We start from the raw sequence: 461,373 nt of genomic DNA, 5'->3' as shown, positions 1-461,373 counted from the left end.
GCTAAAATGAGCCCGCCAGGATAGAAGCCGGTACGCAGCCGTGCGAAACTCTCGCTCCCCGTGGCCGATCACTTCCCGGTAGTCGGTGCGATTCCATGAGGGGGGAAGGGTGGCGTCGGAAAAAGAAAGACCGCGAGCCACATCCAAGGTCAACAGGCGTAGCGATGCGGGGTACGTGAGCTCGGCGGGGCGCATGATTGCCACACTAGGGCACAGTGTCAGGGGCACGGTGTCACGGACGGGGTTTAGGATGGAGCACATGTTTGCCATCATGACGGTCACTGGAATCGACAGCACCGGAATTATTGCCTCAGTCAGCACCGCGCTTGCAGAACTGGACGTGAATATCCTGGACGTCTCGCAGACGCTGATGTCCGGGTATTTCACCATGATCCTCCGGGTGGAATTCGATGAGGCGAAGACTTCGCTGGCGGAAATCCGCTCGGCTCTGGAGCCCGTGGAGAAGCAGAAGCAGCAGGTCATCCGTATTCAGTCCGAGGCGCTGTTTACCGCCATGAACGAAATCTAGAGGAGCGCATGTTTAATCCGAACAGCTTTCTCGAGACCATCGAGATGATTGAAAAGTATCGTCTCGATATCCGCACGGTGACCATGGGGATATCCCTGCTGGGTTGCACCCGCACCACCATGGCGGAGACCTCCCAGGCGATCTATGACCGCGTCTCGAAGCAGGCCGCGCAGCTGGTGGAGGTGTGCGAAGGCATTGAGGCGGAACTGGGCATTCCCATCGTGAACAAGCGGATTTCCGTCACCCCGATCTCCCTGGTGGTTGCGGGCGTGGACGGCAACCCAGTGGATGCCGCCCGGGCTCTGGATAAGGCAGCCAAGGAGGTGGGCGTGAACTTCGTGGGTGGGTACTCCGCCCTTGTGGAAAAGGGTGCCACCACCAGCGAAAAGTTGCTGATTCGGTCCATTCCAGAAGCACTGTCCGAGACCGACGTGGTGTGCTCCAGCGTGAACATTGCCAGCTCCCGGGCGGGCATCAACATGAATGCCGTGGCGCAGATGGGCCGCACCATCAAGGAGGCAGCCGAGCTCACTGCCGAGCGGGACGCCATCGCCTGCGCCAAACTGGTGGTCTTCGCCAATTCCGTGGGTGATAACCCGTTCATGGCCGGCGCATTCCACGGCGTGGAAGAGCCCGATTGCGTGGTCTCCGTGGGCGTTTCCGGGCCCGGAGTGGTGGATCGCGCGCTGGGATCTCTGGAAGGCGCCACGCTGGATCAGGTAGCCGAGGAGATCAAGAAGGCCGCGTTCAAGATCACCCGCGCGGGACAACTGGTGGGAAACTTAGCCTCCGAGCGACTGGGGGTGCCCTTCGGCATCATCGATCTCTCCCTGGCCCCCACTGCCGAGCTTGGCGATTCCGTGGCTCACATCCTGGAGCACATGGGACTGGATCAGGTGGGCACGCACGGCACCACGGCCGCGTTGGCACTGCTCAACGATGCAGTGAAGAAGGGCGGCATGATGGCCTGCTCGCGCGTCGGTGGCCTGTCTGGTTCATTCATCCCCGTGTCTGAGGACAAGGGCATGATCGACGCCGTCCGCTCCGGGTCCATCTCCATCGACAAGCTGGAGGCTATGACCGCGATCTGCTCGGTGGGATTCGATATGGTCGCCATCCCCGGGGACACCTCTGCAGAAACCATCTCCGGGATGATCGCCGATGAGGCTGCCATCGGTGTGATGAACCACAAGACCACCGCTGTGCGCGTGATTCCCGTGCCCGGCAAGAAGCCGGGCGATGAAGTGAACTTCGGTGGCTTGCTGGGCTACGCACCCATCATCCCGGTGAACACCGTGGGCAATGCTGATTTCATTCGCCGGGGCGGATTCATTCCCGCGCCAGTGCATGGAATGCGAAACTAGAAAGGCGAGCATGGCTAGCGAATTCCCCCTTTTCAACTACGCCCGCAGTTCCGCGACGATTCATGATCCGGACCAGGCACTGGCGCGCGGAGCGGAATCTGGGCAGTTCGCCACGCGCAACCCGCGGCAAACCACGTCTGCCTCCCTGCTTGCTGCGCTGGAGAGCAATGGCAGGATGCCTATCGCGGGCAGCGCGCGCGGGCTTTCCGTCCCGCAGGTGGTGTGCGCGGTGGTGGGAGCAGCGCTGGTGCTGGGCGCTGTTGCGCTGATATTGGCTACTCGCGCTATGGGTGGGATCATCGCGGGCGGCATCCTGGGACTCATTGGTGTCTTGGTTTTGGCATTGGCGGCCGTGAGCATGAGTCGGCGTCGAAAAAACATGGAGAAGATTGCCGCGGCCTGGAACAACGGCTGGCTGTGTTTTGCCCCGGCCCGGGTGGGTGGAGTGTGGATCAGTGGCGTGACCAGGCATTCCGGCAGACGCGATGACGAGCATTCGCGCGGCCGGGATAACGACATCCGCTTCCGCTACCGAGCGGTGGTGCGCGTCTACCCCACGGATGGCTCCCCGGAATTCGAGTTTGTCTCCGAGGAATTCTCCGCTCCCGCCTCCAGGCGAGGTGAGCCCGTGAATCTGAAGATGATGGAAGGGCCGCTGGATCACTTCGAGCCGGAATTTTCCAACGGGTGGACCATTGCTCGCTGGGTGGCGGGGAATCCGGAATCTGCCACCGTGACCACCGATCTTTCGCAGGCGCAGGTGCGTGCGGGATTGCGTGCCTCCGGGGCGCATTTGAGTAAATAGATTGCTGCTCAGCGAATCGACCAAACATTAGTTGATAGACCAAGCGGTCTGTTAAAATTCCCCTTGTGAAATTTGTACTGTTAGCGCTACGAGAAAATCAGCTCATCGCAGATGCCGAGTTTGATGATTTCGTGGCGCTTTCTGGTTTGAATCCCGATGAATTAGAAATGCGCCTGTTGGATAAGCCGGATAGCGAGCTCGGCGATTTCACCGATGTGGCCGGCGTATTTATCGGTGGCAGCCCGTTTACCATCACCAAACCATTCGATGACGTGTGGCAGCCCGCGATCTCCGAAAAACTCGCCGAGTTCATCCGCGACGCGCTGGATAACCCCCGCTTCCCCATCCTCGCCACGTGCTACGGCGCCAGCATGTTCGCCCACTACCTCGGTGGCAAGGTGGGCTCGGATTTTGCCGAGGAGGCTGGGGTAACCAAGATCGTTCTTTCTTCCGACGCCGCTTCTGACCCGCTGTGCCAAGACCTTCCCCAGGAGTTTCTCGGGTTCGGTGGGCACAAGGATTCTGTCCTAGAGCTGCCGGGCAATGCCGTGCTGCTGGCGGGTGGACCCACCTGCCCGGTGCACATGTACCGGATCGGTAGCAACGTGTGGGCCACCCAGTTCCATCCCGAAATGGATGGCGAGCGCATCACTCGACGTTTGAAGTTCTACGACAACTCCGGCTACTACTCCCCCGAGCGGGAAGACGAAGTGTATGCGAGTTTGCGTGGGCACGATACTGCTGCCTCAAACTCCTTGCTCAGGAAGTTCGTGGAGTACGCGAAAGCGAACGCCGGCGAGCAATAGGTTCAATTGCCGGGGGGCGGCCGGTGGGTGGCGAATCAGCGCCGCGAGCAGCACACAAGCCGATTAACTGCTTTGCAGGGAATTACGCGCACCGATCCTTTATGCTGCTTGAGTGATCAAAAAGAAGCTCGCCACTGTGGTGGCCACGATGGCTGTGGCCCTCAGCGCATTCATCGCTCCTGCTCAAGCTCAGTCCGACCTCCCCGAGAGCAGCGCGGGGATTGACATCAATGCGGAGATCAACCGGCTACTGGGGCAGCTTTCCCAGTTCCCGCAAATCCCCAACCTCCCGAACCCTTCTAAGCCACTCACCCGGGATTCCGTTGACGTGGCTGGCCAGGGCAATCGCCAGTACCTCATTGAAACCCCGAGCAACATGGATCCAAACCGCACTTACCCAGTGGTCTTCGGTTTCTCCGGTTGGCAGCACTCGGCAAGCATGTATCGCGATTATGCGGATCTTGATGTCGCCGCTGGTCAAGAAGCTATCCTGGTCTACCCCGAGGGCAATGCCCAGGCATGGGAAGGCCCCAAGTACGCACCCAGCGGCACTGGCCAGGATGTGGCATTCGTCAAGACCATCCTGGACAAGGTGAAGACCCAGTACAAGGTTGATGCTTCTCGCGTTTTCGCCACCGGGCTTTCCAACGGCGGCGGCATGGCTTTGGCGCTGGCATGCCAGGCTCCGGAGACTTTTGCGGCGGTTGCTTCCGTTTCCGGCGCGTACTACAACTCTGCTTCGCTGAATAACTGCCAGACGGGCAAGGTAGATACCTTGGTCATGCACGGAACCGCAGATGACCACATGCTGTACAACGGTGGAGCAAACGATCATGGAGGCAGCTACTACAGCGCTCCGCAGATCACGCAGAAAGTTGCCCAGCGAAACGGCTGCACCGGCAACGCGTTGAGTGGTCCTGCGGTGTCCGGAAACGTGGAGCTCTTCACGGCCGCCGGTTGCCCCGCAGGTGGCGACACCACTCACTACAAGGTGAATGGCGGAGGTCACTCGTGGTACGCGGCTAATCCCGCGGCCGCCCAAGTGGTGTGGAACTACTTCAAGACCCACTAGGGTCCAGCAGTAAAACCCGCTAGGCCAGCTCGACGATCTCCATGTATTCGTCGTTCCACAGATCCTCGGTGCCATCCGGCAAAACGATGACCCGCTCCGGATCCAGCGCTCGCACCGCTCCCGGGTCGTGTGTCACCAGCACCACGGCACCGGTGTAGGTGGTGAGCGCATCCAACACCTGCTCGCGCGATTGCGGATCCAGGTTGTTGGTCGGCTCATCCAGCAGCAACACGTTTGCGCGGGAGCTCACCAGCGTGGCCAGGGAAAGCCTGGTCTTCTCACCACCGGAGAGCGTTCCGGCAGGCTGGTTCAGCTGCTCGCCGGAGAACATGAACGCGCCCAAAACGCCTCGCAAGTCCTGTTCACCCGCATCCGGGCAGGATTCGATGGCGTTTTGCCACACGCTCTTGGAGCCATCGATGTTGTCGTGCTCCTGGGCGAAGTAGCCCACCTTCAGGCCGTAGCCGGAGACGATTCCGCCTTCTCCATCCACGCGCTCCACCCCAGCCAACAGCTTGAGCAAGGTGGTCTTACCAGCGCCGTTGAATCCCAGCACCACCACGCGGCTGCCCTTATCAATCGCCAGGTCCACACCCGCGAACACTTCCAAAGAGCCATACATCTTGGTCAGACCCTTGGCGTTCATCGGGGTCTTGCCACAGGCGGCTGGCTCAGGGAAGGAAATGCTGGCCACGCGGTCATCCACGCGCACTTCATCCAGCTCATTGATCAAGCGATCAGCGCGAGCTGTCATCTGCTTGGCAGCCTTGGCCTTGGTGGCCTTGGCTCCCAGCTTCGCGGCCTGCTCCTTCAGAGCACCGGCCTTCTTCTCTGCGTTGGCGCGCTCGCGTCGGCGGCGGGCCTCATCCGTGGCACGAGCGTCCAGGTACTTCTGCCAGCCCATGTTGTAGACATCAGCTTCGGCACGCACGGCGTCGAGGAACCACACCTTGTTACAGACAGCTTCCAGCAGTTCCACGTCGTGGCTGATCATGATCAGGCCGCCGTCGTGCTTCTTCAAGAAGTCGCGCAGCCAGTTGATGGAGTCCGCATCCAGGTGGTTGGTGGGCTCGTCGAGCAGCAACGTGGTCTGCGAACGGCCGGAACCGGAGGTGGCGGCGAACAGGATCTGCGCCAGTTCCACACGACGACGCTGACCACCGGAAAGCGTCTTGAGCTGCTGATCCAGCACGCGCTCTTCCAGCCCGAGGGCATCGCAGATGCGCGCAGCTTCACTGTCTGCCTCATAGCCGCCCAGCGCGGAGTACTTTTCCTCCATGCGGGAGTACTTGGAGATCGCTGCATCGCGCTCGGAGTCTTTTTCAGTGGTCTCCATGATCTCTTGCTGGCGTTCCATGGTTCGGCGGATCTGGTCGAGGCCTCGGGCGGAGAGCACGCGATCGCGCGCAGTCTGCTCGATATCGCCTTCTTTAGAATCCTGCGGGAGGTAACCGAACTCACCGCTGCGGATCACTTTGCCGCCGTAGGGTTCCCCTTCACCGGCCAGGATGCGCATGGTGGTGGTCTTGCCCGCGCCGTTGCGACCGACCAGGCCAATTCGGTCGCCCGGCTGTACGCGCAGCAGTTGTCCGGGTGCGTTCAGTAGGGTTCGCGCGCCCACCCGCACTTCAAGGTCTTCGGTCACAATCACAACGCCCCACGCTATCATTGTCCCTGCTAATACCTAGAATCCGCCCGCCCCACGCACCGAGCTTAAGGAGCCACGCATGGTTGTTGTGCATATCGCCGGTGCTGGCCCAGCGGGCGCCATCGCGGCCTTGCGTGCGCGCGAGCGTGGATGGACGGTTAACCTCCACGATCCACGCGTCCCCTCCCCAGGCACGCTACCCCCGTGGCCTGCCACATACGGCTCCTTGGTTGCTGAATTGCCCGGGTGGGCGCTCGATTTCTATTCGCAGCCGTACGCGGCCCGCGTGCACACGCGCTCCGCAGCCACGTTGCCGCACGAGTACGCCATGCTCAACAAACCTGACCTCCGCGCGGCCGTGGAGCGATCCGGAGCCACCATCACTTCCGATCCCCTGCCGCAGGGAGTCTCTCCCGTGCTCGATTGCACCGGCGCGCCCACTGCGGGCCGGGTGTATTGGCAGGTCGCGGTGGGCTTTTTTCTTCCCTTTCTTCCCGACGCCAGCACCGACCCCATCTTCATGGATTGGTCCACCCCCACGTCTGACCCGCCCAGCTTCCTCTATGCCCAACCCACAGACCAGGGCTATTTGTGGGAGGAGACTGTCCTGGCCACGCGCGCCGCTCCCGAGGACTTGCTGGATGAGCTCCAATCCCGGCTGGAATCCCGCCTGGATAAGCACATGCCTGGCTGGCGGGAGAGTGAAATGAAGCGAGAGGTGGTCGCCATCCCGATGGGAACCCGCAAGCGAGCTTTCTGGCGGCCGGCGGGATCCACCTACTACTTCGGCGCTGCCGGGGGCATGGTGAACCCGGCCACCGGTTACTCGGTCTCCCCTGCTTTCGCCCAGGTAGACGCGATGCTTGATGCGATAGCGGGCGCGGGATTCTCCCGGAGAAAAGCACTGGATGCGGAAGCAGCACGCTTCTTGAGATGCGTGGGCGCAGAACTCATCTCCCGAGCTGATCACGCTACTCTCCGGGATTTCTTCGCCGCATTCTTCCGCCTAGATGCCCAGTATCAGCTGGACTACCTGACCGGTCACAGTGGCAGAGCCGTGGCACGAACAATGTGGGAGTTGCGCAAGCAGACCGGATTTTCCCATCCGTTCCTGTGCCCGCTATGGAAAAACCCGCGGCAGCTATTGCTAGCTGCGGCGGGAAAAGCCCGTAAATTCTAAGACGGGATACTTAGACGGAGAAGCCCAGGTAGCGCAGCTGCTCGCGGCCCTCTTCGTTGATCATGTGTGGACCCCATGCTGGGCTCCACACCCAGTTGATGCGCAGGTCGGTGATCTCCTGCAGGGTGCCAATGACAGCGGAATTCGCCTGATCCTCGATCATGTCGGTCAGTGGGCATGCAGGGGAAGTCAGGGTCATGTTCACCACTGCGGTGGAGCCCTCGGCCCAGGTGTCGTACACCAAGCCCAGATCAACCACGTTGATGCCGAGCTCCGGGTCAATCACGTCCATGAGGCATTCTTCGATCTTGCCGAAGAGCTCCAGTTCTTCCTTGGAAGGTTCTGCCGGAGGCTCTGGAACCTCGTTCATTGGGTTCGGATCCAAGGTAGGAGCCGAAGGATTTTCGTTCTGGGCGGCGGTTTCTGGAGTGTTCTGTTCAGTCATGGTGTGCTTCCTTTGGGTGTTGTGGGTGGGGTGCGATTTACAGGTGTTATCAGCGGGTGATTGAGATTTACGAGCTCGGCTGCGCGCCGGCCTCAAAGGCGGCGGCCTCGAAAGCCTTCCACCCCAACAGGGCGCATTTCACGCGAGCTGGATACTTGGACACTCCACTAAACGCAATTCCATCGCCGATAATTTCATCGTCGCCCTCCACCTTGCCGCGGGAGGTGACCATCTTCTCGAACTCAGCAAGCTTGGCGAAAGCCTCATCGACCGGACGGCCCACGATTTCCTCAGCCATCACCGAGGTGGAGGCCTGGCTGATGGAGCAGCCGATGGCTTCGTAGGACACATCCGCTACGGTCTGCAGATCCTCGCTCAGGGCAACGCGCAGCGTGAGCTCATCGCCACACGAGGTGTTCACATGGTGCACCTCGCAGTTGTAAGGATCGCGCAAGCCCGCGTGTTGCGGATGCTTGTAGTGGTCCAGGATCACTTCCTGGTACATGGATTCCAGCTTCATGGTCTGTCTACTCCCCGATCTTCCTGGTTATTAATCAATCGTTCCAAAAAACTTCTGCGCGTGGACGATAGCCTCCGCCAGCGCGTCCACCTCTGCTTCGGTGTTGTAGACATAGAAGCTGGCACGAGCCGTAGCCTGCACATTCATGCAGGTGTGCACAGGCCATGCGCAGTGGTGGCCTACTCGGATACACACACCGCTGTCATCCAGAACCTGGCCCAGATCGTGCGGGTGGATGCCCTCCACCACGAAGCTCAACGACGCCCCGCGCTTGACCGGCTCACTAGGACCCACCAAGCGCAAACCTGGGATGGCCTTGAGCTTCTCCAATGCGTAGGCGGTCAGCTGATTTTCGTGAGCTGCCACATTTTCCATGCCGAGGTTCTCCAGGTAGCGCACGGCCGCGGCCAGTCCCACTACTTGGCTGGTCATCTGCGTGCCGGCCTCGAAGCGCTGGGGAGCCTCGGTAAACGTGGTCTTCTCCATGGTCACCTTTTGCACCATGGAGCCACCGGTGAGGAATGGAGGCAATGCCTTCAGCAGGTCAGCCTTGCCGAACAGCACTCCCACTCCATTGGGGCCCAACATCTTGTGGCCGGAAAACGCCGCAAAGTCCACATCGAGATCGTGGAAGTTAACGGGCATGTGAGGCACGGATTGGCAGGCGTCGAGAACAAAGAGTGCCCCAACTGCACGTGCACGGCGTACGGCCTCCGGTACGTCCAGCACCGCGCCCGTCACGTTGGACTGGTGGGTTAGGGCCACCACCTTGGTCTTTTCGCTGAGCTCGAGGCTATCGAGATCAATGCGGCCATCCTCGGTGACGGAGTACCAGCGCAGGGTCGCGCCGGTGCGCGCAGCGAGCTCCTGCCACGGCACGAGGTTGGCGTGGTGCTCGAGTTCGGAGACCACGATCTCATCCCCCGCCGCCACGGTGTGCTCGCCTGAGCGCGGATCACCGAGGAGGTAAGCCACCTCGTTGAGAGCTTCGGTGGCGTTCTTGGTGAACGCTAGCTCGTGATCCTCTGCCCCGACAAACGCGGCGATGGTCTCGCGCGCGGTTTCGTAGGCATCGGTGGCTTCCTCGGCGATCTCATACGCGCCGCGGTGAACCGGTGCGTTATGGGTGGTGAGAAAGTCCCGCTCTGCGTCCAAGACCTGCACTGGGCGCTGTGAGGTCGCACCGGAGTCTAAGTAGACGAGCGGGCGGCCATCACGGACGGTGCGGGAAAGGATCGGGAAATCTTTCCTGATCGCGGCAATGTCCAATGATGTGCTCATGAGTTAACAACTTTCTTTAACACCACAGCCCAGCACGAATGCTGAGCTGAGATGGAAACAATGTGGGGTGTGTAGCGAAACGGATTTAGATGAACTGCTCGTAGCCGTTGGCCTCGAGCTGCTCTGCCAATTCCGGACCGCCGGACTTCACGATGCGTCCCTTGGAGAAGACGTGCACCTGATCAGGCTTCACGTAGTTCAAGATGCGCTGGTAGTGGGTGATCATCAGCACGCCACCGTTCTCGCGCTCCTTGTAACGGTTGATGCCCTCGGAGACCACGCGCAGTGCATCCACGTCCAAGCCGGAGTCGGTCTCATCCAGCACGGCGAACTTTGGCTTGAGCAAGCCCAGCTGCAGAACTTCGTGGCGCTTCTTCTCGCCACCGGAGAAGCCCTCGTTCACGGAGCGCTCAGAGAAGGATGGGTCGATGGAGAGTTCTTCCATCGCTCCACGAGCTTCCTTGACCCACTCGCGGATCTTTGGAGCTTCGCCGCGCACGGCAGAAGCCGAAGAGCGCAGGAAGTTAGCCATGGATACGCCGGGAACTTCGGTGGGGTACTGCATGGCCAGGAACAGGCCAGCGCGGGCGCGCTCATCTACTTCCATCTCCAGCAGGTTCTCGCCATCCAGCAGAACCTCGCCTTCGGTGATTTCGTAGCGTGGGTGACCAGCAATGGCGTAGGACAAGGTGGACTTGCCGGAGCCGTTAGGACCCATGATGGCGTGGGTTTCACCGGACTTAATGGTCAGGTTCACGCCATGCAGGATTGGCTTTGGTGCTTCGTTCTCGTCTGCGGGAACAACCTGTGCATGCAGGTTCTTGATTTCCAGAGTGCTCATGGGAAGTATTTCTTTCCTTCTAAGTCTGTGTGGGAAGTAGGTGCGGATTCAGCGGAGTTGTGAAAGGACCGAAAGGTCTTACAGAACCGTGTTCTGCAGTTCGTTTTCGACCTTGTTCTCCAGCTGTTCGCGAACGGATTCCAGCGGGATGCGCCTGATCACATCGGTGAAGAAACCACGGACAATCAGCATCTTTGCAGCGGTGGCAGTGATGCCACGGGACTGCATGTAGAACATCTGCTCGTCATCGAAGCGACCCACGGTGGCAGCGTGGCCGGCACCGATGATCTCGCCCGTCTGGATTTCCAGGTTCGGAACAGAATCTGCGCGCGCACCCTCGGTGAGCAGCAGGTTGTTGTTCTTCTCGTAGGTGTCAGTGCCGGTGGCGTCGGGACGAATCAGCACGTCACCGATCCAGGCGGTACGAGCGTCGCGGGAGGCGGAACCCTTGGAAGGCTCGCCCTGCAAAGCGCCCTTGTAGAGCACGTTGGAGCGACAGTTCTTCACGGAGTGATCCACCAGCAAGCGCTGCTCGAAGTACTGGCCGGCATCGGCGAAGTACATGCCCAGCAATTCTGCATCTCCACCTGGTCCGGTGTAGCGCACGTGAGGAACGGAGCGGACTACTTCACCACCGAAGGCTGCGTAGTAGTGGCGAACCGTTGCATCGCGGCCAACCTGCAGGTGGGAGTTGGACAGGTGGACACCATCGCGGTTCCAGTCTTCCAAGACCACGGTGGTGAGCTTGGCGCCATCGCCGATGACGAACTCCAGGTTGTCGGAGTGCGCGCCGGAGCCTTCGTACTTCACGATGACCACAGCTTCAGCGTGGGAATCCAGTTCCACCACGATCGTGCCGTAGGACACGGCATCCTCACCGGCACCAGTGATGGTGATGGTGATGGGGCCGTCCAGCACAGCGTTCTTTTCCACGTGGACGTAATCAGCCACGGTGTTTTCAGTCCATGCCTGAGCTGCAGCGCGGTCTACTGGAGCACCAGCGCGACCCGCGCGCTCGTCGGATGGATCCAGCTCAGAGTAGCTCGCACCACTGGAAGGCAGATCCACGTTCACGTTTGCACGTGAGCCGGCAGCTGCAGTTCCATCGTGGAGGCCACGGAGCTGACGCATCGGGGTGAAGCGCCAATCCTCATCCTTGCCCCGAGGAACGGAGAAATCTTCAACATTGAAAGAAGCGAAACGGTCGCCCTTGGTCTGGTGTTCAGAACCAGCCTTGACGGGGTTGATCGTTGCTTCGGTCTCTTGTAGTGGGGTGGTCATTTGGTTTAACCCACCGATCCTTCCATCTGCAGTTCAATCAGTCGGTTCAGTTCCAGCGCGTACTCCATGGGGAGTTCCTTGGCGATCGGCTCCACGAAACCGCGGACGATCATAGCCATGGCCTCATCCTCTTCGATGCCACGCGACATGAGGTAGAACAGCTGATCCTCGGACACCTGGGACACCGTGGCCTCGTGGCCGAGGCTCACGTGGTCATTGCGGATGTCGTTGTACGGGTAGGTGTCAGAACGAGAGATGGAATCCACCAGCAGCGCGTCGCATTCCACGTTGGACGCGGAGTGGTGAGCGTCCTTGTTCACCTGCACCAGGCCGCGGTAGGCAGCGCGTCCGCCACCACGTGCCACGGACTTGGACACGATGTTGGACGAGGTGTGTGGAGCCATGTGCACCATCTTGGCGCCGGTGTCCTGGAACTGGCCTTCGCCAGCGAATGCCACGGAGAGCACTTCGCCCTTGGCGTATGGGCCGGTCATCCACACAGCCGGGTACTTCATGGTGACCTTGGAGCCGATGTTGCCATCGACCCACTCCATGGTGGCGCCCTCTTCACACTTGGTGCGCTTGGTCACCAGGTTGTAAACGTTGTTGGACCAGTTCTGAATGGTCGTATAGCGGCAACGGCCGCCCTTCTTGACGACGATCTCCACCACAGCAGAGTGCAGGGAATCCGTCTTGTAAATCGGAGCGGTACAGCCCTCCACGTAGTGCACGTAGGCATCTTCATCAACGATGATCAAGGTGCGCTCGAACTGACCCATGTTCTCCGTGTTGATGCGGAAGTAGGCCTGCAGAGGGATGTCCACGTGGACGCCCTTGGGGACGTAAATGAAGGATCCGCCGGACCACACTGCGGTGTTCAGTGCGGAGAACTTGTTATCGCCAGCGGGGATAACGGTGCCGAAGTACTCTTCGAACAGCTCGGGGTACTCGCGCAGACCGGTATCCGTATCCACGAAGATGACGCCCTGCTCTTCCAGATCCTCGCGGATCTGGTGGTACACAACCTCGGATTCGTACTGCGCAGCCACACCCGCGACCAAGCGCTGACGCTCAGCCTCGGGGATACCTAGCTTGTCGTAGGTGTTCTTAATATCTTCTGGCAGGTCTTCCCAGGTCTGAGCCTGCTTTTCCGTGGAACGGACGAAGTACTTGATGTTATCGAAATCAATACCGGAGAGGTCTGCACCCCAGGTTGGCATTGGCTTCTTATCGAAGATATCCAGAGCCTTGAGACGACGCTTGAGCATCCATTCTGGCTCGGACTTCTTAGAAGAAATGTCCTTAACTACCTCATCGCTCAGTCCACGACGAGCAGAGGCACCAGCGGTGTCCGTGTCATGCCAGCCGTAGCCATAGGCGCCGATTGAGTCAATGATTTCTTCATCGGTTTGCGGTTGTGGTTGCTGTGCAGCTTGAGTCATTATCTTATCTTTCCTTCGTTGGGGAAGGGTGAATTGTTGTCAGCGGAATGTGGGTGGTGCAAATCCCGTTGCCATCGGCGATGGTCGCCAATGGCTGCGTATGTTGCCCGAGTAGTTCCGCAACCACCCGGTGTTCCGCCGCGCACAGTTCAGGGAACTCTTGCGCGACATCCTGGATGGGGCAATGGTGGCGACAAATTTGCACTCCACCAGCCGAGTTATCGACTGTTGCAGCGTAGCCACGCTCGGTGAGCGCCGCGGCGATGGCCTGAGCCTTTTCCACCACGTCTTCATCATCCTCGGACGCGGATTCACCACGGGTGAGATCCGTTCCTTGGTCGAGTTCCAAGTCCTCAAGCAGCTGATGGATTCGCTGGGCGGCGAAACTCTCCACCGCTGCGTCTCCCCCAGTTTGCTTGAGCGTCCGGAGCGCCAATAGCGCTAGGTTGTCGTAATCATGGCCGAAGTGTCCACGACCGGCGTCGGTCAACTTAAACATCTTGGCTGGGCGACCCCGCTGCCCAGAACGAGCCACCGTCACGATTTCCGCGTGACCATCGGCCACGATGTTATCCAGATGACGGCGGACGCCTGCGGCGGTGAGGCCGAATTCCTCAGCGATATCAGTGGCACTAATCGGGCCGTGGCGAAGTACATGGAGCATAATTCGGTGCCGCGTATCGTGATCGCTCACTGGGTGACACCTCGTTTCTCTACTGTTTCGTCAAGACGGTGAGAAGCTGCTGACTTGGCGGGAACCGCCTTCACAACCTGCTCATGATTAGACAACATGAATGTTACGTAAATAATTCCCAGTGTCCACTAAGGGTTGCCTTTCTCTGCAGGGGTCCGGCGCTGCTTCGGCACCGGTTCGGAGATGCGTAACGTCGCTCCCCAATGCCTGTCCGCCCCCTGCGTAGACTACTGACTCATGGCATCGAAGACCCCGCGGGCCGTCGCACCAAAGATTCACCCGCCAAAGATTCACCCGCTGCGCGCACTGAAGTCCCAATTGCCGCAGGTCGGGGAAGCCGGCTCGCGCTCTGCTGCACTGCACGAAGATCGCTCCGGTGGGGACACGCCCTATAGCGCCAACACCTGGCCAATCGGCCCCAATCACCGTCTTCGCCTGCGGATTTCCATGATTCTGGGAACCGTGGGTTCCATCATGATTGCCATTGGTGGCTGGGGTGCGGGCGCCTGGCCAGTGGTGGACAACCCCGGATGGAAGCTTTCCTGGGTGGTCAACCTCAACCGGATGCTGCACTCCTCCACCGTGTTGGTGTTCTTCGGAATTGGGCTCCTGGTTATCGCCTGGATTTTCCTGGCACGGTTCTGCGTGGAGACGAATCGCCGAGCCGCAGAATTAGTGCCCTTGAGCGTGTTGTGGCGCACATTCGCCTTGTGGGTGCTGCCGTTGTTGTTCACCGCTCCCCTGTTCACCCAGGACATTTATTCCTATCTGGCTCAGGGGTCGATCGCGGCGCGTGGCTGGGATCCATATTCCGCTGGCCCAGTTGACCTGCTTGGTCCGCAGGATCCCCTGGCTCGTTCAGTGCCCTTGCTGTGGAGCCACTCCCCGTCTCCTTATGGCCCCACTGCCTTGGGCTACGGAGCAGTGATCTCCTGGATCACGCAGGATCAGATCCTGTGGGGAGTGTTACTGCACAGGCTGGTGTCCGTATCTGGACTTGTTCTGGCCAGCTGGGCATTGATCCGCTTGGCGCGTCGCTGCAAAGTAGCTCCGCACACCGCGTTGTGGCTGGGCGTGCTTAATCCCCTGGCGATTCTGCACCTGGTGGGTGGCATCCACAATGAAGCACTGATGCTGGGTTTGATGCTCGCTGGTCTGGAGCTGGTGCTGCGCGGCACAGATGACGAACCTCGCCCGCTCATCAGCCGCTGGATACTCATCGTCATGGGGCTGACCCTCATCACCAGTGCCGGACTGGTGAAAGTCACAGCTTTCCTCGCGCTGGGATTTGCCGGGGTGATGATCGCCCTGTGGCTGGGCGGGAAGCTGAGGCACCTAGCCATCTCGGCCATGCTGTGTTTCGTGGCAGCGGCGATATTTTCTGCTCTGTTGTCGTTGATCACCGGCGTGGGCTTCGGCTGGATCACCTCGCAAGGTGGCGCGGTGGATATCGTCAGCTGGATGTCCGTGTCTTCCCTCGCTGGATTGGCTTCCTCTGCTCTCGGCATGCTCCTGGGGCTGGGTGATCATCAGGAATCCGCGCTGGCCCTGTTCCGTGCACTGGGAATCCTGGTGGGTCTGGCATGGGTCACCCGCATGTTGTGGGCCTCTTTCAAACGTCGCATCCACCCCGTCGGCGGGCTGGGCGTGGCGATGTTCTGCCTAGTGATCTTCTTCCCCGTGGTGCATCCCTGGTACCTCCTCTGGGCCATCTTCCCCTTGGCTGCCTGGGCTAACCGCGATCTCTTCGTTTACGTGGTCGCCGGTTATTCCATGGCTTTCAGCTTCTTCATTCTGCCCAAGGGGCTGAGCCTGCCACCGGGAACGGTGCTCTACATCTACGTGATGTCCGCGGTTATCTTCGGCCTGTTCGTGGCAATTGCTTGGGCATTGTGCAAGACACGTCCACAGCTGGCTGCGGCATTGCAAACCGGGCAGTCGTGGGAAGGAACACAACTCAAGGCATTGAGGCGCCCACGCAAGCAGGTTGTAAGCTAAATCATCGTGACCGAAGCAAACCACACCCCGCCTGCCGCCTCCGATGCACCGGAGGTTCTCCAACTACGTGGGGTGAGAAAATCATTCGGAGAAAACACCGCAGTTGATGGCCTGGATCTCACGCTGCATCGCGGCGAGGTACTGGCACTCCTCGGTCCCAACGGTGCAGGTAAGACCACCACCGTGGAAATGTGCGAAGGATTCCTTGTCCCGGATTCCGGCACGGTGCGCGTACTGGGCATGGATCCCGCGCATCACACCGATGAGGTTCGTAGCCGCATCGGCGTGATGTTGCAGGGTGGTGGCGCGTATCCCGGGGTTCGGGTCGGCGAGATGTTGGAGCTCGTGGCCTCGTATTCCCGCAATCCCCTAGATACTGAATGGTTGTTGGAAACCGTGGGGTTGGCGTCGAATAAGAAGACCCCTTACCGAAGGCTGTCAGGAGGCCAGCAACAACGGCTCTCCCTGGCCTGCGCACTGGTTGGGCGCCCCGAGCTGATCTTCCTGGATGAGCCCACGGCCGGTCTGGATGCGCAATCTCGGCTGGTGGTGTGGGATCTGGTGCGCTCGCTGAAGCGCGATGGGGTGACCGTGGTGCTGACCACGCACTTGATGGATGAGGCTGAGGCGCTGGCGGATCAGGTGGTGATCATCGATCGCGGCACCGTAGTGGCCGAAGGCACTCCAGCGCAGTTGACCAGCGGAAACGCGGCTGAGACTCGCTCTCAGCACGTGGTGAGCCTCATGGTGGATGGGCCGCTCGATGTCACTGAGCTGCGCCAAGAACTGACCAACAGCCAGAGTGCTGCAGAGGCGAGCATTGAAGCCCAGCAGGAAGACACCAACCATCCCGGTGGCCAGCACGTATGGAAGATCACCATGACTGAACTCACCCCGCAAACCATCGCGGATATCGCTGCTGCTGTGGCCCGGCAGGGTCTGCTGTTGCAGCGCCTCGAGGTGGATAAACAGAGCCTAGAGGACGTTTTCCTCTCCATTACGGGAAGAGAGATTCGCTAATGAGCGCGCCGAAATCTGCCAGCAAGCCGGCAAGTAAATCTGGAAGCAAGCCGGCCGTCAACACTGTCAACACCGAGCGTTTCTCCGCAGGCACGTTCACTCCCGATGTGCGCCGCGCGAAGAGCTCCTCCATCCTCCGCGCGCAGTCCAAGATGGAATCCCTGCTGTTCCTGCGCCACGGTGAGCAGCAGTTGCTCTCGCTCATCATTCCGATGGTGATGCTGATCGGGCTGTCTCTCCTGCCTGGCCTGATGGAAGAAAAGAACGTCCAGCAGATCTACCCCATGACCTTGGCCATCGCCTTGATGGGTGCTGCGTTCACCGGGCAGGCCATCGCCGTGGCTTTCGACCGTCGCTACGGGGCCCTCAAGCGCATCGGTGCGTCCGGCGTGCCCACGTGGGCGTTGATCGGTGGCAAAGTGTGCGCGGTGGCCGTGGTGGTCGCGGTGCAGGTCGTCATCCTCACCATCACCGCAGCCATTCTGGGCTGGTCGCCCCAGCTTTCCGGGATTGGCTATGCAGTCGTGGTGGGATTGTTCGGCGTGGCCGCCTTCACCAGCTGCGGGCTGCTCCTGGGCGGCACGTTGAGTTCCGAGATGGTGCTGGCGCTCTCCAACACCGTGTGGTTCATCTTCGTGGGTGCCGCGGTGTTCTCCACCATGGCCAGCGGTCTGAGCGAGGGCACCGCCCAGGCGCTGAAATTCATCCCTTCCGTGGCACTCACCGACGGCTTCTCCGCAGCCATGAACCATGGGCAGTTTGATTGGCTGGCCGTGCTCATCTTGCTGGGATGGGCGATCATCGGCACCGCACTGACCTTCAAGTTCTTCAGCTTCACCATGGACACGGACTAGGCAGTTCGCCGCTAAGCGCTTTGCCCAGCGGAAATTAGGGATACTCCAGCTCGGGATATAGTCTGGATAACGTGTTGGAAACAATGCGGGAACGCGCTAAAAACGAAACAAATCCGCTGGCTCGAGGCCTAGCCACCCTTTATGCGTGGCTGCACCTCATAGACGCCAAACTCGGGATCCCCATCCCCACCATCAAGTCGCAGAGAATGTTCGCCATCATCTTGTTGGCCTGCCAAACCGGCATCACATTCACCGGCGCGTTGGTGCGAGTAACCGGCTCCGGTCTAGGTTGTAACACCTGGCCAGAGTGCCACCCGGGATCCCTCTTCCCCACTGCGGGCGCCGCCCCGTGGATTCACCAGGCCATTGAGTTCGGCAACCGCCTCCTTACCTTCGTGTTGATCGTCGCTGCCGCCGTGACCTTCATGGCCCTGATTCGGGCAGCCCGACGCCCACTCGTGCTCCACATGGCGTTCCTCCAAGGACTGGGAATCATCGCCCAGGCAGTCATCGGTGGCATTTCGGTGCGCATGGATCTGACCTGGTGGGTTGTCGCACTGCACTTCCTCCCCTCCATGCTGCTGGTCTTCTTCGCCGCGGTGCTGGTGATTCGCGTCGGTGAGCCAGACGACGGCGAGCGCGTCAACCTCATGCCGGGTGCCATAACCGCGCTCACGCATGGTTCCGCGGTCACCCTGGCGCTGGTGCTCATGACCGGCACCCTGGTCACTGGAGCTGGCCCGCACGCGGGTGACGAGGCCATCCTCCCCGAGCACCGCCTGCAATTCCCCCTCATTGAAATCGCGCACATTCACGCCCACGCGATGTACCTCTACCTCGGCATCACCGTGGGCTTGCTGGCCGCACTGTTTGCCCTCCAGGTGGGCCGAAAGCTCAAGGTGACCGCGCTGTGGCTCGTGGGTGCGATCGTGCTGCAGGGCATGGTGGGCATCATCCAGTACTGGCTCGGCGTGCCGGAATGGACCGTGCCGGTGCACGTGCTGGGCTCCGGCCTCACCACTTTGGTCACCGGCCTGTTGTGGGCGCAGCGTCAGCGTCTTTTGGGAGGCGACGCCACCCATACCGGCTCCCCTTCTGCAGACGCGAAACTGCTCAATACCGTGGATTATCAGAGCACGGTTTAACCCGCTTGAGCGCTGGCCCCCAGCTGCGAATGCAGGCAGCACATAGGCCAGACCACATGTGAACCAAGCAGCACAAAAGCCCCTCGCACCGAGAATCACATCTCAGTGGGAGGGGCTTTGGCTTGCCTGCTGGGCAGTTGTTTAGGCGACTGCACCGCCTCGCTCTCGCGGGTGAGAACCTAGCTCAACAGGGTGGAGAAGGTGTCCCAGCCGAGGACGGCGTCGATAGAAAGGGCAACGAAGAGAACAGAGAGATAGTTGTTGGAGAGGAAGAACAACTGCATCGGCTTAACGGGCGTGCCGTTCTTCACTCCCAGGTGCAGCTTGGTGGCCATGAAGATGAACCACAGACCGCACAGCGTGGCTGCCACGGCGTAGATCCAGCTGGTGGCCGGAACCAGCAACAGCGAGGTGATGACGGTGGCCCACGTGTACCCCAGGATCTGGCGAGTCACCTCGAGGGGCGGCTTCACCACGGGCATCATGGGCACGCCAGCGGCTTCATAATCCTCGCGGTAGCGCATTCCCAGTGCCCACGTGTGCGGTGGTGTCCAGAAGAAAACCACCATGAACAGGATGATTGCCTGCGCCCAAGAGTGCCATCCGGCGTTAAACGCGCCACCGTTGTGATCGGTGATCACAGCCCAGCCCACCACGACGGGCATACAACCTGCGGCACCGCCCCAGATCACGTTCTGCCAGGTACGGCGCTTGAGCCACTTGGTGTACACGTAGATGTAGAACCAGATGGTCAGCAGGATGAACCCGGCCGCGAGCAGGGAATCCGCGAGTAGCCAAAGCCAGAGGAAGCTGGCGATCATCAGTACCCAGGCGAAGATGGTGGCCTCGCGCAGGCTGACCGTGTCCTTGGCCAGCGGGCGACGGCGGGTGCGACGCATCTTTTGGTCGATATCGTAATCGGCCACCATGTTGAAAGTGTTTGCCGAGGCCGCCCCCATCCAGCCACCGACCAAAGTCAGGAGAATGAGGCCGAAGTTCACGTCCCCTCGCTCTGCCTGCAACATCGCTGGGATTGTCGCAACTAGGAGCAACTCAATGACCCTAGGCTTGGTCAAGGCCACATAGGCCTTAACAGTGTCAGCGAACTTATTCACCGAGCGTCTCGCCTCACTTTTCTCCGTCTTGCACGCCTGTGCTCAATCGTCTTATCTACCGTACCCGAGTCCCCACGTGGCAAAAAACAGGCCACCGCCGAAGACGCGGCTAGGCGCGAGGCTCTAAACTGGTCAGGGAATGCCAACTAACTCGATTCGACGGACTCTTGACGGGGTCTGCAGAAAGGCGAATTCAGTGTCTTTGTCCCCTGAACTTGCAGCCCTGACCGTGCGGAACTACCCCGCGGATTGGTCAGAGACCGATACCCGCGCGGTGGATCTCACCCGAATTCTTGCAGCTGATGCAGTGGAGAAGTGTGGTTCTGGTCACCCAGGCACCGCGATGAGCCTCGCACCGCTGGCATACACCCTTTACCAGCGCGTGATGCGCCACGATCCTCGCGATGTGAAGTGGCTGGGTCGCGACCGCTTCGTCCTCTCCGCTGGCCACTCTTCCCTGACCCAGTACATCCAGCTTTACCTGGGTGGTTTCGGGCTGGAGCTGGAAGACCTGCAGGCGCTGCGCACGTGGGGTTCCAAGACTCCTGGCCACCCTGAGGTTCACCACACCGATGGCGTGGAAATCACCACCGGTCCCCTGGGCCAAGGTTTAGCTTCCTCCGTGGGCATGGCTATGGCCGCCCGCCGCGAGCGCGCACTGTTCGATCCGAATGCAGCGCCCGGCGAGTCGATCTTCGACCACTTCATTTACGTCATTGCCTCCGATGGTGACATGCAGGAAGGTGTCACAGCCGAGGCGAGCTCCCTGGCTGGCACGCAGCAGCTGGGTAACCTCATCGTGTTCTGGGATGACAACGGCATCTCCATCGAGGATGAGACCACCATCGCCTTCACCGAGGATGTCACCAAGCGCTACGAGGCTTATGGCTGGCAGACCCTCGAGGTCACCGGCGAGGACGTGGAAGGCATTCTCGATGCCGTGCGCGAAGCCAAGGCCGATACCTCTCGCCCCACCTTCATCCGCCTGAGCTCCGTGATCGCCTACCCAGCTCCCAACGCGATGAACACCGGCGCTTCTCACGGCGCCGCGCTGGGTGCCGAGGAGATCTCCGCCATCAAGCAGGAGCTGGGCTTCCCGGATTCTCCATTCCCAGTGGAAGACAACGTCATTGAGCACACCCGCGCGTTGGCAGAGCGTGCCGCCAAGGAGCACGAAACATGGGATGAGAAATTCGACGCCTGGGCTGCCGCCAACCCAGAGAACAAGAAGTTGTTCGACCGTCTCTACTCCCGCGAGCTCCCCGCTGATTTCGCCGCCGGGATGCCATCCTGGGATGCGGGTGACTCCGTAGCGACCCGCAAGGCTTCCGAGGCATCTCTGCAAGCCTTGGGCGCGGTATTGCCTGAGCTGTGGGGTGGATCCGCCGACCTCGCCGGCTCCACCAACACCATCATCAAGGACTCCCCGTCCTTCGGCCCAGAAGCCATCAGCACCCGCAAGTTCACCACCGAGCCCGGTGGCCGCAACCTGCACTTCGGTATCCGTGAGCACGCCATGGTGGCCATCCTCAACGGCATTGCCCTGCACGGACCAACCCGCCCATACGGTGCGACGTTCCTGCAGTTCTCCGATTACGCCCGCGGCGCGGTTCGCTTGGGCGCGCTGATGAAGTCGGACATCTACCACGTGTGGACCCACGATTCCATCGGCTTGGGCGAAGATGGCCCTACCCACCAGCCGGTTGAGCACCTGGCTGCGCTGCGCGCCATCCCGCACCTCTACGTGATCCGCCCAGCGGATGCCAATGAGACCGCTGCCGGCTGGGTAGAGGCCCTCAAGGCCCCTGAATCCCCCAAGGCGCTGGTGCTGACCCGCCAGAACCTCCCCGTGCTGGAAGGCACCAAGGAGCTGGCTGCTGAAGGTGTGGCTCGCGGTGCCTACATCCTGCGCGAAGCTTCCACCGGCACCCCAGATGTGATCCTCATGGGCTCTGGCTCCGAGGTGGAGCTGGCAATCCAGGCAGCAGAAACCCTGGAAGCAGAAGGCATTCCTGCTCGCGTGGTATCCGTGCCATGCATGGAATGGTTCCTGGAGCAGGATCAGCAGTACGTGGAATCCATCCTGCCGGAAGAAATCACCGCCCGCGTTTCCGTGGAGGCAGCGATCTCCATGCCGTGGCACCGCTTCACCGGCCTGCTCGGTCGCAACGTGTCTCTGGAGCACTACGGTGCTTCTGCTGATTACAAGACTCTCTACAAGGAGTTCGGCATCACCGCAGAGGCTGTAGTGGACGCAGCGAAGGCATCCATCAACGCCTCCCTGCGTTAAACCACTGCGTTAAGCCCCCGCGTAATGACGGCGGCCGGTTGAGACAGCCTGCAGCGCGTTCCCTCCCCTCGGCATGAGAGCCCCTAAATCGGGTCCCTATGTCCGGGCGGAGGGATTTTTACTAACATCGAAACGTAGTCCCCACCCTGTGAAAGGTCACAATGAACACTCCCGTATCGCCACGCATTCCGCAGTCCAGCTCGCTCAACCCACCGGCACCGGTGAAGGATCTAGCTTCGGCAGGAACGTCCGTGTGGCTGGATGATCTTTCTCGTAACCGCATTGAGTCCGGCAACCTCGCCGATATCATCGAGAACAAGGGCGTGGTGGGAGTCACCACCAACCCAGCCATCTTCGCCAAGGCAATGTCTCAAGGCACTGCCTATGATGCGCAGATCGCAGCGCTGGCCGCGGATAAGGTACCCGCAGATTCCGCAGTGTTCGCCATGGCTGGCGATGACGTGCGCGCTGCATGTGATGTGTTCGCTCCCATCTACGAATCCACCGAGGGCGTGGATGGCCGCGTTTCCCTGGAAGTAGACCCTCGCCTCTCCGCCAACCAGGAAGCCACCGTGGCTCAGGCCAAGGACCTGGCAAAGGCCGTGGGCCGGGAAAACTTGATGATCAAGATCCCCGCCACTGAGGAATGCCTGCCAGCCATCACCGAGGTGCTGGGTGCTGGCATCAGCGTCAACGTCACCCTGATCTTCTCCGTGACCCGCTACCGCCAGGTCATCCAGGCCTTCATCGCCGGTATCGCTCTGGCTGAGGAAAACGGCCATGACATCTCCAAGATCCACTCCGTGGCCAGCTTCTTCATCTCCCGCGTGGATTCCGAAGTAGACCAGCGCCTGGACAACATCGGCACCCCGGAAGCTGCTGAGCTCAAGGGCAAGGCTGGTCTGGCCAATGCTCGCCTGGCTTATGCCGCTTTCCAAGAGATGCTCGTGAACAGCCCGGAATGGGTACAGCTGGCAAACAAGGGTGGCCGTATCCAGCGCCCACTGTGGGCGTCGACCTCCGTTAAGAATCCGGAGTACGCAGACACGCTGTACGTGAGCGAGCTGGCCGGGCCGAACACCGTGAACACCATGCCTGAAGAGACCCTCGATGCCACCATTGATCACGGCAAGATTGAGGGCGACACCCTCACCGCTCATGTCGAGGACGCGGGCGAAACCTTCGCGAAGCTGGACGAAGCAGGCGTGGATCTGGGCGATGTATGGGCCGTGCTGGAGACAGAAGGCGTGCAAAAGTTCGTGGATTCTTGGAATGAGCTCCTCGAAACTATTAGCCAGCAGTTGAATAAGTAATATAGTCCGCATGCTCTCACCGGACCCTCAGCAGTGGCGGAATCCTCTCCGCGATGATTTCGACAAGCGCCTCCCCCGCATCGCCGGGCCCTCCGGGCTGGTGATCTTTGGTGTCACGGGCGACCTGGCGCGCAAGAAGTTGCTCCCCGCGGTCTATGACCTGGCCAGCCGCGGTTTGCTGCCCGCAGGGTTCAGCTTGGTGGGCTATGGCCGCCGTGATTGGTCTGATGAGGAATTCGCCGAGCAGGTGAAGGCCTCCGTGCAGGAACGCGCCCGCAACCCGTGGCGCGATGAGGTCTGGGAGCGCTTGGCTGAGGGCATCTTCTTTGTCAAGGGTGATTTCGTCACCGATTCTGCGTTCGACGCCCTGGCGGCCAAAACCCAGGAGATCGACCAACTCCGAGGCACGGCCGGTAACTGGGCCTACTACCTCTCCGTTCCGCCCGAGTTTTTCTCGGATGTCTGCCACCAACTGGAACGCTCTGGTTTGGCGGATGGCGGCGAGCACGGATGGCGCCGCGTGGTCATCGAGAAGCCCTTCGGCCACGATGAACGCTCCGCCCGCGAGCTCAATGAGATCGTCAACAGCGTGTTCCCGGAATCCAGCGTGTTCCGCATCGATCACTACCTGGGCAAGGAAACGGTGCAGAACATTCTCGCGCTGCGCTTTGCTAACCAGCTGTTTGATCCGCTGTTCAACAGCCATTACATCGACCACGTGCAGATCACGATGGCCGAGGATATCGGTCTGGGCGGGCGCGCCGGTTACTACGATGGCATCGGCGCGGCCCGCGATGTGATCCAGAACCACCTCCTGCAGCTGCTGGCCCTGGTGGCCATGGAAGAGCCCGTGACGTTCAACCCTGCAGAGCTGCAATCCGAAAAGCTCAAGGTGCTGCGCGCTACCCACCCGGTGGGGCCGTTCTCCAAGACCACCGCGCGGGGCCAGTACACCAGCGGTTGGCAGGGTTCAGAGCAGGTCGTTGGCCTGCGACAGGAAGAGGGATTCGATCCCGATTCCACCACCGAAACCTATGCTGCTGCCACCTTTGAGATCTCCTCGCGCCGCTGGGCCGGAGTGCCCTTCTACCTGCGCACGGGCAAGCGCCTGGGTCGACGCGTCACCGAGATTGCGCTGGTCTTCAAGGAAGCCCCGCACCTCCCCTTCGAGGCCGGGCAAACCGCAGCTCAGGGCAACAATATCCTGGTGATCCGCGTGCAGCCTGATGAGGGCGTGCTCATGCGCTTTGGCTCCAAGGTTCCGGGCTCCGCGATGGAAGTCCGCGATGTGAACATGGACTTTTCCTACTCTGAGGCCTTCACCGAGGAGTCCCCGGAGGCCTACGAGCGACTCATCCTGGATGCGCTGCTGGATGAGGCCAGCCTCTTCCCCACCAACAACGAGGTGGAAGAATCCTGGCGCATTCTGGATCCGATCTTGGATCACTGGGCCAACCACGGCCGCCCAGATGATTACCCCGCCGGCACGTGGGGACCATCTTCTGCCGATGACATGCTCCGCCAAACAGGCCGCTCATGGCGCCGTCCTTAGCGCCAGCCATAACCCGCAGCCACCAGTACATTTCAGAGATTGCGAGTAGACGCCCATGATCATCGATCTGCCGGATACCAAGACCCATAACATCACCAAGCGCCTCCGCGAGCTGCGCGAAGAGCGCGGCGAGGTGGCCACTGGCCGAGTCCTGACCTTCATCGTGGTGGTCAACGCCGTGGGTAAGGAAGAGGGCTACCTCAACGAGGTCATCGACTCCACCTATGAGGCATCGCGCGAGCACCCCGCCCGCGTGATCTTTCTGGTGAACCACCGCGATGTGAAGGAGTCCCGCCTGGATGGAGAAATCCGCCTGGGTGGTGATGCCGGAGCTTCCGAGATCATCGTCATGCACCTCAACGGCGACCTCAGCACCCACCGCGCGTCCGTGGTGACTCCCCTGCTCTTGCCGGATACCCCGGTGGTGGTCTGGTGGCCAGCCGACGCTCCCCGCAACCCCTCCTCGGATCCCATCGGCGCCCTAGCGACCCGTCGTATCACCGATTCTTTGTCCGACGCGGACTCGGACGCCATCTACCGTCGTCGTATGACCTACTCACCTGGCGACTCGGACTTGGCGTGGAGCCGGATCACCCTCTGGCGAGGTCTCTTGGCTTCTACCCTGGATCAGCCGCCTCACGAGGACATTCTCAGCGTGCAGGTGCACGGAGCGGAAAATGATCCTTCGGTGGATATCGCCGCCGGCTGGTTGGCTGATCGCCTGGATGTGCCCGTGACGCGCTACACCGTGGAAGAGGCTGACCTGCACGGTGGACCATCTGTGCAGAAGCTGGTCCTGCAACGCACCGAGGGCAGCATCACGGTGGAAGCCCAGAGCAGCACCACGGTAGCTGTCACGATGAGCTCGGAGGCTGGAGAGAAGACTTCCCCAGTGACCATGGCTCACCGCGCCATGGGTGATTGCTTGGCGGAAGAGCTGCGCCACCTTGATCCGGACCGTGCCTTTGGGCACGCCTTGCGTGGCTTGGTGCGGGTGAATCGCCCGGATCGACGCGGCATGTTCAGCAAGACCTTGCGCGCTCGCAGCGAATACTTTGACAGCCCCGAGCGAATGCGCGAATCGGCCGCTGATCAGGCATCGCTGCGCTAGGTTTGAGACACAGTTTGCAGCAGTCGCAAAACTAATAACGCCGCAGCACCGAATAACCTGCAGCATTAAGAACGTCGCAGCACCGAAGATGGGATGAAACCAATGAGTAACCGAAGCGTCACATCATTCAAGAATTCCGAGGCTCTGGCCAGTGGTGTTGCGCGAGCTCTGGTGCAAACTATTTCTCGGATGCAGCGCAACCGGCCTACCGCCTCCGATGATGGCCTGGTTCGCCTTGTCTTGACAGGTGGAACCGTGGGCATCAAGACTCTGCGTCAGTTGCTGGTTCTGGATCACTCCGCCCGCGCGAGCGCAGAGGATTTCCCGGTCGCGGCCATTGATTGGAACCGCGTGCTGGTGTTCTTTGGCGATGAGCGATTTCTCCCCGCCGGTGATGAGGAGCGCAATGATGTGCAGGCTCGGGCAGCACTCCTGGATCACATTGAGATCCCCCGCTCCAACATTTTCACCTATGCCACCGTGCAAGAGGGCCAAGCTGCCGATGGGGAAAGCCTAGATAAGGCTGCTGATTCCTATGCACACGTCCTGCAGCGAGAAGCACCCGATGGCTTTGACATCCACCTGCTGGGCATGGGTCCAGAGGGCCACGTCAATTCTTTGTTCCCCCATACTGAAGAGCTCATGGATCCTCAGGGAACCGTGGCTGCGGTGCGGAACTGTCCCAAGCCACCGAGCAACCGCGTGTCACTCACCCGCCTTGCGGTGAATAGTTCGCGGCAGGTGTGGTTCATCATCAATGGCGAGGCAAAAAAAGAAGCTGCACAGCATGCGCTGGCAGCAGATTCCAGCGGCCAATGGCCAGCGGGAATGATGGAAGGTACTGAAGAGACCATCCTGTGGGTCGACGCGGAAGCAGACCCGCAAAGCTAATCCCCGGGAAATGCCTGCGCGATGGAGGCTCAGGCAGTGGGACTCAGACTTTTCCAGCCGGAGGCCTTCACCTTCCCGGGGCTGGGAACCTAGAGGTTGAAGTGCATAACCAGGTTCAGCGCCACCAAGGAGATGAACCAGATCACTCCAGTGATGATGGTGTAGCGATCCAAGTTCTTCTCAGCCACAGTGGAGCCGGAGAGGTTAGATTGCATTCCTCCGCCGAACAGGCTGGAGAGTCCGCCTCCCTTACCCTTGTGCAGCAGCACAAATAGGGCCATCAGCAGGCTCGAAATGATCAAGATGATCTGCAGTGTGAGGATCAATGTCCAACCTTTGCTTCGATTATTCGACGTACAACTGGTTCATGCTATCAGCTAGCCGCTGGGGTTGGCGAAGATGCCACGCGCTCTCACCGGAATTCCCCTACCCGGAGTTGCGCAGCGCGGTGGAGAGCCCATTCATGGTGAGTTGGATCCCGATCCGCACCTGTCGGGAATCATCTCCCTTTCGGAATCGACGCAACAGTTCCAGCTGTAAAAGGTTGAGCGGAACCAGGTACGGGAAGCGATTCCGTACCGAGTTAGCCAGTTCAGCGTTTTCTTCCAGCAGGGACTTCTGATCCGTCACCTGCAGGAACATGTCCACGGATGTGGTGTATTCCTCCCGGATGATGGTGAAGATCCGCTGGGCATCCTCTTGATCTTCAACCAGGCTGGAGTACAGCTCTGCCAGGGACATGTCCACCTTGGCCATCACCTGCGCCATATTGGCCATCACGGTTTGGAAGAACGGCCAGCGCTGGTGGAGGTCCCGCAGGAAGTCCAAGCGCTCTTGCGGGCCACCCGGGACTGAAGTACCGGATTCCAACCACTTCTGGATGGCGCTGCCCACTCCGAACCAGCCTGGCAGCATCACTCGGGATTGAGACCAGCTCAAGACCCACGGGATGGCACGCAGATCCGTGATAGCTTCTGTCTGCTTGCGTGAGGTGGGTCGGGAACCAATGTTGAGGCTGCCGATTTCTTCCAGAGGTGTGGACGAGGTGAAGTAGTTTATGAACCCCTCATCCTCGTGCATCAGCGTCGCGTAGGAGTTCAGGGAGAGATCGCTGATCTCCGCCATCGTTTCATAGGCGCGGTTCGTATCCTCCGGGGCGGGAATCTCTAGCAAGCTGGCCTCGAGCGTGGCGGAGGCGAGCGCTTCCAGGTTTCGTCGCGCATTAGATTGATCACCGTATTTCGCGGAGATGATTTCGCCTTGCTCAGTGATGCGAAGAGATCCCTGGACTGCACCCTCGGGCTGGGCCAGGATGGCGTCGTAAGAAGGTCCGCCACCACGACCCACGGTGCCGCCGCGGCCATGAAACAGACGCAGGCGCACGTCGGCCTCCCGGGCTGCTTCCACCAGCTCCAGCTCGGCGGAATACAAAGCCCAGTTGGCTGCGAAGTACCCGCCATCCTTGTTGGAATCCGAGTAGCCCAGCATCACTTCCTGCTGGTTATCCAGCTGATGCACGTAGGCGCGGTAGAAAGGCAGTGCCCAGAGATCGCGCATGATGGCAGCGCCCGCGCGGAGATCCTCGATGGTTTCAAACAACGGGATCACATCGACAGAGCCGGTGGGGGCATCGCGATCAGCGTGGAACAGGCCCACCTCCTTGAGCAGGATCATGGGCTCCAAGATGTCTGAGACGGACGTGGCCATGGAGACGATGCAGTGTGGCACCGCTTCCCTACCGAAACGCTCGATGGCAGCGGCCGCGGCGCGGAAGATGCCGATCTCACGAGCCGTGGCCTCAGAAAATTCCGTGGCGGGCTCAGCCAGCGGCCGGGGGCTGGAGAGTTCTTTAACCAGCAGCTCCACCTTGTGCTCTTCATCCAACTCCGCATAGTTGTCGTTCACTCCTGCCCAAGCGAATAGCTCGGTGAGCACGGCCTCGAAGCTTTCGGAGTTCTGCCGTAGATCTAGACCGGAAAGGTGGAAACCGAATGAGTGTACCGAGGAGAAGAGCTCGGCGAGTGCGTCATCTGCCAGGGAATCATCCACGCCCGTGCGCAATGAGTGATCCACCACGGTGATGTCAGCCAGGAACTCCTGCGGGTCTGCATAGGGCTGGAAATCATCATGGATCTCGCTGGGGAAAATGCGGACCCCGAGGTTTGCTTCCGCTGTGGCGGCAATGCGCCCGCGCATGCCGTGGATGGCGCGTCGATAAGGCTCGTCCTCGCGGGAAGGCACGTTGTTCTTCCCGCGGGCTGCCAGCTCCTCCAGCTCAGGCGTGACATCAGAGATGCGGGTGGACAGGCTGAGCTCCTGCTCGAGCTTGGCCAGCACACGCCCGTAGTGCTCAAAGATGGTTCTGGCGGCCATGCTGGTGGCCTTCTCTACCGTTTCGCCCGTGACATAGGGGTTGCCGTCATGATCGCCACCGATCCACGAGCCAGGACGGATGATGGCGGGCGTGGGCTGCGCATCCGGGAACTGCTCGTGAAGGTGGTTGCGCACATCGCGATTGATCGCGGGGATCTCCTCCAACAAGCTCAGGGAGTAGTAACGCAGCCCCACCTTGATCTCATCCTCGATCCTGGGCCGCACGCTGCGGATCAGCGCGGTCTGCCAGAGTGCAGTGATGCGACGCTTGATGAAACGCGTGATCTTATCCAGCTCATCCTGGGTGCGGGCAGTTTCTCCCCTCTCCAAGATGCGGGCGCGCTTGCGCATCTGGTGAGCAATATCCGCCTGCACATCGAAGACAGTGCGGCGTCGAGTCTCCGTGGGGTGAGCTGTCATCACCGGAGCCACGTAGAGGTGCTCCAAGGTGTTGGAAACTTGAGCAGAACTGATCCCCTGCTCCGCTATCGTGCGCCAGGTGCAGTCGAGCGTTGATGGGCCGGGAGTTTCGCCTTCATCGGCTGCCTTATCGCGCAACCGCTCTGCGTTGAGATCCTCCGCCAGGTTTGCCAGCAGGGCGAAGTGGGAAAAGGCGCGGATGACCGGCAAGGTGCGCGCCACGTCCATGCTGTGGAATTGCTCCGCCAGCTCCTTGGTGCTGAGCTCGCCGTGTCGGAGATCCAGGGACGTGGCGCGGATGTTCTCGATCAGGTTGTAGGTGAATTCACCTTCCTGCTCGCGGATCACCTCGCCCAGAATCGCGCCGAGATAGCGGATGTCATCCCGAATGGAGGGATGAACGGATTCTGATTCGGGCGCGTCTGTGACCACCGGGATGATGGTCCCCGGAATCAGTTGGTGTTCTGGGGCATCAGTGGGCATCGGGTGCCTTTCCACAGTGGGTGATTAGTGGCGGGTGATGAGTAGCGAGTGATGAGTGGCGTGTGATGAGCGACGGGTAACTAGCGCAGCCACGCGCTCTACGAGGTGAGCGCGTGGGTCTTACTCGTCGTTTGTACTCGACGCTTCCCTATTGCGCAGCTTTTGCAGCCGCAGCTACTAGGCCGGCGAAGTCCTTGCCGTCCAAGCTAGCGCCACCAACCAAGCCACCGTCTACATCTGGCTGGGTGATGAGTTCACCGATGGAATCAGACTTAACGGAACCGCCGTAGAGCACGCGCAGTGCAGCAGCGGTATCCGCCCCAGCCAGCTCTTCAACGAGCCCGCGAATCGCGCGGCATACCTCTTGGGCATCCTCGGCAGAGGCGGTCTTGCCCGTGCCGATGGCCCATACTGGCTCATAGGCGATGACAACCCGGTTCAGATCCTCGGCGCTCAAGCCCTCCAGAGAAGCGCGGGTCTGCTTGACCACGTAATCCACGTGCTCACCGGCCTCGCGAACCTCCAGTGGCTCGCCCACACAAACGATGGGCTGCATGTTCTTCTGCAGCGCAGCCTTGGCCTTCTTGGCCACGATCTCATCGGTCTCGTTGTGGTGTTCCCGACGCTCACTGTGGCCAACCACGACCCAGGTGCAACCCAGTGCGGAGAGCATATCGGCGGAGATTTCACCGGTGTAGGCACCGGACTCGTAGATCGAGACATCCTGCGCACCATAGGTGATGAGCAGCTTGTCCGCATCTACCAGCGTCTGAACGCTGCGGATGTCCGTGAAGGGTGGGATAAAGGCCACATCAACGTGGTCGTAGTAGTCCTTTGGCAGGGAGAAGTCGAACTTCTGCACCACGTGGATAGCTTCCTTGTGGTTGAGGTTCATCTTCCAGTTGCCAGCGATGAATGGGGTGCGCTTTGCCATGTTCGGGCTCCTTCTAAGCAGGGGTTCAAGCGAGGTTCAAGCGAATATGAAACGAGGATGCAGATTAGGACTCGAGGACGGCCACGCCCGGGAGTTCCTTGCCTTCGAGGAATTCCAGGGATGCGCCACCACCGGTGGAGATGTGGCTGAAGCCCTCCTCGTCCAAGCCGAGGGTGCGCACGGCCGCTGCGGAATCTCCGCCGCCCACCACGGAGAATGCGCCGTTCGACGTGGCCTTGATGATGGATTCAGCAACACCGCGGGTGCCGCCTGCGAACTTCTCGAACTCAAACACACCCATTGGGCCGTTCCAGAAGACAGTCTTGGCTTCATCCAGGATCTGGGAGAACTTCTCCACGCTCTTCTCACCGATGTCCAGTCCCATCCAGCCAGCTGGGATGGAATCGAGCTCGACAGTGCGGGACTCAGCATCCTTGTCGAAGCGCTCTGCCACCACCACGTCATCTGGCAGGACGATGGAATCACCGAAGCGCTCCAGCAGATCCTTACAGGTATCAATCATGTCTTCTTGCAGCAGGGATCCGCCCACTTCGTAGCCCTGAGCGGCCAGGAAGGTGAAGCACATGCCACCGCCGATGATGAGGTTGTCCACCTTCGGTGCCAGCGCTTCAATCACTCCCAGCTTGTCCGAGACCTTGGAGCCACCCAGTACCACGGCGTAAGGGTGTGCGGGATCCTCGGTGACCTTCTTCAGTACTTCCAGCTCGGTCTCCACCAAGCCACCCGCGTAGTGAGGAAGCTTCTTGGCGATGTCGTAGACAGAGGCCTGCTCGCGGTGAACCACACCGAAGCCATCGGAGACAAACGCGCCGTTGTCCGCGGTGAGTGCAGCCAGAGCATCTGCGAACTCTGCTCGCTCATCTTCCAGCTTGGAGGTCTCGCGAGGATCAAAACGCACGTTTTCCAGCAGCAGGATATCTCCATCATCCAGGCCATTGGCGCGCTCGTGAGCGTCTTCACCGGTGACGTCGCTAGCCAGTGGAACGTACATGTCCAAGCGCTCGGAGAGCGCCTCAGCAACGGGAGCCAAAGAGAATTCAGGATTGGGCTCACCCTTTGGACGGCCCAGGTGAGCAGCCACGATCACGCGAGCTCCGGCATCCAGCAGGGAGCGCAGGGTGGGGATGGACGCATCGATGCGACCCGCATCCGTGATGTTTCCATCAGACAAAGGCACGTTGAGGTCCGAACGAACCAGCACGTGGCGTCCTTCAACACCCTCGTTGATGAGATCCTGAACCGTCTTTACAGCCATGTCTGCTCCTTAATTGCTAAAGAAAACTGAAAATCTATTTTTGCTGGGTCTCCGGGGCGAATTCACCGCCACCAAAGAACCCACTGTGTAACCCGAGTGTAGGCAAACCCGCGGTTAATGTGTGTGAGACGCAGCGCGGGAGTTGCTGGCGTCGAAAAAAGAAAAAGAAAACCGAGGACGGCCTCCCCCATTTATCGGGTGGCACATCCTCGGCAGGAAGAAGGCGAAGCTTAGAGGCGCTCGCCAACGTAGGTGGTCAGATCGACGAGGCGGCTGGAGTAGCCCCACTCGTTGTCGTACCAACCGATGACCTTGACCTGGTTGCCGTTGATCTTGGTCAGACCGGAATCGAAGATGCAGGAGTGAGGATCCGTGACGATGTCGGTGGACACCAGTGGATCGCCGTTGGAGTAAGACAGGATGCCCTTGAGGGGACCTTCGGCTGCCTTCTGCATTGCTTCGTTGACCTGATCGATGGTGACGGGAGTCTTGGTCTCGAAGGTGAGGTCGGTCAGGGAGCCGGTGATGATGGGCACGCGCACAGCGTAACCATCCAGCTTGCCCTTGAGCTGTGGCAGAACCAGAGACACGGCCTTGGCAGCACCGGTGGAGGTAGGAACCAAGTTCACGGCTGCAGCGCGGGCGCGGCGCAGATCCTTGTGAGGTGCATCGTGCAGGCGCTGATCGCCGGTGTAGGCGTGGATGGTGGTCATCAGACCACGCTCGATGCCGAACTCATCATCCAGCACCTTTGCCATTGGAGCCAGGCAGTTGGTGGTGCAGGATGCGTTGGAGATGATGTTGTGGTTCTCGGGATCGTAATCCTCGTGGTTCACACCCATCACGAAGGTGGCATCTTCGTTATCGCCAGGGGCGGAGATGATGACCTTCTTGGCGCCGGCGTCGATGTGTGCTCGGGCAGCGTTGGCATCGGTGAAGAAGCCGGTGGACTCGATGACGATATCCGCGCCCAGCTCGCCCCACTTGAGGTTCTTTGGTTCCTTCTCAGCGGTGACGGTGATGCGCTTTCCGCCAACGGTGATGGACTCATCATCGTAAGTAACATCCGCATCCAGGCGGCCCACGACAGAGTCGTACTTCAGAAGCGTGGAGAGGGTCTTGTTATCGGTGAGGTCGTTAATACCGACGATCTCAATATCCGCATCTCCGGCCAATACGGCGCGGAAGAAGTTGCGGCCAATTCGTCCAAATCCGTTAATTCCTACACGAGTTGTCATTTCCCATGTCTCCTATTCAATGGTTCCTCGCAGTGACACTTTTGACACTACCTAGATAGCCATGGGGATGCAGGAGAATTAGATATGAAACTAGTCCATATCGTGGAAGAGTTCTTCCGTCACCGCGATATTGGTGTCTGGGAGGTTGAGCTCTTCGGCACGCTTGTCCGCCATGGTGAGCAGGCGGCGGATGCGTCCGGCCACCGCGTCTTTGGTCATGGCGGGCTCGGCTAGCTGGCCCAGTTCTTCCAGGGAGGATTGCCGGTGAGCCACGCGCAGCTGGCCTGCCTGGGCCAGGTGTTGTGGCACGTCATCACCCAAAAGCTCCAGGGCACGCTCTACCCTCGCGGCGGCGATTACCGCAGCCCGGGCGGACCTGCGCAGGTTGGCATCATCAAAGTTGGCCAAGCGGTTGGCCTTGGAACGAGCTTCCCGGCGCATGCGCTGATCTTCCCACTTCAGGCGCGTATCGCGGGCACCCATGAGGTTGAGTAGGGCATCAATGGAATCACCGTCCCGCACGATTACCCGATGCACCCCGCGGGCTTCCTTGGTCTTGGCGGTGACATCGATGCGGCGGGCAGCACCGACCAGCGCCAATGCTGCCTCATTGCTGGGGGTGGTCACCTCCATTGCCGACGAACGGCCGGGTTCGGTCAGCGAACCGTGGGCCAGGAATGCCCCGCGCCATGCAGCCACGCACTGCTCCTTCGTGCCGCCGATGATGAAGCGAGGCAGCCCGCGGACGGGTCGACCAGCGCGGTCAATCAGCTCTGCCCGGCGAGCCAGCTCCGTTCCCCCCTGTGCCCAGCGCAGCACGTAACGCGAGTTCTTACGCAGATTGCCAGCGCCGATCACCTGCACCTCGGCCTGCATGTTGAACAGCTGTTCCACGAAGGAGGCGATGCGCCGCGCCGTGGATGAAGAATCAACCTCTGCCTCCACCACAATCTGACCGGCCACCAGATGCAGCGCCGCACAGTAGCGCAACAGGCTGGCCACTTCCGCGAGCATGACATCGGAATGGCTCACGTTGACTTGCGCGAGCTCGGCTTTCACCTCGGCAGTTAATGCCACTGGACCCCACGTCCTTTCTGTAAATATTCTTTGTCGACGCTAGCACTCGCGCATCCGCGCGGATTAGTCCAGCCTGCTGGGGAGATCCTGAACGGGGTTGTCGAGGATTTCCCGGAACACGGTGGCCAGCTTGGATGGCTTGTGTCGATCGGCGAAACGCCCGCGGCCATCATCCTCGCGCACATCCCGGTAGATCACCTTTGCACCCAGTGCTGAGGCAGCGCGTTCCATGTGGGTGCGTTGGGCCGGCCCGGGCATGACGGTCATATCGATGACGATCACATCGATGGCCAGTGCGGAAGCATGTTGGTAGAGCATGTGGATGTGGTGCTCCATGGACATGCCCGCGGTCTCTCCCGGTTCTGCCACCAGGTTCATGATCAGTACCTTTGGCGCCTGGGTGAGGTTGAGCGCGTCCACCAAGCCCGGCACCAGCACGTGCGGGATCACGCTGGAGAACCAACTGCCAGGACCCAGCGTGATCAGATCTGCCTGCGAAATGGCCTCTACTGCCTCGGGGGTGGCAGCCGGTTGCGAGGGAATCATGCGCACTCGCCTGACCTGACCCAAGGTGGTGGCTACCGCCACCTGTCCACGCACGGGAACCACTTCGCGCGGATCCTCCTCCAACCCGGAGACTTCCGCCTCCAGATCCAGGGGCTCCGGACACATGGGGATGACGCGCCCCTGAATTCCCAGCAGTGAGCCCATTTCATCGAGAGCCGCGACCATCGAGCCCAAGACCTGCTCCAAGCCGGAGATCATCATGTTGCCCACAGCATGCCCGTTGAGCGCGCCATATCCGCCGAAGCGGAATTGAATGGCCTCTTCCCAGAGCCGGCCGTGCTCGGTATTTTCCGTCAGCGCGGCCAGTGCCATGCGCAGATCTCCGGGGGGAATTGAGCCGAGCTCTCGGCGCATCCTTCCGGAAGAACCGCCATCATCGGCCACGGTGACGATCGCGGTGGCGTGATCCGCAATCAGACGGGTGGCGCGCAAGGTATTGAATAGACCGTGTCCCCCGCCCAAACTGGCCACGCGTACCCCAGCTTTGTCTGCTGCCTGGTCTGGCGTGTTTTGCGCAGCCTGATCCGCTGCATTGTCAGGTGTCTCAACCATAGGTTTAACGCTCCACATCCCGGTGCATCGTGCGCACATCCACGCCCGCTGCTTCGAGTCGACGAGTGAGCTCCTCAGTCACCGCGACACTCCGGTGGCGACCACCGGTACAACCCACGGCTACGGAGACGTACTTCTTCCCTTCGCGCTGGTAGCCCGGCAGCATCGCCTGCACCATATCCTGCACTGAGTTCAGGTAGCTTTCTGCGCCTTGCTGGCGCAGCACGAAATCGGAGACCTGCTCGTCCAAGCCGCTGTATGGGCGCAGCTCGTCTTCCCAGTGCGGATTGGGGAGGAAGCGCGCATCGAGCAACACGTCCACGTCATTGGGAGCGCCGTACTTGAATCCGAAGGATTGGATGTTCACGCGCACCTGTTGCTGGCTGATGCTGGAAAAGTGCTGCTCCAGCACGCGGCGCAGGTCATGCACGCTGGTGTTGGTGGTATCCAGCACCACGTCCGCGCGCTCGCGGATGGAGCTGAGCAGGGCCCGCTCCTTGTCCAAGCCCTGTTGAATGGTGCCTTCGCCCTGCAGGGGGTGGGTCCGGCGCACCGTGTCGTAGCGCTTGATGAGCTCGGTATTGGTGGCGTCGAGAAAAAGAACGATGGGCCGGCGGCCGGAAGCGTTGAGCTTGTCCAACACGTCGGTGAGGCTGCCGGCGAAATCGCGGGAGCGCACGTCGGTAACGATTGCCAGGCGCTCGATGGGGGAATCCTCGGAGAAGCTGAGCTCGGCCATGCGCACGATGAGTTCTGGCGGGAGGTTCTCGGCCACGTACCAGCCCAGTTCCTCCAGCGCGGCGGATGTGGCGCGGCGGCCAGCACCGGACATGCCGGTGATGAGTATCAACGGTGGCATCGACGCTGGTTCAGTGGATTCTGAGATCTCCATACTTGAGCAGTCTAATCGGATTGCGCCGGTGGTTGGTGGAGAGTTTCGTAAATCTTCTCCGCCAGGCTCGGGCCGAACCCGGGCAGCTCGCACAGTTCCTCCACGCTGGCCTCTTTCACCTTGGCCACCGATCCGAAGCTCTTCACCAATTGCTTCCTGCGAGCAGGTCCCAAACCGGGGATATCGTCCAGTGCGGAGTGCCGCATGCGGCTGCTGCGTTGCTGGCGGTGGAACGTGATGGCAAAGCGGTGCGCCTCATCGCGCAGGTATTGCACCAGGTAAAGCGCGTCCGAGGTGCGCGGCATGATCACTGGATACTCCTCACCCGGCACCCAGATTTCCTCCAGGCGCTTGGCGATTCCCACCAGGGTGACGTCCGTGACACCCAGTTCATCCAGCACGGCTTGGGCAGCGTTGACCTGCGGCAGGCCACCATCCACGATGAAGAGTTGCGGTGGGTAGGCGAACTTTTTTGTCGACGCCACCTCGAGATCTTCTTCGCCTTCCAGCAGTTCTCCGCCATCGTCTCCCATGGGCATGGCCACCTGGTCTTCATGGTGGCGCTTGAATCTGCGGCGGACTACTTCAGCAATGGATGCGACGTCATTGGAGTGCCCATCTCCGGCGGCTTCCTTGATCTTGTACCGGCGGTAATCGGACTTCTTCGGCAATCCATCTTCAAAGACCACCAGGCTGGCCACCACGTCAGTACCCGAGATGTGGGAGATATCCGTGCACTCGATGCGCAGGGGTGACTCGTCCATCCACAGCGCATCCTGCAGCTCTTTCAGGGCTGCAGAACGGGTGGTCAAATCCCCGGAGCGCTTGAGCTTGTGCTGCGCCAGGGCCTGCTTCGCGTTGTTGTGCGCGGTTTCCATCAGGGACTTTTTATCGCCGCGCAATGGCGTGCGGATGGTCACCCGGGAGCCACGTAGGTCGCTGAGCCATTCCCCCAGTTCCTCCACGTTGTCCGGCACCGCTTCCACCAGCACTTCCCGCGGCACGGGAGTCACCTGCACATCGCCCACCAGATCCCCCAGCTCTGCGCGCGCGGCAGGGTTGATGGCGCTGGCCAGCTCCCTATCCACGCCCGTGGAGGAAGCTCCGGCGGTGGCGGATTCCGTGGCGCGGGCCAGCTCCGCCTCATCGCCGTAGAACTGGGTGAGGAACTGCCCGGTGAGTTCCGCATCGGTGATTTCATCGCGTTCCACCACCCAGCCGCGCTGGCCGTGGATGCGGCCGCCGCGGACGTGGAAGATCTGCACCGCGGCCTCCAGCTCATCGGATTCCACCGCGATTACATCGGCATCGGTGTTATCGGAGAACACCACGGCCTGCTTCTCCATGGCTTTATCCATGGCGCCGAGCTGATCCCGATAAGAGGCAGCGCGCTCGAAGTCCAGGTCTTCCGCGGCGCGTTCCATGTCCGCGCGCACTCGGCGGGTCACGGCATCGGTGTTACCAGCCAGGAAGCTGGAAAATTGATCTACCAGCGCGCGGTGATCCTCTGCACTGATCTTGCCCACGCACGGCGCGGAACAGCGATCGATGTACCCCAGCAGACACGGCCGCCCCAGCGCAGCGTGGCGCTTGTACACCCCGCGCGTGCAGGTGCGGATGGGAAATACGCGCGTGAGGGATTCGAGGGTATCGCGAATAGCCCAGGCCTTGGGGTATGGGCCGAAATAGCGGATACCTTTGCGTCGAGGTCCACGATAAACAAACGCCCGCGGCACCTCTTCCTTCACGCTGATGGCCAGCATGGGATAGGTTTTGTCATCCCGGTACATCACGTTGAAGCGCGGGTTGAAGCGCTTGATCCACGTGTATTCCAGGTTGAGGGCTTCCAGCTCACTGGACACGACCGTCCACACCACGCGGTTGGCGGTGGTGACCATCGCGCGGGTGCGCGGGTGCAACTGGTTGAGATCCTGGAAATAGTTGCTCAGGCGCGCGCGGAGATTCTTTGCCTTGCCCACGTAGATCACGCGGTCATGCGAATCCCGAAACGTATATACGCCCGGCTCCGTGGGAATAGTTCCTGGCTCCGGGCGGTAGTTCACTGTCTGTGCCATGTGTTCTGGCTTGCTCTTATCTCGGACTATTCATCCGGCATGTAGCGGTCTTCAAGCTTGCGGAAGGCCTCCACCGTTCCGGCGATGGTGTTGCGGTCACGCACGTGCATGGCCATCATCGGCACGAATTCGAAATCGGGCAGTTCCAGCCGAGCTGTCTGCGCCTGGGTGGGAAACGAGAGTCCGTGGACGATCTCCCATGGGTAGAACTGCGCGTTGGCGATGTTGCGGACTTCCACTCCAGCGGAGTTCACGCGCACCCGCGGGCGCAGGAGGGTCAGGCACACCAGGGAAAACAGCAGGCCGATGCCGATGAATCCCAGGCGGTCCGTGGTGGTGACAGCCACACCGGTATCGCCGATGCCCACCACCACTGCCATGAGGATGTGCACCAGCATCACCACCACCACGCCGAAAAAGGCCAGCTTCTTCAGGAATGGAGATCGCACCACCAGCTCCCAGTCGGCGGTGTTCGCCCCACGTGCAGCGCCGTGCGCAGCGTCATGTGCAGTACCGCTGGCGGTGCTGCCTGCCGTGCTGTTCAGCTGGGTATTTGCAGCTGTGTCGGTGGAGTGTTCGCGCTCGCGGTCGGCCTGGTTTGGCATCGCTGGTTGCTGTCCAATCTCCGAGTTATTCACGGAATCTACGTTACCCCGCATCCGGCTGAGTCAAAAAAGCCCGCAGCTAGAAAGTCGCGCTGCAAAGCTCGCGACCGGAATCAGTTAGCTCGCGGCGATCTGCCGCAGCACCAATGCCGCCTGGATCGCAGCTTCGGCAGAATCGGCGCCTTTGTCTTCTACAGCGCCTTCTCCCCCAGCGCGATCCACGGCCTGCTGATGGTTCTGCACCGTGAGCACACCATTGCCCACGGGCACCCCGGAATCGATGGCGATCCGCGTCAGGCCGTAGGTGACTGCGTCGCACACCACGCGGAAGTGTTCAGTTTCGCCTTCAATCACGCAACCGTTGGCGATGACGGCGTCGAAATGTTTAACGGCTTCTGCCACCACCACGGGAAGCTCGACCGCCCCGGAAACACGCCACTGGCTCACGCTAGCACCGGCTTGCTTAGCCCGGGCGATGGCGCGTTGATGCAGCACATCGGTGATATCCGCGTTCCAGCTGCTGCTGATCACGGCCACCCGCATTCCGGCGGCCTCGCCATCGCGGACCGTCAGTTGCGGAAGTCCATCATGTGCCATCGTGAGCTCCTTAGTGTGAAAAGATTTTTTGTTCCGACGCCAACCCCGCCCAAACTAGCTCAATGAATCGAGCTGATGCCCCATGCGATCCCGCTTGGTGAGCAGGTAGGAAATATTGTTCGGGTTGGCGGGCAGCTCCACGGGCACGCGGCCGGAGATCTCGATGCCATAACCCTTGAGCTTTTCCCGCTTGTCTGGGTTGTTGGAGATCAACTGGATGGACTCGATGCCCAAGTCCTTGATGATCTGCGCGGCCGCGGAGTATTCGCGGAGGTCAGCTGGGAATCCCTGGGATTCGTTGGCATCCACGGTGTCCAAGCCCTCATCTTGCAGCACGTAAGCGCGCAGCTTGGGCACCAGCCCAATGCCGCGTCCTTCATGGCCACGGATGTAGATGAGCACGCCGCTGCCCTCGTTGGTGATCTTGTTCAGCGCGGCCTGCAGTTGCTCGCCACAGTCGCAGCGCAGGGATCCGAACACGTCTCCGGTGAGGCATTCCGAGTGCACACGCACGGGAACTTCGGACTTGCCCTGGACATCCCCGGCCACCAGAGCAATGTGTTCGACACCATCCACCAAACTGGTGTAACCCACTGCCTGGAAATCGCCGTTCTTAGTGGGCAGGCGGGTCTCCACGCTGCGCTCCACCACGGGGGTATTGGTGCGGCGCCACTCGATGAGCTGCTCGATGGAGATGAGGCACAGCCCGTGCTGATCCGCGAAGCGGCGCAGCTCTGGGAGGCGCGCCATCTCGGTGGGGTTGTCCTCACTAACAACCTCGCAGAGGACTCCGGCTGGACGCAGGCCAGCGGCGCGCGCCAGATCAACCGAGGCCTCGGTGTGTCCATCGCGCACCAACACTCCGCCATCGCGGGCGCGCAGTGGAACCACGTGGCCGGGGCGGTTCAGGTCAGTGGATGCGGATTCTGCGTTCGAAAGAATTCGGATGGTGTGTGCCCTGTCACCAGCGGAAATGCCGGTGTCAATGCCCTCGGCGGCGTCCACCGTCACGGTGTACGCGGTGTTGCGCACGTCCTGGTTGCGCGCCACCATCGGTGGCAGAGCAAGGCGATCGCAATCTTCGTTGGTCATGCCCACACAGACATACCCGGAGCTATAACGCACCATGAAGGCAACGAGTTCAGGGGTGGCAAGCTCCGCGGCGAAGATGAGATCGCCTTCGTTTTCCCGGGATTCATCATCCACTACAACAACAGCTTTACCCGCGGCGATATCGGAAATAGCCCGATTCACATCATCCAATTGGATGGATTCTTGTGCCTGCGGCGAATCGTTGAGCTGCGTGCCTGGGTGGGTCTCTTCCATTCTCATTACTCTATCTACCCAGCATTGCGGGTGTGCAATCGGCTGGGTTCACAGGGAGGGGCTTTAGTTCGCGCCGCTCAACCGCTCCACGTACTTGGCCAGCACATCGCACTCGATATTGACCTGATCCCCGGCCTGGAGATCTCCGAGCATTGTGTCTTCCATCGTGGTGGGGATGAGGGACACCTCAAACCAGGCGGAGGTGGCGTCGAGAGCAGCAGCTTCCGCAACGGTCAGGGACGTGCCGTTGATGGAGATGGATCCCTTTTTGACGACATACTTGGCAAGCGCTGGGTCCTCGAGAACAAAGCGGAAGATCTCCCAATTCTCGCTGGGTGTGCGGGATTCCAGCGTGGCGGTGCCGTCCACGTGACCCTGCACGATGTGCCCGCCGAAGCGCGACTGATGGGACATGGCACGCTCTACGTTGACCCGCGCACCCTCGCCTGCCTGGCCAAGGGTGGAGTAATCCAGGGTGACTTGCATGACGTCCGCCCAAAAGCCCTCGGAATCGAAATCGGTGACCGTCAAGCACACGCCGTTGATGGCGATGGAATCTCCGTGGTGGGCATCCTTCATCACCTCGGGGGCGTTGATGCGCATGCGGAGAGAATCCTCCGCGCGCTCTACGCGCACAATGCGGCCAATGGTTTCGATGATTCCGGTGAACATGGATCAATCCTTGTCTAGCGTGTCGATGATGTGCGGGCTGGTGCGGGGTTGTGCAGGAGGCGGCGTTTTGCTTGGTTCTCTAGGGAATTTTAGCGCGAGAGGGTGAGCAGAATATCCCTGCCCAGGGTCTCAATGCTGCGCGGGGTGAACTCGCGGATGTCAGACATGGACGTGGACAGCTCAGGGCTGGGCTGCAGCGCTGGGCGGCCGGCGAGCAACACCGATGGGGCTTGGTAGAGCTGAATCCTATCCACCAAGCCCGCGCTGAGAAACGCGCTGCTGATGTGCGGTCCGCCTTCCACCAGGACATCCACCACTCCCCGTTCGTGCAGATTCTGTAGCACCGCATGCGGGTCACGGTTGCGGAGGTGGATGGCCTCACCGGGAGGTTGGAAGATGGGCGCGGAGTCAGCGATATCCCGCTGACCCATGACTACCCGCAGCGGTTGCTGCGCAAATGGGGTGCCATCGGACTGGCGCGCATTTAGGCGAGGGTCATCCGCCACCACGGTTCCGGTACCCACGATGATCGCGTCGCGGGTCTTGCGGTCCTGGTGAACGTGCTGGCGGGCGATCTCCCCGGTGATCCATTGGCTGGTGCCATCCGTTGCGGCCACGAAGCCATCGATGGTGGCTGCCAGCTTGAGGGTCACATGGGGTCGGCCTTGGGTTGCGGACGTCAGCCATGCCTCCACAGCGAAGACGGATTGCCATTGGGCATCAGGGGCATCCGAATGAGCTGCATCCGTATCAGCCACACCGTCCTTTTGCCGGTCTTCAGAAGGCCCAAACGCGAGGTGCGGTCCCGTTACGTCTACCCCGCGTTCCCGCAGGTATTCGCCACCACCTTGGGCCAGCGGGCTGGGATCGGCAAACAGGTAATCCACCCGCGCAATCCCGGCATCCGCCAGGGCCACCGCGCAGGGTCCCGTGCGCCCCGTATGGTTGCACGGCTCCAGGGTCACGATTGCCCGCGCACCCTTCACCGAATGACCGGCTTGAGCAGCATCGCGCAACGCCATCACTTCAGCGTGTGCTCCCCCGGCTGGTTGAGTAGCTCCCCGCCCGATGATCTCGCCGCGTTCATTGAGCAAAACGCATCCCACCGCTGGGTTCGGCGCGGTGGTTCCAGCCACTCGCCACGCCTGCTCATCTGCCAAGCGGAAAAGCTCGCTCAGCTGGAGCGAGTCTTCCAGCTTTTCGTCATTCACGCTCACTATGAACGCTGATCGGACTGAGCGTCGGCGCGCATTCCAGCGTGAGCGGCCTCGCGCAGGGCGTCGACCTGGCTTGAAGGGCTCGCGTGACCAAAGACGCTGGATCCGGCCACGTACACATCCACGCCCGCTGCTGCGGAAGGGCCGGTGGATTCGATGCCAATGCCACCATCGATCTCGACCAGCGTGTCCAGATTGTCCGCGTCGATCCGTGCCCGCAGTGCGCGCACCTTGTCCAAAACTTCCGGCATGAACTTCTGCCCACCGAAGCCCGGCTCCACGGACATCACCAGGATGATGTCGAAGTGCGCCAGGTAATCCAGCAGCGGCTCCACCGAGGTGTTGGGCTTAATAGAAATGCCGGCCATGGTTCCGCGCTCCCGCAGCTCACCAGCCAGCGTGATTGCCTCATCCATGCCGTCCACCGCTTCCAGGTGGAACGTCACGGAATCGAAATCCTCCGCGTAATCCGGTGCCCAGCGCGCGGGATCCTCGATCATCAGGTGCACATCGAGGTGCTTATCGGTGTGCGGCAGCAGCGACTTCGCCACCGGCAGACCGAAGGAGAGATTGGGCACGAAATGCCCATCCATCACGTCAATGTGCAACCAATCCGCGTTCTCCACCTTGGAGATTTCCTGTGCCAAGCAGCTGAAATCAGCGGCCAGGATGGAGGGGGCGATGAGCGTGCGAGTAGACGGGGTGGGGCTGAGCGAAGCGTTGTCAGACATGCCCTACAGTTTACGCTCGGCATCTGCCGGGGTTCGCAGAGCCGCGATAAACATCGCGTCCGTGCCGTGCTTGTGTGGCCACATCTGGATGAACGGCGCGGAATCATTGCCTTCCAGTTCCGGGAACAGTTGGCCCAGGTCAAGGATTTCCGCGCCCGTTTCCTCCGCCACGAATCGGGCCACGTTGGTGGTTTCCTTCAGGTGAGGTGAGCAGGTGGAATAGATCACGACGCCACCCGGAGCAGTCTTAGCCACCGCAGAACGCAGCAGTTCTCTCTGCAGCGAGACCAGCTCGGGGATGTCGGTTGCGCTCTTCCTCCACCGAGCTTCGGGCCGCCTGCGCAGTGCGCCGAGGCCGGAGCATGGGGCATCCACCAGCACGCGATCGTAGCCTTTGGCGGGGATGTCCAGTCCCTTGACCGTCTCAAGTTTCCGACCATCGCCCACGTGAATTTTCACGGGCAGACCCTTGGTGGTGTTTTCCACCAGCTTGGCGCGGTGAGCTGCCAGTTCCACGGCATCCACCTGCGCCCCATCGCCCTGAGCCCAAGAGGCAATGAATGCAGTCTTGCCACCGGGTCCAGCGCACAGATCCAACCAACGACCAGCATCGGTGCGATTCAAAGGCGCGCGAGTCAAGGCCATGGCGATGATCTGCGATCCCTCATCCTGCACGGAGGCCAGACCATCACGTACCGGCGGAAGCTCGCCGGGAGCACCGTCCTCCAGGTACACCGCGTAGGGAGACCACTTGCCTTCCTCGCCACCCGTGATGAGGGCCAGTTCTTCACCGGAAATTTCTCCGGGACGAGCCGCTAGGTGCACCACTGGACGCTGATCATCAGCCTCCAGAGCAGCGGAAAGATCAGGGTGGATGCTGGTGGAATCTAGCTGGTGGGACAGGGCGTCGTTAAACGAACGAGCAATCCATTCCGGATGGGCGTGGCGCAAAGCCAGATCAGCGATGCTATCCCCGCCTGCCACGCGGCTGATCCACTCTTCTGCTGGGGTGCGAGTGATGGTGCGCAGCACGCCGTTGATGAACCCACCTGCCTGGGCTGCGGCGTTTGCCTTGGCCAGTTCCACTGATGTGTTCACAGCGGCATGATCGTCCACGCGGGTGCGGAGGATCTGGTAGCTGCCCAGGCGCAGGATATCCAGGGCCACGGAGTCGATCTTGTCCACGGGGCGGCCGGCGGCCTTGGCGATGATGGCGTCCAGCAATCCGGAAGCGCGCAAGGTGCCGTAAGTCAGCTCGGTGGCGAAGGCAGCATCGCGGGTGCTGAGCCGGGCCTCCTTGATGGCGCGCGGGAGGCTGAGGTTGGCGAAGGAATCGTTCAGCGTCACCTCGCGCAGCACTGAAAGGGCCACGTCGCGAGCCACATCGCCACTGCCACTCTGGCGGGCCTTGGCCTGCTTATGCTCGGGGCGCTTTTGCTGGTAACCCTGGGAGCGCTGGGAATCAGAGCTGCGACGCTTGGGGCTGCCTGCTGGCTTGTGCTTGCGTGCAGAATCGGCTGATTGACGAGGTGCTGCGGACTGCTTCTTCTCGGAGCTTTCTGAACGCTGCGGCTCCGAGCGCTGCGGCTCTGAACGCTGGGATTCCGAGCGTGACCTAAACCCTGCCATTAGTTATGTCCTTCTGCGTGACCATTGGTTCCGTCTTGGTTGTTTTCAAACTGCTGAGGCGCTTCCTGCAGAGCGTGCTGCCCGCGCGCCCAATCCGCTGCCTGCATCATCTTCTTGCCCGGGGGTTGGATTGTCATGATCTCCAACACGTTAGTACCGGTTCCCACCAGCAGTTTCTTGTTTTGGAAGATCATCTGCCCAGCTGGCAATGCCTCCTCTGCAGTTGGCAGAAGCAGACCAATCTTGAAGCGCTGCTCCCCCAGCATGGTCCACGCTCCCGGTGCCGGGGTGTGTGCGCGAGCCACCCTCTGGATCACCTCGGCCGGCTGCGACCAATCAATGCGCGCATCAGCGGAGCGGATCTTCGCCGCATGCGTGGCCTGGGATTCGTCCTGCTCGGTGTACTCTGCCGTGCCCTCGTGCAGGCTGGTCAAGGTATCCGCCAGCAGTTCCCGCCCCTGCATGGTCAATCGCGTGAGGAGGTCATCGGCGGTATCCGTGACTTCAATCTTTTCCTCTTGAGAACTCAGCATCGGACCGGTATCCAAGCCCTCTTCGATGCGGAAAATCGTCGCACCCGTGGTGGCATCACCGGCCGCCAGTGCCGCCTGCACCGGGGCCGCCCCGCGCCATCGCGGCAGCAGGGAAAAGTGCAGGTTGACCCATCCATGTGGGAACACGTTCAGCAGATCACGCGGTATGAGGTTGCCATAAGCCACCACCGCCACCGCTTGCACCCCGCGCTCAGCGTAATCGCGCAAAGTCTCCGCAGATCCGTTTTCTTCAGCGTTCTTTTTTAACGACGCCCACTTGTGCACCTCCAGCCCGTGTTTCTCGGCCACTTCGGCCACCTTGGACGGGTACACGGTGCGGCCACGACCGCGTGGAGCATCGGGCTGGGTGAGCACGCCGGCCACTTCAATGCGCGGGTCTGCCAGAAGATGTTCCAAGGCAACCGCGGCTGGCTCGGGAGTCCCGGCGAAGAGAATTTTCATGGGGTTCATGAGTTCTGGAACCAGTCTGCGGAGCGGATGGTGGACATCGCGGCCTTCCGCTCTTCGCTGGAGAGATACTTGAGGAACATCACGCCGTCCAGGTGATCGGTTTCATGCTGCACGCAGCGGGCCAAAAGTCCGCTGACTTCCCTATCCACGGGCTCTCCATCAACGGTGATTCCCTGCACGCGCACGCTCTCTGCCCGGGTTACGTCCCCTCCCACATCGGGGATGGACAAGCAGCCTTCCCGGCCGGTTTGGGTTTCTTCACCAACGGCAGACCAGACCGGGTTGATCACGTGGCCGCGATCGCCCTCGCAGTCGTAGACAAAAATGCGCTGGGTCAGACCCACCTGGTTGGCCGCCAAGCCCACTCCGCCGTTGGCATCCATTGTCTCCAGCATGTCGGTGACCAGCGTCTGCAGTGCTGGGGTGCCGAGCTTATCTTCTGGAATGGGGTCGGCAACGGTGCGCAGTACGGGATCGCCAAAATAGCGCAGGGGGAGCTGAGTCATAGATGCCAGATTAGCCGATGCGAACTGGGTTCAAAATCACCCGTAGCGGTCCTGCGTTCTTCTGCGTGGCGCGAACCGCCTGGGCGGTCTTCAGTGTTTCTCCGAGGAGAAGCGAATCCTCATGCGGTACGCGGATGATCATTCTCCGGGCCTCATCTGCTGTTGCTCGATCCAATCCCACGGGCAAGCGCACGCCGGGCGGGAGTTCCACGGGTCCCAGTTTCTCGGCGGATTCCGGCAGCTCACAGGCCTGCAGAAGTTGTTCGATGCTCGCTGTGGTCCCGTCCACTGCTGCCACGGTGACTGCGGGTGGGAATCGGGCTTCTTCGCGCAGTGAGAGTTCTGCCTGTGCTGCGCGTTCCGGATCCCAGCGGATCACCTTTTGCACCGCGGGCAGGGAGGCATCGGCGGTAAGGACCGCTAACCCTCCCTGAGAGTGGGACTTCACCAGTGAAATGGCCTGCATCCATTGCTTCACCGCATTCTCTGCGGCGCGCAGATCTTCTTTACCCAGCACGATCCATGGATCGAGCATGACGGCCGCGCCGAACAGGCGGGGTTGGGAAGGATCATCATCAGGGCGGGATGTCACTCGAGGTTCTGCTCCCGGGGTGGCCACGATGATGCTGGCTCGGTCCTCCACGAAACGCTGCACCTGCTCGCCACCGCTGGGCACGATGGGCACCCCGGGAAATGCTCTTCCCAGCTCTTCCACGGTTCTATCTTGGCCCACCACGGACATTCGCACGGTGTGGTTACCGCAGGTGTTGCACGTGAACACTCCGGCTGAAGCCCCGCACCAGCGACACCTCGGAACGCTTGTTTCACCGGAAGCAGGTAGTTCCAGGGGGCCATTGCAGTGGCGGCAACGTGCGCCGCTGCGGCACTTCGCACAGGACAGCGCTGGGGCATACCCGCGACGCGGAACTTGGACCAGCACCGGATGGCCTGCATCCAGAGCCTGGCGGATCGCGCTGAAAGCCAGGGCCGGCAACCTGGATCCCCGGGCGTACGCTTCACGCTCGCGCTGCAGATCCGTCTCCCCCAACGCGCGGATGATCGGGAGGTGTTCCTTGACCGCTGCACGGTCCGCAACGATTGATTGCAACTGCCCGGTTTGAATCCACTGCTGCACCTCAGCGCAGCGATGCACACCGATGGTGGCGAATGCTGCTCCTTCGCGCTGTGCCCGCAACTGGGCTACATCGCGCGCGTGAAGATATGGTGCGCGCGGGTCCACCAGGTTATCGTCTGATTCGCCCAAGACCAGCACCAACCGCAGGTTCTGCACCGGGGAGAATACAGCCGAGCGCGTGCCAACTACCAGCCGGGCCTGCCCGTGCAGGATGGAGAGGAAGCGTCGATACCGCGCGCTGGGCCCTTCCGCGGCGGTCATCTCCGTGATCTGGGCAGCCGATACCCACCGGCGCAGATACTGGCTCACCCTGTCCACGTCTTTTTGATTCGGCACCACGATCAGCACCCCGCCGTTCAGTGCCTCGCCATTCACTTCACGATCGGCAGCGCTCCCCTGCTCGGCTACTTGGGTAGCGCCAATTTCAGCGGAGGTATTCCACACCGTGGCCGCGGCGAGAGCTGCGGCCAGATACGCGGAATCCTGACCGGGCAAGGTGAGGATGCTCGCGGCCGAGGGTTCACCGCGCAAGACAGAAGAGACAAACTCCTGCCCGGAGGGATGGTTGGTCAGGGCGGAGTTGGCGTCGGAAAAAGACGAACCAGCCAACTCTTCCACCGGGACCAAAGAGCCATACAGATCCACCCACGACTTGCCGCCGCCGAACAGCCCGGACTTCTCCGCGGAAGCATGGCGAGGGGGCAAGGCGGTGCGCAGGATATCCGAGCGCACGCCCGCGCTGCGGATGGCGAGGTTGTCCACCAGGTCCCACATCTGGGAAGAACAGACCACATCAGGGCTGATCACGCGCTCAATGGGTTTGAGTGCACCGGGGTGCTCGCTGGTGCGGCGTCGTTCTCGCACCAAAGCGTCCACCAAACGGCCCGCGAAACGAATGCGTACCCGAACACCGGGGCGTACCTGCTGCTCCATCGCGGCGGGAATGGAGTAATCGAAAAGGCGGTCCAAATGAGCCACGCCCAACAAAGGCAAAACCCGGGCGATGGGTTCAGCGATTGTTGGGCGAGGGGTATCCACGAGGAACCATTCTAACCCTGCGGAGATTTAGCGTCCGAGGGCGGCCTTCAGCTCATCAACGCGGTTCACGCGCTCCCATGGCAGATCGAGGTCGGTGCGCCCGAAGTGGCCGTAGGCTGCGGTTTGCGCGTAAATGGGGCGCTTGAGATCGAGCTCGCGCAGGATCGCGGTGGGTCGCAAATCGAAGACCTGCAGCACGGCTTCCTGGATCTGCTCATCGGTGAGATCCGCCGCCGAAGAGCCATGGGTATCCACGTAGAGTCCCACGGGGTTTGCGCGGCCGATGGCGTACGCGATCTGCACCTCGGCCTGCTCAGCAAGACCGGCAGCAACGATGTTCTTGGCCACCCAGCGCATCGCGTATGCGCCCGAGCGGTCCACCTTGGAGGGATCCTTGCCGGAGAATGCGCCGCCGCCGTGACGAGCCATGCCGCCGTACGTATCCACGATGATCTTTCGGCCGGTCAGGCCAGCATCTCCCATTGGGCCGCCCAGCACGAAGGAACCCGAAGGGTTGACCAGGAGGTTCACATCGGTGTGCATGAGGTGCTGCAGGCCAGCTTCTGCCACGCAGTGATCCAGCACGTGGTGCTTGAGGGAAGCAGCCAAGCTCTGCCGCTGAGCCTCGCCCACCCAGGACTCATCGTGCTGGGTTGAAATGACCACGGTATCCAGCTTCACGGGCTTGTTGTTTTCGTCATAAGCGAAGGTCACCTGGGTCTTGCCATCCGGGCGCAGGCCGGGGACGATATTTGCGTTGCGCACCTCGGTGAGCCGGCGGGCCAAGCGGTGTGCCAGGGAGATCGGCAGGGGCATGAGCTCTGCGGTCTCATTGGTGGCATAACCGAACATGAGACCCTGATCGCCCGCGCCGAGTTGATCATCCGCATCCAGAGAGCCGGTGGAATCCTCGCGATGCTCGATCGCGGTATCTACGCCAGCGCCGATCTCCGGGGACTGCTCGCCGATGGATACGCTCACGCCACAGGTCTTGCCGTCAAATCCCATGTCAGAGCTGGTGAAGCCAATGCGCGTCAGGGTGTTGCGCACGATCTGCGGGATTTCCACGTACGCGCGGGTGCGCACCTCGCCCACTACCTGCACTAATCCGGTGGTGACTACCGTTTCCACGGCTACGCGGGATTCTGGATCTCTCTCCAGGAGCGCGTCCAGGATGGAGTCAGAGATGGCATCGCAGATCTTGTCCGGGTGCCCTTCGGTGACGGACTCGCTGGTGAATAGTCGCAAAGACAATGGGGACCTTCTTCTATTTTGAGGTGCGTATCGCTGTTAATCGGCTAATTCTGGTCTGGCGCAGCGGGGATTGTTTTGATCCTAGACCAAGCTGTCTATATCTGTCACATATCCACGCCGAGAAGCGTCTCCGCCTCATCAATTATGCGGGCAGCGACATCGAGTTTAGGACCCGCAGGCACCTCCACGATCACCGGCTCACCATCCTGGGTGCCCTCCGACCGCCGGGCATTGAGCAGCCATCCGGCATTATCCTCCTGGCCGAACACCTTGCCCTCCCCCACTGCGTTGCACATCAGCAGGTCACAGCCCTTTTTCTTCAACTTGCGCTTGGCGTGATCCAGCGGGGAATTGTCCTCATCACCCGTCTCCGCGGCGAAACCGACAATCACTGTTTGCTGCGGGATCTCCCCGTTCTCGCGCGCCTGCACCAGCCCCACCAGGATGTCTGGATTCTCCACCAGGTGCAGCGTGCTCAGATCCGTATCCGCGTCCTTCTTCATTTTCGACGCCGCCACTGCCTCCGGCCGGTAGTCAGCCACTGCCGCGGCCATGATCACCAGGTCTGCCTGAGCGGATTCCCTCTGCATGGCTTCCTGCAGCTGCATGGCGGTGCGAACCTTCACTACCTTCGCTCCACTGGGGACAGGCAAGACCTCGGTGCTCGCGGAAATCAGAGTGACCTCTGCCCCACGCTGCGTGGCGATATCCGCCAGCGCATAACCCTGGCGGCCCGAGGACGCGTTGGTGAGGAAGCGAACCGGATCGATGGGTTCTTCCGTGCCACCCGCGGAGATCACCACGCGCTTGCCCACCAGAGATTGGCGGAAGATATCGCGCTCATGGTTGCGCATTGCGCTGAGCGCCAAGCTGCCGATGTGCTCTGGATCCGGCAATCGACCCGCACCGGTGTCCTTGCCCGTCAATCGGCCATGTGCTGGTTCAATGACATGGAAGCCCCGCTCCCGCAGCGTGCGTACGTTCGCGCGCGTGGCTGCGTTGTCCCACATCTCCGTGTGCATGGCGGGTGCCAGCACGATGGGACAGGTGGCCACCAGGCAACTGGAAGTGAGTAGGTCATCTGCCCGGCCCATTGCCAGGCGAGCCAGGAGATCTGCGGTGGCGGGGGCGATAACGATGAGATCAGCTTGCTGGCCAAGCCGGACATGCTGCACTTCATCCACGTTCTCAAAAACCCCGGTGGATACCGGGTTACCGGATAGCGCTTCAAAGGTGGCGGCACCCACGAACTCCAAAGCGCTGCGGGTGGGAATCACGTTGACGTGATGGCCTGCCTCGGTGAAATAGCGGACGAGGTGAGCGGCCTTAAACGCAGCAATGCCGCCCCCTACGCCGATAACGACGCGGAGCGGCTGGTGCTGCGAAGTGTCCGCTGCTGATCCGGTTGCTGAAGTAATCACACCGGACAGCCTAGCGGGTCTATCCCTCGGTGTGCTCCAAGAGATCGCGATTGATCTCCCGCAGAGCGATAGACAATGGCTTCTCCTGAACATCTGGGGTTACCAGAGGCCCAACGAATTCGAAGACGCCCTCATCGAGAGTCTGGAAGTAATCGTTGATCTGCCGCGCACGCTTGGCAGCGAAAATCACCAGTGCGTACTTCGAGGAAACCTTGGTCAGGAGCTCATCGATGGGCGGATTGGTGATGCCAACCGGTGGATCGAACACAGTCTCGTTCGAGTTCACATCCTGGTTTTCCACGTTATACACCTTCTGTATTCATTAATTGGTTATGTGTCTCCCAAGCTGGGAGGCACGCAGTAACTACTGGCCTTGGAGAATATCCGCGAGCCGGTTTACCGCTTTGTTGAGGTCGTCGTTAACCACCACGGTATCGAACTCATCCTGAGAAGCCATCTCAACACGCGCAGTTTCCAGACGCCTATCAATAACTTCTTGGCTTTCGGTGCCCCGGCCGGTCAGCCGGTCCACCAAAATATCCCACGAAGGTGGTGCAAGAAACACCAACTCGACGTGGGGCATGAGCTGCTTGATGTTGCGCGCGCCCTCGAGGTCTACCTCGATGAGCACGGGCCGACCAGCGGAAACAGCCTCTTCAACGGGAATGCGCGGAGTCCCCGAAAGCTGTAAGCCTCCGTGGATCTCCGCCCATTCCAGCATCTTGGAGCTATCGATAGCCCGCTGGAAGTCATCCCTGGTGACGTAGATGTAATCCTGACCATCTACCTCACCTGGCCGTGGATCACGGGTGGTCATTGACACACTGAAAAACAGGTTGGGTACTGTTTTCCGCAGTTCCGAGACCACGGTAGATTTACCTACCGCGGACGGCCCGGCGAGAACCACGACCCTCCCATCAGACGTGCCGTTGGTCACCGATTTACTCCTCGAAGCCGAAGTGCTCCAGAAGCGCACGGCGCTGACGATCGCCCAGTCCGCGCAGACGGCGGGTTGGAGCGATTTCCAGCTGAGTCATGATCTCTTCTGCCTTGACCTTGCCCACCTTTGGCAAGGACACGAGCAAAGCGGAAACCTTCATCTTGCCCAGAATCGGGTCGGTCTCAGCATCCTTGAGCACCTGCTTGAGGTCAGTGCCGCCTCGCTTGAGCTTTTCGCGCAGTTCTGCACGTGCCTTACGGGCCTCTGCTGCCTTCTTGAGCGCATCTGCACGCTGCTCCGGGGTCAACTGGGGAAGTGCCACGGGATCCTCCGTTGTAGGTTCTAGTCGGTTAAAAAAGTACGTATTGACGTCTAGGGTGTTGCGCGAATTCCTTCACGGACTAAGGCAACAATGCAGACGAACTTACACGATGTGTAGAGAAAATCTGCATTGCCAGTACCCGAAGCAAACGCAGCCGGCCTTCTCGATCCGGCACGCATTTCCCCTGTGAAGGTGAAAAACGGCGCAGGCTCACGAGGCGCGATCTTCGGCTTTGCGGATTGCTGAACAGCCCTATCGCCGGAAATCTTACCACTAGTGAGCTGGGCTATTTCAAATAACTCTCGCGGATTTCCAATAATGTGCTGCGCAGCCCCTCCACGGTCGGACCGGATTTCAGCACCCCGCGGGAGACATTCGGGCTCACCAGATCCAGTGATCCCCGGGCAATTCGCTTCACATCATCCATGGTTCCGCCCTGGGCACCCACTCCGGGCATGAGGATCATGCCGGACACCTCGCTGAGGTCCGGTGGGCTATCCACGGTAGCTCCCACCACCACGCCGAGATTTCCCGGCCCGGAGTGGCGGGCATTTCGCTCCGCAACGCGGTTGACGATGTCCTGCGCCAACGTCACGCTTTCTCCCGCTTCTCCCCCGCTGGTGCGTGCAAGCTGCACCGAGGGAGCTTCTGGGTTGGACGTGGCGGCCAGCACGATCACACCGCGGTTGTTTCGCTCACCCACCTCAATGACGGGCTCCAGCGAACCAAACCCGAGCCACGGGGACACCGTGACCGCGTCCGCGCACAGCGGAGAGCTCTCGTCCAACCACGCGGAGGCGTAGCCCGCCATGGTGGATCCGATGTCCCCCCTCTTGGCGTCGGCAACTACCAACACGCCGGCTGCACGCAGGGAGGAAATTGCCTCCTCGAGCACGGCAAAACCTGCGGAGCCGAAACGCTCATAGAACGCGACCTGGGGCTTGACCACACACGCGGAATCGATGAACGCATCCACGCAGCGGGAAGTGAACTCCCGCAGGCCAGCCACGCTGCCCTCCAAGCCCCAGTCCTGCATCAACTGTGCGTGAGGATCGATACCCACGCACACTGGGCCAAAGGTGCGGGCGCGTTCCACGAAGCGCTCGCCGAAGGTGCCGTCAGTTTGCTGTGCCATGATTGCCCGTCCTAGTGCTTGATGTCCTGGATGGCACGCACGGTGGTCTCGGCACCCTGGAGGGCGGCGATTCCCTGTACCGCGGCCACGCAGCCCTGCACCGTGGTGATGGCTGGGACGTTCATGTTCACGGCTGCCGCGCGGATGTCATAGCCATCGTGGCGGGCGCCCGCAGAACCTGCTGGGGTGTTGAGGATGAGGTCGATTGCACCTTCGTTGATGTAATCCACCACAGAGCGGGTCGCGGTGCTCTCGTTGTCATCGTTGACCTGCGAGAGCTTCGCCACCACTTCGCACTCCACGCCATTGCGCTGCAGCATCTGTGCGGTACCGGCGGTGGCCAGGATGGAGAATCCCAGGTCAGCCAGGCGCATGATCGGCAGCATCAGGGTGCGCTTGTCGCGGTTGGCCACGGAGACGAACACTGTGCCGGAGGTAGGCAGCGAACCAAACGCACCCTCCTGAGACTTCGCGAAGGCGGTGCCGAAGTCTGAATCCAGACCCATGACCTCACCGGTGGACTTCATCTCTGGGCTGAGCAGAGAATCCAGCACCTTGCCCTCTGGGCTGCGGAAGCGGTTGAACGGCATCACTGCTTCCTTCACCGCAATCACGTGGCCCATTGGCAGGGAGCCGCCATCGCGATCGGTAGGAATCATACCCTCGGCCTGAAGGTCAGCGATGCTGCTGCCCAGCATGATGCGGGAGGCAGCCTTGGCCAGTCCCACGCCCGTGGCCTTGGACACGAATGGCACGGTGCGGGAGGCGCGCGGGTTGGCTTCGATGACGTAGAGAATGTCATCCTTCAGCGCGAACTGCACGTTCATCAGGCCCTTCACGCCAATGCCGTGAGCCAGCGCCTTGGTGGAGCGTCGCACGTTCTCGATGTCCTCGGGGCCGAGCGTCATCGGAGGCAATGCACAAGCGGAGTCTCCCGAGTGAATGCCGGCTTCCTCAATGTGCTCCATGACTCCGGCCAGGAAGACGTCCTCGCCATCGCACAGCGCATCCACGTCGATCTCAATGGCGGAATCCAGGAATCGGTCCACCAGCACGGGGTGATCATCGGTGATCTCGGTGGCACGGGCGATGTAGTCCTCCAAGGAAGGCTCATCGTAGACAATCTCCATGCCGCGTCCGCCCAGAACATAGGAAGGGCGCACCAGCACGGGGTAACCGATGTTCGACGCCACATCGCGCGCTTCCGCGAATGTCGTTGCGGTGCCGTAGGCAGGAGCGGGGAGTTCCGCACGCTCCAGAACCTTGCCGAACTCACCGCGATCCTCGGCCAAGTTGATGGCCTCTGGTGAGGTACCCACCACGGGCACTCCGGCATCGGCTAGCTGCTGTGCCAGGCCCAACGGGGTCTGTCCGCCCAGCTGCACGATCACTCCAGCGATCTCACCGGACTCAGCTTCAGCGTGGTAGACCTCCATCACGTCTTCGAAGGTCAGCGGCTCAAAGTAGAGGCGGTCCGCGGTGTCGTAGTCCGTGGAGACGGTCTCCGGGTTGCAGTTGACCATGACGGTCTCATAGCCCACGCGGGAGAGCTCGAGCGCTGCATGCACACAGGAGTAATCGAACTCGATGCCCTGGCCAATACGGTTTGGGCCGGAGCCCAGGATGAGCACCTTCTTCTTCTCCGTCTGCGGGAGAACTTCGGTCTCAGCTGCGGGATCCAGCTCATAAGAGGAGTAGTGGTACGGGGTCTTTGCCTCGAACTCCGCAGCACAGGTATCCACGGTCTTGAATACTGGGCGGACACCCAGGGACCAGCGCAGGGAGCGCACGCCGGTTTCCCCTGCCAGCTCTGGGCGCAGGGCTGCGATCTGGCGATCGGACAAGCCCAGGTACTTGGCTTCGCGCAGCAGATCCTCATCCAGGACTGGTGCGTTCTCCAGCACGGTGCGGAAATCCACCAGTGCCTGAACTTCCTCAAGGAACCAAGGGTCGATCTTGGAGGCTTCGTAGACCTCATCGATGGTGGCGCCCAGGCGCAGAGCCAGCTCCACGTCGTACATGCGTCCCTCAGTGGGGCGCTTCAGATCTTCCAGCACGGCATCCTTGTCGGTGGCGCGATCTCCGGCGAAAGCCTCATCGGAGAAGGTCCAGAATCCGGACTGCTTGGTTTCCAGGGAACGCATCACCTTGTTCAGACCGGTGATGTAGTTGCGGCCAATGGCCATCGCTTCGCCCACGGACTTCATGGTGGTGGTCAGCGTGTCATCAGCACCGGGGAACTTCTCGAAAGCAAAGCGAGGAGCCTTGACGATCACGTAGTCCAGCGTCGGCTCGAAGGCCGCCGGGGTGACCTCGGTGATGTCATTGCGCACCTCATCCAAGGTGTAACCAATGGCCAGCTTCGCTGCCAGCTTGGCGATCGGGAAACCGGTGGCCTTGGAAGCCAGCGCGGAAGAACGGGACACGCGCGGGTTCATCTCGATGGTGATGAGGCGGCCGTCATCAGGGTTGATGGCGAACTGGATGTTACAACCACCGGTTTCCACACCCACCTCGCGGAGGATGTCGATGCCCTGGTCACGCATGATCTGGAACTCGCGGTCCGTCAGCGTCATGGAAGGTGCCACGGTCACAGAATCACCGGTGTGCACGCCCAGCGCATCCACGTTCTCAATGGAACAGACAACCACCACGTTGTCCTTGCTGTCGCGCATCAACTCCAGCTCGAATTCCTTCCATCCGAGGATGGATTCTTCGATGAGCACGTTGGCCTCGGGAGAAGCAGCCAGTCCGCCACCGGCGATGCGCTCCAGGTCGGCGTCGTTGTACGCAAGACCGGAACCCAGGCCACCCATGGTGAAGGAAGGGCGGACCACCACGGGAAGACCCAGCTCAGCAACGGTGGCGCGCACCTCATCCATGTTGTGACAGACGGCAGAACGGGCGGAGGAGCCGCCGATCTTGGCCACGATGTCCTTGAACTTCTGGCGATCCTCGCCGCGCTCGATGGCATCGATATCTGCGCCAATCAGCTCCACGCCATACTTGTCCAGGATGCCGAGGCGATCCAGCTGGATGGCTGCGTTCAGCGCGGTCTGTCCACCCAGGGTTGCCAGCACGGCATCCACCTTGTGGCCAGCAGCTTCCTCAGTGGCAAAGATCTTCTCGATGTACTGCGGCTGAATGGGCTCGATGTAGGTGTGATCAGCGAACTCAGGGTCCGTCATGATGGTGGCGGGGTTGGAGTTGATGAGGGAAACGCGCAGTCCCTCCTCCTTGAGCACGCGGCAGGCTTGGGTGCCGGAGTAATCGAACTCACAGGCCTGGCCGATGACGATGGGGCCGGAACCGATCACGAGTACGTGCTTGATGTCTTCACGACGTGGCATTGACTATGCTCCTAAAGATTCTTCGTGGGGTGTTGAGTAAACGGGGTACTCGTGGGTTCTAGGACTTGGTGGTTTGACCGGACTTGCCGGACTTGTGTGCATCCAGCTGCTCGATGAACTGATCAAACAGCGAGTTGGAATCGTGCGGGCCAGCTGCGGATTCTGGGTGGTACTGCACGGAGAAGGCTAGGCCGCTCTTCAGCGCCACGCCTTCCACCACGTCATCGTTCAGGCAGGTGTGGGTCACTTCTGCGGGGCCGAATGGGGTCTGGAATTCCTCGCCGGCGTTGCCCTTGAGAGCGAATCCGTGGTTCTGCGCGGTGATATCGATGCGCCCGGTGCGGTGATCAATCACCGGCACGTTCACGCCACGGTGGCCGAACTTCAGCTTGTAGGTTTCCATGCCCAGCGCGCGTCCCAGGATCTGGTTGCCGAAGCAGATGCCGAAGAAAGGAATCTTCGCGTCCAGCACCTTCTTCACCTGCTCGATGGTCACGTCCGCGGTGGCTGGGTCGCCGGGGCCGTTGGAGACAAACACGCCGGTGGCGGAGTACTTCTCCATCAGTTGCTGAATCGTTTCGAAGGTGGTGGTGGAAGGCACCACCACCGTGCGCACGCCACGGCGGGAGAATTCGCGTGGAGTGTTGGTCTTGATACCCATGTCATATGCGATCACGGAGTGGGTGAGCTCGCCTTCGGGTTCCACCACGTAGACCTCATCGGTGGAGACATCCGCTGCCAGGTCTGCACCTTCCATGCCTGGCTGCTGCTTCACCTGGCTGAGCATGTCCTCATCGGTGGTCACTGCCTCGCCGGAGAACAGACCGGCGGCAACTGAGCCCTTATCGCGCAGGTGGCGCACCACCGCGCGGGTATCGATTCCCTGGATACCGATGATCCCCTGCGCGCTCATCTCCTCTTCCAGAGAACGATCCGCGCGCCAGTTGGATACCCGGCGGGAAAGGTCGCGCACCACTAGGCCGGCGACCCAGATCTTGTCACCCTTGGACTCGGAATCTTCATCGTTCCATCCGGTGTTGCCGATCTGCGGGGCGGTAGCCACCACGATCTGCCGGTGGTAGCTGGGGTCCGTCATCGTTTCCTGGTAACCGGTCATGGCAGTGGTGAACACTGCCTCTCCCAAAGTGGTTCCCTGGGCGCCGAAAGCACGGCCGCGGAAAATCCGACCATCAGCCAGAACGAGAGCTGCTGCGGTGTTGGTCATTGTTGTTCCTTCTTTCTTGTCCATTATTTTCGACGCCACTTATCCCTGCTCTGCAGCATTCTTTGCTGCCACGGCCTGTCCATTCCGGCAGGTCACCTTGCCACGCAGAAGCGTGGTGCTGATCCTGACAGGCATGTCCATGCCTTCATAAGGGGTGTTGCGGGATTTTGAAGCCATGTCTTGGCCATTGGCCACCCAGGAGTTCTCCGTGTCCACCACGCAGAGGTTGGCGGGCTCCCCCACTGCGATGGGACGGCCGTGTCCGGGCAGCTTGGTGATTTCGGCTGGTTTCTCCGACATTACCTTCGCCACGAACCGCCAGTCTTGGTCACCATCCAGCACGAAGATCTGCGCGATCAGTGCCAGGGAGGTCTCCAGACCGATCATGCCCGGGCGGGCTTTATCAAACTCGCAGCACTTTTCTTCCGAGCCGTGCGGGGCGTGGTCGGTGGCCACGCAGTCAATGACTCCATCGATCAGTGCCTGGCGCAGCGCCTCCACATCGCGCTGCTCACGCAATGGTGGGTTCACGCGATTCACGCCGTCGTAGGTTTCCAAACGCTCATCAGTGAGCAGCAGGTGGTGCGGGGTGACTTCCGCGCTGAGGGTGATGCCCTGAGATTTTGCCCACTTCAGCAGTTCCACGGTGCCTTCGGTTGAGGCGTGGCAGATGTGCAGGCGGCCACCATAATCGCGGGACATGATGGCATCGCGGGCGACGATTGATTCCTCGGCCACGCGGGGCCATCCGGTGAGTCCCAGCTCAGCGGCCTTGGCACCTTCGTGGGCAACCGCGCCTTCGGTGAGGCGGGGCTCCTCGCAGTGCTGTGCGAGCAGCACGTCCATGCCCCTGGCGTATTCGATTGCGCGGCGCATCAATCGTGGGTCATCCACGCACTTGCCGTCATCGGAGAACATGCGCACCTTGGCATCGGAATCAGCCATCATGCCGAACTCGGTGAGTTCTTTTCCGGCCAGGTTCTTGGAGATAGATCCCACTGGGTGCACGTCACACAGGTTGGTGTTTTGTCCCTTGTACCACACGGTTTCTGCGATCACGGGTGCGTCTGTGACAGGGGCGGTGTTAGCCATGGTGAATACGGCGGTGAAGCCACCTTGCGCGGCTGCGGCAGAGCCGGTGGCCACGGTTTCGGTATCTTCCCGGCCGGGTTCACGCAGGTGGACGTGCATGTCCACCAGACCTGGGAGCAGTACCTGGCCGGGCACATCAATGCTCTCACCCTCAGTAGAGAGCCCGGTGCCGATATCCGCGATGATGCCATCCCGGATCAGCACATCCTGCGGGTCACCCTCGCCATAGATGTGCACTCCCTTGAGCAGCACTTCATTTTCGGCACCGGTGGGTACCGCGGCCAGCGTGCCGGTGGCTGGGTAGTTGGTGGTTTCACTGCCAGTCATGGAGTGTCCTTTCGGCTGCGTATCGGGGTTCTGCTGATTGTTTTCTTGCATGGTGCTCTACCCCTCAAAGGACGAGTCAGCGCCCACCAGCAGCGTGAACAAGATGGCCATGCGCACGTGCACACCCGCGGTGACCTGCTGGAGCACCACTGTGTTTGGGGCATCTGCCACGTCATCGTTGATTTCCATGCCCCGCAGCATGGGTCCCGGGTGCATGATGATCGCTTCTTCGCGCATGGCTTCGCGGCGCGCGCGGGAGAGTCCGTAGCGGGTGGCGTACTCGCGGTGGCTGGGGAAGAATCCGCCGTTCATGCGTTCAGCCTGCACGCGCAGCATCATCACCACATCGGCGTGGGGAATCACGGCGTCGAAATCATGCGACACCTCCACTCCCCAGCTCTCCACCCCGAAAGGGAGCAGCGTGGCAGGTGCCACGAAGGTCACGCGGGCACCCAGCGTGGTGAGCAGCTGCGCATTGGAGCGCGCCACGCGCGAGTGCAGGATGTCGCCGACGATCGCCACGTGCTTACCCGCGATGTCCCCGAGCTGCTGGCGCATGGTCACGGCATCCAGCAAAGCCTGTGTGGGGTGCTGATGAGAGCCATCGCCGGCGTTGATCACGGCGATGTCATCCACCCAGTTAGCCACTTGGCGAGCAGCACCGGAAGAAGGGTGGCGCATGATGATCGCATCCGCACCAACAGCGCGCAGGGTCTGCACGGTGTCCTTGAGCGATTCGCCCTTCTTCACGCTGGAACTGGAGGCTGAGATGTTGATGACATCCGCGCTCATCCACTTGCCCGCGGTCTCAAAAGAACTGCGGGTTCGGGTGGAGTTCTCATAGAACAGGGTGAAGATGGTCCGTCCGCGCAGCGTGGGCAGCTTCTTCATTTCCCGGCCCTCGAGGGCTTCGGCGAAGCGGTCTGCCTCATCCAGCAACTGCGTGATCTCCCCTGCGGAAAGATCTCCAATACTGAGTAGGTGCTTCATCGAGTGCTGCCCTCCTGGGTGGGTTGTGTGTTCTCACCGGCATGGCGGATGAGCTGGACTCCATCGACATCATCCAGTTCCCGCAGCTCCACCAGCACGTCTTCCTGGGTGGACGTGGGAATGTTCTTACCCACGTAATCAGCGCGGATGGGAAGCTGGCGGTGGCCGCGGTCGATGAGTACCGCGAGCTGGACGCTCTTGGCACGCCCGAGGTCGCGCAGTGCGTCGAGGGCGGCGCGAATGCTGCGGCCGGAAAAGAGCACGTCGTCAACCAAAATGACGATCGCATCATCAATGCCCTCGTCTGGCACCACGGTGGGCTGCAACGCACGGTGTGCGGAGCCGCGGTGGAGATCGTCGCGGTAGAGCGTGATGTCCAGGGCACCATGGAAGATTTCGACGCCAGAAAATTCAGTGATTTTCTCCGCCAAACGGGCGGCTAACGGAACTCCGCCCGAGGGGATTCCCAGCAACACCACCCGAGAACTGTCGGTTCCATCGAGTGCTGTCTTTTCAATAATCTGGTGCGCGATGCGCACGACTGTCCGGGAAACATCATCTGCTGTGAGCAGTTGGGTTGCCTCGGGGGGTGTCGTCGAGTTCATCGTGACCTCCTTTCCCGCCTCTCTGTGCGGTCAGTTAAAGGATGTCCAATAGTTACTGCGGATCAGTCTAGCAAGACAGCCCGGCTCTGCGTTAGAAGCGCAGGAACCGGGCTGTTTTGTGTGAGAGTGCTCTAGTTTTCTTCGGTGTCAGAGCTCTCTGCGGAGGATTCGACGGAGGGTTCAGCGGACGATTCAGCAGAAGAATCAGCCGATGAATCTTCGGGGGCATCCACCACGGATTCGATGAGCTGATCAAGCTCTTCATCCGAGACGGAATCGATCCCTGTGACGGCACTTTCCTTCTGCGCTGCCACTGCGTCTGCCAGGCGGAGATCCGTATCGCGACCCACGCCATCGAGCACCACGTTGACATAGCCCGGGGCCTTGTCATGCGAGTATTCGCTGGCCAGCTCCACGCCCTCTTTAATCGCTACCTTGGCAGGCACGTCGCCGTTGAACATGACCTCCCATGCGGAGACGCGCAGCACGGCGCGATCCACCGCTGGGAGCCTGTCCAACCGCCACTCGGATGACAAGTGGCTGGCGATGGAATCATCCAGTGCATCCAGGTTCACTGCCACACCGTTGACGATCTCCTCGGTGTACTCCGGAACCGGTTTGACCTGGTTTTCCTGGTCCTTGCTCAGGGCAATACGCTCCTCGATGATCCCCACTGGGTCAACATCGCGGAATTCGGCCTCGAACAGAATGTCCACTGCCCGGCGGCGCGCTTTGTAGCGAGCGCCGTGGCGTTTGAAATTAGCTTCTTTAGTCACTTTTGGCGTCGACAAATGAACTAGCTGTTCACGCGGGAGAGGTACTCACCGGTGCGGGTATCAACCTTGACCAGGGTGCCGGACTCGAGGAAGAGGGGAACCTGGATCTCGGCGCCGGTCTCGAGGGTGGCTGGCTTGGTGCCACCGGTGGAGCGGTCGCCCTGCAGGCCTGGATCGGTGTGCTCAATGCGCAGCTCCACGGAGACAGGAAGCTCGGCGAAAAGTGGCTCGCCCTCGTGGAAAGAGACCTGCACAACGGTGTTTTCCAGCAGGAACTTGGCGCCATCGCCCATGAGGTGCTCGGCGAGTTCCACCTGGTCGAAGGTCTTATCATCCATGAGGACGTAGTTGGTTCCATCGTGGTACAGGTAGGTCATATCGCGACGGTCGACGGTCGCGGTCTCCACCTTCACGCCAGCGTTGAAGGTCTTATCCACGGTCTTGCCGGACACAACATCCTTGAGCTTGGTGCGCACGAAGGCTGGACCCTTACCGGGCTTCACGTGCTGGAACTCGATGATCTGCTGGAGCTTTCCATCGATCTTCAGGACCAGGCCGTTCTTGAAATCCGCGGTATTTGCCACGAGTGAGTCTCCTTCAAGGATGTAAGTGTCGGGAATCGGTAAGTCAGTCTATCACTGGGGTGCACCAATCCCCGCCTAGGAGGTCTTTCAGACCACGATCATCTCGGTGGTGGAGGTATTGAGGCTTTCCGCCCCATCTGCGGTGATCACGTAGGTGTTCTCAATGCGCAGGCCGGTCTCCCCCGGCAGGTAGATTCCCGGCTCAACCGTGAGGGTCATTCCTTCACGGAGAACTTCTGCCTCATCCACGGTCTGCGCTGCGCGGGGAGCTTCGTGCACATCCAGGCCCACGCCGTGTCCGGTGGAGTGGACGAAATATTCGCCGTAACCCGCTGCCTCGATGATCTCGCGGCAGGCGGTATCCACTGCCTTGAGCCCGGTGCCTGGGCGAAGACTCGCTTCCCCGGCCTTCTGGGAACGGTAGACGGTTTGGTAGAGCTCGAAATCACGTTCGGTGGGCTCACCCACGCACACGGTCCGCGTTTGGTCCGACGCATACCCGTCCAGGTACACGCCGAAGTCAACAGTCACCAGTCCCTTGACGATAGTGTCCTTGCTCACCCCAGCGTGAGGTTTGGAGCCATTCGGACCGGAGGCGAGGATGGTATCGAAGCTCAAGGAATCCGCTCCTGCCCGGCGCAGGCGGTTTTCCAGGTCAGCAGCTGCCTCGATCTCTGTGAGGCCTTCGCGGATCCCGCCTTCGGCGATGAACTGCTGCCACACGCTATCCGCGAGCTCTCCAGCTGCGCGCAGTGCCTGGATTTCGGAAGCGTCCTTGATCAGGCGCGCGTCTTCCACGGCATTGCGCAGGATAGTGGGGTTACCCAGAGCCTCGGCCTGGCCAATGGGCAGGCTTGGCTCCACGTGCAGCTGTGCCTCAGTTTCTGCCTTGAAGCGCCCGTAGAGTTCCTTGAGGCTGTTGCTCGCGATGGAGATTTCCATGTCTTCTGGTGAGCCGGTCTGCAAGCCGATTTGCGTGGTGTAGCGCCCATCCGTGGAGACGATGGACGTGCCATCCGCACGCAGGAGAAGCACGGCGTTGGAGCCGCTGAAACCGGTGAGATACTGCACATTGCGCAGGTCCGTGATCAACAGCGCGTGGGCTCCCTGCTCGGCGATCTTCTGGGAAACCTGTTCACGACGTTGGCGAAATTGCTGGATGTTCACGGTGCGAGACATGCTGGTGAAGCTCCTTCGGGTAGAGATGAAAAAATGTGACTGGCTGGGCGCTAGTCGTTGGCGAGACCCTAGTCGTTGGCGAGAAAGCGCAGCGCGGCGATGTAGCCATACGTACCCAGGCCGGCGATCACTCCGGTGGCCAGCGGGCTGAGGTAACTGTGGTGGCGGAAGGATTCCCGGGCATGCACGTTCGAGATATGCACCTCGATGAACCCCTCGCCCTCCTGGATTTCTGCCAGTGCATCACGCAGCGCCACCGATGTGTGGGTGAAGCCGCCCGGGTTGATGATCACGGCGTGGCCAGCATCGGCGGCAGCATGTACTGCCTCGATGAGCTCGCCCTCATGATTGGACTGCACGCAGGTGAGCTCCACGCCTAGACGCTCAGCTTCTTGGGCAAGCATCGTCTCGATTTCTGCGAGGGTGGTCTTTCCGTATACCTCCGGCTGGCGTTTGCCCAGCCGGTTGAGGTTCGGACCGTTCAATAGTGTGATCTTCTGCGGCATGAGAACTCCTTGGTTGTGAGGTGCGTGGTGAGTGATTGGTGGAAAACCCGGCTAGCTGGTGGCTGCGTAAGCCGCTTCCAGCAGTTCTTGGCTCGGGCCTTCGAGGCGAGTTGGGCTGCCCGCGGCTTCGATAACCACGAAGCGAATCACGTTGGCTTTGTTCTTCTTGTCGCGAGACATGGCGTCGAGCAAAACATCCAGGCCGGCCTGGGAATAGGAAACGGGAAGGCCCACCGATTCCAAGATAGCGCGGTGTCGGTCCACCTCGGCCTGCTCAAGTAGCCCGGCAGCCTTGGCCAGTTCGGCCTCGAAGACCATGCCCACCGCGACAGCGTGGCCGTGCCGCCACTGATAGTTTTCGTGATGCTCCACGGCGTGACCATAGGTGTGGCCGTAGTTGAGGATTTCGCGGAGGCTGGATTCCTTGAGGTCCACGGCCACCACGTCTGCCTTGACCTGGATTGCGCGCTGGATGAGTTCCGGGAGGCTGCCGTGGGGATCCAGGGCTGCTTGGGGATCGGCCTCGTAGAGGCGCAGGATTTCCGTGTCCGAGATGAAACCGGCCTTGATGATCTCGGCGGAACCGGCGATGAGCTCCAGCTCAGGCAGGGTGTCCAGCACTTCGAGGTCCACCACGACCAAGGCTGGCTCGTGGAATGCCCCGACCAGATTCTTGCCCGCAGCCGTGTTGATTCCCGTCTTGCCACCCACAGCTGCATCAACCATGGCCAGCAAGGTGGTGGGATATTGGATGACCTTGATCCCGCGCATCCAGGTGGCCGCGATGAAACCAGCGAGGTCAGTGGCGGCGCCGCCACCCAGACCCATGATGGCATCATGCCTGGTCAGACCAGCTGCAGCACATTTGTCCCAGCATTCACCGGCAGCGCTCAGGGTCTTGCCCTCTTCCGCGTCCGCAATCTGGTGGAGCGTGATGGCGATCCCATCGTTTTCCAACTCCGCTGCCAGCTCCTGCGCGCGGGAAGTCAAGGCCGGCTGGTGAATGATCAGCAGGTTGCGCACGTTATTTGTCACGGTGCGGATGTGGCTGAGCGCGGCCTGCACTCCCCGATCAATCTGCACGTCATACGGGACAGCGGAATTGACTGTGATGGTGGGCATGGACTCACTCCTTGAAGCTGGATTGCGGACGAGCAGAGATGCTGAACGGCAGGAAAATTACGGCAGAGGCTGGCTGTCTTCTTCATCCTCTTCGAGGAACTGCAGGATCTGAGTCACCACTCGATGTGGCTGCAGACCATCGGAATGCACCAGAAGGTTAGCCACTTCCTCATAGAACTGCGCGCGCTCCTCCAACAGCTGCTCATAGCGAGCCGCAGGATTATCCACGTTCAAGAGTGGCCGGGAGGTGTCTCCAGATGTGCGGCGCACACCCTCAGCAGCGGAAACGTGCAGGTACACCACGCGCTGGTTAGCGAGGAGGCGTCGATTAGAAGCGGTGAGAACCGCACCGCCACCCAGCGAGACGATGCCATCGGTGGTCATGGCCTCCGCGACAGCTTCGGCCTCCGCCTCGCGAAAGCGCTCCTCGCCGAGCTTCTCAAACACATGGCCGCACGCGCTGCCGTACTTCCGCTCGATCATCTGGTCGGTATCCACCGCGGTGAGATGCAGCGCGTTAGCCAATCGACGGCCAACCGTGGTCTTGCCGCTTCCCGGCAGCCCCACGAGCACTACGCGCGGACTCATTGCGCATCCCAGGTCAGGCGCTGCTTCACCTGTTGCTGATATGCCTCGTAGTTGCGCTTGGTCTCCTCTAGGGAATCTCCGCCGAACTTGCGCAGCACCGCGCGAGCCAGAACCAGCGCCACCATGGCCTCCGCCACCACTCCTGCAGCGGGCACGGCCACTACGTCTGAGCGCTGATGGATTCCCGTGGCCGCTTCACCGGTGGTCATATCCACGGTCTGCAGGGCGCGTGGAACGGTGCTGATCGGCTTCATTGCGGCGCGGACGATGATGTCCTCGCCATTGCTCATGCCACCTTCGATGCCGCCGGCGCGGTTGCTCAGTCGATCGACGCCTGGCTTGTCACTTCCCCGCACCATTTCATCATGTGCCTGGGATCCCGGGCGGCGAGCCTCTGCGAAACCATCGCCGATTTCTACGCCCTTGATGGCCTGGATGCCCATGACGGCACCCGCCAGCTGTGCATCCAAACGCTCATCGCCGGACGTGTGGGAACCCAGTCCCACGGGCAGGCCCTTGACCACGACCTCCACCACGCCGCCCAAGGTATCGCCGGACTTCTTGGCGGCCTTGATGTGCTCGATCATGGATTCTTCAGCAGCCTTGTCAAAGGCACGCACTGGGGATTCGTCAATGGCATCGATGTCAGAGAAATCCGGGGTGGGGCCGGTGTACGGCTCAGACTGACCAATGGAGATGACGTGGCTGAATACCTCCACCCCGCACACTTCGCGTAGAACCGCGCGGGCGAAGGTAGCTGCGGCCACGCGGGCAGCGGTTTCGCGCGCTGATGCCCGCTCCAGGATCGGGCGGGCTTCCTCCTGTTGGAACTTGAGCATCCCGGAGAAATCCGCATGTCCCGGGCGGGGGCGGGTCAACTGGGCGCCGCGCCCGCTGTCCATTTCCTTGGCCACCTCTGGATCGTCGAGATCCACGGGGTCAGCAGACATGATGGTGGTCCACTTGGGCCACTCGGTGTTGCCGATCATCACACTCACTGGGCTGCCCAGGGTGAGTCCATGACGCACGCCGGAAAGGAAGGTCACTTCATCGGCCTCAAACTTCATGCGGGCACCACGGCCGTAGCCCAGACGACGGCGCGCTAATTGGCGCGCAACATCGTCACGAGTTATGTGCAGGCCAGCTGGCAGATTCTCAATCAGAGAAATGAGCGCTTGGCCGTGAGATTCACCGGCGGTAGTCCATCGAAGCATGTCGAACAGTTTACAGTCTAAATTTCCCCCGCCTGCGGTTGACTGCCCCTATGACGTGGCGGGGATCACAATGCACTCCACACCGCCACTAGCGTTACTGCCAGGATCATGGCCGGGCCTTGCGGAACCTCGGTTCTCCTCCCCCACAGAACCCCAGTGCACACGCCCAAAAGGCCAGCGATCAGCATGCACAGCAGCACGCCCAGAACTCCTTGCAACCCAGCTGCGAATACCCCTAGTACTGCAGCCAATTTCGCATCCGCGGCGCCCGCGGCATGGCGTGGGAATGCAACTCCCCCGATCACGATGGCACCCCACCACAGCACTCCACCCCAGATGGCCACGGGTGAATTCACTGGCCCCCAGAAATCAATCCACCCCAGCCAGAGCAGCGCGCAGGCGCCCCAGGTCACCACGATTGCAGGAAAGGTGAGCCAATTCGGAATGCGCGCGGTGGTGGCGTCGAACCAAAAAACGGCGGATGTCCACCCCGCCACAAGCACCCAAAAACCCCACGTTTCCGCCCCCATGAGGGCACGGTATCACGGGGTCAGCGGCGGCTGAGGGCGGTTTTCCACAGCAGGCCGGGGGCGGGCTGGCGGCCTGTGAACAACTCAAATTGGCGCTCTGCCTGGCCCGCGAGCATGCGCAGTCCGTCGGAATGCGGGACGCCGCGGGCGGAAGCTGCGGTGAGCAAAGGGGTGGGATAGGGATCGTAGATCACGTCGATCACGGATTGTGCGCGCAGGAGCGCCTCGGTCAACGGCTCCGTGGCGGACGCGGGAATGGTGGAAATGGCCACCGCAGCCTGGGCGCAGAATTCCTCCACGGGTTGCTGATCAAAGCGGGCCCAGGAAAACTCCATGTCGAACTCCGTGACCAGTTCCTGCAGGTTCAACGCCCTCTCGGAGCGCGCCAGCACCGTTACGGCGGACACACCCATCGCAGCCAGCGCGGCAACCGCCGGCCGAGCCGTGCCACCATTGCCCACGATGACCGCGCGTGCCCCAGAAAATTCGATCCTGCCCGCGGCTTGCAGATCCTCCAAGCAGGAGGTCACTCCATCCACATCCGTGTTATCGGCCAGCCAGAACGCATTACCCTGTGCATCGCGCTGCGCAACCAGGGTGTTGGCTGAGCCGATAGCCAGCGCGCGCTCGGTTGCCTGATCAGCTAGCTCCAGCGCAGCGGTCTTGCCTGGCATGGTCACGGAGAACCCGCGGACATCAGGGGAAGAATTCTCCAGCAGGCGGCGGATCTCCGCACCCTCGCCGGCTTCCACGCGCACGTAGGTGAAGTCCAGGCCGGCAGCCTGATAACAGGTGTTGTGCAGCAGCGGGGATAGCGAATGCTCGATCGGCCGGCCCAGGACGGCACAAATGTTTGCTGCTGCGGAACCGCGCCACGTAGCTTGTGGGTCGAGGAATTCATCAACGGAAAGCACAGACGGAATCCCCGCCGGAATGCCGTCTTGACCAGCGGGGATTTCGTTCATTTCGGGAGCTTCTTCCACTATTCGCGGTTGGAATCCAACACGCCGTTATCGAGGGACTCGGAGATCGCAGCCTCGTGATCAGAGAATTCACGGTTGAACACGGTGCGTCCATCCAAATCCACGGTGACGAAGTAGAGCCAGTCGCCCTCAGCTGGGTTTTCCATCGCGTGGACAGCCTTCAGGCCAGGTGAAGCAATCGGAGTGGCTGGCAGCCCTTCCTTCGCATACGTGTTCCACGGGGTTTCCCGGGCACGGTCTGCGCTGGTGGTAGCCACTTCCTGCTCGGAGATAGAGTAGTTCACCGTGGAATCGAACTCCAGCTTCTGGTTGATCTCCAGGCGGTTCAGGATCACGCGGGCTACCTTGTCGAAGTCACCTTCCGGCGCCTCGCGCTCCACCAGTGAAGCGGCAGTCAGCAGCTCGTAGGGTGTGAGTCCCACGCGGTTGGCGGAATCGACCAAGCCGGTGCCCTCGAAGGAATCCACGGAATCGTGAATCAGATCCTGCGCAATGGCCAGTGGCTCCGCAGTGGGGTCAAACAGGTGCACGCCTGGGGCAATCAAGCCCTCTAGCTTGCGGGGGTCCGCGCCGCGGGAGTCCACTGCTTCGCGTGCCCAGTCAGGCAGACCCAGTTCCTCAGCGGAGGTTTGCGCCACCGCATCCTTGAGCTGCTGTGGGGTCACACAGGTGGTCTCGTCCTGGCACGTCTGCTGGGACACCAGCGTGTAAATGCCGGGGCGAGGCTCCCCGCCCACGACCGTGAGATCATCCAGAGTCAGACCGTTAGGAATATCCACCACTCCGCGGCGAGATTCATCATCGGTGAGGATCTTCAACGCTTTATCGGCAGACATTTCCTCTTGCAGCGGGTAATAACCCTGCTGCAGGCTGGGCTCTTCCTTTTCCGCGGCGGACATCAGCGCGCGTCGGGATCCCACCACGCCCTTTTCCACCAATTGCGGAGCCAGGCTGGAGACGGAATCGCCCGCATCCACGCGAACCATGACGATCTTGCCGTTGCCGTCACCCTCGTAATCGCGAATAGCGACGACATTGCGCTGGTACCACACGTAACCGATTGACCCGATCAGCAGGATTACCAAGGCGATTGCCAGAGCACCCGTCCACTGGCGGCGCCGCCGTAACTTTGGTTGCATACTGCGCTGTGTGGCCATGCGTGATGCAGCCTTTCCTCTTGATGTCATATCTGGCTTATTGTTACACAGTTGTAATCAAATGTTGTCAATTACGCGCCGACGCGCGTCTAACCAACCCTGCAAAATATGCACGGCGGCTGCCTGGTCGATCTTCTTGCGCCCCTTCTTCGCCGACACGCCCGAAGATTGCAGGGCTTGGGTGGCTGCCATCGTCGACATTCTCTCGTCAACCAGCCGCACCGGGATATACGCCGCGCCTTCCGGAATTTCAGCGGTGATCGCCGCTTCCCCTAGCTTGCGTGCGTCCCCTGTCTCATCTACGTCTTCCTCCACCCCATTGAGATCCTCACGCAGATCCAGCGCGAATTCCTCCGCCAGGTACGTGCTGGCCGTGTGGTTTCCGCGCAGAGCAACGGGCAACCCCACGATCACCTCCACCACATTGTTTTCCCGCACCAGCTCCACCACGCGCCGCACGTCAGAGCCGTCTACCGCGGCGGGAACGGTCTCCACTGGCGTAGCCAGGATGCAGTCGGGATCGCACATGGCCACCCCGATGCGCACGGAACCCACATCGATGCCGATCCTCCGCCCGCGCCCCGGATCCGTGCTCGCACTGGGTTTTTCGGTCTCGGCCATGTGGTTCCTCGTCTTCTGTTTCTTTTCGACGCCAACCCTGTCCAGCCAGCGCCCTCCAGCCCAATCTCAGTCAGGCTCTAGTTCAGTCAGGCCCTAGCTCAGCCTTGAACCGCTGCGGTAATCGCGCTGTTCACAGCCTCGAGGCCTGCAATGATACCTGCTGGTTCAGAACCTGAACCCTGAGCCAATTGGGGCTTTCCGCCACCGCGGCCACCAACTTTGGCACCGAACTCCTTCACCAGGTCACCGGCCTTCAGGCCGAGTTCAATAGCGGCATCAGTCAGCGTGGCAACAAATGGCACTTTGCCTTCATCGTTGCTGGCGAAGAGAACCACCGCGGGCTCAGAGCCCAGGCGTGCCTTCGCATCCAGAGCAATGGTGCGCAGATCGCCCACGCCCACGCCGGCGGGAAGCTCTTGTGCCACCACGGTGATGTCACCGATGTGCTCAGCAGCAGAAACCAGCTCACCCACTCGGCTGAGTAGCTGCTGGTTGCGCAGTTGCTGCACTTGCTTTTCTGCTGCCTTGAGCTTGGCGGTGAGCGCGTCGATCCGATCTGGAATCTCTTCGCTCGGTGCCTTCAGGGAGGTGGCCAGCCCGGAGACCAGGTTCTTTTCCCGGGAGAGGAAGTTCAGGGAATCCATGCCGGTGTAGGCCTCGATGCGGCGGGTGCCGGAGCCCACGGAGGACTCGCCCAGGATGGCGATGGGGCCAACCTGGGAGGAGTGCTCCACGTGGATGCCGCCACACAGCTCCATGGAGAATGGTCCGCCGATCTCCACCACGCGCACCTGCGAGCCGTAGTTTTCACCGAACAGCGCCATCGCGCCCATCTTCTTGGCTTCCTCGAGGGTGGTCTCGATGGTGTGCACCTCGTAGTCGGTGTCTACTGCGCCATTGGCGATCTGCTCGATATCGCGCAGCTGGGACTCGCTCAGCTGCTCGCCGAAGTTGAAGTCAAAGCGCAGGTAACCGGGCTTATTCAAGGAACCAGCCTGCACAGCGGTTGGGCCGAGCACCTGGCGCAGGGCAGCGTGAATCAGGTGGGTACCGGAGTGTGCCTGGCGTGCCTGGTGGCGCCACGCGCGGGATACCTGGGAATTAACCTTCTGCCCCACGGCGATTTCGCCACCGGTGATGCGCACTGCGTGCAGCCACACCTTCTTGCCCACCTTCTGCACGTCCTCCACCGCACCGGCGAAGGAGCCATTGCTCATTTCTCCGCGGTCAGCCATCTGGCCACCAGCTTCGGCGTAGAAAGGTGTGCGATCCAGGATCACCTGCACCTGATCGCCCTCTCCAGCGCGCTCCACCAGGACGCCATCTACGACCAGACCCAAAACGGTGCCTTCGTCTTCCAGATTTTCAAACCCGGTGAAGAGGGTGGGGTGGTTATCCACGAATGGCCGGTAGACGGTTTCATCGGTGTGACCCAGCTTCTTGGCTTGGTTATCCGCCTTGGCGCGGGCCTTCTGCTCAGCCATGTGGGAGTGGAAGCCAGCGGAGTCCACGGTCAGCCCGGACTCTGCTGCCATCTCCATGGTCAGGTCAATGGGGAAACCGTGGGTATCGTGCAGCGCAAAGGCCACCTCGCCGGAGACCTCGTTGGAACCGGCAGCCTTGGCCTGCTCCGCAAAGTTCTCAAACAGCTGTGAGCCAGATTCCAAGGTCTTCAGGAATGCCTTTTCCTCCCCCACTGCAACGCTGCGGATGCGTTCCCAGTTCTGTTCAATCTCTGGGTAAGAAGGGGTCATGGTCTGGCGCACGGTTTCCATGAGATCAGCCATGGTTTCACCGGTTGCTCCGAGCAGGCGTGCGGAGCGGATGATGCGGCGCAGCAGACGGCGCAGGATGTATCCACGGCCTTCGTTCCCGGGGGTCACGCCGTCCAGAATCAGCATCAAACCGGTGCGGCAGTGATCCGCAATGACGCGGAAACGCACGTCATCCTGCTGGGTCTTGCCATAGGTGGCGCCGGTGAGCTTTTCGGCCTCTTCGATGACTGGGCGCAGTAGATCGGTTTCGTAGACGTTTTCCACACCCTGCAGCAGGCAGGCTACGCGCTCCACGCCCATGCCGGTATCGATGTTCTTCTTTGGCAGCTGGCCCAGGATTTCGAAGTTGTCCTTACCGATACCCTCACCGCGCTCGTAACCCATGAAGACCAGGTTCCAGATCTCCAGGTAGCGGTTGTCATCGGCGATTGGTCCGCCCTCAGCGCCGTGCTCTGGACCGCGATCGTAGTAGATCTCGGAGCAGGGTCCGCATGGCCCTGGCACGCCCATTGACCAGTAGTTATCCGCCATGCCGAGACGCTGAATGCGCTCCTTCGGCACGCCGATTTCCTTCTCCCAGATTTCGGCAGCTTCGTCGTCGTCCTGAAAAACGGTGACCCACAGCAGTTCCGGGTCGAATCCGAAGCCACCGTCCTCCACTGAATTCGTCAGCAGGGCCCACGCATTGCGGATCGCGCCTTCCTTGAAGTAATCGCCGAAGGAGAAGTTGCCCGCCATCTGGAAGAACGTGTTGTGGCGAGTGGTGATACCCACCTCTTCGATATCCAGGGTGCGCACACACTTCTGGATGGAGGTGGCGGTGTCATAAGGCGGGTTCTGCTGACCCAGGAAATAAGGCTTGAACGGCACCATGCCCGCGTTGACGAACAGCAGGTTGGGGTCGTTCAGGATCAGCGAGGCACTGGGAACCTCCGCGTGGCCCAGATTGGTGAAGTGCTTGATGAAGCGCTGGCGGATCTCATGCGTCTGCACGTTAGTTGAACCTCGCTGAAGAATTGTTGGTGGAAAAAGTTTCGGCAGTCTTAGTGTCGACGGGGATTAGATAATAATCCCAAACACAAGCATTCTACCCGCGTGGGCGCTGTCCCCGGACTATTGCCCGCAACGTGGCCAAACGAGCGCTAATCCCGCGCTCATTTCCGTGCTCAGTGGGCTGGTAGTAGTCGGTTTCGCGGAGATCATCGGGCGGATATTGCTGAGTCACCACGCCGAAGTCATCGTTGTGGGAATACTTGTACCCCACCGCGTTGCCCATGGCGTTCGCCCCGGCGTAGTGGCCGTCGCGAAGGTGCGGTGGGACGGTGGTTCCCTTTCCCTTTTCGACGTCACTCATCGCCGCATCCACGGCCATGATCACAGCATTGGACTTGGGAGCAGTGGCCAGGTGAATGGTGGCTTGCCCCAGAGTCAGCCGGGCTTCAGGCATGCCGATGAAGGCAACCGCTTGGTGCGCAGCAACTGCTACCTGCAGCGCAGTGGGATCAGCCAGGCCAATGTCCTCACTGGCCAGGATGACTAAGCGGCGAGCGATGAACCGGGGATCCTCCCCCGCCACCATCATCCGCGCTAAATAGTGCAACGCGGCATCCGGATCCGATCCGCGGATGGATTTGATGAACGCGCTGGTCACGTCATAGTGCTGATCCCCATCGCGATCGTAGCGAACCACGGCCTTGTCGATGCTCCGCGAGACATCTTCCAGCGTGACCTCGGCCTCGGACTCGCGGGATTCCGCTGCGGCCTCCAGGTATGTCAGAGCCCTACGAGCATCACCTGCAGCTAGCGCAATCAGCTGATTTCGGGCCTCGCCCTGCAGGGTGAATTCCCCGCCAAAACCGCGCTTATCCGAGACCGCGCGATCCACCAGCTCCCCGATATCCGCATCAGCCAGCGGCCTCAGCTGCACCAGCAAAGAGCGGGACAGCAGTGGAGAGACCACGGAGAACGAGGGGTTCTCGGTCGTGGCCGCCACCAGCAGCACGGTGCGGTTTTCCACTGCAGAAAGCAACGCATCCTGCTGGGTCTTGGAAAAACGATGCACCTCGTCGATAAACAGCACGGTGCTCTCGCCGATCACCAGGCGCTTGCGGGCTGCCTCAATCACCGCGCGCACTTCCTTCACCCCGGAATTCAGCGCGCTCAAGGCTTCGAAATGCCGGTTCGAGGTAGAAGAGATCAGCGAGGCCACGGTAGTTTTTCCCGTCCCCGGCGGCCCGTAGAGGATCACGGAGGTATCCCCTCGCCCATCTATTAATCGACGCAAAGGGCTTCCCTGCCCCAGCACATGAGTCTGGCCCACCACTTCATCCAGCGTGCGGGGGCGCATGCGTACCGCTAGAGGGGCATGGGCTCCAGGGTGGAAATATTGCGCGGCCTTTGCTGAACCAGTGCCAGTGGCCTGCTCCGCGCCACCGCCATCATCGAAGAGATCAGCCATATTCGCTTAGCTCGCGACGGTGGGCGGCAATAGCGGGTGACCGCCCTGGGTGGCCAATGCGCGCTTGAGCCTTCCCGTGAAGTGCGTGACCTCGGCGAACTGCGGATTATCGTAGCGCTGTGCGAAACGATGGATGGCATCAATGGTGGTGGCCATGTCAGAGGCCTGCTCTGCCGTCATCCCGAGAAAATCGCGCGCGGCTTCATTGGCTGGTTCATCGGTGTAGTAGACCCGACGGGTTGCCTTGCGGGACATCTGCATGCCCTGCTGCAGCATGTAGAAGGACATAAAGGACCAGCCGATCAACGCGGACATCAAGAGGTCAGCCAGCGCATCCGGATCCTTGGCCATGGGCCACACCTGACCGAATTCTGCAGACCACGCGGCCAGGAATTCCGCGCATTCTGCATCGGTGAGTGCCGGGGTGGTGTCATCCTGCGGGAAACCGACGATCACGCAGGCTACGTCAAAGACGATGTCCCGAAAAGAGGCCCACTCGAAATCCAGGAACACCACGTTTTTATGCACCATGATGTTGTCCGGGGTCAGGTCGAATGGCGTGAAAGAACGCATGTCAGACCGACCCTGCCTCTCGATTGCGACCTGCGCGAACCGCACCACGGTGGGATCCAGCTGCACCTGATTCTTCTTCGCCAGCTCAATGCCCTGGGTGATGAGGTTCGCGATATCGATATCGGAATCGATGACAGTTTCCGGGTTGATCCGGAAACGCTGACACTGGCGCTTGAGCAGGGTGTCATAGTTATCGGCCCCGCCAAAGGTGGAGGCGTGCATGCGCCCGAGCGCGCGGCCAAGCTTGCGCACCGCAGTCTTGCGAGCTGATTCATCCTCCAGCTGCAGCACATCGGTGAAGTTCTGCCCATCGCCGGCATCAGAGAGGATGAGCATGCGCTGATCCACGTCATAGGCAAGTAGCAGCGGACCAGGGCGAACCTGCTCCGGAAGGGTGTTGGTGTACTGATAGGCCACGATCTCGCGAATCAGTGCCAGTTCATCAGCATGCAGATCGCCCTGTTCGTTACTGGTGCGAACAAACTGCGGCAGCTGCTTAATCACCACGGTGCGTTCCTGCAGGAACGGGTTCGGGGAAACCCGGCAACGCAGTACAAGTGATGCGCCGCTGCCGCCCAGGTCTTCTGCGTGAGACAGCTCTGGGGTGCCGCCGAAGCGCGCGGCCAGAACACTGGCCGCGGCATTCACTGTCTGCTGGTGCAAGTCCACGAAAAATCTCGCTCCTCGGGGTAACTCTTACTGAGGTTTCTGATCCTGCTTCGGCGCCTTGGGCTTGAAATCGATGCCCGCTTCCTTGCGCTGAGCAGGAGTGATGGCTGCGGGAGCATCCGTCAATGGATCCACTCCGCCGCCGGACTTCGGAAACGCGATGACATCGCGGATGGAGGAGAATCCACCCAGCAAGGTGACGATGCGATCCCAGCCAAAGGCGATGCCGCCATGAGGAGGGGCGCCGAAAGCAAAGGCGTCGAGAAGGAATCCGAACTTCTCCTGTGCCTCTTCATCGGTGATGCCCATGACGCGGAAGACGCGCTCCTGGATGTCCTTGCGGTGGATACGGATGGAACCGCCGCCGATTTCGTTGCCGTTGCAGACGATGTCGTAGGCGTAGGCCAAGGCTTCGCCTGGCTCCTGGTCGAAAGTGTCCAGGAATTCTGGCTTGGGCGAGGTGAACGCGTGGTGCACAGCGGTCCAAGCGGAGTGACCCAGTGCCACGTCACCGGAGGCGGTGGCATCTGCGGCTGGCTCGAACATTGGGGCATCGACAACCCAGGTGAATGCCCAGTCGCCTTCCTTGATGAGACCCAGCTTCTCGGCGATTGCTCCACGGGCAGCGCCCAGGAGTGCGCGGGAAGACTTGGTATCGCCAGCAGCGAAGAAGATGCAATCGCCGGGCTTTGCGCCCACGTGCTCAGCAATGCCAGCGCGTTCTGCTTCGGTGATGTTTTTGGCCACGGGACCGGAGAGCTCGCCATCTTCGCCCACGAGGATATAAGCCAAGCCCTTGGCTCCGCGCTGCTTGGCCCATTCCTGCCATGCGTCGAGCTGACGGCGAGGCTGGTCAGCGCCGCCCTGCATAACTACGGCACCGACGTATTCGTTCTGGAACACGCGGAACGTGGTGTCCTTGAAGAACTCAGCACATTCGGTGATCTGGATATCAAAGCGCAGATCCGGCTTATCGGAGCCGTACAGGCGCATTGCCTCGGCGTAGGTCATCCGGGAGATCGGGGTGTTGATGGTGTAACCAGCTTCGGCCCACACTGCCACGATGATCTCTTCAGCCAGCTTGATCACGTCTTCCTGATCAACGAAGCTCATCTCCACGTCCAGCTGGGTGAACTCTGGCTGGCGATCCGCACGGAAATCCTCATCGCGGTAGCAACGGGCGATCTGGTAGTAACGCTCCATGCCTGCCACCATGAGCAGCTGCTTGAACAGCTGTGGGGACTGAGGCAAAGCGTAGAAGGTACCTGGCTTCAGGCGGGCTGGCACCAGGAAGTCGCGCGCACCCTCTGGGGTGGAGCGGGTCAGGGTTGGGGTCTCGATCTCGGTGAAGTCATGCTGGTTGAGCACGTTGCGTGCCGCAGCATTGACCCGGGAGCGCAGGCGCAGGGCATCACCCTGGGTCTTGCGACGGAGATCCAGATAGCGGTACTTCAGGCGTGTCTCTTCGCCCACTTCACCGGCCGAAGATGGGTCATCGATCTGGAACGGAAGTGCAGCTGCTTCGCTCAGCACCTCGAGGCCGGTGACGTTGACCTCTACCCCACCGGAGGCAAGGTTAGGGTTCGCAGACCCCTCTGGGCGGGCTTCCACCACGCCGGTGATCTGGATGCAGAATTCGCTGCGCAAGCTGTGTGCACGTGCGGCCACCTCAGACTCGCGGAACACCACCTGTGCCACACCGCTGCGATCGCGCATGTCGATGAAGATCACGCCGCCGTGATCGCGACGCCGCCCCACCCAGCCGGTCAGTGTTACTTCTTGGCCGATGTGGTCGGTGCGGAGTTCTCCCGCTAGATGAGTGCGCAGCACGTGGACTCGCTCCTTTAATCTTTGATGTTCTTCGGTGACGTCTTGCTCAGTGCCTTCTGGGCGTTTTTCCAGATCAAGAATCAGCCCCTCAGTCTACCCGCTCCCAAGACACGTAATGCTCTATGGGTGGGAAGTCATCCCTAACCCCGGAAATTGTGGCAACATTCACTCTTGTGACCTTCAACGATAACTTGCAGAACTATTCCAACCGTGGCTCTTCCGCTGGCGGCGGTGGCGGATTTGGTGGTGGCGGATTTGGCGGCGGCCGAGGTGGTGGCGGTGGTGGCATTCTCGCACTTTTGGCCGGTCTCATTGGACGTCGATTCGGCCTCCCCGGCATCATCATTGCCGCAGTAGCCGTGTTCTTCTTCTCCGGCGGATTGAACATGTTCGGGGGCGGTGGAGAGCAAACCCAGCAACCACAGCAGCAGGGCTCAGGCTTCGAACAATGCCAAACCGCGCAGGATGCCAATGAGCGCGATGACTGCCGCGTGCTCGGCACCGCTCAGTCGCTGGATAACTACTGGGCGGAAGCTCTTCCGGCCAACGACAATATCCAGTACAAGGAGCCTCAGTTAAAGCTAGCTGAAGGCCAGGTTTCTACCGGCTGTGGCGCTTCCAATATCTCCCAGAGCGGCCCCTTCTACTGCCCTGCCGATACCACGGTGTACGTTTCCACCCCGTTCTACGAGCAGTTGAAGGAACTGGGCGGCTCCGATGGCCCGTTCTCACAGATGTACGTGACCGCACATGAGTTCGGCCACCACATCCAGAACCTGCAGGGCAACCTGGGCCTTTCCGATTACAACAACCCCGGCGCTGAATCCAATGCCGTGAAGATGGAGCTGCAGGCCGATTGCTACGCCGGCATGTGGGCATCACACGCGGATAAGGGCGACAAGGCGGTGTTGGATCCCATCACCGAGGAGCAGGTGCAGCAAGCGGTGGACACGGCTCGCGCCATTGGTGACGACGCCATCCAGCAATCTTCCGGTCAGCAAGTTGACCCAGACTCTTGGACACACGGCTCCTCCGAACAGCGCAAGGAGCTCTTCCTGCGCGGTTACCAAGGCGGAACCATGGATAGCTGCCGGATGGATTTCCAGCGCTAGTTCTTTGGACTAGCCGCTGGTTACCCATCACCAGCATTCAAAAGAGGACCTCAGTTTTTAGCTGAGGTCCTCTTTTATTGCGTGCGCCTACTAGCCGGAGACTCTCAATTGGAAAGCCTCAGCCAGGAGGAGCGCTCGTTAACGCAGGGAGCTTAGCCACCGCCAGAAGGCCTGGCCGATTCCCGAGCTCAATGCCGGCAAGCCCCGGAGGAAGTCGAAGAACCCACTCAGTGAACTGCCGAGAGATCCGTCGGAAGAACCTGGATTCTCCGGCTCAGGATCTACCGGATCCGTGTCGTCAGTGTCCAAGTTGAATCCAACCTTGATTGGATCGTGGTCACTTGAACGGAACGGATCTGGCGCATAGAAGTCCGTGGCGTTGTAGTGACGGCGAGAATACTCGTAGGCCACGGATTCATCAGAGTTGATATCCCACACGTCTGCACCTGTGGTCATCTCCAGTGCCTTGTCATTGGCGAGCACGTGATCGAGCGAGCCGAGACGACCACCGAACTGGTAGGAGTGTCCCGCGTCGAACTTGTCCTCGATGTTCGTGAACCCAGCTTCTTCGAGAACCTGCACGGCATTTTCCTTGGCGTACGCGTTCAGGTCGCCCATGATGAACTGCGGCTTGTCCTTCAGGTCTTCGTCTGCGGCGAGCCATCCCACCAACTGGCGGGACATTTCGGCGCGGAGATTGGCGTTGTTACCCTGTCCATCGCCCATGTCCGCGTCACCGCGGGCCACAGATCCCTTGGACTTGTAGTGATTCACCACGGCCACGAAGGCGCTTGCGTCGGAAGCCCCAACGCCCTTGAATCGCTGCGCGAGAGGCTGGCGGGCGATGTCAGTGAACGCTGCGTGATCGAAAATCTTGGACTCGCCTACCGGCTCCACTTCACCTTCGCGGTAGATGAACGCGGTGCGGATGACGTCCTCGCTGCCTGGAACGACCTTCGGGGAAGGTACTGCCTTCCAGTTTCCGCCGGCCGCATTGAGTGCGGAGACCAAAGCGTTCAACGACGCATCGCGATCCGCGCCGAACCTCGCAGAGTTCTCAATTTCCTCCAAGCCCAGGACGGACACGTCCAAGGTGTTGATCGCGCTGACGATCTTGGACTGCTGATCCTGGAAGGCTTCCTCGGTGAACGCGCCACGAACCTGGCACCCATCGGCGGTTACGGGTGCGCCATTCATGTCGTTGAACGCACGGCACCCTGCCTCATCCTTGCCCAAATCAGTGAAGTAGTTCAACACGTTGAAGCTGGCGATGCTGTGCGTACCGCCCACAGCCTCCGGTCCTCCGGCTTCGGCTGCCCGGGTGTCTTCCCAGGAAATTGGGAGTGCACCAGCTTCGGTCTTTCCGGTGATCTCGCTGGTTGGCTGCAGTCCCCATTTTCCGAAGTTGTAGCTCAGCACAACTGGGTTGGCGAAGCTGACCTGATCTCCCGTCCGCAGAGACTTGGAACCATCAGCTGTGGTCAGGTACGGCAACGGGGTCTTCTTCGCATCATTGTTGCGCATGAAGTTGGCAGTAGCGCCATCGTCGAGGGTGTGTACCTGACGCTGGTTGTTTTCCTCGTACGCCACCGCCTCTGGCCCCGGGTTGACCACGGAGGTGGCCTGCAGCAGCGGCTCGTTACCCGCGACCAAATCCACCGATCCGTAGGTATTCAGGTCGTAGTTGTTGGTCACCGTGTAGGTGGAATCCGGTTCAAAGAGCATGTGCTCGTTCGCTTCTTTGGCCTCCGGGTCCGTTGGGATCAGGTCCTTATGAGGCTCGACGCCATCGCCACAGTCTTGTTGGGGATTGCTCGAAGACTGGAACGTGGGGTTGGACAGCTGAGTCGAATCGTTGAATTCGGTAGCTTTGCCCGTCACGATGACACACTGACCGAGCTCAGCGGGGGCTTTTCCAGCACCGGTGTAGACGAAGATTGCACGGGAAGCCTCGCCCGCCTTCCGGCTTTCGCCCGCTCCACCCATCTGGATGTTGAAGCCGTTGAACCCGCCGGTGGGATAGCTCGCGGTGACCCAGCCTGCGGTGGTTACGGTTTGCCCGGACTTTGGAGTAGCGGCACCGGTGCCCTGAATCTCTTCGATAGTCACGCGGCCGGTTGGAGTGGTGGGATCCTCTGGATTATCAGGGTTATCTGGATTATCCGGGTCTGCCGTGGCGTCGCCACCAGAAAATTGCGGCGTGGGCGCTCCGACGGTGAAGTCTGCAGCGTTGTTATCCGTATCTGTTCCCGCAGCATTTCGAGCGGCACTCGTGGTGTTGCTGAGGCCAGCGGTGGGGGCCGTTTCGTTAACAACTGTGGCGCCGAAGCCCACGATGTCTACGGCAGCGCTTCCCTGGGTCCATCGCGCCGTGGAATTTGAGAGAACAGCAACGCCACTTGAGGCGCTCATGTTCAAGCCAGTGCCGTCCGCGTCGGCAGAGAAATCGACAGTGCCGCCGGCACCCTTACCTGCCTTGATGAGGTAGTAGCCGTGCGGGGCAATAGATCCCGACAGAGCTGCTGTGGATGCCGAAGTCGTGCCTTTGGCAGACAGGTACTGCATGGACCATCCGTCCAACGAGATGGGCTGATCGGTTGGGTTGTAGAGCTCGATGAAGTCGTTTGTCAGCTGCGCGCCACTGTTGCCACCGCCTCCGTATACCTCGCTGATGACCACGCTATCACCAGCCGGGGAGGCGATTGCCACGGGGATAGTGGTGACGGACAAAGAGACGGAAGCCGTAGCCATGAAAGCCAGGCTGATGCGTGATGATTGCTTCATGAAGAGGGGAAACCTTTTTCCTTGAGGAGAGTTATGAGAATTTTGCAAAGTCGCAGCTATGGAAGCTGGATGGGGCGGATCCAGCCTTGCTGAACAGCCCAGTTGTAGATCGCGGCAGCGGCACCTGCACCTAGAGCACCGAAGACCAGTGCGAGCACTCCGTTACGGAAAGCGCTGGAAATCGAATCAGAACCGAGGCTGTCCGAACCGAGGGAATCGGAGCCCAATGGAGAGTCTTCGCTTTCGACTGGCTGGATGAACTCAGTGCCATTGTCGGTCTGGACACGGATCGCCTTGAAGCCTGCAGGAACAGTCATCTTGGCAGTGGCTTTGCCGGTTTCATTCTGGTTATCGGTGATGGTGTTATCCACATCAACGGTGGTGCTCACAGGGGCGCCATTTCCGATAAGTTCCACGGTGACCTTGGACGGCTTGGATTCAGAAGCCGTGTAGGAAAGGGAAGACAAGTTTACGGTGATCTCAGATCCGGACTTGAGTTCACCTTGCACGTTGATGCCCACGGAGGTTTGGTCATCACGCACAGCCACATTCTGGTTTTCGCTCAAGTAGCGGTTGAACAGATCCACATCGATGATTCCCGCATCCTCCAGCTTGTTGGCACCAGACTGGGTTCCGAAGGAGGTGTAGCCATCTCCTTCATTGAGCAGGAATGAAGCACCTGCGATGCGGTACTTCTTGGACTCGTCCAGCTTTTCCCCATTGATGTTTACGTGGGTGATGCGAGAACCGATTTCCGCGGTTGGATCGTACGAGTACTCGACATTCTTGCTGAAGCCCAGAATGAGAGTTGGGCGTTCATTACCAACAGGCTTGCGCCACTGCTGCTCCATGACCCCCTTGAGCTCAGCACCGCTGATCTCCACCACGCCCATTGAGTTGCTGAATGGCTGCACACCAAAAGCCTCGGCGAAGGTGACTTCACCCTTTTCTAGGTCCGTGCGCACGCCACCGGCGTTCATGATGCCGATATCTGGCTTCAGGTCAGTTTGAGAATTCACTCCCTCGAGCGCGGCATCTGCCAGCAGAGAGTTCAACGAGCTTTCCGTTCCGCGGTTGGTTCCGGTTTCACCACTCTTGTTGGCACCGCGGTAGAAGCTGTTCTCGATGGTCGTGACAACCTTGCTCCCCTCCTCCTTAGCCGCATCTTCAGCGGCACTGACGATTCCCGCCACCTCTGCGTTTGGGGTACCCGCACAAGCAGTAGCGATGTCCTGCGCGCTGATGTTGCGAGTGCTGACCTCTTCCACCTTGTGGGTGGTCTTGTTGAATTTGATGTCGATGTCCGCCATCAGCTGACCATATGAGGCTGGCTGAATCATCGGCGGAGTGGTTGAATCATCATCGTTTGTCTGATGGGTATGACCGGCGATCACGGCGTCGACGTTCTCACCAAAACCAGTTCCCGTGACACCTTCGTGGGCGAGCGCGATGACCACATCCGCCTCCCCTTCGGACTTCAGCCGATCTGCTTCTGACTTGGCTGCGGCGATTGGCTCGGTGAACCCTAGGCCTTGGATACCCGCTGGAGAGACCAAAGAGGCGGTGTCTGCGGTGATGACACCCACGTAGCCGATCTTCACGCCATCGCGCTCCACCACGGTAGAAGGCGCGAGAGTAGAACCGGTGACATTGGCACCCAAGTATGGGAATTGAGCCTGGCCGGTGGTGCCGTTCACACCAACGCGATCGCGTAGGTCTTCCCATCCTTTATCGAACTCGTGGTTACCCACTGCAGAGGCGTCCAACTTCATCGCGTTGAGGACATCAAGGGTTGGCTTATCCTCGAGGATCGCAGAAGTGAAAGGAGAGCCGCCGATGTTATCTCCAGCGGAGACGAAGGACGTGTTCGGGTTAGCGGCACGTTCCTTGTCTAGGTAACAGGCCATGGAAGCCGCACCCATTTCGATGACAGGGCTTTCTGGTTTCTTAGGATCTTTATGCACCTCAGCGAGGTGGCCGTGGAAATCGGTGACACCGAGCACGTTGAGGTCGACAGTGTCTGCCTCCTGCGCCAGGGCGACGCCAGTAGTCGCGAACGTGGTGAGTGGCACGAGGGCCAAAGCAATGGCCGAATGGCGCAGCTTGTTATGACGAGGCACGGAGATCTCCTGATGAGTGGGAATGGGAACGTCAGCCCTCATCGAATCACGATCCCGCTTCCACCACAGTGCAAGTTTTACCCGCGACGTGCGCTTTCATGCTCTAGTCAGGCAAAATTCACAGCCCGTTCACTCAAGAACCGTGGTACCTCTCCCCCCGTGTTTCAGCCCCCCCCAGAACCAACCCTCAGAGCCAACCCCCAGTGTTAGCCGCGCAGACGCTCCACTAAATAGTCCACCACGGAATCCAGCGCTACGTCTTGCTGCTCGTGAGCCTGCAAGTCCTTGACCGCGATCCTGCCCTGCTCCAGCTCAGATTCGCCCAGCACCAACGCGAACAGGGCTCCTGCCCGATCCGCACCCTTCATCGCGCCCTTGAGACCGCGGTCGCCGTAGCTCATATCCACGGCCACTCCGGCAGCCCGCAGCCGGTCAACGAGAGGAACCATTTTCTGCTTAGCCTCCGCACCCATGGCCACGCCGTAGACATCAACCCGGCGCCCACTCGCCGCACTCTTCGCTTCGGCTTCCAAAGCCAGCAAGGTGCGGTCCACGCCGAGTCCGAAGCCAATTCCGGACAGCTCCTGCCCGCCGAGCTGAGCCATGAGTCCGTCGTAGCGTCCTCCGCCGCCGATGCCAGACTGCGCACCCAGGCCATCGTGGACGAACTCAAAACAGGTCTTGGTGTAGTAATCCAGCCCACGCACCATCCGCGGGTTGATCACGTACTCAATGCCCATGTCATCCAGGTAGCCGGTGACGGTTTCAAAGTGCGCGCGGGACTGGTCCGACAGGTGATCCAGCATAAGCGGCGCATCAACGAGCATCTCTTGCATCTCCGGGCGCTTGTCATCCAACACGCGCAGCGGATTGAGCTCTGCACGACGCTGAGTTTCCTCATCCAGTGGGAGCTTGCGGAGGAACTCCTGCAGCTTCGCACGGTAAGCAGGACGGTCAGAAGCATCGCCCAAGCTGGTGAGCTCCAGACGGTACCCGGTGAGACCCACGGAACGGAAGCAGCGATCAGCCAGCGCGATGACCTCAGCATCTAGCGCTGGGTCATCCACACCGATTGCTTCCACGCCCACCTGCTGCAGCTGGCGATAGCGGCCAGCCTGCGGGCGCTCATAGCGGAAGAACGGTCCGTTGTAGACCAGCTTTACGGGCAGTTGCCCGCGATCCAAGTTGTTCTCAATAACAGCGCGCATCACTCCCGCCGTGCCCTCGGGGCGCAGGGTCACGGAGCGATCACCGCGGTCCGCGAAGGTGTACATTTCCTTGCTCACCACGTCAGTGGATTCACCCACGCCACGTGCGAACAGCGCAGTGTCCTCAAAGATGGGAAGTTCGATGTGCTCGTAGCCTGCGTTATGCGCAGCCAGAGCAAACGCTTCCTTGACTGCGCGGAATTCCGCGGAGACAGGTGGGACATAATCCGGCACTCCCTTGGGAGCCTTGAGTGCCGGGAGTTTCTTTTGCGCAGGCTTGTCAGTCACGGGGAACCATCTTAGTCATGGGAGTTGGTGCCAACCTGCGGGAGGTCGCTGGTTGGGCGAGGGTGGCGTCGAAAAAAAGAAGAAACTAAACCACAGACTGCAAGAAGGGGTTTCCGGCCTTCTCCGCACCCACGGTGGTCTGCGGGCCATGACCACTGAGGACCACGTCATCATCGGCGAACTCGCTGACCAGCTTCTTCAAGCTCAACTGCATGTCCTCAGGGGAAGAACCGGGCAGGTCGGTGCGCCCCACTCCACCCTGGAAGAGCACGTCGCCGCCCAGAATGAGCCCGGGGACGCGGAACATCACGGAACCTGGGGAATGCCCGGGCATGTGGTGGACCTGCCAGGTGACACCGGCCATCTCGATGGAATCGCCCAGCTCACGGATATCGGCGGGCTTGTCCATGTTCTCCACGTCAAACATCTGCCCGAAGGGCGCGCTGCCCCAATCCATGTCCAGCATGGTCTTGTCCGCTGGATGAATGTGCACGGGGACGTTGAACTGGGCGGCATCGCGTATGTGATCAATGTGGCCGTGGGTAAGCACTACCGCTTCTACTTCCAGCCCATCCTCCTCAGCCAGTTCCTGCACCATTGCGAATGCTCCCATCCCGGGATCGATGACCACGGCGGGGATCTTGCCCTCGGCGGTCAGGCGAGAAGTATCCGCCAACACATAGCAGTTGGTCTGGAGTGGGCCTGCCACAAACCCGCCGATGGAGGTGGTTTCCGGCAAGGGAGCGTTCTGGGATGGTTCTGGCTGCTGTGGGGTGTTCATGGTTCTCGAGCTTAGTCCCCACCATGACAGCGGTCAGTCAATTGCCTGTGAAGGAGCCGGTAGGGGCTTGTCGGACTCAGGTTGTGTCCTGACGATGAGGCATAATGATGCAGATCAAACCGCAACCCGAAAGGTCGGAAACTCTACCGTGGCTGATAAGAAGAACTCCCCGTTGCCCAATGAGGCGCGCCGGGATGCGAACCTCAACACCCTGGAAAAGGCCATCAAGGCCCGGGATCGACGCGCCAAGACCGCTCCCCTCGGCGTGGTAGCGGCAACGCTGGCTGTGCTGGTGCTGCTGGTGGGCGGCATCTGGTTCGCCTCCACCTACTCCTCCAACGATGACAACGTGGCGGAGGAATCCAGCTCTGCGGAAACCACCCCAGCTGCCGAAGCCGCAGCTCTTCCCGCTGGCCCCACCAAGCCATACGGTGAAACCGTCAAGTGTGAGTACAAGGCCGAGGGCGAGGCTTCCAAGGAGGTCAAGGTTCCAGAGAGCGAAGACGTGAAGGCTTCCGGCACAACCAAGGTGACGTTGAAGACCAACTCGGGTGAAGTTCCCATCGAGCTGGATGCCTCCAAGTCCCCGTGCTCCGCGAACTCCTTCGAGCACCTGGTGCAGGCAAAGTTCTACGACAACACCGTCTGCCACCGCAGTGTGAAGTCCGCTGGCATGACCATCCTCCAGTGCGGCGACCCCACGGGCGTTGGCTCCGGCGGACCTGGCTACAGCTTCGGCGATGAGTACCCCACCAATGGTGTGAGCGAAGCCGAGTTGGAAAACCCTGTGACCTACCCACGCGGAACCCTGGCCATGGCAAACTCCGGACCGGACACCAACGGCTCCCAGTTCTTCCTGGTCACCGGTGAGACTCAGCTGCCTCCCAAGTACAACGTGTTCGGCACCATCTCTGAAGAGGGCCTGAAGACGCTGGACGGCATCCTCGAGAAGGCTCCCGAAGGTGATGGAAAGCCTGCCGAGGAAGTCAAGATCGAATCCGCCCAGGTGGCCTAGCTGCCCGTTTGGCGGCGGGCCTAACCGCCTGTCGTGAGACGGTAAACGTCGAACACACCCTCCACATTGCGCAGCTGGTTCATCAGGTACCCCAGCTGCTTGATGTCGGAAACCTCAAAAGTAAAGCGAATCATCGCCACCCGATCTTCCGCGGTATGAGAACTCGTCGCGGTGATCGGGACTTTTTGGTCTGAGACCACCCGGGTGACCTCAGCCAGCAGACCGTTGCGGTCCAGGCCTTCGATCTGGATCGTCACCATGAACACGGCGTTGTGGAAGCTCGACGCCCAACTGACCTCAATCAAGCGATCCGGCTCTGCCTGCAATTTATCGGCATTGGTGCAGTCCGTGCGGTGAACGGACACGCCCGCGTTTTTCGTGACAAAGCCGAAGATCCTATCGCCCGGCACCGGGGTACAACACTTCGCCAACTTGGCCGAGAAGTCCGCTTGGCCTTCCACCAGGATGCCCGAGCCATCTCCCCGCCCTACTTGTGGCGTGTTCGCGATCCGCGATGCTCCCTGGGTGGGCGGCATCATCACGTCATCGGGATCATCATCCTGCGCATGCTGCTCCACCAGGAGCTTGGTCACATGCTCAGCGGAGATCTCACCCCGGCCGATGGACGCGTAGAGAGCATCCAGATCCGGTTTGCGCAGCTCCGTGGCGATATTGCGCAGTGCCTCCTGTGTAAAGAGGCGCTGCACGCTCAGTCCGCCGCGGCGGATGCCGGCGGCAAGCAAGTCGCGGCCTTGGTCAGCTGCTTCTTCTCGACGCTCCTTCGCGAACCACTGACGGATCTTGGATTTTGCCCGCGGGGACTTTACAAAGTTGATCCAGTGCTTGGACGGACCAGCATGCTGATCCTTCGAGGTGAAGATCTCGATCTTATCGCCGGTCTTCAGCGTGGATTCCAGCGCCACGAGCTTGCCGTTGACCTTGGCACCGATGCAACGGTGGCCAACCTCCGTATGGACTGCATAGGCAAAGTCCACGGGGGTTGACTCAGTGGGAAGAGTGACGGCGTCGCCCTTCGGGGTAAAGACGAAGATTTGATTAGTGGCGAGGTCATAGCGAAGGCTGTCGAGGAACTCGTTAGGATCCGCAGCTTCCTTCTGCCAATCCAGCAGTTGGCGCATCCAAGCCATCTGATCGATCTCTTTGGCGTCGCCACTATGGGTGCCGCTGGTTTCCTTGTAGCGCCAATGAGCAGCAATACCGAATTCGGCCTTGTTGTTCATGTCATAGGTGCGGATCTGCACCTCCAGGGGCTTAATATCCGGGCCCATCACAGTGGTGTGCAGCGATTGGTACACCCCGTACTTGGGCGCGGAAATGTAGTCCTTGAAGCGTCCAGGCATCGGGTGGTACAGCGTATGAATCGCGCCCACCGCGGCGTAACAATCGCGCACGGAATCCACCAGAATGCGGATGCCCACCAGGTCAAAGATCTCATCGAACTCGTGACCCCGAACAATCATCTTCTGATAGATCGACCAATAATGCTTGGGCCGACCCACAACCTCAGCGTGCAGGCCGAGCTTGCGCATGGACAGCTCAATCTCGTTTTTCACCTTGGCCAGGTATTGATCCCGCTTGGGCGCGCGGTCGGCCACGAGGCGAACGATCTCATCGTATTTCTTCGGGTACAGGATGGCGAAGGAGAGATCCTCAAGCTCCCACTTCACCGTTGCCATGCCCAGGCGGTGAGCCAGCGGAGCAATGACTTCGAGGGTCTGCTTGGCCTTCTTCGCCTGCTTTTCTGGAGGCAGGAATCGCATGGTGCGCATGTTGTGCAGGCGGTCGGCCACCTTGATCACCAGCACGCGGGGATCGTGAGCCATGGCCACCACCATCTTGCGGATGGTTTCTGCCTCGGCGGCTGAACCTAGCGCCACTTTGTCCAGTTTGGTGACACCATCCACCAAGCGGGCTACTTCTTCACCGAAATCTTGGGTCAGGTCGTCCAGGCTGTAATCGGTATCTTCCACCGTGTCATGCAAGAGCGCGGCGGCCAGCGTGGTGGTATCCATGCCGATTTCTGCGGCGATGGTGGCCACTGCCAGTGGGTGGGTGATGTAGGGCTCCCCCGATTTCCGCATGACCCCCTCATGCAGGCGCTCGGCGGTGGCATAGGCGCGGTTCAAGACATCGATCTCCGCGCGTGGGTGATAGCGACGGTGGACCGTGATGAGCGGGCCCAGCACTGGGTTGATCTTGGCGCGACTAGATCCCGTGAGACTGCGCGCGATACGTGCTGCCATCCATAGCGAGCTCTTGTCATTGCTCATGAATTCTCACCCATGGCATTCTCTGCGGCTGCATTTTCTTCATTGTGGCTGCTATCCGCCACCACGTAGAGAGGCACGTCCTGGAAGCGATCTCGCCCGCCCAGGCCTTGAACCTCCAGCACTACGGCGATGCCGACTACGTTCGCACCAGCCCGCTCCAGCAGCGTGCGGGAGGCCTGCAGCGTGCCACCGGTGGCCAGCACATCGTCGATCAACACAATGCGCTTGCCGCGCAACGGCAAACCCTCAGCCGGGACTTCTAGAGCCGCAGAACCGTATTCCAGGTCATACTCTTCCCGGTACACCGGCGGAGGGAGCTTTCCACCCTTGCGCACAGCCAGGATCCCCAAGCCCAGCTCATAGGCAACTGCGCTACCCAAGAGGAAACCGCGCGCATCCAACCCGCCGATGAGCTCCGCATCGTGTTCCCGCACCACATCAGCCAGATCCTGGACTACTGCACGGAAACTCGCTGGGTCAGCCAGGACCGGGGTGAGGTCCTCGAAGACAATGCCCTCGGAAGGGAAACCCGGAACGATACGCGTGAGCTTCTTCAAGGCCTGGGCTGCCGGAGAAAGCCCAGCGTGCGGGGCAAGGGTTGAGTTGTCAGTCACGGAAACTCTCCGGTATCTCTTCGTCAAGTGCTGCAGAATGTGCTTAAAGCTAATACAGCTATTACTCAAAGCCTAATGTGCATGGGTCTGAAGCGTTAGGGTGCTGAGCGTTAGGACCCCGAGCGTCGAGGCTCCAGCACCCGCGACCCTAAACCGCGTTGGCCGGAGTGGCTGGTTCGGAGTTACCGCTCTCCGTCGGGGTCACGGGAGTTGCCTTTTCATCCCAGCGATCCATGTTCCAGCTCAAACCGGCGTCAGATCCGTTATCTCCCACGCCAGCCATGTGCTGCTCGATGGCCACCACGCGCGGTTCGGTGAGCAGGGAAATGGTCATCATGTTCCGGTGGAGTTCCTCTTCCACCTTCTTCACCGTTCCCACGCTGGCTAGGCCGTTTTCATTGGTTACGGCATTCCTGCCGAAGGCGGGGCGGGTGTCCAGGAGTACGTCGTAATCAGTTCCCAGCGCGCCGAAGTTATCCACGCCCAGTGGCACGGGCTCCACGGTCACGCCCACGTCCTTGCAGCTCTTCACCATTTCATCCACCAGTGCGGCATAGCGAGGAACCGCATCCAGGTAACCCACGCGAACTGTCTGCCCGCCGAGCCACTGCCCGGCTTCCTGAGGGTTCATCTGCATCTGCGCATCGGAGACACCCTGCAGCTGCCCAACCAATGGACTCTGCGTGGAGAGCATGCGCAGGCCGGTAGGAGTGGTCTTCAACGCCAGCTCCTGAGAGATCCGATCAGCCATGGCCTGTCGATTCATGCACGCGTTGATGGCCCGTCGCATTTCCACGCTGGAGAACATCCCGTTGCTATCCAAGCGCAGGGTGTCCACACGACCGGAGTTATAGGAGGTGATCTGGAAATCAGGCTCCTTCAGACCCGCCTTTTCCAGCTTTGCGGTGGTACCCAAATCCGCGACTCGCACCTGACGGTCCGCAGCCAACTGCTTCACATCCGCGGAGTTTGGCCACACGTAGATGGGGCTTTCAGCGGGCTTGCTGCCTGCGTAATGGTCGTTGGTCACCAGCTCCAGCTGGCCCTTATCGCCGCGCGACGCAATCCGGTACGGACCATGCGTGGGAACCGTTGCCGGGTCGGTGGTTGCCACGTTGAAGGTCTCTTGCCACGCTTGGCCCAGCAGACTCAAGGACTCTTCATCCCCCGCGTTGACAGCCTCCAGCACATCTGGAACCTCCGCATGCTCACCCACCACGTGGGACGGCAGAACCGTTCCAGGACTAAACAACTCGCGGTAGCGCTGGCCGAATCCGTGGTTGAAATGCACCATGAATTCCTTGGCACCGGCGGCACAATCGATGGTGTTCACCTGCAGGAACAGCGGCATGTCCGAACCAAAGAGATCCGGGCGGCTGCTTGCTGCCTGGGTCAGCGCAAAGTCATCGCACACCACGGGTGCGCCATCGGAATACTGGGCCTTCTCGTTGATCGTGTACTTCACCGCGGACCCGTCCCCCGGCTCGGGCACAGCGGTGACCAAATCCGGGTTGGGCAGCAATTGACCGTTCGGCCCCGCCAAGAACGCACCAGGGTACAAACGCGCGGATAGCTTCTCCGCGTCAGTGGCCACCCCTAGGCCGGTGCCGGCATTGGTGGTCGCCACCGGACGAGGAAGCACGTAACCCAGTTGCTCGGGCTTCTTCTCCTCGATCAGCTCGCCATCAGCACAGCTACTCAGTGCCGTGAGTGTGCCAGTGGCCACCACCAGCGCCGTGATTTGGGTCAGCTTGCGCCGCATCCGCATTACTCGATCCTTACATTCCCGGCCGCCAAGAACGGCCCGCATCCTCATCGTTGCTCGTCACGCGAGCATTAGGGCTGGCCACTTGGCGCTTGGTAGTTTCTTCTTTGTTTTCGACGCCAACCAGCGCCGATTCCGCGTTCTCTTCGTTATCCGGCGCGGTGACTGTGGAGGAGGAAGTGCCCAGCTGACCCTCTCGAGCCAACATGACGCGCTGCTCGTGCTCCTTGAACTTCTTGCTGCGGTTCTTGAACACCACCAGAAGTGGAGCGGCGAAGAAGATCGAGCTGAACGTACCAACAATCACGCCGAGGAACTGCACCAGAGCCAGGTCCTTCAACGTGCCCACGCCCATGAGGCCCACGGCGATGACCAGCAGCGAGATGATGGGCACCACGGAGAAGATGGTGGTGTTCAAGGAACGCATGATGGTCTGGTTCACCGCGAGGTTGACCTCTTCGGCGTAGGTGGATCGCGTGGATTGGAACAATCCGGTGGTGTTTTCGTTGACCTTGTCGAACACCACCACGGTGTCATACAGGGAGAACGAGAGGATGGTCAGCAAGCCGATGACGGTTGCTGGGGAGACTTCAAATCCCACCAGGGCGTAGATTCCCGCCACCACGATGAGGTCGATGACCAGACAGATGATCGCGGCGATAGCCATATCGCGTTCAAGCCTGATGGTGATGTAGAGGAACACTGCCAGCAGGAAGACCACCAGTGCGATGAGCATTCTTTGGGTGATCGAGCTGCCCCATGATTCGGAGACCGTGGAGTCATTCACGGCAGCTTCGGTGACCTCGCCACTGGAATCAGTGGGTTGGAAGCGGTCGAACAGAGCGGTGCGAACGTCGCGGATCTGCTCCTCGCTCAGGCGCTCGGAGGTGACTTCCACCTGACGAGCCTCGCCGGAGCCCACGATCTGCGTGGTCTGTGGCTGCACGCCGGTGGCTTCCTCGAAGACCTCAGACACGGAAGTCTCATCCGCACCATTGGTCGGAGGCATGGACAAGCGCGTGCCGCCCTCGAAATCAATGCCGAGAGAAAATCCGCGGATCAAGATGGCCGCGAGGCACAGCACCACGAGCGCGATGAGTACGCCGAACCACTTTTTCCGGTTGGGGACGATCTGCAGGCCGCCCTCACCGTTGTAGATGCGCTCGACAAAACCAGGTCGCTTCAATTGTTCGCTGGACTTGGGCGCGCGCACGCTTTCTCGCTGGGTAGTGGCAGCCATTACTTCTACCCCTCCTTGTGATTGCGAATAGGTTTCGCTGTGCCGGGTTCTTCGGTGGTGTTCTTGTCAGCGCTGGTCTGGTCATTGACATCCGTTGTACGCGCAGATGAGGTCTCTGCATCGTGCTCGGCTACCGCGCGGCCGCGAGCTGCCACGAGGGCAGGATCTTCAGCATCGTCCTCATCCAGATCAGCATTGTCCAGACGTTCGCCGACCTCAGCTTCGGGATTACGCTCATTTGCCGGATCCTGCTCAGCCGCGAGACGGCGACGATCAGCGGAACGGAACGCAGAGCCAAGTCCGTTGATGTGCGGGCTGTGGAAGAACTTGCGTCGGGAAAGAAGAATCACCAATGGGGCGGTGACCATGAAGGCCACGACCACGTCGAACACGGTGGTCAGACCCAGCGTGAACGCGAAGCCCTTGACCTCGCCGATGGCCAGGAAGTAGAGGATCACCGCGGCGAGCAGCGAGACGAAGTTACCGGTGATGATGGTGGAACGAGCTCGGCTCCACGCACGCGGCACGGCAGAGCGGAAGGAACCGCCGCGGTGGATCTCATCCTTGATGCGCTCGAAGTAGATCACGAAGGAGTCGGCGGTGGTACCCAAGCCGATGATCAGACCAGCGATGCCGGCCAGATCCAGGCTGTAACCAATCCACCGGCCCAGCAGGATGAGGAAGCCGTAGACCAGCAGGAAGCTGGCGGCCAGGGAGATCATGGCGATCAGGCCCAATCCGCGGTAGTAGAACAGTGCCCACAGCGCGATGAGTGCCAGTCCGACCACGCCAGCCAGGATGCCTGCCTTCAGGGAGGCTTCACCCATGGTTGGGGAGATCGTGGTGGTGGTGCCGCCTGGCTCTCCGTTCTCACCGACGAAGCTCAATGGCAGTGCGCCATAGCGGAGGTTGTTTGCGAGATCCTGCGCTTCCTGCTCGGAGAAATCGCCGGTGATCTGGCTGACCTCTCCCGCAGGGGTGGGCGTGACGATCTCTGGGGCGGAGATGACCTGGCTGTCCAACGTGATGGCAACCTGCTTGTTCAGGTTCTGCTGGCCCAGCTGGTACCAGGTTTCGCCACCTGGGGTGTTCTCACCGGTCTTGAAGCGGAAGGTGATCGCCATTTGCGCGGACTGTGGATCCAGGCCGCCGGTGATCTGCGAATCGGTATCGATCATCGAACCGGTCAGGCGCTGGCCCTCTTCTTCACCGGGCTTGCCCACCAGCAGTGGTGCTGGTTCGAGGACCATCGGACCCTGTGCGGAACAAGCAACCAGTGGCTTGGAGGGATCATCTGCGCCGGCCAGGGGGTCATTGCCCGAGCATTCCATCAGGGAAGCAGCAGAGTTCTGAATATCCGGATCCGCAGACTGGCGAGCCTCACGGAGCACGGAGACCTGGTGGTCACGGAAATCCTGCTCTTCCTTGGAAGTTGCAGGCTCCTCTGGCTCCTTCGCAGAGACCTTGAGTTCCTTCGGCGGATTCGGAATACCGATCTGCTCAAAGACGGGAACCACCTTGGCAAGCTTCTCGTTGGCCTGATCCTTGGTGAGTACTCCGGCCTCAACCCAGTCGTTGGCCATCTTCTCAAGAACCTTAGGCAGTTCCTGCGTGGGTGGCTGTGGCTGCGCAACAGCGCGGAAGAGCAGTTGCGAGGTGCGGCCCAGGTTGCGGGCTTCTGCCGCATCTTCACCCGGAACGGTGATCACCAGGTTGTCGCCATCGGTGACCACTTCTGCTCCGGAGACACCCATGCCGTTCACACGGCCTTCCAGAATGCTGCGCGCTTGGCTCAACTGCTCTGAAGTGGGCTTGTCACCCTGTGGCACCAGCGTGACGCGGGTACCGCCCTGCAGGTCAATGCCGAGCTTGGGGGTGGCGGACTTATCTCCGGTGAGCATCACCAGGGCGAATACGCCGATGAGGATCACGAGGAAGAGTGCAAGAACTCGCTTGGGCCAGGTGACCTGGCTCCGCTGTTTGCTACGCGTGCGCTGAGACGCCACTGTATTGTGCTCCTGTAGCGATAGAGGAAGAAAGCCGGAATCGGGCTCCGAGAATCAGAGCCGGTAGATCGAACTAAGAAATCTTAGCGCTTAAAGGGACTCTTCTGGGGTCTCTGGGTCTTTGCGCTGCTCTTCGGCCTGTTGCGGGGTGGCGGCTGCAGGTTCTTCGGTTTCCACCAAAGACAGCACCACTGCCTTATCCCACGTGCTCACCACGCCAGCGCTGATTTCCAGATCCACGGTGGTCTCGCCAACGTGAGCGATGCGGGCATGCATGCCCGAGGTGGTCTTCACGACCATCCCGGGGTGCAAACGCTCCTGGAACGCTTGGATTTCCTTCACCCGGCGATTCTGCTTGCGCATACTGATGAGCGGTAGGGCCACGAAAACGACCAGCAACAGGCCTAAAAGAAAAACATCCATGGTGGACAGTGTGCCACAGCGCTGCTGCGTTACTGAACCACGCTCTGCCTAAAGCCCCAGAGCGTGATCCGGGGGAACCAGCCCGCAATGTCGCCATGCGGCTGCTGTAGCCACGCGGCCACGAGGGGTGCGGGCGATCATTCCGGCGCGTACCAAGTAGGGCTCGCAGACTTCCTCCACCGTGGTGGGTTCTTCTCCGACGGCCAACGCCAAGGTGCTCACTCCCACTGGGCCGCCACCATGGCCGCGCACCAGAGAATTCAGCACCGCGCGGTCCAGCCTGTCCAGGCCCATTTCATCCACGTCGAACACCAACAGCGCAGCGCGAGCCACACCGATATCTATCTGGCCATCCGCGTGCACGTCAGCGAAGTCTCGCACTCGGCGCAGCAAGCGGTTCGCGATACGAGGGGTGCCACGGGAACGACTGGCGATTTCCGCGGCTGCCTCTGCTGTGACCTGCACGTTGAGGATTCCCGCCGCGCGCATCACCACGCGGGTGAGGTCCTCCGTGTCATAGAACTCCATTTGCGCGGTAAACCCGAAGCGGTCGCGTAGAGGGCCGGTGAGCATTCCCGCGCGTGTGGTGGCTCCAACCAGGGTGAATGGCGCGATCTCGATGGGGATGGAGGTGGCTCCCGGGCCCTTGCCCACGATCACATCGATGCGGAAATCCTCCATGGCCATGTAGAGCATCTCTTCCGCGGGCCTGGCCATGCGGTGGATCTCGTCAATGAACAGCACATCGCCTTCCATCAGGTTGGAAAGCATCGCCGCCAGGTCACCGGCACGCTCGAGGGCGGGTCCGGAAGTCATCCGCAGGGCGCTGCCCAATTCCTGGGAAATGATCATGGCCATCGTGGTCTTTCCCAGACCGGGAGGCCCCGCCATTAAGACGTGATCAGGCGCCACATTGCGAGCTCGGGCGCCGCCGAGAACCAGGGTCAGCTGTTCCCGCACCTTCTTCTGACCAATGAATTCATTCAGGGATTTGGGGCGCAGAGAGGTTTCGATGTCCTCTTCCCCACCGGCGGTCGCTGCCTCCAGTTCGGGGTTGCGCGCTAATGGGCCGCGGGCGGGAGTCTGGGTTTTCTTCGCATCTGGCACGGCAAATTCCGTGCGCTCGATATCTCGATTCTTTTCCGTCATGTTCTATCGCCCGCCATTCATTGCCGAAAGGCTGGCGCGCAGCACGGCAGAAACATTGACTTCCGTGGCAGGCATAGAAGTAATCACGGAGCGCGCCGTAGCTTCGGACTCTTTCTCAGAGAAGCCCAGCCCCACCAGAGCTTCAGTGACCTGAACCAGTACCTGGGTGTCATCTTCGCCAACCGCACCGGACGCGGGAAACTCCAGAGTTTCTCCGGCTGTGTGTCCATTAGGTGCCACCAGTTCAGGCATCTTGCCCTTGAGATCCACCGCCATGCGCTCTGCCAAACGCTTGCCCACACCGGGGGCTTTCTGCAGGGCTTTGACATCGCCGGCGTGCACCGCAGCGGCCAGCTCAGTGGCAGAGAGCGTTCCGAGAATTCCCATTGCGAGGCGCGCACCCACGCCAGAAACGCTCTGCACCGTGGCGAAGGCAGCGCGCTGCTCGGAATCCAAGAAAGCGTAGAGGGTTTGCGAATCTTCCCGCACCACGTGGGCGGTGAGCACGAACACTTCTTCCCCTCGCGCCAGCTGCGCATTCGTGGCGGGAGTGGTCACGCATTGATAACCGACTCCCCCGCATTCAATGACCACGCCATCTAGGCCTTTGTCGATGACAGTCCCTCGCAGTGATGCGATCACAGTGTTCCCTTCACGATCAAGTTCATCGGTGCCCGCCAGCAATGGCACACGGCTAAAGCTAACGCATCGGCTGCGTCGGCTGGCTTAGGAGGTTCAGAGAGTCCGAGAATCCGGGTGATCATATTGGTCATCTGCACCTTATCTGCCCGGCCATTTCCACTCACCGACTTCTTCACCTCGCTGGGCGTGTACATGTGCACGGCAATCCCGCGCTTGGCAGCTGCCAGCATCAACACCCCGGAAGCATGAGCAGTGTTCATCACCGTGGAGACATTCGAGCGTTCAAACACGCGCTCAATTGCCACCACATCCGGCTGATAATCATCCATCCATTCTTCCACCGCCACGGAAAGCCGCAGCAGCCTTTCCGCCAGGTCTTCCTCTGGTGGGGTTCGCACCACCCCAACCGCGACCGGCAGGACACTCCGACCTTTTCCTGCCTGCACCATGGAAAGCCCGCAGCGAGTGAGACCAGGATCGATGCCCATTACCCGCATCCCCGCGAGCGGTGTGGCCTTCCGTGTGGGTGCATTGTCAGCATTCATGTGACCGCACCCCGCCCTCTCCGATTTCCATAACATCGCCAAATTTAGCACATACGTGCGAAAACGGGAATGAGCAGGAATGATATGCTTGGGATCATGTCTCCCAAAACTCTGTATAAAAACGTGGCCATCGGCGAGGTCATCACGTGGGCCCTCCTGCTCACCGCCATGGCCCTCAAATACTCCGGAACCACGGAAGCGCTGATGCCCATTGCCGGAGGCATCCACGGATTCGTCTTCTTGGCGTTTTGCGTATCCACAGTGCTGATCTGGGTGAACAATCAGTGGAGTGCAGGCCGGGGAATCGCGGGTCTTGCCAGCGCACTTATCCCGTTCATGACCATCCCCTTTGAGCGCAACGCGGAGAAGCACAATCTGCTGGAGCGCGGTTGGCGCTTCCGCGCAGGAAGTGGAGACCAGCCACGGACCCTTCCGGAAAAGGTCCTGGCGTTCTATGTGACCAAGCCCGCGATCGCGGTATTGGTCACGCTGATCGGTTTGGCTATTGTCTTCGGCGGTTTGCTGGCTCTGGGCTCCCCGGCAGATTTGGTCAGGCAGTAACTCGGCTTAGCTGCGCACCGAGTGACGCAATGAAATAACCCCCGTCATGGACGGGGGTTATTTTTATGAACGAAGCGGAACTAGCTTTCGCTCTCCAGCTCAGCCAGCACGTCGGCCGGGATGTCCATGTTGGTGAACACATTCTGCACGTCATCTACCTCTTCGAGAATGTCGATGAGGTTGAATACCTTCTTGGCGGTCTCTGCATCCACGGGTACTTCCATAGTGGCGCGGAAGTCCGGCTCAATGGATTCGTACTCAATACCTTCTTCGATCAGCGCATCGCGCACGCCGTTCAGATCGCCCGGATCCACCACGATCTCAAAGCGCTCGCCCAGGTCGGTAACTTCCTCGGCTCCAGCGTCGAGCACAGCCATCAGCACTTCGTCTTCGTCGAGGCCGTTCTTCTCCAGCACCACCACGCCCTTGCGGTTGAACAGGTAGGAAACGCTGCCGGCATCGGCCATGTTGCCACCGTTTTTGTTCACTGCGGTGCGCACTTCGGTGGCGGCTCGGTTGCGGTTATCCGTCAGACACTCGATGAGCAGCGCCACACCGTTGGGGCCATAGCCTTCGTACATCAGGGTTTCCCAGTCAGCGCCGCCGGCTTCTTCACCGGATCCACGCTTGCGGGCGCGCTCAATGTTGTCATTGGGTACGGAGGCCTTCTTGGCCTTCTTGATCATGTCATCCAGCGTCGGGTTCGCCGATGGATCTCCACCACCCGTACGAGCCGCGACCTCAATGTTCTTGATCAGCTTGGCAAATTCCTTGCCGCGCTTGGCGTCGTTGGCTGCCTTCTTGTGCTTAGTGGTTGCCCACTTGGAATGGCCTGACATCTTCCTCTTTCCGGGTCGATTCGCTGAGCGCTATCGCTTCGTTCTCTAATGCGTCCACGTTACTAGACGCGCGTGCTGGCCTCGCGCACCATCTGCACAAAATATTCGTGCACCTGGTGGTCCTCGGTCAGTTCAGGGTGAAAGCTCGTGACCAGTACATGGTCTTGCCGGGCTGCCACTACTGCGGAATCCACCTGGGCCAGAACCTGCACGTCTGCGCCCACTTCTTCAATTTGCGGGGCGCGGATAAACACTGCGTCTACGGGGCGATCAATTCCCGTGAAGTCCAGTGAAGTTTCAAAAGAATCCTTCTGGCGGCCAAAGGCGTTTCGACGCACGGTCACGTCTATCGCACCCAATGACTCGGCATCCTCGCGTGTGTCCAGCACGTTGTCCGCGAGCATGATCATCCCGGCGCAGGTGCCGAATGCGGGCAGCCCCCCGGTGATTGCATCACGCAGGGGTTGGATCATCCCGCTCAAGCGCAGCAAGCGGGACATGGTGGTGGATTCCCCGCCTGGCAGAACAATTCCATCCAGTCCCTCGAGGTGCTCGGTCCGCCGAACCAGCCGCGTGGCGTGTCCCAGATTTTCCATAACGCGCACGTGCTCGGTCACCCCGCCCTGCACGGCCAGGATGCCGATCAGTAACTGCTGGCTCACTTAGCTTTCCTTCTCTGCGTTCTTGCGCGGGGGCAACACATGCGCCCCGGGAGCCAAGTCGCGGGTCAAACCCTCTTGAGTCACCACTGCAACCAGGTCTCCCTGCTGATTGAAGATCCGCCCGTGAGTCAACGCTCGGCCCGCGTGAGCGGAAGGCGAAACCTGATCATAGAGGAGCCATTCGTCGGCACGGAAAGGACGCAAGAACCACAGGGCGTGATCCAAGGACGCTTCCTGAACGCGCACATCTGCGTGTGGCACCAGTGCTGATGAGAGCAGCGTCATGTCAGACATGTACGCCAAGGTGCAGATATGCAGCGTTTCATCATCCGGGAGCCGTGACTTCGAGCGGAACCACACCACTTGCTGGGAGGGCGAGTACTTGTTGTGCTCGTACATCTCCGGCGGAACGATGCGGATATCCCACTCGTTCCACTCTTTCATCAGGTTCTTGATGGTCTCTCGGGATACCGCAGCATCAACTGGGATGCTCTCTGGATCCGGCACAGCGCGCATCTGATCAGAATGCTCCGGGCCTTCGTCAGTGCGCACGTGAAAGCTGGCCTGCATCACGAAGATGGCCTTGCCGTTTTGCATCGCCTTGATGTGGCGAGACACGAAGGAACGGCCATCGCGGATCCTGTCCACCAAGAACACGGTGGGTTCATCCGGATCTCCCCCGGCGACGAAATAGCCGTGGAGGGAGTGCACGCTGAACTCCGGCCCGACTGTGCGGGTTGCAGCCACCAAACTCTGGGCTGCCACCTGCCCACCAAAGGTGCGCCCCAAACTGGTGGGGATCACTCGGCCGCGGTAGATATCTCTATCGATGTACTCCAGATCCAGTACATCGAGGATCCGTGGGTGCGGGGAATTCACTGGCGTAAGTTCTTACCAGCCGCGCTCTGCCAGGCGGTGTGGCTGCGGGATGTCATCCACGTTCAGGCCGACCATTGCTTCGCCCAAACCGCGGGAAACCTCCGCGATGGTGCGGGGATCATCGAAGTTCTGGGTGGCCTGGACGATTGCCTTGGCACGCTGCTCAGGGTTGCCGGACTTGAAGATGCCGGAGCCCACGAACACGCCTTCCGCGCCCAGCTGCATCATCATTGCAGCGTCCGCAGGAGTGGCGATACCACCGGCGGTGAACAGCACCACTGGCAGCTTTCCGTTCTTTGCTACCTCGCGCACCAGCTCGAATGGAGCCTGGAGCTCCTTGGCTGCCACGTAGAGCTCATCCTCTGCCATGGAGGTCAGGCGGCTGATCTCTGCGCGGATGGTGCGCATGTGGGTCACTGCGTTGGAAACGTCGCCGGTGCCAGCCTCGCCCTTGGAGCGGATCATCGCGGCACCTTCATTGATTCGACGCAACGCTTCACCAAGATTGGTGGCGCCACAGACGAAAGGCACGGTGAACTTGAACTTATCGATGTGGTTCTTGTAATCAGCTGGGGTCAGGACCTCAGACTCATCAATGAAGTCCACGCCCAAAGACTGCAGAACCTGAGCCTCGACGAAGTGACCGATGCGAGCCTTGGCCATCACGGGGATGGACACGGCCTCGATGATGCCATCGATCATGTCTGGATCTGACATCCGGGACACGCCACCCTGGGCGCGGATATCCGCAGGAACGCGCTCCAGAGCCATCACTGCGGTGGCGCCGGCATCTTCGGCGATCTTTGCCTGCTCGGGTGTCACCACATCCATGATGACACCGCCCTTCAGCATGTCAGCCAGTCCGCGCTTCACGCGTCCGGTTCCGGTAGAGCCGGTGGTAGCGGTGCTATTTTCTTCAGACACTGGCAGTCATCCTCCCAAGGATTGATCTTGTTTCTCTCTAAAAATCCAGTCCCTGACCAATCTACTCTGCAGGGGGAAGCTGAGTTGACAGTGCCTCATAGTATTCCGGCAGCGGGGCCGATCCAGCCAGCCGCAGTGCCTGCACTTCCCTCCTACTTCTGAGGGAGCGGGTATCAGCCACCGCGTCGTTATAGAAACGCGCCGCTAGATCGACCCGGGTGGAAGCTTCCACGTACACGGGGTTATTCATGATCTCCCGGGGCAGCTGCGAAAGAATGTGATTTTCTGCATCCGTCCGGTGACCCATGTCCGTGGCCTTCAGCAGCACGTTATCCACCGCGGCCACGTCTGGGGCCATCTCTGGGCACAGTGCCTTGATCACTTGCCCGCGGGCAGCCAGCGCACCTTCCAGTGCGAGGCGGGCGGAATCGGTGCGGATGTGCAGCCGGTTCAGGCGGTTCGCCATGCCGCTGGCCCAAAAAATGAGCACCACGAGAAGCAGCACCACAATTGCGGTGATTACTACCCACATCGGGATGGAAATCATGCCAGGGTCACGCCCCTTCCCTTGACTCGCACCGTTCGGTAAACCTCTTCCACGCGGGAGGTCACCGTGCACCAATCGAATTGAACGGCTCGCTGTTCGCCGTGAGCTGCGAGGGCGCGACGGGTGGCGTCGTCAGAAAAGAGGTTAACTACCACCCGCGTTAAGTCGGCCGCGTCCCCGTTGCGGAACAGGGCCGCGCTCTGCCCGTTTTCCCCGACAGCGACGAAGGCCGGGATATCGCTGGCCACCACTGCAGCCCCGGCGGCCATGCCTTCCACGAGCACGATGCCGAAGCTCTCGCCACCCGTGTTGGGCGCGATGTAAATGTCTGAGCTGCGCAGGCCGCGGGCTTTGTCTTCCTCGGATACCGCCCCGAGGATGCGGACGTTTGCCGTGCTCGGATCTGTACCCAGGGCGTATGTGAGCCCGGCCTTGCGCAGTCTTTCACCCAGGGCGTCCTGGTCACCGCGCCCGGCGATGAGCAACTCAATGTTGGGAATGGCATCGACGATCGCCGGCATGGCATCCAGCAGGACCTGCAGACCTTTGCGTGGCTCATCGAAGCGGCCCAGGAACATCACGCGCGGGCGGTCCAGATCCAGGCCATCCAGTGCTCTGGCCTCGCGGAACACCGCCGTGTCCACCCCGTTGGGGATCAGCACGGGATCTCCAGCCAGGTTCTCCACCTGCCACTTGCGTGCCTCTTCGCTCACCGCGATGCCCGCGTGGATGCGTTCCAGAATGGGACGCAGCAGTGGCAACACCACCTTGAGCAGCTTCGATTCGCTGGCTGAGGCATGATAGGTGGCCACCACCGGACCCATTACCTGAGCCAGGGACAACATGGAATAGCTGGGCGAATTGGGCTCGTGAATATGCAGCACATCAAACCCATTGCGCTTGATCCACTTGCGCACTGTGCGTGCGGAGATCGGCCCAAAGCTCAGACGCGCGACGGATCCGTTGTAGGGAATCGGAATGCTGCCCCCGCCTAGCTCCACGAAATCAGGCACGGCATCCTGCTTGGTGCCTGGGCCGATCAAACTCACGGTGTGCCCGCGCCTCTGCAATTCCTTGCACAGGTCAATGGCGTGGGCTTGCACCCCGCCCGGTTCATCGAAGCTGTAGGGGCACACCATGCCGATGCGTAGTCGGTCGGGCGTTTCCGCGGGCAACTCCGCAGGTGCCTCGTGCGCGGCGCCCACTAGCGAGCGCTCCTGGTGCCCTCGGCTCCCCCGGCCTTGCCTGCTTCATCTTCAACAGCTTCATCAGCCTCAACTGGAGTCTCCAACCCCATGGCGATCCTCCGCCGCTGGGAAAGATCCGCATGCCACAGCGGCTGCAGCATGTGCCAGTCTTCCGGCTGCTCCGCGATGTATTCCGCCATCAGATCCGCCTGCTTCTGCACCACTTCTTCCAGCGGAGCGGAGGTATCGAGCTCATCGGAGAGATCCAGGAACCAGCCATCCTCGCGGAAGTGCGCCTTCACCACAAACATGGCGGCACCCGTCCGTTTGGCCAGCAGCGCCGTTCCAGCGGGCATCGAGCATTGCTCGCCAAAGAAGTTCACCTTCACGCCGCGACCAGACAAGTCCCGATCCGCCATCAGGCACACGATCCGGTTTTCCCGCAGCTTCTGCTCCATGTACTCCACGGGCGATTCCTCGGTGCCCGAGTGGGCAATCACGTCAAAGCCCAACGAGCGCCGATATTCCAGGAACGCATCAAACAGCGATTCCGGTTTCAACCGCTCTGCCACCGTGGTGAATTCTCCGGAGTGATTCACCAGCCACACCCCGGCCATGTCCCAGTTAGCCGCATGAGGCAGTGCTACCGCGATTCCCTTGCCCCGAGCCAGCGCCTCATCCAGCTTTTCCCGCAGTTCGCGGGTGGTGTGCCGATCAATCTGCGCCACCAGCTCTGGTCCTGCCATCGCGGGCAGGCGGAACGCCTCACGCCAATAGCGCATGTAGCTGCGCATGGACGCGCGCACCAGCTCCCGCGTCACGTTTTCCGGCCCCACTACCCGCGATAGGTTGCGGCGTAGTTGCTCGGGTCCTTTTCCTTTTTTCGACGCCACATCGGCCACGAAATCAAAAAAGCGCACTGCCAGTGGCTCCGGCACTCTCTTCACTACAGCCCAGCCACTGATGTAACCCCAGGCAGTGAGCTGCTCGGAAAGTCGGGCTCGACGGCTCTGTTCTGTGCTCATGAGTGGGCCTAGCTTTCTTTCGCGGTGAACTCCCGCGCACCGGTTGGAGCTTCGATGGTCTCCTGCGCGGACTCAGAACGAGCCACAATCAGCAGTCTCTCAATCACTGTATAGATCGATCCCGCGGTGAGGATGGCCAAACTCAGGCCCAAGATGTACGGCACGCCCACGCCGGAAAGACCCAGTCCCACCAGGCCGATGAGCAATCGCTCCGGGCGCTCAATGAGACCGCCTTCGACCTTGATTCCGCTGGCCTCGGCGCGTGCTTTGACGTAGCTGGTCACTTGGCTGGCCACCAGAATCACCAGGGAGAGCACGGCAAACAGGTGGTGTGGATCTTCGCGCGTGGCGAACCAATAGGCCATGGCGCCGAAGATTGCGCCATCGGACAAACGGTCACACGTGGCATCCAGCGTGGCACCAAACTTGGTGCCTCCGCCGACCATGCGTGCCATCGTGCCGTCCACCATGTCTGTGGCAGCGGTCAAGCCGATGAGCGCAGCGGCGGCAAACACGTGCCCGGTGGGGATCAGCCAGACCGCGAAAACGATAGCCAGAACCGTGCCACCGATGGTGACGGCGTTGGGAGAAACACCCAGTTTGACGAAGGTCTTGGCAATGGGCTCGATGATCAGAGACATCGGTCCACGGCCGCGGGAACTCAAAACCATAGGTGCTACTCCTCTCGCCACGCGTCGGCCAACAACTGGCGCGTTTCACGCAAGGTCTGTGGCAGTACTTTGGTTCCAGCAATTACCGTCATGAAGTTAGCATCTCCAGTCCACCGAGGCACGATGTGCTGATGGAGATGATCGGAGACGCTTCCCCCGGAAGCCTTGCCGAGGTTGAGCCCGATATTGATGGCGTCGGGAGAAGAAACGGAGCGCAGCACCCGAATGGCCTGCTTGGTCATCGCGGCCAACTCGGCGGTCTCTTCATCCGTGAGCTCGGTGTAATCGGCGACCTGGCGGAAAGGCACCACCATCATGTGGCCGGGGTTATAGGGAAACAGGTTGAGAACGCAGTACATGGTGGTACCGCGAGCCACGATCAGGGCGTCCTCATCGGATTTCTCAGGCAAAGTGAGAAACGGATCCGCGGACTTTTCCGTGGTGGTCAAATATGCCGAGCGGTACGGAGCCCAGAGCCGCTCGAGGGCCTGCTCCGAACTCGTGTTTCCGCTCACGCCGTGATCCTCGTAAGAATCCACCACAATCCCCTTTTATCCCTTAAACCAGCTCGGCGACCGAGGCTTCGCTCGGCTGCACATTGCGACGGGAAGAGATCCACACGCTGATGATCTCCACCGCGCGATCCTTGGGCACACCGTTGACTTGGGTGCCGTCGAGGAAACGGAAACTCACGGCGTTGCCTTCCACGTCGCGGCCACCCACGAGAACCATGAACGGAACCTTGCCCGTGGTGTGGTTGCGGATCTTCTTCTGCATGCGGTCATCGGAGGTATCAACCTCGGCGCGGATGCCTCGCGTGCGCAGCTCGGCGGTGAAGTCATCCAGGTACTGGTTGAAATCATCTGCCACCGGAATGCCCACCACCTGATGCGGAGCCAGCCACACGGGGAACGCACCTGCGTAGTGCTCCAGCAGCACGCCGAAGAAACGCTCGATGGAACCGAACAGCGCGCGGTGAATCATGATCGGCTGCTTCTTGGTGCCGTCCTGCGCGGTGTACTCCAGGTTGAAGCGCTCCGGCATGTTGAAGTCCAGCTGCACAGTGGACATCTGCCAGGTACGGCCGATGGCATCGCGAGCCTGCACGGAAATCTTCGGTCCGTAGAAGGCAGCCCCTTCTGGATCCGGCACCAGCTCCAGGCCGGACTTGGTGGCCACGCGGGAGAGGATCTCCGTGGAGCGCTCCCACACTTCATCGGAACCCACGGACTTTTTTGGATCCCGGGTGGAAAGTTCCAGGTAGAAATCCTCCAGACCGTAGTCACGCAACAGGGAGAGCACGAACTCCAGGCAGGTGGTCAGCTCCTGCTCCAGCTGATCTTCGGTGCAGTAGATGTGCGCGTCATCCTGGGTGAATCCGCGGGCGCGGGTGAGGCCCTGGATCACACCGGACTTTTCATAGCGGTACACGGTGCCGAACTCGAACAAGCGCAATGGCAGTTCGCGGTAGGAACGGCCACGGGAATCGAAGATCAGGTTGTGCATCGGGCAGTTCATGGGCTTGAGGTAATACTCCTGGCCCGGCTTGGTCTCTTGCCCGTTTTCGTCGTATTCCGCATCCACGATCATGGGAGGGAACATGCCATCCTTGTAAAAGCCCAGGTGGCCGGAGCGCTCGTAGAGGTCCTGACGCGTGATGTGCGGGGTGTTGACGAAGGAGTAGCCACCCGCGATGTGGCGGCGGCGGGAGTGCTCTTCCATCTCATTGCGGATGATTCCGCCCGCAGGGTGGAAGACCGGCAGGCCGGAGCCCAGGTCATCCGGGAAGGAGAACAGATCCAGCTCATTGCCCAGGCGGCGGTGATCGCGCTTCTCGGCTTCGGCGAGCATGGTCTGGTATTCATCCAGCGCTTCCTTGGATTCCCACGCGGTTCCGTATACGCGCTGCAGACCCGCGTTGTCCTGGTTGCCGCGCCAGTATGCCGCGGAAGAGCGGGTGATGGCGAAGGCCGGAATGTAGCGGGTGGTGGGCACGTGCGGGCCGCGGCAGAGGTCGTACCATTCCACGTCACCGGAGCGGGGGTTGACGTTGCAGTAACAGGTCAGCTCTCCGGCGCCCACTTCGGTGGCTTCGTCAGAATTGGGGTCGACGTTGCCCTTGTCCGCAATGAGCTCGGTCTTGAATGGCTCATCGGTGTATTCCGCCAGGGCTTCGTCCACGGAAGAATATGCCTTGCGCTCGAACTTCTGTCCGGACTTGATGATCTTCTTCATCGCCTTTTCGATCTTCTTCAGATCTTCCGGGGTGAAGGGTTCTGCGACATCAAAGTCGTAGTAGAAGCCGTTTTCGATGGCTGGGCCGATGCCCAGCTTGGTGCCTGGGAATTCCTTCTGCACGGCCTGCGCCAACACGTGCGCTGCGGAGTGGCGGATGACCGCGCGGCCTTCCTCGGTGTCCGAGGCGATGGCGGTGACTTCCTCATCTGCTTCCGGAGCCCACGAGAGATCGCGCAGCTGACCGGTGGAGTCCTTGACCACCACGATCGCCTGTGGACCCTTGTTGGGCAGCTCCAGCGGGCGCATTGCGGAGCCGGCGGTCTCCCCAGCAGGAACGGTGAACGTCACGGGTGCGACGTGGACGGGTGATGCCGGGGTGTTCGGGGCGGAATCGAGGGTACTCATGATGAGAAAGGGGCTCCTTCAAGCTTTCATTGACGGTCACATACCGGGTGACAATCATTAACTTGCAAGAGTCTACCCCTCGAGGAGATTTTCTCCCCAGTAGGCACCCTCGCCCGTGGCGCCATTTCCACCATTTCCTTCCGTGCTGCCAGTGCCATCCGGACACCAGAACAACGCCGAGCCCACGTGCGTGGTCCATTGGTTCAGGCGGTCGTTCTCCGCCAAGCGCTTCTGCAGCGGAGTAAAGGCGGTATCCGGATCCGCCTGGAAGCAGATGAAGATCAACCCGGTGCTTCCCAGCTCCGTGATCTCCCCATCCCAGTTGTAGGCACGCCTGCGCATGGCCACGCCCTCACCCGCGGTGATGCCCACGTGAGAATGGGCATCGATGAGCGGGAGCCCATCCTCGCCCACCGCGTTCAGGTCCACATCGTCGAATTCTTCTGACTTACCCAGCGGCGCGCCGGAGTCAATGGTTCTGCCGAACACCACTTCCCTGCTGCTGCGGTCCAGCGCTTCCCAGCCGGGCATGTCATAGACCACTCGGCGCACCACCATGGCCGATCCGCCCTGTTCATCCCAGATGTTCTTCTGGTAATCCTCTTCCGATCGAGGAATAGCCGTGCCGTCCTTGAAGCCCAGCAGATTGCGCGGTGTCTCCCCCGTCGGGGAATCGATGAACCCACGTTGGGTCCAGATGGGTTGGGCAAAATCTCGCACGGAACGGGTGAGCACGCGCGCCGCGTGACTCACCGCGGTGAGGTCATCGCCACAGATCTGCAGGATCAGATCCCCGCCGGAGAACTTCGGATCCAGTTTGTCCCCCGGAAATGCAGGCAGCCCGTCCCGGTTTTTCATGACCCACTGAGGAGTCTTGTCCTTCAGGCCGGCATCCACGATGAGCTGCGGACCCCACCCCACCGTGATGGTGAGGTTACGGGGATCAGCTGCGAGCTCTGATTCCAGGTCTGCCAGTGGCTTGTGCCCCTGGGTGAGAGAGCGGGCGTCGTTCGTCCAGATCTTCATGATCCGGCCCAACCCCTTCCGATCACGCCGCTGCCCACCCACCCGGTAGGCAACCAGTAACGCGTGAGTCTGTGGGGCCGTGGCAATTCCCGCTTGGTGAGGGCCGTCGAATGCAATGACGGTCTGATCCGTGGCTCTGCCTGCGGAAACTTCCTGCGGCGACGTGCCGTTCTGATCCCCGCGCGGGCTTCCCGCCTGCGGTTCTTCGGATTTCGCGCACGAGGCAATAACTGCCGTAGCGCTCGTCAGCCCGGCCCCGGCAAAGAACCCGCGACGGCTGATGTTTCGGCGTGCCATGAAACTCGCCTAGCCTTTTCTGTCTTGCAGTGGTTTTCCCCGAACAGTTATCGGGGAATTAGTGGGAAGCTCCGTGCTCGGAATGCTCGGAATGCTCGGAGTACTCGCCTTCACCCTTGCCGGAATCCCCGGTGGTCCCATCCGAGTAGTGCTCGTGGGTGGACTGCTGCACGCGCACGGGCACGTCCTTGAGCTCGTAGGTCTTGCCCTGCTCGTCCTTGAGGGTTAGGGTCACGTCATCGCCAGCGGCGATCTCATCGTGGTTGTCCATGATCATGATGTGCTCGTGGCCCGGCTGCAGTTCCAGGCTCTGCCCAGCCTTGATGGTGAAGCCCTCGGGGGACTCCTTCATCTCGCCGTTATCCACCACGTGCAGCTGGTACATGCCGCTCAAGGATCCCTCCACCTCGGTGATGTGGATGTCCTCCTCGCTGGAGTTCTTCAGCGTGCCGAACACGCCCGTCATTTCCTTGTCCGCAGGCTTTGCGGTCACGTAGGCATCTTCGAAGGTCAGGGCGGACTCACCGTTATTGGTGGCCGTTTCCTTTGCTTCCGACGCCACACTGGAGGCTCCCGAGGTGGCCTGATCAGAGACGGACTGGTCGCTATCGTTTTGGTTTGCAGGGCTGCAGGCTGCGAGAGCCAAAGAGCCAGCTGCAACAGCGGCCAGAGCGGTGCGGGTGGAGAGACGGGACATGCGCTTCATCGCGATCCTTCTTACTTTTAAGCTCTCAGAAGTCATGCCATTGGGGAAAACCAAGGGCATTCGTGCTACTGAGAAGCGGGAAACTAGTGGACTGTAGTGCCAGTGCCCAAGCCGGAGGTGGTGGCACCATTCACGGTGTCACCGGTAGGAGCATCCGTCACGCCGGTCTCAGTCGCGGTTGCACCCGCGGCTGGGTCAGCAGTAGTCGCTGCGGTGGGTTCCGCAGTTTCGCCAGCTGTTTCGTGCGCAGCGGAAGAACCGGTGGTTTCGCCCGTGCCGTCGTCCAGCACTGGGGTGCTCAGTCCGGTTTGGTTGTTCTCAAACGGCTGATCGGAATCGTTCTGGTGCGGAGGAAGGCATGCAGAAAGAGTCAGGGCAGCGGTGAGAGCAACGGCAGCGGCACCGGCGAGACGAGCGTTTTTCACGGGATTCTCCTATGTGAAGCGGGGTCTTAATCGTCAGACTTGAGATTGCGGAAACGTGCGATCGCCATTGCGAGCGCACCAACAATCACGACGATACCCCCCAGTGGAAGCAACCAGTTAGGCACTGAGCTGGATTGCTCCCCCTGTTCGTTGGTGTTTTCTTCTGGAGCCTTAGTTTCCGAGCTGGCCTGAGTCTCGGAGGACCCGGCCGTCTCGGAAGACGCAGCGGCGGAATTTTCGCCAGACACGGTGAAGTTGAAGCTGCCACGAGTGGCATGGCCGTCAGAAGAGGTGATCTGATAGCCCACCGTGTACTCGCCTGGGGTGGCTTCCACGGAATCGGGAACATCCACGCTCAAGTCGCGATCTGTGACTTCCGGCTTCTCATCAAAGAGGACTTCCCCACCGCGGGAAAGTGCCACGGTATTGAAATCGCCTTGCGGCTGGCCAGAAAATTCCATGGTGATCTGCTCTGGAAGCTCCGAGATGGTCGCACCATTGCTTGGGTTGGAGTTCAGGACTGCATCATGCGCCATGGCAGCGGGAGCCATCAGTGCCCCACCGGCTACTCCAGCGGAGAGTGCCAGAGCCACTGCGGATGAACGCAGGGTGTGGGTGGAAATTCCGCGCGCGCGAGGAAACATAGATGTAGTCCTTTCAATGAACTAAAGAGTGACCGTCACGAAGACGATCCAATAAGTAGTCGTTCAGCCGCAAGTGAAAGTTCCCCAAGTTGCTGCACATGTGAACTTTCTCACGCCCTCAAGAATCACATACGCGGTTGGTTCACACCAAGTAGCGGGCGGCAGTATCTGGCGGGCTGTACCGATCACTGCGGCTGCAGCAAACGAACGGGCTACTGCAAAAGATGGGGCGTGCGGAATTCTCAGCTTGTTCTGGGTACGCAAAAACCCCGCTGCGCATGTGAGTGCAACGGGGTTTCTGTGGTTTTTCGTTGGTGGTCCTAACTGGGATTGAACCAGTGACCTTTCCGGTGTGAACGGAACGCTCTCCCACTGAGCTATAGGACCAGGGTCAGACAGTCCGAAAATCAGACAATCTTTCAATTCGGGCTGGAGTAGCTCCGCGCGAACTCCTAGAAATCTAGCACTGTTTCTCACCACTACATAAAACGCCAGTTCGGGGGCGGTATTGGTGGCGTCGAAAAAGAAAGAAGAGGAATCACACGGCTGTGATTCACCGGTTACACAAGGCCCAGAATCGACAGGGGAATCTCCTGCTCACCTGCAGATTTGTTAAATCTACTCGGCACCGGCTAGGGTTTTATCTCGCACCACAGACACAACGTGTTTGAGATGCATGCGGATGTAGCGCAGTTGGTAGCGCATCACCTTGCCAAGGTGAGGGTCGCGAGTTCGAGTCTCGTCATCCGCTCTCATTTCACCGGGCCAATCGATGAAATGTACCCGCGCGTTTAGCTCAGCGGGAGAGCGCTTCCCTGACACGGAAGAGGTCACTGGTTCGATCCCAGTATCGCGCACGATCCATACCGGTTCTGCTCATCTCGGGTAGTTTCGGAATGTATATGGATATGCGGATGTAGCGCAGTTGGTAGCGCATCACCTTGCCAAGGTGAGGGTCGCGAGTTCGAGTCTCGTCATCCGCTCAAGATTCACAACAGTTTGCTGTACGGTGAATCGTCGAGGCGGTTACTACGCCCCGTTTTGAAAACACGGTGGAATGGCTGAGTGGCTTAGGCAACGGTCTGCAAAACCGTCAACACGGGTTCGATTCCCGTTTCCACCTCGAAGATCATCAGCGCCCACGTAGCATTTATGCAGCGTGGGCGTTTTTTCGTGCCTCAGGAGTTTTGCGCGTGTGAGTCCCCCGGTTCTCCTCAGCACGGTTTAAGGTTTGCAATGATGAATGCGCACAATCCCTCTATTGAGACCCCACGCCCGGGCCTGGCGACCGCTGTTTCGCAGCACCCCGCCTCCCCCGCCAGGATCTCCCTCATCCTGAACCTGGTCATGTGGCCGCTGGCGATCTTTAGTTTCGCGCACAAGGTTTTCCTGGAACCGCATAATTACCATGTGACGGATGATTTCACGACCGTGTGGCAGGCGCTGGAGAGGTTCCGCGCTGGAGTGCCCGTGTATTCGGAGGATTACTCCACGGTAGATCCGCATTACCTGTACTCCCCTGGTGGCACGCTGTTGTTGAGCCCATTGACCATCCTCCCGGGAATTGACCTGGGCCGGATCATTTTCATTGCGCTCAGCGGTGTGGCGATTGTACTGGCCTTGGCACTATTGACCCGCCTGTTCGGGTTTTCGCTCAAGAATGGGCTGTTCCCCACGCTCATCGTCGCGGTCTTCCTCACCGAGAGCGTGAAGAACACTCTTCTGTTCTCCAATATCAACGGCATGCTGCTGCTGGCCCTGGCCGGCTTCTTGTACTTGCTGCTCAGGCACCCCGGTGTGCTGGGGCAAGTGGGTGCGGGTCTTCTCCTGGGCTTGGCCATCACCGTGAAGCCGCAATTCGCTCCCCTGCTGTTCCTCCCTTTGGTGCAGCGCAAGCTGGCCACGGTGGCAACCGGCATTGTGGTGCCCGTGCTCTTCAACGTGGCTGCGTGGCCGTTGATGAAAGCTCCGGGTGACTACTTGGACAAGCTGGTGCCTTACCTGGGCGAGGTCCGGGATTACGCGAATTCCTCGATCTCCGGGGTGGGCGCCTATTTCGGCCTTCCCACCTCGCTGGTGATGTTCTGGCAGCTGCTGTTCGCGGTTCTGGTGATCGTTTCCCTGGTGCTGCTCATGCGCTGGCGGGACCGCGATCCCGTGATGTGGGCGACCACCACCACGGGCGTGCTGCTAACCGGCGTGTTCCTCCTGAGCTCCCTGGGGCAGATGTATTACTCCATGATGCTCATTCCCATGATCCTCACGGTGGTGCGCTATCGCTCGGTGATGCACAATCCCATCGCCTGGATTGGTGTCTACCTCTGCCTCAGCAGCGATGACTGGCACTCTGACCGTTTCCACACCGCAGGGCGCGCATTTGAGAACCTCCGCGCCACAGCCGGGTGGTCGGCCCTCATCGTGGCCATCGCCACCACCGTGGTGGTGTGGACCATCATGGAAATAAGACGCGGCCTTCCCCTGTTAGGAGATGTGAAGACAGGCGGGCTTTTCGGTACACGCGCACACATTGGCGTAGAACGGGAAGTAGCCCACACCCAAGAATTGGAGAATGCGCATGGCTAAAGACAACGAATTCGACCAAGAACCAATGATGAAGCCAATGGAAGACTTCCGCTCCCTCACCAACGAGCAATGGCGCGAGCGGCTCAATCCTGACGAGTACCGCGTGTTGCGCGAGGCCGGTACTGAAGCCCCCTTCAAGGGCGAGTACACGGATACCGAGACCGAAGGCGTGTACGCCTGCCGGGCCTGCGGAACCGAGCTTTTCCGCTCCACCGAGAAGTTCCATTCTCACTGCGGCTGGCCAAGCTTCTTCGATCCGGCAAATATCGACGCCGTGATCACCCGCAAGGATCTCTCCCTGGGCATGCCTCGCGTGGAAGTGCTGTGTGCCACGTGCCATAGCCACCTGGGTCATGTGTTCGAGGGCGAGGGTTATGACACCCCCACTGACCAGCGCTACTGCATCAACAGCATCAGCCTCACCTTGAAGCCAGCGGAATAGCCGCTAGCGCGCAGCGCTGGACATAGCTCTGCATGAGACACGCAGAAAGGGCACTCCGGTTCACGGAGTGCCCTTTCTCTATCGATGTGCCCTAGCCTTCAGCTAGCGCTGAGGCCACCGGAATGCCTAAGCCAGGGACTTCACGAAGTTCTGCACATCTTCGGCAGAACCGTTGATGCGACGGCCAGTGAAGAACGGAACCTCTTCGCGCACGTGCAGGCGTGCCTCGGTGTAGCGCATCTTGTGCATCAGCTGCACGATGCGATCCAGCTCAGGTGCCTCGAACGCGAGCAGCCACTCGTAATCTCCCAGAGCGAAGGCGGAGATGGTGTTGGCGCGCACGTCCTTGAAGTCAATTGCTTGCATGCCGTGATCACGGAGCATCTTGGAGCGTTCGGCAGGCTCCAGCACGTACCAGTCGTAACTGCGCACGAATGGGTAGACGCAGATCCACTTCTCAGGCTCCTCGCCCATGATGAACGATGGCAGGTGAGAGCGGTTGAACTCGGAAGGACGGTGCAGACCGGCGTTGGACCAGACTGGCTCGCAGTTCTGACCCAAGGTGGTCTCTCGAAGGAAGCGACGGTATGCCTCCTGCAGATCTTCCATCTTTTCCGCGTGCCACCAGAACATGATGTCTGCTTCCGCGCGCAGCCCGCCGAGATCGTAGACCCCGCGGATCTCGAGATCCTGATCCGCAAAGGAATCCAAGAACTCCTGGAACTCCGCGGCGATCTCCTCGCGGTTATCCTCCAAGAATCCCTGCTCAACCTTGAAAACGGAGTACATCGCGTAGCGGACTACGGAGTTCAGCTTTTCAATCTGTTCGGTGTTCTGTTCGGTCATGGTTAAACGCACAGCCTTTCAGCCATTGTTGGCAACGTATCCGTTTTCCAAATTACTCTTTTCGGATTCCTTCTCACCTATCTAGGGGGCATGAGGGTGAGATCCGCGCGGATCTTGCGCACCGCTGCACGTCCCGTGGCCGCCGCAGCGGGCACTCCTACCCCGTTGAGCATGGCTCCGGCTACTCCCAGCCCGGGAACGCTACGCACGGCAGTTTCCACCTCGTGCACAGTCTTCATGTGCCCCACCCCATATCGTGGGATGCCGCCCCACCAGCGCTGCACGTAAGTCTCCTCCGGGAGCAGCTCACTCCCGGTAATGGTTTGCAGATCTCGCAAGGCCAGCTCCACCAGGGTGCTATCTTCCGCCTGCAGGTAGCTCGTATCCCCCGCTGTGCCAAAGCTGGCGCGCAGCAACGCCCCACCTCGTTCAGCAAGATGTGGCCATTTCTTGGAGGAGAACGTGAATGCCTTCGCATCGGTGGATGCCTGCGTGCCGATAAGTACACCGGAGCGTTCCGGAGTTCCTTCGTCCGACGCAAACCGCATACCCACCACCACAGAACTGGCTAGTTCGATGCTGCGGAGCGCTTCGGCGACGCGCGGTGCGGAACCGCCGAGCAGTCCAGCGGCGATCGGGGCAGGCACCGCGAGGATGAGCGCGTCTACCTCGCCGAGCGGATCCACCTGCCACGCATGGGCCTCCCGGCTGATCCCGGAGACTTCCGTAGTCAGGTGAATCTCCGCGCCAGACTGGGCAACCAGGGCCTCCACGAGGCTGCCGTAACCTTGGGCGAGGCTGCGGAACACCGGCGGGCGCTGGGTGTTCTTATTCTGGGTTTCGGAGCTTTCCTCCCGCTTTTTCAGCATCGCGGAGATCACTTCACTGAGGTGGAAATGTCCGCTGTTCGCACCGCGCTCATCCAGCTCTTCGGCCAGCTGCGGCATGGTGGCTCGCACCCCCAAGCCATGCGCATCGGTGGAATACACGCCACTGAGCATGGGTGTCACCAGCAGATCCACCACGTCTTTTCCGAAACGAGATTCCACCAGCTCCCCCACCGAGATATCTTGTCCCGGGGTCCACTCCACGGGTGGGGTGGTGATTTCGGCGTCGATCAAAGAGGCGACCTTTTCGCCCACCACGGCCTGCACATCGGCGCCGCGCGCGGGGATGCCCATGAAGGTGCGCTTGGGGATATCGACCAACTGGTCTCCTACCCACAGCGCGGAGGGTTTATCTGTGGCTGGAGTGCGGAGCTCCTCGCTCATTCCCAGTTCGTGCACGAAATCAACGAAGTCCTGACGCAAACCCAAGAAGGCCTCCGCACCCATGTCCACGGGTCCGGTTTCAAAGTCCACGGTGTGCAGCTTGCCGCCGAGGCGATCGGCTGCCTCCAAGACGTGGATCTCGGCTGCCTCGCCAAAGTCCTGACGTGCCTGCCATGCAGCACTTAGCCCTGCTATGCCACCTCCCACGATGGCTATGCGCACGGGGTTGCGGTTCAGGGCTGAGCTCATGACAGATGCACTTCCTCGAAGGCTCGGGTGATGGAATCTGGGTCGGTGTTGGGCAACACGCCGTGGCCGAGATTGAAGATGTGCCCCTTGGCCAGCCCGCGATCGATGGCGCTATCAGCTTCTGCGGCAATACGGCGGACTTCCTTCTTGATCATCGCGTCACCCGCAAAGAGAACTGCGGGATCCAAGTTGCCCTGCAGCGCGGTGATCTTGTCCGCTGGAGCGGCCTGCGGGCGGTGGTGATCCAGCGCGGCGCGGATGCGGGCGGCAGCGGAATCCATCGGCACGCGCCAATCCACACCCATCACGTCTGGGCCGGCCACGGCCATATCACCCAGCAGTTCTCCGGTGCCCACACCAAAGTGGATCATCGGCACGCCGTAGGGGCGCACCGCATCAAAGATCGCGGCGGAGTACGGCGCTACGAATTCGCGGTAGTCGCGGGCGGTGAGGTAACCGGCCCAGGAATCGAAGAGCTGGATGGCATCCACTCCGGCTTCCAGCTGTGTCTGCAGGAAGCGCACGATGGTCGGGGTGAGCGCGCGCATGAGGGCATGCCACGTTTCGGGCTCGGAATACATGAGGGATTTGGTCACTTCATGGTTCTTGGACGGCCCGCCCTCCACCAGATAGGAAGCCACCGTGAAGGGAGCACCCGCGAAGCCGATGAGCACCTGATCATCGCGCAACTCCTCCAGCACGTGGCTGATTCCCTGGGCGATCGGTGCCAACTGCTCGCGGTGCAGCTCTGGCATCTCTCGCACAGCCTCCAGCGTGCGGACCGGGTTGGCCACCACGGGTCCACGACCAGGCACGATGTCCAAGTCGATACCCGCTGCCTTCAGTGGCACCACGATATCGCTGAAGAGAATGGCGGCGTCTGCATCGTGTCGGCGGACAGGCTGCAGGGTGATTTCGGCAAGCAGGTCGTCTTTGAAGCAAGCGTCAAGCATAGCCACGTCCTTGCGCAGCTCCCGGTACTCCGGCAGGGAGCGTCCGGCCTGGCGCATCATCCACACGGGCCGGCGGGAGGGCTTATCGCCCCGCGCTGCTGCCAGCAATGGCGCCTCGGCGCTGGCTCGTCGTTTCTGGGACGCAGCTTCTGCCTCTACAGGGAAGAAATCTGCGGAGGTGAAGCTGGAAACAGAGCTCGCTGGGCGCTGTGCGTTGTCAGATAGCGTCATGGATGACATTATGCCAGCTGCGTTTTTCTCGGCGCGCCTATCCCACCGTTTTAACCCTCAACGGTAGGTTGAGACCTTGTGAGCCAAGGTACAAATCAGTCCCGAGAAGTCCCGCAGTACTTCGACGAAGCCGTGCACTCCATGTCCCACGCCGCCGTGCGTCCGGGCATCAGCATCAGTGATATCCGCCCACCCCGCAACCTCGCCCCGTTGAGCCACGCGGTGGGCCTTGAGGTGCTCCACCCAGAGCTGGATCCCGAGTCCGATCAGATCCCGGAGTACTCCCTGGATCACGGCGGCGACGCCTTCGGCCGGTTGATCCTGCTGCATGACCCTTCCAGCGACGAGGAGTGGGACGGCGCGAAGATGCGAATGGTCGCCTACATCCAGGCGGATATGGACGCCTCCCTGGCCGCCGATCCCCTCCTCCCCGACGTAGCCTGGGACTGGCTCACCGAGGAACTTGACTCCCCGGAAAGCCCCTTCAGCAACCTCGGAGGCACTGTCACCTCCACCGCATCCGTGCGTTATGGAGAAATCGGTGGCCCTCCCCGCGCCTTCCAAATCGAAATGCGCGCCTCCTGGACTGCCACCGGATCTGACCTATCCGGCCACGTCAAGGCATTTTCCCGCGTGCTGGCCAACGTCGCCGGGCTTCCCCCCGAAGGCGTGACCAGCATCGGCTCCATCACCCAATCTGCGGGTTAACTTCCCCTTTTTCTTCGACGCCAACAGCGACTCTCCCCGTGCACCTTTCAGCCCCGCGCGAAGGCCTCCCTCCCCTCCTAGACTCCGCCTCTCTCATCGCCTCGGGCGCGGAGAAATTGGCCAATGGACATGGGCCGATCGCGGTGGACACGGAGCGCGCTTCCGCGTTTCGCTTTGATGAGCGGGCGTTTCTCATCCAACTGCGCCGCGAGGGTGTGGGCACACTGCTGATCGATCCTGCGGGGGCTGGTTCGCGCTTTGGTTCGAGCTCTGGTTCGGTTGGGCCAGATTCGGCGGATGTGCACGCCGCGCTGGATGAGCTGGGACAGGTGATGAACAGCGCCCCGTGGATTCTGCACGCGGCACACACCGATCTACCCGCACTGACCACGCTGGGTTGGCGACCAACCCAGTTGCACGATACCCAGATCGCTGGCCGACTCTTGGGCATGGGTCAGCCGGGATTGCTGCGCATGCTGGAGGAATTCCTCGATACGACAATCGACAAGGACAAAGGCCGGGAGGATTGGTCCGCCCGTCCGCTGACTCCAGCGCTCCTGAGCTATGCGGCTCTTGACGTGGAGCTGCTGCTGGAGCTCTTGGACGAAGTTGTTCCTTTGTTGCACCAAGCAGGCCGTTACGAGTGGTATCTCCAGGACTGCGCAGCCGTGTTGAACCAGGCCGAGCCACTGCGGGTTCCGGAATGGAGAGCGGTCAAAGGTGCGCAATCGGTTCGAAATCCACGTTCGCTGGCCGTGGTTCGAGCGCTGGCTGAGGTTCGCCTGGGCTGGGCGCAAGCCCATGACCGTCCATTGGAACGCACGATTCACAGCAAAGATATCCTCGCACTCGCCTCGCATCCCCGCAGCGCAGAACACCAGCTCCGCCGGGTGCGCATGCCCGCTCCACTGGTGGACGTTGCCCGCACCGCGGTCCGCGAAGCTGTGGCGCTTGAGCAGGATCAGCTGCCACAACCCATCGCGCCGAATAGAAAGTCCATGCCAGATCACCGCGTGTGGGAAGAGGAATACCCGCGGGCGCACCGCGCTCTCTCTGCGCTAGATTCCGCGGTGAAAGATTTGGCGGAAGAGCTGGAGTTATCTTCTGATGCGCTCGCCGTTATGCGTCACCTGCGCCCCGCAGCGTGGGAATTGAGCCGGGTGAAGCCGGATAAAGACGATCCCATCGGATCTTTTGAGACAACCCTGGGCGAGACCCTTGTCAGCCACGGATCACGCGAGTGGCAGCGAGAACTCATCAACAATCGCTGCCTCGGTGCCGTGATTGTCGCTATGGGCTAGCGGATTTTGCGCGGTGAGCTAGCGCGGGGTTATTCCTAGCGCAGCGCGGCGGCCCAGTCTTGGACCCGCTGCACCACGGAATCCTCATCCAAGCCCATGAGCTCGAGCACCTGCGGGCGCTCGGCATGCGCCAAGAACTCTTGGCGGATGCCGATGTTACGCACGGGAACGGAGATATCCGCAGCGTTGAGGGATGTCTGCAACACTGCACCGGCTCCGCCATGGACGCCGTTATCCTCCACGGTGATGATGAGATCCGCATCGCGCAATTCATCCAGCACAGATTCACGCACGGGCACTACCCAGTGAGGATCAATGACACTCACGCGGAGCCCATCGGCCTCGAGGGCGCGCGCAGCGGCGAGCGCCTGAGCGGACAAGCTGCCGAAAGTCACCAGCGTCACCTTTGGCGCAGAGGCGGAGGACTGGAGGGCGGCGTCGGATTCAAAGAGGACATCAAAATCTGCCTCCGAACGCACAGCATCCACGTTGGCTGGCACGCTGCCCTTGGGGAAACGGATCACGGAGGGGGCATCGCTGATCGCCAGGCAACGATCCAAGGCCTCGGTCAGGCGCGCGCCATCGCGAGGGGCGGACACGAAAATGCCCGGGATAATGGTGGTCAGGGAGAGATCCCACATGCCGTTGTGCGAGGCGCCATCGGGTCCAGTCACGCCAGCGCGATCCAACACCACGGTCACGCCCAGCTTGAGCAGGGCCACGTCCATGAGCAGCTGATCAAAAGCGCGGTTCAGGAAGGTGGAGTAGATGGCTACCACGGGGTGCAACCCACCCAGGGCTAGGCCCGCAGCGGACGTCATGGCATGCTGCTCAGCAATGCCCACGTCAAACGTGCGGTCGGGGAACTTCTCGGCGAATTCGGCAAGGCCAGTCGGGCCGGCCATCGCAGCAGTGATGGCGACGATATCCTCGCGCTGCTCAGCAGATTCGATGAGGTGCTGGGAGAACACCTTGGTCCATCCAGGCTTGGAGGTCTTGAGCGGCTCGCCAGTGATGGGATCAATCACACCGGTGGCGTGCATCTGATCCGCAATGTTGTTCTCAGCCGGGGTAAAGCCCTTGCCCTTCTGGGTCATGGTGTGCACGATGACCGGCCCACCGTAATCCTTGGCATAGCGCAGGGCGTTCTCCACCTGCTGCAGATCATGGCCATCTACTGGGCCGATGTACTTGATGCCCAGCTCGGAGAACATCTCGTGTGGAATGACGGTGTGCTTCACGCCCTCCTTCAAACCGTGCATGACCTGGAACATGCGATCCCCGACCCACCCCATGTGGCCGAGCGCATTCTTCCCGGAGTCCATGACCTTGTCATAGGCCGGCTGCAAACGCAGGGCTGCCAGGTTCTCCGCGAAACCGCCGATGGTTGGTGAATAGGAACGGCCGTTATCGTTCACCACCACGATCACGCTGCGCTTCTTGGAGGTGGCGATGTTGTTGAGGGCCTCCCAACACATGCCACCGGTCAGGGCGCCATCGCCCACCAGAGCAACCACATGGCGATGAACCTGGCCACCGAGTTCAAAGGCCTTCGCCAGGCCATCCGCGTAGGACAGCGAAGCAGAAGCGTGGGAGGATTCCGTCCAGTCGTGGGGAGACTCTGCTCGATCCGGGTAACCGGAGAGACCGTCTTGCTGGCGCAGGGTATCGAACAATTCGCGGCGGCCCGTGAGGATCTTGTGCACGTACGCCTGGTGGCCAGTGTCAAAGATCAGCGGATCTGTCGGGGAGTCAAACACGCGGTGCATGGCTATGGTGAGCTCCACGACGCCCAAGTTAGGACCCAAGTGCCCACCCACAGCCGAAACCTTCTCCACAAGGAATTGGCGAATTTCACCAGCAAGATCAGTCAGCTGCTTTTCATCGAGCGCCTTGAGATCTGCGGGCGAGGAAATCTTTTCGAGAATACCCATGCGGTTTGGCTCGTCTCCATCCGTTCGTGTACTTCCACATGCAGCTGACCTGTCAGGCAGCCACATGGTTTGTTTCACAGCTCTGGGAGGGGTCACCTCTCAGGACTGTCACCGCTCGTAAAGACGCGGTCTGACAACTGGCCGTGGCAGGCCGGTTGTCGCAATGCCTTCGTTTCAGTCTAGTGCGCCAACCCAGGGACGGTGGTCAACTGGCCCGCAAAATGGGCTAACAGATTGCATCTGCTGCACAGCACTGAATTTCTCCAGCGAAAGCGCTTCCCTACTCGCCCACTCGCTGCAACAGCACCAGCATCTCCACGTGGTGGGTCAGTGGGAACGCATCGACTATGGTCAGCTGCTTGATTTCATAACCAGACTGAATCCACGCGGCGAGGTCTCTAGATGCCGTAGCGGGATCGCAACCCACGTGGGCTACATAGCGTGGGCCGAATTCCGCGATCCTTTCCACCACTTTTGCCCCTGCACCCGTGCGAGGCGGATCAAGGACAACCACGTGCAAACCATGGTTTTCTTCATCGTTGGTGCGCAGCGCGTCCAGGCTCTTGGAAACCTCACCGGAGAGGAATCGAACGTTCTCAATTCCGGCTGCAGCCAGTGCTTCCTTGCCAGCATCTGTGCTCAGCGAACCGGTATCGACAGTATCCATTGCACCCACCCGGTCGGCCAGGGCGGCGGCGAACACTCCGGCACCACCGTAGAGATCCCAGCCCAGGCCAAGATCAGCAGGGATATTCTGGCGCAGCCACTGGCTATAAAATTCCGGTGCAGCGCGGTGCCCCTGCCAGAATGCATCGGCGGGAAGATCCCATGCGATCTCTTTGTCACCCATCTTCACGTGGTGGGTCACGTTCTTCAGCCCGCCGATGACCTTGCGCTGCGGGCGCTGACGAGAGCCAGTCAGCTGCACCACGCTGCGCTGTGCACCCTCGCCATCGATCTTTCCGCCTGCCTGCTCACCGAGTGCTACGGCGATCTCAGCTCCGGCCGGGAAAGTCTCCTCTTCCAACCCAGCTACCAGGCCTGCAGCCCACTGAGCGCACGTCGCAGCGGACAACGGGATGACCTCGTGACTGTTCTTCTTGCGCACGCCCGCGCGGCCTTCCTCATCCACGCCGAGGCGTGCACGGGTTCGCCATCCCAGGGAGGGAGTCAAGCTCTCAGTGCTGATCACTGCCTCATCCAGCTCGATCTTGCCGATCCTGCGCAGCTGATCCAGCACCACATCGCGCTTGAACTCCAAGCTACCCTGGGCATCCACAAAGTCCAGGTCGCAGCATCCCCCACCGAGGCTGGCGGCAGCGCACTGCCCCTCAACCCGGTGTGGTGATGGCTTACCGATGTGTGTTGCCGTACCAGTGCGGAAACTCTTCTTGGAGTTGGATCCCTTGGCAGGATCCAAAGCCACGGTGACGTCCTTTTCCCCGGGCAAACCGCCGCTCAGGAAAACCACCTGACCATCCATGCGGGCGATCACACTGCCACCATGGGCCGGGTTATCCACGTCCACGGTCACGATCTCGTTGGCTGGTTCTGTGCGTTCACTCATGCTTTTACACCCTCTGCTTTATTCGCTTTTCGAACTGCCCACACTGTCACCAAAACCACCAGGATGGTTAATGGCCAGCCCATTGCGATGCGCGTATAGCCCAGGGCATCTGTGGCGTCCTTCATGAACAGCCACTGCTGCACCGCAAAGCGGGCAAAGAATACTAAGGCCCATGCTGCCGTGGCGATGCTAAACGCCTTCACCGCGGCCCGATTTGTGCGCCATCGTTGGTCTTCCCCGTTGATGCCACGCCAGATCACCCCGACCAGCGGCCATCGCACCAGAATGGAAACGGCAAACAGGATGCCCGCCACCAGCGAGTACCAGATGCCGTAGACGAAATACCCCTTGGCATCACCCGAGAACCAGGCGATTCCGGCGCAAAACAGCACCCCAATGAATCCGGAGATCGCCGGCTGTAGGCTTTCCTTACGCACCAAGCGCCACACAAAAACCAACGCTGCCACGGCCAAAGCCGCGATGAGCGCAGGCTGCAAACCGAAGTTGCTGTTGATGGGCACCAACACCAGAACCGGCAATGTGGTGGCCACCAGACCGGTGAGCCCGCCCATTTGTTCCAAGAGCGTTTCCGGCTTCTTCGGATCCAGTGGCTCATTGGTCACTGGCGGGTCCACCTCAGTGCTCGGTGCAACTCCAAATTTCGGTTCTGGCCTCGGGTCGTGAGTCACTAGTTTTGCTTCTCCTGATCGGCGGAATCCGCGGCGGAAGGGTCAGCCACGCGCACCACGCCGTTGTCTCCGGCATCGATCGCACCAGAGCGAGCCATTTCCTCATTACGCGCCTGGATCTGCTTCTGCAGTTCTTCCGCCATCGCCTGCGGGATGGTCACGGGCAGCACGTTTCCAGCGGGGATTGGATCATTACCCCGGCGAACGAAAGAGCGAGCCATCACTTCCCGGGCAATCCGCGCCACCTCTTCCGCGCCCTCGGCAGGCCCGGCCAGAGTCAAACGCAGCATCCATCGCTCGCCCATTGCGCCGATGATGCGCATCGCACCATCGCCCACGGTGGCCGCGATCTCTTCACCCCAAGGGCCGTCCTCCAACGCGACCGTCAGACCATCCTTGGTCATTCCTTCTACAACTTCCGGGATGCTCTCTTCCCACAGGTTTCCCTGGCGAGGCGCAGCGAAAGCCACTGGTGTGAGACGACCAGCCGGGGTCAGAATGTGCACCATCTGTGGGCCGCTCTGTCCCATCTCCACCTGCACCTCACCCTCGTGAGGCACCGGAATCAGCATTGAACCTAGATCCAGGCCACCCTTGGCAAAATCGGAGAAATCAAACTGCTGATAATCCACCGTATCGCCATCAAATGGCCCGAAATCCGCCTTGTCGTTCCCGGTTGCGGGCTCGTTGTGCTCGTTATCTTTCCCAAAAATTCCCATTAGCATTCCTTAGTTTTTTGTTTTTTCGACGCCAGCACTGCCATCACCTGCTGATCAATCTAGTCAGGCACAAGACAGGCCAAATGAGTGAGAACTATCGCGAACCCGTGGAGCCGTAACCACCGGCACCGCGGACGGTTGTGCCGAGGGCCTCCACGCTCTCCACTTCCTCCACGGGAGAAAGCAGCACTTCCTGCAGCACCAACTGCGCGATCCGATCACCCTTGGTGATCTGAATGGGAGTGCGGGGATCGAGGTTGATGAGGCTGACCTTGACCTCTCCCCGATAATCCTGATCGATCGTGCCCGGTGAATTCACGATGGAGAGACCTTGCTTATGGGCAGAACCACTGCGCGGGTGAATCAGTCCCACTGTCCCCGGGTTCAGAGCGATGGCAATGCCCGTGCCCACCAAGCACCGTTCGCCCGGCTCGATGGTGGCATCCGCAGCTGCATAGAGGTCTATTCCCGCATCAGTTGGATGGGCGCGGGTGGGAACCGGAAGGGTTTTGTCCAGTCGCACCAGCCGTAGTGGCAAGGGTGTGCTCTTTTCCATAGTCCACCACTGTACAAGCCGGACAGGACACCTGATACCTAAGTCGGGAGGTTTGTTGGCTAGACTTGAAAACCGAACTTGGGCTTGTGCTTGGCATCGTCATTCACAGCCCAGATGATTGCATCCACGGGGTTTTCGGCCGTGGACTGTCTAACCCAGTCAGCAACGCGGAGGAGCACTAGTGCCAACGACTGAGCCCCGACCGGCGCAACAATCCGAGATTCTCTACAAGGAATCGCAGCGCGTCCCTCTTGCTTGGTGGCTGCTGGGTGCCATGTTTGTCGCACTGATCTCTTGGCAGGCACAGATGCAGCGCGAGTGGTACTGGGGTGTCGTCGCGGGAATCCTCTCGGCAGCTGCTATCGGCTGGTCATTGATCTCCCTGTCCTCTAATAAGCTCACGGTGGTTCGTGCCGACGGTGAAACGTGGCTCTACGCGGGTGCTGCAAAACTTCCCGCTGATGTCATCAGCCGCACGCTCGTCATCCCTCCCACGGCTAAAGACGCCGCCATGGGCCGCCAGCTTGATCCGGCTGCTTATGTGATCCACAAATCCTGGATTCCCACCATGGCGATGCTGGTTCTCGATGACCCCGATGATCCCACCCCGTACTGGTTGATCAGTTCAAAGGAACCTCAAGAGTTGCTGGAAGCCATCGGTCGCCCGATCTACTAGGCGATTATTGCGCTGTAACTAGGCACCCGTGGCCTAGTGCCCGCTCCTCTCAACTGAGTGAGCGAAACAGAACCAGAGAACACGACAAAGCCCCGCGAGGAATCATCCTCGCGGGGCTTTCATCACGCTTCACCCAGCAGCTTTATCGAGCTATTGAGTTAGCGGAAGTGCTTAGGCGCAATCCACGCAAATGTTGAAGTCGCCCTCTTTTTTCGCGATGCGGGAGCGGTGCTGCACCAGGAAGCACTCGCCGCAGGTGAACTCATCGCTCTGCTTGGGGGTTACCGTGCCAGAGAGTTCCTCGCCGGAGAGATCGGCCATGGGGACATCAAATGGCTCTACGATCTCGCCATCGTCGGTATCATCCACTACCTTCTCAGATTTTTCCGCTGCCTTGAGGCCCTCGAGAGAATCGGTCTCAATTTCGTCTTCAGCGCGGCGACGCGGAGCGTCATAATCTGTAGCCACGTAATCCTCCTCGGGGATATTGTGTTCGTCGTGGCGGATACTAAACCAGCTAGAGGGTGTCTGTCATCTTAGCCATAGCTAGGGGGCTGTCACCGGTGCCAGCACTCCCCCCGCTGCGCCTCGTTCCAACGCTTGTTCGAAAGCCTGAGCCACTCCTGGTTTCACTGCACTGACCTGCAAACCAGCATCCGAATACACGTCCAATTTCGGCATCTTCACCACTGCCCCCGCACGCGCCGCGATGAGGACTCCCGCTGCATGATCCCAGGGCCCCAATCCGTGCTCGTAATATGCGTCAACTCGTCCTGCTGCGACATGGCACAGGTCCAGCGCAGCCGAGCCAATCCGGCGGATATCCCGCACCTGAGGTAGCAGTTTTACTAACAGCTCTGCCTGGGCGCGTCGTCTTTCGGCGAGGTAGGAGAATCCGGTCGCCACCAGAGTTTGCTCCAGGCTGGCCGCAGACTCCCCTGCCGCATCAACAGAATCGCCATCACCGGAAACTCGGAGAACTCTGCCTTCGCGACCCGAGGTGGCGTCGGCAAAAGATTGTTCTACGGCCGGCCGACCGCTTGCCGCGGAGTACACCACCTGGCCGGCCACATCCGCTACTGCGGAAGCGATCGGCACGCCGGCGGATGTCGCAGCGATGGACACGGAATACGCGGGCAGGCCGTAGATGAAGTTGACAGTGCCATCGATGGGATCGACCACCCAGAGCAGACCAGAATCGTCCTGGGTTTGCGCCTGGCCCAAGCCGTCCTCCTCACCAAGCACGCGGGAACCGGGAGTGGCAGCCAGCAGTTGCTCGCGGATGAGCTTCTCGGAGGCGTTATCCACTTCCGTCACGGGATCCACCGCGGAGCTCTTCAGATCCTGCACTCCCACGTGCCCGTCATCACCGCTGGCCTCCCGGCGAGCTCGCGATACCAACTCGGCGGCCTCCAAGGCCACCCGGACGGCGATCTTTCGCAACTCCTCCGGGGAGAATTCACTGGTGGCGGAACTGCCTTGCGGCGGCTGGGACGTAGAAGTTTCATCGAGGGCAATGACGCGTTCGAGATAGGAAGTGTTCATTCCTCCATTGTGCCCCGCCCATGGCAGATTTTGCCTGTAGCATTTCTTGGTATGACTCAGCCAGGGATGACTCAGCACACCACGAACAACACCCACGATGATCTGGCATTCGGGGTGGATATCGGCGGCTCGGGAGTCAAGGGGGCGCTGGTCAACGTGCGCACCGGTGAGCTGGTCAGCGAGCGGCAAAAGATCAAGACCCCGCAGCCTTCCACCCCGGATGCAGTGGCTGAAGTGGTGCGCCAGCTGGTTGATGCCGAGCATTGGGACGGCCCCGTGGGCATCACCGTGCCGTCCGTGGTCCGCGAGCAGGTCGCGCTAACCGCGGCGAATATTGATCCTCTGTGGATCGGCACGCACGTTCAGGATCTTTTCCAGGGCCACCTGGGTGCGCGGGAAATTACCGTGTTGAACGACGCCGATGCGGCCGGTCTAGCTGAGGTGAGGTTCGGGGATCCTACGGCTCGCACCGGAGCGGTCATGATGCTGACCTTCGGCACCGGAATTGGCACCGCACTGTTGATCGATGGAGAGCTGTACCCCAACACTGAGCTGGGACACCTCCCCTTTGGCTCCACCACTGCGGAGAAGTATGCAAGCTCCAAGGTTCGCGAGAAGGAAAACCTGAGCTACGCGGATTGGGCGCAGCGGGTGGACGAGGTAATGCACGCCTACTCCAAGCTCTTTAACCCGCTGACGTTCGTGGTGGGTGGCGGAATCTCCCGCGATGCAGACCGCTGGGTGCCGCTGCTGACGGTTGAGCAGGATGTGGTCCCCGCGCAGCTGCGCAACGAGGCGGGAATAATCGGGGCGGCTCTGGCTGTTAAGGAAAATACCAAGCCATAGGAACCCTCCGCGGGACAACCCGGGGAACCGACGTGAGGGCACCGTGTTAGCACAGTTCAACCGCCCTGAGCACACTATTTGCTACAAATTTGGTTATAATAGGCGGTTGATCGCAATACACGCGCTTGCGAGGTGTTTGACCAGCAAGTTTGCGCAATTGAAAGGCAGATCCTGCTTGTTCCCAGAAGGGAATAATCAGCAGGTGGATGCGAAATACGAGGGAAAGGGCTTCTGTGGCAGCGAACGACTCGACCACTAGCGGTGAGAACAGCGAGAACACTGCGGTGCGCAAGGTGGCGAAGAAGACAGCCAAGAAGACCACCCGCAAGGTAGCTAAGAAGACCACCGCCCCACGGAAGGTCGCCGCCACTACCGCTGCAGAGAATTCCACCGCCGGAAATGAACCGGCAACAACCGCCGCTCCATCCGCGGAAAAGAAGACCGCAGCCAAGAAAACCGCTGCGAAGAAAACTGTGGCCAAGAAGACGGCCGCCAAAAAGACTGCAGCGAAGAAGACTGTTGCTGCCAAGACCGTGGCTCCTGAGGCCGAGGCTTCACTGACTGCGGCTCCTGAGGCCACGGAAACAGATACCGCAGCGCCAGAATCTGCAGCACCGAAGGCCGCGGCTCAAAAGACCACCGCCAAGAAGACTGCTGCTAAGAAAACCACTGCGAAGAAGACTGCGGCGAAGAAAACAGCAGCCAAGAAGACCACTCGCAAGGCCGCCACGAAGAAGGCAGATGCCTCCGTGGAGCCAGATGCTACAGAGGGCACCACTCCAGAATCCACCCCAATCGTTGAGGTTGTAGAACCCATCGCCGTTGCCGGTGTGGATGTTGAGCCAGATCTTGACGTAGCACTGGAAGCCGAAGACATCGAAGATGATGAAACCTTGGCTGATGACCTCGAGGGTGACATCGAAGACGATGCAACCCCAGTGGTAGTAGCTGAAGACGAGGATGAGGAAGAAGCCCCCACTGCGGGCAGCTTCGTCTGGGATGAGGACGAATCCGCCGCTCTGCGCCAGGCCCGCAAGGACGCTGAGCTCACCGCTTCTGCCGATTCCGTGCGTGCGTACCTCAAGCAGATCGGCAAGGTTGCCCTGCTGAACGCGGAGCAGGAGGTTTCCCTGGCCAAGCGCATCGAGGCTGGCCTGTACTCCACCTACCGCCTGGAGCAGATCAAGGAATCCGGGGAGAAGCTCTCCCCCATGAATCGCCGCGACCTGCGAGAAATCGTGCGTGATGGCCGCAAGGCCAAGAACCACCTGCTGGAAGCTAACCTGCGTCTGGTTGTGTCCCTGGCCAAGCGCTACACCGGCCGTGGCATGGCGTTCTTGGACTTGATCCAGGAGGGCAACCTGGGTCTGATCCGCGCCGTGGAGAAGTTCGACTACGTCAAGGGCTACAAGTTCTCCACCTACGCCACGTGGTGGATCCGTCAGGCCATCACCCGCGCCATGGCTGACCAAGCCCGCACCATCCGCATCCCCGTGCACATGGTGGAGGTCATCAACAAGCTGGGTCGTATTCAGCGCGAACTCCTGCAGGATCTGGGCCGCGAGCCCACCCCTGAGGAATTGGCCAAGGAGATGGACATCTCCGTGGACAAGGTGCTGGAGATTCAGCAGTATGCCCGCGAGCCAATCTCCCTGGATCAGACCATCGGTGATGAAGGCGATTCCCAGCTGGGAGACTTCATCGAGGATTCCGAGGCCGTGGTGGCCGTGGATGCCGTCTCCTTCACCCTGCTGCAGGATCAGCTGCAGGACGTGCTGCACACTCTCTCCGAGCGTGAAGCCGGTGTGGTTAAGCTGCGCTTCGGCCTCACCGACGGCATGCCGCGCACTTTAGACGAGATCGGCCAGGTCTACGGTGTCACTCGCGAGCGCATCCGTCAGATCGAATCCAAGACGATGTCCAAGCTGCGCCACCCATCCCGCTCCCAGGTGCTGCGCGACTACCTGGACTAGTTCCGTACTAAAACTGGGTTAACTCTGAACTAACCCAGCAACCACAAAGCCCCGGCTCCTCCGAGATCGCTCTCAGATGGCCGGGGCTTTTCCGTGGCGGAAAGTGCGCTACTTGTTATTGTCCTGCAGGCACTGCGCATACTGATCCTTGGGCACGTCTCCACATTCCTCAATTGCCTTCAGACCCACGCTAGTGAGGAAGATCGCGAAGCCCAGCGCCAGAATCGAGAGCACCAATCCCACGATGGCGAACGCCCGCTGCGTGCCATTGCGGGATGCGCGCAGCAGCGCAACGATGCCGATTGCCACACCAATCATTGCCACGATGATTCCGAAGACCGGCATCATGGCCGCCGGGATAGTCAGGATGCCCACGATCAGCGCTACGAGCGCCAACTTGGACACTGGACGCTGCCCCACAACCACGTCCTGGGTCTGGACGGAGCGTGGTGCGGAATCGAGATCCGAATAATCTTTCTTAGCCATAATCAGGGATTATCGCAGGTTCGGCGATGGTTTACCATTCGCGCAAATGATCAATTCGCTCTCTTAATTGAGCAGCGGAGCATAAAGCAGTGGGTGGCCCGCCACATTTCTTGCGCACCTCAGTGTGGATCGCGCCATGCGGCCGGCCCGTGCGCGCCGATGTCATATTGACCAAAGCGTTGAGTTCCTTACGCAGCGCAGGCAGCTCCTCGCTGGCGATTCGCGCGTGGGCCGCATGCAGCACAGTCCCCTCTTGCGCCTGCGCGATCTTCTTCTCCCGCTCGGCCTCGGCACGCGCTTCCACCTGCACCGCTTGCCGCCGACGCAACAATGTACGCATCTGTTCCGCATCCAACAGCCCCGGCAATCCCAGGTACTCCTGCTCCTCCTCGCTGCCCTCCACGCGGGTGCCATAGGTGGAGCCATCGTAGATCAGCGAATCGAGCTCAGCATCCGCCCCGATCGACTCATAACTGCGTGATTCGTCCGGTTCATCCTTTTGCTTGTTCGCCTCGGCCAGCGCCTGGTCATCCCATCCCTCATCAGGTCGGTCAGGCTGGCCCAGCACGTGGTTGCGTTGTCTTTCAATTTTCGACGCCAAGTCAAGCAATACCGGCACGCTCGGAAGGAACACGCTGGCGGACTCGCCCCGGGTACGCAGTCGCACGAAACGGCCGATGGCCTGGGCAAAGAAGAGTGGCGTCGAAGAACTGGTGGCGTACACGCCCACCGCCAGACGGGGAACGTCCACGCCCTCGGAGACCATGCGCACGGCAACCATCCACTCGTCTGTGGAATCGGAGAAGTCCTTGATTCGCTGGGAGGCTCCCGCCTCATCGGAAAGCACCACGGTCACCGGGGTGAAGCTGATCCGGTTCAGGATGGTGGCATAGGCGCGGGCAGCCAGCTTATCCGTCGCGATGACCAACCCGGCAGCATCCGGAGTCACCTCGCGCAGCTGCAGCAACCGTGTGTGCGCGGCCTGCAACACGGAAGGGATCCAATCGCCGCGGGGGTCCAGCGCGGTGCGCCAGGCCCGGGCATTCTGCTCCGGGGTGAGGATCTCCCCCAACCGGGCTTCGTATTCCTCGCCCGCGCTATCGCGCCAGCGGGCCTGCCCGGAATAGGCCAGGAACACCACGGGGCGCACCACCTGGTCGCGCAGAGCCTCGGTGTAACCGTAGGTGTAGTCAGCCTCAGATTCCAAGGCACCACCGGTTCCAGGGACCTCGCGGTAACGCACGAAAGGGATCTGCGAATCATCGGAGCGAAACGGGGTACCGGTCAGAGCAAGGCGTCGTTCCGAATGCGCATACGCCAAACGCACACCATCGCCCCAGCTGCGGGCATCACCGGCGTGGTGAATCTCATCGAGGATCACCAGAGTCTTCTGCGCGGTAGCCACCTGATAATGCTTGGTCGGCTTCATGCCCACCTGGGCGTAGGTGACCGTCACACCGTCATAGGCATTGTTGAATGCGGAACTGTTGGTGAAGGCCGCATCAAGAGCGATACCCATGCGCGCCGCTGCCGTGGCCCACTGAACTTTCAGGTGCTCGGTGGGCACCACGATCACGATGCGCTGCACCACGCGGGTATCCAGCAACAACCGCGCAACGGTAAGCGCGAACGTGGTTTTGCCTGCTCCGGGGGTTGCTACGGCGAGAAAATCCCGGGGAGCCTCATCCACATACTTTTCTAGAGCCTCCCGCTGCCATGCGCGAAGCCCCCTCACTTCTTGCGGAGGCCTTGGTAGATCTGCTCGCAGTCAGGGCACACTGGGGAACCGGGCCTTGCCTGCTTGGTGACGGGGAATGTCTCGCCACACAGCGCGACCACCATTTTGCCCTCGATGGCAGATTCGACGATCTGGTTCTTCTTCACATAGTGAAAGAACTTTGGGGTTCCGTCCTGCGTTTGGTCTTGAGTGACCTCTTTGGGCCGCTCGATTGTCGTAGTGCTCGTGTTACTCACAATGATCCATCTTGCCCCGCGCGTTCCGCATTTTCCACTCGCGTACTACCGTAGAACTCATGGCTGCAGGTAAGGGACACGACAAAGCGGGGCGGGGCTCCCACTCCGGTGCCCGCGCACGTTCCCGTGCTGTCACATTGATCACCAGCGCGCAGAAATCTCCACTCCAGGATTGGAAAGATAGGCGCAAGCTCTACATCACGCTTCAGCTCTCGCGCCTGCCGCTCATGGCGATGGCGGGTTTGCTGATGTGGTGGACAAACAACCTGTGGATCTCGGCATCCGTGGCGATGATCAGCCTGCCGCTGCCCTGGATCGCCGTGCTGCTGGCCAATGAAACGGGTAACTCCGATCCACGTAGCCAAAGGGTGTACAAGCCTCAATTGGTGCGCGAGGCGCGCAAGGCCCAAGCTCTGGAAGCCGAACGCCAGCGGCAATTGAGCCAGGGCGAGAATGCTCCCACGGATCAGCCGCAGGCCGTTGCCCGCAAGGCCTCGCCGGACATCATCGATATCGAGTAGCTGCTGGCGCTCTGCCTATTTCGAACGCCCGCCTATTTAAAACTCTGCCTGCCGCTCAACAATAAAGAGGGAAACCACGTGACTGCTGCCCACACCTCCACCGCCCGCCCCGGCAAGGCCCTCACACGGTTAATGGGGTTCTTGCGCACGGAGAATTACACAGTAGAACTGGTGCACACGGTCCTGGGTGAAGAGGGAGTCCGGGCCGCCGCCAGCGGATCTCCCCAAGCTGCGCTCTGGCACGCACATCACAGTTCAGCTCCCGAGTCATCCACGCTTCTGATCACCATGTTCTACCTCCGACAGCCGGGACAGCGTGCGTCCGTGGAAGAGCTGCTCGGAGCAGAGCTCACGTCCGAACTCATGGAAGCGCAGATCCTCAGCTCCGAGGACGAACACTTGGTTTCCCACGTGGATATCCGCCCGATATCCGTGCCCGCACACGGTGTGCAGGATGTGCTCATCGCTTCTGATCCCGATGCCTCCATGAGCGACTACATCCCGGATGCCGAACACGTCCCCGGGGTGGGAAATGCTCCCCTTTCCCTGCTGAACAATATCCCGCCCATTCGCCCCGGATCCCGAGTATTGGATCTGGGATGCGGCTCCGGGGTCTTGAGCGTGGTGCTCGGCGCCTCGGCGGAGGATGTGCGCGTGCTCGGCACTGATATTTCCTTGCGGGCCTTGGCTTTTGCGCAGGTTAATGGAGAGGTGGCGTCGAAAAATAAAAACGTCACGTGGAAGCACGGCGATTGGTTCGAGCCCGCCGCGGAGCAGGAATTCGATTACCTGGTGGCCAATCCGCCCTTCGTGGTGGGCCCTGCGGAGATCGGGCACGTGTACCGCGATTCTGGACTGCCGCTGGATGGCGCGACGCGCAAGGTTGTCTCCGAGGCCGCCGAGTACCTGGCTCCCGGAGGCACCGCGCACATTCTGGCCGCCTGGGCGCTGGAAGATCAGGAAACTGCGGGCCAGCATGTCGCGGACTGGCTGCCCGCCACGGGCGTGCGGGCCTGGGTGGTGCAACGCGAGCTGGTCGATCCCGCCACGTATGTGAGCACGTGGTTGGAGGACGAATCCATCGATCCGCGGCACGCAGTAGGCCGGGCGCGCACCCAGGAATGGCTGGATTTCTTCGCCGAGCACTCCATTTCCCGGGTGGGATTGGGCTTTGTCCACCTGCAGAGGATCGACGATGAAACCCCCACGGAAATCCTCGCCGAGAACCTTGATCACCCCGTGGCACCCGGAGCATTCTTGGGCGCAGAAGTGGCGGAGTACTTCGCCCGCTGCGAGTGGCTAGCCGGCCGAGATGCGCAGGACATCCTTTCCGGGCAGTACGCGTTGCGGCCAACGTGTGCGGTGGAGCGGGTGAGTCTTCCTTCTTCCGACGCCACCACTTCCCTAGGTTTCCAACCAGTGGTGCAGCGGATCACTCGCACTGATGGGCCGGCGTGGTCACACGAGGTGGATGAACCCCTGCTGGCGATTCTGGCTGGGTTGCATCCGCGCGCGCTTCCCCTGGAGGATGTGGTGGAACTCTTCTGTGCGGTGAACGACCTGGATCCGGAAGATTTTGGGCAGGTTTTGGTTCCGCTGATCGTTGATTTGATCCGGCACGGGATGGTCATCCCCGCGGAGCTCTGGGAAGCGGATGGCGATCTCCCCAATGGGGGGTAGCTGGGAACCGATTTTCAGATTTCTGCAGAGCGATGCAAACATGCGTGACGAGTCACGATTCCTCGTCTGTGCTGCGGTGTTTCTGGAGGTCACGGTGATTTTTTCCGAAATTCCGGTGACCAGGTTTTTCGCATCCCCCAGCGTAAATCGACCGCTCATGTAAGATGCTATGTACTGCCAAAACAAGTTTGATGGAACTATTGCTCGGCGCTATGCGTTTGAGAAGTAGATCAAAAAAGATCCACTGCTCCGCAAGCAAAGTGGCTGTATCCGCCCCGAACCTCAGGAGGTTTTCGCGTACATGAGTGATTCCATGTTTGACGATGACAACGTCGACACGCTCAAGGGGGCTGATCAATTCACCAGCGAAGATGAAAAGTCTCCGGAGAAGCCCGAAGACAAGGGTCGCCGCCGCGGTAATAACGAAAATCCTTCTGCCGACCTCGTGAGGGTTTACCTCAACGGCATCGGCAAGACAGCGCTTCTTACTGCTGAAGATGAAGTGGAACTGTCCAAGCGGATCGAAGTTGGCCTGTACGCCACTCACCTCTTAAACAGTGGAGAGACCCTCACCCGTGCCCGCAAGCGCGATCTGAAGATCCTGGCTCGCGAAGGCAAGGCAGCGCGCACCCACTTGCTGGAAGCAAACCTGCGCCTCGTGGTCTCCCTGGCCAAGCGCTACACCGGCCGCGGAATGCCCCTGCTGGACCTGATCCAAGAGGGCAACCTGGGACTCATCCGCGCGATGGAGAAGTTCGATTACTCCAAGGGCTTCAAGTTCTCCACGTATGCAACGTGGTGGATCCGCCAGGCCATCACCCGCGGAATGGCTGATCAATCCCGCACCATTCGCCTCCCAGTGCACCTGGTTGAGCAGGTCAACAAGCTCTCCCGCATCAAGCGGGAGATGTACCAGCAGCTCGGCCGCGAGGCCACCAATGAAGAGCTGTCTGAGGAATCTGGCATCGAAGAGTCCAAGATTGAAATGCTGCTCAAGCAATCCCGCGATCCGGTGAGCTTGGACATGCCAGTGGGTTCTGATGAGGAAGCACCTTTGGGCGACTTCATTGAGGATTCCGACGCCACCGATGCCGAAGCCGCTGTGGTCGCCTCCCTGCGCCACTCCGATGTTCGCGCTGTCCTGGGGACCTTGGAAGAGCGGGAACAGGATGTCATCACCCTGCGTTATGGGCTCGAAGACGGCATGCCACGCACGCTGGATCAGATTGGCCGGCGCTTTGGCCTTTCCCGCGAGCGGGTACGCCAGATCGAACGCGAAGTAATGGCGAAACTCCGCGAAGGAGACCGTGCGGAGAAGCTCCGTGAGTATGCTGTGTAGCGTTGCAGTAATTTCTTGATGACTGCGTAATTTTTTAAGAAAGGTCTACACCTTGAGGGACTTGGTCGATACAACCGAGATGTATCTCCGGACCATCTACGAACTAGAGGAAGAAGGAATTCCTCCTCTACGTGCGCGTATTGCGGAGCGACTGGAGCAATCCGGCCCTACCGTGAGCCAGACCGTAGCTCGCATGGAGCGGGATGGACTGTTGACGATCGCTCGCGACCGCTCCCTCAAGCTCAGCCCAGAAGGCCGCGAGCATGCCACCGCCGTGATGCGCAAGCACCGCCTCGCTGAGCGTCTGCTCACTGATGTCATCGGATTGCCTTGGGAAAAGGTGCACGATGAAGCGTGCCGCTGGGAACACGTGATGAGTGATGAGGTTGAGCGTCGCCTGGTCAACGTGCTGGATAGTTTTTCCACCTCGCCCTTCGGCAACCGGATCCCGGGATTGGCTTCCCTGCTGGACGAAGATCCACAGAAGGAAAACCTCCTGCAGAAGGTGGAGCCAGAAGTGGATGGAGATTTCATCCGCGCTTCCGAGGTAGAAACCGCAGAGCCTATCCAGGCGATCGTCCTCAACTTCAATGAGATTGTGCAGGTTGAGCACAAGATCATGGCTAAACTCAGCGCTTTGTCTATCGCCCCCGGCACCCAGGTGACCGTTCGCTACGCAGATGATGGCCTGTACTTGAAGAGCGACCAGGGTGAGATGATCATTCCTGACGAACTCTGCCACGCGATCTGCTTGCGCATCGTCAAGTAGATAATTGCTCTTTGATTTCCCCAGTGCCCGATCGTGTGATTCTCCACGATCGGGCATTCCCCTTTTTTCTTAATTTGGAAGGACAAGAATGACCTCCACCGCGCCTGACTCTGCAGCAACCGAATCCGCCTCCCTCGCTGGAGCCGCACTGCAACCCGGGAGTCACGTCCTTGTTACCGGAGCCGCAGGCTACGTAGGCAGCGTGTGCGCTACTGTGCTGCTCGAGCAGGGATACCGGGTCACAGTGGTGGATGACCTTTCCACCGGCAACCGGGATGCCATCCCCGAGCAGGCCGAGTTCGTTGAGGGGGATATCCGTGAGCTCGCCGAGTCTGTCCTGTCCGGTTCCGATATTTCTGCGGTCTTCCACTTCGCAGCCCGCTCCTTGGTTGGGGAATCCGTGGAGCAACCTGCTGCATACTGGCACCACAATGTGGTGACATCCCTGGAATTGCTCGATGCCATGCGTCGAAATAACGTTAATAACCTGGTCTTTTCCTCCACGGCCGCCTGCTACGGCGAACCCGAGCAGGTGCCCATCACGGAGGCCATGCCCACCCAACCCACCAATCCTTATGGTGCCTCCAAGCTCACCATCGACCACATCATCACCAGCTACGCGAATGCTTACGGCCTGGGAGCCACTAGCCTGCGCTACTTCAACGTGGCTGGCGCGTATGGCTCGGTGGGAGAAAACCGCGAGGTGGAAACGCACCTCATCCCGCTGGTGCTTCAGGTAGCCCTCGGCCACCGCGAGCAGATCGCAATGTTTGGCACGGACTGGCCCACGGTCGATGGCACCGCAGTACGCGATTACATCCATATCCGTGACCTGGCTGATGCCCACATCTTGGCTGCTACCTCGAATGCTGCGGGTGAGCACCGCATTTTCAACCTGGGCAGCGGCGATGGATACAGCGTCAAGCAGGTAGTGGAAGCGTGCCGGGAAGTCACGGGCCACCCCATTCCTGCGGTTGAGGCTCCGCGTCGCGCGGGTGACCCCGCCACGCTCATCGCCTCGAGCCACAAGGCTATCGCGGAATTGGGATGGGAGCCCACGCGCTCTGACCTGCACACGATCGTCTCTGATGCATGGGCGTTCACGAGTGCTCTGGGAGACAAGGCCCACTCGGCACGGCCTCGGCCATAGCGTCCCAATCCACGGCACGCTCCAGCTTGTCGATGAATTCCCGGTAGCGTTCGCGGAAGGTTTGCTCCATCTGCGCATCTCGAGGCGAATCCTCCGGGAGCGCCCAATTAACGGCCCAGAAGACCCCATGCTCTGCGACTCGATGAGCCTGGGCTTTGCTCGTGCCTTCCATGTGCCCCTGCCAGAGGTGGCTGCGCATCAGCGCGGTCAATCCATCGATGTTCCCCAGCTCTCTCGGTTTGCCGAGTTCTGACCCGCATCTTTGCAGAGTGTGGAAGGCGGGCATTCCCTCCCCGTTTCCCGCCAACACGGTGGACAGCAGCGCGAGCAGCCGCCGTCGCACCTGAGTGCGAGTACGCCGTGCCGCTTCAGCCAGAAGTTCGCGCATGATGGGAGCCCTGTCCCCCAAGCTCAACGCCACCAACAGCGGGTGCAGCCTTTCATCCCGCGCCAGGCTTGCCGCGGCCAGCACGAATTTCCTGCGCCCGCACTCCTGCTCCAGCAGCGCATCCCCGCTGTGGATGGAGAGCACAAAGTCCATCACCGTGCAGGCATCTTTGAGCAGTTCGGTGGTTTCACCAGCGGATTCAGCAGAGTCCACGAACGTCCGCGGATACAGCGGCTGCACACTCTTGAGCGGGGTAAGCCACGTATCCAATTCCTTCCGGCTCCCGAAGATCTTGGCGCCGTGGATGGCGGAATGGGAATACATCGGGTTGTCGGTGAGCAGCCCAATGCTGCCTCCACCTCCCGTTTCCAGATCCTCCCAGTCGCCTCCGCTGACAAGTTCTGGTGCCCACCACGAACCGAGCGAATCGATCTCATGATCCAGCAGTGTTTCTTCCGCCATATCCACGCACTGTTCAGCCTGCGCTTTCCGCGGGTGGATCGCATAGAGCAAGGCCTTCACATCTTCGATATCCGTGAGTGCCCGGGCCATTGCGCGCACGGCATCGGTGATGGATTCCGGATCCATTTCTGCGCGCACCACCGGGCCCACCCGGAATCGATGGGGGTGCGATGGATCCGGGAGAATGCCGATGATCACCAGGGAGCGATCCGGCACAAAGCCCATCATGGACGGCATCGCCGCGAGAATGGCGCCCGGATCAGAACCGATCAGAATCGGGTTGTGCGGAATACGTTCTGGTTCGAAGGCGTTGGATGGAGAGTCTTCGCTGTGAGTCATGCACTCATTGTGGGGCCCGTATGGCGGGCTACATCCGGAAGCGAGAGCCGCAGCCGAGGGTTTCCTCAGGACCGTGTGGACAACCCGTGACCTGTGAATAAGTGCCGAGTTCGGCTGGTAGACTAGACCAATATTTAGTGCGAGAAGGGAGCGCCACTATGAACGCCAATGATCGCCCGGCATTTGACCGCTACAACCACTCCGATAACAATCGGCGGAAGAACTCCATGTATGAGTTGGCCTACCCCGGGCCAATCGCTGCATCCGCTGAGTTTTCTTCCCTGCCCATGATTGTGGCTTTGGAGGGTTATGCAGATGCCGGCCAGGCTATCTCCCAGGTATCCTCCCACCTGCTCCAGGCACTGGATAGCACTCCTGTTGCCACCTTTAACGTGGATGAACTGATCGATTACCGAGCTCGCCGTCCCAGCGTCACTTTGGATCATTCACGCGTGGCTGGCCGGGAAAAGCTGAACTTGGTGCTGCACTTGGTGAAAGATACCAACGATTCCCCTTTCCTCATCCTCACCGGCCCAGAGCCGGATTTGAAGTGGGAATCCTTCGGCAAGGCCGTGACGGAACTGGCGCAGCGTTGCTCGGTGGAGCGCGTGGTCACCCTGTACTCCGCCCCCATGACCGTCCCACACACTCGCCCGTTGGTCGTGAGCGCACATGCCTCCGATCCGAGCTTCATCAAGGATTTTCATTCTTGGGGTGCCCGGATGATCATTCCTGGTTCCGCCGCGTTGGACATTGAGTTGAAGCTGAAGGAGGCCGGTCTGGAAACCGTGGGTTTGACCGCCCACGTGCCGCACTACATCGCCGCTTCGGATTATCCGGAGGCCACCCGTGCCCTCCTGGAGGCGGCCGGCAAGCTCACGGATCGTTCCATCCCCGTTGGGGCGCTCGACGCCGACGTGGAGCGGATGCAGCGTCAACTCGCAGATCAGGTGGATGATAACCCGGAGATCGCCACGGTGGTCAATGCCCTTGAGCAGCAGTATGACCTCGAGTCTGAGCGGCAACGACAGCGCAAGGAGAGCAATCTCTTGGAGCCGGGGCAGGATATTCCCACTGGAGAAGAGCTGGGTGCCGAGTTCGAGGCTTTCTTGGCCGAGATGTCCGATGGTTCCGGTGAGACCACTGAGGGTGGCGAGGAATAGCCCGTGGGTGTTGCTGCGGATCTCGCTCGATTGCTCCCGGACCTCGATGAGGTCCCCGAGAGCTTGGTAGATGATGCCATTCTCGAATCTTTCCTTGGCTGGGCGAGGGATCGTGGCATCACCCTCTACCCTGCTCAAGAGGAGGCAGCGACCGCGCTGGTTGCTGAAGATAACGTCATCTTGGCCACTCCCACTGGTTCGGGAAAGTCCATGGTGGCCATCGCCGCACACTTCGTGGCTTTGGCGCGCAAGCAACGCAGTTTTTATACCGCACCCATCAAAGCGCTGGTGAGTGAGAAGTTCTTCGATCTCTGCCAAACCTTCGGCCCGGAAAACGTCGGCATGATGACCGGCGATGCGACCGTCAATGGACGCGCCCCAATTATCTGTGCCACGGCCGAAATCGTAGCCAACATTGCCCTGCGCGAGGGTGCCGATGCCCAGATCGAACAAGTGGTTATGGATGAATTCCACTACTACTCCGAGCCGGATCGTGGCTGGGCATGGCAAGTTCCACTGCTGGAACTGCCCAAAGCGCAGTTCCTCTTGATGAGCGCGACGCTGGGTGATACCGAGGCCCTGCAAGAGGATCTCTCGCAACGCACTGGTCGCACCACCACCTATGTCACCGGCAGCATCCGGCCAGTTCCGCTGGATTTTCATTACGTTTACACCCCAGTCCACGAGACCATCGAGAATCTCTTGGCGGAGGGGAAATCCCCCATCTACGTGGTTCACTTCACTCAGCGTGAAGCCGCGGAGCGCGCCCAAGCTCTCACAAGCCTTTCTGTGGTGGATGCCGAACGCAAGAAACTCATTGCAGAAGCCATCGGTACTTTTCGTTTCAGCTCTGCCTTCGGCAAGGTGCTCTCCCGCCTGTTGCGGCAGGGCATCGGAATTCACCACGCGGGCATGCTCCCGAAGTATCGCCGCCTGGTGGAGCAGCTCTCCCAGCAAGGATTGCTGCGCATCATCTGTGGCACGGACACATTGGGCGTGGGCATCAACGTTCCCATCCGCACCGTGGTGTTCACCGAGCTGGCCAAGTATGACGGCATCCGCCACCGCATTTTGAAGTCTCGAGAGTTCCACCAGATCGCGGGTCGCGCGGGACGCGCGGGATATGACACCGAGGGCACCGTGGTGGTGGAGGCGCCGGAGCACGAAATTGAGAACTTCCGCCTCCGGGAACGCGCGGGTTCTGATCCCGCCAAGCTCAAGAAGATGCGCAAGAAGGCCGCCCCGGAAGGCCGCGCCACCTGGTCTGAGAAGACATTTGCACGGCTCACCACCGCTGAGCCAGAAGAGCTGGTCAGCCAATTCCAGGTGAGCAACTCTCTGCTGCTCAATGTCATTGCCCGCGAAGAGTGGACCTATGGGGCGTTGAAGCACCTGATCCGCGGCAACCATGACTCGCGCAGCAAGCAAAACGCCTCAATCCGCAATGTCATTGAGCTCTACCGCGGATTGCTCAGGGCGGGCGTGGTGGAGGAATACGATGATCCCCGCACTAAGAGCGGAAAGAATGCCCGGCTCACCGAAGATATGCCACGCGATTTCGCGTTGAACCAGCCGCTCTCCCCTTTCGCCTTCGCAGCACTTGACCTGCTGGATCCGGAATCTGACACCTACACGCTGGATATCATCAGCACTTTTGAAGCGGTGCTGGATGACCCGCGGCAGATCCTCATTGCTCAGCAAAAAGCGGCACGCTCCGAAGAAATCGCCGCTCTCAAGGCAGAGGGCGTGGACTACACCGAGCGCATGGCAATCATCGAGGATGTCACCTGGCCCAAGCCATTGGCGGATCAGCTGGATGATGCGTTCGAGCTGTTCTGTGAGGGAAACCCGTGGGCGAAGGATTTCGATATCAGCCCTAAATCTATCGTCCGTGAGATGATCGAAAAGGCGATGACGTTCTCGGATTTCATCGCCACATATGGGTTGGCACGCTCCGAAGGCGTTTTCCTGCGTTATCTCACGGATGCATGGAAGACCTTGAGTCATTCAGTTCCCGCGGGGCACCGCACGGAGCAGTTGGAGGAAATCCTGGAATGGCTGGGAGAAGTCATCCGCCAAGTGGACTCCTCTCTGCTTGATGAGTGGGCGACCATGGGCGATGACGAGACTCCCCTCACCGAGGAACAGGTTCAGGAGCTGGCCTTCGGCATCGAGGATGCTTCCCTGCTCACCTCCAATCCCCGTGCACTGCGCACCATGGTGCGCAACCTCTTCTTCCGGCACGTGGAACTGTTCGCATTCGAGCGCGAAACCCAATTGGCGACCCTGGATGAGTACTTGGACGACCCACCAAACTGGCCGCAGGCAATGGACGATTATTTCGACGAATACGCCGACCTGGGTGTGGACATGGATGCTCGATCCGGTGACATGATCCACATTCAGGAAAACATGGGATTCGACGGCCCGGAGCAGGGAATTTGGCTTGTGCGCCAAACCTTGGATGATCCGGAGAAGGATCACGGATGGGCGTTCACCGGTGAGGTTGATTTGGCGCAATCCAATGAATACGGCGAGGTGCGGTTGCGCGCGCTCCGCGTGGTGGAAGGCTAAAACTAGCCAGCGCGGTGCTGCGCAAGGAACTCCCGGCTGCGGTTATCCGCAGCTTCGATAGCCCCCGAGAGGATATCCCCCAGCTCCACGTAATCTCCGCTGCGCGTGGTGCTGGAACGATAAGCCAGCACCAGCGACCTGCTGGCCTTCTCCAAGCCATTGGCAAAGGTGCCAAAGGCCAGACCCGGGCGCGTGCATTCCACTGCTACCGCGCTCATGGGAACCAAGGTGGAACCCATTCCCGCGGACACCAGCTGCATCACCGTGGTGAGACTGGCAGCTCGGGTGATGGATTGCCGCTGATCTTTCTTGATATCCGCGATCCGGCACAGTTCCACCACTTTCTCGGTCAGGCAGTGCCCATCATCCAAGAGCATGATGTTCAGCTCGTGCAGATCCGCCAACACCAGGTCGTCCCTGCCAGCCAGAGGGGAATGCTCGGGCACGACCAGGACAAACTCTTCGGTGAACAGCGGAATACTGTAGAAGTTTTCCCTGTCCAAGAGGCCACCAACCACCGCAACTTCCAGGTTTCCGCTCTTCAACCCCTCCACTAGATCCGGGGTCTTATCCTCCACGATGTGGGGGAACAGTTCGGAGGCGCGCTCCGGGGCAATCTTGAGGAAATCCGCCAGGATGTACGGAGCGATGGTGGGGATGAGACCCATCGTCAGGGAGCCCACCAGGCCGCCTTTCACTCCGCGTGCATGGTTGACGAATGCATCCAAACTTTCCAGCGTGGCTTGAGCAAAGGGCAATAGCGCCCAGCCAATTGGAGTGACGATGACCTTGCGCGTGGAGCGTTCGATCAACTGCACCCCCAGGCCCGCTTCAAGTGCAGCGAGAGCTTGGGAAAGTGAGGGCTGGGAGATTCCCAGGTGCGTGGCAGCTGTGCCGAAATGACCGAACTCCGCAATCGTTGCGAAAGTCCTGAGCTGAGCCATTGTCGGTCGATATTCCTTGTGAACCACGTTGCAAGCCTACATAAGAGTGCAGCTTGCAAGAGGAGCGCACCGAGCGTTCACGGTGCGCCATGCGTTCAGGGTGCGCCATGCGCCCAGGGTGCGCCACGCGCCCAGCGCGACTACACCACCGTGACGGTCGCGCGCGTGCTGAACGGAGTGAGTTCCCCGCCCAGGGCTTTGGAATCTCCCCGGAATTCGATGGTGTACTCCCCTGGCTGTACATCCCGGGTGCTCCACGACACGATCACGGTGGTGGTGCCCCAGGAGTTCTGGAACGTGATCAATGTAGATTCACTGGAATCATTGCCGATGACCTCACCGTTGGCGTCGGTAATACTCAAGTAACCCTCCCCGTGCCGCAGGTTGTTGTTGGGATTGGCTCCCACCAGCTTCAACGTGGCGTTCTCGCCGCGAGTCACGCGCCCTGGGGCCTGGAGCACGTCGCCAAATCGCTTTCCGAAAGGCGCGATATCCACCAACGGGTTGGAGCCCGGAGCGGCTGGGATCAAACCAGTGAGGTCGCCCGCAGGGCCACCCGCGTTCACCGGCTTGCCCTGTTTCATCGCCACTGCCAGCTCAGAGAAGATCTGCTGCATGGCCGGAAGTTGGTTCCGCCCAAACGCGGTAGCACCACCCTCGTAGTTCTGCGTGGAATACTCCTCCGGGGTGGTCACGTAATGTCCATAGCCATTCACATAACCCTGGGAGACCACGGAATCCAGTGGGACATCCAGCGCTTCTGCCACCGCGCGCCGCAAGCGCAACCCCGAAACGATGGTCGCCTCAAAACCATGGGAAATGAGCACCAGGCCGCCGATGCGGTGGATGTAGAACGGGAACACCTGCTGGAGCATGCCGGGGATAAATCCCACGGGCAGCAGCATCTCCTTGGGATCGTGGATGTCATGCATTTCCTTCGGGATCACCACGTTGCCCACCTGCTTGACCCATGGCGTGCCGCCGCGCTCGCCCTCATTGAATCCCAGCAGGGGCTCGCCGCCACCGTCTTCCTGAGAAGAGGCCGCGAAGCTCGCTCCGAGGATGGCCGGGCTGGTCTTGCCGGGCTTGCCATCGACCGTCCACTTCCCCGCCACCTCTTGCGCAGAAATATCCGCCCAACGGTAGATGCCGCTGATCCCGCTCCCGCTCACACCACTGACTTCGGTAGCATCCGCGATGCCGCCCATGAGCCTTTCGCCGATGATCCGCGCGGAATCCTGGGAATTGACTCCCGGGCCGCTATCCGGGGTCAATCCCAGGTTCGGGGTGATATCTCCCGGCGAGGAGTTCGCGAACGCGGCCACAAATGGTGCGTTTTCCGGGTGTTGGTGATCCACGCCCATGGCTTCTTCCGTGGCCCAGGCGGCATAACCCTTGTTGTCCGTTCCCACATGTCGATAGGTATGGCCGTTGCTCGTGGGGTGCACGGCGAACCAGTTGATAAAGCCCACCGAAGTATCCCCGCGGTGGATGTGCAGCGTGGTGGCGGCGGGATCAATGCCGTTCGGGAAGTGATCCTTATCGGCTTGCGGGTTCTTATCAAACGCCTGCTTGGAGCGGTTCGCGCTGGCATTGTGCACCTCAGCCCGAGTCAAGGTGATGTCCGAAGGCTGGATATCCTCATGTGCCCGGGAAATTGCCTCCACGATTCCTGCCACATTCGCTTCAAACGTGACCGGCCGGAATCCGCCGGCAGTGAGATCCACCATTAGGTGTGCAGACGTCCCGCCCGGTGCAATGTGGGTGTGTTGCGCGTGCAGCAGCACATTGTGCTGGCCGTAGTGTTCCCCGAATTTTCCTTGGAGACGACGCAGCACTTCCAAATGAATGGATTGGAACATCAAGCCGAGATCAGCCGTGCAGTGCACCACGCGCTGTCCTGATTCCGGGTCCACGAAAATGAAGGCGCGGGCGTACTGCCTGCGCTGCAGGCCAATTGATGACTGCTCCAGCACGGCGTAACCGTTCATTCCCGCGCCCCACGGCTCGCCCGTCATGTCCGCCATGCCCCTGCCCACCTGCAAAGATCCTTGAGGATCGGCTGCGGCTTGCCCGGTTCCCAGGGAGCTCCACAGCACGCCGCCACCAATGGCAGCCAGGCCCGCGAAGAAGGTTCTTCTGGAGAAAGCAGAGTTGAATGAGGTACTTGGTGGAGCGGCCACCTCCGTGAATGAGTGTGCGGTTGTACGTGCAGCGGGCATGGCCACGTCGGTCACTTGCTTTCTTCTTGTGAACTATATTGCTGGGGAAATAATATACCGGTGCAAATAGCTCGCCAGGCAGAATGAAGAACTGCGCTGCCCACTTGTTAGAATTGCCACAGTGAGTACCCCCAGCAGCAGCGATCAAGCACATGACGGCCACCCCCGCCAGCAGACTAGTCATGGCCGGAAGAAGCGTCGCCGCCGTTCTTCACGCTCGTCACACCAAGGGCAGCGCAACCGTCCGCGCATTGAGCGGCACATCGGCCCCATCCACTTCCCCGAGCAGCTGCCGGTCAGCGAACGCCGGGAAGAAATCATGCGGGCCATCAGCGAGAACCAAGTGGTCATCATCGCTGGCGAAACGGGTTCCGGTAAGACCACCCAGATTCCGAAAATGTGCTTGGAGCTGGGGCGCGGCCGCAGTCAGGTAATTGGTCACACCCAACCTCGGCGCCTCGCTGCCCGCAGTGTGGCCGACCGAATTTCCTACGAGTTGAGTGAATCCAGCGAAGAAAACAAGTCGCTGGTGGGTTACAAGATCCGCTTTGACGACAACATCAGCTCGGCCACGGCCATCAAGCTAATGACAGACGGCGTACTGCTCAATGAGATTCAGCGCGATCGCAAGCTGCGCGATTATGACACGCTCATCATCGATGAGGCTCACGAGCGCAGCCTGAACATCGACTTCCTGTTGGGCTACCTCAAGCAGCTGCTGCCACAGCGCCCTGATCTCAAGCTCATCATCACCTCGGCAACGATCAACCCCGAGGCATTCGCGGAACACTTCTCCGATGCTGATGGAAAGCCCGCCCCCATCATCGAGGTCTCTGGCCGTACCTATCCCGTGGAGGTACGGTATCGACCCCTGGTTCGTGAGCACCTCAACGAGAAAACGGGTGAGGTTATCGAATCCGAGGTGGATCCTCTGGATGGATTGGTGCAGGCGTGCCAGGAGCTCATCCGCACCGGTCCCGGCGATATCCTGTGTTTCTTCTCCGGCGAGCGAGAGATCCGCGATGCCGCCGATGCCCTGCAGGCGGCGTTCCCCGGCAAGCGCGGGAACATCGATATCCTGCCGCTGTTTGGCCGGCTTTCCAATGCCGAGCAGCACCGGGTCTTCTCGCCCGGTGGCAACCGACGCATCGTGCTGGCCACCAACATTGCGGAAACCTCGCTGACCGTCCCCGGCATTCACTATGTGGTGGATACCGGATACGCGCGTATTTCTCGCTACTCCCACCGCACGAAGGTGCAGCGGTTGCCCGTGGAGGAGATCAGCCAGGCCAGTGCTACCCAGCGCTCGGGACGTTGTGGCCGTACCGCGGATGGCATCGCCATCCGCCTGTACTCCGAAGAGAACTTTGAAGCTCGGCTAGAGTTCACCGATCCCGAAATTCTGCGCACGCACTTGGCCAGCGTGATTCTCTCGATGACTGCCCTGGGATTGGGCGATATCGATCAATTCCCCTTCCTCCAGGCTCCGGACAAGAAGTCCGTCCGTGACGGCATCGCCCTATTGCATGAGCTTGGGGCGTTGAGGGTGGCGTCGAAAGAAAAGAAGAACGACCCCGCACCGCAGGAGCTCACGAACACGGGCCGGGACATGGCGCGTATCCCCACCGATCCGCGGTTGGCCAGGATGCTGGAGGCAGCACATCACAACAATGTGTTGGAGCAGGTGGCGGTGATTGTGGCCTCGCTCAGCATTCAGGATGTGCGCGAGCGTCCGCTGGAGCACCAGGGCAAGGCGGATCAGCTCCACGCCAGGTTTGCGGCGGATTCTGATTTCATCAGCGTGCTGAAGCTGTGGAACTACCTGCAGGAACAAAGGCGTGAGCTCAGTGGCAATCAGTTCCGCAAGCTGTGCCAGAGTGAGTTCATCCACTACATGCGCTCGCGGGAGTGGATGGATCTGGTGCGTCAGCTGCTGACGGTGATCCAGGATCTCTCGTGGACTATCCCGAATCTGCAGCACGTGCGTGACCTGGAGTTTTCCGAGGAGAACATCCAGGAAGAGGCGGTGCACAAATCGGTGCTCACGGGTCTGCTCACCAATATCGGTATGCGAGAGGGCAACTCCAAGCAGTTCACTGGGGCGCGCAATTCCCACTTCGTGGTGCACCCGAGCTCGCAGCTCTCCAAGAAGCCGCCGCAGTGGATCATGGCCGCAGAGCTGGTGGAGACTTCGCAAATCTTCGCGCGCACCATCGGGCCGATTGACCCGCAGTGGGTGGAGAGTATCGCCCCACACATGACCAAGACCGTGCACTCTGAACCACATTGGTCCAGCTCTCGGGGCGCGGCAATGGTGCATGAAAAGGTGCTGATGTTAGGGCTTCCGCTAGTGGCGGACCGCACGGTGCAGCTGGGTAACACGGATAAGCCTCTGGCCCGTGAGCTGTTTATTCGGCACGCCTTGGTGGAGGGAGATTGGACGACCAAGCACGCGTTCTTCCATCGGAATCAGGAGATGTTGGAAGAGGCTGGGCAGCTGGAGGAAAAGGCGCGGCGTCGCGACATCATCGTGGACGACGAAACCCTGTTCCGCTTCTACGATTCTCGGATTCCGGACAATGTCACGTCTGCGCGCCACTTCGACTCTTGGTGGAAGAAGGCGCGTCACAAGGATGCGGAACTGCTGACGTTCTCGCCCGAGGCCTTGATCGACTCGGCAGAGGGAGCCACTGCCGCCAATGAGTTCCCCGATGTGTGGCAGCAGGGATCTTTGGAGTTCGAACTGGAATACGTGTTCCAGCCGGGTGATCCGCGAGACGGCATCACCATGCGCGTTCCCCTACCGCTGTTGGCAACAGTCAACGGCGAGGCCACGCGATGGCTGGTCAGCGGGCTGCGCCACGAGCTATGCATCGCACTGATCAAGACTCTGCCAAAGCCGCTACGCCACACGGTTGTGCCGGCCACGGACTTTGCCTCCCGCGCCCTAGAGCGGATGACTCCGTTTGATGGTGCCATCGAGAATGCCCTGGCTGACGCCCTGCGCTCGCTCGGTGGCAGCGGGATTTCCGGGGATGACTTTGATTGGTCGCGCGTCCCCGACCACCTGAAGATGAACGTGGCTGCTATCGGGCGGCGCGGAAATGTGGTGGAGCAGGACCGCGATGTAGACGCATTGCAGAACCGCCTGACCTCGCAAGTCACCACCGCGATTGCTCAGGCGGCGGCTCGTTCCCTCGGGGCTGCGGGTCAAGCACCTTCCCCTGCGGAGGCACCATTGCATTCCGGTTCTGGGCCACGCGCTTCTGGATCTCAATCTTCTGAGTCTCAATCTTCTGAGTCTCAATCTTCCGGGGAATCCACGTCTTCGCGTGGCAAGCAAGGCAAGAAGAAGCAGGATCGCCCGAACCGCGGTGGTGCCACCACCGGTGGTGTGCTGGCCCGGGCAAGCGAGTGGGATGCGCAGGGCATCGGCACGATCCCAGAGACCGTGGAAACCATCGTGGACGGGCAGCCGGTGGTTGCGTACCCGGCCATCGTGGCGACCGCCGAGGGGGTGGTGTTGCAGGCTTTCCCGACGGCACAATCCGCTGCCGCGCAGCAGTTCAAGGCAGTTCTGCACATGATGGTTCAGAAGGTCAGCGTGTCCCGGAACCAGATGCTCAAGGGATTGCCGCTGCGTCAGCGCGTGGCTTTGGAGAACTTCCCCTATGGCGGGTTCGATCTTCTCTTGGAGGATCTGGTGGCTGTGAGCTGCAAGACGATCTTGCAGGAGAAGGGGCCGATTATTCGCGATCCTCAACGCTGCGCCGAAGTAGTAGCGCTGGCCCAGAAGGACGGTGCGGGAGCGGTGCGCCGAGCGGTTGTGGAGGTTGCCCCCGCTGTGTTGGCTGTGGCAGATATGGCCGAAGAGCTCAAGGAATGGAGCGGTGAGCCCATCGCGCAGATGCGCGCGCAATTGGACTTCTATCTGGCCTCGCATGCGGTGGCGCGCCACGGCGTGCAGCAATTAAGGCATGTTCCGCGGTATGTGGCGGCCATGAAGTCTCGGCTAGAACTCATGGAGAGCGATCCCGGCAAGGAAGAGATGCTGGATGCGCAGGTCTCGGAGGCCGTGAAGTATCTGCAGAGCACGCTGGGGCGGTTGCCTCAGGCCCGGTCAGCTTCCCCACAGATCAAGGAGGTGCGATGGATGATTGAGGAACTACGAGTGAGTCTCTTCGCCCAGCATTTGGGTACTACCCGCTCGGTGTCTGTGCAGCGCATCAAGAAGGCGCTGGATAAGATCCGCTAAGTGGATCGGCTACCCGCGTGCCCGGTGGGCACGGAGGGATTCGATTTCCTGTTCAAAGTCTTCCGCGCTATCGAATGACTTGTACACAGATGCGAAGCGCAGGTATGCGACTTCATCGAGGTTTCGCAGTGGATCGAGGATCGCGAGTCCAATCTGGTTGGTCTGCACCAGCGAGCCGTGCTCGGCACGGATGATCTGCTCGACCTCATGAGCGAGGCGCTTGAGGGCATCGTCTGACACGTTTCGGCCTTGGCAAGCCCTGCGCACACCCTTTACTACTTTTTCGCGACTGAACTCTTCTGTCACGCCACTTCTCTTGGTGACGAGCAGGATGGATCGTTCCACGGTGGTGAAGCGTGTTGTGCAATCCAGGCATTCTCTGCGGCGGCGAATCGACACACCCATTTCAATGGTGCGGGAATCGACCACGCGGGACTGTTGCGAACTACATTTTGGGCAAAGCACGAGGTTCATCGTAGTCCGCGGGTCTCATTACTGGAAAGCGGATTCCAGAAACCGCTTCCCTACTGCGCGGCTCGCAACACACCACGCGGCTGGCTCACCCAGCACCTCAGAAACTAACGACCGGCGGGTGCCTCGGCAACCGCCGCGGGAGAAGACACTGAGGCGGACGGAGCCGGTGCTTCAGCCGGATCTGCCAAGAACAGTGGGCTCAAGCCAAGGCTCAAAACGATGCTGGTGGTTGCCAACAGTGCGCCTCCCTTAGAGGTGGCGAAGTTCTCCACTCGGCGTGACCACTGATCGAGCCACGAGGTAGGGGTATTATCGAACACCGTTGGATCACCGGAAACAATTCTTTCCGCGCGGCGAATCTTCGACCGGGTAGGAACCAGGGCACGGCCCTCACCGAAAGTGTTCGATTCCGAACGAGTCCGCAGGGCGTGATCTGGCGCGTCCTTGAGAAATTCAGACAAGCTCAAGGTGGTGCGTGGTGCGGGTGGAGTCTTGCGAGCAACAGCGGTTCCAGCCTGCGGAGTGGAGTTGAACTCCAGTGGACGGCGGGTGGTGTAAACGCTAGTCATCATATCCTTCTTTCCTCTGTGCCCGTGCCATACTGTGTTACGGGCTGTTCAGTACTCATTACTGTTTCCAACAGTTCAACTGCTCTGAAACTCATTAAACTCACTGCCAAGACAACATAATCGAACAGTGACCCTAAAAGCCGGATACTTAGTACGAACGTTCGATATTTGATGCTGTTTCAAAAAATAGCACGCCCGTTCGATACTGTCCACCCATGTTCGAAAATATTTCGAACAAATGTGCCAAGCGTTTCTCAATCAATGCGCTATGGTGGTGAAGTACGTTCCGCCCGTCCCCGCGTTGACCGGGAAGATCCCTTCCCCCGAACCGCGTGCCCGCCCGATCTCGAACCCAGGAGCAGTCTTGAGCCCAATCAATTCCGCAGACAACAGTCTTTCCGCTGCCGATGCGCCAAAGAGGAAGCCTGGTCGCCCGCGCAAGTCAGAGGCTGACCGAGCCGCCACCGTGAAGGCCAAGGGCAAGACCGCTCTCACCGAACGCCAGCGCCGGATCTTGGAAGTCATCACTGATTCCAAGGTGCTGCGCGGTTACCCACCAAGCATTCGAGAGATCGCAGAAGCAGTGGGTCTCCAGTCCACCTCATCCGTGTCCTATCACTTGGGGCAGTTGGAAGATAAGGGCTTTTTGCGTCGTGAAGATAAGAAGCCACGCGCAGTAGATATCCGCAACTATGAGGCAATGCCCAAGAAGGCTGTGCCTTCGCAGGCTAGCGATGAGCGGCCCGAAGCCTCATATGTACCGGTTGTGGGTCAGATCGCCGCCGGCTCGCCGATCTTGGCGGAGCAAAACGTGGAAGCTGTCTTCCCCCTGCCCCACGAGCTGGTGGGAACGGGCGAGCTTTTCCTGCTGCAGGTAGTGGGCGAATCCATGCGGGATGCGGGAATCCTGAATGGCGACTGGGTCGTGGTGAAGTCGCAGAAGGTCGCCGAGTTTGGTGAATTCGTGGCGGCAATGATCGATGGCGATGCCACGGTCAAGGAGCTGCACAAGAATGATGACGGCCTCTGGCTGCTGCCCCACAATGATCTCTTCGAGCCAATCCCCGCGGAAGAAGCCGAGATCCTGGGCAAGGTCGTAGCAATCCTCCGCAAGATATAGGTTGCCCGGGTGCTCTCCGCCTGATGGGAAGAGCATCCACCCCTGGCGTTAGTGCCCCGGACCCCTGCCCCGCGCTAGGATTCCAGAAGACAGCAGTATCAATTCTTCTGCCGCTCGCACGTGCCGCCTTCACATGGCCTCCCGGGAAAACTGGGTGGCGCGTGAACCGGCTGGGGTGAGCGTAGATTGAGCGACGAATCAGGAGGGCACACATGCCGTTGCGCTCGGATGAACGTCGCCGTCAGATCACCTCCTTGACCGCAGTGAAGGGACGCACTACGGTCTTGGAACTCGCCGAGAAGTTCGGCGTGACAGCAGAAACCATCCGCCGGGATCTCTCCACCCTCGATGAACAGGGCAGCATCCTGCGTGTCCACGGGGGTGCAGTTCCGGCTCGCACGTATCGCACGGATCACACACCGTATGAATCCCGTGCCCGGGCATCGCTGGCCGCCAAGCGGAAGATCGCCAACAAGGCCATCTCACTTCTCCCCCAGCCGGGCAGCACGCTGTTTCTCGACGGCGGCACCACCACCGCCCTCATGGCCGAAGCACTCGCGATGGCTGATTCCCCGGAGTTCACCGAGCCGTACAAGCTCATCACCAATTCCCTGCCCATCGCCAAAACGCTGGCCAATTCAGCGAACTTCGATATCCAACTGCTCGGCGGGAAAATCCGCCCCCAGTCTCAATCCGTCCTGGGCAGCGTGGCCACCCAAACCTTGGCCGTGCTGCGCGCGGACGTGGCGTTCGTGGGCACCAATGCCCTGACCCTCGAGCACGGCCTGTCCACACCCGATGCCGAAGAGGGCGCGGTCAAACGGGCAATGGTGACCAATGCGGATCAGGTGATTGCTTTATGCGACGCCACCAAGTTCGGCCTGGACTACCTGGTCAGCTTCGCCCCCACGGAGGATATTGACACCGTGGTGACCGATCTCGCCAGCGACGAGCCCTATGTCCGCGCACTCAAAGAATGCGGGATAACGGTGGTGTTTGCCGCCGATTAGGCGGTTTCGGACACCACGAACTCGTGAAGCTCCCCAGCCACAGCTGCGGGCAGGCGCACTTCCATGCGGGTGCCGGCATCATCGTAATCCTCGCTGATCACGGTGCCGAGCTCGTGAACCCGGGTCACAATGTCTCCCCTCGTGAAGGGAATGTGCACGTAGACGTGGGTATCCAAGCTGTTGAGGAACAGCTCCAGGCGCGTCTCTAGCTCTTCAATGCCCTCGCCAGTATGCGCGGAGACAAACACCACGTCATCCAAGCGGTGGCGCAGTTCCGCCAGCACCAGAGGGTCGGCGGCATCGATCTTGTTCACCACCAACATTTCCGGAGGCGCGGGCCGCCCGGTCTCCTTGACGATATCGCCAATCACCTTGTTCACGGCAGCGATCTGCTCCATGGGGAATGGATCGGAACCATCCACCACATGGAGCACCACGTCGGCCGCGAGCACTTCCTCCAGGGTGGAGCGGAAGGCTTCCACCAGCTGTGTAGGCAAGTGGCGAACAAAACCCACCGTGTCGGTGAATACCACGGCGCGCCCATCACGCAGGCTCGCCCGGCGGGTTGTGGGATCCAGGGTGGCGAAGAGAGCGTCTTCCACCAAAACTCCAGCACCCGTCAAGGAGTTAATCAGCGAAGACTTACCGGCGTTCGTGTAACCAGCGATAGCCACCTGCGGAATCGCGGCTGCATCGCGGCGCTCGCGCTTGATATCGCGGGAGGTCTGCATCCCGGCAATTTCCTTGCGCAACTTGGCCATGTCGGTGCGCAAACGGCGCCTATCGGCTTCGATCTTGGTCTCACCTGGACCACGCAGGCCCACGCCGCCATTGGATCCAGCTCGGCCACCAGCCTGGCGGGACAGAGCTCCACCCCAGCCACGCACGCGCGTGATGAGGTACTCCATCTGAGCCAGCGCAACCTGCGCCTTACCTTCCTTGGACTTTGCGTGCTGCGCGAAGATATCCAGGATCAGCATGGTCCTATCAATCACCTTGACGTCCAGCGTCTTTTCCAGGGCGATCATCTGGCTGGGGCTGAGCTCACCATCACAGATCACGGTATCGGCACCGGTTTCGGTGACGATAGCCTTGACCTCTTTGACCTTGCCGCTGCCGATGTACGTTCCGGAGTCTGGCTTATCCCGCTTCTGATAAAGCGTGTCCACGATCTCCGAACCAGCGGTTTCCGCCAGTGCCTTCAGCTCCGCGAGTCGCGCCTCAATCTGCGCCACGGTGCCTTCGGTCCACACGCCCACGAGCACCACCTTTTCCAGGCGCAGCTTGCGGTACTCCACGTCATAGCCATCGGACTGCTCATCCGTGTACGTGTTCACGCCACGGGTCAAGCGCCGCAGGCTAGAGCGGGCTTCCAGATCCAGTTCGCCTACCGTGGGCGAGTGATCGGCATTCTCGGCAGGGTTTTCGGCAGGGCTGCCCGCCTGGTTTTCGGCAGTGTCTTCTGCCACGTTTACATTGTCAATAGTGTCGTGATCCGCAAACTCTTGAGTGTCGCGATCATCGTAGTGTTCTGTCATTACCTCCAATCTAACACTCTCACCTGCGGAAAATTAAACTTTCGCCTGTTCGCGTTAAGGTGAGACTCATGATTCCGGAATTGCGCAGCATTGGTCTTGACTTCCCCCAGTGGCAGGACGCACTCGAGGCCACGTATTCCTCAGGCTTGCTCAGCGTCACCGGCGAGGTGCGCGATGGCCAGGTTTTGCAGTACGACGATCCCTCCGGTGCTCGCCTGGTCATCCTCACCGCGCCCCCTTATGGCACCTTCGCCAGCTACCTTGGTGGCCCGCAGGCATCGGCGCACTTGAGCATGGTTAACGATGTCATCGGTGTGTTGGACGTGGTGGAGGATTCCCCATTCCTGCACGCTTCCGGCCAGCAGGCTCCCACCATCGCCTCGCTGACCGCCACCGTTGCGCAAGGCCCGATGCTCGCAGAGGTGGATCCGCTGGAGTACCAGCCCATGAACATCGCTGCGCTGGCCACGGATATTTCCGTGTATTCCTCCCCCACTGAGTTTGCCGAGGCCGGCGGTCGGCAGGTCGGAACCGTCACCTCTTCCGGCCTGGCAGACATCAACAAGGGTTCCACCACCCCCCACGCCAAGGCCGAGATCGCTGTGGAGGCCACGTCGCTCACGCAGCGCGTGTCCCAGCTGACGGGTCAGAAGTTCTGGGTGGCCACCGTCCGCAGTCCCTTTGATTTCTCCGTGATTTTCCCGGGAGACATGCTGGATCTTCCGGTGGATTCTTTTGGCCGGGCGGAGTTGGGCGTCGAGAAAGAAGGAGCTTCTTCGACGCCAATTATCGCCGGTTCCGTGCAATTCACCTGCAGCACGCTGGAGGCCTCGTCCTGCTCAACCAGCGGTGGGTGCGGATCGGGCAACTGTGGCTGCGGTGGCCACTAGTTAACCGATTGCGCTGGTTTAGCCGCGGTACTCGCCGGTGGCGATGATCTGCGAGGGGCCTTTGAGCGTTGCTCGGCCTTCCGCCAGTGTTACTTCCACCTGACCTCCGGGCACGTTGACTGCCACGGTTCCCTCGCTCCGGTCCGCGTTCCGGAGGGCAGCGAAGGCTGCAGCTACTGTGCCTGTGCCACAGGAACGGGTCTCACCCACGCCGCGTTCGTGGACGCGCATGTGGATGGCATCGGACTGCAGCGGGGTGATTACTTCCACGTTGACTCCGTGTGGGAAGAACTTAGGGTCCCAGGTCACGGGCTGGCCCACGGGGAGTTCGCGCAAGGAATCCTGGGTGAGATTCGACAGGATCACCACTGCGTGCGGATTGCCCACGTTCACGCCAAGGCCCGTGGCCTGAATGCCCGCGACTTCCACGCTGGAGTCTCCCATTTCGGTGACGCTGCCCATTTCCACAGAGACCATTGCGTGTTGGGCATCGGCGTGATGAATCGTGACTGCTTTGCGCCCATTGCGCGTGCCGATTCCGAAGTGCGTCTCGCCCTCCATAGGCACCAGACCCTGCTCAGCCAGCACGTGGGCGAAGACACGCACGCCATTGCCGCACATCTCGGCCAACGATCCATCGCTGTTGCGGTAATCCATGAACCATTCGGACTCGTCACAATCACCGGGCAGTTCATTGAGCACACCGCGCTCCAGCAGCTTCCCCGCGGTGGCGATCCGGATCACTCCATCGCCGCCAATTCCAGCGCGGCGATCCGCCAACTGCTGCACGGTGGATTCGCTGAGTTCAATGCTCACTTCTGGGTCAACCAGCACCACGAAGTCATTCTCCGTGCCGTGAGCTTTGAGGAATTTCCATGCGGGGTTATTCATGCCGAACATCCTACCTCTGCTGCCAGTTATTCAGACCCGGCTCTCTAATCAGACCGAGCTCTCTATTCAGACCCAGCTCCGCGCCGAGCCAGCTCCACCACCTGCTCCACCGCGTCTTCCGCCCAAGCGTCCACCCAATGGATGCGGGGATCACGCCTAAACCAGCTGCGCTGCCGTCGGGCATATCGGCGAGTGCCCAGGTACGTGGCCTCTTTGGCTTCCTCCTCGGTGAGCTCACCGGCGAGGTATGCCAACACCTGGGAATAGCCGATGGCCTTGCCCGCGGTGGAATCCCGCTGCAACCCAGCCTGGGTAAGCGCGCGAACCTCATCCACCAAGCCCTGGGCCAACATCAGGTCCACGCGCTGCTGCAGCCGCGGATCGAGCCACTCCGCCGGGGCATGCAAGCCGATGAGCTGACAATTCCACCGCGCTGGGCGATCCTTGGGTGGCTGGGATGCGGCAAAGGGCTTGCCCGTCAGCTCAATCACCTCGAGCGCACGCACCGTGCGCCGCGGATCCTTGGTCTCAATGATGCCGGCCGCTTGGGGATCCACGCTTTGCAAGTGGGCATGGAGCGCCTCCACGCCGATCTCCTGCAGCTTGGCCTCCCACCTGGCACGCACTTCAGGATCGGTGGGCGGAAAATCCCACTCGTCCACCACAGATTGCACGTACATCATGGATCCACCCACCAACACTGGTGTCTTTCCCCGCGCAGCTATCTCCTCCACCGTGGCCACCGCAGCTTCCCCATACGCGGCCACGCTGGCAGGCTCTGTCACATCCCAGATATCCAGAAGGTGGTGGGTTATCCCCTCGCGCTCCTCTTCTGCGAGCTTTGCCGTGCCGATATCCATGCCCTTGTAGAGCTGCATGGAATCGATATTGATGATCTCCCCGTCCAATTCCTTCGCCACCGCAATGGCAGCCGCGGATTTCCCAGATCCCGTGGGTCCCACGATGGCCACGGGGCGGCGGGCCAGAGAACGCGGAGAGGCTGGAGAATTAGTGGAGTCTTGATCGGGCATGTTGTTCATTTTAAGTCAGCCTCTATTGGCGGGTTCCTCTCGCCTCTTCGCGCCCGCCCTACCCCCACGAGAGAGCGGATACCGTCCATCCGAACCATTCAGTCTGTAATAATTGTTTCAGATAAGCACCGGTGAGATTAGTCTCACTCCGCAGCCGCGTCGCGCGGCGACACATTCTTTTGGTTCCTTAGGAGTACCCGAGACCATGAACTCCCCTCTTGACCCCGCTTCCCAGCCCACGCCAGGTAATTCAGCTGGCACTCCTCGCCCGACTCCCGGCCCCACTCCAGGTGCCTCGCCTGGACCAAAGCCCGATGTTCGTCCGGGAGTTCACCCGGGTGCTGTGCCCCGTCCCAGCCAGATCGCCAAAAACGCCGCTGGCCAGGCTGCTTCCCCGGTGCCGAGCCAGAAGCAGTCCGATCCCTCGAAGTTCGGACGCGTAGAGGAAGACGGCACCGCATGGGTCAAGGGTCTTGATGGCAGCGAGCGACAGATTGGCCAATTCAAGGCCGGAACTCCCGAAGAAGGCCTCCGCCACTTCGCCACTCGATACGAGGACCTAGCTACCGAGGTTTCCCTCCTGGAAAACCGCGTGCGCAAGAACCCAGACGAGGCTCCCCAGGTACGGCAGAGCGCAGAGAACCTCCGCGAATCACTCGCCACCGTCGCCGTGATCGGTGATCTTCCCGCCCTGGATCAGCGCTTGGCCCGATTGCTGGATGATTCAGCGCAAGCCGAGGAGAAGTCCAATCAGGCCAAGCAGGATCGCCGCGCTCAATCCATCGCGCGCAAGGAAGCCCTGGCCGCGGAAGCCGAAGACATCGGGGAAAACTCCACCGACTGGAAGGCTGCGGGCGAGCGTCTCCGCGAAATCCTCCAGGAGTGGAAGACGATCCGCGGTGTGGATCGGACCACTGATGATGCCCTGTGGAACCGTTACTCCGCTGGTAGGGATGCTTTTTCTCGACGCCGAGGCGCTCACTTCTCCGAATTGGATCGCAACCGCGGGGTAGCGAAGCAGAAGAAGGAAGAGCTGGTTGAGCGCGCGGAGGCTCTGATGAACTCTGTTGAATGGGGGGAGACCGCCCGCGCATTCAAGGATCTGATGCAGGAGTGGAAGGCTGCTGGACGCGCTACTCGCGAGGCCGATGACTCCCTCTGGGAGCGGTTCAAGGCCGCGCAGGACAAGTTCTTCGATGCACGCAAGGCCGACTCCGCCAAGAAAGATACGGAATTCGAAGCCAATGCTGATGCCAAGCAGGCTCTCCTGGATGAATATGATTCCAAGATCAATCCCGAGCAAGGCATCGACAAGGCACGCCAGCAGCTGCGTGAGCTGAATGAAAAGTGGGATGAGATCGGGTTTGTCCCCCGCGCTCGGATCCGCGAGTTCGACCAGAAGATTGGTGCTCTGGAAAGCCGAGTGACCGATGCCGCGGATGCAGAGTGGCGTCGCACCGACCCAGAAGCGCTAGCACGCGTGGCGCAGTTCCAGGCCAAGGTGGATCAGTTCACCAAGGAGGCCGAAGCTGCCGAGGCCAAGGGCAACGAAAAGAAGGCCGCCCAGCTGCGTGCTCAGGCTGCGCAGTGGCAGGAATGGGCTGACGCTGCTGCCTCTGCCACTGAGAACTAGCACTGAGAACTAACACCAAGAACTAGCGCTTGGAATCAGCGCACAAAAAATCCCCCGGGCCATGAACCCGGGGGATTCTCACTGAGTTAGTTCTTTTCTCGTCGCGCACGAGCCCGGGCGCGGCGATCATCAACGATTTCCTCTTCGCTGGTGCGATCCAGCAGACCAGTGCGCAAGCGTTGCTGAGCCATGCGGGATTCCTCGTTGCTGTGCGCTTCTTCCCGGCGGGCGCTCGCCAGCGCCTTCTGCAGAGCGTTGCGGCGGAACAGCACCACGGTCATGGTGAGGAACATGATGGTCATGCCCACCGCACCAATGACCAGGCCGAAGCTCGGTGGCTGGCCGGCGGACGTGACCGGTCTGGTCTGCCCCATCCAAATGGCGAAAATGCTGTACCACCAGCCCACGCCAGCAAAAGCCCAGTTGAACCACGCCACCAACCAGCTGCGGCTCAGGATGGTGCCGATGGGCAACAGCACACCACCGGTGAGCGCCAGGATTGTGTAGATGCGCTCGGGCATGGTGGTGTCGAAGGATTCCGCCTTCGGGGTGTTGAGGAGCACGTCGTACCCGAAAACCTCACCGGCATGCGGCAGGAAGAAGCTCATGAGCACTGCAAACATTCCCAGAGCCATGGGGATCAGGCCCACGCCGTAATCCACTTCCTTGCCCGCGGAGCGTTCCGCCTTAGCGATGCTCCCGCCGGATTTTTCGATCTGCTCGGCGATCTTCTCTTCGCGAGTCTTTCGCGGGGCGGTAGAAGATGCTGGACGGGATTGAGCTTTGTTCTTCTTAGGCATCGCAGCCACATCCTTCTGATCCGCAACTCGTTGCGCTGGGAACCGGGGTAATTACTTCGAGGTTTTGGGCGGAGCGAATAGAGGGCAGACCCAGTCCCACGCCCACGGGTGCGGTGGTGGGCACTTGGCCTGCTTCCCAATTATCTCCCGCGCGGGTCTTCCAGTGCTCGTGCACGCCACTGTCCGCGATGAGGAAGTACGGTGCCGCATCCGTGATGGTGACGGTGAGCAGGTCGCCGGGGCGGATGCTCTCCTCCAGCCTGCCACTTCCCGCGAAATCAGCCGCGGCGGTAGGCATGAAGTGCACCAGACGGCCATCGCGGGCGCGTCCGGTCATGCGGTGCGTACGGTCATTCTTCCGCCCACCCTGATCCTGCACCAGCAGCTCCACGGTGGTCCCGATCAGCGCGAAGTTATCTTCCTTGCTGATCCGCTCCTGCAGGGCAATGAGCCGCTCATAGCGCTCCTGCACCACTGCCTTGGGAACCTGCTGGTCCATCTCGGCAGCTGGGGTGCCCGGCCGTGGCGAGTACTGGAACGTATACGCCGAGGTGAAGCGGGACTTTTCCACCACGTCCAACGTAGCTTGGAAGTCTTCTTCGGTCTCACCGGGGAAGCCCACGATGATGTCCGTGGTAATCGACGCATGCGGGATGCGATCGCGCACCTTCTCCAGAATCCCGAGGAATTTCGTGGAGCGGTAGGAACGCTTCATGTCTTTGAGCACCTTGTCCGAACCCGACTGCAGTGGCATGTGCAACTGCGGGCACACGGCTGGCGTCTCCGCCATCGCCTCAATCACATCATCGGTGAATTCAGCAGGGTGCGGGCTGGTGAACCGCAAGCGCTGCAGTCCCTCGATCTCCCCGCAGGCACGGAGGAGCTTGGCAAAGGCACCGCGGTCGCGGTCCAGGGTGGCGTCGGAAAAATTAACGCCGTAGGCGTTCACGTTTTGGCCCAGCAAGGTCACTTCTGCCACGCCCTGCTCCACCAGCGCCTTTACTTCGGCGAGCACATCTCCCGGGCGGCGATCCTGCTCCTTGCCGCGCAGCGCAGGCACGATGCAGAACGTGCAGGTGTTATTGCAACCCACGGAGACGGAAACCCATCCCGCATAGGCCGATTCGCGCTTGGCGGGCAGCACTGAGGGGAATTGCTCGAGCGCATCCGCGATCTCCACCTGCGCCTCATTGTTGTGCGCAGCACGCTGCAACAGCGTGGGCAGGCTACCCAGGTTGTGCGTGCCAAAGACCACGTCAACCCACGGTGCCTTCTCCACCACCACTTGCTTGTCCTTTTGCGCCATGCAGCCGCCCACCGCGATCTGCATGCCGGGATGCGAGTCCTTGACCCCCTTGATCATCCCCAAAGTTCCATACAGGCGATTATCCGCGTTCTCGCGCACCGCGCAGGTGTTGAAAACCAGCACATCCGGAGTAGACCCATCCCCCGCCGGCACATAACCGGAATCTTCCAAGAGGCCGGAGAGTCGCTCGGAATCATGAACGTTCATCTGGCAGCCAAAGGTGCGCACTTCATAGGTGCGGTTGGAGGAGTTTTCGGGAGTGTCAATCGTCTGTACCACGGATGTTGACTCTACCCATCGCGATGATTAAGCGAAACTAAGGCTTTACGTGCATTTTGCATAAATGTGAGACGTGTCACGATAGCATTCACACATGACAGCAAATCCAGCTAGTTCCGCGATGATCAGCATGCGGAATGTGAATAAGTACTACGGCGAATACCACGCCCTCCGCGATATCAATCTCGAGGTTCCCACCGGCCAAGTTCTGGTGCTCCTCGGCCCGTCCGGCTCCGGCAAATCCACGCTGTGCCGCACTATCAATCGCTTGGAAACCATCGATTCCGGCGAAATTCACATCAACAACTCTCTGCTCCCCGAAGAGGGCAAAGAACTGGCCAAGCTCCGCGCTGACGTGGGTATGGTGTTCCAGTCCTTCAATCTCTTCAGCCACATGACCATCCTGGATAACGTGACGCTCGCGCCCATGAAGGTGCGCAAATTGAGCAAGGCAGACGCCAAGAAGCGCGCCATGGAACTGCTCGAGCGCGTAGGCATTGCGGCCCAGGCGGACAAGTACCCTGCCCAACTTTCCGGTGGCCAGCAGCAGCGTGTGGCCATCGCCCGCGCCCTGGCCATGGAGCCCAAGGTGATGCTCTTCGACGAGCCCACCTCCGCCCTCGACCCGGAAATGATCAACGAGGTGCTGGACGTCATGGCTGACCTGGCACGTTCCGGCATGACCATGGTGTGTGTGACCCACGAGATGGGCTTTGCTCGCAAGGTGGCCAACCGCGTGCTCTTCATGGCCGAGGGAAGCATCGTGGAAGACACCACTCCCGAAGCCTTCTTTGCCAATCCAGAATCCGACCGCGCCAAGGACTTCCTGGCCAAGATCCTCGATCACTAAGTGGACGAGGTTTCACGGAAAAGAGCAAGCATGAAGAACATTTATCGACGCCTGACCGCAACGATCGTGGCTATTCTCAGCACCGTTGCGCTGGCAGCTTGCGGGAGTAACGAAGCCCGTAATCTATTGAGTTCCATCGAATCCGGGCACATCGTCATCGGCACCAAGTTCGACCAGCCCGGCTTGGGAGTCCGAACCCCGGAGAAGACTTTCCAGGGTGTGGACACGGATGTCTCCCGCTATGTGGTGAACTACATCGCCAACAAGCACGGCTGGGAAGTACCGGAGATGACGTGGCGCGAGACTCCCTCTGCCCAGCGAGAAACACTGATCAACAACGGTGAGGTGGATATGATCGCCGCCACCTACTCCATCAGCGCCTCTCGCCTGCGCGCGGTGGATTTCGGCGGCCCCTACCTGCTGACCCACCAGGCGCTGCTGGTGCGCAGCGATGACAAGATCCAGGGGTTGGAAGATATGAACGCGGACACCAAGCTGTGTTCCGTGACCGGTTCCACCCCAGCTACCAAGGTGAAGAGCGCACTGCCGGAAGTGCAGCTGCAGGAATTCGATACCTACTCCGCATGCGTGGAAGCGCTCGCCCGCGGCAAGGTCGATGCCTTGACCACCGATGCCACCATCCTCGCCGGATTTGCCGAGCAGTACCCCGGCAAGATGAAGGTCGTGGAGCTGAAGAAGCCGGACGGTTCCTTCTGGACCAATGAGAACTACGGCATTGGCCTGGCCAAGGGTCAGGACAAGGCCGTGGCAGAGATCAACGAAGCCCTCAATGAGATGCACGATTCCGGTGAATACCAGCGCATCATTGAGAACAATCTGGGAGATGCCATCGAGCCAGGCGATAAGCCTTCGATCGGCGATCTCTCCTTCACCAAGAAATAGGAAGGAGGAACAACACTAATGAATGCCGAACTTTGGGCGGACATGGCTCCCCAGCTACTTCCAGCCTTCTGGACAACCATCAAGCTCACTTTCTGGGCTGCGCTGGGATCTTTGATTTTTGGAATCATCCTGACCGCGATGCGCGTCTCCCCCGTCTCGATCCTGCGAACCATCGCGACCGTCTACATCAACATCACGCGTAACACTCCCCTGACGTTGATCGTGCTGTTTGCCTCCCTTGGCCTGTACGTGAACCTAGACATCACGCTGGCTCCGGATGGCCCCAACTTCACCACGCAGAACAACTTCAACTTGGCAGTCCTTGCCTTTATTATCTACACCTCTTCCTTCGTGGCAGAGTCCCTGCGTTCCGGTATCAACACGGTGCCCTTCGGGCAGGCTGAAGCTGGCCGCTCCCTGGGGTTGACCTTCATGCAGAGCTTCCGGAACATCATCTTCCCGCAGGCTCTCCGCGGAGCGATTGTGCCCCTGGGCAATACTTTGATCGCACTGACCAAGAACACCACCATCGCCTCGGTGATTGGTGTGGCTGAAGCCAGCCTCCTCATGAAGTCCTCCGTGGAGGATCACGCCGACCAGGTCTTCGTGATCTTCGGCATCATTGCCCTGGGCTTCATGATCATTACCCTGCCGACCGGACTCATCTTCGGTGCACTCAGCAAGCGATTGGCGGTGAAGCGCTAATGACTACCCGCGCAACTGTTTTATATGATGCCCCCGGACCAAAGGGCATCCGCATCAATCGAATTCTCACGGTGGTTACCGTGCTGGTGCTGGCCGCAATTGCCTTCTGGGCTGGCCGGATCCTGCATGCCAACGGCCAGTTTGAAGCCGCCAAGTGGACTCCGTTCCTCCAGGCCAACATGTGGACCACCTACATCCTTCCGGGTCTGTGGGGCACCATCAAGGCTGCGGTGATCTCCATCCTCCTCGCGCTCATCATTGGTGGAGCATTGGGTATCGGCCGCTTGTCCGCCAACCGCCTGGTGAGTGGTATCTGCGGTGTGATCGTTGAGGTCTTCCGCTCCATCCCTGTGCTGCTGCTCATGATCTTCGCTTACCAGGTCTTTGCTCTCTACGGCCTGGTGCCCACGAAGCAACTCGCGTTTGCCGCGGTGGTCTTCGGTTTGACCATGTACAACGGCTCGGTCATTGCGGAGATCCTGCGTTCCGGCATCCTCTCCCTGCCTTCTGGCCAGGAAGAAGCCGCCAAGGCGCTGGGATTGTCCCGGATGCAGACAATGTTCCGCATTCTCCTCCCCCAAGCCGTGGCGACCATGCTTCCCGCGCTGATTTCTCAGATGGTTATTGCCCTGAAGGATTCCGCGCTGGGTTACCTGATCGGCTACGTGGAGATCGTCCGCTCTGGTCTGCAGTCTGCCTCCTGGTTCCGCAATTACTTCACCGCGATGATCGTGGTGGCTGTCATCATGATCATCCTGAACTACTCGCTGGGCCGTCTGGCCGAGCGCATGGAGCGTCAGTTGCGCGCTGGGCGAGCCCGGAAGAACATCGTGGCCAAGGTCCCCGAGCATCAGGATCTGGGCGCGATTTCGAAGGATCAGGCTACTGTGGACTGGCATGATCCATCGCATAAGGATCTGCGAAACAAGTACGAATAGGAGCGCGACTCACAGTGTCTCAGTTTAAAGATGAGCTGACGGGCGCAAAGTCCCCAGCGGTCGTCAAGGATTTGGCGGCCCTCGCGGAACGCACCGTGGACGAGCAGTCCGGATTGACCGGCAAGCTGATCCAGGGCGCGTACAAGACCGCGACCAAGGTGGATAGCAACATTTCCGAGAAGGCAGCTCGGCAGCTACTGCCTGAGCTGGCAAAGGAATTGGAGCCATTTTGGGATGAGTTCCAATCCGGTGATCATTCCGGTGGTTTCGGTGAGTTCTTGATCCAGCGCAGCGAGCAGGTTTCTTCCCTGCTTCTAGAGTCAGCTGATCGCCAGGCCGGCAAGGTTAATAACCAGGCACTGCAGAAGGTGTACAAGCCTCTGCGTGGCAAGATCGCCAAGATCGTTGAGGCAAAGGTCCCGGAGATCGGCGAGGTCCTGGCCAAGCACGAGCAGGGCTAGTTCTCTAGCTGGTTGATCCGCTCATCCAGTGCCTGCCTCGCGGCAGCCAGGCATGCACCTTCCGGGAATCCCCGGCGAGCGGCCACCCCGACCACTCGCTTCAGCACTTTGTTGTACTCGGCTCTATCGGCCGGAACTGTTTTGACAGTTCCGGCCTTTTTCGTGACCAATTGCGCAATGGTTTCCTGCTGGCTATCCCAGGAGATCTGCTGAAGTGCTTCTTCGATCAACGCCCCGTGCACACCTTTGTTCTGCAGTTCTCTGCGCAAAACAGCGGGTGACTTCTTCTGGTTCTCGTGCCTGTGCCGCACCCATTCAGTGGCAAAGCGCGCATCGTCAACCATTCCGTTCTCGATGCATCGCTCCACAACCTGTTCGACCAGTTCTTCGGCAAACTCTGCATCGAGCAAACGGGTGCGCAGTTCGTGCGCGGAGCGATCGCGATGATTAAGCAGCCCCACCGCCTTGGCACGCACGGGTGCCAAGGCTTTCTCTGCTTCCGCGTCAATGATCGGCGCGGTATCCCCCTCTTCCCAGTTCTGCAGCGCTTCCCTGAGACCAGCAATCTTGACTTCTTGGCTATTCCTCATCGTCATCGTCGAAGTTAGGAGACAGGCCAATTGGCTGATCATCCGGATCCAGGGAATCTTCGGCAGCCGCTGGTGCTGTGCCCTCCCCGCCTTCGGCGTTCTTCAGGCTCGCATAAGGGCCAACCTTGAGCTCCTGCATGATGCGATCTTCCAGCGTTTCCGCCAGATCCGGATCCTGCTTGAGGAACTCGCGTGCCTTCTCCTTGCCCTGGCCCAGCTGGTCACCCTCATAGGTGAACCAGGCACCGGACTTCTTGATGATGCCCGCTTCCACGCCGAGGTCGATGATCGAGCCTTCGCGGGAGATCCCTTCGCCGTAGAGAATATCGAACTCGGCGATCTTGAATGGTGGGGAGACCTTGTTCTTCACGACCTTTAGACGGGTGCGGTTACCCACCACGTCGGTGCCGTCCTTCAGCGCCTGGATGCGGCGAATATCGCAACGCACGGACGCGTAGAACTTCAGTGCCTTACCACCGGTGGTGGTTTCTGGAGAACCGAACATCACGCCGATCTTCTCGCGAAGCTGGTTAATGAAGATCGCGGTGGTGCCGGTCTGGCTCAGCGCACCGGTCATCTTGCGCAGCGCCTGGCTCATCAGGCGAGCCTGCAGACCCACGTGGGAATCGCCCATGTCACCATCGATTTCCGCCTTGGGGGTCAGGGCAGCCACGGAGTCGATAACCACCACATCGATGGCACCCGAGCGCACCAGCATGTCGGTGATCTCTAGGGCCTGCTCACCGGTATCCGGCTGGGAAACCAAGAGCGCATCGGTATCCACACCCAGGGCGCGGGCGTACTCCGGATCCAGGGCGTGCTCGGCGTCGATAAACGCGGCGATGCCGCCTGCCCGCTGCGCCTGTGCGATGGCATGCAGCGCAACGGTGGTCTTACCGGAGGATTCTGGGCCGTAGATCTCCACCACGCGGCCGCGGGGGAAACCGCCGATACCCAGGGCAACGTTGATGGCGATGTTGCCAGAAGGAATGGCGCTAATGGGAGGACGCTTATCCTCGCCCAGGCGCATGATGGCGCCCTTGCCAAAGTCCTTTTCGATCTGCGCCATGGCCAGATCCAAAGCCTTGGAGCGGTCTCCGTTGTGACCCACTGGATTCTTTTTCTTCGGTGGCATATCTGTCAGCTCCCTTGTCCGAGTTTCTACTTCTGTTTCGCTCACGCTCACGTTAGACCACGTGGATCGCGCTGAGGTTCTCCGATATTTTTAGCTTGCGTTCAAGACAGCAGCCTACACTATAGGAACGCTTGTTCGATATATTTTAGTTTCGGCGTGCCATCTGCGAAGCAAATGAGGCGCAGGTTGGCGTCGAAAAGAATTAAAGATCTTCGCCCAACCTGCGGGCTGGTGGCACATCGAAGTCCTGGCACAGGGCCAGCCACAGATCCCGAAGGTCGACTCCCTGTTCGATTAGCTGCGTGGGGCTTTGTCCGTACTTCTCCAGCACGTGCATGTCTGCGATCCACGAGCCGAAGGAATCTCCAAACTCACCTCGGACGAGTCGATCAAATTCCGCGCGGCGCATAATCCTCGACTCTACAAACTCGCGAGCCCAATTACACTTCCAACCCGCCAGCAGGGAGCAATTGAACAGTGTTTAAGTTTCGGGGTTATGATGACTTCCATGAATCGACCAAAGTCGCAGATTTCCACTGCCACCAGCATTGCTTACATCGCTACGTTCGCCGCCCTCATCGTGGTCCTGGGCGCGGTGGCCATCCCGGTCGGCTCCGCTGGTGTGCCGATCGTCTTGCAGAACATGGGAATTCTGCTGGCCGGCATGCTGCTGGGCATGTGGCGCGGTGGCTTGGCGACTACCCTCTTCCTGGGCATCGGCCTGCTCGGCGTGCCCAACCTGGCCGGATGGAATCCCACCATCAGCGCGCTAGCCGGGCCGACCATTGGCTACCTGGTGGGCTACCTCATCTCCGGTTTTGTGGTCGGCGCGATTGCCCAACTGACCAGCCGCACCACCAAGACGGCTGACCGCGCCATCATTCTTTCCGTCGCTGGCCTGGTGGGCGTACTCATCCAGTACATCTGCGGCACCTTCGGCCTGATGGCTCGCCTGCACCTGGATCTGGGAGCGGCAATCGCTGCGAACACCCCCTTCATCATCGGTGATCTGCTGAAGATCGCGGCTGCCGTGGCCATCACCCTCGCGGTCATGAAGGCCGTCCCCCACCTGCTGCCAGCGAGCGCGCGTGCCAGTCGTTGAGTTTGCGCAAGCGGAAGTCGCAATCCAGGGTAAAACCATCATCCACCCGCTCAATTTGCGATTTTCCGAGCATCGCGTGGGCATCATCGGCGCCAACGGTTCGGGTAAATCCACCGTGGCGCGGCTCATCAATGGTCTGAATATCGCCACCGCGGGGCGCGTCACCGTGGATGGAGTGGATCTGGCCACCCATGCCAAGGATGTGCGCAAAAAGGTGGGCTTCATCTTCTCGGACGCCGATTCCCAGATCATCATGCCCACGGTGGCCGAGGATGTTGCTTTTTCCCTGCGCAAGCACAAACTCAACAAGGCGGAGAAGGCTCGCAAGGTACACGAGGCTCTCCAGCTCGTGGGGCTCGTGGGACACGAAGACCAATCGCCACACATGCTCTCCGGTGGGGAAAAGCAGCTCCTCGCGTTAGCCTCGATCAGCGTGTTGAATCCCGATCTCATCGTGGCTGATGAACCCACCACCCTGCTTGACCTGGGAAATCGACGCCGCGTAGAAAAACTCTTCACCGAGCTTCCGCAGCAGATGATCATCGTTTCCCACGACCTCGACCTGCTGCGCCATGCCGATCGCATCATCTGCATGCAGGACGGCCGCGTGGTGGATGATTCCGGCTCGCCAGCGGGCACCCATCCTGATTTTTCTTCGACGCCAGCCGCTGTCATCGAGCGCTATGTTTCCCAGTTCTAGAACGACTCAACAGGTACCGCGCTCCACCTACATCCCCGTGGACAGCGCGATTCACCGGCTCCCTGCGGGGAGGAAATCAGTAGTCCTCATTGCGCTCCTGCTGGGCAGCGCTATTTTCCTCAATTCAATTCCCTGGGCCGCAGGAATGCTCGCTATTGCGCTGGGCTTGTACGTGATCGCGCGCATCCCGCTGCGAGATGCCATTGCGAACTTGCGCACTCCCCTGCCCGTGCTGCTGATTCTGAGCATTTTGCTCTGGTGGTCGCAGGGCATGCATGAGGCTGTATTGCGGTTCCTGCTGATTTATTCCGCGGTGGCGCTGGCAATTCTGTTCACGCTCACCACGCGCATCTCGGACATGATGGACGCGATGGAACGCGCGCTGACTCCCCTGGCCCGCTTCGGGTTTCCGGTGGAGAGCGTGACTCTGGCATGCTCGCTCACCATGCGGCTGATCCCGCTGCAGCTGGAGACCATCAATCAGATCCTGGACGCGCGAAAGGCCCGCGGAAGCGGTGGATCGATCGTGGCATTTGGGGTGCCATTGATCATCCGCACGCTCCTGCGGGCCAAAGCTGTGGGAGATGCGCTGATGAGCCGGGGCGTGGGCGATTAGCCCACCATTGTCGCGGTGGGCGATTAACCCACGATAATCCCGGCGACTAGCCCACGGGCTCTCCGCGGTTGCTAGCTTTCGCCGCGGAGCTCACGCATGCGCTGGGCTACTGCCTCATCCGCACCCTGTGAGCTGGCGGCTGGGTTGCCGGCCTGTGGCTGACCACCGGAGATGGCCTGCTGGTTTTTCCCTGCAACCTGCCCCTGACCAGCATTGTTTCCACCGGACATTTCCGCACGGATCTGCTCCAAGCGGGAGTGGCCAGCCAGCTGCACGCTCGCCTGCTCAACTTCCATCATGCGACCCTGGACGGAGCTCTGCGCCAGTTCAGCCTGGCCGAGAGCGTTAGCGTAGCGAGTCTCGATCTTCTCGCGCACCTGATCCAGGGTTGGGCCACTGTTGTGGGTCAGCGAATCCATGGACTGCAGGGTTTCCGCAACGCGCTCCTGCATCTTGGCCTGCTCCAACTGGCTGAGCAGCTTGGTGCGCTCGGCCGTCTTCTGCTGCAGCTGCATTGCGTTACGTTCCACTGCCTGACGCGCCTGACCGGCGGACTGCAGGGCTTGGTCATGCATCGCCTTGAGGTCTTCCACGGACTGCTCTGCAGTGACCAGCTGAGCAGCGAATGCCTCTGCGGCGTTCTCGTACTCAGTGGCCTTCTGGGTATCACCCTGGGAGCGGGCGTTATCGGAAAGCTGCAGCGCGTTCTTGGTGCGTGCCTGCAGGCTCTCGATGTCCTGCAACTGGCGATCCAGCTTCATTTCCAGCTGACGCTGGTTGCCAATCACGGCAGCTGCCTGCTGGGACAGTGCCCGGTGCTGACGCTGTGCATCCTGAATTGCCTGTTCGATCTGGATCTTGGGATCCGCGTTTTCTTCAATCTTGCTATCGAACAGAGCCATGAGGTATTTCCACCCCTTGGAGAATGGATTAGCCATATGTAGCGAAACTCCTTATCGAGGTGCATCTGACATCCAGCGATAAACGCCCAGTGCAGAATGCTTGAGTAATTCTTAATAATCGCGTTTGATTCTACCAGCGGTTGCGCCGGCACCGGCGGTGAAAAGTTGGGAACCAGCTGCGCTGAGCCCTACAAGCTGCGCTGAGCCCTAGCTACGAGAAGGAACGGCCACGCGGCCTTCGTTCCCCATGGTCTCCGCCAGCTGTGCCGCAGCGGCATCCAGTGCCATCATGTCCGCGGATTCCAGAATCACGGACGCCACACTCACGCCCATCGCGTGGCACACACTGGCCAGCAACTCAGAAGAAACTTCCTTGCGCCCACGCTCCAGCTCCGAAAGATAACCCGGGCTGATGTTCGCCATCTTCGCCAATTCGCGCAGGGTAAAACCGCTCTGGGAGCGGAATTCCTTCATGGTTGCGCCCAAAGCTTCCCGCAGCAAAGGCTCGCTGTGCGGCATGTGGAAAGCGTGCGCAGAATCCATGTCCACATCATGAGCTTCTGGGTGGTTTACTCTCACCATCGTTTGTTGTGTCATCAAACATCCCAACGGATCATCTAAAGAATTTGTTCCCACTAGTCTAACTATCCAAACAATCCAGAACCCCACGGAGGGCAAAGTTCACAGCAGATTGCCGGACAATCGCGCGGATCCAGGCAGGATCACCCTCCGTGGGCAGGTACGGAATATTCATTTGCTTCGTAACGCTTTGGCCCGTCAGATCTTCCTTTTCCGACGCCACCCCTGACAAATACCAGCTCACGAATACTTCCCCGACGGGATGCCCATCCTGCGGGTCCGGGCCAGCCACCCCAGTCAGCCCGATCCCGATATCCGCCTGGCACTTGACCGCTGCTCCCCGCGCGAGCTGCGCGGCTACTTCGGGATCCACCGCACCTTGTCTGCGCAAGAGCTCCGGGTCCACTCCCGCGAGGAGAGTCTTGAGCTCAGTGGCGTACACAATCAGGCCACCACGCAGAACGTTGGACGCGCCTGGAACCGTGGCAATAGAGGACGCAACTAGGCCAGCCGTTAAGGATTCAGCGGAAGCGAGGGTGAGCTGCTGCTCAGAGCAGGCCTTCACCACACGGGGTGCCAGATCAGCAGTCAGTGCGAGGGCTTTTTCCAGCGGGTCGGAGGACACTAGGCTGCTGGGGCGGGGGTTGGTGGGGTTTGGCGTCGAGAATCAAGAAGATACTGGATGCCGGTGACCACGGTGACGATGAGCGCGGCGGCCATGGCCACGTGCGCTGCCCAATCCCACGCGCCACTCAGCGGCAGGATGTAGAGGGTCACGGCAAGGGTCTGCAACACGGTCTTGAGCTTGCCGCCCTTGGAGGCGGGAACCACATTGCCCCGGCGTGCCAGAACCATGCGCCAGACGGTGATGCCCAGCTCGCGGACCACGATCACGATGGTGACCCACCACCAGAGATCGCCCAGGATATTCAGGCTGACCAGGGCGGAGATCATCAGTGCTTTGTCCGCGATGGGGTCGGCCAGCTTGCCGAAATCGGTGATGATCTCGTACTTGCGGGCCAGGAAGCCGTCCAGCTGGTCGGTAAACATCAGCAGGATGAAGGTGGCTAGAGCCCACCAACGATGGGTGAGCGCCGAACCGCCATCCTGCCAGTCCCCCGAGGAGAGGATGAGCCAGAGGAACACCGGAATGAGCAGAATGCGCACGCACGTGAGCACATTGGGCAGGCTCACAGCACGCACCAGACGACCAAACGGTGAACGCTGGTTCGCAGCTGGCATTTCCTTGGTCATCGGACTCCTCTAGTTGATCTCCCACGGCATGGATGCGAATCCACAGTCTACCGAATCACAGACCATAGCCGGTGTGTTGTTTATCGCACGGAGCTGTCCGCAGAATCCTCAGTCGTATCTGCGGAATCGGGAGCCTTTGATGCATCGGTCTGCACGGACTTATTCTTACCCACGGTCAGGGAGAGAACGGTGGTCACCACCAAGATGCCAACGATGACAATCAGCGAGAGCTCCACAGGAACCTCTGGCACGGAGAAGTTCTCGCCGTTGTTGAGGAACGGCAGGTTGTTCTGATGCAACGCGTGCAGCAGCAGCTTCACGCCGATGAATCCCAGGATCAGGGAGAGGCCGTAGGAGAGGTACACCAGCTTATCCAGCAGGCCATCCAGCAGGAAGTACAGCTGGCGCAGGCCCAGCAGAGCCAGAGCGTTGGTGGTGAAGACGATGTATGGCTCTTGGGTAATGCCGTAGATCGCGGGGATGGAGTCCAGGGCGAAGAGGATATCTACAAAGCCGATGGCAATCAGGGCCACGAACAGCGGAGTCAGAACGCGCTTACCGTTCTCCTTGAAGGAAAGCCGGTCATCGTGAGGCTCGCCGGAAACCGGGATGACCTTGCGGATGAACTTGATGATGGGCATGTCATCGGGGTGCGTCTCGTCCTTGTCGGAGACCTCGTCCCACAGCAGCTTGGCTGCCGTCCACAGCAGGAAGATGGCGAAGAGGTAGAACACGTCAGACCACGCGGAGATCACAGCAGCGCCCAAAAGGATGAACACCAGACGCAGAGCCAGGGCAATAGCGATGCCGATCAGCAGAACCTTCTGCTGGTACTTGCGTGGGATCTGGAACGCGGAGAGGATCAGCGCGAAGATGAAGAGGTTATCTACGCTCAAAGCCTTCTCGGTGACATAGCCCGTGAAAAACTCGATGCCGTGTTGATGCGGGTTGCCGGGCTCACCCCAGGTGAACCAGAGGAACACGCCAAACAGCAGCGAGAGCCCGATGTAGAAAACGGACCAGCCTGCGGATTCCTTCATGGTGGGCTCGTGAGGGGTTTTCACGTGCGAGTAGAAATCGAAGACGAAGAAACCAGCGATCACCGCGATGGTGATTGCCCACGTTAAAGCATTTACTTCCATGATTAAGACCTCCGGTCTTTTGTACGTTTAAAGGACCGGAGGTCTCCCCCACTGGCACGGTAGGACGCTGCAAAAACGAGCGTGCACTCCCAGCGCAACAACTGCTGTTCAATTGCTGCCCTGAGGGCTGATGCCAGCCAACCTGACCGAGTTTCGCATTAGGTGCAAAACCGTGTTGACGATCAGATCGTAGGAACGGGGTACTCCCCTCCAACTCGCTCAACTCTACACGGCAGGGCAAAAGTGTCACGCATCCGTGACTGCCACGCGCCCGTGCCCGAGCGCCCAGCCGCTGAGTTAGAAGGATCCGCTCGGTGGACGCGCAGACACGATACGCGTGTCGCCCTGCTCATCGCCCGCATCCTCTGCGTCCGAGTCGGCGAAGCCATCATCTTCAGCGATACCGGAAGATTCCGGGGCATCGGCGTCGGCAAAATCATCGTCCTCGTCCTTCGGCGCGGTTGCCGGGTCGGCACCCTTGATCATCCAAATGATGGTCTCCAGCTCCTCGGGCTTGACCAGCACCTCGCGCGCCTTCGAGCCTTCGGATGGGCCCACCACGCCGCGGGATTCCATGAGATCCATGAGGCGGCCAGCCTTGGCAAAGCCGATGCGCAACTTACGCTGCAGCATGGAGGTGGAACCGAACTGACTGGTGACCACCAACTCCACGGCCTGGATCAGATCCTGCAGATCGTTGCCGATATCCGCGTCAATGTCCTTCTTGGCCTCCGCGGCCTTGTCCTCGGTCACACCCTCGGTGTAATTGGGATCAGCCTGATCCTTGGCTGCATCCACCACGGCCTGAACTTCTTCATCCGTCACAAACGCACCCTGGATACGCTGCGGCTTGCCCGCACCCTGCGGGATGAACAGGCCATCGCCCATGCCGATCAGCTTTTCCGCACCGGACTGATCCAGGATCACGCGGGAGTCTGTCTGCGAGCTGGTGGCGAAAGCCAGACGGGAAGGCACGTTGGTCTTGATCAGACCGGTCACCACGTCCACAGAAGGACGCTGCGTGGCCAGCACCAGGTGGATACCCGCTGCACGTGCCTTCTGCGTGATGCGGACGATGGAATCCTCGATCTCGCGCGGAGCGGTCATCATGAGGTCAGCCAGCTCGTCCACAACACACACGATGTACGGGTACGGCCGGTACACGCGCTCGCTGCCCAAAGGCGTGGTAATTTCCCCGGACTTCACCTTGCGGTTGAAGTCCTTGATGTGGCGCACGCGGCAGCTCTTCATGTCCATGTAGCGCTGCTCCATCTCTTCCACCAGCCAGGTCAGCGCGGCGGCTGCCTTCTTCGGCTGGGTGATGATGGGCGTGATCAGGTGCGGAATGCCTTCGTATGGCGTGAGTTCCACCATCTTGGGGTCCACCAGGATCAAGCGCACGTCTTCGGGCGTGGCGCGGGTCAGCAGACTCACCAGCAGCGAGTTCACGAAGGCAGACTTACCTGAGCCCGTGGAACCCGCGACCAGCAGGTGCGGCATCTTCTGGATGCTGTGGGCCACGAAGTCGCCCTCAATATCCTTGCCCAGACCTACCAGCATGGAATCGTGATCCCCCACCACCTTCGGCGCGTTGAGCACATCAGCCAGGCGCACCATTTCGCGGTCCTTGTTCGGAACCTCGATGCCCACGGCGGACTTGCCGGGGATCGGTGCCAGCAGACGTACGTTGTCAGTGGCCGCGGCATAAGCCAGGTTGGACTGCAGGTTGGTGATCTTGGAGACCTTCACACCCGGGCCCAACTCCACTTCATAGCGGGTCACTGTGGGGCCACGAGAAAAGCCCGTCACCGCAGCGTCCACGTTGAATTCCGCGAACACCGCCGTGATGGCATCGATCATCTGATCATTTGCCGCAGATCGGGTCTTGGGAATATCACCCGGGATGAGCAGGTCGGTGGAGGGCAGCACGTAATCGCCCTCTGGCTGGATGGCTTGGGGCCCTTCGTTTTCGACGCCAGCCTCTGCCTTTTCCACCTCTGAACGAGGAGTCGATGCGGGTACCGAGCTTGGGTCGATGCCCGAGCGGGCGATGATCGCCTGGCGCATCGCTTCACGGGAATCGCTGACCGGGTCCTGCGTGGCTGCCTTTGCCACTCCGCGCCCACCTGCTGCGCGTCCGTCTTCTGCGCGTCCCGCTGCGGGAGCGCTGGTGGCTGGCTCTTCGTCTTCCAGCAGCTCAGCTACGTCATCCAGCGGAGGTACCGCCTTGGGTACCTTGCTGCGTACCTTGCGCTTAACCGGTTGTACTGGGGTCGCTGGCTCAGCGGGCTCCGCGGGCTCCGCAATGGGTTCTGCCGCGCTCTTCCTCTCGAAGTTCAACACCCGGGTCTGCTCAGCTGCATCTGCATCAGCTGGGTAGTTTTCCACCGGGTAGTTGTCCATGGGCGTGGCTGCGGGACGCTGGCGCGTCAGAGCAGCACTGCCCCGGCCACGGCGGACTGGGCGATCCTGCTCGATAGCCTGCTCGAGCTCGGCATCGACATCACCGTAGAGATCGTCGTCCTCAATGAGTTCCCCGTCTGCGCCATAGCCTTCGCGGAAATCAGCTCGGCGCATGCCCAGCCAGTTGGTGATTTCTCCCCATACCTGGGCAATGCTTAGACCCGTGAGCTGCAGTGCGCCGTAGACAATGGCGATGAGCAACAGCGGCACGGCTACATATTCCGTGAATCCAACGGCCATGGGCGAGCCGATGAATTGCCCGACAAGGCCTCCGGCCGCGGCCTTTCCGGGGCCGTCCGTAGGCAATCCGGCAAAGATGTGAATGATGCCCAAGGTGGACACGCTGATCAGGGCAGTTCCCAGCCAGAGGCGCACGGTGGAGCGCTGGCTGGTCTGCACGCCAACCATCAGAACCCATCCGCCAACCAGCAACAGAATCGGTACCAAGAGAGCTCCGGCACCGATAAACCACTGGAGAACATCCGCGATGCCATTGCCCACGGCTCCGCCTATCCCGAACCAGAGCGTCGCAGCCAGGATGAGCGCCAGGGCGAACAAGCCCAGGGCGGCGCCATCACGGTTTCCGCCTACTTGGCGGAGCTCGAATTCCTGTTCATCCCCGCCCCGATCAATCACTTCGGTTGGGGCATCGGCATCGTCGGAGTAATCATCTTCATAATCATCTTCGTACGTGTCCCGCGCATCGTGATTGCGGAAGCCATCCTTGGCAACCTTGCGGGTCAGGCCGCCGAATCCGCGGGCAGCCCCGGAAAACATGGAGACCAGGGAACTGCCCACTGGGCCGAACGCGCTTCCCGTGCGGTCGAACTCCGAGGTGGAGTGAAAGCTTCCGGGAGATTCGCGGCGTGCCACAGAACGGCTGGCGGTGGAACGAGCCCCAGTGGACTTCTGCGCACCGCGGGAGTTACTCGACCCGCGTGCGCCGGAATTACCCTGTGAGCGGCTAGAACTTTGTGGCTTCTTGCGGCTTTGAGAGCCACTCGCGTTTCCGGAGCGGCTGTGAGAACGAGAGCGCGAAGCACTTGAAACAGACATGCAACCACTCTAGTCTCTCAAATAACACGAGTCACAGTTGCAACACGCGTTTTACCCCGGAATCGCGCGCCGAAAAGACCCAGCTTCCCAATATTTCTCCCGGGATAACCTGAGCTACATAGAGCTGCTGGAAATGCGCTTCCGAGAGCCGGGCTTGTCCTCGGAAATCTCCACCTGCGCGGCTTCCTCGCGACCAAAGATCCACAGCAGTAGTTCCCCAACAGGCCCGGAAATCCGGACCTCGTCGCCCTGCTTGTCACCGCACACGTGACGCTCAGGAGATGCAGCAGAATTGCCAGGCTTGGCGTCGATTGCCTGAAAAACTACCTTCACACCGTCGGTCCGCAACGACATACGTGACATCTGTTGCAGTACACGCCACAGGGCGCTGCGCATGTCGGCAGGGAGCTCACGAGGCTCGAAAGGCTCCCCTCCCCCACGGCGCACATCCTCGTGGTGAATGAAGTTTTCGGCCAGATTCACGAAGGAATCCGCCAAACGCATCGGATTCCACCTCGGTGGGCCTTGCCGGAAGCCTTCCACGAGCTCTTCGTACGGACGCTTCTCCAAAGTGCTCGTGACGGAATCCAAGTGGCTCTTGACAGGAGGTAGGAACATGCCGGCGGCCGCGTCCGGGCGATGCTCGCGGAGATAGAGGTGGACGGCCATATCACGGGTCTGCCAGCCTTCACACAAGGTGGGGGCGGAAGGTCCCTGGGACAGCAAAAGACCCGCTAGAGCCTCACGCTCTTGGCGAGCGAAGGACTCTGAACGGGCCGAGTTGGACTGAGATGCAGAAGTCATGCATCCAAGTCTAACTACTTACTGAACTGGAAGTGTGTCGTCTTCTTCCAGCTCTTCCACGATTTCACTGGTCATAGGCACAACGGTAGGAAGAATCATTGGCTTGCGCTTCCACTTATCCAGCACCAGCTTGCTCACCCGGCGTCTGATCGCCTGGTTGAGGCGGTGCGGATCGCTTTCGCCTTGGCCGGCCTGATCCAGGACAATGTTATCCACCAATTCGGTGATCTCGCGGAGCATATCGCGCGCATCATCGGAAAGGCCCTTGGCTTGCACGGAAGGAGCCTCAAGTGCACGACCGGTGTGGTTATCGATTACCACGGTGACGGACACAACTCCGCCTTCGGCCATGGTGGTGCGATCCTCGAGAACCTCATCATCCACATCGCCCATGCGGCTGCCGTCCACAAACATCTTGCCCATGTCCAGCTGGCCGGCAACCTTGGCCACGCCGTCGACCAGGTCCACGACCACGCCGTTTTGTGCGATGGCGACATTCTCCGCCTTCACACCGGTGCTGATCGCCAGGTCACGGTTTGCGCGCAGGTGGCGGAACTCGCCGTGCATTGGCATCACGTTGCGTGGGCGCGCTGCGTTGTACAGGAACAGCAGCTCGCCGGAGAAACCGTGGCCGGAGGTGTGCACCATGGCATCGCGGCCGGTGATCACGGTGGCGCCGATCTGCGACAGGCTGTTGATGACCGCGAAAACAGCCTCTTCGTTGCCTGGAACCAGGGAGGAAGACAGGATGATCAAGTCTCCAGGCCTGACGGTAATCTGACGGTGCTCACGGCGGGACATGCGGGACAGAGCAGCCATTGGCTCGCCCTGGGTACCCGTGGTGATGAGCATGACCTTGTGCGGAGCCATGCGGGATGCATCATCCATGGAGACGATGGTGCCGCGTGGAGCATTCAGGTAGCCCATGCGCTCGGCGATCTCCATGTTGCGCACCATGGAGCGGCCACTGAAGGCCACCTTGCGGCCCGCAGCCACAGCCGCATCCACGGCAGACTGCACGCGGGACACGTTGGAGGCAAAGGAAGCCAGGATCACGCGCTGCTTGGCCTCAGACACGATGCGCTTGAGCGTAGGAGCAATCGCTGCTTCAGAACCGGAGACGCCAGGGGTGGTGGCGTTGGTGGAGTCAACCATGAACAGGTCGATGCCCTCATCACCGAAGCGAGAAAGCGCAGGAAGATCCGTTGGACGGTTGTCCAGTGGGGTCTGATCCAACTTGATATCGCCGGTGAGCACAACCAGGCCAGCGCCCGTCTTCAGCGCGATACCCAGGCACTCGGGGATGGAGTGGTTCACGGCGAAGAAGCGGATATCAAATGGTCCGCGGCTCTCGTGAGAGTTCTCATCCACATCGATGAGCTTCGGACGCAGGCGGTGCTCCTGAGTCTTGGCTGCAATCAATGCGTTGGTGAAGCGAGAAGCGATGATGGGAATATCGGAGCGCTGCTTGAGCATCCAGGGAATGGCGCCGATGTGGTCTTCGTGACCGTGGGTAACCACCAGGGCTTCCACGCGATCCCACTTGTCATCCATGTAGGAGAAATCAGGCAGGATCAGGTCCACGCCAGGCTCATCAGAGCCGGGGAAGAGTACGCCACAGTCCACGATGAGTAGACGGTTGTTGTACTCGAAGACCGTCATGTTGCGGCCGATCTCCGAAATACCGCCCAGCGCGACGATGCGCAGGCCGTTCTGCGGAGCCTTGGGAGGCTGTGGCAGACGCTGCGTGAGGTCTGCAGTCTGGGTGGCCTTGCCACCTGCGTTTCCACCGTTGCCACCGCGTCCGCGACCGCCACCGTTGTTGCTTCCGCCGCCGTTGTTGCCACCACGGCCACCGCGGTTGTTGCTGCCGTTTCCGCCGTTGTTGCCACCACCGTTGCCGCCGCGTCCACGGCCGCCACGGTTGTTGTTGGAGTTGTTGTCTCCACCGTTGTTGCTAGAGCCGTTGTTGCTAGAGCCGTTGTTGCCGGAACCGCTACCACCGTTGTTGCTACGGCCACGGGAACGACGAGACCGGTTACGGCCGTTGTTACCGCGGGAGTCTTGGTCATCGCCAGCGGAGTTGTTGTCAGAACCACTACCCTGCTGCTCGGAGGCTGCTGGGGCAGAGTCAGCCTCTGGGGCATCATTCTGCGGGGTCTGCGCTGCGCGCTGTGCGCCACCATCGTTGAACAGGGTGGCCACGGCTTCATTGGCAGCCGATGCCTGCGCGGTGGTGTTGGTATTAGTTGCTTCCGAAACGGCTGCAGTCTCTGCGCTTGGCGGAGCTGCCTTACGGGTCACCTTGCGGCCCCGTGATCGTTGATCAGTCATATTTTCCTTACACGCCTGCTGCTTGCAGGTCTTCCTCGAGCTGAGTCAATTCAGCGTCTGTTGGTTCAATAATGGGCAGACGTGGAGCACCCACGTCGATGCCTCGGAGCTTCAAAGCAGCCTTCGCGAAAGCCACTCCGCCTAGACGCGCCTGTGCGCGTTGCAATGGCGCCAAACTCACGGCGATTTTCCGCGCTTCGGCGATATTGCCGGCGTCGAACTCCTGGCGCATGGCCTTCAGACGATCCGCCGCCACATGGCCAATCACGGAGATAAAACCGGTGGCACCAGCGGCCAACCACATGAGGTTGGAGGGATCATCGCCGGAATACCAAGCCAGATCCGTGCTTTCGATCAGTTCCATGGCTGGGAAGATGTCGCCTTTGGCGTCTTTCACAGCCGCGATGTTGGGGTGCTTGGCAAGCCGCGCGATTGTCGCTGGCTCGATGGGCACCACGGAACGCGAAGGGATGTCATAGAGACAAATCGGAAGGTCCACGGCATCCGCAACTGCGGTGAAATGCCGGATCAGCCCTTCCTGACTTGGCTTGGAGTAATACGGAGTGACCACCAGGAGGGAATCCGCGCCAGCTTCCTGGGAAGCACGGGAAATCTCGATGGACTCCGCAGTATCGTAAGTTCCGCCACCAGCGATGATCTTCAGACGATCGCCGAGTTCGGAACGTACTGCTTTGAGCAGGTCCAGTTTCTCTTCCAACTTAACCGTTGGGGACTCGCCGGTGGTACCTGCGAGAACCAGAGAGTCGCAGCCTTGATCCACCAAGTGCCCCGCGAGGGACACGCCGGCTTCCAAGTCAATGGACCCGTCCTTGGTGAAGGGGGTTGCCATCGCTACCGAGATTGTGCCGAACGAGTCGGTTCCTCGAGTCGCTGCATTACCTGTGCTCATGAGTCACCAGATTACCTTCCTGCCCAGAATTTGGGCGCATTAGGGGGTCATCGGCCATGTTCTTGGAGCCGTTGCTCCCCTAGCTTTTATTCGCAGTGTTACTTCTCGTTGCTGTGGCCTGATTTATTTCTCGACGCCAACGCGGCGCCAATCAGATATCGCTCACATATGGGCTAGTGGCCATCTCTGCACCATCGCGCAGCTTCGTGATGGAGAAGTCCGCGAAGATTTCCGGCATGGTCTCCTGCAGCAAGCGCAGGCAGTGCACGGCGATCCGGCGAATTTCCGGATCTGCGTGCTCCGCGGCGCGCATGCCGATGAAATGCCTCCAGCTTCGCGCATTGCCGGTCATCACGAAACGAGTTTCCGCGCAGTTCGGCAACACCGCGCGGGCAGCTTGCCGAGCTTGCTTCATCCGCAGCACCGCGTTGGGTTCTTGGGCGAAGCGTTCACTGATGCCATCCAGCAATTCGCCGTAGGCATCGTAGGCCACGTCTGCGGTCTGCAAGAAGAGCTTGGTCAAGCGCTCATCCTGGAGCACGGCTTCCGGAACCACCACGCGCGCCTCATCGGCTGGCACGTAGCGCTGGGAAAGTTGGCTGAAAGAAAAGTGCCGATGCCGCATGATTTCATGGCTGCATGAGCGGGATACGCCGCGCAGGTACATGGTGGCATTGGAATGCTCCAGCAGCGTGGTGTGCCCCACGTCCAGAATGTGCCGCACGTAGGCATCATTGCTGGCCGTGTGCGGATTCGGCTTGTCCCAGGTTTCATAGCAAGCGCGTCCGGCGAACTCCACCAGTGCGGAGCCGCCATCTGCGTCTGTATCCCAGTCGATATCCGCGGGCTTGGAGAAACCGGAGTGGCTGACTAGCTCAATGCTGAGGTCTGCGACTGTGGCCATCGTTGCTTACAGCCCCAGGAAGCTCTCAAGGCCGATGGTCAGTCCGGGGTTCTCGCCGATCTTTTCCACGCCGATGAGTACACCGGGGACGAAGGATTCGCGGTCGTAGGAATCCTGCTTGATGGTCAACGATTGCCCACGAGTACCGAAGATCACCTGTTCGTGAGCCACCATGCCGGTCATGCGCACGGCATGCACGGGTACTCCCTGCACATCTGCGCCGCGGGCGCCGTCCAGGGTCTGCTCGGTGGCATCGGGCTGCGCGCCCATTCCCGCCTCTTGGCGCGCCCGAGCAATACCTTCTGCGGTGTGCACGGCCGTGCCGGAGGGAGCGTCCTTCTTATTGGGGTGGTGCAGCTCGATGACCTCTGCGGATTCGAAGAATGGCGCTGCCATTTCCGCGAACTTCATGGTGAGCACTGCAGAGATGGCGAAGTTGGGCGCTACCAGCACGCCGGTGCCTGGGTTTTCCTCCAGCCACTCATGTACCTGGGTGTAGCGCTCTTCGGTCCAACCCGTGGTGCCGATCACGCAGTGGATGCCGTGCTTCACGCAGAACTCCACGTTGGCCATCACGGCATCGGGGACGGTGAAGTCCACCACTACCTCTGCCCCACCATCAACCAGTGCCTGCAGATCATCACCGTGATCCAGTGCAGCTGCCAAGGTGAGATCATCAGCAGCTTCCACAGCTGCCACAATCGCCGTGCCCACGCGTCCGTGAGCTCCTAGTACGCCAACTTTCGTCATGCTCATCCTTTTATCTGCCGCGAGTGCGGGGTTGGGATTAATCTTCCACCAGGGTCAGGGAGATCTTGCCGCGGTTGTCGATATCCGCGATCTCCACCTGCAGCTTCTCACCCACGGATACCTCGTCCTCCACCTTCTCCACTCGGCGGTCGCCACCGATGTTGGAGATGTGCAGTAGGCCGTCACGGCCGGGCATCAGAGAGATGAACGCGCCGAAGGCGGTGGTCTTCACCACGGTGCCGAGGAAGCGATCGCCCACCTTGGGCAGCTGTGGGTTGGCGATGGAGTTGATGCGATCCAGTGCTGCCTCAGCAGCCTTGCCACCCACGGCGGAGACAAACACGGTGCCATCATCTTCGATGGTGATGTTCGCGCCGGTCTCCTCGGTGATCTGATTGATGTTCTTGCCCTTAGGGCCAATCAGTTCGCCGATCTTGTTCACGGGGATGTTCACGGTGGTGATCCGTGGTGCGTACTCGCTCATCTCATCCGGGGAGTCGATGGCATCAGCCATCAAGCTCAGGATTTCCAGACGAGCGGTGCGAGCCTGACCCAGGGCGTCGGTAAGAACATCCGAAGGAATGCCGTCCAACTTGGTGTCCAGCTGCAGCGCGGTGACGAACTCTTCGGTACCGGCGACCTTGAAGTCCATGTCGCCGAAGGCATCTTCCGCGCCCAGGATGTCCGTCAAGGTGACGAACTTTTCCTTCTTGCCGACCATGCCGGTGACCAGACCCATGGCGATACCTGCGACAGGCGCCTTCAGTGGCACGCCCGCGTTGTACAGGGACAACGTGGAGGCACACACGGAACCCATTGAGGTGGAGCCGTTGGAGCTCAGCGCCTCGGATACCTGGCGGATGGTGTACGGGAAGTCCTCGCGGGAAGGGATCACTGGGGTCAGGGCGCGCTCGGCCAAGGCTCCGTGTCCAATTTCTCGACGCTTTGGCGATCCCACACGACCAGTTTCACCCGTGGAGTAAGGGGGGAAGTTGTAGTGGTGGATGTAGCGCTTGGAATCCGCTGGGCTCAGGGAATCAATCTGCTGTTCCATCTTGAGCATGTCCAAGGTGGTGACACCCAGGATTTGGGTCTCGCCACGCTCGAAGAGAGCGGAGCCGTGTGCGCGGGGAACCAGCTGCACCACGATGCCGAGATCGCGGATGGTGGTGTGATCGCGGCCGTCGATGCGGAAGCCATCCTCGAGGATGCGACGACGCACCAACTGCTTGGTGACTTCATTGTGAGCCGCGCGGATCTCATCTTCGCGCTCAGGGAATTCCTCGGCGAGGTTATCCACTGCTGCCTGGACGTTCTCTGCCAGGGCTTCGTCTCGCTCGCCCTTGTCTGCGATCTGCATGATGGCTTCGAGTTCCTTGGAGGACTCGGAATCCACTGCAGCGATGACATCTTCGGCGAACGGAGGGAAGACCTCGAGCTCGAGGGGCTGAGTGCCCACGGCCTCGGTGAGCACGCGCTGCGCCTCACACAAGGTGGCGATGAATGGCTTAGCCGCTTCGATGCCCTCGGCAACCACTGCCTCGGTAGGAGCTGGTGCGCCCTGGGCGATGCGCTCCACCACGTTGTTGGTGGCACCGGCTTCCACCATCATGACTGCCACGTTGGACTCGTCGTTTGCCTTGGTGCGACGACCCCGTCCACCGGTTGGCTTGGAATCTGCCACTCGGCCAGCAACGACCAGCTCGAATACGGCCTGATCCTGCTGCTCATGGGTGGGGAATGCAACCCATTGGCCTTCTGGGTGCTTGTCATCGGCAACCAGTGCCATGCGCACGCCACCAACTGGGCCGGACACGGGCAGTCCGGACAGCTGGGTGGAGGCAGAGGCAGCATTGAGAGCGAGGACATCGTACATATCCTTGGTATCCAGGGACATCACGGTGACCACGATCTGCACCTCATTGCGCAAACCCTTCACGAAGGTGGGGCGCAATGGGCGGTCGATCTGACGTGCGGCCAGGATGGCCTCGGTGCCGGGGCGACCTTCACGGCGGAAGAAGCTTCCGGGGATGCGACCAGCGGCGTAGAGGCGTTCTTCCACATCCACGGTGAGCGGGAAGAAATCGATTCCCTTGCGTGGCTTGCGGGATGCGGTGGTGGTGGAGAGGAGCATGGTGTCCTCATCCAGGTAAGCGGTGACGGCGCCATCGGCCTGGCGGGCCAAAAGACCCGTTTCCAAGCGGATGGTGCGGGTTCCGAAATCACCATTATCAATGGTGGCTACGGTTTCCCAGACTCCTGCGTCCGGGTCGATCAATTCAGCTTCGATTTTTTGTGCGCTCATAGCGTTTATGTGCAATCGCCTTTCTTTTGCGTTTGCTGCTCCCCACGTCCACGCCGGTCATCGGTGCCGGCGGTTTGTTGAGGGAATGTGTTCTTCTTCTTGCAAGTGTTGATACTTGTCAAACCACGACTCTACCAAAGAAAGTCGGAATTTCCGGTACGAGCCGAGCCCTAGCGTGGGCATTATCACGCGCCAGCCCCACGCATTGGTCTCAAATTGGCGCGGAATTAATCGGCGCTCGCGCGCATAAAGCTACAGGTAATTCCCACGTTAAATGACCTATTTTTTGCCGCGCTGAACTGGAACTTTACTGTTAATCTCATTTATTAATTGACGTCACGGATCGAATAATTGAGGAGAATTAAATGCGCAAAAGATTAATGGCTGTTATTGCGACTCTAGCCACTGCAGTAACCCCCATGGCTATTGCTAATGCCGTGCCTGAGCCCACCACGGGCGTGGAAACCCTGGTGGGTCCCGATCAGTGGGTAGGTGTGCCGGTGGAGTTTGATTACGCGGCGGCCGATGAGGGTTTTCAAGCCCAGCGTCAGCTGCGCGCTGAAATGTGGGACATCAACCCGCCTTTCAAAGGAAAGCCACTGCGGGTGGCCGCAGCTGAAGCGGGAATGAAGACAAAGGATGCATACGTCAACGGATTCAAGCTGGACTACAACCTCAGCAAGATTGCGGTTCAGCGCTCTGTTGAGCAGGTAAGAGGATTGATGCACGCGCGTCCAACAGGCACGAATTGCGCTTGGACTGATAACAACAAGTGCCTCGCTAATGAAGGCACTGCAACCATCAACGGCCAGGGTGGGTGGGGAAACAGCCTGGCAGCAGGTCGTGCGACAATTCGAGAATCAGTACTGGATGCATGGGGACACGGTGAGCTTGCAGCTCTCAGGACTGCTAACGGCTTTTTCGATGGCCCCAGTGGGCATCTCCACCAAGCCATCAATCCGGAGAACAAGTACCAAGGATTCGGATTGATCAGGCGCCTCGATGGCAGTGGTTACAAGTATTACTCAGCAACCACCTTCGGCTGGAACGCAACCACCGGTGGCACCACTCCCCTGAAGAAGGGAGTTCAGCGCGTCACCATCTACCGTGCTGCGGTCAAGGGAGAAAGGCCCACCGGGACCACCACCCCGACTAATCCCGCCAACCCACTCCCGGGCAATCTCGGTGACGTGTTGCAGTCCAGCGATGGAAGCAACTCCGCACAGATCTTCGGGGTCATTGCCGGGTTGGTCTCACTGGTTGGCCTCATCGCTGCGATTTTCGGCCTAAGCAGCGGTGCGATCACTATCCCCCTCGGATAACCCGCTAGCAAACAGAGATCCAAAAAAGCCCCGCGCAAGTTCTTTTCAGAACTCTCGCGGGGCGATCTCGTGCGTGAAGCTAATTAGCGACGCAGACCCAGACGCTCGATCAGGGTACGGTAACGATCAACGTTGTTGGCAGCCAAGTACTTCAGCAGGCCCTTCCGGCGACCAACCATGAGCAGCAGACCACGACGAGAGTGGTGATCGTGCTTGTGATCCTTGAGGTGCTCGGTCAGCTGACGGATACGAACGGTCAGCAGTGCAACCTGAGCCTCTGGGGAACCGGTGTCGGTCTCGTGTACGCCGAACTCCTTGAGAGTCTCAGCCTTAACTTCCTTGGACAATGCCATGGATTTTCTCCTTGTAGATAGTTGTTTCAGTCCGCGCATTGAAATGCTTGCAAAATTCAAGCGATAAAAAGTTTCCAGTGACTACCGCGAACCACAGTCACAGACCGAATAACACTAGCACCCACCCACACGAAGAACCAAAAGCCTCCGCGATTCGGACACGCAGGAAACTACTTCCCTTCCAGCACCCCGCGGGTCTGCGCCACATCGCGGTTGATGGCCTCGATCAGCTCATCCAGGGAGTTGTACGTCTCCATCCCGCGCAAGCGATGCAAGAACTCCACGGTGACGTTCAATCCGTAGAGGTCTGCCTCGTGATCCAGCACGAAGGATTCCACACTCCGGGGCTCATGACCGAACGTTGGGTTGGTACCCACGGAGATCGCAGCGGGCATCCGCTCCCCCAGCGGCATGGTGCCCACCTGCGTGGACTCGCCCAATTCTGGGTTGCCCTCATCTCCGGATTCCACGATCAAGTATCCGGCGTACACACCATCGGCTGGCAGCGCGTACTTGTCCTGGAAGTAGAGGTTCGCGGTGGGGAATCCCAGCGCGCGTCCGCCTCGTCCCGCGCCGTGGGTCACTTCGCCACGCACGGAGAACGGCCGTCCCAGCGCCTGGTTAGCGTTCTCGATTTTCCCCTCCGCCAATTGCTCGCGGATGTAGGTGGAACAGATAGTTTGCTCGCCCTCCTGCAGAAGGCTCAGCACGTGGACGTCAATACCCCGCTCAGCTCCCAGCCGTTCCAAATCAGCTGGCTTTCCCGCAGCCTTGTGTCCAAACGTGAAGTTGTCTCCCACGTACACAGCCTTGGCACCGAGCCGGTTGACCAGCACTTCATCAACGTATTGCTCTGGGCTCCAGCTGGCGATCTCCTTGGTGAAGCCAATCACCACCACGTGATCGATCCCCATCTCAATGGCCAACCGCGCACGTTCCTCCACTGGGGCCAGCAGCGCGGGGACGGATTCAGGGCGGAATACCACCGTGGGGTGTGGGTCGAAGGTAAACATCACGCTAGGCACTCCCCTACGCTGTGCTTCCTCCACCGCTGCGTTCACCAACGTCTGATGCCCGCGGTGCACGCCATCAAAAACGCCAATGGTCACCACGGTTCCCCGCCCGCTCAAGTCCTGCGGAACCCTGTCCAGTCCGTACCAGATATTCACGGTGTTTTAGCCTACGTCATAGACTGTCCTCATGGATCAATCCCACCCCTCCACGTCTCCGCGCACCACCAGCTCTTCCCCGGGGTTGAGCGGCAGCATTTTAGAGCGGTCTGGAGTGGTGATCGTGGACAAACCTGCCGGTATGACCAGCCATGATGTGGTGGGTAAGCTGCGCCGCATCATGGGTACCCGCCGCGTGGGGCATTCCGGCACGTTGGATCCCATGGCTACCGGCGTGCTGGTGGTGGGCATCGAGCGCGGTACCAAGTTCCTGGCCCAGGTGGTCACCCATGACAAGCGCTACGAGGCCACAGTTCGTCTGGGAACTTCCACCCTCACCGATGATGTTGAGGGTGAAGTGCTCAGCACCGCCTCCCCAGAGGCTCTGGAAAAGCTCAACGAACAGCAGATTCGGGATGCCTTTGCCACCCAGGTTGGAGAGATCATGCAGCGCCCCTCCTCCGTTTCCTCCATCAAGGTCAATGGTCGCCGGGCGCATGAATTGGTGCGCGAGGGCCACGATGTTGTCCTCCCGGAACGCCCCGTGACCGTGCACTCCCTGGAGGTCGGGGAGGTTTCTTTTGTTTCCGACGCCACCACTGACTCACCCCACTGGTCAGCCCAGATCAGCGTGCATTGCTCTTCCGGTACGTACATCCGCTCCATCGCCCGGGATGTGGGCGAGCAGCTGCACGTGGGCGGTCACCTCACAACGCTGCGTCGCACGTCAGCCGGTCCTTTCGATATCAGCGAAGCCTTCACCATGGAGCAGCTGGCAGAGCATCCACAGCTCTCCCTCCACCTCGATGACGTGATGGCCCGCTGCTTCCCCGTCCGGGACATCACGGACGAGGAAGCCACCAACATCGCACTGGGTAAGTGGTTGGAGCCCCAAGGTATCGAGGGCACCTATGCGGTGGTGGCACCGGATGGCCGCGCCATGGCGCTGCTGGAGGAAAAGGGACAGCGCGCAGCCAGCGTCTTCGTGGCTCGGCCTGAGGGCATGAGCTAGCCTCTGTTGTCTTAGCCGCGGTTTCCCCAGCTACGGTCGGTGCGTCGCACCCCAGCCAGGGTCACCACGCACCCGTCGCGGACAATCCACTTGCCCTCGATGAACGGCACCGGCACGGGACGCACCAGCAAATAAGAGCGGAAAGTGCCATCCGGGCGGATATCAATCTCCGCCTGATCGAAGTCCAGGAACCGGTGCGTCAGCGGGAACCACGCCTTGTAGGTGGTTTCCTTCGCGGAGAACAGCACCTTATCCACGTGCGCAATGCCTTCGGCACGGGCCAAGCGGTGAATCCGGCGCTGCTCCTCCGGGCGGGCGATGGTGTTAAATACGCCTTCGGGCAGAGGGGTGGCGGGTTCGGCGTCGATCCCTAAAGAAAGCCAGCGGGAACTGCGCCCCACCAGCGCTGCCCGCAGGCCCTCGGTGTGGGTCAGGGAGCCGGTCACGCCATCGGGGAAAACGGGCATTCCGCGCTCGCCGCGCAGGATGGGCTGGTCTTCCGCAAAACCGGTCATGGCGGCGTGGGCGCACCAGCGGGCGTCGCCGAAATCTGCTTTGCGGCGATCCACGGCTGATTTCACCAGGTCTTGCTCTTCGGAAAATAGCTGATGGTAGCGGTCCAGGTTTTCCGCGTTGGCGTGCAGCTCCACGCACCTGGTCCCCTTGGGCAGCATGTCCGTGGGCACGATGGGATGCACCGGTTGACCGCTGAAGTCATACGCGGTAGAGCCGGAGAGTTGATCGGGCTTCATCGCTGCACCTCCTCTGTAAGAACCGGGTATGGCCAGCGGCCGGCAGCCACGCGCGGGGCCAGCGTTCGCAGCCGCTCGTTTCTATAACCGAGGGACACCTCGGTGTGCGTTACGCCGTCGACTTCCAGCTTCAGCGGGATGTGCAGGTGGCCATAGATCACCTGGCTCGCGCGGAAACGCACGGGCCAGTGCTGCGTGTGTTTGCTGCCGGACCACAAGCCGATCTCCTGGTGGGTCACATTCCCCATCGCCTCGCGCACCAGCGGCCAGTGATTGATCAGGATTGTGGGTCCCATCACACGCGATAATCGCTTCACCGAGTAATGCAGGCGCTCCGAGCACCACTTGGGAATGCTCACGAAGGGCGCGATGGCGTAATGATCTGTGAGCACTATGCCCGCATCTTCAGCAGCGGAAAGCGCGTGCCCCACCTCGGTTGCGGGCGGCCGCCACGTGTGATCGTAGAGGGTGAATAGTGGCGCAATCATGTGCCCGGCAAAACTCGGGTAGGGATCTTCCGGGGTCAGCACGCCCAGCTTCCGGCATCCCTGCACCAGGTATTCGTACTTCTCCTTCACGCCCAGGCCATCGCCCACGCGCACGTAGAGCTCATGATTCCCCGGCACCCACAGCACCTGCTGGAATCGCTCCGTCAGCTCGCGCAGCACCCCGAGCACCGTGTCCGGATCCTCCGCCACATCCCCAGCCACGATCAGCCAGTCCTCCGGATGCCGCGGGCGCACCAGCTCTGCCACGGTGTCCCGGTTGCCCGGAGAATTGATGTGGAGATCGCTCACCGCCCACAAGGTGCGTACTTCCTTGTTTTTCGACGCCAGCTCTTCCCTCCCCATCACCGAACACTCACAGTCAACCAGGTAGAACCGCGGTATCTCCACACCACGGCGATCAGGCGCAGGCTAATGAACGCCAGCAGTCCACACCACACACCGGTGAGGCCCCAGCCAAAGGCCAGGGAGAGCCACACCAGCGGGATGAATCCCGCGACCACGGAGAGCACCGTGGCGTTCCTGAGAAAAGCTACGTCTGCGGCTCCCAACAACACGCCATCCAGGGCGAATACCACGCCGCCGAGCAATACCAGGACGATCAGCATCCACCAGGGCGCGCGCATTGCGTTCAGCACATCCTGGTCCTGGGTGAACAGGCGCGGAAGCGCGTATGCACCCGCTGCCAAGAGGCCAGCGAGCAACACTGACACAGCCACGGAGAACCGCAACACCTTGTTTCCCACCGCGCGGGCCAAAGGCGCGGACTTCGCACCCAACGCTCCACCCACCAAAGCCTGGGCTGCGATGGCCATGGAATCCAGAACCAGAGTGAGGAAATTCCACAGCTGCAGCAGCACCTGGTGGGCGGCCAAGCTAGCTGGGCCGATGCGCGCGGCCACCGCCGCAGCGGAAACAAAAGCGACCTGGAAGGACAGGGAACGCACGATGAGATCCTTGCCCATGGCCAACTGCGGCTTAATCACGGACCATTGCGGCTTCCACGTGCGCGCGTCCCCCAGCGCGCGCCAGCGAATGATTAGGGCCGCGAGGAAACAGATCGCGATGATCCACTCCCCCAACACGTTGGCATACGCGGAGCCAACCAAACCGAAATGGTGCACCGCCCACGGGACAGTCACGGCCATCGGGATCACCCCAGCCAGCGTGAAAAGCAGCGCCAAGCGGGTATTAGACATTCCGCGCAGCCAGCCATTACCCGCCATGGTGATCAGCGCGGGAATGATGGATCCGCAGGCCACCCGCATCCACTGGGTGGCGCTGGCGGCCACGGCGGGATCATGGGCGAGCCAGTCCATGATCTGCGGCGCGGCCGCGAATATTCCACCCGTTAAGAGCGCGCCAACGGCTAAGGCAACCCAGGTGGCTTGGACACCTTCGTAGAGGGCATCGGCTTTGCGGCCGGCGCCGAAAAGCCGGGCGGCTCTGGCGGTGGTGCCATAGGAGAGAAAAGTGAGCTGGGTGGTCACCGTGCCCAGCACGGTGGCACCTGCTGCAAGTGCAGCGAGTTGAGAGGCGCCGAGGCGGCCGACCACGGCGGTATCCAACAGCAGATACAGCGGAGTGGCGGCGAGAACCACCAAGGCTGGCCAGGCCAAGCCCAGAATTTTCCGAGTCGAGGCTTGAGCTGCCGCTTGGCTGGCCAGATCGGCTTCCGGGCGCATTAGCGCTCCTCGGGCTCCGCAGGGTTGCGTGGAGCATTAACAGCGGGATCCGCATCAACAGCAGAATCAGCATCATCGCTGATCCGGTACGGATCCGGGTCACCGGCAGGCTTCGCACCCGCAGCGCTCTGGCGGATCACCTCATCCTGCGCACGAGCCTTGGCCAGCAGCGCCTCCATGTGCGCCGAAGCCTCCGGCACGGTATCCACGGAGAAGGACAAGGTCGGGGTAAAGCGCACGGAGAGCTGGTCACCCATGATCTTGCGCAGCTGTCCCTTGGCCTTAGCCAGTGCTTCTTCCGCCAACTGCACGTCTGGCCTGTCCTCCACCGTGCGGCCGCGCACCGTGTAGAACACGGTGGCATCGTGCAGGTCGCCCGTCACGCGGACATCAGTGATGGTCACCAGCTCCAGGCGAGGGTCCTTGATCTCGTGCTCAATGGCCAACGCGATGATTTGCTGAATCCGCTTGGCCAGCCGAGCTGCGCGTGCGTGATCAACCATGGTGTAAAACTCCTAGGATTAGTACTGGTTTCGACAGAGGTTGGCGTCGAAAAAAATAAAAAGACAACTGACACAAAACCCGCTCCGCCGAGCCCACAAACTGGGCCCGGAGAAACGGGGTGAGTGAGCAGGATGCATGCACCTTGCTCAGACTACGCGACTAGTCGCGAGGTACTTCCACGAGCTCGTAGGCCTCGACGATATCGCCAACCTGAATGTCGGGGTAGGACAGAACCATACCGCATTCGTAGCCAGCGGTAACCTCGGTGGCATCGTCCTTTTCGCGACGCAGAGAGTCGATATTCGCCTTCTCCACAACCACGTTGCCATCGCGGAGCAGGCGAACCTGCGCGTTGCGGCGGACCTTGCCGGATTCCACCATGCAACCTGCGATGAGGCCCACGGCAGAAGCCTTGAAGATCTCGCGGATCTCCGCGCGGCCAATCTCGCGCTCTTCATAGATTGGCTTGAGCATGCCCTTGAGCGCAGCTTCGATCTCTTCGATCGCGCGGTAGATGACCGAGTAGTAACGGATATCTACGCCCTCGGAGTTAGCCACCTCAGTGGCCTTGCCCTCTGCGCGAACGTTGAAGCCGATGATCACTGCGTTAGAAGCAGCTGCCAAGTCGACGTTGGTCTGGGTGACAGCACCCACACCACGGTCGATGATGTTGAGCGCAACTTCGTCTTCCATCTCGATCTTCAGCAGGGCATCCTCCAGCGCCTCGACGGTACCGGCGTTGTCACCCTTGAGGATCAGGTTCAAGGTGCTAGTTTCCTTCAGCACTGCATCCAGATCCTCGAGGGAAACGCGCTTGCGAGACTTAGCCTGCATTGCGTTACGACGACGGGCGTTACGACGATCCGCGATCTGACGGGCAGTACGGTCTTCGTCCACCACCAGGAGGTTATCGCCTGCACCAGACACGCTGGTCAGACCAAGCACCTGCACTGGGCGGGAAGGACCGGCCTCCTGCACATCGTCACCGTGCTCATCGATCATGCGGCGCACACGGCCGTGAGCATCGCCCACGACGATGGAATCGCCGACGCGCAAGGTACCGCGCTGCACCAGAATGGTTGCCACTGGGCCGCGACCGCGGTCCAGGTGAGCCTCAATGGCCACACCCTGAGCATCCATGTCCTGGTTGGCACGCAGATCCAGGGAAGCATCCGCGGTAAGCAGAACAGCTTCCAGCAGCTTGTCGATGTTGTCACCCTGCTTTGCAGAGATATCCACGAACATCGTGTCGCCACCGTACTCTTCCGGAACCAATTCGTACTCGGTCAGCTGACCACGAATCTTCTCCGGAGAAGCACCTTCCTTATCGATCTTGTTCACTGCCACCACGATTGGCACGTCAGCGGCCTTCGCGTGGTTGATGGCTTCCACCGTCTGCGGCATGACTCCGTCATCGGCTGCCACCACGAGGATCGCAATGTCCGTGGCCTTAGCGCCACGGGCACGCATGGCGGTGAAGGCCTCGTGACCTGGAGTATCCAGGAACGTCACCAGACGCTCGCCACCTTCGAAGTCCACACCAACCTGATATGCACCGATGTGCTGCGTGATGCCACCGGCCTCGCCACCACCGACGTTTGCCTGGCGGATGGAGTCCAGCAGGCGGGTCTTACCGTGGTCGACGTGACCCATGACGGTCACCACTGGTGGACGCTGCGAAAGGTCTTCCTCTTCGCCTTCGTCATCACCAAACTGCAGGTCGAAAGACTGCAGCAGCTCGCGGTCCTCGTCCTCAGGAGAGACAACCTGCACCTTGAAGTCCATTTCCTCACCGATCAGGATGAGGGTCTCATCGGACACGGACTGGGTTGCAGTCACCATCTCGCCGAGGTTGAACAATGCCTGTACCAATGCGGCTGCATCGGCATCGATCTTGTCCGCGAAATCTGCCAATGAAGCACCGCGAGCCAGACGAATCGAAGATCCCCGACCGTTAGGCAGCTTGACGCCACCCACCACGTTAGGAGCCTGCATTGCCTCGTACTCGTTACGCTTCTGACGCTTGGACTTGCGTCCGCGACGAGGAGCGCCACCTGGACGGCCGAATGCACCAGCGGTACCGCCGCGGCGTCCACCGCGTGCACCACCACGTGGGCCGCCACCAGCTGGACCTCCGCCACCTGGGCCACCGGAGTTACCTCCGCGACCGCGGCCACCTGGGCCACCGGCTGCGGACTTGCTTGGCATCTGGCCGGGGCTTGGATGGCTCGGCATCATTGCTGGCGATGGACGACTACCGCCACCCTGACGCTCAGCGCCACCGCGCGGAGCTCCGCCTGGGCGAGGTCCGCCCTGTCCACCTGGACGACCACCCTGCTGAGGTGCGCCGCCACGACCGCCGGCTGGGCGGGGACCGCCCTGGCCTGGGCGGGAACCGCCTGGACGTGGCATATCGCCTGGTCCAGCCTGGCCACCGCGTGGGCGTGGAGCTGGGCGCTCCGTGGTGGAAGAGAATGGGTTGTTGGCCACGCGAGGTGCGCGACCGCCTGGCTTTGGACCTGGCTTGGTGCCGGCGCCACCTGGCTTAGGAGCGTTTCCGCCTGGCTTCGCGGTAGCTGCACCGCTTGGCTTCGGAGCAGAATCGGCAGCCTTGGCGGGAGCTGGCTTGGACGCACCTGGGCGAGCTCCGGGCTTGCCGGAGGTTGCTGGTGCAGAAGTGCCCGGCTTGTTCTGGCTGCCTGGGGTGGCCTGCTTAGCGGCTGGGGCAGCTGCACGCTGCTCCTTAGCTGCTGGCTGAGCCGGCTTAGAGCCTGGCTTGGTAGCAGCAGCGCCTGGCTTTGCGGAGCCTGGCTTGGGGCCTGCGGCACCTGGCTTCACCGAAGTTGTCGGTGCCGTGGCGGCCTTTGCCACCACTGGGTTGGGAGGCGCAGAGCCTGGCTTAGGGCCGGGACGGCCTGCACCAGCTGATGCTGCAGGGGCAGGCTTTGCGCCTGGCTTTGCAGCGGCCTGCTTGGGGCTGCTCGGTGCATCGGATCCCTGGGAATCCTGACCTGCGCCATAGAAGTTCTTCATCTTCTTGACCACAGGGGGTTCCACTGTGGAAGATGCGGTCTTCACGAATTCGCCCTGCTCCTTGAGCTGGGCGAGAAGTTCTTTGCTTGTTACACCGAGTTCTTTTGCGAGCTCGTGAACGCGTAGCTTTCCGGGCACTACTCTCCTTTAGGTTTATTGGAGCCGTAGACCGGACAAATACCGGCTACGTACGGCTCCCGTACGTGATGCTGCTCATCGCAGATGCTGCTTCATCGTGCGCTCATCAGTGTTCGGGTACTTTCTCTTGGTTTAGTTTCTAAATATTCACGAACCAAATGTAGATCCGCGTTACCTGGCACCTTCAATGCGCGGGAAAAAGCTTTGCGCTTCTCCGCTATCTCTAGCGCCCCTACTTCCGGGGTGATCCACGCTCCTCGGCCGGGAAGCCGACGGTGCGGATCCGGGACGATCATCACGTCTCCGTTGTCCGTGGTCTGCGCAACCACCCGCAAAAGCTGGCGATCTGCGCATACGGTGCGTGTAGCAATACACATCCGTTGAGGAGCTCTGCGCGAAGTTACTTCTGGAGTATCCATTCGGTGCAGTCACATCCTCTCCGTGCTGTGCCATCTACACGGTCCCGCAAACCTCTTCCTGCCCACATCCGGGAAATCTCAATCGGCGCGTACTAGGCATATGCCCGGTTTCGCCTCGACCACCAGATGTCTGGACAGGTAGATGCCATTTGGCTCAAGACCATCAACCATCTTAACGCCAAACGTCGCAAAATGGTTAACCGCCTCACCCCTCGGCGCGTGCTCTATTCTGCGAATTCCCGTCCAGATTCCGCGTCTCCGTTGCGCGATGACAGCGCTGCCTCATCGGCCTCTGCCTGCGCATCGGTCTCAGAACGGATGTCGATCTTCCAGCCGGTCAACCGGGCTGCGAGACGGGCGTTCTGCCCCTCCCGGCCAATGGCCAAGGAGAGCTGATAATCCGGCACCACCACGCGCGCCACCTGAGCTTCAGGATCGATAACCCGCACGCTCACCACCTTGGATGGCGCCAGGGCGTTGCCCACGAACGTTCCTGGATCCTCGGACCAATCCACGATGTCGATCTTCTCGCCGTTGAGCTCAGCCATGATGGCCGCCACGCGCTGGCCACGTGGGCCGATGCAGGCACCCTTGGCATTCAGTCCCTTGATGGTGGAGTTCACGGCCATCTTGGTGCGGTGTCCAGATTCGCGAGCAGTGGAAACGATCTCCACGGAGCCATCGGCAACTTCCGGAACCTCCAGCGCGAACAAACCGCGCACCAGCTCTGGGTGGGTACGGGAGAGGTTGATCTGCACGTTGCGGTTGCCGTTGTTGATTACGTCCGTGACAAATGCCTTCACGCGCTTTCCGTGCTCGAGCTTCTCGCCTGGGATTTGCTCGGAAGGCAGGATCTGGCCGTCGAGCCCATCGGCCTCCGTGCCCAGTCGCACCACCACGATGCCACGGTCGTTGGCGCGGGAATCTCGCGTCACCACACCGGAGACGACCGTGTAGCGCAGGTCAGCGTATTGATCGTACTTCCGGCCAACGCGAGCTGCGTTGATGGTCTGGCGGATCACGTCGCGCACGGCAAACGCGCCAGCGCGACCGAAATCGGTAGGGGTATCGTCCAAGCGCCCGGTGATTTCCCGGTTCTCATCGCGCTCTACCTGGTAGCAGGCCACTTCGCCGCTGATCGGGTCGATGGTGACATCCACTTCACCCTCGTACTTCGTCACCCCACGGTAGGCATCCCGCAAACCGTATTTCACTGAACGGAGCAGGTCATCAAAGCCCACTCCCTCCTGCTTTTCCAACGCGCGTAGCGCAGCGATATCAATCTTCACTTGTTCTCCTCGTCCGCTGCCAGCAGCAGCGGCTCATATGCGTGCCGGTCCAATCCGATCAGTTTGGCTTCGCCTTCCGGCACCTTGTTGAACTCAACTTCTACCACCGCACCCTCCACATCACCGAATTCTCGGGTGATCACCGTGGTTTTCTTCTTGTTCTTTTTCAGGAGGACGACGCCACCCTCGTCCGCCAGCAGCACTCGCGCACTTCCTGCTTGGGGCAGCGTGACGATCCGCCCTTCGTTCTTCTTCCAGTGCCGGGGCAGCGTGAGGGGGAATTCCAGTCCCGGGGTGCTCACCTCCAGGGTGTAACCGGAGCCGAAGTTCAACTGTTCTGCCTCTTCGGCCTCATCGAATACCCGGGAGATTTCCTTGCTGATTTCCTCAATCGCATCCAGATCGGGACTGTCAGTGGTGGGATCTTCCGCATCAACGGCAATCCGAACTGCGGATTTAGCGCCCGCTTTGGTGACCTTGATATTTTCCACGATCACCCCGAATTGGGTGAGCAAGGGGTTCAGGGTATCGGTCAGTTGTTCTGGAGTGGGAAAGGCCATGTCCATGAACATTAGCAGGCATCCAAGATGGCACTATGGAGCCCGTGAGTAATACTTCTTCCTCGGTTCGCACCCAGTTCTCCCCCGCTTCTGCAACGCCACGGGCTCCGCGAGCAGCGCGTGTCTCGCGGGCTCTCGCAGCAGCGCTCTGCGCAGGTGCGGTGGGGTTCAGCGTGACCGCGTGTGGAGCGGACGGACCCCTGGCTTCTCTCACCAGCGAGCCGGAAGCCAATGACACTCTGGTGAATCTCGATGCGCAGTATCAGCACGTCCTGCAGGACCAGCAGTTGGATGCTTCCACCAAGGATCTACTGGAAGATCAGCTGAAGACGGTTCGCGAAGAATGGGTTCGCCTCTGCGGCAAGGACGATGAGGGCAGCTCTCCCGAATCCTGCGTGGATGAGGCCAAGGTCGATTCTGTCTCGGTTCCGGGAAACTTCTCCCTGAATTCTCTGCAGGAATCCCTCGTTGATGCAGTGGTGCAGGTCTCCCCGGAGAAGGCCGGGAAGTCCGATGGCTCCGCCCTCGAAGGGGGAAACCGGGAGGTAAACAGCGCTGTGCTGCTGGATCTGGCTGCGGAGCTCTCCCCGCTCGTGGAGGGCAGCGATGAACAGGATCTGCAGAAGCTGCAGCTCACCACGTACTCGGAAGAACTGGAAACCGTGAGGCAGGCGGCACATGCGGGATGGTTCGCGGTGGGCGTCGGGCTGGCAAAGGACGACGGAACACACGCCAAGACCGTGAAATCAGTGCGAGAGACCTTGCGCGTGCTGCAGATGGACCTCACGGATCAGGCTGATCGCCTCAGCCAGGAACCCGCGGCGGAGCTGCCAGCTGGGTACATCGCCAGTGACACTGCGGAACCACCGCGGAATTCAGCCGAGGTGCTGCCCTATGTGGCCAAGATTCTGCCCACGGTGACACAGCCGCTGCGCGAGGCTGTGCTCAACGCGCGCGCCGTGGAGGATCGGAAGTATGCGGCGCAGTGGTACCTCCACCTCAGCCGGCTGCAGCATCAGGTGGGAGCGGAGCAGCAGTAACCATGCAGGAATAGCCTAGCCGGAGTAAGCGAGCCCGGCTCCTGGCCTGGCTAGCTACTCAGTTCAAGGTCTAGTTGAGCGCGGCCTTGATCGTGGCGACTGCGCTCTCGTAGTCAATCTCTTCGATTTCCCCGGTCAGGCGGTTGCGCAGCTCCACCTTGCCATCGGCAAACCCGCGGCCCACCACGATCACCAGTGGCATGCCCAGCAGTTCCGCATCCTTGAACTTCACACCTGGGGAGACCTTGGGGCGATCATCCAGCAGAACCTCAACGTGATCCTCGGACAGTGCTGCGGCCAACTTTTCTGCGGCCTCACCAGCGGCGGCATCCTTGTTGGCGATCACCACGTGCGCCCCAAATGGAGCCACGGAAAGTGGCCAGCGCAGTCCCTTTTCATCGTGCATCTGCTCGGCAATTACTGCCACCAGGCGGGAAACGCCCACGCCGTAGGAGCCCATGGTTGGTACGGCACGCTTGCCAGATTCATCGAGAATCTGCAGGTCGAATGCCTCGGTGTACTTGCGACCCAGCTGGAAGATGTGGCCGATCTCAATGCCACGGGCCAGGGTCAGGGTGCCTTCGCCGTCCGGAGAAGGATCGCCCTCGAGCACCTCGGCAGCCTCGATGTAGCCATCTGGGGTGAAATCGCGGCCGGCAACCAAGCCCACCACGTGGCGGTTCTTCGCATCCGCGCCGGTGATCCAAGCGGTGCCCTCCACCACGCGCGGGTCGGCCAGGACGCGCACGCCGTTGGCTGCGAGACCGCGGGGTCCCACATAACCCTTGACCAAGAATGGGTTGTTCTTAAAGTCCTCTTCAGAGGCCAGTTCCACCGCCGCGGGTTCCAGGGAAGCTTCCAAACGCTTCATGTCTACCTCGCGGTTGCCGGGAACCAGCACGCCGGTGAGCTCGGGAGCGTAAGCCATGCCGTCCTTATCCACGCCCGGCTTGGTCACCTTCACCACGATGCACTTGAGAGTGTCCGCGGCTTCCACTGCGCGGCCGTCAATCTGCACACCCTCGGAGTTTGCCCAATCCACCAAAGCCGTGATGGTTTCGGAATCAGGGGTTTCGTACTCTTTCGCCTCGGGTTGGCCATCGATGGGCTGCTTCTCGGGAACAACCGTGACCACGGCTTCCACGTTGGCCGCGTAATCGGAAGAGGTGGAGCGCACGAAGGTATCTTCACCGTGCTCCGCGACTGCCAGGAACTCTTCGGAGGCAGATCCACCCATGGCACCAGAGGTGGCATAACAAATGGCGTACTCGATGCCCAGGGTGTTGAAGATCTGCTGGTACGCCCGGCGGTGAGCTTGGTAGCTCTGCTCCAGGCCGGAATCATCCATGTCGAAGGAGTAAGAATCCTTCATCACGAACTCGCGACCGCGAAGGATGCCGGCGCGTGGGCGCTCCTCATCGCGGTACTTGGTCTGGATCTGATAGAGGGTAACCGGGAAGTCCTTGTAGGAGCTGAACTCGGACTTCACGATGGATGCGAACATTTCCTCGTGGGTAGGGCCCAGGAGGTAATCGCCATTCTTGCGGTCCTTCAGGCGGAACAGCGCATCGCCGTACTCGGCCCAGCGGCCCGTGGTCTGGTATGGCTCGCGAGGAAGCAGGGCGGGGAACATCAGTTCCTGTCCACCAATGGCGTTCATTTCCTTGCGCACCACGTCCTCCACGCGGCGCAGTACCTTCAGGCCCAACGGGAGCCACGAATACACACCGGGTGCCACTCGTCGAACGTAGCCTGCGCGGACCAAAAGCTTGTGGCTAGGGACCTCCGCATCGGCGGGATCATCGCGCAATGTGCGCAAAAATAGGTGAGACATCCGGGTGATCATGAGGGCTAGCCTACAACCTGCGGCACTGCTCACATACCCAAAGGGGGCTTTTATCCAGCACCCCTTAAAATGTGATGCATGCTGATCATCCTACCTCCGTCAGAAACCAAGGCCGTGGGTGGCGATTCCGCCCCGTTGGAACTTTCGGAGCTGTTCCTTTCAAACGTTGATTCCTCGGTGACGACGGTGCGCAAGCAGATCGCCACGAGCCTGACTTCCATGTCCCCGAAGGTGGCCCAACCGCTACTCGGTCTCCGCGATTCTCAGGTCGGCGAGCTCAGCCACAATAAGGAGTTGCTCACCTCCCCGACCATGCCCGCCATCGAGCGCTATACGGGAGTGGCCTACGACGCGCTGGACGTCACCGGCCAGCGCACCGGCACCGCGTTGAATTCCGCCGCGCGGGAAAAGTTGGCCATCGGTTCCGCTTTGTTTGGTGTGATCGGCGCCGAGGACCTCATCCCCTACTACCGCCTGTCTGCCGGCTCCAAGCTCAAGCTGCGCGGCAAGGCTGATCACGTTACCGTTCGTTCCCGCTGGTCTGGCGTGCTGACTCCCGCTCTCGAGCAGTGGCAGACGCAGTTGCCTGCGGACGATAACGCCATCATTGATCTGCGCTCCGGCGGCTATCTGAATCTCGGCCCCGTGCCCGGTTCTCTGAAGCTACGGGTGGAGTCCTTGTATCCGGACGGCACGCGCAAGGTGGTCAGCCACTTCAACAAGCACTACAAGGGTTTGGTGGCCCGCGAGCTGGCTTTAGCCGACGTCTCCATTCCTGCCGACCGTGCCGCGCAGGCCTTCTGCGATGTGGTGGCAGGCGTGGTTTCTTTTTCCGACGCCAACTTCTCCACGGAAATAGTCGATGAAGAAAACGTCACCTTGATCGTGCCTGCGGAGAAGTAGCCCTTCTAATCCAGCTGCACGTGCTGGCTTCTGGACTGCAGGCTAATGCAAGCATTTCCTCACTGTGCACAGGCTATGCATCGTTGACGCAGGTCACACCACTTTCTAAGCTCGCGTTCATGTCTTATGAAACTCACAATGCCCAGCAAGATAGCGGGCTCGCTGCAAAACTTAATTGGCTCCGCGCGGGGGTCCTCGGTGCTAATGACGGCATCGTCTCTACCGCCGGAATTATCGTGGGCGTGGTTGCTGCGGGTTCCAGCGCTTCCGCGATCCTGACGGCCGGGGTGGCCGCTGTTACTGCAGGTGCCGTTTCGATGGCTCTCGGAGAATACGTTTCTGTCTCCGCGCAGCGGGATACCGAGCGTGAGTTGGTCACAATCCACCGCGAGGCGCACGATAAAGATCCCGCCTCAGAAACTAAAGACATAGTGACTTCTCTACAGGAACTGGGCATGTCTCGTGCCACCGCGCTCACTGCCGCCGAGGAAATGTCCCCGCAGCAGCGTTTGGCTGGTCACTTACGTGTGGAGCTGGGATTGGACGAGGAGGACCTCACTAGTCCTTGGGCGGCTGCGGCAGCTTCGGCTTTCTCGTTTGTCCTCGGATCGATTCTGCCTCTGATCGTAGCCATTGTTGCACCGCAGGGAGCCAAAGCCTGGATGACCATTGTGGCCACGTTGATGGCGCTGGCCATCACTGGTTCCATTTCTGCACGCATCAGTGAAGGTAGTCGAACCAAGGCCGTTACACGGCTGGTGACGGGAGGAGGGCTGGCGTTGCTGGTCACCTTCGGCATAGGCTGGGTATTCGGAACCACAGTGGGCGCCTAAACCCCTCAGGTGCAGGGTAGGCACAACACGGAAAAATCAGCCCAGCTGCATGTGCTTATCGGCTACTTCGCCGATAACGAACAGTGCGGGAGGCTTCACCGCTTCCGTGCGCAATACTGCGGCAAGCTGCCCCAACGTGGTGGTCAGCAGACGCTGCGAAGGCATCGAGGCGTTTTCGATGATGCTGACCGGAGTTTCCGTAGATTTGCCGCCCTCTACCTTCATCAATGTCGTGGCGATCGCTGGGGCGTTTTTGACCGCCATGATCAAAACCAAGGTGCCCGTCAGGCGTGCCACGGCATCCCAATTGGTTTCAGACCTCGAATCCCCCGGCGGTACGTGGCCGGAAACCACGGTGAAATCGTGGTTCACACCACGGTGAGTCAGGCTCAAACCGGCCACGGCAGGTGCGGATGTCGCCGAGGTCACGCCCGGAATCACGCGCACTGGAATACCTGCTGCGTGCAGTGCTTCCCACTCCTCAAAGCCACGGCCAAAGACAAACGGGTCGCCGCCCTTGAGGCGAACCACATTTTTTCCCGCCTGTGCGCACTCAATCAGCAATTGATTGGTCTGTTCCTGGGCAACCTGTTTGCCATACGGCAACTTGGACACGTCGATAACTTCCGCACCGGATTCCTCCGCAGCCGTCTCTGCCAGCTCAAACGGACCTAAGTGATCAGCCAGAATCACGTCGGCTTCGGCGATCGCCCGCGCACCAGCGACCGTGATCAGCTCCGGATCCCCCGGGCCGCCACCCACCAAGGTCACGGTGCCCAGCTCATTATCTGAGCTCGTGGGGGTCTGTCGAGTTCCCACACTGCGGCGATCATCCACCGGAATCCGCAGCTCGCGAGCGCGTTGCACAACGCGCTCGGCATCCGCGGCATCGAGATCCGCGGGGATCATGGCTAAAGAATAAGGGGACTCGAGTTTGGCGTCGGATAAAAACGAAGAAATCTCCCCGACCACCGGCAATGCCCCACTTTCCGCAATCCGCCGCGCACAAATTTCCGCGGAGGCAGTAGAAGGGACAAAGACCGTGAGGCCGGAGAGATGCAAACTCATGAAGGGGATTTTAGCCCAGCTTCAGAGTCTTCTGCGAACGGTCCCACTGCTCGTTGAACAATGCGGAATCCTTGGCCAGGCGAGTGCCGTAGGAAGGAACCATTTCCTTGAGCTTCGGGCTCCACTCGCCCATCTTGGAACCGAAGCAGCGCTCCAGAACCTCAATCATGGCGGACGGTGCGATGGACGCTCCAGGGGATGCACCCATCAGGCCGGCGATGGTGCCGTCAGCGGAGTTGACCATGGCGGTACCGAACTCCAGGGAACCGAACTTCGGAGCACCGATCGGCTTGATGACCTGCACGCGCTGACCAGCGATAACAACTTCCCAGTCCTCGTCACGAGCGGTGGGCATGTAGTCACGCAGAGCCTCGACCTTAGCGGTCTTATCCTTGAGAACTTCCTCAATCAGGTACTTGGTCAGACCCATCTCCTGCACGCCCACGCCCAGGTAGGAAGGCAGGTTGTCTGGACGGATGGACTTGAACAGGTCCAGGTAGGAGCCCTTCTTCAGGAACTTCGGGGTCCAACCGGCGTAAGGGCCAAACAGCAAGCCCTTCTTGCCGTCGATGACGCGGGTATCCAAGTGAGGAACGGACATTGGAGGCGCGCCCACGGAGGCCTGGCCGTAGACCTTGGCCTGGTGCTGCTCCACCAACTCATCGTTGGTGCAACGCAGCCACTCGCCGGCCACGGGGAATCCGCCGTAACCCTTGATCTCGCGGATACCGGACTTCTGCAGCAGTGGCAAAGCCATGCCGCCAGCGCCGACGAACACGAAGTTAGCGGTGATCACGGAGGTGTCGCCGGTGTGGAGGTTCTTGGTCTCCACCTTCCACTTGCTGCCATCGCGGGTGATGTTCTTGACTTCGTTGCCGTAGCGAACGGTTACTCCGCGCTCGGTCACTGCATCCAGGTACTGGCGAGTCAGTGCGCCGTAGTTGATGTCGGTACCGTTCTCGAACCAGCTCAGTGCCACTGGGTTGTTGAAGTCACGGCCCCGCGCCATGAGTGGAACAGACTCCTTGAACTTCTCCTCGGAGTCGCTGAACTGCATGTCAGGGAACAGTGGGTGATCCTTCAGGGCCTCGTAGCGAGCCTTGAGGTAATCAACCTGCTTCATGCCATTGGCGAAGGACACGTGAGGAACCGGGTTAATGAACTCAGAAGGATCCCCCAGGATTCCTTCTTCCACCAGGTAAGACCAGAACTGGCGGGAAACCTGGAACTTGGAGTTCACGCCCACGGCCTTGGAAATATCGATCTTCCCGTTGACCTCTGGGGTGTAGTTGAGCTCACACAGAGCGGAGTGGCCCGTACCAGCGTTATTCCATGGGTCGGAGGACTCCGCGCCCGGGACGTCCAAGCGCTCAATGATCAGCTGAGACCAGTCAGGCTGCAGTTGCTGCAGCATGACGGACAGGGTGGTAGAGATAACTCCCGCTCCAACGAGCAGGACATCAACCGAGTCTTTATTTGCGGGTGCGTTACTAGCCACTGTGTTTCTACATTCCTTTGTCAGTAGCGCGAGCACGGCTCACGCTTTGCTTTGAACGAATCGAGACGGGTGTGAAAAACAACCTTACGCCCTAGACGGCACAACTCAATTACCGACCCCAGGCCACAACAATGGATAGGGTATGTGACGTGAGCCAATTTAGTAGCGCGATGAACCTGCAAAAAGCCCTGCGTAGCACCCAGCATCCAGCCGCCGGTACTTCCGTGTCTGAGTTGGAATTCGGCCCGGATGAGCTGGGTGAGGGCTTCAGTTACCACTACGTGGAGATGGGCAAGGACCCGGACCGCGAAGCCCCGGTGCGCTTCACGCTGGTCCGCTTCCAGCCCGCCCAGGATGCTTCCGGGGTGGAGCTCAGCCAAGCGGAGTTCTCTTCCCGTCCGGCCATCCTGCTGGTGCACGGCATGACTGATTACTTCTTCCAGCGCCACGTGGCCGAATATTTCACCGACCTAGGTTATGCCGTTTATGGCATTGACCTGCGCAAGTGCGGGCGTTCCTGGCGCGAGGGGCAGACCTGGCACCACGTATCCAAGCAGCGGATCTACGGCGAGGATCTCACCATCGCCGCGGCCCTCATCACCAATGCGCACCCTTCTCTCACAGTGTTTGGGCATTCCAATGGCGGGTTGGGAGTGACCATGTGGGCTTCCCGCCTGCATCACGATGCCGTGGATATGCCGGAAAGCCCCCAGGCAACGCTGTTCAGCCGGCTGGACGCCGTGGTGCTGAACTCCCCGTGGTTTGGTCTGCAGTTCAACGCGATGACCCGCATCCTCATCAACAAGGTCATCCCCGTGGTGAGCCACTTCCGCCCCAACCTGCAGCTCAAGGGTGGGGTCAACCCAATCAACGGTGTCACCCTCCACACTTCCGAAAAGGGCGAGTGGGATTACAACCTGGAGCTCAAGCCCGTCCAGGCTCGCCCCAAGTCCATCACCTGGCTGACCGGCGTGGCAACGGAGATCCGCAACCTGCAGACCGGCAACTACTCCACGGGCCTGCCCACCCTCCTGCTGTGCAGCGATAAGCACTACTTCGGCCGTGCGGTGGACGAGCGCGCCTACACCTCAGATGTGATCCTCAAGCCTTCCCAGATGCGGGAACAGGCGCGGAACGCGGATCCGAACACGGACGTGGCAGTGATCAAGGACGGGTTGCATGACATCTTCCTTTCCCGCCTCCCCGTGCGCAACGAGGCCCTCGCTGTGACCTCGGATTGGCTGGCCCACAACCGCCGCAGCCGGTAGTTTCTTCCTCTCGGACAAGCTGCTCGCGAGCCTCTTGGCGCCAGCCCGGCCGAATTAGTGGCAATGTAGAACCCATGACAACTGAGCATTTTGATCTCATCATCGTGGGCACCGGGTCCGGCAACACCATCGCGAATCATGATTTTCACCATAAGAAGATCGCTATCGTGGAGCGCGGAATCTTTGGTGGCACGTGCATCAACGTGGGTTGCATCCCCACCAAGATGTTCGTCTACACCGCCGATGTGGCCCGCGAGGTTGCCGACGCCCAACGCCTCTCCCTCACCGGTGAGATCACCCACGTGGACTGGAAGGGCATCCAGCAACGCATCTTCGGCCAGCGCGTGGATCCCATCGCCGTGGCTGGCGAGGAATACCGCCGCGGCCCAAAGACCCCCAACATCACCTTGTTCACCGGCACCGCCTCCTTCTCCGGTCCCCGGACTCTGGACATTGACCTGGAGGATACTCCTGGTTCTTCTTCGGATTCCGACGCCAACTCCTCCCCCTCCCGCGTCACCATCAGCGCGGACGATATTGTCCTGGCCACGGGCACTCGGCCGTCAATCCCAGCGATCATCAAGGATTCCGGGGTGCGCTACCGCACCAATGAGGACATCATGCGCTTGGAAGAGTTGCCCAAGTCCTTGACCATTCTGGGCGGCGGCGTCATCGCCGCGGAGTTCGCCCATGTGTTCTCTGGGCTGGGCACGAATGTCACAGTGGTCAACCGCTCCCCGGTGATGCTGAAGAACCAGGATGCCACCGTGGTGGAGCGCTTCAATGAGCTGGCCAAGGGTCAGTGGAACAACCTGATGGGACGCACCTTCACAGCTTTCCGCGAAGATTCCGAGGGCAACGTGGTGGTGACCCTCGATGATGGCACCGAGGTGGTTTCGCAGGAGCTGCTGGTTGCGCTGGGACGCGTGCCCAATTCCGATCTCCTCAATCTCGAGGCGGCCGGAGTGGAGACCAACGAGCGCGGGTTTATCCAGGTGGACGAGTACGGCCACACCAGCGCGGAAGGCGTGTGGGCTATGGGAGATGCCTCCAACACCTTCCAGCTCAAGCACGTGGCTAACGCCGAAGCTCGAGTGCTGCAGCACAACCTGCTGCACCCGGATGATCTGCGCAGCTACAACCATGATCTCGTGCCGGCGGGCATCTTCACCAGCCCGCAGATTGGCACGGTGGGCATGACGGAAGCCGAAGCGCGTGAATACGGCGAGAAGACCGGGCACGGCATCACCGTGAAGGTGCAGGACTATTCAGACGTGGCCTACGGATGGGCGATGGAGGAACGGGGCACGTTCTGCAAGATCATCGCCGATGCAGAAACGGGCCAGATCCTCGGCAGCCACATCATGGGCCCGCAGGCCACCACGCTGATGCAGCAGCTGATCACCGCGATGGTCTTCCGCATTGATGCGCGCCTGCTGGCCAAGAATCAGTACTGGCCACACCCCGCGCTCTCCGAGGTCGTGGAAAATGCCCTGCTGGGACTGGAATTCACCAGTGCAGATCCAGAGGGCATCGATCCTTAAAGATCCCTAAAGCGCGGTCAGCACTTCGCAGCCATCATCGGTGACAACCAGCGTGTGCTCAAACTGGGCAGTCCACTTCTTGTCCTTGGTCTGCACAGTCCAGTTGTCATCCCAGATGTCATAGTCCAGGGTGCCCAGGTTGATCATCGGCTCGATGGTCAGGGTCATGCCGGGCTCCAAGGTGGTGTGATCCCGCTGGTTATCGTGGTGCAGGATCACCAGCCCATTGTGGAACGTTGGGCCCACGCCGTGGCCGGTGAAATCCCGAACCACGTTGTAGCCGAATCGCTTGGCGTAGCTTTCGATAACTCGGCCGATCACGTTGATTTCCCGCCCAGGCTTAACGGCCTTGATGCCGCGCCACATGGCCTGCTCGGTGCGTTCCACCAAGAGTGCATGCTCCTCGGATGCTTCACCGGCGATAAACGTGGCGTTGGTATCCCCGTGCACCCCGTTCTTGAAGGCGGTCACGTCGATGTTGACGATATCCCCCTCTTCCACCACGGTGCTATCCGGAATCCCGTGGCAGATGATCTCATTCAAAGAGATACACGTGGACTTCGGGTACTGACGATAACCCAAGGTAGAGGGGTATGCGCCATGATCGAGCATGTACTCGTGCGCGATCCGGTCCAGCTCATCCGTGGTGATCCCCGGTGCCACTGCTGCGCCGGCTTCGCGCAGCGCTTCCGCCGCAATGCGCGAGGTGTCACGCATCTTTTCGATGACCTCAGCACTCTGGATCCACGGCTCGCCGACGTTTTCCTGAACCTCGTCCTTCCACACGTACTCGGGGCGTTCGATGTGCGCCGGCACAGTGCGGATGGGTGTGGGGTTTCCAGGGGTCAGTGGCGATCTAGTCATGCGCTCCACCATACTCCCCACCCGGACAGGCAGATTATTCGGCTTTCCGGTCCAAATTCTGGAAGAAATTGCTGGTCACGCCCACGGCGTTCTCCGAGCCTCCGCCCAGAACCACCAGAGTGGCAAAGGCCAGGTCTCCGCGATAGCCCGCAAACCACGAGTGCGATCCCTCGTTAATTTCCGCCTCACCCGTCTTGCCGTACACCTCTCCGGCACCCGCGATGGCGCGGCCGGAACCCGAAGTAACCACCGAGCGCATCATCCGGCGCAGCTCATCAATCTTGACCGGATCCAGCTTATTGGCAGCTTCATCGGCTGATGCGGTCTGGTGATTGTCTCCGCTAATCAGGTAGGGAGTCGGTCGCGATCCTGCCGCCACCGTGCTGGCCACCATCGCCATGCCAAACGGGCTCGCCAAGTCCAGGCCCTGGCCGTAGCCGGCTTCCGTGCGATCCAGCATCACTTCGCCCTTGGGCACCGAACCGGTGAGCGTGTCCAATCCTTGAATTTTGAAATCGACGCCAAGCCCGAACTGCTTGGCGAATTCCTCCAGCTCTCCGGGCTGCAATTGAGTGGAGATGTCCGCGAACGTGGTGTTACAGGACTTGGCGAAGGCATTTTCCAGTGGTGTATTGCCCAGGGAGAAGGAGTTGTAGTTGGTCACGATGCGCCCACCGATGTCTTGGGTGGATGGGCAACCGACGATGGAATCGGGAGTCAATCCCTGCTTTTCCAGACCGGCGTACGCGGTGAGCATCTTGAAGGTAGAGCCCGGTGGGAATTGGCCCATCATGGCCAGGTCACCGCGCTTGTCCGCCTCTGCGGTCTGCGCCACAGAGAGGATCTCGCCGGTGGATGGGCGCATGACCACCATCATGGCCTCTGCACCCTGGCGGGAATCAACCGCTGCCTGCGCCGCCATCTGCACCTCGCGGGACAAGCTCACCTTCACGCTGGGCGCGGCCACGGCATCAGTTTGGGCCAGCGTGGTGAGCTCTGCCCCTTCGGTGTTCGAGGAGACGATCTTCCATCCGTCCTCCCCCGCCAGGTCATCCTTGACCAGGTTATTCACACGGGAAAGGATGTCCGGGGCAAAGCCGGGATCCGGGCGGACCATGGCGAATTCAGAATTGAAGCGCACTCCCGTGGCATCATCCATGGCCGCTTGCAGTTGCTTGCCCTGCTTCTCGCTGAGGGTCAACACGGAATAGTCACCCGCAGTGTCGCGGGCCTCGGCGGAGAGTTTGTTGGCGTCGATAGAAGGAACGGATTCATCCTGGCCGCGCATGGCGTCCAACTCATTGGAAATCCGGGTGAGAATACCGTTCACATTCCCCACCTTTTTGGTGTCCAGCACCACGCGGGTGATCCGGCCGGGCTCCATCAGCACTGCCCCATCGCTGCCCACCACATTGGCGGATTGTGCAGCGACCTTGCGCAGCTCCATGTGTTGCTGTGCGCCCAGGTCCGGGTGGATCACGGAAGGCTGCCAGCGCACGTCCCAGTTCTCGCCGGTCTTGGTGAGGGTCATGGTGGAGTCATAGGCAAAGTTGCGCTCACCGGGTAGATCCCAATCCATATGGAACGTAGCGGTGGCCAGATTGTCCTTGGTATGGACGTCCTTGAGCTCCGCGTTAAGCCCCTCAGCCTGCAGGGAATCCCAGGTCTGGGACATCTGCGAGCTGGCCTCATCCGGATTGTCGGTGAACTGGCGCACGTCATCGCTGCGCTCGGCGAAGGCGGTGAGGAATTGCTCGGCGACATCATCGGGAACATCCGGCTTGGGCGTACACGCGGCCATGCTGAAAACTAAACCTGTCACGGTGGTGGCGGCCAGGATGCTTCTGAAACGGTGATGCATAGGTGCTCACCTTAGTCAGTGATTTAGAGGATTCCGCGCTCCCGCGCCACAGCCACTGCAGCCGTGCGATTTTTCACACCCAGTTTGGAGAAAACGTGTGCCAAATGGGATTTCACTGTGGCTTCGGTGAGAACTAGTTGCCTGGCTATCACTTTGTTTGAGCTGCCTTCACCGGCTAGGCGCAGCACGTCGAGCTCTCGCGCGGTGAGTTTTTCAAAGGGGTTGGAGAGCCTGCCCATCACCTTCCCCATCACTTGCCCGCTCATCACGGATTCCCCGCGCGCGGCCTGCTTTATCCCCTGCGCCAGCAATTCCGGGCCGCAATCCTTGAGCAAATAACCCACGGCGCCCGCGGAAATCGCCCCCAGCACATCGCTGTCGGTGGAGTAATTGGTCACGATCAACACCTGCGGAGGGTTCGGCAAAGCCCGCAGAGCCTTGGTGGCACCCACGCCATCGCCCTGAGTGTCGTTTGGCGATTCCCCGAAGCGCAGATCCATGAGCACCACATCTACCGGGTTGGCCAGGCAAAAATCCACGGCCTCTCCGGCCTGTCCCACGCTGGCCACCACTTTAATATCCGTGGTGGCAAGCATCGCCTCCAGGCCCGCGCGCACCACGGGGTGGTCATCCGCGATAACTACTCTGACCATAGTAAATTCCCCTTGTCTTGGGCGCCCGCGCCGTGGGTGGGGATGTGCACGGACACCCCGCATCCTTCGCCCGGTTCGCTTTCGATTGCTAGGCTACCGCCAAGTTTTTTCACCCGACGCCGTACCCCGTCCATCCCCACGCTGGACCACTGCGTGTGCTGCACGTCCATCCCCCGCCCGTTGTCCACCACATCAACAGAGATCGCATCTGGCTGATAAGTCAGTGTCACTCGCGCGGCGGTGGCCTGGGAGTGTTTCACCACGTTGGACACCAGGGACTGCACGATTCGCAGCACGTCTTTCTGCGCGCTCTCCCCGATCAGATGCGGCTGGCCGTCTACTTCCAGCTGAATGGCCTCACCCATTGGCGTGGTGGACACCACCGCGCCCAGAGCCGTTGGTAGATCCGCGTCCACTAATTCACCGGGTTGGAGCTCCGCGATAATGCGTCGGGTCTCCTCCAGATTGCTTTCGGCCGTTTCGCGGGCCAGGCTGATCTGCTCCAGGAGGATCTCGCGCTCAACCGCGGGGATTTCCAAGCGCTTGAGCCGGCCTTCCACGGAATGCAGGAGCATGTGGATGGAGCTGAGACCCTGGGCCACCGTGTCATGGATCTCCCCTGCCAGGCGCATGCGTTCGGCCGTGGCAGTTTCGCGGCGCAACATGCGGAAACCCACGCCCAGTGCGATGGCCACCATGGCTCCGGTCACGGGCCCGATCACCCCGCCAATGGTCCATCCGTTGAACCTGCCGAGCGCATACACGGCCACTGCGGTCACCACCGCTACCGCTGGTACCGCACGGGCCATGGGCAGCATGCCGATCAGCAGGAAGAACAGCGGGAAAGCCAGGAAGGCTGCGGTCGGCGCGACCATCAGCAGCAGAGTCCAAGTGCCGACCAACAGCAGCAGCCACAGCCACGTGGGGCGCATCCACATGCCCAGCGCATAGACGAATGCGAAGGCCGCCAGGTTCCAGCTCATCCCGTCATTGGCCAGGGTGACCAGCAGCAGCACAAACGCCAGCACGTGCAAGCCGTGACCCAGGAAGCGCCACGCTTGGTCGAGTTTGTTCACCATAGTGGAATCCACCCTATCCTCCGCCCCGGACTGCGACCTCATACAAAAGTATGAACAAAACACCGATCTAGTGCCTGATGTGCACAAACCTTCCCCGCCGCACAATGAATAACTATGAATGGATTTATGTTTCAGGGGCTCGCGGAATTGCGCCGCGCCAAGGCCCGCACAGCGCTCATCATCGTCACCGTCCTCATGATCACCCTGATGGTTACCTTCCTCAGCTCACTGGCGGCTGGGTTGCAGCACCAATCCGTCTCCGCTCTGCAAAACGAACTCTCGGGAGGCAAGGCGCTGGTGGTGGCCGGGGATAACCTCTCCAGCTCACAGCTCTCCAGCCAGCAAGAAGCAGATGTGAATGCGGCCGGTGGAGAGTTGGTTCACCTGGCCCGCACCCCGGATGCGATGCACATCTCCCGCACGGATGGTCAGCAGCCCGCGGACCTGTACCTCGAACATCAACCGGTGGTCTGGGGCACCCCGCAGGAAGTAGCTGACATACCGGGCGCGGCCACCGTGGGCGTCGTGCCCGCCGATGCCGGAGTGGACGGAGCTCTCGAAGGACAAGACGCCCTCAACACCTCCGCCTCGTACAAAGGTGAGCAGCAGTCGCTGGGGTTGATGATCAACCTGCTCTACGTGATCTCCGCACTGGTACTCGGCGCCTTCTTCGCGGTGTGGACAGTGCAGCGCCTGCGTGGCGTGGCCATCAGCGCGGCTCTGGGCGCTTCCCGCTCGGTAATCATCACGGATGCGGTGGGCCAGGCGCTGGTGGTGCTCGCCATCGGCATCACCTTCGGCGCGGCAATCACCGTGCTGGCAGGAACGTTCATTTCAGGCATCCCCATGGTGGTGTCCCTGTGCACCGTGGGCATCCCCGTGCTCATCCTCCTGGCCGCTGGCCTACTCGGCGCAGCCCTGTCCATCCGCCCGGTGCTGAAGATCAATCCGCGCACTGCACTGAACGCTTAGCTCTCAGCGCTCAACTTCCCCGCACAACCACACACCCTCCCACCAGAAGGAAACTCTCATGCTGGAAATGAACCACATCGTCCTGGACGTACAAGACGGAAAGTCCGCCCGCCGAATCATTAACGATGTCTCCATGCGCATCGAACCTGGAGAGGTCGTGGGTCTAACCGGCCCATCCGGCTCCGGCAAGTCCACCCTGCTGGCGATAGCCGCTGGCCTGCAAGAACCCACCGAGGGAACCGCAGTGCTCAACGGCACGATTGATCTGGTCCACGGCGGGCCCAAGGTTCGCCGCGAGCACGTGGGCATCGTGTTCCAACAACCGAACCTGTTGCCCTCCCTCTCGGCCCAGGAGCAGCTGCTGGCCATGACCCGGTTGGATCGCACGTGGGGGCTCGGCTCCAGCGAGTGGAAGCGGGATCAAAAAAGAGCCAGCGATTTGCTGGCTCGGGTGGGTCTGGCAGATAGGCTCGACGCCTCGGTGAGCGATCTTTCCGGTGGTCAGCAAGCCCGAGTTAATGTGGCCCGGGCGCTGATGAACCAGCCTGATCTGCTGCTGGTTGATGAGCCCACTGCTGCCCTGGATACTCAGGCAGCCGATGCGGTGACCAAGCTGATCGTGGACATGGCTCGGGAATCGCAGATCCCCGTGCTCTATGTCTCTCACGATGCCCCCCAGCTCAGTGGACTCAACCGGGTGCTCACCATGGTGGATGGCGAGCTGGTTGATGAGCTAGCTGAACAGCGGGTCAGCTAGCGACCTGGGCTATCAAGCCCAGCTAGCGGGTGACGCGCACGTCCGCCTGCGCGCCTTCGATGGCTTCCAAGCCCTGCTCTTCAGCAATGCGCATTGCCTCTTCGATGAGGGTTTCCACGATCTGATCCTCGGGCACGGTCTTGATGACCTCACCCTTCACAAAGATCTGGCCCTTGCCGTTGCCGGATGCCACGCCGATGTCCGCATCGCGAGCCTCGCCCGGGCCGTTAACCACACAGCCCATGACAGCCACGCGCAGTGGGAACTCCATGCCTTCCAGACCAGCGGTGACCTCTTCAGCCAGCGTGTACACGTCCACTTGAGCGCGACCACAGGATGGGCAGGACACGATCTCCAGCTTGCGTGGGCGCAGGTTCAGCGACTGCAGAATCTGATCTCCCACCTTGATCTCTTCCACGGGATCCGCAGACAGGGACACGCGGATGGTATCGCCAATGCCCTCTGCCAGCAGTGCGCCGAAAGCCACGGATGACTTGATGGTGCCCTGGAATGCAGGTCCTGCCTCAGTGACTCCCAAGTGCAGTGGGTAATCGGATTGCGCGGCCAGCTGACGGTACGCCTCCACCATGATCACCGGGTCATTGTGCTTCACAGATATAGCGATATCGCCGTAGCCGTGCTCCTCGAACAGCGAGGCTTCCCACAGCGCGGATTCCACCAAGGCTTCAGGCGTGGCCTTGCCGTACTTCGCCATGATTCGGCTATCGAGGGAACCGGCGTTCACGCCGATGCGGATGGGGATGCCGGCATCGCCCGCAGCCTTCGCCACTTCCTTCACGCGGCCATCGAATTCCTTGATGTTTCCGGGATTCACACGGACGGCGGCACAGCCGGCGTCGATAGCCGAGAAGATGTACTTCGGCTGGAAATGGATATCCGCGATCACGGGAATGGGTGACTTCTTGGCGATGATGGGCAGCGCCTCAGCATCCACGGTCTTGGGGCAGGCCACGCGCACGATGTCACAGCCAGAGGCAGTGAGCTGGGCGATCTGCTGGAGCGTCGCGTTGACATCGTGAGTCTTGGTGGTGGTCATGGACTGCACGGAAATCTGGTGATCACTGCCCACGCCCACTCCACCGACCATCAGCTGGCGGGTCTTGCGACGGGGCGCGAGGGTGGGCGGTGGGCCGTCGGGGATTCCCAATGAAATACCGGACATGAAAACTCCTGACCTAAATCAACATCTATCTGCGACGAACATCTGCGCCACAGCCATCGCTACTGCAGTTGAGCGATGTGTTTGTGCACCTGAGGTGCTTGCAGCGCCCACTCTACTCGGAACCAGGACAGCCCCGCGCGTCAGGTCTCGCCCGTTGCAGTTTTGCTGGGGGTCAAGCCCGAAGCAGCGTTAGAACACCTGGACCGGATTAACGATATCCGCCACGATCACCGTGAATCCAAAGACCATCAAGATCAGCGTGGCCGCGTAGGTCAAGGGCATGAGCTTGGTGTAGTCGGCAGGCCCTCCCGGTTGGAGGCCGCGGAGGCGTCGGAAAAAATCACGGATCTTCTCGTAGACGATCACGATGATGTGTCCGCCATCCAGTGGCGGCAGCGGTACCAGGTTGAAGGCCGCGAGGAACAGGTTCAGGCTGGCCAGGGTCATGAAGAAGGCCTGCCACATGTCCAGCTCCACCATTTCGCCACCCAGGCGGGAGGCACCCACCACGCTCATGGGCGAATCTGTATCGCGGTTACCACCGAAGATGGATTCCACCACGGCGGGGAAGCGCTGCGGCAGCTGCACCACGCCCTGGATAGTCTGCTCCACCATGTTTCCGGCAAAGGCCGCAGAACCCACCACGGCGGTGGCCGGGTTGTAGCGCACCATCTCCACCTTGGGCTGGACGGCCTGAATACCCACGGCACCCACGGTCATGGGCTTGCCGGAAGTCGCGATGCGCTCCACCAGGGCGACCTGCAGATCCAGCGGCACCTCGCGTCCCTCGCGCTGCACCACGGCGGGCACGGTCAGGGTATCCCCGGGCTGCCCATCGGACTCATCGCCCAGCTTGGTGATGGCCTTCTGGAAATCCGGGAAGGTCGGCGTTTCCTCGCCATCCACGGAAACGAACTTATCCCCCGGCCGCACACCAGAGCTTGCCGCGGGACCGGCACCCTCACACTTCGCCAGCGTGCCATCTGCATTTTGCTGCGGAGCCACACACTGCGTCTGCTCCACCAAAGGCGTGAACGGCTTGTTCGTCTCCGGCAGACCCCACGCCAGAGCAATGCCGTAAATGATGCCCAGTGCCAGGGCGATATTCACGATGATTCCACCCAGCATCACGATGATGCGCTGGTAGGCGGGGCGATCGTACATCGCGTACGGCCGCTCTTCCTCGGTCATCTCATGCAGCTTGGTCATGCCCGCGATATCGCAGAAACCACCCAGCGGGACAGCCTTGAAGCCGTACTCCGTGTTGCCCTTTTTCCGGGACCAGATGGTGGGGCCAAAACCGATGAAATACCTGCGCACGCGCATGCCAAACATCCGCGCGGTGTACATGTGACCCGCCTCATGCAGCGCGATGGACACCACGATTCCCAGCGCGAAGAGCAGCACTCCGATTATGAAAGCCATGTGCGCATCCTTTCATGGGCCTGGGCGCGGGCAGCGCGTTCTGTGTCCACTACTTCCTCAACCGAGCTTGGGCTGCCTGCCAGATCAGCGCAATCTTCCATCACAGCGGCCACGGTGTCCACGATGCGCGGGAAACTCAACCGTCCGTTGAGGAACTCCACGGCGGCTTCTTCGTTTGCGGCGTTGTAGATGGCGGGCATCGTGCCCCCGGTGGCAACTGCCTGCCTGGCCAGCTGCACGGCCGGGAAGACTTCATTATCCAGTGGCTCAAATTCCCACGTGGATGCCTTACTGAAATCCAAGGCGGGCTGAGCCCCGGGTACCCGATCAGGCCAGCCGAGCGCCAGGGCGATGGGTAGTTTCATGGAGGGGGGCGACGCCTGCGCGATGGTTGATCCGTCGTTGAACGTCACCATGGAGTGAACAATCGACTGCGGGTGCACCGTGACATCAATGAGCTCCGGATCCATCTCGAAGAGCAGAGATGCCTCGATGAGCTCCAAGCCCTTGTTCACCATCGTGGCGGAGTTCAAGGTGTTCATCTGTCCCATGGACCAGGTGGGGTGCGCTGCCGCCTGGGTGGGAGTCACGTCTTCCAGCTGCTCGCGGGACCAGCCGCGGAATGGACCACCGGATGCCGTGAGCACCAAGCGGGCGACCTCTTCACGCTTGCCCGCGCGCATGCACTGCGCCATCGCGGAATGCTCGGAATCCACGGGGATGATCTGCCCGGGGCGGGCTGCGCGCATCACCAGTTCACCGCCAGCCACCAGGCTTTCCTTGTTGGCCAAAGCCAGGCTCGCTGGAGAGTTCAAGGTGGCCAAGGTGGCGTTGAGTCCGAGGGAACCCACGAGAGCGTTGAGCACCACGTCTCCCTCTTGCAGCTGCGCGCCGGCTTCCTCAACCAATTGGCGCGCGGAATCCTTGCCGCGGATCACTCGTCCGCCCAGTTCGGCGTCGATTACATCCGCGCTGCGCTCGGAGGCCACAGCAATCTGGTTGGCCTTGAGCCCGAACTGGCTGGCCTGCTCCAGCATCAACTGGGGATCGCTGCCGCGGGCAGAAAGACCTACCAATTCGAAGTGATCGGGATTATCCGCGATCACCTCCAGAGCCTGCGTACCGATTGACCCTGTGCTTCCGAGGAGAACAACGCGCTTTTTCACCAGCACCATCTTTCCATGTCTCTAGAAATTGAGGAATACCGGGCTGCTGTGAACATGCTGATAGGGGCTCGCGCGGATGGCTATTCAACTCAGGATCACTCGCTGTTGAGCGAACATGCAGCCGGTTCACGCCTCCTTACAATGTGTGGCGCGGAAGCCCCTAACCCCCTATTGGGTGGCGATACCCACAAAGCTGGCCGAATATGTCAAAATACAAGGGATACAACTGACTGCGCACTGGCCGGCTGACTCCGGTTTTGAACCCCGGCGCAATCTCCTGACGAACTATTGGAGGAACCGATGGCTTCCCACGCTACGAAGGTCGAAGTTTACGAGGGCGTCTCTACGGACGATGTGCCCTCTGCAGCTTGGGGCTGGAGCGCTCTTTCCCGCCGCTCGATGGTTATTGCTGGCGTGTGCGGTGGCCTCTTCCTTTTGGGCATGCTGTTCGGCAACCACAAGGGCAACGTGGAAAACTACTTCCTCATCGCGCTGGCTATCTTGGTTTTCTTCGGCACCGCGGTGTTGGCATTCCAGCCAAAGCTGACCCAGCGCCAGACCTTGACCGCTCGCAACCAGCCAGTGGGTCACGTGGAGCCACTGTGGACCGCTGAGCAGCGCAACATGACCGGCGTGTACGCCAACCTCACCCGCGAGCAGCGCATGGCGCTGAACATGGATGGGACTTCCGAGGGATAATTTCCCCACTCTGCACTTCCAGAGCAGCTAGAGCGTTCAGAAAAGCCCGCGTCCTTCCCAAGGACGCGGGCTTTTTTGCGGCGTATTAGGCGCGCTCTTCAGCCGCCAACTGACCACAGGCTGCGGCAATTTCCTGGCCCTTGGTATCGCGGACAGTACACGGCACACCCTGCTCGATCACGCGACGGACAAACTCATCCTGGCGCTCCTTGGGCGAAGCATCCCACTTGCTGCCCGGGGTTGGGTTCAACGGAATCACATTGACGTGCACCTTGGAACCCAATGCGCCGTGCAGCTTCTTGCCAAGCAGTTCCGCGCGCCACGGCTGGTCATTGATATCGCGGATCAATGCGTACTCAATGGAGACTCGACGGCCGGACTTCTCAGCGTAATAACGCGCCGCATCCAGCACTTCCTCGACTGACCAGCGGTTGTTCACGGGCACCAATGTATCGCGGAGCTCATCGTCCGGAGTGTGCAGCGATACGGCCAGGCGCACGGACATGTCCTCATCCGCCAGCTTGCGGATGGCCGGAGCCAGGCCCACGGTAGAAACAGTGACGTTGCGCTGGGAGATGCCGAAACCATCCGGTGCCGGTGAGGTGATCTTGCGGATGGTTTCCACCACGCGCTTGTAGTTCGCCAGCGGCTCACCCATGCCCATGAACACGATGTTGGACAAGCGTCCCTCTTCACCCGCCACATCGCCATCGCGCATCGCAACCGCGGCGGTGCGCACCTGCTCCACCATTTCACCGATAGATAGGTTACGGTCCAGTCCACCCTGGCCAGTGGCGCAGAATGGGCAGGCCATGCCGCAGCCAGCCTGCGAAGAAATACACAACGTGGCACGGCCCGGGTAACGCATCAGCACGGATTCCAACAGGGTTCCATCGTGCAGACGCCACAGGGTTTTCCGGGTTTCCCCGTCATCCGCTTCAGCTTCGCTGATCGGAGACATCAATTGCGGGAACAGCGATTCTTGAACCTTTCCCCGCATGCCTTCCGGCAGGTCCGTCATCTCCATCGGGTCGCCCTGGAGGCGGCCATAGTACTGCCGGGCGATCTGATCGGCGCGGAATTTTGGCAGGCCGATCTCCTTCACCGCGTCTTGGAGCTTCTCGCGTGAGAGGTCCGCCATGTGGGTGGGCGGCATGCCGCGGCGCGGGGCCGTGAAATTCAATTGCAATGGTGTAGCCATGATGCCAGCCATTATTGCACGTTAAATGACATAACCCCATTTGCTGTAGTGGCGCATTCGTGCAGAATCACGTTGAATGGACGGCATGACTAATCAAGATCCCATCAACAACAGCTTCGACAACCAGCCCGTGGCTAATTACACGGAGACTGAGTATGCAGACGCGACGTCGACAAACAATGATCTCGCACCTACCACCACCGCCCGCGAGGACGCCAAGGTGGAAAAGTCCATCGCGGGCAGCACGTGGGTTGCGTTGATCATCGGCGCCATATTGCTGATCCTGTTGCTGGTCTTCATCATGCAGAACCAGGAAAACGTACAGCTGCAGCTCTTCGCATGGGAGATGACCTTCCCCATCGGCGCTGGCATGCTCATCGCCGCGATCACCGGCGCCCTCATCATGGCCCTGGCGGGTGGCGTGCGGATCATGCAGCTTCGACGCCAAGTTTCCCGTTCCCACCGCTAGTCCCCTCCCCTCTCACGAGGGAAACGCCCCGCGGCTGCTCACTTGGAGCACAAGCCTGCGGGGCGTTTTTTTTGGGTTCTTCGGGGAACAGCTAAGCGCCGGAACGGTTAAACAGCACTGAGCATATTCAGGACCACCCAGGTGATCATGGCTGCGGGCAAGAGGCCGTCGAGGCGATCCATCAGGCCGCCGTGGCCGGGAAGCATGCCGGACATATCCTTGATGCCCAGATCGCGCTTGAACTGGGATTCCACGAGGTCGCCGAGTGTGCCACATGTCGCCAGGCCCACGCCCAGGAGGATGCCCACCCAGAATTCGCCGCCCAGCATGAGGGTGACACAGCCGATACCAGCGGCGATGGAGAACACCACCGAGCCGGCGAAGCCTTCCCAGGACTTCTTGGGGCTCACCGCTGGTGCCATCGAGTGAGTACCGAAGAACACGCCGAAGACGTAACCGCCCACGTCGGAGGCGATCACGCACAGCATGAACGTGAAGATGAAGGCTGAGCCCGCGACCTCGTTATTCTCCATGCGGGAAAGCATGGCGGCGAACGCGCCGAACAACGGGATCCAGGTGAGGATGAAGATTCCCACGGCCGTGTCCCGCACGTAGTTGTGCGGTGGGGATTTGCGACCGTGATGGAACAGGCGGGTGACCATCAACAGCAGCACGCTCAGGCCGTATCCGGCCACCAAACCCGTGGTGCCGAACGGCCATGAGAGGTAAACCATCAGCTGGCTGCCGATAACGATGGTGGCCAGTGGCAGGACGTATCCCGTTTCATAGAGCCGGCGCCAAACCTCATAGCTGGCCAGACCCATCGCGGTAGCCACCAGTGGGTACCACGTGATGGGTGACTGCAGCGCGCCTAATACCAACAGCGCGAGCAGCACGCCCACGCCGATCGCCTGCTTCAGATCACGACCGGCTCCATTCTTCGGTTTCGGAGCTCCCATGGGGTTTAGACCTCCATCAGCTCCTTTTCCTTGTGTTCAACCAAGGACTCAACCTGAGTGACGTAGTTCTGCGTGACCTTGTCCAGCTCTTTTTCTGCAGCCTTGACTTCGTCCTCGCCAGCTTCGCCGTCCTTTTGGATCTTGGCCAGCTGTTCCATTCCCTTGCGACGAATGTTGCGGATGGCGATCTTGCCATCTTCGCCCTTGGACTTCGCCACCCGGGTGAGGTCCTTACGACGCTCCTCGGTCAGCTGCGGGATAGTCACGCGCATGACCTGGCCATCGTTGGTGGGGTTCACACCCAGATCCGAGTTGCGGATCGCATTCTCGATGACACCCATGGAGGACTGCTCGTAAGGCTTGATGATCAGCATGCGTGGTTCAGGCACGCTGATGGTAGCCATCTGGGTGATCGGGGTGGGGCTGCCGTAGTATTCAGCGACCACGCCGTTGAACATCGCGGGGTTGGCGCGTCCGGTTCGGATGGTAGTCAGGTCTTCGCGGACATGGTCCACGGAACTGGACATACGCTCTTCGGACTCAAGCAAAACGTCATCAATCATGGAATTGAATCTACCAGCTGCCGGGCCCAGCAGTGCTGTTGACCGCGCGGGTCGGCCAAGCCTCTGTTCTACTTGGACTGGGTAGCGACGAGCGTGCCGATCTTTTCGCCAGCCACAGCGCGGGCGATGTTGCCTTCGGTGAGCAGGTTGAAGACCAAGATTGGAATGTCATTATCCATGCACAGGGAGAACGCGGTGGCATCCGCCACCTTGAGGCCCTTCTCGATGACCTCGCGCGGGGTGATCTCAGTGAACAGTTCCGCATCGGGGTTCACGCGGGGATCATCGCTGTACACGCCATCGACTCCCTTGGCCATGAGCAGCACGTCACAGCTGATTTCCAGGGCGCGCTGCGCAGCGGTGGTATCGGTGGAGAAGTATGGCATGCCCATGCCCGCGCCGAAGATCACCACGCGGCCCTTCTCCAGGTGTCGGTCTGCCCGCAGTGGCAGGTAAGGCTCAGCCACCTGGGTCATCTGGATAGCAGTCTGCACGCGGCAGTCCACGCCTGCTTGCTCGAGGAAGTCCTGGAGAGCCAGGCAGTTCATCACGGTGCCGAGCATGCCCATGTAGTCAGAGCGGGAGCGATCCAGGCCGCGCTGCTGCAGCTGGGCCCCACGGAAGAAGTTTCCGCCGCCGATCACCACGGCTACTTCCACACCGGTCTTGGATACTTCTGCAATCTGTCGCGCGACGTTCTGCACCACGTCTGGGTCGATACCGACATTGCCACCGCCGAACATTTCACCACCCAGCTTCAGCATTACTCGCTTGTATGCGCTGCGGTCATTGGTGGTAGTCACGCGTTGGTCTCCTTGATGAGAGTTCGAGGGGTGAGAAGTTGGGCGTCGAAAAACGAAATGGCACCCAACCTGCTGGCACATATTCGTTTAACCACCCTACCGTGGCCACGGCATGCCCGGCGATCAGGCCACCCCAAAATATGCGGGTGGAACGGGGCGGGCGATCGTCCCCTGTCGCGCCGCCGCCACACCCCAGCAACCACATGAAGGCATAAAGAAAACCGGCGAGAGAAACCATGTTCTCTCACCGGTTGACTACGAGCCAGAAGCTATTAAGCCTGGCCAACTTCGAAACGCTCGAAGGCGGTCAGCTGGATGCCGGCATCTTCGGCTACCTGCTTGACGGTCTTCTTGGATTCGGTGACGGATGGCTGCTCCAGCAGAACAGCATCCTTGTAGAAGCCCTTGACGCGACCCTCAACGATGTTTGGCAGTGCCTTTTCTGGCTTGCCCTCTTCGCGAGCGGTAGCTTCAGCGATCTCGCGCTCCTTGGCGACGATATCGGAAGGAACATCCTCGATGGACAGGAAGCGAGCCTTGAGGGCTGCAACCTGCATAGCAGCTGCGCGTGCAGCCTCAGCGTTATCGCCGGTGTAGGCAACCAACACGCCGACTGCTGGAGGCAGGTCAGCGGAACGGTGGTGCTTGTACACAGCAACGTTGTCGCCCTCGATGGTGACAGCGCGCTTGAGCTCGAGCTTCTCGCCGATCTTGGCGGAGAGCTGCTGGAGTGCATCCAGTGCGGTCTGTCCGTCGATGTCAACGTTCTCCAGCTCTTCGCGGGAGTTGGCCTTAGCGGCAGCGGCAGCTTCAGCGACCTTGTTTGCGAAGTCAATGAACTCGGAGTTCTTGACCACGAAGTCGGTCTCGGCGTTGACCTCGATCATGGTGTTTCCGGAGATGGCGATCAGGCCCTCGGAGGCGGAGCGCTCTGCGCGCTTGCCCACGTCCTTGGCGCCCTTGATGCGCAGGATCTCGATGGCCTTATCGAAGTCGCCCTCGGCTTCAACGAGTGCCTTCTTGCAGTCCATCATGCCGGAACCGGTGATTTCGCGGAGCTTCTTTACGTCTGCTGCGGTGTAGTTCGCCATATGTGGCGTTCCTCCTAGATTGGTGGAAAAGTTCAATGTAGCCGTTTGCTCAACAGCCTAAGTGAAGACGATCGCCCACGCCCGTTGGGCACCGTTTCAGGTGGTCCATACGGGGTGGGCGGTGAGAGTAATTACTCTGCGGACTTAGCCTCGGTTGCCTCAGCTGCTGGGGTTTCAGCTGCTGGAGCTTCGGTGGCTGGAGCCTCCTGAGCAGCAGCTTCTGCTGGTGCCTCAGTGGTTGCCTCTGCGGCTGGAGCTTCAGCGGTATCGCCGGCAGCGTCCTTGGCAGCAGCTTCCTGGCGCTCGGTGCGAGCCTGGCGGCCTGCCTCCACAGCGGAAGAGATCACGGAGGTCAACAGGTTTGCGGAACGGATCGCATCGTCGTTGCCTGGGATCGGGAAGTCAACCACGTCTGGGTCACAGTTGGTATCGATGACTGCGACAACAGGAATGTTCAGCTTGTGCGCCTCGGCGACAGCAATGTGCTCCTTGTTGGTGTCAATGATCCACAGTGCGGAAGGAATCTTGGACATTTCCGCGATACCGCCCAGCACGCGCTCCAGCTTGGTGCGCTCGCGGGTCAGCATGAGGATTTCCTTCTTGGTGCGGCCCTGGTAGCCGTCCTCAGCAGCGTCCATTGCCTGGAGCTCCTTGAGGCGGTGCAGACGCTTTGCCACGGTCTGGAAGTTGGTGAGCATGCCACCCAACCATCGGTGGTTCACGTAAGGCATTCCGACACGGTCGGCCTGTACCTGAACGGCTTCCTGAGCCTGCTTCTTGGTACCGACGTAGAGAATGTGGCCACCGTGGGCAACAGTCTCCTTGACGAATTCGTATGCTTCGTCGATGTAGGTCAGGGTCTGCTGCAAATCGATGATGTAGATGCCGTTGCGGTCCGTGAAGATGAATCGCTTCATCTTCGGGTTCCAACGACGGGTCTGGTGACCAAAGTGCACACCAGCATCGAGCAGTTCGCGCATAGTAACAACAGCCATAGTGTTACAGGGGCAGTCTCACTGAGTGTTCAGCGCTTCCGTATGAAGTGCTGCCCCTTCCTCGCTTTCAAAAGTCTAAAGGTTTTACGGTTTTCATTCGCTCTACTTGCATCTTCCCGGCTGGGTCGATGTTCGCAAAGCGTCCTGGCAGATATCCTCGGGCTGCGCTTCACCTGTGCCCCGCTTTCCTTGCGGAAATACTTGGGGACCGTGATGGTGAAAGCAAAATGAGGTCGCATCTCATCTACGCGTAGTCAGCATGGGCGCCTTGCCGAGTGCTAATGCGTGGCACTCTATCTCCGGCACATAATCACTGATTTCTTCTGTGCGAATACTTCAGTGACTGTGCCATCGGGCAAAACTTTTGCATACTGCTGTCGCCCACCTTACCCCGTGATTACGGCAAGCAACAACTTAGTTGAGCAGCGTGTCTGTGGATAAAGTTCGTTGTCCACAGGCGGCCGTCCGTGGTGGTTGTTTCCCTTTCTTTTCGACGCCACCCTGATCCCATGCATCCACCTTTCAGACCGAATGATCCACGGGTCTCCACCACCGCTTTCTGCTGGCTTATCGCCCTGTTAAGCATCATCCTGCTGCAGCTGAGCATCCCGCCTGCACTCGGGCAGGCTGTTCCCACTTCTCAACCTGAACTCCCTGCCGCTCCCCTGTCCCGCACTCATCGCCTCCCCATCGCCACCTCACCTGGAGAATCTCCGCAGAGCGCGGTCCTGACTCCCGCGGCCATCCCAGAGAAGAACTGGGAAAGCGGACACCGCGGTGTGGATCTCCGGGCGCAACTAGGTGATTCAGTATTCGCGTCTCGCGGGGGCACAGTGCACTTCGCCGGATCAGTGGCGGGCACGCCTGTGATCTCTGTGCTGCATACAGATGGGCTGCGCACCACGTATGAGCCTGTCCGCACAGAATTGAAGAAAGGTGACACAGTGCGCCGAGGTCAGCTGATTGGCCACCTGGTGGGTACCGCGACTTTGGGGGAACACGCACGTAAGGGGCCCGGGTTGTCTTGGGGTGCGCGCGTGGGAGAGACCTATGTGGATCCGCTCACGCTGCTCGGCACTCCGCACGTGCGGCTATACCCCTCTGTTCCAGCGGACTAGCGCGAGTCGCCGCTGCGCGGGTGAGCCTGACGGAAGACAGCCTGCAGGCGTTCGGCTCCCACGTGAGTGTAGATCTGCGTGGTGGCCATGCTGGAGTGACCGAGTAGCTCCTGGACGGATCGCAGATCTGCGCCACCCTCCAACACTGCGGTCGCCGCGGAATGCCGCAACCCATGCGGTGAAAGCCTCGGGCCGTCGGCTGATTCTGTGGCGCTATTCACCACGCTGCGGATCTGTCGCTGGTCAATGCGACCCCCTCGTGCCCCGAGAAACAGTGCGGATGACGAACCCTTGGCTGCCCGCGAATTCAACAGTGAGGTTCTGACCTTCAACCATTCAATGAGGGCATCGGAAACCGTTTTGCCGAACGGAACCACCCGAGTCTTATTGCCCTTACCCGTGACGCGGAGATAGTGATTCTGCAGATCCGCATCGGTTATGTCCGCACCAGCCAGCTCACCCACGCGAATGCCGGTGGCATACAGCACCTCGAGCATCGCCCAATCTCGCACGGATAGCGCGCGCTCCCGCGGAGTAGCTTCGGGATCATCTTTTACTTGCTGCGCGCGAGTGCGGGCGGCATCCAACACGTCATTGGCTTGATCCAACCTGAGCACGCGAGGCAGATGCTTCTGCGGTTTCGGGGCCTTGAGCGCACTGACAGGGTTGGCTTCCACCAGACCCTTGTGCGCCAAGAATGTGCCGAAGCCCTTGAGCGAGGAGACCATGCGGCTAATCGATGCCCGGCTGGCCTCCCTTTCCACTGCCCACCCCAGCACATCCCGGGCGTGATCCAAGGTGAAATCCGCGATCTCCTCCTTGCCCTCGAGCGCAGCTGTCAGATCTTGGGAATATGCACGGATGGTGTTATCCGAACGCCCCACCACGTACCGCAAGTGGTTTTGATACTCCTCCACCGCCCGCGCCAATGGCGAACCGGGGACCAGGGCTTCCCGGCGCGTGGTACTGGAGTGACTCATGGGATTAATCCTATACGCGACTCAGCACTACGAGCGAACCTTGATCCACCTTTCTCCCTGGCGAACGAGAACCCCTTTGAGTTCCAAATCCCGGACAGTGCGCATGACCAAGGCACCGTCCAATCCCGTATCTCTTTGCATCTGCACCAGGTAGCCACTGTCATCCGATTCAATGCCTGCTGCATCGAACACTGCGGTTTCCTGCCAGCTGAGCTTCTGCTGCCCGGCTGGATCCAGTACTCGGTCCGCACCCAACTCGCTTTCGCCCGCATCCAGATCAAGCGTGAGTTGCGTCCCCAGTGGATCAACCACGTCCAGGATGTCCTGGGCCGTGCGCACCAGACTTGCCCTCCCCTGTTGGATCCGCACCAGCGCTCCCTGGCTGGAAACGGAATCCACTGGACCGGGCACCGCGAGCATGGGTTTGAGCATGGCTTCAGCCCAGTTCATGGTGTTCATCGCCCCAGAGCGCAGCGGCGCCTCCACCAATACCGTTGCCTTGCCCAATGCAGCAGCCAACCGGTTGCGCGTGAGGAAACGATGGCGAGCCGCTGAAGTGCCCGGCGCGTACTCGCTGACGATCAGAGAACCCGCAGCAACGATGCGCTGAAACAATTCCCGGTGCGCCGCGGGGTAATCCACATCCACCCCGCAAGCCATCAAGGCAATCGTCGGAGCCCCAGCCGCAAGAGCCGCCGTATGCGCATGCTTATCAATGCCCACGGCGCCTCCCGAGACGATTGCATAACCGCTGGCGCATAGTTCCGTAGCAAATTGCTCGGTCACGGATTTCCCGTAGCGCGTGGCCGCGCGCGTACCCACCATCGTCACGGACTGCTTTGTCAGCTGCGCCAAGTCACCCGAGCCACGCACCCACAGCGCAAAGGGAGCTTCTGCCTGACCCCTCACTCCCGCGTCCTTATCCGCTCCGGTCCCAGTCATGCGCACGAAGGCATCGGTGAGCTCGGTGGGCCATTGCGGGGAATCTGGGGTGAGTATCCGCATGTTCTCTCGCTGGGTGGTTTCCCATTGCCGGCGCGGATCAAAGTCATAGCGGTGAGCAGTCGCATTCAACACCGACTGCGGAAGCGAGGAATCCCGGCGCAGAATCCTGCCCGATAAACGGGTCACATCCCCGGGAGTCTCGTTCAGGCGTCGAAGTTCCCAACCTTCGGGCCACAATTCTGCCAGCACATCCGGCCTACTGCCCTCCACCACGTGCCGCAGATAAATCCACGCCAGTTCCCGCCTGAAATCCTCACTGAATGTCATCGCTGTATATCTCCACTGCATCGAGAACTTCGGCTACTCCCGGTTTGTCTTTGCCTTGCAGGTCCGCAAGCGTCCAACTCACTCGCAGTGCCCTATCCACCCCGCGCTGTGAGAGCGATCCCCTCCGTAGGAAGTCCTGCAGCGCCCACATCCCCGCTTCTTCGGCGGGTGCCTCCGTGCGCAAGACCTTGCCGGAGATCGTCGCGTTCACCGCCCCGGAATAGGTGCCTTCTTTATCGACGCCGCCCCATCGCCTCCGCGCTCGTGCGTCTGCCTCCACTACCCGCTGCCTCACCTGAGCCGAGCTTTCCTCTCCTCCCAGGGTCAGCGTGGCCAAGGTATTGCTCCTCGTCCGCGCGAACAGGTCAATCCGATCCCGCAAGGGTCCGGAAAGCTTGGCTTGATACTTCATCCGAGCACCCGAGGCGCACGTGCATTGAGCTGCGAACTCCGCTCCACACGGGCAAGGGTTGGCCGCACACACCAACTGAAACTTCGCGGGGAATCGCACTGTGCGTTGTTGGCGGGTTAGCTCCACGCACTCGGATTCCATAGGCACGCGCAACGTGTCCAGCACTGGGCGGGACATCTCCGCGATCTCATCCAGAAACAACACCCCGTGATGGGCCAGGCTCACGGCTCCGGGTTTCGGCCGCGCACCCCCACCAACGAGCCCAGCCTGAGTAACGGTGTGGTGCGGGGCGATGAAGACCCGCTGGCCGCGGAAGATCTGCTGGATCTGACTGTGTGCCCCGGCGATGGAGTGCAGCGCAGCGCTTTCCAAAAGCTCGTGTGGTTGAAGCTCTGGCAGGATCCCGGGCAGTCGCTGAGCGAGCATAGACTTTCCGGTTCCGGGTGGCCCCACGAACAACAGGTGATGCCCACCCGCGGCGGCCACTTCCAGGGCGCGCCGGGCTTCGGGTTGGGAGACCACGTCTGCCATATCCGGTGTCTCAGAGACGTTTTCCCCGTGTATCCCCGGCTCCTGCGTTTCCGATCCCTGCGCGATCAACTCGGCGAACTCGCGTGCCTCCAGCAATCCGCGCCCCGTGGTCAGCCATTCGGCCACATCCCGCAGGTTAGAGGCCACCAGGATCTGCACCCCATCCACCAGCGCGGCCACGTGAGCGGCCTCTGAATGATTCGCCTCGGGCACCACCAATATGTTCATCCCTCGGCGGCTCGCGGCCACTGCCCGAGGAAGGATGCCCGGTACGCTGCGCAACCTGCCATCCAAGCTCAGCTCGCCCACCAAGATGCTATGCCGCAGGCGTTCCTGCATCCCAGTGCTACCGGTGCGAGCGGCCAACATCGCACACACCATCGCCAGGTCATACCCTGCCCCGTGTTTTGGCACTCCAGCCGGGGAAAGGCTCATCACTACCTTTTGGCCAGGCCAGTGCATCCCGGAATTATTCATGGCCGCGCGGATCCGATCCCGCGCCTGCACCACCGCAGCATCGCCCATGCCGATCACACTGATTCCAGGAAGTCCCAGGCCCAGATCACACTCCACGCGGATCACCAGACCCTCAAGGCCCTCCAGCGCCATCGCGAACGAGTACCCCACCGCCATCAGCTACCACGCGCCCTGAATATGCTGGCGCACCCCGGCTGGGCCCACGTCTATGACATCGAAGCGCAACGGCGAGGAGTTGGCGCCCCGCGCCTGCAGTTCGCGGCGATGAGACTCCATCCATTGCAAAGCTGTTGCAGTCACCCGGCGAATCTTCGCAGGAGTGATGGCTTCTGCCCCGGAACCGAATCGGGTTCGCGTTCGGTACTTCACTTCCACGAACACCAGCACCCCGGCAGAAAGAGCCACGATATCCAGCTCCCCCACCCGGCATTCCCAGTTCCGTTCCAGCACCTGCCACCCCATCTCGCTCAGGTAGCGCACCGCGCAGTCTTCACCCGCGTCCCCCATTGCCTTTGTAGTCATGAATCAGAGGATGCCTGAGGGCCTGGAGGGTGGCGTCGGGAAAAAGGGAGGGGAAACAACAAAAGGCCAGGACGCTGTGGAAAGCGCCTGGCCTGTGGAGAAGGAAAGAAAAGAAAGGGAAGAAACGGAGAGCTAGTTCTCCGGAAGCTGCAGCTCCGGCTTGTCCAGCTCCTCTATGTTCACGTCCTTGTAGGTGATCACGCGGACGTAGCGCACGAAGCGGGCGGGGCGGTACATGTCCCATACCCAGGCGTCGGACATACGGACCTCGTAGTAGACCTCGCCGCCGGAGTTGCGGGGAATCAACTCCACTGCGTTGGCCAGGTAGAAACGACGCTCCGTCTCTACCACGTAGGAAAACTGGCTGACCACGTCGCGGTACTCGCGGTACATGGAGAGCTCGACGTTTGCCTCGTAATCATCCAGGTCTTCAGTACTCACTTGAGCGTCCACACCTTCCGGGAAATCGCGCGACCGAACATTCGGCCATTCATGCCTCTGGTTGCAACCGTTGCTGGTACTCGGAACGAGCCGCAGCCACATTTTTGTAAGTGTAACGGTGATGCGGGGTTCCGCCATGCAGACTCACCGCAGCCATGTGCGCGGCCGTGCCATAACCCTTGTGCCCGGCCAATCCGTACTCGGGATATTCGGCATCCAGCGCCACCATGAGCCGATCCCGGGAGACTTTCGCCAGCACGCTCGCTGCACTGATACAGCGGGACAGCTGATCGCCCTTGAGCATCGGCAGGTGGGGTTGTGGCAGGCCAGGCACCCGCACCGCATCGGTGAGCACGTATCCGGGAATGGTGGAAAGCCCCGCCACCGCGCGTCGCATCCCGTCCACGTTCGCCGGCTGGATGCCTCGCCGATCTATTTCCGACGCCGAAATGTGCACCACAGAAAACGCCTCAGCCGTGGCTTTGATGAGGTCGAAGAGATGATCGCGCTTCTTCGGCGAGAGCTTCTTGGAATCCGTGAGCGTGTCCAGCTCTGGGATGGGACCGGGCGGCAGGATGCACGCAGCCATGGTGATGGGGCCGCAGCACGCCCCGCGGCCTGCCTCATCCACGCCGGCCACGGGGCCCAAGCCCGCCTCGTGCAACGCGTGCTCGAGGGTGCGGGAATGCGGGAGTGACTGCAGCTGTCCGCGGGTCAGGCTCGCGGGATGTTCGGGGGAAAGCAAGAGACGTGTGGGCTAGGCAGCTTGGTTATCTACGGAGTCCACGCCGCCGATGCGGGAAAACGGCAGCACAATTGCTTCGACTTCTCCCACCACGTTGTCCACGGGGATGGTGCCCTGGAGTTGGTCACCCATGTGTCCGCGGGAATCCAGGGAGTTGGTGCGGTTATCGCCCATCACCCAGATGTTGCCGTCTGGAACGGTGACGGGGCCGAAGAATTCGCCGCCGCAGGCTGCTGAGCCGGTCGGGGTATCGCTAATCGCGTAGGTGGGAGGATTGTTGATGTACGGCTCGTTGAGGACCTTGCCGTCAACCTTGATTCCGGAATCGCCCTCTTGGCATTCCACGGTTTGCCCACCGGTGGCGATGACTCGCTTGACCAGGGTGTTCTCATCAGGTGCGACCAATCCGATGTAGCTACCGGCATTCTGAATACCGCGGATGACGCGGTTTCCGGACCGCTGGGTGGTGTATTCGGTGTTCCACGAATCGGTTCCCACAAATACCACGACCTCGCCGGGCTCTGGGGATTCCCCATCGCCATAGGCCAGCTTGTTCACGAAGATCCGGTCAGGCTCACAGCCGGCACAGCCATGCAGCGTGGGTTCCATGGACTCCGAAGGAATCAGGTACATGCGACCCACGAACGTGTTGAAGGCTCCGAGCAGCAGGAGTGTCACCACGATGATGATGGGCATCTCCACCCACCACGGGTAGGTTTTCTTCTCTGCCTTCTCCTTCTTCACCTTCGTGGAGACGGGAGCAGCGGAGCTTTTTCCCTTTGCATTGCTCTGCTCAGCGGAGTCAGAACTTTCTTCGCGATGACTATTCACAAGGAGTCAGCGTACCAGTGGAGCCGGTGGGGTTAAACGCCTCAGGCTCGGCCACGTCGGGTTCCATTATCTTTGCAGACAACAGGAAAAACCCCCATCTGGATCCACTGTGAAGCGGACGCCAGTTGAGGGCTCTGTGATGCGGGAGAAGCTTAGCGCTTTTCCTTGATCTTGGCTGCCTTGCCGCGCAGATCGCGCAGGTAGTACAGCTTCGCGCGGCGCACCTTGCCGCGGGAGAGGATATCGATGTGATCGATATTTGGGGAGTGCACTGGGAAGGTGCGCTCCACACCGATGCCGAAGGAGATCTTGCGGGCGGTGAAGGTCTCGCGGATACCGGAGTTCTGACGGCGAATGACTACACCGCGGAACACCTGGATACGGGACTTGGAACCCTCGATGACCTTGACGTGCACGTCAACGCTATCGCCTGGGCGGAAATCTGGGATGTCGGAACGCAATTGCGCTGCATCGACCTTGTCGAGAATATGCATAGAAGAATCCTTCGTATTCGTCTGGATAGAGGATCCTCGCGGCTTTTCATCCCTCTTGGATGCGCCTACGGGTTCGTACCCACAACTGATTAACTTAAGCAGTATGCCAGCAGGTGCCGCGAACAGGCAAATAAGACCCGCCGGGCAATCTATTTAGCGCGCGGATTTAGAAACCGGCCTTTCGCAAGGCATCAGCCAGCGAACCGCCGCCGCTCCCCTGCTTGGATCCCTGCTTCGATCCTTGTTTGGAACCCTGCTGGCCGCGCTGTTCTTTACCTCGGTTGTGGTTCTTCCCGCCAGCACCTCGAGACCCGGAACCCTGTGCGCTCCCCTTACCGCCATTCCGCTGCTCCCCGCGTGACGCGCTGTTTTTGCCGGAGCTGGTGGCGTCGGAAGAAAGAACGAGCGACAACCCGATGCGCTGGCGCTGCACATCAACGTCCACCACGCGCACCTTCACCACTTGTCCGGAGGACACCACCTCGTGCGGATCCTGGACAAAAGACGTGCTCATCGCGGAGACGTGAACCAGCCCATCCTGGTGTACGCCCACGTCCACGAACGCGCCGAAGGCAGCCACGTTGGTCACGGTGCCCTCTAGGATCATGCCCTCGGTGAGGTCAGAAATTTTTTCGACGCCATCAGCAAACCGCGCCGTCTCGAACGTCGGGCGGGGGTCTCGTCCAGGTTTGTCCAGCTCTGCCAGGACGTCGGTAACTGTCGGCACGCCGAACTTCTCATCGGCGAACTGTTCCGGGCGCATTCCGGAAAGCGCCCGCGTATTCCCAATCAGCGCGTCCACGGTCAGCCCAGCTTGCTCGCCGATCTGGTGGACCAGCGGGTATGCCTCGGGGTGCACGGCGGAGGAATCCAGCGGGTCTTTGGCACCGTGGATGCGCAGGAATCCCGCGGCCTGCTCGAATGCCTTAGGACCCAGGCGTGGCACCTTCAGCAATTCCTTGCGGGAGGCGAAGGCTCCGTTTTCATCGCGGTAGCCCACGATGTTGCTGGCCAGGGTGGAGGTCACGCCCGCCACGCGTTCCAGCAGCTGGGTGGAGGCGGAGTTCACGTCCACGCCCACGGAGTTCACGGCGTCCTCCACCACGGAATCCAAGCCGGCGGAGAGGAGTGTCTGGTTCACGTCGTGCTGGTACTGGCCCACGCCGATTGATTTCGGGTCGATCTTCACCAGCTCAGCCAGGGGATCCTGCAGGCGACGGGCAATGGATACCGCCCCGCGCAGGGAGACATCCATATCCGGGAATTCACGCGCGGCCACTTCAGAGGCCGAATACACGGATGCGCCGGATTCAGAGACGATGACCGACTGAGGTTTGCTGCCGCCTGCCTGCGCGATGAGATCCGCGATCTCGCGGGCCAGCTTTTCCGTCTCTCGCGAGGCCGTGCCATTTCCCACTGCCAGGAGCTCCACGCGGTGCTTGGCTGTCATGTCCGCCAGGATTGCCCGCGCTTGTTCCCACTTGGCCTGCCCCTGGTGCGGGTAGACCACCACGGTGTCCAGCACCTTGCCCGTGGAATCCACCACGGCACACTTCACACCGTTGCGGTATCCCGGGTCCAAGCCCAGCGTGGCGCGTTGTCCCGCGGGCGCGGCCAGCAGCAGATCCCGCAGGTTCCGGGAAAACACCTGCACCGCACCTTCATCGGCGCGTTCCTTGAGCCGCATTCGCACGTCCACCGCGGAGCTCACGGAGAGCTTGGTCCGCCACGCGAAGCGCACGCACTCGGCGCGGAATTTGTCCGCGGCATCCCCCTGCGGTTCCAGCTCTGCCAGCTGGGCAATCAGATGCTGGAAGTAGGCATTATCTGCATCCTCATCGGCGCCATCACCAGCGGCGAAGTTCACGCGCAGCACGCCTTCGGTCTCCCCGCGCAGCAGCGCCAGGATGCGGTGGCTGGGCAACTTGTGGAATGGCTCGGAAAACTCGAAGTAATCGCGGTACTTGGATCCGGCATCCTCCTGCCCGGCGATCACCTCGGAGATGGCACTGCCGCGCTTGAAGTATTCCTCGCGAATCCGGCCCACCACGTCTGCATCAGTGGCGATGTCCTCCACCACAATGTGCCGCGCACCCGTGAGCACGGATGCAGCATCGGCAAAGACCTCGGTGATGTACTCAGCTGCCAGCTTCGCGGGATCCTCTGAAGTGCCCGCAAGCAGTTTCTGAGCCAGTGGTTCCAAGCCCGCTTCCCGGGCAATCGTGGCCTTCGTGCGGCGCTTCGTTTTATAGGGGAGGTACAAATCCTCCAGCCGCGCCTTGGTTTCCACCGCCAGGATTTCCGTGCGTAGCTCCTCGGTCAACTTGCCCTGGGATTCGATCGCGTCAAGGACTGCAGCTTTACGCTCTTCCAATTCCCGCAGGTAGTTCAGCCGAGCCTCCAGGGTGCGCAGCTGCGAATCGTCCAGACCACCGGTGGCTTCCTTGCGATAACGGGCGATGAAGGGCACCGTGTTGCCCTCGTCCAGCAGGGCAATGGTGGCCCGCACATCCTTCTCGCTGACATGGAGTTCGTGCGCAATAGTCTGGGAAATCATTCCGCCTACCTTAGTAGGCAGCGCGCGCGACCCCGCCTACCGCCCAGCACTCTGCACCTACTCTTCCGGCGAGCGCCCCAACTCCAACGCCTTCTCATCCCGGGCAGAAATCTCCCCCGCCACGCGCAGCCGATTGAGCAGATCCGGGCGCCGCGCGGAGGTACGCAGAAGCGCCTGATCCCGACGCCACCGCTCCACCTTGCCGTGGTTTCCACTGAGCAATACCGGAGGCACTTCGAGGTCATTCCACACTCGCGGCTTGGTGTAGCTCGGGCCTTCCAGCAACCCATCCTGGAAACTATCTTCCTGGTGGCTGGCCTGATTGCCCAGCACCCCGGGGATCAGCCGCACCATCGCCTCGGCCATCACCAGCACGGCCACTTCCCCACCGATCAACACGTAATCCCCGATGGATACTTCTTCCACCCGATAAGTGCGCGCCGCATCGTCCACCACGCGCTGGTCAATCCCCTCGTAGCGACCACAGGCGAAGACCACGTGGTCCTCATTCGACCAGCGCTCCGCCATCTCTTGGGTGAACGGGGCGCCCGCGGGCGTGGGGACAATCAGGAGTGGTTGTTTCTTATCGACGTCACCCTGGTCCGAGTTGGCGTCGATAAAAGAAGAAGGAGAAGACGCACGATGCGAGACCGAGGAGGTGAGATCCTCCGCTGCGGCGGCCGCGCCCGAGCGGGCTGCCACATCCGCAAGAGCCGGGCCCCACACTTCCGGCTTCATGACCATGCCGGGACCGCCACCGTAAGGGGAATCATCCACGGCTTGGTGCACGTCGGTGGTCCAGCTGCGGAGATTATGCACTCCGACCTGCAGGATTCCGCGCTCAATGGCCTTGCCCAGTAGAGCATGGCGGAGGGGCTCCAGGTACTCGGGAAAGATGGTGATGATGTCTAAGCGCACAGGTCTGCTACCAATTTCCTAGCGTGTTCACGTTCCTAGAGTTCCAGCAGACCTTCGGGCGGGGTGATGACCAGCGCCTCGTTGTCCAGATCCACGATGGGAACGATTGCCGTGCGGAAAGGGATCAGGGCAGTCTTGCCAGGCTGATCATCCAGGCTGACTTCCAGCAGCATGCCGGCTGGGCTGTGGGAAACAGCTACCACTTCGCCGATATCCTCGGGCTCAGGCTGAGCGCCTTCATAGGCGCGGGCATAAGCCTCTTCTTCGCTGACCGGCCCCACGTTGAGCACGCGGAGGCCTTCGAGCTGGTGATCGTAATAGGACTCTTCATCCTCATCGAGGATGGGCTCGGCGAAGAAGCGAACGCCACGCAGGGTATCGGCTGCGTTGCGATCCGGGACTTCCTCCGCGGTGAGCAGGAGGCGGCCCTGGTGTGGGCGGGTGGAGCGCACCGTGAGGGTGATCTCCTTGCCCGCCTGCTTGCCGTTGAGCACGGTGCCCTTGGCGAACCGCAGCTCTGGCTGGTCGGTGGTGGCATCCACCACGAGTTCCCCACGCACGCCGTGGGGTTTGATTACGCGACCAATCTGCACTTCAACCATGCGGATTAGTCTAAATCACGCCTGCTTTAAATCACACCTTGCGCCAGCATTGCATCGGCGACCTTGCGGAAGCCCGCGATGTTGGCACCTGCCACGTAATCGCCTTCCACGTCGTACTCCGCGGCGGTGTCCGCGCAGGCACGGTAGATGTTGCGCATGATGCCCTTGAGGCGCTTATCGGTGTATTCGAACGTCCAGGAATCGCGGGAGGCGTTCTGCTGCATCTCCAGCGCGGAGGTGGCCACGCCACCGGCATTTGCTGCCTTGCCTGGTGCGAAGTGGATCTTGCGCTTGCGGAAGACCTCCACGGCCTCCGGGGTACATGGCATATTGGCACCCTCGGCCACAAATTTCACGCCGTTATCTGCCAGGAGCTTGGCGGATTCGCCATCCAGCTCATTCTGGGTGGCACAAGGCAGAGCCACATCGGCTTCGATCTCCCAGATGTTGCCGTTCTCGTGGAACTCGGCATCATTGGCTTCCTTGGCGTAGGTGGCCACGCGCTCGCGTCGGTTTTCCTTGACATCGCGCAGCAGTTCCACGTCCACGCCGTCTGGGGTGGAGACATAGCCGGAGGAATCGGAGAAGCCCACCACGGTGGCACCCAGTTCCTGAGCCTTCTGGATGGCGTAAATGGCCACGTTGCCGGAACCGGACACGATCACGCGTGCCCCATCCAGACGCTCGCCACCGGCGTTCATCATTTCCTGGGTGAAGTACACGGTGCCGAAACCGGTGGCCTCGGTGCGCACAAGCGAGCCACCCCACTGCAGGCCCTTGCCGGTGAGCACGCCGGACTCGTGGCGGTTATTCATGCGGCGGTACTGGCCGAAGAGGTAACCGATCTCGCGTCCACCCACGCCGATGTCACCGGCTGGCACGTCCACCTTGTCGCCGATGTGGCGGTTGAGCTCAGTCATGAAGGACTGGCAAAAGCGCATGACCTCGTGATCGGACTTGCCCTTGGGGTCGAAGTCCGACCCACCCTTGCCGCCGCCGATGGGCAGGCCGGTCAGGGAATTCTTGAAGATCTGCTCGAAGCCCAGGAACTTGATGATGCCCAGGTTCACGGATGGGTGGAAGCGCAAGCCACCCTTATATGGACCCAACACGGAGTTGAACTGCACGCGGAAACCACGGTTGACCTGCACCTGGCCCTTATCGTCCACCCAGGGCACGCGGAAGATGATCTGGCGTTCTGGCTCACACATGCGCTCGATCAAACCGTCTTTGGAGTAGTGATCATTCTTCTGCAGCACGTGCTTGAGGCTTTCCAGCACCTCAGCCACTGCCTGGTGGAATTCTGGCTCACCGGCATTGCGCTGCAGGATCTGCTCGTAATAACTCTTCACGGTCTGGTCAACGTTCACGGTGAAACCTCCAAGGGCGAAAAATGCGCGATAACTGCGATAACTCTAGTACTCCTGCGAGTTTAGGTGACCCACAGGTTCCGTGACACCCGGCTGGGGGTGCTCGGATCCACTCACTCGCCCATTCACCAACGCTCCCCGGGCCTTTTCACACACAAAAAAAGACCGACCCAAACGGGTCGGTCTTTCACTAGCGAAGAACTAGTACAGAATTACTCTGCGGATTCCTCAGCAGGAGCTTCTTCTGCAGGAGCCTCATCAGCGGACTCGGACTCAGCAGCTTCGGCCTTAGCCTTTTCTGCAGCTTCCTTCTCAGCAGCGGCTTCAGCAGCAGCAACCTCGGCGGCAGCCTTGGCTTCTGCGTCTTCCTTGGCCTTGCGCTTCTTCTCGGTGATGGCCTCAGCGGTTGGGCCTTCGGAAGCCTCGGAGAGAGCCTCGTTGAACAGGTCCAGCTTGGACTTCTTCTCTGGCTGTGGCTTCAGGGTGCCCTCGGCGCCCTCGAGGCCCTTGTGCTTCTGCCAGTCGCCGGTCACCTTGAGCAGTGCTGCCACTGGCTCGGTTGGCTGTGCGCCAACTCCCAGCCAGTACTGTGCGCGCTCGGAATCGATGCGGATGATGGATGGTTCGTAACCTGGCTGGTAGATGCCCAGGTTCTCGATAACCTTGCCGGAACGACGGGTGCGGGCATCTGCCACGACAACACGGTACTCAGCGTTGCGGATCTTACCCACGCGCTGCAACTTGATCTTAACGGCCATGATTGGCTCCTTCTGTGGTCACTGGGCAGTTCAGACACTTCCTGCCGTTATGCAGAAAGCCGGTTCAACCCTTGTTGTTTTAGCTGCGTGTGACTATCGTCCGACCGTGGTCGGGCTCGATGTAACGCAGCAACCTTGCAAATACTAGTGCATGCTCGCCTTATCCCCAAAAATCGGCGCGCTACAGTGGCAGGTATGTCTGCACCAACCCTACTGTCCAGTTTCGCCGATACTTTGCCGGGTATGAGCGCGCCGTGGTCTCCCACTTCTTTTCCCGACGCCACCCTCCTCATCCTCAACGTTTCCCTCGCAGAGGAGCTCGGTATGGATGCCGCGTGGCTGCGCAGTGAGGATGGCTTGCGCTTCCTCATGGGTGAGCAGCTCCCGGAGTCCGCTCATCCTGTCTCCCAGGGCTACGCGGGCCATCAGTTCGGGCAGTTCAATCCTCGGCTCGGTGACGGCAGAGCCGTTCTCCTGGGCGAGGTAGAAACCGCCGAGGGTCTGCGGGATATCCACCTCAAGGGCAGCGGACGCACCCCGTTTTCCCGCGGTTCCGCTGATGGCCGCGCTACGGTTGGCCCGATGCTGCGGGAGTACCTGGTCAGCGAGGCCATGCACGCGATGGGCATTCCCAGCACGCGAGCTCTGGCGGTGATTCTGACGGGCGAATCTTTGCGCCGACAAGGAATAGAACCCGGTGCGATTTTGGTGCGGGTTGCTAGCTCTCACCTACGGGTGGGAAGTTTCCAGCTCGCGCGGATGCTGCACGAGCGCAATCCCGGGCAATTGGAAGATCTGGCGGACTTTGCCATCGCCCGGCACTACGCAGACGAGCTGGACGATGGGGATTACGTGGGGCTGCTCCGCCGGGTGAGCATCCGGCAGGCGCAGCTGATTGCGCAGTGGATGCACGTGGGGTTTGTGCATGGGGTGATGAATACGGATAACACCTCGATTTCCGGCGAGACCATTGATTATGGGCCGTGCGCGTTCGTGGATGCGTTTGATTCGAACGCGTGGTTTAGCTCGATTGACCAGCAGGGACGCTATGCGTTCGGCCGCCAGGGTCCGATCATGATGTGGAACCTGGAGCGTCTCGCGGAATCCCTGTTGCCGCTCATCGAGGCGCAATTGGGCGTGGATACCGAGGGTGCCATCGCTGCGGCCACTGAAGAGCTCAAGCGCTTCCCCGGGTATTTCCACCAGGCGATGGAATCCACGTGGCTTCCTGCCTTGGGCCTTGCCGAAGCTACGGATGCGCGGAGGCAGTTGCTGGAGGAGTTCCTCGACTGGCTCAATGCTGCGCATCCCGATCACCTGACGGTGCTGCGTAACTTGGCCGAGGCTGATTCACAGGAAGAGCCGCAAGGTACGTTGCTGCCCGAAGAATGGATGCAGCGCTGGCGTGCCGAGAACCCCGATGCCGAGCTCATGAAGCGCGTCAATCCTGTGCGTATCCCCCGCAACCACTTGGTGGAAGAGGCGCTTTCGCAGGCGGCTGGCAGAAATATGGAGCCCTTCGAAGAATTGCTTTCGGCGGTCACGGACCCCTTCGACCCCACCAATTCTGAGTGCCAGGCACATGCGGAGAAGTTCACCCAGCCTGCGCCAGAAGGCTTCGGGGATTACACCACCTACTGCGGCACCTAATCGGAAGGCGGGGTAACGGCAATTCCAGCTCTTGACAGGGGCACGCCCCTCGCCTAGGTTTACCACCTACATGGGTAACCCATGATCCCAATGAGTGAAGAGGAGGTGACAGCAATGCCCATCGATCCCCATGATCCCCGACCGATCTATCTGCAAATTGCAGAAGAGATCAAAAGCCGCATCGGCGCTGGCCAGCTAGCCGCAGGTGATCGAGTCCCGTCCACCAATGAAATCTCCGCGTTTTACACAGTTAATCCCACCACCGCGGCGAAGGCACTCACCCAACTTCATGAAGAAGCGTTGGTGATTAAAAAGCGAGGCCTCGGCATGTTCGTCACCGATTCGGCGCAGACAACCATCATGTCTCAAAGGCAGCAGCACTTTGCGAAGAACTTCATCCAGCCCTTGATCCGCGAAGCAACAGCCCTGGGGCTTTCCGAGGGAGATATTCAACAGCTCATCGCAAAGGAGATGCGCGCATGAACACAACACCCGGACAATCCCCCACCCCCGGAATCACTGGAATCGTGGGACCAAACGGCGCAGGTAAGACTCACTACCTGCGCGAGCTGGCGCAGGATCTCCGATCAGCCATGGGTCAAGCAGCGGGCGATATGCACTACTTCGGGAGGAATCCTAAGCAGCATTTCCGGACCATTTCCGCAGGCTGGAGGAAACTCGATGTGAAAGCTGCCACCGACTGGATTGGGTTTCCCGCCACTACCCCATGGCGAAAACTCAGCCTGGGACAGCGGCAAAAGGTCATCAACGCAGGAGTGGTTTTTTCTGGAAAAAGCACCTTACTGCTCGATGAACCATTCAATGGCTTGGATTCCGCACACCGCAAACAGCTCACATCCTCATTGAGCGAGCTATCTCTGGAGAACCCAGACATGAGCATTCTGGTCACCTCTCAACATGCTGGTGACCTCGAGGGGCTCATTGAGCGCCTCATCACGGTGCATCAGCATGAGGTGAGCGATCCACTAGATCTCGATACCGCTCGCCTCCAGCACCCGGTCATTACGGGAGAACAATCATGCATAGCTGAATTCACGCAGGGTTACCCGGTTCTGCACAAAAGCAGTCTCGGCGCCACCACTCGCGCGGTACTGGGCAAGGCTCTCACTGCGGAGGCCGCTCAGGCCGCACAAGAAACCGGCATGGAGATTTCCTACCTCAGCCACGGCGAACTCATCGAGTTGCTGAGCGAGCACGCCACTAGCGCACAACACCAGGGAGAAAACTCATGATCCGAAGCAAAAATTTCACTCTGTTCAGCGTATTTCACGGCGGACGGGCCGCTGAGTTTTTCCTTGCGCTCTTCGCCATAGCTGCGCTGTTCGCTGGCCTCAGCTGGTGGGGATCGGACTGGTTCTTCCCCGATCTCATGCACTACCTGGCCTTTTTCCTCATCATGGCCCTGCAAGCGTATAACTCAGTGCCAATCATCAAACACCATGTCTCGCCTACCCGCTGGTGGAGTTCCGGAACTATCGCGGCAGTGTTGATGAGTGTGGTGTTCAGTGTGATTCCGATTCTCATCATCCACTACGCGCCACTAGACCTGCTGCGCAATGATCCTTTCGAGAGCTACATCATTCCTTCATGGAGACTTGCACCAGAGGTCATCATCGTGGAGCCTCACACGATGCCCGCCAATATGGGCAGTTTCGCCTCGATGGCGCTGACATTCCTCGGAATTCTCTGCGTGAACTTGGCGGTGAGCCTCAGCGGAATGGCCTTAGGTGCCGTCATGCGCAGCCACGGTGTCCGGGGAATATTCGGCTTCATAGCCGTAGGGATCATTGTTGTCTCCCTCACCTCGTGGGCAGGAAACTTGATGTGGGATTACGGCGTGCCCGCACCCTGGCCAGGAGTTTTCTTCTACTCTGTCCCGATGATTGTCCTGGGACTCATCGCCGCTCACGTCGCAGCCACAAAGCAAACCTTTGGGAGCGAAACGCGAGCCGCTTAAAACACAGGACGGGCGAGCGAGCTACTTGCCCTTCTTGCCAAAGCCCATCTTCGAGAAATCGATGTTCTCGAAACCTGGGGGCAGCTGTTCCTGCATCTTCTGCAGCTCAGCCATATCCGGCATTCCCCCGCCGGGCATTCCTGGCATTCCAGGCATGCCGCCCATTCCTGGAGGCATCTTCGGCTGGGTAGGACCGCGACGTTTCGCAGCCTTACCCTTCTTGCCGTTCTTGCCCTTGCGGTGATTCTTCTGCTTCTTCGTGGCAGAACTGCCGCCGCCCATGCCGAACTGGCCGGCCATCTTGCCCATCATCTTCTTCGCTTCGAAGAAGCGCTCCACCAGCTGGTTTACCTCAGACACGCTCACGCCTGAGCCCAGTGCGATGCGCTTGCGGCGAGAAGCGTTGAGGATCTTCGGGTCCTTGCGCTCTGCAGGGGTCATACCGCGGATGATTGCCTGGATGCGATCCAGCTGCTTCTCATCCACCATGTCCGCCATCTTGGACATCTGGGAGCCGCCCGGCATCATCTTCAGGATGTTGCCCAGTGGACCCATGCGGCGGATCATCATCATTTGTTCAAGGAAGTCCTCCAGCGTGAGCTCGCCGGAAGCCATGCGCATGGCGGAGGTTTCCGCCTCCTCCTGATCGAAGACCTTTTCGGCCTGCTCGATGAGGCTGAGCATGTCGCCCATGCCCAGGATGCGGTTGGCCATGCGGTCAGGGTGGAAGACATCGAAATCCTCCAGCTTCTCACCCGTGGAGGCGAACATGATCGGCTTGCCGGTCACCTCACGGATGGACAGTGCTGCGCCACCGCGGGCATCGCCGTCCAGCTTCGTTAGCACCACGCCGGTGAAATCCACGCCATCGCGGAAGGCCTGAGCGGTGGTCACGGCGTCCTGACCGATCATGGAGTCAATCACGAAGAGAACTTCATCCGGCTCCACTGCGTCGCGGATATTGCGCGCCTGAGCCATGAGCTCTTCGTCGATACCCAGACGACCCGCGGTATCGATGATCACGATGTCATGCTGCGAGCGGTAGGCCTCTTCGATACCGGACTGCGCCACCTGCACGGGATCGCCGTGGCTGGTGCCCATCTGGTGATCCATGGATTCCATGGACGTGCCGGGATCTGGCGCGAAGGTGGGTACTCCGGCCCGCTCACCGACGATCTGCAGCTGCTGCACCGCGCCGGGTCGCTGCAGGTCACAAGCGATAAGCATCGGGGTGTGGCCCTGCCCAGCCAGGTGCTTGGCCAACTTACCGGCCAGGGTGGTCTTACCCGCACCCTGCAGACCAGCCAGCATGATGATGGTCGGCGGGTTCTTGGCCAGGTTCAGACGGCGCGTCTCGCCACCGAGGATGCCCACGAGCTCCTCGTTGACGATCTTGACCACCTGTTGCGCAGGATTCAGAGCCTCGGAAACTTCCGAGCCCGCCGCGCGCTCCTTGATGCGGCTGATGAAACCGCGCACCACGGTCAGTGAGACATCGGCTTCCAGCAGCGCCAGGCGAATTTCGCGGGCGGTGGCATTGATGTCCTGCTCAGTTAACCGGCCTTTGCTACGAAGCCCCTGGAGGGCGCCGGAAAGGCGATCTGAAAGCGACTCAAACACTCTGTGCGTGTCTCCTTCTTCGCGTGAAGTGGCTGCGTATGCAGTCTTTTACTAGCGCCCGACCCGCAATCGCGCACGGTCGAAACACATTTCTATCCCCCCTACCCTACAGTGCGGAGTCTCATTCTCTTTAGTGCGGAGGCTCTTTTCTTCGACGCCACCTCGCTTCTCTCCCCGCGCGCGGATCTGCCCCCGAGCAGACATGCTGGCTGCTTGGGGGCTATCTCGCTAGTGACGAGTGGGTGACTAATCCATCTCGTAGTGATACGCGGATTCGCGGTGCAGGGAGCTGTCGATGCCGGAATCCTCGGCGTCGCCAGCAATGCGCCAGCCCATGGTGAACTTGAGGATGAGGCCCACAATCACGGTGACCACGGCACACCACAGTGCTGCCACCGCAGCGATAACCAGCTGCACGGCGAGCAATTTGAAACCCTCCGCACCGCCACCGGTGAACAATCCCACGTCGTTAGCCAGCAGACCACAAGCGATGGTGCCCCACAGGCCCGCGACAAGGTGCAGGCCCACTACGTCCAGGGAATCATCGAAGCGGAAGCGGTACTTCAGACCCACGCCGAAGGCAGCCAAGATGCCCCCAATGAAACCGGCGATCAACGAGGTCAACGGGGTGAGAGACCCCGCTGCTGGGGTGATGGTGACCAGTCCAGCCACCACACCGGAGGCCGCACCCAGGGAAGTGGTGCGCTTATCGCGGACCTTTTCCACCAGCAGCCAGCCGAGGAGTGCGGCGCACGCGGCAGAGGTGGTGTTGATCCACGCCAACCCGGCCAATCCATCCGCAGCGAAGGCGGATCCACCGTTGAATCCGAACCAGCCGAACCACAACAACGCCGCGCCGAGCATCACCAGGGGAACGTTGTGGGGCTTGGACTCTTCGGACAGGAAGGTGCGGGAATGACCGATGATCAAGGCCAGCACCAGGCCGGCGATACCGGCATTGATGTGCACCACGGTTCCACCGGCGAAGTCGATGGGGGCGATGGCCGCGACCGTCTCCCCCGCTTCCTGCACAGTGCCGAACATGCGCGCGGCCAGCGAATTCTCACCGTCGCCGAGCAACCCGCCACCCCACACCATGTGTGCCATGGGGAAATATGACAAAGTCACCCACACCGCGGTGAACACCAGCCAGGTGGCGAACTTCACGCGGTTGGCCAGCGAACCAGAGATGATGGCCACCGCGATGGCTGCGAAGGTCAGCTGGAAACAAACATCGATCACGTTGGCATAACCCGCGGTGCCCTCCACGTAGAGACCGTTGACATCGGTGATGGCGCCCTCCAGGCCGAACATCTCAAACGGGTTGGAGAACAGCCCCAACCAGGACTCGGTTCCATAAGACATGGACCAACCCCACAGCACGTACACCACTCCGACCACACCCAAAGAGCCGAAAGACATCATCATCATGTTGATGGCGGACTTTTGCCGGGACATGCCTCCATAGAACAAGGCAAGGGCGGGAGTCATGAGCAGCACCAGGGCCGCGCTCATGAGCATCCACGCCGAATTACCGCTGGTGGCAGCGAGTTGATCGGGTGTCATAGTGGTTCTCTTTCCTCTGCAGACGTCTTTTCGTCCAAACTTCAAAGTCTTTCAAGAGACCACTTAACTGCCCGAATGTTTCCTGCGGACTGCACCTTTATTTACGGGCAGGTGAACAAACCAGGCATAAAGTTACGGCCGTGTTACACGCTCTGAAGCGATGCAACACGGCCGTTGGGGTAATCAGCGGAATTTAGCCGAGCAGGGCGTCGACAAAACTCTCCACCTCAAACGGTGCCAGGTGATCCTCACCTTCACCGAGGCCCACCAGCTTGACTGGCACGCCCAGCTCTTCCTGCACCTGGAAGACGATGCCGCCCTTCGCGGTGCCGTCCAGCTTGGTCAGGACCACGCCGGTGATGTCCACGACCTCGCGGAACACGCGCGCTTGGGTCAGGCCGTTTTGGCCCACGGTGGCGTCGAGCACCAGCAGGACCTCATCGACCTTCGCCCGCTTTTCGACGACACGCTTGACTTTGCCCAGCTGATCCATCAGGCCAACTGCGGTGTGCAGGCGACCTGCGGTATCGATGACCACGACATCGCTGGAATCCTCGATGCCCTTGGACACGGCATCGAAGGCCACGGACGCGGGGTCTGCACCCTCGGGGCCGCGAACGGTCTTGGCGCCCACGCGTCGACCCCAGGTTTCCAGCTGATCGGCGGCCGCGGCACGGAAGGTATCCGCAGCACCCAGGGTGACGGAGTGGCCCATGCCGATGAGCACGCGGGAAAGCTTGCCGGTGGTGGTGGTCTTGCCGGTGCCGTTGACACCCACCACCATGATCACGGCTGGCTTGCCCTCGTAGGGCATGGCCTTGATGGAGCGATCCATCTGTGGCTTGCAGGCATCGATGAGCGCCGCGCGCAGCATGGCGCGGGCTTCCTCTTCGCTGGACACACCATTGGCGGCGATGCGACCACGGAGATCCTCCACCACGGTCAGCGTGGTCTTGGTGCCCAGGTCTGCCATGAGCAGCGTGTCCTCGATCTCCTCCCAGGCATCCTCATCCAGGTCACCGGCAGAGAGAATGCCGAGCACTCCCCGACCAATGACGTTCTGGGACTTGGACATGCGCGAACGCAGCTTGCCCATGCGTCCGTCGACAGGGGCGATATCCTGCGCGGGATCGGCTGGGGTTTGTGGCTGCGCTGGCGCGGTTTCGGGTGCCATACCTGGCTCGGCGGTCGGGGCAGCACCCGGTTCCGGAACTGGAACGATCTCTTCCTCAGCGGGAGGAGTCACTTCCGGCGCGGAAGTCTGCGGTGCGGGCTTGGTTGCTGGCTCTACCGGCTTAGCGGGCTCAACCTTTGGCTCAGCAGCAGGCTCTGCAGCGGGTTCTGCGACTGGCTCTTCTGGCGTGATCGGAGCTGTCTGCTTTTCTGCCGGCTTCTCGGCGGGCTTTTCTACCGGCTTCTCAGCCGGCTTCTCTACGAGGTTCTCAGCAGGCTTATCGGCGGGCCGAGCAACCGGCTCCTTCTCGCGATCCTGCAGCGCATCCGCGGGGCGGTTGATCCGCACTCCGCCGATGGTCGTCTCGGACGGAGCCTCCTTGACCCCGCCACCGGCCGTGAAGTTAAAGCCACTCTGAGCCTGGTAATTGCCCGAGGAAGGCTTGGCTGGTTCGATCTCCTCCTTTTTTTGGAAGGAAACCTCCTTGGTCTTTTTCCGACGCAAGCCAAAGACCACAAGCAAGATGATGAGGAGCGCCAGCAGGGCAACTCCAATGATGATCCACATGAGCGGTGTCAGTTCCATGCGTTCCAGTAAACCAAAGGCTTCATTGTTCGGCTGCCCCCTGCGGGTCTATCATTCGCCTTATGCTCGAATCCCTCCGGTCGATTCCCCTCACCGGCTCCGTACCAATGGTTATTGCATGGGCCCTCTTGCTGGTCCCTTTCGCTCTGGTACTTCTACCTTTCCTTCGTCGGAAAAGGAAAAGGCCACTTCTGCTCAGCGTGCTCATCGCGGCCGTTCTCACCGCTGCTGCAATCGCCGCCACCATCTGGCTCGCGGATACCCCGCCCAATCAGCTCCGCCCTTCCGTGTACATCGCGATCTTCGCGTGGCTCACCAGCGTCGGGCTGTTCATCGCCTCCATGGCGCAGAAGTTTCTGCGCTGGCGCACAATCGGGATTTTCCTCGCTGTCCTGCTCATGTTTTCCGGCGGCAGTCTCATCTCCAACCAGGCTTACGACCAATACCCCGATATCGATTCCCTTAATCCCACCGTTCACTACAACGAGCTGAGCGCGGAAGATATCCCCGAACCGGATCCACAGAACCCCGCGCTGCCACTGGCCAAGTGGCAGGAACAGCGGTCACGGTGGGAAAACTTAACAGCGCACATGCCGCGCAAGGGCGCGCGGGTGAGCATGTCCGTGCCCACTCCCCACTCGGGTTTCTCCGTGCGCAACGCGGAGGTCTACCTACCACCAGCGTGGTTCGCTAACCCTCGCCCGCAATTGCCGGTGCTGACACTCATGCACGGCACTCCCGGTGAGCCCACGCAATGGTTTGAAGAGGGCGGGGTGGCTCGCTTGGTCGACGATTACCAGCGCACCCACGGGGGAATCGCCCCGATCGTGGCATCCATCGATTCCACCGGGGATTATGCCGGGAACCCGCTGTGCACGGACAGCTCGCATGGAAATGTGATGACCTACCTCACCAAGGACATCCCCACCTGGCTCAAGGATCGCTTCTCCGCCAATCCGGATCAGCACACGTGGACACTCGGCGGTCTTTCCTACGGCGGGACCTGCGCATTCCAGGTGGCCACCAACTCCCCGGGTAGCTTCGGCACGTTCCTGGATTATTCCGGCGAGCTGCTACCGAACGATGGCAACAGCCACCAAACCACGGTGAACAACTTCTTCCAGGGCAGCGAGGAAGTCTACAAACAGCGCAACCCCGAAGACATCCTGAAGAAGGCCATCGCTGAGAAAGACCCCAAGTTCCGCGATATCGCGGGAAGGTTTGTCAGCGGAGATGAAGAGAAAACCGGGCAGTCGGACCTCAGCACGCTAAATGATCTCGCCAAACAAGCCGGCATGGACACCACGTTCCGCACGCTCTCTGGCGGCCACGATTATGGCGTGTGGCGCAATGCCCTGGTCCAGGACTTTGCGTTCACCACCCAGCGCGGCGGGTTAGCACCCTAGTCGAACGCATCTAGGCGTCCCCTGCCTCCAGCGCTGCCCCAGCCTCGGCAGCGTCATCGGCGTCATCTGCCTCGTCTGTTTCGGCCAGCTCATCCGGGCCAAACACACCGAGCACCATCGCCTCCGCGCTGATCAGGTCACCCGTCACCAGGTCTGGAACCAGCCGAGCCATCTCCGCCCACGCGGCATACACTTGCGGCAGTTTGCCCAGCGTGGCGAGCCTGTCGTGGGCATACATGCGTGCAGCCAGCGCAAACATCATCGAGAGCACCGGCACCAGCGCCCAGCGGTTCGCGGGATCATCCGTATCCACCCCATCCAAACGCTCGAAGCGCACGCGCGCGGAGAGGTACAGCTGACGGTTAGCGCTCTTCACCTTGCGCAGAATCTTCACCGCGGTGGTCATCAGCTCGGGATCGCCCAGCAACTCGCTGAGCTCTTCTCGTTGAGCAAACGTCTCAAACACGCTGATCAGACGAGTATTCTCATCACTCAGCGCGCCGGGCACCACGCCCGCACCGTTGAAGAAAGAATCCAGCACCGCCTGCTGCTGCGCCGGAGCCAGGTGCGCGATCTGCACCGTGGTGGCATCGATACACGCGGTCTCCAGCGTGCGATCCCTACCCGTATCCATCGTCTCCACCACGGTATCGCCAGCCACCTCGGCCAGCTCCGCCCGCAGCTTCTTGGCCTGCCTGGAGTCCTCGCCCGCGGCAAAAAGATCGCCCAAGATTTCCAGAGCGGCGATCCACGGCGCGTCACCTCGGCGGGTTTCCTCCTTGTTTTCCGACGCCACCCTCACATGCACCAGCCCCGACATAATGAACTGCGCAGGTCTATCGGCAGCGGGCACCAGCGAGGTGCTCATCGCGTGGATTGACGCGGCGGGCTGCGCGGAAAGCGCCTCCCGCAGCTTCGCGGCATCCGAGTCCAGAGCTACGCGGCGCTTGAGACCACCGGCCAACACGTCCCACAGCGTGGGCAGGATATCAGCGTGCTGCGGTAGTTCTTCGGACTCCCCAGCCAGGAAGGCGGAGAGCTGGGTGAAGGGAGAGTTGGCGTCGGGATCAAAAGAGGAACCGAAGTAACCCTCGCGCTCCACGCGCACGGCCCGCACGCCGGGGAATTCCGGGGCGCGCAGGGCGTTGAAGCGGTCCGTGGAGAAGAGCTGGACGGCGAGGGGGCCGGCGTCGCGGAGTTCTTCCGGCAGGGCTTGCCCCAGTTCCACGCTGCGGGCGGATTCCCACGGTGCGGTGAGCGGCCATGCCCACAGGGCCTTGCTCTCCAGGCGTTCGGGATCATCGCACTCGAGGTGCAGGGTGTGATCTTCGGCGTAGGTGACGTTGAGGGTGGAATCCGGGACGATCCGGGCCATCCGCACGCTCACGCGCTTGCCGGCGCGGGCATCCACGAACTCCAGTTCCAGGGAACCCTGGGCCAGGATCTTCACGGAATTGGCGATGAGCGCGAGCTCTACCCACCAGGTGATGTTGTCCTGCGTGTTGAGCTTCACCGTGCGGGCGGGAGAACCGTGGCGATCGCGGACCACCAGGCGAGGGTCGCTGATCTCGGTCTCTGGGCGCACCCGGAAACGGGTCTGCAGATCCAGCCACGCGGTGGAAAGGCGCAGAGCTTCAGTGCGCCAGACAGGATCTTCACCCTGCATGGGCAGCTGGAAGCGGATGCGTGGAGGGTTGATCACCAGCGGTAGGGCGTCACCGGCCTCGGTTTCCACCACTGCCGTGGCAAAGCGATCAGCCGGGGTGAGCCGCAGCGGTGGGATCTTCTCGAAGGGCTTGTCACCGGAACGCAGACGAACGGTCGTGGGGCTCAGACCTGCGGTGAGTGGAAGACGGGTGTTGGCCGCGGGGCCGTCGATTTCCATCTCCACGTTCAAGCCCTCAACCAGGGCGAATTCGTGGCGGAAGCTCTCGTTGCGCGGTCCGCGCAGGCGCACCAGGTACTCGCCTACCCATGGGGAATCGTAGGCTTCGGGGTCGAAGACATCGAACACGCCGCCTTCGGCGCCCACCTCCAGTGGTTCTTCCTCGGAGACCTCATCGCCAGGCTCTCCCGGACCCGCATAGGCGGAGACGGACAAGTGCCACAACTCGGTGTCACCGGAGATGGTGGGTGGGAATTCCACCCGCAGGCTATCGGCGAACACCGGCTTGCCGCTCACCGTCTTCACGCAGGGTTGTGGTTCCTCGGGTTCCACGAAAATCACGCGCTGGCGGGAATCCACCGCGCGCATGGAATCAATGGACGGGCGACGATCACCATGGCGCTCGATGTGCAGGCTCAGGGCCTCGGAAAGATCCAGGCTGCGCATGACCCAGCCATCCCAGGCCTTCATGGGGCGCTCCCACAGCACGGGAACAGCCACGTCACGCACGGGATCCACCGCAACAGTGTCCTCCGGGCACACCACGATCACGTTCACGCGATGCAGCGTGGCCCGTTCGGTGAGCTCAGCTCCGCGCTCCGTAAACACCAACGCGGGCTCTGCGCGGTTGATCACCGGCAGGGTCCAGTGCTGGCCGTGCGTGACGCTGTGCACGTGCAGTTCGCGCAATGGGCGACGCACTGGCAGATCCACGACCTCCGAATTGACCCCACCGAAGTGCTCGGAGCGACCCGTTCGGAATGCCGAAGGGCTGCCGTCTGCATCCATCCGCCAGCGGATCTCCGCAGCTGGATCCTCCTCTACTGGAGGCAATGGCTGGGAAGGCAGGCGCAGCACCACGCGGTTGCGCGCGATATCCAGGCGCAAGCGTGGTTGCCCCTCGCGGTGGGCCACGCCCACCGCGTGTCGCCGGCTTTCCGTACCCACCGGGCGCTCACGCAATTCCTCGATCACGTCTTCGAGGATCAAGCGCGGCAAGTTCAGCTGCGGAAGGGTGTATTCCCAGGTATCTGGGTGGGCTTCGGCATGACGCAGGATCTGCACGATGGGCGTGAACAACCGCTGAGCGGTATCTGGGCGCAAGGCGCAGAGGGGGCCGGCTTGCAGCTCGTCTTCGGCGAGCTGCCGCACCACTGCGGCAGCTTCTGCTTCGGGGTCGGATTCTGCGTGGCCAGAGAGGCGTCGAGAATCAAAGACCTCGATGAGTTCCGGGATCCAGTCCGTGGCCAATCCCACGTGGAAGAAGAGACGACCCTTCTCCCCATCGGGTCCGCCGATGGCCTCGTCATGAGGGTTCAGGCCCGCGGCGGAGAGGATGTTTCCGAACTGGCCTTCGATGCAGGCCACGCGATCCGGGGTGGGTTCCAGGCCCAATCCGGCCCAGAATTCGCGGGGAAGCTCGCCCACTCGGTTGAAGCGGGCGGCGCGAGTCAACAAGGCGGTAGCGGTGAGCGCGGGGCAAGCGGCCAGCAAGGCTTGTGGGGTGGAGCCTGCGGCCAACTGGCGAGAGAGGAACGTGCCGAAAAAACGGGAATAGCGTTCCAGTTGATCACCGTTTACATCGAGATCCACGAACAGTTCCACGTCGCGGATTCTCGCGGCCAGCGTGGCTTCTGCCGTGGAGGCCCATGGGAGGAGAGTGTCATTCAAGTCTGCGATGGGGCTGTCAGTCACTCGCCCAATCCTACGCCCTCCCTGCACAAGATTTTGCGCGGGGCTTGCACACTTGCATCGCCGTAGAGCTTAGGCCTGTGAGCTGGCCATATTCGGGTTCATGCGCTGGGAAATAACGCGCGTGACTCCATCCCCGCGCATCGTCACGCCATAGAGCACATTGGCCACATCCATGGTGGGCTTTTGGTGAGTAATCACGATCAACTGGGAATCGCGGCGAAGCTCCTCAAACAAGGCGATGAGTCGGCGCAGATTCACGTCATCCAGTGCTGCTTCCACCTCATCCATCACGTAGAAGGGCGAAGGGCGTGCGCGGAAGATGGCCACCAACATGGCCAGAGCGGTGAGGGACTTCTCGCCGCCGGAGAGCAGCGTGAGCCGCTTGACCTTCTTGCCCGGCGGACGAGCTTCCACCTCGATACCAGTGGTGAGCATGTCCTCCGGATCCGTGAGCACCAACCGCCCGGCGCCGCCGGGGAACAGAGTGTTGAAGACCTTGGGGAATTCCGCCTCCACGTCCTTCCACGCCTCGGTGAACAGAGTGAGGATGGTCTGATCCACGTCCTTGATCACGTCCTGCAGATCCTCGCGCGCCCGCTCCACGTCATCCAGCTGCTGCGCCAGGAAGGAGTAGCGCTCTTCCAGCGCCTTGTATTCCTCCAGCGCCAGGGGGTTGACTTTGCCCAGGGAATTCAGCGCCTTCTCCGCCTTCTTCAACTCCGCGCGGGTCGCGGCGGCATCGAAATCCTCCGGTAGTTCCTCTGCGAAGAGCTGCTCAGCGGTGAGACTGAGCTGCTCCATGGCGTTTTCCAGGGCCTGGTTGATCTTCAGCTCCGCCTGCGCGCGGGCCAGCTCTGCTTGGTGAGCGGAATCTGTGAGCCTGCCCAGTTGAGCATTCAGCGCGGAGACCTTGTCCTTGTTCTGGCTCATTGTGGCTTGCCAGTGTTTGAGCGCAGCATCGGTTTCCCCGCGCGCAGTTTCGGCCCGGCTCAGGGCATCATCGATCCGCTGCCCCACTCGGCGGGCATGCGCCAGCACGGCAGTGGCCGTCTGTTGCGCCTGCATCCGGCGCTTTTGTGCGGCTTCGAATTGTTCGCGGGCGGCCTGCTCCTGGCGGGCTTGGCGGCGCAAACCTTCCGCGCGCCCACGGGTGGCTCCCGCGCGCTCCTCGGCGGTACGCAGAGTCAGACGGGCATCCATTTCCAGTGCCTTGACCTGGGACAAAGCCAGCGCAGCTGCATCCCTTTCCTGAGTGGAAGGCTCCTGCTCTTCCCCTTCGTCGTCCAGCCGGGAGACGCGATCCGCCAGTTCCTGCACCGAGGCGTGGGCAGCCTGCAAGCGCTGTTGCGCGGCTTCCGCATCGGTCTGCGCGCGCTGCAGTTGGCGGCTGGCCGCCGCGTATGACTTCTCCGCTGCGGTCACATGCTGCTGCCTGCCCTGCACCGTGGCTTTGTGCGCTTGCATCGCTGCCCTGGCTCCGGCTGCTGCGGTCCTGCGTTCTGAAGCGGCTTCCAGCGCACCATCCAGAGCCGCGTGCAGGTCTGCCAGCGCGGCTTCTTTGTGCGCCACGTCCGCTTCGGCCTGCTTGATGCGCCCGGCCAGTTCAACCGCGGTAGTGCCACCAGTTCCCGCCGCCGCCCATCCAGCACCGAAGAGCATTCCCTCACGCGTGACCGCACGCAGGCGGGAATCTTCCCGCACCACTCGCTGGGCCTCGCTGGGAGTATCCACGGCCACCACATCCACCAGCAGTGCGCTCATGGCGGATTCCAATTGCGCGGGCACATCCACCAGATCCAGCAACCACTGCCCGGTTGCCGGGGCGGTGTCTAGCCGCCAGCCCTTGGCTTCGCGCGTTTCCACGATGATTGCCCGGCCTTCATCGGAGGAGCCCAGGTTCTCGAGGATGGCGTCGGCCACAGAAGAAGACCCGACCACCATGGCGGCCGCGGCTTCCCCCAGCGCCACGGAAAGGGCCGTCTCCCAGCCCGAATCCGCGGCGATCTGCTCAGCCAACGCGGTGACTTCCGCCTGTTGTTCCTGGGCCACACGCGTGACCACTTGGGCGCCATCGGTGGGCCGCATCTGCTCGATCCACGCGGAAATGGTGGCGCGCAGGGTGGCCACCTCGCGCTCCAACGTGAGCTGCTGCGCGCGCAGTTCATCGGCGCGCTTTTCGGCGGTGGCAGCTTCCCGTTCTGCCCGCTCGAGGGTCTCGGTGAGGTCTGCCCCGGAAGTTTCGGCCTCGGTAGGAGTTTCCGTGGCCATGTCCAATTCCTCGGCCGCGGTGTCCAGCGATTCCTGGTGATGTTCCACGGTGAGATTGAGGCGCTCCACCTCGCTGCGCGCGGACTCCTCGGCAGCACTAGCGGCCTCATGCTGGCTGAGCAGCCGCACCACTCCCTCGCGACGGTCCGCGATGGCCCTCACCTGCGCAAAGTGTTCTTTTTCCGCTGTGCGGGCTGCGTCCTCGCGCTCCTCGGCTTCCTCCCGAATGGCCTCCAGCTTTTCGCGCGCGATCTCAACGGCCTCATCCAGCTGGGCCTGTTCCTCTTCGGCTCGTTCGGCCCGCTCGAGGAGCTGTTCCGGATCCTGCCCTGACCAGCGAGTTTCTGCCTGCTCCTCCGCACGATCCGCGGCGATGCGAATGGTTGCCGAGTTCTTCTCCGAAAGCGCAGACAAGCGGTACCACAGCGCGCGTGCGGCCTCGGCTTCTTCCAGCGCGGTGCGCAATTCTTCCTCGGTGTGCGCCAGCTGCTCCGAGTGATCCTCCAGATGCTCGCGCAGCTCCTCCACCTGCTCCTTGACCAGCCCCGCCCGGCCAGAAACCGAGTTCAACTCATCGGCCAGCACCTGCACATTGTGCACGGTCAGCTGCGTGCGCGATTGCCGAATGGTGGCCTGCACCGTGGACGCTTGTTGCGCGGCCTCCGCCTGCCGAGCCAGCGGCCCCAGTTGCTTGCGCAACTCATCGGTGAGGTCATGCAGTCGGTCCAAATTTGCCTGCATGTTCAACAGCTTGCGCTGGGCTTTTTCTTTTCGACGCCGATGCTTCAACACACCAGCGGCTTCCTCAATGAACGAGCGGCGATCTTCCGGCTTGGATTCCAGGATTTGCGCCAACCGGCCTTGTCCCACGATCACGTGCATTTCCCGGCCGATGCCGGAATCGCTCAACAGTTCCTGCACGTCCATGAGACGTGCTTTGGCTCCGTTGATCTCGTACTCGCTGGCGCCATCGCGGAACATGCGGCGGGTGACCGAGACTTCCGAATAGTCGATGGGAAGTGCGCCATCGGAGTTATCGATGGTGAGGGTGACTTCCGCGCGTCCCAGCGCCTTGCGCTCACCCGCGCCGGCGAAGATGACATCTTCCATCTTGCCGCCGCGCAGGGTTTTCGCGGAGTGCTCCCCCATCACCCAGGCCAGAGCGTCCACCACATTGGACTTCCCGGATCCGTTGGGTCCCACCACGGCGCAGATGCCGGGTTCTAGTTTGAGGGTCGTCGCAGACGCGAAGGACTTAAATCCCTTGAGCGTCAGCGATTTCAAATACATGGTGCGGAGAATTCTAGCATCGCACCAGGGCAGCTAAGCGCGGGTTGTGCCCGTTTCCCCGGACTTCGTAGCAGCCACTGCGGATGCACCAGACTTGGAGTTTGCGGACTTGGTATCCCAGAACTCACGGGTGGTGACCGGATCGCTTCCGTCCCAGCACTCCACGTTCTTGAGCTCGGGCAGGTCATCGCGGTGGAAGATGGGCTCCACACCCTGCTTCTTCTGCACGGAGTAGTGACGCAGCAGCTTCACTGCCACCCCCGCCAGAGGCACGATGGCAATCAGGTTGATGACCACCATCGTTGCAGCGAACGTATCCGCCAGCGCCCACACCAGTGGCACGGTGCCCACGGCTCCGCCGAACACGCAGAGCACCACCAGTACGCGGAAAATCACCATGGCGGTGGTGGACTTGGTGAAGTACTCCACATTGGCCTGCGCCAAGTAGTAGTTACCCAGCACGGAGGAGAACGCCAGGAAGAAGAGGATGAATGTGACCAGGTGAATGCCGATGTCACCCATCTGCGTGGCCATGGCATTCTGCGTCAGTCCGGCGGATTCCATGCCCTCACCGAAGGCAGGTTCGGACAGCAGGATGATGAACGCGGTGATGGAACAGACCACCAGCGTGTCGAAGTACACGCCCAGAGTTTGCACCAGGCCCTGCTTCACGGGGTGGGACACGGCAGCGGTCGCAGCAGCGTTAGGGGCGGAACCCTGGCCGGCCTCGTTGGAGAACAATCCTCGACGCATACCGTTCATAAATGCCGCGCCCACCGTAGCTCCGGCGATCTCCTTGAAGCCGAGTGCGTGCATGACAATATCGGCGAACATGCCAGGAACCTCGGAGAGGTTCAACAACACCACGATTACGCCGACGATGATGTAGATACCCGCCATGAAAGGAACGATGATCTGCGTGGCGTTAGCGATGCTGCGCACGCCGCCGAAGATGATCACCGCGGTGATTGCAGCGATGACTCCACCGATGAGCATGCGCGTGGTGGTGGAGATATCGCCACCCAGGGAGGTTGCGGTGGCTTCCACGATTGAGTTGGTCTGCACAGCGTTGTAGACAAAGCCGTAGGTGATGGTGATGGCGATGCCGAAGATCATTGCCAGTGGCTTCATGTTCAGGCCACGGGTCATGTAGTAGGCCGGGCCACCCACGTACCCCTCTTCACCACGGGATTTCCACAACTGAGCCAAGGTGGATTCCACGAAGGCGGTCGCGCCACCGATGATGGCGATCATCCACATCCAGAACACGGCACCGGGGCCACCTACCGAGATGGCAATGGCCACACCCACCACGTTGCCGGTTCCCACGCGGGAGGCCGCGGAAATGGTGAATGCCTTGAAGGCGGAGATGTCCTGTGCGCCATGGCCTTGATCTGGCTTATCACGCAAGGAACGCAGCATGTCTGGGAACATGCGCACCTGCACGATGACCGTGCGCAATCCGAAGTAGACACCAGCTGCGATCAACAGGAAAGGGATGACCTTCCACACGTTGTTGTTGATCACATCGGTGACGAAGGTCTCAACCGAGGTTAGATTCATAGTGAGGAACCTATCCTATTCCGTGGGAATTCGGGGCATCAATTCTGACACTTTTCCAATTTCGTGAAAAGGAATCCGGCTGATATTAGCGATACACCTGGCGTCGATGCCCTACGCGGAGGACGAGGACGATCAACTCGCGATCACGGATCTCATAGATAACCCGGTAGTCACCGACGCGGATGCGCAGTTCACCCTCACCTCCAGCTAACTGGATACTTCCGGGAGGTCGCGGATCATCCGCCAGAGCTTCGATGGCAACCTTCAATCTCTTCGCATCCTGTGGATGAATACGGCGAAACGTTTTCGCCACATCGCGCGAGACGGAAACCTGATACCTCATTTAGAAGGAATGTGCGCTCTAAAGACCGAGTTCTTTCGCCAGGTCATCGAATGGAATGTATGGACCACCTTCACGGCGAGCATCCGCAGCAGCACGAACGTCCGCCTGATCCTCAAGTGCTTCTATCGCGCGGTCGAAGAAGTCTGGTGAAACCACCACGGCACGCCTCCCAGCCCCACGAGAGGTAATCTCGACAGGCTCACGCTGCGCAGCAGCGATGTAATCACTTTGCTTACTGCGGAACTGGGATAGCGTCACGGAATTCATATCTGAACCGTACCACTTGTACAAGATGTTCATCTACCCTGACTTGAACAAACTAGGCGCAACCGGGTCGAAACTGCATACCGAATATCTTTGACTCACTCCGCTCCCCACGAGAGGTAATCTCGGACCCCCGCGCTGTCACCGCTGGCACACGGGGCAAAAATGCGAAGAACGCCCACCCACAACAACCCGCTGAATAGGCGTTTCGCAGCGCACGCACGGCCGTCCCTCGCGCCCATAAACGTTCAGCGAGCGCGAGAAATACCCCGAGGCACCATTCACGTTCACGTATAGCGCATCGAAGCTGGTCCCGCCGGCTTCCAGCGCCCGTTCCATCACCTCGTGGGCAGCGTGAATTATCCTTTCGACGCCAACCCCGCTCAAACCAGCGGCCTTCCTCCGTGGCCGCACGCCAGCTGCCCAGAGGGCTTCATCGGCGTAAATATTGCCGATGCCAGAGACAACTTCCTGGTTCAGCAACACCAACTTGATCGGTGACTGCCTGCGCTTGATGTCCTTGGCCACCGCTTTAGCGTCGAACGTGGTTTCCAGCGGATCCTGAGCAATGTGCGCTGCGGAGGCCGGGACACCAGCCGGGTATTCGCCGTGTGGGTCCTCCACCAGAGAGACCAGCTCCCAGCGGCCAAAGGTTCGCTGATCCACGAAGTTCAGATCCACCCCGCCCGAAAGCCGCGCGCGGATACGCAGGTGAGTGGACTTCACCGCATCGGGTTCAGTCACCAGCATCTGCCCGCTCATGCCCAGATGCACCACTAATGCCTCGGTCGGCTCTGCCCAGTCGCCATCAGAACCCAGAGCTGTACCGGGGATCTTTCGGCTGAGCTCGAGCCAGAGAAACTTGCCGCGGCGACGGGCGGAGCGGATCAGGGTGGCGTCGAGAAGAGAAGAAAGGTCCTCCCCCATGTGCGAGCGCACGGCACGCGGGTGAAGAACCTCGACCGATTCGAACGTCCTGCCCACCACGTGGCGTTCCAGGCCGGCGCGGACAACCTCGACCTCGGGTAATTCGGGCATGAGGTTAGCTGGTCGCCTTGCCGGAGGCCTTCTGTGCCTGTGGGGCTGGGCCGTTGAGCAACTCCACCATCGCCTTGGCGGCGGCGTGCTCGGCTTCCTTCTTGGTGCGTCCGGTGCCTGCGGTCTGCAGGTTCTCCCCGACCTTCAATTCAGAGCTGAAGGTCTGGCTGTGCTCGGGGCCGCTGGCGCTGGTCTCGTATGAAGGAAGCAGCAGCTTCATGTCGCTGAGCTTTTCCAGCAGGACGGTCTTCCAGTCCATGTTCAGCCCAGTCGATGGCGCATTGGTGATGCGGCTGGCGAAGATGCGCAGGATGGTCTCCCGCGCCTTCTCGAAACCGTGCTCCAGGTAGATCGCGCCGAGGATGGCCTCCACGGTATCGGAGAGGATGGAATGCTTATCCGAACCATTGGTGTGCATCTCACCGCGGCCCAGCAGGATGTACGGGCCCATGCCGAGTTCGCGAGCCACATCCGCCAGCGCGTACATGTTCACCACTCCGGCGCGCATTTTGGAGAGATCAGACTCAGGGCGCGTGGGGAATTCGCGGTAGAGCTGCTCGGCCACGGAAACTCCCAGCACGGCATCGCCTAGGAACTCCAAGCGCTCGTTGTGCGGCAGGTTTTCGTTCTCGTGAGCGAAGGAGCGGTGCGTAAGCGCGAGGCGGAGCATGTCATCGGACAGCGTGACACCCCATGCCTCCAGGAGTGGCGCGTGATCCGTCTTGCTGTAGGCAGCCTCGAGCGCTGCTTCGCCGGTCAGGCGGCGTTTTCTAGCCATGTGTTAGTTCTCGCCCGGCTCTTCGTTCAGCTCTTCGCCCAACTTGAACTTCTCCAGCCCAGCCCAGCGGGGATCGGGCTTTTCTTCTGCCTCAACCTCTTCAGAGATGCCGTCAGGTGCGGGAGTGCTGTCCTGGCAGTCCGTCCCGTAATCCTTGCAGGTGGGAGAAAACGGGGTGTTCAGGCCGGCTTCATCGATGACCAGCTGGGAGATATCAATTGAATTGTTCTCCACCAGCAGGGGCTCTTCGCCCTCTTCGGCCTCGTCACCCGCGATGAAATCAGGGGACGCGCCGAATACGTCATTGATCCGGACGGTGAATTCCGGGGACAGAGGATTCAAGCAGCGGGCGCAGGTGCCGGTGGCTTCACCGGAAACTTCAGCGTGGACCATAAATGCTTCGCCGAGGTTGCTGACGGTGGCGTCGACACGCACGTCAGTACCTTCTTCAACGGCCAGCATGTTTGCGCCCCATCGCACAGGAGAAGGACCCGAGGTTTCGATCTGCTCCAGGGAACCGCTGGTGATATCACCAACATGAATGACAAATGGGTTGCTCATGCCTTCATTTTTACCTGCTTTAGTGCTGCGGGCGGTAACCCGCTGCACCCGCACCCTTGCGCAGGGCGGCGCGATCGCGGTTGACCACGCGCAAGGTGTCGGTCAAAGAGCTCTCGAACTCGGCCAGGGTGGAATCCACGTAACGATCGCACTCGGTACGCAGGCGGTCGGAATCCGCGTGGGCGGACTCGATGATGCGCTGGGCTTCCGCCTCCGCGTTGCGGACAACCTCGGACTCGGAGATGAGGCGCTGCTGCTCGGCGATGCCCTCGTCCACGGAGCGCTGGTAGGACTCGTTACCGGAGTTGATGAGGCGGTCGGCCTCAGCTGCGGCACGCTCGGTGACCTGCTCGTATTCGCGACGGGCATCGGAGACCAGGCGGTCGGCCTCTGCCTCGGCGTGTGCGACGGTGGAGGCGGCGCGGTCTTCCGCGTCCTGAACCAGGTCATTCGCGCGTGCCTGAGCTTCGCGCAAGATCCGATCCTGTTCGTCTTCAGCGTCGGCCACCAGGTTATTGGCCTGCGCCTGGGAATCCGCGATGATGTTATCGCGGTGATCCAGGACATCTTGGGCGTCATCCAGCTCGATGGGGATGGCATTGCGCATCTCATCGAGAATATCCAGCACCTCACGGCGCGGGACCATGCAGTTAGCGGTCATGGGCACGCCGTAGGCCTGCTCCACCATCTGTTGAAGGTCGTCCATACCCTGGAATGTCTTATACATGCCTTCAACTATGGCACTTGTGCGCAACTTTGGGACAGTAAGACACGCATGTTAATTGGTGTGACTGAAGAAATGTATGTGGTTAGCGCTGGTTCTCGGCGAATTTCTGCTGCATCGCGCTGACCACTGGCTCTGGAAGCAGTCCCTGTACGTCCCCGCCGTACTTCGCCACTTCCTTGCACAAGGTGGAGGACACATAGCCGTATTCCGGGCTGGTGAGCAGGAAGTAGGTTTCCGCGCCGGAGAGACGGTGGTTCATCTGCGCCATTGGCAGCTCGTATTCATAGTCCAGTGAGCTGCGCAGACCCTTCACCATGGCCTTGATATTGTGCTCGGACAAGTAGTTGACCAGCAGCCCCTGGAACGTATCCACCTCGATGTTCTGTGGCGCATTCGGGAGTGCAGCGATGGACTTGCGGATCAAATCCACGCGCTCCTCCGCGGAGAACAAGCCCTTCTTATTGGGGTTAAATGTCACCAACACCGTGACTTTTTCCCAATTCTGCGCAGCGCGCGTGAAGATATCGAGGTGACCTGAAGTCACCGGGTCAAAGGATCCTGGGCAAACAACATGCATGAAAACCAGTGTAACGGCGCGCGTGTGGCAGTGCTTGCGCGGCAAGTCCCGGCGGCTAGCTTTCGGCTGTGCCTCGCCAGATAGCCATGTCAAAGCGAGCGATACCGAAGGTGCGCTTCTTCAGCTTCTGCCCGGTGGGCTCAAAACCCTCCGGCCAATCCGTTTCCGCGGAGTTCGTGTGCCGCTCCATCACCACCACCGCATCCTGGGCCAGCAAAGGAATGAGAGCTGCCACGATCTCATTCGCAGCATCATCGCTAAGCTCATAAGGCGGATCCGCCAGCACCATCGTGTAGTGGCCATGCTTCGCGCCTTGCAGGAAGGTCGACGCCTTGGCCTCCACTACCCGCACCTGTGGATGACCCACCACTTTGGCATTGGCCTGGATTGTCTCCACCGCGCGATGGTTATCATCCACCAGCGTCACTTCTGCCGCCCCGCGCGAGGCTGCCTCCAAGCCCAGCGCGCCGGAGCCAGCGAACAAATCCAGCACGCGCTCATCCTGGAATCCGAAGCGAACCTGCAGGGAGGAAAACAGCCCTTCCCGGGCGCGGTCTGCCGTGGGCCGGGTGCCGGAGGGAGGAACGGCGATTTTGCGGCCCCTCGCTGATCCGGAAATAATGCGCGTCATCTCTGTTCTCCTTTTTCTACCGCTTCATGACTGGCCTTCTCTGCACCCGCTGCCTTGATTTGCAGCAGCTCATCTCCCCCGGCCACTGTCACAAAGTCTTCGTGGATTACTCTGCGCACAATGCCAGGCGCAGGAGCCAGCACCGGGGCTTCCAGCTTCATCGCTTCCACGATGGCCACGGGTTCTCCCGCGCGCACGGTGTCCCCATCGGCCACCGCATAGCGAACCGTCCCCGCAAAGGGAGCGTAAATCTTCATGGCGACCATCTTAGGTCTTCCCGCGCGAGTTCCTAACTGCGCTCGATATATTCCTGCTCTTCCACCTGCAGACCAGCCACCAGGTGCCGGGCCAGCTCTTCATCGAACTCCACCAACTCGGTGGCATAACGGCGCGCTTCCACGATGATCTCCTCGTCTTCGATGAGATCCAGCAAGGTGGCGCGGCGCACGCGGGATCCGGATTGCTGCTCGCCCAGGATGTCCCCTTCGGTGCGCTGCTGCAGGTCCAGCTCCGCCAGCACGAACCCATCAAGGGTTCCCGCCACTGCTTCCAGCCGGCGATAGCTCGGGGTGTCCTCAAAGCTTTCGGTGTGCAGCAGACACACGGCATCCGCGGCACCTCGGCCCACGCGGCCACGCAGCTGGTGCAGTTGGGAGACGCCGAAGTTTTCGGCGTCGAGAATCAACATCATCGTGGCGTTCGGCACGTCCACGCCCACCTCGATCACCGTGGTGGCCACCAATACGTCCACCCGACCGCGGGAGAATGCGGTCATGACCTCGTCTTTTTCCTCGGCCGGGAGACGGCCATGCAGCACGGCCACGGTGGCATCCGGCAGCAATTGGGTGGCGATGCGCTCGCCCCAGGCCTCCACGCCCTGGTCCCCCTCGATGCGCGGCACCACCACATAGGCTTGACGGCCCGCGCGCACTTCCTCGGCCATCCGCTCCCACATGCGCTGCACCCAACGCGGCTTCCACGCAGGCACCACCGACGTGGAAATGCTTCCGCGGCCAGCGGGAAGACCCTCCAGGCGTACGGGAGTGAGATCGCCGAACATGGTCATGGCCACGGTGCGGGGAATGGGCGTGGCGGTCATCACGATCATGTGCGGGGTGCGGTCCATCGGCGCGGATTCCCGCAGCTTGTCGCGCTGACGCACGCCGAAGCGATGCTGCTCATCCACGATGACCAGCCCCAGATCCGCAAACTCCACACCCTCCTGAATCAGCGCGTGCGTACCCACCACGATGTCCGCCTGCCCGCTGATGATGTTCAGCAGGTTCAGCTTCTTCTCCGCGGTGCGCTGAGATCCGGTCAGCAGGCTCACGCCCACGTTCGTGCCGGAGAGCAGCTGCGTGAGCGTGCGCGCATGTTGCGCTGCCAGCACCTCGGTGGGCGCAATGAATGCGCATTGATGGCCCGACTCCACCACGTGCAGCATCGCCAGCAGCGCCACCACGGTCTTGCCGGAACCCACATCTCCCTGCAGCATCAGCTGCGCCGGATCCGTGCTGTTCAGGGCCCGGCCAATCACTTCCAGCGCGTGCACTTGCCCCTCGCTGAGGCTGTAGGGCAGCGTTTTTTCTAGTTCCGACGCCAACCCCTCCCCACCCCAGCCAATCGCCCGGGCGCTGCGCTTTTCTGCATCGGCGCGGCGCAGGGCCATGACCGTCTGCAGTTCCAAGGCCTCGTTGAACTTGATCCTATTCTGCGCGGCGAAAGGTCCCTCCGGCGGCGGTTGGTGCACCTGAAACAGTGCATCCGCGAAGGGGAGCAGCGGCTCCCCTTCCGGATCAATCGGCCAGTCCGGTGCGCCTGCCACCTCCCGCGGGAGCATCTCCCTAGGGTGTCCCATCTCCTGCAGGATCTTGTCCATCACGCCGATGAGCTCGGAGGTGGAGGTGCCGGGCCGGCGCGGGTAGCTCGGCAGCCATGGCTTATTCAGCAGTTCTTGTGCTGCCTCGCCGGAGCCGGCTACATCCACGATTGTTTTCAGGGGTCCGAACGCGCCAAACTTCCCGCCTTCCACGGGTTGGACCGTGACGTAGCTGGGGTTTTTCAGCTGCCAGTTATCGCGGAACTTTCCGAGCTTTCCGTACAGCAGCACGATGGTGCCCGGCACCAGGCATGCCTTGTGCAGTCCGGGGTTTCCGAACAGGGCGGATTCCATGAGGGCTGCACCATCGGTGAAGGTGAAGGAGACGATGGTGCGCGGGCCTCTGCCGGAGTGGTTTTCCCTCTCGCTGAGGTTGAGGATCTCTGCCACGCAGGTGTACATCTCCCCTTCCTCCAGCAGGTCCAGGGCTTCCGTACTCCCCGCGCGAACGTACTTGGTGGGATAGTTCAGCAGGGCATCCGAGAAGGTACGCAGCTTGGGTTTATCCGCGAGGTTGCGCGCCCTATCCGGCGTGATGACCTGCGCTATTGGTCTCTGGTCTTCCCAACCCAGCACCTACTCCACTCCAATCTCCACGGCAGAGCCAGCGGTGCCCATGGCTTCGGCTGGGTAATCGTGAAATTCCACGTCCGGATGGTTGTGCGCCATGTGTTGGCGCAGGTTTTCCATCGCTTCTTCGCTGACTTCTGGGGTGGACCACAGCAAGGTAACCAGTTCGCCACCCTCTTCCAGCAGCGCATCGATGGCGGAGGTCATCTCTGCTTCGGTGGTGATCTGGAATCGCTGGGCGGAGACAGCATCCACCATGTCTTCGAGGTCATCATCGAAGTCATTGTCTGCGTCATGCACAGCCAGTGCGGCCAAGCCACCCACCAGGGAGGCGGTGTTGATCACGCTGATCTCCACGCCGCGGTTGAGCACGCGGGAGGCATCCCGCCCGTTGGTCAGCACCACGGCAGAACCGGGTCCGGTAGCGGTCAGTAGTTCGTGGATCTCCCTATCGCTGGCGGTATCCACATCAAGGGCAATCGCGCCCACCGATTCGAAGATCTCCGCAGCTCCACCTCCGGGAGTCAACGCAATGATGGGAGTGCGTGAAATCTCCTGCTCGGGCAGCACCTCCAGCCGAAGATCCGATACCTTCCCCAGCTCGTAGGCCTTTTCAATCACCGCACCAGCAACCCGGGAGTGCACATGCACGCGGTGCACCTCGGGTTGGGCCGCGGCGAACACCACGCTGTTGCCCACCCGATGCAGGTATTCGCGGAGGTTGTCCGTCGCGAAGGGGTCAGAGGTGGCGTCGAACATGAACATCACCTCAAGCTCGATGCCGCTGCCAATGTTCTTCCCGGCGTGACCGTTCTCCTCCCCCTTTCCTGCAGCGCCGTCAGCGGACTCGGCATCATCAGCGGGCCCAGCACCCCGATCACCAACAGCATCCTCAGCAGGCGCACCCCCGAGCACCTCGTAGAGCGATTGCAGGATGACCACCAGGCCGCGGCCGCCTGCGTCTACCACTCCGGCCTTGGCCAACACGTCGAGCTGCTCGGGCGTGCGTTCCAGGGCTGCTTCGGCAGCGTGCAGCGCATTGCCCACGGTTTCCTGCAGGGATTCCCGCCCATTGGCAGCCCCTTCGGCAGCTGCGCGGAGCACGCTGAGGATTGTGCCCTCCACCGGCGAGGAGATGGAACTCTTCACGAAGTCCACGGACAGGCGCAACATCCGCGCCACCGCGCTGCCGTCAACGGGCCCGGTGGAGGCGGTATCCGCCAGCGCGCGCAGCACCTGGGACAGCACCATCCCGGAGTTTCCCCGCGCACCGCGCACGGCACCGGAGGCCAAAGCGGTGGTGAGGGTTTGGGTGTCATCCTCATCGGCCGATTCCGCGGAATCCACCGCGGCTGTCATGGTGTAAGCCATGTTGGATCCGGTATCCGAATCCGCAATGGGGAACACGTTGAGACGGTTGATCTCCGCCTGACGTTCCCTCAATCCAGCGGCCGCCCGGCGCGCCCATTGAGCAATCAAGGGGCCGTCGAGGTTTTCTGACATGTGCAACAGCCTATCGGTTCAGGTCCCAATTCACGGGATCAGCGCCCAGATTGGCCAGCAGTTGATTGGCCCCGGTGAATGGGTGCGAGCCGAAGAACCCGCGATACGCGGACAAAGGCGAGGGGTGCGGGGAGACGATCACGCGTTCCTCACCGAACAGCGGGGCGAACTTCTGCGCGGGCTTGCCCCACAGGATGGCCACGGTGTCAGGACGCTCGGCCACTTGGCGCACCACCGACTCCGTGATCTCCTCCCACCCGCGATTGTGGTGAGAGGCGGGCTGACCAGCACGAACGGTGAGCACTCGGTTGAGCAGCATTACGCCCTGTTCTGCCCAAGGCGTGAGGTCGCCACTGGTGGGACGGTCCAGCCCCAGGTCTGTCTGGTACTCCGCGAAGATATTCGCCAGGGATTTTGGCAACCGCTCTCCCGGCGCGAGGTCCACGGAGAAGGACAGACCCACCGCGTGCCCCGGGGTGGGATAAGGATCCTGGCCCACGATCAGTACGCGCACGTCTTGGGGAGCCATCTGCAGCGCGCGCAGAATCCGGGGTGGTTCGGGGAGAATCTGTGCATCTTCAGTCAGCACATCCGCCAGCACTGCCTCGATGCCCGGGAGCTTCCATTCCGGGTGCACGTCTTTGCCTAGCTCAGCAATGAGGTCTTGAACTCCACTCACAATGACTGCCACCCCTTGGTGTAGGCAGGCTTTTCGCCGCCCACTGTGACGAACGCGGCGTTCGGGTCATCGTCTGCTAGCCGACGCACCATCCCAATCGGCCGGTAATTCGCCGGCAACCGGGAATCGGTGGTGCCCACGAGCGTGTGGTCCTCCCCTCCCGTGAGCACCCATTCCCACGGGTCCCCACCGGTGCGCTCTGCGGCGTGCAGAAGCATGTCATCCGGGGCTAGGGCTTCTGGGTTCAGGTCGATGCTCACTCCAGAGCGCTGCGCGATTACGGAGAGATCCGCCACCAGGCCATCGGAGTTATCGGTCATGGAGCTGGCTCCTGCTGCGCGGGCCACGGTTCCTCGCCCAGGCTCCAGCTCCGGGGCGCAGTGCCAGCTCACCAGCTTCTGCAGGATGTGGTCATCCTGGGGCACTGATTTACGGGAGCCGAAATGCTCCAAGATGCACAGTCCTGCAGCGGAATAACCGATCGGCCCGGTGGCGATCACCTGGTGGCCCACCCCGGCGCCATCCAAGGTCAACGCTGCAGCGGGTCCGCCCAGCTCACCCAGCGCGGTGAGGGAAATAACCAGGTCCTTGGATCGCACCACATCTCCACCCACCAGCTCTGCGCCAAACGGGGCGGCTGCCGAATGGATTCCCCGCGCCAGCTCAGAGATTGTCTCCAACTCCATATCCCCCGGCGTGGCGATGGCCAGCAGCAATGCGGTGGGCCGCCCACCCATGGCCTGAATATCCGCGAAGTTTTGCGAGACTGCCTTGACCCCCACCTCGAACGGGGAGGAATAGCGGAAGCGGAAGTGCCTGCCACGCACCAGAATGTCTGTGCTGCACACCTGCCTGGAGTTCGACGCCGTGGAGTCCAGCACGGCCGCATCGTCACCATTGATTGAACTTGGTGCTGCAGAGCGGATGGCGGCGATGGTGCCTGCCTCTCCCGCCTGCTCCACCGTGGTGTGTCGTGTCATGCTCGTCCTCGTTGTTTTGTCCGGCAAGTGCTCCGACTGCTCAACTTACGTGACTGGCCCCCGTCATGCTCATTGCCCGTCTCTTGCCCGCCCATTGTCCCTGTCTTGGCGCCCACTAAGATGAATTCCTATGTCCACTCAGGTCTCTACTCCCCGGTCCGGTTCCTCATACTCCCGCGTGGTTGTGGTGCTGGCGCTTGTGCTTGCCGTGGTGTTCACCTTCGCCGTGATCGCGGGCGCACGCATCTTCATGGAGCGCCAGTCCATGGTGCCCGTGGCGATGGGACAGGCCGATGCCCCTGATGCCCAGTCTTCCGCCTGCACGGATTATGTGGGCAACCTTCCCGATTCTCTCGGGGATTATCGGAACGTGGGCATAGTGGATCCTGCCCCAGCCGGCGCTGCTGCCTTCCGCAACCTTTCCAAGGCTGAGCTCACCGTGCGTTGCGGCGTGCGGATGCCGGATCAGTACACCGTGTTGTCGGAGACCGTTGAGGCTGGTGGGGCGCGATGGTTTGAAGTGAACGACGCCACCCCGGGCTCCACTCTCCGCACCTGGTACCTGGTGGATTCTTCCCCCACGGTGGCTATCACGGCAGATGCGGATATCGAATCCCAGCTCGCGGACTTGGGCGAAGCTTCGCACTCCTTCACCGCCGATGGTCCCGCCCCAGGGGCGTACCCGCTCTCCACGATCCCCATGGCCCAAGGTTCACGGGGGGATGCGAAGGCTGCCGCCGCCACGTGTGACAAGTTCCTGAATGCGCTGCCGCAGGATATTGAGAACTACTCCCGCACCACGCACGAGGATGCGCCTTCCGCCAGCGCCACCTACTTAAGCCAGGATGCCGCCGAGCCAGTGGTGGTGCGATGCGGAGCCGAGCTGCCGGAAAGCTACGCGCCGGGCGAAAGGGTCACTCAGGTGGATGATGTCGCGTGGTTCGCCGAGCCAAAATTGGCTCAAGGTTCCACCGTTGGCGTGTGGTACGCGCTGAGCCACCAGCAGATCGTGGCGATATCCATGCCCAATAACGCAGGAAACGCGGTGGTGAACGCTGTCACCACCGCGATTTCCCAGACCATGGAAAAAGAAGATCAGCGCTAGCCGCGCACTCCGCTTTCAATCAGGGTATCCAGCAGTTCGCCATAGGCCACGTCCGTTGCTGCGAACATCTTCGGGTACATCGAGATGGGCGTGAAGCCGGGCATGGTGTTGATCTCATTGAGCACTGGACCCTTGTCCGTGACGAAGAAATCCACGCGCGCCAAGCCCTGGCAGCCCAGGGCCTGGAAGGTGGCCACTGACCAGTTCTGGATCTGGCGGGTCATCTCTGGGTCAAGAGGTGCAGGAATGGCTGCGGAAACCGTGTTGGCCACGTACTTGGCGTCGAACCCATAAAAACCTTCATCCCCATCCTCGGTGCCCTGCAAGAGGGCGGGGACGGAAGCGATCAGCTCGCCGGAAGGCTTCTGCAGCACGCCGCACTCCACCTCGGAGCCGTAGATCATGGATTCGATGACCACCTTGTCATCGTGGGCGAAGGCCTCGGCCACGGCTGGGGCGAGATCCTCCCACGCGGATACCTTGGAGATGCCGATGGACGAGCCACCGCGGGCGGGCTTCACGAAGACGGGCAGGCCGAGTTCTTGCTGCTCAGACTCGGTGAGCTCGCGCGGTTCAGCGATCACCAGCTCGTGGGTGACGGGGATGCCGGCCTCGCGGGCCAGCTTCTTGGTGAATACCTTGTCCATGCCCGCGGCGGAGGCCAGCACGCCATTGCCCACGTAGGGCACGCCGGTGAGGTCGAAGAGTCCCTGGATGGTGCCGTCCTCGCCGTTCATGCCGTGGAGGACAGGGAAGATTACGTCGACCTGCGCAAACTCTTCACTCGCGCGCTGGCCGGTGGTGTAGCGCAACTGACCGGGCTGGCCGCCGATCACCAGTTGGACGTGCTCGCCGGAGTCCTGGACCTCGGGCATCTGCGCGCCTTGAGCCTTGAGCTGCTCGCACAGCTGCGTGAGCTCGGCATGCTGGGGAACCCATGCCCCATCTGGGGAGATGCCCACGGGGATCACTTCGTAGCGCTGCGGATCCAGGTGAGACATCACTGCACCTGCGGAAATGCAGGACACCGAATGCTCGGTGGACTGCCCCCCGAAAAGAACGAGCACCCGCAAGCGGGAATCCCCTGCCCGAGAATCCGAACCATTGCCAACCGTGTTTGCCGAAGTATCCATCACGGGAGACCACTTTACCGATCCACCAAGCTTTTACCGATCTCCCCCGGCGCAACTGCTGGGCGTTGCGGAAAGTTGGGTTAGAGCTCGGACTTCTTGGAGCGTCCGAGGAGATTCTGGATCTCGTCCTGCGCGTTGGCACCGCGGTGGCAGATTTCCACGATCGCATCGGTGATCGGCATTTCTACCCCCACCTTGGCCGCCAGCTCGGAGACGGACTGGCTGGAAACCACGCCTTCGGCCACCTGTCCCTTGGTGGCCTCTGCAGCTTCCTCCACCGTGTTGCCCTGCGCCAGGTGATAGCCGAACGTGCGGTTGCGGGACAGCGGAGAAGTGCAGGTGGCTACCAGATCGCCCATGCCCGCCAGGCCTGCCAAGGTGCGGGCATCTGCACCCAGCTCCAGAGCCAGCCGCGTGGTTTCCGCCAGGCCACGGGTCACCACCGTAGCCGTGGAATTATCACCAAAACCCAGGCCCGCGGAGATGCCTGCTGCCAACGCGATCACGTTCTTGCACGTGCCCGCGATCTCACAGCCCACCACGTCCGTGTTGGTGTACGGGCGGAAGTACGGCGCGGCCACGGCTGCCTGGATCAGCTGGGCGCGGTCGGTATCGGTGCAGGCCACAACGGTCGCAGCAGGCTGTTCCTGCGCTACTTCCTTGGCCAGGTTCGGGCCGGTGAGCACGGCCACGCGGGCGGGCTCGACCTCTGCCACCTCCGCGATGAGCTGACTCATGCGCAATCCGGAGCTGTGCTCGATGCCCTTGGCCAGGGAGACCACGGAGGCATCCGGAGGGATCAGCGACTTCCACTTTTCCAAGTTCTTACGGAGGGACTGCGAGGGCACACCCAGCACCACGATCTCCGCACCTTCCAGCGCTTCTTTGGGATCGGCGGTGCCATAGAGGGCTTCCGGCAGGGCGATATCCCCGAGGTAAGAAGAGTTCCGGTGATTCTCACGGATATCCTGCGCGATCTCTTCGCGCCGAGCCCACAGCGAGACGCTATTGCCGGCATCCGCGAAAACCTTGGCCACGGTTGTGCCCCATGATCCAGCCCCCATCACTGCGACCTGTACCATCCGCTACCCTCTCCCAAGCTCTCGTTGTGCGATAATTTGGACATTAGCCGCTCGCCACGATTATTCGTGCACTGCGGGCGACATTTTTCCTGTGAAGGAAGACTTCCTGTCAACGGAAGTTTAGTGAAAATCTGCATCAGTTACCTGCTTTGTGAGGAATTAATCCTGTGATCTCCCATTCCGGAATCGGCGATTTGTCCACTTCTCTTGCGCTTTCCCACCATGGCAATGGACACATCAGCCGCATTGGATCTGGCCCCACCGAGGAGTTCGCCCGCCCCACGTTTGCTTCCGGCGCGGTGCTGTGGCGCCAGGTGAATGGCGGAGAGCTGGAGATCGCGGTGGTTCACCGCCCTCGTTACGACGATTGGTCTCTGCCCAAGGGCAAAGTGGACCCAGGGGAAAACCTTCCCGGTACCGCGATCCGCGAGATCAAAGAGGAAACCGGTTTCGATGCCACCCTGGGCTGGTTGCTGGGCTACGTGCATTACCCTGTGAGCTCCCGCACCAAGGTGGTCTACTACTGGACGGCCGAGGTCACTAGCGGAGAATTCATCAAGAACGATGAGGTGGATGAGCTCCGTTGGGTCAGTGTAGAAACCGCCCACGAGCTGCTCTCTTATGATGTCGATTCCCAGGTGGTCAAGGCCGCCGAGGGAGTTTTGGCTCTGGGTTGCGATCGCCGCGTGCTTTACATCCGCCACGCCAAGGCCCATGACCGTAAGGGGTGGGCTGGGGATGACAACCTGCGTCCGCTGACGAAGAAGGGGCGTCGGCAATCAGAAATGCTGGTCTCCGCAGTTGAAGGCTACCGGCCAACGGTGCTCTCCAGCGCCCTTCCCGAGCGCTGCGTGCACACCGGCGAGCCAGTGTCTCAGGACCTGGGCCTGGAGCTGACCGTGGATGTCAATCTGGGCGACGAGGGATGGAGCGAGGATTCCGCCAAGGCCATGGACGCGTTCCGCGCTGCCACCACTGCCCCGGTTTCCGCTGTGGTGGCCCAAGGTGCGGTCATTCCGGGTGTGCTCAGCCGCATCTGTGCGGCCAGTGACATCGAGGTGGAAGACATGCGCGTGAAGAAGTCCAGCATTTGGGTGCTGCACTTCAAGGGAGAGAAGCTGCTGGGCCTGGATTACCTGGCCAGCCCGCTCCCCGTGAAGTAGCTGGTACGGCCGGGGGCCAGACCAGCCAGGAACTACAGCGTGACCGGCTTGAAGCTGGGACGGGCCTTTTCGAAAGCCTCGATCTCAGCCTCCTGGCGCAGGGTCAGCCCGATGTCATCGAGGCCCTCCATCAAGCGCCAACGCGTGTAGTCGTCAACCTCGAGCTGGAAGGAGTGCGTGCCCAGGGTGGCGGTGCGCTCTTCCAGGTTGATGGTCATTTCTTGACCTGGGTTTTGCTCCAGCAGCTTCCATATCAGCTCGATATCTTCCTGCTCCAGCGTGGCGGCCAGCAGGCCTGCCTTGCCGGAGTTTCCGCGGAAGATGTCCGCGAAGCGGCTGGAAAGGACCACGCGGAAGCCGTAATCCATGAGTGCCCACACAGCGTGCTCGCGGGAAGAGCCGGTACCGAAGTCTGGCCCAGCGACCAGCACGGAGGCATTGCGGTAATCGTCCCGGTTCAGCACGAAATTGGGATCGTTGCGCCATGCGGCGAAGAGTCCATCCTCGAATCCGGTGCGAGTCACCCGCTTGAGGTACACCGCGGGGATGATCTGGTCGGTGTCAACGTTGGACCTGGTCAGCGGCGCTGCTACGCCGGTGTGGGTGGTGAATTTATCCATGTGTGCTTTCTCCTTTGTCTCTCTTTATTGCGTTTGCGTGCTCGTGCTTGCTTGGCCGGCGCTTATTCAGCCGACGCCAATTCCAGATCCGCTGGCGAAGAAAGCGTGCCGCGGATGGCGGTGGCTGCAGCTACGGGCGGAGAGACCAAGTGCGTGCGGGAGCCCTTACCCTGGCGGCCCTCGAAGTTACGGTTGGAGGTCGACGCCGACCTCTCTCCCGGGTTCAGCTGATCAGGGTTCATGCCCAGGCACATGGAGCAACCTGCTGTGCGCCACTCAGCGCCGGCATCGATGAAGATCTGATCCAGACCTTCCTCTTCAGCCTGCAACTTCACGCGGGTAGACGATGGAACAACCAGCATGCGGACACCATCGGCCACCTTGTGACCCTGGATGACCTCGGCTGCCACGCGCAGATCCTCGATGCGGGAGTTGGTGCAAGAACCGAGGAAGACGGTATCGATCTTCACTTCGCGCAGCGGGGTGCCGGGCTCCAGATCCATGTACTCCAGCGCGCGCTCGGCTGCGGCACGATCGCTGTCATTGGTGAAGTCGTCCAGGGACGGAACATTCTCACCCAGGGGCAGGCCCTGACCAGGGTTAGTTCCCCAGGTCACGAAGGGGGTCAACGCCGATCCATCGATGTGAACGACGGTATCGAACTCCGCATTGGCGTCGGTCGGCAAGGTCTTCCAGTACTCCACGGCCGCGTCCCAATCTGCGCCCTGAGGTGCGTGGGGGCGACCCTGCACATACTCAAAGGTGGTCTCATCTGGGGCGATCATTCCGGCGCGGGCGCCTGCCTCGATGGACATGTTGCACATGGTCATGCGCGCTTCCATGGAGAGCTTGCGGATGGCCTCGCCGCGGTACTCGATGATGTGGCCCTGGCCGCCGCCGGTGCCGATCTTGGCGATGATGGCCAGAATCAGGTCCTTCGAGGTCACGCCCGGCTGCAACTCGCCGGAGACCTCGATGGCCATGGTCTTGAAAGGCTTGAGCGGCAGGGTTTGGGTGGCCATGACGTGCTCCACCTCGGAGGTGCCGATGCCCATGGCGATGGATCCGAACGCGCCGTGGGTGGAGGTGTGGGAATCGCCGCAGACCACGGTCATGCCCGGCTGGGTCAGTCCCAGCTGTGGGCCGACGGTGTGGACAATGCCCTGCTCCACGTCACCCATGGAGTGCAGGCGGATGCCGAATTCCTTGGCGTTATCGCGCAGCGTGGAGACCTGCAGGCGGGAGGTTGGCTCCTGGATTTCCAGGAGGTTTCCCTTGGAGACGCCCGAGGTGGGGACGTTGTGATCCTCCGTGGCGATGGTCAGGTCTGGGCGGCGCACGGGGCGACCTGCCTGGCGAAGTCCATCAAATGCCTGGGGGGAGGTCACTTCGTGGACCAGGTGGAGGTCGATGAACAGCAGGTCAGGGCCGCCATCCTTGCCTTCGGCGACAACATGGTCGCGCCATACCTTCTCTGCGAGGGTTAAGGGCTTGTCCGTCACGGGATCTCCTCGGGGGTCGTTGGTGTGCATAAGTGCATGTGCATTATGGGTAGATGCATTGTGATTCAATGTGAATCAGAGTGAGCCAATGGCTAGTGAGTCACACTTGCCTTGTTCCACTGTATGGAATGTATAGTATCAAACTATGGGACAAAACAAGGACGTGCCCGCCGTTAGCGGAATCCAGGTGCTTGATCGCGCTGTGTTTCTCCTCAACGTGATCGCCAAAGAACCTCGCAACCTCGCGGAACTGTGCGAGATCACCGGCCTGCCCCGAGCCACCGCGCACCGCATCGCCGTGGCATTAGAGAAGCACCGGTTGATCGAGCGCCTCAGCGATAGCCAGTGGACCGCCGGACCCGCCCTCGCCGAACTCGCCCCGGATACCAGCACCCACCTGGAAGAAGCCGCCGAGCACATCCTCCCCCGCCTGGTCCAAAGCACCGGTGAATCCGTGCAGCTTTATCGACGCAGCGGTATGGAGCGCGTCTGCATCGCCATCGCCGAACCCGCCTCTGGCCTGCGCGATACCGTGCCCGTTGGCACCCGCATGACCCTGGCCGCCGGCTCCGCCGCGAAGATTCTCGTGGGGTTCGGCTCCCCCGCCCTCCAAAAAGAGGTGCTTCCCACTGCCGCGTACACCGCCGAAGAGCTGACCCAAGTTGTCGCCGAGGGCATGGCGGAGTCCTCCGCCGAGCGCGACCCTTCGTTGGCTTCCGTTTCCGTTCCCATTCTCGACGCCAACAACATCGCCATCGCCGCGCTGTCCATTTCTGGGCCGGTGGCTCGCATGGGCGATTCCCCAGCAGATAAATACGGTGCTCAGGTGAAGGACGCTGCTGCAGAGATTGAAGCTTTGCTGCGGGGTTAGATAACTGCGGTATTAGGTAGATGAAAAGCGAGCCCCTGCATTAGTGATAATGCGGGAGCTCGCTTCTTTTTGTACCCCGTACGGGATTTGAACCCGTGTTACCGGCGTGAGAGGCCAGCGTCCTAGGCCGATAGACGAACGGGGCGCAGTCATTGCTGACTTATCCATTCCAGTCTCAACATTCTCGACTGGAACGAATGTCTACTTTACACAAGCAAGAAGTTGCGCACCTAATCTCCCGATCGGGGTGCTTTTCCGCGTTTTTCTCCTCTTCGCTCACCCGTGCTTAGAATTTCTCTCCCCCACTTGGCCTATCCCGCCGGGACCACCCCTGGAACTTTCTCGGAAATCTTCCCCGGCCTAGCACGCCCGGCTCGGCGTCTGAGATTTTGCAGCCTTCGGCCAGGAGTGCGCGCACTCGAAGGACTGAGATTTCTCCGCGGCCTGCGTTTCGGATCATCGCTCTCCGGTGGGAGCCATATCACCTTTTCTCCCGTGCTCGGATCTACGCATATAGTCCACCATCGGTTTCTATTCGAGCGATCATCGTCAACCCGCGCATGCATTCTTGGATCCGCGAACGTGAGATTCTCGATATCAGTCAATCCCCCGCGCTCCCAACCATCAATATGGTGAATGTGGCATCTTGCTGGAGGCGCATTTGAGCCCGGAGCTGTCGAGGCGCCTTCTTCCCCACACAGCGCTAGGTATTGATCCAGACTGCCGAGCCTTTGCGATCGTCCTAACCACAGACTCCTCCCGTTGAGATCCAGTACCTGCAGGTAGAAGTCACGAGCAAGCGTTCCGGCAATCAATTCCCCCATGCCGATCTTCATGTTGGTATCAGTCATCCCAAAGCCTTTGCCCGCCATCAAGTCTTTGAGATTTACTACCGCGACTATCGAAGTACTCCCTCGCCGCGGCTTGAGATCACAATCTCGTAGTGGTGGGATGAATTCGCCCTCGTTGTTATCTTCACCGCCTTCAATCCCATCCTTTTCCACTGAATCGGGCCAATCCGCGAATTCTTCCTGCAATATGGCTCGTTCTTCCCGGGAAAAGCTCTTGAACAGAGCAGCTTCAAGGCAATCGTGAGAACGCTGGCTGGGAGACCTCGGATCCTCGTTGAACCCCAGAGCATGCAACTCTTCATCCTTCAGTAGCCCACCCGCCGTGCCGTGATCGGCCAACAAACGCTGAAACACGGCTGCGCATCGAGGCGTCAAAGTTCCACGGATAGTGCTCATTCCGTCTTTACCCTGGCGGGAGATCCGAAGGCTTCTCTTTCTTGCATGGTCCTTGGGTTCAAACTCCGGTTCTTCCTCCCCCAGCAATGCCCACATGAGGTCGCTCAGCTCATTCAAAACCTCCGGCCCGCACTGTTCAGCCAAGTCCGCGATGACCTGATCCCCACGTTCCACTAATAGATCATGCGTTCTACTAGGCATTGAATTGATAGCACGATCGATACGCCTGATACCCTCACAATCCAAAGAACCTTCATTGACCAACCCATGCACTTTAGGCATGTACTTCTTGGAAGGCCGAAGATCCGGACCCTGAACCCGCCCGTCAAGCCTTTCAGCCGCAGCCAGAATCCCCCGGGCTTCAAGGGCTGTAAACCGAAACTCTGAAACTAGCCATTGCGGCCGCTTATTCTTTCCAAGTGGCATGTAGTCCTCATGGGCATTGACAAATCCCACATCAGCATTGCTCAACTTGCGCCTAGACGTGGTGACCAGCGCGTAATAATCCTCACGCTGATCGAATTCAATGCGCTTCCACATATTGGCATCGCGGGAAGCCACCCGGGCAGATACCTCGGCGAGCAACTCCAGATCGGCCTTAAAATCTTCCAAACTATCGACGCCACCAAGGCCCCCGCCAGCTGGAGCAACACCATTTTCTGCCAATGACTCCGAAACGCTCCACACAGAATCCACCCCCTCTAGCTTCCCCGTTTACTACCCGTCACCCCGTTTGGAGCCCGGTCCCCTTGACTTGCGTTCCCAACACTTTCTAAGATAAAGTTTAGATCACACGTTCTAATAGCACAATAGGTCACAGAAACTTTCTTCAGGATTTTTCCGATCGGGCCAAACCACCACGTCATGCCCCTACATTGCACCCAGATCACACCCCTCACCCAACGGATTCACGTAATCTCAGCCCCATGCCAGCGCTGAGAAATCGCGCCATTTACTAGTCCGATCCACTCGCCCACCGAGCCCCAGAACTACATGGGCTCAAAGACCTGAGAGTCCTCCATGAGCAAGAACCCCGATTCTGCCGAGAACACCACCGCCGTCTCCCTCAGAGAACTGCGCGCTCGTCGCTTGATCGCGCAACTTCTCGCCCCTTCCGCAGCCCACCCGCTCGCATCCACACTGCAGTCCCTAGAACCGCTATCGGCCATTTCCACCGTGGCGGAATGGATGATCGCCACCCAGTTCCAGCTCCGCAATTCCGGTCTGGAAGCACTCGCCATCCGCGCCGGCGCCAGCACCCAACAGGTAGAGGAAGCAATCACCCAGGGATTGATCGTCCGCAGCTGGTCTCAGCGAGGCACCCACCACGCGCTCTTCGCTCCGGATGTCAGCTGGGTAACCCGCGTGTGTACGCCTCGAGTGCAGGCCGCGTCCACCAAACGTCGCCCAATCCTTTGGCTCACAAATGAAGACGTAGATACTTCCCGAGCCGCCCTCATCAAAGCTCTCTCCGCCTCCGATTCCCCGCTGAGCAGGACTGATTGCTACGAGGTATTCCGCTCCGCAGGTGTGGATCCAGGCGAGCAGCGTGGTCCGCACATGCTCCGGCACTTTGGTGGGGAAGGCGAGATTATCCAGGGCCCGTTCTCCGGAAATGCTGATTCTTTCGTGCTGCATGATTCTGTGGTGAGTCAGGCGCGTGACGTCGATAGGAAGAAGGGCCGGGAGGCAGCAATCGTGGAGCTTGCCGCGCGGTACATCAATTCGCGCGGCCCGGCCACGCCGCAGGACTTCTCGTGGTGGGCTGGGCTCACCGTGAAGGAGTGCAAGGATGCTTTTGCTGCGGTCGCCTCGCAGGGGAAGTCAACGCAGGTCACGTGCAATAACATCACCTACCACATGGGCAACTGGCAACAGGAAGTCACGCATGAGGAGCTCAACATCGCCCTCACTCTAGAACTCAGATTGCCCGCGTTCGATGAGTACCTGCTGGCGTACAAGGATCGCTCGCAGGTCATTGAGCCCCATTTGACCCCAGAAGTCGGCCCTTCCAAGAACGGTATGTGCTGGCCATTCCTCGTCGAAAACGGCGAAGTTCTCGGTCGCGCGCCTCAATCCGCGGGCTGAGTAGAAGGGGTAAGTTATTAGCGATGTCCAAGAAGAAAGTGGTTGAGGAAGCCCCGTTTGTCGTGCCCGCGGAGGGTGGCCAGCGCATCCCCACCATGATGTACAAGGACTACCACCGGCAGGTCAGCCAGCAGCAACGTTTCGTGAAACTGCCGGCGTGGAAGCTCATCGCCAGGCGCCTGTATGTGGAGACGTTCTTCCGCGGCCTCATGGATCGCGGCGCTACCCTCAGCTTCTTCACGCTGCTCACCACCGTCCCCACGCTGATGGCCTTCTACGCAATCACCACCCTGGTACTGGACCAAAACCGAGATCGCATCGTGGAGATCACGGATCAATTCATCTCGGAGAACATCCCCGCAAACTTCGCTGACCAGGCACGCAGCATAATCGACACGATCATCGGCTCCACCGAACAATCGGTGATCACGCTCATCATTTCCGTGTTCATCGCACTGTTTTCCTCTTCGGCGTACATCCGCGCGTTTTCCCGCAGTGCGAATTCCATGTACGACCGCCACGAAGGCCGCACCCTGGTGGTCACGTGGTTGACCATGTGGGGCCTGACCATCCTGCAAGTCCTCGGACTAGTGATGATTGCTGTGGGCTTTTTCCTCCGCGATGACCTGGTCTCTCCCCTGCTCAACAGCATCGCGCAGCCGCTGAGCTGGCAAGGTTTCACCGACTTCGTACAGACCAGATTCCTGCCGGTCTGGGAATTCGTCCGCTGGCCATTCATCTTTGGGCTCTCGATTGTGCTCATCGCGCTGCTCTATCACGGCGCCCCAAATGTGCGTTATGGTCGAGTCCGCTGGCTCACCACAGGCTCAGTGTTCGCCCTGGTCACCATGACTCTGGTGGCGCTCGGCGTGCGTTTCTACCTCAATCACTTCCTGCACATCGGCATGTACGGCGCGCTCGGCGGAATCATCGCCGGATTCATGGGCCTGGTGCTGATCAACACGCTCCTCCTCTTCGGCATGAAAATCGACGCCGAAGTCACCCGCGCCCGCGAACTCCAAGCGGGAATGGCCTCGGAAATGGTGATCCAAGTTCCCCCGCGCTCTTCCAAGGCCGCGGATGGTTTAAATCAATTCGACGCCACCCTCGCCGAACAAGCGGCCTCTTTCCGAAAGGCCTACGGGGATCCCAATCCGCCGTCTATCGCGGCTTCACGGGCTGACGCAGGACTGTCTTCAACTTCTCAGGAGCGGTTTTCCGCGGATCCGAAAGATAAATCTCATGATGCGGGCCATTAAAGGTGAGCTCACGCTCCGCCATGATGTCATTGTGGAGCGTGGCTAGTACTGGGCCTTCGTCGTCATAGGAGCCAATGTGCAGGATCTGCAGACATTCGCCCTCTTCAATGGTTTGCAACCGCACTTCGGGAATGGGCAGGTCAGGCTTCTTCTTCCGCGCCTGCGCTACTCCCAGCTCAAAGAACTCCGCAACCACTGAATCAGGTAGCGCGATGAGCATGGTCCAGTTCCATTCGTTCTTTCGCGAGGCCACGAACGCCGTGGGATCTTCACTCCACCACAGACCCTCCAGCGGCCCCACCACAAAAGTGTTCCCAGTCTGTTTCTTCCACTCAGCACGGATGGAATAACCCACCGTGTAGAGGCTCTCCACGGCTGCCTGGTAATCCGTGCTGGTGTTCGGATCACCCTGCCCGTCGATCGCTAGATACCGCAGTGCAGGCACGGTGACCTGCGTGAATTCCTTCTTCCCCTGTGAATAGAGCTCCTTGAGCTCCTTCTTGATATCGATGTTGACCATCGCCTACTCCCCCGCTTCCTCACCTGAAGGCGCGCCTTCCCCCTTCGGACCCAGCTCAGCTTCCAGGACTTCCTGCACCACCTTCATCGCGGAAAGAGCCGCGGGCGCGCCACAATAACCGGAAGAGTGAATCACGGCCTCCGTGATTTCCTCACGGGTCAGGCCGTTCTGCAGCCCGCCACGCACATGCCCGCGCAGTTCTTCGGTGGCTCGCAAGGCCACCAGCATGCCAATGTTCAGCAAGCTGCGGTCTCGGCGGGACAGCCCTTCGCGCGTCCACACCGAACCCCACACCGTGGCCGTGACGTGCTTCTGCAGTTCTTCACCGTCCGACCCTGCGGCGCGCTGCAGGGCGGCATCGACAAAATCATCCCCCATTACTTCGCGGCGAACTTGAATGCCGGCGTCGTAACGGGGGTCGATGTTGCTGTCGGGGTTTCGCTTGCTGTTTTCGGTATCTCGGTTCATGCCTCTCACTCTAGTGAGCGCCGAGACAGCCAAGTCTTAGAGCTGAGACAGTGCCTCAGCAACTGGGGTGTCACCATCGTGGAAGTTGATGTGCTTGCCGATGGTCGCATCCTCATCCACAGCCGCTGCCACCACGCGCGCCACATTGCCACGGGAGGTGGAAGGCATGTCTGTATCCACGCTATCCGGATCAGTTTCCACGGTGATCTTGCCGGTGGGCTCGTCCAGGGTGAGCTCGGATGGGTTCACGGTGGTCCAGTCCAGGTTGCTGGCCACCAGGTGCTCGTCGGCCTGCGCCTTGGCGTTGAAGTAGGCGTACATGTCCTCGGACTTATCCACGCCGGGGAATTCGCCGTCTACCAGGCGAGAATTGAAGAAGGACACCATGATGTAGCGCTTCACCCCTGCCTTTTCGGCAGCATCCATGGTGCGGATGGCGGCGTCGCGGTCAATGGCCCACGTCTCCTCCTCGCCGGATCCACCGGCACCAGCGCTCCAGATGATGACGTCGGAACCCGCAAAAACATCCTTCATTTCTTCGACGCCAAGCTTGTTCACATCCTGAACCACTGGCTCAGCCTGAGCTTCGCGAATATCCGCGGCCTGCTCGGGCTTGCGAATCAGGGAACGAACGGAGTGGCCCTGCTCTGCCAGCAGAGGTGCGGCTCGCAAAGCGACTTTTCCGTGTCCGCCGATGATCGTGATGGTTGCCATGTTGAACTCCTAACGATTGGGAATCATGTCCACTCTCCCCAACGTAAGCGAAACGAATTAATTCCATCGAGCGCCCCCAAAAGGCTGCGAATGTGCGTCATTCCTCGTTTCTCAAGGTGAACACAAGGTAAAGTCCCCGTTACCTTTGAGAGAAAGATCTTCCGAATGAGCACAGCTTCGCCAGCATCTGGCACCAATACTCAGACGGCAACGTCGTCAATGCGCGAGCTCACGCTTCGCGCCGTGATCCTCGGTGGCATCATCACCTTGGTCTTCACCGCTGCAAATGTTTACCTCGGGCTAAAAGTTGGCCTGACCTTCGCCACTTCCATTCCCGCCGCAGTGATTTCCATGGCGATTCTGCGCAGGTTCGCGAACCATTCCATTACGGAAAACAACATTGTGCAGACCATCGCCTCGGCGGCCGGCACGCTCTCCGCCATCATCTTCGTGCTTCCCGGCCTGGTGATGATCGGATTCTGGACAGGCTTCCCCTAATGGACCACTGCATTCGTGTGCGCTATCGGTGGCATCTTGGGCGTTACCTATTCCATTCCTCTGCGTCGCGCGCTGGTGACGGGTTCTGATCTGCCGTATCCCGAGGGACGCGCCGCTGGCGAGGTACTGAAGATCGGTGATGATCAGGGCACCGCTGAGGAAAACAAGAGCGGCCTGAAGGCCATCCTCGTGGGCTCGATTGCCTCCGCCGGATTCGCTTTGCTCGCAGCGCTGAAGGGCGTGGCAGGATCACTGTCCACCTACTTCAAGGTGGGCGCGGGTGCCACCACGGTCAGCGGATCACTGTCTTTGGCTCTGATCGGCGTGGGCCACCTGGTGGGCATGTCCGTGGGTATCGCCATGATCGTTGGTCTGATCATCTCCTTCGGCGTACTCCTGCCTCTCAAGACCTCCGGCATGGTCGATGGCCTGCACGGCTCGGCTGCGCTGGCAGACATCGTGGACACCTCCTTCTCCAGTGAAATCCGCTTCATCGGTGCTGGCACCATGGCCGTTGCCGCGGTGTGGACCCTGCTGAAGATCATCGGCCCAGTGGTCAAGGGCATCAAGGATTCCCTGACCTCCGCTCGTCTGCGCCAGACCGGTGCTCAGGTGGATATCACCGAGCGGGATATCCCGTTCCCAATCGTGGCCGGTGTGACCCTCGCATCCATGCTCCCCGTGGGCATCCTGCTGTTCCTCTTCGTGCAGGACACGGACATCGTGCACCACACCTGGAGCCTGATCATCCTGTCCATCGTTTATGTTCTGCTGGTCGGCCTGATTGTGGCGTCGATCTGCGGTTACATGGCGGGATTGATTGGCGCTTCCAACTCGCCGATCTCCGGAGTGGGCATCATCGTGGTGCTCTCTGCGGCGCTGCTGATCAAGGCAGTCACCGGTAATGAATCCGATAGCCACCCGGAAGCGTTGGTGGCATACACGCTGTTCACCGCGGCCGTGGTGTTCGGCATCGCGACGATTTCCAATGACAACCTGCAGGACCTCAAGACGGGTCAGATCGTGGGTGCTACCCCGTGGAAGCAGCAGGTCGCGCTGATCATCGGTGTGATCTTCGGCTCCGCGATTATCCCGCCGATCCTACAGCTGATGATGACCAGCTTCGGTTTCGTGGGCGCTCCCGGTGCCGGCCCTGATGCACTCGCCGCTCCTCAGGCCGCGTTGCTCTCCTCTGTTGCCAACGGCATCTTCGGCGATTCGCTGGACTGGTCTTTGATCGGCCTGGGTGCACTGATTGGCGTGGGCGTGATTATCGTCGACGAAATCCTGCGCAAGACTTCCCGCTTCTCCCTCCCCGCGCTGGCCGTGGGCATGGGGATGTACCTGCCCATCTCGCTGACGCTGATCATCCCGATGGGCGCACTGCTGGGCATGTTCTATAACAACTGGGCTGAGAAGCAGCGCTCCCCGGAATACTCCAAGCGAATGGGCCTGCTGATCGCCACCGGTCTGATCGTCGGTGAATCCCTGTTCGGCGTGCTGAACGCGGGCATCATTGCTGCAGCTGGCGATGGCGAAGCACTGGCAATCTTCCCCGAGTCCTGGGCCACCGCGGCTAACTGGCTGGGCCCGATCCTGTTCGTGGTCTTCGTGCTGGGTTGCTATCGCTACGTGCAGGGCCTGATCAAGAAGAGCTAGTGACTGCTCCTCTACGTGGCAGGTGAGTCCTTGTCCCAAATCTGGGCGTACTTTTCTGCCACGAGAGGCCAGATAATCTTCTTCGCTTCTTCTAACGACACCACTCCCTGAGCCATGTCCCCCGCCACAATAAAGTCGTGGGGAATTACTCGACCCGCACTGTCCTTGCGGCCCTCAGGGTCTTCGAAGCGAACGGCCGTGTACTCCTTATTGACGTCACAAAGTTCACGCCGGATGTGAGAGTTTCCAAAAGCTTCGCTGTACATTTTCAGCGGTTGCGAATGACCCCCATCGAGCAAAAATCGGAACCCCCAGTCCTTGCCCCGGGTTGCCCAAAGAATAGACATTAGTTCCTAGACCTCTTGAGCTTTCGATCCTTCTCCGCATTAGACAAGGACACCGCAAATTCGGAATACAGAGCTCTGAGGAATTGGTCTTTCTCCAAAGCTTTATCACGGATCTTGATGATTTCCGATACAGCGGACTGCGTGAGAATCACAAGGAATGGGAGTAAGGACTCTGCCCTCTTTGAATCCTTGATCTTAGGTACGCGCTGAAGGACGTTTTGAATGCCCACCTGTACGAATTGTTGCTGGTTAAAGGCCTTGAGCTTATCCGTGATCGTTTGAGGAATTTTTCCGTACTTATCCCACCGAGTGAATTTCTCCATCGGGTGAAAAGCGGCTAGTGGGAGGATGAGATCCAGCCCGGTCCGCTTGGTGACATCAATGTTTGTCTCCCCGAATTTCGCGGAAGACAAAAGAACAAACTCTTCTCCTAGACTGAAATTCTCATCCATCTGAATGAACTTCTTCAGCGTTCTAGCGAGCTCCGAGATCTCACCCTGTGCCTTTTTAACGACCAAGTTGCGGAAAGCAATGACATCAAACTCGGGCAACAGGTCTGCCTTGGACAATCCGATCATCCAGATCCTCGGGAATTGCTCGAGCTTAGGCCCGCTCCCAATGATGCCTTCGCGCTGGGATTCAAGCGCGGATCGAAAATTCATGAAGAGGGCTTTTAGATAACGTTCTTCTTCGCCCCTATTCGCCCGCAGTTTCGAGCCATCAACGAGAAAAATGGCCACGTCCGAGGAGATCAGTGACTTAAAGGCTCGAGTCCTCTCAACCTTCTCTTCTTCGGTAGCAGGATCGGTCTCGAACCATTCACCTGGGTAATCGTGCCATTCTAATTCCATCTGCTCTTTGGAGGATTCACCACGAGGGAAAATACGAAACTTGACCATGGTGTCGACAAAGCGGTTCTGAACTGGGGTCTGGTTATCTTCCTTCATTTTCAGATAATTCTGATGCAGCACACGTCCGGTTTCGCTCTTGTCTGTCAGAACCTCGTAAATGGACTTGTCCATGAGCTCTGGTTCCTGCGTCGGACCATAGAAAGAGCTCATCAGGACTGTTTTACCGCTACCCGATTGTCCGAAAACGGCTAGTTTTTGCCTTGCAGTTTTATTTTTTGCCATTGGTAAATCATAGTTCCGCCCTCCCAGAACTTCTCTGCATCGCGTAAACCGCTTTCCCCTCCACCACGCCCGTCGAGAACATAAGATCATCCGCATGACCTCGACTTCTGCGCTCACTTGCGCCATGCTCTCCGCAGCCCTCGTCAGCGCCTGCACCGGTTCTGCCGATTCCTCCCTCGGTTCCAGCTCTCTTCCCGGTTCCAGCACCACGCCTGAGACGACCATCAACTACGTGGCCCTCGGCGATTCCTATGCCGCGTTCGGCTCCGCTAATGCGCCCACCACCGGGCCGAAGTCCTGCCATCGCGCCACGGATAACTACCCCTCCAACATCATGAAGTCCAGCAAGATCAAGGGCACTGATGCATCGTGTGGCGGCGCGAAAACCGACCACATCCTGGCGGAATGGGATCGGGGAGGCGGAGAGTTGATTCCCGCACAGGCGGATAGCCTGCGCTCGGACACGGAGCTGGTCACGCTTTCCATCAGCGGCAATGACATTGAATTCGGCACCCTCACGGACTGTTTCATGGATATTGGCCAGCACCCTGGCGCGGCCACGTGTGAGTCTCGTCTGGGTGCGAAAACAGACGCCCTCTACGCAGCCCTACCTGCGAAGTTGGATGCCGTCCACGAGGAAATCAAGCGCCGCTCCCCTAACGCGCGCGTCATCGTGACCGGTTACTACGCCCTCGCCACCGCCTCGGGTGCATGCCCTGCCGCGGGCTCCATGACCGTATCTGATCGCCAATGGATCGCTGATCTCACCAGCCGGCTTAACACCATTGTTTCCGACGCCGGCAGTCGCCACGGCGCGGAATTCGTCCTCCCAGCCAATACCGACCAGCACACCGTCTGCGCTGCCCCTGCGCAGCGGTGGGTAGACGGAACGGGTCAAGACACCGGTTCAGTGCCGATGCACCCCACCGCCCTGGGCCAGAAGACCATGGCCAACGCGGTACTCGCGAAACTTTAACCCACCTTCACCCGGATGAGTGAGTTCCAAGGATCATTGAACTCCAAGGTTTGCCCATCATCACGGGTGGAAATCTGGTGGTCTTTGAGCCTGGCAGCTAATGCGAGGCGGTCATCCTCTGCGGGGACATCAATGTCCACTCGCCCCAGTCCATAGGATGCGGCGCGCGGGCCGGCTCCGCGGGATTGGAATACGTTGAGCGCCATGTGGTGATGATAACCGCCGGCGGATACGAAGAGCGCAGATCCCACTTCCCCGGTGATCTCAAAACCGAGCACACCGGCGTAGAAATCTCGAGCGCGATCGATATCTCCCACCTGGAGGTGCACATGGCCCAACGTGGACGTGGCGTTCTCCAGTTTGTGCTCGTTCAGGTTTTCCCCGAGGAACGCGTTGGGATCTAGGCCCAGCGTGGCCTGGGAATAAAGCTTGGAGTTCGGTTCCACTTCCCACTGCTCGCGCGGGCGGTCGAAGTAGAGTTCCACGCCATTGCCTTCGGGATCATCGAAATAGAAGGCCTCGGAGAAGATGTGATCTCCCGCGCCCGTGTAAGAACGAGGGAATTTCTGGGCAATATTGAACAGGGCTGCGGAAAGTTCTTCACGGGTGGGATAGACCAGCGCGGTGTGGAAGAGTCCAGCTCCCCGTCGATCAAACGGAGGCAGATCCGCAACCTGCACCAGCTGCACGCTAGGTATGCCGTTCTTGCCCAGCGTGGCGAGGTCACCGGTGTGCCCCAAGACATCCAGCAGCGCGCCCTCGTGGTAGAAATTCAGCACTGCATCGAGGTCGCGGACCAGCAGTTCCACCGCGCCCATTCGGGTATCGGCGGCGAGCAATTGCTCGGCTGGGCGATCAGTGGCGTAGTCGGGATGCACCTGTTGCGGGAAGCGCGGCATGTTGAACTCCTGAGTTAGTTGACGTGTCCACTAAATCAGAACGCTCGGAACCAGCAGGATATTCCTCGCTCTTACGCACGGGCAGGATGCGGCGGTTCTTAATCATCATGACCAGCGCAAACAGTCCGTATCCGACCACCAACAGCGCACCGGTGTAGAGGAAGCTTTCGCGCCACCACCAGTAAGGAGACTGAACTGGGTGGTTGTATCCGAGGTAGTCAGTCAGAGGCCTACTGAGGAATGGGATCATCACCAGAGTCAACACAGCCATCGCGATCAGCGCGCCCAACTGGGAGTAGATCCAGCCACCGAAACCGTTCCACTGCTTCCTCAAGCGGAAGGCCTCAAACTTCTCGTTGAAGAAGCAGGCGATGCACACACCCAGCGGCACCAGCCACACCCAGTGGTGGAACCAGGAGAATGGGGAAACCAGAGCAGCTGTAATGCCAGAGAGCACCATGGCGAACGACTTATTGCCCAGGCCCAGGCTGCGGATCAAGCCCAGCACGCAGAAGATGAACACCACTGCCACGAGCGTAAGCCAGAGCCATCCCTGAACTTCGCCAAACTCGCGGAACAGCACTGCCTTAATGGCCTGAGCTCCGGTGTTTTCTTCCACGCCCACTCGCTCGGAGTCAAAGATGGCCTCGGTCCAGAATTTCTTGGCGTCGGGAACAAAAGAAAAACCAATGGCCACGGTGATGAGGAACGTACACACACTGACCACCGCAGCACGCCAATTGCGTTCCACCAGGAAGTTCAGGCCCATGAATGCCGGGGTGAGCTTCACACCGGCAGCCAGGCCCACACCCACGCCCGCCCAGGGGCGCTTGACGGGGAGCAGATCCATGGCCACGAGCAACATGAGGAACAGGTTGATCTGGCCGAAAACGAAGGTGCCCTTGACCGCGTCCAGGGTGATGGAGGCGAAAGCCAGGCCCACAGCGATGAACGCCACGGGTGCTGTGATTTTGATCTTGCGCTCGGCCATCACGGCGAAGATCACGGCGATGAGCGCGAGGAAGCTGAGGAGCTGCCAGAGGATAGCCGCGGTTTCCACAGGCCACCGGGAGAACAGGGAGAACAGTGCGCCGGAGAACGGCGGGTAGGTGAATGGGAGGCCCTTGAGGATTGCGCCGTCGTAGAGGTTGTGCCCCTGGGCGATGTCCTGGCCAGCCAGGTAGTAGATATAAAAGTCGATGGGAGTGCGCCCACCCCACGTTAGGTTATTGGGCTGGTGGGACTCGTAGTTGAACAGCCACCACAGCAAAAAGCCTAAGCCGACCATCCAGGTAGTTTTACCGCGCCATTCCACAGGCAACTTCTCCTTGTGCAGAGCAAAGCTCAAAAATCACAGACTTGAAACTCATCTGACCTTACAACAGGGATGGAAAAACCAGCGGGTGAAACACTCCCCGCGGGAGGGTCAGATTTTGCGGATTCCAGGCAAAGAAAAACGTGCCGCCTGAACCGTTGTGGTCCGGGGCGACACGCGTTCTTGGTTAGAGGATCGAGAAGCGGAAATTACTGCTTTTCGATGGTTTCCTTGAAGGTACCAGCCTCATCCTGTGCCCAGGTGATGGTGCCGTTCTGGAAGGTCTGGGTCCAGCCGGAAGCTGCATCGCCGGTCTCTGCGGCGGTTGGCAGGCCGAGCTCGTTGTCCAGTGCGCCACCCTCGGTCCATACTTCACCGATCTTGCCGATCAGCTTCACTGGGCCGGTTTCGTCGGAAGAAGCGATCTGACCCTTAGCGAAGGTAGCCAGAGCGCCCTTGTCGCCCTTCTCGAACTTCTCGAAATCTCCGAGTTCGCCGTTAGCGCCGCCGGTGTTCTCCCAAGCAGCCTTGATGTCTTCTGGGAGATCCTTAACGTCCTGGGAAGCGTCGCCTGCTGCTTCGGTGGCATCGTTGGCTGCGCTGCCTGCTGCGTCGGTTGCCTTGTTGCCAGCGTCGCCGGCTGCGTCGGTAGCGTCCTGAGCTGCAGAGGTGGTGTTGTCCTTAGCGTCTTCTGCCTCAGAGCAAGCCGCGGTGCCGAAGACCAATGCGGTGCCTGCTGCAACTGCAACGGCGCCACGACGGGTGAACATCTTGTTGAGAGCCATGATTCTATTTATCTCCTTGTTACTTGCTGTTAATTGCTTATCCATCTGTACCTAAACTTCTTCGCCGCTTCCGCCTGCGAGCGGAATTGAGACCGAATTGATACCAAAGCTTTACCAATTCGCGAAGAGCGATTTCATATTCTAGCCAAGATTTCAGCACGGGTTTGTAGGCTGGTTCCCATGAAGCGCTTCTCCGTGCCAGCTGGTCTCATCTTCGCTGGTGCTCTCCTCACCGCGTGCACCACCTCGGAACAGGGTGATCCAGCACCGAGTTCACCAGGATCTGCCACTAGCTCAGCCACCACAGCGCCACTACAGGAAACATTGAACTACGTGGCGCTCGGCGACTCCTACGCCGCGATGGGTTCCCGCTCCGCCCCCACCACTGGACCCGGACCATGCGTGCGCTCCACGGACAACTATCCTTCGCTGGTTCTGGAGGAGCCGAATATAGAAGGTATAGACGTCTCCTGCTCCAGCGCGGTCACCGAGCACATCCTGGGTGACAGACTGAGGCAGGAAACCATCCCCGCCCAGGTCAACAGCCTTAAAGAGGACACTGACCTGATCACGCTCTCCATCGGCGGCAATGACATCTACTTCGGTGACATCGCAGCCTGCATGTACGGCGCCATGGACGGCAGCATCCCCACCACCTGCGAAAGCCAGCGCGGTGCCAAGACCAATGAGATGCTGGGCCTCCTCCCTGCCCGCCTGGACGCAGTCCACGAAGAAATCCGCCGCCGCTCCCCCAACGCGCGCGTCATCGTCACCGGCTACTTCCCCATGCTCACGGCCAGTGGCGAATGCAGCGAGGCCGGTTCCATCAGCCCAACTGATAAGGCATGGTCAATTGATCTCACCGCCCGCCTCAACGGCATCATTTCCGACGTCGCTTCTCGCCACGGAGCGGAATTCGTCTTGCCGGAGAATACTGAGCAGCACACCGCGTGCGCAGAGCCGAAAGAGCGCTGGGTAGATGTGAGCGGAGTGTTCAGCGATTCCTACCCGATGCATCCCACGCCAGCGGGTCAGGTGGCGATGAGTGAGGCTGTGGTTGGGGCTGTTCGGGACCGCTGACCTATAGACTTAACAATTCACAAGAGCCTTGCCAAAAAGATATAGCGGCTATTGATACCACCACCTAGATCGACGCACACTCGAACAGGCTCAAGAGCAAAAACAAGCACGAGCGCCAACAATCCCACTCATCACCGTTTGTATCCAACAACACCTATTACTTACGTAACAAATGCAAGAACAATAAAGAACGCGTGTTGACGTAAGTAGCGTAAATGTTGTTAAGCAAGCTTCGTGCATGAACTCCTAAAAGAATAAACATACGCACAACACATTAGCCGAACGTTATCGAAGCACAGAACCATCAACCTAGACATACTAGGGGCACCCAGCCGAGTTAAGACCCTAAATGGAAGAAGGAAGAAACCGCACATCCGAAGACCCGACAAACAAAAATCTATTTGCACTGCCTGCGCCAACGGCCCAGTTTGGAGTGTCTCTTGATGTGCAAACATGCAATTCAAACCCGGCATCTCTACAAACAATGCGGCAAAAATCATCCACGACGGAAATAGGTTCGACCGAATCTTGACTCTCTGACACCTGGCGCGCTATGGCCTCATCCCCTGGCAAAGCATGACGGCAATCAAGCACATCAACCAAACTTCCATCCTTCGAAAACCCAAGGAGAAAACTAGCACCACGTGAGATTATCTGAACTACTTCAGGGCGTCTATCATCCGAAAAACTAAATTCAAGGAAAGGAGTACTCCCACCGTAGTGGTGTTTTTTCTTAACCATGGATTGAGACATCATCAGCGTTGGCTGGCCGACCGCATGTCGAATTTTATGTAGAGTTAAAAGCATCACGGAATTCAGCAGTCCGAAAAACTCGTCAACGACATCCAGAGTTGACTCTAGATCTGCAAAACTTGGAAACTGCTCAATATCCGGCGAATGCGCAGCTTCATTTCTCCATTGATAGAGCTCCTTGAAGACTTCACGATTTCGTTTCTGCGGAGCACCGATGGTGTCCGCAAAAGCATTAAGCGGAGCTCTTAGATCTGAAATATCATCAGCGGATAGAGCTAAACTGCAGATATTTACAAAATGCTCAATCATTACCTCAATTACAAGATTCTTCTTCCTTGCAAAAGCAATGATCTCCACAATGGAACGGGCCTCTCGCAACCCTCCCGAAGCAAACATCGCATCGATTTCAAATAATTTGTAAAAATCTTCCGAAATTTCATCCAAACTGAGGTCAAAACCCCACAGCTTCTCCCTATCTACGAAAATTTGAGCTGCTAGTTTAAAATATTCTCGACGAAAGCTGTGAAATTCAGCTCGTTCCTTCTCTCCAGGGCTCTTGTACAATGTTCCATAAATCTCAAACAAAGAGTTTAGAAAATCTCGAACTTTTGAAAGATAAGCATCTTCGATTTTACTCGTTATTTCAATGACAATTCCTCGCCAGAAGACAGAACGAGGCAAGACCGGATCGTGCGACCGGTTATTAAAAACCGTCTCACCGGGAAGCGCGTTGCGTACAGCTTTAATGTACGTCACAACCTGGCGCCACTCTTGATAGCAGAAGTAAGAATTCCCGCCCGTTTTAAAAAGTCCGCGTTAGAGGTCTTTCTCCCATCAAAATACTCTGCATTCTCAATCTGCGCTTGAATCAAACATTCCTCAACATCCTTCCTATGACGGCGGATTTCATCACTGTGATCAAGCAATCCAGACATGGCATAGGTCATCGAGTCATAGATGAAATATCGAAACTTGCGAGGTTTTAGATTGCCGTCAACGTTTGTCCATAGGGAAAGTGCATCCTCACCCAAGACATCAACCATCAGTGAGCAAGTATTCGACAGAATATCGCATATAGAGTCGATAACCGATTGATCAAGGTATCTATTCCCGTTCAGCCAATACTGATCCAGCATCACAGATAGTGTCTTTATACCAGCAAACCTGCCACGCTGTCGGTTAACAAAAAAACGTAGGACAAGTTCTTGAGCGCCTTGACGTTTGAGTAGTCTCTCATCTTGCTTCGTAGTTCTCTCGCTTGCAGCAGCTAGCCGTCTCTCTGCATCGCCCAATCCCCAAAGAGTCCGGAAATTGGAATCATTCTGCACAAAGTCGTTGATGCTGTCGCTTAGACGCCCATTAGAGTTTGCTTTTCGAAGTTCCTGCTCTTCTAGTCGCTGACCGCCTGTATTGAGCCTTGTGAAAACTTCTCGCTTTAAGTCGCCCGCATGTTTTGAATCATGCGCAGATTCCTTGAGGAGAATCACTGATGAAATGTAACGCCTATTGATTCCATCTCGAACTTTATCCGGAAGTTCTGAATAAGTCATTCCATTAAGGGGCTCCCAAACTTTAAGCCCTGTCAGTTCTAATTCATCATTGTAAAATTTCTCGATAGTGGACAGTCTTTGTACCCCGTCCATTACTTCATACTTGGAGTAGTCAATCTCATACAAGAAAATTGGGGGAATTGGTACGTTCATCAATATGGACTCGATTAGGGCTGACTGTTTTTCTTCATCCCACACGAAATTTCGTTGATAGTCGGGCTCCAAACTATAGATTGATCTATCGCTGACTGACCGCGCAAGCTCGGGCAGTCTTGTTCTTCCCTGCTCTGTTACAATGCGAAATTCGCCATTCTCGTATGCCTCTTCGATATCTGCACCGGGGGGCACACTAGCAGTGCGATATGAACTAAAATCTATCTCTTCGCCTGGTACAAGTTGCATTATTTCTCCGTAAGCTAGTTTCGGGGTGGGGAGAGTCCATCGAAAGCGAGATTTCCTCTACTAATAGTTAGTCAGAGGCGATCAGATGAAAGTTGATTCATAAAAAGGTTCTATTTGCGAACCACATTTGGTTTCTGAAGCTCGTCCAGTGGCTTCTGAGATTCAGGTGCGCGTCACCAGCCGCTGGTTCAATCCGACAGTAGCCGATGCCGAAGAAAGTTGCTTGACTTTCGAGCTTTTTTGTTTGTAACCACGAGACGTGGCTACGTGATGGCATACTGAATAATTGGAATCCTCAGCTTAGTTTTTGCGAATCCAAAATCCGTTTGTCTGTCTAACTTAATGCTTTCATTGAGAATGCGAGGCTTGACTTGTTTCCTCAGACTCGTACTTGAACCCGCAGAGTCCCCAGAGCCATACGAACACAGACTCAACATGCGCTTCGCTGTTCCTTGCGATTCTAGCTTGCTTTTGGTCTCAGCGATAACCTAAAGGTGCAGATCAGCTTCTAACGGACGATTTGATTCCCGTTTTCAACCGTCCAGCTCGAGAATTTGTTAGCCTCAATCAGTTTGCTTTCGCGATTCCTTATCTCCCGCACCTTGCTGCGAGTGGCGGTAGATAGCAACCACCTAGCACAGACTCTGCTTAGATCTGAGAGAATTGAGAAAGCAGCCAAGTCCGAAGACTTAGCTGCTTTTGTGAAACTTTGTTTCACGCTTGGAAAGATCCAAGTTAGTTGTACCCCGTACGGGATTTGAACCCGTGTTACCGCCGTGAGAGGGCGACGTCCTAGGCCGCTAGACGAACGGGGCGCTGGCCTACCAGGACTCGAACCTAGAATGACGGTACCAGAAACCGTAGTGTTGCCAATTACACCATAGGCCATCGTTCGTTTTGAGCGCGTTTCACTTGGCAGTAGAACCGCGCTTGCAACGAGAGTTAATATAACCAGACACCCCAGATTCAAGCAAATCGCCTGTTCAGGGCTTGTTTACATCAACTCAGAATGAGTAAACGGAACCACAGCGCTGTAATTAACCGCTGCAGCTCCAGAACAGCCCAACTACTCCGCATCCACACCAAACGGAGTCACAGCCAAGGCGGAACGCAACCGAGCCAGCGTGGAGTCCTTACCCAGCAGCTCCATGGACTCGAACAGCGGTGGGGAGATAGCAGCGCCAGAGATAGCCACGCGCAGCGCTCCATAAGCCTTACGGGGCTTCAGCTCCATCTGTTCAATCAGTCGACCCTGCAGTGCACTCTCAAGGGTAGATGCTGTGAAGGAGTTGGCGTCGATCCCCTCAATCTCCTCAATGGATACGTTGAGTACCTCCACCGCATCTTCCTTGAGGTTCTTCTTCGCGGACTTCTCGTCCAGAACCAAGTCTGCGTCGGGAGTGATGAGGAATTTCAGGAGGTCGTCAGCCTCGCTGAGCACCTTGATGCGGGTCTGCACCAGCTCGGCCGCATAAGCGAACTTGTCCGCCGGGTAATCCGCAGGGAAGCCTTTGTACTCCTCCAGGTAGCTGCGCAGGCGCTCGGTGAAGTCCTCAAGCTCAAGCAGGCGGATGTGATCCGCGTTGATGGCTTCCAGCTTCTTCTGGTCGAAGCGCGCTGGGTTGGGCTTCACGTTGGACACGTCGAAGTTGGCGATCAGCTGATCCATGCCGAAGATGTCCTCGTCCGCGCTCAGGGACCAGCCCAGCAGGGAGAGATAGTTGAGCATGCCCTCGGGGATGATGCCGTTCTCGCGGTGCAGGAAGAGGTCAGACTGCGGATCGCGCTTGGAGAGTTTCTTGTTGCCCTCCCCCATCACGAATGGCAGGTGGCCGAAGGTGGGAACCTGTTTGGCCACACCGATGCGCTCCAGTGCCTCGTACAGTGCGATCTGGCGCGGGGTGGAAGGCAGCAGGTCCTCGCCGCGGAGCACGTGGGTGATCTCCATCAGTGCGTCGTCCACTGGGTTGACCAGCGTGTACAGCGGCTGACCATTGGAGCGAGCCACCACGAAGTCTGGGATGGTCTTGCCCTCCACGCTCATCTCACCGCGGACCAGGTCAGTCCACTCGAAGGTGCGGTCGGATGGCATGCGCAGGCGCCACACGGGCTCGCGACCCTCTGCCTTGAACGCCTCGATCTGCTCTTCGGAAAGCTCACGGTCGAAGTTGTCATAACCCAGCTTGGGGTCCCGACCAGCGGCCTTGTGACGCTCTTCCACCTCAGCAGCGGTGGAGTATGCGGGGTAGATCTCACCGGCATCCTTCAGCTTTTGCAGCACATCAGCGTAGATGTCCATGCGCTGGGACTGACGGTATGGCTCGTGGGGTCCCCCAACCTCCACGCCTTCGTCCCAGCTCAGTCCCAACCAGGTCAGCGAATCGATGATCGCCTGGTAGGACTCCTCAGAATCGCGCGCCGCATCAGTATCTTCGATGCGGAACACGAGCTTGCCACCATTATGGCGAGCGTGTGCCCAGTTGAACAGGGCGGTGCGCACCAGTCCCACGTGCGGGGTTCCGGTGGGCGATGGGCAGAAACGAACGCGAATATCACTCATAACGTGCCAGTTTAGCGTCTATTTTTTTCTCGACGCCACCGCTGCCCCGCCAGTCTTATTCCGCAGGCCCGGGCAGAGTCTTGTTCTGGCGGGCGAGGAAGCGCCATGCTTCGTTCGCAATATCCGGGGAGACGAACCAGGTGTGGTCCTGTCCGTTGACTCGCCAGTGGACAGCTTCGTCCTTGCATCCGGGGAATCCAAACTGAGTCACGCCACCGGGCAATTCAGACTGCACCGGTTGCGGGGCACAACCGTTGGCTTGTGCGCGGCTGTTGATCACGTTCATCACTGGCAGGTACGGAGCATCGTGGAGCGATCCGCCCTGGTAGTGAGTGAGCTTGTCTTCAGAGCCATGCACTAGGAAGGTAGGAACGCTTCCCGGGGCGCAGCCCTCGTTGACGGGGTTGTAATACGCACCGGACACTCCGACTACACCAGCCATGAGGTCTGGAGCCTGGCACGCCAGGTTCGCGGCCATGCCACCACCGTTGGACATTCCCACGGCATAGATGCGGTTCATGTCCACGTTGTAGTGCTTTTGCAGCTCACCCACGATCTGGCGGACGAAGTCCACGTCCCCTCCCCGCGTGGTGCGAGAGTAAGGCGCGCCCTCCCAGGCATTCTCCCGTCCGCGTGAGTAGACCACGATGGCTTCCTGCGCCGCACCCGTGTTGGAGAAGCGGGAGTAATTCCGGTAATTCTCCGGGGAATCGTGCCATCCGCCGAAACCGAAGAGGATGGGTACGGGGCGCTTGGGGTCGTAATTGGAGGTCACGCTAACAACGGCGCTACGCACCTCCCCATAAGGACGCACGAATTCCACGTTGGTGGGATTGCCCTGCAAGGTCGGCGCCAATGCGGCCAAAGACTTAGCGGGCGGCGGAGGCGGAGCATTCTGCGCCGAGGCCACTGGGTTCAGAGTCAGCCCAAGAAGCACGGCAAAGCTCAAAGCGAGGAAAATCCGGGCATTGTGCGCACACTGGCGCACATTTACTGGTTTCACATAAGTCACAGAGGTCACACAGGTCACTTTAATCCCAAAAGTTCCTCAACAGCGGGATCTTTTCCTGTGGCGCGTCGAGAAAAATTACACACTGCGCAAAATTCATGTGAAATTTACCTATAAACCCAGCACACAAATTGCTCAGCCCATACTCTCCTTTTTATGACCAACCACGACCCACGAAACATTGACCCCAACTCCAACCACGCTGACGGCGCACACCCAGTGGATGCCAACGAAGGCAAGTCCAAGAAGGGCTCTCCCCTGAGCTGGCCACTACGCATCCTCATCATTCTCGTTGTCGTTGCCGCTGTTTTGGGCTTCATGTTCCGCAACGCAGATGTCATGCCATGGAACAACAACGCCCAGGCCGGCGATTGTGTGTCCGCGGAAGGCACCAGCCCAGATGCCTCGAGGAAGCCACAGGCAGTGGATTGCGATGGCGATGAGGCCAAGTACAAGGTCCTCGAGTCCGGTGAAGACGTAGATTGCTACTCCGTTGAGGGCGCAACCGATTCCTACACAATCTCCATCAAGGGTCGTCGCACCGATACCGAAAATCTGACCTACTGCTTGCAAGAGCTCTAAACTTCCCTCCCCGCCTGATCTTTAGCCCTTTGAGCATCCGAAATTGCCCCACCCTCTAGGCTAAGTTCATGGCTTCTCCTTCCCCGCAATCATCCGGCCGGCTCAGCACCGCGCCGGACTTTTTGCTGTCTCGGCCCCATGGCAGCGTCCGCTCGCAGGGATCCAGGGAAGAATTCCGCAGCGCCTACGATGCCTCCACCCATATCCGGGACCTCATGTCCAGCGAGTCAGCGAGCTCCCAGATGGTGGTGGGCTGCGTACCTTTCGACTTCAATGAACCCGCCGCACTCACCGTCCCGGAGAAGATCTGGCGCTCCGAAGGACCCTTGGAGCCGCCCGCCGCTTACCGTGGTGATGACAGTCGCCTCACCGTGAGCAACATTTCCTTTTCTTCCGACGCCACCTCTCACGCCCACGTCGTTGCCGCAGCAGTTGACACCATTGCGTCCACCGAGCTGGAGAAGGTGGTGTTGGCCCGCTTTGCGGATGTTCAATTCGCCGAGCGCGTGGATCCCCTGCTGATCTGTGCGCGCATGATCGATCTATCTAGTCATCGCGATGGTTACGGTGTACAGCTCGCCGCAGACCTCGGCGGATCATTTTTCACCGGATCCAGCCCGGAGGTATTGATCAAGCGCCACGGGGAGAATTTCTCCGCTTTCCCCCTTGCCGGTTCCATCCAGCGCTCCCGCGATAAGCAGCAGGAACAGCGGAGTATCGAGCAGATGCGAAAGTCTCCCAAGGAGCTCTACGAACATCGCCTGGTGGTGGATCACTATCGCCGCGTGTTGGAGCCCCTGAGCCGAGAGCTCAACATTCCGCCCACCCCGGGAATCCACTCCACAAAGGAGATGATCCACTTGGGCACGCCCATCACCGGCCAGCTGAAGGACCGCGACTATTCCGCGTTGGATTTGGCGCTGCTTTTGCATCCCACGCCAGCGGTCGGTGGCACGCCCGCTGAGGCCGCGCTGGGTGTCATTTCCGCCGCTGAGGAAGAAAGTCGCGGAATGTACGCGGGGTTTGTGGGCTGGTGCGATGCCTCGGGTGATGGCGAGTACATGGTGTCCATCCGTGGCACGACTGTGGCCCAGGACGGGCTCTCCGCCCGGTCCTGGGCCGGCGGGGGAATCGTCAGCTCTTCTGATCCCGCAGCTGAGGCTCGGGAAACTGCCGCGAAGATGCGAACAGCCCTGCGGGCAATGAATGTGCCTGCAGAGCTGTTCGAGAAGTTGAACTAGGGCCGAGCCCTAAACCCGAGCCTAGTAACGAGCGATCGGGTTGGAGAGCGTTCCCAATCCGGGGATCTCAATGGAGATCCGATCGCCGGGGTGCATCTCTGCGGTGCCCGCTGGGGAGCCCGTGCAGATGATGTCACCTGGCAGCAGGGTGAAGGCGGAGGAGATCCATTCCACGATCTCCGGCACGGCCTTGATCATCTGGTTGGAGTTGGAATCCTGCTTGGTTTCCGTCTCGCCCTCGTGGGTCAGGTGTGCCTTGATGGAGAGGTTATCCGCCTCGATGCCATCCAGGTTGGTCTCGATCCATGGGCCGAGGGGGCAGAAGGAATCCAGTCCCTTGGCGCGTGCCCACTGGCCATCAGCGAACTGCAGGTCGCGGGAGCTCACGTCGTTAACGATGGTGAAGCCGAGCACCACGTCTTTCCAGTTGGCGCGGTTAACGTCCTTGCAGGGACGGCCGATGACGATTGCCAGCTCGCCCTCGAACTCCACCTTGGTGGCCCACTCGGGGATACGAATGGGAGCCTCTGGGCCCACCACTGCTGTGGGTGGTTTGAGGAAGATGGTGGGAGGAAGGTGCTCGGCACCCTTCTTGAACACCTCGGCCACGTGATCCGCGTAGTTGCGACCCACGGCCACGACCTTGGAGGGGAGGATGGGAGCGAGGAGGCGAACATCCTCGATTGGCCAGGTCTTACCGGTGAACTCCGGCTGGCCAAAGGGGTGTCCGGCGATCTCTCGACACGTGGCGCCGGAACCGTCCGGCTGACCACCTTCGAGTACCGCGAATGTCATGCCTTCAGGGTGGGCTATTCGAGCAATACGCATGAAAGTAGATGTTACCTCACGCTTAGCTAACTCACAGGGGCTGCATGTCCTTTAAGGTCCTCACCCGGGAACGCGCCCATTGTGCGAGGTACAGCTCCGCACACGCCAGGGCATCCGTCAGCGCGTTGTGGCTGCGATACTCCGGCAAAGCATAACGTTCGCGCACCCGCGGGAGGCGCAGGTCTTCTCCCCGTGGGAAGGTCCCCATCCGCTCCATATGTCGACGCTCAATCTCAAACGTATCCACCACAGGCACCGACAATCCAGACCCACAGTGCTTGCGGCACAGCGCCCCCAAGAACTCCTTTTCGATTGACGCGTAGTGCGCCAACATTGCCCGGCCAGTCAGTGCGCGCAACACAGAGTCCAAGGCGGCTTCTGGGCTGGTGCCCTCCGCTAGCTCCTCGTCCGTGAGCCCGTGGATGGTCGCGGACTCCCCCACGCTCTCCGCCCCTGCGGTATTCACCAATTCATAACCCGCGCCGGAGAGATCAATCTCGCCACCGTCAATGGGCACCCACCCAATGGACAGCACGCGGTCTCTGGCGGGATCCAACCCCGTGGTTTCGATATCAACAGCCAATAAACGCAACTCCTCCAGCGGGGTCTTCCCTTCTGGGCGAGGCACCTCATAAAAGCCGCGCAACGCCCCGGTGGCGGAACCGTGGCGTCGAAATCGGGGAAACATCAGATGCTCCGGATGGGATATTTGAGGTTCAGGGCATTCTGCATGCTTTTAATGATCTGGAAGGCATCCCGCAGGTTCTCCCGGTCCATCTTGGATAGGCGGCCGGGCTTGACGTGGTAATCCGGCTGCTTGCCCCGGCGGATCTGCTCCGCCTGGTGGTTCAGGGTGATGTTGTTGAGGAAGGAGAACGCGTCGGTGAGATCGCGTGCCGAGCGATCCAGCCGCTGCAGCGTGCCCAGTGCATCCCTGCCAGCAGTGATTGACAGCAACCGCGCCATCTGCACGATCGCCGCCGTGCCGCCCTTCTTCACGTTGAGCGTGTTGCGGTAATCCCCACCGCGATCCACCACCAGCCCGCGGAAGAAACCGAGTGGAGGTTCGCGCCGGGCAGCCAGGGCCGCCAGGTGGGCGTGGAGTCGGGGTGCGTGTTCTGCCGACGCCACCGCCTGCGCATGAACCGTAGACCCCAGTTCCAGATCGCCATGGATTGCCCGCATGTCGAAGAAGGTCTGCGCGTAGAGCAGCGCATCGGGCTCAGGTGCGGTGATCCAGTGTTGGAAAGTGTCCGCCCACTGAGAGGCGGTCATGCGCCATTGCGGGTTGCTCGCCATCATGTCCCCGGGGCACAATGCCTGCCCTGCGGTGGCCAAGCCCTGGCAGACAAATTCAGATAATTGGGCGAAGTACTGGCCGTGGGAGGTGGCGTCGAACTCATCGGATAACACGAGGGCATTGTCCTGATCAGAGGCCAAACCCATTTCCTTGCGACCCTGCGATCCCAGCACCACGAACGCATAAGGTACCGGTGGCGGTCCCAGGGATTCCTCGGCCAGGTGCAGGAGGCGGCGGGCCATGGCATCAGCCACCAGGGAGAGGAGGCTGGTGATCTCGTCGGCGGCGGCACCTCGCTCGATGAAGCGCAGGGCCACCCTTTGTGCATCCTCGTAAACCACCTTGATCTCTTCCGGGGAGTTCTTGCGCGCCAGGTCCCCCGCGAAATACATCGGGTTGGCCTGCAGCAGGCGCATCACGTCCGCCGAGGCGATGATGCCAGTGGTGCGACCCTCATCAACGATGGGAATGTGATGGATGTTCAGCTCCGCCATGATCAGCATGGCCTCGATCACCAGCTGGTCAGAAGTGGCGGTGCGCACGGAGCGGGTCATGAGCTCGCTCACGGGCGTGGTGGGCGCGATGGCCCCGGCGATGGCCTTGCGCATATCGCGGTCGGTGATGATTCCCTGCAGGGTGCCCTCGAGAGTGCCATCGCTCATGACCAGCAGAGAGCTGACGTTTTTCTCACCCATGATGCGGGCGGATTCCTGCAGGGATGCCTCCGGCCCGATGTGCGCGGGATTCGGGATAGCGAAGGTGGCCAGGCGCGTGCGCAGGATGTCTGAAAAGGATTCCCCGTGCAGGTGCTGGGCTTCCGCGCGGATGCGGGCCGAAAGCCCCGAGTAGTAGCGCACCAAATCAGGGCTGGAGGTCGCGAGCTCCTGAAATGCCGGGCGTTCCATGACCAGCAGCAGGGAGTCTTCCACCGTGGTCACGGTGTACTTGGAGATGTTTTCCCCGACCAGGGTGGAATACCCGAAGCTGCGGCCGGTATCGCGCCGGTCCAGCAACACTCCATCGACATCCATCACATCCACCGCGCCAGAACGCACCACGTAGAGGTGGTCGTTCGGCTCCCCCGCGGTGATGAGCGTGATCCCCTTGCGCACATAGCGCATGGTCATGGAACGCGGCACTGCATCGAGGACTTTCGCATCCAGCGACTGAAATGGATGGTGCTCCGCGAGGAAGCGACGCACCTCGTCTAGCTCAACGTTCATAGAGATAGTTTATCCCGCAAACGCATCTTCCAACCCCGGGTTGGGTGAACCGAGAATTAGAGATTCCTCACAGCTGCGGCCACGCGATCGCCCACCTCGGAGGTCTTGATGGGCGAACCATCGCGGCTGGAAGCCTCTTCCAGCACGGCCTTCTCGATCTTCTCGGCGTTGGGCTCATCGCCCAGGTGGCGCAGCATGAGGGCCACAGAGAGGATGGTTGCGCATGGATCAGCGATGCCCTGGCCGGCGATGTCCGGCGCGGATCCATGGACGGGCTCGAACATGGAAGGGTTCTCGCGCGAAGGATCGATGTTGCCGGATGCAGCCAGCCCGATGCCACCGGTGACGGCTCCGGCCAGGTCGGTGAGGATATCGCCGAACAGGTTGTCCGTGACGATGACATCGAAGGTGGAAGGCTTTGTGACCATGTAGATGGTGGCGGCATCGATGTGGTTGTAATCCACCGTCACCTCTGGGAATTCCTTGCCGATGGTTTCCACGGCGCGTGCCCACAGGCCACCCGCGTTCACCAGCACGTTGGTCTTGTGCACGAAGGTGAGCTTCTTGCGGCGGGATTGTGCGCGCTCGAAGGCATCGCGCACCACGCGGGAGACTCCGTAGTAGGTGTTCTGGGATACCTCGGAAGCCACCTCGTGATCGGTTCCCTCGCGCAGCGTGCCGCCGTTACCGCAGTACAGGCCTTCGGTTCCTTCGCGGACCACCACGAAATCGATCTCACCCGGATCCTTCAGCGGGCTGGACGCGCCCGGGTACAGCGTGGAGGGGCGCAGGTTGACCGCGTGATCCAGCTTGAAACGCAGTGGCAGAAGCAATCCGCGCTCCAGCACTCCTGCGGGAACCGTGCGCGGGTCGCCGATTGCGCCCAACAGGATGGCATCGTGTTCCCGCAGGGAAGCAACGTCCTCAGCGGTGAGGGTTTCCCCGTTGCGCAGGTAGCGGCGTGCACCGAGGTCGTATTCGGTGATCTCAATGTCATCCCGCACTGCCTCCAGCACCTTGAGCGCTTCTGGGACTACTTCGGTGCCGATTCCATCTCCGGCAATCACCGCGAGTTTCATTGTGTGGACTCCCTTGTCTCACTAGTTGGATTTCGTTGTAGTCTAACACCCCCTATTGCCTAAACCTTTCCAGCAGGGGTACAGTCAAGCCGTTTTGTTAATCACTAAAGTTAGCCTTACCCAAACTTCGGCTTGCTTTACCTACTGAACCGAGGTTCAGGTGCTTTATGCCAATTTCCTCATAGGCTTGCGCGAAGGCCTAGAAGCTTCGATGGTGGTCATCATCCTGGCTGCTTATCTCACCAAGACTGGCCGCAAGCACGAGCGGCCCTACCTCTGGGCAGGCATCGGCGCAGCTTTGCTGTTCACCGCCCTGAGCTTTGCGCTATTGCACTTCGGCACCAAGACTCTCACCACCCAGGGCCAAGAGCTCCTCGGTGGAATTGCCAGCATCATCACGGTCATCATGATCACTTGGATGCTCCTGTGGATGAGCAGCGCCGGCAAGTCCATGTCCGCGGAACTGCAGGGCCGGCTGGAATCAGCCGTGGGCCCCAAGGCCGTGTTCTTCGTGGCTTTCCTGGCCGTGGGCCGCGAGGGCATCGAGACAATCCTCTTGGCTTTCGACTCCCTGACGTCGATAAACAGCACACCCTTCATCGGCCTAGCCCTGGGCATTGGCATCGCCGTGGCCTTTGGATTCCTCATGTACAAGGGCGCGGTTCGGGTAAATATCGGCAAGCTCTTCCGCATCCTGGGTTTCCTGCTGGTGCTGGTGGCCGCGGGAATTCTTCGCTACGGCGTGAAGGATCTGCAGGAGGCCAACGTGCTGCCTGGAGTGCACAATTACGCCTTCGATATCTCCTCGGTACTCACCCCGGGCACCTGGTATGCCGCAGCGCTCGAGGGCATGTTCAACTTCGTGCCCAACCCCACCGTCCTCTCGTTCATTGCGTGGCTGGCTTACTTGGTCATCGTCATGCCGCTCTTCCTCCGGTCTGGAAAGCCAGTCCCCTCTCAGAAAGCAGAACCCACACATGTCTAAGAAGCTCACCGCTACCAAGCTCCTCGCCCCAGCATTGGCCGCATCCCTCCTCCTCGCGGGCTGTGCCGATAAGGCCGAAGAAGGCGCCGCTGCCATCGATGTCAAGGCCGATGACACCACTTGTGAGCTCGGCTCCACGGAAACCTCCACCGGTTCCACCACGTTCAACGTGACCAACTCCGGTACCAAGATCAACGAGTTTTACGTGATGACCAGCGGTGGACGCATCCTGGGCGAAGTAGAAAACATCGGCCCGGGAGCTTCCCGCACGCTGATCGTGGAGTTCCAGGAAGCCGGTGATTACACCACGCTGTGCAAGCCCGGCATGGTGGGCGAAGGCATCTCCGGCACCCTCAAGGTCACCGGCGATGACGTGAACTCCGCCGAGGGCGATGCAGCCCTGACCGAGAGCGTGGACAACTACACCTCTTACGTGCGCTCGCAGACCAAGAACCTCCAGGACGTCACCGAGAACTTCACCGCGGCCATCCAGGCGGGCGATGTGGAGAAGGCCAAGGAGCTCTTCCCACAGGTGCGCACCCCTTATGAGCGCATCGAGCCAGTGGCGGAATCCTTCCCGGATGACCTGGACCCACGCATCGACCTGCGCGAGGCCGACCTGGCCGAGGGCGATAAGTGGACCGGTTTCCACCGCATCGAGAAGGACCTGTGGGTCGAGGGAAAGATCACCGATGAGACCAAGCAGATGGCCGATCAGCTCTCCAAGGACATCCAGGAGCTCATCGATGGCGTGAACGCCGATGACTTCAAGCTCACCCCAGTGCAGATCGCCTCCGGCGCCCAGGGCCTGCTGGATGAGATCGCCACCTCCAAGATCACCGGTGAAGAGGACATCTTCTCCCACACCGACCTCTACGATTTCCAGGCCAACCTCGAGGGCAGCAAGGCCGCCATCGCCTCCCTGGAAAAGCCAATGGAGGAGCGCAAGCCGGGCATGCTCAAGGAGATCAACTCTCGTTTCGACGCCGTCCAGTCCGAGCTCAACAAGCACCGCGAGGGCGAAGGCTTTGTCAGCTACGACAAGGTTTCCGAGTCCGACCGCAAGGCACTGTCTACCGCACTCGATCACCTCACCGAAGAAGTGTCCATGGTGCAGGCCGTCATCTCTGAGTAGTCATGGCTTCGAAAAAAGAGAAGGAATCAACCGGTAGCGTCTCTCGGCGCGGTTTCCTCGCCGGAATGGGCATCGGGGCTGGTGCTGGTGTGCTCGCGGGCGGCGGCGGAGTGGCTGCCTATTCCGCGACCACGGATCCCGCCTCGGGCAACTCCATCGTCCCCTTCCGCGATGCGCACCAGGCCGGCATCACCACGGAGCAGCAGGAACACCTGCACATCGTGGCTTTGAACGTGCTGACCAAGGACCGCGCAGAGCTCAAGAAGGTGCTGGCCACCTGGACCTCCATGGCCGAGCGCATGACCCAGGGCCTGGCCGCCACGGACGAGGAACAATCCAGCGAGTACTCCGTCCCCGCCGATTCCGGCGAGGCGCAGGACTTGGGTGCCAAGAATCTCACCGTGACCGTGGGTTATGGTCCTTCTCTTTTCGACGCCAGGTTTGGCCTATCAGACAGAAAACCCGCCCAACTCAATCCCCTGCCCACCTTCCCCGGTGATCAGCTCAAGGATGAGCTGTGCGATGGGGATATCGTGATCCAGTCCTGCGCGGATGATCCCCAGGTTGCGGTTCATGCCGTGCGCAACTTGGTCCGGGCCGGCAGTGGTGTGGTGGAGGTGCGCTGGTCCCAGCTGGGTTACGGACGAGCCAGCTCCACCTCTTCCGAGCAAGCCACGCCGCGAAACCTTTTCGGTTTCAAGGATGGCACACGGAACATCCACTCCAACGAGTCCGGGGACGTGGAGGAGTTTGTCTGGTCCGATGAAGTGGGCTGGATGCAGGGCGGCTCATACATGTGTGCCCGTCGTATCCGCATGCTGTTGGAGCTCTGGGATCGGCAGACACTGGGCGAGCAGCAGGCCACGTTCGCTCGCTTCCGCGCCTCCGGTTCCCCACTGGGCACGGAGGATGTCCCGGACAAGGAGTTCGCGGAGGTGCCGTTCAATCTCATCTACGGCCGGGAACCTGCCATCCCCGTGGATTCCCACGTGTTCCTCTCCCACCCGGAACAGAATAAAGGCGCCCGCATGTTGCGGCGCGCCTATAACTTCATCGAAGGTTCAGATAGCTTTGGCCACTTGTCTGCCGGGCTGTTCTTCATTGCCTACGTGGGCAAACCCGAGGAAACCTTCATTCCCATTCAGTTGCGATTGTCCAAGAACGACCGCATGAATGAGTACGTGCGTTATGAATCCAAAGCCATCTTCGCGTGTCCCCCAGGCCTCGCGGACGGCGAGGACTGGGGCACGCAGCTGTGTGGCTAGTTGAGGTCCAGAACCACTGCGGTGGAGGCGTTCAGATCGCCACGCACCTTCTCCACTAGCTCTTCATCCAGCTCGCGGTCAACGCGGAGCACCAGGGTAGCCTGCTCTTCGTCCTCAGCCTGGGACAGTGCAGCGGCATCGATGTTGATGCCCTTGGCACCCAGGGAGGTACCCACGGATCCCAGTGCGCCCGGCTGATCGCCGTACACCAGGAACAGGTTGTAACCGGTGGCACGCAGGTCCAGGCCGCGGTCATTGATGCGCACGATCTTCTCCACGCGCTCCAAGCCGGTCAGTGCGCCGATAACGCTCACTGCCTGGCCGTTTCCGGCCACAACCTTGACCTCCACCACGGAGCGGTGCGTCACGGACTCTGGCTGAGTGCTCACGTCCAGAGCCACGCCGCGCTCTTCGGCGATCTTTGGAGCGTTCACGAAGGTGACCTGCTCCTCGATCACGCCGGAGAACACACCGCGCAGGGCGGAGAGTCCTAGGGCATCAACGGACTCGGAAGACAGCTCGCCGCGGGCTTCCACCAGCACGGACTGCGGTGCAGCTCCCAGCAGAGCAGCTGCTACGCGGCCGAGCTTGGAGGACAGGTTGAGCCAGAGCGCAACTTCCTCGGAAACCTTGCCACCGGCGACGTTGACGGCGTCGGGAACAAAATCTCCGGAGAGTGCACGCAGGACGGAGGCCGCTACATCGGTGCCCGCACGATCCTGAGCCTCTTCGGTGGACGCGCCGAGGTGCGGGGTGACCACAACTTCCGGCAGGTCAAACAGAGGAGAGTCGGTGCAAGGCTCAGATGCGTACACGTCAAAGCCGGCGCCGCGGATGTGGCCGGACTTGATGGCGTCTGCCAGAGCCTGCTCATCCACCAGGCCACCGCGGGCGGCGTTGATGATGATCTGGCCCTTCTTGGACTTGGACAGCAGCTCGGCATTGAACATGCCGGCGGTTTCCTTGGTCTTGGGCAGGTGGATGGTGACGAAGTCGGAGCGACCCATGAGGTCCTCCAGGTTGTCCACCAATTCCACACCCAGCTGTGCGGCGCGGGCTGCGTTCGCATAAGGATCGTAGGCGATGATGTCGGTCTCGAAAGCTGCCAGGCGCTGCGCAAACAGCTGGCCGATGTGGCCGAAGCCGACGATGCCGACGGTCTTGTTCAGGATCTCCACACCATTGAAGGAGGAACGCTTCCACTCTCCATCGCGCAGGGTCTTGTCTGCGGCAGGGATCTGACGAGCGGTGGAGAGCAACAGGGACACAGCGTGCTCACACGCGGAGTGGATGTTGGAGGTAGGAGCGTTGGCCACCATCACGCCACGGGCGGTGGCGGTTTCGATGTCCACGTTGTCCAGACCCACGCCTGCGCGGCCCACGATCTGCAACTTGGATGCGGCTTCCAGAACCTCGGCATCAACCTTGGTGGCGGAACGCACGAGGAGGGCATCAGCATCCACCACTGCCTTGAGCAGCTCGGGACGGTTCGGACCATCTACCCAGCGCACCTCAACGGCATCTCCAAGGGCATCGACAGTGGACTGGGAAAGCTTATCGGCAATCAGAACTACCGGGCGGTTACTGCTCACGCTATGTTCTCCTGAGTGGAAAAGTAGTGCCTGCTCCGGATCGAAACGACCGCGCCGATCCGAAGAGGGACCACGCCGTTCAAATGTGGCGTGCGACCCTTAACAGCATAGTCTTAACTCCCCAGTTCTTCAGCATGGCCAAGGGTTAAATCTGTACCGCTTAGTCTGTACACACAAACGCACGTCCAGATACGCAAAAAAGCACTCGCCCCAACAGGAGCGGTGCTTTCTTGAATGGGTCTAGCTGTGAGTTTAGGCAGTCTCGGAGCGAGCGTCTACCTTGACCCAGCTCATGAGGTCACGCAGCTTCTTGCCGGTGGTCTCCAGCTGGTGGTCGTTGTAGGAAGCACGCAGATCCTCGAGCTCCTTGTTGCCACCCTCAACGTTGGCAACCAGGCGCTTGGTGAAGGTGCCGTCCTGGATATCGGTGAGGATATCCTTCATGCGCTTCTTGGTGTCCGCGTCAATCACGCGAGGGCCGGAGAGGTATCCGCCGAACTCTGCGGTGTCAGACACGGAGTAGTTCATGTTGGCCAGGCCGCCCTCGAACATGAGGTCCACGATGAGCTTGAGCTCATGCAGCACCTCGAAGTAAGCCATTTCTGGCTCGTAGCCAGCCTCAACCAGAACCTCGAAGCCGGTCTTGACCAGCTCTTCGGTGCCACCACAGAGCACAGCCTGCTCACCGAACAGGTCGGTGACGGTCTCTGCTTCGAAGGTGGTGGGGATCACGCCGGCGCGTGCGCCACCGATTGCTGCAGCATAAGAAAGAGCAAGTTCCTTGCCCTCGCCCTTTGGATCCTGGTCAACGGCGATCAAACAAGGCACACCCTTGCCATCGACGAACTGACGACGAACCAGGTGACCTGGGCCCTTTGGTGCAACCATGCCGATGGTGGTGGAAGCATCTGGCTTGATCAGGTCGAAGTGGATGTTCAGGCCGTGTCCGAAGAAGAGGGCGTCGCCGTCCTTGAGATTCGGCGCGATGTCGTTTTCGAAGATGCTGGCCTGAGAGGTATCAGGGGCGAGCAGCATGATCACGTCTGCCCACTCGGAAGCTTCCGCATTGTTCTTCACGGTGAAGCCGGCTTCTTCAGCCTTGGCGCGGGACTTGGAACCTTCGCGCAGGCCGATAACAACCTCCACGCCGGATTCGCGCAGGTTCTGTGCGTGCGCGTGACCCTGGGAGCCGTAACCGATGATCGCGACCTTGCGACCTTGGATCAAGGAGAGGTTTGCATCGTCTTCGTAAAGTACGTCGATAGCCATGGGGAAAGTTCCTTTCGTTGCGGATCTGCTGACTCTATTTATACCAGCAGTCCATTTCATTTAGTGAGATGGGGGTGACCACATAGTGGGCACGGGCGAGCTAAAGCTTGGAGGGGTACATCGCCTTCGGGCCGCGGCTCATGGCGGTGATCGAAGACTCCACCAGCTCGCGAATGCCAAACGGCTCCAAGATATCCAGCAGCGCCTGCAGCTTGGATGGAGAACCAGTGGCCTCCACGATCAGGGATTCCGGTCCCACATCCACCACGTGTGCGCGGAAGAGCTTGGCGGATTCCACAACCTGGGTGCGGTTGGTGGCATCGGCGGAAACCTTCACCATCAGCAGGCCACGCTCCACAGTGGTCTCTGGATCCTGGCGGGTCACCTTGATCACTGGAATCAGCTTGTTGAGCTGCTTGGTGATCTGCTCGATAACATGATCCTCACCCTCCACCACGATGGTGAGGCGATTAATGCCCTCCACCTCCGTGCGACCGGAGCTGATGGAGAGGATGGAGAAGGCGCGGCGGGTAAACATTCCCGAGACGCGGGAAATGATGCCGTCTTCGTCCTGACAAAGAATGGACAGTGTGTGGCGCTGAGCCATTATTTCTTCTCCTCGTTGGTGCTGCGATCGTCGATCTGTTCTTGGAGATCTTCTTCGATCTCTTCCTTAATGACGCCGTGAATTTCCGCAGGGTCCTCCCCTGCCGAGGATTCCTCGTCGAACAGTGGACGCAGGTTCATCGCGTACTGGATTTCGTTATTTGAGGTGCCGGCCGCAACCATTGGCCACACCTGAGCGTCTTCACCAACGATGAAATCGATCACCACTGGGCGGTCATTGATGGCTTCCGCCTTGCGGATGGTGGGTTCCACATCTTCTTCGCGGGTCACGCGGAAGGCTGCACATCCCATGGCTTCTGCCAGCATGAGGAAGTCAGGCAGGTAGTGCTCGCCTGGCTTGAGGTTGGTGTGGGAGTAGTGCTCGTCGTAGAAGAGCGTCTGCCACTGACGTACCATGCCCAGGCTGCCGTTGTTGATCAGTGCCACCTTGATGGGTAGCTTTTCGACGGCACAAGTGACCAGTTCCTGGTTGGTCATCTGGAAGCAGCCATCGCCATCGATGGCCCACACGCTGGTCTCCGGCTTTCCGGCCTTGGCCCCCATGGCCGCTGGCACAGCGTAGCCCATGGTGCCCAAGCCTCCCGAGTTCAACCACGTGCGGGGCTTTTCGTAGTCCACGAATTGCGCTGCCCACATCTGGTGCTGACCCACGCCTGCCACGTAGATCGCATCCGGGCCAACCACGCGGGAGAGCGTCTCGATGACAAACTGGGGTGCCAGTTTGTCATTCGGCTGTTCCGTGTAACCGCGGGGGAAGTCCTCGATCAGCTTGCCCAGGTAATCCAACCACGCGGAGGTGTTTGGTCCCTTCAGCCCGTTGTTGCGCATGGAATCGGGAAGCGCCTGCAGTACCTCGCGGGCGTCGCCCACGATGGGCACCTGCACCTCGCGCACCTTGCCGATTTCCGCTGGGTCGATATCCGCGTGGATGACCTGCGCATTTGGTGCGAAGCTTTCCAAGTGGCCGGTAACGCGATCATCGAAGCGAGCACCAATGGTGATCAGCAGGTCAGAACGCTGCAGGGCGGCCACGGCAGGAACGCTGCCGTGCATGCCCGGCATACCCATGTGCAGACGGTGAGATTCTGGGAATGAACCCAGGGCCATGAGGGTGGTGACCACTGGGATGTCATATGCCTCAGCGAAAGCCATCAGTTCTTGATGCGCTTCCGCCTTGATCACGCCACCGCCGATGTACAGCGTTGGCCGGCGAGAAGAGTTGATCAGCTTCACGGCCTCATCGATCTGCCGTGGGTGCGGGGTGGTGACTGGGCGGTAACCGGGCAGGTCGAACTGCGGTGGCCAGGTGAAGTCCATCTCCGCGTTCTGCACGTCCTTGGGGATATCCACCAGCACCGCGCCGGGGCGGCCGGTGGATGCCACATGGAATGCCTCCGCGATTGCCGCGGGAATGTCCTCTGGGCTGGTCACCATGAAGTTGTGCTTGGTGATCGGCATGGTCACGCCGCGGATATCCGCTTCCTGGAAAGCATCCGTGCCCAACATGTGCTGGCCCACCTGACCAGTGATGGCCACCAGCGGGACGGAGTCCATGTTTGCATCGGCGATCGGGGTGACCAAGTTGGTGGCACCCGGGCCGGAAGTGGCGATACACACGCCCACCTTGCCGGTGGCCTGGGCGAAACCGGTAGCCGCGTGGCCAGCGCCCTGCTCGTGACGCACCAAGATGTGATTGAGGCGCTTGGAGGAATAGAGGGCGTCGTACAAAGGCAGCACGGCACCGCCCGGGAGGCCAAAGACTACGTCCGTGCCGAGCTCTTCGAGGGAGCGGACGACAGCCTGGGCGCCGTTAATGCGCTCGGGCCGCTTGCCGCGGGAGTTGTTCGCCAGGGTGGCTGGCGTGGGCTGCGAGCGTGATGTGTCCGTCACGTGTCATTCGCTCCTTGAGTCGGTGCTTTTGCAGGAAAGGGATGGGCAAGCAAAAGGCCCCCGAGCATGGCTTGGGGGCGCAGGAATTATTCGAGAATCTCGAGTGAGGGTGCGCCCCTCAGGGTACGAGTACGCGAATAATTAGGTTGCTCATCATGAAACACAGCTTAGTCACACTGGGCTGTGATTAGCAACACTTTGAGCACTAATTTCCCAAACTATGAACATGATCATCTCACTAGGTGACCACATTTCACCCGGTTTTCCAGCGAAAAATCAGCCCCCGAGCAGCGAATAGCAAGAGTATGGTTCCGGCGGATTATTCATTACTGTGGAGCACATGAATCTGAAGTTCTTCTTGTACCAGCTCTGGGATTGGTTCATCCACCACGGCATCCCCATCACCGCGCTGGTTCTCACGGCCATTCTGGTGCCGCGCGTGGGCCGGCTGGCCATGCGCCTTGCCGAGCGCCAGCTATCCAAGGGCGAAGAGGCCACCAAGACCCGCCTGGCCCTGATCGGCGCCCTGGTCTACGTGGTGGAAGCCATCGCATTCTTCTTCATCGTCTTGCTCGCGCTCACCAACCTGGGCGTGCCCGCCTTGGGTGCCGCACTTCCCGCCACCGTGGTCTCCGCCGCCATTGGTTTCGGCGCGCAGAACGTAATTGGCGATTTCCTGGCCGGGTTCTTCATCATCTCCGAGCGTCAGTTCGGCTTGGGCGATTACGTCAGCTTCGATGGCCCCAGCAGCCCCGTTGAAGGCACCGTGGTGGCCATCACTTTGCGCGCCACCCGCCTGCGCACGCCTTCCGGCGAGATGGTGAACGTCCCCAACGGCACCACCGGTGTGATCACCAACTTCTCCCAGGAGTGGTCCCGCGCCGTGGTAGATATCCAGATCCCCATGAAGCACGGCGAATCCATGTCCGAGCTCACCCACAGCGTGGAACGCGCCGCTCAGCACGCGGTGAACGACCCCGACGTGGCCAAGGACGTCACCGATCAACTCGATGTCCTCCCCGCCATGAACTTAGTTCAGCCCGCCACCGCCGGTCAGCCGTGGTCCGTGCAGTTCCGCATCACCGCGGACGTTAACCCCGCCCGTCAGTGGGCCGTGGAACGCGCCATCCGCGCCGCCGTGGCCAACGAGTTCTGGGAGCGCATGCAGCACGCGCCCGCCTTCGGTCCCTCTTCTTCTCTTTCCGACGCCACCCCAGCCCCACGTATCGAGGAAGACCCGGCACTGACCGAGCAGGCACGCGGATCCGAGCCCAAGGATGATGGTCCGGGAGCACCCTCTGCCCACACCCACTCGACCCCGAAGCGAGACGAACGCGGGGGCATCATCGATGGCGAAGAGGAACTCGATGACTCCCTGGATGAGAATGTCTTTGAGCGTCACGATTACGACACCAAGATCAAGAACCTTCTCAGCATCGGGGGAAGAACCCGCGTGTCCACTACCCTGCTGTTCATCGCGTTGATTTTCGTGGGCGGGTTGGCGCTGGCGTCGTCGAATCCCGAAGGCGGAGAAGCTGGCCTGCTCAACCCGGCACGCTGGCAGTCCACCGAAGAGACCACAGCACCGGAGGAAACCACACCTGCCGAAACCGAGCCATCGGTAACCGAGACTCCGACCGAAGAGCAACCAACGGTCTCGGAGCAGCCCACGGACACCACCGAGCAACAGAATCCACAAACCACCACGCAGCAGCCCACCACTTCCAGCCAGCCCCCTGCCACCAGCCAGCAGCAGCAACCCACTGCCGAGACCACCCAGCCCACGCAGTAACCGCGATTCAACATCGACAGGCCAACCTGTTTAAATAGCAACTATGAGCGCAAACAGAATCACCCCACCCACCGCTGGACCGGGAGTGAAGTGGCGCGGCGATACCGTGACCCTCTCCCCCAGCCGCGAGCACCTGCTGGGCGCGGCCTTCATGGTGGTGCTGTGCCTGATTTTCGCGGGATTCAAGTTCTCGTGGTTCTTCTGGGTGCCGCTGCTGCCGCTGATCTTCCTGGCCTGGACCTTCTACGTGCGCACCACGGTGGGACCAAAGGGCATCTCCACCCGCTACGCCCTGCGTAAGAACCAGGAGCTGGGATGGAATAAATTCTCCGGCGTGCAGTTTAATAAGGCGGGTAAAGCCTTTGCCGTTTCTCGTGAAGACGGAGCCGAAGAAAAGCGCTTCTGGCTCCCGGGAGTAACCTTTAACTCGCTGATCACCCTCAGCGTGGCATCTGACGGCCGCATTCCCGATCCGGTGACCCCGGGCCGAGAAGCCGCAGATCGCAAGGTGCAGGTTGTCCACAAGGACGGCCATGCAGTGCTGATGGATAAGGACGAATACGCTGAATACGAAGCTCAGCGTCGCGCCGAAGTAGAGAAGAGTGACTAGAACGATGAACGCAATCCCATTGAGATCCGCCGTAACCACCCAGGGCCGCAATGCCGCGGGCGCACGTGCGCTGTGGCGCGCCACGGGCATGACCGATGCAGACTTCGATAACAAGCCGATCATCGCCATCGCGAACTCTTACACGCAGTTCGTGCCTGGTCACGTGCACCTCAAGGATGTCGGAGACATCGTCGCCGAGGCCATCACCGAAGCCGGTGGCGTGGCTCGCGAGTTCAACACCATCGCCGTGGACGATGGCATCGCCATGGGTCACGCGGGCATGTTGTACTCCCTGCCTTCTCGTGAGGTCATTTCCGACGCCGTGGAGTACATGGTCAACGGCCATGCCGCGGACGCTTTGGTATGTATCTCCAACTGCGACAAGATCACCCCGGGCATGCTCAATGCAGCAATGCGCCTGAACATCCCAGTGGTGTTTGTCTCCGGTGGCCCGATGGAAGCCGGCAAGGCCGTGGCTGTCGATGGTGTGGTGCAGGCCCCAACTGACCTGATCACCGCCATTTCCGCTTCTGCTTCCGACAAGGTGGACGCGCAGGGATTGCTGGACGTGGAATCTGCAGCCTGCCCTACCTGTGGTTCGTGTTCCGGTATGTTCACCGCGAACTCCATGAACTGCCTGACTGAGGCACTGGGTCTCTCCCTGCCAGGCAACGGCTCCACGCTGGCTACCCAGGTGGCTCGCCGCGACCTGTTCAGCCGCGCGGGCACCACCATCGTGGACCTGTGCAAGCGCTACTACGGCGAGGGTGACACCTCCGTTCTGCCGCGCAACATCGCCACCCGCGAGGCATTCGAGAACGCCATGGCACTGGACATGGCCATGGGTGGCTCCACCAACACGGTGCTGCACATCCTGGCTGCCGCCGAAGAGGGTGAAGTGGACTTCACCCTGCATGATATCGATGCCCTCTCCAAGCGCGTCCCCTGCCTTTCCAAGGTGTCCCCGAACTCCGATTACCACATGGAAGACGTCCACCGCGGCGGCGGAATCCCCGCCATCCTCGGTGAGCTCTACCGCGGGGGCAAGCTCAACGAGGGCGTGCACAGCGTGCACTCAAACACTCTCAAGGAATGGCTGCTGAACTGGGATATCCGCTCCGGTGAAGCCAGCGAAGAAGCCATTGAGCTCTTCCACGCTGCCCCCGGTGGCGTGCGCACCACCGAGCCCTTCTCCACCAGCAACCGCTGGTCTTCCCTGGACACGGACGCCGCCGAAGGTGTCATCCGCGATGTGGAACACGCCTTCACCGCTGATGGCGGCCTGGTGATCCTGCGCGGAAACCTCGCGGAAAACGGCGCTGTGATCAAGTCCGCCGGTGTGGATCCCTCCGTCTGGCACTTCGAGGGCAAGGCTCTCGTGGTGGAATCCCAGGAAGATGCCGTGCGCGTGATCTTGGACAAGAAGGTGCAACCAGGCCACGTGGTTGTGGTGCGCTACGAAGGCCCCGCTGGTGGCCCTGGCATGCAGGAAATGCTCCACCCCACCGCGTTCCTCAAGGGCGCGGGATTGGCCAAGGAGTGCGCACTGATCACCGACGGCCGCTTCTCCGGCGGCTCCTCCGGAATCTCCGTGGGTCACATGTCCCCCGAGGCTGCCCACGGCGGACTCATCGGCTTGGTGCAGGATGGCGATCCCATTCTCATCGATATCCACGAGCGTCGCCTGGAGCTGCAGGTTTCTGATGAAGAGATCGCCAAGCGTCGGGAAGAAATGGAATCCCGCGACAAGCCTTGGTCTCCGACCACCCGCCAGCGCACCGTCACCAAGGCTCTGCGCGCCTATGCCTCCATGGCCACTTCAGCTGACCGCGGTGCTGTCCGCGAAGTGAAATAGTCACTACCGCGCTGCAGGGCTTTGTCCTGTGGCTCTCCCTCATGGTGGCCATTGGCCCCCAGAATGCGCTGATCATCAAGCAGGGTCTGCGCCGGAGCTCTGTGCTTCCGGTGCTGGCCGTGGTGATGATCAGCGATTTTTTCTTGGCCCTGCTGGGCATTACCGGCGTGGGCTTGCTGGTGGAGCGCGCTCCCTGGCTGCTCTGAGGCCTGCGCTGGGTGGGCGTGGCCTACCTGTTGTGGTTCGCGTTCACATGTTTCCGCGACGCCCGCAATCCCCAATCCCTGGCCAACGAAGACGTCAGCGGCCTGTATAAACCGGTCATCGCCGCATTTATCATGACCTGGGCAAATCCTGCCGCCTACATCGACTCGATGATCCTCGGCAACGTGGCCGCCCAAACCCCCGGTAGCGCCCCCGCCCTGCTCATCGGCGCGATGTGCGCCACCTTGCTGTGGTTCCCCGCCCTCGGTCTGGGTGCCCGCGTCCCTTCCAAACCTTTATCGACGCCACGCTTCTGGTCCTACATCAACCTCGGCATCGGCATCATGATGGTGGCCATCGCGCTCAAGCTCGCCTTGAGCAATTAAGCGGTCAGGAACCACAGGCCAGCGAGGCCGGCCACAGCGATAATCGCGAACAACCACGCCGACGCCAACGGCCGGGTAGCCCAACCGCGTGGACGATCCAACGCAGCTCGGCCGGGTCCGGTGAACAGGATCACCATGGACATGGCCGCCAGGATTGCCCACATCTGTACTTCGGTATCCAGCGTGGCGGGGAAATATCCGCCCTCCCATGCGCGCAGGTGATGCAGCGCCAGGAATCCGGCTGCGACGGCACCCAGTGCCGCGCCAAGTGGCGTGAGCAGACCCAGGATCAACAGACCGCCGGCCACTACCTCGGCCACGGAGATTCCCACGGCCAGGAGATCCGCATGGGAGTGATCCGAAAGCTGCGATTCGAAGGTGTTCAGCCCAGCGTGCCCGCCAAAGGCGAAGAGGATCTGCAGGCCATGGACCAGCAGCAAACCGCCCACAACCAGGCGCAGCAGCAGCAAACCAAAGCTCAGCGTGCCGCGCTTGTCCCGCACGGGCTTTTCTGCCACGGGCGCTTCGGTAGCTGGCTCATCAGCCACTGACTTGTCCATTACCCGCGTGGCTGGTGCAGTAGTTGCTGCTGAAGCTGGAACCGCAGTTGCGGGCTTGGCCACCGATGGTTCGGTCTTAGTTGCCTCATTCACAACGGGCTCTTCAACCACAGGTTCGGGCTTCTTCGGCTCCGGCCGCTTAGGCTCGATCCGCTGTGGGCGAGCCCGTCCGGTCATCGCGTAGGGGTCACGAGAATAGGTCGGTACGTCTACATCCGTATTGGCGTCGTCAAAAAAATCATTTTCCCGGCTCATTCCCCCAGCCTATGCGGGTTGCTTTCTCCCACGGAGGAGGCTGCCCGGCGAGTCGGTCTACCATGGATCAACATGGGCAATATTTCCACAGGCGGCAGCTTTGACCGCGACATGAATTACATCGATGACCGAGCAATCCCCGAAGCTGGAACGTACCGGCTGGTCGGCGCCCGCGCGTGTCCTTGGGCACACCGCGCGATCATTACGCGTCGACTCCTGGGCCTGGAGAACGCAATCTCGCTGGGCTTGACCGGTCCCACGCACGATTGGAAGTCCTGGACTTTCGATCTCTACCCCAACAGCATCGACCCCGTGCTCAAGATGGGTCAGCTGCGCAGCGCATACCTGAACCGCTACCCGGATTACCCCAAGGGCATTACGGTTCCCGCACTGGTGGAGATCGAATCCCAATCCGTGGTCACCAATGATTTCCGCACCATGGTCAAGGATTTCTGCACCGAGTGGACGGAATTCCACCGCGAGGATGCCCCGGACCTCTACCCGGAACACCTGCGCGAAGAGATCGATGAGGTGGCAGACCGAGTCTTCCGCACCGTGAACAACGGCGTGTACAAGGCCGGTTTCGCGGGATCCCAGGAGGCGTACGAAAAGGCCTTCAACGAGCTTTTCGAGTCCCTGGATTGGTTGGAGGAGCGCCTGAGCGATTGCCGCTACCTGGTGGGCAATCAGATCACCTTGGCGGATGTGTACCTCTACCCCACCCTCATCCGCTTCGACATGGTCTACCACAACCACTTCAAGTGCAACCGCAACAAGATCTCGGAGATGCCCGTGCTGTGGGCATACCTGCGAGATCTCTTCCAGACCCGCGGATTCGGTGATACCACCAACTTCCAGCAGATCAAGGACCACTACTTCCTGGTTCACACAGACATCAACCCCACGGGCGTGGTTCCCGTGGGGCCGGATCCGCAGAGCTACCACGCTCCGCACGATCGCGCCGAGCTACCCGGCGATGACTGGACTCCACCCGGAGAGAATCCCGCCGAGGAATCCTTCCCGGATGATGAGAAGCTGGCTTAGCTGAGCTTCTTGGCGATCAGCTGATTGACCTGCGCTGGGTCAGCCTTGCCGCGAGTGGCCTTCATGACCGCGCCCACGATAGCGCCGGTGACCTTGGTGTTACCGGCCTTGTACTTCTCCACCACGCCTGGGTTTGCGGCGAGCGCTTCATCGACTGCCGCTTCGATGGCGGAATCATCGCGCACAACCTCTAGGCCGCGATCGGCGATGACCTTATCGACGTCGCCCTCCCCAGCCAGCACACCGTCTACAGCCTGACGCGCGAGCTTCGTGGTGAGCTTGCCCTCGCCCACCAGGGCGATGACCCGAGCTACCTGTGCTGGCGTGATCTCCAGCGCGGTGAGCTCCACGCCCGCCTCGTTGGCCTTGCCTGCCAGGTAGGAGACCCACCAAGAACGCGCCTCACCGGAGGACGCTCCGGCTTCCACGGTCTCGATGATCAGATCCAGCGCGCCGGCGTTCACCAGGTCGCGCATCTCTTCGTCCTTGAGCTTCCACTCTTCCTGGATGCGCGCGCGGCGGATCCACGGCATCTCCGGCAGGGTGGCGCGGATTTCCTCGACCCACTCTGCTGGGGCGATCACGGGAGGCAGGTCCGGATCGTTGAAGTAGCGGTAGTCCGCCATGGTTTCCTTCACGCGACCGCGGGAAGTGGTGCCATCCGTCTCCTGGTAGTGACGGGTTTCCTGGATGATCTCCACGTCATTCACCAGACATGCGGCCTGGCGCTGCATCTCGAAGCGCACGGCCTGCTCCACTGACTTCAGGGAGTTGATGTTCTTGGTTTCCGTGCGGGTGCCGAATTCCGTGGTTCCCTTTTCACGCAGGGACAGGTTGGAATCCACGCGCATGGAACCCTGGTCCATGCGGGCATCGGAGACTCCCAGCGCCTTCACCAGGTCGCGCAGGGCGGAGACATAAGCCTTGGCAATCTCCGGCGCCCGCTCGCCCATGCCCTCGATGGGCTTGGTGACGATCTCAATCAGAGGCACGCCAGCGCGGTTGCAGTCCACCAAGGAAGCGGTCGCGCCGTGGATGCGGCCGGAAGTTCCACCCAGGTGGGTGAGCTTGCCGGTGTCTTCTTCCATGTGCGCGCGCTCGATCTCCACGCGCCACTCGGTGCCATCATCCAGGGTGACATCCAGGTAGCCGTCGTACGCGATGGGCTCGTCATACTGGCTGATCTGGTAGTTCTTCGGCTGATCCGGGTAGAAGTAGTTCTTGCGCGCGAAACGGGAGAACGGGGCGATCTTGCAGTTCAGCGCCAGGCCGATCTTGATGGCCCACTCCACGCCCAGTTTGTTCACCACGGGCAGTGCTCCGGGCAATCCCAAGCTGCAGGGGTCCACGTTGGTGTTTGGCTCGTCGCCGAAGTCCGCGGAGGACGTGGAAAACATCTTGGTTTTCGTGGCGAGTTCCACGTGGACTTCCATACCCATTACTGGGTCGAAGCGCTCCAGCACTTCTTCGTAGTCCATCACATCATCGGAATAGTCGTAGACAGGCGCAGTCATGTGTGCCATCTTAGTACACCCCGGTTTTAGCCAAACAGTGACTGGGCAGTCTCATAGCGCTTGAGCGGCACTGCCTTGAGTTCGCCGACCGCATCCTCAAAACTGATCAGCTCGATGTGCTCGCCGCGCAGCGAAACCACCTTGTTGAAGTCTCCGCGGATACACGCCTTCGTGGCGTTCACGGCGAAACGGGTGGCCAGCACGCGGTCGAAGGCGGTTGGGGTTCCACCGCGCTGGACGTGGCCCAGCACAGTGGAGCGAACCTCGGTGTCCAGGCGATTGTTGATCTCGCGGGCGATAACCCCGGTCATGTCCTGGAACTTCTCGTGTCCGAACTCGTCCACTTCCCGCTCGGGCACGTCCAGCGAGCCTTCCTTGGGCAGTGCGCCCTCGGCCACCACGATGATTCCGTACTTCTCCCCCAGCTGGAACCTACGCGCCATGCGGCGGCACACATCATCGATATCGAAAGGCACTTCCGGAATGAGGATCTCGTGCGCGCCGGAGGCCATACCCGCGTGCAGAGCAATCCATCCCACGTGGCGACCCATGACCTCCACGATCATCACGCGATCGTGGGATTCAGCGGTGGTGTGGAGTCTATCGATGGCATCCGTTGCGACCGCCACGGCGGAGTCGAAGCCAAAGGTGTAATCGGTACCGTTGACGTCGTTATCAATGGTCTTGGGCACGCCCACCACGGGGATACCGTTATCGGCTAGGAACTTCGCCCCCTTGAGCGTTCCCTCGCCACCGATGGGGATCAGCGCGTCGATGCCCGCATCTTCCAGGTTGGCCTTGATCTGATCGATGCCCGCCTTGAACTTATCCGGGTGCAAACGGCCGGTGCCCAAGATGGTTCCGCCGCGGCGGATGATGCGGTCGATGTTGTCATCGTCATACAACTGCACCCGCCGATCCTCCAGCAGACCCTGCCAGCCATCTTCGAATCCCACCACGGTGTGCCCGCGCCCCGCCGCTGTCCGCACGATCCCACGGATCACTGCATTGAGTCCGGGACAGTCTCCACCACTGGTCAGAGTCGCAATTCGCATAATTTTGAGTCTAGCTGTCCACCGCGCGCCCCGCACTCCACATGCCGACACCCAACAGAATCACCGCGGGCACTAAGGAGGCGGCAAAGCCGATTCCCGGCGTACTGCCGAAGGAAATTTGCAGGATCATGCCAATTACCGCGGCACCGATCACCGCGCCCAGCTGTCGCGTGGTGTTGTAGATTCCGGATCCCGCGCCGGCCATCGAACCGGGCAGATCCCGCAGCGTGGTGGTGGAGTTCGGAGCCCAGATCAACGGGCTCGCCACTCCGAGGACCACGTTGGCCAGCAGCATCCACCACACGTTGATCTCCGCAGCCATGATTCCGGCCGTCATCGCCAAACCCAAGGCCATCAGGCCGAAGCCCGTCATAGCCAATGGCCGCGGGCTCATCCGGTCCGTGGCTCGTCCCACCAGCGGGCTGAGCAGGAAGCTCAGCAGCGACATCGGAGTCATCAGCAATCCAGCCGCGATGGGGTCCAGGCCGCGCACCTGCTGGACATACAGCATGATCGGGATCATCATGCCCGCGATAGTGAACCCCATGGTGAAGATGGAGAGGTTGCCATAGGAAAACGAGCGACGCTCAAACAGCGAGAGCGGAACCAGAGGATCCCGCCCGGTGACTTGATTCTGGCGTCGAATAAAAAGGACCGCACCCACCGCTGCCACAGCGAACAGGACCCAGATCCACCAGGTCCAGTGCACACGTTCGCCCTCCTGAATCGCGAAAATCAGCGCGCTCATGGAGACGATGGACAGCACGATCGAGAGCCCATCGATGGGCTTGTCCGAAGGTTCAAAGCGCGGCACCCACAGGTAGACCATCACGATGGAGAGCACGCCGATCGGCACGTTGATGATAAAGATCCAGTGCCAGCTGGCCACGCTGGTGATCACGCCGCCAAGGATGGGCCCCAGCAAAGTGGATAGCCCCGCCGTGGCGCCCCACACGCCCAGCGCGGAACCGCGTCGCTCGCGCGGGAATACCCGGTTGATCACGCTCATGGTCTGCGGGCTCAACAAGGAAGCACCCAAACCCTGCACCGCGCGGGCGGCGATCAACTGCTCAATGGAACCAGCCAGGCCACACCACAGCGAGGCCAGGGAAAACAGCACCATGCCCGCGATGTAGAGCCGCTTCGGACCCCACCTATCCCCCAAACGCCCCGTGACCAGCAGCGGAACCGCAAAGGCCAGCAGGTACACGGAGGTGATCCACACCACCTGGCCATAATCCGCACCCAGATCATCCTGGATCGCGGGCGTGGCCACGGTGACGATGGTTTGATCCAGCAGGATCATGAAGAAGCCGATGCATAGCGCGATCACGCAGCGCCATGCCTGCGGCAAAGGCAAAGTTGTCACTAGTCTCCTGCAGCGCGCAACCGCTTCAGCTCCTGCCGCAGGGTTGGCAACGCGTCTTTAAATGCCGGGAGGAGATCGAGCTCCTCCAGCTTGTCGATGTGGTGCCAGGCCAAGTCCGAAGACTCGCTGGTCGCGGTGAATGCCAACTGCTCATCGCATTCGGCGATGACGGTAGTGTACGTCCACTTTTCGGAGAAGTTCTCATCCTTGATCTCCCACCAGCCCCGATTACCCAGGCCGATGATTCCCTGCCCACCGTGGTCGGGGTGGAAGACCTCATCGCCGTGCTCCACGCGCTCCAACAGTGCCTCTTCGTTGAGCGGTTCGCGGCGCAGAACGTGCGACAGCGGGAACTCGGAAGTGACGCATTCCCCCAGCACCTTGATGTGCCCCGATTCCACGCAGGTCTCTTCCCACGTCTCGCGCAGCGCTGCATCCACCGCGGTCTCCCCCGGATTGCGCGCTCCTCCCGGCACAGCCCACGTGCCGCCACGGTTGGTCCACGCGGCGCGGAGCTGCATCAATACGTAGTCATCGGGTGAGACCAAAAACAATCCGGCGGCCCCCAGAACTCCCCAAAAACGGGTGCCGTCGCCCATCACTGCCCAGCCATCGCCTTGGTAATCCATGGCTGCCACCTTAGTGATATCAGAAGCGAAGGTGCGAAACCTGCACCCATCCGGGATCCACCACTGCCTCGCCGTGCCCGAACGCGCCGAACTGTTCCACGCATTCCCGCACGGCATACAGGTGGAATGTGCGCACGCCGGTCAGCGTTTCCACCGCCACCAGGCGCGCGCCTTCGATGGCCTCCAGCCGATCCTCTATGTCCCAGAGTTCCTCGGCGCTTTTTTCTTCGACGCCAGCAATCTCCACCCGCACATGGATCTCCTTCAAAGGATCACTCAACGGGTGGAGCGGGGGCCGAACGCGGGCCACGTAGTGTTCTTCGCCCTGGTTGGATTCATACAAGCGCCACGTTCCCTCGCCCATGGTGGGAAAACGAGCTTCCAGCTGGGCTATTTCCGCGTTCACGTCGGCTACCGTGAGCTCCGGGCCGGGTTCGGTGGCGAAGTTGATCTCTCCGAACCACATCTCCACGTTGCGTTCGCCGAACGCGCTATCCAGCAGGAGAAAACCGAGGTTGGGCTCCGTAATTCCCGGGTGATAGACATCCACGTTGAGCACGGAATCCCCCGGATTGAGCCGGAAGCGCAGGTCATCGGTGCTCACGGTGGCCTCCCCCAGGGAGATGGAGAATCCCGGGGTGGGTTGGCGCAGATCGTAGAACTCCCAGATATCGGAAGCTGGCGCGGCATTCAGCCAACGCCTGGCCACCGCGCGGTTCTCGGCATAGCCCTGCGCTGTGACGGTCAAGCCAAAGGGTGTATTCCGGCCCGGGTGGAACTCGAATGCGAGATTCGGGCCGATCCCATCCACGTGCTCGTTCGTCTCTTGAATAAGAGCGTCATCGGCTGGCGTTCTCTCGCGGATGGCCTGTTCCCAGCGCTGTGCGCCAGTCTCCTGCCACCACTGCCAGAACTCCATGCTTAGCGGCCAGCTTCGAACGCTGCACCCACGCGGTACAGGCGATCATCGCCGTGCGCTGGGCCCATGATCTGCAGGCCGGTGGGCAGGTTCGTGTCTGCCGCGAAACCACCGGGTACGGACATTCCGCACACGCCGGCCAAGTTCAGCGGCAGGGTGAAGAGGTCGAACATGTACATCGCCAATGGGTCATCGATCTTCTCGCCCAACTTGAACGCGGTGGACGGGGTGGTCGGAGCCACGATGGCCTCCACCTGCTCGAACGCGCGCTTGAAGTCCTGCGCGATGAGGTTACGGACACGCTGTGCTTGGAGGTAGTAGGCGTCGTAATAACCAACGGAGAGCGCGTAGGTACCCAGCATGATGCGGCGCTTCACCTCGGGGCCGAAGCCCTGCGCGCGGGTCAGGCTCATCACTTCATCTGCGGAGTGGGTGCCGTCATCGCCCACGCGCTTGCCGTAGCGCATGCCATCGAAACGGGCCAGGTTGGAGCTGACCTCACACGGCAGGATGAGGTAGTAGGCGTTCAGCGCGTGATCGAAGTTGGGGCAATCCACTTCCACCAGCTCCGCGCCCTGAGCCTGCAGCTGTTCGAGGTTCTTGTTGTAGGCCTCCAGCACGCCAGGTTGAATGCCCTCGCTGCGCTGGAATTGCTTGACCACGCCCAGCTTCACGCCCTTGAGGTCACCATTGGCGCCCTGCTTGGCGGCGCCGACCACGTCGGGGATTTCCTGGGGCGAGGAGGTGGAATCGTTCATGTCGTGCCCAGCGATCACCGAGTGCAGCAGCGCGGTATCCAGCACCGTGCGGGCAGTCGGGCCACCCTGATCCAGGGAGGATGCGCAGGCCACGAGACCATAGCGGGAGACGGTGCCGTAGGTGGGCTTCACGCCAACGGTGTTGGTCAGCGCTGCGGGCTGGCGGATGGATCCGCCGGTGTCCGTGCCGATGGCCAGCGGAGCCATGCCTGCGGCTAGCGCTGCGGAGGAGCCACCGCCGGAGCCGCCCGGGGTGCGGTCCAAGTCATAAGGGTTCTTGGTGGGACCGTAGGCGGAGTTCTCGGTGGAGGAACCCATCGCGAACTCGTCCATGTTGGTCTTGCCCAGAATGGGGATACCGGCGGCGCGCAGTGCCACGGTCAGGGTGGCGTCGTATGGGCTCATGTAGCCCTCGAGCATCTTGGAACCGCAGGTGGTGGGCGCATCAGTGGTGGTGAAGACATCCTTGAGCGCCAGCGGCACTCCAGCCAAAGGGCTGGTGGGAGTCTCTCCGGCAGAGATGGCGTCGTCAACAGAAGAAGCCGCAGCCAGCGCCTCATCGGCACCGACGTGCAGGAACGCGTTGATGTCACCATCGATCTCGCCGATGCGGTTCAGGTGGGCCTGGGTGACCTCCACGGAGCTGATCTCGCCAGCGTGGATCTTGGTGGCCAGATCAGCAGCGGTCCACGTGGTGAAATTCGCGTCATCGCGCGCGCCAACTACATATTGTGAATTCATGGAAAAACTCCTTAGTTAGTCGGCGAGAATCTGGGGAACCTGGAAACGCTGCTTGTCCTGAGCAGGCGCCTGATCCAGGGCTTGCTCGGCGGTGAGGGTGGGAATCACCACGTCCTCGCGCATCACGGTGTTCTGGGTGGGGTGGCTCAATGGCTCCACGTTGGCGGTATCTACTTCACCGATTGCCGCCACGTGATCCACGATCCCGTCGATCTGGGCGGCATATTCGTTGAGTTCTTCCTCGCTCAAGCTCAGGCGGGCCAAGCGAGCCAAGTGTGCTACGTCATCGCGCGAAATCTCAGACATGGGGATTAGTCTAGCGATAGTCCGGCGGGGTGCAGCATTACGGGGTGGCATGACTATGCTCGAAGGCATGTCTTACCTCATGCGCGTCCGTATGCCCGATGGCCCCGGTTCTCTCGGGCTTCTCGCTGTGGCTTTGGGCAATGTGGGCGCCAATATCGTGGGCGTGGATATCGTGGGCCACGATGAGGACGGCGTGGTAGTGGATGACATCGTCGTTCAGCTGCCCAGCCGCCTCCTCCCCGATGCTCTCATCACCGCGTCTCAGGAGCTGCCCGGTGTGTACGTGGATTCCATCCGTCCGTACTCGGGAACGGTGGATCGACGCGGTCAGGTGCAGATGCTCGCTGCCGTTGCTTCTCGACGCCACAATATCGATCAAGCACTCGCCCTCCTGATGGAGAGTTTGCCTACTTCCATGACTGCGGGCTGGGCAATCGTGCTGCGCAGTGAGCCTTCCACCACTCGCGTGGCCGCCTCTAGTGCGGCACCGGCAGATAACGGACGAGTGCTGGAGTACGCACCCGTGACCGAGACGCGCGTGCTCAATCCGGAAGCCGAGGATTGGATCCCGGAAAACTGGACGGTCATGGACTCATCTCTGGCCGCCACGCCCATCAAGGGCACAAATTTGCTGCTGGTGATCGGTCGCCCCGGCGGCCCGGACTTTCTGCTGTCCGAACTGGAGAGCCTGGAGCAGCTGAGCATCATCGTGGGCGCTTTCTTCAACTAGCGCACTAGCGCAGGAAGAACTGGTACGCGGGAGAATCGGTGACATCCCGGTAGGGGTATCCCAGCTGCTCCAGGTGTTCCTGGAACTCCGCGTTGCCTTCCACGTTTTCAAACGCCGCGAGGATGCGGCCATAATCCATGCCGAAGCTGCGGTAGTGGAACGCTGTGATGTTCCAGCGGGTACCCAGGATTTCCAGGAAGTGCTGAAGCGCGCCTGGGTGCTCGGGGAATTCAAAGCTCAGGGTGTTTTCTGAGACCTCGACCGGCGGCTGCCCGCCGATCATGTAGCGCACGTGCTGCTTGGCCATCTCGTCTGCGGAGAGATCCACCACGCCATAACCATTGGCTTCCAGATCCTCCACGATTGCCTGCCGGTTCCCGCCCTGCACGCCCACGAAGATGCGCGCGGTCTTGCGGGAGCCCAGCCGGTAATTGAACTCCGTGACTGCCCTGCCCCCCAGGATCTTGCTGAACTTCAGGAACGCACCCTGCTCCTCCGGGATGGTGACGCCGAAGATTCCCTCCGTGCCCTCACCCAGTTCTGCGCGTTCCGAAACATAGCGCAGTGAGTGGAAGTTCATATTCGCACCGGAGAGGATCGCCGCGAGGTTCTCGTTCTCGGTGCCGTGATCATGCACGTAGCGCTTGAGACCAGCCACAGCCACAGCACCTGCTGGTTCGGCGATGGCCCGGGTGTCGTCGAAAATATCCTTGATCGCGGCACTGATCTCATCTGAGGTGACGGTCACCACGGCGTCGAGATATTCCCGGCACAAACGGAAGGATTCCTCACCTACCTGGCGCACCGCCACGCCCTCCGCGAACAGGCTCACGCGATCCAGCGTGACGGGCTCCCCCGCCTCCAAGGCCGCGCTCAGGCAGGCGGACTCCACGGGTTCCACGCCGATGACCTGGATCTCTGGGCGCAGCTGCTTGAGCAAAACCGCCACGCCGGCCGCCAGCCCGCCGCCGCCGACTGGCACGAAGACCTTATCCAAATCCGGACGATCCTGGAAAAGCTCTAAGCCGATGGTGCCCTGACCAGCGATGACTTCCTCGTCATCGAAGGGCGCCACCCAGATCAAGCCGTCGCGCTCGCTGAGTTCCATGGCCTTGGCCTTGGCTTCGTCGAAGTTAGATCCATGCAGCAACACCTCGCCGCCGAACCCCTGCACCGCGTTGATCTTGATGCTCGGGGTGGTCACGGGCATCACGATCAGCGCGTGAATTCCCAGCTCGCGGCCGGAAAGCGCCACTCCTTGGGCGTGGTTGCCCGCCGACGCGGCCACCACTCCCCGACGCTTCTCCTCCGGCGTGAGCTGCGCCATGCGGTTGAATGCCCCGCGGATCTTGAAGCTGTGCACCGTCTGCAGATCTTCCCGCTTAATCAGCACGGTATTGCGCGTGCGAATAGACAGCGCATCCATGCTTTCCAGTGGGGTGTGCTTGGCCACGCGGTACACCGGCGCGGCCACGATGCTCTTCAAGTAGTCTCCGCCTGTTTTCACCATGGAAGACAATCTTAGCTACGTGGATGCGCCCGCGTTCTCGGCGACCTCTACGAAGGGATCCTTACCATCGAGAACGCGATGGACCTGATCCTTGTCGATGGTCCTTGTCCACGTGCCGACCAACAGAGTCGCCACGGAGTTTCCGGCGAAATTGGTGAGTGCACGAGCCTCTGACATGAACCGGTCAATGCCGACAATGATGCCCACCCCATCCAGCAGATCCGGCCGGTGCGATTGGATTCCAGCAGCCAACGTAGCGATGCCTGCACCGGTAACACCCGCGGCACCCTTGGAGGCAATGATCATGAAGATGAGGAGGGAAATCTGCTCCCCGATGTTCATGGGCTTGCCCATTGCATCCGCCACAAAAATTGATGCCATCGTCAGATAAATCGCCGTGCCGTCCAAGTTAAAGGAATATCCGGTGGGCACCACGATGCCAACCGTGGATTTATCAACCCCGATGTGTTCCATCTTCCGCATGAGGTTTGGCAATGCGGATTCAGAAGAGGACGTGGCGAAAATCAGCAGAAATTCCCGGCCCAAGTACTTAACCAGTTTGAAAATATTAAATCCGGTGAATACCCGCAGAATTAATCCCAGCACCCCGAAAATGAAGATCACGCAGGTGAGATAGAACCCCAGCATCAACATGCCTAGCTGCACAACTGCGTTAATGCCTGTTGCACCCACCACCGCTGCCATGGCTCCGAATGCGCCGATGGGAGCCAGCCACAGAATCCATCCCAGGATTTTGAACACCAGTTTTTGCAAGTGCCCCACCAGATCCAAAATGGGCTCCCCGGATGGACCCATGGACTGCAGCGCGAAGCCCACCAATAGGGCAATGAGCAAGGTCTGCAGAACCGATCCGCTGGTCAGAGCGGAGAAAAAGGTATCTGGAATGATCGACTGGATAAATCCAAATAGGCCATGTGGCGCCTCTTCGTTCTTGGAAAGCGCGTCCTGAACTGCACCCTGTTCTGAGTGCAGGTTGAGGCCATCGCCCGGCTGGATCAGGTTGCCGACAACCAGGCCGATGCCCAGAGCCAGCGTCGACATCGAGATGAAATAAACCAGAGCGATGCTGCCGGCTTTGCCCACGGTCGCAGCCTCGCGCACGGAACCGATTCCCAACACAATGGTGCAGAAGATCACCGGAGGGACAATCATCTTGATCAAGCTGACAAATGCCGTGCCCAGGGGTTTAAGGCCCTTGGCGAACTCTGGGGAGACCAGCCCTAGGACAACACCTGCTACTACAGCAATAATCACTGCAATGTAGAGCCAGTGTGTCCTATCCTTTTTCGCTTTCTTGGTGGAGGCGGGTGCCGATTGAGACATGAGGGGTTTCCAATTCTCGAGGGGTTAATGCTGCAAGAATTGTGCTCTTGTGTGTCTCGGATAACAAAACGCCTGGGAACTGTCCCGGTTGTCAAAGAAAATGCGCAGGCGGGAGCTGGAACAATCAGACTTCCGCAATGGGCCAACTGTTATTTACTGAAGTACTTTTACCCTGCTTTTCGAAATATGCCTGCAAGCTAACTTGCGCCTCGTAGTACCAGGTGGATTGCGCGAGCATCAGCTCATCGGAGGTCATTTCCAGCAGCTCGGGGTACTCGCGGGTGAGCTTCCACGCGATGCGGGCTGCGGCGACAGCATCCGCAGTGGCCTCATGCGCGTTATCCAGCGGGACTTTGTAGTGCGCAGCCACTACCTCCAGCGTGCGCTTGCCTTTTTGGATCTTCCGCTTTTCCTTATCCACCACCAGCGGGTCAAACACTGGGCCATCAACGGTGAAACTGGGTTCCAGAGCGCGGAGAACACTGAGGTCATAGGGGGCGTTGTACACGATCAGCGTGGCCCCTTCTTCCCATCCTTTGCGGATCCGCTCGATGGTTTCCGCCAGCACATCATCGTGCGGACGGCCATGCTCGCGGGCATATTCCGTGGTGATGCTGTGCACCTTCGCGGCCGCCTCCGGGATCTCAATCCCCGGATCCGCCAGCAGCTCGACATCATCCCGATCCTTTCCCTTGATTGTCACCGCCGCGCTGGTCACGATCTTCGCCGTGCGCGGGTCCACCCCCGTGGTCTCCAAATCGAAGCTGAGCATGTGCGATGGATCAAAATGTCCGTTCATGCCCACCACTCTATAGGGGGCTCAGACAGGGGGTTTAGACAAGCATGTCGTCTGCGATGCGATCAGTGTTGTCAGCCTCGATGAACAGTCCGTCATCATCGCCGAAGAGGTAGTTGTGTGCAGTGTTGTCTGGGAAGAGAAACATTGTGGTGCTCCTTGTTTTGGTTTCTTTTGGTGTCATGTGAACGGTATTCACGCTAAAACCAGTGACCTCGTTCGTCGACCCCGGTCCCCCAAATAATTTCATCAACAGCTCTGTGTTTTTGCAGGTGGCACGGATTCATCACCACCTCAGTAGTTATATTTTCGCGATGCACCCCGTGCCCCCTGTTGTGTTGCGAGACACATTCATAACGGCAGGTGAACACATGTTTTTATCGGTATCCCGCTGGCTCTTGACAAGCTTTTCTATTTCACTATAATCGAACACATGTTCTAGTTTGAGATGGGATTTCCAAGCCCTGTCTCGTGCCTGAATACTCTGTTCTTCAACACCTCACCACCATCACGTCCTCGGGGGACTCGTGAACTCAGCACAACCATCGTGGCGCGTCTGCGATGACTCAGACCCACTCAGCCAAGCCATCATCCACCGAAACCAACAAGACCTCGCCATCGCTTTCAACTGCACACCACTGCCGGATGAATGCGTAGATGACGTGCGCTCTCGTCTCGCAGTCCGCCTCGGCGTGACCGAGAGCATGGCCATGCATTTTCTCGACGCCAACCGCATGCTCAACCGCTTTCCCCAACTCGCTGCGCACTTGTCTGACGGGCACATGTGCTTCGAATATCTCCGTCGCTTGGCGGAATACCTCGAGGCTGTTCCCGATGAACTCATCCACGTGATCGAAGATGACTTGCTCACGGCGATTAAGCCGAAGAAATCAAACCAGGCCGTCCCCACTCATCGACGCTTGCGATCCATCTGCGAGCGCATCATGGATAAGCACTGCCCGCCTGCTCGACCCAGGGAGGAGGATCCCACTCCTGCTCCCGATGAACGCTTCCCGCTCCTGCATACCGATGCCCGAAATGAACTGGTCACCAGCTTCATCTTGAAGCTCAACAAGGCAGAGGCTCACGAGGTCAACCTCATGCTGGACCATGTGTGCCGTGAGCAACTGTGTGATCGAGCCGAAGCGTTCATGCAGCTGCTGCGCGGGGAATCCACGGCGCAGATCACCATGAACGTGTACCGCTCGGTGGATGCCAAGGACGGCAGGGTTCAGATTGCGGGACACTGGCTGCATCCGCTGATCTCCGCTGATTGGATGCGCCGCATCACCCACGTGATGGCGCCCGGTTATGCCAAGACAGACGGTTACCAACCCACCCCAACCATCCGCGCATCGGTGATCGGCAGGGATGGGCATTGCCGCTTCCCCGGTTGCGATGTGCCTGCCGAGCGCTGCGATCTCGACCATGTGCAGCGCTGGGAGTCCGAGACATCAACTGCAAACTTGCATTGTCTCTGCCGCACCCACCATCGCCTGAAGACCGCAGGTCAGTGGGATGTTTCACTCCACGCGGACGGCACGGAAACCTGGACTTCGCATGGAGATGGGCACACGGTGGTGACAGAACCGGGCGGCGTTTTGCGTCGAGAAACATTCGAAATGCGTGCAGTCCGGCGCACCAAAGTTTTACAGGAGTACAACGAGCGTCGGATCCGGTGGGAGAAGATGAATGCTCAGGTGACTAGCGCAGCGCGGTTTGGCTTGCGGATAGACTCGGCGAGGTGAGCAATATTCAGGAACAGTGGCAGCAATTGGCCGAAGAGGTGCGCACGCATCGCGAGCGCTACTACTACGGTGAGCCGACCCTCAGCGACCAGGACTTTGATGCCCTGTTGCGCCGGCTGCAGGATTTCGAACGCGAGCACCCAGAGGCGGTCACGGAGACCAGCCCCACGGCCGAAGTCGCCCCTGCGCCGCCGGAATCCAGCCCATTCCGGAACGTGGATCACCGGGAGCGGATGCTGAGCTTGGACAATGTCTTCGATGAGGAATCGATGCAGGCGTGGCTGGATCGCACGCCTGCGGAGACTTACCTGACCGAGCTGAAGATCGACGGTGCCTCCATCAACTTGCTATACGTCAACGGCAGGTTGGAATTGGCGCTGACCCGCGGCGATGGCACCACGGGTGAGGACATCACCCATAATGCACGCACGTTGAGTGATATCCCCGATCAGCTCGAAGGCGACTATCCCGAGCTGGTGGAAATTCGCGGCGAGGTGTTTATCACGGTGGAGGATTTCGCCACGATGAATGCGCAGCGCCAGGCGGAGGGGCTGAAGATGTTCGCGAACCCCCGTAACGCAGCGGCTGGTGCGATGCGGCAGAAGAACCCGGAGGACACAGCCAAGCGTCCACTGCGGCTGATCTGCCATGGCATCGGTGCGCGCGAGGGCTTTGACGTGTCCAGCCAGCACGAGGCCTACAAAGCCATTGCGTCCTGGGGACTGCCCGTGAGCCCCTATACCAAGCAGGTGCACAGCGCGAAGGAGGTGCTTGAACAGGTCACATACTGGGGCGAGCACCGCCACGATGCCGCCCATGAGATGGATGGGCTCGTGGTGAAGGTGGACGCGCTGGAGGAACAGCTGGAACTGGGTACCACCAGCCGCGCCCCACGCTGGGCGATCGCATACAAGTACCCGCCGGAGGAAGCGCTGACAATCCTGCGGAACATCCGCGTGGGTATCGGCCGCACCGGCCGCGCCACCCCGTACGCGGTGATGGAGCCCAAGTATGTGGCAGGTTCCACGGTCTCTATGGCCACGCTGCACAACCCATCGGAGGCCCATCGCAAGGGCATCCGGCTGGGAGATACCATCATGATCCGCAAGGCCGGAGAGGTAATCCCGGAGGTTTTGGGCCCCGTGGAGGATGCCCGCGCAGGCGGAGAACGCGAGTTCATCTACTCCAGCATCTGCCCCGAATGCGGCACTCCCCTGGCGCCCACCAAGGAGGACGACGCCGACTGGCGCTGCCCCAACACCCGTTTCTGCCCGGGTCAGCTGCACACCCGCCTCACCTACCTGGCCGGTCGCGGCGCCTTCGATATCGATGCCCTCGGTGAGAAGGCAGCCTATGACCTCATCCACTCCGGCGTGCTCGCGGACGAATCCACCCTGTTCAGCCTCACCCGCGAGGACCTGGAGAAAACCACCGCGTACACCACCAAGGCCGGCTCACTGAACAAGTCCGGTGAGACGCTGCTGGAGAAACTGGAAGCCGCGAAGTCCGTGGAGCTGTGGCGAGTCATCGTGGCGCTCTCCATCCGCCACGCCGGCCCCACCGCGGCAAAAGCCCTGGCCAAACACTATGGGTCAGTCGAAGCAATCCGCGCTGCCACCACCGAAGAGATGTCCGAGATCGAAGGCGTGGGCCCAATCATCGCCCAATCGGTCGCGGATTGGTTCACCGTGGATTGGCACGCGGGCATCGTGGAGGCGTGGGCCCAGGCTGGTGTGCGTATGGAATCCGACGCCGCCGAATCCACCACTGCGAACACCCTAGAGGGTCTGACAATCGTGGTCACGGGATCCCTGGAAGAGTTCGATAGGACGCAAGCCAAGGAAGCGATTGAGGAGCGGGGCGGGAAGGCGTCGGGAAGTGTCTCGAAGAACACCGATTACCTGGTGGCGGGCGAAAAGGCCGGCTCGAAGCTGACCAAGGCCCGCGATCTTGGGGTGAAGGTGCTGGATGAGGAGGGCTTTAAGCAGTTACTTTCCGGAGAATTGTCCAGCACTCCTTGATGATGACCAGCTGCAGCCAAGCGAGGTAGGGCGCGAGGAGGTTGGCGCGTTGTGGGTCGACCTCGCGGCAGCGCTGCAAGAGATCCACGGTGGAGCCGGTGAGCAGAGCCGCGCTGACCAGCGAGGCATAGGGGGACTTGCTGCTGAGCACGCTCCACCCAGCGCTGAGCGCGATGTTGGCACCAACCGATTCGGTGAGTTCCGTGAAGTGTCGCCCCTTGCCTTCGAACTCCTCCAGATCCGCCAGGGTATTACCAACTACGTGCGCCACTGCCCAGTGCAATGGCGGCCATGCCCAGCGGGATTTGCTGTTGAACAGGCTGATCCCGGTGTTCGCTGCCAAGGCCAGGCTGGTGGCAAAGAGGGTGCGGTAACGGCGGCGCTGCTTGATGGGCCCCGTGTGGAACTTCTCGGTGAGGAGGTTCATGCGCACAAGGCTAGTCACGCCGTTCGATTTTTGGGAGCGGGGTTGTCCTGAGCATCTTCTAGGATAAGCCTGCCGCCGATCTAGGAGACACGATGACTTCCTCTCATCTATTCGAAACCCTTTCCCACGAAATACCTTCAGCAACCGATCCTCAACAAGCAGACTCTTTTCGCCAATTTGTCAGTAATGCTTGCATTTTTGCCACGCAGAGTTTTTATAACGTCGTGGTAATTCTGGTGCAAAACCCTGGAGCCACAGCTGCGCTTAGCAAGGAGGATTGGGAAGCCATTGGGCGAACGCCCCAGCCTGGGGCGCGGCCGCTCATAGTCTCGCAGATCAAGGGGCCTACCTCAGTGGTCTACGATATTTCGACCACTGAGAACCGACAGCCAATTACTGACGCCGAATCATTTGCGAAATTGCCCGAACACCGCTTTTCCGTGAGTCTTGAGCAGGCGGTAGGCAAGCTCGAAGAAGTGATGGCCAAGTATGGCCTCCACAAGTCCAACCGTGAGCCCTCGCCCGAAGAGTTGCAGCAAATGCTCGAATCACGCATGGATGTTGCCCTGACGCCAGTGAAGAACCCCGCTCGACACACGGGGATGTCACTCGCATTTCCGTGGCCGTCCACCTATACCTACGTATCCGCGGCTCCCCCATCCTCTCGGCTCACGGAAGTCATCTACGCAGCTAGTCTTGCCACGATCACGTACAGAGTCCCGTGGTTGACGTATCCAGAAGATTCTGTCGACGAGAAGTCTTTGTACATGCAGATCGGACGCGCGAATGAACCGAGGAGCGGCACCCCTTCTACTGTTCACTATTTCGAGGCTGCGATGGCCACATTCATCCTCGGACGCCGTTTGGGTTGGCAACTCGATGTTCCCCTAGCCACGGAATTCCTCGCGTCGGATGACCAGCTGGCCCCGGAAGGAACCTCTGTGGTTCGCATGTGCCAAGCGGTGCAGTTTTTGGAGAAAGAGTTCACTCCACTCACTAGTAACTTTTTCCGGCTAATCCGAGACCTCTAACGGATCGCGCAGGATTCCTCGCCGACCAGCGGGCCGAGCTTATGGCGGTTCATCGCGACCAGCCGGTACACACCAGCAAACAATGGGGAAAGCGGGCGGAACAAGAGCACCGTGCCGGCCGCCCGAACCCAGCGAGCTCGCCCATGGTTCTTGAGCACAGCACCGATGGCCTTGTGGCCCAGCTCCTTGGAATCTCCGTTTTCGTACACGGCGAAGTCATCGAGCTGCGCGGGCTTGGTCTCCACATCCGCGAGCCCGGTGAGCTTGCGGGCGGACCACTGGCAGAAGCCGCAGTCGCCGTCGTAATAGAAAGTCATCAGTTCCTCCAGAGCATTTGCGCTGATGTACGCGCTATAGCTGCCACGGTACTCGCTTCCGCAGGCGTGCGAACGGCCTCCGGCACCACGAAATCCACCAGCTCCGGAAGTTGCTCAGCCGGCAGGGTCCACTGCTTCCACAGCTGCATCGCGGACTTCGCGATCCGGGAAGCTTGCTGCTCAACCGTCCCCTTAGCAGCTGGAATCAGGATGCCGACGCCCCTGCCCTCCCCCAACTTCGCCCCAATCGAATCCTTGGTTGCTGTATCCATCTGCAAGTCCACAGTCTCACGAGTCAGCGGTACTCCCACCTGCTCACGGAACCGGCGCCACACGCCCTCGATGATCTCCGGGTGCACTGGATCCAGTTGGTGAAACTGGGTTGCTCCGGGGAGCCCGGTTTCCACGGCGGACACCAGCGGCTCGTGCATGCAGACATAAACCTCTGCCCCGATCGCCGAAGACAAGCGCGCGCAGTGTTCCCGCATCGCCTCACCCAGTGTCAGCGCCACGTCCTTGAATGCGGGGCGATCAGCGATCAACGGATGCCCGCGGAATTCCACGGACGCGCCGAGACTCCACGGCCCCAGCACGTGCACCATCACTCGCTCGACGCGACCTGGCAGCAGCTCCTCACCCAAGTCCCAGTGCTCGCGCATGAATCCTGCGGTGCGTCGTGACTCCAGGCTGGGGTGCGCGGTGATCTCCCATCCGCGCGGGTTAGTGCGCAGCGGAAGTTGCGACAAAGAAGCCGTGGTCGCCACCAGTTCCCTGCCCACTCCACCACTGATCCGCGGCAGGGAAAGCACTGGTGGCACACCGGTGTCCTCGTCCACATCCACGGTTCGCTTCAGCGCGCTGAGGTAGGCCGAACGCAGATCGGTGTGGGTGGTTACGGTGTTCTCCCACCAGCCCAGGCGGGTCATGCCGTGTGGCGGATAGTTCCGGAACCCAGCAGGATGTCGCCCTCTGGATCTCGCTGGTACACCACGGCGGCCTGCCCGCGGGCCACACCCTCCAGAGGTTCAAGCAACTCCAGCTCCAAGCGCCAAGGCTTTTCATCCTCGCGCTTCTCGCGACCGGCAGGAGTGACTGGATCTGGATCATCCACCAGGCGAGCGATCGCGGGGACTACCCCGCCGTGCGCGCGCACCTGCACGTCGCATTCGAACTCGCGTCCGTGCTTGGCTGGGTCGAGTCGTTTCAGGCGATCGGCGATGATCTCGCGCACCTGCAGATCCTCGCGACTACCCACGGTCACCGTGCCGGTGGCCGCGTTGATGTCCGTGACATAACGCGGCTGCCCATCCAGCCCTTCGCGCGGAAGGCCCAGGCCCTTGCGCTGCCCGATGGTGAATCCGTACACGCCCTCGTGCTCGGCCACCGTCTCCCCCGCGGAATCTTTCATCAGCCCTGGTCGCAGGCCGATCTTGTTGCCTAGAAACGCCTGCGTGCGCCCATCGGGGATGAAGCAGATGTCATGGGAATCGGGCTTGGAGGCCACACCGAACCCAGCATCCTTGGCCTCTTCGCGGATCTCCGGCTTCACGGTATCGCCGACCGGGAACATGCAGTGCGCCAGCTGCTCATCGGTAAGCACACCGAGAACGTAGGACTGGTCCTTGTTGGCGTCGATTCCTCGACGCATCACCCCGTCCTCCAACCGCGCGTAATGGCCGGTGGCCACGGCATCAAAGCCCAACGCGATGGAGCGATCCAGCAGGGCTTCAAACTTGATCTTTTCATTGCAGCGCAGGCAAGGATTAGGGGTCTCACCGATGGCGTAGGAATCCACGAAATCATCGATCACATCGGCCTTGAAGCGGTCCGAGAAATCCCACACGTAGAAAGGGATGCCCAGCTTGTCCGCCACGCGGCGGGCATCGGCGGAATCTTCCAGGCTGCAGCAGCCGCGCGATCCGGCGCGCACGGCCTCGGGGCTCTGGGATAGTGCCAGGTGAACGCCCACTACGTCATGCCCAGCCTCGATCGCGCGGGAGGCCGCCACCGCGGAATCCACCCCGCCACTCATTGCTGCTACTACTCGCATATGTGGCACCCTACGCGCCCGATGCCATGCCAGCCAACCTGGCTTGATCCACGATTCGCGGCAGTTGAGCAGCCAGCTCAGCAGCACCTTCCGGAGTGATCGAGGGCCCAAAAGTCAGTCGCAACGCCCCGCGCGCCACGGACACGTCCACGCCCATCGCGATGAGCACGTGCGAGGCCCGATTCACCCCCGCGCTGCATGCCGATCCCGTGGACGCATCCACCCCAGCCGCATCCAGCAGCATGATCAAACTATCGCCCTCCGCCCCCGGAAAACTCATGTGCAGATGCCCCGGCAACGCGGGCTCATTGGTCCAAATGCGCACGTCAGCGATGCTCTCCGCCACCGCCCGTACCTGCTCGCGCGCCGCGGTCATCTTGGCGTTTTCTTCCTCCATGTTCTTATTTGCCGACGCCAACGCCGCCGCAGCTCCAGCCGCACCCTGCACGTTGACGGTGCCTGAGCGCAGCTTGCGCTCCTGGCCACCGCCGCGGACCGGGCTGAGGATGTTCGCGTCTCGCCGGGCCAGGAGGATGCCGATGGACTTTGGACCGCCGAACTTGTGCGCGCTGGCGGCTAGTGTGGCCGCTCCGAGCTGGTGGAAATCAACAGGCAGGTGTCCGACTGCCTGGACGGCATCCGTGTGGAAGGGGATTCCGTTAGCCTGGGCATAATCACTGAACTGCTGAACGGGCTGGATGTTCCCGGTTTCGTTATTGGCCCACATGCAGGTGAGCAAGGCTAAGTCTTCGCTGGCGGGAAGGGATGCTCTACCGTGCGCGTCAACATCGAGGCGCTCATGGGTAAAACCGAAATCCACCGGTCCTTCGCACAGCCAGGCCACGGATTCCATCACTGCGGGGTGCTCGATATCCGCGCTGGCAATCACCGAGGCTCCGCGCTTGGCCTTGGAACCGAAGGCCAATCCCTGCACTGCGATATTGTTGGCCTCCGTGCCGGAGCCGGTGAATATCACCTCTGCGGCGTCCGCCCCGAGGAGTTCAGCAATCTCCTCACGCGCATCTTCCAGCACGCTGCGCGCGGCCCGCCCGGAGGCGTATTGACCGGCAGGGTTCAGCACGTGCGCTGCCTCCACCATCGCCTCGTGCGCTTCGGCGCGCAGAGGTTGGGATGCAGCGTTATCAACATAAAGACGATTCACGCTAGCTACCTTAGTCCCCCGCCGGACATCTACCAGATCTATCAACCGTCAGAAGATCTATCAAATCTATTCACGCGCCCAAGATCTATCAAATCTCCAGTAGTGTGAGCGTTATGCGCAATCCATTCCGCCCCAGCTTCGGTGCCTCCCCCTATTTCCTCGCGGGACGCGATGAACTACTCCGTGGCTTCCAACTCAGTCTCATGGAGGGGCCCGGCTCCCCCAACCGCGCGCTTCTACTCAGCGGAGTACGCGGCGTGGGCAAAACCGTACTTCTCAACGAACTCGAAGATACCGCGAAAACCCAAGGCTGGGTCACCCTGCGCTGCTACCCACGCGCCAACATGATCGAGGAGCTGGTTCACACCACCATCCCCCAAGCCATAGCAGCTCTCAACCCGCAGAAACAGCGGACCATCACCGGCGCAAACATCGCCGGGTTGGGAGGCATCCGCACGGATGAGAACCCGGAGGCCGTGGAATCCACACCCACCCTCATCACCCGCTTGCATGAGCTCGCCGAGCACTGCACTGGGATCTTCCTCACCCTCGATGAGTTGCAGGCTGCACAGCCGGATCACCTGCAGGAACTGGCCACCGCCGTGCAGGATCTGATCCGAGATGAGTACGAGATCGCGCTGGCCTGCGCGGGTCTCCCGCATGGCGTCGAAAAACTACTGCAACACGAAGGCACCACGTTCATGCGCCGGGCCACGCGAGTGGACTTGCACGCCGTGGCGGATGCGGACGTGGCCATCACGCTGCGCACCACAATCGAAGATGCCGGCAAGACCATCGAGGAAACCGCTCTCCACCAGGCAATGGATCTGTGTCGCGGTTACCCCTACCTCATCCAGGTAGTGGGTTCGTTGGCCTGGGCGCAGGCATCGCTACAGGATTCACCCATCATCACTGAGGAGCACACCCATGCGATTTCCGCTGACGCCATCAATCGCATGATGACCCAAGTTCACCGCCCCGCGCTCATGCAGGTGCCCGATGGGGAAATCGCTTTCCTGCAGGCCATGGCTAGTTTCGACGGCGTGGACGTGCCCACCGCCGAAATCGCGCAAGCCCTAGGCACATCCCCCAATGGCATTTCGGCCCGACGCCAGCGACTGATCATCCGGGACCTGATTGAGAGCGCGGGGTTTGGCGCGGTCCGGTTTACTCTGCCTTATTTGGGTGAGTATGTTCGCGAACTGAGCGCATAGAAAAACCCGCCCCGAAGGGCGGGTTTAACCTCAAGAAGCTTAGAGCTTACTTGCGAGCCTTGAGCTCATCAGTTGCCTGTGGAGCAACCTTGAAGAGGTCGCCGACAACACCGAAATCTGCGATTTCGAAGATGGAAGCTTCCTCGTCCTTGTTCACAGCCACGATGGTCTTCGAGGTCTGCATGCCAGCCTTGTGCTGGATAGCGCCGGAGATGCCCAGCGCGATGTACAGGTTTGGAGACACGGTAGAACCGGTCTGTCCAACCTGGAACTTGCCTGGGTAGTACTCGGCATCCACAGCGGCGCGGGAAGCGCCAACTGCTGCTCCAAGCACGTCAGCCAGTGGCTCAACGACGGTGGAGAAACCTTCGGCACCGGCAACACCACGGCCACCGGAAACCACGATCTTCGCCTCGGTCAGCTCTGGGCGGTCGCCGCCCTCAGCTGCTGCGAAGGAAGTGATGGTGACAGCGGTTGGACCGGCAGCAGGCAGTTCAACTGCCTGCACGTTGCCAGCTGCAGCCTGTGGCTCTGGGTCCACGGCGCCTGGGCGCAGGGTGAACACAGGAGAAGCGCCAGCGGCGGAGGTGGTGACGGTGTACTCGCCACCGAAGATTGCCACCTGGGCGTTTCGATCAGCATCGATAGAGGATGCGTCGTAAACCACGCCGGAAGCAACGCGTGCGCCGGTACGGCCAGCAACTTCGTTGCCCGTTGCGGTCGCGGTGACCAGCACTGGAACCTGCAGGTGTGCAGCCAGGCCGGACAGTGCGTCCACGGATGGGGTGACCAGCAGAGAATCTGCCTGGTCGGATTCAGCGGCGTAGATGGTCTCTGCGCCAGCAGCAGCCAAAGAAGACTGCAGCTTCTCAGCGGTGCCTGGGGCACCGACAACGACAGCTCCGACGGAGCCAAATACTCGAGCAGCGGTGATCAGTTCTTGGGTGGTGTTCTTCAGCTCACCCTCGACATGGTCAACCAAAACCAAAACGTTGGTCATGAGGTGTACCTTTCTCTCTTAGTTAGTGGGGGTGAACTGGCCTAGACCAGCTTTTCCTTAACGAGGAACTCAACCAGCTTCTTGCCGCCATCGCCTTCGTCGGTGATAACTTCACCGGCGGACTTAGCAGGCTTTGGAGCGGAGTTAGACACGGAGGTGGTGGCGTTAGCCAGGCCGACGTTAGCAGCGTCCACTCCGATGTCAGCCAGGCTCAGCTCCTGGATCTTCTTCTTCTTAGCAGCCATGATGCCCTTGAACGCTGCGAAGCGTGGGGTGTTTGCCTTCTCCGTGACGGAGATGATGGCTGGAGCTGGAGCCTCGAGGCCGAACTTGCCCTCGTCGGTCACGCGCTCGCCAGTGACCTTGCCGCCTTCAACGCTGAAGGACTGCATGTGGGTCAGGGATGGGATCTGGCGGTACTCGGAGAGCAGACCAGGAATGGAGCCAGCGCCACCATCGGTGGAGGCGTTACCAGCGATGATTACTTCGATGTCCTCGATCTGGTTCAGCGCGTTGGACAGGGTCCATGCGGTGCCCAGAACGTCGGAGCCCTCGAGAGCCTCATCGGTGACGAGGATCGCCTCATCGCAACCGAGGGACAGCGCCTTGCGCAGTGCTTCGGTGGCGCGAGTCGGTCCGACAGACAAAACAATAACGTTGCGGGAGCTATCAGCTTCCTTCAACTGCAAAGCAGCTTCCACTGCGTTTTCATTGATTTCATCCAGAACCGCATCTGCACTATCGCGGTCCAAGGTGAAATCATCGTCGGTGAGCTTGCGCTCGGAGTAAGTGTCCGGCACCTGCTTGACCAGAACAACGATGTTCGACATGCGTTGGCCTTTCCTGGTTGGGTTTATTTTCCAGATCCACTATATAGATACTTCTCAGCAAGGCTCCACAAAGGTTGCCAATTTTTTTATAATTTTTCCCTCATGACCGGCTGACAAACGATAGCCGTAGCCGATATACCCACCCGGGTGATCATCACCGACCAGCTCTCACTCCCCCGCAGCTTAAGTTTCTTGCGCAGCTGATCCGGATCCACGTCCACTCCCCGCACCAGGATTTCCACTGCCCCGGCGTTCACCCCCTGCAGCGCACTCTTCAGCTGTTTCAGCGGCACCTGCTGATGCACGACAAATGCGCGCAACCCGGTTTCCCCATCCGGCACGCTATCGCCGGTCAGGTAAGCGATGCGCGGATCCAGCTGCCACAAACCGTGCTGATGGGCCACGTGGCGAACCAATCCGGCGCGGACGATGGCGCCATCGACGTCGAAAACAAAATCACCCAAGGGCTTTTCCGGGATGTCATCGGGTTGCGCATCGGTCACCACCAGCGTGCGATCGCCACGCAACAACACCGCCCGGCGTCCCACCTTGGCCAGCCCGGGGGTGTACACGCAGGCTTCCTTCACATCGCCATCCACGCTGACGATGTCGATCTGCCCGGCCCATTCGACCACGTCGGCAAAATCGATGCCCGGCGCGCACTTCACTGCCAACTCGCGGCCGCGGTAGGCCTCCACCAACTCCGGCAGGGGCGGCATGAGCTGATCGATGCGGTGGATACGGCCAGAGGTTCCCCGACGCGCGGGGTCGGCAATAACCACTCCCTCGCGCGTCACCGGCTGCAACGCGTCCGCGCGGACCACGGGCACCTCCGGCACATTTTCCCGCGCCATCCGCAGGCGAATCTGATCCAGATCCGAACCCAGCGCATCTATGCCCGCGCGCTGCATGGCCGCTAGTTCGGTACCCACGCTGCACGTCACATCCGTCACGCGCTGCACGCCAAACTCACGTAAATGAGCAGCGCGAACATCCGCCACTACCCCGGGCGTGGCTTGCTGCGCGCTGGGGCCGTCCAGCATCCATGCGTCCCCGCCGTGGATCTTCTTGCGCGCCAAAGCCCGAGCGCGCACCAACTCCACCAGAGCGCGGGCATTCTCCCCGTACTGCTTGCGCAGCGCAGTGAGATCGGCCAGCTCTGACTTCTTGGTCAGCGGGTACTGCTGTGCGGCCTCCACCGCTTCCGGGTGGCTCAGCAGAAAATCCAGTTCAGAGGAGGAATACGGCATGCGTTACTGCAGGTATGACCCTGGATTGCTTTCAAAGGGGTGCGCGGGCAGGTCTTCCGGAGCCACGGCAAACTTCATGCCCGGCGCGAAATGACGCCGCGGGGTGCCGAACATCTTGGTTTCCATGAGGTAGTACTCCGCCATGTACGGCTCATCCACGGGCTCCACGGTCACGGGATCCACGGAAAGGTTTGCGGAAAACTCCATGACCTCAGCAACTGTGCGGAAGGTATCCAGCAGTTTGAGCTGTGCCCACGTGGGTGGCATGAGGCTGATCTTCTTGCTGCGCCAACCATCGAGCAGCGTGGCGGGACGGAACCAGCCGGTAGAGGTGGCCTCGCGGGTGTCACCGCGGGGGATCTGGCCTTCCGGCAGCTGAGCCACGAAGAACGCGGTGTCATAGCGGATGGGCTGCTCCTTGGGGGTCACCCAGTTGGCCCACGGCCGCAGCAGGTCCGCGCGCAACACCAGCTTGTTGTTATCCATGAAGTCGGAGAAGGAGAGCTGGTGGTTTTCCAGCAGCTTCCGCTCGGCTTGGAAGGGCGCGGTATCCCCCACCACGGTTCCATCGGCGGTGCCGGCTAATAGGGTGCCGGATTCCTCGAAAGTCTCGCGCACTGCAGCACACACCAAGGCGCGAGCCATGGCCGTGTCCTTGCTCAGGCGCTCTCCCCACCATTCCAGGTTCTGACCCTGCCATTGCAGACCAGGAGATTCGTGACCATCCTGATCCACGTCACCGGGCATGTCGCGGGCATCCACCCCACCGCCGGGGAATACCGTCATGGACGCACAAAAGGACATGGTGGAGGCGCGTTCCTGCACGTACACCTCGGGTCCGGAGAGGGTATCGCGCAGCAGGATCACGGATGACGCATGACGCGGCTCCACTGGCCCAACGAGTCTTCCACGCCGATTCTCACTCATGCGGACCTATCTTACTTACTTCTGTGAGAGCCACCCCGGCGCGTGCGACGGGCAAACCAGCGCCCGCCATCCTGGGTGATCTCAATCGGCTGGTGGAATGCAGAGGTGAGGTGCTGGGATGTCATCACGTCTTCCAGAACACCCTGGGCCACCACTTCGCCTTCGTCGAGCAAAAGACCATGCGTGAAGCCGGGCGGGATCTCCTCCACGTGGTGGGTGATCATCACGATCGCGGGAGAATCAGGATCCTCCGCCAGCTGCGAGAGCAAATGGATGAGGTCTTCGCGCCCACCCAAGTCCAGGCCTGCACCCGGTTCATCCAGCAAAAGCAGCTCTGGGTCCGTCATCAACGCGCGGGCAATCAACGTGCGCTTGCGCTCCCCCTCGCTCAGCGTGCCCCAGGTCTGCTCTGCCAGGTGATACGCGCCCACCTGCTCCAGGATCTCGATGGCGCGCTCCTGATCCATCTCGTCGTACTTCTCGCGCCAGCGGCCCAGCACGTCGTATCCAGCGGAGATCACGATGTCCGCCACAATCTCATCGTTGGGAATCCGCTGCGCCAGCGCGGAGGAGGACATGCCGATGGACGTGCGCAGCTCGCGCAGATCCACCTTGCCCATGGTCTCCCCGACGAGCACCACGCTGCCGGTGGTGGGGAACATCTGCGCGGCGGCCAAGCGCATCAGTGTGGTCTTACCGGCGCCGTTCGGCCCCACCACCACCCAGCGCTCGTCCAATTCCACTTGCCAGTCAACTGGTCCCAGGATCTTGCGACCCTCGCGGACTACAGTCACCCCGCTCATATCGATCACGAGGTCCTCCGCCAGTGCGGGGGCCGTTGCAGGTGCGGAAATCAATGGGTTGTGAGTCACGCCCTCCATGGTGCACCACTTTGGTCGTGATTGGAAAGTGTTACCTGCAGAAAACCCGTGGCACATTTAGTCTTGGAGGCAGTCGCAGTATTCACCACTGATGAGGAGCCTTCTTCCCATGCACGGACGTCTCGGCGTTGACAATGTTTCTCCCGTAATCTCCCTCGGCAAGGTCCCTGCAAAGGCCACAGTTGGTCAAATTTTCCCCGTGTCCGCCACAGTCTGGCGCGAAGGACACGATGCTGTCTCCGCCACCCTCGTGGTGCGTCGCCCCGCTGGTGCCGAGGGCGGCCGCTCCAAAATCACCATGACCGCCGTGGGTGATGACTCCCGGCATGGCTTCTTCGTCCCGGATGTGCCGGGGTTGTGGTCTTTTCGTGTCGACGCCTGGTCCGATCCCCTCGCCACCTGGTTCAATGCCATCACCAAGAAGGTCGATGCCGGGCAGGGCGCGGACATGTTGGCCAATGATCTAGAGATCGGCGCTCGTCTGTTTGAGCAAGCCCAGGAGAAGGTCTCCCGCGGAGCCATCTCTTTGGTGCAGGAGGTGGCCCGCGATTTGCGCGATGAAAACCTCCCCCTCGAAGAACGCCTCACGCTGGCGCTGTCCCCCAAGGTGCGCGAAGCCCTGGCCAAGCGACCAGTCCGCGAAATGCTCACCCGCGGCGAGGAATACCACGTGCTCGTGGAGCCACTGAGCTCTACCTTCGGCTCCTGGTACGAGTTCTTCCCGCGCTCCACGGGTGGGACAGACGTAGAAGGTAATCCGGTGCATGGCACGCTGTTGACGTCGGAAAAAGAACTGCCACGCATCGCCGCCATGGGCTTTGATACCGTCTACCTCCCTCCCATTCACCCCATCGGTGAGGTGAACCGGAAGGGTCGGAACAACACGCTGACCCCCACCAAGGAAGATGTGGGATCGCCATGGGCCATTGGCTCGAAGGACGGTGGGCACGAGGCCATCCATCCGCAGCTGGGAACCGTGGAGGATTTCGCTCACTTCGTGAGTGCCGCTGAAGAAAACGGGCTGCGCGTGGCGCTGGACTTGGCACTGCAATGCGCGCCTGATCACCCGTGGGCCAAGGCTCACCCAGAGTGGTTCAACGTGCTGCCTGATGGCACCATCGCGTATGCGGAAAACCCACCGAAGAAGTACCAGGACATCTACCCGCTGAACTTCGACAATGACCCAGAGGGCATCTACCGCGAGGTACGCGACGTGGTGCGCCTGTGGATCCAGCGCGGTGTGCGCACCTTCCGCGTGGATAATCCCCACACCAAACCCACCAATTTCTGGCATTGGCTGATCGCGGACATTCACCGCACCGACCCAGACGTGGTGTTCCTGGCAGAGGCGTTCACCCGCCCTCCTCGCCTGTACGGCCTGGCCAAGGCCGGATTCACGCAGTCCTACAGCTACTTCACGTGGAAGACCACCAAGGAAGAGCTGGAGGAGTTCGCCACCGATGTGGCCGAGGGTGCGGACGTGTTCCGCCCGAACCTCTTCGTGAACACCCCGGACATCCTGCACGAATCCCTGCAAACCGGCGGTCCAGCGATGTTCGCCATCCGCGCGGCGCTGGCAGCCACCATGTCCCCGCTGTGGGGTGTCTACTCCGGTTATGAGCTCTTCGAGCACCAGCCGGTGCACGAAGGCTCGGAAGAGTACCTGGACTCGGAGAAGTTTGAGCTGCGTCCGCGGGATTTCACCGTGGAGAACTCCCTGGCTCCGTGGCTGACCTCCCTGAACAAGTGGCGCAAGGCAAACCCAGCGCTGCAGCAGCAGCGCAACCTGCACGTGCATGAGACCACCAACGAGCACATCATCGCGTACTCCCGCATTGATGCCGTCACGGGCAATGCCGTGCTGGTGGTGGTGAACCTGGATCCGCACAACGTGCAAGAAGGCACGGTCACGCTGGATCTGGATGCGCTGGGGATCACCGCGGGCGAGCGCTTCGAGGTGCTGGATCTGCCCACCAACCAGATCTTCAGCTGGGGCGAGGAGAACTACATACGCCTGGATCCCGAGTTCCAGGTTGCGCACATCCTGCGTCTGCCGGATGTCCCGGAATCTCGCCGCGCTGCCGTGGCCTTTCGCGATGAAGAGTACGACCCGCGAGGCTAATCAATCCGGACTAGGGTGGTGAGCATGACCGAAACCCACCTGCTGGATGATTTTGACCGCGCTCGATTAGTGCAGCGCAGGCACCACGCGCCGCACGAGATTCTCGGACGGCATGGTCACGTGTTCCGCACCGTGCAGACCGGCGCGGACGAAGTATCAGTAGTGGTGGGAGGCGAGAGTTACCCCATGCAGGACGTGGGGGATGACATCTTCGAGCTGCAGCTGGAAGCCGCTGCAGGTGAGCACTTCTACCGCGTGCGCTGGGGCAATCACACTGCCGAGGTGAAGGATCCCTATTCCTACGCGCCCACCGTGGGTGAGCTGGATCTGCACCTCATGGGAGAAGGTCGCCACGAGCGGCTCTGGGAAGTGCTCGGCGCGCGCGCTCAGGATGATGGCATCGCGTTCTCCGTCTGGGCACCCCATGCCGCGGGCGTGTCCGTGATCGCGGATTTCAATGGGTGGAATGCTCGCCAGCACCCCATGCGCTCCCTCGGCGGGTCGGGTGTGTGGGAGCTCTTCGTCCCCGATCAGCGCCCGGGTGCACACTACAAGTTCGCCATCACCACCGGCGATGGCGTGCAGCTGGATAAGGCCGATCCCATGGCTCGCCTGGCGGAACCCGCACCGGCCACCGCCTCCATCGTGGTTCCCGCGGATGACTACCAGTGGAATGATGCCGAATGGCTGGCTCAGCGCGAGCTCCAGGACATCCTCCACACTCCCATGAGCGTCTACGAGGTGCACCTGGGCAGCTGGCGCAAGGGCCTGAGCTACCGCGACATGGCTGTTGAACTGGTTGAGTACGTCACCGAGCAGGGCTTCACCCACGTGGAATTGATGGCTGTCTCCGAGCACCCCTACGAACCCTCCTGGGGATACCAGGTCACCAGCTACTATGCCCCGAACCACCGCTTGGGCACCCCGGATGATTTCCGTTTTCTAATCGACGCCCTCCACGCCGCGCACATCGGCGTAATCATGGACTGGGTGCCTGGTCACTTCCCGCGGGATGCGTGGGCGCTGGCCCGCTTCGACGGAGAGGCCTGCTACGAGCACCCGGATCCGCGCCGCGGAGATCAGCCGGACTGGGGCACGCACGTCTTCGACTTCGGTCGCAATGAGGTGCGCAACTTCCTGGTGGCCAATGCCTTGTATTGGTGCCACGAATTCCACATCGATGGTCTCCGCGTGGATGCCGTGGCCTCCATGCTCTACCTGGACTACTCACGCAATGAGGGCGAATGGCTGCCAAATATCTACGGTGGCCGCGAGAACCTGGATGCCGTGGCCTTCCTACAGGAGATGAACGCCACCCTGCACCGCGATCTGCCCGGAGTGCTGACCATCGCTGAGGAATCCACCTCGTGGCCTGGCGTGACCACCCCGACCTACCAGGACGGCCTGGGCTTCAGCCTGAAGTGGAACATGGGTTGGATGCACGACACCCTGGAGTACGTCCAGCGTGATCCCGCCCATCGCAGCCATCACCACGGAGAAATCACGTTCTCCATGGTCTACGCATACTCCGAGAACTACGTGCTCCCCATCAGTCACGATGAGGTTGTCCACGGCAAGGGCAGCCTGTGGGAGCGGATGCCCGCGGGTAGCTCCTGGGACAAGGCAGCCATGCTGCGCACGCTGCTGGCCTACATGTGGACCCACCCCGGCAAGAAGCTGCTCTTCCAGGGCCAGGAATTTGGCCAGTGCCAAGAGTGGAGCGAGCAGCGCGGTGTGGACTGGGATGACCAGCAGGGATGGGAAGGCGAGCTACACCGCGGGATCAGCCAACTGACCGCGGAGCTCAACCAGATCTACACCGAACTGCCCGCCGCGGGAACCAATGACCACTCCCCCGAGGGCTTCCGTTGGATCGCTGCCGATGACGCCGAAAACAACGTCCTGTCCTACCTCCGCCGCAGTGCGGATGGCACGCAGAGGCTTGCCTGCGTGGTCAACTTCTCCGGTTCCACGGTGGATAACTACCGGATCGGCCTGCCGGAGGCCGGCACCTGGCGCCAGGTTCTCAACACCGATGCCGAGCGCTTCGAGGGCGCAGACCGCGCGCTGCAGGATCTCTCCACCGAAGCCAACGGTTCACATGGATTCGTGCAGAGCGCCCGCTTGCAGGTGCCTGCCCACAGCGCGCAGATTTTTGTTTTCGACGCCTAGATACGGATACCGAAGCCGGCCAGCCAGTTCTGCAGCATCTTGAATAGATCTGGCACTGCAATCGCACCGACCACTGGGACGTTGATGACCTGCGCTACGGGAGGCGTCGCCGGAGCGGCTGGAGCTGGGGCCTTCAGCCCACAACGGTTGGCGGCCTCATCGACACGAGCAAGAGCGGCCAGGATCTGCGGACCGCGGGGGTCAACCAGCGCTAGGGCGCGCGCCTGAGCCACCTTGTTGTTGTAATCAGCGGTGTTGGTCCAGTAATTCCGGGCCTGCTCACAGCTGATCTGACCAGCGGGAAGAGCATTGAGCGCACGGTCAATGGCATCGGCATTGGCAACTGCGGGGCTGCTGGAACACAGGACGGTGAAGAGCGCAGCGGTGACTCCAAAGCGTTTGGTTTTGGTCATGAACCAGAGATTGTCATAATGTGCAGCCCCCCGCAACTAGAACAAAGCGCTGGAGAGCTTGGTACGCGCGGCAATCACGTCTGGATCCCCTGCTTCAAACATGGCGAATACATCGAACAGACGCTTCTTGGCTTCTTCGCGGGCATCCCCACCGGAGTTCTTGATCTCCTCGATCAGTAGGTCAAAGGCCTCCGCATTGCGCCCTTCCAGCAACAGCTTGTCCGCATCGTGGGCCTGTGGATCCTGGGCTCGCTGCAACAGCAGTGCATTTGCCCGGGCGGCCTTCGCCTCGGTGTGGCCGGGTTCTGCGGCGAGAATCTCGTCGTACGCCGCGATGGCGGCGTCCAGATCACCGGATTCCAGATGCGCCTCCGCCTCCATCATGCGCGGGTCGGCCGGGGGCTCTCCCGAAGAGGGAAGCCCAGCGAGTTTGCCTTCGGTGTTGGCCAGGACGGCGTCGATCCATTGTTGAATCTGGTCTTCCGGCTGCGCGCCCTCAAATTGCGTGAGAGGACGGCCGGCAGCCAGAGCGATCACGGTGGGTACGGCCTGCACCTGCAGTGCCTGGGCGATCTCCGCGTTAGTGTCCACGTCCACGTAGCGGAAGACCCAGGTGGGCTGCTCGGGCATCTGCACCAGGCGGGAAAGTGAATTGCGCAGGGCTTCGCTGGACTCGGAGCGCGGGGTGCCGATCAGCAGTATCACGGGCACCTGGGTGGAGCGGACCACCAGATCCTGCTCGAAGGTCTCCGGGGTCACCTCGGCGGCGCGGGCCACCTCGCCGGTAGCCTCCGGAGTGCTGGGCTTGGAGAACTCGCCTAAATCGATGGCGCCGCTCACGAAGCGGGGGGATGGTTGATTCTGCGGAGTTGTCATATCGCCATCCTAACGAGGTGCGTTAGAAGAGGCGGAACTCGGAATCATCGGTGCCGCGCATGGCGGCATAGTCCAAGGTCACGCAGCGAATCCCGCGGTCCTCCGCCAGCGTGCGCGCTTGCGGCTTGATCTCCTGGGCGGCGAAGACCCCCACCACGGGAGCCAACAGCTCATCGCGGTTGAGCAGGTCCACATAGCGGGTCAACTGCTCCACACCATCGATGCCACCGCGGCGCTTGATCTCCACGGCCACGGTCATGCCATCGGAATTGCGGGAGAGCAGATCCACCGGCCCGATCGGCGTGGGGTATTCGCGGCTCACCAGGGTATAACCCTCCCCCAGCAGCTCGATCTGCTCGGCCAGCAGCTCCTGCAGGTGCGCCTCCACCCCGTCCTTGATCAAACCGGGGTCCTGCCCCAGCTCGTGGCTGGTATCGGTATGAATCGAATAGATCCGGATGCGCAACTGCTCCCCGGACTTGTTTTCCACGATCCACAGCTCTTGGACTCGCTCATCGTCCAGTTCGGGGTGCGTGGTGGCGTCGGGCGAAGAATGGGTGAGTTCCGTCAGCGAACACGGCGGGGTCATCCAGTTCAGTGGTTTGAACGCGCGGTCATCGGCGTGGATGGATACCGAACCATCTGCCTTGAGCATGATCAGGCGATCCGCCTCCGGCAGATGTGCCTCCAAACGGCCCACATAATCCACACTGCAACGAGCAATCACTAAACGCATTGCTACACCATAGCGCGAACTAAATGGGGCGCGGGCGATTGAACGCCGAATGGCTGGCGCGACGCGCAGAAGGGCCGGATTCCAACCACGCCACCAGCGCAGTATCCCCCGAACTGTTCACCGCGATCTCCCACTCCTGAGCGCGGTGGGCGATGCGCACCACGTGCGTATTCTTGTCCAGCATCCCAGCCTCACGCGGGGTAATCTCCCGGCGGCCAAGAATCTCCGTGCCCAGGCGCGTGAAGTAGAGGTTGCAGTCAGGGCGCACGCTGCGCAGCTTGTAGAACTTAGCTGCCGTGCCGCTGTAAACGAGAACCCCGTGGCGCCAATGCCTGCCGTCTTTGCTCGACGCCGGCCTGACTACCACGGGGAACCCTTTGGTGCGGAGTGTGAAAAATCGCCACATGCCCAGAGCGCACACCAATGCTGCCATCACGAAAAGTATCGCCAGAATGACATCCACAGGTGAATCCCGCCTCTCCCAAGCAGTTATAGACCAACAATCTACGCCTCGGCACGCCCATTGCAAAGCGGCAGCAAAAACCCGCCACCACGATCCCCTTTCGGGAACCACGGTGGCGGGTGCCAGTCCAGCAGTTTGAAAAAACTACTTTTCTTGAAGTCGCTTCACAGCGCGCAACTCGGATTCAGCCTGTGCCTTTTCGTGCTCATTTTCAGCACCTTGCACGCGAGATTCAGCGTCTGCGGAATCGACCTCATCGGCCCATACCGCGGAGTCAGCCAAAATGGTGACCTTGTCCGGGGCGACGGAAAGGAATCCTCCCTTTACCGACGCCACCTTCTTTTCACCCTCGCTGGTCCGAATGACCACTACGCCGTTCTCGACCAGTTGGCCGAGCAGGGGTTCGTGACCGGGAAGCACGCCGATCTCGCCTTCAGTGGTTTGCGCGGTGATGGACGTGGCGGTACCAGACCACAGCGCCCGTTCCACGGCGACCAATTGAGCGGCAATCTCAGCCATGTGACTTCCCCTTACTTCTCGTTGAGCTTCTTGTACTCAGCTTCAACGTCATCCAGACCACCGAGGCCGTTGAAGGCCTGCTCTGGGTAGTGGTCGAACTCGCCGTTGCAGATGCGCTCGAAAGCATCAACGGTGTCCTTCAGAGGCACGTAAGAGCCTGGGATACCGGTGAACTTCTCTGCGACGAAGAAGTTCTGGCCGAGGAAGCGCTCGAGACGACGTGCGCGCTGCACGGTGACCTTGTCTTCCTCAGACAGCTCATCCATACCCAGGATGGCGATGATGTCCTGCAGTTCCTTGTTCTTCTGCAGAATGTTGATCACTCGCTGAGCGATCTCGTAGTGGCGCTCGCCGACAATACCTGGCTCGAGGATACGAGAGGTAGAGGTCAGTGGGTCCACTGCGGGGTAAATACCCTTGGAAGCAATCGCACGGTTAAGCTCCGTGGTCGCATCCAGGTGGGCGAAGGTGGTGGCTGGGGCTGGGTCGGTGTAGTCATCGGCAGGCACGTAAACGGCCTGCAGAGAGGTAATCGACTTACCCTTGGTGGAGGTAATGCGCTCCTGGAGAACACCCATCTCGTCAGCCAGGGTTGGCTGGTAACCCACTGCGGAAGGCATGCGGCCCAGCAGCGTGGAAACCTCAGAGCCAGCCTGAGTGAAGCGGAAGATGTTGTCGATGAACAGCAGCACGTCCTGGCCCTGCACATCGCGGAAGTACTCCGCCATGGTCAGACCGGACAGAGCCACGCGCATACGAACCCCTGGTGGCTCATCCATCTGGCCGAAGACAAGCGCGGTATCTTGCAGCACGCCCATCTCCTCCATTTCGAGGAAGAGGTCCGTACCTTCACGGGTACGCTCGCCCACACCCGCGAACACGGAAGTTCCGGAGAACTCGCGAGCAATACGGGTGATCATTTCCTGGATCAGCACGGTCTTACCCACACCTGCACCGCCGAAGAGGCCGATCTTGCCGCCCTTGACGTATGGGGTGAGCAGGTCGATGACCTTAATACCGGTTTCCAGGATTTCGGTCTTGCCTTCGAGCTGGTCGAAGGCAGGTGGCTGGCGGTGGATGCTCCACTGCTCGCCGTCGCGTCCCAAGCCTGGCTCGTCGATGCAGTCGCCCAGTGCGTTGAACACGTGGCCCTTCACGACATCGCCCACTGGGACGGAGATTGGCTTGCCGGTGTCCTTGACATCCGCACCGCGGACGAGTCCGTCGGTAGGAGCCATGGATACGGCGCGCACGAGGTTGTCACCGAGGTGCTGAGCAACCTCGAGTGTGATGGTCTTCGCCACTGCTTCGAGAGAAATCTCGACTTCCAGGGCGTTAAACAGAGCCGGCTGCGTGCCGCGTGGGAACTCCACGTCGACAACCGGACCGATCACTCGGACGACGCGGCCCGCAGCAGTCGGTGCAGCATTGCTCTGCTCCTGAATTGCTGTAGTCATATTTAGTCACTTTCTCCGCTATCGCCGAGTGCCGAAGCACCACCGACGATCTCTGTGATTTCCTGGGTAATCTGCGCCTGACGAGCCTGGTTGGCCACGCGAGAGAGCTGTTTAACCAGATCGTTCGCGTTGTCAGTTGCTGCGCTCATTGCGGTACGGCGAGCGGCAGACTCAGAAGCTGCGGCTTCCAACATGGCTGCGAAAATGCCACGGGAAACGTACTGCGGCAACAATGCCTCCAGCAGCTTGTCTGGATCTGGCTCGAACTCGTACTCAGCGGTGATGTGATCTGCCTTGTCAGAGACCATATCGTCGCCGAGCTGGAGCTTCTCCTCCTCCACCACTGTCTGAATCGGCAGCAGGCGGTGAGCCTCTGCGCGCTGAGTCAGCATGGATTCGAACTCGGTGTACACGATGTGCACTTCATCGAAGCCCTGCACGCTTTCACCTTCGGTACCCCGGACGCCTTCGCGCCATTCGGTCGTACCTTCGGATCCGGCGAGGAAGCCGTCGATGAGGTGGTGACGCAAGTCGTGGATTGCGGCGTATTCAGGATCCTGCGAATATCCGGTCCATGCGCCACCGAGTGGCTCATCGCGGAAATTGTAGTAGCTCAGACCCTTGCCACCAGAGACGTACAAGACAACTTCTTTGCCCTGCTCGCGCAATAGCTTGCGGAGCTCAGCGGTCTTCTTGAAGACGTTGTTGTTGTAGCCACCGCACATGCCACGGTCACTCGAAATCACGAGGATAGCCGCGCGCTGAGCATTCTCCGGCTCCTGCAGAATCTTGCTCTGCATGGAACTGGCGGATGCCAACCGCTGGATCACCTGGGTGATCTCATCGGCATACGGCTGGGATTCAGACACGCGTGCCTGAGCCTTCGTGATCCTCGAGGTGGCGATCAGCTCCTGGGCTTTCGTGATCTTCTTGGTTGAGTTCACAGACTTAATGCGTGTTCTCAGTTCGCGAAGATTAGCCATGGCTATCGCCTCCCTTCTTGTCCGTTAATGGTCATTGTGGTCACAATCCCTGTCTTTTCGCTTACTTAACTTTGCGAGCGACAGAGATCTGGGACTTCTTGACCTCATCTTCACCGAGGGCATCAGCCTCAGCTTCGTTGACGATTCGCTGGCCGCCGGTGGTCTGGAAAGAACGCTTCAGATCCTGCGTAGCACTCTTCAGCTCAGACTTGGACTCATCGCTGAGTGCCTTACCGCCGTCGATCTGCTCGTACACACCGGAGTGGTTAGCGTGCAGAGTCTCCCACAGCTCAGCTTCGAAGCGACGAACGTCCTCAACGGGAACATCGTCGACCTCACCCTCGCCGGCGAGGTAGATGGAGACCATCTGATCCTCAACGGACTGTGGCTTGGTTTCGGTCTGCTTCAGCAGCTCCACCAGACGCTTGCCGCGCTCCAGCTGAGCCTTGGACGCGGAGTCCAGGTCAGAGGCGAAGGCGGCGAAGGCCTCGAGGTCACGGTAAGCAGCCAGGTCCAGACGCAGGGAACCTGCGACCTTCTTCATGCCCTTGGTCTGTGCGGCACCACCCACACGAGACACGGACACACCGACGTTAATTGCCGGACGAACGCCCTGGTTGAACAGGTCGGACTCCAGGAAGACCTGGCCGTCGGTAATGGAAATCACGTTGGTCGGGATGAAGGCAGACACATCGTTTGCCTTCGTCTCGATGATTGGCAACGCGGTCAAAGAACCGGCGCCGAGATCGTCAGAGAGCTTTGCTGCGCGCTCCAGAAGACGGGAGTGCAGGTAGAAAACATCGCCTGGGTAAGCTTCGCGTCCTGGTGGACGGCGCAGCAGCAGGGAGATGGCACGGTAAGCCTCAGCGTGCTTGGTCAGATCATCGTAGATCACCAAGACGTGCTTGCCTTCGTACATCCACTGCTGACCCAGTGCAGCACCAGCGAATGGTGCGAGCCACTTGAAGCCTGCGGAATCAGATGCAGGGGCGGCCACGATGGTGGTGTAATCCAGCGCGCCGTTTTCTTCCAGGGTCTTACGGATGGAAGCAATGGTCGAACCCTTCTGACCAATTGCAACGTAGATACAACGAACCTGCTTGGAAGGATCGCCGGTTTCCCAGTTATCGCGCTGGTTCAGGATGGTATCCAGGCAGACCGAAGTCTTTCCGGTCTTGCGGTCGCCAATGATCAGCTGACGCTGACCGCGACCAATTGGGGTCATCGCATCGATAGCCTTGATGCCGGTCTGCATTGGCTCTTCCACTGGCTGACGCTGCAGCACAGATGGAGCCTGCAGCTCCAGCACTCGGTCGGAATCGGCTTCAATAGCGCCGAGTCCATCGATTGGCTTACCCAATGGGTTGATAACGCGGCCGAGGAAGTTATCCCCAACCGGAATGGATAGAACCTCGCTGGTCCGCTTTACTTCGTCGCCCTCTTTAAGAGACTCGTAGTTACCCAAAACCACCACACCGACCTTGTCGGTATCGAGGTTCTGAGCGACACCGATGATGCCGCCTGGGAACTCGAGCAGCTCGTTGGCCATCACAGAAGGCATGCCGCTCACCTGGGCGATACCGTCTGCTGCCGTCGTAACCACGCCGACCTCCTCACGGGAGGCCTCCGGGGAGTAGCTCGAGGTGTAGTTCGCAATCGCGCTACGGATCTCGTCGGAGGAGATCGTCAGCTCCGCCATGTTGTTCCTGCTCTCGGGTTGTCTTCCAGCTTTGCTTGTAACAGTTTCGGCTCGTCTTAGACGAGTGAGCGACGCAGCTTCCGCAGCTTACCTGCGGTGCTTCCGTCGATCACTTCATCGCCGACGCGGATAACGGCACCACCGAGGAGGCTGGAGTCAACCTCGGAGTGAACCGCAATCTTGCGACCGTAAATCTTTTCCAGCTTGTCCGCCAGAAGGGACTGCTGCTCTTCACCTAGCGGTGCAGCACTGCGGACGCGAGCAATCTCGCGACCACGTAGTGCGGCAACCTCATCGCAGAGTGCATCCAAGTCTTCGACTGGACGCAGCTGCACGCGACCCACAGTCTGTAGTGCCAGGGCTTCGGTCACCGCGGTGACCTTGCCGTACAGCACCTTTGCCAGCAGATCTCGGCGCGCATCCGCAGACACGGCCCGATCAGCAAGCAATAGTTCCAGTTGTGGTTCGCGCTCAACGATACGTGTGAGTTGATAAAGCTCATCTTCCACACGATCGAGCTGACCCTGCGCTTCTGCGGAACGGAGAAGGGCGCGACGGCCCAGTTCTACCAATCCCTTGCGGAAATCGCGGGTATCAGACCAGGTCTGGGACACAGCAGCGGACACGATCTCCTCAGTGGAGTCGGATACCTTGCCGGCCAGCAGACCCTTGATCAGAGCAACACGCTGTTCCGGCTTGGCTGCGGCATCGACAAGTGCGACGCGCAAACTACGGTCGGAATCGAGAACGTCGACAACGTCGAAGAGCTCGGTTCCGGTAGTAGCTCCAATTTCCACCGTGTGGGCTGACTCCTGCAGACCCTGATCCAAGGTTGCGGTGAGTCGCTCTAGTGCCTCTCGGCTCGCTGCGTGCATAACAATCACTTCCTAGCTGAGCCGACTCGGTCGAGATCGGCGAGGAAGGAATCGATGGTGCCCGAACGCTTCACATCGTCCGAAAGCTGCTCGCCCAGAAGACGCTCAGCAAGGGAGATGGAGTTTTCGCCCATGTCCTTGCGCAGATCGGAAACGACTGCGGCGCGCTGCGCCTCCAGCTGCTTGTTTCCGGATTCCACGATTCGGTTGGACTCATCAGTGGCCTGTGCCTTCATGTCCGCGATGATGCGCTGTCCCTGAGAACGGGCATCGTCACGAATCTGAGCGGCTTCAGTACGAGCCTCAGCGAGCTGAGAGTTGTACTTTTCCAGTGCGGCCTTGGCCTCAGCCTGTGCGGCCTCAGCGCGCTGAATGCCGCCCTCGATCTGGTCTTCGCGCTGATGTAGCACTTCCTGGAATTTAGGAAGAACCAGCTTCCAGAAAACGAACAGGATGATCAAGAATGGAACGAGGGACCAGACGACGTCATAAAGAGGTGGGAGAAGCGGGTGTGGCGCAGTCTCCAGCGGCAGGTGTTCAGCTGCCAGGAAGAAAGTATTCGTCATAGCCTCTAGCTTTCGCTTGTAATTGCGGTTGAGTGTTTAGAAACGCTGCCGCGAAATTAAAGGATGAAGCCAGCGACGAAGCCGATCAAGGCCAGTGCCTCGGCGAATGCAATACCCAGGAACATGGTGGTACGCAGCTGACCGGCCATCTCTGGCTGACGAGCCATAGACTCAGCGGTCTTACCTGCAACCATGCCCACACCGATGCCAGGACCGATTGCTGCCAGACCGTAGCCGACGGCACCCAGGCCCTTGAAGGTGGTGGTGGTTTCCTGTGCGAGTAGGAGGATGTCGTTCATGTGTTTTCCAAAACCTTTCTGAAGGTCGACCAGGTCTGATAAGCCAGAGGGTCCTGGTCGCTGTAGTTATATTCTACTTAGAGACTTGTTAACCGGGGGTTTAATGCTCGTCTGCATGGAGTGACAGTTCGATGTACACGGCAGCCAGCAGGGCGAAGATGTACGCCTGCAGGAAGATAACCATGATCTCGAAGAAGGAGAATGCGATGCCGAACAGCAATGGTCCGGCAGCCAGCAAAGTCCAACCATTCATCTGCCACACGAAGAAGTTCGTTGCGGCGAACATCATGACAAGAATGAGGTGTCCAGCCAGCATGTTGGCCATCAAACGAATGGTCAACGTGACAGGACGGAGGATGAATGTTGAAACGAACTCAATTGGCACCACGAGCAAATGCAGCAGTGGTGGCAATCCTGGGATCACCAGGGAAGACTTCACGAACTTGCCCGCACCGTGCCGCTTCACACCAGCGTAAATAAACACCACATATGCAACAACGGCCAGCGTTAACGGCAGGCCGATACGTGCAGATGGGGAGATATTCAAGCCAGGAATGATGGTTGGCAGGTTAGATGCAAGGACGGTGAAGAAGATCGCGGTGATGACCGGAAGGAAACGGCGCCCTTCCTTCTTTCCCAAAATATCCTCTGCGATGTGAATTCGGACGAAGTCCAGCGCCAGTTCAGCGAAGTTCTGGACACCGCTCGGGATCAACTTCGGCTTCCGCATTGCAAAGAAGAAGAATGCTGCGAACAGCAGAATCATCAGAATGCGGATCACCATGATGCGGTCAAGAGCAAAAGCTCCGCCCGCAAAGTCGTTGAACCATAGATCGCCATTGACATGCCCCGGGAAGAATTCGTGCTCCAATGAAGGTGCGTGAAATTCGCCCTTCATGGCATAGGTTGTTACGCTCAGCGTTCTCTCCCGTGATAGAGCCGCGCGAATTAATAATTCAGGCAGTGCGATGGAGGTCTGAAGTCGAGATTCATACCGGCATTAGCGGGACTCCGTCGCTCGTCCCTTGAATTATGCCGATAGGTGCCTCTCTAGGTGGCTCATACTCCACCTTGATGGCCCTCACAAACCTTATCAGTTGCTAAGGCATTGTCGCTAAGCGACTTTCAGGCCTTCCCCCCGCAATTTTCGCGAAGGTGACAACGTTTTCTGCGAAAATACACAGAAACGCTGGGAAAACTTTTAGATATAAACGTTCTGGGCCTTCACCACGGACCAGGTTTCGGCCGCCAACAGCACTGCCAAGCTCACCAAAACCGTGACGGCAAAGGCGGTGTGGTCATAAAACGTCATGTCCTTGATCACCAGCATGATGATCAACACCACGGCGATCTTGGCCAGCCAGCTACCCAGCACGGTAGCCATCATGGTGGCCGGGGTGGTCTGAGCGGTGAGGATGGTGACCACCACGGTGATGAGCATGAATCCCCCGGCAATACCCACTCCCAGCAGTGCTCCCCACACTCCCGGGAGGTCTCGCTGCCATCCCCACAGCGCCAGAGAGATCAGGGCAATCACGGTGAGCGCTACTGCACTATTGCGCAGTGCTCGGCGCATGGGCCACGTGTGGTCATCCGCGCGGGAAACATCGTTGAGTTCGGGAAGGTTCGATTCTTCAGTAGTCACGGCAATCGAGTGTATATCCCTAGCTGGGATTATCGCGAACCTTGTGCCACCACAGCGGCACCACGGTCACGGCCACCACCACGCACAGCGCGATGCCGAAGACCAGCAGGGTTAGTCCGGGCGGGAGGAATGTGGCCCCCACTGCCCCGAAAGCCACCACGGCCACCCAGGAATACAGCACCAGTACCACGCGCTTTTGCGTATGGCCCAAGCGCAGCAGCCGGTGATGCAGGTGTTTCTTGTCCGGGGCAAAGGGTGATTTGCCATCGGCCAGGCGTCGTACCACTGCCAGCAGCAGATCCAGCAGCGGGATGGACAACGCCGCCAGCACCACGATCATCGGGGAAAGCAGAGCGAACATGTCCGCAGTTCCGTACAGGGACATGTTGATGCGGCCTGAAGCGGAGACACACGCCGCGGAAAGCAACAGCCCGATCAGCATGGAACCGGAGTCCCCCATGAAGATCCTGGCCGGGGAAAAATTGTGGGGCAGGAAACCCACGCACACCCCCAGCAACACAGCGGAGATAATCGCCGGCGGGTACGCGGAGACGGTTCCGCCCTGGTCATGAAGAATGGTGAGGGAATACATCAGGATGGTTCCAGCGGCGATTGCCCCGAGCCCCGCTGCCAGTCCGTCCAGGCCATCCACGAAATTCATGGCGTTGACAATGGTCACGGTAAGCAATGCAGTCAAGATGGTGGACTGGACTTGATCCAGAATGAGCGTGGTGCCCCCGCCGATCGGCAAGCTCACCAAATACCAGGACAAGCCCATGAGGCTCATCACCACTGCCCCGCCCAGCTGACCGCCGAGTTTGAGCACCCAGGAGATGTCATAGAGATCATCAATCACACCCACCACCACGATGATGAATGCGGCGGCTATTACCGCAGCCATATCCGGGGTGATGGGTGGGAACCCACGGGTCAGCGCTGGCAATTGGCTGGCGGTGATTATGGCCAGGATCATGCCCGTGAACATCGCCACCCCGCCGAGCCGCGGGGTGGGAACTTTGTGCACATCGCGATCACGCGGGACGTTGACCTGCCCGAAGCGCATCATGATGCTGCGCACGATACCCGTGGCCAAGTATGTGGACGCGCAACCCACGAACAGCACCAGGGCTAGTTCGCGCAGCGGCACACCGGCACCAGCGCCGGATTGAGCCAGGACGAGCACGTCTGAGTAATTAGCCACGAATTAAATTTGTCCTCGCAACTGCGCGGCAGACATCCCTAGCACCTTGGCGATTTTCTCTGCAGAGGTAGCGCCTTCGCGCAGAATGCGCGGCGAACCGCTGGAGAGGTCCACGATGGTCGAGGCCTCACCGATGGTGGCTTGTCCCCCATCGAGGTAAACAGCCACGTTATTGCCCAGCTGCTCACTGGCCTGTTCCACGTTGAGTGCAGGCGGCTGCCCGGAGATATTTGCCGAGCTCACCGCCATCGGGCCGGTCTGCTCCAACAGTTCCAGCGCCACCGGGTGCATCGGCATGCGCAGCATCACCGTGCCCCGGGTATCCCCCAGGTTCCACGGCAGGCTCGGTGCCTGGTGAACCACCACGGACAGACCGCCTGGCCAGAACGCTTCCACCAGCAGGCGCATGTGATAGGTGTAGTCGCGCACCAAGCCCTGCACGGTCACCCAGCTGCCCACCAGCACGGGAACGGGCATGTCGGGTCCACGGTTTTTCGCACGCAGGAGGGCTTCTACGGCGTGGTTATCGAAGGCATCGCAACCGATGCCGTAGACGGTGTCCGTGGGCAACACCACGAGCCGACCGCCCTTCACTGCGTTGGTCGCGGCGGTCAGGGCGGCGGAGCGATCATGCGGATCTCTCGCGTCTACGTGTTGCGCCATCTTCTTCTCACACCTCTTTATGCTCTATATCTGCTGTGGTTACTTTAGCGTCATGCGCGGGATCTTGGGGTAGCCGTGACGAATCTCTCGCGACCTGCCAGATCCCGGTGCTGCGTGATCTCCCCCATACCGCGCGCTTCCAAGACCGAGCGCACCTGCGCTCCAGTGGCATCATCGTGCTCGATGGCGATGCGCGCTCCGGGAGCTGTCAGCTGGTTGAGGCAGTCCGTTAGGGGGCCCATCAGGCTCATTCCATCAGCTCCTCCGAACACCGCCTGATGCGGATCTTGCTGCACTTCGGGGCTGATGAGCCCTTCTGCAAGTGCGGTTTCCGGCACGTAGGGCGGGTTGCTCAGCACCAGATCAGCGCAGGCGGCTAGACCCAGCTCAGCGATCCGCTCCGGACCCCGCACATCAAAGAGCTGGAAAGTAATCTCCACGGACTCGGCAATGAAGCCCCGCTCTCGGAGTTGCGCCTCATTGGCGCGCGCGAGCTGCACAGCCGCAGGGTCTTTTTCGAGTCCTATGATGCGTAGGGGTGGCGTCGATAAATGGGAGGCCAAGGCTAGGGCGATGGTTCCGGGCCCGGAGCACACGTCCACCACGGTGGCGGGGCTAAACTGCGTGGCCCACTCCACCAGCAGTTCGGTCTCGGGGCGCGGGATGAAACCCGCCGGCGAGGCCAGGAAATCCAAACCCGCAAAACTGGCCGAGCCGACGATGTGCTGCAGCGGAACGCGCTCCAACCGGCGCTCCAACCAGCCAACAAAGGCTTCAGGCGCGGGATCGGGGCCACGCATGAAGAGATCGGTCGAGCTCACCGGGATGCGTGGGTGGCCGTTCTTTGGTTCCGACGCCAGCGCGTAGCTCATCAGCAATCGCGCCTCTGCTGCGGGAGACTCCACCCCGGCCTGCGCCAGCTGTTGGGCGGCCAGGCGCATGGCGGTGGAGACGGTGTTGCTCATTTACTCTTCGGTTTCGAGGCGTCGGGCGCGCTCGGCATCCTTGAGTGCTCCGAACAGGGCTTCCAGATCTCCGCCCAGCACCGCATCCAGGTTGTTCGCCTTGTATCCGATGCGGTGATCGGACACGCGGGACTCCGGGAAGTTGTAGGTGCGGATGCGCTCGGAGCGATCCATGGTGCGGATCTGGGACGCGCGACCCTCAGCGGCCTCAGCAGCCACTTCCTCTTCCTTCATGATCTGCAGACGAGCCGCGAGCACCTGCATGGCGCGCGCCTTGTTCTGGATCTGGGAACGCTCCTTCTGACACGTCACCACCACGCCCGTGGGCAGGTGGGTGATGCGCACGGCGGAGTCAGTGGTGTTCACGCCCTGTCCACCCTTACCGGAGGAACGGTAGACATCGATGCGCAGATCCTTGTCATCGATCTGCACGTCTTCCACCTCATCCGGCTCTGGGTAGACCAGCACGCCAGCCGCGGAGGTTTGAATGCGGCCCTGGGATTCCGTCACAGGAACGCGCTGCACGCGGTGCACGCCGCCCTCGAACTTGAACTCGGACCACGCGCCATCACGTGATGGCTGCTTAGAGCGGATGGTCAAGGTCATGTCCTTCACGCCACCCAGATCCGTCTCGTTGAGGCCCAGAATCTCGGTGCTGAAACCGTGGCGCTCAGCGTAGCGCTGGTACATGCGCGCCAATTCTCCGGCGAACAGTGCGGCTTCTTCGCCACCGGCACCGGACTTGATCTCCATGACGATGTCTTCGCCATCGTGGGGATCACGAGGTGCCAGCAGGTCAGCCAGCTGCTCTTCCAGCTGCGCGATTTCCGGCTCCAGGCGCTTGGCCTCTTCCGCGAATTCGGCATCCTCGCTGGCCATTTCCAGGGCGGCCTCGCGGTCATCCTTGGCCTGGGTCAGGCGCTCATGGGTCTGGATGATGGGCTGCAGCTCCGAGAAGCGCTTGCCCACTTTGCGGGCGGCAGCGGGGTCATTGTGCAGTTCGGGGTCACCCAACTGCATTTCCAAGCCTTGGTACTCAGACAGGATGTCATCGACCATTGATGGGGTATCAGCCATAGCTTTTCAGCAGCTCCTACTCGTCCTCGTCCTCACCGGCGAGCGGTGCGGAGCTAGCGATCTGCAACATGAATTCGCGGTTGGTCTTATTCTTGCGCAGCTGCTTGATCAACAGATCGATGGCTGCCTGGGAATCCAACGCGGAGAGGATGCGGCGCAGCTTGTGCAGGATGCGCGCCTCATCGGGACCGAGCAGCAGCTCGTCCTTGCGGGTACCGGAGGGGTTGATGTCCACGGCGGGGAATACGCGACGCTCAGAGATCTTGCGATCCAGCTTCAACTCCGCGTTACCGGTGCCCTTGAACTCCTCGAAGATCACGGTGTCACCGGCAGAACCGGTCTCCACCATGGCGGTGGCGATGATGGTCAGCGAGCCACCGTTTTCAATGTTTCGCGCTGCACCCAGGAACTTCTTGGGTGGGTACAGGGCGTTCGAGTCCACACCACCGGAAAGGATGCGGCCCGAAGCTGGGGAGGAGTTGTTGTAAGCACGGCCCAGACGGGTGATGGAATCCAGCAGCAGCACCACGTCCTTACCCTGCTCCACCAGGCGCTTTGCACGCTCCACGGCCAGCTCTGCCACGGCAGTGTGCTCCCCTGGCGGGCGGTCGAAGGTGGAGGCAATCACCTCACCCTTCACACTGCGCTGCATGTCCGTGACTTCTTCCGGACGTTCATCCACCAGCACCACCATGAGGTAGCACTCGGGGTTATTGATGGCGATCGCGTTGGCGATGTCCTGCATGATCGTGGTCTTACCGGCCTTGGGCGGGGACACGATCAGCGCGCGCTGACCCTTACCGATTGGCATCACCAGATCAATCACGCGAGTGGTGAGGGTCTTGGGATCCGTTTCCAAACGCAAACGCTGGTTCGGGTACAGCGGGGTGAGCTTGGAGAAGTTGGGGCGCTGCGCAGCCTCTGCAGGGCTCAGACCGTTGACCGTCTCCACCGCGTGCAAAGGGGTGTACTTCTGCCGGTTACGCCCGCGGTTGTTGCGATTGTTGTTGTTATTGTTGTTGTTATTGTTGTTGCGATTATCGCCACCACCTGGGCGAATACTGCCCACGATGGCATCACCGTGGCGCATGCCGAACTTACGCACCAGGTTGATGGGCACGTACACATCCGTGGTGCCCGCGTGATAACCCGTGGTGCGGATGAACGCGGTGTTGGCATCCACGAAATCCAGAATGCCCGCCACTGGGGTCAGGTTCTGGTTCTGGCGCTCCTCATGACGATCTTCCTGACGGTTGTCGGAACGGTTGTCATTGCGATCATCGTTGCGCTGGTTGTCGTTGCGCTGATTGTCATTGCGATCATCGTTGCGCTGGTTATCATTGCGCTCGCCACGCTGGTTGCGATTCCGTCCGCGGTTACGTCGGTTGCGACGGTTCCGTCGGTTGTTCTGCTCGCCGTTGTTGTCACGGTCGTTGTCGCGATTGTCGTTGTTGTCGCGGCGACCCTCGTCATTCTTTTCCGACGCCGACTCCTCAGCATCCCGCCTGTGCTGACGCTGCGGGCGAGATCCCTCTTCAGCCCGCTGCTCACGGTGCTCCGGTTGTTGCTGTTGCTCACGCTGCTGTTCAGGCTCTTGCTGCGGCTGACGCTGCTCGCGTTGAGGCTGCTGCTGCGGCTGCGAATTCTGCCGGCCACCAGCGTTTTCAATGGCTGCGATCAAGTCCCCCTTGCGCAGTCCAGAAAGCCCTTTGAGACCCTGGGCGGCTGCAACTTGGCGCAGCTCAGGCAACTTCAATGACACGAGGCCACCGGTTTCAGCCCGGGTGAGAATATCGGACAGGCTCACGAAAGTCCTTTCACGTTCCCGCCGCGTGTGCAATAAGTAAACATCGCCGCAGTTCAGGCAACACGATAAGTAGAAATCTTCAGATTGATTTCCCTACAACCAGCAGTGGTTAAAAGGGAGGGGTGACGATAGAGGTGGCGTCGAACAAAAAGATTTTTAAGACGCACGGTCACGGCTTCGCCCAACGAGGGTTGCGAAGATGGTGTTAATCCTAACACTTCAACTCGCCGATAATCACACCGGTATCCTAGTGAGTCATGAAGTCCACCATGCAGGAAATCCCGTTCTCTGTGGCTCGCATCCTTCAATTCGGAGCCACGGCGCACCACACCGCAACAGTGGAAACCTTCTTCGGACAAGAGCCCGAAGTGCTGACGTTTCAGCAGATCGCGGCGCGTGCGGGTGCGCTGGCCTTTGGTCTCCGGGACGTCTACGGGATTGAGATCGGCGATCGCGTGGGCACGTTTCTCTCCAACTGCGGAGAGCACCTGGAGGCGATGCTGGCGGTGCCCGCGATGGGCGCGATCTTCCACCCGCTCAACCGCTACCTGATGGATGATCAGCTCATTCACGTGATCAATCACGCGGAGGATCGGGTGATCGTGTGCGATCCCGCCTACAGCGAGCGGCTGATCCCGATGCTGCGCCACTGCCCCACCGTCAAGGCTGTGATTCTCACGGGCACGGATCAACGAAGCATTGATATGGCGCGGGCGCTCTCCCGCGATCTTCCGCATAACGCGCAGGTACGCATGTATGAGGAGCTCTTGGATGGGCGGCCCACGAACTACGAATGGCCGGTGTTGGAGGAGACTGCTCCGGCGGCCATCTGCTATTCCACCGGTACGGAAGGGGCGCCCAAGGGCGTGGTTTACAGCCACCGCACGCTGTGGTTGCACGCGGTGAGCCTGCGCACCGCTGATGCTTTCGGCATTCGCAACGGCATGAAATTCCTGTGTGCGGTGCCGATTTATCACGTGTTGAGCTGGGGCGTTCCGCTGGCCGCGTTCATGTGTGGTGCACCGATGGTTTTCACTGGGCGTTCTGCCTCGCCCGCGCACATGGCACATGTGATCACGGAATCTATGCCGCGCATGGCGCATGGATCTCCCGCGGTGTGGACCAGCCTGCTGGTGCATTACGAGACAAACCCTCCCAAGCGCATGAGTCTGCAGGAGATCTTCTCCGGCGGGCAGCAGGTGCCGCCATCTCTGATCGATGGCTGGGAAGAGAACTACGGCGTGGACATGATCCACACGTGGGGAATGACAGAAACCGTGGCGGCCGGAACCGTGGCACACCCACCAGCGGGGCTCAGCGGCGAGGCGCGAGCGCGCTACCGCTACTCGCAGGGTCGCTTCCCCGCGTCCATGGAATACCGCCTGGTTGATTCCAATGACGTGGTGCTGGCAGCGAATGACCGCATCGCCGGTGAGCTGCAGATTCGCGGAAATTTGGTGGCGGGTAGTTACTATCACTCGCCCCAATCGGACGACGGAACCGCCGCGGAATTCCGCGATAAGGCCGTGGAGGATGCACCCAGCCGCTTCACCGAGGATGGCTGGCTGCGCACCGGGGATATTGCCACTGTCAACGAAGATGGCTTCCTCACGGTGCACGATCGCAAGGCCGATTCCATCCGCAGTGGCGGCGAGTGGATCTACTCCCCCGCGCTGGAGAACTACCTGATGGAGTGCGAAGAGGTGGTGGAAGCCGCCGTGGTGGGCGTGCCCGATGATAAGTGGGGGCAGCGCCCGCTAGCTGTGGTGCGCCTCACCAAGGGTTACGAGCCGAGCGAAGAAACCGCCCTCCACCTGCTCCGCGCTGTCAGCGCACGCGTACCGAAATGGATGATCCCGGACTATTGGGCCTTCGTGCCGAAGATCGCCAAGACATCCGTGGATAAGTACGACAAGAAGGAACTACGCCAGGCATTCGCCGAGGGCGAGCTGGAGTACATCAGGACTCGCCGAGAGTAACTTCCACTGCCTCAGCGATATCCAGGTTGAGCACCCGGATCCCGCGCTTGGTGGCTTCTTCCACCAGGTCCTGAGCCACCTTCTCGGTGGAGAGCACCATGACCGTGGGGCCAGCTCCGGAGAGGAACGCAGGGTAGCCGTAGTTGCGCAGGCGGTTGACCCACTCTGCGGACACGGGCAGCACCTCAGCGCGGTACGACTGGTGCAGCTTGTCCCGCGTGCCCTCCCACAGCAGATCGGGGCGATCACGCAAAGCCACCGACATCACGGCAGCGCGCGAGACATTGAAGCGCGCATCCAGGTGGCTGACGTTGCTGGGCAGAACCCGGCGCACAGCCTCCGTGGACGCATGGAAATCTGGAACAAACGCGGTGGCCTTGATCTCCGGGTGCACATCCACGCGCGCGGCCTCGTACTGCGGCGCGGTGCGTCCATCGACAGAGATATTGGTCCAGGAAACCACGGCATTTCCCAGGATCGACGCCGCGGCGTTATCCGGATGCCCCTCAAAGGTGGACGCGAGCTGAATCAAGGTGCTTTCCGAGAGCGTGTTCCCGGCCAGGCCGTTGGCGGCCATGACGCCGGCCACTGCCGCTGCTGCCGAGGAGCCCAGGCCACGGGATTGCGGGATGGAGTTTTGGCAACGCACGCGCAAGCCACGCACGGTGACGTCAGCCGCGTTCAAGCCGGCGCGGATGGCGCGCACCACGAGGTGGCGCTCATCCAGGGGGTTATCATTCTCGCCCTCACCGGAAACCTCCACCTCCAAGCCGGAATCAATGACCTCCACATACACGTGGTCATAGAGGCTCACGGCCAGGCCGAGGGTATCGAAACCCGGGCCGAGATTGGCCGAAGAGGCAGGAACTTTAACGTGAACGGACGTGCCGATGGGGATTTCTACACTCATATCTGGCGGCCCCGATTAGCCTTCCATGCGGATGACGGAGCGGACGGAATTCACCGCGTCCAAGCTCTTGAGGCGGTTCACGGTCTCTTCCAGGTCCCGCTCCTTGGCCACGTGCGTGATGACCACCAGACGCGCGCCGTTGTCCAGACCCTGCTGACGCACGGTCTTCAGGGACACACCGTGCTCGGAGAATGCGTTGGCCACTTCTGCGAGCACGCCCACGCGGTCCACCACTTCCATGTCCACGTGGTAGCGGGTTTCGATGTCTCCGAAATCCGCGATGGGAAGCTCTGCATAGGTAGATTCACCGGGGCCACGGCCACCGAGCACGATGTTACGAGCCACTGCCACCACATCTCCTAGAACAGCCGAGGCAGTGGGGCCGCCACCGGCACCATTGCCGTAGAACATGAGTCCGCCCGCGGACTCTGCCTCCACGAACACTGCATTGAAAGATTCAGATACCGAAGCCAGTGGGTGGCTCAGCGGTACCAATGCCGGGTAAACGCGGGCCGAGACGGATTCCTTGCCCTGCTCATCGCGCAAACGCTCACAGATGGCCAGCAGCTTGATGGTGGAATCCGCAGCCTTGGCCGCCTTGATGTCATCCGTGGTGATGGAGCGGATGCCCTCGGTATGCACGTCATCGCTGGACACGCGCGTGTGGAAGGCGATGGAGGCGAGGATCGCCGCCTTGCTGGCTGCGTCGAAACCATCCACGTCTGCGGTGGGATCTGCTTCCGCGTAACCCAGCTCGGTGGCTTCGGCCAGCATTTCTTCGTATCCGGCGCCGCGGCTGTACATCGCGTCCAGGATGAAGTTGGTGGTGCCGTTGACGATTCCCATCACGGCGTTGACCTGGTCGCCCGCCAGGGAGCGACGCAAAGGTCCCACCAGTGGGATCGCTGCAGCCACGGCGGCTTCGAAGAAGAGATCCACGCCGGATGCCTCGGCAGCCGCGGAGAGCTCATCTGCGTGTGCCGCGATGAGCGCCTTGTTTGCGGTGACCACGGACTTACCGGAGTTCAGCGCAGCCAGGACCAGTTCTCGCGGGTAATCGATGCCACCGATGACCTCGATGACCAGCTGGATGTCATCGCGATTCACCAGGCTCATGGCATCATCGGTGAGCAGTTCTGGGTCCACGCCTGGGCGGGGCTTGTTGATGTCCCCCACTGCCACTCCGCGCACCTCGAGGCGGCCGCCGATACGCGCGGCGAATTCATCAGCGCGGATCTCCAGCAAGCGCATGACTTCCGCGCCCACTGTTCCCATGCCCAGCAAGGCCACTCCCACGGTGGAGCCAGCGCCGCTACCGGGGCGGAAAGAGTAAGTCGAAGCTTCAGTCATGATTCTTCTCCGTCGAGTTTTTATCGTGTGCGTGTAAAACTTTAGTGCTCAATTTGTGCTAGATCACAGTTTAGCGTGATCCCCACCACCCGCAGGAAGCGGGCGGGGACTGCGGAAAAACCCGCGTTTAGGCTTCCAGTGCCAGGGCATCCTCGAGGGTCTCGCGACGGATCATCACCCGGGACTCCCCTTCCTTGACCACGATGACCGGCGGGCGGAGCATCATGTTGTAGCGCGAGGACATGGAATAGCAGTAAGCGCCCGTGGCTGGAATCACCAGGAGATCTCCGGGAACCAGGTCATCCGGAACCAGTACGTCATTGACCAACACATCGCCGGATTCACAGTGGGAACCCACGACGCGCGCTGGAACCAACTGGCCTGCCAGCTCTCGGTTGGCCACGCGCACGTCGTATTCCGCCTGGTAGAGGGCAGGGCGGATATTGTCCGCCATGCCGCCGTCTACGGAGATGTAGCGGCGCACTGCGCGATCGGAAGTTTCCACGTCCTTGACGGTGCCCACCGTGTACAGCGTGACCATCGCGGGACCGGCGATGGCGCGTCCGGGTTCCACGTTCACCACTGGGTGCGGAACCCCCACCGCGGCGGCCGCATCCGAAACCTTTTGCAACAGTTCAGCGGCGACGGCTTCCACATCAAGTGCTTCGTGATCAGGCATGTAGGCGATGCCATAACCACCACCCAGATCCAAGACATCCAGCACGTCTGCTTCTTCCCCGGGGAGTTCGCTGAGGAGATCCGCCCACAGGCGCAGCAGTCGTTCCGCAGCCAGGACAAAGCCCGCCGCCTCAAAGACCTGAGAACCCACGTGGCAGTGCAGTCCGCGGAGGGAGACAGAGGTGGCGTCGGCACAAGAAAGAGCCGCGCGACGGGCAGCACCGGAGGCCAAGGAGAAACCGAACTTCTGATCCTCGTGCGAGGTGGCGATGAACTCATGCGTGTCCACGTGCACACCGGGCGTGACGCGGACCAGCACATCCTGGGTGCGGCCACAGCTGGTGGCTACCTCGGAGAGCGTGCTGATTTCCTGCAGAGAATCCACCACGATGAGCTCTACACCTGCGGTAACAGCCAGCTCGAGGAACTCGCGGCTCTTATTATTGCCGTGCACGGTGATGCGCTCGGCAGGGAAACCGGCCTGGAGAGCCACCTGCAGCTCGCCATAACTGGCGACATCCAGGGACAAGCCCTCTTCCGCAATCCACTTGCACACGGTCTTGGAGAGGAAAGCCTTGGAGGCGTAGTGGACTCGCTCGCCACCACCGAAAGCGGTGGCAATCCGGCGGCAGCGATTGCGGAAATCTTCCTCATCCAGGATGAATGCGGCGGTGCCGTGCTGCTGGGCAAGATCGCTGAGCTTTACGCCGGCAATCTCGATCTCCCCATCGGCGGTGCGCTGGGCATTTTCAGGAAAAACATGGGCCGGGAGCTGGTTGAACTCCGCGGTGTTCTGCGTGCGACGACGCAGCGGAACGGGGTGGAGACCGGTATCGATATCCATCGCTTACATCCTCTCGGGCGCGGATACGCCCACCAGGCGCAGCGCGTTGGCCAGGGTCTGCTTGGTGGCCGCGGCCAGCGCCAGGCGCGCGCGGAACAGTGGATCGGTGTCCTCGCCAGTGGCTTCCTCACCCTTGGGCAGGATCTGGCACGAATCGTAGAAGCGGTGGAACGTGCCCGCCAGTTCTTCGGCATAGCGTGCCACGCGGTGCGGTTCGCGCAGTTCAGCGGCAGTGCCTACGACCTTGGGGAACTCACCGAGGGTGCGGATGAGGTCGCCTTCGCGCTCATGGGTGAGCAGGGAGAGATCCGGATCGGTGGAGGTCACGCCAAGCTCAGCAGCCTTGCGCATGATGGAGGCCAAGCGCGCATGGCCGTATTGCACGTAGAACACGGGGTTATCGGAGGTCTGGGAGCTCCACAGTTCCATGTCGATATCCAGCGAGGAATCCACGGAAGAACGGATCAAGGCGTAGCGGGCAGCATCTACGCCGATGGCTTCCACCAGGTCATCCAGCGTGATGACGGTGCCGGCGCGCTTGGACATCTTCACGGAGACACCATCCTTGCGCAGGTTCACCATCTGGCCGATGAGCACCTCCACTTGGTTCGGGTCATAGCCCAGTGCTGCGGCAGCGGCGCGCAGGCGGGCGATGTACCCGTGGTGGTCCGCGCCGAGCATGTAGATGCACAGGTTGTGATCGCGGTCGATCTTGTCCACGATGTAGGCGATATCGCCCGCGATGTACGCAGCGTTGCCATCGGACTTGATGACCACGCGGTCTTTATCATCCCCGTACTCGGAGGAGCGCAACCACCACGCGCCCTCGGATTCGTAGAGGTTGCCGTTGCTCTTCAGCGTGGCGATGGCCTTATCCACCGCGCCGGATTCGAACAGCGAGTTCTCATGGAAGTACACGTCAAATTCCGTGCCGAACTCCGCCAGCGTGCGCTTGATGTGCGCAAACATGAGCTCGGTGCCTTCGGAGCGGAATAGCTCCCGCAGGCCGTCTTCTGGCAGGTCAGCCCACTTGGGGTGTGCTGCGGTGATCTGACCGGCGATGTCATGGATGTAATCGCCTCCATAGCCATCCTCCGGGGTGGGCTCACCCTTGGCCGCGGCGATCAGCGAGTTGGCGAAGCGGTCAATCTGCGTGCCGTGGTCATTGAAGTAGTATTCGCGCGTCACGGCTGCGCCGCGAGTAGCCAGTACCCGGCCGAGGGAATCGCCGACAGCAGCCCAACGCGTACCACCTAGGTGGATCGGTCCGGTGGGGTTAGCAGAGACGAACTCCAGGTTGATCTTCTGACCAGCCAGTTCCTCGCCTGCGCCGAAGTTCTCCCCCGCTTCCAGGATGTCTGCCACGATCTTGCCCTGTGCCGCTGCGGCCAAGCGGATGTTGAGGAACCCGGGACCGGCCACGGAGGCTTCTTCGATGGCATCCTGCTCACCGAGCGCCTCAGCCAACCAGGTAGCCAGCTGGCGCGGGTTCGTCCCGGCTCGCTTGGCCACCTGCATGGCGATGTTGGTGGCGTAATCGCCGTGCTCAGGGTTACGGGGGCGCTCAACGGTAGCCGTTTTTTCAACGACGCCACCATCCAGTCCTTGCGCTTCGAGCACGTGCTTTGCCACGTTGGTAATCAGTGATGAGAGTTCTGCTGGAGTCACAGAGCAAGACTAGCAAGCACCCCGGACAGTCAGTGCACGGCGGTTTATTACCGTCTCTGGCGCAGTGCTATGCTTTTGCCTCGTACTCGCTTTGGTTCTCCAAGAATCACGAGCGCGCGCCCTCGTAGCTCAGGGGATAGAGCACTGGTTTCCGGTACCAGGGGTCGGAGGTTCGAATCCTCTCGAGGGCACCACTAAAATTCCCGCTGATACTCCCCTAGTATTCGTTGAGAATTTCTTCGGAAATTATTCCCTTCTCTGCCCATTTCTGGTATTCAAGCTGCGTTTTTTGCACCATCCAGGGGCAGCGAATCGCCCTGAGTTTGTAGGCGTGCATCTCACCCGAGCGAATCAACTCCCGCACCTCATCCACGGTCTTACCCAGGTATTCCGCACATTCCTCCACGGTGTAAAAGGTCTCACCATTAAACTCTTCCATCAGTGCCCTCCTGCTCTCTATCCCTGCGCCCGGATGCTCTCGATGGAGTGCTGAGCTGCCCCGACGATGCTGTCGAAGCGATCAACATCGCAGGTCAACACGATCACTTGATGTTCGCGGCCGAGCCGTCCCAGCACCGCATTCATGCTCTTCATCCGGTGGGGATCGGAGAAGCCGAGGGCGTCGTCGATAAAGATCGGAACGCTGCCTCCCTTGCCCACCAACGTGGCCACAGCTAGGCGTGCCAGCATCATCATCTGTTCTTGGGCGCCGCCGGAAAGGGCATCGGCGTCGAGATCCAAACCTGCCCGTACCCGCTTTTCAATACGCAGATCTGGGCCGAAGGTGAACGAGGTGTCCACGCCGAATACCGCGCTGGCCAGGCCTTCGAAGGCTTCCTTGAAGGGCTTTTCGTACTTCGCGCGCAGCTCTGCGCGGGCATTTTCGATGGTGTCCCGCAGCAGCTTCGCGGCGTCAGCCTGGGCCTGCACTCTTTCGAGCGCCAGGGTGCATCTCTCCAGCTCGCTTTGGGCTTCCTGCAGTTCAGCGGCCGCGCCATAGCCCTTCTCCAGCTGACCTTCGCGCTGCGCCCGATCAAGCTGGAACTGCTGGATGCGGGATTCGATCTTCCGCACCCGCTCCTGGGCTCCGGCATTTTTCTCCCGGGCCAGCTCGATGGAATGCTGGCCGAATTCTTCCCGGCCGCGGCTCCATTCATCGTTCGCCTGCTCGTTGGCATTCCGGGCGAGCGTCACTTCGTCCTCTAATGCCTGGTCGGGTTTATCAGCCCTGGCCTGTTCCAAACGCTCCGAGTTCAATTGGTGGGCGATCTCCACCTGCTCCAGCTCGGCCTGCAGCGTGAAGTGCTTCTTCTGTGTTGCTGTCATCCCACCATCACGGGCCGGAGCCTGTCGCAGGAACGCTTTGACCTCGGCGTTCCAAGTGAGAAGCTCCTCGCGGGTGGTGTGAACATCCACCTCCAGCTCCGTAATCTCGCGCGCCCAGGATTCCTCATCCTCGTTGCTCTCGGTGACCGCCAGGATTTCCCGAGCCACACCCATCACGCTCGAGCTTTTCTCACTGTCGATAGATTCGGCACTATCGGCGAGCTCCCGCAGCTCGGAAACAGAATCGCGCAGCTCATCAAGAGTTTCCTGCACTCGAGACGCGATTGCCGCCTCACCCTTGTCTCCGGTCTTGGCCGCCAACGCGGTACTCGTCTGCTGGAGCTCATCCTCCAACTGCGATCTCTTGGCAGCCAGCTCCTCGGCATCCGAAAGTTCTGGCTCGTCCAGCCCCAACTCACTAGTGAGCTTCTGCACGCTGGCACGCGCTCGTTCCACATCTCGCTCACTGCGCGAAAGGTCCTCGGAGGGAGTAACCGTAACGGTGAACTCTCCCATGGTCAGCGAACGCTCGTGAGTGACTCGAATCAATGCACCGGATTCATCCAGCGCAAAGCTCTCCCCAGCGCTGTCTTGAATTTCCGCACCCTGCGGACCAGCGATGTGCACGCTAGTGGCAATCGCATCGCGGAAACGCTCCGCCGTCCGCAACCCAGTCAGCGCCTCGCGGAACGCATTCATCGTCTGCGGTGTGGCAGGATTACTCGCCAGTTTTTCCCGCAACTCTTTGCGCTGCTCCACGAGCTGCTGAACCTCGTCAGCCAACTTCTCAGCAGCTACTGATTCCGTGGCTGCTGCGTGTACCTCCGCAATGCTGCGCGTGACCTCAATCAACGCCTCTGATTCATCCAGTTCGCCGGACTTACGCTCCCGCAGGGCTTCCTTTTCCTGGATCTCGGCGTGCTCCGCGTCCATCGCCTTAACCGAAACCTCGGCACTTTCGCGAAGCTGCGCCATCTTCGTGCCGCTCTCATCCAGCGCAGCTCGCAGTTTCTGCCGGGCATCGAGCCGAGATTCCGCAACCTCCAGCTGACTTCCCGCTGCCTTCGCCTTGGACTCCAGTTGCTGCAGTTTGTTTTCTACCGCCTCAGCTTCAGCCAGCTCTTTCTGCGAGACTTCCAGCTCCTCCTGAGCCGCCGGCTGCTTGAGCCTTTCCAGCTCGATGCTCTCCGTGAACTGGTCGATGGCCACGATATGTGCCTGCGCCTGTTCGTACGCCAGGCGCGCTTCACGCGCAGAATCCTCCGCATCGTCCTTCGCCTGTTTCGCCTGGCCCAGCTCACCCTTGCCAGCCACGGATCCGCCATCGGTGAAATAACGGCGATATTCCTTGTGCACCCGATTTAACAAGTCAGAGGTCGCAGAGGACGTCTTCATCGCACCGCTCTCCACCTCCTCGGCATCATCGAGCGCGCGGGCCAGCGATTCCACATCGGCGGCCACAAAAGTCTCCAAGCTCTCACCTTGGCGGATGGTCAGGGCATCTCGGAGCGTGGTGTCCATCCCCTCCGCCAGGATCTCCTGGAGTCTTTCTTCTGCTCGACGCCCCGTCTCATTCTCCACCGCGGGCGCACTGACCTTAAGCACTGCCTGGCCACCGCGTGCCTTGTACGTCTTGGTAATGTGCAGACGATAATCACCAACCGTCATCTCCGCGGAAATGGTGGGAGATTCATCCAGATGCTTCGGGTACATCCACTGCACACTCTTGGCGCTACTGGCCACTTTCACATCGCTGAGCAGCACCTCAAATGCCTTGAGCAAGGTGGTTTTGCCTCCTTCATTGGCGCCGTACACCACGGTCACTCCACTTTCGGAGAGCTGCAGTTGGGCGGAATCCACTCCCGCCACGTGTTCCAGGGACAAGCTATGTAGAGTCAGCATGCGTTTAGACCGCATCCTTTCGGGTCGCAGCGCTCAACCGGTACAACAATCGCAGTGCGTCGCTGGCCGCTCGGTTATCTTCTTGCGCGGACTCCATAAGCTCCTTGGCCGCAGCATCGATAAAACCTTCGCCGAAATTGGCCTCTGCGAGCTCGTCCAGATCCGGAACCACATGCAGGTCCATCAACCGCTCGCGTGGATAGAGTCGGGCAAATCCCAGGGCACTCTCTTCCAACTGCTGGTCCAGCCACGCTGCGGTGTGTAAATCGACCGTGCCTTTGAGCGCATATTTCACCACGAGATTTCGCTTGTTGGCCATCTCCTGCACGCTCTCCACGAAGGATTGCGCTTCGGCGCGGGAATTGATCTCCGCCTCCACGGCCTGAAAAGCCCAGCGGCCAATGGAGAATTCCTCCACGTCCACGTTCACCCCAGATTCTTTCACCTGGATATCCACCACCAGTGCTTTGCCGGAGTTGTTCTCCCCGCCGCCATGCGGTTCACGGAAGGCTGTCACCTCTGGAGCACCGGAGTACCACACCCGCCCGGTACTACCCAGGGACATCGCAGAGTGCGTATCCCCCAGCGCCACGTAATCAATCACTCTGCGGTCGCAGGCTTCTTCTGCGGCTGCCACGTCGATGGTGCTGAGGTCATTATCATCCCCGAACGTACTCACATTGCCATGCCCCACCAGCACCCGGATCCGATTCTTCGCTTCCTCAGCATCCCCTTCAGCATCGCGCTGTTCGCACTCCTGGATAGCTCTTGCAACCAGGTCCTCATTCGGCATCTTGGTCAGCAGCGGTGCCCCCACGATCTCCACGCCCTCCCGCAGCTCTAATGGAGCAAAATCTTGCAACACCTCCACCTTCACCCCGCGCGAATTACCTTGTGCGAGCTGGGCGAACTCCGGCTTGCGGTAGATGCTGGCGGCGTCGAAAGGATCATGGTTGCCGGGCAACAGATACACCGGGACTGGGCTGGTGCGCAGCACGTCGATGGCCCGGCGGTAAACCTCGGGGCGCAAGAGGTTGTTATCGAAGACATCCCCCGCCACCACGATCGCCTCGCAGCGCTGCTCCTGCGCCAGCGCGAACAAGCGCTCCACTGCCTCCAGGCGAGCATCTGCGAAACGAGCCCTCGCCTCGGGTTCCAGGAAGTTCGCGGGCATGCCCAGCTGCCAATCCGAGGTGTGGAGAAAGCGGAACTGCGCTGGCGAGTTCTCAAATTCAGTCATGGTGCCCATTTCTAGCATCAGCCCGGGACAGGGGATCCCGGGACCAAGGGACATTATCGAACGCCAGGTCTATCTCTGTGAGGGTTTCATAGCATCGTTCCAGTTCATGGCGGATATACAGCTGGTCCACGCCAGTCCAAGACACGGTGCGCAGGGCTGCCATCATCGCTTCGGTATCGCCCTGTTCCATGCCCCATTCTTCGGAAAAAGGCTCCCAAGAAACCGGCTCTGAATTCTCACCCCAGAACGCGGCAGCATCCACGATTTCCGGCACATCATCGGTTTCAGAACGCGTGGGCTCCACCGCCCGCAAAGGTCGCGGCTCGCTGGAGGCATCGGAATGCCCCAGTTGTTGCAACAGTGGAACCGGATCAATCCCGCGCAGGCGCAAAACCTGCAGCGGATCCCGGGAGAGCTGCGCGGACACCGCGTACATCACCGCCACCACGTGCTTGCACGCCGTGCTGCGATCCGGACACGTGCAGGTGGTGGTGGCCAGATGATCCTTGCGCAGCAATATCGCGGCCACGTCCACGCCCGGCGCGCTGCCCTTCACCAAGCTGCGCACGTGGGAAGCATCCATCAGCAACTCTTGTTCCACGAAGGCCAGCTGCCGCTTGCCCAGGGATCGCAAACGAATGCTCACATCGAAGGGCTCCAGCTGAGAACCTGCCACCAAACCGCTGATCACGTTGGTCTGCAACTCCACCCCGAGGATCTTCCCGGCGCGGAAATATTCTCGACCCCTGGCCAGCCTGCCGGAATCGGCCTGTTGAGCCAATGCCTCCATGAGGGTGGCCGCGGCCCATGTCTCCGTCTCTTGGCGGGGCACTTGCGGAGTGGTCTGCCCCGCGGCCAATTCCCGGCGTCTACGCGCCCCGAAATCGGCCACCACCACGTTATCTCCCCAGGTGGGGTGCTTCTTCCCGCGAGGGGTATCACCGCTGCGTGGACTCATCACTCCCCCTCGGTTGCATTCTCGGATGCTGATTTCAATTGCCACAGCTCGTGAAGGTCGGCGTCGTCCAAATTGGCGATCCATCCCTCACCTGCACCAACCACCGCGCCCGCCAGCTCACGCTTGCCGGCGATGATGTCATGGATGCGCTCATCCAAGGTGCCCTTGGTGACCAGCTTATAGACAGTCACGGGTTTGTCCTGCCCAATCCGGTACGCACGGTCGGTTGCCTGATCCTCCACGGCGGGGTTCCACCACCGGTCAATGTGGATTACCACTGAGGCCTCCGTGAGTGTGATGCCCGTGCCGCCCGCGCGCACGGAGAGCAGCATGATCGGCGGCCCTTCTGGATTCTGGAATCCCGCCACCATCTCCGCGCGCGCACTCCGCGAAAGCCCGCCATGCAGCATGGGGATCTCGGTGTCATAGCGCGCGCTCATCTCGGGGATCAGCATCCGCCCGAAGCTGGGGAATTGCGTGAACACCAGCACTTTTCTGCCTTCGGCGCGGGCGGCATCAATGATCTCAAACATGCGCTTGACCTTGTTGGAGCGATGCCTCCCCAGGCGCAACAGCGCCGAGCCATCCCCCGCGAAATGCGCCGGGTGATTGCAGATCTGCTTGATCTTCACCAAGGCACCCAGGATCATCCCCTTGCGTGATTCCTCCCGGTTGCGCAGCTTCTCCTCCATGCTTTCGGTAAACGCCTGGTAGAGCGCAGCCTGTTCGCTGGTCAACGGGATGAGCTCCACCTCATCGCGCTTTTCCGGCAGGTTCAGCCCCATGCCTTCATCGGACTTCAACCTGCGCAGCACAAACGGCTGCACCACGCGCTGCAAACGCTCCCGCGCGGTCTCATCCCCATAGCGCTCCACGGGGATGGCCAGGCGATTCTGAAAAGCCGCCGGGCTGCCCAGAATCCCGGGGTTGGCAAAATCCATGAGCGCATAAAGATCGCTCAGCCGGTTCTCCACCGGTGTGCCCGTCAGCGCAATCCGGTGACCTGCGGGCAAACTCCGCACCGCGCGGGATTGCTTGGTTCCGGGATTCTTGATGTTCTGCGCTTCATCGGCCACCACCCGGTGCCACTGCACCTGCTGATAGCGCTCGGGATTGCGGGAAACGGTGCCGTAGGAGGTCACCACAATGTCATAACCCGCAGCCTTCTGCGCAAACTTCTCATCCGTGACCTTGGCCGCGCCGTGATCCACCAGCACCGTCAGCTCCGGGGTGTGCCGCTGCACCTCACGCTTCCACGCGTCCAACACGCTGGTGGGAGCGATCACCAGCACCGGATCCACCTGCGCGTGCTCCGCCTGGGATTTCTCCCACGCCAGCAACGCCAGGACCTGCAGTGTCTTGCCCAGGCCCATGTCATCAGCCAGGATCGCCCCTAGGTGATGCTCGCTCATCCACGCCAGCCAACTCACTCCGCGCACCTGATGGTCCCGCAGCGAAGTGCGCACCGAATCCGGTACCGTCACCGGCTGCGGCGGGCTCACCGGCTCATCGGAGAGCAACCGTTCCATCCACCCGTTTGCCTCGATGCGAAAGTGGTGGTCACCGCTGGTTTCATGGTATTCCGACGCCAGCGCATCCGCCTCCATGATGTCCCGCAGACTCACCTGCAGATCTTCATCTAGGTCCTCATCCAGCGGATCAATCTCGTCCTTTTTCTTGATGGCATGCAGCCATCCCCTGGCCCGGTGCAGCGAGCTGGAATCCAGGTACATGAATCGACCATTGACTGCCACGATGCTGCTGGCGGACTGCACCAGCTCCCGGCGAGCGTTCTCATCGAGGCTTTCCCCCTCAACTGAGATGTCCCACTCAAAGTTCACCAGCTGATCCAGTCCGAGCTTGCCGGAGCCCTGGCCTGCTCCCACCGGGTTCACCGCCACTTTCACCTGCGGTACCGCGCGCGTCCATCCCCTGGGCACCATCACCTGCACGCCTGCCCCGCGCAGGCTGCGCACGCCCTCGGAGAGCAGCATCTCCACCTCATCGATACCCAAGGCCAGCGACATCCGACGGTCCTGCGCGCTACTCTCCACCCCGGGAAACTGCGGTTGCCACACACCCGTGGTGAACCACTGCTCCACGGGAGCCAACATCGCAGCCAAGGGCCGCCACGTGGCCCGCATGTGCGCCAAGGCTCTGTACAGTCTCGCGGATTGCGCGTCTGTCATTTCTGCGGGAACCAGCACTTCGGTGGGCCCATCGTTGACGCTCATCCCGATATCCAACCGCCAGCGGATGTCCTCCAGAGGGATGTCCCCGATCCCGGTATCTGCGCTGTGGCCGGCAGTGGTGGCGTCGGAAGGAGAAGAAAGAACCAAGACCACCTGGCTGGCGGCATCGGCGGCCGAGGTGCGCCAACGGTTGAGTTGGGAGACCGTATCCGCAGAGACCCGCCGCGCAGGCTGGCCCGCCAGGACAGAATTCATGAAGGGAGTGTTGATCTCATCGGTGCTGCCCAGGGTGTCCTGGAAGATGCGGATGCTCATCCAGTGCACCATTTCATCTACCCACTGGCCCACCACGTCCTCACCACCGTTGCGGCTCAGCACCTCCGGGGTGGCATCGCGCAATTGCTGCAACACAGCGTGGTGGGAACCGGCAGTGGAGGGCATCCAGCGCGGGTACCACTCGTTGTCCACGCGATCCATCCGCAGCATCACACGGCCGGCGCGGACAATATCCAACGCGCAACGGTATAGATCTAGAAGGAAATACACCTCCGCGCCCAGCGCATCCGGGTTCGCCACGCCCGGCTGATCCTCACGGGAGGCAGAATTATCCCGTGCTTTCTGTGCCCACTGAGATATCTCATGCAGCACTTTCAGGGACTGCTCCGGCGTGTACGCCACCGCAGGCACGGGAACGCGCTTGAGTTTGCCTTTGGGTGTAGCCAGCCATACACTTCCGCGCTGTCGCAATGGCCTGGCCTGCACCAATCGCAATAATTCTGCGGGCAGATCCTCTTCCCCCAGCACAGCGGAATCAGTGACCACCACCCGGCCATCCACCTTTTCCACCCACAGGTGCAACCCGCCCTCAGAGGGCAACAGGGCGTGCAACCGCGATTGGAAATCCATGCACTGGTTTTACCATGTAGCTGAGACAAGGGATTGTTTTGGCTACGGTGGTGAGATCAGTATTCATTGGAGTTAGCTGGGAGCTTCACAGAAGTTTTTTAAGCTGCTGCACGATTCACGCCACAAAGGAGTGATTCCCCTTGTCCGAACTCACTTGGTTCGTGATCGCCATGGTGATTTACCTCATCGCCATGGTTCTCATCGGGTTGTATTCATTTAGGGAAACAGATGAGTATGAAGACTTCATGCTCGGCGGCCGCAAGCTGCACCCTTTCCCGGCCGCTCTCTCCGCGGGCGCCTCGGACATGTCCGGCTGGCTGCTCATGGGTCTGCCTGCCGCGATCTACGTCTCCGGCTTCTCCGAGCTGTGGATGGCCATCGGACTCCTGATCGGCGCTGCCGTGAACTGGCAGATCACCGCTCCTCGCCTGCGCTCCTACACGGAGGTGGCGAACAACTCCATCACACTGCCCTCCTTCCTGGAGAACCGCTTCCATGACACCTCCCGCGTGCTGCGCGTGGTCGCTGGCCTGGTTATTTTGGTGTTCTTCACGTTCTACGTCTCTTCCGGCATGGTCGCCGGCGGCAAGTACTTCCAGTCCACCTTCCAGGGCGATTACTTGGTCGGCCTGGTGATCATCGCCGCGGTCACCGTGATCTACACCTTCATCGGTGGCTTCCTGGCGGTGTCCTACACGGATACCGTGCAGGGCCTGATCATGTTCCTGGCTCTGCTGGCCGTGCCCGTGGTGGCTCTGGTCACCATGGATGACCCCAGCGCTATCTGGACGTACCAGACCGAGCACGCTTACGGCCTGGAGACCATCGCGCCCAACGAGAACTGGTTCTCCCTGTTCACCGGCGTGGGTTTTGTGGCCATCATCTCCAACCTCGCATGGGGTTTGGGTTACTTCGGCCAGCCACACATCATTGTTCGCTTCATGGCTCTGCGCTCCCCTTCCGATGCGAAGGCCGGCATGGCCTACGGCGTGAGCTGGATGTTCCTCTGCCTGCTCGGCGCGATCTTCGTGGCCATCATCGGCCCGGCGTTCTTCGGCATGGATCCATCCATCGCCATTTCTGACCAGGAAAACTTTGAGACCATCTTCCTGGACATGGGCCGCATCCTCTTCCACCCACTGCTCGCCGGTTTGGTGCTGACCGCGGTGCTGGCAGCCATCATGTCCACCGTGTCCTCCCAGCTGCTGGTGGTCTCCTCCGCGCTGATCGAGGACATCTACAAGGGGCTCATCAACAAGAACGCTTCCGATAAGTCCCTGAAGCTGCTCTCCCGCATCTCCGTGATCGTTGTGGCCGTCCTGGCTGGTCTGATCGCACTGGATTCCACCTCCGCCATCTTGAAGCTGGTGGAATTCGCGTGGGCCGGTTTCGGTGCCTCCTTTGGCCCAGTGGTCTTGGGCGCTCTGTACTGGCGCCGACTCAACGCCCCAGGTGCCATCGCCAGCATCATCGCCGGTGCCGTGGTGACCTTCCTCTGGGGTGGCCTGGCCTCGTTCGGAATCATCGAGAAGCCATTCGGCCTCTACGAAATGATCCCCGGTGTGGCAGCCAGCGTGTTGGCCATGGTGGTTGTCACCTACGCCACCAAGACGCCTTCCCAGGAGGTCCTGGATACCTTCGATAAGGCCATTGCCCTCTCCCGCACCACCAAGTCCAACCCCGAGGTTGATTTCGAGGACGCAGCTCAGTCCAGCGTCGTGAGGAACGCTGCTCACTAATCCTCGCGTGAACTTCTAGGCCCCCGGCGGAGTCTGATGCTTTTGTGCTCAGACTCAACTTAAGATTCCATCGCCGGTGGGCCTTTTGTTATGCCCTTTTCTTTGCCATGTTGTCCGTGGTTGCAGTCCGCGCACCCTCCTTACTGCCCGCGTGGCCTTCCTCTTCCTTTTCTGCCGACGCCACCTCTGTCTCCTCCACCCTCCCCCAACTGCAGGTAGTGGACTTCCGGCCGCGGATCCTGGGCTATTCCCGGGACCAGTTTGGCAACGGGTGGGCCAGCCAGGTCACGGCTGAAGGCGAGTACTTGGACACGCGCGAGATCGTCTTGCGCCGCGCAGCTGCTGAACTCACGCAGTCTGAGCCCGCACAACCAAAACCCACAGTGGCCAGCGATGAATACACCGGTGCCACGGAGGCGGTGACCGCCATCGAGATCGATCACATCTATCCGCTAGCTGCCGCGTGGGATATGGGTGCGTGGAACTGGGAACCCCTTCAGCGTAGGCAGTTCGCCAATGATTACGCGCGGAATCTGGCGGCCACGGCGGAAGCACTCAACCAGGAAAAGTCGGATAGCACCCCCGGGCAATGGCTACCACCGGATGCGCGTGGGCAATGCCATTATGTCTCCCGCTTTCTCCAGGTCGCCGTTCATTATGGTCTGGCTATTAGCCGGGCAGATGCCGCAACAGCGCGGGAAGTCTGTCAGCTGTAAAGCTTTTCTTCACAGCTAGTACTTATGGATCTGACATTTTCTCCAAACAATGAGAAAGTGTGTGCATGACGACTTTAGTAATTGCCCTGCATATCCTTGCAGCCATCATGCTCATCGGACCCGTGATGGTCTCCACTTCCATGTTCGCGCCACAGATGCGAAAGGTCACCGCCGGCGAAGAAGCCCCTGGGACCCTGCGCCTGCTGCACAAGGTCACCCGTATCTACGGTTTGGCGTCCCTGCTGGTTCCCGCTTTGGGACTCGTGGCCATGCTCACCGTGGATGGTGCGCTGAAGGAAGGCCGCTACCACGCGTCCTTGCTGCTCGCAGTCATTGCGTGGGGCTTGCTCATCTTCCTGGTGATTCCTCGCCAGCGTCGCGCCCTGGTTGCCACCAACAGCCTCAGCCCTGCTGATGCTCCCGCCAGCGAAAAGGAAACCGCTCAGCTCAAGGACGCTGATGTGTCCAAGCTTCCCGGTCAGGCAGCAATGTTCGGCGGAATCTTCAACCTTCTCTGGATCATCATCGCCATCCTGATGTTCCTCTAAACCTCCGGTTCTTTTCCACAGCGAAAAGCCCCGCTCAAGGATTTCCTTGAGCGGGGCTTTTACTTCGCGCGAATGATCAAGCGAGTCAGTGGGGCTTAGCGCTCCCAGTTACCTCGTCCGCGTCCGCGGAATCCGCCTTCGCTGCGATCGTTAGAGCGACCTCCGCGGCTTCCACCACGGTCATCGCGATCGTTGAACCTGCCGCCACGGCTTCCGCCGTCGCTATCACGTCCGCGGAATCCGCCGTCGCTGCGATCGTTGGAACGGCCACCGCGGAAACCGCCACGGTCTCCACCGCGGTCGCCTCCACGGCGGTCATCATCGCGACCTCCGCGACGTGGTCCACGGTCTCCACCGCGGTCTCCGCCACGGCGATCTCCACGATCCTGGCTGCCTGGGCGACCATTAGGAGCGCCTGGGTCTGGCTCGATGTTGATCAGCTGACCGGACACGCGGGTGTCATCCAGCTGACGGAACACGTCTTCTGGAAGATCCGCAGGCAACTCAACCAAGGAGTGCTCAGCAAAGATGCTGATCCGGCCGAAGTCGCGAGAGTTCAGTCCACCCTCGTTGGCCAGAGCGCCAACGATGGCACCCGGACGCACGCGCTGACGGTGTCCCACGCTCAGGCGGTAAACAGCAAGTTCCTTGCCATTGCGATCCGCAACCTTAGGAGCTTCGCGGTTGAAGCGTTCCTTGAAGTCGCGTGCCGAGCCGCCACCGCTGCGACGGTCATCGCCATAGCGATCATCTTCGCGGCGGCGAGCTGGACGCTCGTCCTTTGGTGGCTCCTTCATGAGGAAGTTCTCACCAGCCTGCAGCTGAACTGCAAGCGCGGCGGCGATATCTTCCATGGAGACTTCATTGGACTCGGCGTAGCCCTTGACCAGTTCGCGGAAAGTCTGGATCTGCGTGTCACCCAGGGATTCGGTCAACTGTTCGTTGAACTTTTCCTTGCGGGATTCGTTGACCTGGTCAACGGAAGGCAGCTGAATTTCCTTGAGCTGGGACTTGGTGGCCCGCTCGATAGCCTTGAGCAGGCGTCGTTCACGAGGGGTCACGAAGAGGATGGCACGGCCGGTACGACCTGCACGGCCGGTACGACCAATGCGGTGCACGTAAGACTCGGTGTCATGAGGGATGTCGTAGTTGAACACGTGGGTAATGCGATCCACGTCCAAGCCACGAGCAGCCACATCGGTAGCCACCAGGATGTCCAAACGGCCATCCTTGAGCTGATCCACGGTCTTTTCGCGCTGCGCCTGGGCGATATCGCCGTTGATGGCTGCAGCGTTGAAACCGCGAGCACGCAGGCGTTCTGCCAACTCTTCGGTCTCGTTCTTGGTGCGCACGAACATGATCATGGCATCGAATTCGGTGACCTCGAGGATGCGGGTCAACGCGTCCAGCTTCTGACGGTGGTTGACCATCAGGAAGTCCTGCTCGATGTTTTCCGAGGTGCGCTGGGAAGCCTTGACGGTAACTTCCACTGGGTTGTTCAGGTACTGCTTAGACAAACGACGGATGCCGTTTGGCATGGTGGCGGAGAACAGTGCCACCTGCTTGGTGTCAGGGGTGTCCTGCAGAATGCGTTCCACATCCTCCTGGAAGCCCATGTTCAGCATCTCATCGGCCTCATCCAGCACCATGAAGCGCAGGTTGGAGATGTCCAGGCTGCCCTTCTTCAGGTGATCGATGACACGGCCTGGGGTGCCGACCACGATGTGCGCGCCGCGGCGCAAGCCGGAAAGCTGCACGCCGTAGGCCTGGCCACCGTAGATTGGCAGAACGGAAATTCCGCCGAGGTGCTCAGAGAAGGACTGGAATGCCTCGGAAACCTGCAGGGCAAGTTCGCGAGTTGGTGCCAGTACCAGCGCCTGTGGGTGGCGCGCCTTACGGTCGATCCGGGAGAGGATCGGGAGCGCGAACGCGGCGGTCTTACCCGTACCGGTCTGCGCCAAGCCCACGACATCATTTCCATCCATCAAGATGGGAATGGTCTCTGCTTGGATTGGTGAAGGCTGCTCATAGCCAACCTTCTTCACCGCTGCCAAGACTTCTGCAGGCAGGTTGAGGTCATCAAACCGAGGACCTTCGTTTGCCTTAGTCTCTACATCTTTAGCTTCTTCGGCCTTCTCAGATGTTCCTGCGTTCACATGCTCCGTGGTGTCCTGCGCTACCTCTTCGATAGGCGCAGATGCCTCAGGGTTTTCCCCGAGCACATCAACCACGTCCAATGGCTTATCGCCATTGTCCTCACCGTGCAGATTATTCTGAGATACCTGGTTGTCGTCTTCTACCGGCTGGTTAACGTCGCCGGTGACGTTTTCAGTATCACTCATCGTTTAGAGACACTACGCTTTGCTGCAGCTAAAAGCCACTTTCCTTCCGCGCGGAGTGATCTAGGACAAAGGCACTCCCCGCAATGAGTCGTAGATCACTGTCAGTCTTTGAGGAGCTCGATGACGCGCTGCGCGGCCCGTTGACCACTGCGCAAAGCTCCATCCACGGACGGGGTGGCGTGCTGAATTCCCGCCAGCGCCACCGATCCCTTGATGAGGAGATCTTCGTTCGCTGCCTGGGCGGCCATCGCCGGGGTGAAGGTGGGGAAAGCGTTCGGAATGTGGTGGCGGGTCACCAACTCCCAGCCGGCAGGATCCACGCCCAACAGCGCGCCCATGTGTCGGCGCATCTCTGTTTCGTTGGGGATCTGGTCGGCGCGCAGCGCGCGGGAGCTACCACCGAAGGCCACGCTGCCCTGCACCAGGTGACGCCCCGGCGCATAGGAGGGAGCCACTGCCGTGAGCTCAGCGATGCTGGCCACGGGGCTTTTGCCCGAGCCATCCACGGTGATCACCGGGCTATCCCCCACGGGTTCATCGGAGACAAACCAGAAAGTTTCCATCCCGCGCGTTGGCAGCAGAGAACGTCCCAGCAGTTCAGCCTCCACATTTTGTGGCACGGCGAGAATCACGTAGCGGAAATTTTCCACCCGCCCCTGCTCTCCTAGCTCCACGCGCACTGTTCCTGCCTGGTGAGCGCTCGGTTCCTGCACGCGAATGCCGGTGACCTTGGCATTGGTTTCCGTGATCACCCCGGTATTGCGGCCCAGCAGGTTCGCCACGTCACCCATTCCCTCAGCAGGCACGGTGGGCGCTCCCCGCAGGAACGTGCCGAAGACCCACTTGGCGATGATCGTGGAGGTCTCCCCGTCCGTATCCAGCATGAATGCTCGCATAGCCGGATTGGCCACGGCCGTGCGCATCCGCCGGTTCACCCCGGAGTCATTGAGGGCATCTCGCACGAATGCATCGCGCTTGCGTCGATTCTTACTGATGGTGCGCAGCTCCAGCGAGGAACGATGGGTCAGCTCCGTACCCAACCACTTACGCAGTCCCATGAGGTCGCGCAGGCTGAAGGCGGAGCGCCCACTCTTGGACATCAGATCGCGCAAGATCCGCGGGGTACGCACGGGGTCTCCCACGAAAGCGCGGGTTTCCTCGGTGCAGGTTTGGATTCCCGCCCGGAACGCCCGTTGATTCAGGGCCGCATATTCGCCGCTGCTCAACAGCTCCTTGAGCGAGGGGTACCAGGAGTTGAGCAGCTGAAAGCCATGATCCACGGTGATATCGCCGAAGTGCTCAGAACGCGCGCGGCCTCCCAGCTGGGACGACGCCTCAAACAGCGTGCACCGCACACCCGCATTGCGCAGGGTGCGTGCGGCCGCCAGACCTGGGAGGCCGCCGCCGATGATCGCCACATCACTCATGTTGTTGTCCGCCTCGCTAAACATCTCCGGGAAAATCTACAGATTCCTCCCCATGCTAATTGCCCACCCGCCGGAGCGGTAGCGGGCAACAGGCCTAGCAATTTTAGAACGTTTGTTCTATTATTTATTCGACGCCACCATCGTCTGTCCCGCTCCTCTCCTACTCTGACACTCGTCAAGCAAACGAACACCGCGAACACCCAACTCACACTCCCCACAAACACCCGCAAGGAGAACCGTCCATGCTGCCCCTCCGCCGCCCAGCCACTGCCCACAGCGGGTTCCCGCTATCTCACCTCATCCCCACTGCTCACACCATGAAATTGGGCGAGCAGCTCAAGACCGTTCTCCGGCATCCCCGCAGTCGAATTCGCATCAGTCCCGGTTGGCGCGCGCCGTCCATATCCGTGCATCTCAAGTCCGCGGAAGCGTTGGTGTTTGCTTCAAAGCACCGCATCTCCACCGTGATGTGGGAGAAGATCACCGGCTCTCCCGCGCCCGAGCAGGAAGCGCTGTTCCTCGTCACCCTCAGCGCAATGGTGGATGAGGATTCCCTGGGCGGGAGTGTGCCCAGCGTTTCCGCCGAGATCCACTCACTTTTCCGCACTGTCACGGGTGAGAGCTGGATGCAGCAGGAGCATGATCCAGAAAAACTCACGTGGACGTGGAATTGTCTGGTGACGGAGCAAGATCTTCAACGCCCCGCCGTCCGGGAAAAGACAACGGCCGCCTGAGAGTGATCTCAAGCGGCCGCTAGGGAGGAGTTAATTACTCGTCGTCCTCGTCGAAGTCCATGAGGTCTTCACCATCGAGGTCTGCATCTGCATCCTCGGGGAAGAAATCCTCTTCATCGTCGTCGTCATCTTCATCGTCTCCGAGATCAAACTCGTAGCGATCATCCAGGGGAACCAGCATCTCTTCCCAGTCGTATGCCTGCTGCGCTGCCACGGCCAGGGCATCAAACATTGCTTCGAAGTCTTCGAAGGTTCCCAGTTCCAGTACTTCGCGGGTCTGCTCCCCCACATCGGCAACCGCGGAGCGGAAAATCTCCTGCTTCTCGCTCTCGGTCACATCCTCATCATCTTCGATGAGTTCTTCAGTGGCTTGCTCCAGCAATTCGTCGAAGTCATCGCCATAGGTCACAAAGCTCACGTTTCCGGTCGGTGCCGCACCTTCGGAGCTGAGCTCCACGATCAGCACTGAATCCTCGCCCACGGAGGCGTACACCACGAAAGGCTCGTAAGGGTCCTGCTCAAACTCCAGCTCGTCCAGGCGCTCATCGTCGCCCTCAAGCAGTTCATTGAGCACGCTGATGACCTGATCCATGGCCATGTACTTGGCCACTTCGCGGACAGCGGCTTCCACAGAAAACACCACTCCGACGAGGGCCGCATCAAACTGCTCATCCTCGTCGGAAACATCAGCCATCGCCACGAATACATTCGCGGCCTGGATAGATTCGGCAGCTCCCACGCCTTGGATCAGTGAGAACTGAATCTCCAGCTCCGGAGCAATGGGTACGAACAGAGTATCTTCAGCGATCCTCGATTCGATGTCCTCGGAATCTAAGGCTTCAGCAATGTCTTCATAGAAACCCACAACAGGTTCCTTCCCACGAGTTTCCCCGTTTGTCTGTGACAGTCACCCCGGCAAGCACCGACGCTCGCACTCATGTTAACCCTCCTCGGGCTACCCGGCTACCGTCCGGGCCGTGGCAAAGGGATTCCTTCCGCTTCACCCATCCACCCATGCATCCGAAAACTCTCCCACGCTTCGCGGTGAGCCCGGCGCGGATCGTACTCAGTGCGGGAATCTCTCTCGATAATCCGCGTGGCTCGCGTGGCCTCGGTATAACGTTCCCAACCTGGGTTTTCTCCCCAGATGAATCGGGCCCACGCTCCCTGCATTTCTGCTGTCACCTGGTCCATGTCCGAGCCCAAGAGCACGCGCGCCTTGGACGCGCTGGCATCACCGAACAGGGCGGATAGCTCCATCGAGTGCATCGCCCCAACCCCCAGCCGGCGCAGCAGCGCGGGCGCGTAATCAAAGCGATACATCCACACCTCGTTGCCGGAGCGCGCCTGCAGGTCTGCCAGACGAACTGACTGCGCCCAAAACACGGCGTCCGAAAGAAGGTTGGCAAACGCCTGCCGCTTACCCACGTCCCCATAAGCCTCGGCCAGCTGCGAGGCCAGCTCTGGGTCATGGGCCTCCAGCATGGTGCGCACCGCCTGCGCCCGCTTGCCCTTGGTGAAGAACAACACCTGCGTGGCGCTGAGTTCATCATCATTGGTGCCAATCAACATCGGCACCTGATGCTGGTGAGCGTTCTCAAAGGCGGTTAGAGGGTGCTCGGGCATGGTGCGCCCATCAACGGTGTTTCCGAAACACGAGTTGAGTTCCCACAAGCCTCGCCCGCGCCACAGCATCTGCTGCCCGGCGCGCACCAAATCCCCCGCGGACATACTCTCTAAATCCCGCACGGAAACCGTGCGCGGGGTCAGTCCCGCATACTGCACCAATTTCCGCGACCAGGTCTTGGACTGCTCCGGGCCATGCACGGTCAGCACCGGGGCGGATTGCAGAATCACGCGGTGAAACAACCCCTGCGCGCTCGGGGTGGCGAGTAGCGCGCCGATTGCAGAGCCGCCAGCGGATTCTCCCATCAGCGTCACCCGAGCGGGATCACCACCGAAGGCAGCGATGTTTTCCTGCACCCATCGCAGTGCCAGCAACTGATCCTTCAGCGCGGGGTTGGGCTCGTAATCCTCGCTGCCGGGGATTCCCAGCGAGCTCATATCCAGGTAACCGAACACACCAAGCCGGAAATTCACTGCTACGTACACGGCATTGACCTGCCGGGAGAAGTTGAAGCCCCGCAGCACCGCGGTGTGGCTGGCACCTGCGAAAAATCCGCCCCCATGCAGATAAACCACCACCGGCAGCGTCTCCTCGGTATCCGGGCGAACCACATCCAGATTCAGGCAGTCTTCTTCGCCGACCACTTCATCCTTGAGCGTGTATGTGGTCTGCGGAGCCACCGGGCCATACTCATCAGCAGGCCATACGCCCTCCCAGCGCACGGGGCGCGGCGCTTTCCACCTGGCGGCAACCCCATAGGGAACTCCCCGCCACGTACGCACGCCATCGACAACCAACCCGCGCAGTGTTCCATCGGCCAGGGTGGCGTCGATAAATGAGCCCTGCGGCTCCTCGGGCTGGTCGGTGGCTGTCATGACGCTCGATAATAGGACTCGAGGTCAAACTTCGCAGCCAATGGACCATTGCCACGAGCTGGGGAAAATTCCATTACTCTTACTCTCCAGTGCAGGACAAGTGAAAAAGAAGAAAGGGAAAAGACAATGGGACTCTTTTTTAACAAGAAGAAGGATAAGAACGCCGAGCCACAGCAGCCGGCCAATCCCCTAGATAACAAGGAATACCCCAGTGGCCCCATCGCTGGGCGCTTCTTTAAGGGCGTGGACCGCGCGGCATCCGTGCAGCAGCCAGCGGTGCACGCTTACGTGCAAAAGGTAGAAGCTAAACACGCTGGCAAGTCTGTGGAAGAAAAGCAGCGCGTACTGGACGCTCACTTCAAAAACCTGGCTACCGGCACCGGCCTGGGAACCGGCGGTCTCGCTGCGATGCCCGGAATCGGTACTTTGCTCTCCCTCGGTGGAATCGCCGGTGAGTCCGCAGTTCTGCTGGAGGCGTGTGGCCTGTACGCGCTGGCCTCCGCCGAGCTCCACGGCGTTGATATCTCTGATCCAGAGAAGCGCCGCACCATCGTGCTCACGGTTGTCTCCGGGGCTTCCGGAAACGAGCTGGTGCAGGCCCTTACCCAGGACGGCGCGCTGGGCTCCATCAAGTCTCTGCGTGGTCTGAAGAATGCTTCCGGCCGGGATCTCAAGGTCGTGAACTCTTCCCTGGGCCGCATCGCGTTCAAGCAGATGCGACGCCGCTTCGGTGGCGCGATGGTCGCCAAGATCCTGCCGTTCGGTCTGGGTGCCGTGCTCGGCGCCAAGGCCAACCGCAAGATCGCCGATGCGATGATCCAGCAGGTCAACAGCCTGATGGTTGCATTCAAGGATTCTCAAGCCGGTTCCGCTAACAAGTAGGAACCTGCCCTTTCTCCTGTGACCAGCACATTATTCTTCTACATTCGTCAGCATTCCTGGCTCCTCGCGGGAGTACTGATATGTAGCGTGCTGGTGCCGGGGGTTGCTGTACTCGCGCCGTTGTTTGCGGGAGCCGCGATTGATGGCCACAGTGGTGCCATCGCCGGTCTGCTCGCCGCAGCAACGGCGCGTTTTGCGATTCATGGCTCCAGGCGTTTTCTCTCCGGCACGCTATCCGTGCACGTGCAGCATTCCCTGCGCCTGGCGGTGATGCGCCGGCTGTTGTCCATTGATGCAGCCCAATCGGCCCGCTTGCGCACGGGACAAGTGGTCTCTCGCACTATTTCCGATCTGGGTCAGGTGCAATCGATGGTGGCCACGCTGCCCATCATCTTGACCGGGTTGCTGGAAGTGGTACTGATCTGCGGAATTCTGCTGTTCATGTCCCCGCCCGTGGGACTGTTGGTAATCGCGCACCTGCCGGTGATGTTCTTCGTGGCCGCCCGCTCCCGCAAGCGCCTCTACCCGGCCACATGGGTGGCGCAACAGCAGACCGCGGAGATCGCCTCGCACATCGAGCACTCCGTGGCAGGCGTGCGGGTGGTGAAGAACTTCGGGCAACAACCCCGGATGCTGGCGCGCTTCACTGAGCTGGCTTCCACGCTCTTTGGTTTGCGGCTCGTGGTGGGGCACATCACCGCTCGATTCCAGCCCGCGCTCAACGCGCTGCCCAACATCATGCTGGTCGGGGTGGTCGCGGTTGGCGGCTGGTTAGCCGCACACGGCCAACTCACTGTGGGCGAATTCCTGGCCACCGCCACGTTCATCACCATGTTGGCGCGCCTCACGCGCATGACCTCCTCCATGCTGGTGGGAGTGTTCGTGGCCCGTTCCTCGGTGCGCCGCTTGGAAGAACTTCTGGAGCTGCCCGTCCGCCCCAACCCTGAACAATCACCGAGCAACCCCGTTGTCAGCCTCCGCGGCACCCTCAATTCCCGCGATGGCCACCCCGTACACGTGGACATTCCCGCTGGCCGCACCACCGTGATCATGGGCGGCCCAGCTTCCGGAAAAACTTACCTGGCCCACGCCCTCGCAGGCTTGCGCACCGAGGCCGCCAGTAATTTCCGCGCGGAGCTGGCCGATGGCACCGCGCTGCCACTGTTGGACGTGCCGGAAAATGCCCGCCCGATTCTGGTGGCCAACGAGCCCTTTCTCTTCTCTGCCAGCATCCGCGAGAACGTCTGCCTGGGCAGCAAGGCCACCGATGAGCAGGTTCTCGAAGCGCTCCGGGTCGCGTGCGCGGATGGCTTCGTGGCCGATCTTGGCGGACTCGACACGGTGGTCGGGGAACGCGGACTGACTCTTTCCGGTGGCCAGCGCCAGCGCATCGCCCTGGCCCGCGCGGTCCTGCGTAACCCTTCGTTCCTTATTCTCGACGCCGCCACCTCCGCCATCGACACCATCACCGAACACCGCATCATGCAGAACCTGGAGGAGCGCACCCAGGGCCTGACCACAGTGGTGATCGGCCACCGGCATTCCACCGAGCAACAGCCCACGCTCACCCTCCCGGAACCGCAGTCTCACGAACTCTGGCCAACCGATCCCCCGCGTGCCGCATCTGCCCTGCAGGAATCCCCCGCCGGGGCCGAGGCCATCTACTCCGCAACCAAAGAATCCCCACGCGTCGAGAGCTACACCGCGCCTTTCAGTCTGCGCTCCCTCATCTCCCTCATCCGCATGCCGCTGATCGCGGTGGTTGCCACCCTGTTGGTCACGGTGTTGGCGGATATCACCCTGCCCAGCTTCATCCGCTACGCGCTGGATGAAGGAGTGGCCAAGACCAACCTTTCAGTGATTGCCTCCATGGCCGCGGCAGCACTGGCCGTGGTGCTGGTGAGCTGGGCAGCGCTGGCTCTGAATACCGTGCTGACCATGCGCGCGGGGGAAAACTTGCTGTATGCCCTGCGCCTGCGGTGCTATCGCCAACTGGGCCGCATGGACATCAAGTGGTTTGAGACGCATTCCTCCGGGCAGATCATGACCCGCCTGACCACGGATATCGATTCGCTCTCGAATTTCCTCTACAATGGCCTGTCCCAGACCATCGTCAGCGTCACGGTGCTCATCGGCGTACTGGCCATGTTGCTCTTCACCGATCCCACGCTCACGGCAATCACCGCCCTGTTCCTGCCGATCATCGCCGTGGCCTCCTGGGTATTCAAGCGCACCGCCAGCCGGCTGTACACCGAGTCCCGCGCGCAGGTCAGTCAGGTCAACTCCACGTTCCAAGAATCCATCTACGGCCTGTTGGCCACCCAGAGCTACGGCTACGGCCCTCACCTGGCCGCGCGCTTGGACGGCGAATCCGCCAAATACAGGCACCTGCGCACCAAGGCCCAAGCCGCGGTGAGCATCTTCTTCCCCGGCATCAACTGGCTCACCGAGCTGGCCCAGGCCAGCATCCTGGCCGCCGGTGGCTCTTTGATCGCCAGCGGTCACACCACCGAGGGTGCGGTGGTGGCGTTCAGCCTGTACCTCTCCATCTTCTTCGGCCCAGTCCAGCAGCTCTCCCAGATCTTCGACAGCTTCCAGCAGGCGTCCGTGGGCCTCACCCGCATCGGCGATTTCCTCCGCACCGAGCCCGAGGTCCGCAGCCCTGCCTCCCCTCGTCCGGTGCCGGTAAGCGGGGTTCCGTCGATTGCTTTCGACGCCACCCGCTTCCGTTACTCCACCGATTCCGAGCAGGATCCCGTCTTGGACATCGACACCACCATCAGCGGCGTCACGGCTGTGGTGGGAGCAACGGGTGCGGGCAAGTCCACGCTCGGCAAACTGGTAGCTCGCTGGTATGACCCCCAACAAGGCACGGTGCTCGCGGAATACCCCGATGCTCCGGCGCTGCCGATACGGGAGGCGGAATTGGAAGGGTGGCGTCGAAAAATAGGAACGGTTGCCCAGGAGCCCTACTTCTTCCCCACCACCGTGGCCCACAACATCGCCTTTGGGCAACCGGATGCCAGCCGGGAGGAGATCCAACGCGCGGTCCGGGAGATCGGCGGGGAGGAAATCATCGCGGGTATCCCGGGCGGTTTCCTTGCACCGTTGGATGAACTCGGGGGAAACCTCTCCGCGGGGCAGCGGCAAATCATCGCGCTGGCTCGGGCGGTGCTGCTGCAGCCTTCCGTCATGGTGCTGGATGAAGCCACCTCCACGCTGCCGCCAGAAATAGAGGAGAAGGTGGTGAAGGCCATCACGCACGCGGTGCAGGGACGCACTGCGATCATCATTGCGCACCGCCTGGCCACCGCGGCTCGGGCGGATCGCGTGCTGGTGATGGATGGAGGGCAGATCGTGGAGAGCGGAACCCACGCGGAATTGCTGGCGCTGCGCGGCCACTATGCCCAACTCTGGGAGCGGCATATTACACACGGATCGTGAGTGTTGGGCAGGTCACAAAAAATATGATTTATCTGCAGATATATACATAAACGTCCCCGCCCCTGAGTCGCGGGCCACGCCCGCATTTGTAGTAGGGTGGGTGGCCGACACTGAAGTCATTAAGGAAAGAGGCGAGGACTGCCGTGAGCAGCGCGAATTTCGGTCAGAATGCATGGCTGGTGGACCAGATGTACCAGCAGTACAGCAAAGACCCGCAAGCAGTTGACCCAGAATGGCGCGAATTCTTCGAGAAGAACCCTCAGGGAGGCGCGGACACATCAGCTCCTGCGTCCGCTGAGGAAGAAGGTCGCATGTCTTCCAAGGACGCAGTAAAGCAACAGGTAGTTGCTCAAGCTGCGGCCAAGGTGGAGCCAAAGTCCGCAAAGGACACCGGCCACACCAAGGTTTCCTCCATTCCAGAACGCCAGGCACCACCAGCGCCAAAGGCTCCCGTGGACGCGCCAGAACCTGGCAAGTCCGTTATCCGCGGTGCAGCCAAGGCCGTGGTGAAGAACATGGACCTCTCGCTGCAGATCCCCACCGCTACCTCGGTGCGCGATATGCCAGCCAAGCTCATGTTCGAAAACCGCACCATGGTGAACAACACCCTGCGTGCGCGTGGCGGCGGGAAGATTAGCTTCACCCACATCATCGGTTACGCCCTGATCCGCGCGGTCATGGCTCACCCCGATATGAACAACTCTTATGAAGAGATCGATGGCAAGCCCAACCTGGTAACCCCAGAGCACATCAACCTGGGTCTGGCTATCGACATGATGGGCAAGAACGGCACCCGTTCGCTGGTCGTGGCGGCCATCAAGGAATCTGAAACCTTGAGCTTCGCCGAGTTCGTGGAGAAGTACGAGGACATCGTCAAACGTGCCCGCGACGGCAAGCTGACCATGGATGACTTCTCCGGCGTGACCATCTCCCTGACCAACCCGGGTGGCATCGGTACCCGCCACTCCGTGCCTCGCCTGACCAAGGGCCAGGGCGCCATCATCGGTGTGGGCTCCATGGATTACCCAGCAGAATTCGCTGGCGCTTCCGAGGATCGCCTGGGCGAAATGGGCGTGGGCAAGCTGGTCACCATCACGTCCACCTATGACCACCGCATCATCCAGGGTGCAGAGTCCGGTGAGTTCCTGCGCACCATGAGCCGTCTGCTCATCGATGACGCTTTCTGGGATGACATCTTCCAGTCCATGCGCGTGCCTTATGCACCAGTGCGCTGGAGCCAGGATCTCCCCAACATCGGCGTGGACAAGTCCACCCGCGTGATGGAGCTCATCGAGTCCTACCGCTCCCGCGGTCACCTCATCGCGGATATCGACCCACTGCACTGGACCCAGCCAGGTCTGCCCGTGCCTTCGCACTCCGACCTCAACATCGAAACCCACGGTTTGACCCTGTGGGATTACGATCGCACGTTCAACGTGGGTGGATTCCTGGGTCGCGAGACCATGACCCTGCGCGAGGTTCTCACCGCGCTGCGTCAGGCCTACACCCTCAAGGTGGGTTACGAATACCACCACATCATGGATGCCGACGAGCGCTCCTGGTTGCGTGAGCGCATCGAGGCTGGTCAGCCTAAGTACTCCCAGCCTGAGCAGAAGTACATCCTGCAGAAGCTGAACTCAGCTGAGGCTTTCGAGAACTTCCTGCAGACCAAGTACGTGGGACAGAAGCGCTTCTCCCTGGAGGGTGCAGAGACCCTGATCCCAATGATGGATGCCGCCATCGACCGCGCCGCAGGTGCAAACCTGGACGAGGTTGTCATCGGCATGCCTCACCGTGGCCGTCTCAACGTGCTGGCCAACATCGTGGGCAAGCCTTACTCCAAGATCTTCACCGAGTTCGAGGGCAACATCGACCCAGCCTCCGCTGGCGGTTCCGGCGATGTGAAGTACCACCTGGGCTCCCGCGGCCACTACCACCAGATGTTTGGTGAAGGCGATATCGAGGTCTACCTCGCCGCCAACCCTTCCCACCTGGAAGCCGTGGATCCCGTGATGGAGGGCATCGCCCGCGCCCGTCAGGACCTGCTGGACAAGGGCGAAGAGCGCACCGTGCTGCCAATCATGCTGCATGGCGACGCCTCCTTCACCGGCCTGGGCATCGTTCAGGAAACCCTGAACCTGGCCAAGCTGGATGCCTACGAGGTGGGCGGCACCGTCCACATCGTCGTCAACAACCAGATTGGCTTCACCACCACCCCTGATGCGGGCCGTTCCACCTACTACGCAACCGACCTGGCCAAGGGCTTCGACTCCCCTGTCTTCCACGTCAACGGTGATGACGCCGAAGCCGTGGTCTGGGTTGCTCAGCTGGCCGTGGACTACCGCAACAAGTACGGCAAGGATGTCTTCATCGACCTGGTGACCTACCGTCGCCGCGGTCACAACGAAGCCGACGATCCTTCCATGACCCAGCCGCTGATGTACAAGATCATCTCCGAGCTGCCCACCTCCCGCGCGCAGTACACCGAGACCCTCATCGGTCGCGGAGACCTCTCCGAGGAAGATGCCGAGAAGGTACAGCGCGACTTCCACGAGCAGCTCGAGCAGGTGTTCAACGATGTCCGCCAGGCAGAAAAGGGTGGCAAGCCTCAGGAGCAGACCGGCATCACCGCGTCTCAGGACCTGCCGCACGGCTTGGACACCTCCATCTCCAAGGAACTGCTGGCCGAGATCGGCGACAAGTTCTACAACACGCCTGACTACCTGAAGGTCCACCCACGCGTGGCCCCAGTGGTCAAGAAGCGCAAGGAAATGTCCGAGAAGGGCAACATCGACTGGGGCTTCGGTGAGCTCATCGCCTTCGGCTCTCTGGCCAAGGGCGGCAAGCTGGTCCGCCTGATCGGTGAGGATTCCCTCCGCGGTACCTTCACCCAGCGTCACGCAGTGCTGTTCGATCACGAGGATCTGGATCGCTACAACCCACTGCAGGAGCTGGCTGAGGAAGCCGGCAACGGTGGTTCCTTCCGCGCCTACAACTCCGCACTGACCGAGTTCGCTGCGGTGGGCTTCGAGTACGGCTACACCGTGGGTAACCCAGACGCCCTGGTGATCTGGGAAGCCCAGTTCGGTGACTTCATCAACGGTGCACAGACCGTCATCGACGAGTACGTGTCCTCCGGTGAAGCCAAGTGGGGACAGAAGTCCTCGCTGGTGCTGCTGCTGCCACACGGTTACGAGGGCCAGGGCCCAGACCACTCCTCCGCACGCATCGAGCGTTTCCTGCAGATGTCCGCAGAGGGTTCCTGGACCGTGGCTCAGCCCACCACGCCGGCCAACTACTTCCACCTGCTGCGCCGCCACGCACTGGGCAGCTTGAAGCGCCCACTGGTGGTCTTCACCCCGAAGTCCATGCTGCGCAACAAGGCCGCCGTTTCCTCCATTGAGGACTTCACGGAAACCACCAAGTTCCAGTCCGTCATCGACGATCCTCGTCACGACGGCGTGAGCAAGAACGTGAAGAAGGTGCTGCTGTGCTCCGGCAAGGTCTACTACGACCTCGCTAAGAAGCAGCAGGAAGATGAGCGCGATGACGTGGCTATCGTCCGCGTGGAGATGCTGCACCCAATCCCTTACAACCGGATCCGCGATGCACTGGGCAACTACCCCAATGCTGAGGAGATCCGCTGGGTGCAGGACGAGCCAGCCAACCAGGGTCCATGGCCATTCCTGGCGCTCCAGCTGCCTGAGTACCTCCCAGGTATCCAGATGAAGCGCGTTTCTCGCCGTGCGCAGTCCTCTACTGCAACTGGTGTGTCCAAGGTGCACCAGATGGAGCAGAAGACCCTCGTTGAAGAGGCTTTCGCGGACTAGTAACCCGCGCAAAGACCCCCGCTTCAGCTTTCCTCCATTTCGAGGAGAGCCGGGCGGGGGTCTTTTTGCGGCTGTGCTTGGCCGACCTAACTACTCAGTGGCCGCGCGCTGCGTGAAGTCCTCACCAATGATCTCGTGCAGCTGCCCCTTATCCTCGCGATCCATCAGCGAGGTGCGGTACACCATCACAAAATTCTGCGGCAGCGAGTCATCCTTGCAGGATTGCACCTCCCCCGGGAAAGTCAGCGCGAACTCATTGGGCAGCACCCCCTGCAGCACCGCGGCGGTGGAATTGCGCCAGGCAACCTGGTCTTTTTCATCATCTTGCGAGTAGTCATAGCGGAGCTGGTCGGCCGCATTGGCGTCGAGAAGATCCAACATTTCCCCCAGGCAACCGTAGGTCACATCGGCCTCGCCGCGGGCCAGCGTTTCGATTCTTTTCGACGCCACCACGTCCACATTCCGGGTTGGCCGATCTTCTTCACCCAATTTCTCGGCGAGGGAATCGCGCACCTCCCTAGCCAGCTCCGGATCAATGCTGGGGAACCCCTGCTTGGGCACGGCAATGCGCGCCTCCTGCTTGGGCAGTGGGGCTTCATCATCGGCCACGGGCATCAGCGAGCAGCTGGAAAGGGCCAGGCCCGCAGCAGTCAGAAGGCCGGCGAGAGCCACGGAGGATTTAGAACCACGCATAGAAATACACCGCAATCAGAGCTACTGGGGGAACGAGCAGCCACCAACCGGAGGCGCTGCCTCTGCGGCGCCCCTGGGAGGCCAGAACCACCGCGAGGAAGGAGAACACCGCGGCCACGGCGTGAGCGATCCACATGGAATGGCCGAGCGCGGCAAGCACGCAGGCCAAGCCCACTAAGCCACCCGTAATGAGCCTGCTGAGCGTCCGCACTGTGCAATTACCTCCATGAGTGATCGAGACACAACTACATTACCTGCGTGCAGTAGGCTTGACCGTTATGAGTGGTATGCGTGTGTTTGCTGGACGTCTTGCGGGGATGATCGTTTTAGGACCGGACGGGGATTCGGTGGGACGCGTGCGCGACGTGGCGGTGTCCATCTATGACGACAAAGCCACCGCCCTGGGCGTGGTGGTGGAACTGGTGACCAAGCGGAAGATTTTCCTTCCCATGTTGCGCATCGGTTCCATCACGGAAAACGAACTGACCATGGTGAGCAGTTCCGTGAACCTGCGCCCCTTCAAGGCTCGTTCCGGCGAGATCTCCCTGATGGATGATCTGCTGGGTGCCAAGGTGCACACGGATGATCCGGAGCACCCTGAGCTGCACGGTCGCCCCGTGGAGATCGTGGACGTGGAAATGGAACTCAACCGCACCCGCGATTGGCGTATCCGGCGCGTGGCCATTGCCCAGCGCTCCCGGCTGGGTCGGCGCACCCAGGTGACGATCATCCCGCTGGAGAACATCCAGGGCCTGCACGCCTCTGGTACCGGACGGGTGAACCCGGATGCGGAGCTCATCGCTTCCTTCAGCGAGATGCGCAACGCCGACGTGGCGAATGCCTTGCACGAAATGCCCGAGACGCGCCGCGTGAAGATTGCCCAGGAGCTGGACGATGAACGCCTGGCTGACGTGCTGGCGGAGATGCCAGATGATTACCAGGTGGACATCCTGAGCAACCTGAACATCGAGCGCGCCGCAGACGTGCTGGAGGAAATGGATCCGGACGATGCCGCCGACGTGCTCGCGGAGCTGCCCGGGGATAAGTCTGACGTGCTGCTGGAGCTGATGAATCCGGAGGATTCCGATTCCGTGCGCCGCCTGATGACGTTCAGCCCGGATACCGTGGGTGCACTGATGACCCCGGAGCCAATCATCCTCATGCCGCAGGCAACCGTGGCAGAGGCTCTGGCGCATGCCCGCAACCCGGAACTGCCCACGTCCTTGGCCTCCATGGTGTTCGTGGCTCGGCCTCCTCAGGCCACTCCCACCGGCAAGTACCTGGGCTGCGTGCACCTGCAGAAGCTGCTGCGCGAGCCACCTTCCACGCAGATCGGCGGCATCCTGGACCTGGAACTGCCCGCCCTGTACGCGGAGGACAGCCAGGAGACAGCTGCGCGTTACTTCGCCACCTACAACCTGGTGTGCGGTCCCGTGCTGGATCAGGATAATCACCTGCTGGGAGCAGTCTCCGTGGATGACCTCTTGGATCACCTGCTCCCCGAGGATTGGCGACAGCAGGACTGGCGTGTGGATCCCACGCCCGCCTCTCCTGCTCCCTCCCCGGTAGCTAAGGCCTCCCCCGTTTCCAATACCCGCACCGCTTCACAGAAGGAGGCATAACGTCCGATGGCCAGAAATTACAAGAAGACTGAGCTGGAAACTCCGATCCAATCTGTGCGGCGCAAGCGGATCAGCCTCGATGGCGACAGCGTGGGGGCCGTGGCCGAGCGGGTAGCTCGTTTCCTGGGCACCGGTCAGTACCTCGCGTGGCAGACCATCTTCGTGATCCTGTGGATCCTCATGAACCTGGGCCTCTTCTGGTTCGCGTGGGATCCATACCCATTCATCCTGCTCAACCTGGCTTTCTCCACCCAGGCTGCCTACGCTGCACCCCTGATTCTGCTGGCGCAGAACCGCCAGGATGACCGCGACCGCGTCTCCTTGGATGAGGATCGACGCCGCACGGCGGAAACCAAGGCGGATACCGAATTCCTGGCGCGAGAGCTGGCCGGAGTGCGTATTTCGGTGGGCGATATGGTGACGCGCGATTATTTGCGTCGAGAAATGGAAGAACTCACCGACCTCATGCATCGCATCGAGGACAAGCTGGAAGACACTCGCCACGATGAGGCCTCGTTGCAGGATCCACCGCAGGCTGATGCCGAAGAGCCGAGGTCATCGCGGCGTTAGTTGCGTGTCCGGGGCTGCGTTAGGATGGAATGATCATGTCGATTGTTACTGAATCCGCTGTGCGCAGCGCGCTGTCCCACGTAGAGGATCCCGAACTCAACCGTTCCATCACCGACCTGGGCATGGTTAAGTCCATCGAGATCAACGGTTCCGACGTAGCGGTGGAGATCTATCTCACCATCGCTGGTTGCCCGATGAAGACCCACCTCACGGAAGCCACCCGCGAGGCCACCTTGAGCGTGGAGGGCGTGGAAACCGCCACCGTCACCACCGATGTGATGAGCGATGAGCAGCGCCGCGAGATCCGCGTGAAGGTGCGCGGAGACTCAGCCGACCCAGTGATCCCGTTTGCTCAGCCGGATTCCACCACGCGCGTGTATGCCATCGCCTCCGGCAAGGGTGGGGTGGGCAAGTCCAGCGTCACCGTGAACCTCGCCGTGGCACTGGCCAAGCGGGGACTGCAGGTGGGCATCGTGGACGCGGATATCTACGGCCACTCCATTCCTCACCTCATGGGTTCCACGGACAAGCCGCACCAGGTGGATGAGATGATCATGCCGCTGCAGGCTCATGGCGTGAAGCTGATCTCCATCGGCCACTTCGTGGGAGACAACTCCCCCGTGGTGTGGCGCGGGCCCATGCTGCACCGCGCTATCCAGCAGTTCCTGGGAGATGTGTTCTGGGGAGACCTGGATATCCTCCTGCTGGACCTGCCACCAGGAACCGGCGATGTGGCCATTTCCGTGGCACAGCTGGTGCCCAACGCGGAACTACTGATCGTCACCACCCCGCAGGCTGCTGCCGCTGAGGTGGCAGAGCGCGCCGGTTCTATTTCCCAACAGACCCGCCAGCGCATCGGCGGCGTGATTGAGAACATGAGCTGGATGGATCTTCCCGATGGCACCCGCATGGAGCCATTCGGTTCCGGTGGTGGCCAATTCGTGGCTGATCGCTTGTCCCAGATCGCCGGAACCAAGGTTCCGCTGCTGGGTCAGATCCCACTGGATCCCAATCTGCGCATCGGTGGAGACCTGGGCAACCCGATCGTGAAGGCTGAGCCCAACGCGGAAGTTACGGTGGCGTTTGGCGCGATTGCCGATCACCTGGCTCTGCGCCGCTCATCGCTGGCGGGTAAGTCCTTGAATCTTGGCGTCACCAAGAAGTAAAAGCTTGGCAGAAGCCAGCGCTTAAACTACGTCATCCCACTTGGTGGTTTCACCGGAGGAGAGCCTGCCCTGCCCCTCGGCGTGGCTGAGATCCTGCACCATGTCCTGGGCAGTGTTCTGAATGGGGCTCTCCTGCGCGGTGGACTCCCCCGCTGCGGCCTGCTGCTGCACTGGCACCGCAGGCTCGGAAGCCTGCTGGGTAGCCTGCGGCGAAGTGGTGGCTCCGCGCAGGGTATCCCGTACGTTGGCCTTGCGCACGGTATCCACCGTCCCCTGTACGTCCTTCTTGGTACTATCCAGGCTGGTCAGGAAGGTGTCATCCCCATCCAGCAGGGTCTTGGTGATGAACCCCCGGGCACCCATCTGGCGAACATTGTTTAGCTCAGCCAGTGGCTTGGAGAATTGCTTGAACTCATCGCCGAATTCCCCGTCCAGCTGCTCCTTGGCCTGACCCACGGCATTGCGGATGGCCAAGATGATGGCCTGAACTTCCTTGATGAGGCCAGGCAGGCGCTCGGGACCGATGAGCAGGAACCCGACTATGAGGAGAACTAGGATTTCTCCAAAACCAACGTTAGAAAACACCCGTTTACCTTATCTCACTTGGGCCCGGCGAGGGGCAGCGATATCACTTGCTTCTCCGCTGTGCTTTGTGCATTTTTCGCAGCAGCAGATCCACGCCGTCGATGAAGGTTTCCGGGCGGCGGCAGCCGTCCACCCCGAACTGATGCGGGCGGGATTCTTGATCCGTGTTCTCGGGTATCCGGGAGAGCCGCTCGATGAGGGATCCCGAGGCCTTGACCTCGCAGTTCTCCCGCAGCCTTTCGCTGGCCTCGCGCTGCTTGGTTACCTGGGCGCGGCACTGCTCGCAGTGCACGATATGGACCTTGGCGCGGTGCTCTGCCCGGCGCGAAAGCTCGCCATCCGCCAGGGCGGCGATAGCTTCGAGGGAAAGGTGTTCAACCGAGAGTTGCGTGTCCGTTTCATCAATGTGAGAAACCATGGTGGCTGTCGGTATCCTTTCGCTCGAATCTCAAATCTGGGCTGTCATTGTTTTCACTGGCACTACCCGAAAATACTCGCTTTTTCTGCGAGCCTTTTTGGGGAGCTTTCGTTGCGAGAGCTAGCGGCCCACGTAACTCAGCTCGCCGCGCACTTCATCGCGCTCCAGCATGTCCCGCAGCTGCGCTCGCGAGCGGTGAATGCGAGAACGCACCGTGCCCATCTTCACGCCCAGCGTGGTGGCAATCTCCTCGTAAGACATGCCCAGCACGTCACACAGCACCACGGCCACGCGGAAATCCGGGGGCAGCTGATCCAGGGCCTTTTCCAGCGCGGGATCCAGGTTGTGCATTTCATAGTGCTGCTCGGGGTTGGGCGAGGTGCCCTCAACCCGGTCGTAATCCTCAGGCAACGCCTCCATGCGGATCGTGGAGCGGTGACGCACCATGTCCAGGAAGAGGTTGGTGGTGATGCGGTGCAGCCAGCCCTCAAAAGTGCCTGGTCGGTAGTTCTTCAGGCTGCGGAAGACGCGCATGAACGTTTCCTGCGTGAGGTCTTCGGCATCGTGCTGGTTACCGGAGAGGCGGTAGGCCAGTCGATACACGTTGTCCGCGTGCTGCTCTACCAGTTCGCTCCAGGAAGGCATGTCTCCGGAACCCGCGTCGAATTCGGCGGTGGATAATGCGGTGGCAGGCTCAGCGTGCGATGACATATACCAATATTGAATCACAGAGGTTCGACTTCCCTGAGTTTTGCCCATGTAATTACCTGTGAATCACGATGTCCCCGTGGTCACTGCTTTCACACGCGTTAACTCTTCTTTCTTTTTCGACGCCACCCCTCCAACACTCCGGGTGCTCACACAAGTTTTGGCAGTTCCTCCCCTATGGTTGCCGTTGTGAATGCTGCACAAACTTCCCCCCTCGAGTCGATCCGCTCTCTCGTCGCCGATACGGCTGCGCAGGATGAGATCATCGCCGCTGCCAATGAGGCCGCTGCAGAATTTGGCCTCTCCACCCCGGATGCCCTCACCACCGAGTTCCTGACATTCCTGGCCGCTCGCGCGGCAGCCAACGCTACCCAGGCTGCCCACACCCCCACGGCTATCGTCATGTCTCCCGCCTGTGGAGTGATCGGCCTGCACCTCTTCCAAGGCCTGAGCATGCAGGAGTCTAGCGTGCAGGGTGCGGGCAACGGGCACGTCACGTGCATCGAGCCCGAGGTGCAGCACCAGAAGCTGGCACGGATGGCATTCGAGGCTGCTGGAAAACGCCAGAACACCTTCCGCTTCCTCCCCAGCGCTCCGCTGGATGTGGTGGGCCGCTTGGCGCAGGATAGCTACGATATCGCCATCGCGGACACCCCGGAAGAAGACCTGCTGCGCATCGTGGAAGCCACGCTGCCCGCGCTGCGCCCAGGCGGAGTATTGGTGCTGCTGGATTCCCTGCTGGACGGCCTGATCGCGGATAGCTCCCGCACTGATCGCCAGACAGTGGCAGCTCGCGAGGCAGATAGTGCCATTCGGGATATGCCCGGAGTCACCTGCAGCCGCCTACCCCTGGGTGCTGGTCTCACGCTGATCACCAAGCACGCTTAGAGGCTTTCCCCAGATAGAAACAACCCCACAGGCTCCGCCGAATCAGGCGGGCTGTGGGGTTGTTGGCGTCGAAAAGAAGGGTTAGACCACTTCGTTCTTACCCACGCACACCACGCCACCCTGAGACACGGTGAAGCGCTCCTCGTCACGCTGGCGATCCACACCGATGATCTGGCCATCGTTGATGATCACGTTCTTATCGATGATCGCGTGCCGCACCACTGCGCCCTTGCCCACGCGCACGCCGGGCATGAGGACACAACCTTCCACCGTGGCGGAATCATCCACCACCACGTTCTCCGAAAGCACGGAGTTACGCACGGTGCCCGCGGAGATAATGGAACCAGCCGCCACCATTGAGGACTGCGCGATGCCGCCCTTGATGAACTTCGCGGGAGGCAAGTTGCCGGTTTCCGCGGTGTGGATGGGCCACTTCTGGTTGTACAGATTGAACACGGGGTGCACGGAAATGAGATCCATGTGCGCCTCGTAGAAGGCATCCACGGTGCCTACGTCGCGCCAATAACCCTTGTCGCGCTCGGTCTCGCCGGGGACGAAGTTCTCAGAGAAGTCGTACACATAGGCTTCGCCGCGATCCACGAGCATCGGGATGATGTCCCCGCCCATGTCGTTATTGGAATCCTCGTTCTCTGAATCCTCCTTGAGGGCATCGATGAGGGTCTGTGCCGTGAACACGTAATTGCCCATGGAGGCAAAGGCCACGGCGGGGTCATCGGGCACGCTCGGAGGATCAGCAGGCTTTTCGAGGAACTGCTCAATGCGGTTATCCTCACCGGCCTGGATCACTCCGAAGGCCGTGGCCTCTTCGCGGGGAACGCGCAGGCCAGCCACGGTGACACCAGCACCGGACTTGATGTGCGCCTCCACCATCTGTTCGGGATCCATGCGGTACACGTGATCCGCGCCGAAGACGATGATGTACTCGGGCTGCTCGTCGTACACCAGATTGAGGGACTGCAGGATGGCATCTGCGGAACCCGTGAACCAGCGACGACCCAGGCGCTGCTGCGCGGGCACTGGGGTGATGTACTGACCGGTGAGCCCGGAGAGCTGCCATGACTGGGAAATGTGGCGGTCCAGTGAGTGGCTCTTGTACTGGGTCAGCACGCAGATCTTGTGATAACCAGCGTTAACCAGATTGGACAAGACAAAATCGATCAGGCGGTAGTTGCCGCCGAAGGGCACGGCGGGCTTGGCGCGGTCGGCGGTGAATGGGAACAGGCGTTTGCCTTCACCACCAGCAAGAACGATGGACAGGACGTTTGGTGTGGTCTTCACACCTTCTACGGTAGTGAGGATCGCGAAACTTCGCCGGGCAAGCACCCCACAACGTGTCCAGATTTTGGCTTTCGCGCGGACATTCCCCCTCCATCGCACTACGCTGAAATGCATGCGTATCGCGATGCTCACCAAGGAATATCCACCGGAAATCTATGGCGGGGCCGGGGTTCATGTCACCGAGCTGACTCGCCACCTCCGCGAACTGGAGCAGGTGGACGTGCATTGCATGGGCGCCCCACGCGAAGAAGCCAATGTGTACGTGCACGGTGTGGATCCAGAACTGCAGGAAGCCAACGCTTCCGTGCGTACCCTTTCCACCGGCCTGCGGATGGCCAATGCGCTGGGTGAGGCGGACGTGGTGCACTCCCACACCTGGTACACGGGCCTGGGCGGGCATGTGGGCGGCAAGCTCTGGGGTATTCCTCACATCGCCACGGCTCACTCCCTGGAGCCGCACCGTCCGTGGAAGCGCGAGCAACTTGGCGGTGGATATGAGGTTTCTTCCTGGTCGGAGAAGAACGCCATGGAGAACGCGGATGCGGTGATTGCGGTATCGCAGAAGATGAAGGGTGCCATCTTGGAGGCGTACCCGAACATTGAGCCGGACAAGATCCACGTGGTGCTCAACGGCATCGATTCCGAGCTCTGGCAGCCCCGCCCCGCTTTCGCCGAAGCCCTGGAGGCCAGTGGGCGCAGCATCCTGGATGAGTTGGGGGTAGATCCCTCCCGTCCGCTGATCAGTTTCGTGGGTCGCATCACTCGCCAAAAGGGTGTGCCTCATCTGCTCAAGGCGATCCGCATGATGGACCCGGAGATTCAGGTGGTGCTGTGCGCCGGCGCGCCTGACACCCCGGAGATCGAGGCCGAGGTCACCGAACTGGTGCAGATCCTGCAGTCCGAGCGCGATGGCGTGCACTGGGTGAAGAACATGCTGGATAAGAATCTGCTACAGGAGATCCTCACCGCCTCCGATGCCTTCTTGTGCCCCTCCGTGTACGAGCCACTGGGAATCGTGAACCTCGAGGCCATGGCCTGCAACACGGCTGTGGTCGCCTCAGATGTGGGGGGCATTCCTGAGGTTGTCCAAGATGGGGTTACCGGAACGTTGGTGCACTACGAGGAGTCGGATCCCGAGGCCTTCGAAACCGGACTGGCAAAAGCCACAAATGACCTGCTGGCAGACCCCGCGAAGGTGGAGGCCTTTGGCGCGGCTGGTCGCGAGCGGGCAGTCTCCACTTTCTCTTGGGTAACCATTGCGGAAGAAACCATTCAGGTTTACCGCTCCCTCTTGTAGATTTCGCTGGTACAAAAGAATGTATGTCAACAAATTCTGTTAATACGCAGGCAGAAAACAGCACATCGCGACCAGAGCTCCACGTCACCGCAGAGCTCGGAACGCTGGAGGCACCAGCAGGTGCCATCGTGGCGGATAGGGATCTCCACGTATTCCACCAGTTCCGCCCCCGCCAGGGTGAGGGCTCGCGCTGGGCGCACCAGATAGCCTCCGATGTCCCCTATGACTGGGACGTGTGCGATGACGTGCTGGCCCCACAGGGCGATGAGATCGACGTGTTGGCCGGTTCTTCCATCAAGGTCTCCGCCGATCCGAACTTCGCTTCTGCCGAGACGGAAAACGCTGTCGAACTCTTCTTCGTGACCTCGACGCCACTAGATCCGCACTCAGACAAGGCGCAGCTGCAGGGCAACAATATTGACCACGGCAGCAAGGGATCGCGTCGCTTCCAGATTCAGCGCGCACACATCCCCGATGTCACGGAACTCCACGATGTCTCCGATGACCCCTCCCCTGCTGATCACCGCGTAGAGCGTTTGGGACCCATTGATATCGATGATTCCGCCCATTCGGTGCAGGATCTGGTGGCTCCCAACGTGCTGTGGCACGAGGGTTCTTGGTTGATGATCGCCCTCTCACTCACGGGTGAGACCGATGCCGAGGTGGTAGTTCTGCGTTCTACCGATCGGCAGAGCTGGAAGGTTCTGGGAGCACTCGAAGTTTCCCCGGAAGCCGAACTACCCGAGGGTCGCCCTTTCGCTCCCCGCTTGGTCTCCCTGCAGGATGAGGCCACCGGCAAGGATCACGATGTGCTGTTCGTGACCTACCCCAATGCGGATAACTCCCGCGAGTCCACCGGCTACGTGGTGGGCAAGCTGGACGGCGCGGAGTTCGCCGTCAGCACGCCTTATACCGTGTTGGACTTTGGCCATGACTTCACCCGCCCCCGGGTGATCTCCGGCGACCAACCCGTGATGTTCGGTCTGGTGGGAGCGCATCCTGATTTCCATGAGCAGTGGGCCAACTGCTTGTCCTCTCCTCGCTTCCTCACCCTGCTCAACGGCCACATTTTCCAGGATGTGGTGGGCGCTTCCCGCGCGGTGAAGGGCTACTCAGATCGCGCGCTGATCTGGACCGGGCAGCTGGATTGCAGCCAAGGTTCGGTGAACGTGGACATCCTGAATAAGGCAGGAGATCGCGTTACCCGCATCACCCACGATGGATCCACCGTCACCCTAACCCGCAATGAAGGCGATTCCGTGAGCGCCCAGCTCAGCGAATCCAGCTCCTCCACGCTCACCGTGTTCGTGGACGGCCCAATCTGCGAGGTATTCGTGGATGGTGGCGCGCTTTCCCTCACCAGCGCAATCCCCACGGATTTCAAGGTGGACTCCCTGCAAGCCGAGGTTTCCGGCGGTGCGGAGATCATCAACTCCATGCTCACCGTGGGCCAGGAAATCATGCGCTCCAGCGCAGGCTTGGACTCCCCTGAAGATCAGGAGCGTTTCATCGCGGAAGCCATCGAGGCTGATCGCGCTGTCGCTCGCGGAGAAGTTTCCGAAGACTAGACCTGCGCGCGCTTCGGCCTGCAAAGGCCTAGCGCAAGGTTCTTATAGCGCTAGGCCTAGCGCTAAGTTCCTAGGCCAGCGGGCGCAAACGGGTGATGGCCGCGCGAGCGGTCACATCCATGGACTCCGGCAGCTCAGCAATGCGCTCGCGGAGCACATCAGGGTGAATATGGCGCGCAGAGGGGCTCATGCCAATCTGCGCGGCAATGGAAGCCTGATCCAAGTTCATGGTGAATTCCACGATCTCGGAGGGGCCCACTGGCTCGAGGTGGCCGGAAGCCTGAGCAATCATCCGCTCCACCTTGCCCTCCTCCACATCAATGATGCCGAGAGGCTCGCGCAATTCGGCCATGTGCCCGGCGTCGGCGGTCAGCACCACCACTTCCCCCTTTGGGGAGAGGACACGAGCAAATTCTGCGGCGTTGCGGGGAGCGAAAACCACCATGATCGCATCGATGCTGTTCTCGCGCAGGGGCAGCTGAGACCAGGCGTCGGCAACAATGGCACCCACGCGAGGATGGGCCACGGCCAGGCGCTTAGCCGCTGCCGTGGAGACATCCAGGCCCACGCCGCGGGAGTTCTCGATGGTGTCCAGCGTGTGGGAGAGGTAGTAGCCGGTGCCAGCGCCCACCTCGACGATGCTGGGGCGAGCATCCACGGACGGTGCAGCGTTGTCCAGCACGGCTTCCACGTGGCTGGTCACGCTCTCCACGAAGGGAGCGAAATGGCCGCCGGATAGGAAGGTCTCGCGGGCATCGATCATCGAGGCATCATCGCCGGAGTAACGCAGCCCGGTTCCGCCGACCAAGGTCACATAACCCTGGCGGGCGACATCATAGCTGTGGCCGGTGGCGGAGGTGATGGTGCGCCATTGCTCATCGCCAGCGCGTAGTTCCGATCCATCGACAGGATCGATAAGCAGGTCGATGACATCCGCAAGCACAGGCTGCACTCCTTCGTGTGGAAAAGCTCGTGTGGAAAAGCTCCGGCGGCTGCGCGAGTTGTCATCTCGCGCCCGCTGGCCAGAGGGCTATTTTGAGCCGTTTATTGTGTCAACCACTGTACAATAGTTCGTGCTGCGAATCCCGTTCCGACTGGGCTAACCTCATCAAACGTGGATTCGGCGCGGCCGGGTCCGGCGATATCCAAGTGGATCAGCGGGACATCGCGGGTGAAGCGGCGCAGGAACATCGCTGCGGTGATTGCTCCGGGTCCTTGGGGGGTTTGTCGCACATCCGCCACCTCGGAATCCACGGCTGATTCCAGATGATCCAGCAGTGGCATTGGCCACCAGCGCTCACCCACCGAGGCTCCGCGGCGAGCCAACTTCACTCCGCGTGACCAGTTCGGTGCGAAGACCGCACCAGTGCGCGTTCCCAGCGCCAACTTGGCGGCACCCGTCAGCGTGGCCACCGTCACCACGGTGGAAGGGCGGAACTTCTTGCAGCCGTAGCTGAGCGCATCGGCCAGCACCATGCGGCCCTCGGCATCAGTGTTGGCCACCTCGGTGGTGATCCCGCCATAGTGCTCCACCACGTCTCCCGGCCGGTAGGAGTTTCCGTCCACCATGTTCTCTGCCGCGGGGATCAGAGCCACGATCTTGCGCGGAACTTGACGCTCCGCCAGCAACCGAAAGGCGGCGAGCACGGAAGCTCCACCGGTCATATCGGTGCGCATGGTGTCCATGCCAGCAGCAGGCTTGATGCTGATTCCACCGGTATCGAAGGTCACGCCCTTGCCCACCAGCAGCACGGTGTTACGCCGACGCTTCTTCCCCACTTCTTCCGGATCCCACACCAGCTGAATCAAGCGCGGTGGGCGCGCCGAGCCGCCTCCCACGGCCAGCACTCCCCCGAAGCCCTTGCTCTCCAGCCACTGCTCATCGCGCACCTTGACCTGCACTCCGGGGATGTCCTTGAGCACGCGCTTGGCCTGCTCTGCCAGCCATTCCGGAGACTTCACATTAGCGGGCGCATTAGCCAGATCACGGCTCAGGCACGTGGCCGCTCCGAGCTCCGCCCCTTCGATCACGGCGCGGTTCATCTTGTCCAGGTTCAGCACCGAACTAGCCACCAGGTGAATGCTCCGCACCCGCGCAGGGCGCTTCTGGTTGGTGGTCACGAAACTTTGCCCACCCACGGTCAGCCCGATGGCCAGGTTCCGCAGATTCTGCTGGCTGGCAGTAGACGGCAGCGAAATCTGAATCACATGCTTCTTCGCCTTCACCGGATGACCCTCGATGATCTTGTTCATCCGGCGCACCAGCTGCGCACCCGCCCCCCGCCAGCCTTCTTCGAAGAACTCGGGGGTCTCGGAAAGATCCAGAAGTTGCGTCGGCTCCTCCAACACACCGACCTCCCACGAACCGTCCGCCTGCAGCACCACGCCCTTGCTGCCAGGCACGATGCGCACGTCGATGATCTCGCTGCCTTCCTTGCGCGAAGCCGGCTCGCCATAAGTGATGGAGGGTACGGGCTGAGGGATAGCGGGGATCGGGGTCACTGTGAGTCTCCTTGTTGCATTTCAAAGCTGGCCAGGCGGGCTGTTACTCGACGCAAATACTCGTCCACTTCCTGCTGGTTGTATCCACGCAGAGAGGTGGTGAAACGCACGCTATCCACGTTGCGGGCGGTCACGGGCCACTCTGCAAGCTGACGCTGATGCTCTTCGGCCAGAAGTCCCTTTTTCGCCGGTGGCAAAAGTTCGCCGCGGCCCACCACTGTGGCGAGCACGTACGTCAATAATGCACCGACCAGCATCGCGCCAATCAATGAAAACAACCAGTACATGGAAACTAATCTACCTCGGCTTGAAAGCGGCCAATCTCCCGGTCCAGCGCAGCCGATTGCTGGCGCAGCTCCTCGCGACGCTCCAGAAGGTCATCAACCCGCTGGTCATGGGCGGAAACGATGAAATCAACCGCTTCCTTCGGATCATCCGTGACGAAGAAGAGATCGGGGTCATCCGCGTTAATCATGGCCTCATCCACCAGGCGAGCGCGGATCCAGTCCACCAGGCCGCCCCAGAATTCGGTGCCGATCAGGACGATGGGGAACTTCTGGATCTTTTCGGTCTGCACCATCACCAGTGCCTCGAAGAGTTCATCCAGGGTGCCGAATCCACCGGGCAGGCAGATGTACGCCTGTGAGTACTTGAGGAACATGGTCTTGCGCACGAAGAAATAGCGGAAGTTGAGGCCCAGGTCCACCCAGTCGTTGAGGCCCTGTTCCATGGGGAGCTCGATGCCCAAGCCGATGGACAACCCGCCTGCTTCCTGCGCGCCGCGGTTGGGCGCTTCCATGAGTCCTGGGCCGCCACCGGTGATGGTGGCGTATCCGGCCTCGGTGATCAGCTTGCCCAGTTCCCTGCCCAGCTCGTAGTAGGCATGTCCCGGCTTCACGCGGGCGGAGCCGAACACGGTGATGGCTTTGGGGATCTTGGCCAGCGCGCCAAAGCCATCCACGAACTCGGATTGGATGCGCATGACCCGCCAGGGATCGGTGTGCAGCCAATCCACGCTGTTCTGCTCGCCCAGGAGGCGCTGGTCGGTGGTTGATTCCTGCTTGCCTAGCTGGCTGCCGCGGAGCATGACCGGGCCGCGGAGGCCGAAATCATTCCGGCCCTGTGGGGATTGTGGCTGCTTATCCATGTTTTCTCACTCCGACTATCGGTTGCTGGGATTGTTAGGTTTGTTTTTGCTGGTTTATTCGGGGGAATTGCTGCGCTGTCAGGCGCGGAGTTACTTGCTCGTGAGGAACTTGTGCAGCTGTTCAGAGACCGTCGTGATCTGCTGCACGGGGCACCGCTCCTCGCGCGTGTGCGCAAGGCCCGGATTTCCGGCGCCGAAGTTGACCGCAGGAATGCCCAATTGTGTGAAGCACGCCACGTCCGTCCATCCGAACTTCGGGTGGACATTGCCTCCCGTGGCCTCCACCAGACGCTGTGTGACTGGCTGGTCCAGGCCGGGCAGGGCACCGCTTGCCGTGTCATCAATCTCCAGGGTGAAGCCCTCGTGCGGATTCTCCGGCGTACCGATCCCGAGCACTTCATAGGTATGGGTGAGGGCTTGCTCAACGGTGCGGTTGGGCGCGAAGCGGAAGTTCACGAAGCCCCATGCCTCATCCGGGATGGTGTTGGTGGCCACACCGGATTCCGCGATCACAAAGTTCAATCCCTCGCGGTACGTGAGACCATCGATCTCCACATCTTGGGCCTCATAATCCGCCACCCGGGTAATCACCCGGGCCAGCTTGTGCAGGGCGTTATCCCCCAGCCAGCTGCGCGCGGAGTGCGCCCGCTGGCCGAGTGCAGTGACCTTGAGCCGCAGCGTGCCCTGGCAACCGGCCTCGATCTGCGCGTTGGAAGGCTCACCCAATAGCGCGACAGAGCCTTCCAGTAGTTCTGGATCCGATTGCACCAGGTGATGCAGGCCGTTGTACTTGGTGGCCACCTCTTCACCTTCGTAGAGCACCAAGGTGAGGTCCCGCTGCAGGTCCGCGGACTGCGCCAGCGTGGCAAAGGCGTGCATGTAGCAGGCGGCTCCGGATTTCATGTCCACGCTGCCCAGGCCAAAGAGGATTTCCTCACCCGTTTCTGGATCCGGCCCAATGCGTGAGGGCAAATTCTCCGCCGGAGGCACCGTATCGATGTGACCGGCGAGGATCACCCGATCCCCCAAGCCCCTGTCGGTGCGGGCCACCAGAGTGTTGCCGCGACGCTGCACCTCCACACCGGGGATTTCCCTCAGTGCCGGTTCCAGCGTGTCTGCGATGACCTGCTCCTGGTGCGATTCACTGTAAATATCCACCAAAGCAGCAGTCAGCGAAATGGGATCTTGAAACAGGTCTATCGATCCTGTTCCGCGAAACTGTTCATAATCCTGGGGTTGCTCGTTTTTAGCCATCGTTTCTCATCGTATAGATAAGGCAGACATTGCACAGGGACAGAGAATTTGTGAGATTTCCATAACCCGTAGGTCAATGTGCGACAATTCTCGCTATGACAACACCTTCTACTGGGTCTCCCGCGCAACTCGGGCACGGGCTGAAGACTCGACACCTCACAATGATGGGCCTGGGCTCTGCCATCGGCGCTGGTCTATTCCTCGGCACCGGAGTTGGCATTAATGCTGCTGGCCCGGCTGTGCTTCTCTCCTACATCGTCGCCGGAATCCTCGTGGTTTTCGTGATGCAGATGCTCGGAGAAATGGCTGCCGCTCGCCCCGCTTCCGGCTCCTTTGCCACCTATGCCCGCATGGCATTCGGCAACTGGGCCGGTTTCTCTTTGGGCTGGTTGTACTGGTTCATGCTCATCATGGTGATGGGTGCGGAGATCACCGGCGCTGGCGCCATCATGGGTCAGTGGTTCGGTGTGCCCGGCTGGATCCCCGGATTGGTCGCAGTCTGCCTGTTCACGGTGGTCAACCTCGCCGCCGTCCGTGGCTTTGGCGAGTTTGAGTACTGGTTCGCGTTCATCAAGGTGGGCGTGCTGGTCCTCTTCCTGATCATTTCCGCAGGTCTGATGTTCAACCTCTTCCCCAATTACGAGTCCCCAGGTTTGTCCAACTACTCGGACTTCATGCCCAATGGCATTTCCGGTTTGGCCGTGGGCCTGCTGGCTGTGGCCTTCGCTTTCGGCGGTATTGAGATCGTCACCATCGCCGCCGCTGAATCCGAGAAGCCCAGCGAATCCATTGCCGCAGCCGTGCGCGCAGTGATCTGGCGCATCTCCGTGTTCTACCTGGGCTCCGTGTTCTTCATCGCCGCCCTGCTTCCGCCAAGCGATCTGGGTCAGGCCGAAAGCGCTGAAGAATCCCCCTTCACACGGATCCTCGGTTTCGCGGAGATCCCTGGCGTGGTGCTCATCATGGAGATCGTCATCGTCATCGCCCTGCTGTCTGCGTTCAACGCGCAGATCTACGCCACCTCACGCTTGGTCTACAGCTTCTCCCACCAGGGCTATGCTCCCAAGGTGTTCCGCAAGCTCAGCGCTGGCCGGGTGCCCATCTTTGCCGTCGTCTCCTCCCTCGTCTTTGCTTTCATCTCCGTGGCGCTGCAGGTCTGGGGACCGGCCAACCTCATCAACATCCTCTTCAACGCCGTGGGTGGCTCGCTGCTGGTGATCTGGGCCATGATCACTCTGTCCTCCATCCGCCTCCGTCCAGTCCTGGAAAAGGAAGGCAAACTCCTGGTGCGCATGTGGGGCTACCCGGTGCTGCCATGGATCACGTTCTTCCTGGTGGTGGGCCTCGGTCTGCTCATGCTCTGGGATGAGAGCGCTCGCCTGCAGGTTGTCACCGTGGCTATCGCCTTCGCGGCTCTCTCCCTGCTGGGTTGGGTCGTGGGTAAGAATCGCACCGAGCCGGATTACGATGATTCCCTCGCCCGCACCGAGCCTGCGGCACCCGCCAACTAACTTCCACCCACTAGTTTTCCGAAACCTGCGGGCCACCAGCGCCCGCGGTTTCGGTAGGATTCACCACTATGACTGCTGCTATAGGTAATGGATTTGCAACGCTGACCGAGAAGGACGTTGTCCTCGATGCTTGGTTCACCAACTTCGAGCTCGCGGATTCCTCCAGCGAGAACGCGGGCACCACTGAGGTTGATGCCGCTGAAGTCAGCCCGGAGGCCGCTGACTTGGTGGGCGCCGACGAGATCCGTGGCGTGCGCCGCGTGGCCATCCGCACGGTGATCGCGGATCTGGATGCTGCTCCCACCGATGCCTATGATGCGTACCTCCGCCTCCACCTGATCTCCGGTCGCCTGATCCAGCCACACGGCTGCAACCTGGATGGCGTGTTCGGCCTGCTCAGCAACGTGGTGTGGACCAACCACGGCCCCTGCGCAGTGGAAGGCTTCGAGCTCACCCGCGCTCGCCTGCAGGCACAGCGTGGCCCCGTCACCGTGTACTCCATCGATAAGTTCCCCCGCATGGTGGATTACGTGGTGGCCACCGGGGTTCGCATCGGCGATGCTGACCGCGTCCGCCTCGGTGCTCACCTCGCCGAAGGCACCACCGTGATGCACGAGGGCTTCGTGAACTTCAATGCGGGAACCCTGGGTTCCTCGATGGTCGAAGGCCGCATCTCCGGCGGTGTGCTGGTGGGCGATGGCTCCGATATCGGCGGCGGCGCCTCCATCATGGGCACGCTGTCCGGTGGCGGCAAGCAGGTCATCTCCATCGGTCGCGGTTGCCTGCTGGGCGCAAATGCCGGCGTGGGAATTTCCCTGGGTGACAACGTGGTGGTGGAGGCTGGCCTCTACATCACCTTCGGCACCAAGGTCACCCTCGAGGATGGCACCGTGGTCAAGGCATCCGAGCTTTCCGGCAAGTCCAACCTCCTTTTCCGCCGCAACTCCGTCAGTGGAGCCGTGGAGGCAGTCACCGCTGGTGATCAGTCCGTGGAGCTCAACGAGGACCTCCACAAGAACTAGTCCAATCCCGGCGCCTCCCAGCGCACGCGCCCCATCGTGGGCTCCACGAGCTCCAGTTGCACCGCCCGCAGCTGGAGCTTTTCTGCGCCTTCCTCCCACAGATCCGCCACCCGCACCTGCGGATACGTGTCATCCCCCGCAATCGGCATCCCCAGGTGATTCATCACCACCCGCAGCTGATGAGTGTGCCCGGTGCGCGGCTCCAGCCGAAACTCCCTCTCCCCCGTCCGCGTCACCCACGTCTCGGTCACCTTCCCCCGCGCATCCACCGTCACGTGCGGATCCCCCTTCACTTTGCGCATCGGCAGTTCAATCCTCGTTCTTTTTCCCGACGCCACCCCTGCCCCCACAGCTCCGGCAAACCTCAGAACGTGGTCCACATCCGCGTGTGTGCGCGCCACGTACACCTTGGACACCTCATGGCGCTGGAACTGGGTTTGGAGCATGCCTCGGGTAGGTAGGCGTCGAGAAAGAAGGAGGATGCCACCTGTGAGACGATCCAAGCGATGCGCGGCCACCAAACCGGGTTCCGCGCGACGGGTGCGCAAGAGGGTCTGGGCGGTAGCGCGCATGAGGCGACCGTTGGGAGTGGAGGGCAGGCCGTGGGGTTTGTCCACAATTAGGACATCAGGGGTCTCCGCCAACACGTTGATGGGGAGGCGCAAGAGGTGCGGGGGCTCTGGGCCGATCTCCGGGAAATGCCAGGCGGGTATCGGTTTTGCCAGCGCGGTGCCGGGGATGAGGAGCTGGCCCGCGGGATAAGGGGAATCACCAGCGGCGGCAGCGAGGTATTCCACCCCGTCCTCGGGAACCGTGCCGGAAAGCAGGCTGCGCTGCGCAGAAATGCCCTCTCTGGGCTCGGGTGCCCAGCGCTGCAAATCCACGTGGGTGGGCTATTGAGGGTCGAGGGGCTGCGCGTTGAGACGCTCGGCAGCGGCCTCAATCTGCTCATCAGTGGCGGTCAGGCCGATGCGCACGTAGTTCGCACCGGCTGGGCCGTAGAACTCACCGGGGGCGCAGAGGATGCCCAGCTCGGCCAGGCGGTTCAGCGTCTCTCGGCCATCGCGACCCTCGGTGGCCCAGAGGTACAGGCCAGCCTCGGAGTGCTCGATGGTGAATCCAGCTTGCTCCAGAGCACTGCGCAACACGTTGCGACGGTAAGCGTAGAGGGTCTTCTGCAGCTGCTCGTGGCCATCATCCTCGAGGGCAGCCACCATGGCAGCTTGGATCGGCCCGGGATTCATTAGCCCAGCGTGGCGGCGCACTTCCAGCAGCTCCTGGATCAGCTTCGGATCGCCTGCCAGCCATCCGGCGCGGTAGCTGGCCATGTTGGAGGTCTTGGACAGCGAATGTACCGCGATCAGGTTGGTGAAGTCTCCCCCGCACACTTCAGGATCCAGGATGGAGCGGGGGCGTTCGCCTTCCCATCCCAGTCCCAGGTAGCACTCGTCGGAGACCACGATCGTGCCGCGTTCGCGAGCGAACTGCACCATCTTGCGCAGGTGATCCACGCCCAAGACCTTGCCGTGCGGGTTTGCCGGGGAGTTCAAGTAGAACAGCGCTGGCGAGCTAGGCCCGAGACGAAGAAGCGAATCGCTGCGCAGCACCTCGGCCCCAGCCAACTTCGCGGAGACCTCATAGGTGGGATAGGCCAGTTCTGGGATGACTACGGTGTGCCCCGCGTCGATTCCCAGGAGTGTGGGAAGCCACGCGATGGCTTCCTTGGTGCCGATCACGGGCAGCACGTGGTGCTCCGGATCCAGGCCGGTCACGCCATATCGACGTTCCATGGCGCTGGTGATAGCGCCGCGCAAGCGAGCCGTGCCCTTGGTCTGCGGGTAACCGGGTACCGCGGCAGATTCCGCGAGTGCCAGCTGGATGCTCGGGGAAACCCGATCAATGGGAGTACCCACCGAGAGGTCAACGATGCCCTCTGGGTGCGCGGATGCCGTGGCTTTGGCATCGGCAATGGAATCCCACGGGAAATCCGGGAGGCGTTCAGCAACGGGAACTCGCGGCGCGGCCATCTTTACTCAGCCTGCGGGGGAAGCTTGGCGATCATTTCGGCATCGAAGTCCTGTGGTCCCAGCTTGGCTGCGCCACCGGGAGATCCAAGATCATCGAAGAACGCAGCGTTGGCCGCGTTGTAGGGCTCCCACTCGTCGGGAACATCGTCTTCGTAGAAGATTGCCTCAACGGGGCACACTGGCTCACAAGCGCCGCAGTCCACGCACTCGTCTGGGTGGATGTAGAGCATGCGCTTGCCCTCGTAGATGCAATCCACTGGGCATTCCTCAACACAAGCGCGGTCGAGGACATCAACACAAGGCTGTGCGATGGTGTAGGTCATCGTCGGCTACCGACCTTTCTTTTGCCCGGGAGATTCGTCTGTCTCCCGAACAGCGTCTGAACAGATCTGTCTATTTACAGAATATACCGCAATACTAAATCAAGCTTCTATTGTTCCACCGCTGGGGGGTCAAAGGAAAACCGAGGAGCCAGGGGCCAGAAGCCGCCAGCGATCCCGCCAAGCATCAGCGCGATGGACCACAGGCTACCCGGCATCAACACGTCCCCACCCATCCCCAGTGCAGGCCAGGCGGTCAAAACCACGAAACCAAAGACCCACGCTGCCAGGGGAATTCCGGCGATCAGTTTGTTCTCCGTCCACAACAATGCCGTGGAACTGATCACGTAGAGCATGAATGTGGCAAAGATCACCGTCCACGGAAACGGCAGATTCAGGCTTCCCACGGTGATGCGCGCGCCCACGTACAACACGCACACGAACAAGCAGAACAGCGCGCCGATGGTCAGCCACACGATGCCGGAGATCCGCTCCGCCTTGGATGTATCCCTGCGCACCTGAGACTTTTCCGGATTCCCCCAGTTCGGCTCATCTTTTACCTCAGGAGGCATCACTGGCCTCCCCGGCAAAGAGCTGCTCTGCGTAGTTCTGCGCAACCCCGGGCACGCTGTAGCCCACCGCATAGGCTTCCGTATCCAGCAGCGGTTGCGCCACCAGGTTACTCAGTGCCCACATCGGCTGATCCTGCCCCTCGGGCAGTTCGGCGATCTCCGGGCGGGCCGTTTCGGATTGACCATCAGCCATCCAGATCTGAGTGACATGCGCGGCCATCGCCCGCTGCTTGGCCTCCACATCAGCTGCCGTGCCGTGAATGTGAAAATCCACCTCGCTGGCATCCACCGAAGCGATTTCCCCTTCCTCGGGGTACGTCCACGGTGCGGGAGCGTTCACCCCGCGCAGTCCGGCTTCGACATCCTGAGTCACCGTGCGCGCCCACAAGATCTGTTGCACGCTCGGCACGGCACCGTCTTCCACTGCCGCATGGGTGATCTCATGCGCGCGGATATGATCTGGATGCCCATAACCACCATCCGGGGCATACGTGACCAGAATGTCTGGCTGTAGTTCCCGCAGAATCTCCTGCAGCTGGCTGACCTGCTGGGGAAAGTTCTCGGGAGCGTCTGGGTTGGAGAAAGCCACGGGATTCTGGGCGGACTCAGAACCCGCCATCCCAGAGTCCCGCCACGTGCCGATCCCGTCCAAAAGCCGAGGTTGGGAATTCTCTGTCCCCAAAGCCGCCAATGCGCGTTCCAGTTCCCCCAGCCGGTATCCGCCGAGCAGCCCAGTCTCCGCTGCCACCAGCCGTTGATAGTCCCCGATGACCTCCCCTTCCTCACCCAAGGTGCAGGTCACCACAGTCACCTGAGCACCCCGGCGAGCGGCATGTGCCAGCAGCAATCCGGTAGAAATCGATTCATCATCGGGGTGCGCATGCACCGCCACGATCCGCACGTTCGCTAGATCCTGCACTGTTAATTCTCTCCTTCGAGAGGAACGCTCTCGCTTGTTCCGTGCCGCTTCTTCCACTCGGGCGCCGTGACCATCACCGCACTGTACGGATCCACCGCCCACGCATCCAGGGAAGCCGCTGGCCCTTCGATCCCTTCCCCCAAAGCTACCGTGAGTTGATCGCGCACCAGAGGCACCACGATATTCGCCTCGGCAATATGCCCCTCAATACTTCCCCGCTGACTGTCCAGCGTGGACTGCCCCGTGACCACCGCACCCAGCTGCTTGTTCAGCTCCGGATCGCAGTACCCGGTGACGTTCCCGGAGTATGGCAGCAATTTTTTATCCGACGCCACCCCTGCCCGCACCGCGGTTTTTCGTTCCACACAGGAGAACTGGTCAAGGTAGTCCGCACCGCTGCGGGCGGTTTTTTGCCAACTCACCAGCATGTCCACGGTGCCGCCAGGGACATCCTCGCGGAATAGTGCGGAGGCTTCTTTGGTCACCACTCGCGCGGCAATACCAGCGGATTTCAGCTGGTCAGCTGCCACGCGCGCAGCGGATACTGCGGCTTGGTCATCTGTGGGGGCACCAATCACCAGAACACCATCGGCCTCTGAGCGTCCGAGTTTGCGCATGTCTTCCGGCGCAGGCACTTCCCCCTGAGGCTCACCCTGGCCGGGAGCACTCACCGCGACCGCTTCAATCTCGGGCTGCGCCGGGCGCTGTGCCTGGGCGTTCTCCGTGGCGATCTGCGCAATGAGAGCAGGATTGAGCTCGCGCAGGACCTCCCCGCGCTTCTCAGCCGTGTCCAGGACGGAACTACGCACGTTCATGGATAGGCTCAGGTCCACTCCCCTGTCCACGGTGCGATGCTGCACGTCGGGCAGGGATTTCAGAGCGATGTTTGTGATCTCGCTGGGTTGGGAGATCATCATTTCAATCTGCTGGCTGCGCAGCATCTGCATGCCCGTGGAGAGATCCGGCATGCGATCAAAAATCAGCTGATCAGTAGCCGCAGTGGTGGTTCCCCAATAGCGATCATTGCGTCGCAACTCCACCTTTCCCCGGCCTTCATCAATGCTGCTCACCGAATAAGGACCACCAGAGGCAGCCATGGCCCCGTCCATCATCGTGGAAAAAGGATGATTCTCCGCCCCATAAATGTGGCTGGGAAGCAGATGACGGAACAGGGTTTGCCAGCCAGCGAAAGGCTCAGCGAACTTCACCGCGATGGCGCCGGAGCGGGTGGGCTCAATGGATTTGATCAAGCCATAGGAAGCCGCTTCACTAGCCGCGGGATTGCTGCCGATCTCCTCGCTGAGGTACCGGAAATCGCTGATGGTCACCGGCGTTCCATCCGACCACTGAGCCGCAGGGTTCAGGGTGTAGGTGACCTCAGTGGGCGCCGCAGGATCATTGGGCTGCACACTTTTCAGCAGATCTGGATCCATCTCCCAGGACTCGCCTGCGCGACGAAAAGTACTGGGCAGGGTGAGATCTGCGATACCCATCACCACGGGGTTCACATTGCCCGTGAGATGAGGGTTCAAGTTGTCGGTGAATTGACCCACACCAACGTGGAGCTCCAACTCCTCAGCATTGGGAGGAGCTGTGGGTTGGGTGGTCTCCGCTTCCGTGGAAGCGGGGTCCTCCACCGTGGGTGCATCCCCCGGGTTGGCTTGGCAAGCTACCAGCAGAAGAATGGAGAGTGGCGTCGCCAAAAAGGCGACCCCCCGCCACCTACGCTCCCGAGAGCCAGAAGAAAACCGAGTCAACAATACGCACCCACCTGAGAGGCGAAACTAGGACTGAGAAGCCTGGTTACGCTGCTTATCGCGAGAACGAGCGCGGCCACGCTCGGTAGCGTTCAGGATCACCTTGCGCACGCGAATGGTCTCTGGGGTGACCTCGACACACTCGTCGCCACCACAGAACTCCATGGCCTCTTCCAGGGTCAGGTTCTTCGCCTTCGCCAAGGTCACGGTTGCATCCGCGTTTGCGGAACGCATGTTGGTGAGCTTCTTTTCCTTGGTGATGTTGATGTCCATATCTTCATCACGGTTGTTGGCACCCACCACCATGCCCTCGTATGCCTGCACGCCTGGCTCCACGAAGAAGGAACCGCGGTCGGACAGCTGCGTGAGTGCATAAGCGGTGATCTGACCGGTGCGGTCAGCAACCAGGGAGCCGGACGCGCGACCCTTGATCTCGCCAGCCCAAGGCTGGTAGCCAGCGGAGTAGCTGTTGGCGATACCGGTACCGCGGGTCTCAGTCATGAACACGGTGCGGAAGCCGATGAGGCCACGGGCAGGAACCACGAAGTTCATGCGGATCCAGCCGGAGCCGGTGTTATCCATGCCCTCCATGCGGCCCTTGCGGGCAGCCATCAGCTGGGTCACGGCACCGAGGTGCTCTTCAGGAACATCGATGATGAGGTGCTCGTATGGCTCCTGCAGGGTGCCATCGATGGTGCGGGTAACCACCTGTGGCTTACCGACGGTCAACTCGAAGCCTTCGCGACGCATGGTCTCCACGAGGATGGACAGAGCCATTTCGCCACGACCCTGAACTTCCCAGGCATCCGGGCGATCGGTTGGGAGCACGCGGATGGACACGTTGCCGATGAGTTCCTGATCCAAGCGAGCCTTCACGACGCGGGCGGTGAGCTGGTCGCCGCCACCCTGGCCTGCCATTGGAGAGGTGTTCACACCAATGGTCATGGAGATGGCTGGCTCGTCCACGGTGATACGTGGCAGAGCGACTGGGTTTTCTGGGTCAGCGAGGGTATCGCCGATCATGATGTTATCGATGCCGGAGATGGCCGCGATATCACCAGCGATGATCTCATCGGCAGCCACGCGGGTCACGCCCACGGTGCGCAGCAGTTCAGCGATCTTCGCGGTCTTGGTGTGCTCCACGCCGTCTTCGTCGTAGTGGATCCAAGCCACCTGCTGGCCCTTGCGCAGACGTCCGGCGTGGATACGCACCAGACCGATACGTCCGAGGAAGGTGGAGGAGTCCAGGTTGGCAACGTGTGCCTGCAGAGGCGCATCGATGTCAGCGGAAGGCTCTGGAAGGGTTTCGTACAGCACGTCGAACAGTGGCTGGAGATCCTCGGACTCAGGAACGTTGCCGTTGCCTGGGTTCTCGGTGGATGCCTTGCCTTCACGGCCGGAGCTGTACAGAACCGGGAGATCCAGCAGCTTCTCTGCGGCCAGGGCAGCATCTTCGTCTTCCAAGGTAGAGGCCAGCTCGAGGAGCAGGTCCTGAGCTTCATCCACTACCTCGTCGATGCGGGCATCGGGACGGTCGGTCTTATTCACACAAATGATGACGGGCATCTTGGCAGCGAGTGCCTTACCCAGCACGAAGCGGGTCTGAGGCAGTGGGCCTTCAGAAGCATCCACCAGCAGCACCACACCGTCCACCATGGACAATGCGCGCTCCACCTCTCCACCGAAGTCGGCGTGGCCTGGGGTGTCAATCACGTTAATGATGAGGTCCTGGCCATCTTTGCCGGCTCCCTTGCGGCGAATCGCGGTGTTCTTCGCGAGGATGGTGATGCCCTTTTCCTTTTCCAGGTCGCCGGAGTCCATCACGCGTTCTTGCACTTCACCGTGGGCTTCGAAAGCACCCGATTGGTGGAGCATGGCATCCACGAGGGTGGTCTTGCCATGGTCAACGTGTGCGACAATCGCGACATTGCGGAATTCAGTAAGGGTCACAGATCCAAAACTTCCTGATAGCTCTAGGGGTTAACTTCTCAAGGCTACCCTCTAGAGCCCAATTCCTCTTACTCGAGAGGGGGTCGGGGTGAGCTTTTATGTGATTTTTAGCTGTTTCTGCAGTTTTTAGGAAATATTGTTTTACGGGTGATACTGTATGCCCAAGGCAAATATTTTGTTACTGACGTGACAATTGTTACGTGTGTGACTACTGTTAACTCATACTTAGTGTGGCTCGACGTATCTCACATCACCGCCATCCCGCATTTCCGTGGGAACACTCCATGACTCTCAAGAGAACTTTCCAGAGGAAACGAAAGGTTGACCGTGGCTATTTCACGACGCACCTCCCGAGCAATCGCAGCTATCACCACCGCAATTGCACTGTCCGTACCGGCCGCGATCGCCCCCGCCACCGCAGCTCCAGCTGGGGTCATCGATTCCCTGGGACGCCCTTCTGCGGAGGTATTGGCCCAAATGGAGGGCCTGGCGAACAACCCCGCCACGCCAGCTCAGGTGAAGCCAATTCTCCTGAAGCTCGTGGGCTTCTTCCGCGGTGATGGCGAGCCAGGCGTGGATATCCCACAGCTGAACAACGCTTTCACCCAGTTCGGCTGGCCAACCATTGCCGGCTCTTGCATCGACGGCAAGTCAAACGCCGTGGGCACCGCTGTTGCAGTTCCCGGCCCTTCCCCACTGCCACTGCCTGGCGTGAAGCAGGGTGAAGTGAGCTACATCTTCACCGCTCTGGGCACCGGCACCGCCGCACAGCACCAGAACACCCAGATGAACGTGCAGTGGGTCAACATCAACAACGGCCGGATGGGCACTACCCCTCTGAAGTACACCGGTATCAACCCCGAAGGCCCAGCTACCGTGAACGGTCTGGCAAACACCGGCTCGGGCACGGTCCTGGCAGTGGTCACCGGTGGCGTGACCACCAACAACGAGGGTGGCCAGCCTTCCAACTGTGAGTTCCTGCCAACCGCAGCGATCATCCCAGTTCGCTAGGAACCACTCTTCGCTGATTGCACAGCGAAAAGAAGAACCCGCTCTCGGTGAGAGCGGGTTCTTTCTCTTTATTTGGTCTTGCTATTTAGTACTGACCGTTGCCGTACTGGCCATTACCAAACTGATCGTTATTGAACTGGCCGGCTCCGAACTGATTGGGCTGAAAACCCTGCTGCGGCTGATTCCACAGTGCCAGAGCCTCAGGATCTTCCCACTCTGCCTTCATCTTTTCTGGGGCACTTTCCAAGATGGTCATCACCAGAACCACCAGGCCACCAAATGGAATGAAGGAGATCAAGTACCACCAGCCGGAGAAACCGGCATCATGCAGGCGGCGAATGGTCACCGACAGACTTGGGATGATAGTCGCCAGTAAAAACAGCAGCAGCAAAACCATTGGGATGAACGCGGCGCCAGAAGGCTCTTCGCTAGGGCTACTGGTTGCCCCACCAATGATTCCAGAAGCAACACCGAGAACGAGCCCGATCAAAGTCAGGCCGAGAGTAGCCCACCAGTACTCAGAGCGGGATGCCCTGCCGTGGAATCGGAATGCCTTCTTGAAGAAGCGAGACATCGCCCCGCCCATTCCAATTCCTCGAGCTGGCAAGCACAGCGGTGGCTCGCCGGCGTAGTTCGCGGCAGGGTCAGCTTGCGGAGAAAATTGCTGCTGCCCGTAGGCGTTCTGCCCCGGCACGTTTTGGCCGTAAGCGTTCTGTCCGTATGGCTGCTGCCCGTAGGCATTCTGGTCTGGGGATCCTTGTGGATAAGTCATAGAAGAATTCTATAACAGCAATTTAGAGTCGGCTTAGCATACGCAAACTGCATGCCCACCCCCAGACAGACCTGCTAGGCGAGGATCTGGCGACCCATCACCATGCGACAGATCTGGTTGGTGCCTTCGTAGATCTGGGTGATCTTGGCATCACGCATCATGCGCTCCAGCGGGAAGTCGCGGGTGAAGCCGTATCCACCCAGCAACTGCACAGCGTCCACGGTGACTTCCATGGCCACGTCGGAAGCAAAGGTCTTGGAACCAGCGGCAAGAAGACCCAGCTTCTCACCGTTTTCAGCCACGCCACGCTCGGCGTTGGAGGCGGCGGTGTAGATCATGAGACGGGCGGCGTCGATCTTCATCTTCATGTCAGCCAGCATGAACTGGGTGTTCTGGAAGTCCGCGATGGCCTTGCCGAACTGCTTGCGCTCCTTGACGTATGCCACGGCCTCATCGAACGCACCCTGGGCGATACCCAGTGCCTGCGCACCGATGGTTGGACGTGTGTGATCCAAGGTCTGCAGCGCGGTCTTGAAGCCGGTGCCTTCCTCGCCAATCATGCGGGAAGAAGGAACACGGCAATCCTCGAAGTACAGCTCAGCGGTTGGGGATCCCTTGATGCCCAGCTTGTGCTCCAGGCCGCCCACGCGGAAACCTGCATCATCCTTGTGCACCATGAATGCGGAGATGCCACGGGCACCAGCTTCTGGATCCGTGACAGCCATGACGGTGTACCAGCTGGAACGTCCGCCGTTGGTGATGAAGCACTTGGAGCCGTTGATGACCCAGTCATCGCCATCGCGCACTGCGCGGGTCTTCATGGCACCGGCATCGGAGCCGGCCTCGCGCTCGGTGAGGGCGTAGGAAGCCATCTCACCATTGGCGATGTCCTGCAGAACCTCGCGCTTGAGCTCCTCGGAGCCGTTGAGGATCAGACCCATGGTTCCCAGCTTGTTCACCGCGGGAATCAGGGAGGAAGAACCACACACGCGAGCCACTTCCTCGATGACGATGACAGCAGCCAGGGAATCTCCGCCCTGCCCGCCGAATTCATCGGGCACGTGGATGGCGTTGAAGCCAGAGGCGTTCAGCGCCTGAAGAGCCTCTTCTGGGAAGCGCTCGTTCTCATCCACATCAGCTGCGTGGGGAGCGATCTCTTGCTCTGCCAGTCCGCGGATGGCGCTGCGGAGTTCCAGGTACTCATCGGGGAGGCGGAAGGGCTCGAAGTCCGGGTTAAAACCCATAGTGCGTCAGCAACCTTTCGGTAGTTTTTCAATCGTTAATAGTGCGTTATCTCCCACGATACGCGGGAGCGGGCGGAGGTTTGAAGAAAGCACCAGCAAATCAACGCACTAGACCCATTTTGGTCACAATTTAGCCACAATATCCCAGAATCCCCTGGAAACGGTCTGTTTCACTTTCGTCACACCAGTCCCACAACCTAGAATTGCGTTATGAATTTCCGGAATTTCCCTGCGTCCAGCGCTGCCTCAGTCTCGCTCACCGACCCGAGCTCTGCTGCCAGCCGCAACTCCCGGCGTTCCCTTCTCGCCTGCGCCGCGGTGAGCGTGCTTGCTGGCTCCGTACTCACCGGCTGTTTCCCCGATGAGGGCACCGGCCCTGGTTCCGATGACTCCTCTCAGAATCAGGAATCCGCCCCAGAATCCGGCCAGACGTCCAGCTCGGACCAGCCACAGGCGGCCCTCACGGCAACTGATGCCAATGGCAAGCCAGCCACCCTCTGCGATACCAAGAATCTCGGGATCACCACGGAAGCCCCTACCGGTGGTGCCGGCTCCAGCTTCTACACGTTGAAGTTCACCAATAATGGCGATGCTTCCTGCGTGCTCAAGGGCTTCCCCGGCGTATCACTGGTTACGGATAACAACGGCACGCAGCTCGGCCCCTCCGCTAAGCGGGAAGAGAACATCGATTCCTCCCCCATCACCTTGGAGAAGGGCCAGACCGCCACCTCCGCGCTGCGCCTTTCCTCCGTTGGACCCTTCGACCCCGAGGAGTGCAAGCCAGCCTCCGCAGATGGACTGCGCATTTACCCACCAGAAAACACCGCCTCCGCGTACCTTCCTTTGGAAAACGTTGAGGGTTGTCGTGGCGATGTGCCAGTATTGAGCGTCCAGCCCATCACTCAGGAATAGCGCTCACCTCACCCATGCCCTCGTTGTCGCAACCACGTCACCTCACTTCCCGGATGCGCAACGTCGCTTTCCTTCTCCTCGCTGCGGTGGCCTTGGCTCTGCGCGCCTTCCAGCTCTCGCAGCGCACGTTTTACTGGGATGATCTAGTCATCCCAGTGCGCTTTCGCGATGCCTCCTTCACGGAGTTCTTCAGCTCCTACGATGGCCACATCATGCCCGGTGCGCTGGCCATCCAGGTGTTGGCGGATGGCATTGCCCCGCTCAATTTCCTTCTCCCGGCCGTTATTATTTTCGTCCTCAGCGCAGCCACGCTGGTTTTCTATGCGCTGGCCATCAGCAGGTTGTTCTCGCAGAGGCCCGAGGTCCAAGTTCTGGCATTCACCGCGCTGGCCTTCTCCCCATTTCTCATGGTGGCCTCGGGTTGGTGGTCTGCCGCGCTCAACGCCCTGGGTTGGCAGCTGGGTTTCGCCATCGTATTGTTCTGCGCCGCCACTATTAAGCAGCACCCGCTGCGGAACTCACTCCTGGCCACTGCTGGTTTGGCGCTCGCGTTCACTCTGACAGAAAAGTCGCTGTTCATCGTGCCATTTGCCTGGGCGATCGTGTGGCTGGTTGCCCGCCGCGTGCAGTGGAAGTTCTGGCTCGTCCCCACCATCGCCACGGCATTGTGGGCCATTCTCGTCTTCACCCGCACGTCGGTTTTCCACAGCGATTCCCCCCACAGCCTGCTCACGTCCCTCCACACCACGCTGGCCAAGGCCGTTATCCCTGGTACCCTCGGGGGCCCATGGCAGTGGGAGCGTTGGACCCCTTCCCAGGCATTCGCCAATCCCGCCCCGGCGCTATGGATCCCGGCTCTCCTGGTGGCTGCGGTTCTCCTCGGCGTCTGGATCGCCCGCCGCCCCGCGCGCTCGTTGGTGCTCCTCCCCTCCGCAGCCATCTTCCTGGGGCTCTTGTGGATCTTGGGCCGGGCTCGCACGGGCGCGGAGACGGCAGATCTCCTCACCCGCACTTTGCACTACTACTCCGAGTGGTGGGCGTGGACCGTGCTCCTTCTTGTCGCCGCGTCGGTGAGCTTGCCTTCTTCTCGACGCCACCTCTCCCCCCTCCCGCTCATTCTTTCGCTGCTGCTGGTGGCATCGGCTACTTTCTCCACGGTTTCCTGGGTGCAGGCATGGCGGGATGACCCCACTGCCGAGTACCTCGCGAAAGTGAAGGAATCCACCGGCCCGGGTTCTGCACCGTTGCTGGATCAACCCGTTCCGCTGGAGGTGCTCACCCCGCTGCTCAATCCGTACAACACCGTGGCTTCCCTCACGGGAACCCCACCAGCAAAGATGATTGATGCCCCGCGGATGCTGGATCCGCAGGGCAATGTGGTGGAGGCAGCAGTGCTGCCAGCAGCGCGCACGGCCGTGGGAGATGTGCCGCAATGCGGTACCCGCGTGGCCACGGGATCCTCGCAGATCGTGGAGATCGATCACCCACTGCCATTTGGCTCTTGGGTGTGGGAGCTCAACGCGTTGGCGTCGAATAAAGGAATGACGATGACCATCAGCACGCCCAACGGCCTGGAGTCAGAAGAACAATCGCGGGCGCGGGCTGTCACCGTGCCACTGAGCACGGAGCTGAAGCCGGAATGGGTGAGCGTTCCCGGCGGAGGCGGCACCATCTTGGTGGAGATTTCTGGTGGCAAGCCGGGAGACTCGATGTGCCTCGGCGCGGGAAACATCGGCCCGCTACTGCCTAAGCAGTAGGCGGGTGATTAGGCCAGGCGGGTGCGGATGTACTCGGTGGCGATGCCCGTGGCGTTGATCGCATCGTAATCAATGTGGATCTGGGAGCCCAGGATGAAGGTAGGTACGGCGGTCAGCTGATCGATGGGGTTCAAACGACCCAAGGATGCGGCCGCAGGGCCGAGGTTGCTCTGGAAGCTCAGCAACGCGGTCTTGGCTGCCTCGCCGGCTACTGGGGACAGGTTGGCTGGGGTATCGCAGACGATGTCACCCTGACGGCACACATCCACCACGCGGTTGTTCAGGGAACCATAGCCGCCCGGCAGAGCGCCGAAAGCTCCGGAGGTGTGCTGAGGCGCGGTGCCCTGCTGCTCCACACCGGGCACGCCGCGGTTGGGGTTGGCGATGAGCACTGCGGAGGTCAGGCGATCAGCGGAAATGGGGCCACGGCCAGCGGCGATATCGCGCACCAGGAGGGAGGAGATATCCGAGCCCAGGGAGTAGCCTAGGAGGCTAAACTTCGCGTTGGGGCACTCAGCGGCGGAACGGGCCAGGAGATTGCGGGTGGAGTTGTAGGCATCCTGGCGGACCTGCTCGTAGGTGCGGAATCCACCGGGCAAAGAGTTGTAGGAGGCGTAGCGATCCGCCACGCGACCGCCGGTGCTGTGACGCAGCTGCGCGCCGACCGAGCGGGTGTAGAGACCCAGGGGAAGATTGCTTGGCGCGTTGGACACCGTGTTGGCACCGCCGGGAACGCTAACCAGGATGTTGGGTGCACAGCTATTCGGAGCTGGATCCGGCAGAGGTGGAACCGAGCTACCCAGTGACTGAGCTCCGGCGGTTCCCATGCCGCCAGCAACCAGGGAAACAGCCAGCGCTACGCCGCCGAGCACCCGTGAAAAACTACGATTCATACCTCTACCCACAATCTATAAATTTATCTTCTTAAAACCTGGATAATCATATGCGCACCGCAGGAAAATTGCGAGGTGGAAAAGAATGGGGATCATCCGGCTCACCCAGCGATGACGTATCTTTGAAGAGATTCTTTACCCGCGCACTCTTTTGACCGCATTGTGGTGGCTGAGCTCACCCGGAACATCAACCAGGAATGGAACCCTTCGCCCATGGCTATTGGCTTAGCAGCACTATTGGATGACGTGGCCCTCATTGCCCGAGCGGCAGCGTCCAGCGTGGATGACGTGGGAGCCGCCGTGGGTCGCACATCTGCCAAGGCTGCCGGCGTGGTGGTTGATGATGCTGCGGTGACTCCCCGTTTCGTGCAGGGCGTCAACCCCTCCCGCGAGCTGCCGATCATTTGGAAGATCACCAAGGGAAGCCTGCGCAACAAGCTGCTGATCATCCTGCCCATCGCGCTGCTGTTGAGCTGGATTGCCCCGTGGGCACTGACTCCCCTGCTGATGCTGGGCGGCACGTACCTGTGTTTCGAGGGTGCAGAGAAAATCCTGGAGAAGTTCTTCGGCTCGCAGCATGATGCTCCCGCCGCCGATGACAACGCGGGCAAGAGCGAAAAAGAGCTGGTCCGCGGCGCTGTCACCACGGACTTCATCCTCTCGGCGGAAATCATGGTGATTTCCCTGAACTCCGTGGCTGATCAGCCAATCGCCATGCGTGCCCTGATCCTGGCCCTGGTGGGCATTTTCATCACGTTCCTGGTCTACGGCGCCGTGGGCTTGTTGGTGAAGATGGACGACGCCGGCCTTGCCCTGACCAAACGGGATTCTGGATTTTCGCAGAAGCTGGGTCACGCGCTGGTCAAGGGCATGCCTATCGTGCTGAATGTCATCTCCGTGGTGGGCACCGCCGCGATGCTCTGGGTGGGTGGCCACCTGCTGCTCACCGGCTTCCACGAGCTGTTCTGGCAGTGGCCTTATGACACCGTCCACCACCTGGAAGAGGCCGTTGGCTCCAATCCTGCTATCCGCTGGATCGTGAACACGTTCTTCTCCATGATCTTTGGACTGGTGATCGGTAGCATCGTGGCAACGGTGGTTCACTTCCTGCCATTCGGGAAAAAATCACACTAAACCGCCAGAGCAAAGGATTGTCTATGCTGAACGCGCCCACGACCGCCCTCGTCCTAGAAGGCGGTGGAATGCGCAATAGCTACACGGCACCCATGGTGGATCAGCTGATCGCCAAGGACGTGAACTTCGGCTGGGTCGGCGGAGTCAGCGCTGGCGCTACCCACACCGCCAACTTCCTGGCCAAGGATCGCAACCGCGCGGTGCGGAGCTTCGGGGATTTCGCCACCGATCCCCGCGCGGGTGGCCTGCGGAGTTTCCTCCGCGGATCGGGCTACTTCAATGGGGAGTATGCCTACGAGATCTCTGGTCTCCCCGATTCGGAATTCCCTTTTGATTGGGACACGTTCTCCGCCAATGAGACTCCGTTTCGCATCGGTGCTACCCGGGTAGATAACGGGGAAAGCGTGTACTGGGGCCGCGAGGATATCTCCGGTCGCGAGGACTTCATGCGCAAGCTGCGATGCTCCGGCACCATGCCCGGATTAATGCGCACCCCCACTGTCGATGGCGTGGCATACGTGGATGGCGCTTTGGGCGCCTCCGGCGGGCTGCTGATTGATGCCGCCATCGCGGATGGTTTCGATAAGTTCTTCGTGGTGCGCACCCGCCCCCGCGGATTCCGCCGCGTCGCTCCCCGCAGCACCACGGCAGTCAAGCAATTGCTTCGCACCCGCCCCGCGGTAGCGGAAGCCATGCTGACTCGACATCTGCGCTACAACAAGACAGCCAAACTCATCGAGGATCTAGAGGCCGAAGGCAAGGCCCGGGTGTTCTACCCGGATGACATGCGCATCGCCAACACCGAGCGCAACCTCACCAAGCTGCGCGATTCCTTCAACGCGGGCATGGCTCAAACCGTGCGGGAATGGGATGACATCATGGACTTCCTGCAGGAGTAGCTCGCCTCAGAGGAGGTGCACGATGCCCAGGGCAATCAGCACCACCGCCACCGCATAACCGGAGAGCGCGATCGTCGCGTCTTTCCGCTCGCCAATCCTCTCGATGAATAGAGCCACGGAAGAGTCAGGGTGGCGTCGAATAAAAGCAATGAGCACACCGAAAATCATCGGCAGGCTCAGGGCCAAGGTGGCGTACAGGACCACCCCTGACCAGCGCGTCAACGTGCCGAGCTCTGCCGCGCTGAGGAATGCCAGCCCGGTGAAAAACGGGATTGAGGTGACGGATTGCACCAGACCCAGAAACAGGCCCGCCGTGAACGTGGAGCGGCCGGGCACTTGCAAGGGGGCGGAGAGTCGGTGGATCATGGGCGCCGGATCCCCACCGCGATAGGTCAAAACCGCACTGACCACGCCCGTGAGGATCAGCAGGATGCCGAGGATCGGCGAATGGAGGAATCGCTGCACCAGCTCGCCGATGCCATCGAAAATCAGCATCGTGAACAAGGAGAGGAGAAAAACTCCCAGCCAATCCCCCGCGATCAGCAGCGCGGCCACTTTCCCGAAAGAATCGCGGCGCGCATGTATGACAGCCGCCGCGAAAAGAACGCCGATGAGCAGCACATTGAAGGAATCAATCAGTGCGAAACTCACGGCGTACAGCATGTAATTCAATCTCCAAGGGGTCTGGGTCAGCAGGCGGTGTAAGGAAGTCTAGCGTGACCCTGCCTCACCCTAAATCCCCCGCCAGCACGGTCAGCTCCTGGGTGCGCGGTCGCCAGAGGGCAGCACGCGTGGCATGCAGCTCGTTGAACCTGGTGGGAGTGACCTCATCGAGCGCCCGCATGTACCCCGGCACATCCTCTTTTTGCAGCCGCAGGCCCATGGTCAGATGCGGGATCCATCGTGGGCCGCGTCCGTCGGGGTTTTTCTCCGAGATTTTTCTCGACGCCACCTCCAACTCATCAGAGGTCTCCAAGAGCCAGGCGACAGTCTGCTTGCGCTTGGTGCCGAAGACCACCATTCCGCGACGGGAAAACGTGGCTGGAATGACCTGCGGCAGGAGTTCGGCGGCGCATTCCACCGCCTCGGCACACATGTGGGGCGAGAAGGTGATGGTGATGTGCGGAGTTTGGTTATGCTGCGGGAAACCCCGCAAGGCAAGCTCTGCGTAGATATCCCTGATCTGCTGCGTCTGCTCAGGTGGGAGATGCAGCAGGATGTTGTCCGGGGATGTCATGCAGCGTCGCACCTTTCCTCATTGGCTTCGCCGGTGGCTTAGTTCGCCAACAGTCTAGGCACCAATGTAGACAGTGGCTTAGGCTGCGAGGCCCACTGCGCGGCGAACGCCTGCGTCCTGGAAGTTGCGCAAGGCTCGAGGCAGGTGATCCTGGCTGGTGACGATCACCGCGCGGTCGCCGATCATGCGGGACACAAAGGCAGCATTCTGCACGGTGCTTCCGGCAGCGTCTTCCCGGTAGATCGCGTTCGGCACCAGGCGTGCACGCAAGCCCAGTTCCATCGCGGCAGCTTCAGTGATGGGGCAAGAAGGCTGAGTCCTGCCTCCCGTCACGTACACCGGGGTCTCGGGGTGGATGCGGCTAAAAGCGGCTGCCCGGTCCAGGCGCTGCTGCAGCACACCGGGGGTGGAGCAATCAGGGTTGAGCCTTGCCCCGAGGATGACGATCGGCGCGCCGGTGAAGGCTTCCACATGCGCCACGATTGCCTGTGGGCTGGTTTCAGCGGAGACGTTGACACCGGCGTAGGGAACGGCGGGAACTGAAATTCCCAGGGAGGATGCTGCGGCTAAGCCAGCAGCCATGATTACTGCGACAGTGTTTGCCATATTTCTTCTTTCTTAGTGAACCTCGGCAAATCTATCAGTAAAAATTCTTAAATGGCACCCTTTCGCCTCAGCTTCTTTGCCGGGCCGCGCGAACAGTTAGTATCTGACTCATGATCCGAAAGACTCTGGCCCGCGCATTCTTCGCCGTCACACCCTGGAAGCTCGTCACTGAACCCGCCCCAAACAAGCCGGTGGTGTTTGTGGGCGCTCCGCATACCTCGAACTGGGATTTCATCCTCATGCTGGCGGTGGCCTGGAGCATGGATATCCACATTCGGTGGATCGGCAAAGACAGTCTTTTCTCGGGCCGCAAGGGGCCCATCATGCGTGCCCTGGGAGGTATCCCGGTGGATCGGGAGAACCCGCGGAAATTCGTCAAAGAAATCGTGGAAAAGTTCTCCACCAATGAGTCCCTGGGATTGGTCATCACTCCCGATGGCACCCGCAAGAAGAACGAATACTGGAAATCCGGTTTCTACCGCATCGCTCGGGACACCGGCATGCCGGTTACCTTGGCATTCGTCGATAGGAACACAATGTCTACCGGTCTTGGACCCACGTTTGAACTCTCCGGAAACGTGACCGAGGACATGGATTTCATCCGCGAATTCTTCAAGGACAAGGCTGGATTCGCACCCGAGAATCGTGCTATCCCCCGCTTGCGCGAGGAGCTATAAGCTGACCACAGGGGATTGCTGGGGTTGTTGATCGCCGAGGGGGCGTCGCCAAACAAGAACCGCAACCACTGCCACCAGGATCACCACGGTGAGCGCGAAGGGAACGGGGATCAGGGGGTCGATGAGCACCAGGAACCCGGCCAGCGGCACCGCAATGTTCACAATCCGGTCGGCGTTCCGGCGGATGGTCAGGAGCCACACGCCGATGATGAAGATGGCCAGCGGGATTGTGTAGGCGAAGGAGGCTCCCGGTTGGGTGACGTCGGTGTGGCCGGTGAGTACGTCGATCTCCAGCTCAATGCCAGCGGAGAACGCACCGGCGGCAGCGAAGATGAAATAGTGGCCGTAGCCGTACAGCAGAGACCCGGCAAAAGTTTTGATTGCGCGGTGATGCGGTGGCCAGAAGTAGATCCACCACAGTGCCGCGGTGGCCACCAGGGCCAGCACTCCCAGACGAACCAGTGGGGCCTGATCCTCCCCGGAATGCAGGCTCTCGATAATCGCGTTGGCTGAACCCAGCAGGCTTTCGCCCAGCAAGATCAGCGTGAAGAGGCCATAGCGCTCCGTGATGTGATGCGGGTGCGAGGGGGTGCGCTGCTTGCGCTCGGCGATGATGGGGACGCTGAGCTCACACAGAATGAGGACAACCAGGGACACCGTGTGGATCGGCCCAGGCAACCACAGGCTGCCTACCCACAGGAGCTGCACGAAGGCCACTCCGCCCGCGTACAACAGTGCCGCCCGGCGCGTCTCCTCCGCACCCCACGCAGCGCGGAGCCATTGAGCCACCATGGACAAGCGCATCACCACATAAGCCAGCACCAGGACGGTGAAATCCCCGTCCTCGAACGCGGGGCCGATACCGGATGCGAGCACCAGCACCCCGGCCATCTGAACGAAGGTGAGAACGCGGTAGAGCCAGTCATCGTTATCGAATGAGGTGGCGAACCAGGTGAAGTTCATCCACGACCACCAGATGCTGAAAAACGCGATGGCGTAGTGAAAAATCCCCTCCCACACGTGACCTTCTGTCAGCGCGTGGTGGAGCTGCACCGAGGCAACGCTCACGGCTACGACGAAAACGAGGTCAAAGAACAGCTCCAGGGAGGATGCCGTGCGGCCTTCCTCGGAGGGGTCGCGCGGGCGCATCGGCTCTAACCGAAAACGGGAGGTTCGGGTCATGAGAGATACTTATGACCAACGCGCACCCGTTTGCGCTCATCGGCTGCTTTTAGCTCGGGGTTGCCTAGGGTTGCTTAGGACTTTTTCACTACGGAAGACTTCAAATGAATCTTTCCGAAGCCAGGAACCGTGGCATCGATGTCATGGTCATTGACAGGTTCTGAGAGCAACCGGATTCCCTTGACCTTGGTCCCGATCTTGATGGTGCCGCCGCCCTTGCCGGAGACTTTGAGGCTCTTCACGATGGAGACAGTATCGCCATCCGCCAGCACGTTTCCCACCGCATCGCGCACTTCCCCATCGTTTTCCGACGCCTGGCCTTCCCCATCCTGGACCCATTCGTGCGCACACATTGGGCACACCAGCAGCGCACCTTGTTCGTAGGTGTACTCCTCGCCGCATTCGGGGCATGGTGGCAATACAGGAGAATCGTTGCCTGTGCCGTTGGAAGAATCCTGGGACATGCTCGCCCGCCTTACATCTCGTTGTTTGTTCTAGCTAAGTCACTTCACTTTTCAGTTCAATAATCAAGCAGCGCCCGGAGCCATATCCAGACTGCCGGCATACTCGAATGTCATCAGCAACCACACAGATTCTCAGCCGCTCCCGCGCGGAATTCAGCACCTTGGCATCACGGTTCCGGATCTTGAGGAAGCTACGCGCTTCTTCAAAGATGGACTGGGTGCGAAGGTGTCCTACGACGGACTCACCACCGAGGAAGAGCCGCGCAGCGGTGAAGAAGTAGAGCAGCAACTTGGCCTCCCCTCTGGAGCTGCAATCCACAAGCAGCGCATGTTTGTGATCGGCGAAGGCCCAGGCCTGGAGGTATTTGAGATCAGCGGCGGCAGCGCGCTGCCGCCGGCTTGGCGGATTTCGGGCTCAATCACTTCTGCTGCTACGTGGATGACCTGCCTGGTTCTCTCGAGCGCTTGGTTGCCGCCGGTGGCGAGGCCTTGTTTGAGATCCACGGCAACAGCCGCTACGAGGACTCCCCCGGAAACGGCAGCGTATATGTGAAGGCTCCCTGGGGAATGCTCATCGAGCTGCAGACCATCCCCAACGGTCACTACTACCCAGAGGATTCCGAAGCTGAGGTGTGGATGCCTTCGCCGAGGGGCTAATCCGCGCTAGCTCTCCAGCAGGTCCCCATCAGATTTATCTAGGGCCACCCGCACCAGCGCGGCCGCGAAGCGCGGAAGTTCGTCAGCGTTCACCAGCTCAGCGAGCTCTGCAGGATCGGTGGGCAGGCCCAGCTTCTCCGCTCCCTGCTGCGCCTTCTTATCAATCGCCGGGGCTAATTCTGGCCAGAGCGCTTGAGCTTCTCGGGCAAACATATCGGCACAGGCAGGTCCCACGCCCTCGAACTTTTGCAGCTCCTTGGTGATGTTCTTCGCATCACGGATCTTGCGCATGTCCCCGTCGTGTTCCTCGCACACCCGCTGCGCGGCCTTTTGCAGGTAGGTGGTGGAGGATTCGTCGTAGCGCGAATAACCCGCCTTCTTGAAGGCGTTGATGAATTGCCGACGCCGCGCATCACACACCCGCTCCGGAGTGGTGAGCTTTTCTTTATTCAATTCCAGTAGTGCCTGCACGGCTCTATCAGCCGAAATTGGCTTAGCCTGCAGCATGCACAGCATGAGCAACCGGGATGGCGAGGATGCGTCGTCGTTCAACGTGATGTGAGCTTGCTCGGCGAACGTCTGCCCGTACTTGTCCAAAAGCTTTTCTACAGTCTGATCAGGCACTACTGATCCCCGAGCCAGTCGGCCAACACGTTCGCATGGTTGATTTCACGATCCTTCGCGCCGTACACCAGCACCAGTGGTGTGGTCTTACTTGCCTTTTTCGCTAGCTTGAGCAGCGTCGCGAGATCCTTAGCAGCATCGGAAAGCTCGTCTTCATCGTCGGAATCAGAATCGTCCAGTTCCTTGCGGATTTCATCCAGCTCCTTGCGGTACTTCTTGGTGAAATCATCGAACTTGTCTTCATCGTGATCAAACCATTTGCGCAGGTCCGGCGAAGGGGCCACTTCCTTGAGCCACTCGGCCAGATCCACATCATCTTTGGCCACTCCGCGTGGCCATATGCGGTCTACCAGCACGTTGGTTCCGTCCGGATCATCTTCTCCGGAACGCAGGTCATGGACTTTGGCGATATCGATGTTCTTCATACCTTCCAACGTAGAGACTTCTTACGCGCTGGGCATTGCCGGCGCAGTCCAAGCGGGCCAGACCGCGGGCAGCGCTGTCCGGGGCAAGGACTAACATCGGGCACGGAGAGCGTAAAAGAGCACAGCGATGACGAGGAGAGAGCATGCAGTATCGGGAATTATTCGGGCTCGAACCAGCGCGTCGAGACCATATTCCCGCCTTCCGCATTGCCATAGGCGTGGCCATTCCTTTGCTGCTGCTTCTCGCCACTCACCGGCTGGATCTCGCCATTTACGCGACGTTTGGTGCCTTCACCGGCATCTATGCCCGGCATGAAACCCCCAGGTCTCGCGTGTTCAAGCAGGCCTTGGCCGGCGCGCTCCTCACGCTCTGCGTGACAATCGGCGCCACGATGAGTTGGTTTGGCGCCCGCGCGTGGACGGTCATGCTGGTCACTGCTGTCATCTCCAGCCTCACGGCTATGACCGCGGCGCGCTTCGCTCTCACGCCCCCTGGCTCGGTGTTCTTCATCTTCGCCACCGCCGCGGTGGTTCGGTCCACGGTGGGGCGCATCCCCTCATTGCTTTCGGGGTCGCGGCGGCTTCGGCGGCGTTGAGTCTGTTGCTGGGGTTGAGTGCTCACCTCATCGGTGAAGGCCGAGGCATCCCAGAGTTGCCGATGCCAGCTCCCCTCTCTTCCGACGAGATTCGAGGCCATGGGCTGCGATTCCTGCTCGCGCCCTTGATCGCGGGCGCAATCGGCATCTTGTCTGTGCAGGGTATCTCCGGGTTGTCGCACCCATACTGGGCAATGGTTGCGGCGGTGGCCCCCATCACTCCGCCGCGTCACCGGGATCGCTTTGTGCGCGCTCTGCACCGCATCCTCGGCAGCTTCGCGGGCGTGGTGCTCGCCGGATTTCTGCTCTCATTTCCCACTCTGCCGTGGCAGTTCGTGGTGTGGATCATCTTGCTGCAGTTCTTGGGCGAGCTCTATATCAGGCGCAATTACTCCCTGGCGTTGCACTTCATCACCCCGGTGGCGCTGATGATGACTCAGCTTGCAGCTCCCATGGGTCTGGGAGAACTGCTTGCGGCTCGCTTCGTGGAAACGCTGATCGGAGCCATCGTGGCTATCGGCGTGGTGGCTTGGGGTTATTCTGCGGAGAACCCGCAGCAGTTGCAGCGGGTGTGGGGTGTCCGGCGCATGGTGCCGCAGGATCCCGGCCCCAGGGATTAGGGCACTGGTCACGTTTGCTCGTCAGCGGTATCTTCCCCCAATGGTTATCGCTAGTGTATAAGTAAAAGTACTAACGAGGTTCTTTCCGATCCCGCTGAACAAAGGTGAAATATGAGCACCATCGACCCATTCCAGATCATCGATTTCCCCGGCATGTCCACGGTGACAATCCGCGCGGAGGATTGGCCCATGTCCCGGATCCAGGAGCTCTTCGATCCCGCTTTCACCGCACTCGGCCAGCAGATCGCCGCGGGCACGTTCACCCCAGCCGGTCCGGCATTCGCACGTTATGACGCCCCGCCCACGGACACCGCGACCCTGGAAATCGGCTTCCCAGTGGAGGAGCCCATCAAGGAAGAGGTTCAGAGCGGAGAATTCTTCATCCGGAACTCTTCCCTCCCCGAGGGACGGTTGGCAATCAGCAAGCACCACGGCTCGTATGACCTGCTTCCCCAGGCATGGGAAGACTTCCTCGCGCAGATCACTGATGCCGGTCACACCTATGGTGCTCCCTCCTGGGAGGCGTATGACACCATGCCCACCCCAGACATGGATCCCGCAGACCTGATCACTGGCCTGGCAGTGCCGGTTGAGGAAGCTCCACAAAGCTCGGCGGCAAATATTTAGCGATTAACACCAACCGAAAAACTGACTCAGAAAGGCACTTTCACAGTGGGCGCAGGTCACGATCACAGTCACAGCCACGCGGGCGATGCCTCCACGGGGGATCACCGCACCCGCCTTTGGATCGCCTTCGGGCTCACCCTGGTCATCGTGGTGGCCCAAGCGATCGGCGCGGTACTGACTGGAAGTCTTGCCCTGCTCACGGATACCGCGCACGCCATCGCGGATGCCTCTGGTCTCTTGGTCGCCCTGATTGCCGCCTCCCTCATGCTGCGCCCGGCGGATCCCCGGCGCACGTGGGGGTTCCGCCGCGTCGAGGTGCTCGCCGCGCTGGGTCAGGCAACACTGCTCTTCGTGGTGGGAATCTACGCGCTGTTTGAGGGCATCAAGCGGCTCTTCGCCCCACCCGAGGTTCCCGCCGGTGAGCTGCTGATCTTCGGCATCGTGGGTCTAGTGGCCAACGTGGCAGCCATCATTGTGCTGGCCTCCAGTCGCGAAGCAAACTTCAACATGCGCGCAGCCTTCCTCGAGGTGATGAACGACGCCCTCGGTTCCCTCGGTGTGATTGTCTCCGCGATCGTCATCGCCACCACCGGTTTCCTGCAGGCAGATGCCCTGGCCGGGTTGTTCATCGCCACGCTCATCCTCCCCCGGGCCGTCAAGATCATGCGGGAAACTCTTTCGGTTCTCATGGAGTTCACCCCGAAAGAGCTAGACCTCGCGGAAGTTCGCCAGCACATCTTGGAACTCGATCACGTGCTGGATGTGCATGACCTTCACGCCTCCACTGTGGCCACGGGCTTGCCCACCATTTCCGCCCACGTGGTGCTCGATGATGAATGCTTCACCGATGGCCACGCTCCGCTGATCCTGCAGGATATTCAGCACTGCGTGCGCAACCATTTCCCCATTGGCATCGAGCACTCCACCTTCCAGCTGGAAACCATGGCTGCCAGCGACGCCGAGCAGCCCTCCGTGCGCCACCAGTAGCGGCGGGCTATTCCACTACTTCCCACTTCTCGGCGCGCAACCGAATCGCCCCGGCGCGCTCAAAAGCATCGAGCCATCCGCCCATCGGCCACTTCCCCCATTTTCCGTGGAAGAGATTGGCATTGGTCACGATATCCCGCAGATGCTCCCACGGCGGTGAAGAAACGGGGTGCCACATGTGGAACGCATCGGCGCCACCCACCCACAGCAGTGGAATGTCGTGCTCGCGGAGCTGCCACGCAAAATCGGTGTCTTCGCCACCATAGCCGGTGAAGGCCTCATCAAAGCCCCCAAAAGTCTCCCGCACATCCCGCCATTTCTCAGCGGTGATGGCGAAGGAGAGCGACCAGAAAACATCGTATTGCTCCGCGGTTGAGCGCAAGATTTCCCCTGGCGCGGGGTCTGGACGGGCAGCATGCGGTTGGCGCTGCGCCGGCAACGCCTCCGGCCGTAGGTCTGCACCCTCGGGAAGGTAGGTCACCGGCCCGGTCACCACGCTATCCCGGTTATCCAGCAAAGCCGCGCGATAGTTTTTCAGTAATGACTTCCCTGGCAGGCAGTCGGCGTCGAGAAAAACTACCGCACCCCGTGCATCCTGGCTGGCCGCCCAATCCCCGGCCAGGTTGCGCGCCCGCGCGAGGTTCACCGGGGTCTCCTCGACGTGCGCGATCACCTCAACCCCCGGCACGTGGAAGCTCTGCGTTCCCATGGTGACGACGCCATGGCGTACCTCTTCGCCGGTGTGCACCAAGTGCTCGTGCTGCTCGGCGATCCGCTCTGCCCGGTCTGCCGTGGCGATGCTCACCACGATCATGCGGGTTCTCCCTCGCTGCGGTTTTCTTTCGCGATGGCGAGGATGCGCTCGGCTGCTCGATCCGCGGCTCCCTCCACCTGCCACTTCTCCCAGTTGGGTGTCATTTGACTGGCCTCGCGCAGCAACGCGGGCCATTCCTCGGGAGCAGGAGCCTCTTCACGGTTCAGTGCCAGGCCCAGAGACTCGGCCGCACGAGCGGTGGCGAACTGTTCCGCGAATGCACGCTCCTGCGGCAGGAGCACGCAGGGCTTTCCGCTCAGGGCGATATCCGCCACGGAGTTCTGCCCTGCAGCGCTGACCACCACGTCTACTTCTGCCATCTCCACCAGGGGGTTCTCGCTGCGGTATTCCCCACCGAGGAATGTGAACTGGTATTCCGGGCAGGCCTGTTGCACGGTGTCCCAGTAGTCCTCGGCCCATCCCGTGCCACCCGTGCCCTGCATAACCAGTACGCGATGAGTTCCTCGCTCGGTTGCAATGTGTTCCGGTACCGAATCCTCGAACGTGCTGATCCCGCCCACGCACTGCACGCGCGCGGCATGAGCTTGCAGGTGCGTGGGCAGCGGCACCGACTGTGGCCACGCAGCAATGATGCCCGCTGCCTGCGCATACCCCAGTTGATGCGGCGCATCCCAACGCTCGCCGGGCATCGCGATATTGATCACCGGAACTCCCAGCAAGCGGACAAACAGTGCCACTTCCACCGAGACATCCACGTAGAACACATCCGGGCGTTCGCTGCGGATCCACGCGGCCAGCACTGCCATGCGCTCGCGATAACCCGGGTGTTGCAGAGGCGCCCAGTGCAAGGTGTCTCCAGCTTGCGGATCTTGAACTTCGCTGGGACTGCCTTGGGGGCCATCGAAATCCAGAGGGATCTGGTGCTCAGACCAGACGGGGTGTGGCGTCGAAGGAGAAGAATGCACACCTAGCGCGGAGGAAAAGATCTCCACCCGCGCGCCACGTTCGGCAAGCCGACGCGCGATGCTCCTGCAGCGGTTGAGGTGGCCGGAGCCCTGGTGGTGGGCATACATCCCCACGACCAGCTGTTTCTCACTCACTGCATCATTCACCGGGTCACTCACTGCGGCACCCGATTCCGCAGCGCCACGCTGTGCAGCAGCTCGGTGTAGTTCAGCGCCAACTGCTTATCGCCGAACTTGGAGCGCGCCCATTGCGCGATCTTCTCCCGCTCCAGCGCCAAACCATATTCGGCGGCTTTAACCAGGCCTTCGATGGGATGTTCGGGATCGGCCAGCGCACCTGGGTAATCGGCCAAGATCTCCGAAACCCCGCCACGGGCCAGCGCTGCCACCGGGGTGCCGCAGGCCAGGGCTTCGATCACCACCAGCCCGAAAGGTTCCTCCCAATCCGGGGTGACAAAACACACGCTGCTCTTACCCACTAGCTCGGCCAGCTCCAGCTGCGTGGATTCTCCCACCCAATGGGTATCAGCTCCCAGGCGCGGGAGGATCTCTTCTTCGTAGTAGATCTCATTGCCCACTCGTCCGGCAATCGCCAGTTCCACTCCAAGTTCTCGCGCTGCATCAATGGCCAGGTGCAGGCCCTTTTCCGGCACCACGCGGCCAAACCACACTGCGCGTGGCCCGCCCGGGCCGGGTCGCCACACGGTGCCATCGAACCCATTGGGGATGATCCGCGGTGGCTCGGGCAGATTCCAGGTAGAGGCAGCGGCATGGCTCACCGCGGCGAAGATTCCTGCGGCCTCCGGCCCACCTGCATCCACGCTGGCGCAGATCGCCCTCTGCATGTCCTCACCCACCGGCGTGTGAATCGTAGTGAGCATGGGCAACCGCCCACATGTCGCAAAAGGTGCCGGGTGCAGGGAATTGTTGTGGATCACGTCGTATTCACCAGCCTCCACCTGCTCCTGCACATGAGCCATCACCCGCGCGAATGCTGCGTCCTCGCGCTGGCGCTCACCAGGTGGGTAGGTGTGGTCGGTGCGGTAGTGCTCGTACCCCGTCCAATCCACGCCCGGGAATTCCCATTCGCGCACGTGCCCCGCAGAGCCCGCGGCCGCGTAGAGATCCACGCGGTGGCCCAGTTGGCGGTAGGCCATGACCATGGTGGCGCAAAACGCCTCCAGCCCTCCGGCGAAGGGCTGCGCGATAGGAAAGCGTGCCGGCGCAATCAGCGCGATGTTCAGCTTGGGCGTGGAGAGCTCGCGGTAGATTTCCTCGTGCACCTGCAACAGGTACTCCCGCTGCTCATCCCGGGATGCCACCAGCGGCACGTGCCCGTGCTCAGCCAAGCGAACCGCGGCAGCAGCAGCCGAGCGGGCATCCGCCACGTGATACACAACCCCGGCCTCCGGGGAATCCAGCTGATCGGCGTAACAACCACAATCGGGGATAGCTACGGGAACGTCCAGGTCTCGGCACATTTCCAGCCAGCCAGAGTGCGTACCCCGCACGTAGGGAAGCACAATCGCTGAGCATTCAGCTACGGCGGCGAAGAGTTCGGCGTCGGAAAAAGGATCATGAACCACCACGTTCAACGAGGGGGTTTCCGCCAGGACGCGATGCAACACGCTGCCCTCCTGATCCCGGTGCAGGAAGACGGAAAGTTCGCGACCCTGGCTAGCGCAGTGCTCCGCGAGGTTCTGGTAGAACGCGGGATCGGAGACCACATTGGTGCGGACGGACTTGAGGAACACCCCGATATCCGTGCCGTGTTGCGCGGGAACCACTGCCTCCGGGTTTTCCACGATGCGGGGATGCGACACCACCGTGACCAGGCGCGGATCCACGTGGAAATCCACCGAGAGCCGGGTGCGGGCGGCTTCGGTGAGGGTGAGGATGCGAGCGGCATCGTCCAACAAGATGCGCAGCTGCGCGTGGAACGCCTGCTGATCCACCACGTGGGGGTTATCGATATCGTGAACGGTCAGCACCAAAGGGATGCGACGGGCGCGCAGAATCCTGATGAAGTTCCGCGTCTGCTGCACCGTGAGGTGCTCGTATCCGAAATGCAGGTGAACCAGATCAATCCGCTCGGCCGACTCCTGACGATCGCGCGCTTCCCACCACGGCTGCTCAAAAGCCGGATGCGGCCACCACTGTTCGGGGCGTGCGGGATTGACCACCGGGTCGGGGAGAAATTCGGTGAAACTCCATCCTCCGGCGGGCTGCAAAGCCTGAACGTACGGGTGCGCGCACGGTATGGCCAGAACCGACACGAATCATCTCCTCACATGGGCCAGCGATTTCTCACTGGCACGACAAAATTCCACCGCGCTCTGCGGCGGATCTATGGACTCGAGAGTAGTCCAACTTTTTGCATAAAGTATGCACGCCTTCTGTATGTTTTTCGACGCCTCGCTCCACGCTCGTCCGTTCCCGCATACAGTTGATAACTTATCCTCCCACCCAGCCTTGTGACGAAGGGACTATCGCACCATGAACCCAGCGGAAACTGCAGTGGGATCTGCTGGAGAGCCTGCACGCTCTCGACCCGTCTTGCGCGGGGATGTCTCTGACCGGGACCGGCACTACGGGGTGTTTTATGGGGTGGCGCCTCTGCCGGGTGATGCTGGCGGTTCCGGTGATGCTGTGCCACGCGTGGTTGTGGTGGGCAACTGCCAAGCGGAATCTCTGCGCATCGTGCTGGAGAGCTCCGGGGACATCCAGTCCTTCCGCATTCCACCCATCCACGAGTGGGAAACCCGCGATATGCCCTTCGTGGAATTCGCGATGCAGTGGGCAAATGTGCTGGTCACCCAGCCGGTGCGAGATGACTACCGTGGCCTTCCCTGCGGCACGGAGCAACTGGCATCCCTCATGCGCACGGATGGCTCCCCTGTGCATGTCCTCCGCTATCCGGTCCTGCGTTTTTCCGCGCTCAACCCGCGCTGGGCCATCGTCCGTTCGCCCCTGGATTCTTCCCTGAGTCCGCCGGTGGTTCCGTACCACGACCTGCACTTGATCGCGCAGCTTGCTGGGCTCCAACAGGTCAATGAACCGGACTACCAGGGAATCGTTGAGGCCAACGTGCAACTCATGGCCGCGCGCGAGGGCGCCCACGGCACAGTGGGTATGTCCACCTACCTCCGCGAGCTGCCCGAATGGCACACCCTGAACCACCCGAACAATGCCACCCTCACCGAGCTGGGCACCCGCGTGATGCAGGCCATCCGCGAATGCGAACCCGAATGGGCGAAGCTCAACGGGCAGGTCAGCGCCCCCACCGATCGGGAGATGCTGGGCCACCTGCGCAGTCCGGTGGATCCGCGCGCGTTGGAAGCTCTGAGCCTCCCCGCATCAGACCGCAGCGAGTGGACTCTTCACGGCGAGATCATCCCCGCCGAGGAGATCGAAGTCGCCCATCGCAGCTTTTACCGCGAGCACCCGGAGTTCATCGAAGCTGCCCTCAAGCGGCACGCCGATCTGTTCCGACTGCTCGGTTTTTCCAGCTCAGCTGAGGCAGGAGCACAGAATCCATGACCCTCCCCACTCATCTCATCGTGGGCCCTGACCAGCACGGAGTAGTGGAATACGCCCAGCTCCTCACCCGCGCGGCCGGTGGGACCGTCATCCGAGTGGAGTCCTGGCAAGAACTCAATGACTTGAGCCTGCCACCCGGACCACTACAGATCTTCTTCTCCGATCACCTCTTCGGCACCTCTCCCAGCGATGCCACCTCCCGGATCATCACGCTGGCCCAGAACCGCCCTTTGAGCGTCTCTTTTCACGACATCCCCCAGCCCGAGGAAGGCTCCGATCGCTTCGCCAGGCGCGCCACTGCCTATGCCCAGCTGGCGCAGGCCGCCGATGCGATAGTAGTCAATTCCCAGCACGAGGCCGACTTTTTCCACGAACACTGCAGCGCTCCCATTTCGCAGCCGCGCATCGTCCCGCTCCCGCTCCCCGCTCGCGTCACCACCGGCTCTCCCGCAGACACTCCAGCGCTGGATTCCATCGGCATCATGGGCTTCGTCTACCCCGGCAAAGGCCACCTCGAGCTGGTGAATTCACTCGCCGAACACCCCGGCCACAGCATCAGCAGCGTGCTAGCCCTCGGGCGCATCGCCGAGGGTCACGACTGGCTGGAATCCGAACTCACCGATGCCGCGGGCAAGGCTGGCGTCGAGCTCACCATCACCGGCTTCCTGGAGACGGAAGAACTCGAACGCGCCATGCTCCACACCGGCATCCCCGTCTGCGCGCACCGGCATTTCAGCGCGTCCGGCTCCCTGATGAAGTGGCTGAGCCTGGGGCGCAGGGTTCTGGTGGCGGACAGTGCGTATTCGCGGGAGTTGAAGGAACGGTGGCCGGATCTCATCGTTCTTGTGTGCGACGACGCCTGGCTCGAGACCATCGAAGCCCTTCCTGAAGACTTTGCTGAGCCCATTTCCGCGCCAGACGATTGGACGTGGGAGCACGTGGCTGCGGAATACCATCGGGCGTGGTCAACGGGGGTTTTCGATCTCGCCAGCAATGATCCACGCTTGGACGAATGGCCGGAGAAGTGGCCACTGGTGAGCGTGGTGATCCCGTATTACAACGATGCGGATGGTTTGCGGCAGATACTTGATGCCTTGGAGGAGCAGGATTATCCCGGTGCGATGGAGTGCATCATCGCCGATGATGGCTCCTCCACCCCGCCCGAGTTCGCTCAGTCACGTTACCGTTTCCCCGTCCGGGTGGTTCGGCAAGAGGACCAGGGCTTCCGTGCTGCTGCCGCGCGCAACTTGGGTGCAGCCGAAGTTCGCGGTGAAATCTTGGCATTCCTCGATGGGGATACCGTGCCCACGCCTTCCTACCTGCGGCAAGCATGCCGATTGACAGTGCTGGAGCCCCGAGCCGTGGTGGTCGGAACCCGCCTGCACGGCGCTTTCGGTTCCGATGATGCTGCCGAACCCGAGTGGTTGCGGGATGCTTGGCGTACCACCGGTGACCTGGCCAATGCGGATGATTCCTCGTGGCGCTTCGTGATCTCCGCGGTGCTGACATGCTCGCGGGAATTCTTCTGCAACATCGGTGGATTCGATGAATCGATCGTGGGTTACGGCGGTGAAGATTGGGATCTCGGCTGGCGCGCGTGGAACGCCGGAGCCTTGCTGCATCACTGCTCCAGCGCGGTGGCCTATCACGAGGAACCGGACTGGTCCGGGCGGTCAATCGATGATGCGCAGGCCTTCGCGGAGAAGAACGTGGAAACCTTAGCTTTGGCCAAGCGGATCTCTCACCCGCTGGCCAGGCCGGATGCGGTGGTGTTTTCGGATGCGGACGGGGTGGTTTCGCTGCCTGCAGATGCTGGTGAATGGGCCACGGGCCAAGCAGTACGCACGATTCTGGGCTGGTTGGCGATTCCAGGGGTGCACGTGAAAGTTCCTGCGGGAGCACTGCAAGACGATGAACGGGCGCTGTTCGCCAGCGACCCGCGGGTTCACTGCGATGCTGATTCACCTGTTCGTGGCCGTATCCAGGTGAAACTCCTGACCCCCGCGTGGCCCGCTGACACAGCCAAGGCTCGGCAACTGCTCGCCCAGGCCGACTCTCTGGGCGGCTCGCTCCATGTGGAAGCGCGCCAAGGCGATCCTCGGTTGGAATGCTTCCCCGCACAATTGGCGGAGATCACCACATCTCGCCGACTCGCTCTGGAGAACCGGGGCCCCGTCACCGCGCAAACCCACACAGTCGAAGTGGATTGGGAGATCGCGGATGGGCCGCGTCGGTTGGAACGGGACTTCGCCGGCTGGTGAAAACTGCTGGCTGGTGATCCTCGCCAGGTAAGTTCGAAACCATGCAGAGCCAACATCTCAGTTGTGTCATCAACACCTCGCCCAATGCGGCTTACGAGTTCATTGCTGACCCCGCCAACCTGCCCGCATGGGCAGCAGGTCTGGCGAAATCCGAGGTGCGGGTAGATGGCGAGGATCTCCTGATGGATTCCCCGATGGGCCCGGTGCGCGTGAAGTTCGTCCCCTACAATCCCCAGCTGGTGGCCGATCACGAGGTCACCCTCCCCACCGGAACTGTGGTCTACAACCCGCTGCGCGTCCTCGCGCACCCAGAGGGTTGCGAGGTGGTGTTCACTATCCGCCAGCTCAACCTCACTGATGAAGAGTTCGCCCGCGACTGCGAAATGGTCACCCAGGATCTAGCGACCCTCAAAGAAATCCTGGAGCACTAGACCCACTCAACCCGAGCAATCTGTAAGAATATTTCTCATGTTGACTGCAGCACTATGGGGCTCGATCGCCGCCTCATCCCTCATTGTTGGCGCGATCCTGGGCTTTGCAAAGCGCTGGCCACCGAAGCTCGTCGGCGCAGTTCTCGCCTTCGGTGGCGGAGCCTTAGTGGCCAGTATCTCCTTCGAGCTCGCAGAAGAGGGAGTGCACGTCGCTGGCCCGGTACCCGTGGGCATTGGCTTGGCTATCGGCGCGCTGACGTACTTCTTTGCTGATCGCGCGGTATCTGGCGTCGGTAAAAAATCCTCCGATGCCTCCAGCAACCAAGGGAAACGACGCGGCGGTGGCACCTCCCTGGCCGTTGGTGCCTTTCTCGACGGGATCCCGGAGCAGGCCGTGCTCGGCATTGGCATGGCCAGCGGCACCGGGGTGAGCGCCGCGCTGATGGTGGCCATCTACGTGTCCAACCTGCCGGAGGCCATTGGTTCCTCCAACGATATGCACGAGGCCGGTGCCAGCAGGAAAAAGATCTTCTTCCTGTGGGTCGCGGTAGCTGCAGTGTGTGCGCTCTCCACCGTGGCTGGATTCGCCGTCGCGGACCTCACCTCCGGCAGCGTTCGCGGAGCCATCGACGGTTTCGCGGCCGGTGCTCTGCTGGTGATGCTGGTTGATTCGCTCATCCCTGAGGCCCGCGAGAAGAGTGGCGATTCCGCCGGCCTGATCACCGTGCTCGGTTTCGCCCTCGCAACGGGTCTCTCGCTGCTTTCCTAAACCGCGCTAGTTCTCATACCGCGTGGTTAGATCGCGCAGGTCTCACAAGCGTCCGGAGGCAGAATCCCTGCTCGCTGGGCATGCCGGTAGATCCAGCATCCCGCGCAGAAGCCGAGGAATGCTTCCGCTGATGCAGCGGCGATGAGCAGGAGAAGGGTGATGGTCGTGGCCAAATAAAGACCTGAAACCGTGAACAAGAGGGCGACTGCGGAAAACACCAGGCCGATGCCCTGGGCGAACTGCTTGGGAGCACCAGAAACGATCCGCGGCTCACCAAAGGCGGCGCTGGCCAGATAGCGCACGGAAAGCTGACCGAACGGCGAATACTTGGGACCAGCCCACAAACGCAGGACAAAACCTACCGCGAGCAGCACGTTCAACACGATGACCACGGGTTCCTGCACGGTCAGGGCAGCCGCGATGGTGGCCGCAGCCAGCGCGATGACGAGCATCGCTGTAGTGCGGGCGGCGTGCTCATTGACTCGTTCGGGGAATTCTCCAAAAGGCATGATTCAACCATAGACCGATCGGTCTATTTATGAAAGGCGCATTTCACGCCACGGGGTTTATCCCTGCAACTGAGCTTTCGCCGTTTACTTAGTGCGAAGCGAGAAGCACGTGCGCAATGAGGCTATCGAGACGACGCACATCCACGTCGCGACCTAGGTTGATCTTGATCTTTCCAGCTCGGGTCCACAATTCGATCTCAGAGTTGAGGTCGAACGTTCCCGCGTTCTCCGAGGACCACATGTTGATGGAGGAATAAGGAACGGAATAGAGTTCCACTTTCTTTCCTCGCAGACCCTGTGCATCACGAACGATCAGGCGGCGGTCGGTAAAGACGGCCGAATCACGGAACGTTTTATACGCTGCGATGGGGTTTTCCCCGGGCACTAAAAGCGGGCCGATGTCCTGGGGAATGGGGACCTCAGAATGGAAAGTCCACGCGGTAATTTCTGCAATTTCAGCTGACATAAGGAGAACAATACGGTAGAAAATTCGCTACCGCGGAGGTTTTGAATCCTAATTTCTCTCTTATTCTGTGCGCGTTGCTCGCCGGGCTGCCCTCATTGCATCGGAGCCCGTTTTCGTCCGGTTGACCTGCAGTAGAATATGCTCACAATGCGCAAATTGACGTTTGCCCTAGACCACGCACGACCTTTCATCCAGGAGAAACTATGAGCCACCCAGTTAATGCATCTGCCCACCCACAGAAGAAACGAGGGCTGGGATTCCTCAACAAGCTGCTCTTGGCACTCTTGGCCATCGCCGTGATCGTGGCAGTCGTGGCACTTCTGCTCCCCAAGCTCGTGCCCTCTCTCTACGAATCCGGTGAACGAACCATCACCTCAAACACCATTAAGAACTCTTTTGAATCCATTGCTGAACTGTCCGTGGAGGAATACAACTTCACCAATATCGGGAAGTTCAATGAGGACAATAGCGAGATCCTAGGCATCGGCGTGCCACTGACCGGGAAGAATTTCCTCATCACCTACGACGGCACAGTGAAGGCCGGCATCCGCGACATCAACAAGGTGGACGTGGATGTGGACGATTCCGCCCGCACCATTACCGTAGATATCCCGGACACCGAGGTTCTGGAGTCCAGCATCGATCCCAATTCCATTGAGCAGTACGATCAGTCCTTCAATCCCCTCAACCAGCTAGAGGTGAAGGATACGGCGGAATTCCTTTCCTCCGAGGAATCTAAGGCTGAGAAGACGGCGGTAGACAGTGGCTTGCTGGATCGTGCGGAAAACCGCTCCCGCGAGCTATTCACCCAGCAAGTACAGGCCCTGGCCAAGGGCAGTAACCTCGAGGATTACAAGATCGAAGTGAAGTAGAGTCCGAACATGAGCAACATCCGCGGCATCGACCACATCGGACTAACCGGCCCTGACCTCGAACAGGCCACCGTTTTCTTCCAAAAGGCCTTTCGCGCCCAAGTCTTGTACGACACCCTGCCCCGATCCGAAGGGCCGAAGGGCGATGCGGAAACCGCTGATCGACTGGGAGTCCCCCATGGCACTCAGGAGCAGGCCATCAGAATGCTCCGTTTGCCAAACGGCCCTGGGGTCGAGCTATTTGAGTTCACCGGGCCACGCCAGCATGACCCTGCTCTGCCCTGCGATCTGGGCTGGCAGCACATCGCTTTGTATGCGGATGATCTGGATGCTGCGGTTGGTTCAGTGATCGACGCCGGCGGCCGCATGCTTTCCGAACCTCAACCGCTGCCTGGGCCGGAAGCCGGGCCGCGCAATCGGTTCGTCTATTGCCACACCCCATGGGGCAGCACGTTGGAGCTGCTCAGCTACCCGGACGAGCAACCGTACGCGGACGAGACATCGCTGCGGCGATGGCGGCCCTAGATCCCCCGCATGAAAGTTTGAGCCCCAAAAGTTCGCTGTCTGAAGAGCTAAGCCAAGGCTATACGAAGTCTTGACCACACTTCGCGAAAGGATGTCGCTTCTGGAAAACTCCTCGTCCAAGAACTCCCGATCGACAACATCAAAGTTTGTTCCAATGCACGGCATGAAATGGTGTCCTGCCTAAAGATACCCACGTGTAACGACATGAGCGGAAGAATCCCGCTTTTCCTTCCCAGTCTTCGTACCGGGCTTTTCGGAGGGCGCTTCGCAATCGTCTGATCCACAATGCCGGATCGTTTGAAAGCTAAGTTTTAGACAAAGTGAAAGACTTTATTAGGTGTCGGCTCAGAAAGCAGAACTCTACACTCCGAAAAGAATAACAAGTTGACCCCGCCTCATCAGACAAGGGCGACAACCCGTCGAGAACTTCAAAGAAACCCGCACACATTTCAAATCGCGAAAATATGACAGTTCTCCCAAGTTAATGCTGCTAACGTAGGTGAAGATTAAACAGTAGTCAAAAAAGTACTAAACCTAAGGATGGGACATCAATGAAAGCCACAGCTACCAGCGTGCTTAAACTACTTCAAGGTTCTAAGGTCTTCCTGATTCCTACGTTTCAGCGTAGATATACCTGGAAAAAAGAGCAGTGGAGTCAACTTTGGGACGATCTACTGAATGAATACTACGTAGTCCATCCAGAGGATCCAGACTCATTACATGGCCACTTCCTTGGCAGCGTCGTTCTGCATCCTGCGCTTGGCCCAGCCTCCACGCTCATGCGCCACCAAGTCGTGGACGGGCAACAACGCCTTACAACAATCATGATCCTACTTGCGGCGTTGCGTGATGTGAGAAGTCAGCATGATCCCAACTGGAATGCCAAAGAAATCAATGAGCAGTATCTCCAAAATGCATTTAGCCCTGACTACCCGGAGCGTCTTGTTCCAACCAGGCTTGATCGCGAAGCATTCGCAAAAACCGTAATTTCAAGTATCCCGACTGGAGACATTGGAATTGCGTACAACTTCTTCAAAGCTGCAATCGAAAAAGCAATCGAAGAGGAAGATATCTCTCTCGTAAACCTCCAGAATACTCTTCTCTTACACATGCTCGTCGTGGAAATTAACACCAAGGGTGGCGACTCGGTGCATAGTATTTTCAACACGCTAAATTCAAAAGGACTTGCCCTTTCCCCCGCAGATCTCGTTCGAAACGAAATACTGCATTATTTCCCCGAAGATGTCGCGGAAGAAAAACACGGCTCATTGTGGATCCCAATGGAGGAAGCACTAGTCAAGCCGAAGGCAAAGCAGCCTGATCGTGAATTCGTCACATTTCTTTGGGCGCGGGAGGTGGCGCACGATCCCAAGACATCGCGCGAAAACCTCTTCGCTACGTTTGAGCGGCGTTTCCGAAATACTGTGAGTGAGAGCAGCCTGAAGCCAACAGAAGTCGCATCGATACAGCTTCAAGAGATGTACGACGATCATCAACTATTCCTCATTATTCGCAACCCTTCATTGGCCACGGAATACTCGGGAATTTCCGGTGCCCTGGCGAACTCTCTCCAGTTGCTAAGCAGTTGGAAGTCTGAACCCACCACGCCGATTGCATTATGGATCCTTAAGCAAGCTGTTTACGGACGGGTCGATAAGGATCATGCTGCCGCAGCACTACATCTCTTGCTTAGCTATCTGGTTAAACGTACCTTAAATGGGATTCCAACTAACCAGCTCAATCGTCTTCTAACGCCAGTTGCAAATGAGCTAAGCAAGGGGTTGGACAAGAATGACTCAGTTTATGACACGCTGCGCAGCCTTCTGAGCAGGCAGGGTTATTATTGGCCAACTGATGATCAAGTTCTCAATAACGTAGCATCAAATCCGATCTATGCTTCGTCCCGTCGGTATGTCCGGTTCCTTCTCGAAACCGCCGAGAATTCAATGCACGGGTTCGAGACTGCGAATACTGGTAACACACAGGTCGAACACATCATGCCTCAAAACTTGTCGGTGGGATGGGAGAACTATCTCAGCGATAGAAATGTGACAATCGAAGATGCAGAATCAGTGGTACACACACTGGGAAATCTGACACTGACAGACAACAATCAATCAATGGGAAATCGAGAATTCGTATCCAAACAGCGCGAATACTTCGAAGACTCAGCTCTGCGGTTAAATAGAGCGCTAGCTGATCTACCTGACTTTACTCCCGCTGAAATTGCAAAGCGGAGTGTAGAACTCGCGACGTACATACTACAAGTCTTCAATGAAAAACCATTGAGCAAGTCAGACTCTTCCCTCGAAGAAAATTCGCAGTTGACAGTGGTTGAGCGTCTGCAAACTATTCTTCAAACGCTCCCAGTAAACCGATTCGTTCGGGAAGTTGATCTCATATCGGTCTTGGGTGCAGATAAGAATGGTGTGAAAGAAGCTATCCGGGAACTTGACCCCACGCTCGCCCGACTTATCCGAGATCCAGAAGGCAATATCCCCGATTGGTTGGGTGAAAACTTGATCGCAGGAATCACTGCTCAGGATCAAGCAGCCGGAGCTCTCGGAAAACCTCTTAGCGAAAAGGAACTGACCGAACTTACTGAGGCCGCAAATTCCGGGATAGATGATGATTCCGAAGAGAATTTCGAGCACGCAGATGATTGAGACTAACCTTAATCAGACGGGCGATAATCCAGCGCGACGTCGAATTGTGGAACTACTTCCAACGATTCTTACAGCATGCCCTGCGATTCTCATTCCAGCCGCAGAGTGGATTCCCGGCATCCCACAAATCTGGCGAGCAATATTGATCCTCACTTCCTTGGTTTTAGGTGTCTGGGGTATTTTTTGGTCAGAGCGACGCACCAATGAGCAACGCGCACTCGGTAAGCAAGTAGCTGCATTACGAACTCAGCTTGATGAAGTAAAACCAGAAAACCAACTTCACGACTTGGCATCAGGTTTGTTTACCGAGGGTGCGTGGCGCGTTTCAGTTTGGAAAAAACTGATCAACTCCAACAGCGATGATTTTTCGATAAAATTACTCGTTGCTGCGGCAAGTGACAATGATTCTTGTAACAGCTTGCCTGAAAAGTTAGCAATTTCCAGCCGATCGAACTTCGCAAGCTTCTTTTCGCGTAATCTGGCTCGCCGTGATTCATGCGACGCGGATGAGTCAGACGGATATAGGCTTGAAGATGATGTGGCAGACCCAGCCTGGAGCGAATGGCGAAACGCAATTTTCGGTACCGAATGGGATGATCTCCCTATCCCTCTACGACCGCGCAAATTCGCTTGGATGGCAGCGAAGGATCCTGATCCGAAGTCGGGACAAATTGTTGCCGTAATTGTAGAGTCGACAAGTCCAAACGGTATCCGAAAAGCGGTTCTTGACGAGTCTTCTACTCGCGCCGTACTCATGCGAATCGCAAGAACCGCGGATTTGCAGCTAGTCGACTCTTATAACCGGTCTGACGTCGCACTTTAACACTGCTAGTTCTCCGCTAGTTCGGTGGGAGAACTATCGCGATGAGTCGAAATACCTGGTGAATTTCAAGGTCTATCACTGGGTGATTATCCTCAAATCCCGTTACATTAATAGATTCAGCAGATAGAAAATTTACCCGTATAGCTCCATAGATTTTTACGTCAGACGTTATGATCCCTGGTTCAGACCTTGCAACAACGCAGACTTTCATTTGAGAACCTAGCAGCGAGCATGCAGGTGTAAGAATCTCGGTATTTAAGGCCTTATTGTATAATCGAGTAAACTAACCGCAGACAAACTGACACTTTTTCAGTAACGGGCTCGTCTCAACGTAAGAATGCCCTAAAAGAATTTTCGGGAACTGAAGCAACTTTCTGCATATTCAGCAAGCCCCCTGAATACTCTGTAGATCAGGGAGCTCATGAATATTGTCCACAATCACTTCATCAGTTGCTGTCCGTCCTCGTATTAAGCTAATTTCTCAACCCAAGAACAGCTTTAATTCACAGATAGAGGTTTAGGCTTGAACACAACCCCTAGACGTTAAACTTAAATTCCACCACGTTCCGTAGCCGTATAACCTTTGACGTGGCCTGACTCCATGAGTACTGAGCCTCGGCGAGCCGCCGTCAACCTACGGATCTCTCAGGATTGCGAGAACCGTCGCCTGGGTGTGGACCGCCACAGGGAGGACGCCGAGGCGCTCATCAAGGCTAGAGGGTGGACTCCAGCAGGGGCCTACGAGGACAACGACATCTCCGGCACGGGCACAAAGGGCCCCGCCTTCGAATGCCTGCTCGCCGAAATCGAGCGAGGGTTGATGGACGTCGTCGTCGCACAGGAATGGCCACGCCTGGAACGAAACCGTGCGGACGGGGTGCGCGTCATCGAGACAGCGCAGCGTCACGAGATACTCCTGAACTTTGTCAAGGGCTCCGACATCGACTGCACCGCCGCGGCGGGGCGCCTCAGCGCAGATCTCTTCTCAGCGATCCCACGCAGCGAGATCGCGGTCAATGGCGAAAGACAAAGTCGTGCCCAACGGCAGCTTGCAGAGCAGGGGCGCCCGCTGAAAGGCGTACGCCTACTTGGCTACACCCTCAAGGGTGGGGTCATCGCCCATGAGGCGCAGGCAGTCGCGGCCATCTATCAGGCATTCACTGCCGGAGCCTCCCTACGAGCGATCGCAGCGGCGCTCTCCGGCGAGACCGGCCCCGACATCCCCAGCGTGCCACCACTCCCCCGCCACACCCGAACCCTCGCTCTGGAGCGCAATGAGAAGCGAGCCGCGTAACGAACCGCGCTGGCACTGACCGCCGCCATCTCGGAGGCCGGGCGCGCGCCCGCAGCCGCGAGGAGGACCCATGAGCAACCATCCGGAGAAGACCAAGGAGCGCATCCTTGCCGGCCCCGCCCCGCGGGACATCGAGTCGACCCACTTCATGACCATGTGGGAGAACTACGCCGATCGCGTCCAGCAGGAGTCCGGCGACCGCCTGGCCGTCGACATTAACGGCCACCGGCAGGTCTTCCGCCGCCAGCACGATGGCCTCGTGGACATCGAGGACATCGAGCACGCCCGCCATCTCTTCGCCGCGCACGAGACGACCGAGGGCTCCGGGCGCCTGTTCGTGACGCTGAGCCACGAGGACGCACGGTTCTACGACTTCGACCTCAGCGCCCACGACGTGGAGGTCGACCAGCACGAGCACGAGAAGAACCCGGGTGCGCGCGGCCACCACATGCGCACGGTGGAGAAGAAGACCGGCCGCGACGACGAGAACGACCTCAAGCGCTTCTTCGACGACCTCGTCGCGGATCTGAACAAGGACGCGGCGGGCGCGACTTCGTCCTGCTGGGACACGGCACCGGCAAATTCAATGCCGCCCAGGCGTTCGCCGAGTACCGGGAGAAGGACACCCACCTGCTGCACGCGCGCGTTATCGTGGTGGGTGATATCGACCTCAGCTCCGCGGGCGAGCCGGAGCTGGAGAAGAAGGCCCAGGAGCTCGTGGGCCGCTGAGGCCGGCGCGCAGCGGGGAGGGAGCCGCCATGCGCAAGCAGCCGTGGAGCGACAAGCGCGAGCGACAGTACGAGCAACTCCGCGACGCCTGGAGCAGCGCGGCCGCTCCGAGGACACCGCCGAGGAGATCGCCGCGCGCACCGTGAACAAAGAGCGCGCCCAGGCCGGTGAGGCGAAGGAGGCCTCCGCGACCTCGACGCAGGACAAGTCCGCGTCCAAGCGCGCGGGGCCAGCACTCGCACGAGGGCCCCAGGGCCGGACGCGCGACGAGCTCTACGCGGATGCCAAGCGCCTCGGCATCGACGGCCGATCGACGATGGACAAGGACGAGCTCGAGCGCGCCGTCCACCGCGTGGAGCGGCGGGACTGAGCAGGACGGAGACGGCGACGGACGGCGGGGCCGAGTCCGCGAACGCCGGGGCGCCGCGGGCGCTGCGCGCGTCGCACTCGCACCTGTTCCAGGGCGCGCGCCCGCGCTAGGCAGACGACCTGGGCGACGCCGCGGACTCCCCGCCGAGGTGGTGGTGGAGTTCTCCGATGGCGCCATCGCCCCCGCCCTGCTGGGCGAGGACCTGACCGTGGAGCCCTACACGACCGCGGCGGGCAATCGCGGCGGCGCCGGCCGGTGCCAGCGGCGGCCCGGAGGGCTTCCGGGTCACCGGGCGGCGCCCGCCCCCGCCACCACGAGGTCGATGAGCCGGCGGAGCACCACATCGACGTCCTCGCCGTCGGTCCGTCTCTGCCGGGAGCGGTTGAGCTCGGCCAGCACCCCGGCGACGATGAGGCGGGCGCCGGCCGCCGCAGCCGCACCGGGCTCCTCGCCGGCAGTGCCTGTCGCACCGTCCCGCGCCGCTCCGATCGCACCGGAAGCGTCGGCCCGGCCGTCCTGCAGGCGCGCGGCGATCTGTTCTTCGAGACGATCGACATGGTCGAGGACCCGCAGACGATGCGGCATGTCCGCACCGAAGAGGATCTCGCGGGCGACCCACGTCGCAAGCTCGGACCAGCGCCGCATCGCGGTGACGAGCGGCGAGATCAGCTCCGCGATCCGGTCCGCGCTCTCCCCGCTCGCCGTCGCGGTGCCGGGCGCGTCGGGCGCGTCGGGCGCGGCGAACGCAGAGAGCGAAGTGCTGGTCGTCGCACGCTCGTGGGCTCCCCAGAGCGCATCGACGACCAT

At 60.5% G+C, this 461,373-nt stretch carries 410 protein-coding genes, 9 tRNA genes and 3 pseudogenes (2 of these 422 running past the window's edge); 129 read left to right on the top strand and 293 right to left on the bottom strand.

Annotation, left to right across the window (positions count from 1 at the left end):
- Positions 1 to 195: the 5' end (the start) of a DUF1990 domain-containing protein gene (locus IRY30_RS05875; protein ID WP_194556597.1), read on the bottom strand. It extends 378 nt beyond the left edge of the window; the window shows 195 of its 573 coding nt (coding positions 1–195); it begins with the start codon at positions 193 to 195; its stop codon lies beyond the left edge, outside the window.
- A 64-nt stretch (positions 196 to 259) separates the two neighbouring features.
- On the opposite strand from IRY30_RS05875, the gene IRY30_RS05870 reads away from it, so the two are divergent.
- From IRY30_RS05870 to IRY30_RS05850, 5 genes are all read left to right on the top strand, one after another.
- Positions 260 to 529: an ACT domain-containing protein gene (locus IRY30_RS05870; protein ID WP_194556391.1), complete on the top strand. Its 270-nt coding sequence runs from the start codon at positions 260 to 262 to the stop codon at positions 527 to 529.
- A gap of 8 nt (positions 530 to 537) precedes the next feature.
- Positions 538 to 1,893 (top strand): PFL family protein, encoded by a 1,356-nt coding sequence (locus IRY30_RS05865; protein ID WP_194556390.1) that lies wholly within the window; start codon positions 538 to 540, stop codon positions 1,891 to 1,893.
- Between the two features lie 10 nt (positions 1,894 to 1,903).
- On the top strand, positions 1,904 to 2,698 hold the full coding sequence (locus tag IRY30_RS05860) for a hypothetical protein (RefSeq protein WP_194556389.1): 795 nt from the start codon (positions 1,904 to 1,906) through the stop codon (positions 2,696 to 2,698).
- 65 nt (positions 2,699 to 2,763) lie between these two features.
- On the top strand, positions 2,764 to 3,504 hold the full coding sequence (locus IRY30_RS05855; protein ID WP_194556388.1) for a glutamine amidotransferase: 741 nt from the start codon (positions 2,764 to 2,766) through the stop codon (positions 3,502 to 3,504).
- Positions 3,505 to 3,616: 112 nt separating this feature from the next.
- Positions 3,617 to 4,576 carry a CE1 family esterase gene (locus tag IRY30_RS05850; protein ID WP_194556387.1) on the top strand — a complete coding sequence of 320 codons (960 nt, stop codon included), beginning with the start codon at positions 3,617 to 3,619 and terminating at the stop codon, positions 4,574 to 4,576.
- A 19-nt stretch (positions 4,577 to 4,595) separates the two neighbouring features.
- Here the strand turns inward: IRY30_RS05850 and IRY30_RS05845 are convergent, their stop codons facing one another.
- On the bottom strand, positions 4,596 to 6,227 hold the full coding sequence (locus IRY30_RS05845) for an ABC-F family ATP-binding cassette domain-containing protein (protein ID WP_194556386.1): 1,632 nt from the start codon (positions 6,225 to 6,227) through the stop codon (positions 4,596 to 4,598).
- A gap of 76 nt (positions 6,228 to 6,303) precedes the next feature.
- Here IRY30_RS05845 and IRY30_RS05840 point away from each other — a divergent pair, with 76 nt between their 5' ends.
- Complete coding sequence (locus IRY30_RS05840; RefSeq protein WP_194556385.1) at positions 6,304 to 7,404, top strand: lycopene cyclase family protein; 1,101 nt, start codon at positions 6,304 to 6,306, stop codon at positions 7,402 to 7,404.
- A gap of 10 nt (positions 7,405 to 7,414) precedes the next feature.
- On the opposite strand, the gene IRY30_RS05835 is transcribed toward IRY30_RS05840, so the two are convergent.
- From IRY30_RS05835 to IRY30_RS05805, 7 genes are all read right to left on the bottom strand, one after another.
- Positions 7,415 to 7,849, bottom strand: coding sequence for a metal-sulfur cluster assembly factor (locus IRY30_RS05835; RefSeq protein ID WP_194556384.1), 435 nt, complete (start codon positions 7,847 to 7,849; stop codon positions 7,415 to 7,417).
- A gap of 67 nt (positions 7,850 to 7,916) precedes the next feature.
- On the bottom strand, positions 7,917 to 8,369 hold the full coding sequence (gene sufU / locus IRY30_RS05830; RefSeq protein WP_194556383.1) for a Fe-S cluster assembly sulfur transfer protein SufU: 453 nt from the start codon (positions 8,367 to 8,369) through the stop codon (positions 7,917 to 7,919).
- A gap of 30 nt (positions 8,370 to 8,399) precedes the next feature.
- Complete coding sequence (locus tag IRY30_RS05825) at positions 8,400 to 9,650, bottom strand: cysteine desulfurase (protein ID WP_194556382.1); 1,251 nt, start codon at positions 9,648 to 9,650, stop codon at positions 8,400 to 8,402.
- A gap of 85 nt (positions 9,651 to 9,735) precedes the next feature.
- On the bottom strand, positions 9,736 to 10,491 hold the full coding sequence (sufC, locus tag IRY30_RS05820; protein WP_194556381.1) for a Fe-S cluster assembly ATPase SufC: 756 nt from the start codon (positions 10,489 to 10,491) through the stop codon (positions 9,736 to 9,738).
- A gap of 78 nt (positions 10,492 to 10,569) precedes the next feature.
- A complete protein-coding gene (gene sufD, locus IRY30_RS05815) occupies positions 10,570 to 11,772 on the bottom strand; it encodes a Fe-S cluster assembly protein SufD (RefSeq protein ID WP_194556380.1) in 1,203 nt (400 codons plus the stop codon).
- A 5-nt stretch (positions 11,773 to 11,777) separates the two neighbouring features.
- Positions 11,778 to 13,214, bottom strand: a complete 1,437-nt coding sequence (gene sufB, locus IRY30_RS05810; protein WP_194556379.1) for a Fe-S cluster assembly protein SufB — start codon at positions 13,212 to 13,214, stop codon at positions 11,778 to 11,780.
- Positions 13,215 to 13,218: 4 nt separating this feature from the next.
- A complete protein-coding gene (locus tag IRY30_RS05805; RefSeq protein WP_194556378.1) occupies positions 13,219 to 13,908 on the bottom strand; it encodes a helix-turn-helix transcriptional regulator in 690 nt (229 codons plus the stop codon).
- Between the two features lie 237 nt (positions 13,909 to 14,145).
- Here IRY30_RS05805 and mptB point away from each other — a divergent pair, with 237 nt between their 5' ends.
- The 4 genes from mptB to IRY30_RS05785 all read left to right on the top strand — a co-directional run bounded on the left by mptB (position 14,146) and on the right by IRY30_RS05785 (position 18,925).
- Positions 14,146 to 15,906 (top strand): polyprenol phosphomannose-dependent alpha 1,6 mannosyltransferase MptB, encoded by a 1,761-nt coding sequence (mptB, locus tag IRY30_RS05800; RefSeq protein WP_194556377.1) that lies wholly within the window; start codon positions 14,146 to 14,148, stop codon positions 15,904 to 15,906.
- Positions 15,907 to 15,912: 6 nt separating this feature from the next.
- Positions 15,913 to 16,926, top strand: coding sequence for an ABC transporter ATP-binding protein (locus tag IRY30_RS05795; RefSeq protein ID WP_194556376.1), 1,014 nt, complete (start codon positions 15,913 to 15,915; stop codon positions 16,924 to 16,926).
- Positions 16,926 to 17,780 carry an ABC transporter permease gene (locus IRY30_RS05790; protein ID WP_194556375.1) on the top strand — a complete coding sequence of 285 codons (855 nt, stop codon included), beginning with the start codon at positions 16,926 to 16,928 and terminating at the stop codon, positions 17,778 to 17,780. The genes IRY30_RS05795 and IRY30_RS05790 overlap by 1 nt, the downstream gene beginning before the upstream one ends.
- Before the next feature lie 83 nt (positions 17,781 to 17,863).
- Complete coding sequence (locus IRY30_RS05785; protein WP_194556596.1) at positions 17,864 to 18,925, top strand: COX15/CtaA family protein; 1,062 nt, start codon at positions 17,864 to 17,866, stop codon at positions 18,923 to 18,925.
- A gap of 179 nt (positions 18,926 to 19,104) precedes the next feature.
- Here IRY30_RS05785 and IRY30_RS05780 read toward each other — a convergent pair.
- Positions 19,105 to 20,055 (bottom strand): annotated as a pseudogene (locus IRY30_RS05780) (heme o synthase); the annotation flags it as partial.
- Between the two features lie 181 nt (positions 20,056 to 20,236).
- On the opposite strand from IRY30_RS05780, the gene tkt reads away from it, so the two are divergent.
- The 5 genes from tkt to pgl all read left to right on the top strand — a co-directional run bounded on the left by tkt (position 20,237) and on the right by pgl (position 27,197).
- Positions 20,237 to 22,330 (top strand): transketolase, encoded by a 2,094-nt coding sequence (gene tkt / locus IRY30_RS05775; protein WP_194556373.1) that lies wholly within the window; start codon positions 20,237 to 20,239, stop codon positions 22,328 to 22,330.
- A gap of 161 nt (positions 22,331 to 22,491) precedes the next feature.
- Complete coding sequence (tal, locus tag IRY30_RS05770; protein ID WP_194556372.1) at positions 22,492 to 23,643, top strand: transaldolase; 1,152 nt, start codon at positions 22,492 to 22,494, stop codon at positions 23,641 to 23,643.
- Between the two features lie 10 nt (positions 23,644 to 23,653).
- Positions 23,654 to 25,195, top strand: a complete 1,542-nt coding sequence (gene zwf / locus IRY30_RS05765) for a glucose-6-phosphate dehydrogenase (RefSeq protein ID WP_194556371.1) — start codon at positions 23,654 to 23,656, stop codon at positions 25,193 to 25,195.
- Between the two features lie 55 nt (positions 25,196 to 25,250).
- A complete protein-coding gene (locus IRY30_RS05760; protein WP_194556370.1) occupies positions 25,251 to 26,306 on the top strand; it encodes a glucose-6-phosphate dehydrogenase assembly protein OpcA in 1,056 nt (351 codons plus the stop codon).
- 102 nt (positions 26,307 to 26,408) lie between these two features.
- A complete protein-coding gene (gene pgl / locus IRY30_RS05755) occupies positions 26,409 to 27,197 on the top strand; it encodes a 6-phosphogluconolactonase (RefSeq protein ID WP_194556369.1) in 789 nt (262 codons plus the stop codon).
- Positions 27,198 to 27,286: 89 nt separating this feature from the next.
- Here pgl and secG read toward each other — a convergent pair whose 3' ends face one another.
- The 45 genes from secG to aspS all read right to left on the bottom strand — a co-directional run bounded on the left by secG (position 27,287) and on the right by aspS (position 78,770).
- Positions 27,287 to 27,523, bottom strand: coding sequence for a preprotein translocase subunit SecG (gene secG, locus IRY30_RS05750; protein WP_194556368.1), 237 nt, complete (start codon positions 27,521 to 27,523; stop codon positions 27,287 to 27,289).
- A gap of 100 nt (positions 27,524 to 27,623) precedes the next feature.
- Positions 27,624 to 30,473: a phosphoenolpyruvate carboxylase gene (gene ppc, locus IRY30_RS05745; RefSeq protein WP_194556367.1), complete on the bottom strand. Its 2,850-nt coding sequence runs from the start codon at positions 30,471 to 30,473 to the stop codon at positions 27,624 to 27,626.
- Positions 30,474 to 30,621: 148 nt separating this feature from the next.
- Positions 30,622 to 31,407 (bottom strand): triose-phosphate isomerase, encoded by a 786-nt coding sequence (gene tpiA / locus IRY30_RS05740; protein WP_194556366.1) that lies wholly within the window; start codon positions 31,405 to 31,407, stop codon positions 30,622 to 30,624.
- 64 nt (positions 31,408 to 31,471) lie between these two features.
- Positions 31,472 to 32,683, bottom strand: coding sequence for a phosphoglycerate kinase (locus IRY30_RS05735; protein ID WP_194556365.1), 1,212 nt, complete (start codon positions 32,681 to 32,683; stop codon positions 31,472 to 31,474).
- A 230-nt stretch (positions 32,684 to 32,913) separates the two neighbouring features.
- Positions 32,914 to 33,921, bottom strand: coding sequence for a type I glyceraldehyde-3-phosphate dehydrogenase (gene gap / locus IRY30_RS05730; RefSeq protein ID WP_194556364.1), 1,008 nt, complete (start codon positions 33,919 to 33,921; stop codon positions 32,914 to 32,916).
- 90 nt (positions 33,922 to 34,011) lie between these two features.
- A complete protein-coding gene (gene whiA, locus IRY30_RS05725; protein ID WP_194556363.1) occupies positions 34,012 to 34,998 on the bottom strand; it encodes a DNA-binding protein WhiA in 987 nt (328 codons plus the stop codon).
- 63 nt (positions 34,999 to 35,061) lie between these two features.
- On the bottom strand, positions 35,062 to 36,117 hold the full coding sequence (locus IRY30_RS05720; RefSeq protein ID WP_228502601.1) for a gluconeogenesis factor YvcK family protein: 1,056 nt from the start codon (positions 36,115 to 36,117) through the stop codon (positions 35,062 to 35,064).
- A gap of 4 nt (positions 36,118 to 36,121) precedes the next feature.
- Positions 36,122 to 37,009 (bottom strand): RNase adapter RapZ, encoded by an 888-nt coding sequence (gene rapZ, locus IRY30_RS05715; RefSeq protein ID WP_194556361.1) that lies wholly within the window; start codon positions 37,007 to 37,009, stop codon positions 36,122 to 36,124.
- 11 nt (positions 37,010 to 37,020) lie between these two features.
- Positions 37,021 to 39,084: an excinuclease ABC subunit UvrC gene (gene uvrC / locus IRY30_RS05710; protein WP_194556360.1), complete on the bottom strand. Its 2,064-nt coding sequence runs from the start codon at positions 39,082 to 39,084 to the stop codon at positions 37,021 to 37,023.
- A 26-nt stretch (positions 39,085 to 39,110) separates the two neighbouring features.
- Entirely contained in the window at positions 39,111 to 39,743 is a 633-nt protein-coding gene (locus tag IRY30_RS05705) for a PH domain-containing protein (RefSeq protein WP_374708540.1), read from the bottom strand.
- 63 nt (positions 39,744 to 39,806) lie between these two features.
- Entirely contained in the window at positions 39,807 to 40,286 is a 480-nt protein-coding gene (ribH, locus tag IRY30_RS05700; protein ID WP_194556359.1) for a 6,7-dimethyl-8-ribityllumazine synthase, read from the bottom strand.
- 54 nt (positions 40,287 to 40,340) lie between these two features.
- Complete coding sequence (locus tag IRY30_RS05695) at positions 40,341 to 41,612, bottom strand: bifunctional 3,4-dihydroxy-2-butanone-4-phosphate synthase/GTP cyclohydrolase II (RefSeq protein WP_194556358.1); 1,272 nt, start codon at positions 41,610 to 41,612, stop codon at positions 40,341 to 40,343.
- Between the two features lie 63 nt (positions 41,613 to 41,675).
- Positions 41,676 to 42,284, bottom strand: coding sequence for a riboflavin synthase (locus IRY30_RS05690; protein ID WP_194556357.1), 609 nt, complete (start codon positions 42,282 to 42,284; stop codon positions 41,676 to 41,678).
- An 89-nt stretch (positions 42,285 to 42,373) separates the two neighbouring features.
- On the bottom strand, positions 42,374 to 43,501 hold the full coding sequence (locus IRY30_RS05685) for a dihydrofolate reductase family protein (RefSeq protein ID WP_323741508.1): 1,128 nt from the start codon (positions 43,499 to 43,501) through the stop codon (positions 42,374 to 42,376).
- The gene (rpe, locus tag IRY30_RS05680) at positions 43,501 to 44,232 is read right to left on the bottom strand and encodes a ribulose-phosphate 3-epimerase (protein ID WP_194556356.1); all 732 of its coding nucleotides are present in this window, start codon (positions 44,230 to 44,232) and stop codon (positions 43,501 to 43,503) included. Before rpe ends, IRY30_RS05685 begins: the two co-directional genes overlap by 1 nt.
- A 3-nt stretch (positions 44,233 to 44,235) precedes the next feature.
- Positions 44,236 to 45,861, bottom strand: coding sequence for an RsmB/NOP family class I SAM-dependent RNA methyltransferase (locus IRY30_RS05675; protein WP_194556355.1), 1,626 nt, complete (start codon positions 45,859 to 45,861; stop codon positions 44,236 to 44,238).
- Positions 45,861 to 46,856 (bottom strand): methionyl-tRNA formyltransferase, encoded by a 996-nt coding sequence (gene fmt / locus IRY30_RS05670; RefSeq protein WP_194556593.1) that lies wholly within the window; start codon positions 46,854 to 46,856, stop codon positions 45,861 to 45,863. The genes IRY30_RS05675 and fmt overlap by 1 nt, the downstream gene beginning before the upstream one ends.
- A gap of 5 nt (positions 46,857 to 46,861) precedes the next feature.
- On the bottom strand, positions 46,862 to 47,371 hold the full coding sequence (gene def / locus IRY30_RS05665) for a peptide deformylase (protein WP_194556354.1): 510 nt from the start codon (positions 47,369 to 47,371) through the stop codon (positions 46,862 to 46,864).
- A 10-nt stretch (positions 47,372 to 47,381) separates the two neighbouring features.
- Positions 47,382 to 49,544 carry a primosomal protein N' gene (locus IRY30_RS05660; RefSeq protein WP_288813858.1) on the bottom strand — a complete coding sequence of 721 codons (2,163 nt, stop codon included), beginning with the start codon at positions 49,542 to 49,544 and terminating at the stop codon, positions 47,382 to 47,384.
- Between the two features lie 27 nt (positions 49,545 to 49,571).
- Complete coding sequence (gene metK / locus IRY30_RS05655; protein WP_194556353.1) at positions 49,572 to 50,798, bottom strand: methionine adenosyltransferase; 1,227 nt, start codon at positions 50,796 to 50,798, stop codon at positions 49,572 to 49,574.
- A 104-nt stretch (positions 50,799 to 50,902) separates the two neighbouring features.
- Positions 50,903 to 52,219, bottom strand: a complete 1,317-nt coding sequence (gene coaBC, locus IRY30_RS05650) for a bifunctional phosphopantothenoylcysteine decarboxylase/phosphopantothenate--cysteine ligase CoaBC (RefSeq protein ID WP_309824977.1) — start codon at positions 52,217 to 52,219, stop codon at positions 50,903 to 50,905.
- 19 nt (positions 52,220 to 52,238) lie between these two features.
- Complete coding sequence (gene rpoZ / locus IRY30_RS05645) at positions 52,239 to 52,520, bottom strand: DNA-directed RNA polymerase subunit omega (protein WP_194556351.1); 282 nt, start codon at positions 52,518 to 52,520, stop codon at positions 52,239 to 52,241.
- A 63-nt stretch (positions 52,521 to 52,583) separates the two neighbouring features.
- Positions 52,584 to 53,156 carry a guanylate kinase gene (gmk, locus tag IRY30_RS05640; protein ID WP_194556350.1) on the bottom strand — a complete coding sequence of 191 codons (573 nt, stop codon included), beginning with the start codon at positions 53,154 to 53,156 and terminating at the stop codon, positions 52,584 to 52,586.
- Between the two features lie 4 nt (positions 53,157 to 53,160).
- Positions 53,161 to 53,481 (bottom strand): integration host factor, actinobacterial type, encoded by a 321-nt coding sequence (gene mihF / locus IRY30_RS05635; RefSeq protein ID WP_194556349.1) that lies wholly within the window; start codon positions 53,479 to 53,481, stop codon positions 53,161 to 53,163.
- A 286-nt stretch (positions 53,482 to 53,767) separates the two neighbouring features.
- A complete protein-coding gene (gene pyrF / locus IRY30_RS05630; RefSeq protein ID WP_194556348.1) occupies positions 53,768 to 54,616 on the bottom strand; it encodes an orotidine-5'-phosphate decarboxylase in 849 nt (282 codons plus the stop codon).
- 11 nt (positions 54,617 to 54,627) lie between these two features.
- The gene (gene carB / locus IRY30_RS05625; RefSeq protein WP_194556347.1) at positions 54,628 to 57,966 is read right to left on the bottom strand and encodes a carbamoyl-phosphate synthase large subunit; all 3,339 of its coding nucleotides are present in this window, start codon (positions 57,964 to 57,966) and stop codon (positions 54,628 to 54,630) included.
- Between the two features lie 58 nt (positions 57,967 to 58,024).
- On the bottom strand, positions 58,025 to 59,191 hold the full coding sequence (gene carA / locus IRY30_RS05620) for a glutamine-hydrolyzing carbamoyl-phosphate synthase small subunit (RefSeq protein WP_194556346.1): 1,167 nt from the start codon (positions 59,189 to 59,191) through the stop codon (positions 58,025 to 58,027).
- 39 nt (positions 59,192 to 59,230) lie between these two features.
- Positions 59,231 to 60,610: a dihydroorotase gene (locus IRY30_RS05615; RefSeq protein WP_194556345.1), complete on the bottom strand. Its 1,380-nt coding sequence runs from the start codon at positions 60,608 to 60,610 to the stop codon at positions 59,231 to 59,233.
- Between the two features lie 57 nt (positions 60,611 to 60,667).
- Positions 60,668 to 61,600, bottom strand: a complete 933-nt coding sequence (locus tag IRY30_RS05610) for an aspartate carbamoyltransferase catalytic subunit (RefSeq protein WP_194556344.1) — start codon at positions 61,598 to 61,600, stop codon at positions 60,668 to 60,670.
- On the bottom strand, positions 61,597 to 62,205 hold the full coding sequence (gene pyrR / locus IRY30_RS05605; protein ID WP_194556343.1) for a bifunctional pyr operon transcriptional regulator/uracil phosphoribosyltransferase PyrR: 609 nt from the start codon (positions 62,203 to 62,205) through the stop codon (positions 61,597 to 61,599). The genes IRY30_RS05610 and pyrR overlap by 4 nt, the downstream gene beginning before the upstream one ends.
- A 131-nt stretch (positions 62,206 to 62,336) precedes the next feature.
- Positions 62,337 to 62,981 carry a transcription antitermination factor NusB gene (gene nusB / locus IRY30_RS05600; protein WP_194556342.1) on the bottom strand — a complete coding sequence of 215 codons (645 nt, stop codon included), beginning with the start codon at positions 62,979 to 62,981 and terminating at the stop codon, positions 62,337 to 62,339.
- A 20-nt stretch (positions 62,982 to 63,001) separates the two neighbouring features.
- A complete protein-coding gene (efp, locus tag IRY30_RS05595; RefSeq protein WP_194556341.1) occupies positions 63,002 to 63,565 on the bottom strand; it encodes an elongation factor P in 564 nt (187 codons plus the stop codon).
- An 87-nt stretch (positions 63,566 to 63,652) separates the two neighbouring features.
- Positions 63,653 to 64,744, bottom strand: a complete 1,092-nt coding sequence (locus tag IRY30_RS05590) for a M24 family metallopeptidase (RefSeq protein WP_194556340.1) — start codon at positions 64,742 to 64,744, stop codon at positions 63,653 to 63,655.
- Between the two features lie 68 nt (positions 64,745 to 64,812).
- Entirely contained in the window at positions 64,813 to 65,250 is a 438-nt protein-coding gene (gene aroQ / locus IRY30_RS05585) for a type II 3-dehydroquinate dehydratase (protein WP_194556339.1), read from the bottom strand.
- Positions 65,251 to 65,301: 51 nt separating this feature from the next.
- Positions 65,302 to 66,372: a 3-dehydroquinate synthase gene (gene aroB / locus IRY30_RS05580; protein ID WP_194556338.1), complete on the bottom strand. Its 1,071-nt coding sequence runs from the start codon at positions 66,370 to 66,372 to the stop codon at positions 65,302 to 65,304.
- Between the two features lie 57 nt (positions 66,373 to 66,429).
- A complete protein-coding gene (locus IRY30_RS05575; RefSeq protein WP_194556337.1) occupies positions 66,430 to 66,960 on the bottom strand; it encodes a shikimate kinase in 531 nt (176 codons plus the stop codon).
- Positions 66,957 to 68,174 (bottom strand): chorismate synthase, encoded by a 1,218-nt coding sequence (aroC, locus tag IRY30_RS05570; RefSeq protein ID WP_194556336.1) that lies wholly within the window; start codon positions 68,172 to 68,174, stop codon positions 66,957 to 66,959. Before aroC ends, IRY30_RS05575 begins: the two co-directional genes overlap by 4 nt.
- 65 nt (positions 68,175 to 68,239) lie before the next feature.
- Complete coding sequence (locus tag IRY30_RS05565) at positions 68,240 to 68,704, bottom strand: prepilin peptidase (RefSeq protein ID WP_194556335.1); 465 nt, start codon at positions 68,702 to 68,704, stop codon at positions 68,240 to 68,242.
- 20 nt (positions 68,705 to 68,724) lie between these two features.
- Entirely contained in the window at positions 68,725 to 69,669 is a 945-nt protein-coding gene (locus IRY30_RS05560) for a shikimate dehydrogenase (protein ID WP_194556334.1), read from the bottom strand.
- Between the two features lie 17 nt (positions 69,670 to 69,686).
- Entirely contained in the window at positions 69,687 to 70,826 is a 1,140-nt protein-coding gene (gene mltG / locus IRY30_RS05555; protein WP_228502597.1) for an endolytic transglycosylase MltG, read from the bottom strand.
- A 75-nt stretch (positions 70,827 to 70,901) separates the two neighbouring features.
- A complete protein-coding gene (gene ruvX / locus IRY30_RS05550) occupies positions 70,902 to 71,465 on the bottom strand; it encodes a Holliday junction resolvase RuvX (RefSeq protein ID WP_194556332.1) in 564 nt (187 codons plus the stop codon).
- A gap of 98 nt (positions 71,466 to 71,563) precedes the next feature.
- On the bottom strand, positions 71,564 to 74,233 hold the full coding sequence (gene alaS / locus IRY30_RS05545; protein WP_194556331.1) for an alanine--tRNA ligase: 2,670 nt from the start codon (positions 74,231 to 74,233) through the stop codon (positions 71,564 to 71,566).
- Between the two features lie 94 nt (positions 74,234 to 74,327).
- The gene (locus tag IRY30_RS05540; RefSeq protein ID WP_194556330.1) at positions 74,328 to 75,698 is read right to left on the bottom strand and encodes a replication-associated recombination protein A; all 1,371 of its coding nucleotides are present in this window, start codon (positions 75,696 to 75,698) and stop codon (positions 74,328 to 74,330) included.
- Positions 75,699 to 75,704: 6 nt separating this feature from the next.
- Complete coding sequence (locus tag IRY30_RS05535) at positions 75,705 to 76,940, bottom strand: phosphotransferase family protein (protein WP_309824992.1); 1,236 nt, start codon at positions 76,938 to 76,940, stop codon at positions 75,705 to 75,707.
- 27 nt (positions 76,941 to 76,967) lie between these two features.
- Positions 76,968 to 78,770, bottom strand: a complete 1,803-nt coding sequence (gene aspS, locus IRY30_RS05530) for an aspartate--tRNA ligase (RefSeq protein ID WP_194556329.1) — start codon at positions 78,768 to 78,770, stop codon at positions 76,968 to 76,970.
- 173 nt (positions 78,771 to 78,943) lie between these two features.
- Between aspS and ypfJ the strand changes: the two genes are divergently transcribed.
- Entirely contained in the window at positions 78,944 to 79,882 is a 939-nt protein-coding gene (gene ypfJ / locus IRY30_RS05525; RefSeq protein WP_288813821.1) for a KPN_02809 family neutral zinc metallopeptidase, read from the top strand.
- A 138-nt stretch (positions 79,883 to 80,020) separates the two neighbouring features.
- Here ypfJ and IRY30_RS05520 read toward each other — a convergent pair whose 3' ends face one another.
- The 4 genes from IRY30_RS05520 to IRY30_RS05505 form a co-directional block, all read right to left on the bottom strand.
- Entirely contained in the window at positions 80,021 to 82,666 is a 2,646-nt protein-coding gene (locus tag IRY30_RS05520; RefSeq protein WP_194556327.1) for an ExeM/NucH family extracellular endonuclease, read from the bottom strand.
- A gap of 56 nt (positions 82,667 to 82,722) precedes the next feature.
- A complete protein-coding gene (locus IRY30_RS05515) occupies positions 82,723 to 84,828 on the bottom strand; it encodes a bifunctional metallophosphatase/5'-nucleotidase (RefSeq protein ID WP_194556326.1) in 2,106 nt (701 codons plus the stop codon).
- Positions 84,829 to 84,992: 164 nt separating this feature from the next.
- Positions 84,993 to 86,282 (bottom strand): histidine--tRNA ligase, encoded by a 1,290-nt coding sequence (gene hisS / locus IRY30_RS05510; RefSeq protein WP_194556325.1) that lies wholly within the window; start codon positions 86,280 to 86,282, stop codon positions 84,993 to 84,995.
- An 85-nt stretch (positions 86,283 to 86,367) separates the two neighbouring features.
- Complete coding sequence (locus IRY30_RS05505; RefSeq protein WP_194556324.1) at positions 86,368 to 87,063, bottom strand: MBL fold metallo-hydrolase; 696 nt, start codon at positions 87,061 to 87,063, stop codon at positions 86,368 to 86,370.
- Positions 87,064 to 87,211: 148 nt separating this feature from the next.
- On the opposite strand from IRY30_RS05505, the gene IRY30_RS05500 reads away from it, so the two are divergent.
- Positions 87,212 to 88,078, top strand: a complete 867-nt coding sequence (locus IRY30_RS05500; protein ID WP_288813816.1) for a peptidylprolyl isomerase — start codon at positions 87,212 to 87,214, stop codon at positions 88,076 to 88,078.
- Between the two features lie 20 nt (positions 88,079 to 88,098).
- Here the strand turns inward: IRY30_RS05500 and IRY30_RS05495 are convergent, their stop codons facing one another.
- The 9 genes from IRY30_RS05495 to ruvC all read right to left on the bottom strand — a co-directional run bounded on the left by IRY30_RS05495 (position 88,099) and on the right by ruvC (position 98,753).
- Positions 88,099 to 90,369, bottom strand: a complete 2,271-nt coding sequence (locus IRY30_RS05495) for a RelA/SpoT family protein (RefSeq protein WP_194556322.1) — start codon at positions 90,367 to 90,369, stop codon at positions 88,099 to 88,101.
- Entirely contained in the window at positions 90,366 to 90,983 is a 618-nt protein-coding gene (locus IRY30_RS05490) for an adenine phosphoribosyltransferase (protein ID WP_194556321.1), read from the bottom strand. The genes IRY30_RS05495 and IRY30_RS05490 overlap by 4 nt, the downstream gene beginning before the upstream one ends.
- Before the next feature lie 148 nt (positions 90,984 to 91,131).
- On the bottom strand, positions 91,132 to 92,751 hold the full coding sequence (locus tag IRY30_RS05485) for an ABC transporter substrate-binding protein (RefSeq protein WP_194556320.1): 1,620 nt from the start codon (positions 92,749 to 92,751) through the stop codon (positions 91,132 to 91,134).
- Positions 92,752 to 92,761: 10 nt separating this feature from the next.
- Positions 92,762 to 93,934 (bottom strand): protein translocase subunit SecF, encoded by a 1,173-nt coding sequence (secF, locus tag IRY30_RS05480; RefSeq protein WP_228503013.1) that lies wholly within the window; start codon positions 93,932 to 93,934, stop codon positions 92,762 to 92,764.
- A 59-nt stretch (positions 93,935 to 93,993) separates the two neighbouring features.
- Positions 93,994 to 95,994 (bottom strand): protein translocase subunit SecD, encoded by a 2,001-nt coding sequence (gene secD / locus IRY30_RS05475; RefSeq protein WP_374708541.1) that lies wholly within the window; start codon positions 95,992 to 95,994, stop codon positions 93,994 to 93,996.
- A gap of 90 nt (positions 95,995 to 96,084) precedes the next feature.
- A complete protein-coding gene (gene yajC, locus IRY30_RS05470; RefSeq protein WP_194556318.1) occupies positions 96,085 to 96,417 on the bottom strand; it encodes a preprotein translocase subunit YajC in 333 nt (110 codons plus the stop codon).
- Positions 96,418 to 96,465: 48 nt separating this feature from the next.
- Entirely contained in the window at positions 96,466 to 97,566 is a 1,101-nt protein-coding gene (gene ruvB / locus IRY30_RS05465; RefSeq protein WP_194556317.1) for a Holliday junction branch migration DNA helicase RuvB, read from the bottom strand.
- A gap of 3 nt (positions 97,567 to 97,569) precedes the next feature.
- Positions 97,570 to 98,208: a Holliday junction branch migration protein RuvA gene (gene ruvA / locus IRY30_RS05460; RefSeq protein ID WP_194556316.1), complete on the bottom strand. Its 639-nt coding sequence runs from the start codon at positions 98,206 to 98,208 to the stop codon at positions 97,570 to 97,572.
- Positions 98,205 to 98,753 carry a crossover junction endodeoxyribonuclease RuvC gene (gene ruvC, locus IRY30_RS05455; RefSeq protein WP_194556315.1) on the bottom strand — a complete coding sequence of 183 codons (549 nt, stop codon included), beginning with the start codon at positions 98,751 to 98,753 and terminating at the stop codon, positions 98,205 to 98,207. Before ruvC ends, ruvA begins: the two co-directional genes overlap by 4 nt.
- 96 nt (positions 98,754 to 98,849) lie before the next feature.
- On the opposite strand from ruvC, the gene IRY30_RS05450 reads away from it, so the two are divergent.
- Positions 98,850 to 99,314 carry a DUF3817 domain-containing protein gene (locus IRY30_RS05450; protein WP_194556314.1) on the top strand — a complete coding sequence of 155 codons (465 nt, stop codon included), beginning with the start codon at positions 98,850 to 98,852 and terminating at the stop codon, positions 99,312 to 99,314.
- 80 nt (positions 99,315 to 99,394) lie between these two features.
- On the opposite strand, the gene IRY30_RS05445 is transcribed toward IRY30_RS05450, so the two are convergent.
- The 15 genes from IRY30_RS05445 to IRY30_RS05375 form a co-directional block, all read right to left on the bottom strand.
- Positions 99,395 to 100,153 (bottom strand): YebC/PmpR family DNA-binding transcriptional regulator, encoded by a 759-nt coding sequence (locus IRY30_RS05445; RefSeq protein WP_194556313.1) that lies wholly within the window; start codon positions 100,151 to 100,153, stop codon positions 99,395 to 99,397.
- Positions 100,154 to 100,215: 62 nt separating this feature from the next.
- Positions 100,216 to 100,815, bottom strand: coding sequence for a pyridoxal 5'-phosphate synthase glutaminase subunit PdxT (gene pdxT, locus IRY30_RS05440; protein ID WP_194556312.1), 600 nt, complete (start codon positions 100,813 to 100,815; stop codon positions 100,216 to 100,218).
- Positions 100,816 to 101,694, bottom strand: coding sequence for an acyl-CoA thioesterase (locus IRY30_RS05435; RefSeq protein WP_194556311.1), 879 nt, complete (start codon positions 101,692 to 101,694; stop codon positions 100,816 to 100,818). It lies immediately after the preceding gene.
- Between the two features lie 12 nt (positions 101,695 to 101,706).
- Positions 101,707 to 102,618: a pyridoxal 5'-phosphate synthase lyase subunit PdxS gene (gene pdxS, locus IRY30_RS05430; protein WP_194556310.1), complete on the bottom strand. Its 912-nt coding sequence runs from the start codon at positions 102,616 to 102,618 to the stop codon at positions 101,707 to 101,709.
- Positions 102,619 to 102,679: 61 nt separating this feature from the next.
- Positions 102,680 to 103,165 (bottom strand): hypothetical protein, encoded by a 486-nt coding sequence (locus tag IRY30_RS05425; protein ID WP_194556309.1) that lies wholly within the window; start codon positions 103,163 to 103,165, stop codon positions 102,680 to 102,682.
- Positions 103,162 to 104,304: a glycosyltransferase family 4 protein gene (locus tag IRY30_RS05420; protein WP_194556589.1), complete on the bottom strand. Its 1,143-nt coding sequence runs from the start codon at positions 104,302 to 104,304 to the stop codon at positions 103,162 to 103,164. The genes IRY30_RS05425 and IRY30_RS05420 overlap by 4 nt, the downstream gene beginning before the upstream one ends.
- A 65-nt stretch (positions 104,305 to 104,369) precedes the next feature.
- A complete protein-coding gene (locus tag IRY30_RS05415; RefSeq protein WP_194556308.1) occupies positions 104,370 to 105,377 on the bottom strand; it encodes a phosphatidylinositol mannoside acyltransferase in 1,008 nt (335 codons plus the stop codon).
- An 8-nt stretch (positions 105,378 to 105,385) separates the two neighbouring features.
- A complete protein-coding gene (gene pgsA / locus IRY30_RS05410) occupies positions 105,386 to 106,048 on the bottom strand; it encodes a phosphatidylinositol phosphate synthase (protein WP_194556307.1) in 663 nt (220 codons plus the stop codon).
- A gap of 5 nt (positions 106,049 to 106,053) precedes the next feature.
- Complete coding sequence (locus tag IRY30_RS05405) at positions 106,054 to 106,590, bottom strand: HIT family protein (RefSeq protein ID WP_410374641.1); 537 nt, start codon at positions 106,588 to 106,590, stop codon at positions 106,054 to 106,056.
- Positions 106,591 to 106,606: 16 nt separating this feature from the next.
- Complete coding sequence (gene thrS / locus IRY30_RS05400; RefSeq protein ID WP_194556306.1) at positions 106,607 to 108,691, bottom strand: threonine--tRNA ligase; 2,085 nt, start codon at positions 108,689 to 108,691, stop codon at positions 106,607 to 106,609.
- A gap of 72 nt (positions 108,692 to 108,763) precedes the next feature.
- Complete coding sequence (locus tag IRY30_RS05395) at positions 108,764 to 110,014, bottom strand: Dyp-type peroxidase (RefSeq protein ID WP_194556305.1); 1,251 nt, start codon at positions 110,012 to 110,014, stop codon at positions 108,764 to 108,766.
- Positions 110,015 to 110,072: 58 nt separating this feature from the next.
- Positions 110,073 to 110,720 (bottom strand): copper chaperone PCu(A)C, encoded by a 648-nt coding sequence (locus IRY30_RS05390; protein ID WP_194556304.1) that lies wholly within the window; start codon positions 110,718 to 110,720, stop codon positions 110,073 to 110,075.
- An 83-nt stretch (positions 110,721 to 110,803) separates the two neighbouring features.
- Positions 110,804 to 111,145, bottom strand: a complete 342-nt coding sequence (locus tag IRY30_RS05385; RefSeq protein WP_194556303.1) for a hypothetical protein — start codon at positions 111,143 to 111,145, stop codon at positions 110,804 to 110,806.
- A 26-nt stretch (positions 111,146 to 111,171) separates the two neighbouring features.
- Positions 111,172 to 111,789 (bottom strand): copper resistance CopC family protein, encoded by a 618-nt coding sequence (locus IRY30_RS05380; protein WP_194556302.1) that lies wholly within the window; start codon positions 111,787 to 111,789, stop codon positions 111,172 to 111,174.
- Positions 111,790 to 112,101: 312 nt separating this feature from the next.
- Positions 112,102 to 112,176: transfer RNA gene (locus IRY30_RS05375), tRNA-Val, on the bottom strand.
- Between the two features lie 291 nt (positions 112,177 to 112,467).
- Here IRY30_RS05375 and IRY30_RS05370 point away from each other — a divergent pair.
- The 6 genes from IRY30_RS05370 (at position 112,468) to msrB (ending at position 114,814) form a co-directional block, all read left to right on the top strand.
- Positions 112,468 to 112,540 (top strand) — tRNA-Gly (locus IRY30_RS05370).
- 34 nt (positions 112,541 to 112,574) lie between these two features.
- Positions 112,575 to 112,646 (top strand) — tRNA-Val (locus IRY30_RS05365).
- A gap of 53 nt (positions 112,647 to 112,699) precedes the next feature.
- A tRNA-Gly gene (locus tag IRY30_RS05360) sits at positions 112,700 to 112,772 on the top strand.
- 68 nt (positions 112,773 to 112,840) lie between these two features.
- Positions 112,841 to 112,912 (top strand) — tRNA-Cys (locus tag IRY30_RS05355).
- A 113-nt stretch (positions 112,913 to 113,025) separates the two neighbouring features.
- Positions 113,026 to 114,372, top strand: coding sequence for a glycosyltransferase family 87 protein (locus tag IRY30_RS05350; RefSeq protein ID WP_228502595.1), 1,347 nt, complete (start codon positions 113,026 to 113,028; stop codon positions 114,370 to 114,372).
- A 28-nt stretch (positions 114,373 to 114,400) separates the two neighbouring features.
- On the top strand, positions 114,401 to 114,814 hold the full coding sequence (gene msrB, locus IRY30_RS05345; protein WP_194556586.1) for a peptide-methionine (R)-S-oxide reductase MsrB: 414 nt from the start codon (positions 114,401 to 114,403) through the stop codon (positions 114,812 to 114,814).
- A gap of 126 nt (positions 114,815 to 114,940) precedes the next feature.
- Here the strand turns inward: msrB and hemQ are convergent, their stop codons facing one another.
- The 3 genes from hemQ to hemE form a co-directional block, all read right to left on the bottom strand.
- The gene (gene hemQ, locus IRY30_RS05340; RefSeq protein ID WP_194556301.1) at positions 114,941 to 115,660 is read right to left on the bottom strand and encodes a hydrogen peroxide-dependent heme synthase; all 720 of its coding nucleotides are present in this window, start codon (positions 115,658 to 115,660) and stop codon (positions 114,941 to 114,943) included.
- Between the two features lie 77 nt (positions 115,661 to 115,737).
- Positions 115,738 to 117,180, bottom strand: coding sequence for a protoporphyrinogen oxidase (hemG, locus tag IRY30_RS05335; RefSeq protein WP_194556300.1), 1,443 nt, complete (start codon positions 117,178 to 117,180; stop codon positions 115,738 to 115,740).
- Complete coding sequence (hemE, locus tag IRY30_RS05330; RefSeq protein ID WP_194556299.1) at positions 117,177 to 118,364, bottom strand: uroporphyrinogen decarboxylase; 1,188 nt, start codon at positions 118,362 to 118,364, stop codon at positions 117,177 to 117,179. The genes hemG and hemE overlap by 4 nt, the downstream gene beginning before the upstream one ends.
- 78 nt (positions 118,365 to 118,442) lie before the next feature.
- Between hemE and IRY30_RS05325 the strand changes: the two genes are divergently transcribed.
- Positions 118,443 to 119,072 carry a DUF3000 domain-containing protein gene (locus tag IRY30_RS05325; RefSeq protein ID WP_309825013.1) on the top strand — a complete coding sequence of 210 codons (630 nt, stop codon included), beginning with the start codon at positions 118,443 to 118,445 and terminating at the stop codon, positions 119,070 to 119,072.
- A 38-nt stretch (positions 119,073 to 119,110) separates the two neighbouring features.
- On the top strand, positions 119,111 to 120,373 hold the full coding sequence (locus IRY30_RS05320) for a ribonuclease D (protein ID WP_194556298.1): 1,263 nt from the start codon (positions 119,111 to 119,113) through the stop codon (positions 120,371 to 120,373).
- A 35-nt stretch (positions 120,374 to 120,408) separates the two neighbouring features.
- Here IRY30_RS05320 and dxs read toward each other — a convergent pair whose 3' ends face one another.
- The 5 genes from dxs to dut all read right to left on the bottom strand — a co-directional run bounded on the left by dxs (position 120,409) and on the right by dut (position 125,838).
- Positions 120,409 to 122,307 carry a 1-deoxy-D-xylulose-5-phosphate synthase gene (gene dxs, locus IRY30_RS05315; protein WP_194556297.1) on the bottom strand — a complete coding sequence of 633 codons (1,899 nt, stop codon included), beginning with the start codon at positions 122,305 to 122,307 and terminating at the stop codon, positions 120,409 to 120,411.
- A 280-nt stretch (positions 122,308 to 122,587) separates the two neighbouring features.
- A complete protein-coding gene (locus IRY30_RS05310; RefSeq protein ID WP_194556296.1) occupies positions 122,588 to 123,874 on the bottom strand; it encodes a class I SAM-dependent RNA methyltransferase in 1,287 nt (428 codons plus the stop codon).
- The gene (locus IRY30_RS05305; protein ID WP_374708542.1) at positions 123,871 to 124,497 is read right to left on the bottom strand and encodes a DUF3159 domain-containing protein; all 627 of its coding nucleotides are present in this window, start codon (positions 124,495 to 124,497) and stop codon (positions 123,871 to 123,873) included. Before IRY30_RS05305 ends, IRY30_RS05310 begins: the two co-directional genes overlap by 4 nt.
- Positions 124,498 to 124,562: 65 nt before the next feature.
- On the bottom strand, positions 124,563 to 125,282 hold the full coding sequence (locus IRY30_RS05300) for a DUF3710 domain-containing protein (protein ID WP_228502593.1): 720 nt from the start codon (positions 125,280 to 125,282) through the stop codon (positions 124,563 to 124,565).
- A 94-nt stretch (positions 125,283 to 125,376) separates the two neighbouring features.
- Positions 125,377 to 125,838 carry a dUTP diphosphatase gene (gene dut, locus IRY30_RS05295; protein WP_194556294.1) on the bottom strand — a complete coding sequence of 154 codons (462 nt, stop codon included), beginning with the start codon at positions 125,836 to 125,838 and terminating at the stop codon, positions 125,377 to 125,379.
- 181 nt (positions 125,839 to 126,019) lie between these two features.
- Here dut and IRY30_RS05290 point away from each other — a divergent pair, with 181 nt between their 5' ends.
- Positions 126,020 to 126,514 (top strand): DUF3093 domain-containing protein, encoded by a 495-nt coding sequence (locus tag IRY30_RS05290; RefSeq protein ID WP_194556293.1) that lies wholly within the window; start codon positions 126,020 to 126,022, stop codon positions 126,512 to 126,514.
- Between the two features lie 171 nt (positions 126,515 to 126,685).
- Here IRY30_RS05290 and IRY30_RS05285 read toward each other — a convergent pair whose 3' ends face one another.
- Both IRY30_RS05285 and IRY30_RS05280 read right to left on the bottom strand, forming a co-directional pair.
- Positions 126,686 to 126,982: a DUF4193 domain-containing protein gene (locus IRY30_RS05285; protein ID WP_194556292.1), complete on the bottom strand. Its 297-nt coding sequence runs from the start codon at positions 126,980 to 126,982 to the stop codon at positions 126,686 to 126,688.
- A gap of 78 nt (positions 126,983 to 127,060) precedes the next feature.
- On the bottom strand, positions 127,061 to 128,059 hold the full coding sequence (locus IRY30_RS05280; RefSeq protein ID WP_194556291.1) for an inositol monophosphatase family protein: 999 nt from the start codon (positions 128,057 to 128,059) through the stop codon (positions 127,061 to 127,063).
- Positions 128,060 to 128,110: 51 nt separating this feature from the next.
- Here IRY30_RS05280 and ppgK point away from each other — a divergent pair, with 51 nt between their 5' ends.
- Positions 128,111 to 128,905, top strand: coding sequence for a polyphosphate--glucose phosphotransferase (gene ppgK, locus IRY30_RS05275; protein WP_228502591.1), 795 nt, complete (start codon positions 128,111 to 128,113; stop codon positions 128,903 to 128,905).
- Positions 128,906 to 129,138: 233 nt separating this feature from the next.
- Positions 129,139 to 130,878: an RNA polymerase sigma factor gene (locus tag IRY30_RS05270; RefSeq protein WP_309825028.1), complete on the top strand. Its 1,740-nt coding sequence runs from the start codon at positions 129,139 to 129,141 to the stop codon at positions 130,876 to 130,878.
- Positions 130,879 to 130,986: 108 nt separating this feature from the next.
- On the opposite strand, the gene IRY30_RS05265 is transcribed toward IRY30_RS05270, so the two are convergent.
- From IRY30_RS05265 to IRY30_RS05255, 3 genes are read right to left on the bottom strand one after another with little or no spacing between them, the layout of a single operon-like run.
- Positions 130,987 to 131,364 (bottom strand): DUF4190 domain-containing protein, encoded by a 378-nt coding sequence (locus tag IRY30_RS05265; protein ID WP_194556290.1) that lies wholly within the window; start codon positions 131,362 to 131,364, stop codon positions 130,987 to 130,989.
- Positions 131,365 to 131,395: 31 nt separating this feature from the next.
- Positions 131,396 to 133,099: a DEAD/DEAH box helicase gene (locus IRY30_RS05260; protein WP_194556289.1), complete on the bottom strand. Its 1,704-nt coding sequence runs from the start codon at positions 133,097 to 133,099 to the stop codon at positions 131,396 to 131,398.
- A complete protein-coding gene (locus tag IRY30_RS05255; RefSeq protein ID WP_194556288.1) occupies positions 133,096 to 133,338 on the bottom strand; it encodes a DUF3039 domain-containing protein in 243 nt (80 codons plus the stop codon). The genes IRY30_RS05260 and IRY30_RS05255 overlap by 4 nt, the downstream gene beginning before the upstream one ends.
- Before the next feature lie 59 nt (positions 133,339 to 133,397).
- On the opposite strand from IRY30_RS05255, the gene IRY30_RS05250 reads away from it, so the two are divergent.
- From IRY30_RS05250 to galE, 5 genes are all read left to right on the top strand, one after another.
- A complete protein-coding gene (locus IRY30_RS05250) occupies positions 133,398 to 133,859 on the top strand; it encodes a DUF3099 domain-containing protein (protein ID WP_194556287.1) in 462 nt (153 codons plus the stop codon).
- Between the two features lie 78 nt (positions 133,860 to 133,937).
- Entirely contained in the window at positions 133,938 to 135,539 is a 1,602-nt protein-coding gene (locus tag IRY30_RS05245) for a DUF7782 domain-containing protein (RefSeq protein ID WP_194556286.1), read from the top strand.
- A 301-nt stretch (positions 135,540 to 135,840) separates the two neighbouring features.
- Positions 135,841 to 136,878: a sigma-70 family RNA polymerase sigma factor gene (locus tag IRY30_RS05240; RefSeq protein WP_374708544.1), complete on the top strand. Its 1,038-nt coding sequence runs from the start codon at positions 135,841 to 135,843 to the stop codon at positions 136,876 to 136,878.
- Positions 136,879 to 136,930: 52 nt separating this feature from the next.
- Positions 136,931 to 137,647, top strand: coding sequence for a metal-dependent transcriptional regulator (locus tag IRY30_RS05235; RefSeq protein WP_194556285.1), 717 nt, complete (start codon positions 136,931 to 136,933; stop codon positions 137,645 to 137,647).
- 88 nt (positions 137,648 to 137,735) lie between these two features.
- Complete coding sequence (galE, locus tag IRY30_RS05230) at positions 137,736 to 138,797, top strand: UDP-glucose 4-epimerase GalE (protein WP_194556284.1); 1,062 nt, start codon at positions 137,736 to 137,738, stop codon at positions 138,795 to 138,797.
- Here galE and IRY30_RS05225 read toward each other — a convergent pair.
- On the bottom strand, positions 138,748 to 139,986 hold the full coding sequence (locus tag IRY30_RS05225) for a DUF4192 family protein (RefSeq protein WP_194556283.1): 1,239 nt from the start codon (positions 139,984 to 139,986) through the stop codon (positions 138,748 to 138,750). The two genes, galE and IRY30_RS05225, sit on opposite strands and share 50 nt — an antisense overlap.
- Before the next feature lie 158 nt (positions 139,987 to 140,144).
- Here IRY30_RS05225 and IRY30_RS05220 point away from each other — a divergent pair, with 158 nt between their 5' ends.
- The gene (locus IRY30_RS05220) at positions 140,145 to 141,149 is read left to right on the top strand and encodes a PAC2 family protein (RefSeq protein ID WP_194556282.1); all 1,005 of its coding nucleotides are present in this window, start codon (positions 140,145 to 140,147) and stop codon (positions 141,147 to 141,149) included.
- 3 nt (positions 141,150 to 141,152) lie between these two features.
- The gene (locus tag IRY30_RS05215) at positions 141,153 to 143,723 is read left to right on the top strand and encodes a DEAD/DEAH box helicase (RefSeq protein WP_194556281.1); all 2,571 of its coding nucleotides are present in this window, start codon (positions 141,153 to 141,155) and stop codon (positions 143,721 to 143,723) included.
- A 2-nt stretch (positions 143,724 to 143,725) separates the two neighbouring features.
- Here IRY30_RS05215 and IRY30_RS05210 read toward each other — a convergent pair whose 3' ends face one another.
- Both IRY30_RS05210 and IRY30_RS05205 read right to left on the bottom strand, forming a co-directional pair.
- Entirely contained in the window at positions 143,726 to 144,667 is a 942-nt protein-coding gene (locus IRY30_RS05210; RefSeq protein WP_228502586.1) for a hydrogen peroxide-inducible genes activator, read from the bottom strand.
- A 140-nt stretch (positions 144,668 to 144,807) separates the two neighbouring features.
- Positions 144,808 to 146,904, bottom strand: coding sequence for a neutral/alkaline non-lysosomal ceramidase N-terminal domain-containing protein (locus tag IRY30_RS05205; protein ID WP_309825030.1), 2,097 nt, complete (start codon positions 146,902 to 146,904; stop codon positions 144,808 to 144,810).
- Positions 146,905 to 147,010: 106 nt separating this feature from the next.
- Between IRY30_RS05205 and hrpA the strand changes: the two genes are divergently transcribed.
- Positions 147,011 to 151,144 carry an ATP-dependent RNA helicase HrpA gene (gene hrpA / locus IRY30_RS05200; RefSeq protein ID WP_194556279.1) on the top strand — a complete coding sequence of 1,378 codons (4,134 nt, stop codon included), beginning with the start codon at positions 147,011 to 147,013 and terminating at the stop codon, positions 151,142 to 151,144.
- A gap of 9 nt (positions 151,145 to 151,153) precedes the next feature.
- Here hrpA and nrdR read toward each other — a convergent pair whose 3' ends face one another.
- Together nrdR and IRY30_RS05190 are read right to left on the bottom strand one after the other, a co-directional pair.
- On the bottom strand, positions 151,154 to 151,609 hold the full coding sequence (gene nrdR, locus IRY30_RS05195; protein ID WP_194556278.1) for a transcriptional regulator NrdR: 456 nt from the start codon (positions 151,607 to 151,609) through the stop codon (positions 151,154 to 151,156).
- Between the two features lie 113 nt (positions 151,610 to 151,722).
- On the bottom strand, positions 151,723 to 152,190 hold the full coding sequence (locus tag IRY30_RS05190) for a hypothetical protein (protein ID WP_194556277.1): 468 nt from the start codon (positions 152,188 to 152,190) through the stop codon (positions 151,723 to 151,725).
- Between the two features lie 370 nt (positions 152,191 to 152,560).
- Here IRY30_RS05190 and lexA point away from each other — a divergent pair, with 370 nt between their 5' ends.
- Positions 152,561 to 153,307: a transcriptional repressor LexA gene (lexA, locus tag IRY30_RS05185; RefSeq protein ID WP_374708565.1), complete on the top strand. Its 747-nt coding sequence runs from the start codon at positions 152,561 to 152,563 to the stop codon at positions 153,305 to 153,307.
- A gap of 218 nt (positions 153,308 to 153,525) precedes the next feature.
- A complete protein-coding gene (locus IRY30_RS05180; RefSeq protein ID WP_194556579.1) occupies positions 153,526 to 154,317 on the top strand; it encodes a DeoR/GlpR family DNA-binding transcription regulator in 792 nt (263 codons plus the stop codon).
- On the opposite strand, the gene hflX is transcribed toward IRY30_RS05180, so the two are convergent.
- A complete protein-coding gene (hflX, locus tag IRY30_RS05175) occupies positions 154,314 to 155,855 on the bottom strand; it encodes a GTPase HflX (RefSeq protein WP_194556275.1) in 1,542 nt (513 codons plus the stop codon). The genes IRY30_RS05180 and hflX overlap by 4 nt on opposite strands.
- Before the next feature lie 68 nt (positions 155,856 to 155,923).
- Between hflX and IRY30_RS05170 the strand changes: the two genes are divergently transcribed.
- Positions 155,924 to 156,745 (top strand): hypothetical protein, encoded by an 822-nt coding sequence (locus IRY30_RS05170; RefSeq protein ID WP_194556274.1) that lies wholly within the window; start codon positions 155,924 to 155,926, stop codon positions 156,743 to 156,745.
- 18 nt (positions 156,746 to 156,763) lie between these two features.
- On the opposite strand, the gene dapF is transcribed toward IRY30_RS05170, so the two are convergent.
- Together dapF and miaA are read right to left on the bottom strand one after the other, a co-directional pair.
- Positions 156,764 to 157,636 (bottom strand): diaminopimelate epimerase, encoded by an 873-nt coding sequence (gene dapF, locus IRY30_RS05165; RefSeq protein ID WP_194556273.1) that lies wholly within the window; start codon positions 157,634 to 157,636, stop codon positions 156,764 to 156,766.
- Positions 157,637 to 157,698: 62 nt separating this feature from the next.
- Positions 157,699 to 158,667 (bottom strand): tRNA (adenosine(37)-N6)-dimethylallyltransferase MiaA, encoded by a 969-nt coding sequence (miaA, locus tag IRY30_RS05160; protein ID WP_194556272.1) that lies wholly within the window; start codon positions 158,665 to 158,667, stop codon positions 157,699 to 157,701.
- 205 nt (positions 158,668 to 158,872) lie between these two features.
- Between miaA and IRY30_RS05155 the strand changes: the two genes are divergently transcribed.
- Positions 158,873 to 160,300, top strand: a complete 1,428-nt coding sequence (locus IRY30_RS05155; RefSeq protein WP_194556271.1) for a DUF349 domain-containing protein — start codon at positions 158,873 to 158,875, stop codon at positions 160,298 to 160,300.
- 86 nt (positions 160,301 to 160,386) lie between these two features.
- On the opposite strand, the gene IRY30_RS05150 is transcribed toward IRY30_RS05155, so the two are convergent.
- On the bottom strand, positions 160,387 to 161,100 hold the full coding sequence (locus IRY30_RS05150; protein ID WP_194556270.1) for an Rv2732c family membrane protein: 714 nt from the start codon (positions 161,098 to 161,100) through the stop codon (positions 160,387 to 160,389).
- Positions 161,093 to 162,685, bottom strand: coding sequence for a tRNA (N6-isopentenyl adenosine(37)-C2)-methylthiotransferase MiaB (gene miaB / locus IRY30_RS05145; protein ID WP_194556269.1), 1,593 nt, complete (start codon positions 162,683 to 162,685; stop codon positions 161,093 to 161,095). Before miaB ends, IRY30_RS05150 begins: the two co-directional genes overlap by 8 nt.
- 121 nt (positions 162,686 to 162,806) lie before the next feature.
- On the opposite strand from miaB, the gene IRY30_RS05140 reads away from it, so the two are divergent.
- From IRY30_RS05140 to IRY30_RS05120, 5 genes are read left to right on the top strand one after another with little or no spacing between them, the layout of a single operon-like run.
- On the top strand, positions 162,807 to 163,535 hold the full coding sequence (locus IRY30_RS05140; RefSeq protein ID WP_194556578.1) for an amino acid ABC transporter ATP-binding protein: 729 nt from the start codon (positions 162,807 to 162,809) through the stop codon (positions 163,533 to 163,535).
- Between the two features lie 30 nt (positions 163,536 to 163,565).
- Complete coding sequence (locus tag IRY30_RS05135) at positions 163,566 to 164,438, top strand: glutamate ABC transporter substrate-binding protein (protein WP_194556268.1); 873 nt, start codon at positions 163,566 to 163,568, stop codon at positions 164,436 to 164,438.
- 18 nt (positions 164,439 to 164,456) lie between these two features.
- Positions 164,457 to 165,143 (top strand): amino acid ABC transporter permease, encoded by a 687-nt coding sequence (locus tag IRY30_RS05130; RefSeq protein WP_194556267.1) that lies wholly within the window; start codon positions 164,457 to 164,459, stop codon positions 165,141 to 165,143.
- On the top strand, positions 165,143 to 166,081 hold the full coding sequence (locus tag IRY30_RS05125) for an amino acid ABC transporter permease (RefSeq protein WP_194556266.1): 939 nt from the start codon (positions 165,143 to 165,145) through the stop codon (positions 166,079 to 166,081). The genes IRY30_RS05130 and IRY30_RS05125 overlap by 1 nt, the downstream gene beginning before the upstream one ends.
- A 14-nt stretch (positions 166,082 to 166,095) precedes the next feature.
- Positions 166,096 to 166,542 carry a DUF6918 family protein gene (locus IRY30_RS05120; RefSeq protein WP_194556265.1) on the top strand — a complete coding sequence of 149 codons (447 nt, stop codon included), beginning with the start codon at positions 166,096 to 166,098 and terminating at the stop codon, positions 166,540 to 166,542.
- Here IRY30_RS05120 and recX read toward each other — a convergent pair.
- The 3 genes from recX to IRY30_RS05105 all read right to left on the bottom strand — a co-directional run bounded on the left by recX (position 166,539) and on the right by IRY30_RS05105 (position 168,676).
- A complete protein-coding gene (gene recX, locus IRY30_RS05115; RefSeq protein WP_194556264.1) occupies positions 166,539 to 167,138 on the bottom strand; it encodes a recombination regulator RecX in 600 nt (199 codons plus the stop codon). The two genes, IRY30_RS05120 and recX, sit on opposite strands and share 4 nt — an antisense overlap.
- Entirely contained in the window at positions 167,122 to 168,267 is a 1,146-nt protein-coding gene (recA, locus tag IRY30_RS05110; protein ID WP_194556263.1) for a recombinase RecA, read from the bottom strand. The genes recX and recA overlap by 17 nt, the downstream gene beginning before the upstream one ends.
- 202 nt (positions 168,268 to 168,469) lie before the next feature.
- Positions 168,470 to 168,676 (bottom strand): DUF3046 domain-containing protein, encoded by a 207-nt coding sequence (locus IRY30_RS05105; RefSeq protein WP_194556262.1) that lies wholly within the window; start codon positions 168,674 to 168,676, stop codon positions 168,470 to 168,472.
- A gap of 99 nt (positions 168,677 to 168,775) precedes the next feature.
- Here IRY30_RS05105 and IRY30_RS05100 point away from each other — a divergent pair, with 99 nt between their 5' ends.
- The 3 genes from IRY30_RS05100 to IRY30_RS05090 are packed head-to-tail and all read left to right on the top strand — an operon-like array spanning position 168,776 to position 170,685.
- On the top strand, positions 168,776 to 169,369 hold the full coding sequence (locus IRY30_RS05100; RefSeq protein ID WP_228502580.1) for a biotin transporter BioY: 594 nt from the start codon (positions 168,776 to 168,778) through the stop codon (positions 169,367 to 169,369).
- Positions 169,356 to 170,069 carry an energy-coupling factor ABC transporter ATP-binding protein gene (locus IRY30_RS05095; protein WP_194556261.1) on the top strand — a complete coding sequence of 238 codons (714 nt, stop codon included), beginning with the start codon at positions 169,356 to 169,358 and terminating at the stop codon, positions 170,067 to 170,069. The genes IRY30_RS05100 and IRY30_RS05095 overlap by 14 nt, the downstream gene beginning before the upstream one ends.
- Positions 170,053 to 170,685 (top strand): energy-coupling factor transporter transmembrane component T family protein, encoded by a 633-nt coding sequence (locus IRY30_RS05090; protein ID WP_194556260.1) that lies wholly within the window; start codon positions 170,053 to 170,055, stop codon positions 170,683 to 170,685. The genes IRY30_RS05095 and IRY30_RS05090 overlap by 17 nt, the downstream gene beginning before the upstream one ends.
- 71 nt (positions 170,686 to 170,756) lie before the next feature.
- Here the strand turns inward: IRY30_RS05090 and IRY30_RS05085 are convergent, their stop codons facing one another.
- The 12 genes from IRY30_RS05085 to IRY30_RS05030 form a co-directional block, all read right to left on the bottom strand.
- Positions 170,757 to 171,623: a PspA/IM30 family protein gene (locus tag IRY30_RS05085; RefSeq protein WP_194556259.1), complete on the bottom strand. Its 867-nt coding sequence runs from the start codon at positions 171,621 to 171,623 to the stop codon at positions 170,757 to 170,759.
- 171 nt (positions 171,624 to 171,794) lie between these two features.
- Positions 171,795 to 172,130 carry a helix-turn-helix domain-containing protein gene (locus tag IRY30_RS05080; RefSeq protein ID WP_228502982.1) on the bottom strand — a complete coding sequence of 112 codons (336 nt, stop codon included), beginning with the start codon at positions 172,128 to 172,130 and terminating at the stop codon, positions 171,795 to 171,797.
- A gap of 97 nt (positions 172,131 to 172,227) precedes the next feature.
- On the bottom strand, positions 172,228 to 172,791 hold the full coding sequence (locus IRY30_RS05075) for a CinA family protein (RefSeq protein WP_374708545.1): 564 nt from the start codon (positions 172,789 to 172,791) through the stop codon (positions 172,228 to 172,230).
- Positions 172,791 to 173,420, bottom strand: a complete 630-nt coding sequence (pgsA, locus tag IRY30_RS05070) for a CDP-diacylglycerol--glycerol-3-phosphate 3-phosphatidyltransferase (protein ID WP_228502578.1) — start codon at positions 173,418 to 173,420, stop codon at positions 172,791 to 172,793. Before pgsA (IRY30_RS05070) ends, IRY30_RS05075 begins: the two co-directional genes overlap by 1 nt.
- 80 nt (positions 173,421 to 173,500) lie before the next feature.
- Entirely contained in the window at positions 173,501 to 174,562 is a 1,062-nt protein-coding gene (locus IRY30_RS05065) for a TerC family protein (RefSeq protein ID WP_194556257.1), read from the bottom strand.
- Between the two features lie 297 nt (positions 174,563 to 174,859).
- Entirely contained in the window at positions 174,860 to 178,081 is a 3,222-nt protein-coding gene (locus IRY30_RS05060) for an FtsK/SpoIIIE family DNA translocase (RefSeq protein WP_194556256.1), read from the bottom strand.
- Between the two features lie 114 nt (positions 178,082 to 178,195).
- Entirely contained in the window at positions 178,196 to 178,885 is a 690-nt protein-coding gene (locus IRY30_RS05055) for a TIGR03085 family metal-binding protein (protein ID WP_194556255.1), read from the bottom strand.
- Between the two features lie 18 nt (positions 178,886 to 178,903).
- Positions 178,904 to 181,219: a ribonuclease J gene (locus IRY30_RS05050; protein ID WP_194556254.1), complete on the bottom strand. Its 2,316-nt coding sequence runs from the start codon at positions 181,217 to 181,219 to the stop codon at positions 178,904 to 178,906.
- A gap of 7 nt (positions 181,220 to 181,226) precedes the next feature.
- Entirely contained in the window at positions 181,227 to 182,129 is a 903-nt protein-coding gene (dapA, locus tag IRY30_RS05045) for a 4-hydroxy-tetrahydrodipicolinate synthase (RefSeq protein WP_194556253.1), read from the bottom strand.
- 151 nt (positions 182,130 to 182,280) lie between these two features.
- A complete protein-coding gene (gene thyX, locus IRY30_RS05040; protein WP_194556252.1) occupies positions 182,281 to 183,033 on the bottom strand; it encodes an FAD-dependent thymidylate synthase in 753 nt (250 codons plus the stop codon).
- Between the two features lie 6 nt (positions 183,034 to 183,039).
- On the bottom strand, positions 183,040 to 183,783 hold the full coding sequence (gene dapB, locus IRY30_RS05035) for a 4-hydroxy-tetrahydrodipicolinate reductase (RefSeq protein WP_194556251.1): 744 nt from the start codon (positions 183,781 to 183,783) through the stop codon (positions 183,040 to 183,042).
- Positions 183,784 to 183,820: 37 nt separating this feature from the next.
- On the bottom strand, positions 183,821 to 186,088 hold the full coding sequence (locus IRY30_RS05030; protein WP_194556250.1) for a polyribonucleotide nucleotidyltransferase: 2,268 nt from the start codon (positions 186,086 to 186,088) through the stop codon (positions 183,821 to 183,823).
- A gap of 419 nt (positions 186,089 to 186,507) precedes the next feature.
- On the opposite strand from IRY30_RS05030, the gene IRY30_RS05025 reads away from it, so the two are divergent.
- Positions 186,508 to 187,410 carry a hypothetical protein gene (locus tag IRY30_RS05025; protein ID WP_194556249.1) on the top strand — a complete coding sequence of 301 codons (903 nt, stop codon included), beginning with the start codon at positions 186,508 to 186,510 and terminating at the stop codon, positions 187,408 to 187,410.
- A gap of 83 nt (positions 187,411 to 187,493) precedes the next feature.
- Here the strand turns inward: IRY30_RS05025 and rpsO are convergent, their stop codons facing one another.
- Together rpsO and IRY30_RS05015 are read right to left on the bottom strand one after the other, a co-directional pair.
- Positions 187,494 to 187,763 carry a 30S ribosomal protein S15 gene (rpsO, locus tag IRY30_RS05020; protein WP_194556248.1) on the bottom strand — a complete coding sequence of 90 codons (270 nt, stop codon included), beginning with the start codon at positions 187,761 to 187,763 and terminating at the stop codon, positions 187,494 to 187,496.
- Between the two features lie 170 nt (positions 187,764 to 187,933).
- The gene (locus tag IRY30_RS05015; protein ID WP_194556247.1) at positions 187,934 to 188,932 is read right to left on the bottom strand and encodes a bifunctional riboflavin kinase/FAD synthetase; all 999 of its coding nucleotides are present in this window, start codon (positions 188,930 to 188,932) and stop codon (positions 187,934 to 187,936) included.
- A 31-nt stretch (positions 188,933 to 188,963) separates the two neighbouring features.
- Between IRY30_RS05015 and truB the strand changes: the two genes are divergently transcribed.
- Positions 188,964 to 189,944 carry a tRNA pseudouridine(55) synthase TruB gene (gene truB, locus IRY30_RS05010; protein WP_194556246.1) on the top strand — a complete coding sequence of 327 codons (981 nt, stop codon included), beginning with the start codon at positions 188,964 to 188,966 and terminating at the stop codon, positions 189,942 to 189,944.
- An 11-nt stretch (positions 189,945 to 189,955) separates the two neighbouring features.
- On the opposite strand, the gene IRY30_RS05005 is transcribed toward truB, so the two are convergent.
- From IRY30_RS05005 to rimP, 8 genes are all read right to left on the bottom strand, one after another.
- Positions 189,956 to 190,618, bottom strand: a complete 663-nt coding sequence (locus IRY30_RS05005) for a 4'-phosphopantetheinyl transferase family protein (protein WP_194556574.1) — start codon at positions 190,616 to 190,618, stop codon at positions 189,956 to 189,958.
- Positions 190,619 to 190,692: 74 nt separating this feature from the next.
- A complete protein-coding gene (locus tag IRY30_RS05000; RefSeq protein WP_194556573.1) occupies positions 190,693 to 191,547 on the bottom strand; it encodes a metallophosphoesterase family protein in 855 nt (284 codons plus the stop codon).
- The gene (locus IRY30_RS04995) at positions 191,547 to 192,887 is read right to left on the bottom strand and encodes an MATE family efflux transporter (protein ID WP_194556245.1); all 1,341 of its coding nucleotides are present in this window, start codon (positions 192,885 to 192,887) and stop codon (positions 191,547 to 191,549) included. The genes IRY30_RS05000 and IRY30_RS04995 overlap by 1 nt, the downstream gene beginning before the upstream one ends.
- Complete coding sequence (rbfA, locus tag IRY30_RS04990) at positions 192,887 to 193,390, bottom strand: 30S ribosome-binding factor RbfA (RefSeq protein WP_194556244.1); 504 nt, start codon at positions 193,388 to 193,390, stop codon at positions 192,887 to 192,889. Before rbfA ends, IRY30_RS04995 begins: the two co-directional genes overlap by 1 nt.
- Before the next feature lie 160 nt (positions 193,391 to 193,550).
- A complete protein-coding gene (gene infB / locus IRY30_RS04985) occupies positions 193,551 to 196,562 on the bottom strand; it encodes a translation initiation factor IF-2 (protein WP_194556243.1) in 3,012 nt (1,003 codons plus the stop codon).
- Positions 196,563 to 196,654: 92 nt separating this feature from the next.
- Positions 196,655 to 196,939 carry a YlxR family protein gene (locus IRY30_RS04980; RefSeq protein WP_228502976.1) on the bottom strand — a complete coding sequence of 95 codons (285 nt, stop codon included), beginning with the start codon at positions 196,937 to 196,939 and terminating at the stop codon, positions 196,655 to 196,657.
- 266 nt (positions 196,940 to 197,205) lie between these two features.
- Positions 197,206 to 198,270 (bottom strand): transcription termination factor NusA, encoded by a 1,065-nt coding sequence (gene nusA / locus IRY30_RS04975; protein ID WP_194556241.1) that lies wholly within the window; start codon positions 198,268 to 198,270, stop codon positions 197,206 to 197,208.
- Entirely contained in the window at positions 198,267 to 198,830 is a 564-nt protein-coding gene (rimP, locus tag IRY30_RS04970; RefSeq protein ID WP_228502575.1) for a ribosome maturation factor RimP, read from the bottom strand. Before rimP ends, nusA begins: the two co-directional genes overlap by 4 nt.
- 44 nt (positions 198,831 to 198,874) lie before the next feature.
- Here rimP and IRY30_RS04965 point away from each other — a divergent pair, with 44 nt between their 5' ends.
- Positions 198,875 to 199,870 (top strand): hypothetical protein, encoded by a 996-nt coding sequence (locus IRY30_RS04965; RefSeq protein WP_194556240.1) that lies wholly within the window; start codon positions 198,875 to 198,877, stop codon positions 199,868 to 199,870.
- 70 nt (positions 199,871 to 199,940) lie between these two features.
- Here the strand turns inward: IRY30_RS04965 and IRY30_RS04960 are convergent, their stop codons facing one another.
- On the bottom strand, positions 199,941 to 201,716 hold the full coding sequence (locus IRY30_RS04960; RefSeq protein ID WP_194556239.1) for a proline--tRNA ligase: 1,776 nt from the start codon (positions 201,714 to 201,716) through the stop codon (positions 199,941 to 199,943).
- A gap of 78 nt (positions 201,717 to 201,794) precedes the next feature.
- Here IRY30_RS04960 and IRY30_RS04955 point away from each other — a divergent pair, with 78 nt between their 5' ends.
- A complete protein-coding gene (locus tag IRY30_RS04955; protein ID WP_194556238.1) occupies positions 201,795 to 202,619 on the top strand; it encodes a YaaA family protein in 825 nt (274 codons plus the stop codon).
- Between the two features lie 119 nt (positions 202,620 to 202,738).
- Positions 202,739 to 203,452, top strand: a complete 714-nt coding sequence (locus tag IRY30_RS04950; protein WP_194556237.1) for a VIT1/CCC1 transporter family protein — start codon at positions 202,739 to 202,741, stop codon at positions 203,450 to 203,452.
- A gap of 36 nt (positions 203,453 to 203,488) precedes the next feature.
- On the opposite strand, the gene cobA is transcribed toward IRY30_RS04950, so the two are convergent.
- Together cobA and mqo are read right to left on the bottom strand one after the other, a co-directional pair.
- Entirely contained in the window at positions 203,489 to 204,520 is a 1,032-nt protein-coding gene (cobA, locus tag IRY30_RS04945) for a uroporphyrinogen-III C-methyltransferase (protein WP_194556236.1), read from the bottom strand.
- A 10-nt stretch (positions 204,521 to 204,530) separates the two neighbouring features.
- Positions 204,531 to 206,018: a malate dehydrogenase (quinone) gene (mqo, locus tag IRY30_RS04940; protein ID WP_194556235.1), complete on the bottom strand. Its 1,488-nt coding sequence runs from the start codon at positions 206,016 to 206,018 to the stop codon at positions 204,531 to 204,533.
- A 149-nt stretch (positions 206,019 to 206,167) separates the two neighbouring features.
- On the opposite strand from mqo, the gene IRY30_RS04935 reads away from it, so the two are divergent.
- Positions 206,168 to 207,286 carry an alpha/beta hydrolase gene (locus IRY30_RS04935; protein ID WP_288813735.1) on the top strand — a complete coding sequence of 373 codons (1,119 nt, stop codon included), beginning with the start codon at positions 206,168 to 206,170 and terminating at the stop codon, positions 207,284 to 207,286.
- A gap of 74 nt (positions 207,287 to 207,360) precedes the next feature.
- Entirely contained in the window at positions 207,361 to 208,830 is a 1,470-nt protein-coding gene (gene mtr, locus IRY30_RS04930) for a mycothione reductase (protein ID WP_194556234.1), read from the top strand.
- Positions 208,831 to 208,836: 6 nt separating this feature from the next.
- Here mtr and map read toward each other — a convergent pair whose 3' ends face one another.
- The 4 genes from map to IRY30_RS04910 are packed head-to-tail and all read right to left on the bottom strand — an operon-like array spanning position 208,837 to position 213,287.
- Positions 208,837 to 209,694, bottom strand: a complete 858-nt coding sequence (map, locus tag IRY30_RS04925) for a type I methionyl aminopeptidase (RefSeq protein ID WP_194556233.1) — start codon at positions 209,692 to 209,694, stop codon at positions 208,837 to 208,839.
- A gap of 34 nt (positions 209,695 to 209,728) precedes the next feature.
- The gene (locus IRY30_RS04920; protein ID WP_194556232.1) at positions 209,729 to 211,555 is read right to left on the bottom strand and encodes a penicillin-binding transpeptidase domain-containing protein; all 1,827 of its coding nucleotides are present in this window, start codon (positions 211,553 to 211,555) and stop codon (positions 209,729 to 209,731) included.
- 23 nt (positions 211,556 to 211,578) lie between these two features.
- On the bottom strand, positions 211,579 to 212,208 hold the full coding sequence (locus tag IRY30_RS04915) for a response regulator (RefSeq protein WP_194556231.1): 630 nt from the start codon (positions 212,206 to 212,208) through the stop codon (positions 211,579 to 211,581).
- A complete protein-coding gene (locus IRY30_RS04910; RefSeq protein ID WP_194556230.1) occupies positions 212,196 to 213,287 on the bottom strand; it encodes a sensor histidine kinase in 1,092 nt (363 codons plus the stop codon). Before IRY30_RS04910 ends, IRY30_RS04915 begins: the two co-directional genes overlap by 13 nt.
- Positions 213,288 to 213,401: 114 nt before the next feature.
- On the opposite strand from IRY30_RS04910, the gene IRY30_RS04905 reads away from it, so the two are divergent.
- Together IRY30_RS04905 and IRY30_RS04900 are read left to right on the top strand one after the other, a co-directional pair.
- Complete coding sequence (locus IRY30_RS04905) at positions 213,402 to 214,259, top strand: ABC transporter permease (protein WP_309825052.1); 858 nt, start codon at positions 213,402 to 213,404, stop codon at positions 214,257 to 214,259.
- Positions 214,260 to 214,317: 58 nt separating this feature from the next.
- Entirely contained in the window at positions 214,318 to 215,016 is a 699-nt protein-coding gene (locus IRY30_RS04900) for an ABC transporter ATP-binding protein (protein ID WP_194556229.1), read from the top strand.
- Positions 215,017 to 215,038: 22 nt separating this feature from the next.
- Here the strand turns inward: IRY30_RS04900 and ispG are convergent, their stop codons facing one another.
- The 3 genes from ispG to dxr all read right to left on the bottom strand — a co-directional run bounded on the left by ispG (position 215,039) and on the right by dxr (position 218,799).
- Positions 215,039 to 216,199, bottom strand: a complete 1,161-nt coding sequence (gene ispG, locus IRY30_RS04895) for a flavodoxin-dependent (E)-4-hydroxy-3-methylbut-2-enyl-diphosphate synthase (RefSeq protein ID WP_194556228.1) — start codon at positions 216,197 to 216,199, stop codon at positions 215,039 to 215,041.
- Positions 216,200 to 216,388: 189 nt separating this feature from the next.
- Entirely contained in the window at positions 216,389 to 217,624 is a 1,236-nt protein-coding gene (locus IRY30_RS04890) for a M50 family metallopeptidase (RefSeq protein WP_194556227.1), read from the bottom strand.
- The gene (dxr, locus tag IRY30_RS04885) at positions 217,612 to 218,799 is read right to left on the bottom strand and encodes a 1-deoxy-D-xylulose-5-phosphate reductoisomerase (RefSeq protein WP_194556226.1); all 1,188 of its coding nucleotides are present in this window, start codon (positions 218,797 to 218,799) and stop codon (positions 217,612 to 217,614) included. Before dxr ends, IRY30_RS04890 begins: the two co-directional genes overlap by 13 nt.
- Positions 218,800 to 219,090: 291 nt before the next feature.
- On the opposite strand from dxr, the gene IRY30_RS04880 reads away from it, so the two are divergent.
- Positions 219,091 to 219,489, top strand: a complete 399-nt coding sequence (locus IRY30_RS04880) for a DUF2631 domain-containing protein (RefSeq protein WP_194556225.1) — start codon at positions 219,091 to 219,093, stop codon at positions 219,487 to 219,489.
- An 85-nt stretch (positions 219,490 to 219,574) separates the two neighbouring features.
- On the opposite strand, the gene rlmN is transcribed toward IRY30_RS04880, so the two are convergent.
- Entirely contained in the window at positions 219,575 to 220,690 is a 1,116-nt protein-coding gene (gene rlmN / locus IRY30_RS04875; protein WP_194556224.1) for a 23S rRNA (adenine(2503)-C(2))-methyltransferase RlmN, read from the bottom strand.
- 85 nt (positions 220,691 to 220,775) lie between these two features.
- Here rlmN and IRY30_RS04870 point away from each other — a divergent pair, with 85 nt between their 5' ends.
- The gene (locus IRY30_RS04870; RefSeq protein ID WP_228502573.1) at positions 220,776 to 221,159 is read left to right on the top strand and encodes a LapA family protein; all 384 of its coding nucleotides are present in this window, start codon (positions 220,776 to 220,778) and stop codon (positions 221,157 to 221,159) included.
- A gap of 107 nt (positions 221,160 to 221,266) precedes the next feature.
- Here the strand turns inward: IRY30_RS04870 and IRY30_RS04865 are convergent, their stop codons facing one another.
- From IRY30_RS04865 to rpsB, 5 genes are all read right to left on the bottom strand, one after another.
- Positions 221,267 to 222,118, bottom strand: coding sequence for a phosphatidate cytidylyltransferase (locus IRY30_RS04865; RefSeq protein WP_194556222.1), 852 nt, complete (start codon positions 222,116 to 222,118; stop codon positions 221,267 to 221,269).
- A 5-nt stretch (positions 222,119 to 222,123) separates the two neighbouring features.
- The gene (gene frr, locus IRY30_RS04860; RefSeq protein ID WP_194556221.1) at positions 222,124 to 222,681 is read right to left on the bottom strand and encodes a ribosome recycling factor; all 558 of its coding nucleotides are present in this window, start codon (positions 222,679 to 222,681) and stop codon (positions 222,124 to 222,126) included.
- Between the two features lie 68 nt (positions 222,682 to 222,749).
- Complete coding sequence (gene pyrH, locus IRY30_RS04855) at positions 222,750 to 223,445, bottom strand: UMP kinase (RefSeq protein ID WP_228502966.1); 696 nt, start codon at positions 223,443 to 223,445, stop codon at positions 222,750 to 222,752.
- Between the two features lie 311 nt (positions 223,446 to 223,756).
- Positions 223,757 to 224,575: a translation elongation factor Ts gene (tsf, locus tag IRY30_RS04850; RefSeq protein WP_194556219.1), complete on the bottom strand. Its 819-nt coding sequence runs from the start codon at positions 224,573 to 224,575 to the stop codon at positions 223,757 to 223,759.
- Between the two features lie 131 nt (positions 224,576 to 224,706).
- Entirely contained in the window at positions 224,707 to 225,570 is an 864-nt protein-coding gene (rpsB, locus tag IRY30_RS04845; protein ID WP_194556218.1) for a 30S ribosomal protein S2, read from the bottom strand.
- Between the two features lie 509 nt (positions 225,571 to 226,079).
- Here rpsB and IRY30_RS04840 point away from each other — a divergent pair.
- Entirely contained in the window at positions 226,080 to 226,688 is a 609-nt protein-coding gene (locus IRY30_RS04840; RefSeq protein WP_194556217.1) for a M23 family metallopeptidase, read from the top strand.
- Here the strand turns inward: IRY30_RS04840 and IRY30_RS04835 are convergent.
- The 13 genes from IRY30_RS04835 to rpsP all read right to left on the bottom strand — a co-directional run bounded on the left by IRY30_RS04835 (position 226,685) and on the right by rpsP (position 239,598).
- Positions 226,685 to 227,668 carry a tyrosine recombinase XerC gene (locus IRY30_RS04835; RefSeq protein WP_194556216.1) on the bottom strand — a complete coding sequence of 328 codons (984 nt, stop codon included), beginning with the start codon at positions 227,666 to 227,668 and terminating at the stop codon, positions 226,685 to 226,687. The genes IRY30_RS04840 and IRY30_RS04835 overlap by 4 nt on opposite strands.
- 27 nt (positions 227,669 to 227,695) lie before the next feature.
- Positions 227,696 to 228,940, bottom strand: a complete 1,245-nt coding sequence (gene dprA / locus IRY30_RS04830) for a DNA-processing protein DprA (protein ID WP_194556215.1) — start codon at positions 228,938 to 228,940, stop codon at positions 227,696 to 227,698.
- Entirely contained in the window at positions 228,927 to 230,516 is a 1,590-nt protein-coding gene (locus IRY30_RS04825; RefSeq protein WP_194556214.1) for a YifB family Mg chelatase-like AAA ATPase, read from the bottom strand. The genes dprA and IRY30_RS04825 overlap by 14 nt, the downstream gene beginning before the upstream one ends.
- A gap of 3 nt (positions 230,517 to 230,519) precedes the next feature.
- Positions 230,520 to 230,882 carry a YraN family protein gene (locus IRY30_RS04820; RefSeq protein WP_194556213.1) on the bottom strand — a complete coding sequence of 121 codons (363 nt, stop codon included), beginning with the start codon at positions 230,880 to 230,882 and terminating at the stop codon, positions 230,520 to 230,522.
- Between the two features lie 132 nt (positions 230,883 to 231,014).
- Positions 231,015 to 231,323 (bottom strand): DUF2469 domain-containing protein, encoded by a 309-nt coding sequence (locus IRY30_RS04815; protein ID WP_194556212.1) that lies wholly within the window; start codon positions 231,321 to 231,323, stop codon positions 231,015 to 231,017.
- Between the two features lie 49 nt (positions 231,324 to 231,372).
- Positions 231,373 to 232,026, bottom strand: a complete 654-nt coding sequence (locus IRY30_RS04810) for a ribonuclease HII (RefSeq protein WP_228502960.1) — start codon at positions 232,024 to 232,026, stop codon at positions 231,373 to 231,375.
- Positions 232,027 to 232,080: 54 nt separating this feature from the next.
- A complete protein-coding gene (gene lepB / locus IRY30_RS04805; protein ID WP_374708546.1) occupies positions 232,081 to 232,899 on the bottom strand; it encodes a signal peptidase I in 819 nt (272 codons plus the stop codon).
- Positions 232,900 to 233,051: 152 nt separating this feature from the next.
- Positions 233,052 to 233,393 carry a 50S ribosomal protein L19 gene (gene rplS / locus IRY30_RS04800; protein ID WP_194556210.1) on the bottom strand — a complete coding sequence of 114 codons (342 nt, stop codon included), beginning with the start codon at positions 233,391 to 233,393 and terminating at the stop codon, positions 233,052 to 233,054.
- 166 nt (positions 233,394 to 233,559) lie between these two features.
- A complete protein-coding gene (locus IRY30_RS04795; RefSeq protein WP_194556209.1) occupies positions 233,560 to 235,950 on the bottom strand; it encodes a Tex family protein in 2,391 nt (796 codons plus the stop codon).
- 57 nt (positions 235,951 to 236,007) lie between these two features.
- Positions 236,008 to 236,868, bottom strand: a complete 861-nt coding sequence (gene trmD / locus IRY30_RS04790) for a tRNA (guanosine(37)-N1)-methyltransferase TrmD (protein ID WP_374708547.1) — start codon at positions 236,866 to 236,868, stop codon at positions 236,008 to 236,010.
- Between the two features lie 35 nt (positions 236,869 to 236,903).
- A complete protein-coding gene (rimM, locus tag IRY30_RS04785) occupies positions 236,904 to 237,470 on the bottom strand; it encodes a ribosome maturation factor RimM (RefSeq protein ID WP_194556208.1) in 567 nt (188 codons plus the stop codon).
- Between the two features lie 26 nt (positions 237,471 to 237,496).
- Complete coding sequence (gene gdhA / locus IRY30_RS04780) at positions 237,497 to 238,840, bottom strand: NADP-specific glutamate dehydrogenase (protein WP_194556207.1); 1,344 nt, start codon at positions 238,838 to 238,840, stop codon at positions 237,497 to 237,499.
- A 212-nt stretch (positions 238,841 to 239,052) separates the two neighbouring features.
- Positions 239,053 to 239,598 (bottom strand): 30S ribosomal protein S16, encoded by a 546-nt coding sequence (rpsP, locus tag IRY30_RS04775; protein ID WP_194556206.1) that lies wholly within the window; start codon positions 239,596 to 239,598, stop codon positions 239,053 to 239,055.
- A gap of 195 nt (positions 239,599 to 239,793) precedes the next feature.
- Here rpsP and IRY30_RS04770 point away from each other — a divergent pair, with 195 nt between their 5' ends.
- The 4 genes from IRY30_RS04770 to IRY30_RS04755 all read left to right on the top strand — a co-directional run bounded on the left by IRY30_RS04770 (position 239,794) and on the right by IRY30_RS04755 (position 243,226).
- Positions 239,794 to 241,248, top strand: a complete 1,455-nt coding sequence (locus IRY30_RS04770; protein ID WP_194556205.1) for a protein adenylyltransferase SelO — start codon at positions 239,794 to 239,796, stop codon at positions 241,246 to 241,248.
- Positions 241,249 to 241,338: 90 nt separating this feature from the next.
- Entirely contained in the window at positions 241,339 to 241,731 is a 393-nt protein-coding gene (locus tag IRY30_RS04765; RefSeq protein ID WP_309825064.1) for a GntR family transcriptional regulator, read from the top strand.
- Complete coding sequence (locus IRY30_RS04760; protein ID WP_194556203.1) at positions 241,728 to 242,501, top strand: ATP-binding cassette domain-containing protein; 774 nt, start codon at positions 241,728 to 241,730, stop codon at positions 242,499 to 242,501. The genes IRY30_RS04765 and IRY30_RS04760 overlap by 4 nt, the downstream gene beginning before the upstream one ends.
- Positions 242,498 to 243,226, top strand: a complete 729-nt coding sequence (locus tag IRY30_RS04755) for a hypothetical protein (RefSeq protein ID WP_194556202.1) — start codon at positions 242,498 to 242,500, stop codon at positions 243,224 to 243,226. Before IRY30_RS04760 ends, IRY30_RS04755 begins: the two co-directional genes overlap by 4 nt.
- 21 nt (positions 243,227 to 243,247) lie before the next feature.
- Here IRY30_RS04755 and ffh read toward each other — a convergent pair whose 3' ends face one another.
- The 3 genes from ffh to ftsY form a co-directional block, all read right to left on the bottom strand.
- On the bottom strand, positions 243,248 to 244,846 hold the full coding sequence (ffh, locus tag IRY30_RS04750; protein WP_194556201.1) for a signal recognition particle protein: 1,599 nt from the start codon (positions 244,844 to 244,846) through the stop codon (positions 243,248 to 243,250).
- Positions 244,847 to 245,092: 246 nt separating this feature from the next.
- Complete coding sequence (locus IRY30_RS04745) at positions 245,093 to 246,412, bottom strand: ammonium transporter (protein WP_194556200.1); 1,320 nt, start codon at positions 246,410 to 246,412, stop codon at positions 245,093 to 245,095.
- A 193-nt stretch (positions 246,413 to 246,605) separates the two neighbouring features.
- Positions 246,606 to 248,171, bottom strand: a complete 1,566-nt coding sequence (gene ftsY / locus IRY30_RS04740) for a signal recognition particle-docking protein FtsY (RefSeq protein WP_228502571.1) — start codon at positions 248,169 to 248,171, stop codon at positions 246,606 to 246,608.
- Positions 248,172 to 248,233: 62 nt separating this feature from the next.
- On the opposite strand from ftsY, the gene IRY30_RS04735 reads away from it, so the two are divergent.
- The gene (locus tag IRY30_RS04735) at positions 248,234 to 249,577 is read left to right on the top strand and encodes an alpha/beta hydrolase (RefSeq protein ID WP_194556199.1); all 1,344 of its coding nucleotides are present in this window, start codon (positions 248,234 to 248,236) and stop codon (positions 249,575 to 249,577) included.
- A gap of 10 nt (positions 249,578 to 249,587) precedes the next feature.
- Here IRY30_RS04735 and IRY30_RS04730 read toward each other — a convergent pair whose 3' ends face one another.
- The 16 genes from IRY30_RS04730 to IRY30_RS04655 form a co-directional block, all read right to left on the bottom strand.
- Complete coding sequence (locus IRY30_RS04730; RefSeq protein WP_309825067.1) at positions 249,588 to 253,157, bottom strand: hypothetical protein; 3,570 nt, start codon at positions 253,155 to 253,157, stop codon at positions 249,588 to 249,590.
- A gap of 69 nt (positions 253,158 to 253,226) precedes the next feature.
- Positions 253,227 to 256,715: a chromosome segregation protein SMC gene (gene smc, locus IRY30_RS04725; RefSeq protein ID WP_194556198.1), complete on the bottom strand. Its 3,489-nt coding sequence runs from the start codon at positions 256,713 to 256,715 to the stop codon at positions 253,227 to 253,229.
- A 33-nt stretch (positions 256,716 to 256,748) separates the two neighbouring features.
- The gene (locus tag IRY30_RS04720) at positions 256,749 to 258,278 is read right to left on the bottom strand and encodes an alanine/glycine:cation symporter family protein (RefSeq protein WP_194556197.1); all 1,530 of its coding nucleotides are present in this window, start codon (positions 258,276 to 258,278) and stop codon (positions 256,749 to 256,751) included.
- A gap of 85 nt (positions 258,279 to 258,363) precedes the next feature.
- The gene (locus IRY30_RS04715; RefSeq protein ID WP_194556196.1) at positions 258,364 to 258,621 is read right to left on the bottom strand and encodes a type II toxin-antitoxin system RelE family toxin; all 258 of its coding nucleotides are present in this window, start codon (positions 258,619 to 258,621) and stop codon (positions 258,364 to 258,366) included.
- 18 nt (positions 258,622 to 258,639) lie between these two features.
- Positions 258,640 to 258,921, bottom strand: coding sequence for a type II toxin-antitoxin system Phd/YefM family antitoxin (locus tag IRY30_RS04710; protein WP_228502569.1), 282 nt, complete (start codon positions 258,919 to 258,921; stop codon positions 258,640 to 258,642).
- A 105-nt stretch (positions 258,922 to 259,026) separates the two neighbouring features.
- Positions 259,027 to 259,923 carry a bifunctional DNA-formamidopyrimidine glycosylase/DNA-(apurinic or apyrimidinic site) lyase gene (mutM, locus tag IRY30_RS04705; protein ID WP_194556195.1) on the bottom strand — a complete coding sequence of 299 codons (897 nt, stop codon included), beginning with the start codon at positions 259,921 to 259,923 and terminating at the stop codon, positions 259,027 to 259,029.
- A gap of 4 nt (positions 259,924 to 259,927) precedes the next feature.
- Positions 259,928 to 260,701: a ribonuclease III gene (rnc, locus tag IRY30_RS04700; protein ID WP_194556194.1), complete on the bottom strand. Its 774-nt coding sequence runs from the start codon at positions 260,699 to 260,701 to the stop codon at positions 259,928 to 259,930.
- Positions 260,702 to 260,704: 3 nt separating this feature from the next.
- Positions 260,705 to 261,262, bottom strand: a complete 558-nt coding sequence (locus tag IRY30_RS04695) for a YceD family protein (protein WP_194556193.1) — start codon at positions 261,260 to 261,262, stop codon at positions 260,705 to 260,707.
- Between the two features lie 19 nt (positions 261,263 to 261,281).
- On the bottom strand, positions 261,282 to 261,989 hold the full coding sequence (locus IRY30_RS04690) for a DivIVA domain-containing protein (RefSeq protein ID WP_194556192.1): 708 nt from the start codon (positions 261,987 to 261,989) through the stop codon (positions 261,282 to 261,284).
- A gap of 82 nt (positions 261,990 to 262,071) precedes the next feature.
- Positions 262,072 to 262,566, bottom strand: a complete 495-nt coding sequence (gene coaD, locus IRY30_RS04685) for a pantetheine-phosphate adenylyltransferase (protein WP_194556191.1) — start codon at positions 262,564 to 262,566, stop codon at positions 262,072 to 262,074.
- 55 nt (positions 262,567 to 262,621) lie between these two features.
- The gene (rsmD, locus tag IRY30_RS04680) at positions 262,622 to 263,197 is read right to left on the bottom strand and encodes a 16S rRNA (guanine(966)-N(2))-methyltransferase RsmD (RefSeq protein ID WP_194556190.1); all 576 of its coding nucleotides are present in this window, start codon (positions 263,195 to 263,197) and stop codon (positions 262,622 to 262,624) included.
- Entirely contained in the window at positions 263,194 to 263,454 is a 261-nt protein-coding gene (locus IRY30_RS04675) for an acyl-CoA carboxylase biotin carboxyl carrier protein subunit (protein ID WP_194556189.1), read from the bottom strand. The genes rsmD and IRY30_RS04675 overlap by 4 nt, the downstream gene beginning before the upstream one ends.
- A gap of 32 nt (positions 263,455 to 263,486) precedes the next feature.
- Complete coding sequence (locus IRY30_RS04670; RefSeq protein WP_194556188.1) at positions 263,487 to 265,652, bottom strand: ATP-dependent DNA helicase RecG; 2,166 nt, start codon at positions 265,650 to 265,652, stop codon at positions 263,487 to 263,489.
- Positions 265,653 to 267,149 (bottom strand): DAK2 domain-containing protein, encoded by a 1,497-nt coding sequence (locus tag IRY30_RS04665; RefSeq protein ID WP_194556187.1) that lies wholly within the window; start codon positions 267,147 to 267,149, stop codon positions 265,653 to 265,655.
- A gap of 10 nt (positions 267,150 to 267,159) precedes the next feature.
- Complete coding sequence (locus tag IRY30_RS04660) at positions 267,160 to 267,828, bottom strand: uracil-DNA glycosylase (RefSeq protein WP_194556186.1); 669 nt, start codon at positions 267,826 to 267,828, stop codon at positions 267,160 to 267,162.
- Positions 267,825 to 268,808: a thiamine-phosphate kinase gene (locus tag IRY30_RS04655; protein ID WP_194556185.1), complete on the bottom strand. Its 984-nt coding sequence runs from the start codon at positions 268,806 to 268,808 to the stop codon at positions 267,825 to 267,827. Before IRY30_RS04655 ends, IRY30_RS04660 begins: the two co-directional genes overlap by 4 nt.
- 130 nt (positions 268,809 to 268,938) lie before the next feature.
- Here IRY30_RS04655 and IRY30_RS04650 point away from each other — a divergent pair, with 130 nt between their 5' ends.
- A complete protein-coding gene (locus tag IRY30_RS04650; RefSeq protein WP_194556184.1) occupies positions 268,939 to 269,913 on the top strand; it encodes a DUF3515 domain-containing protein in 975 nt (324 codons plus the stop codon).
- Here the strand turns inward: IRY30_RS04650 and IRY30_RS04645 are convergent.
- Both IRY30_RS04645 and IRY30_RS04640 read right to left on the bottom strand, forming a co-directional pair.
- Positions 269,910 to 271,046, bottom strand: a complete 1,137-nt coding sequence (locus IRY30_RS04645) for a D-alanine--D-alanine ligase family protein (RefSeq protein ID WP_194556564.1) — start codon at positions 271,044 to 271,046, stop codon at positions 269,910 to 269,912. The genes IRY30_RS04650 and IRY30_RS04645 overlap by 4 nt on opposite strands.
- Before the next feature lie 80 nt (positions 271,047 to 271,126).
- Complete coding sequence (locus IRY30_RS04640; protein ID WP_194556183.1) at positions 271,127 to 272,128, bottom strand: NAD(P)H-dependent glycerol-3-phosphate dehydrogenase; 1,002 nt, start codon at positions 272,126 to 272,128, stop codon at positions 271,127 to 271,129.
- Positions 272,129 to 272,295: 167 nt separating this feature from the next.
- Between IRY30_RS04640 and IRY30_RS04635 the strand changes: the two genes are divergently transcribed.
- Positions 272,296 to 273,291, top strand: coding sequence for an NUDIX hydrolase (locus IRY30_RS04635; protein ID WP_194556182.1), 996 nt, complete (start codon positions 272,296 to 272,298; stop codon positions 273,289 to 273,291).
- A 32-nt stretch (positions 273,292 to 273,323) separates the two neighbouring features.
- On the opposite strand, the gene leuD is transcribed toward IRY30_RS04635, so the two are convergent.
- Both leuD and leuC read right to left on the bottom strand, forming a co-directional pair.
- Positions 273,324 to 273,911: a 3-isopropylmalate dehydratase small subunit gene (leuD, locus tag IRY30_RS04630; protein WP_194556181.1), complete on the bottom strand. Its 588-nt coding sequence runs from the start codon at positions 273,909 to 273,911 to the stop codon at positions 273,324 to 273,326.
- A gap of 62 nt (positions 273,912 to 273,973) precedes the next feature.
- Positions 273,974 to 275,443 (bottom strand): 3-isopropylmalate dehydratase large subunit, encoded by a 1,470-nt coding sequence (gene leuC / locus IRY30_RS04625; protein ID WP_194556180.1) that lies wholly within the window; start codon positions 275,441 to 275,443, stop codon positions 273,974 to 273,976.
- A gap of 115 nt (positions 275,444 to 275,558) precedes the next feature.
- Here leuC and IRY30_RS04620 point away from each other — a divergent pair, with 115 nt between their 5' ends.
- Positions 275,559 to 276,284: an IclR family transcriptional regulator gene (locus IRY30_RS04620; protein WP_194556179.1), complete on the top strand. Its 726-nt coding sequence runs from the start codon at positions 275,559 to 275,561 to the stop codon at positions 276,282 to 276,284.
- A 72-nt stretch (positions 276,285 to 276,356) separates the two neighbouring features.
- On the opposite strand, the gene IRY30_RS04615 is transcribed toward IRY30_RS04620, so the two are convergent.
- A tRNA-Glu gene (locus tag IRY30_RS04615) sits at positions 276,357 to 276,429 on the bottom strand.
- 166 nt (positions 276,430 to 276,595) lie between these two features.
- Complete coding sequence (locus IRY30_RS04610) at positions 276,596 to 278,227, bottom strand: HNH endonuclease signature motif containing protein (protein WP_194556178.1); 1,632 nt, start codon at positions 278,225 to 278,227, stop codon at positions 276,596 to 276,598.
- A 324-nt stretch (positions 278,228 to 278,551) separates the two neighbouring features.
- Here IRY30_RS04610 and IRY30_RS04605 point away from each other — a divergent pair, with 324 nt between their 5' ends.
- Together IRY30_RS04605 and IRY30_RS04600 are read left to right on the top strand one after the other, a co-directional pair.
- Complete coding sequence (locus tag IRY30_RS04605; protein ID WP_194556177.1) at positions 278,552 to 279,619, top strand: winged helix DNA-binding domain-containing protein; 1,068 nt, start codon at positions 278,552 to 278,554, stop codon at positions 279,617 to 279,619.
- A gap of 23 nt (positions 279,620 to 279,642) precedes the next feature.
- Complete coding sequence (locus IRY30_RS04600; RefSeq protein WP_194556176.1) at positions 279,643 to 280,878, top strand: YihY/virulence factor BrkB family protein; 1,236 nt, start codon at positions 279,643 to 279,645, stop codon at positions 280,876 to 280,878.
- Here the strand turns inward: IRY30_RS04600 and IRY30_RS04595 are convergent.
- From IRY30_RS04595 to IRY30_RS04585, 3 genes are read right to left on the bottom strand one after another with little or no spacing between them, the layout of a single operon-like run.
- Complete coding sequence (locus tag IRY30_RS04595; protein ID WP_194556175.1) at positions 280,781 to 281,398, bottom strand: GyrI-like domain-containing protein; 618 nt, start codon at positions 281,396 to 281,398, stop codon at positions 280,781 to 280,783. The two genes, IRY30_RS04600 and IRY30_RS04595, sit on opposite strands and share 98 nt — an antisense overlap.
- 3 nt (positions 281,399 to 281,401) lie before the next feature.
- A complete protein-coding gene (locus IRY30_RS04590; protein WP_194556174.1) occupies positions 281,402 to 281,866 on the bottom strand; it encodes a carboxymuconolactone decarboxylase family protein in 465 nt (154 codons plus the stop codon).
- Between the two features lie 36 nt (positions 281,867 to 281,902).
- Positions 281,903 to 282,580: an SDR family oxidoreductase gene (locus IRY30_RS04585; protein ID WP_194556173.1), complete on the bottom strand. Its 678-nt coding sequence runs from the start codon at positions 282,578 to 282,580 to the stop codon at positions 281,903 to 281,905.
- Positions 282,581 to 282,745: 165 nt separating this feature from the next.
- On the opposite strand from IRY30_RS04585, the pseudogene IRY30_RS04580 reads away from it, so the two are divergent.
- Positions 282,746 to 284,737, top strand: a pseudogene (locus IRY30_RS04580) (OPT family oligopeptide transporter).
- A gap of 11 nt (positions 284,738 to 284,748) precedes the next feature.
- On the opposite strand, the gene IRY30_RS04575 reads toward IRY30_RS04580, so the two are convergent.
- Positions 284,749 to 285,084, bottom strand: coding sequence for a hypothetical protein (locus tag IRY30_RS04575; protein ID WP_194556172.1), 336 nt, complete (start codon positions 285,082 to 285,084; stop codon positions 284,749 to 284,751).
- A complete protein-coding gene (locus IRY30_RS04570) occupies positions 285,084 to 286,217 on the bottom strand; it encodes a TRAFAC clade GTPase domain-containing protein (RefSeq protein WP_194556171.1) in 1,134 nt (377 codons plus the stop codon). The genes IRY30_RS04575 and IRY30_RS04570 overlap by 1 nt, the downstream gene beginning before the upstream one ends.
- Before the next feature lie 94 nt (positions 286,218 to 286,311).
- Here IRY30_RS04570 and IRY30_RS04565 point away from each other — a divergent pair, with 94 nt between their 5' ends.
- Positions 286,312 to 287,193, top strand: coding sequence for an SGNH/GDSL hydrolase family protein (locus tag IRY30_RS04565; RefSeq protein WP_194556170.1), 882 nt, complete (start codon positions 286,312 to 286,314; stop codon positions 287,191 to 287,193).
- Here IRY30_RS04565 and IRY30_RS04560 read toward each other — a convergent pair.
- From IRY30_RS04560 to IRY30_RS04550, 3 genes are all read right to left on the bottom strand, one after another.
- Positions 287,190 to 288,092, bottom strand: coding sequence for a VOC family protein (locus tag IRY30_RS04560; RefSeq protein ID WP_194556169.1), 903 nt, complete (start codon positions 288,090 to 288,092; stop codon positions 287,190 to 287,192). The genes IRY30_RS04565 and IRY30_RS04560 overlap by 4 nt on opposite strands.
- Positions 288,049 to 289,440 (bottom strand): glycosyltransferase 87 family protein, encoded by a 1,392-nt coding sequence (locus tag IRY30_RS04555; RefSeq protein ID WP_194556168.1) that lies wholly within the window; start codon positions 289,438 to 289,440, stop codon positions 288,049 to 288,051. Before IRY30_RS04555 ends, IRY30_RS04560 begins: the two co-directional genes overlap by 44 nt.
- A gap of 176 nt (positions 289,441 to 289,616) precedes the next feature.
- The gene (locus tag IRY30_RS04550) at positions 289,617 to 290,192 is read right to left on the bottom strand and encodes an LGFP repeat-containing protein (protein WP_194556167.1); all 576 of its coding nucleotides are present in this window, start codon (positions 290,190 to 290,192) and stop codon (positions 289,617 to 289,619) included.
- Positions 290,193 to 290,372: 180 nt separating this feature from the next.
- On the opposite strand from IRY30_RS04550, the gene IRY30_RS04545 reads away from it, so the two are divergent.
- Entirely contained in the window at positions 290,373 to 291,272 is a 900-nt protein-coding gene (locus IRY30_RS04545) for an SGNH/GDSL hydrolase family protein (protein ID WP_194556166.1), read from the top strand.
- Positions 291,273 to 291,617: 345 nt separating this feature from the next.
- On the opposite strand, the gene IRY30_RS04540 is transcribed toward IRY30_RS04545, so the two are convergent.
- The 6 genes from IRY30_RS04540 to IRY30_RS04515 form a co-directional block, all read right to left on the bottom strand.
- The gene (locus IRY30_RS04540; protein WP_194556165.1) at positions 291,618 to 292,781 is read right to left on the bottom strand and encodes a hypothetical protein; all 1,164 of its coding nucleotides are present in this window, start codon (positions 292,779 to 292,781) and stop codon (positions 291,618 to 291,620) included.
- A complete protein-coding gene (locus IRY30_RS04535; RefSeq protein WP_194556164.1) occupies positions 292,778 to 293,977 on the bottom strand; it encodes a DUF262 domain-containing protein in 1,200 nt (399 codons plus the stop codon). Before IRY30_RS04535 ends, IRY30_RS04540 begins: the two co-directional genes overlap by 4 nt.
- Positions 293,978 to 294,719: 742 nt before the next feature.
- Positions 294,720 to 294,792, bottom strand: a tRNA-Glu gene (locus IRY30_RS04530).
- Position 294,793: 1 nt separating this feature from the next.
- Positions 294,794 to 294,865, bottom strand: a tRNA-Gln gene (locus IRY30_RS04525).
- A gap of 178 nt (positions 294,866 to 295,043) precedes the next feature.
- On the bottom strand, positions 295,044 to 296,537 hold the full coding sequence (gltX, locus tag IRY30_RS04520) for a glutamate--tRNA ligase (protein WP_194556163.1): 1,494 nt from the start codon (positions 296,535 to 296,537) through the stop codon (positions 295,044 to 295,046).
- Between the two features lie 55 nt (positions 296,538 to 296,592).
- On the bottom strand, positions 296,593 to 297,558 hold the full coding sequence (locus tag IRY30_RS04515; protein ID WP_309825084.1) for a CE1 family esterase: 966 nt from the start codon (positions 297,556 to 297,558) through the stop codon (positions 296,593 to 296,595).
- 144 nt (positions 297,559 to 297,702) lie between these two features.
- Here IRY30_RS04515 and IRY30_RS04510 point away from each other — a divergent pair, with 144 nt between their 5' ends.
- Complete coding sequence (locus IRY30_RS04510) at positions 297,703 to 298,128, top strand: LppU/SCO3897 family protein (protein WP_194556162.1); 426 nt, start codon at positions 297,703 to 297,705, stop codon at positions 298,126 to 298,128.
- A gap of 68 nt (positions 298,129 to 298,196) precedes the next feature.
- Entirely contained in the window at positions 298,197 to 299,369 is a 1,173-nt protein-coding gene (locus IRY30_RS04505; protein WP_194556161.1) for an isochorismate synthase, read from the top strand.
- A 21-nt stretch (positions 299,370 to 299,390) separates the two neighbouring features.
- Here the strand turns inward: IRY30_RS04505 and IRY30_RS04500 are convergent, their stop codons facing one another.
- Genes IRY30_RS04500 through IRY30_RS04485 form a run of 4 tightly spaced genes read right to left on the bottom strand, consistent with a single transcriptional unit; the run spans position 299,391 to position 303,799 of the window.
- Positions 299,391 to 300,197: a fumarylacetoacetate hydrolase family protein gene (locus tag IRY30_RS04500; protein WP_194556160.1), complete on the bottom strand. Its 807-nt coding sequence runs from the start codon at positions 300,195 to 300,197 to the stop codon at positions 299,391 to 299,393.
- Between the two features lie 31 nt (positions 300,198 to 300,228).
- Positions 300,229 to 300,885, bottom strand: a complete 657-nt coding sequence (locus IRY30_RS04495; protein WP_194556159.1) for an exonuclease domain-containing protein — start codon at positions 300,883 to 300,885, stop codon at positions 300,229 to 300,231.
- The gene (locus IRY30_RS04490; RefSeq protein WP_194556158.1) at positions 300,885 to 302,720 is read right to left on the bottom strand and encodes a DUF294 nucleotidyltransferase-like domain-containing protein; all 1,836 of its coding nucleotides are present in this window, start codon (positions 302,718 to 302,720) and stop codon (positions 300,885 to 300,887) included. The genes IRY30_RS04495 and IRY30_RS04490 overlap by 1 nt, the downstream gene beginning before the upstream one ends.
- A gap of 56 nt (positions 302,721 to 302,776) precedes the next feature.
- The gene (locus IRY30_RS04485) at positions 302,777 to 303,799 is read right to left on the bottom strand and encodes a 3-isopropylmalate dehydrogenase (RefSeq protein ID WP_194556157.1); all 1,023 of its coding nucleotides are present in this window, start codon (positions 303,797 to 303,799) and stop codon (positions 302,777 to 302,779) included.
- 160 nt (positions 303,800 to 303,959) lie between these two features.
- Between IRY30_RS04485 and efeU the strand changes: the two genes are divergently transcribed.
- Genes efeU through efeB form a run of 3 tightly spaced genes read left to right on the top strand, consistent with a single transcriptional unit; the run spans position 303,960 to position 307,184 of the window.
- Positions 303,960 to 304,784, top strand: a complete 825-nt coding sequence (gene efeU, locus IRY30_RS04480; RefSeq protein ID WP_194556156.1) for an iron uptake transporter permease EfeU — start codon at positions 303,960 to 303,962, stop codon at positions 304,782 to 304,784.
- Positions 304,777 to 305,919: an iron uptake system protein EfeO gene (efeO, locus tag IRY30_RS04475; RefSeq protein ID WP_194556155.1), complete on the top strand. Its 1,143-nt coding sequence runs from the start codon at positions 304,777 to 304,779 to the stop codon at positions 305,917 to 305,919. Before efeU ends, efeO begins: the two co-directional genes overlap by 8 nt.
- A 2-nt stretch (positions 305,920 to 305,921) precedes the next feature.
- Positions 305,922 to 307,184 carry an iron uptake transporter deferrochelatase/peroxidase subunit gene (efeB, locus tag IRY30_RS04470; protein WP_194556154.1) on the top strand — a complete coding sequence of 421 codons (1,263 nt, stop codon included), beginning with the start codon at positions 305,922 to 305,924 and terminating at the stop codon, positions 307,182 to 307,184.
- On the opposite strand, the gene serA is transcribed toward efeB, so the two are convergent.
- The 4 genes from serA to IRY30_RS04450 form a co-directional block, all read right to left on the bottom strand.
- Entirely contained in the window at positions 307,181 to 308,776 is a 1,596-nt protein-coding gene (gene serA, locus IRY30_RS04465) for a phosphoglycerate dehydrogenase (protein ID WP_194556153.1), read from the bottom strand. The two genes, efeB and serA, sit on opposite strands and share 4 nt — an antisense overlap.
- A 252-nt stretch (positions 308,777 to 309,028) precedes the next feature.
- Positions 309,029 to 310,045 (bottom strand): ketol-acid reductoisomerase, encoded by a 1,017-nt coding sequence (gene ilvC / locus IRY30_RS04460; protein WP_194556152.1) that lies wholly within the window; start codon positions 310,043 to 310,045, stop codon positions 309,029 to 309,031.
- Positions 310,046 to 310,145: 100 nt separating this feature from the next.
- A complete protein-coding gene (gene ilvN / locus IRY30_RS04455) occupies positions 310,146 to 310,652 on the bottom strand; it encodes an acetolactate synthase small subunit (RefSeq protein ID WP_194556151.1) in 507 nt (168 codons plus the stop codon).
- Complete coding sequence (locus IRY30_RS04450; RefSeq protein WP_194556150.1) at positions 310,652 to 312,562, bottom strand: acetolactate synthase large subunit; 1,911 nt, start codon at positions 312,560 to 312,562, stop codon at positions 310,652 to 310,654. The genes ilvN and IRY30_RS04450 overlap by 1 nt, the downstream gene beginning before the upstream one ends.
- A 340-nt stretch (positions 312,563 to 312,902) precedes the next feature.
- On the opposite strand from IRY30_RS04450, the gene IRY30_RS04445 reads away from it, so the two are divergent.
- The 4 genes and pseudogenes from IRY30_RS04445 to IRY30_RS04430 all read left to right on the top strand — a co-directional run bounded on the left by IRY30_RS04445 (position 312,903) and on the right by IRY30_RS04430 (position 317,409).
- Complete coding sequence (locus IRY30_RS04445) at positions 312,903 to 314,354, top strand: mechanosensitive ion channel family protein (RefSeq protein WP_194556149.1); 1,452 nt, start codon at positions 312,903 to 312,905, stop codon at positions 314,352 to 314,354.
- A 43-nt stretch (positions 314,355 to 314,397) separates the two neighbouring features.
- Complete coding sequence (locus IRY30_RS04440) at positions 314,398 to 314,964, top strand: PH domain-containing protein (protein ID WP_194556148.1); 567 nt, start codon at positions 314,398 to 314,400, stop codon at positions 314,962 to 314,964.
- 4 nt (positions 314,965 to 314,968) lie between these two features.
- Complete coding sequence (ilvD, locus tag IRY30_RS04435) at positions 314,969 to 316,819, top strand: dihydroxy-acid dehydratase (protein ID WP_194556147.1); 1,851 nt, start codon at positions 314,969 to 314,971, stop codon at positions 316,817 to 316,819.
- A gap of 41 nt (positions 316,820 to 316,860) precedes the next feature.
- Positions 316,861 to 317,409 (top strand): annotated as a pseudogene (locus IRY30_RS04430) (LysE/ArgO family amino acid transporter).
- Here the strand turns inward: IRY30_RS04430 and IRY30_RS04425 are convergent.
- A complete protein-coding gene (locus IRY30_RS04425) occupies positions 317,406 to 318,224 on the bottom strand; it encodes a DoxX family membrane protein (RefSeq protein ID WP_194556146.1) in 819 nt (272 codons plus the stop codon). The pseudogene IRY30_RS04430 and the gene IRY30_RS04425 overlap by 4 nt on opposite strands.
- A 72-nt stretch (positions 318,225 to 318,296) precedes the next feature.
- Here IRY30_RS04425 and IRY30_RS04420 point away from each other — a divergent pair, with 72 nt between their 5' ends.
- Positions 318,297 to 319,268, top strand: coding sequence for a glutathione S-transferase family protein (locus IRY30_RS04420; protein WP_194556145.1), 972 nt, complete (start codon positions 318,297 to 318,299; stop codon positions 319,266 to 319,268).
- On the opposite strand, the gene gatB is transcribed toward IRY30_RS04420, so the two are convergent.
- The 7 genes from gatB to gatC are packed head-to-tail and all read right to left on the bottom strand — an operon-like array spanning position 319,265 to position 326,559.
- On the bottom strand, positions 319,265 to 320,782 hold the full coding sequence (gene gatB / locus IRY30_RS04415) for an Asp-tRNA(Asn)/Glu-tRNA(Gln) amidotransferase subunit GatB (protein ID WP_194556144.1): 1,518 nt from the start codon (positions 320,780 to 320,782) through the stop codon (positions 319,265 to 319,267). The two genes, IRY30_RS04420 and gatB, sit on opposite strands and share 4 nt — an antisense overlap.
- A 26-nt stretch (positions 320,783 to 320,808) precedes the next feature.
- The gene (locus IRY30_RS04410) at positions 320,809 to 321,837 is read right to left on the bottom strand and encodes an ATP-dependent 6-phosphofructokinase (RefSeq protein WP_194556143.1); all 1,029 of its coding nucleotides are present in this window, start codon (positions 321,835 to 321,837) and stop codon (positions 320,809 to 320,811) included.
- 10 nt (positions 321,838 to 321,847) lie between these two features.
- On the bottom strand, positions 321,848 to 323,206 hold the full coding sequence (locus IRY30_RS04405) for a DHA2 family efflux MFS transporter permease subunit (RefSeq protein WP_309825092.1): 1,359 nt from the start codon (positions 323,204 to 323,206) through the stop codon (positions 321,848 to 321,850).
- A complete protein-coding gene (locus IRY30_RS04400; RefSeq protein ID WP_194556142.1) occupies positions 323,206 to 323,835 on the bottom strand; it encodes an NUDIX domain-containing protein in 630 nt (209 codons plus the stop codon). Before IRY30_RS04400 ends, IRY30_RS04405 begins: the two co-directional genes overlap by 1 nt.
- A 19-nt stretch (positions 323,836 to 323,854) precedes the next feature.
- On the bottom strand, positions 323,855 to 324,754 hold the full coding sequence (locus IRY30_RS04395; RefSeq protein WP_194556141.1) for a hypothetical protein: 900 nt from the start codon (positions 324,752 to 324,754) through the stop codon (positions 323,855 to 323,857).
- A gap of 2 nt (positions 324,755 to 324,756) precedes the next feature.
- Positions 324,757 to 326,253 carry an Asp-tRNA(Asn)/Glu-tRNA(Gln) amidotransferase subunit GatA gene (gene gatA, locus IRY30_RS04390; protein WP_194556140.1) on the bottom strand — a complete coding sequence of 499 codons (1,497 nt, stop codon included), beginning with the start codon at positions 326,251 to 326,253 and terminating at the stop codon, positions 324,757 to 324,759.
- 15 nt (positions 326,254 to 326,268) lie between these two features.
- A complete protein-coding gene (gatC, locus tag IRY30_RS04385) occupies positions 326,269 to 326,559 on the bottom strand; it encodes an Asp-tRNA(Asn)/Glu-tRNA(Gln) amidotransferase subunit GatC (protein WP_194556139.1) in 291 nt (96 codons plus the stop codon).
- A 67-nt stretch (positions 326,560 to 326,626) separates the two neighbouring features.
- Here gatC and IRY30_RS04380 point away from each other — a divergent pair, with 67 nt between their 5' ends.
- Positions 326,627 to 327,289 carry an ACT domain-containing protein gene (locus tag IRY30_RS04380; RefSeq protein WP_194556561.1) on the top strand — a complete coding sequence of 221 codons (663 nt, stop codon included), beginning with the start codon at positions 326,627 to 326,629 and terminating at the stop codon, positions 327,287 to 327,289.
- A 4-nt stretch (positions 327,290 to 327,293) separates the two neighbouring features.
- Here the strand turns inward: IRY30_RS04380 and ilvA are convergent, their stop codons facing one another.
- The 3 genes from ilvA to IRY30_RS04365 all read right to left on the bottom strand — a co-directional run bounded on the left by ilvA (position 327,294) and on the right by IRY30_RS04365 (position 330,942).
- The gene (gene ilvA / locus IRY30_RS04375) at positions 327,294 to 328,799 is read right to left on the bottom strand and encodes a threonine ammonia-lyase, biosynthetic (protein ID WP_194556138.1); all 1,506 of its coding nucleotides are present in this window, start codon (positions 328,797 to 328,799) and stop codon (positions 327,294 to 327,296) included.
- 15 nt (positions 328,800 to 328,814) lie between these two features.
- Complete coding sequence (locus IRY30_RS04370) at positions 328,815 to 330,143, bottom strand: cation:dicarboxylate symporter family transporter (RefSeq protein WP_194556137.1); 1,329 nt, start codon at positions 330,141 to 330,143, stop codon at positions 328,815 to 328,817.
- A gap of 124 nt (positions 330,144 to 330,267) precedes the next feature.
- Positions 330,268 to 330,942, bottom strand: a complete 675-nt coding sequence (locus tag IRY30_RS04365) for a 3'-5' exonuclease (protein ID WP_194556136.1) — start codon at positions 330,940 to 330,942, stop codon at positions 330,268 to 330,270.
- 524 nt (positions 330,943 to 331,466) lie between these two features.
- Here IRY30_RS04365 and IRY30_RS04360 point away from each other — a divergent pair.
- Complete coding sequence (locus IRY30_RS04360) at positions 331,467 to 332,687, top strand: HNH endonuclease signature motif containing protein (protein WP_194556135.1); 1,221 nt, start codon at positions 331,467 to 331,469, stop codon at positions 332,685 to 332,687.
- Positions 332,684 to 334,708, top strand: coding sequence for an NAD-dependent DNA ligase LigA (ligA, locus tag IRY30_RS04355; RefSeq protein WP_194556134.1), 2,025 nt, complete (start codon positions 332,684 to 332,686; stop codon positions 334,706 to 334,708). The genes IRY30_RS04360 and ligA overlap by 4 nt, the downstream gene beginning before the upstream one ends.
- Here the strand turns inward: ligA and IRY30_RS04350 are convergent.
- On the bottom strand, positions 334,668 to 335,153 hold the full coding sequence (locus tag IRY30_RS04350) for a tryptophan-rich sensory protein (protein WP_194556133.1): 486 nt from the start codon (positions 335,151 to 335,153) through the stop codon (positions 334,668 to 334,670). The two genes, ligA and IRY30_RS04350, sit on opposite strands and share 41 nt — an antisense overlap.
- Positions 335,154 to 335,227: 74 nt before the next feature.
- Between IRY30_RS04350 and IRY30_RS04345 the strand changes: the two genes are divergently transcribed.
- The gene (locus IRY30_RS04345) at positions 335,228 to 336,166 is read left to right on the top strand and encodes a hypothetical protein (protein ID WP_194556132.1); all 939 of its coding nucleotides are present in this window, start codon (positions 335,228 to 335,230) and stop codon (positions 336,164 to 336,166) included.
- On the opposite strand, the gene IRY30_RS04340 is transcribed toward IRY30_RS04345, so the two are convergent.
- Genes IRY30_RS04340 through IRY30_RS04325 form a run of 4 tightly spaced genes read right to left on the bottom strand, consistent with a single transcriptional unit; the run spans position 336,163 to position 339,695 of the window.
- Positions 336,163 to 336,483 (bottom strand): thiol-disulfide oxidoreductase DCC family protein, encoded by a 321-nt coding sequence (locus IRY30_RS04340; RefSeq protein WP_194556131.1) that lies wholly within the window; start codon positions 336,481 to 336,483, stop codon positions 336,163 to 336,165. The two genes, IRY30_RS04345 and IRY30_RS04340, sit on opposite strands and share 4 nt — an antisense overlap.
- Positions 336,483 to 337,409, bottom strand: a complete 927-nt coding sequence (locus IRY30_RS04335) for a uroporphyrinogen decarboxylase/cobalamine-independent methonine synthase family protein (RefSeq protein ID WP_194556130.1) — start codon at positions 337,407 to 337,409, stop codon at positions 336,483 to 336,485. The genes IRY30_RS04340 and IRY30_RS04335 overlap by 1 nt, the downstream gene beginning before the upstream one ends.
- A complete protein-coding gene (gene mnmA, locus IRY30_RS04330) occupies positions 337,406 to 338,533 on the bottom strand; it encodes a tRNA 2-thiouridine(34) synthase MnmA (protein WP_194556129.1) in 1,128 nt (375 codons plus the stop codon). The genes IRY30_RS04335 and mnmA overlap by 4 nt, the downstream gene beginning before the upstream one ends.
- Before the next feature lie 10 nt (positions 338,534 to 338,543).
- Positions 338,544 to 339,695, bottom strand: coding sequence for a cysteine desulfurase family protein (locus tag IRY30_RS04325; RefSeq protein ID WP_194556128.1), 1,152 nt, complete (start codon positions 339,693 to 339,695; stop codon positions 338,544 to 338,546).
- 113 nt (positions 339,696 to 339,808) lie between these two features.
- Between IRY30_RS04325 and IRY30_RS04320 the strand changes: the two genes are divergently transcribed.
- A complete protein-coding gene (locus IRY30_RS04320) occupies positions 339,809 to 340,909 on the top strand; it encodes an ATP-binding protein (protein WP_228502565.1) in 1,101 nt (366 codons plus the stop codon).
- A gap of 46 nt (positions 340,910 to 340,955) precedes the next feature.
- Here the strand turns inward: IRY30_RS04320 and IRY30_RS04315 are convergent, their stop codons facing one another.
- From IRY30_RS04315 to IRY30_RS04295, 5 genes are all read right to left on the bottom strand, one after another.
- On the bottom strand, positions 340,956 to 341,909 hold the full coding sequence (locus tag IRY30_RS04315) for an electron transfer flavoprotein subunit alpha/FixB family protein (RefSeq protein WP_194556126.1): 954 nt from the start codon (positions 341,907 to 341,909) through the stop codon (positions 340,956 to 340,958).
- 41 nt (positions 341,910 to 341,950) lie between these two features.
- Entirely contained in the window at positions 341,951 to 342,739 is a 789-nt protein-coding gene (locus tag IRY30_RS04310; RefSeq protein WP_194556125.1) for an electron transfer flavoprotein subunit beta/FixA family protein, read from the bottom strand.
- Positions 342,740 to 342,825: 86 nt separating this feature from the next.
- A complete protein-coding gene (locus tag IRY30_RS04305; protein WP_194556124.1) occupies positions 342,826 to 343,989 on the bottom strand; it encodes a class I SAM-dependent methyltransferase in 1,164 nt (387 codons plus the stop codon).
- Positions 343,990 to 343,992: 3 nt separating this feature from the next.
- Entirely contained in the window at positions 343,993 to 344,916 is a 924-nt protein-coding gene (locus IRY30_RS04300; RefSeq protein WP_194556123.1) for an NUDIX hydrolase, read from the bottom strand.
- Between the two features lie 11 nt (positions 344,917 to 344,927).
- Entirely contained in the window at positions 344,928 to 345,797 is an 870-nt protein-coding gene (locus tag IRY30_RS04295) for an ABC transporter ATP-binding protein (protein ID WP_194556122.1), read from the bottom strand.
- Between the two features lie 109 nt (positions 345,798 to 345,906).
- Here IRY30_RS04295 and IRY30_RS04290 point away from each other — a divergent pair, with 109 nt between their 5' ends.
- Positions 345,907 to 347,919, top strand: a complete 2,013-nt coding sequence (locus IRY30_RS04290; RefSeq protein ID WP_194556121.1) for an alpha-1,4-glucan--maltose-1-phosphate maltosyltransferase — start codon at positions 345,907 to 345,909, stop codon at positions 347,917 to 347,919.
- Between the two features lie 24 nt (positions 347,920 to 347,943).
- The gene (gene glgB, locus IRY30_RS04285; protein ID WP_194556120.1) at positions 347,944 to 350,091 is read left to right on the top strand and encodes a 1,4-alpha-glucan branching protein GlgB; all 2,148 of its coding nucleotides are present in this window, start codon (positions 347,944 to 347,946) and stop codon (positions 350,089 to 350,091) included.
- On the opposite strand, the gene IRY30_RS04280 is transcribed toward glgB, so the two are convergent.
- The 18 genes from IRY30_RS04280 to rho form a co-directional block, all read right to left on the bottom strand.
- Positions 350,088 to 350,504 carry a hypothetical protein gene (locus tag IRY30_RS04280; protein ID WP_194556119.1) on the bottom strand — a complete coding sequence of 139 codons (417 nt, stop codon included), beginning with the start codon at positions 350,502 to 350,504 and terminating at the stop codon, positions 350,088 to 350,090. The genes glgB and IRY30_RS04280 overlap by 4 nt on opposite strands.
- A gap of 36 nt (positions 350,505 to 350,540) precedes the next feature.
- Positions 350,541 to 351,380: a tetratricopeptide repeat protein gene (locus IRY30_RS04275; RefSeq protein ID WP_194556118.1), complete on the bottom strand. Its 840-nt coding sequence runs from the start codon at positions 351,378 to 351,380 to the stop codon at positions 350,541 to 350,543.
- Positions 351,381 to 351,402: 22 nt separating this feature from the next.
- Entirely contained in the window at positions 351,403 to 352,116 is a 714-nt protein-coding gene (gene nucS / locus IRY30_RS04270; RefSeq protein ID WP_194556117.1) for an endonuclease NucS, read from the bottom strand.
- Between the two features lie 19 nt (positions 352,117 to 352,135).
- Complete coding sequence (locus IRY30_RS04265) at positions 352,136 to 352,549, bottom strand: DUF2550 domain-containing protein (RefSeq protein ID WP_194556560.1); 414 nt, start codon at positions 352,547 to 352,549, stop codon at positions 352,136 to 352,138.
- A 174-nt stretch (positions 352,550 to 352,723) separates the two neighbouring features.
- Positions 352,724 to 353,098 carry a F0F1 ATP synthase subunit epsilon gene (locus tag IRY30_RS04260; RefSeq protein ID WP_194556116.1) on the bottom strand — a complete coding sequence of 125 codons (375 nt, stop codon included), beginning with the start codon at positions 353,096 to 353,098 and terminating at the stop codon, positions 352,724 to 352,726.
- Between the two features lie 11 nt (positions 353,099 to 353,109).
- Positions 353,110 to 354,555, bottom strand: a complete 1,446-nt coding sequence (gene atpD, locus IRY30_RS04255; RefSeq protein ID WP_194556115.1) for a F0F1 ATP synthase subunit beta — start codon at positions 354,553 to 354,555, stop codon at positions 353,110 to 353,112.
- 2 nt (positions 354,556 to 354,557) lie between these two features.
- The gene (locus IRY30_RS04250) at positions 354,558 to 355,538 is read right to left on the bottom strand and encodes a F0F1 ATP synthase subunit gamma (RefSeq protein WP_194556114.1); all 981 of its coding nucleotides are present in this window, start codon (positions 355,536 to 355,538) and stop codon (positions 354,558 to 354,560) included.
- Positions 355,539 to 355,599: 61 nt separating this feature from the next.
- The gene (atpA, locus tag IRY30_RS04245) at positions 355,600 to 357,237 is read right to left on the bottom strand and encodes a F0F1 ATP synthase subunit alpha (RefSeq protein WP_194556113.1); all 1,638 of its coding nucleotides are present in this window, start codon (positions 357,235 to 357,237) and stop codon (positions 355,600 to 355,602) included.
- 56 nt (positions 357,238 to 357,293) lie between these two features.
- Positions 357,294 to 358,112, bottom strand: a complete 819-nt coding sequence (locus IRY30_RS04240) for a F0F1 ATP synthase subunit delta (protein ID WP_194556112.1) — start codon at positions 358,110 to 358,112, stop codon at positions 357,294 to 357,296.
- A 5-nt stretch (positions 358,113 to 358,117) separates the two neighbouring features.
- Positions 358,118 to 358,678: a F0F1 ATP synthase subunit B gene (locus IRY30_RS04235; RefSeq protein WP_194556111.1), complete on the bottom strand. Its 561-nt coding sequence runs from the start codon at positions 358,676 to 358,678 to the stop codon at positions 358,118 to 358,120.
- Between the two features lie 56 nt (positions 358,679 to 358,734).
- Positions 358,735 to 358,977 (bottom strand): ATP synthase F0 subunit C, encoded by a 243-nt coding sequence (locus tag IRY30_RS04230; protein ID WP_194556110.1) that lies wholly within the window; start codon positions 358,975 to 358,977, stop codon positions 358,735 to 358,737.
- 100 nt (positions 358,978 to 359,077) lie between these two features.
- Positions 359,078 to 359,875 (bottom strand): F0F1 ATP synthase subunit A, encoded by a 798-nt coding sequence (gene atpB / locus IRY30_RS04225; protein WP_194556109.1) that lies wholly within the window; start codon positions 359,873 to 359,875, stop codon positions 359,078 to 359,080.
- 303 nt (positions 359,876 to 360,178) lie between these two features.
- Complete coding sequence (locus IRY30_RS04220; RefSeq protein WP_288813608.1) at positions 360,179 to 360,622, bottom strand: hypothetical protein; 444 nt, start codon at positions 360,620 to 360,622, stop codon at positions 360,179 to 360,181.
- Between the two features lie 19 nt (positions 360,623 to 360,641).
- Positions 360,642 to 361,805 carry an MraY family glycosyltransferase gene (locus IRY30_RS04215; protein WP_194556558.1) on the bottom strand — a complete coding sequence of 388 codons (1,164 nt, stop codon included), beginning with the start codon at positions 361,803 to 361,805 and terminating at the stop codon, positions 360,642 to 360,644.
- A gap of 21 nt (positions 361,806 to 361,826) precedes the next feature.
- The gene (locus tag IRY30_RS04210; protein ID WP_194556108.1) at positions 361,827 to 362,486 is read right to left on the bottom strand and encodes an L-threonylcarbamoyladenylate synthase; all 660 of its coding nucleotides are present in this window, start codon (positions 362,484 to 362,486) and stop codon (positions 361,827 to 361,829) included.
- A gap of 50 nt (positions 362,487 to 362,536) precedes the next feature.
- Positions 362,537 to 363,451 (bottom strand): N5-glutamine methyltransferase family protein, encoded by a 915-nt coding sequence (locus IRY30_RS04205; RefSeq protein ID WP_228502563.1) that lies wholly within the window; start codon positions 363,449 to 363,451, stop codon positions 362,537 to 362,539.
- Positions 363,452 to 364,528 (bottom strand): peptide chain release factor 1, encoded by a 1,077-nt coding sequence (prfA, locus tag IRY30_RS04200; RefSeq protein WP_194556107.1) that lies wholly within the window; start codon positions 364,526 to 364,528, stop codon positions 363,452 to 363,454. It lies immediately after the preceding gene.
- A 16-nt stretch (positions 364,529 to 364,544) separates the two neighbouring features.
- Entirely contained in the window at positions 364,545 to 366,335 is a 1,791-nt protein-coding gene (rho, locus tag IRY30_RS04195) for a transcription termination factor Rho (RefSeq protein ID WP_194556106.1), read from the bottom strand.
- Between the two features lie 257 nt (positions 366,336 to 366,592).
- Between rho and IRY30_RS04190 the strand changes: the two genes are divergently transcribed.
- Positions 366,593 to 368,314 (top strand): long-chain fatty-acid--CoA ligase, encoded by a 1,722-nt coding sequence (locus tag IRY30_RS04190; RefSeq protein ID WP_194556105.1) that lies wholly within the window; start codon positions 366,593 to 366,595, stop codon positions 368,312 to 368,314.
- Here the strand turns inward: IRY30_RS04190 and thrB are convergent.
- The 4 genes from thrB to argS form a co-directional block, all read right to left on the bottom strand.
- Positions 368,295 to 369,224, bottom strand: coding sequence for a homoserine kinase (thrB, locus tag IRY30_RS04185; RefSeq protein ID WP_194556104.1), 930 nt, complete (start codon positions 369,222 to 369,224; stop codon positions 368,295 to 368,297). The two genes, IRY30_RS04190 and thrB, sit on opposite strands and share 20 nt — an antisense overlap.
- Before the next feature lie 15 nt (positions 369,225 to 369,239).
- Positions 369,240 to 370,574, bottom strand: coding sequence for a homoserine dehydrogenase (locus IRY30_RS04180; RefSeq protein WP_194556103.1), 1,335 nt, complete (start codon positions 370,572 to 370,574; stop codon positions 369,240 to 369,242).
- 127 nt (positions 370,575 to 370,701) lie between these two features.
- On the bottom strand, positions 370,702 to 372,096 hold the full coding sequence (lysA, locus tag IRY30_RS04175) for a diaminopimelate decarboxylase (protein ID WP_194556102.1): 1,395 nt from the start codon (positions 372,094 to 372,096) through the stop codon (positions 370,702 to 370,704).
- Positions 372,097 to 372,099: 3 nt separating this feature from the next.
- Complete coding sequence (gene argS, locus IRY30_RS04170; RefSeq protein WP_194556101.1) at positions 372,100 to 373,764, bottom strand: arginine--tRNA ligase; 1,665 nt, start codon at positions 373,762 to 373,764, stop codon at positions 372,100 to 372,102.
- 118 nt (positions 373,765 to 373,882) lie between these two features.
- Here argS and IRY30_RS04165 point away from each other — a divergent pair.
- Positions 373,883 to 373,958 (top strand) — tRNA-Arg (locus IRY30_RS04165).
- Between the two features lie 23 nt (positions 373,959 to 373,981).
- On the opposite strand, the gene IRY30_RS04160 is transcribed toward IRY30_RS04165, so the two are convergent.
- The 5 genes from IRY30_RS04160 to IRY30_RS04140 are packed head-to-tail and all read right to left on the bottom strand — an operon-like array spanning position 373,982 to position 382,288.
- Positions 373,982 to 374,203, bottom strand: a complete 222-nt coding sequence (locus IRY30_RS04160; RefSeq protein WP_194556100.1) for a helix-turn-helix domain-containing protein — start codon at positions 374,201 to 374,203, stop codon at positions 373,982 to 373,984.
- A gap of 17 nt (positions 374,204 to 374,220) precedes the next feature.
- Positions 374,221 to 376,992 (bottom strand): AAA family ATPase, encoded by a 2,772-nt coding sequence (locus IRY30_RS04155; RefSeq protein WP_194556099.1) that lies wholly within the window; start codon positions 376,990 to 376,992, stop codon positions 374,221 to 374,223.
- A gap of 4 nt (positions 376,993 to 376,996) precedes the next feature.
- Positions 376,997 to 378,232, bottom strand: coding sequence for a metallophosphoesterase family protein (locus IRY30_RS04150; RefSeq protein ID WP_194556098.1), 1,236 nt, complete (start codon positions 378,230 to 378,232; stop codon positions 376,997 to 376,999).
- The gene (locus tag IRY30_RS04145; RefSeq protein WP_194556097.1) at positions 378,225 to 379,190 is read right to left on the bottom strand and encodes an SWIM zinc finger family protein; all 966 of its coding nucleotides are present in this window, start codon (positions 379,188 to 379,190) and stop codon (positions 378,225 to 378,227) included. Before IRY30_RS04145 ends, IRY30_RS04150 begins: the two co-directional genes overlap by 8 nt.
- Entirely contained in the window at positions 379,190 to 382,288 is a 3,099-nt protein-coding gene (locus tag IRY30_RS04140) for a DEAD/DEAH box helicase (RefSeq protein ID WP_194556096.1), read from the bottom strand. The genes IRY30_RS04145 and IRY30_RS04140 overlap by 1 nt, the downstream gene beginning before the upstream one ends.
- Before the next feature lie 140 nt (positions 382,289 to 382,428).
- Here IRY30_RS04140 and putP point away from each other — a divergent pair, with 140 nt between their 5' ends.
- The 3 genes from putP to IRY30_RS04125 all read left to right on the top strand — a co-directional run bounded on the left by putP (position 382,429) and on the right by IRY30_RS04125 (position 385,291).
- Positions 382,429 to 384,027, top strand: coding sequence for a sodium/proline symporter PutP (gene putP / locus IRY30_RS04135; RefSeq protein ID WP_267238106.1), 1,599 nt, complete (start codon positions 382,429 to 382,431; stop codon positions 384,025 to 384,027).
- A gap of 107 nt (positions 384,028 to 384,134) precedes the next feature.
- Positions 384,135 to 384,743 carry an HNH endonuclease family protein gene (locus IRY30_RS04130; RefSeq protein ID WP_194556095.1) on the top strand — a complete coding sequence of 203 codons (609 nt, stop codon included), beginning with the start codon at positions 384,135 to 384,137 and terminating at the stop codon, positions 384,741 to 384,743.
- Positions 384,744 to 384,808: 65 nt separating this feature from the next.
- Positions 384,809 to 385,291 (top strand): hypothetical protein, encoded by a 483-nt coding sequence (locus IRY30_RS04125; protein WP_194556094.1) that lies wholly within the window; start codon positions 384,809 to 384,811, stop codon positions 385,289 to 385,291.
- Positions 385,292 to 385,386: 95 nt separating this feature from the next.
- On the opposite strand, the gene IRY30_RS04120 is transcribed toward IRY30_RS04125, so the two are convergent.
- The gene (locus tag IRY30_RS04120) at positions 385,387 to 387,633 is read right to left on the bottom strand and encodes a DEAD/DEAH box helicase (protein ID WP_194556093.1); all 2,247 of its coding nucleotides are present in this window, start codon (positions 387,631 to 387,633) and stop codon (positions 385,387 to 385,389) included.
- Positions 387,634 to 387,734: 101 nt separating this feature from the next.
- Positions 387,735 to 389,060, bottom strand: a complete 1,326-nt coding sequence (locus IRY30_RS04115; RefSeq protein WP_194556092.1) for an FAD-dependent oxidoreductase — start codon at positions 389,058 to 389,060, stop codon at positions 387,735 to 387,737.
- A gap of 242 nt (positions 389,061 to 389,302) precedes the next feature.
- Here IRY30_RS04115 and IRY30_RS04110 point away from each other — a divergent pair, with 242 nt between their 5' ends.
- Positions 389,303 to 389,794, top strand: coding sequence for a hypothetical protein (locus IRY30_RS04110; protein ID WP_194556091.1), 492 nt, complete (start codon positions 389,303 to 389,305; stop codon positions 389,792 to 389,794).
- A gap of 34 nt (positions 389,795 to 389,828) precedes the next feature.
- On the opposite strand, the gene IRY30_RS04105 is transcribed toward IRY30_RS04110, so the two are convergent.
- Together IRY30_RS04105 and IRY30_RS04100 are read right to left on the bottom strand one after the other, a co-directional pair.
- The gene (locus IRY30_RS04105; RefSeq protein ID WP_194556090.1) at positions 389,829 to 390,659 is read right to left on the bottom strand and encodes a hypothetical protein; all 831 of its coding nucleotides are present in this window, start codon (positions 390,657 to 390,659) and stop codon (positions 389,829 to 389,831) included.
- A gap of 98 nt (positions 390,660 to 390,757) precedes the next feature.
- Complete coding sequence (locus tag IRY30_RS04100; RefSeq protein WP_194556089.1) at positions 390,758 to 392,296, bottom strand: carboxylesterase/lipase family protein; 1,539 nt, start codon at positions 392,294 to 392,296, stop codon at positions 390,758 to 390,760.
- Positions 392,297 to 392,422: 126 nt separating this feature from the next.
- On the opposite strand from IRY30_RS04100, the gene IRY30_RS04095 reads away from it, so the two are divergent.
- The 3 genes from IRY30_RS04095 to IRY30_RS04085 all read left to right on the top strand — a co-directional run bounded on the left by IRY30_RS04095 (position 392,423) and on the right by IRY30_RS04085 (position 400,452).
- The gene (locus tag IRY30_RS04095) at positions 392,423 to 393,178 is read left to right on the top strand and encodes a hypothetical protein (RefSeq protein ID WP_194556088.1); all 756 of its coding nucleotides are present in this window, start codon (positions 392,423 to 392,425) and stop codon (positions 393,176 to 393,178) included.
- An 18-nt stretch (positions 393,179 to 393,196) separates the two neighbouring features.
- Positions 393,197 to 396,622: an ABC transporter ATP-binding protein gene (locus IRY30_RS04090; RefSeq protein WP_194556087.1), complete on the top strand. Its 3,426-nt coding sequence runs from the start codon at positions 393,197 to 393,199 to the stop codon at positions 396,620 to 396,622.
- A 143-nt stretch (positions 396,623 to 396,765) separates the two neighbouring features.
- On the top strand, positions 396,766 to 400,452 hold the full coding sequence (locus IRY30_RS04085; protein ID WP_194556086.1) for a multifunctional oxoglutarate decarboxylase/oxoglutarate dehydrogenase thiamine pyrophosphate-binding subunit/dihydrolipoyllysine-residue succinyltransferase subunit: 3,687 nt from the start codon (positions 396,766 to 396,768) through the stop codon (positions 400,450 to 400,452).
- A 90-nt stretch (positions 400,453 to 400,542) separates the two neighbouring features.
- Here the strand turns inward: IRY30_RS04085 and IRY30_RS04080 are convergent, their stop codons facing one another.
- Entirely contained in the window at positions 400,543 to 401,145 is a 603-nt protein-coding gene (locus IRY30_RS04080) for a hypothetical protein (protein WP_194556085.1), read from the bottom strand.
- Positions 401,132 to 401,356: a hypothetical protein gene (locus tag IRY30_RS04075; RefSeq protein ID WP_194556084.1), complete on the bottom strand. Its 225-nt coding sequence runs from the start codon at positions 401,354 to 401,356 to the stop codon at positions 401,132 to 401,134. The genes IRY30_RS04080 and IRY30_RS04075 overlap by 14 nt, the downstream gene beginning before the upstream one ends.
- 67 nt (positions 401,357 to 401,423) lie before the next feature.
- On the opposite strand from IRY30_RS04075, the gene IRY30_RS04070 reads away from it, so the two are divergent.
- Genes IRY30_RS04070 through IRY30_RS04060 form a run of 3 tightly spaced genes read left to right on the top strand, consistent with a single transcriptional unit; the run spans position 401,424 to position 404,503 of the window.
- Positions 401,424 to 402,767, top strand: coding sequence for a magnesium transporter (locus tag IRY30_RS04070; protein ID WP_194556083.1), 1,344 nt, complete (start codon positions 401,424 to 401,426; stop codon positions 402,765 to 402,767).
- 6 nt (positions 402,768 to 402,773) lie between these two features.
- Positions 402,774 to 403,337, top strand: a complete 564-nt coding sequence (locus IRY30_RS04065) for a DUF1003 domain-containing protein (RefSeq protein WP_194556082.1) — start codon at positions 402,774 to 402,776, stop codon at positions 403,335 to 403,337.
- Between the two features lie 35 nt (positions 403,338 to 403,372).
- Entirely contained in the window at positions 403,373 to 404,503 is a 1,131-nt protein-coding gene (locus tag IRY30_RS04060) for an Mrp/NBP35 family ATP-binding protein (protein ID WP_194556081.1), read from the top strand.
- A 21-nt stretch (positions 404,504 to 404,524) separates the two neighbouring features.
- Here IRY30_RS04060 and IRY30_RS04055 read toward each other — a convergent pair whose 3' ends face one another.
- The 3 genes from IRY30_RS04055 to sigE form a co-directional block, all read right to left on the bottom strand.
- Positions 404,525 to 405,088 (bottom strand): Sec-independent protein translocase family protein, encoded by a 564-nt coding sequence (locus IRY30_RS04055; protein ID WP_194556080.1) that lies wholly within the window; start codon positions 405,086 to 405,088, stop codon positions 404,525 to 404,527.
- A 43-nt stretch (positions 405,089 to 405,131) separates the two neighbouring features.
- The gene (locus IRY30_RS04050; RefSeq protein WP_194556079.1) at positions 405,132 to 405,506 is read right to left on the bottom strand and encodes an anti-sigma factor; all 375 of its coding nucleotides are present in this window, start codon (positions 405,504 to 405,506) and stop codon (positions 405,132 to 405,134) included.
- 120 nt (positions 405,507 to 405,626) lie between these two features.
- A complete protein-coding gene (gene sigE / locus IRY30_RS04045; protein ID WP_194556078.1) occupies positions 405,627 to 406,217 on the bottom strand; it encodes an RNA polymerase sigma factor SigE in 591 nt (196 codons plus the stop codon).
- 186 nt (positions 406,218 to 406,403) lie between these two features.
- Between sigE and IRY30_RS04040 the strand changes: the two genes are divergently transcribed.
- Positions 406,404 to 407,102: an O-methyltransferase gene (locus IRY30_RS04040; RefSeq protein ID WP_309825149.1), complete on the top strand. Its 699-nt coding sequence runs from the start codon at positions 406,404 to 406,406 to the stop codon at positions 407,100 to 407,102.
- A gap of 81 nt (positions 407,103 to 407,183) precedes the next feature.
- Here the strand turns inward: IRY30_RS04040 and glgC are convergent, their stop codons facing one another.
- The gene (gene glgC / locus IRY30_RS04035; protein WP_309825151.1) at positions 407,184 to 408,401 is read right to left on the bottom strand and encodes a glucose-1-phosphate adenylyltransferase; all 1,218 of its coding nucleotides are present in this window, start codon (positions 408,399 to 408,401) and stop codon (positions 407,184 to 407,186) included.
- Positions 408,402 to 408,513: 112 nt separating this feature from the next.
- Here glgC and glgA point away from each other — a divergent pair, with 112 nt between their 5' ends.
- Positions 408,514 to 409,698 carry a glycogen synthase gene (gene glgA, locus IRY30_RS04030; protein ID WP_194556075.1) on the top strand — a complete coding sequence of 395 codons (1,185 nt, stop codon included), beginning with the start codon at positions 408,514 to 408,516 and terminating at the stop codon, positions 409,696 to 409,698.
- A 23-nt stretch (positions 409,699 to 409,721) separates the two neighbouring features.
- On the top strand, positions 409,722 to 411,266 hold the full coding sequence (locus tag IRY30_RS04025) for a GH32 C-terminal domain-containing protein (RefSeq protein ID WP_194556074.1): 1,545 nt from the start codon (positions 409,722 to 409,724) through the stop codon (positions 411,264 to 411,266).
- Positions 411,267 to 411,336: 70 nt separating this feature from the next.
- On the opposite strand, the gene IRY30_RS04020 is transcribed toward IRY30_RS04025, so the two are convergent.
- From IRY30_RS04020 to dapE, 5 genes are all read right to left on the bottom strand, one after another.
- Complete coding sequence (locus IRY30_RS04020) at positions 411,337 to 412,209, bottom strand: methyltransferase domain-containing protein (RefSeq protein WP_194556073.1); 873 nt, start codon at positions 412,207 to 412,209, stop codon at positions 411,337 to 411,339.
- A 101-nt stretch (positions 412,210 to 412,310) separates the two neighbouring features.
- The gene (locus IRY30_RS04015; RefSeq protein WP_194556072.1) at positions 412,311 to 413,768 is read right to left on the bottom strand and encodes a leucyl aminopeptidase family protein; all 1,458 of its coding nucleotides are present in this window, start codon (positions 413,766 to 413,768) and stop codon (positions 412,311 to 412,313) included.
- The gene (locus IRY30_RS04010; RefSeq protein ID WP_194556071.1) at positions 413,765 to 414,055 is read right to left on the bottom strand and encodes a DivIVA domain-containing protein; all 291 of its coding nucleotides are present in this window, start codon (positions 414,053 to 414,055) and stop codon (positions 413,765 to 413,767) included. Before IRY30_RS04010 ends, IRY30_RS04015 begins: the two co-directional genes overlap by 4 nt.
- Before the next feature lie 5 nt (positions 414,056 to 414,060).
- The gene (locus IRY30_RS04005) at positions 414,061 to 414,915 is read right to left on the bottom strand and encodes an LOG family protein (RefSeq protein ID WP_194556070.1); all 855 of its coding nucleotides are present in this window, start codon (positions 414,913 to 414,915) and stop codon (positions 414,061 to 414,063) included.
- Between the two features lie 90 nt (positions 414,916 to 415,005).
- Entirely contained in the window at positions 415,006 to 416,169 is a 1,164-nt protein-coding gene (gene dapE, locus IRY30_RS04000; RefSeq protein ID WP_194556069.1) for a succinyl-diaminopimelate desuccinylase, read from the bottom strand.
- 95 nt (positions 416,170 to 416,264) lie between these two features.
- Between dapE and IRY30_RS03995 the strand changes: the two genes are divergently transcribed.
- Both IRY30_RS03995 and dapD read left to right on the top strand, forming a co-directional pair.
- Positions 416,265 to 417,680, top strand: a complete 1,416-nt coding sequence (locus IRY30_RS03995; RefSeq protein WP_194556068.1) for an amino acid permease — start codon at positions 416,265 to 416,267, stop codon at positions 417,678 to 417,680.
- Between the two features lie 68 nt (positions 417,681 to 417,748).
- Positions 417,749 to 418,702: a 2,3,4,5-tetrahydropyridine-2,6-dicarboxylate N-succinyltransferase gene (gene dapD, locus IRY30_RS03990; RefSeq protein ID WP_194556067.1), complete on the top strand. Its 954-nt coding sequence runs from the start codon at positions 417,749 to 417,751 to the stop codon at positions 418,700 to 418,702.
- Here dapD and IRY30_RS03985 read toward each other — a convergent pair.
- The 7 genes from IRY30_RS03985 to typA form a co-directional block, all read right to left on the bottom strand.
- Complete coding sequence (locus IRY30_RS03985; RefSeq protein WP_309825162.1) at positions 418,699 to 419,586, bottom strand: pseudouridine synthase; 888 nt, start codon at positions 419,584 to 419,586, stop codon at positions 418,699 to 418,701. The genes dapD and IRY30_RS03985 overlap by 4 nt on opposite strands.
- 9 nt (positions 419,587 to 419,595) lie before the next feature.
- Entirely contained in the window at positions 419,596 to 420,729 is a 1,134-nt protein-coding gene (dapC, locus tag IRY30_RS03980; RefSeq protein WP_194556066.1) for a succinyldiaminopimelate transaminase, read from the bottom strand.
- 2 nt (positions 420,730 to 420,731) lie between these two features.
- On the bottom strand, positions 420,732 to 421,052 hold the full coding sequence (gene fdxA / locus IRY30_RS03975; RefSeq protein WP_194556065.1) for a ferredoxin: 321 nt from the start codon (positions 421,050 to 421,052) through the stop codon (positions 420,732 to 420,734).
- Between the two features lie 107 nt (positions 421,053 to 421,159).
- Positions 421,160 to 421,621, bottom strand: a complete 462-nt coding sequence (locus tag IRY30_RS03970) for a hypothetical protein (protein WP_194556064.1) — start codon at positions 421,619 to 421,621, stop codon at positions 421,160 to 421,162.
- The gene (gene mshB, locus IRY30_RS03965; RefSeq protein WP_194556063.1) at positions 421,611 to 422,540 is read right to left on the bottom strand and encodes an N-acetyl-1-D-myo-inositol-2-amino-2-deoxy-alpha-D-glucopyranoside deacetylase; all 930 of its coding nucleotides are present in this window, start codon (positions 422,538 to 422,540) and stop codon (positions 421,611 to 421,613) included. Before mshB ends, IRY30_RS03970 begins: the two co-directional genes overlap by 11 nt.
- Before the next feature lie 2 nt (positions 422,541 to 422,542).
- The gene (locus tag IRY30_RS03960) at positions 422,543 to 424,243 is read right to left on the bottom strand and encodes an ABC transporter family substrate-binding protein (protein WP_194556062.1); all 1,701 of its coding nucleotides are present in this window, start codon (positions 424,241 to 424,243) and stop codon (positions 422,543 to 422,545) included.
- A gap of 81 nt (positions 424,244 to 424,324) precedes the next feature.
- The gene (gene typA / locus IRY30_RS03955; RefSeq protein ID WP_194556061.1) at positions 424,325 to 426,247 is read right to left on the bottom strand and encodes a translational GTPase TypA; all 1,923 of its coding nucleotides are present in this window, start codon (positions 426,245 to 426,247) and stop codon (positions 424,325 to 424,327) included.
- A gap of 327 nt (positions 426,248 to 426,574) precedes the next feature.
- Here typA and IRY30_RS03950 point away from each other — a divergent pair, with 327 nt between their 5' ends.
- Positions 426,575 to 427,258, top strand: coding sequence for an Rv1157c family protein (locus IRY30_RS03950; RefSeq protein ID WP_194556060.1), 684 nt, complete (start codon positions 426,575 to 426,577; stop codon positions 427,256 to 427,258).
- Between the two features lie 85 nt (positions 427,259 to 427,343).
- Here the strand turns inward: IRY30_RS03950 and IRY30_RS03945 are convergent, their stop codons facing one another.
- Entirely contained in the window at positions 427,344 to 428,030 is a 687-nt protein-coding gene (locus IRY30_RS03945) for a DUF805 domain-containing protein (RefSeq protein ID WP_194556059.1), read from the bottom strand.
- 74 nt (positions 428,031 to 428,104) lie between these two features.
- Entirely contained in the window at positions 428,105 to 429,274 is a 1,170-nt protein-coding gene (locus IRY30_RS03940) for an acyl-CoA dehydrogenase family protein (RefSeq protein WP_194556058.1), read from the bottom strand.
- Positions 429,275 to 429,484: 210 nt separating this feature from the next.
- Here IRY30_RS03940 and IRY30_RS03935 point away from each other — a divergent pair, with 210 nt between their 5' ends.
- Both IRY30_RS03935 and IRY30_RS03930 read left to right on the top strand, forming a co-directional pair.
- Positions 429,485 to 430,186: a DUF4232 domain-containing protein gene (locus tag IRY30_RS03935; RefSeq protein WP_194556057.1), complete on the top strand. Its 702-nt coding sequence runs from the start codon at positions 429,485 to 429,487 to the stop codon at positions 430,184 to 430,186.
- A 53-nt stretch (positions 430,187 to 430,239) separates the two neighbouring features.
- Positions 430,240 to 431,943 carry a hypothetical protein gene (locus IRY30_RS03930; protein ID WP_194556056.1) on the top strand — a complete coding sequence of 568 codons (1,704 nt, stop codon included), beginning with the start codon at positions 430,240 to 430,242 and terminating at the stop codon, positions 431,941 to 431,943.
- An 8-nt stretch (positions 431,944 to 431,951) separates the two neighbouring features.
- Here the strand turns inward: IRY30_RS03930 and IRY30_RS03925 are convergent, their stop codons facing one another.
- Positions 431,952 to 432,836 (bottom strand): cutinase family protein, encoded by an 885-nt coding sequence (locus tag IRY30_RS03925; protein WP_194556055.1) that lies wholly within the window; start codon positions 432,834 to 432,836, stop codon positions 431,952 to 431,954.
- A 213-nt stretch (positions 432,837 to 433,049) separates the two neighbouring features.
- Between IRY30_RS03925 and IRY30_RS03920 the strand changes: the two genes are divergently transcribed.
- Together IRY30_RS03920 and IRY30_RS03915 are read left to right on the top strand one after the other, a co-directional pair.
- Positions 433,050 to 433,970 (top strand): DUF808 domain-containing protein, encoded by a 921-nt coding sequence (locus tag IRY30_RS03920; protein ID WP_194556054.1) that lies wholly within the window; start codon positions 433,050 to 433,052, stop codon positions 433,968 to 433,970.
- 23 nt (positions 433,971 to 433,993) lie between these two features.
- Positions 433,994 to 434,869: a patatin-like phospholipase family protein gene (locus IRY30_RS03915; RefSeq protein WP_194556053.1), complete on the top strand. Its 876-nt coding sequence runs from the start codon at positions 433,994 to 433,996 to the stop codon at positions 434,867 to 434,869.
- 6 nt (positions 434,870 to 434,875) lie between these two features.
- Here the strand turns inward: IRY30_RS03915 and IRY30_RS03910 are convergent, their stop codons facing one another.
- From IRY30_RS03910 to IRY30_RS03900, 3 genes are all read right to left on the bottom strand, one after another.
- Positions 434,876 to 435,532, bottom strand: coding sequence for a hypothetical protein (locus tag IRY30_RS03910; RefSeq protein WP_194556052.1), 657 nt, complete (start codon positions 435,530 to 435,532; stop codon positions 434,876 to 434,878).
- Positions 435,533 to 435,596: 64 nt separating this feature from the next.
- On the bottom strand, positions 435,597 to 436,106 hold the full coding sequence (locus tag IRY30_RS03905) for a 2'-5' RNA ligase family protein (protein ID WP_194556051.1): 510 nt from the start codon (positions 436,104 to 436,106) through the stop codon (positions 435,597 to 435,599).
- A 78-nt stretch (positions 436,107 to 436,184) separates the two neighbouring features.
- Positions 436,185 to 436,712 carry a YdcF family protein gene (locus IRY30_RS03900; protein ID WP_194556050.1) on the bottom strand — a complete coding sequence of 176 codons (528 nt, stop codon included), beginning with the start codon at positions 436,710 to 436,712 and terminating at the stop codon, positions 436,185 to 436,187.
- A gap of 110 nt (positions 436,713 to 436,822) precedes the next feature.
- Here IRY30_RS03900 and IRY30_RS03895 point away from each other — a divergent pair, with 110 nt between their 5' ends.
- Positions 436,823 to 437,389, top strand: a complete 567-nt coding sequence (locus IRY30_RS03895) for a 1-acyl-sn-glycerol-3-phosphate acyltransferase (protein WP_194556049.1) — start codon at positions 436,823 to 436,825, stop codon at positions 437,387 to 437,389.
- Here IRY30_RS03895 and IRY30_RS03890 read toward each other — a convergent pair.
- Both IRY30_RS03890 and IRY30_RS03885 read right to left on the bottom strand, forming a co-directional pair.
- Positions 437,384 to 438,571, bottom strand: coding sequence for a low temperature requirement protein A (locus tag IRY30_RS03890; RefSeq protein ID WP_194556048.1), 1,188 nt, complete (start codon positions 438,569 to 438,571; stop codon positions 437,384 to 437,386). The two genes, IRY30_RS03895 and IRY30_RS03890, sit on opposite strands and share 6 nt — an antisense overlap.
- 74 nt (positions 438,572 to 438,645) lie before the next feature.
- On the bottom strand, positions 438,646 to 439,035 hold the full coding sequence (locus tag IRY30_RS03885; RefSeq protein WP_194556047.1) for a zinc ribbon domain-containing protein YjdM: 390 nt from the start codon (positions 439,033 to 439,035) through the stop codon (positions 438,646 to 438,648).
- 166 nt (positions 439,036 to 439,201) lie between these two features.
- On the opposite strand from IRY30_RS03885, the gene IRY30_RS10485 reads away from it, so the two are divergent.
- Positions 439,202 to 439,588, top strand: a complete 387-nt coding sequence (locus IRY30_RS10485; protein WP_353887124.1) for a VOC family protein — start codon at positions 439,202 to 439,204, stop codon at positions 439,586 to 439,588.
- Between the two features lie 110 nt (positions 439,589 to 439,698).
- Here the strand turns inward: IRY30_RS10485 and IRY30_RS03875 are convergent, their stop codons facing one another.
- Complete coding sequence (locus tag IRY30_RS03875; protein ID WP_194556046.1) at positions 439,699 to 440,316, bottom strand: HhH-GDP family DNA glycosylase; 618 nt, start codon at positions 440,314 to 440,316, stop codon at positions 439,699 to 439,701.
- Positions 440,316 to 440,741, bottom strand: coding sequence for a DUF488 domain-containing protein (locus tag IRY30_RS03870; protein WP_194556045.1), 426 nt, complete (start codon positions 440,739 to 440,741; stop codon positions 440,316 to 440,318). The genes IRY30_RS03875 and IRY30_RS03870 overlap by 1 nt, the downstream gene beginning before the upstream one ends.
- A 143-nt stretch (positions 440,742 to 440,884) precedes the next feature.
- On the opposite strand from IRY30_RS03870, the gene IRY30_RS03865 reads away from it, so the two are divergent.
- From IRY30_RS03865 to IRY30_RS03850, 4 genes are all read left to right on the top strand, one after another.
- The gene (locus tag IRY30_RS03865; protein ID WP_194556044.1) at positions 440,885 to 441,337 is read left to right on the top strand and encodes a hypothetical protein; all 453 of its coding nucleotides are present in this window, start codon (positions 440,885 to 440,887) and stop codon (positions 441,335 to 441,337) included.
- A gap of 14 nt (positions 441,338 to 441,351) precedes the next feature.
- Entirely contained in the window at positions 441,352 to 441,957 is a 606-nt protein-coding gene (locus IRY30_RS03860; protein ID WP_194556043.1) for an FUSC family protein, read from the top strand.
- Between the two features lie 111 nt (positions 441,958 to 442,068).
- Entirely contained in the window at positions 442,069 to 442,584 is a 516-nt protein-coding gene (locus tag IRY30_RS03855) for a GyrI-like domain-containing protein (RefSeq protein WP_194556042.1), read from the top strand.
- A 45-nt stretch (positions 442,585 to 442,629) separates the two neighbouring features.
- Positions 442,630 to 443,571 carry a cation diffusion facilitator family transporter gene (locus tag IRY30_RS03850; protein ID WP_194556041.1) on the top strand — a complete coding sequence of 314 codons (942 nt, stop codon included), beginning with the start codon at positions 442,630 to 442,632 and terminating at the stop codon, positions 443,569 to 443,571.
- Positions 443,572 to 443,578: 7 nt separating this feature from the next.
- On the opposite strand, the gene IRY30_RS03845 is transcribed toward IRY30_RS03850, so the two are convergent.
- From IRY30_RS03845 to IRY30_RS03835, 3 genes are read right to left on the bottom strand one after another with little or no spacing between them, the layout of a single operon-like run.
- The gene (locus tag IRY30_RS03845; RefSeq protein ID WP_194556040.1) at positions 443,579 to 444,385 is read right to left on the bottom strand and encodes a glycosyltransferase family 2 protein; all 807 of its coding nucleotides are present in this window, start codon (positions 444,383 to 444,385) and stop codon (positions 443,579 to 443,581) included.
- The gene (locus IRY30_RS03840; RefSeq protein WP_309825200.1) at positions 444,382 to 445,446 is read right to left on the bottom strand and encodes a glycosyltransferase; all 1,065 of its coding nucleotides are present in this window, start codon (positions 445,444 to 445,446) and stop codon (positions 444,382 to 444,384) included. Before IRY30_RS03840 ends, IRY30_RS03845 begins: the two co-directional genes overlap by 4 nt.
- Positions 445,447 to 445,466: 20 nt before the next feature.
- On the bottom strand, positions 445,467 to 447,587 hold the full coding sequence (locus tag IRY30_RS03835) for a glycosyltransferase (protein WP_194556039.1): 2,121 nt from the start codon (positions 447,585 to 447,587) through the stop codon (positions 445,467 to 445,469).
- A 220-nt stretch (positions 447,588 to 447,807) separates the two neighbouring features.
- Between IRY30_RS03835 and IRY30_RS03830 the strand changes: the two genes are divergently transcribed.
- From IRY30_RS03830 to IRY30_RS03815, 4 genes are read left to right on the top strand one after another with little or no spacing between them, the layout of a single operon-like run.
- A complete protein-coding gene (locus IRY30_RS03830; RefSeq protein ID WP_228502555.1) occupies positions 447,808 to 448,851 on the top strand; it encodes a WcbI family polysaccharide biosynthesis putative acetyltransferase in 1,044 nt (347 codons plus the stop codon).
- Entirely contained in the window at positions 448,848 to 451,112 is a 2,265-nt protein-coding gene (locus tag IRY30_RS03825; protein ID WP_228502553.1) for a glycosyltransferase, read from the top strand. Before IRY30_RS03830 ends, IRY30_RS03825 begins: the two co-directional genes overlap by 4 nt.
- Positions 451,113 to 451,153: 41 nt before the next feature.
- Positions 451,154 to 451,543, top strand: a complete 390-nt coding sequence (locus IRY30_RS03820) for an SRPBCC family protein (RefSeq protein ID WP_194556038.1) — start codon at positions 451,154 to 451,156, stop codon at positions 451,541 to 451,543.
- Positions 451,544 to 451,580: 37 nt separating this feature from the next.
- On the top strand, positions 451,581 to 452,312 hold the full coding sequence (locus tag IRY30_RS03815) for a ZIP family metal transporter (protein WP_194556037.1): 732 nt from the start codon (positions 451,581 to 451,583) through the stop codon (positions 452,310 to 452,312).
- Between the two features lie 26 nt (positions 452,313 to 452,338).
- Here the strand turns inward: IRY30_RS03815 and IRY30_RS03810 are convergent, their stop codons facing one another.
- Positions 452,339 to 452,821 (bottom strand): DUF4395 domain-containing protein, encoded by a 483-nt coding sequence (locus tag IRY30_RS03810; protein ID WP_194556036.1) that lies wholly within the window; start codon positions 452,819 to 452,821, stop codon positions 452,339 to 452,341.
- 88 nt (positions 452,822 to 452,909) lie between these two features.
- Positions 452,910 to 453,287, bottom strand: a complete 378-nt coding sequence (locus IRY30_RS03805) for a PH domain-containing protein (RefSeq protein WP_194556035.1) — start codon at positions 453,285 to 453,287, stop codon at positions 452,910 to 452,912.
- 203 nt (positions 453,288 to 453,490) lie between these two features.
- On the opposite strand from IRY30_RS03805, the gene IRY30_RS03800 reads away from it, so the two are divergent.
- The 6 genes from IRY30_RS03800 (at position 453,491) to IRY30_RS10315 (ending at position 460,566) form a co-directional block, all read left to right on the top strand.
- Positions 453,491 to 454,159, top strand: a complete 669-nt coding sequence (locus tag IRY30_RS03800) for a DUF4230 domain-containing protein (protein WP_194556034.1) — start codon at positions 453,491 to 453,493, stop codon at positions 454,157 to 454,159.
- A gap of 9 nt (positions 454,160 to 454,168) precedes the next feature.
- Positions 454,169 to 454,684, top strand: a complete 516-nt coding sequence (locus tag IRY30_RS03795) for a VOC family protein (protein WP_194556033.1) — start codon at positions 454,169 to 454,171, stop codon at positions 454,682 to 454,684.
- Positions 454,685 to 455,235: 551 nt separating this feature from the next.
- On the top strand, positions 455,236 to 457,350 hold the full coding sequence (locus IRY30_RS03790; protein WP_194556032.1) for a DUF262 domain-containing protein: 2,115 nt from the start codon (positions 455,236 to 455,238) through the stop codon (positions 457,348 to 457,350).
- Positions 457,343 to 458,173 carry a hypothetical protein gene (locus IRY30_RS03785; RefSeq protein ID WP_228502551.1) on the top strand — a complete coding sequence of 277 codons (831 nt, stop codon included), beginning with the start codon at positions 457,343 to 457,345 and terminating at the stop codon, positions 458,171 to 458,173. The genes IRY30_RS03790 and IRY30_RS03785 overlap by 8 nt, the downstream gene beginning before the upstream one ends.
- Positions 458,174 to 458,774: 601 nt before the next feature.
- Complete coding sequence (locus IRY30_RS03780) at positions 458,775 to 459,467, top strand: recombinase family protein (RefSeq protein ID WP_194556030.1); 693 nt, start codon at positions 458,775 to 458,777, stop codon at positions 459,465 to 459,467.
- A 70-nt stretch (positions 459,468 to 459,537) separates the two neighbouring features.
- Complete coding sequence (locus IRY30_RS10315) at positions 459,538 to 460,566, top strand: hypothetical protein (protein WP_228502549.1); 1,029 nt, start codon at positions 459,538 to 459,540, stop codon at positions 460,564 to 460,566.
- 285 nt (positions 460,567 to 460,851) lie between these two features.
- Here IRY30_RS10315 and IRY30_RS03770 read toward each other — a convergent pair whose 3' ends face one another.
- Positions 460,852 to 461,373: the 3' portion of a TetR/AcrR family transcriptional regulator gene (locus IRY30_RS03770; RefSeq protein ID WP_194556029.1), read on the bottom strand. The gene runs 219 nt beyond the window's last position; the window shows 522 of its 741 coding nt (coding positions 220–741); its start codon lies beyond the right edge, outside the window — the gene reads right to left on this strand; its stop codon occupies positions 460,852 to 460,854.

The organism is Corynebacterium suicordis DSM 45110, from assembly GCF_015351405.1.
GTDB classification, from domain to species: domain Bacteria; phylum Actinomycetota; class Actinomycetes; order Mycobacteriales; family Mycobacteriaceae; genus Corynebacterium; species Corynebacterium suicordis.
This window is presented reverse-complemented; position numbering and strand designations above follow the sequence as displayed.

Bases quoted from the DNA above. Each gene is read 5' to 3' on its own strand.
- IRY30_RS04585 (WP_194556173.1), bottom strand. From the start codon at position 282,580: ATGGCAACCATCACGATCATCGGCGGACACGGAAAAGTCGCTTTGCGA.
- sufD (WP_194556380.1), bottom strand. From the start codon at position 11,772: ATGACCACCCCACTACAAGAGACCGAAGCAACGATCAACCCCGTCAAG.
- IRY30_RS05615 (WP_194556345.1), bottom strand. From the start codon at position 60,610: ATGACTGGCAGTGAAACCACCAACTACCCAGCCACCGGCACGCTGGCC.
- IRY30_RS04190 (WP_194556105.1), top strand. From the start codon at position 366,593: ATGAAGTCCACCATGCAGGAAATCCCGTTCTCTGTGGCTCGCATCCTT.
- IRY30_RS03945 (WP_194556059.1), bottom strand. From the start codon at position 428,030: ATGACTTATCCACAAGGATCCCCAGACCAGAATGCCTACGGGCAGCAG.
- IRY30_RS03785 (WP_228502551.1), top strand. From the start codon at position 457,343: ATGATTGAGACTAACCTTAATCAGACGGGCGATAATCCAGCGCGACGT.
- IRY30_RS05870 (WP_194556391.1), top strand. From the start codon at position 260: ATGTTTGCCATCATGACGGTCACTGGAATCGACAGCACCGGAATTATT.
- mptB (WP_194556377.1), top strand. From the start codon at position 14,146: ATGGCATCGAAGACCCCGCGGGCCGTCGCACCAAAGATTCACCCGCCA.
- IRY30_RS03940 (WP_194556058.1), bottom strand. From the start codon at position 429,274: ATGGGTTTTAACCCGGACTTCGAGCCCTTCCGCCTCCCCGATGAGTAC.
- aroB (WP_194556338.1), bottom strand. From the start codon at position 66,372: ATGCCCACCATCACAGTCAATTCCGCTGTCCCGTATGACGTGCAGATT.
- pyrR (WP_194556343.1), bottom strand. From the start codon at position 62,205: ATGAACTCGACGACACCCCCCGAGGCAACCCAACTGCTCACAGCAGAT.
- thrB (WP_194556104.1), bottom strand. From the start codon at position 369,224: ATGAGTGTAGAAATCCCCATCGGCACGTCCGTTCACGTTAAAGTTCCT.
- IRY30_RS04340 (WP_194556131.1), bottom strand. From the start codon at position 336,483: ATGACTTTCTATTACGACGGCGACTGCGGCTTCTGCCAGTGGTCCGCC.
- gatB (WP_194556144.1), bottom strand. From the start codon at position 320,782: ATGACTGCGCCTGTCTACGACTATTCCGATGATGTGATGGACTACGAA.
- IRY30_RS04910 (WP_194556230.1), bottom strand. From the start codon at position 213,287: ATGGTGAACAAACTCGACCAAGCGTGGCGCTTCCTGGGTCACGGCTTG.
- IRY30_RS04590 (WP_194556174.1), bottom strand. From the start codon at position 281,866: ATGAACCGAGATACCGAAAACAGCAAGCGAAACCCCGACAGCAACATC.
- IRY30_RS05695 (WP_194556358.1), bottom strand. From the start codon at position 41,612: ATGGAAGAGACCCACCCAGGCACGCAGCTCAACGATTCGCCGCAGGCA.
- IRY30_RS04995 (WP_194556245.1), bottom strand. From the start codon at position 192,887: ATGCGCCCGGAAGCCGATCTGGCCAGCCAAGCGGCAGCTCAAGCCTCG.
- smc (WP_194556198.1), bottom strand. From the start codon at position 256,715: ATGTATTTGAAATCGCTGACGCTCAAGGGATTTAAGTCCTTCGCGTCT.
- thrS (WP_194556306.1), bottom strand. From the start codon at position 108,691: ATGAGTACCCTCGATTCCGCCCCGAACACCCCGGCATCACCCGTCCAC.
- ppgK (WP_228502591.1), top strand. From the start codon at position 128,111: ATGACTCAGCCAGGGATGACTCAGCACACCACGAACAACACCCACGAT.
- IRY30_RS04180 (WP_194556103.1), bottom strand. From the start codon at position 370,574: ATGACTGAAGCTTCGACTTACTCTTTCCGCCCCGGTAGCGGCGCTGGC.
- IRY30_RS04535 (WP_194556164.1), bottom strand. From the start codon at position 293,977: ATGCAACTTGTACCAGGCGAAGAGATAGATTTTAGTTCATATCGCACT.
- carA (WP_194556346.1), bottom strand. From the start codon at position 59,191: ATGACCAACACCGCAGCAGCTCTCGTTCTGGCTGATGGTCGGATTTTC.
- rpsB (WP_194556218.1), bottom strand. From the start codon at position 225,570: ATGGCTGTTGTTACTATGCGCGAACTGCTCGATGCTGGTGTGCACTTT.
- IRY30_RS03780 (WP_194556030.1), top strand. From the start codon at position 458,775: ATGAGTACTGAGCCTCGGCGAGCCGCCGTCAACCTACGGATCTCTCAG.
- rimP (WP_228502575.1), bottom strand. From the start codon at position 198,830: ATGGCCTTTCCCACTCCAGAACAACTGACCGATACCCTGAACCCCTTG.
- IRY30_RS04295 (WP_194556122.1), bottom strand. From the start codon at position 345,797: ATGGAGGGCGTGACTCACAACCCATTGATTTCCGCACCTGCAACGGCC.
- IRY30_RS05840 (WP_194556385.1), top strand. From the start codon at position 6,304: ATGGTTGTTGTGCATATCGCCGGTGCTGGCCCAGCGGGCGCCATCGCG.
- IRY30_RS04125 (WP_194556094.1), top strand. From the start codon at position 384,809: ATGACGACTTTAGTAATTGCCCTGCATATCCTTGCAGCCATCATGCTC.
- IRY30_RS04575 (WP_194556172.1), bottom strand. From the start codon at position 285,084: ATGTCTATTCTTTGGGCAACCCGGGGCAAGGACTGGGGGTTCCGATTT.
- IRY30_RS03895 (WP_194556049.1), top strand. From the start codon at position 436,823: ATGATCCGAAAGACTCTGGCCCGCGCATTCTTCGCCGTCACACCCTGG.
- ribH (WP_194556359.1), bottom strand. From the start codon at position 40,286: ATGGCACATGATGGACTTCCGCAACTGACGGTCCGCGATGGCGAGGCC.
- IRY30_RS04690 (WP_194556192.1), bottom strand. From the start codon at position 261,989: ATGTATAAGACATTCCAGGGTATGGACGACCTTCAACAGATGGTGGAG.
- IRY30_RS04820 (WP_194556213.1), bottom strand. From the start codon at position 230,882: ATGACTACAAAGGCAATGGGGGACGCGGGTGAAGACTGCGCGGTGCGC.
- IRY30_RS04130 (WP_194556095.1), top strand. From the start codon at position 384,135: ATGTTGTCCGTGGTTGCAGTCCGCGCACCCTCCTTACTGCCCGCGTGG.
- IRY30_RS05735 (WP_194556365.1), bottom strand. From the start codon at position 32,683: ATGGCTGTAAAGACGGTTCAGGATCTCATCAACGAGGGTGTTGAAGGA.
- tal (WP_194556372.1), top strand. From the start codon at position 22,492: ATGAACACTCCCGTATCGCCACGCATTCCGCAGTCCAGCTCGCTCAAC.
- IRY30_RS03820 (WP_194556038.1), top strand. From the start codon at position 451,154: ATGCAGAGCCAACATCTCAGTTGTGTCATCAACACCTCGCCCAATGCG.
- IRY30_RS04920 (WP_194556232.1), bottom strand. From the start codon at position 211,555: ATGCATCACCGTTTCAGAAGCATCCTGGCCGCCACCACCGTGACAGGT.
- IRY30_RS03855 (WP_194556042.1), top strand. From the start codon at position 442,069: ATGAGCACCATCGACCCATTCCAGATCATCGATTTCCCCGGCATGTCC.
- gap (WP_194556364.1), bottom strand. From the start codon at position 33,921: ATGACAACTCGTGTAGGAATTAACGGATTTGGACGAATTGGCCGCAAC.
- dapB (WP_194556251.1), bottom strand. From the start codon at position 183,783: ATGACGAAAGTTGGCGTACTAGGAGCTCACGGACGCGTGGGCACGGCG.
- hemG (WP_194556300.1), bottom strand. From the start codon at position 117,180: ATGAGCTCAGCCCTGAACCGCAACCCCGTGCGCATAGCCATCGTGGGA.
- IRY30_RS05785 (WP_194556596.1), top strand. From the start codon at position 17,864: ATGCGGGAACGCGCTAAAAACGAAACAAATCCGCTGGCTCGAGGCCTA.
- cobA (WP_194556236.1), bottom strand. From the start codon at position 204,520: ATGAGTTTGCATCTCTCCGGCCTCACGGTCTTTGTCCCTTCTACTGCC.
- IRY30_RS04305 (WP_194556124.1), bottom strand. From the start codon at position 343,989: ATGCCGTATTCCTCCTCTGAACTGGATTTTCTGCTGAGCCACCCGGAA.
- IRY30_RS05140 (WP_194556578.1), top strand. From the start codon at position 162,807: ATGATCAGCATGCGGAATGTGAATAAGTACTACGGCGAATACCACGCC.
- IRY30_RS04655 (WP_194556185.1), bottom strand. From the start codon at position 268,808: ATGACACGACACACCACGGTGGAGCAGGCGGGAGAGGCAGGCACCATC.
- IRY30_RS05610 (WP_194556344.1), bottom strand. From the start codon at position 61,600: ATGAAGCACCTACTCAGTATTGGAGATCTTTCCGCAGGGGAGATCACG.
- IRY30_RS04675 (WP_194556189.1), bottom strand. From the start codon at position 263,454: ATGAAGATTTACGCTCCCTTTGCGGGGACGGTTCGCTATGCGGTGGCC.
- tsf (WP_194556219.1), bottom strand. From the start codon at position 224,575: ATGGCGAACTACACCGCAGCAGACGTAAAGAAGCTCCGCGAAATCACC.
- IRY30_RS04010 (WP_194556071.1), bottom strand. From the start codon at position 414,055: ATGTACTGGTTGTTTTCATTGATTGGCGCGATGCTGGTCGGTGCATTA.
- dapA (WP_194556253.1), bottom strand. From the start codon at position 182,129: ATGAGCACAGGTAATGCAGCGACTCGAGGAACCGACTCGTTCGGCACA.
- IRY30_RS04250 (WP_194556114.1), bottom strand. From the start codon at position 355,538: ATGGCTAATCTTCGCGAACTGAGAACACGCATTAAGTCTGTGAACTCA.
- IRY30_RS04900 (WP_194556229.1), top strand. From the start codon at position 214,318: ATGCTGGAAATGAACCACATCGTCCTGGACGTACAAGACGGAAAGTCC.
- ftsY (WP_228502571.1), bottom strand. From the start codon at position 248,171: ATGGAACTGACACCGCTCATGTGGATCATCATTGGAGTTGCCCTGCTG.
- IRY30_RS04835 (WP_194556216.1), bottom strand. From the start codon at position 227,668: ATGAGTCACTCCAGTACCACGCGCCGGGAAGCCCTGGTCCCCGGTTCG.
- hemQ (WP_194556301.1), bottom strand. From the start codon at position 115,660: ATGACCGAACAGAACACCGAACAGATTGAAAAGCTGAACTCCGTAGTC.
- ilvA (WP_194556138.1), bottom strand. From the start codon at position 328,799: ATGGTGAAAACAGGCGGAGACTACTTGAAGAGCATCGTGGCCGCGCCG.
- IRY30_RS04400 (WP_194556142.1), bottom strand. From the start codon at position 323,835: ATGGATTACCAAGGCGATGGCTGGGCAGTGATGGGCGACGGCACCCGT.
- IRY30_RS04120 (WP_194556093.1), bottom strand. From the start codon at position 387,633: ATGAGTGATACTGAAAACGTCACCGGCGACGTTAACCAGCCGGTAGAA.
- IRY30_RS04570 (WP_194556171.1), bottom strand. From the start codon at position 286,217: ATGGCAAAAAATAAAACTGCAAGGCAAAAACTAGCCGTTTTCGGACAA.
- ispG (WP_194556228.1), bottom strand. From the start codon at position 216,199: ATGTCCGGTATTTCATTGGGAATCCCCGACGGCCCACCGCCCACCCTC.
- sufB (WP_194556379.1), bottom strand. From the start codon at position 13,214: ATGACTCAAGCTGCACAGCAACCACAACCGCAAACCGATGAAGAAATC.
- IRY30_RS04115 (WP_194556092.1), bottom strand. From the start codon at position 389,060: ATGAGTGATGTGGCGATCATCGGCGGCGGCCTCCCAGGTCTGGCGGCC.
- IRY30_RS04160 (WP_194556100.1), bottom strand. From the start codon at position 374,203: ATGGAAGAGTTTAATGGTGAGACCTTTTACACCGTGGAGGAATGTGCG.
- IRY30_RS05155 (WP_194556271.1), top strand. From the start codon at position 158,873: ATGAACTCCCCTCTTGACCCCGCTTCCCAGCCCACGCCAGGTAATTCA.
- IRY30_RS05105 (WP_194556262.1), bottom strand. From the start codon at position 168,676: ATGCGCCGCGCGGAATTTGATCGACTCGTCCGAGGTGAGTTTGGAGAT.
- rpsO (WP_194556248.1), bottom strand. From the start codon at position 187,763: ATGGCATTGTCCAAGGAAGTTAAGGCTGAGACTCTCAAGGAGTTCGGC.
- IRY30_RS03995 (WP_194556068.1), top strand. From the start codon at position 416,265: ATGACAACACCTTCTACTGGGTCTCCCGCGCAACTCGGGCACGGGCTG.
- IRY30_RS05520 (WP_194556327.1), bottom strand. From the start codon at position 82,666: ATGAAGCAATCATCACGCATCAGCCTGGCTTTCATGGCTACGGCTTCC.
- miaA (WP_194556272.1), bottom strand. From the start codon at position 158,667: ATGCCCGATCAAGACTCCACTAATTCTCCAGCCTCTCCGCGTTCTCTG.
- efeO (WP_194556155.1), top strand. From the start codon at position 304,777: ATGTCTAAGAAGCTCACCGCTACCAAGCTCCTCGCCCCAGCATTGGCC.
- IRY30_RS04145 (WP_194556097.1), bottom strand. From the start codon at position 379,190: ATGAGTCCACGCAGCGGTGATACCCCTCGCGGGAAGAAGCACCCCACC.
- IRY30_RS04445 (WP_194556149.1), top strand. From the start codon at position 312,903: ATGAATCTGAAGTTCTTCTTGTACCAGCTCTGGGATTGGTTCATCCAC.
- IRY30_RS04500 (WP_194556160.1), bottom strand. From the start codon at position 300,197: ATGCGTATTGCTCGAATAGCCCACCCTGAAGGCATGACATTCGCGGTA.
- tpiA (WP_194556366.1), bottom strand. From the start codon at position 31,407: ATGGCAAAGCGCACCCCATTCATCGCTGGCAACTGGAAGATGAACCTC.
- IRY30_RS03915 (WP_194556053.1), top strand. From the start codon at position 433,994: ATGCTGAACGCGCCCACGACCGCCCTCGTCCTAGAAGGCGGTGGAATG.
- ilvC (WP_194556152.1), bottom strand. From the start codon at position 310,045: ATGGCTATCGACGTACTTTACGAAGACGATGCAAACCTCTCCTTGATC.
- IRY30_RS03810 (WP_194556036.1), bottom strand. From the start codon at position 452,821: ATGCCTTTTGGAGAATTCCCCGAACGAGTCAATGAGCACGCCGCCCGC.
- IRY30_RS04955 (WP_194556238.1), top strand. From the start codon at position 201,795: ATGCTGATCATCCTACCTCCGTCAGAAACCAAGGCCGTGGGTGGCGAT.
- dapD (WP_194556067.1), top strand. From the start codon at position 417,749: ATGACTGCTGCTATAGGTAATGGATTTGCAACGCTGACCGAGAAGGAC.
- IRY30_RS05485 (WP_194556320.1), bottom strand. From the start codon at position 92,751: ATGCGGATGCGGCGCAAGCTGACCCAAATCACGGCGCTGGTGGTGGCC.
- IRY30_RS04485 (WP_194556157.1), bottom strand. From the start codon at position 303,799: ATGAAACTCGCGGTGATTGCCGGAGATGGAATCGGCACCGAAGTAGTC.
- IRY30_RS03805 (WP_194556035.1), bottom strand. From the start codon at position 453,287: ATGTCAGCTGAAATTGCAGAAATTACCGCGTGGACTTTCCATTCTGAG.
- IRY30_RS04290 (WP_194556121.1), top strand. From the start codon at position 345,907: ATGCACGGACGTCTCGGCGTTGACAATGTTTCTCCCGTAATCTCCCTC.
- IRY30_RS05265 (WP_194556290.1), bottom strand. From the start codon at position 131,364: ATGGCTAAGAAAGATTATTCGGATCTCGATTCCGCACCACGCTCCGTC.
- IRY30_RS03970 (WP_194556064.1), bottom strand. From the start codon at position 421,621: ATGCCTCCTGAGGTAAAAGATGAGCCGAACTGGGGGAATCCGGAAAAG.
- IRY30_RS04595 (WP_194556175.1), bottom strand. From the start codon at position 281,398: ATGGTCAACATCGATATCAAGAAGGAGCTCAAGGAGCTCTATTCACAG.
- IRY30_RS05445 (WP_194556313.1), bottom strand. From the start codon at position 100,153: ATGTCAGGCCATTCCAAGTGGGCAACCACTAAGCACAAGAAGGCAGCC.
- hflX (WP_194556275.1), bottom strand. From the start codon at position 155,855: ATGACAGAACACTACGATGATCGCGACACTCAAGAGTTTGCGGATCAC.
- IRY30_RS05760 (WP_194556370.1), top strand. From the start codon at position 25,251: ATGATCATCGATCTGCCGGATACCAAGACCCATAACATCACCAAGCGC.
- IRY30_RS04425 (WP_194556146.1), bottom strand. From the start codon at position 318,224: ATGAGCCGGGAAAATGATTTTTTTGACGACGCCAATACGGATGTAGAC.
- fmt (WP_194556593.1), bottom strand. From the start codon at position 46,856: ATGAAAATTCTCTTCGCCGGGACTCCCGAGCCAGCCGCGGTTGCCTTG.
- IRY30_RS04280 (WP_194556119.1), bottom strand. From the start codon at position 350,504: ATGACCAAAACCAAACGCTTTGGAGTCACCGCTGCGCTCTTCACCGTC.
- aroQ (WP_194556339.1), bottom strand. From the start codon at position 65,250: ATGCCGCAGAAGATCACACTATTGAACGGTCCGAACCTCAACCGGCTG.
- pgsA (WP_194556307.1), bottom strand. From the start codon at position 106,048: ATGGTTTTGAGTTCCCGCGGCCGTGGACCGATGTCTCTGATCATCGAG.
- pgsA (WP_228502578.1), bottom strand. From the start codon at position 173,420: ATGACCAAGGAAATGCCAGCTGCGAACCAGCGTTCACCGTTTGGTCGT.
- IRY30_RS04765 (WP_309825064.1), top strand. From the start codon at position 241,339: ATGAGTGAAGAGGAGGTGACAGCAATGCCCATCGATCCCCATGATCCC.
- IRY30_RS04960 (WP_194556239.1), bottom strand. From the start codon at position 201,716: ATGATCACCCGGATGTCTCACCTATTTTTGCGCACATTGCGCGATGAT.
- nucS (WP_194556117.1), bottom strand. From the start codon at position 352,116: ATGCGTTTAGTGATTGCTCGTTGCAGTGTGGATTATGTGGGCCGTTTG.
- gatA (WP_194556140.1), bottom strand. From the start codon at position 326,253: ATGAATTCACAATATGTAGTTGGCGCGCGCGATGACGCGAATTTCACC.
- IRY30_RS05390 (WP_194556304.1), bottom strand. From the start codon at position 110,720: ATGAAGCGCATGTCCCGTCTCTCCACCCGCACCGCTCTGGCCGCTGTT.
- lysA (WP_194556102.1), bottom strand. From the start codon at position 372,096: ATGGATATCGATACCGGTCTCCACCCCGTTCCGCTGCGTCGTCGCACG.
- IRY30_RS05210 (WP_228502586.1), bottom strand. From the start codon at position 144,667: ATGGCTCAGCTCAGGACTTTCGCAACGATTGCGGAGTTCGGTCATTTC.
- IRY30_RS04420 (WP_194556145.1), top strand. From the start codon at position 318,297: ATGGGCAATATTTCCACAGGCGGCAGCTTTGACCGCGACATGAATTAC.
- IRY30_RS05675 (WP_194556355.1), bottom strand. From the start codon at position 45,861: ATGGCAGGGTTTAGGTCACGCTCGGAATCCCAGCGTTCAGAGCCGCAG.
- IRY30_RS05125 (WP_194556266.1), top strand. From the start codon at position 165,143: ATGACTACCCGCGCAACTGTTTTATATGATGCCCCCGGACCAAAGGGC.
- ilvN (WP_194556151.1), bottom strand. From the start codon at position 310,652: ATGGCTCAGCGCCACACACTGTCCATTCTTTGTCAGGACGAAGACGGC.
- IRY30_RS04695 (WP_194556193.1), bottom strand. From the start codon at position 261,262: ATGAGCAACCCATTTGTCATTCATGTTGGTGATATCACCAGCGGTTCC.
- IRY30_RS04650 (WP_194556184.1), top strand. From the start codon at position 268,939: ATGTCCACTCAGGTCTCTACTCCCCGGTCCGGTTCCTCATACTCCCGC.
- IRY30_RS04495 (WP_194556159.1), bottom strand. From the start codon at position 300,885: ATGTTTCCCCGATTTCGACGCCACGGTTCCGCCACCGGGGCGTTGCGC.
- IRY30_RS04275 (WP_194556118.1), bottom strand. From the start codon at position 351,380: ATGACAACTCCGCAGAATCAACCATCCCCCCGCTTCGTGAGCGGCGCC.
- IRY30_RS04510 (WP_194556162.1), top strand. From the start codon at position 297,703: ATGACCAACCACGACCCACGAAACATTGACCCCAACTCCAACCACGCT.
- dut (WP_194556294.1), bottom strand. From the start codon at position 125,838: ATGGAAAAGAGCACACCCTTGCCACTACGGCTGGTGCGACTGGACAAA.
- IRY30_RS03830 (WP_228502555.1), top strand. From the start codon at position 447,808: ATGAACCCAGCGGAAACTGCAGTGGGATCTGCTGGAGAGCCTGCACGC.
- coaD (WP_194556191.1), bottom strand. From the start codon at position 262,566: ATGCATGTTGTTTGCCCAGGATCCTTTGACCCGGTGACTTCAGGTCAC.
- def (WP_194556354.1), bottom strand. From the start codon at position 47,371: ATGACTCAGCTCCCCCTGCGCTATTTTGGCGATCCCGTACTGCGCACC.
- msrB (WP_194556586.1), top strand. From the start codon at position 114,401: ATGAAGCCAATGGAAGACTTCCGCTCCCTCACCAACGAGCAATGGCGC.
- IRY30_RS04795 (WP_194556209.1), bottom strand. From the start codon at position 235,950: ATGATTTCCCAGACTATTGCGCACGAACTCCATGTCAGCGAGAAGGAT.
- truB (WP_194556246.1), top strand. From the start codon at position 188,964: ATGGATCAATCCCACCCCTCCACGTCTCCGCGCACCACCAGCTCTTCC.
- dxr (WP_194556226.1), bottom strand. From the start codon at position 218,799: ATGGTGCTGGTGAAAAAGCGCGTTGTTCTCCTCGGAAGCACAGGGTCA.
- IRY30_RS05100 (WP_228502580.1), top strand. From the start codon at position 168,776: ATGAATCGACCAAAGTCGCAGATTTCCACTGCCACCAGCATTGCTTAC.
- rpe (WP_194556356.1), bottom strand. From the start codon at position 44,232: ATGTCTGACAACGCTTCGCTCAGCCCCACCCCGTCTACTCGCACGCTC.
- IRY30_RS04950 (WP_194556237.1), top strand. From the start codon at position 202,739: ATGTCTTATGAAACTCACAATGCCCAGCAAGATAGCGGGCTCGCTGCA.
- IRY30_RS05065 (WP_194556257.1), bottom strand. From the start codon at position 174,562: ATGGAAGTAAATGCTTTAACGTGGGCAATCACCATCGCGGTGATCGCT.
- IRY30_RS04980 (WP_228502976.1), bottom strand. From the start codon at position 196,939: ATGTGTATTGCTACACGCACCGTATGCGCAGATCGCCAGCTTTTGCGG.
- IRY30_RS04600 (WP_194556176.1), top strand. From the start codon at position 279,643: ATGTCCAAGAAGAAAGTGGTTGAGGAAGCCCCGTTTGTCGTGCCCGCG.
- IRY30_RS05720 (WP_228502601.1), bottom strand. From the start codon at position 36,117: ATGGTTGAGACACCTGACAATGCAGCGGATCAGGCTGCGCAAAACACG.
- IRY30_RS05025 (WP_194556249.1), top strand. From the start codon at position 186,508: ATGGCTATTGCTAATGCCGTGCCTGAGCCCACCACGGGCGTGGAAACC.
- IRY30_RS04235 (WP_194556111.1), bottom strand. From the start codon at position 358,678: ATGACGAATACTTTCTTCCTGGCAGCTGAACACCTGCCGCTGGAGACT.
- IRY30_RS04545 (WP_194556166.1), top strand. From the start codon at position 290,373: ATGAAGCGCTTCTCCGTGCCAGCTGGTCTCATCTTCGCTGGTGCTCTC.
- IRY30_RS05300 (WP_228502593.1), bottom strand. From the start codon at position 125,282: ATGGGAATTTTTGGGAAAGATAACGAGCACAACGAGCCCGCAACCGGG.
- mutM (WP_194556195.1), bottom strand. From the start codon at position 259,923: ATGCCCGAATTACCCGAGGTCGAGGTTGTCCGCGCCGGCCTGGAACGC.
- IRY30_RS04755 (WP_194556202.1), top strand. From the start codon at position 242,498: ATGATCCGAAGCAAAAATTTCACTCTGTTCAGCGTATTTCACGGCGGA.
- IRY30_RS04720 (WP_194556197.1), bottom strand. From the start codon at position 258,278: ATGAATCTAACCTCGGTTGAGACCTTCGTCACCGATGTGATCAACAAC.
- IRY30_RS05080 (WP_228502982.1), bottom strand. From the start codon at position 172,130: ATGGATTCTGCGCACGCTTTCCACATGCCGCACAGCGAGCCTTTGCTG.
- IRY30_RS05030 (WP_194556250.1), bottom strand. From the start codon at position 186,088: ATGAGCGCACAAAAAATCGAAGCTGAATTGATCGACCCGGACGCAGGA.
- atpD (WP_194556115.1), bottom strand. From the start codon at position 354,555: ATGACTACAGCAATTCAGGAGCAGAGCAATGCTGCACCGACTGCTGCG.
- IRY30_RS05415 (WP_194556308.1), bottom strand. From the start codon at position 105,377: ATGAGCACAGAACAGAGCCGTCGAGCCCGACTTTCCGAGCAGCTCACT.
- IRY30_RS05420 (WP_194556589.1), bottom strand. From the start codon at position 104,304: ATGGTGTGCCCCTACAGCTTCGATGAACCGGGCGGGGTGCAAGCCCAC.
- IRY30_RS05560 (WP_194556334.1), bottom strand. From the start codon at position 69,669: ATGAACGAAATCCCCGCTGGTCAAGACGGCATTCCGGCGGGGATTCCG.
- mtr (WP_194556234.1), top strand. From the start codon at position 207,361: ATGACAACTGAGCATTTTGATCTCATCATCGTGGGCACCGGGTCCGGC.
- dxs (WP_194556297.1), bottom strand. From the start codon at position 122,307: ATGGGTATTCTCGAAAAGATTTCCTCGCCCGCAGATCTCAAGGCGCTC.
- IRY30_RS04550 (WP_194556167.1), bottom strand. From the start codon at position 290,192: ATGGCTCTCAACAAGATGTTCACCCGTCGTGGCGCCGTTGCAGTTGCA.
- galE (WP_194556284.1), top strand. From the start codon at position 137,736: ATGACCTCCACCGCGCCTGACTCTGCAGCAACCGAATCCGCCTCCCTC.
- dapC (WP_194556066.1), bottom strand. From the start codon at position 420,729: ATGGCCGCGCCGCGAGTTCCCGTTGCTGAACGCCTCCCGGATTTCCCG.
- IRY30_RS05505 (WP_194556324.1), bottom strand. From the start codon at position 87,063: ATGAACACCCCACAGCAGCCAGAACCATCCCAGAACGCTCCCTTGCCG.
- IRY30_RS04140 (WP_194556096.1), bottom strand. From the start codon at position 382,288: ATGGATTTCCAATCGCGGTTGCACGCCCTGTTGCCCTCTGAGGGCGGG.
- pgl (WP_194556369.1), top strand. From the start codon at position 26,409: ATGAGTAACCGAAGCGTCACATCATTCAAGAATTCCGAGGCTCTGGCC.
- IRY30_RS04490 (WP_194556158.1), bottom strand. From the start codon at position 302,720: ATGAACGTTGAGCTAGACGAGGTGCGTCGCTTCCTCGCGGAGCACCAT.
- IRY30_RS04890 (WP_194556227.1), bottom strand. From the start codon at position 217,624: ATGGCTTTCATAATCGGAGTGCTGCTCTTCGCGCTGGGAATCGTGGTG.
- rlmN (WP_194556224.1), bottom strand. From the start codon at position 220,690: ATGGCTACACCATTGCAATTGAATTTCACGGCCCCGCGCCGCGGCATG.
- IRY30_RS04365 (WP_194556136.1), bottom strand. From the start codon at position 330,942: ATGAACGGACATTTTGATCCATCGCACATGCTCAGCTTCGATTTGGAG.
- pyrF (WP_194556348.1), bottom strand. From the start codon at position 54,616: ATGGCACAGCAAACTGACGGCACCTTCGGCGAGCGCTTCGTGGAACGC.
- IRY30_RS04605 (WP_194556177.1), top strand. From the start codon at position 278,552: ATGAGCAAGAACCCCGATTCTGCCGAGAACACCACCGCCGTCTCCCTC.
- fdxA (WP_194556065.1), bottom strand. From the start codon at position 421,052: ATGACCTACACCATCGCACAGCCTTGTGTTGATGTCCTCGACCGCGCT.
- IRY30_RS04565 (WP_194556170.1), top strand. From the start codon at position 286,312: ATGACCTCGACTTCTGCGCTCACTTGCGCCATGCTCTCCGCAGCCCTC.
- IRY30_RS05060 (WP_194556256.1), bottom strand. From the start codon at position 178,081: ATGTCTGTTTCAAGTGCTTCGCGCTCTCGTTCTCACAGCCGCTCCGGA.
- IRY30_RS05425 (WP_194556309.1), bottom strand. From the start codon at position 103,165: ATGATTTCCATCCCGATGTGGGTAGTAATCACCGCAATTGTGGTGCTG.
- IRY30_RS05865 (WP_194556390.1), top strand. From the start codon at position 538: ATGTTTAATCCGAACAGCTTTCTCGAGACCATCGAGATGATTGAAAAG.
- rapZ (WP_194556361.1), bottom strand. From the start codon at position 37,009: ATGGAGATCTCAGAATCCACTGAACCAGCGTCGATGCCACCGTTGATA.
- dapF (WP_194556273.1), bottom strand. From the start codon at position 157,636: ATGAATAACCCCGCATGGAAATTCCTCAAAGCTCACGGCACGGAGAAT.
- IRY30_RS05190 (WP_194556277.1), bottom strand. From the start codon at position 152,190: ATGATGACTAGCGTTTACACCACCCGCCGTCCACTGGAGTTCAACTCC.
- aroC (WP_194556336.1), bottom strand. From the start codon at position 68,174: ATGCTTCGATGGACTACCGCCGGTGAATCTCACGGCCAAGCGCTCATT.
- IRY30_RS03935 (WP_194556057.1), top strand. From the start codon at position 429,485: ATGAATTTCCGGAATTTCCCTGCGTCCAGCGCTGCCTCAGTCTCGCTC.
- sigE (WP_194556078.1), bottom strand. From the start codon at position 406,217: ATGTCATCGCACGCTGAGCCTGCCACCGCATTATCCACCGCCGAATTC.
- IRY30_RS04840 (WP_194556217.1), top strand. From the start codon at position 226,080: ATGCATCCACCTTTCAGACCGAATGATCCACGGGTCTCCACCACCGCT.
- hemE (WP_194556299.1), bottom strand. From the start codon at position 118,364: ATGACGCTATCTGACAACGCACAGCGCCCAGCGAGCTCTGTTTCCAGC.
- IRY30_RS03885 (WP_194556047.1), bottom strand. From the start codon at position 439,035: ATGTCCCAGGATTCTTCCAACGGCACAGGCAACGATTCTCCTGTATTG.
- IRY30_RS04210 (WP_194556108.1), bottom strand. From the start codon at position 362,486: ATGGCGCAACACGTAGACGCGAGAGATCCGCATGATCGCTCCGCCGCC.
- IRY30_RS04230 (WP_194556110.1), bottom strand. From the start codon at position 358,977: ATGAACGACATCCTCCTACTCGCACAGGAAACCACCACCACCTTCAAG.
- IRY30_RS04410 (WP_194556143.1), bottom strand. From the start codon at position 321,837: ATGCGAATTGCGACTCTGACCAGTGGTGGAGACTGTCCCGGACTCAAT.
- IRY30_RS04005 (WP_194556070.1), bottom strand. From the start codon at position 414,915: ATGGATAAGCAGCCACAATCCCCACAGGGCCGGAATGATTTCGGCCTC.
- IRY30_RS03815 (WP_194556037.1), top strand. From the start codon at position 451,581: ATGTTGACTGCAGCACTATGGGGCTCGATCGCCGCCTCATCCCTCATT.
- zwf (WP_194556371.1), top strand. From the start codon at position 23,654: ATGCTCTCACCGGACCCTCAGCAGTGGCGGAATCCTCTCCGCGATGAT.
- IRY30_RS03910 (WP_194556052.1), bottom strand. From the start codon at position 435,532: ATGCTGTACGCCGTGAGTTTCGCACTGATTGATTCCTTCAATGTGCTG.
- IRY30_RS03930 (WP_194556056.1), top strand. From the start codon at position 430,240: ATGCGCAACGTCGCTTTCCTTCTCCTCGCTGCGGTGGCCTTGGCTCTG.
- IRY30_RS04915 (WP_194556231.1), bottom strand. From the start codon at position 212,208: ATGGTCAGAGTAGTTATCGCGGATGACCACCCCGTGGTGCGCGCGGGC.
- IRY30_RS05350 (WP_228502595.1), top strand. From the start codon at position 113,026: ATGATGAATGCGCACAATCCCTCTATTGAGACCCCACGCCCGGGCCTG.
- IRY30_RS04205 (WP_228502563.1), bottom strand. From the start codon at position 363,451: ATGAGCAACACCGTCTCCACCGCCATGCGCCTGGCCGCCCAACAGCTG.
- IRY30_RS03865 (WP_194556044.1), top strand. From the start codon at position 440,885: ATGCAGTATCGGGAATTATTCGGGCTCGAACCAGCGCGTCGAGACCAT.
- IRY30_RS04620 (WP_194556179.1), top strand. From the start codon at position 275,559: ATGGGACAAAACAAGGACGTGCCCGCCGTTAGCGGAATCCAGGTGCTT.
- ruvX (WP_194556332.1), bottom strand. From the start codon at position 71,465: ATGGCCGAGACCGAAAAACCCAGTGCGAGCACGGATCCGGGGCGCGGG.
- uvrC (WP_194556360.1), bottom strand. From the start codon at position 39,084: ATGGCACAGACAGTGAACTACCGCCCGGAGCCAGGAACTATTCCCACG.
- IRY30_RS04825 (WP_194556214.1), bottom strand. From the start codon at position 230,516: ATGGCGGTGGGGTACTCGTTCGCGATGGCGCTGGAGGGCCTTGAGGGT.
- rimM (WP_194556208.1), bottom strand. From the start codon at position 237,470: ATGGTTGAAGTGCAGATTGGTCGCGTAATCAAACCCCACGGCGTGCGT.
- IRY30_RS03795 (WP_194556033.1), top strand. From the start codon at position 454,169: ATGAGCAACATCCGCGGCATCGACCACATCGGACTAACCGGCCCTGAC.
- IRY30_RS04265 (WP_194556560.1), bottom strand. From the start codon at position 352,549: ATGGCAGCATTGGTGTGCGCTCTGGGCATGTGGCGATTTTTCACACTC.
- IRY30_RS04335 (WP_194556130.1), bottom strand. From the start codon at position 337,409: ATGACCCGCCTGGGCTGGTGGGAGAACACCGTAACCACCCACACCGAT.
- IRY30_RS04370 (WP_194556137.1), bottom strand. From the start codon at position 330,143: ATGTCTCAATCGGCACCCGCCTCCACCAAGAAAGCGAAAAAGGATAGG.
- IRY30_RS04100 (WP_194556089.1), bottom strand. From the start codon at position 392,296: ATGACAGCCACCGACCAGCCCGAGGAGCCGCAGGGCTCATTTATCGAC.
- atpA (WP_194556113.1), bottom strand. From the start codon at position 357,237: ATGGCGGAGCTGACGATCTCCTCCGACGAGATCCGTAGCGCGATTGCG.
- IRY30_RS05220 (WP_194556282.1), top strand. From the start codon at position 140,145: ATGAACGCCAATGATCGCCCGGCATTTGACCGCTACAACCACTCCGAT.
- IRY30_RS04710 (WP_228502569.1), bottom strand. From the start codon at position 258,921: ATGAACATCTTGTACAAGTGGTACGGTTCAGATATGAATTCCGTGACG.
- IRY30_RS05225 (WP_194556283.1), bottom strand. From the start codon at position 139,986: ATGACTCACAGCGAAGACTCTCCATCCAACGCCTTCGAACCAGAACGT.
- atpB (WP_194556109.1), bottom strand. From the start codon at position 359,875: ATGAAGGGCGAATTTCACGCACCTTCATTGGAGCACGAATTCTTCCCG.
- prfA (WP_194556107.1), bottom strand. From the start codon at position 364,528: ATGGCTGATACCCCATCAATGGTCGATGACATCCTGTCTGAGTACCAA.
- leuC (WP_194556180.1), bottom strand. From the start codon at position 275,443: ATGCACACCAACGACCCCCGAGGAGATCCCGTGACGGACAAGCCCTTA.
- dprA (WP_194556215.1), bottom strand. From the start codon at position 228,940: ATGACATTCAGTGAGGATTTCAGGCGGGAACTGGCGTGGATTTATCTG.
- IRY30_RS04715 (WP_194556196.1), bottom strand. From the start codon at position 258,621: ATGAGGTATCAGGTTTCCGTCTCGCGCGATGTGGCGAAAACGTTTCGC.
- rsmD (WP_194556190.1), bottom strand. From the start codon at position 263,197: ATGACGCGCATTATTTCCGGATCAGCGAGGGGCCGCAAAATCGCCGTT.
- IRY30_RS04395 (WP_194556141.1), bottom strand. From the start codon at position 324,754: ATGGAGTTCTGGCAGTGGTGGCAGGAGACTGGCGCACAGCGCTGGGAA.
- IRY30_RS03800 (WP_194556034.1), top strand. From the start codon at position 453,491: ATGAGCCACCCAGTTAATGCATCTGCCCACCCACAGAAGAAACGAGGG.
- IRY30_RS05565 (WP_194556335.1), bottom strand. From the start codon at position 68,704: ATGGGGGCGGAAACGTGGGGTTTTTGGGTGCTTGTGGCGGGGTGGACA.
- recX (WP_194556264.1), bottom strand. From the start codon at position 167,138: ATGACGATGAGGAATAGCCAAGAAGTCAAGATTGCTGGTCTCAGGGAA.
- IRY30_RS05575 (WP_194556337.1), bottom strand. From the start codon at position 66,960: ATGAGTCCGCGCGTAGTGCTCGTGGGGCTGCCGGGAAGCGGCAAGACC.
- rpsP (WP_194556206.1), bottom strand. From the start codon at position 239,598: ATGGCCGTTAAGATCAAGTTGCAGCGCGTGGGTAAGATCCGCAACGCT.
- IRY30_RS05860 (WP_194556389.1), top strand. From the start codon at position 1,904: ATGGCTAGCGAATTCCCCCTTTTCAACTACGCCCGCAGTTCCGCGACG.
- IRY30_RS03825 (WP_228502553.1), top strand. From the start codon at position 448,848: ATGACCCTCCCCACTCATCTCATCGTGGGCCCTGACCAGCACGGAGTA.
- rnc (WP_194556194.1), bottom strand. From the start codon at position 260,701: ATGGCTAGAAAACGCCGCCTGACCGGCGAAGCAGCGCTCGAGGCTGCC.
- ppc (WP_194556367.1), bottom strand. From the start codon at position 30,473: ATGCCCACTGATGCCCCAGAACACCAACTGATTCCGGGGACCATCATC.
- IRY30_RS03920 (WP_194556054.1), top strand. From the start codon at position 433,050: ATGGCTATTGGCTTAGCAGCACTATTGGATGACGTGGCCCTCATTGCC.
- IRY30_RS04735 (WP_194556199.1), top strand. From the start codon at position 248,234: ATGCTCGAATCCCTCCGGTCGATTCCCCTCACCGGCTCCGTACCAATG.
- IRY30_RS04870 (WP_228502573.1), top strand. From the start codon at position 220,776: ATGACTAATCAAGATCCCATCAACAACAGCTTCGACAACCAGCCCGTG.
- IRY30_RS04380 (WP_194556561.1), top strand. From the start codon at position 326,627: ATGTCTTACCTCATGCGCGTCCGTATGCCCGATGGCCCCGGTTCTCTC.
- IRY30_RS05280 (WP_194556291.1), bottom strand. From the start codon at position 128,059: ATGAACACTTCCTATCTCGAACGCGTCATTGCCCTCGATGAAACTTCT.
- IRY30_RS04315 (WP_194556126.1), bottom strand. From the start codon at position 341,909: ATGACCAACGTTTTGGTTTTGGTTGACCATGTCGAGGGTGAGCTGAAG.
- IRY30_RS04320 (WP_228502565.1), top strand. From the start codon at position 339,809: ATGCGCAATCCATTCCGCCCCAGCTTCGGTGCCTCCCCCTATTTCCTC.
- ruvC (WP_194556315.1), bottom strand. From the start codon at position 98,753: ATGAATGCTGACAATGCACCCACACGGAAGGCCACACCGCTCGCGGGG.
- IRY30_RS05150 (WP_194556270.1), bottom strand. From the start codon at position 161,100: ATGCCTAAGAAGAACAAAGCTCAATCCCGTCCAGCATCTTCTACCGCC.
- IRY30_RS05450 (WP_194556314.1), top strand. From the start codon at position 98,850: ATGTCTCCCAAAACTCTGTATAAAAACGTGGCCATCGGCGAGGTCATC.
- IRY30_RS04260 (WP_194556116.1), bottom strand. From the start codon at position 353,098: ATGGCTGAGATTGCCGCTCAATTGGTCGCCGTGGAACGGGCGCTGTGG.
- IRY30_RS04150 (WP_194556098.1), bottom strand. From the start codon at position 378,232: ATGACTGAATTTGAGAACTCGCCAGCGCAGTTCCGCTTTCTCCACACC.
- IRY30_RS03925 (WP_194556055.1), bottom strand. From the start codon at position 432,836: ATGAATCGTAGTTTTTCACGGGTGCTCGGCGGCGTAGCGCTGGCTGTT.
- rbfA (WP_194556244.1), bottom strand. From the start codon at position 193,390: ATGGTTGATCACGCACGCGCAGCTCGGCTGGCCAAGCGGATTCAGCAA.
- IRY30_RS04025 (WP_194556074.1), top strand. From the start codon at position 409,722: ATGTCAACAAATTCTGTTAATACGCAGGCAGAAAACAGCACATCGCGA.
- IRY30_RS04110 (WP_194556091.1), top strand. From the start codon at position 389,303: ATGCTGCCCCTCCGCCGCCCAGCCACTGCCCACAGCGGGTTCCCGCTA.
- sufC (WP_194556381.1), bottom strand. From the start codon at position 10,491: ATGAGCACTCTGGAAATCAAGAACCTGCATGCACAGGTTGTTCCCGCA.
- IRY30_RS05790 (WP_194556375.1), top strand. From the start codon at position 16,926: ATGAGCGCGCCGAAATCTGCCAGCAAGCCGGCAAGTAAATCTGGAAGC.
- IRY30_RS05135 (WP_194556268.1), top strand. From the start codon at position 163,566: ATGAAGAACATTTATCGACGCCTGACCGCAACGATCGTGGCTATTCTC.
- IRY30_RS05825 (WP_194556382.1), bottom strand. From the start codon at position 9,650: ATGAGCACATCATTGGACATTGCCGCGATCAGGAAAGATTTCCCGATC.
- ilvD (WP_194556147.1), top strand. From the start codon at position 314,969: ATGAACGCAATCCCATTGAGATCCGCCGTAACCACCCAGGGCCGCAAT.
- IRY30_RS03870 (WP_194556045.1), bottom strand. From the start codon at position 440,741: ATGAAGAACATCGATATCGCCAAAGTCCATGACCTGCGTTCCGGAGAA.
- IRY30_RS04440 (WP_194556148.1), top strand. From the start codon at position 314,398: ATGAGCGCAAACAGAATCACCCCACCCACCGCTGGACCGGGAGTGAAG.
- IRY30_RS05690 (WP_194556357.1), bottom strand. From the start codon at position 42,284: ATGTTCACCGGAATCATCGAAACCATTGGCCGCATTGTGCGCGTAGAG.
- glgA (WP_194556075.1), top strand. From the start codon at position 408,514: ATGCGTATCGCGATGCTCACCAAGGAATATCCACCGGAAATCTATGGC.
- IRY30_RS05170 (WP_194556274.1), top strand. From the start codon at position 155,924: ATGATTCCGGAATTGCGCAGCATTGGTCTTGACTTCCCCCAGTGGCAG.
- frr (WP_194556221.1), bottom strand. From the start codon at position 222,681: ATGATTGATGACGTTTTGCTTGAGTCCGAAGAGCGTATGTCCAGTTCC.
- IRY30_RS03900 (WP_194556050.1), bottom strand. From the start codon at position 436,712: ATGGCAAACACTGTCGCAGTAATCATGGCTGCTGGCTTAGCCGCAGCA.
- IRY30_RS04665 (WP_194556187.1), bottom strand. From the start codon at position 267,149: ATGTCAGAAAACCTCGACGGCCCCTTGATTGCTCAATGGGCGCGCCGG.
- recA (WP_194556263.1), bottom strand. From the start codon at position 168,267: ATGCCACCGAAGAAAAAGAATCCAGTGGGTCACAACGGAGACCGCTCC.
- dapE (WP_194556069.1), bottom strand. From the start codon at position 416,169: ATGGCTAAAAACGAGCAACCCCAGGATTATGAACAGTTTCGCGGAACA.
- IRY30_RS04300 (WP_194556123.1), bottom strand. From the start codon at position 344,916: ATGAGTGAGAATCGGCGTGGAAGACTCGTTGGGCCAGTGGAGCCGCGT.
- IRY30_RS04050 (WP_194556079.1), bottom strand. From the start codon at position 405,506: ATGGTTTCTCACATTGATGAAACGGACACGCAACTCTCGGTTGAACAC.
- IRY30_RS05240 (WP_374708544.1), top strand. From the start codon at position 135,841: ATGAGTGATTCCATGTTTGACGATGACAACGTCGACACGCTCAAGGGG.
- IRY30_RS04770 (WP_194556205.1), top strand. From the start codon at position 239,794: ATGTCTGCACCAACCCTACTGTCCAGTTTCGCCGATACTTTGCCGGGT.
- mnmA (WP_194556129.1), bottom strand. From the start codon at position 338,533: ATGCGAGTAGTAGCAGCAATGAGTGGCGGGGTGGATTCCGCGGTGGCG.
- IRY30_RS03905 (WP_194556051.1), bottom strand. From the start codon at position 436,106: ATGACATCCCCGGACAACATCCTGCTGCATCTCCCACCTGAGCAGACG.
- IRY30_RS04505 (WP_194556161.1), top strand. From the start codon at position 298,197: ATGGCTTCTCCTTCCCCGCAATCATCCGGCCGGCTCAGCACCGCGCCG.
- IRY30_RS03790 (WP_194556032.1), top strand. From the start codon at position 455,236: ATGAAAGCCACAGCTACCAGCGTGCTTAAACTACTTCAAGGTTCTAAG.
- IRY30_RS04345 (WP_194556132.1), top strand. From the start codon at position 335,228: ATGACTTCCTCTCATCTATTCGAAACCCTTTCCCACGAAATACCTTCA.
- IRY30_RS05005 (WP_194556574.1), bottom strand. From the start codon at position 190,618: ATGCTGCCCAAGGGGACCAGGTGCGTGGAGCTGCACGCCAACGCGGAA.
- yajC (WP_194556318.1), bottom strand. From the start codon at position 96,417: ATGGATGTTTTTCTTTTAGGCCTGTTGCTGGTCGTTTTCGTGGCCCTA.
- IRY30_RS05590 (WP_194556340.1), bottom strand. From the start codon at position 64,744: ATGTCTCGCACCGTGAACATCCAGCAATTTCGCCAACGTCGTGAACAG.
- efeB (WP_194556154.1), top strand. From the start codon at position 305,922: ATGGCTTCGAAAAAAGAGAAGGAATCAACCGGTAGCGTCTCTCGGCGC.
- IRY30_RS04155 (WP_194556099.1), bottom strand. From the start codon at position 376,992: ATGCTGACTCTACATAGCTTGTCCCTGGAACACGTGGCGGGAGTGGAT.
- rplS (WP_194556210.1), bottom strand. From the start codon at position 233,393: ATGCATATTCTCGACAAGGTCGATGCAGCGCAATTGCGTTCCGACATC.
- gatC (WP_194556139.1), bottom strand. From the start codon at position 326,559: ATGTCTGAGATTTCGCGCGATGACGTAGCACACTTGGCTCGCTTGGCC.
- thyX (WP_194556252.1), bottom strand. From the start codon at position 183,033: ATGGCCACAGTCGCAGACCTCAGCATTGAGCTAGTCAGCCACTCCGGT.
- map (WP_194556233.1), bottom strand. From the start codon at position 209,694: ATGACTAGATCGCCACTGACCCCTGGAAACCCCACACCCATCCGCACT.
- IRY30_RS04905 (WP_309825052.1), top strand. From the start codon at position 213,402: ATGAATGGATTTATGTTTCAGGGGCTCGCGGAATTGCGCCGCGCCAAG.
- IRY30_RS04080 (WP_194556085.1), bottom strand. From the start codon at position 401,145: ATGCGTGGTTCTAAATCCTCCGTGGCTCTCGCCGGCCTTCTGACTGCT.
- IRY30_RS04310 (WP_194556125.1), bottom strand. From the start codon at position 342,739: ATGTCGAACATCGTTGTTCTGGTCAAGCAGGTGCCGGACACTTACTCC.
- ruvB (WP_194556317.1), bottom strand. From the start codon at position 97,566: ATGACGGAAAAGAATCGAGATATCGAGCGCACGGAATTTGCCGTGCCA.
- sufU (WP_194556383.1), bottom strand. From the start codon at position 8,369: ATGAAGCTGGAATCCATGTACCAGGAAGTGATCCTGGACCACTACAAG.
- IRY30_RS04095 (WP_194556088.1), top strand. From the start codon at position 392,423: ATGGGACTCTTTTTTAACAAGAAGAAGGATAAGAACGCCGAGCCACAG.
- gltX (WP_194556163.1), bottom strand. From the start codon at position 296,537: ATGAGTGATATTCGCGTTCGTTTCTGCCCATCGCCCACCGGAACCCCG.
- carB (WP_194556347.1), bottom strand. From the start codon at position 57,966: ATGCCACGTCGTGAAGACATCAAGCACGTACTCGTGATCGGTTCCGGC.
- IRY30_RS05495 (WP_194556322.1), bottom strand. From the start codon at position 90,369: ATGAGCAATGACAAGAGCTCGCTATGGATGGCAGCACGTATCGCGCGC.
- IRY30_RS05395 (WP_194556305.1), bottom strand. From the start codon at position 110,014: ATGGCACGCCGAAACATCAGCCGTCGCGGGTTCTTTGCCGGGGCCGGG.
- IRY30_RS04070 (WP_194556083.1), top strand. From the start codon at position 401,424: ATGAGTGGTATGCGTGTGTTTGCTGGACGTCTTGCGGGGATGATCGTT.
- IRY30_RS04640 (WP_194556183.1), bottom strand. From the start codon at position 272,128: ATGGTACAGGTCGCAGTGATGGGGGCTGGATCATGGGGCACAACCGTG.
- IRY30_RS04745 (WP_194556200.1), bottom strand. From the start codon at position 246,412: ATGACACCCGATCAACTCGCTGCCACCAGCGGTAATTCGGCGTGGATG.
- IRY30_RS05130 (WP_194556267.1), top strand. From the start codon at position 164,457: ATGAATGCCGAACTTTGGGCGGACATGGCTCCCCAGCTACTTCCAGCC.
- mltG (WP_228502597.1), bottom strand. From the start codon at position 70,826: ATGCAACCAAAGTTACGGCGGCGCCGCCAGTGGACGGGTGCTCTGGCA.
- IRY30_RS10315 (WP_228502549.1), top strand. From the start codon at position 459,538: ATGAGCAACCATCCGGAGAAGACCAAGGAGCGCATCCTTGCCGGCCCC.
- IRY30_RS04880 (WP_194556225.1), top strand. From the start codon at position 219,091: ATGGCTTCCCACGCTACGAAGGTCGAAGTTTACGAGGGCGTCTCTACG.
- IRY30_RS05380 (WP_194556302.1), bottom strand. From the start codon at position 111,789: ATGTTTCCTCGCGCGCGCGGAATTTCCACCCACACCCTGCGTTCATCC.
- IRY30_RS05000 (WP_194556573.1), bottom strand. From the start codon at position 191,547: ATGGGGAGGGAAGAGCTGGCGTCGAAAAACAAGGAAGTACGCACCTTG.
- pyrH (WP_228502966.1), bottom strand. From the start codon at position 223,445: ATGCTGAAGCTGGGTGGTGAAATGTTCGGCGGTGGCAATGTCGGTATC.
- IRY30_RS05515 (WP_194556326.1), bottom strand. From the start codon at position 84,828: ATGAGGGCTGACGTTCCCATTCCCACTCATCAGGAGATCTCCGTGCCT.
- IRY30_RS05090 (WP_194556260.1), top strand. From the start codon at position 170,053: ATGTTTCCCAGTTCTAGAACGACTCAACAGGTACCGCGCTCCACCTAC.
- IRY30_RS04560 (WP_194556169.1), bottom strand. From the start codon at position 288,092: ATGCCGCGCTTCCCGCAACAGGTGCATCCCGACTACGCCACTGATCGC.
- IRY30_RS04240 (WP_194556112.1), bottom strand. From the start codon at position 358,112: ATGCACGCAGCGAGCCGAGAGGCACTAGAGCGACTCACCGCAACCTTG.
- IRY30_RS03845 (WP_194556040.1), bottom strand. From the start codon at position 444,385: ATGATCGTGGTGAGCATCGCCACGGCAGACCGGGCAGAGCGGATCGCC.
- IRY30_RS05705 (WP_374708540.1), bottom strand. From the start codon at position 39,743: ATGCGGGGTAACGTAGATTCCGTGAATAACTCGGAGATTGGACAGCAA.
- IRY30_RS04060 (WP_194556081.1), top strand. From the start codon at position 403,373: ATGTCGATTGTTACTGAATCCGCTGTGCGCAGCGCGCTGTCCCACGTA.
- IRY30_RS05085 (WP_194556259.1), bottom strand. From the start codon at position 171,623: ATGGCTAATCCATTCTCCAAGGGGTGGAAATACCTCATGGCTCTGTTC.
- IRY30_RS05055 (WP_194556255.1), bottom strand. From the start codon at position 178,885: ATGACTTCTGCATCTCAGTCCAACTCGGCCCGTTCAGAGTCCTTCGCT.
- IRY30_RS04760 (WP_194556203.1), top strand. From the start codon at position 241,728: ATGAACACAACACCCGGACAATCCCCCACCCCCGGAATCACTGGAATC.
- IRY30_RS04645 (WP_194556564.1), bottom strand. From the start codon at position 271,046: ATGGATACTTCGGCAAACACGGTTGGCAATGGTTCGGATTCTCGGGCA.
- IRY30_RS04865 (WP_194556222.1), bottom strand. From the start codon at position 222,118: ATGGGAGCTCCGAAACCGAAGAATGGAGCCGGTCGTGATCTGAAGCAG.
- IRY30_RS05540 (WP_194556330.1), bottom strand. From the start codon at position 75,698: ATGGCTGATCTCTTCGATGATGGCGGTGGCGCGGAGCAGGCCACTGGC.
- leuD (WP_194556181.1), bottom strand. From the start codon at position 273,911: ATGGATAAATTCACCACCCACACCGGCGTAGCAGCGCCGCTGACCAGG.
- IRY30_RS05250 (WP_194556287.1), top strand. From the start codon at position 133,398: ATGGCTGCAGGTAAGGGACACGACAAAGCGGGGCGGGGCTCCCACTCC.
- IRY30_RS05050 (WP_194556254.1), bottom strand. From the start codon at position 181,219: ATGACTGATCAACGATCACGGGGCCGCAAGGTGACCCGTAAGGCAGCT.
- IRY30_RS05310 (WP_194556296.1), bottom strand. From the start codon at position 123,874: ATGAGTGAACGCACAGAACCAGCCAACGAGATCGTGACCGTGGACGTG.
- IRY30_RS03890 (WP_194556048.1), bottom strand. From the start codon at position 438,571: ATGACCCGAACCTCCCGTTTTCGGTTAGAGCCGATGCGCCCGCGCGAC.
- glgB (WP_194556120.1), top strand. From the start codon at position 347,944: ATGACCGAAACCCACCTGCTGGATGATTTTGACCGCGCTCGATTAGTG.
- IRY30_RS04065 (WP_194556082.1), top strand. From the start codon at position 402,774: ATGGCCAGAAATTACAAGAAGACTGAGCTGGAAACTCCGATCCAATCT.
- IRY30_RS05835 (WP_194556384.1), bottom strand. From the start codon at position 7,849: ATGACTGAACAGAACACTCCAGAAACCGCCGCCCAGAACGAAAATCCT.